Annotated in this window: 428 protein-coding genes, 1 other RNA gene and 9 pseudogenes (2 of these 438 running past the window's edge); 233 read left to right on the top strand and 205 right to left on the bottom strand. The window is 61.2% G+C overall.

Annotated features, from left to right (window positions below):
- From proC to J3P94_RS02410, 8 genes are all read left to right on the top strand, one after another.
- Window positions 1-225: the 3' portion of a pyrroline-5-carboxylate reductase gene (proC, locus tag J3P94_RS02445; protein WP_434571183.1), read on the top strand. 594 nt of this gene lie to the left of the window's left edge; the window shows 225 of its 819 coding nt (coding positions 595-819); its start codon lies off the left edge, out of view; the stop codon is at window positions 223-225.
- Window positions 226-235: 10 nt separating this feature from the next.
- A complete protein-coding gene (locus J3P94_RS02440; RefSeq protein WP_434571181.1) occupies window positions 236-826 on the top strand; it encodes a YggT family protein in 591 nt (196 codons plus the stop codon).
- A 255-nt stretch (window positions 827-1,081) separates the two neighbouring features.
- Complete coding sequence (gene metX / locus J3P94_RS02435) at window positions 1,082-2,221, top strand: homoserine O-succinyltransferase MetX (protein ID WP_434571180.1); 1,140 nt, start codon at window positions 1,082-1,084, stop codon at window positions 2,219-2,221.
- Window positions 2,222-2,228: 7 nt separating this feature from the next.
- Complete coding sequence (gene metW, locus J3P94_RS02430) at window positions 2,229-2,849, top strand: methionine biosynthesis protein MetW (RefSeq protein ID WP_434571178.1); 621 nt, start codon at window positions 2,229-2,231, stop codon at window positions 2,847-2,849.
- Between the two features lie 25 nt (window positions 2,850-2,874).
- The gene (locus J3P94_RS02425; RefSeq protein ID WP_305498164.1) at window positions 2,875-3,309 is read left to right on the top strand and encodes a DUF4426 domain-containing protein; all 435 of its coding nucleotides are present in this window, start codon (window positions 2,875-2,877) and stop codon (window positions 3,307-3,309) included.
- A complete protein-coding gene (gene rdgB / locus J3P94_RS02420; protein WP_186612071.1) occupies window positions 3,306-3,902 on the top strand; it encodes an RdgB/HAM1 family non-canonical purine NTP pyrophosphatase in 597 nt (198 codons plus the stop codon). The genes J3P94_RS02425 and rdgB overlap by 4 nt, the downstream gene beginning before the upstream one ends.
- Window positions 3,899-5,098, top strand: coding sequence for a radical SAM family heme chaperone HemW (gene hemW, locus J3P94_RS02415; RefSeq protein ID WP_434571175.1), 1,200 nt, complete (start codon window positions 3,899-3,901; stop codon window positions 5,096-5,098). The genes rdgB and hemW overlap by 4 nt, the downstream gene beginning before the upstream one ends.
- 18 nt (window positions 5,099-5,116) lie before the next feature.
- A complete protein-coding gene (locus tag J3P94_RS02410; RefSeq protein WP_014340681.1) occupies window positions 5,117-5,440 on the top strand; it encodes a DUF3392 domain-containing protein in 324 nt (107 codons plus the stop codon).
- 143 nt (window positions 5,441-5,583) lie between these two features.
- Here the strand turns inward: J3P94_RS02410 and trmB are convergent, their stop codons facing one another.
- The 4 genes from trmB to J3P94_RS02390 form a co-directional block, all read right to left on the bottom strand.
- Complete coding sequence (gene trmB / locus J3P94_RS02405; protein ID WP_434571173.1) at window positions 5,584-6,309, bottom strand: tRNA (guanosine(46)-N7)-methyltransferase TrmB; 726 nt, start codon at window positions 6,307-6,309, stop codon at window positions 5,584-5,586.
- Between the two features lie 9 nt (window positions 6,310-6,318).
- Window positions 6,319-7,113: a thiazole synthase gene (locus J3P94_RS02400; protein WP_305498159.1), complete on the bottom strand. Its 795-nt coding sequence runs from the start codon at window positions 7,111-7,113 to the stop codon at window positions 6,319-6,321.
- A gap of 53 nt (window positions 7,114-7,166) precedes the next feature.
- Entirely contained in the window at window positions 7,167-7,367 is a 201-nt protein-coding gene (gene thiS, locus J3P94_RS02395; protein WP_434571171.1) for a sulfur carrier protein ThiS, read from the bottom strand.
- 91 nt (window positions 7,368-7,458) lie between these two features.
- A complete protein-coding gene (locus J3P94_RS02390) occupies window positions 7,459-7,839 on the bottom strand; it encodes a DUF423 domain-containing protein (RefSeq protein ID WP_434571169.1) in 381 nt (126 codons plus the stop codon).
- Window positions 7,840-7,912: 73 nt separating this feature from the next.
- Here J3P94_RS02390 and mtgA point away from each other — a divergent pair, with 73 nt between their 5' ends.
- Window positions 7,913-8,635 carry a monofunctional biosynthetic peptidoglycan transglycosylase gene (gene mtgA, locus J3P94_RS02385; RefSeq protein ID WP_305498154.1) on the top strand — a complete coding sequence of 241 codons (723 nt, stop codon included), beginning with the start codon at window positions 7,913-7,915 and terminating at the stop codon, window positions 8,633-8,635.
- Window positions 8,636-8,825: 190 nt separating this feature from the next.
- Here mtgA and rpoH read toward each other — a convergent pair whose 3' ends face one another.
- The 4 genes from rpoH to ftsY all read right to left on the bottom strand — a co-directional run bounded on the left by rpoH (window position 8,826) and on the right by ftsY (window position 12,913).
- Entirely contained in the window at window positions 8,826-9,680 is an 855-nt protein-coding gene (gene rpoH / locus J3P94_RS02380; RefSeq protein ID WP_305498153.1) for an RNA polymerase sigma factor RpoH, read from the bottom strand.
- Between the two features lie 112 nt (window positions 9,681-9,792).
- Complete coding sequence (gene ftsX / locus J3P94_RS02375; RefSeq protein WP_305498152.1) at window positions 9,793-10,815, bottom strand: permease-like cell division protein FtsX; 1,023 nt, start codon at window positions 10,813-10,815, stop codon at window positions 9,793-9,795.
- Window positions 10,812-11,483: a cell division ATP-binding protein FtsE gene (gene ftsE, locus J3P94_RS02370; RefSeq protein ID WP_024778908.1), complete on the bottom strand. Its 672-nt coding sequence runs from the start codon at window positions 11,481-11,483 to the stop codon at window positions 10,812-10,814. The genes ftsX and ftsE overlap by 4 nt, the downstream gene beginning before the upstream one ends.
- Window positions 11,480-12,913 carry a signal recognition particle-docking protein FtsY gene (gene ftsY, locus J3P94_RS02365; protein WP_434571166.1) on the bottom strand — a complete coding sequence of 478 codons (1,434 nt, stop codon included), beginning with the start codon at window positions 12,911-12,913 and terminating at the stop codon, window positions 11,480-11,482. Before ftsY ends, ftsE begins: the two co-directional genes overlap by 4 nt.
- A gap of 343 nt (window positions 12,914-13,256) precedes the next feature.
- Here ftsY and J3P94_RS02360 point away from each other — a divergent pair, with 343 nt between their 5' ends.
- The 4 genes from J3P94_RS02360 to J3P94_RS02345 are packed head-to-tail and all read left to right on the top strand — an operon-like array spanning window position 13,257 to window position 17,732.
- Window positions 13,257-14,612, top strand: coding sequence for a M16 family metallopeptidase (locus tag J3P94_RS02360; protein WP_434571164.1), 1,356 nt, complete (start codon window positions 13,257-13,259; stop codon window positions 14,610-14,612).
- On the top strand, window positions 14,605-16,095 hold the full coding sequence (locus tag J3P94_RS02355; RefSeq protein WP_434571163.1) for a M16 family metallopeptidase: 1,491 nt from the start codon (window positions 14,605-14,607) through the stop codon (window positions 16,093-16,095). The genes J3P94_RS02360 and J3P94_RS02355 overlap by 8 nt, the downstream gene beginning before the upstream one ends.
- Window positions 16,095-16,706 carry a 16S rRNA (guanine(966)-N(2))-methyltransferase RsmD gene (gene rsmD / locus J3P94_RS02350; protein WP_305498147.1) on the top strand — a complete coding sequence of 204 codons (612 nt, stop codon included), beginning with the start codon at window positions 16,095-16,097 and terminating at the stop codon, window positions 16,704-16,706. Before J3P94_RS02355 ends, rsmD begins: the two co-directional genes overlap by 1 nt.
- Window positions 16,707-16,727: 21 nt before the next feature.
- Entirely contained in the window at window positions 16,728-17,732 is a 1,005-nt protein-coding gene (locus J3P94_RS02345; protein WP_434571161.1) for a hydrolase, read from the top strand.
- A gap of 139 nt (window positions 17,733-17,871) precedes the next feature.
- Here the strand turns inward: J3P94_RS02345 and J3P94_RS02340 are convergent, their stop codons facing one another.
- A complete protein-coding gene (locus J3P94_RS02340; protein ID WP_434571159.1) occupies window positions 17,872-18,726 on the bottom strand; it encodes a sulfurtransferase in 855 nt (284 codons plus the stop codon).
- Between the two features lie 34 nt (window positions 18,727-18,760).
- Entirely contained in the window at window positions 18,761-19,432 is a 672-nt protein-coding gene (locus J3P94_RS02335; RefSeq protein WP_434571157.1) for a TetR/AcrR family transcriptional regulator, read from the bottom strand.
- A gap of 149 nt (window positions 19,433-19,581) precedes the next feature.
- On the opposite strand from J3P94_RS02335, the gene J3P94_RS02330 reads away from it, so the two are divergent.
- From J3P94_RS02330 to J3P94_RS02310, 5 genes are all read left to right on the top strand, one after another.
- Window positions 19,582-21,012: a coniferyl aldehyde dehydrogenase gene (locus tag J3P94_RS02330; protein ID WP_434571155.1), complete on the top strand. Its 1,431-nt coding sequence runs from the start codon at window positions 19,582-19,584 to the stop codon at window positions 21,010-21,012.
- Between the two features lie 26 nt (window positions 21,013-21,038).
- Window positions 21,039-21,584, top strand: a complete 546-nt coding sequence (locus tag J3P94_RS02325) for a twin-arginine translocation pathway signal protein (RefSeq protein WP_434571153.1) — start codon at window positions 21,039-21,041, stop codon at window positions 21,582-21,584.
- 150 nt (window positions 21,585-21,734) lie between these two features.
- Entirely contained in the window at window positions 21,735-23,330 is a 1,596-nt protein-coding gene (locus J3P94_RS02320) for a GMC family oxidoreductase N-terminal domain-containing protein (RefSeq protein WP_434571151.1), read from the top strand.
- A gap of 115 nt (window positions 23,331-23,445) precedes the next feature.
- Complete coding sequence (gene coaD, locus J3P94_RS02315) at window positions 23,446-23,925, top strand: pantetheine-phosphate adenylyltransferase (protein WP_007897855.1); 480 nt, start codon at window positions 23,446-23,448, stop codon at window positions 23,923-23,925.
- Between the two features lie 133 nt (window positions 23,926-24,058).
- Complete coding sequence (locus tag J3P94_RS02310) at window positions 24,059-24,310, top strand: YfhL family 4Fe-4S dicluster ferredoxin (RefSeq protein WP_434571149.1); 252 nt, start codon at window positions 24,059-24,061, stop codon at window positions 24,308-24,310.
- A 149-nt stretch (window positions 24,311-24,459) separates the two neighbouring features.
- On the opposite strand, the gene J3P94_RS02305 is transcribed toward J3P94_RS02310, so the two are convergent.
- The 3 genes from J3P94_RS02305 to J3P94_RS02295 are packed head-to-tail and all read right to left on the bottom strand — an operon-like array spanning window position 24,460 to window position 26,494.
- Entirely contained in the window at window positions 24,460-24,780 is a 321-nt protein-coding gene (locus J3P94_RS02305) for a multidrug transporter (protein WP_434571148.1), read from the bottom strand.
- Between the two features lie 55 nt (window positions 24,781-24,835).
- Window positions 24,836-25,648 (bottom strand): bifunctional DNA-formamidopyrimidine glycosylase/DNA-(apurinic or apyrimidinic site) lyase, encoded by an 813-nt coding sequence (mutM, locus tag J3P94_RS02300; protein WP_434571146.1) that lies wholly within the window; start codon window positions 25,646-25,648, stop codon window positions 24,836-24,838.
- A gap of 30 nt (window positions 25,649-25,678) precedes the next feature.
- Window positions 25,679-26,494, bottom strand: a complete 816-nt coding sequence (locus tag J3P94_RS02295) for an HDOD domain-containing protein (protein WP_434574069.1) — start codon at window positions 26,492-26,494, stop codon at window positions 25,679-25,681.
- Between the two features lie 231 nt (window positions 26,495-26,725).
- Here J3P94_RS02295 and J3P94_RS02290 point away from each other — a divergent pair.
- From J3P94_RS02290 to ilvD, 3 genes and pseudogenes are all read left to right on the top strand, one after another.
- Window positions 26,726-27,264 (top strand): annotated as a pseudogene (locus J3P94_RS02290) (type 1 glutamine amidotransferase domain-containing protein).
- Window positions 27,265-27,372: 108 nt separating this feature from the next.
- Window positions 27,373-28,569: a class I SAM-dependent rRNA methyltransferase gene (locus tag J3P94_RS02285; protein ID WP_434571144.1), complete on the top strand. Its 1,197-nt coding sequence runs from the start codon at window positions 27,373-27,375 to the stop codon at window positions 28,567-28,569.
- Between the two features lie 356 nt (window positions 28,570-28,925).
- Entirely contained in the window at window positions 28,926-30,767 is a 1,842-nt protein-coding gene (ilvD, locus tag J3P94_RS02280; protein WP_434571143.1) for a dihydroxy-acid dehydratase, read from the top strand.
- Window positions 30,768-30,984: 217 nt separating this feature from the next.
- Here ilvD and J3P94_RS02275 read toward each other — a convergent pair whose 3' ends face one another.
- Window positions 30,985-32,040 carry a haloacid dehalogenase-like hydrolase gene (locus J3P94_RS02275; protein WP_434571141.1) on the bottom strand — a complete coding sequence of 352 codons (1,056 nt, stop codon included), beginning with the start codon at window positions 32,038-32,040 and terminating at the stop codon, window positions 30,985-30,987.
- Between the two features lie 240 nt (window positions 32,041-32,280).
- Between J3P94_RS02275 and J3P94_RS02270 the strand changes: the two genes are divergently transcribed.
- Window positions 32,281-33,672 (top strand): L-cystine transporter, encoded by a 1,392-nt coding sequence (locus J3P94_RS02270; RefSeq protein WP_434571139.1) that lies wholly within the window; start codon window positions 32,281-32,283, stop codon window positions 33,670-33,672.
- A 119-nt stretch (window positions 33,673-33,791) separates the two neighbouring features.
- On the opposite strand, the gene J3P94_RS02265 is transcribed toward J3P94_RS02270, so the two are convergent.
- The gene (locus J3P94_RS02265) at window positions 33,792-34,304 is read right to left on the bottom strand and encodes a dihydrofolate reductase (RefSeq protein ID WP_434571137.1); all 513 of its coding nucleotides are present in this window, start codon (window positions 34,302-34,304) and stop codon (window positions 33,792-33,794) included.
- Window positions 34,305-34,381: 77 nt separating this feature from the next.
- On the opposite strand from J3P94_RS02265, the gene J3P94_RS02260 reads away from it, so the two are divergent.
- Together J3P94_RS02260 and J3P94_RS02255 are read left to right on the top strand one after the other, a co-directional pair.
- Complete coding sequence (locus J3P94_RS02260; RefSeq protein WP_434571135.1) at window positions 34,382-35,749, top strand: DUF2868 domain-containing protein; 1,368 nt, start codon at window positions 34,382-34,384, stop codon at window positions 35,747-35,749.
- Window positions 35,742-37,115, top strand: a complete 1,374-nt coding sequence (locus J3P94_RS02255) for a GTPase/DUF3482 domain-containing protein (RefSeq protein ID WP_434571133.1) — start codon at window positions 35,742-35,744, stop codon at window positions 37,113-37,115. The genes J3P94_RS02260 and J3P94_RS02255 overlap by 8 nt, the downstream gene beginning before the upstream one ends.
- A 172-nt stretch (window positions 37,116-37,287) precedes the next feature.
- On the opposite strand, the gene J3P94_RS02250 is transcribed toward J3P94_RS02255, so the two are convergent.
- Window positions 37,288-37,779 (bottom strand): DUF523 domain-containing protein, encoded by a 492-nt coding sequence (locus J3P94_RS02250; RefSeq protein WP_434571131.1) that lies wholly within the window; start codon window positions 37,777-37,779, stop codon window positions 37,288-37,290.
- A 2-nt stretch (window positions 37,780-37,781) separates the two neighbouring features.
- Entirely contained in the window at window positions 37,782-38,414 is a 633-nt protein-coding gene (locus J3P94_RS02245; protein WP_434571130.1) for a 2OG-Fe(II) oxygenase, read from the bottom strand.
- A 140-nt stretch (window positions 38,415-38,554) separates the two neighbouring features.
- Here J3P94_RS02245 and J3P94_RS02240 point away from each other — a divergent pair, with 140 nt between their 5' ends.
- Complete coding sequence (locus tag J3P94_RS02240) at window positions 38,555-39,298, top strand: DUF2059 domain-containing protein (protein WP_434571128.1); 744 nt, start codon at window positions 38,555-38,557, stop codon at window positions 39,296-39,298.
- A 112-nt stretch (window positions 39,299-39,410) separates the two neighbouring features.
- Here J3P94_RS02240 and J3P94_RS02235 read toward each other — a convergent pair whose 3' ends face one another.
- Window positions 39,411-40,358, bottom strand: coding sequence for an alpha/beta hydrolase (locus J3P94_RS02235; RefSeq protein WP_434571126.1), 948 nt, complete (start codon window positions 40,356-40,358; stop codon window positions 39,411-39,413).
- A 108-nt stretch (window positions 40,359-40,466) separates the two neighbouring features.
- Here J3P94_RS02235 and J3P94_RS02230 point away from each other — a divergent pair, with 108 nt between their 5' ends.
- From J3P94_RS02230 to J3P94_RS02165, 14 genes are all read left to right on the top strand, one after another.
- Window positions 40,467-41,042, top strand: coding sequence for a DUF6436 domain-containing protein (locus tag J3P94_RS02230; protein ID WP_434571124.1), 576 nt, complete (start codon window positions 40,467-40,469; stop codon window positions 41,040-41,042).
- A gap of 406 nt (window positions 41,043-41,448) precedes the next feature.
- Window positions 41,449-42,372: a sigma 54-interacting transcriptional regulator gene (locus J3P94_RS02225; protein ID WP_434571123.1), complete on the top strand. Its 924-nt coding sequence runs from the start codon at window positions 41,449-41,451 to the stop codon at window positions 42,370-42,372.
- 92 nt (window positions 42,373-42,464) lie between these two features.
- On the top strand, window positions 42,465-42,674 hold the full coding sequence (locus J3P94_RS02220; RefSeq protein ID WP_003206573.1) for a hypothetical protein: 210 nt from the start codon (window positions 42,465-42,467) through the stop codon (window positions 42,672-42,674).
- Window positions 42,675-42,733: 59 nt separating this feature from the next.
- Complete coding sequence (locus J3P94_RS02215) at window positions 42,734-43,663, top strand: type III secretion protein (protein ID WP_434571120.1); 930 nt, start codon at window positions 42,734-42,736, stop codon at window positions 43,661-43,663.
- Window positions 43,664-43,691: 28 nt separating this feature from the next.
- Window positions 43,692-44,066, top strand: a complete 375-nt coding sequence (sctI, locus tag J3P94_RS02210; protein WP_434571119.1) for a type III secretion system inner rod subunit SctI — start codon at window positions 43,692-43,694, stop codon at window positions 44,064-44,066.
- A 13-nt stretch (window positions 44,067-44,079) separates the two neighbouring features.
- Window positions 44,080-44,955, top strand: coding sequence for a type III secretion system inner membrane ring lipoprotein SctJ (sctJ, locus tag J3P94_RS02205; RefSeq protein ID WP_434571117.1), 876 nt, complete (start codon window positions 44,080-44,082; stop codon window positions 44,953-44,955).
- On the top strand, window positions 44,952-45,539 hold the full coding sequence (locus tag J3P94_RS02200) for a hypothetical protein (RefSeq protein ID WP_434571115.1): 588 nt from the start codon (window positions 44,952-44,954) through the stop codon (window positions 45,537-45,539). Before sctJ ends, J3P94_RS02200 begins: the two co-directional genes overlap by 4 nt.
- On the top strand, window positions 45,517-46,098 hold the full coding sequence (sctL, locus tag J3P94_RS02195) for a type III secretion system stator protein SctL (RefSeq protein ID WP_434571114.1): 582 nt from the start codon (window positions 45,517-45,519) through the stop codon (window positions 46,096-46,098). The genes J3P94_RS02200 and sctL overlap by 23 nt, the downstream gene beginning before the upstream one ends.
- Window positions 46,099-46,330: 232 nt before the next feature.
- A complete protein-coding gene (locus J3P94_RS02190) occupies window positions 46,331-46,555 on the top strand; it encodes a serine kinase (RefSeq protein ID WP_305498110.1) in 225 nt (74 codons plus the stop codon).
- The gene (locus tag J3P94_RS02185; protein WP_434571111.1) at window positions 46,542-46,973 is read left to right on the top strand and encodes a type III secretion system chaperone; all 432 of its coding nucleotides are present in this window, start codon (window positions 46,542-46,544) and stop codon (window positions 46,971-46,973) included. The genes J3P94_RS02190 and J3P94_RS02185 overlap by 14 nt, the downstream gene beginning before the upstream one ends.
- The gene (sctC, locus tag J3P94_RS02180; RefSeq protein ID WP_434571110.1) at window positions 46,966-49,116 is read left to right on the top strand and encodes a type III secretion system outer membrane ring subunit SctC; all 2,151 of its coding nucleotides are present in this window, start codon (window positions 46,966-46,968) and stop codon (window positions 49,114-49,116) included. The genes J3P94_RS02185 and sctC overlap by 8 nt, the downstream gene beginning before the upstream one ends.
- Window positions 49,113-49,322, top strand: a complete 210-nt coding sequence (gene hrpT, locus J3P94_RS02175; RefSeq protein WP_434571108.1) for an HrpT family type III secretion system protein — start codon at window positions 49,113-49,115, stop codon at window positions 49,320-49,322. Before sctC ends, hrpT begins: the two co-directional genes overlap by 4 nt.
- Before the next feature lie 6 nt (window positions 49,323-49,328).
- Window positions 49,329-49,706 carry a type III secretion protein HrpV gene (locus J3P94_RS02170; RefSeq protein ID WP_434571107.1) on the top strand — a complete coding sequence of 126 codons (378 nt, stop codon included), beginning with the start codon at window positions 49,329-49,331 and terminating at the stop codon, window positions 49,704-49,706.
- Between the two features lie 26 nt (window positions 49,707-49,732).
- On the top strand, window positions 49,733-50,182 hold the full coding sequence (locus J3P94_RS02165) for a type III secretion system chaperone (protein ID WP_434571105.1): 450 nt from the start codon (window positions 49,733-49,735) through the stop codon (window positions 50,180-50,182).
- Window positions 50,183-50,315: 133 nt separating this feature from the next.
- Here J3P94_RS02165 and J3P94_RS02160 read toward each other — a convergent pair whose 3' ends face one another.
- The 12 genes from J3P94_RS02160 to J3P94_RS02105 all read right to left on the bottom strand — a co-directional run bounded on the left by J3P94_RS02160 (window position 50,316) and on the right by J3P94_RS02105 (window position 61,308).
- On the bottom strand, window positions 50,316-50,834 hold the full coding sequence (locus J3P94_RS02160; RefSeq protein WP_434571103.1) for a type III effector: 519 nt from the start codon (window positions 50,832-50,834) through the stop codon (window positions 50,316-50,318).
- A gap of 108 nt (window positions 50,835-50,942) precedes the next feature.
- Window positions 50,943-52,043, bottom strand: coding sequence for a type III secretion system export apparatus subunit SctU (gene sctU / locus J3P94_RS02155; RefSeq protein WP_434571101.1), 1,101 nt, complete (start codon window positions 52,041-52,043; stop codon window positions 50,943-50,945).
- Between the two features lie 15 nt (window positions 52,044-52,058).
- Window positions 52,059-52,856: a type III secretion system export apparatus subunit SctT gene (sctT, locus tag J3P94_RS02150; protein ID WP_434571099.1), complete on the bottom strand. Its 798-nt coding sequence runs from the start codon at window positions 52,854-52,856 to the stop codon at window positions 52,059-52,061.
- Entirely contained in the window at window positions 52,856-53,110 is a 255-nt protein-coding gene (gene sctS, locus J3P94_RS02145; RefSeq protein ID WP_305498097.1) for a type III secretion system export apparatus subunit SctS, read from the bottom strand. Before sctS ends, sctT begins: the two co-directional genes overlap by 1 nt.
- Before the next feature lie 9 nt (window positions 53,111-53,119).
- On the bottom strand, window positions 53,120-53,773 hold the full coding sequence (gene sctR / locus J3P94_RS02140; protein ID WP_305498095.1) for a type III secretion system export apparatus subunit SctR: 654 nt from the start codon (window positions 53,771-53,773) through the stop codon (window positions 53,120-53,122).
- On the bottom strand, window positions 53,770-54,870 hold the full coding sequence (gene sctQ, locus J3P94_RS02135; protein ID WP_434571096.1) for a type III secretion system cytoplasmic ring protein SctQ: 1,101 nt from the start codon (window positions 54,868-54,870) through the stop codon (window positions 53,770-53,772). The genes sctR and sctQ overlap by 4 nt, the downstream gene beginning before the upstream one ends.
- Complete coding sequence (locus J3P94_RS02130; protein ID WP_434571094.1) at window positions 54,867-55,421, bottom strand: type III secretion protein; 555 nt, start codon at window positions 55,419-55,421, stop codon at window positions 54,867-54,869. The genes sctQ and J3P94_RS02130 overlap by 4 nt, the downstream gene beginning before the upstream one ends.
- A complete protein-coding gene (locus J3P94_RS02125) occupies window positions 55,411-55,830 on the bottom strand; it encodes a hypothetical protein (RefSeq protein WP_434571092.1) in 420 nt (139 codons plus the stop codon). Before J3P94_RS02125 ends, J3P94_RS02130 begins: the two co-directional genes overlap by 11 nt.
- Window positions 55,817-57,175 carry a FliI/YscN family ATPase gene (locus J3P94_RS02120; RefSeq protein ID WP_434571090.1) on the bottom strand — a complete coding sequence of 453 codons (1,359 nt, stop codon included), beginning with the start codon at window positions 57,173-57,175 and terminating at the stop codon, window positions 55,817-55,819. The genes J3P94_RS02125 and J3P94_RS02120 overlap by 14 nt, the downstream gene beginning before the upstream one ends.
- On the bottom strand, window positions 57,175-58,068 hold the full coding sequence (locus J3P94_RS02115) for an FHA domain-containing protein (protein ID WP_434571089.1): 894 nt from the start codon (window positions 58,066-58,068) through the stop codon (window positions 57,175-57,177). The genes J3P94_RS02120 and J3P94_RS02115 overlap by 1 nt, the downstream gene beginning before the upstream one ends.
- 160 nt (window positions 58,069-58,228) lie before the next feature.
- Window positions 58,229-60,316 (bottom strand): type III secretion system export apparatus subunit SctV, encoded by a 2,088-nt coding sequence (gene sctV, locus J3P94_RS02110; protein ID WP_434571088.1) that lies wholly within the window; start codon window positions 60,314-60,316, stop codon window positions 58,229-58,231.
- The gene (locus J3P94_RS02105; protein ID WP_434571086.1) at window positions 60,313-61,308 is read right to left on the bottom strand and encodes a TyeA family type III secretion system gatekeeper subunit; all 996 of its coding nucleotides are present in this window, start codon (window positions 61,306-61,308) and stop codon (window positions 60,313-60,315) included. Before J3P94_RS02105 ends, sctV begins: the two co-directional genes overlap by 4 nt.
- A gap of 450 nt (window positions 61,309-61,758) precedes the next feature.
- On the opposite strand from J3P94_RS02105, the gene J3P94_RS02100 reads away from it, so the two are divergent.
- Window positions 61,759-62,310: an RNA polymerase sigma factor gene (locus tag J3P94_RS02100; RefSeq protein ID WP_434571084.1), complete on the top strand. Its 552-nt coding sequence runs from the start codon at window positions 61,759-61,761 to the stop codon at window positions 62,308-62,310.
- Entirely contained in the window at window positions 62,307-62,903 is a 597-nt protein-coding gene (locus tag J3P94_RS02095; protein ID WP_434571082.1) for a GNAT family N-acetyltransferase, read from the top strand. Before J3P94_RS02100 ends, J3P94_RS02095 begins: the two co-directional genes overlap by 4 nt.
- 108 nt (window positions 62,904-63,011) lie before the next feature.
- Here the strand turns inward: J3P94_RS02095 and J3P94_RS02090 are convergent, their stop codons facing one another.
- On the bottom strand, window positions 63,012-64,226 hold the full coding sequence (locus J3P94_RS02090) for a cytochrome P450 family protein (RefSeq protein WP_434571080.1): 1,215 nt from the start codon (window positions 64,224-64,226) through the stop codon (window positions 63,012-63,014).
- A gap of 167 nt (window positions 64,227-64,393) precedes the next feature.
- Here J3P94_RS02090 and J3P94_RS02085 point away from each other — a divergent pair, with 167 nt between their 5' ends.
- Entirely contained in the window at window positions 64,394-65,551 is a 1,158-nt protein-coding gene (locus J3P94_RS02085; RefSeq protein ID WP_434571078.1) for a serine hydrolase domain-containing protein, read from the top strand.
- Window positions 65,552-65,764: 213 nt separating this feature from the next.
- Here the strand turns inward: J3P94_RS02085 and J3P94_RS02080 are convergent, their stop codons facing one another.
- Complete coding sequence (locus J3P94_RS02080) at window positions 65,765-66,829, bottom strand: transglycosylase SLT domain-containing protein (protein ID WP_434571076.1); 1,065 nt, start codon at window positions 66,827-66,829, stop codon at window positions 65,765-65,767.
- Window positions 66,830-67,035: 206 nt separating this feature from the next.
- Here J3P94_RS02080 and J3P94_RS02075 point away from each other — a divergent pair, with 206 nt between their 5' ends.
- The 4 genes from J3P94_RS02075 to J3P94_RS02060 all read left to right on the top strand — a co-directional run bounded on the left by J3P94_RS02075 (window position 67,036) and on the right by J3P94_RS02060 (window position 72,857).
- On the top strand, window positions 67,036-67,524 hold the full coding sequence (locus tag J3P94_RS02075) for a CesT family type III secretion system chaperone (protein WP_434571074.1): 489 nt from the start codon (window positions 67,036-67,038) through the stop codon (window positions 67,522-67,524).
- Between the two features lie 213 nt (window positions 67,525-67,737).
- Entirely contained in the window at window positions 67,738-69,660 is a 1,923-nt protein-coding gene (locus J3P94_RS02070; RefSeq protein WP_434571072.1) for a type III effector, read from the top strand.
- Between the two features lie 356 nt (window positions 69,661-70,016).
- The gene (locus J3P94_RS02065) at window positions 70,017-72,425 is read left to right on the top strand and encodes a penicillin acylase family protein (protein ID WP_434571070.1); all 2,409 of its coding nucleotides are present in this window, start codon (window positions 70,017-70,019) and stop codon (window positions 72,423-72,425) included.
- A gap of 90 nt (window positions 72,426-72,515) precedes the next feature.
- Window positions 72,516-72,857 (top strand): carboxymuconolactone decarboxylase family protein, encoded by a 342-nt coding sequence (locus J3P94_RS02060; RefSeq protein ID WP_014340738.1) that lies wholly within the window; start codon window positions 72,516-72,518, stop codon window positions 72,855-72,857.
- Window positions 72,858-73,048: 191 nt separating this feature from the next.
- Here J3P94_RS02060 and J3P94_RS02055 read toward each other — a convergent pair whose 3' ends face one another.
- The 8 genes from J3P94_RS02055 to J3P94_RS02020 all read right to left on the bottom strand — a co-directional run bounded on the left by J3P94_RS02055 (window position 73,049) and on the right by J3P94_RS02020 (window position 82,240).
- Window positions 73,049-73,936, bottom strand: coding sequence for an ABC transporter permease subunit (locus J3P94_RS02055; RefSeq protein WP_305498066.1), 888 nt, complete (start codon window positions 73,934-73,936; stop codon window positions 73,049-73,051).
- On the bottom strand, window positions 73,933-74,853 hold the full coding sequence (locus J3P94_RS02050; RefSeq protein ID WP_434571068.1) for an ABC transporter permease subunit: 921 nt from the start codon (window positions 74,851-74,853) through the stop codon (window positions 73,933-73,935). Before J3P94_RS02050 ends, J3P94_RS02055 begins: the two co-directional genes overlap by 4 nt.
- Complete coding sequence (locus J3P94_RS02045; protein WP_014340741.1) at window positions 74,850-75,992, bottom strand: ABC transporter ATP-binding protein; 1,143 nt, start codon at window positions 75,990-75,992, stop codon at window positions 74,850-74,852. The genes J3P94_RS02050 and J3P94_RS02045 overlap by 4 nt, the downstream gene beginning before the upstream one ends.
- 71 nt (window positions 75,993-76,063) lie before the next feature.
- The gene (locus tag J3P94_RS02040; RefSeq protein WP_434571066.1) at window positions 76,064-77,161 is read right to left on the bottom strand and encodes a polyamine ABC transporter substrate-binding protein; all 1,098 of its coding nucleotides are present in this window, start codon (window positions 77,159-77,161) and stop codon (window positions 76,064-76,066) included.
- A gap of 185 nt (window positions 77,162-77,346) precedes the next feature.
- Window positions 77,347-78,444, bottom strand: a complete 1,098-nt coding sequence (locus J3P94_RS02035) for a polyamine ABC transporter substrate-binding protein (RefSeq protein WP_434574067.1) — start codon at window positions 78,442-78,444, stop codon at window positions 77,347-77,349.
- A gap of 198 nt (window positions 78,445-78,642) precedes the next feature.
- Window positions 78,643-80,007 (bottom strand): aspartate aminotransferase family protein, encoded by a 1,365-nt coding sequence (locus tag J3P94_RS02030; RefSeq protein WP_434571064.1) that lies wholly within the window; start codon window positions 80,005-80,007, stop codon window positions 78,643-78,645.
- Between the two features lie 57 nt (window positions 80,008-80,064).
- Window positions 80,065-81,423, bottom strand: a complete 1,359-nt coding sequence (locus tag J3P94_RS02025; RefSeq protein ID WP_434571062.1) for a glutamine synthetase family protein — start codon at window positions 81,421-81,423, stop codon at window positions 80,065-80,067.
- 40 nt (window positions 81,424-81,463) lie between these two features.
- A complete protein-coding gene (locus J3P94_RS02020; protein ID WP_434571061.1) occupies window positions 81,464-82,240 on the bottom strand; it encodes a gamma-glutamyl-gamma-aminobutyrate hydrolase family protein in 777 nt (258 codons plus the stop codon).
- Window positions 82,241-82,518: 278 nt separating this feature from the next.
- Here J3P94_RS02020 and J3P94_RS02015 point away from each other — a divergent pair, with 278 nt between their 5' ends.
- A complete protein-coding gene (locus tag J3P94_RS02015) occupies window positions 82,519-83,895 on the top strand; it encodes a glutamine synthetase family protein (RefSeq protein ID WP_305498052.1) in 1,377 nt (458 codons plus the stop codon).
- A gap of 239 nt (window positions 83,896-84,134) precedes the next feature.
- The gene (locus J3P94_RS02010; RefSeq protein ID WP_434571059.1) at window positions 84,135-84,767 is read left to right on the top strand and encodes a TetR/AcrR family transcriptional regulator; all 633 of its coding nucleotides are present in this window, start codon (window positions 84,135-84,137) and stop codon (window positions 84,765-84,767) included.
- Between the two features lie 77 nt (window positions 84,768-84,844).
- On the opposite strand, the gene J3P94_RS02005 is transcribed toward J3P94_RS02010, so the two are convergent.
- The 7 genes from J3P94_RS02005 to J3P94_RS01975 form a co-directional block, all read right to left on the bottom strand.
- Window positions 84,845-85,060 (bottom strand): TOBE domain-containing protein, encoded by a 216-nt coding sequence (locus tag J3P94_RS02005; protein ID WP_003177394.1) that lies wholly within the window; start codon window positions 85,058-85,060, stop codon window positions 84,845-84,847.
- A gap of 24 nt (window positions 85,061-85,084) precedes the next feature.
- Window positions 85,085-85,891, bottom strand: a complete 807-nt coding sequence (gene ssuB, locus J3P94_RS02000; protein ID WP_434571057.1) for an aliphatic sulfonates ABC transporter ATP-binding protein — start codon at window positions 85,889-85,891, stop codon at window positions 85,085-85,087.
- Window positions 85,888-86,670 carry an aliphatic sulfonate ABC transporter permease SsuC gene (gene ssuC, locus J3P94_RS01995; protein WP_434571056.1) on the bottom strand — a complete coding sequence of 261 codons (783 nt, stop codon included), beginning with the start codon at window positions 86,668-86,670 and terminating at the stop codon, window positions 85,888-85,890. The genes ssuB and ssuC overlap by 4 nt, the downstream gene beginning before the upstream one ends.
- Before the next feature lie 7 nt (window positions 86,671-86,677).
- Window positions 86,678-87,826 carry an FMNH2-dependent alkanesulfonate monooxygenase gene (ssuD, locus tag J3P94_RS01990; RefSeq protein ID WP_434571055.1) on the bottom strand — a complete coding sequence of 383 codons (1,149 nt, stop codon included), beginning with the start codon at window positions 87,824-87,826 and terminating at the stop codon, window positions 86,678-86,680.
- A 24-nt stretch (window positions 87,827-87,850) separates the two neighbouring features.
- The gene (locus tag J3P94_RS01985) at window positions 87,851-88,816 is read right to left on the bottom strand and encodes a sulfonate ABC transporter substrate-binding protein (RefSeq protein WP_434571053.1); all 966 of its coding nucleotides are present in this window, start codon (window positions 88,814-88,816) and stop codon (window positions 87,851-87,853) included.
- Window positions 88,817-88,906: 90 nt separating this feature from the next.
- Complete coding sequence (ssuE, locus tag J3P94_RS01980; protein ID WP_434571051.1) at window positions 88,907-89,500, bottom strand: NADPH-dependent FMN reductase; 594 nt, start codon at window positions 89,498-89,500, stop codon at window positions 88,907-88,909.
- Between the two features lie 311 nt (window positions 89,501-89,811).
- Window positions 89,812-90,450 (bottom strand): peroxiredoxin, encoded by a 639-nt coding sequence (locus J3P94_RS01975; RefSeq protein ID WP_003206652.1) that lies wholly within the window; start codon window positions 90,448-90,450, stop codon window positions 89,812-89,814.
- 334 nt (window positions 90,451-90,784) lie between these two features.
- On the opposite strand from J3P94_RS01975, the gene mntA reads away from it, so the two are divergent.
- Both mntA and J3P94_RS01965 read left to right on the top strand, forming a co-directional pair.
- Window positions 90,785-91,180, top strand: a complete 396-nt coding sequence (gene mntA, locus J3P94_RS01970) for a type VII toxin-antitoxin system MntA family adenylyltransferase antitoxin (protein ID WP_305498043.1) — start codon at window positions 90,785-90,787, stop codon at window positions 91,178-91,180.
- Window positions 91,170-91,244 (top strand): annotated as a pseudogene (locus J3P94_RS01965) (type VII toxin-antitoxin system HepT family RNase toxin); the annotation flags it as partial. The gene mntA and the pseudogene J3P94_RS01965, both read left to right, overlap by 11 nt.
- Window positions 91,245-91,357: 113 nt before the next feature.
- Here J3P94_RS01965 and J3P94_RS01960 read toward each other — a convergent pair.
- The 3 genes from J3P94_RS01960 to argE form a co-directional block, all read right to left on the bottom strand.
- Window positions 91,358-92,686 (bottom strand): OprD family outer membrane porin, encoded by a 1,329-nt coding sequence (locus J3P94_RS01960; RefSeq protein WP_434571049.1) that lies wholly within the window; start codon window positions 92,684-92,686, stop codon window positions 91,358-91,360.
- 418 nt (window positions 92,687-93,104) lie between these two features.
- Complete coding sequence (gene argA / locus J3P94_RS01955; RefSeq protein WP_434571047.1) at window positions 93,105-94,403, bottom strand: amino-acid N-acetyltransferase; 1,299 nt, start codon at window positions 94,401-94,403, stop codon at window positions 93,105-93,107.
- Window positions 94,404-94,535: 132 nt separating this feature from the next.
- Window positions 94,536-95,693: an acetylornithine deacetylase gene (gene argE / locus J3P94_RS01950; RefSeq protein WP_434571046.1), complete on the bottom strand. Its 1,158-nt coding sequence runs from the start codon at window positions 95,691-95,693 to the stop codon at window positions 94,536-94,538.
- Between the two features lie 159 nt (window positions 95,694-95,852).
- On the opposite strand from argE, the gene J3P94_RS01945 reads away from it, so the two are divergent.
- Window positions 95,853-97,220 (top strand): inorganic triphosphatase, encoded by a 1,368-nt coding sequence (locus J3P94_RS01945; RefSeq protein ID WP_434571045.1) that lies wholly within the window; start codon window positions 95,853-95,855, stop codon window positions 97,218-97,220.
- A gap of 105 nt (window positions 97,221-97,325) precedes the next feature.
- On the opposite strand, the gene J3P94_RS01940 is transcribed toward J3P94_RS01945, so the two are convergent.
- Window positions 97,326-97,796, bottom strand: coding sequence for an Lrp/AsnC family transcriptional regulator (locus J3P94_RS01940; RefSeq protein ID WP_434571043.1), 471 nt, complete (start codon window positions 97,794-97,796; stop codon window positions 97,326-97,328).
- Window positions 97,797-97,922: 126 nt separating this feature from the next.
- Here J3P94_RS01940 and J3P94_RS01935 point away from each other — a divergent pair, with 126 nt between their 5' ends.
- From J3P94_RS01935 to J3P94_RS01925, 3 genes are all read left to right on the top strand, one after another.
- Complete coding sequence (locus J3P94_RS01935; RefSeq protein WP_434571042.1) at window positions 97,923-98,261, top strand: hypothetical protein; 339 nt, start codon at window positions 97,923-97,925, stop codon at window positions 98,259-98,261.
- Between the two features lie 150 nt (window positions 98,262-98,411).
- Window positions 98,412-100,196 (top strand): GspE/PulE family protein, encoded by a 1,785-nt coding sequence (locus tag J3P94_RS01930; protein ID WP_305498037.1) that lies wholly within the window; start codon window positions 98,412-98,414, stop codon window positions 100,194-100,196.
- 86 nt (window positions 100,197-100,282) lie between these two features.
- Entirely contained in the window at window positions 100,283-100,603 is a 321-nt protein-coding gene (locus J3P94_RS01925) for a DUF2388 domain-containing protein (RefSeq protein ID WP_186707601.1), read from the top strand.
- Between the two features lie 170 nt (window positions 100,604-100,773).
- Here J3P94_RS01925 and gcvH read toward each other — a convergent pair whose 3' ends face one another.
- The 8 genes and pseudogenes from gcvH to J3P94_RS01885 form a co-directional block, all read right to left on the bottom strand.
- Window positions 100,774-101,157, bottom strand: a complete 384-nt coding sequence (gcvH, locus tag J3P94_RS01920; protein ID WP_434571041.1) for a glycine cleavage system protein GcvH — start codon at window positions 101,155-101,157, stop codon at window positions 100,774-100,776.
- Window positions 101,158-101,209: 52 nt separating this feature from the next.
- Entirely contained in the window at window positions 101,210-102,292 is a 1,083-nt protein-coding gene (gene gcvT, locus J3P94_RS01915) for a glycine cleavage system aminomethyltransferase GcvT (protein ID WP_434571039.1), read from the bottom strand.
- Window positions 102,293-102,453: 161 nt separating this feature from the next.
- A complete protein-coding gene (locus J3P94_RS01910) occupies window positions 102,454-104,076 on the bottom strand; it encodes an ABC transporter permease (RefSeq protein ID WP_434571037.1) in 1,623 nt (540 codons plus the stop codon).
- A 187-nt stretch (window positions 104,077-104,263) separates the two neighbouring features.
- A complete protein-coding gene (locus J3P94_RS01905; protein ID WP_434571035.1) occupies window positions 104,264-105,268 on the bottom strand; it encodes an extracellular solute-binding protein in 1,005 nt (334 codons plus the stop codon).
- Window positions 105,269-105,484: 216 nt separating this feature from the next.
- Window positions 105,485-106,702: a 2-octaprenyl-3-methyl-6-methoxy-1,4-benzoquinol hydroxylase gene (locus tag J3P94_RS01900; RefSeq protein ID WP_434574065.1), complete on the bottom strand. Its 1,218-nt coding sequence runs from the start codon at window positions 106,700-106,702 to the stop codon at window positions 105,485-105,487.
- Window positions 106,703-106,763: 61 nt separating this feature from the next.
- Entirely contained in the window at window positions 106,764-107,951 is a 1,188-nt protein-coding gene (ubiH, locus tag J3P94_RS01895) for a 2-octaprenyl-6-methoxyphenyl hydroxylase (RefSeq protein WP_434571034.1), read from the bottom strand.
- On the bottom strand, window positions 107,948-109,282 hold the full coding sequence (gene pepP / locus J3P94_RS01890) for a Xaa-Pro aminopeptidase (RefSeq protein WP_434571032.1): 1,335 nt from the start codon (window positions 109,280-109,282) through the stop codon (window positions 107,948-107,950). Before pepP ends, ubiH begins: the two co-directional genes overlap by 4 nt.
- Window positions 109,283-109,309: 27 nt before the next feature.
- A pseudogene (locus J3P94_RS01885) lies at window positions 109,310-109,863 on the bottom strand (YecA family protein).
- Window positions 109,864-109,993: 130 nt separating this feature from the next.
- Between J3P94_RS01885 and J3P94_RS01880 the strand changes: the two are divergent.
- The 4 genes from J3P94_RS01880 to J3P94_RS01865 all read left to right on the top strand — a co-directional run bounded on the left by J3P94_RS01880 (window position 109,994) and on the right by J3P94_RS01865 (window position 111,452).
- Window positions 109,994-110,203, top strand: coding sequence for a TIGR02449 family protein (locus tag J3P94_RS01880; RefSeq protein ID WP_003177365.1), 210 nt, complete (start codon window positions 109,994-109,996; stop codon window positions 110,201-110,203).
- Window positions 110,200-110,517: a cell division protein ZapA gene (locus tag J3P94_RS01875; protein WP_039590276.1), complete on the top strand. Its 318-nt coding sequence runs from the start codon at window positions 110,200-110,202 to the stop codon at window positions 110,515-110,517. The genes J3P94_RS01880 and J3P94_RS01875 overlap by 4 nt, the downstream gene beginning before the upstream one ends.
- A 30-nt stretch (window positions 110,518-110,547) precedes the next feature.
- A non-coding RNA gene (ssrS, locus tag J3P94_RS01870) (6S RNA) lies at window positions 110,548-110,727 on the top strand.
- A 119-nt stretch (window positions 110,728-110,846) separates the two neighbouring features.
- A complete protein-coding gene (locus tag J3P94_RS01865; protein WP_434571030.1) occupies window positions 110,847-111,452 on the top strand; it encodes a 5-formyltetrahydrofolate cyclo-ligase in 606 nt (201 codons plus the stop codon).
- 32 nt (window positions 111,453-111,484) lie between these two features.
- On the opposite strand, the gene J3P94_RS01860 is transcribed toward J3P94_RS01865, so the two are convergent.
- The gene (locus J3P94_RS01860; RefSeq protein ID WP_434571028.1) at window positions 111,485-111,631 is read right to left on the bottom strand and encodes a hypothetical protein; all 147 of its coding nucleotides are present in this window, start codon (window positions 111,629-111,631) and stop codon (window positions 111,485-111,487) included.
- A gap of 195 nt (window positions 111,632-111,826) precedes the next feature.
- Here J3P94_RS01860 and J3P94_RS01855 point away from each other — a divergent pair, with 195 nt between their 5' ends.
- On the top strand, window positions 111,827-112,279 hold the full coding sequence (locus J3P94_RS01855; RefSeq protein ID WP_434571026.1) for an EVE domain-containing protein: 453 nt from the start codon (window positions 111,827-111,829) through the stop codon (window positions 112,277-112,279).
- A gap of 119 nt (window positions 112,280-112,398) precedes the next feature.
- Here J3P94_RS01855 and J3P94_RS01850 read toward each other — a convergent pair whose 3' ends face one another.
- Complete coding sequence (locus tag J3P94_RS01850; protein WP_434571024.1) at window positions 112,399-112,815, bottom strand: flagellar basal body-associated protein FliL; 417 nt, start codon at window positions 112,813-112,815, stop codon at window positions 112,399-112,401.
- Window positions 112,816-112,965: 150 nt separating this feature from the next.
- On the opposite strand from J3P94_RS01850, the gene J3P94_RS01845 reads away from it, so the two are divergent.
- Together J3P94_RS01845 and glpT are read left to right on the top strand one after the other, a co-directional pair.
- Window positions 112,966-113,943, top strand: a complete 978-nt coding sequence (locus J3P94_RS01845; RefSeq protein WP_434571022.1) for an NADPH:quinone oxidoreductase family protein — start codon at window positions 112,966-112,968, stop codon at window positions 113,941-113,943.
- Window positions 113,944-114,158: 215 nt separating this feature from the next.
- Window positions 114,159-115,508: a glycerol-3-phosphate transporter gene (gene glpT / locus J3P94_RS01840; RefSeq protein WP_434571020.1), complete on the top strand. Its 1,350-nt coding sequence runs from the start codon at window positions 114,159-114,161 to the stop codon at window positions 115,506-115,508.
- Here glpT and J3P94_RS01835 read toward each other — a convergent pair.
- From J3P94_RS01835 to J3P94_RS01810, 6 genes are all read right to left on the bottom strand, one after another.
- The gene (locus tag J3P94_RS01835) at window positions 115,484-116,152 is read right to left on the bottom strand and encodes a gamma-glutamylcyclotransferase (RefSeq protein ID WP_434571018.1); all 669 of its coding nucleotides are present in this window, start codon (window positions 116,150-116,152) and stop codon (window positions 115,484-115,486) included. The genes glpT and J3P94_RS01835 overlap by 25 nt on opposite strands.
- A gap of 224 nt (window positions 116,153-116,376) precedes the next feature.
- Complete coding sequence (locus tag J3P94_RS01830; RefSeq protein WP_434571016.1) at window positions 116,377-117,345, bottom strand: CDP-6-deoxy-delta-3,4-glucoseen reductase; 969 nt, start codon at window positions 117,343-117,345, stop codon at window positions 116,377-116,379.
- Window positions 117,345-118,811, bottom strand: coding sequence for a 4-hydroxy-3-polyprenylbenzoate decarboxylase (gene ubiD / locus J3P94_RS01825; RefSeq protein WP_434571014.1), 1,467 nt, complete (start codon window positions 118,809-118,811; stop codon window positions 117,345-117,347). Before ubiD ends, J3P94_RS01830 begins: the two co-directional genes overlap by 1 nt.
- A 119-nt stretch (window positions 118,812-118,930) precedes the next feature.
- Window positions 118,931-120,190, bottom strand: a complete 1,260-nt coding sequence (rho, locus tag J3P94_RS01820) for a transcription termination factor Rho (RefSeq protein ID WP_003206716.1) — start codon at window positions 120,188-120,190, stop codon at window positions 118,931-118,933.
- A 240-nt stretch (window positions 120,191-120,430) separates the two neighbouring features.
- Window positions 120,431-120,760: a thioredoxin TrxA gene (gene trxA / locus J3P94_RS01815; protein ID WP_003206727.1), complete on the bottom strand. Its 330-nt coding sequence runs from the start codon at window positions 120,758-120,760 to the stop codon at window positions 120,431-120,433.
- A 121-nt stretch (window positions 120,761-120,881) separates the two neighbouring features.
- Entirely contained in the window at window positions 120,882-121,589 is a 708-nt protein-coding gene (locus J3P94_RS01810) for a FadR/GntR family transcriptional regulator (protein WP_434571012.1), read from the bottom strand.
- A 254-nt stretch (window positions 121,590-121,843) separates the two neighbouring features.
- Between J3P94_RS01810 and J3P94_RS01805 the strand changes: the two genes are divergently transcribed.
- From J3P94_RS01805 to ppx, 5 genes are all read left to right on the top strand, one after another.
- Window positions 121,844-122,629, top strand: coding sequence for a transporter substrate-binding domain-containing protein (locus tag J3P94_RS01805; protein ID WP_434571010.1), 786 nt, complete (start codon window positions 121,844-121,846; stop codon window positions 122,627-122,629).
- Between the two features lie 21 nt (window positions 122,630-122,650).
- Window positions 122,651-123,319 (top strand): amino acid ABC transporter permease, encoded by a 669-nt coding sequence (locus J3P94_RS01800; protein ID WP_305498009.1) that lies wholly within the window; start codon window positions 122,651-122,653, stop codon window positions 123,317-123,319.
- Window positions 123,316-123,966: an amino acid ABC transporter permease gene (locus tag J3P94_RS01795; protein ID WP_305498007.1), complete on the top strand. Its 651-nt coding sequence runs from the start codon at window positions 123,316-123,318 to the stop codon at window positions 123,964-123,966. The genes J3P94_RS01800 and J3P94_RS01795 overlap by 4 nt, the downstream gene beginning before the upstream one ends.
- Window positions 123,953-124,687 (top strand): amino acid ABC transporter ATP-binding protein, encoded by a 735-nt coding sequence (locus tag J3P94_RS01790; RefSeq protein ID WP_434571008.1) that lies wholly within the window; start codon window positions 123,953-123,955, stop codon window positions 124,685-124,687. Before J3P94_RS01795 ends, J3P94_RS01790 begins: the two co-directional genes overlap by 14 nt.
- Window positions 124,688-124,945: 258 nt before the next feature.
- A complete protein-coding gene (gene ppx / locus J3P94_RS01785) occupies window positions 124,946-126,448 on the top strand; it encodes an exopolyphosphatase (RefSeq protein ID WP_434571006.1) in 1,503 nt (500 codons plus the stop codon).
- A 203-nt stretch (window positions 126,449-126,651) separates the two neighbouring features.
- Here ppx and ppk1 read toward each other — a convergent pair whose 3' ends face one another.
- Both ppk1 and hemB read right to left on the bottom strand, forming a co-directional pair.
- On the bottom strand, window positions 126,652-128,868 hold the full coding sequence (gene ppk1, locus J3P94_RS01780) for a polyphosphate kinase 1 (protein ID WP_434571004.1): 2,217 nt from the start codon (window positions 128,866-128,868) through the stop codon (window positions 126,652-126,654).
- A 17-nt stretch (window positions 128,869-128,885) separates the two neighbouring features.
- Window positions 128,886-129,899 (bottom strand): porphobilinogen synthase, encoded by a 1,014-nt coding sequence (hemB, locus tag J3P94_RS01775; RefSeq protein WP_434571002.1) that lies wholly within the window; start codon window positions 129,897-129,899, stop codon window positions 128,886-128,888.
- 204 nt (window positions 129,900-130,103) lie between these two features.
- On the opposite strand from hemB, the gene J3P94_RS01770 reads away from it, so the two are divergent.
- Window positions 130,104-130,727, top strand: coding sequence for a DedA family protein (locus J3P94_RS01770; protein ID WP_305498000.1), 624 nt, complete (start codon window positions 130,104-130,106; stop codon window positions 130,725-130,727).
- Here J3P94_RS01770 and J3P94_RS01765 read toward each other — a convergent pair.
- A complete protein-coding gene (locus J3P94_RS01765) occupies window positions 130,708-131,943 on the bottom strand; it encodes a sterol desaturase family protein (protein ID WP_434571000.1) in 1,236 nt (411 codons plus the stop codon). The genes J3P94_RS01770 and J3P94_RS01765 overlap by 20 nt on opposite strands.
- A gap of 122 nt (window positions 131,944-132,065) precedes the next feature.
- On the opposite strand from J3P94_RS01765, the gene elbB reads away from it, so the two are divergent.
- On the top strand, window positions 132,066-132,734 hold the full coding sequence (gene elbB / locus J3P94_RS01760; protein ID WP_434570998.1) for an isoprenoid biosynthesis glyoxalase ElbB: 669 nt from the start codon (window positions 132,066-132,068) through the stop codon (window positions 132,732-132,734).
- Window positions 132,735-132,856: 122 nt separating this feature from the next.
- Here the strand turns inward: elbB and J3P94_RS01755 are convergent, their stop codons facing one another.
- On the bottom strand, window positions 132,857-133,312 hold the full coding sequence (locus tag J3P94_RS01755; protein WP_434570996.1) for a YaiI/YqxD family protein: 456 nt from the start codon (window positions 133,310-133,312) through the stop codon (window positions 132,857-132,859).
- Between the two features lie 109 nt (window positions 133,313-133,421).
- Window positions 133,422-135,320, bottom strand: a complete 1,899-nt coding sequence (locus J3P94_RS01750) for an FTR1 family protein (RefSeq protein ID WP_434570994.1) — start codon at window positions 135,318-135,320, stop codon at window positions 133,422-133,424.
- Between the two features lie 313 nt (window positions 135,321-135,633).
- Here J3P94_RS01750 and J3P94_RS01745 point away from each other — a divergent pair, with 313 nt between their 5' ends.
- The 4 genes from J3P94_RS01745 (at window position 135,634) to J3P94_RS01730 (ending at window position 138,906) form a co-directional block, all read left to right on the top strand.
- Window positions 135,634-137,028 (top strand): COG3014 family protein, encoded by a 1,395-nt coding sequence (locus J3P94_RS01745; RefSeq protein ID WP_434570992.1) that lies wholly within the window; start codon window positions 135,634-135,636, stop codon window positions 137,026-137,028.
- Between the two features lie 18 nt (window positions 137,029-137,046).
- Window positions 137,047-137,418 carry a DUF1425 domain-containing protein gene (locus tag J3P94_RS01740; RefSeq protein WP_434570991.1) on the top strand — a complete coding sequence of 124 codons (372 nt, stop codon included), beginning with the start codon at window positions 137,047-137,049 and terminating at the stop codon, window positions 137,416-137,418.
- Window positions 137,419-137,571: 153 nt separating this feature from the next.
- The gene (lpoB, locus tag J3P94_RS01735; RefSeq protein ID WP_305497989.1) at window positions 137,572-138,159 is read left to right on the top strand and encodes a penicillin-binding protein activator LpoB; all 588 of its coding nucleotides are present in this window, start codon (window positions 137,572-137,574) and stop codon (window positions 138,157-138,159) included.
- A 3-nt stretch (window positions 138,160-138,162) separates the two neighbouring features.
- The gene (locus tag J3P94_RS01730; protein ID WP_305497988.1) at window positions 138,163-138,906 is read left to right on the top strand and encodes a penicillin-binding protein activator LpoB; all 744 of its coding nucleotides are present in this window, start codon (window positions 138,163-138,165) and stop codon (window positions 138,904-138,906) included.
- Window positions 138,907-139,047: 141 nt separating this feature from the next.
- Here the strand turns inward: J3P94_RS01730 and rhtB are convergent, their stop codons facing one another.
- From rhtB to J3P94_RS01715, 3 genes are all read right to left on the bottom strand, one after another.
- A complete protein-coding gene (rhtB, locus tag J3P94_RS01725; RefSeq protein WP_434570989.1) occupies window positions 139,048-139,680 on the bottom strand; it encodes a homoserine/homoserine lactone efflux protein in 633 nt (210 codons plus the stop codon).
- Window positions 139,681-139,774: 94 nt separating this feature from the next.
- A complete protein-coding gene (locus J3P94_RS01720) occupies window positions 139,775-140,356 on the bottom strand; it encodes a mechanosensitive ion channel family protein (protein WP_305497985.1) in 582 nt (193 codons plus the stop codon).
- Complete coding sequence (locus J3P94_RS01715; protein WP_434570986.1) at window positions 140,356-142,266, bottom strand: ATP-binding cassette domain-containing protein; 1,911 nt, start codon at window positions 142,264-142,266, stop codon at window positions 140,356-140,358. The genes J3P94_RS01720 and J3P94_RS01715 overlap by 1 nt, the downstream gene beginning before the upstream one ends.
- Window positions 142,267-142,316: 50 nt before the next feature.
- On the opposite strand from J3P94_RS01715, the gene J3P94_RS01710 reads away from it, so the two are divergent.
- Entirely contained in the window at window positions 142,317-142,781 is a 465-nt protein-coding gene (locus J3P94_RS01710) for a TIGR02444 family protein (protein WP_434570984.1), read from the top strand.
- Here the strand turns inward: J3P94_RS01710 and J3P94_RS01705 are convergent.
- A complete protein-coding gene (locus J3P94_RS01705) occupies window positions 142,778-143,908 on the bottom strand; it encodes an AlgP family protein (RefSeq protein ID WP_434570982.1) in 1,131 nt (376 codons plus the stop codon). The genes J3P94_RS01710 and J3P94_RS01705 overlap by 4 nt on opposite strands.
- A 193-nt stretch (window positions 143,909-144,101) precedes the next feature.
- Here J3P94_RS01705 and J3P94_RS01700 point away from each other — a divergent pair, with 193 nt between their 5' ends.
- On the top strand, window positions 144,102-144,767 hold the full coding sequence (locus J3P94_RS01700; protein WP_434570980.1) for an FKBP-type peptidyl-prolyl cis-trans isomerase: 666 nt from the start codon (window positions 144,102-144,104) through the stop codon (window positions 144,765-144,767).
- 57 nt (window positions 144,768-144,824) lie between these two features.
- Here the strand turns inward: J3P94_RS01700 and rsd are convergent, their stop codons facing one another.
- The 8 genes and pseudogenes from rsd to J3P94_RS01660 all read right to left on the bottom strand — a co-directional run.
- Window positions 144,825-145,283, bottom strand: a complete 459-nt coding sequence (gene rsd / locus J3P94_RS01695; protein ID WP_305497980.1) for a sigma D regulator — start codon at window positions 145,281-145,283, stop codon at window positions 144,825-144,827.
- A 164-nt stretch (window positions 145,284-145,447) separates the two neighbouring features.
- Window positions 145,448-146,002 (bottom strand): disulfide bond formation protein B, encoded by a 555-nt coding sequence (locus J3P94_RS01690; protein WP_434570978.1) that lies wholly within the window; start codon window positions 146,000-146,002, stop codon window positions 145,448-145,450.
- 252 nt (window positions 146,003-146,254) lie between these two features.
- The gene (locus J3P94_RS01685; protein WP_434570976.1) at window positions 146,255-147,490 is read right to left on the bottom strand and encodes a heme biosynthesis protein HemY; all 1,236 of its coding nucleotides are present in this window, start codon (window positions 147,488-147,490) and stop codon (window positions 146,255-146,257) included.
- Entirely contained in the window at window positions 147,487-148,617 is a 1,131-nt protein-coding gene (locus J3P94_RS01680; protein ID WP_434574331.1) for a uroporphyrinogen-III C-methyltransferase, read from the bottom strand. Before J3P94_RS01680 ends, J3P94_RS01685 begins: the two co-directional genes overlap by 4 nt.
- A gap of 84 nt (window positions 148,618-148,701) precedes the next feature.
- Window positions 148,702-149,340, bottom strand: a pseudogene (locus tag J3P94_RS01675) (uroporphyrinogen-III synthase); the annotation flags it as partial.
- A gap of 56 nt (window positions 149,341-149,396) precedes the next feature.
- Window positions 149,397-150,338 (bottom strand): hydroxymethylbilane synthase, encoded by a 942-nt coding sequence (hemC, locus tag J3P94_RS01670; protein ID WP_434570974.1) that lies wholly within the window; start codon window positions 150,336-150,338, stop codon window positions 149,397-149,399.
- A 127-nt stretch (window positions 150,339-150,465) separates the two neighbouring features.
- The gene (locus J3P94_RS01665; protein WP_434570972.1) at window positions 150,466-151,212 is read right to left on the bottom strand and encodes a LytR/AlgR family response regulator transcription factor; all 747 of its coding nucleotides are present in this window, start codon (window positions 151,210-151,212) and stop codon (window positions 150,466-150,468) included.
- Window positions 151,209-151,358, bottom strand: a pseudogene (locus J3P94_RS01660) (sensor histidine kinase); the annotation flags it as partial. The gene J3P94_RS01665 and the pseudogene J3P94_RS01660, both read right to left, overlap by 4 nt.
- A 317-nt stretch (window positions 151,359-151,675) precedes the next feature.
- On the opposite strand from J3P94_RS01660, the gene argH reads away from it, so the two are divergent.
- Window positions 151,676-153,070 carry an argininosuccinate lyase gene (gene argH / locus J3P94_RS01655; protein ID WP_434570970.1) on the top strand — a complete coding sequence of 465 codons (1,395 nt, stop codon included), beginning with the start codon at window positions 151,676-151,678 and terminating at the stop codon, window positions 153,068-153,070.
- 125 nt (window positions 153,071-153,195) lie between these two features.
- Here argH and J3P94_RS01650 read toward each other — a convergent pair whose 3' ends face one another.
- Complete coding sequence (locus tag J3P94_RS01650; RefSeq protein WP_434570968.1) at window positions 153,196-153,855, bottom strand: glutathione S-transferase family protein; 660 nt, start codon at window positions 153,853-153,855, stop codon at window positions 153,196-153,198.
- Window positions 153,856-153,979: 124 nt separating this feature from the next.
- Between J3P94_RS01650 and J3P94_RS01645 the strand changes: the two genes are divergently transcribed.
- From J3P94_RS01645 to J3P94_RS01635, 3 genes are all read left to right on the top strand, one after another.
- Window positions 153,980-154,264: a hypothetical protein gene (locus tag J3P94_RS01645; protein ID WP_434570967.1), complete on the top strand. Its 285-nt coding sequence runs from the start codon at window positions 153,980-153,982 to the stop codon at window positions 154,262-154,264.
- A gap of 238 nt (window positions 154,265-154,502) precedes the next feature.
- Complete coding sequence (locus J3P94_RS01640; protein WP_150724924.1) at window positions 154,503-154,748, top strand: TIGR02647 family protein; 246 nt, start codon at window positions 154,503-154,505, stop codon at window positions 154,746-154,748.
- 175 nt (window positions 154,749-154,923) lie between these two features.
- Window positions 154,924-157,767 carry a class I adenylate cyclase gene (locus tag J3P94_RS01635; RefSeq protein WP_434570966.1) on the top strand — a complete coding sequence of 948 codons (2,844 nt, stop codon included), beginning with the start codon at window positions 154,924-154,926 and terminating at the stop codon, window positions 157,765-157,767.
- Between the two features lie 6 nt (window positions 157,768-157,773).
- Here J3P94_RS01635 and rnk read toward each other — a convergent pair whose 3' ends face one another.
- From rnk to cyaY, 3 genes are all read right to left on the bottom strand, one after another.
- Window positions 157,774-158,184 carry a nucleoside diphosphate kinase regulator gene (gene rnk / locus J3P94_RS01630; protein ID WP_305497965.1) on the bottom strand — a complete coding sequence of 137 codons (411 nt, stop codon included), beginning with the start codon at window positions 158,182-158,184 and terminating at the stop codon, window positions 157,774-157,776.
- A gap of 193 nt (window positions 158,185-158,377) precedes the next feature.
- On the bottom strand, window positions 158,378-158,596 hold the full coding sequence (locus tag J3P94_RS01625; RefSeq protein WP_305497964.1) for a DUF1289 domain-containing protein: 219 nt from the start codon (window positions 158,594-158,596) through the stop codon (window positions 158,378-158,380).
- A 4-nt stretch (window positions 158,597-158,600) separates the two neighbouring features.
- Window positions 158,601-158,933 (bottom strand): iron donor protein CyaY, encoded by a 333-nt coding sequence (gene cyaY / locus J3P94_RS01620; protein WP_434570964.1) that lies wholly within the window; start codon window positions 158,931-158,933, stop codon window positions 158,601-158,603.
- 184 nt (window positions 158,934-159,117) lie between these two features.
- Between cyaY and lptM the strand changes: the two genes are divergently transcribed.
- Genes lptM through J3P94_RS01590 form a run of 6 tightly spaced genes read left to right on the top strand, consistent with a single transcriptional unit; the run spans window position 159,118 to window position 163,730 of the window.
- The gene (lptM, locus tag J3P94_RS01615; RefSeq protein ID WP_264428547.1) at window positions 159,118-159,297 is read left to right on the top strand and encodes an LPS translocon maturation chaperone LptM; all 180 of its coding nucleotides are present in this window, start codon (window positions 159,118-159,120) and stop codon (window positions 159,295-159,297) included.
- 9 nt (window positions 159,298-159,306) lie between these two features.
- Complete coding sequence (gene lysA / locus J3P94_RS01610; protein ID WP_434570962.1) at window positions 159,307-160,554, top strand: diaminopimelate decarboxylase; 1,248 nt, start codon at window positions 159,307-159,309, stop codon at window positions 160,552-160,554.
- Between the two features lie 4 nt (window positions 160,555-160,558).
- Window positions 160,559-161,389, top strand: coding sequence for a diaminopimelate epimerase (gene dapF, locus J3P94_RS01605; RefSeq protein WP_434570960.1), 831 nt, complete (start codon window positions 160,559-160,561; stop codon window positions 161,387-161,389).
- 12 nt (window positions 161,390-161,401) lie between these two features.
- The gene (locus J3P94_RS01600; protein WP_305497960.1) at window positions 161,402-162,127 is read left to right on the top strand and encodes a DUF484 family protein; all 726 of its coding nucleotides are present in this window, start codon (window positions 161,402-161,404) and stop codon (window positions 162,125-162,127) included.
- Between the two features lie 2 nt (window positions 162,128-162,129).
- The gene (gene xerC / locus J3P94_RS01595) at window positions 162,130-163,029 is read left to right on the top strand and encodes a tyrosine recombinase XerC (protein ID WP_434570959.1); all 900 of its coding nucleotides are present in this window, start codon (window positions 162,130-162,132) and stop codon (window positions 163,027-163,029) included.
- Entirely contained in the window at window positions 163,026-163,730 is a 705-nt protein-coding gene (locus J3P94_RS01590; RefSeq protein WP_434570957.1) for an HAD family hydrolase, read from the top strand. The genes xerC and J3P94_RS01590 overlap by 4 nt, the downstream gene beginning before the upstream one ends.
- A gap of 334 nt (window positions 163,731-164,064) precedes the next feature.
- Here J3P94_RS01590 and sutA read toward each other — a convergent pair whose 3' ends face one another.
- The 4 genes from sutA to glnK all read right to left on the bottom strand — a co-directional run bounded on the left by sutA (window position 164,065) and on the right by glnK (window position 166,836).
- The gene (gene sutA / locus J3P94_RS01585) at window positions 164,065-164,388 is read right to left on the bottom strand and encodes a transcriptional regulator SutA (protein WP_007941277.1); all 324 of its coding nucleotides are present in this window, start codon (window positions 164,386-164,388) and stop codon (window positions 164,065-164,067) included.
- Window positions 164,389-164,489: 101 nt separating this feature from the next.
- The gene (locus J3P94_RS01580; protein ID WP_434570954.1) at window positions 164,490-164,915 is read right to left on the bottom strand and encodes a secondary thiamine-phosphate synthase enzyme YjbQ; all 426 of its coding nucleotides are present in this window, start codon (window positions 164,913-164,915) and stop codon (window positions 164,490-164,492) included.
- A gap of 213 nt (window positions 164,916-165,128) precedes the next feature.
- Window positions 165,129-166,463, bottom strand: a complete 1,335-nt coding sequence (locus J3P94_RS01575) for an ammonium transporter (protein ID WP_305497956.1) — start codon at window positions 166,461-166,463, stop codon at window positions 165,129-165,131.
- A gap of 34 nt (window positions 166,464-166,497) precedes the next feature.
- Window positions 166,498-166,836, bottom strand: a complete 339-nt coding sequence (gene glnK, locus J3P94_RS01570; RefSeq protein WP_002555808.1) for a P-II family nitrogen regulator — start codon at window positions 166,834-166,836, stop codon at window positions 166,498-166,500.
- A gap of 414 nt (window positions 166,837-167,250) precedes the next feature.
- Here glnK and J3P94_RS01565 point away from each other — a divergent pair, with 414 nt between their 5' ends.
- Entirely contained in the window at window positions 167,251-167,511 is a 261-nt protein-coding gene (locus J3P94_RS01565) for an accessory factor UbiK family protein (RefSeq protein WP_186612702.1), read from the top strand.
- A gap of 4 nt (window positions 167,512-167,515) precedes the next feature.
- On the opposite strand, the gene J3P94_RS01560 is transcribed toward J3P94_RS01565, so the two are convergent.
- Together J3P94_RS01560 and J3P94_RS01555 are read right to left on the bottom strand one after the other, a co-directional pair.
- Window positions 167,516-168,439 (bottom strand): sensor histidine kinase, encoded by a 924-nt coding sequence (locus J3P94_RS01560; RefSeq protein WP_434570952.1) that lies wholly within the window; start codon window positions 168,437-168,439, stop codon window positions 167,516-167,518.
- Window positions 168,396-168,794 (bottom strand): hypothetical protein, encoded by a 399-nt coding sequence (locus J3P94_RS01555; protein WP_434570950.1) that lies wholly within the window; start codon window positions 168,792-168,794, stop codon window positions 168,396-168,398. The genes J3P94_RS01560 and J3P94_RS01555 overlap by 44 nt, the downstream gene beginning before the upstream one ends.
- A 219-nt stretch (window positions 168,795-169,013) precedes the next feature.
- Between J3P94_RS01555 and J3P94_RS01550 the strand changes: the two genes are divergently transcribed.
- Window positions 169,014-170,507: a YifB family Mg chelatase-like AAA ATPase gene (locus tag J3P94_RS01550; RefSeq protein WP_434570948.1), complete on the top strand. Its 1,494-nt coding sequence runs from the start codon at window positions 169,014-169,016 to the stop codon at window positions 170,505-170,507.
- Between the two features lie 5 nt (window positions 170,508-170,512).
- Here the strand turns inward: J3P94_RS01550 and J3P94_RS01545 are convergent, their stop codons facing one another.
- The 3 genes from J3P94_RS01545 to J3P94_RS01535 form a co-directional block, all read right to left on the bottom strand.
- Complete coding sequence (locus J3P94_RS01545) at window positions 170,513-171,727, bottom strand: aldose 1-epimerase family protein (protein ID WP_434570947.1); 1,215 nt, start codon at window positions 171,725-171,727, stop codon at window positions 170,513-170,515.
- Window positions 171,728-172,508: 781 nt separating this feature from the next.
- Window positions 172,509-174,485, bottom strand: coding sequence for a methyl-accepting chemotaxis protein (locus tag J3P94_RS01540; RefSeq protein WP_434570945.1), 1,977 nt, complete (start codon window positions 174,483-174,485; stop codon window positions 172,509-172,511).
- A 182-nt stretch (window positions 174,486-174,667) separates the two neighbouring features.
- Complete coding sequence (locus J3P94_RS01535) at window positions 174,668-175,588, bottom strand: LysR substrate-binding domain-containing protein (RefSeq protein ID WP_434570943.1); 921 nt, start codon at window positions 175,586-175,588, stop codon at window positions 174,668-174,670.
- Window positions 175,589-175,746: 158 nt separating this feature from the next.
- Here J3P94_RS01535 and J3P94_RS01530 point away from each other — a divergent pair, with 158 nt between their 5' ends.
- Window positions 175,747-177,141 (top strand): NorM family multidrug efflux MATE transporter, encoded by a 1,395-nt coding sequence (locus tag J3P94_RS01530; protein ID WP_434570942.1) that lies wholly within the window; start codon window positions 175,747-175,749, stop codon window positions 177,139-177,141.
- 110 nt (window positions 177,142-177,251) lie between these two features.
- Here J3P94_RS01530 and J3P94_RS01525 read toward each other — a convergent pair whose 3' ends face one another.
- Entirely contained in the window at window positions 177,252-178,922 is a 1,671-nt protein-coding gene (locus J3P94_RS01525; protein ID WP_434570940.1) for a putative bifunctional diguanylate cyclase/phosphodiesterase, read from the bottom strand.
- A gap of 274 nt (window positions 178,923-179,196) precedes the next feature.
- Between J3P94_RS01525 and rep the strand changes: the two genes are divergently transcribed.
- Together rep and J3P94_RS01515 are read left to right on the top strand one after the other, a co-directional pair.
- A complete protein-coding gene (gene rep / locus J3P94_RS01520) occupies window positions 179,197-181,206 on the top strand; it encodes a DNA helicase Rep (protein WP_434570938.1) in 2,010 nt (669 codons plus the stop codon).
- Window positions 181,207-181,260: 54 nt separating this feature from the next.
- Window positions 181,261-181,833, top strand: a complete 573-nt coding sequence (locus J3P94_RS01515) for a xanthine phosphoribosyltransferase (protein ID WP_003206836.1) — start codon at window positions 181,261-181,263, stop codon at window positions 181,831-181,833.
- A 46-nt stretch (window positions 181,834-181,879) separates the two neighbouring features.
- Here J3P94_RS01515 and J3P94_RS01510 read toward each other — a convergent pair whose 3' ends face one another.
- The 6 genes from J3P94_RS01510 to dadA form a co-directional block, all read right to left on the bottom strand.
- On the bottom strand, window positions 181,880-183,814 hold the full coding sequence (locus J3P94_RS01510; protein ID WP_434570935.1) for an acetyl-CoA hydrolase/transferase C-terminal domain-containing protein: 1,935 nt from the start codon (window positions 183,812-183,814) through the stop codon (window positions 181,880-181,882).
- A 137-nt stretch (window positions 183,815-183,951) separates the two neighbouring features.
- On the bottom strand, window positions 183,952-184,365 hold the full coding sequence (locus J3P94_RS01505) for a c-type cytochrome (protein WP_434574329.1): 414 nt from the start codon (window positions 184,363-184,365) through the stop codon (window positions 183,952-183,954).
- 183 nt (window positions 184,366-184,548) lie between these two features.
- Window positions 184,549-185,097: a cupin domain-containing protein gene (locus tag J3P94_RS01500; protein WP_030138196.1), complete on the bottom strand. Its 549-nt coding sequence runs from the start codon at window positions 185,095-185,097 to the stop codon at window positions 184,549-184,551.
- 128 nt (window positions 185,098-185,225) lie between these two features.
- Window positions 185,226-186,299: an alanine racemase gene (alr, locus tag J3P94_RS01495; RefSeq protein ID WP_434570933.1), complete on the bottom strand. Its 1,074-nt coding sequence runs from the start codon at window positions 186,297-186,299 to the stop codon at window positions 185,226-185,228.
- A gap of 97 nt (window positions 186,300-186,396) precedes the next feature.
- Window positions 186,397-186,750 carry a RidA family protein gene (locus tag J3P94_RS01490; protein WP_434570931.1) on the bottom strand — a complete coding sequence of 118 codons (354 nt, stop codon included), beginning with the start codon at window positions 186,748-186,750 and terminating at the stop codon, window positions 186,397-186,399.
- The gene (gene dadA, locus J3P94_RS01485) at window positions 186,722-188,026 is read right to left on the bottom strand and encodes a D-amino acid dehydrogenase (protein ID WP_434570929.1); all 1,305 of its coding nucleotides are present in this window, start codon (window positions 188,024-188,026) and stop codon (window positions 186,722-186,724) included. Before dadA ends, J3P94_RS01490 begins: the two co-directional genes overlap by 29 nt.
- Before the next feature lie 155 nt (window positions 188,027-188,181).
- On the opposite strand from dadA, the gene J3P94_RS01480 reads away from it, so the two are divergent.
- Complete coding sequence (locus J3P94_RS01480) at window positions 188,182-188,670, top strand: Lrp/AsnC ligand binding domain-containing protein (protein WP_003206849.1); 489 nt, start codon at window positions 188,182-188,184, stop codon at window positions 188,668-188,670.
- Window positions 188,671-188,780: 110 nt separating this feature from the next.
- On the opposite strand, the gene J3P94_RS01475 is transcribed toward J3P94_RS01480, so the two are convergent.
- Entirely contained in the window at window positions 188,781-189,134 is a 354-nt protein-coding gene (locus J3P94_RS01475; protein ID WP_434570927.1) for a YkgJ family cysteine cluster protein, read from the bottom strand.
- Between the two features lie 146 nt (window positions 189,135-189,280).
- Between J3P94_RS01475 and J3P94_RS01470 the strand changes: the two genes are divergently transcribed.
- The gene (locus tag J3P94_RS01470) at window positions 189,281-190,594 is read left to right on the top strand and encodes an NAD(P)/FAD-dependent oxidoreductase (RefSeq protein WP_434570926.1); all 1,314 of its coding nucleotides are present in this window, start codon (window positions 189,281-189,283) and stop codon (window positions 190,592-190,594) included.
- 113 nt (window positions 190,595-190,707) lie between these two features.
- On the opposite strand, the gene J3P94_RS01465 is transcribed toward J3P94_RS01470, so the two are convergent.
- Window positions 190,708-190,953: a DUF1127 domain-containing protein gene (locus J3P94_RS01465; RefSeq protein ID WP_434570925.1), complete on the bottom strand. Its 246-nt coding sequence runs from the start codon at window positions 190,951-190,953 to the stop codon at window positions 190,708-190,710.
- A 178-nt stretch (window positions 190,954-191,131) separates the two neighbouring features.
- On the opposite strand from J3P94_RS01465, the gene J3P94_RS01460 reads away from it, so the two are divergent.
- Both J3P94_RS01460 and J3P94_RS01455 read left to right on the top strand, forming a co-directional pair.
- Window positions 191,132-192,565 carry a PLP-dependent aminotransferase family protein gene (locus J3P94_RS01460; RefSeq protein ID WP_434570923.1) on the top strand — a complete coding sequence of 478 codons (1,434 nt, stop codon included), beginning with the start codon at window positions 191,132-191,134 and terminating at the stop codon, window positions 192,563-192,565.
- Window positions 192,566-192,627: 62 nt separating this feature from the next.
- Entirely contained in the window at window positions 192,628-194,193 is a 1,566-nt protein-coding gene (locus tag J3P94_RS01455) for a phospholipase D family protein (RefSeq protein ID WP_434570921.1), read from the top strand.
- A gap of 39 nt (window positions 194,194-194,232) precedes the next feature.
- Here J3P94_RS01455 and J3P94_RS01450 read toward each other — a convergent pair whose 3' ends face one another.
- Both J3P94_RS01450 and J3P94_RS01445 read right to left on the bottom strand, forming a co-directional pair.
- Entirely contained in the window at window positions 194,233-195,375 is a 1,143-nt protein-coding gene (locus J3P94_RS01450) for an MFS transporter (RefSeq protein ID WP_434570919.1), read from the bottom strand.
- 209 nt (window positions 195,376-195,584) lie between these two features.
- Complete coding sequence (locus J3P94_RS01445) at window positions 195,585-197,078, bottom strand: aldehyde dehydrogenase (RefSeq protein WP_434570917.1); 1,494 nt, start codon at window positions 197,076-197,078, stop codon at window positions 195,585-195,587.
- Between the two features lie 231 nt (window positions 197,079-197,309).
- On the opposite strand from J3P94_RS01445, the gene J3P94_RS01440 reads away from it, so the two are divergent.
- Together J3P94_RS01440 and J3P94_RS01435 are read left to right on the top strand one after the other, a co-directional pair.
- Window positions 197,310-197,672: a cupin domain-containing protein gene (locus tag J3P94_RS01440; RefSeq protein WP_434570915.1), complete on the top strand. Its 363-nt coding sequence runs from the start codon at window positions 197,310-197,312 to the stop codon at window positions 197,670-197,672.
- A 104-nt stretch (window positions 197,673-197,776) separates the two neighbouring features.
- The gene (locus J3P94_RS01435; protein WP_434570913.1) at window positions 197,777-198,085 is read left to right on the top strand and encodes a hypothetical protein; all 309 of its coding nucleotides are present in this window, start codon (window positions 197,777-197,779) and stop codon (window positions 198,083-198,085) included.
- A 103-nt stretch (window positions 198,086-198,188) separates the two neighbouring features.
- Here J3P94_RS01435 and rpmG read toward each other — a convergent pair whose 3' ends face one another.
- Both rpmG and rpmB read right to left on the bottom strand, forming a co-directional pair.
- Window positions 198,189-198,344: a 50S ribosomal protein L33 gene (gene rpmG / locus J3P94_RS01430; protein ID WP_003177274.1), complete on the bottom strand. Its 156-nt coding sequence runs from the start codon at window positions 198,342-198,344 to the stop codon at window positions 198,189-198,191.
- Window positions 198,345-198,355: 11 nt separating this feature from the next.
- Window positions 198,356-198,589, bottom strand: coding sequence for a 50S ribosomal protein L28 (rpmB, locus tag J3P94_RS01425; protein WP_003177273.1), 234 nt, complete (start codon window positions 198,587-198,589; stop codon window positions 198,356-198,358).
- A 447-nt stretch (window positions 198,590-199,036) separates the two neighbouring features.
- Here rpmB and J3P94_RS01420 point away from each other — a divergent pair, with 447 nt between their 5' ends.
- On the top strand, window positions 199,037-200,623 hold the full coding sequence (locus J3P94_RS01420; RefSeq protein WP_434570912.1) for an ABC transporter substrate-binding protein: 1,587 nt from the start codon (window positions 199,037-199,039) through the stop codon (window positions 200,621-200,623).
- A gap of 138 nt (window positions 200,624-200,761) precedes the next feature.
- Here the strand turns inward: J3P94_RS01420 and radC are convergent, their stop codons facing one another.
- Window positions 200,762-201,436, bottom strand: coding sequence for a RadC family protein (radC, locus tag J3P94_RS01415; RefSeq protein WP_434570911.1), 675 nt, complete (start codon window positions 201,434-201,436; stop codon window positions 200,762-200,764).
- Window positions 201,437-201,580: 144 nt separating this feature from the next.
- Here radC and coaBC point away from each other — a divergent pair, with 144 nt between their 5' ends.
- From coaBC to argB, 4 genes and pseudogenes are all read left to right on the top strand, one after another.
- Window positions 201,581-202,789 carry a bifunctional phosphopantothenoylcysteine decarboxylase/phosphopantothenate--cysteine ligase CoaBC gene (gene coaBC, locus J3P94_RS01410; RefSeq protein ID WP_305497916.1) on the top strand — a complete coding sequence of 403 codons (1,209 nt, stop codon included), beginning with the start codon at window positions 201,581-201,583 and terminating at the stop codon, window positions 202,787-202,789.
- A 3-nt stretch (window positions 202,790-202,792) separates the two neighbouring features.
- Window positions 202,793-203,248, top strand: a complete 456-nt coding sequence (dut, locus tag J3P94_RS01405) for a dUTP diphosphatase (RefSeq protein ID WP_053126549.1) — start codon at window positions 202,793-202,795, stop codon at window positions 203,246-203,248.
- 251 nt (window positions 203,249-203,499) lie between these two features.
- Window positions 203,500-204,903, top strand: a pseudogene (locus J3P94_RS01400) (phosphomannomutase/phosphoglucomutase); the annotation flags it as partial.
- Window positions 204,904-204,927: 24 nt separating this feature from the next.
- Window positions 204,928-205,833 (top strand): acetylglutamate kinase, encoded by a 906-nt coding sequence (argB, locus tag J3P94_RS01395; RefSeq protein ID WP_305497915.1) that lies wholly within the window; start codon window positions 204,928-204,930, stop codon window positions 205,831-205,833.
- Window positions 205,834-206,025: 192 nt separating this feature from the next.
- On the opposite strand, the gene pyrE is transcribed toward argB, so the two are convergent.
- Entirely contained in the window at window positions 206,026-206,670 is a 645-nt protein-coding gene (gene pyrE, locus J3P94_RS01390) for an orotate phosphoribosyltransferase (RefSeq protein WP_434570908.1), read from the bottom strand.
- Window positions 206,671-206,752: 82 nt separating this feature from the next.
- On the opposite strand from pyrE, the gene J3P94_RS01385 reads away from it, so the two are divergent.
- Entirely contained in the window at window positions 206,753-207,532 is a 780-nt protein-coding gene (locus J3P94_RS01385; RefSeq protein ID WP_013694557.1) for an exodeoxyribonuclease III, read from the top strand.
- Between the two features lie 174 nt (window positions 207,533-207,706).
- On the opposite strand, the gene J3P94_RS01380 is transcribed toward J3P94_RS01385, so the two are convergent.
- Window positions 207,707-208,075, bottom strand: a complete 369-nt coding sequence (locus J3P94_RS01380) for a DUF4870 domain-containing protein (RefSeq protein WP_434570906.1) — start codon at window positions 208,073-208,075, stop codon at window positions 207,707-207,709.
- A 30-nt stretch (window positions 208,076-208,105) separates the two neighbouring features.
- Window positions 208,106-208,828 carry a ribonuclease PH gene (gene rph, locus J3P94_RS01375; RefSeq protein WP_434570905.1) on the bottom strand — a complete coding sequence of 241 codons (723 nt, stop codon included), beginning with the start codon at window positions 208,826-208,828 and terminating at the stop codon, window positions 208,106-208,108.
- A gap of 264 nt (window positions 208,829-209,092) precedes the next feature.
- Between rph and J3P94_RS01370 the strand changes: the two genes are divergently transcribed.
- The 6 genes from J3P94_RS01370 (at window position 209,093) to J3P94_RS01345 (ending at window position 214,398) form a co-directional block, all read left to right on the top strand.
- Complete coding sequence (locus J3P94_RS01370) at window positions 209,093-209,956, top strand: YicC/YloC family endoribonuclease (RefSeq protein WP_305497911.1); 864 nt, start codon at window positions 209,093-209,095, stop codon at window positions 209,954-209,956.
- Window positions 209,957-209,968: 12 nt separating this feature from the next.
- Window positions 209,969-210,589, top strand: a complete 621-nt coding sequence (gene gmk, locus J3P94_RS01365) for a guanylate kinase (RefSeq protein WP_305497909.1) — start codon at window positions 209,969-209,971, stop codon at window positions 210,587-210,589.
- Window positions 210,590-210,756: 167 nt separating this feature from the next.
- A complete protein-coding gene (rpoZ, locus tag J3P94_RS01360; RefSeq protein ID WP_003177259.1) occupies window positions 210,757-211,020 on the top strand; it encodes a DNA-directed RNA polymerase subunit omega in 264 nt (87 codons plus the stop codon).
- A 60-nt stretch (window positions 211,021-211,080) separates the two neighbouring features.
- Window positions 211,081-213,186 carry a bifunctional GTP diphosphokinase/guanosine-3',5'-bis pyrophosphate 3'-pyrophosphohydrolase gene (spoT, locus tag J3P94_RS01355; protein ID WP_407682909.1) on the top strand — a complete coding sequence of 702 codons (2,106 nt, stop codon included), beginning with the start codon at window positions 211,081-211,083 and terminating at the stop codon, window positions 213,184-213,186.
- A 35-nt stretch (window positions 213,187-213,221) separates the two neighbouring features.
- Complete coding sequence (locus tag J3P94_RS01350) at window positions 213,222-213,602, top strand: RidA family protein (RefSeq protein WP_434570902.1); 381 nt, start codon at window positions 213,222-213,224, stop codon at window positions 213,600-213,602.
- A gap of 55 nt (window positions 213,603-213,657) precedes the next feature.
- Window positions 213,658-214,398, top strand: a complete 741-nt coding sequence (locus tag J3P94_RS01345) for a hypothetical protein (RefSeq protein WP_434570900.1) — start codon at window positions 213,658-213,660, stop codon at window positions 214,396-214,398.
- A gap of 129 nt (window positions 214,399-214,527) precedes the next feature.
- Here J3P94_RS01345 and J3P94_RS01340 read toward each other — a convergent pair whose 3' ends face one another.
- Window positions 214,528-215,385, bottom strand: a complete 858-nt coding sequence (locus J3P94_RS01340) for an SDR family oxidoreductase (protein ID WP_434570898.1) — start codon at window positions 215,383-215,385, stop codon at window positions 214,528-214,530.
- A 189-nt stretch (window positions 215,386-215,574) separates the two neighbouring features.
- Between J3P94_RS01340 and exbB the strand changes: the two genes are divergently transcribed.
- From exbB to J3P94_RS01310, 6 genes are all read left to right on the top strand, one after another.
- Window positions 215,575-216,534 carry a tonB-system energizer ExbB gene (gene exbB, locus J3P94_RS01335; protein ID WP_434570896.1) on the top strand — a complete coding sequence of 320 codons (960 nt, stop codon included), beginning with the start codon at window positions 215,575-215,577 and terminating at the stop codon, window positions 216,532-216,534.
- A gap of 6 nt (window positions 216,535-216,540) precedes the next feature.
- Window positions 216,541-216,969: a TonB system transport protein ExbD gene (gene exbD / locus J3P94_RS01330; RefSeq protein ID WP_434570894.1), complete on the top strand. Its 429-nt coding sequence runs from the start codon at window positions 216,541-216,543 to the stop codon at window positions 216,967-216,969.
- Complete coding sequence (locus J3P94_RS01325; protein WP_305497900.1) at window positions 216,966-217,721, top strand: energy transducer TonB family protein; 756 nt, start codon at window positions 216,966-216,968, stop codon at window positions 217,719-217,721. Before exbD ends, J3P94_RS01325 begins: the two co-directional genes overlap by 4 nt.
- A gap of 275 nt (window positions 217,722-217,996) precedes the next feature.
- Window positions 217,997-218,917, top strand: a complete 921-nt coding sequence (locus J3P94_RS01320) for a hydrogen peroxide-inducible genes activator (RefSeq protein ID WP_030142183.1) — start codon at window positions 217,997-217,999, stop codon at window positions 218,915-218,917.
- 9 nt (window positions 218,918-218,926) lie between these two features.
- Window positions 218,927-221,002: an ATP-dependent DNA helicase RecG gene (gene recG, locus J3P94_RS01315; protein ID WP_434570891.1), complete on the top strand. Its 2,076-nt coding sequence runs from the start codon at window positions 218,927-218,929 to the stop codon at window positions 221,000-221,002.
- A gap of 79 nt (window positions 221,003-221,081) precedes the next feature.
- The gene (locus J3P94_RS01310) at window positions 221,082-222,479 is read left to right on the top strand and encodes an HDOD domain-containing protein (protein WP_434570889.1); all 1,398 of its coding nucleotides are present in this window, start codon (window positions 221,082-221,084) and stop codon (window positions 222,477-222,479) included.
- 196 nt (window positions 222,480-222,675) lie between these two features.
- Here the strand turns inward: J3P94_RS01310 and J3P94_RS01305 are convergent, their stop codons facing one another.
- From J3P94_RS01305 to tagH, 13 genes and pseudogenes are all read right to left on the bottom strand, one after another.
- Window positions 222,676-223,056 carry a helicase gene (locus J3P94_RS01305; RefSeq protein ID WP_434570887.1) on the bottom strand — a complete coding sequence of 127 codons (381 nt, stop codon included), beginning with the start codon at window positions 223,054-223,056 and terminating at the stop codon, window positions 222,676-222,678.
- 365 nt (window positions 223,057-223,421) lie between these two features.
- Window positions 223,422-224,363 carry a type VI secretion system-associated lipoprotein TagQ gene (gene tagQ, locus J3P94_RS01300; protein WP_305497890.1) on the bottom strand — a complete coding sequence of 314 codons (942 nt, stop codon included), beginning with the start codon at window positions 224,361-224,363 and terminating at the stop codon, window positions 223,422-223,424.
- Between the two features lie 85 nt (window positions 224,364-224,448).
- The gene (locus tag J3P94_RS01295; RefSeq protein ID WP_434570884.1) at window positions 224,449-226,176 is read right to left on the bottom strand and encodes a formylglycine-generating enzyme family protein; all 1,728 of its coding nucleotides are present in this window, start codon (window positions 226,174-226,176) and stop codon (window positions 224,449-224,451) included.
- Entirely contained in the window at window positions 226,169-227,365 is a 1,197-nt protein-coding gene (locus J3P94_RS01290) for an ABC transporter permease (RefSeq protein ID WP_434570882.1), read from the bottom strand. The genes J3P94_RS01295 and J3P94_RS01290 overlap by 8 nt, the downstream gene beginning before the upstream one ends.
- Window positions 227,365-228,081, bottom strand: coding sequence for an ABC transporter ATP-binding protein (locus J3P94_RS01285; RefSeq protein WP_434570880.1), 717 nt, complete (start codon window positions 228,079-228,081; stop codon window positions 227,365-227,367). The genes J3P94_RS01290 and J3P94_RS01285 overlap by 1 nt, the downstream gene beginning before the upstream one ends.
- Window positions 228,081-231,167, bottom strand: a complete 3,087-nt coding sequence (locus J3P94_RS01280) for a protein kinase domain-containing protein (RefSeq protein WP_434570878.1) — start codon at window positions 231,165-231,167, stop codon at window positions 228,081-228,083. The genes J3P94_RS01285 and J3P94_RS01280 overlap by 1 nt, the downstream gene beginning before the upstream one ends.
- Entirely contained in the window at window positions 231,164-231,895 is a 732-nt protein-coding gene (locus J3P94_RS01275; protein ID WP_434570876.1) for a PP2C family protein-serine/threonine phosphatase, read from the bottom strand. The genes J3P94_RS01280 and J3P94_RS01275 overlap by 4 nt, the downstream gene beginning before the upstream one ends.
- A complete protein-coding gene (tagF, locus tag J3P94_RS01270; RefSeq protein WP_434570875.1) occupies window positions 231,896-232,552 on the bottom strand; it encodes a type VI secretion system-associated protein TagF in 657 nt (218 codons plus the stop codon). It lies immediately after the preceding gene.
- A pseudogene (gene tssM / locus J3P94_RS01265) lies at window positions 232,549-236,047 on the bottom strand (type VI secretion system membrane subunit TssM). Before tssM ends, tagF begins: the two are co-directional and overlap by 4 nt.
- Window positions 236,044-237,354 carry a DotU family type VI secretion system protein gene (locus J3P94_RS01260; RefSeq protein WP_434570873.1) on the bottom strand — a complete coding sequence of 437 codons (1,311 nt, stop codon included), beginning with the start codon at window positions 237,352-237,354 and terminating at the stop codon, window positions 236,044-236,046. The pseudogene tssM and the gene J3P94_RS01260 overlap by 4 nt, the downstream one beginning before the upstream one ends.
- A gap of 6 nt (window positions 237,355-237,360) precedes the next feature.
- Window positions 237,361-238,695, bottom strand: coding sequence for a type VI secretion system baseplate subunit TssK (tssK, locus tag J3P94_RS01255; protein ID WP_305497879.1), 1,335 nt, complete (start codon window positions 238,693-238,695; stop codon window positions 237,361-237,363).
- A 15-nt stretch (window positions 238,696-238,710) separates the two neighbouring features.
- Entirely contained in the window at window positions 238,711-239,217 is a 507-nt protein-coding gene (gene tssJ / locus J3P94_RS01250; RefSeq protein WP_434570871.1) for a type VI secretion system lipoprotein TssJ, read from the bottom strand.
- A gap of 68 nt (window positions 239,218-239,285) precedes the next feature.
- Window positions 239,286-240,728 carry a type VI secretion system-associated FHA domain protein TagH gene (tagH, locus tag J3P94_RS01245; protein WP_434570869.1) on the bottom strand — a complete coding sequence of 481 codons (1,443 nt, stop codon included), beginning with the start codon at window positions 240,726-240,728 and terminating at the stop codon, window positions 239,286-239,288.
- Window positions 240,729-241,133: 405 nt separating this feature from the next.
- On the opposite strand from tagH, the gene tssA reads away from it, so the two are divergent.
- From tssA to J3P94_RS01190, 11 genes are all read left to right on the top strand, one after another.
- Complete coding sequence (gene tssA, locus J3P94_RS01240; protein WP_434570867.1) at window positions 241,134-242,159, top strand: type VI secretion system protein TssA; 1,026 nt, start codon at window positions 241,134-241,136, stop codon at window positions 242,157-242,159.
- Between the two features lie 81 nt (window positions 242,160-242,240).
- On the top strand, window positions 242,241-242,756 hold the full coding sequence (tssB, locus tag J3P94_RS01235) for a type VI secretion system contractile sheath small subunit (protein ID WP_186633609.1): 516 nt from the start codon (window positions 242,241-242,243) through the stop codon (window positions 242,754-242,756).
- A 12-nt stretch (window positions 242,757-242,768) separates the two neighbouring features.
- Window positions 242,769-244,265 carry a type VI secretion system contractile sheath large subunit gene (tssC, locus tag J3P94_RS01230; RefSeq protein WP_434570865.1) on the top strand — a complete coding sequence of 499 codons (1,497 nt, stop codon included), beginning with the start codon at window positions 242,769-242,771 and terminating at the stop codon, window positions 244,263-244,265.
- Window positions 244,266-244,487: 222 nt separating this feature from the next.
- Window positions 244,488-244,976: an Hcp family type VI secretion system effector gene (locus tag J3P94_RS01225; protein WP_186615146.1), complete on the top strand. Its 489-nt coding sequence runs from the start codon at window positions 244,488-244,490 to the stop codon at window positions 244,974-244,976.
- An 81-nt stretch (window positions 244,977-245,057) separates the two neighbouring features.
- Window positions 245,058-245,510, top strand: coding sequence for a type VI secretion system amidase effector protein Tae4 (locus J3P94_RS01220; RefSeq protein ID WP_434570863.1), 453 nt, complete (start codon window positions 245,058-245,060; stop codon window positions 245,508-245,510).
- Complete coding sequence (locus tag J3P94_RS01215) at window positions 245,510-245,935, top strand: hypothetical protein (RefSeq protein ID WP_434570861.1); 426 nt, start codon at window positions 245,510-245,512, stop codon at window positions 245,933-245,935. The genes J3P94_RS01220 and J3P94_RS01215 overlap by 1 nt, the downstream gene beginning before the upstream one ends.
- Window positions 245,929-246,441 (top strand): type VI secretion system baseplate subunit TssE, encoded by a 513-nt coding sequence (gene tssE / locus J3P94_RS01210; RefSeq protein ID WP_305497870.1) that lies wholly within the window; start codon window positions 245,929-245,931, stop codon window positions 246,439-246,441. Before J3P94_RS01215 ends, tssE begins: the two co-directional genes overlap by 7 nt.
- A complete protein-coding gene (gene tssF / locus J3P94_RS01205) occupies window positions 246,438-248,297 on the top strand; it encodes a type VI secretion system baseplate subunit TssF (protein WP_305497869.1) in 1,860 nt (619 codons plus the stop codon). Before tssE ends, tssF begins: the two co-directional genes overlap by 4 nt.
- Window positions 248,261-249,313, top strand: a complete 1,053-nt coding sequence (gene tssG / locus J3P94_RS01200; RefSeq protein ID WP_434570858.1) for a type VI secretion system baseplate subunit TssG — start codon at window positions 248,261-248,263, stop codon at window positions 249,311-249,313. Before tssF ends, tssG begins: the two co-directional genes overlap by 37 nt.
- Window positions 249,306-251,996 (top strand): type VI secretion system ATPase TssH, encoded by a 2,691-nt coding sequence (tssH, locus tag J3P94_RS01195; RefSeq protein ID WP_434570856.1) that lies wholly within the window; start codon window positions 249,306-249,308, stop codon window positions 251,994-251,996. The genes tssG and tssH overlap by 8 nt, the downstream gene beginning before the upstream one ends.
- Window positions 251,997-252,154: 158 nt before the next feature.
- A complete protein-coding gene (locus tag J3P94_RS01190) occupies window positions 252,155-254,095 on the top strand; it encodes a type VI secretion system tip protein VgrG (protein WP_434570854.1) in 1,941 nt (646 codons plus the stop codon).
- A gap of 249 nt (window positions 254,096-254,344) precedes the next feature.
- Here the strand turns inward: J3P94_RS01190 and J3P94_RS01185 are convergent, their stop codons facing one another.
- Window positions 254,345-254,593, bottom strand: coding sequence for a hypothetical protein (locus tag J3P94_RS01185; RefSeq protein WP_434570852.1), 249 nt, complete (start codon window positions 254,591-254,593; stop codon window positions 254,345-254,347).
- A 123-nt stretch (window positions 254,594-254,716) separates the two neighbouring features.
- Here J3P94_RS01185 and J3P94_RS01180 point away from each other — a divergent pair, with 123 nt between their 5' ends.
- A complete protein-coding gene (locus J3P94_RS01180; protein ID WP_434570851.1) occupies window positions 254,717-255,208 on the top strand; it encodes a hypothetical protein in 492 nt (163 codons plus the stop codon).
- A 306-nt stretch (window positions 255,209-255,514) separates the two neighbouring features.
- Here J3P94_RS01180 and J3P94_RS01175 read toward each other — a convergent pair whose 3' ends face one another.
- The 4 genes from J3P94_RS01175 to J3P94_RS01160 are packed head-to-tail and all read right to left on the bottom strand — an operon-like array spanning window position 255,515 to window position 258,013.
- The gene (locus J3P94_RS01175) at window positions 255,515-255,937 is read right to left on the bottom strand and encodes a GTP pyrophosphokinase (RefSeq protein WP_434570849.1); all 423 of its coding nucleotides are present in this window, start codon (window positions 255,935-255,937) and stop codon (window positions 255,515-255,517) included.
- Window positions 255,934-256,161 (bottom strand): hypothetical protein, encoded by a 228-nt coding sequence (locus J3P94_RS01170; protein ID WP_434570848.1) that lies wholly within the window; start codon window positions 256,159-256,161, stop codon window positions 255,934-255,936. Before J3P94_RS01170 ends, J3P94_RS01175 begins: the two co-directional genes overlap by 4 nt.
- On the bottom strand, window positions 256,151-257,524 hold the full coding sequence (locus tag J3P94_RS01165) for a PAAR domain-containing protein (RefSeq protein ID WP_305497855.1): 1,374 nt from the start codon (window positions 257,522-257,524) through the stop codon (window positions 256,151-256,153). Before J3P94_RS01165 ends, J3P94_RS01170 begins: the two co-directional genes overlap by 11 nt.
- A 54-nt stretch (window positions 257,525-257,578) precedes the next feature.
- On the bottom strand, window positions 257,579-258,013 hold the full coding sequence (locus J3P94_RS01160; protein WP_434570845.1) for a DUF1795 domain-containing protein: 435 nt from the start codon (window positions 258,011-258,013) through the stop codon (window positions 257,579-257,581).
- A 245-nt stretch (window positions 258,014-258,258) separates the two neighbouring features.
- On the opposite strand from J3P94_RS01160, the gene J3P94_RS01155 reads away from it, so the two are divergent.
- Together J3P94_RS01155 and J3P94_RS01150 are read left to right on the top strand one after the other, a co-directional pair.
- Window positions 258,259-260,190 (top strand): type VI secretion system tip protein VgrG, encoded by a 1,932-nt coding sequence (locus J3P94_RS01155; RefSeq protein WP_434570843.1) that lies wholly within the window; start codon window positions 258,259-258,261, stop codon window positions 260,188-260,190.
- Window positions 260,191-260,221: 31 nt separating this feature from the next.
- On the top strand, window positions 260,222-260,656 hold the full coding sequence (locus J3P94_RS01150) for a DcrB-related protein (protein WP_434570841.1): 435 nt from the start codon (window positions 260,222-260,224) through the stop codon (window positions 260,654-260,656).
- A 192-nt stretch (window positions 260,657-260,848) separates the two neighbouring features.
- Here the strand turns inward: J3P94_RS01150 and J3P94_RS01145 are convergent, their stop codons facing one another.
- Window positions 260,849-261,517: an HAD family hydrolase gene (locus J3P94_RS01145; protein WP_434570839.1), complete on the bottom strand. Its 669-nt coding sequence runs from the start codon at window positions 261,515-261,517 to the stop codon at window positions 260,849-260,851.
- An 87-nt stretch (window positions 261,518-261,604) separates the two neighbouring features.
- Entirely contained in the window at window positions 261,605-262,150 is a 546-nt protein-coding gene (locus J3P94_RS01140; protein WP_434570837.1) for a gamma carbonic anhydrase family protein, read from the bottom strand.
- A gap of 99 nt (window positions 262,151-262,249) precedes the next feature.
- Here J3P94_RS01140 and prlC point away from each other — a divergent pair, with 99 nt between their 5' ends.
- From prlC to J3P94_RS01125, 3 genes are all read left to right on the top strand, one after another.
- On the top strand, window positions 262,250-264,301 hold the full coding sequence (gene prlC, locus J3P94_RS01135; RefSeq protein WP_434570835.1) for an oligopeptidase A: 2,052 nt from the start codon (window positions 262,250-262,252) through the stop codon (window positions 264,299-264,301).
- Window positions 264,298-264,576: a YheV family putative zinc ribbon protein gene (locus J3P94_RS01130; RefSeq protein ID WP_003177118.1), complete on the top strand. Its 279-nt coding sequence runs from the start codon at window positions 264,298-264,300 to the stop codon at window positions 264,574-264,576. The genes prlC and J3P94_RS01130 overlap by 4 nt, the downstream gene beginning before the upstream one ends.
- A gap of 117 nt (window positions 264,577-264,693) precedes the next feature.
- Entirely contained in the window at window positions 264,694-266,706 is a 2,013-nt protein-coding gene (locus J3P94_RS01125; protein WP_434570833.1) for a M3 family metallopeptidase, read from the top strand.
- Here J3P94_RS01125 and J3P94_RS01120 read toward each other — a convergent pair.
- Window positions 266,682-267,362 carry a dual specificity protein phosphatase family protein gene (locus J3P94_RS01120; protein ID WP_434570831.1) on the bottom strand — a complete coding sequence of 227 codons (681 nt, stop codon included), beginning with the start codon at window positions 267,360-267,362 and terminating at the stop codon, window positions 266,682-266,684. The genes J3P94_RS01125 and J3P94_RS01120 overlap by 25 nt on opposite strands.
- A gap of 183 nt (window positions 267,363-267,545) precedes the next feature.
- Between J3P94_RS01120 and J3P94_RS01115 the strand changes: the two genes are divergently transcribed.
- The 3 genes from J3P94_RS01115 to J3P94_RS01105 all read left to right on the top strand — a co-directional run bounded on the left by J3P94_RS01115 (window position 267,546) and on the right by J3P94_RS01105 (window position 271,153).
- Window positions 267,546-268,604, top strand: coding sequence for a PA0069 family radical SAM protein (locus J3P94_RS01115; RefSeq protein ID WP_434570830.1), 1,059 nt, complete (start codon window positions 267,546-267,548; stop codon window positions 268,602-268,604).
- A gap of 197 nt (window positions 268,605-268,801) precedes the next feature.
- Window positions 268,802-269,533 (top strand): carbonic anhydrase, encoded by a 732-nt coding sequence (locus J3P94_RS01110; RefSeq protein ID WP_434570828.1) that lies wholly within the window; start codon window positions 268,802-268,804, stop codon window positions 269,531-269,533.
- A gap of 90 nt (window positions 269,534-269,623) precedes the next feature.
- Window positions 269,624-271,153, top strand: a complete 1,530-nt coding sequence (locus tag J3P94_RS01105) for a SulP family inorganic anion transporter (RefSeq protein WP_434570827.1) — start codon at window positions 269,624-269,626, stop codon at window positions 271,151-271,153.
- A gap of 154 nt (window positions 271,154-271,307) precedes the next feature.
- Here the strand turns inward: J3P94_RS01105 and J3P94_RS01100 are convergent, their stop codons facing one another.
- The gene (locus tag J3P94_RS01100; RefSeq protein ID WP_434570825.1) at window positions 271,308-271,958 is read right to left on the bottom strand and encodes a hypothetical protein; all 651 of its coding nucleotides are present in this window, start codon (window positions 271,956-271,958) and stop codon (window positions 271,308-271,310) included.
- Window positions 271,959-272,332: 374 nt separating this feature from the next.
- On the opposite strand from J3P94_RS01100, the gene coxB reads away from it, so the two are divergent.
- The 4 genes from coxB to J3P94_RS01080 all read left to right on the top strand — a co-directional run bounded on the left by coxB (window position 272,333) and on the right by J3P94_RS01080 (window position 276,720).
- Complete coding sequence (gene coxB, locus J3P94_RS01095) at window positions 272,333-273,460, top strand: cytochrome c oxidase subunit II (protein WP_434570823.1); 1,128 nt, start codon at window positions 272,333-272,335, stop codon at window positions 273,458-273,460.
- 82 nt (window positions 273,461-273,542) lie between these two features.
- Complete coding sequence (gene ctaD / locus J3P94_RS01090; protein WP_305497829.1) at window positions 273,543-275,135, top strand: cytochrome c oxidase subunit I; 1,593 nt, start codon at window positions 273,543-273,545, stop codon at window positions 275,133-275,135.
- 121 nt (window positions 275,136-275,256) lie between these two features.
- Window positions 275,257-275,808 (top strand): cytochrome c oxidase assembly protein, encoded by a 552-nt coding sequence (locus J3P94_RS01085; RefSeq protein ID WP_434570821.1) that lies wholly within the window; start codon window positions 275,257-275,259, stop codon window positions 275,806-275,808.
- A 24-nt stretch (window positions 275,809-275,832) separates the two neighbouring features.
- Window positions 275,833-276,720 carry a cytochrome c oxidase subunit 3 gene (locus J3P94_RS01080; RefSeq protein WP_305497825.1) on the top strand — a complete coding sequence of 296 codons (888 nt, stop codon included), beginning with the start codon at window positions 275,833-275,835 and terminating at the stop codon, window positions 276,718-276,720.
- Between the two features lie 24 nt (window positions 276,721-276,744).
- On the opposite strand, the gene J3P94_RS01075 is transcribed toward J3P94_RS01080, so the two are convergent.
- Entirely contained in the window at window positions 276,745-276,948 is a 204-nt protein-coding gene (locus tag J3P94_RS01075; RefSeq protein ID WP_305497823.1) for a twin transmembrane helix small protein, read from the bottom strand.
- A 70-nt stretch (window positions 276,949-277,018) separates the two neighbouring features.
- Between J3P94_RS01075 and J3P94_RS01070 the strand changes: the two genes are divergently transcribed.
- The 5 genes from J3P94_RS01070 to J3P94_RS01050 are packed head-to-tail and all read left to right on the top strand — an operon-like array spanning window position 277,019 to window position 280,924.
- Window positions 277,019-277,756, top strand: a complete 738-nt coding sequence (locus tag J3P94_RS01070; RefSeq protein WP_434570819.1) for an SURF1 family protein — start codon at window positions 277,019-277,021, stop codon at window positions 277,754-277,756.
- Window positions 277,722-278,315 carry a hypothetical protein gene (locus J3P94_RS01065; RefSeq protein WP_434570817.1) on the top strand — a complete coding sequence of 198 codons (594 nt, stop codon included), beginning with the start codon at window positions 277,722-277,724 and terminating at the stop codon, window positions 278,313-278,315. The genes J3P94_RS01070 and J3P94_RS01065 overlap by 35 nt, the downstream gene beginning before the upstream one ends.
- Window positions 278,316-278,325: 10 nt before the next feature.
- Window positions 278,326-279,405: a COX15/CtaA family protein gene (locus J3P94_RS01060; protein WP_434570816.1), complete on the top strand. Its 1,080-nt coding sequence runs from the start codon at window positions 278,326-278,328 to the stop codon at window positions 279,403-279,405.
- A complete protein-coding gene (gene cyoE, locus J3P94_RS01055) occupies window positions 279,393-280,292 on the top strand; it encodes a heme o synthase (protein ID WP_305497816.1) in 900 nt (299 codons plus the stop codon). Before J3P94_RS01060 ends, cyoE begins: the two co-directional genes overlap by 13 nt.
- Window positions 280,289-280,924 (top strand): SCO family protein, encoded by a 636-nt coding sequence (locus J3P94_RS01050; RefSeq protein ID WP_434570814.1) that lies wholly within the window; start codon window positions 280,289-280,291, stop codon window positions 280,922-280,924. Before cyoE ends, J3P94_RS01050 begins: the two co-directional genes overlap by 4 nt.
- A 191-nt stretch (window positions 280,925-281,115) precedes the next feature.
- Here J3P94_RS01050 and J3P94_RS01045 read toward each other — a convergent pair whose 3' ends face one another.
- The 3 genes from J3P94_RS01045 to J3P94_RS01035 all read right to left on the bottom strand — a co-directional run bounded on the left by J3P94_RS01045 (window position 281,116) and on the right by J3P94_RS01035 (window position 284,264).
- Window positions 281,116-283,308: a TonB-dependent receptor gene (locus J3P94_RS01045; protein ID WP_434570812.1), complete on the bottom strand. Its 2,193-nt coding sequence runs from the start codon at window positions 283,306-283,308 to the stop codon at window positions 281,116-281,118.
- A gap of 221 nt (window positions 283,309-283,529) precedes the next feature.
- Window positions 283,530-283,772 (bottom strand): hypothetical protein, encoded by a 243-nt coding sequence (locus J3P94_RS01040; protein WP_434570810.1) that lies wholly within the window; start codon window positions 283,770-283,772, stop codon window positions 283,530-283,532.
- A gap of 12 nt (window positions 283,773-283,784) precedes the next feature.
- The gene (locus tag J3P94_RS01035; protein WP_434570809.1) at window positions 283,785-284,264 is read right to left on the bottom strand and encodes a hypothetical protein; all 480 of its coding nucleotides are present in this window, start codon (window positions 284,262-284,264) and stop codon (window positions 283,785-283,787) included.
- Window positions 284,265-284,719: 455 nt separating this feature from the next.
- Here J3P94_RS01035 and J3P94_RS01030 point away from each other — a divergent pair, with 455 nt between their 5' ends.
- Entirely contained in the window at window positions 284,720-285,058 is a 339-nt protein-coding gene (locus J3P94_RS01030) for a DUF6124 family protein (protein WP_434570807.1), read from the top strand.
- Window positions 285,059-285,345: 287 nt separating this feature from the next.
- Window positions 285,346-286,842 carry an SIR2 family protein gene (locus tag J3P94_RS01025; protein ID WP_434570805.1) on the top strand — a complete coding sequence of 499 codons (1,497 nt, stop codon included), beginning with the start codon at window positions 285,346-285,348 and terminating at the stop codon, window positions 286,840-286,842.
- Between the two features lie 182 nt (window positions 286,843-287,024).
- Here J3P94_RS01025 and J3P94_RS01020 read toward each other — a convergent pair whose 3' ends face one another.
- The 6 genes from J3P94_RS01020 to def all read right to left on the bottom strand — a co-directional run bounded on the left by J3P94_RS01020 (window position 287,025) and on the right by def (window position 293,427).
- Complete coding sequence (locus tag J3P94_RS01020; RefSeq protein ID WP_434570803.1) at window positions 287,025-288,164, bottom strand: hypothetical protein; 1,140 nt, start codon at window positions 288,162-288,164, stop codon at window positions 287,025-287,027.
- A gap of 534 nt (window positions 288,165-288,698) precedes the next feature.
- Window positions 288,699-289,010, bottom strand: coding sequence for a tetratricopeptide repeat protein (locus tag J3P94_RS01015; protein WP_434570801.1), 312 nt, complete (start codon window positions 289,008-289,010; stop codon window positions 288,699-288,701).
- A gap of 175 nt (window positions 289,011-289,185) precedes the next feature.
- A complete protein-coding gene (gene trkA / locus J3P94_RS01010; RefSeq protein ID WP_305497805.1) occupies window positions 289,186-290,559 on the bottom strand; it encodes a Trk system potassium transporter TrkA in 1,374 nt (457 codons plus the stop codon).
- Window positions 290,560-290,582: 23 nt separating this feature from the next.
- Window positions 290,583-291,893 (bottom strand): 16S rRNA (cytosine(967)-C(5))-methyltransferase RsmB, encoded by a 1,311-nt coding sequence (gene rsmB, locus J3P94_RS01005; RefSeq protein WP_434570799.1) that lies wholly within the window; start codon window positions 291,891-291,893, stop codon window positions 290,583-290,585.
- A complete protein-coding gene (fmt, locus tag J3P94_RS01000; RefSeq protein ID WP_434570797.1) occupies window positions 291,890-292,849 on the bottom strand; it encodes a methionyl-tRNA formyltransferase in 960 nt (319 codons plus the stop codon). Before fmt ends, rsmB begins: the two co-directional genes overlap by 4 nt.
- A 71-nt stretch (window positions 292,850-292,920) precedes the next feature.
- Window positions 292,921-293,427 carry a peptide deformylase gene (gene def, locus J3P94_RS00995; RefSeq protein WP_434570796.1) on the bottom strand — a complete coding sequence of 169 codons (507 nt, stop codon included), beginning with the start codon at window positions 293,425-293,427 and terminating at the stop codon, window positions 292,921-292,923.
- A gap of 155 nt (window positions 293,428-293,582) precedes the next feature.
- On the opposite strand from def, the gene J3P94_RS00990 reads away from it, so the two are divergent.
- The 3 genes from J3P94_RS00990 to J3P94_RS00980 all read left to right on the top strand — a co-directional run bounded on the left by J3P94_RS00990 (window position 293,583) and on the right by J3P94_RS00980 (window position 296,401).
- Window positions 293,583-294,608: a LysM peptidoglycan-binding domain-containing protein gene (locus tag J3P94_RS00990; RefSeq protein WP_434570794.1), complete on the top strand. Its 1,026-nt coding sequence runs from the start codon at window positions 293,583-293,585 to the stop codon at window positions 294,606-294,608.
- Between the two features lie 80 nt (window positions 294,609-294,688).
- The gene (gene dprA / locus J3P94_RS00985) at window positions 294,689-295,783 is read left to right on the top strand and encodes a DNA-processing protein DprA (RefSeq protein ID WP_434570792.1); all 1,095 of its coding nucleotides are present in this window, start codon (window positions 294,689-294,691) and stop codon (window positions 295,781-295,783) included.
- Between the two features lie 60 nt (window positions 295,784-295,843).
- Complete coding sequence (locus J3P94_RS00980) at window positions 295,844-296,401, top strand: L-threonylcarbamoyladenylate synthase (RefSeq protein WP_305497800.1); 558 nt, start codon at window positions 295,844-295,846, stop codon at window positions 296,399-296,401.
- Window positions 296,402-296,556: 155 nt separating this feature from the next.
- On the opposite strand, the gene J3P94_RS00975 is transcribed toward J3P94_RS00980, so the two are convergent.
- On the bottom strand, window positions 296,557-297,534 hold the full coding sequence (locus J3P94_RS00975; RefSeq protein WP_434570791.1) for an NADPH:quinone reductase: 978 nt from the start codon (window positions 297,532-297,534) through the stop codon (window positions 296,557-296,559).
- Window positions 297,535-297,697: 163 nt separating this feature from the next.
- On the opposite strand from J3P94_RS00975, the gene hemF reads away from it, so the two are divergent.
- Together hemF and aroE are read left to right on the top strand one after the other, a co-directional pair.
- A complete protein-coding gene (gene hemF / locus J3P94_RS00970) occupies window positions 297,698-298,612 on the top strand; it encodes an oxygen-dependent coproporphyrinogen oxidase (protein WP_434570789.1) in 915 nt (304 codons plus the stop codon).
- A 14-nt stretch (window positions 298,613-298,626) separates the two neighbouring features.
- Complete coding sequence (gene aroE / locus J3P94_RS00965; protein WP_434570787.1) at window positions 298,627-299,457, top strand: shikimate dehydrogenase; 831 nt, start codon at window positions 298,627-298,629, stop codon at window positions 299,455-299,457.
- Here the strand turns inward: aroE and J3P94_RS00960 are convergent.
- From J3P94_RS00960 to betC, 3 genes are all read right to left on the bottom strand, one after another.
- Entirely contained in the window at window positions 299,447-301,015 is a 1,569-nt protein-coding gene (locus J3P94_RS00960; RefSeq protein WP_434570785.1) for a SulP family inorganic anion transporter, read from the bottom strand. The two genes, aroE and J3P94_RS00960, sit on opposite strands and share 11 nt — an antisense overlap.
- A gap of 163 nt (window positions 301,016-301,178) precedes the next feature.
- Window positions 301,179-302,099: a choline ABC transporter substrate-binding protein gene (gene choX / locus J3P94_RS00955; RefSeq protein WP_305497797.1), complete on the bottom strand. Its 921-nt coding sequence runs from the start codon at window positions 302,097-302,099 to the stop codon at window positions 301,179-301,181.
- A 23-nt stretch (window positions 302,100-302,122) separates the two neighbouring features.
- Window positions 302,123-303,631, bottom strand: a complete 1,509-nt coding sequence (betC, locus tag J3P94_RS00950; RefSeq protein WP_434570782.1) for a choline-sulfatase — start codon at window positions 303,629-303,631, stop codon at window positions 302,123-302,125.
- A 114-nt stretch (window positions 303,632-303,745) separates the two neighbouring features.
- On the opposite strand from betC, the gene J3P94_RS00945 reads away from it, so the two are divergent.
- Entirely contained in the window at window positions 303,746-304,696 is a 951-nt protein-coding gene (locus tag J3P94_RS00945) for a choline sulfate utilization transcriptional regulator (RefSeq protein WP_434570780.1), read from the top strand.
- Between the two features lie 444 nt (window positions 304,697-305,140).
- Here J3P94_RS00945 and J3P94_RS00940 read toward each other — a convergent pair whose 3' ends face one another.
- From J3P94_RS00940 to J3P94_RS00930, 3 genes are all read right to left on the bottom strand, one after another.
- Window positions 305,141-305,863 (bottom strand): DUF4225 domain-containing protein, encoded by a 723-nt coding sequence (locus J3P94_RS00940; RefSeq protein WP_434570778.1) that lies wholly within the window; start codon window positions 305,861-305,863, stop codon window positions 305,141-305,143.
- The gene (locus J3P94_RS00935; RefSeq protein WP_434570776.1) at window positions 305,860-306,345 is read right to left on the bottom strand and encodes an Hcp family type VI secretion system effector; all 486 of its coding nucleotides are present in this window, start codon (window positions 306,343-306,345) and stop codon (window positions 305,860-305,862) included. The genes J3P94_RS00940 and J3P94_RS00935 overlap by 4 nt, the downstream gene beginning before the upstream one ends.
- A 145-nt stretch (window positions 306,346-306,490) precedes the next feature.
- On the bottom strand, window positions 306,491-307,150 hold the full coding sequence (locus J3P94_RS00930; protein ID WP_434570774.1) for an NAD(P)-dependent oxidoreductase: 660 nt from the start codon (window positions 307,148-307,150) through the stop codon (window positions 306,491-306,493).
- Window positions 307,151-307,233: 83 nt separating this feature from the next.
- Here J3P94_RS00930 and J3P94_RS00925 point away from each other — a divergent pair, with 83 nt between their 5' ends.
- From J3P94_RS00925 to J3P94_RS00900, 6 genes are all read left to right on the top strand, one after another.
- Window positions 307,234-307,572, top strand: coding sequence for a DOPA 4,5-dioxygenase family protein (locus tag J3P94_RS00925; protein WP_434570772.1), 339 nt, complete (start codon window positions 307,234-307,236; stop codon window positions 307,570-307,572).
- Between the two features lie 420 nt (window positions 307,573-307,992).
- Window positions 307,993-309,300, top strand: coding sequence for a CitMHS family transporter (locus J3P94_RS00920; protein WP_305497791.1), 1,308 nt, complete (start codon window positions 307,993-307,995; stop codon window positions 309,298-309,300).
- A 77-nt stretch (window positions 309,301-309,377) separates the two neighbouring features.
- Window positions 309,378-310,145 (top strand): TerC family protein, encoded by a 768-nt coding sequence (locus J3P94_RS00915; RefSeq protein ID WP_305497790.1) that lies wholly within the window; start codon window positions 309,378-309,380, stop codon window positions 310,143-310,145.
- A 335-nt stretch (window positions 310,146-310,480) separates the two neighbouring features.
- Window positions 310,481-312,139: a Na/Pi cotransporter family protein gene (locus J3P94_RS00910; RefSeq protein ID WP_434570770.1), complete on the top strand. Its 1,659-nt coding sequence runs from the start codon at window positions 310,481-310,483 to the stop codon at window positions 312,137-312,139.
- A gap of 147 nt (window positions 312,140-312,286) precedes the next feature.
- The gene (locus tag J3P94_RS00905; RefSeq protein ID WP_434570768.1) at window positions 312,287-313,675 is read left to right on the top strand and encodes a M16 family metallopeptidase; all 1,389 of its coding nucleotides are present in this window, start codon (window positions 312,287-312,289) and stop codon (window positions 313,673-313,675) included.
- Between the two features lie 118 nt (window positions 313,676-313,793).
- Window positions 313,794-314,801 carry a DUF5924 family protein gene (locus J3P94_RS00900; RefSeq protein ID WP_305497787.1) on the top strand — a complete coding sequence of 336 codons (1,008 nt, stop codon included), beginning with the start codon at window positions 313,794-313,796 and terminating at the stop codon, window positions 314,799-314,801.
- A 42-nt stretch (window positions 314,802-314,843) separates the two neighbouring features.
- Here the strand turns inward: J3P94_RS00900 and J3P94_RS00895 are convergent, their stop codons facing one another.
- The 5 genes from J3P94_RS00895 to J3P94_RS00875 all read right to left on the bottom strand — a co-directional run bounded on the left by J3P94_RS00895 (window position 314,844) and on the right by J3P94_RS00875 (window position 319,358).
- Complete coding sequence (locus J3P94_RS00895; RefSeq protein ID WP_305497786.1) at window positions 314,844-316,073, bottom strand: nucleoside recognition domain-containing protein; 1,230 nt, start codon at window positions 316,071-316,073, stop codon at window positions 314,844-314,846.
- A gap of 252 nt (window positions 316,074-316,325) precedes the next feature.
- Window positions 316,326-317,657 carry a glutamate/aspartate:proton symporter GltP gene (gltP, locus tag J3P94_RS00890; RefSeq protein WP_434570765.1) on the bottom strand — a complete coding sequence of 444 codons (1,332 nt, stop codon included), beginning with the start codon at window positions 317,655-317,657 and terminating at the stop codon, window positions 316,326-316,328.
- A gap of 701 nt (window positions 317,658-318,358) precedes the next feature.
- Entirely contained in the window at window positions 318,359-318,823 is a 465-nt protein-coding gene (locus tag J3P94_RS00885; RefSeq protein WP_434570764.1) for an inhibitor of vertebrate lysozyme family protein, read from the bottom strand.
- 2 nt (window positions 318,824-318,825) lie between these two features.
- Window positions 318,826-318,990 (bottom strand): DUF1328 domain-containing protein, encoded by a 165-nt coding sequence (locus J3P94_RS00880; protein ID WP_003177151.1) that lies wholly within the window; start codon window positions 318,988-318,990, stop codon window positions 318,826-318,828.
- Window positions 318,991-319,070: 80 nt separating this feature from the next.
- Complete coding sequence (locus J3P94_RS00875; RefSeq protein ID WP_434570762.1) at window positions 319,071-319,358, bottom strand: hypothetical protein; 288 nt, start codon at window positions 319,356-319,358, stop codon at window positions 319,071-319,073.
- Between the two features lie 437 nt (window positions 319,359-319,795).
- On the opposite strand from J3P94_RS00875, the gene algB reads away from it, so the two are divergent.
- Both algB and J3P94_RS00865 read left to right on the top strand, forming a co-directional pair.
- Complete coding sequence (gene algB / locus J3P94_RS00870) at window positions 319,796-321,142, top strand: sigma-54-dependent response regulator transcription factor AlgB (protein ID WP_434570760.1); 1,347 nt, start codon at window positions 319,796-319,798, stop codon at window positions 321,140-321,142.
- Between the two features lie 10 nt (window positions 321,143-321,152).
- Window positions 321,153-322,943, top strand: a complete 1,791-nt coding sequence (locus tag J3P94_RS00865) for an ATP-binding protein (RefSeq protein WP_434570759.1) — start codon at window positions 321,153-321,155, stop codon at window positions 322,941-322,943.
- A 7-nt stretch (window positions 322,944-322,950) separates the two neighbouring features.
- Here J3P94_RS00865 and J3P94_RS00860 read toward each other — a convergent pair whose 3' ends face one another.
- The 7 genes from J3P94_RS00860 to J3P94_RS00830 all read right to left on the bottom strand — a co-directional run bounded on the left by J3P94_RS00860 (window position 322,951) and on the right by J3P94_RS00830 (window position 330,232).
- Window positions 322,951-324,564: an EAL domain-containing protein gene (locus J3P94_RS00860; protein WP_434574327.1), complete on the bottom strand. Its 1,614-nt coding sequence runs from the start codon at window positions 324,562-324,564 to the stop codon at window positions 322,951-322,953.
- Between the two features lie 75 nt (window positions 324,565-324,639).
- A complete protein-coding gene (locus J3P94_RS00855) occupies window positions 324,640-325,419 on the bottom strand; it encodes an N-acetylmuramoyl-L-alanine amidase (RefSeq protein WP_434570757.1) in 780 nt (259 codons plus the stop codon).
- Between the two features lie 99 nt (window positions 325,420-325,518).
- Window positions 325,519-327,567 carry a diguanylate cyclase gene (locus J3P94_RS00850; RefSeq protein WP_434570755.1) on the bottom strand — a complete coding sequence of 683 codons (2,049 nt, stop codon included), beginning with the start codon at window positions 327,565-327,567 and terminating at the stop codon, window positions 325,519-325,521.
- A complete protein-coding gene (locus J3P94_RS00845; protein WP_434570753.1) occupies window positions 327,564-328,442 on the bottom strand; it encodes an endonuclease/exonuclease/phosphatase family protein in 879 nt (292 codons plus the stop codon). Before J3P94_RS00845 ends, J3P94_RS00850 begins: the two co-directional genes overlap by 4 nt.
- Before the next feature lie 14 nt (window positions 328,443-328,456).
- Window positions 328,457-329,098, bottom strand: a complete 642-nt coding sequence (locus tag J3P94_RS00840) for a thiol:disulfide interchange protein DsbA/DsbL (RefSeq protein ID WP_434570751.1) — start codon at window positions 329,096-329,098, stop codon at window positions 328,457-328,459.
- Window positions 329,099-329,284: 186 nt separating this feature from the next.
- Entirely contained in the window at window positions 329,285-329,896 is a 612-nt protein-coding gene (locus J3P94_RS00835) for a c-type cytochrome (RefSeq protein ID WP_305497775.1), read from the bottom strand.
- A 45-nt stretch (window positions 329,897-329,941) separates the two neighbouring features.
- Window positions 329,942-330,232: a c-type cytochrome gene (locus J3P94_RS00830; RefSeq protein WP_030138991.1), complete on the bottom strand. Its 291-nt coding sequence runs from the start codon at window positions 330,230-330,232 to the stop codon at window positions 329,942-329,944.
- Between the two features lie 191 nt (window positions 330,233-330,423).
- Here J3P94_RS00830 and yihA point away from each other — a divergent pair, with 191 nt between their 5' ends.
- A complete protein-coding gene (gene yihA, locus J3P94_RS00825; protein ID WP_025211089.1) occupies window positions 330,424-331,065 on the top strand; it encodes a ribosome biogenesis GTP-binding protein YihA/YsxC in 642 nt (213 codons plus the stop codon).
- A gap of 434 nt (window positions 331,066-331,499) precedes the next feature.
- On the opposite strand, the gene polA is transcribed toward yihA, so the two are convergent.
- A complete protein-coding gene (polA, locus tag J3P94_RS00820; protein ID WP_434570748.1) occupies window positions 331,500-334,268 on the bottom strand; it encodes a DNA polymerase I in 2,769 nt (922 codons plus the stop codon).
- Between the two features lie 74 nt (window positions 334,269-334,342).
- Between polA and J3P94_RS00815 the strand changes: the two genes are divergently transcribed.
- Together J3P94_RS00815 and J3P94_RS00810 are read left to right on the top strand one after the other, a co-directional pair.
- Window positions 334,343-334,630: a DUF2782 domain-containing protein gene (locus tag J3P94_RS00815; protein WP_434570746.1), complete on the top strand. Its 288-nt coding sequence runs from the start codon at window positions 334,343-334,345 to the stop codon at window positions 334,628-334,630.
- Window positions 334,631-334,689: 59 nt separating this feature from the next.
- A complete protein-coding gene (locus tag J3P94_RS00810) occupies window positions 334,690-335,640 on the top strand; it encodes a homoserine kinase (protein ID WP_434570744.1) in 951 nt (316 codons plus the stop codon).
- A gap of 147 nt (window positions 335,641-335,787) precedes the next feature.
- Here the strand turns inward: J3P94_RS00810 and znuA are convergent, their stop codons facing one another.
- On the bottom strand, window positions 335,788-336,714 hold the full coding sequence (znuA, locus tag J3P94_RS00805; RefSeq protein WP_434570743.1) for a zinc ABC transporter substrate-binding protein ZnuA: 927 nt from the start codon (window positions 336,712-336,714) through the stop codon (window positions 335,788-335,790).
- Window positions 336,715-336,780: 66 nt separating this feature from the next.
- Here znuA and zur point away from each other — a divergent pair, with 66 nt between their 5' ends.
- The 4 genes from zur to J3P94_RS00785 are packed head-to-tail and all read left to right on the top strand — an operon-like array spanning window position 336,781 to window position 339,577.
- On the top strand, window positions 336,781-337,263 hold the full coding sequence (gene zur, locus J3P94_RS00800) for a zinc uptake transcriptional repressor Zur (RefSeq protein ID WP_053126886.1): 483 nt from the start codon (window positions 336,781-336,783) through the stop codon (window positions 337,261-337,263).
- The gene (gene znuC, locus J3P94_RS00795; protein WP_434570740.1) at window positions 337,263-338,045 is read left to right on the top strand and encodes a zinc ABC transporter ATP-binding protein ZnuC; all 783 of its coding nucleotides are present in this window, start codon (window positions 337,263-337,265) and stop codon (window positions 338,043-338,045) included. Before zur ends, znuC begins: the two co-directional genes overlap by 1 nt.
- Complete coding sequence (gene znuB, locus J3P94_RS00790) at window positions 338,038-338,826, top strand: zinc ABC transporter permease subunit ZnuB (RefSeq protein ID WP_249876777.1); 789 nt, start codon at window positions 338,038-338,040, stop codon at window positions 338,824-338,826. Before znuC ends, znuB begins: the two co-directional genes overlap by 8 nt.
- 37 nt (window positions 338,827-338,863) lie before the next feature.
- A complete protein-coding gene (locus J3P94_RS00785) occupies window positions 338,864-339,577 on the top strand; it encodes a PA5502 family lipoprotein (RefSeq protein WP_434570738.1) in 714 nt (237 codons plus the stop codon).
- Between the two features lie 104 nt (window positions 339,578-339,681).
- On the opposite strand, the gene katE is transcribed toward J3P94_RS00785, so the two are convergent.
- Window positions 339,682-341,817 carry a catalase HPII gene (gene katE / locus J3P94_RS00780; protein ID WP_434570736.1) on the bottom strand — a complete coding sequence of 712 codons (2,136 nt, stop codon included), beginning with the start codon at window positions 341,815-341,817 and terminating at the stop codon, window positions 339,682-339,684.
- Between the two features lie 266 nt (window positions 341,818-342,083).
- Between katE and J3P94_RS00775 the strand changes: the two genes are divergently transcribed.
- The 3 genes from J3P94_RS00775 to J3P94_RS00765 all read left to right on the top strand — a co-directional run bounded on the left by J3P94_RS00775 (window position 342,084) and on the right by J3P94_RS00765 (window position 344,602).
- Window positions 342,084-343,091: a methionine ABC transporter ATP-binding protein gene (locus tag J3P94_RS00775; protein WP_434570734.1), complete on the top strand. Its 1,008-nt coding sequence runs from the start codon at window positions 342,084-342,086 to the stop codon at window positions 343,089-343,091.
- Window positions 343,091-343,753: a methionine ABC transporter permease gene (locus tag J3P94_RS00770; protein ID WP_305497766.1), complete on the top strand. Its 663-nt coding sequence runs from the start codon at window positions 343,091-343,093 to the stop codon at window positions 343,751-343,753. Before J3P94_RS00775 ends, J3P94_RS00770 begins: the two co-directional genes overlap by 1 nt.
- 78 nt (window positions 343,754-343,831) lie before the next feature.
- Window positions 343,832-344,602: a MetQ/NlpA family ABC transporter substrate-binding protein gene (locus tag J3P94_RS00765; RefSeq protein WP_434570732.1), complete on the top strand. Its 771-nt coding sequence runs from the start codon at window positions 343,832-343,834 to the stop codon at window positions 344,600-344,602.
- 104 nt (window positions 344,603-344,706) lie between these two features.
- Here J3P94_RS00765 and J3P94_RS00760 read toward each other — a convergent pair whose 3' ends face one another.
- Window positions 344,707-345,090 carry a hypothetical protein gene (locus tag J3P94_RS00760; protein ID WP_434570730.1) on the bottom strand — a complete coding sequence of 128 codons (384 nt, stop codon included), beginning with the start codon at window positions 345,088-345,090 and terminating at the stop codon, window positions 344,707-344,709.
- A 130-nt stretch (window positions 345,091-345,220) separates the two neighbouring features.
- Window positions 345,221-345,322: pseudogene (locus tag J3P94_RS00755) on the bottom strand (DUF6124 family protein); the annotation flags it as partial.
- 274 nt (window positions 345,323-345,596) lie between these two features.
- Here J3P94_RS00755 and J3P94_RS00750 point away from each other — a divergent pair.
- Window positions 345,597-345,971 carry a lysozyme inhibitor LprI family protein gene (locus tag J3P94_RS00750; RefSeq protein ID WP_305497763.1) on the top strand — a complete coding sequence of 125 codons (375 nt, stop codon included), beginning with the start codon at window positions 345,597-345,599 and terminating at the stop codon, window positions 345,969-345,971.
- A gap of 143 nt (window positions 345,972-346,114) precedes the next feature.
- On the opposite strand, the gene J3P94_RS00745 is transcribed toward J3P94_RS00750, so the two are convergent.
- On the bottom strand, window positions 346,115-346,399 hold the full coding sequence (locus tag J3P94_RS00745) for a DUF6124 family protein (protein WP_434570728.1): 285 nt from the start codon (window positions 346,397-346,399) through the stop codon (window positions 346,115-346,117).
- A 658-nt stretch (window positions 346,400-347,057) separates the two neighbouring features.
- Here J3P94_RS00745 and J3P94_RS00740 point away from each other — a divergent pair.
- Window positions 347,058-348,182, top strand: a complete 1,125-nt coding sequence (locus J3P94_RS00740) for a diguanylate cyclase (RefSeq protein ID WP_434570726.1) — start codon at window positions 347,058-347,060, stop codon at window positions 348,180-348,182.
- Window positions 348,183-348,449: 267 nt separating this feature from the next.
- Here J3P94_RS00740 and J3P94_RS00735 read toward each other — a convergent pair whose 3' ends face one another.
- Entirely contained in the window at window positions 348,450-348,989 is a 540-nt protein-coding gene (locus J3P94_RS00735; protein ID WP_434570724.1) for an N-acetyltransferase, read from the bottom strand.
- A 511-nt stretch (window positions 348,990-349,500) separates the two neighbouring features.
- Between J3P94_RS00735 and J3P94_RS00730 the strand changes: the two genes are divergently transcribed.
- Both J3P94_RS00730 and J3P94_RS00725 read left to right on the top strand, forming a co-directional pair.
- Entirely contained in the window at window positions 349,501-349,920 is a 420-nt protein-coding gene (locus J3P94_RS00730) for an organic hydroperoxide resistance protein (protein WP_434570722.1), read from the top strand.
- Between the two features lie 33 nt (window positions 349,921-349,953).
- Window positions 349,954-350,277, top strand: coding sequence for a hypothetical protein (locus J3P94_RS00725; protein WP_434570720.1), 324 nt, complete (start codon window positions 349,954-349,956; stop codon window positions 350,275-350,277).
- A 195-nt stretch (window positions 350,278-350,472) separates the two neighbouring features.
- On the opposite strand, the pseudogene J3P94_RS00720 reads toward J3P94_RS00725, so the two are convergent.
- The 3 genes and pseudogenes from J3P94_RS00720 to J3P94_RS00710 all read right to left on the bottom strand — a co-directional run.
- Window positions 350,473-350,625 (bottom strand): annotated as a pseudogene (locus J3P94_RS00720) (SDR family oxidoreductase); the annotation flags it as partial.
- A gap of 245 nt (window positions 350,626-350,870) precedes the next feature.
- Complete coding sequence (locus J3P94_RS00715; protein ID WP_198796133.1) at window positions 350,871-351,758, bottom strand: lysophospholipid acyltransferase; 888 nt, start codon at window positions 351,756-351,758, stop codon at window positions 350,871-350,873.
- A 43-nt stretch (window positions 351,759-351,801) separates the two neighbouring features.
- On the bottom strand, window positions 351,802-352,359 hold the full coding sequence (locus tag J3P94_RS00710) for a DNA-3-methyladenine glycosylase I (RefSeq protein WP_305497757.1): 558 nt from the start codon (window positions 352,357-352,359) through the stop codon (window positions 351,802-351,804).
- Window positions 352,360-352,440: 81 nt separating this feature from the next.
- On the opposite strand from J3P94_RS00710, the gene glyQ reads away from it, so the two are divergent.
- The 4 genes from glyQ to J3P94_RS00690 all read left to right on the top strand — a co-directional run bounded on the left by glyQ (window position 352,441) and on the right by J3P94_RS00690 (window position 356,842).
- A complete protein-coding gene (glyQ, locus tag J3P94_RS00705; RefSeq protein WP_022641565.1) occupies window positions 352,441-353,394 on the top strand; it encodes a glycine--tRNA ligase subunit alpha in 954 nt (317 codons plus the stop codon).
- Window positions 353,391-355,445 carry a glycine--tRNA ligase subunit beta gene (glyS, locus tag J3P94_RS00700; protein WP_434570717.1) on the top strand — a complete coding sequence of 685 codons (2,055 nt, stop codon included), beginning with the start codon at window positions 353,391-353,393 and terminating at the stop codon, window positions 355,443-355,445. Before glyQ ends, glyS begins: the two co-directional genes overlap by 4 nt.
- Window positions 355,446-355,448: 3 nt before the next feature.
- Window positions 355,449-355,982, top strand: a complete 534-nt coding sequence (gene gmhB / locus J3P94_RS00695; protein WP_434570715.1) for a D-glycero-beta-D-manno-heptose 1,7-bisphosphate 7-phosphatase — start codon at window positions 355,449-355,451, stop codon at window positions 355,980-355,982.
- An 80-nt stretch (window positions 355,983-356,062) separates the two neighbouring features.
- Window positions 356,063-356,842, top strand: coding sequence for a lysophospholipid acyltransferase family protein (locus J3P94_RS00690; RefSeq protein ID WP_434570714.1), 780 nt, complete (start codon window positions 356,063-356,065; stop codon window positions 356,840-356,842).
- Window positions 356,843-357,008: 166 nt separating this feature from the next.
- Here J3P94_RS00690 and J3P94_RS00685 read toward each other — a convergent pair whose 3' ends face one another.
- Window positions 357,009-358,526 carry an ATP-binding protein gene (locus tag J3P94_RS00685; protein WP_434570712.1) on the bottom strand — a complete coding sequence of 506 codons (1,518 nt, stop codon included), beginning with the start codon at window positions 358,524-358,526 and terminating at the stop codon, window positions 357,009-357,011.
- Window positions 358,527-358,758: 232 nt separating this feature from the next.
- On the opposite strand from J3P94_RS00685, the gene J3P94_RS00680 reads away from it, so the two are divergent.
- Window positions 358,759-359,493, top strand: coding sequence for a response regulator transcription factor (locus J3P94_RS00680; protein WP_434570710.1), 735 nt, complete (start codon window positions 358,759-358,761; stop codon window positions 359,491-359,493).
- A 59-nt stretch (window positions 359,494-359,552) separates the two neighbouring features.
- Here J3P94_RS00680 and gyrB read toward each other — a convergent pair whose 3' ends face one another.
- From gyrB to dnaA, 4 genes are read right to left on the bottom strand one after another with little or no spacing between them, the layout of a single operon-like run.
- Window positions 359,553-361,970, bottom strand: a complete 2,418-nt coding sequence (gene gyrB, locus J3P94_RS00675) for a DNA topoisomerase (ATP-hydrolyzing) subunit B (protein WP_305497752.1) — start codon at window positions 361,968-361,970, stop codon at window positions 359,553-359,555.
- 5 nt (window positions 361,971-361,975) lie between these two features.
- Window positions 361,976-363,079: a DNA replication/repair protein RecF gene (gene recF / locus J3P94_RS00670; RefSeq protein WP_305497751.1), complete on the bottom strand. Its 1,104-nt coding sequence runs from the start codon at window positions 363,077-363,079 to the stop codon at window positions 361,976-361,978.
- Window positions 363,080-363,093: 14 nt separating this feature from the next.
- Window positions 363,094-364,197 carry a DNA polymerase III subunit beta gene (gene dnaN, locus J3P94_RS00665; RefSeq protein WP_007903001.1) on the bottom strand — a complete coding sequence of 368 codons (1,104 nt, stop codon included), beginning with the start codon at window positions 364,195-364,197 and terminating at the stop codon, window positions 363,094-363,096.
- A gap of 39 nt (window positions 364,198-364,236) precedes the next feature.
- On the bottom strand, window positions 364,237-365,763 hold the full coding sequence (dnaA, locus tag J3P94_RS00660) for a chromosomal replication initiator protein DnaA (protein WP_434570707.1): 1,527 nt from the start codon (window positions 365,761-365,763) through the stop codon (window positions 364,237-364,239).
- Window positions 365,764-366,331: 568 nt separating this feature from the next.
- Between dnaA and rpmH the strand changes: the two genes are divergently transcribed.
- From rpmH to J3P94_RS00530, 26 genes are all read left to right on the top strand, one after another.
- Complete coding sequence (gene rpmH, locus J3P94_RS00655; RefSeq protein WP_003213577.1) at window positions 366,332-366,466, top strand: 50S ribosomal protein L34; 135 nt, start codon at window positions 366,332-366,334, stop codon at window positions 366,464-366,466.
- 16 nt (window positions 366,467-366,482) lie between these two features.
- Window positions 366,483-366,884, top strand: coding sequence for a ribonuclease P protein component (gene rnpA / locus J3P94_RS00650; protein ID WP_434574324.1), 402 nt, complete (start codon window positions 366,483-366,485; stop codon window positions 366,882-366,884).
- On the top strand, window positions 366,877-367,122 hold the full coding sequence (gene yidD / locus J3P94_RS00645) for a membrane protein insertion efficiency factor YidD (protein ID WP_010465488.1): 246 nt from the start codon (window positions 366,877-366,879) through the stop codon (window positions 367,120-367,122). Before rnpA ends, yidD begins: the two co-directional genes overlap by 8 nt.
- Window positions 367,123-367,124: 2 nt before the next feature.
- The gene (gene yidC, locus J3P94_RS00640; RefSeq protein WP_434570705.1) at window positions 367,125-368,807 is read left to right on the top strand and encodes a membrane protein insertase YidC; all 1,683 of its coding nucleotides are present in this window, start codon (window positions 367,125-367,127) and stop codon (window positions 368,805-368,807) included.
- A 79-nt stretch (window positions 368,808-368,886) separates the two neighbouring features.
- Entirely contained in the window at window positions 368,887-370,257 is a 1,371-nt protein-coding gene (mnmE, locus tag J3P94_RS00635; protein WP_434570703.1) for a tRNA uridine-5-carboxymethylaminomethyl(34) synthesis GTPase MnmE, read from the top strand.
- 534 nt (window positions 370,258-370,791) lie between these two features.
- The gene (mnmG, locus tag J3P94_RS00630; protein ID WP_434570701.1) at window positions 370,792-372,690 is read left to right on the top strand and encodes a tRNA uridine-5-carboxymethylaminomethyl(34) synthesis enzyme MnmG; all 1,899 of its coding nucleotides are present in this window, start codon (window positions 370,792-370,794) and stop codon (window positions 372,688-372,690) included.
- Between the two features lie 5 nt (window positions 372,691-372,695).
- Window positions 372,696-373,331, top strand: a complete 636-nt coding sequence (gene rsmG / locus J3P94_RS00625; RefSeq protein ID WP_434574323.1) for a 16S rRNA (guanine(527)-N(7))-methyltransferase RsmG — start codon at window positions 372,696-372,698, stop codon at window positions 373,329-373,331.
- A gap of 18 nt (window positions 373,332-373,349) precedes the next feature.
- Window positions 373,350-374,147 (top strand): ParA family protein, encoded by a 798-nt coding sequence (locus J3P94_RS00620; protein WP_030139029.1) that lies wholly within the window; start codon window positions 373,350-373,352, stop codon window positions 374,145-374,147.
- A gap of 9 nt (window positions 374,148-374,156) precedes the next feature.
- The gene (locus J3P94_RS00615) at window positions 374,157-375,029 is read left to right on the top strand and encodes a ParB/RepB/Spo0J family partition protein (protein ID WP_305497746.1); all 873 of its coding nucleotides are present in this window, start codon (window positions 374,157-374,159) and stop codon (window positions 375,027-375,029) included.
- 148 nt (window positions 375,030-375,177) lie between these two features.
- Entirely contained in the window at window positions 375,178-375,585 is a 408-nt protein-coding gene (locus J3P94_RS00610; RefSeq protein WP_305497745.1) for a F0F1 ATP synthase subunit I, read from the top strand.
- 16 nt (window positions 375,586-375,601) lie between these two features.
- The gene (atpB, locus tag J3P94_RS00605) at window positions 375,602-376,471 is read left to right on the top strand and encodes a F0F1 ATP synthase subunit A (RefSeq protein WP_305497744.1); all 870 of its coding nucleotides are present in this window, start codon (window positions 375,602-375,604) and stop codon (window positions 376,469-376,471) included.
- Window positions 376,472-376,603: 132 nt separating this feature from the next.
- Window positions 376,604-376,861 (top strand): F0F1 ATP synthase subunit C, encoded by a 258-nt coding sequence (gene atpE / locus J3P94_RS00600; RefSeq protein WP_003097235.1) that lies wholly within the window; start codon window positions 376,604-376,606, stop codon window positions 376,859-376,861.
- Between the two features lie 58 nt (window positions 376,862-376,919).
- Complete coding sequence (locus J3P94_RS00595; protein WP_047230097.1) at window positions 376,920-377,390, top strand: F0F1 ATP synthase subunit B; 471 nt, start codon at window positions 376,920-376,922, stop codon at window positions 377,388-377,390.
- A gap of 12 nt (window positions 377,391-377,402) precedes the next feature.
- A complete protein-coding gene (locus tag J3P94_RS00590; protein WP_003187192.1) occupies window positions 377,403-377,939 on the top strand; it encodes a F0F1 ATP synthase subunit delta in 537 nt (178 codons plus the stop codon).
- Window positions 377,940-377,960: 21 nt separating this feature from the next.
- Window positions 377,961-379,505, top strand: coding sequence for a F0F1 ATP synthase subunit alpha (atpA, locus tag J3P94_RS00585; RefSeq protein ID WP_434570698.1), 1,545 nt, complete (start codon window positions 377,961-377,963; stop codon window positions 379,503-379,505).
- 50 nt (window positions 379,506-379,555) lie between these two features.
- Window positions 379,556-380,416 (top strand): F0F1 ATP synthase subunit gamma, encoded by an 861-nt coding sequence (gene atpG / locus J3P94_RS00580; protein ID WP_186611299.1) that lies wholly within the window; start codon window positions 379,556-379,558, stop codon window positions 380,414-380,416.
- 27 nt (window positions 380,417-380,443) lie between these two features.
- Window positions 380,444-381,820: a F0F1 ATP synthase subunit beta gene (atpD, locus tag J3P94_RS00575; protein WP_186611300.1), complete on the top strand. Its 1,377-nt coding sequence runs from the start codon at window positions 380,444-380,446 to the stop codon at window positions 381,818-381,820.
- Between the two features lie 45 nt (window positions 381,821-381,865).
- Window positions 381,866-382,291: a F0F1 ATP synthase subunit epsilon gene (locus J3P94_RS00570; protein ID WP_186611301.1), complete on the top strand. Its 426-nt coding sequence runs from the start codon at window positions 381,866-381,868 to the stop codon at window positions 382,289-382,291.
- Between the two features lie 115 nt (window positions 382,292-382,406).
- Window positions 382,407-383,774 carry a bifunctional UDP-N-acetylglucosamine diphosphorylase/glucosamine-1-phosphate N-acetyltransferase GlmU gene (glmU, locus tag J3P94_RS00565; RefSeq protein WP_434570695.1) on the top strand — a complete coding sequence of 456 codons (1,368 nt, stop codon included), beginning with the start codon at window positions 382,407-382,409 and terminating at the stop codon, window positions 383,772-383,774.
- Window positions 383,775-383,982: 208 nt separating this feature from the next.
- Window positions 383,983-384,759, top strand: coding sequence for a DeoR/GlpR family DNA-binding transcription regulator (locus tag J3P94_RS00560; protein WP_434570693.1), 777 nt, complete (start codon window positions 383,983-383,985; stop codon window positions 384,757-384,759).
- 1 nt (window position 384,760) lies between these two features.
- Window positions 384,761-386,593: a glutamine--fructose-6-phosphate transaminase (isomerizing) gene (glmS, locus tag J3P94_RS00555; protein ID WP_434570691.1), complete on the top strand. Its 1,833-nt coding sequence runs from the start codon at window positions 384,761-384,763 to the stop codon at window positions 386,591-386,593.
- A gap of 506 nt (window positions 386,594-387,099) precedes the next feature.
- Window positions 387,100-388,071 (top strand): tripartite tricarboxylate transporter substrate binding protein, encoded by a 972-nt coding sequence (locus tag J3P94_RS00550; protein WP_434570689.1) that lies wholly within the window; start codon window positions 387,100-387,102, stop codon window positions 388,069-388,071.
- Window positions 388,072-388,147: 76 nt separating this feature from the next.
- The gene (locus J3P94_RS00545; RefSeq protein ID WP_434570687.1) at window positions 388,148-388,621 is read left to right on the top strand and encodes a tripartite tricarboxylate transporter TctB family protein; all 474 of its coding nucleotides are present in this window, start codon (window positions 388,148-388,150) and stop codon (window positions 388,619-388,621) included.
- Window positions 388,622-388,630: 9 nt separating this feature from the next.
- On the top strand, window positions 388,631-390,151 hold the full coding sequence (locus J3P94_RS00540) for a tripartite tricarboxylate transporter permease (RefSeq protein ID WP_434570685.1): 1,521 nt from the start codon (window positions 388,631-388,633) through the stop codon (window positions 390,149-390,151).
- Window positions 390,152-390,221: 70 nt separating this feature from the next.
- Window positions 390,222-391,379, top strand: coding sequence for an L-talarate/galactarate dehydratase (locus tag J3P94_RS00535; protein WP_434570684.1), 1,158 nt, complete (start codon window positions 390,222-390,224; stop codon window positions 391,377-391,379).
- Window positions 391,380-391,401: 22 nt separating this feature from the next.
- Window positions 391,402-392,832: an FAD-binding oxidoreductase gene (locus J3P94_RS00530; protein WP_434570682.1), complete on the top strand. Its 1,431-nt coding sequence runs from the start codon at window positions 391,402-391,404 to the stop codon at window positions 392,830-392,832.
- 37 nt (window positions 392,833-392,869) lie between these two features.
- Here the strand turns inward: J3P94_RS00530 and J3P94_RS00525 are convergent, their stop codons facing one another.
- Window positions 392,870-393,577 (bottom strand): NUDIX hydrolase, encoded by a 708-nt coding sequence (locus tag J3P94_RS00525; protein ID WP_434570680.1) that lies wholly within the window; start codon window positions 393,575-393,577, stop codon window positions 392,870-392,872.
- Window positions 393,567-394,124 carry an adenylyltransferase/cytidyltransferase family protein gene (locus tag J3P94_RS00520; protein ID WP_434570678.1) on the bottom strand — a complete coding sequence of 186 codons (558 nt, stop codon included), beginning with the start codon at window positions 394,122-394,124 and terminating at the stop codon, window positions 393,567-393,569. Before J3P94_RS00520 ends, J3P94_RS00525 begins: the two co-directional genes overlap by 11 nt.
- A 183-nt stretch (window positions 394,125-394,307) precedes the next feature.
- On the opposite strand from J3P94_RS00520, the gene J3P94_RS00515 reads away from it, so the two are divergent.
- The 4 genes from J3P94_RS00515 to nudK are packed head-to-tail and all read left to right on the top strand — an operon-like array spanning window position 394,308 to window position 397,674.
- Window positions 394,308-394,955, top strand: coding sequence for a nicotinamidase (locus tag J3P94_RS00515; RefSeq protein ID WP_434574322.1), 648 nt, complete (start codon window positions 394,308-394,310; stop codon window positions 394,953-394,955).
- 9 nt (window positions 394,956-394,964) lie between these two features.
- On the top strand, window positions 394,965-396,194 hold the full coding sequence (gene pncB / locus J3P94_RS00510) for a nicotinate phosphoribosyltransferase (protein WP_434570676.1): 1,230 nt from the start codon (window positions 394,965-394,967) through the stop codon (window positions 396,192-396,194).
- Window position 396,195: 1 nt separating this feature from the next.
- Window positions 396,196-397,029 (top strand): ammonia-dependent NAD(+) synthetase, encoded by an 834-nt coding sequence (gene nadE / locus J3P94_RS00505; RefSeq protein ID WP_434570674.1) that lies wholly within the window; start codon window positions 396,196-396,198, stop codon window positions 397,027-397,029.
- 48 nt (window positions 397,030-397,077) lie between these two features.
- On the top strand, window positions 397,078-397,674 hold the full coding sequence (gene nudK / locus J3P94_RS00500) for a GDP-mannose pyrophosphatase NudK (RefSeq protein WP_305497726.1): 597 nt from the start codon (window positions 397,078-397,080) through the stop codon (window positions 397,672-397,674).
- Here nudK and ftrA read toward each other — a convergent pair.
- The gene (gene ftrA, locus J3P94_RS00495) at window positions 397,631-398,644 is read right to left on the bottom strand and encodes a transcriptional regulator FtrA (protein ID WP_434570672.1); all 1,014 of its coding nucleotides are present in this window, start codon (window positions 398,642-398,644) and stop codon (window positions 397,631-397,633) included. The two genes, nudK and ftrA, sit on opposite strands and share 44 nt — an antisense overlap.
- 133 nt (window positions 398,645-398,777) lie before the next feature.
- Between ftrA and J3P94_RS00490 the strand changes: the two genes are divergently transcribed.
- Window positions 398,778-399,767, top strand: coding sequence for an aspartate-semialdehyde dehydrogenase (locus J3P94_RS00490; protein ID WP_434570670.1), 990 nt, complete (start codon window positions 398,778-398,780; stop codon window positions 399,765-399,767).
- A 39-nt stretch (window positions 399,768-399,806) separates the two neighbouring features.
- Here the strand turns inward: J3P94_RS00490 and J3P94_RS00485 are convergent, their stop codons facing one another.
- Window positions 399,807-402,020 (bottom strand): LTA synthase family protein, encoded by a 2,214-nt coding sequence (locus J3P94_RS00485; RefSeq protein WP_434570669.1) that lies wholly within the window; start codon window positions 402,018-402,020, stop codon window positions 399,807-399,809.
- Between the two features lie 323 nt (window positions 402,021-402,343).
- On the opposite strand from J3P94_RS00485, the gene J3P94_RS00480 reads away from it, so the two are divergent.
- From J3P94_RS00480 to J3P94_RS00465, 4 genes are all read left to right on the top strand, one after another.
- Complete coding sequence (locus J3P94_RS00480) at window positions 402,344-403,246, top strand: LysR family transcriptional regulator (protein WP_434570667.1); 903 nt, start codon at window positions 402,344-402,346, stop codon at window positions 403,244-403,246.
- 124 nt (window positions 403,247-403,370) lie between these two features.
- Window positions 403,371-403,997, top strand: a complete 627-nt coding sequence (locus J3P94_RS00475; protein WP_434570665.1) for a glutathione S-transferase family protein — start codon at window positions 403,371-403,373, stop codon at window positions 403,995-403,997.
- A 104-nt stretch (window positions 403,998-404,101) separates the two neighbouring features.
- Window positions 404,102-405,295, top strand: a complete 1,194-nt coding sequence (locus J3P94_RS00470) for a DUF3142 domain-containing protein (RefSeq protein ID WP_434570663.1) — start codon at window positions 404,102-404,104, stop codon at window positions 405,293-405,295.
- Window positions 405,282-407,432 (top strand): hypothetical protein, encoded by a 2,151-nt coding sequence (locus J3P94_RS00465; protein WP_434570661.1) that lies wholly within the window; start codon window positions 405,282-405,284, stop codon window positions 407,430-407,432. The genes J3P94_RS00470 and J3P94_RS00465 overlap by 14 nt, the downstream gene beginning before the upstream one ends.
- A 65-nt stretch (window positions 407,433-407,497) precedes the next feature.
- On the opposite strand, the gene lpdA is transcribed toward J3P94_RS00465, so the two are convergent.
- Window positions 407,498-408,898 carry a dihydrolipoyl dehydrogenase gene (lpdA, locus tag J3P94_RS00460; protein WP_434570660.1) on the bottom strand — a complete coding sequence of 467 codons (1,401 nt, stop codon included), beginning with the start codon at window positions 408,896-408,898 and terminating at the stop codon, window positions 407,498-407,500.
- Between the two features lie 222 nt (window positions 408,899-409,120).
- On the opposite strand from lpdA, the gene hflK (J3P94_RS00455) reads away from it, so the two are divergent.
- From hflK (J3P94_RS00455) to cfaB, 5 genes are all read left to right on the top strand, one after another.
- Complete coding sequence (gene hflK / locus J3P94_RS00455) at window positions 409,121-411,079, top strand: protease modulator HflK (protein ID WP_434570658.1); 1,959 nt, start codon at window positions 409,121-409,123, stop codon at window positions 411,077-411,079.
- Window positions 411,076-412,113 carry a protease modulator HflC gene (gene hflC / locus J3P94_RS00450; protein WP_434570656.1) on the top strand — a complete coding sequence of 346 codons (1,038 nt, stop codon included), beginning with the start codon at window positions 411,076-411,078 and terminating at the stop codon, window positions 412,111-412,113. The genes hflK (J3P94_RS00455) and hflC overlap by 4 nt, the downstream gene beginning before the upstream one ends.
- On the top strand, window positions 412,110-413,162 hold the full coding sequence (gene hflK, locus J3P94_RS00445) for a protease modulator HflK (RefSeq protein WP_434570654.1): 1,053 nt from the start codon (window positions 412,110-412,112) through the stop codon (window positions 413,160-413,162). Before hflC ends, hflK (J3P94_RS00445) begins: the two co-directional genes overlap by 4 nt.
- Window positions 413,159-415,069 carry a heavy metal translocating P-type ATPase gene (locus J3P94_RS00440; RefSeq protein ID WP_434570652.1) on the top strand — a complete coding sequence of 637 codons (1,911 nt, stop codon included), beginning with the start codon at window positions 413,159-413,161 and terminating at the stop codon, window positions 415,067-415,069. The genes hflK (J3P94_RS00445) and J3P94_RS00440 overlap by 4 nt, the downstream gene beginning before the upstream one ends.
- 194 nt (window positions 415,070-415,263) lie before the next feature.
- Complete coding sequence (gene cfaB, locus J3P94_RS00435) at window positions 415,264-416,451, top strand: C17 cyclopropane fatty acid synthase CfaB (RefSeq protein WP_434570650.1); 1,188 nt, start codon at window positions 415,264-415,266, stop codon at window positions 416,449-416,451.
- Here cfaB and cls read toward each other — a convergent pair.
- Window positions 416,448-417,887, bottom strand: coding sequence for a cardiolipin synthase (cls, locus tag J3P94_RS00430; RefSeq protein WP_434570649.1), 1,440 nt, complete (start codon window positions 417,885-417,887; stop codon window positions 416,448-416,450). The two genes, cfaB and cls, sit on opposite strands and share 4 nt — an antisense overlap.
- Window positions 417,888-418,028: 141 nt before the next feature.
- Between cls and J3P94_RS00425 the strand changes: the two genes are divergently transcribed.
- Window positions 418,029-418,550: a DUF3617 domain-containing protein gene (locus J3P94_RS00425; RefSeq protein ID WP_434570647.1), complete on the top strand. Its 522-nt coding sequence runs from the start codon at window positions 418,029-418,031 to the stop codon at window positions 418,548-418,550.
- 14 nt (window positions 418,551-418,564) lie between these two features.
- Here the strand turns inward: J3P94_RS00425 and J3P94_RS00420 are convergent, their stop codons facing one another.
- The 5 genes from J3P94_RS00420 to J3P94_RS00400 all read right to left on the bottom strand — a co-directional run bounded on the left by J3P94_RS00420 (window position 418,565) and on the right by J3P94_RS00400 (window position 422,377).
- Window positions 418,565-419,440: a metal ABC transporter substrate-binding protein gene (locus J3P94_RS00420; RefSeq protein WP_434570646.1), complete on the bottom strand. Its 876-nt coding sequence runs from the start codon at window positions 419,438-419,440 to the stop codon at window positions 418,565-418,567.
- Between the two features lie 11 nt (window positions 419,441-419,451).
- Window positions 419,452-420,318, bottom strand: coding sequence for a metal ABC transporter permease (locus J3P94_RS00415; protein WP_434570645.1), 867 nt, complete (start codon window positions 420,316-420,318; stop codon window positions 419,452-419,454).
- Window positions 420,318-420,986 (bottom strand): metal ABC transporter ATP-binding protein, encoded by a 669-nt coding sequence (locus tag J3P94_RS00410; protein WP_434570643.1) that lies wholly within the window; start codon window positions 420,984-420,986, stop codon window positions 420,318-420,320. The genes J3P94_RS00415 and J3P94_RS00410 overlap by 1 nt, the downstream gene beginning before the upstream one ends.
- Entirely contained in the window at window positions 420,983-421,879 is an 897-nt protein-coding gene (gene folE2 / locus J3P94_RS00405; protein WP_434570641.1) for a GTP cyclohydrolase FolE2, read from the bottom strand. Before folE2 ends, J3P94_RS00410 begins: the two co-directional genes overlap by 4 nt.
- A gap of 105 nt (window positions 421,880-421,984) precedes the next feature.
- Window positions 421,985-422,377 carry a glutamine synthetase gene (locus tag J3P94_RS00400; protein WP_434570639.1) on the bottom strand — a complete coding sequence of 131 codons (393 nt, stop codon included), beginning with the start codon at window positions 422,375-422,377 and terminating at the stop codon, window positions 421,985-421,987.
- Between the two features lie 137 nt (window positions 422,378-422,514).
- Here J3P94_RS00400 and zigA point away from each other — a divergent pair, with 137 nt between their 5' ends.
- Window positions 422,515-423,723 carry a zinc metallochaperone GTPase ZigA gene (gene zigA / locus J3P94_RS00395; protein ID WP_434570638.1) on the top strand — a complete coding sequence of 403 codons (1,209 nt, stop codon included), beginning with the start codon at window positions 422,515-422,517 and terminating at the stop codon, window positions 423,721-423,723.
- Window positions 423,723-424,364 (top strand): DUF1826 domain-containing protein, encoded by a 642-nt coding sequence (locus J3P94_RS00390; protein WP_434570636.1) that lies wholly within the window; start codon window positions 423,723-423,725, stop codon window positions 424,362-424,364. The genes zigA and J3P94_RS00390 overlap by 1 nt, the downstream gene beginning before the upstream one ends.
- Here J3P94_RS00390 and J3P94_RS00385 read toward each other — a convergent pair.
- Window positions 424,361-424,714 (bottom strand): NADH:ubiquinone oxidoreductase, encoded by a 354-nt coding sequence (locus tag J3P94_RS00385; protein WP_434570634.1) that lies wholly within the window; start codon window positions 424,712-424,714, stop codon window positions 424,361-424,363. The two genes, J3P94_RS00390 and J3P94_RS00385, sit on opposite strands and share 4 nt — an antisense overlap.
- Window positions 424,715-424,741: 27 nt before the next feature.
- On the opposite strand from J3P94_RS00385, the gene J3P94_RS00380 reads away from it, so the two are divergent.
- A complete protein-coding gene (locus tag J3P94_RS00380; RefSeq protein ID WP_434570632.1) occupies window positions 424,742-425,722 on the top strand; it encodes a CobW family GTP-binding protein in 981 nt (326 codons plus the stop codon).
- A 12-nt stretch (window positions 425,723-425,734) separates the two neighbouring features.
- Here J3P94_RS00380 and J3P94_RS00375 read toward each other — a convergent pair whose 3' ends face one another.
- Entirely contained in the window at window positions 425,735-426,157 is a 423-nt protein-coding gene (locus J3P94_RS00375; RefSeq protein ID WP_434570630.1) for a DUF3301 domain-containing protein, read from the bottom strand.
- Window positions 426,158-426,276: 119 nt separating this feature from the next.
- Here J3P94_RS00375 and pdxY point away from each other — a divergent pair, with 119 nt between their 5' ends.
- Window positions 426,277-427,149 (top strand): pyridoxal kinase PdxY, encoded by an 873-nt coding sequence (gene pdxY, locus J3P94_RS00370; RefSeq protein WP_434570629.1) that lies wholly within the window; start codon window positions 426,277-426,279, stop codon window positions 427,147-427,149.
- A 123-nt stretch (window positions 427,150-427,272) separates the two neighbouring features.
- On the opposite strand, the gene J3P94_RS00365 is transcribed toward pdxY, so the two are convergent.
- On the bottom strand, window positions 427,273-427,758 hold the full coding sequence (locus J3P94_RS00365) for an acyl-CoA thioesterase (RefSeq protein ID WP_305497705.1): 486 nt from the start codon (window positions 427,756-427,758) through the stop codon (window positions 427,273-427,275).
- Window positions 427,759-428,026: 268 nt separating this feature from the next.
- Here J3P94_RS00365 and J3P94_RS00360 point away from each other — a divergent pair, with 268 nt between their 5' ends.
- On the top strand, window positions 428,027-429,790 hold the full coding sequence (locus J3P94_RS00360; RefSeq protein ID WP_434570626.1) for a cation:proton antiporter: 1,764 nt from the start codon (window positions 428,027-428,029) through the stop codon (window positions 429,788-429,790).
- Between the two features lie 21 nt (window positions 429,791-429,811).
- On the opposite strand, the gene J3P94_RS00355 is transcribed toward J3P94_RS00360, so the two are convergent.
- The 3 genes from J3P94_RS00355 to uvrD form a co-directional block, all read right to left on the bottom strand.
- Window positions 429,812-430,219 carry an SMI1/KNR4 family protein gene (locus tag J3P94_RS00355; RefSeq protein ID WP_003187120.1) on the bottom strand — a complete coding sequence of 136 codons (408 nt, stop codon included), beginning with the start codon at window positions 430,217-430,219 and terminating at the stop codon, window positions 429,812-429,814.
- A gap of 138 nt (window positions 430,220-430,357) precedes the next feature.
- A complete protein-coding gene (locus J3P94_RS00350) occupies window positions 430,358-431,233 on the bottom strand; it encodes a Tim44 domain-containing protein (RefSeq protein WP_434570624.1) in 876 nt (291 codons plus the stop codon).
- A gap of 303 nt (window positions 431,234-431,536) precedes the next feature.
- A complete protein-coding gene (gene uvrD, locus J3P94_RS00345; protein ID WP_434570623.1) occupies window positions 431,537-433,717 on the bottom strand; it encodes a DNA helicase II in 2,181 nt (726 codons plus the stop codon).
- A 261-nt stretch (window positions 433,718-433,978) separates the two neighbouring features.
- Between uvrD and J3P94_RS00340 the strand changes: the two genes are divergently transcribed.
- The 3 genes from J3P94_RS00340 to J3P94_RS00330 all read left to right on the top strand — a co-directional run bounded on the left by J3P94_RS00340 (window position 433,979) and on the right by J3P94_RS00330 (window position 438,252).
- On the top strand, window positions 433,979-436,855 hold the full coding sequence (locus tag J3P94_RS00340; RefSeq protein ID WP_434570621.1) for an EAL domain-containing protein: 2,877 nt from the start codon (window positions 433,979-433,981) through the stop codon (window positions 436,853-436,855).
- Window positions 436,856-437,037: 182 nt separating this feature from the next.
- On the top strand, window positions 437,038-437,904 hold the full coding sequence (hexR, locus tag J3P94_RS00335; protein ID WP_003187110.1) for a transcriptional regulator HexR: 867 nt from the start codon (window positions 437,038-437,040) through the stop codon (window positions 437,902-437,904).
- 138 nt (window positions 437,905-438,042) lie between these two features.
- The gene (locus tag J3P94_RS00330; protein ID WP_305497700.1) at window positions 438,043-438,252 is read left to right on the top strand and encodes a PA3496 family putative envelope integrity protein; all 210 of its coding nucleotides are present in this window, start codon (window positions 438,043-438,045) and stop codon (window positions 438,250-438,252) included.
- Here J3P94_RS00330 and J3P94_RS00325 read toward each other — a convergent pair.
- A complete protein-coding gene (locus J3P94_RS00325) occupies window positions 438,194-439,156 on the bottom strand; it encodes a LysR family transcriptional regulator (RefSeq protein WP_336072855.1) in 963 nt (320 codons plus the stop codon). The genes J3P94_RS00330 and J3P94_RS00325 overlap by 59 nt on opposite strands.
- 188 nt (window positions 439,157-439,344) lie before the next feature.
- Between J3P94_RS00325 and J3P94_RS00320 the strand changes: the two genes are divergently transcribed.
- Both J3P94_RS00320 and oadA read left to right on the top strand, forming a co-directional pair.
- Entirely contained in the window at window positions 439,345-440,760 is a 1,416-nt protein-coding gene (locus tag J3P94_RS00320) for an acetyl-CoA carboxylase biotin carboxylase subunit (protein WP_003206982.1), read from the top strand.
- Between the two features lie 12 nt (window positions 440,761-440,772).
- A complete protein-coding gene (gene oadA / locus J3P94_RS00315) occupies window positions 440,773-442,581 on the top strand; it encodes a sodium-extruding oxaloacetate decarboxylase subunit alpha (RefSeq protein ID WP_434570619.1) in 1,809 nt (602 codons plus the stop codon).
- Window positions 442,582-442,644: 63 nt separating this feature from the next.
- Here oadA and J3P94_RS00310 read toward each other — a convergent pair whose 3' ends face one another.
- Window positions 442,645-444,831: an autotransporter outer membrane beta-barrel domain-containing protein gene (locus tag J3P94_RS00310; RefSeq protein ID WP_434570617.1), complete on the bottom strand. Its 2,187-nt coding sequence runs from the start codon at window positions 444,829-444,831 to the stop codon at window positions 442,645-442,647.
- Window positions 444,832-445,225: 394 nt separating this feature from the next.
- On the opposite strand from J3P94_RS00310, the gene J3P94_RS00305 reads away from it, so the two are divergent.
- The 3 genes from J3P94_RS00305 to J3P94_RS00295 all read left to right on the top strand — a co-directional run bounded on the left by J3P94_RS00305 (window position 445,226) and on the right by J3P94_RS00295 (window position 448,650).
- Window positions 445,226-445,531, top strand: a complete 306-nt coding sequence (locus J3P94_RS00305; protein WP_434570615.1) for a hypothetical protein — start codon at window positions 445,226-445,228, stop codon at window positions 445,529-445,531.
- A 239-nt stretch (window positions 445,532-445,770) separates the two neighbouring features.
- Window positions 445,771-447,546, top strand: coding sequence for an HsdM family class I SAM-dependent methyltransferase (locus J3P94_RS00300; protein WP_434570614.1), 1,776 nt, complete (start codon window positions 445,771-445,773; stop codon window positions 447,544-447,546).
- A 9-nt stretch (window positions 447,547-447,555) separates the two neighbouring features.
- Window positions 447,556-448,650 (top strand): BsuBI/PstI family type II restriction endonuclease, encoded by a 1,095-nt coding sequence (locus J3P94_RS00295; RefSeq protein WP_434570612.1) that lies wholly within the window; start codon window positions 447,556-447,558, stop codon window positions 448,648-448,650.
- Window positions 448,651-448,712: 62 nt separating this feature from the next.
- Here J3P94_RS00295 and J3P94_RS00290 read toward each other — a convergent pair whose 3' ends face one another.
- Window positions 448,713-449,549, bottom strand: coding sequence for an amino acid ABC transporter permease (locus J3P94_RS00290; RefSeq protein WP_434570611.1), 837 nt, complete (start codon window positions 449,547-449,549; stop codon window positions 448,713-448,715).
- Window positions 449,546-450,367 carry an ABC transporter substrate-binding protein gene (locus tag J3P94_RS00285; RefSeq protein WP_434570609.1) on the bottom strand — a complete coding sequence of 274 codons (822 nt, stop codon included), beginning with the start codon at window positions 450,365-450,367 and terminating at the stop codon, window positions 449,546-449,548. Before J3P94_RS00285 ends, J3P94_RS00290 begins: the two co-directional genes overlap by 4 nt.
- A gap of 113 nt (window positions 450,368-450,480) precedes the next feature.
- Here J3P94_RS00285 and J3P94_RS00280 point away from each other — a divergent pair, with 113 nt between their 5' ends.
- Window positions 450,481-451,380: a homocysteine S-methyltransferase family protein gene (locus J3P94_RS00280; protein ID WP_434570608.1), complete on the top strand. Its 900-nt coding sequence runs from the start codon at window positions 450,481-450,483 to the stop codon at window positions 451,378-451,380.
- A gap of 82 nt (window positions 451,381-451,462) precedes the next feature.
- Here J3P94_RS00280 and J3P94_RS00275 read toward each other — a convergent pair whose 3' ends face one another.
- Genes J3P94_RS00275 through J3P94_RS00265 form a run of 3 tightly spaced genes read right to left on the bottom strand, consistent with a single transcriptional unit; the run spans window position 451,463 to window position 453,235 of the window.
- Window positions 451,463-452,134 (bottom strand): GNAT family N-acetyltransferase, encoded by a 672-nt coding sequence (locus J3P94_RS00275; RefSeq protein ID WP_434570607.1) that lies wholly within the window; start codon window positions 452,132-452,134, stop codon window positions 451,463-451,465.
- 10 nt (window positions 452,135-452,144) lie between these two features.
- Window positions 452,145-452,591: a GNAT family N-acetyltransferase gene (locus J3P94_RS00270; protein WP_434570605.1), complete on the bottom strand. Its 447-nt coding sequence runs from the start codon at window positions 452,589-452,591 to the stop codon at window positions 452,145-452,147.
- Window positions 452,592-452,593: 2 nt separating this feature from the next.
- Complete coding sequence (locus J3P94_RS00265) at window positions 452,594-453,235, bottom strand: FMN-binding negative transcriptional regulator (RefSeq protein WP_434570603.1); 642 nt, start codon at window positions 453,233-453,235, stop codon at window positions 452,594-452,596.
- A 101-nt stretch (window positions 453,236-453,336) separates the two neighbouring features.
- Here J3P94_RS00265 and J3P94_RS00260 point away from each other — a divergent pair, with 101 nt between their 5' ends.
- Window positions 453,337-453,414 carry the 5' end (the start) of a PLP-dependent aminotransferase family protein gene (locus tag J3P94_RS00260; protein ID WP_434570601.1) on the top strand. It continues 1,473 nt past the right edge of the window, so the window shows 78 of its 1,551 coding nt (coding positions 1-78); the start codon lies at window positions 453,337-453,339; the stop codon falls past the right edge of the window.

The following is a 453,414-nucleotide window of genomic DNA, read 5'->3' as shown; positions in this document are numbered from 1 at the left end:
ATCGCTGCCCAACTGACCTTGCAGACTGCTCTCGGCGCCGCTCACATGGCGGTGTCCAGCGATGTCGATGCAGCGGAATTGCGTCGCCGCGTGACCTCGCCGGCCGGCACCACCGAAGCGGCCATCAAATCTTTCCAGGCCGGGGGCTTCGAAGCCCTGGTGGAAAAAGCACTCGGCGCCGCCGCGCACCGCTCGGCCGAAATGGCCGAACAACTGGGCCAATAAGGAGCCATTCATGATTGGATTGAACACTGCAGCGGTCTACGTCCTGCAAACCCTCGGCAGCCTGTACCTGCTGATCGTGCTGATGCGCTTCGTGCTGCAACTGGTGCGCGCCAACTTCTACAACCCGCTGTGCCAGTTCGTCGTCAAGGCGACCCAACCGCTGCTCAAGCCCCTGCGCCGGATCATCCCGAGCCTGTTCGGCCTGGACATGTCGTCGCTGGTGCTGGCGATCCTCGTGCAACTGGCGCTGATGGCCCTGACTCTGCTGCTGACCTACGGCACCACCGGCAACCCGCTGCAACTGCTGATCTGGTCGCTTATTGGCGTCGCCGCGCTGTTTTTGAACATCTTCTTCTTTGCCATGATCATCAGTGTGATCCTGTCCTGGGTCGCGCCGGGCAGCCACAACCCGGGCGCCGAGCTGGTGAACCAGATCTGCGAGCCGGCCCTGGCGCCGTTCCGCCGCATCGTGCCGAACCTCGGCGGCCTGGATATCTCGCCGATACTGGCATTCATGGTGATCAAGCTGATCGACATGCTGGTAATCAACAACCTGGCGGCAATGACCATGATGCCGGAGATCTTGCGGGTGTTGATCTGACTGGCACCGTATCCGTGGCGAGGGAGCTTGCTCCCGCTGGGCTGCGTGAAGCAGCCCCAAACCAGGCGCCACCGTCTGCCAGACAGTCCCGGGCAGCAGGTTTCAGGGCCGCTTCGCGCTGGAGCGCCAGCCCGGCCCAGCGAGAGCAAGCGCCTTCGCCACGGGATTAATCGGCGGTAATCTACCCCACCCTTTGCTTGCCGCTAACCCCAGCGGTCTTTAGACTTACGCCTCATTTCAACGAGAGCAGGGTCGATGCCAGCTGCCTTTCCCCCCGATTCCGTTGGTCTGGTGACGCCGCAAATGGCGCATTTCAGCGAGCCCCTGGCCCTGGCCTGCGGTCGTTCGTTGCCAGCCTATGACCTGATCTACGAAACCTATGGCACCCTCAATGCCACGGCGAGCAATGCCGTGCTGATCTGCCACGCCCTGTCGGGGCACCACCACGCCGCCGGCTACCACAGCGTCGACGACCGCAAGCCAGGCTGGTGGGACAGTTGCATCGGCCCCGGCAAGCCCATCGACACGAACAAGTTCTTCGTGGTCAGCCTGAACAACCTCGGTGGTTGCAACGGCTCCACCGGTCCCAGCAGTCTCAACCCGGACACCGGTAAGCCGTTCGGCGCCGATTTCCCGGTGCTGACCGTGGAAGACTGGGTCCACAGCCAGGCACGCCTGGCCGACCGCCTCGGTATCGCACAATGGGCGGCGGTGATCGGCGGCAGCCTCGGCGGCATGCAGGCGCTGCAATGGACCATCACCTACCCGGATCGCGTACGCCACTGCCTGGCGATCGCCTCGGCGCCCAAGCTGTCGGCGCAGAACATCGCGTTCAACGAAGTGGCGCGCCAGGCGATCCTCACCGACCCCGAGTTCCACGGCGGTTCGTTCCAGGAGCATGGCGTGATTCCCAAGCGCGGGCTGATGCTGGCGCGGATGGTCGGTCACATCACCTACCTGTCCGACGACTCCATGGGCGAGAAATTCGGCCGTGGGCTCAAGAGCGAGAAGCTCAACTACGATTTCCACAGCGTCGAGTTCCAGGTGGAAAGCTACCTGCGCTATCAGGGCGAGGAGTTCTCCGGGCGCTTCGACGCCAACACCTACCTGCTGATGACCAAGGCGCTGGACTACTTCGATCCGGCGGCGAACTTCGACGATAACCTGGCGAAAACCTTCGCCAACGCCACCGCCAGGTTCTGCGTGATGTCGTTCACCACTGACTGGCGTTTCTCCCCGGCCCGCTCCCGGGAACTGGTGGATGCGCTGATGGCCGCGCGCAAGGACGTCTGCTACCTGGAAATCGACGCGCCCCAGGGCCACGACGCCTTTCTGATTCCGATCCCGCGCTACCTGCAGGCGTTCGGCAACTACATGAACCGTATTACGCTGTGAGGACGCCATGAGAGCCGATCTGGACATCATCCAGGAATGGATCCCCGCCGGCAGCCGCGTGCTCGACCTGGGCTGCGGCAACGGCGAACTGCTGACCTGGCTGCGCGACAACAAGCAAGTCACCGGCTACGGCCTGGAAAACGACCCGGACAACATCGCCGAGTGCGTGGCCAAGGGCATCAATGTCATCGAGCAGGACCTGGACAAGGGCCTGGGCAACTTCGCCAGCAACAGCTTCGACATCGTGGTCATGACCCAGGCCCTGCAAGCCGTGCATTATCCGGACAGGATTCTCGACGAAATGCTCCGTGTCGGCCGCCAGTGCATCATCACCTTCCCCAATTTCGGCCATTGGCGCTGCCGCTGGTACCTGGCGAGCAAGGGGCGGATGCCGGTCTCGGAATTCCTGCCCTACACCTGGTACAACACGCCGAACATCCATTTCTGCACCTTCGAGGACTTCGAAGAACTGTGTCGCGAGCGCAAGGCCAAGGTCATCGATCGCCTCGCGGTGGACCAGCAGCACCGCCACGGGTGGGCCAGCAAGCTATGGCCTAATCTGTTAGGTGAAATAGGCATCTATCGGGTCAGCAGCCCAGGGCTTGCCGACCACCAGGTCGCGGTGTGAGCACCGGCCTTTTCAGGAGCACGACATGAAACGTCTAGCGTTGTTCTTAATCACCACCTGCCTGAGCGTGGGCGCCATGGCCGCCGACGTCATCAAGGCCGAGCGCAAGGAAGTGTTCGGTGATGTGACCGTGCACTACAACACGTTCAATTCCACCTTCCTGACACCCGACATCGCCAAGGCCGCCGAGCTGATCCGCAGCAAGAACCAGGGCGTGATCAATGTCTCGGTGCTCAAGGGTGGCAAGCCACTGATCGCCCAGGTCAGCGGCACGGTGAAGGACCTGACCAGCAAGACAGTCACCCTCACCTTCCGCCAGGTCACTGAACCAGGCGCGATCTATTACATTGCCCAGTATCCGGTGGACCAGCAGGAAACCCGGACTTTCGAGATCAAGGTGCAGACCGGCGACAAGATCAACACCATCAACTTCAACCAGGAACTGTTCCCGGGCCAATGATGAACCTCACCCAACTCGTGCTGGCCAGCCACAACGCCGGCAAACTCAAGGAACTCCAGGCCATGCTCGGCGGATCGGTGCAACTGCGCTCGATCGGGGAATTCAGCCAGGTCGAGCCGGAAGAAACCGGCCTGTCGTTCGTCGAGAATGCCATCCTCAAGGCCCGTAATGCCGCGCGCATTTCCGGGCTGCCGGCGCTGGCCGATGACTCCGGTCTGGCGGTTGATTTCCTCGGCGGCGCGCCGGGCATCTACTCGGCCCGTTACGCCGACGGCAAAGGTGATGCGGCAAACAACGCCAAGCTGCTTGAAGCCCTCAAGGATGTGCCCGAGGCCGAACGCGGCGCGCAGTTCGTTTGTGTGCTGGCCCTTGTGCGTCATGCCGACGATCCGTTGCCGATCCTCTGCGAAGGCCTGTGGCACGGGCGCATTCTCACCGAGGCCAGCGGCGAGCACGGTTTCGGCTACGACCCGTTGTTCTGGGTGCCCGAGCGCAATTGCTCCAGCGCCGAGCTGGGCCCGGTGGAAAAGAACCAACTGAGCCACCGCGCCCGCGCCATGGCCCTGCTGCGTCAACGCCTGGGCCTGCAATGATCGACGACGCTCCCGCACCGCTGATTCATGGCGGTGTACAAACGCCCCGGGCCCCGCTACCGGAGCTGCCGCCCCTGGCGCTGTATATCCACATCCCGTGGTGCGTGCGCAAATGCCCGTATTGCGATTTCAACTCCCACACCGCCAGCCCGCAGTTGCCGGAAGAGGAGTATGTCGACGCTCTGCTGGCCGACCTCGACCAGGATCTGCACGCGGTTCATGGTCGCTCGTTGAGCTCGATTTTTTTTGGTGGCGGTACCCCGAGCTTGTTCAGCGCCCGGGCCCTGGGCCGATTGCTCAAGGGCGTCGAGGCGCGGATAGCGTTCGCCCACGACATTGAAATCACCCTGGAAGCCAACCCCGGCACGTTCGAGCAGGAAAAATTCATCGCCTACCGGGCGTTGGGCATCAATCGCCTGTCCATCGGTATCCAGAGTTTCCAACAGGCCAAGCTTGAGGCCCTGGGGCGGATCCATAACGGTGACGAGGCGGTGCGCGCCGCCGGTATGGCTCGCCAGGCCGGCTTCGACAACTTCAACCTGGACCTGATGCATGGCCTGCCCGACCAGTCTCTCGACGACGCTTTGAGCGACCTGCGCCAGGCCATCGCCTTGAAGCCAACCCACCTGTCCTGGTACCAACTGACGCTGGAGCCGAACACGGTGTTCTGGAACCAGCCGCCGACCTTGCCGGAAGACGATACGCTGTGGGACATCCAGGAAGCCGGGCAAGCGCTGCTTGCCGAGCATGGCTACGCCCAGTACGAAGTCTCGGCCTATGCCCAGCCCGGACGGGCGGCGCGACATAATCTCAACTATTGGAGCTTCGGCGACTTCATCGGTATCGGTGCCGGCGCCCACGGCAAGCTCAGCCATCCGGACGGGCGCATCGTACGCACCTGGAAGACCCGTTTGCCGAAGGATTATCTCAACCCGGCCAAGCGCTTCCTGGCCGGGGAAAAGAGCCTCGCCAACGAAGAGCTGCCTTTCGAGTTCCTGATGAACGCGCTGCGCCTCACCGAAGGCGTGCCGTCGCGGCTGTATCCGCAGCGCACCGGGCTGACCCTGGAAAGCCTGGCCGAAGGCCGGCGCGAAGCCGAACAAAGCGGGTTGTTACAGGTCGAACCGTCACGTCTGGCGGCGACCGAGCGCGGACAGCTGTTTCTCAACGACCTGCTGCAAAAATTTCTGAGCTGATCAAAACAAGGAAATCGAATGGATCTGGTACTCGACCTGCTCGCCACCGTGTCCCGCTGGAGCCGCAGCAACCTGTCGGAAATCTCCCTGGCACTGGTAGGCTGCCTGCTGGTGTTGTTTGGCGCTGACATCAAGGGCTGGGTCGAACAACGCCTGGGCAGCATCGCCGGCGCCTTGCGCGTCCCGCTGATCGCCCTGCTGTGCATGATTGGCAGCGGCGCCGCGCTGATCTACGCCACGCCGTGGATCGTCCGGGGCTTGAGCCAGTTCAACAACTACAGCCTCGCGCCGGTGTTGCTGGTGGTGCTGGTGCTGATTGGCGTCGTGGCGGATCGACGCTGAACCGACAGACACCACGAAACACATGTGGGAGCGAGCTTGCTCGCGATGAGGCCATAACATTCAACATTATGGTTGACTGTCAGGCCGCCATCGCGAGCAAGCTCGCTCCCACAGGATCCCATTTCAACAGGGATTTATCGTGTTTAAGCCACCTTCTCGAACTTCAAGTCCCACACCCCATGCCCAAGCCGTTCGCCACGGCGCTCGAACTTGGTGATCGGCCGTTCGGCCGGGCGCGGCACACACTTGCCGTCTTCAGCCAGGTTGCGATAACCCGGCGCGACGTTCATCACTTCCAGCATGTATTCGGCGTACGGCTCCCAGTCGGTGGCCATGTGCAGCACACCGCCGACCTTCAACTTGCTGCGCACCAGTTCAGCGAACGATGCCTGGACGATCCGGCGCTTGTGGTGGCGACTCTTGTGCCACGGGTCCGGGAAAAACAGCATCAGCCGGTCGAGACTGTTGTCGGCCACGCAGCGGTTGAGCACTTCGATGGCGTCGCAATCGTAGACCCGCAGGTTGGTCAGGCCTTGAGTCAGTACGCCGTTGAGCAACGCACCGACACCCGGACGGTGCACTTCCACGCCGATGAAATCCTGGTCCGGCGCGGCCGCGGCCATTTCCAGCAGCGAATGGCCCATGCCGAAGCCGATTTCCAGCGAGCGTGGCGCCGAGCGGCCGAACACCTGGTCGAAGTCCACCGGCGCGTCGGCCAGCGGCAGGACATACAACGGCGCACCCTGCTCCAGGCCGCGTTGCTGGCCTTCAGTCATGCGCCCGGCGCGCATCACGAAACTCTTGATGCGGCGGTGCTGGCGCTCTTCGCCTTCTTCCGGGAGGACCGGCGTGTCGTTCGATTCAGTCATCAATGGCTCTTACTTGATCAGACCATCCAGCGGCGAGGATGCGCTGGCATAGAGTTTTTTCGGCATGCGCCCGGCCAGGTAGGCCAGGCGACCGGCAACGATGGCGTGTTTCATGGCTTCGGCCATCAGGACTGGCTGCTGGGCGTGGGCGATGGCGGAGTTCATCAGCACCGCTTCACAACCCAGTTCCATGGCGATGGTGGCATCGGAGGCGGTGCCGACACCGGCATCCACCAGCACCGGGATCTTCGCTTCTTCAAGGATGATCTGCAGGTTGTACGGGTTGCAGATCCCCAGGCCCGTGCCGATCAGCCCGGCCAGCGGCATGACCGCGATGCAGCCGATTTCCGCCAGCTGACGAGCGATGATCGGGTCATCGCTGGTGTAGACCATCACGTCGAAACCTTCCTTGACCAGGGTTTCTGCGGCCTTGAGGGTTTCGATCACGTTGGGGAACAGGGTTTTCTGGTCCGCCAGCACTTCCAGCTTCACCAGGTTGTGACCGTCGAGCAGCTCACGGGCCAGGCGGCAGGTGCGCACAGCCTCGATGGCGTCGAAGCAACCGGCGGTGTTCGGCAGGATGGTGTAGCGATCCGGCGGCAGGATATCCAGCAGGTTCGGTTCGCCCGGATTCTGGCCAATGTTGGTCCGACGCACGGCGACGGTTACAATCTCGGCACCCGAAGCTTCAATGGCCTGGCGGGTCTCTTCCATGTCGCGGTACTTGCCGGTGCCTACCAGCAGACGCGACTGGTAAGTACGACCGGCCAGGACGAAGGGCTTGTCGCTACGAACGATGCTCATGGGAAATCCTCTGTTGGGGTGAGGTTCTTGCGAATGCTGCGAAATCGCGGCGACTAACCGCCGCCGATGGCGTGGACCACTTCGACGTTGTCGCCATCATTCAACGTGGTGTCGGCGTGCTGGCTGCGCGGGACGATATCCAGGTTGAGCTCCACCGCGACGCGGCGTCCGGTGAGTTCCAGACGGGTCAGCAGGGCCGCGACGGTTTCGCCGTCGGGCAGTTCAAGGGGTTCGCCGTTCAACTGAATGCGCATGCCGGATGCCGCCATCATTTTTAGGGGCTGGCATTCTAGCCCGATCAGTCTGGACGACCCAAGCCCCTTGGTCAGCTACGAGCCGCAAGCTTCAAGCGGCAAGTTGTAGACGCCAAGCCGCAATGCCCAGGCAAAGCCAGCCTATCAGGAAGGCCATACCGCCCAAGGGCGTGATCATCCCCAGTTTGGTGACACCTGTAAGGGTCAACAGATACAGGCTGCCAGAGAACAACAGGATACCGATGACAAAGGAAATACCGGCCCAGGTGACGATACGCCCGGGAATCTGCGTGGCCAGCAATGCGACGCCGAACAGCGCCAGGGTGTGCACCAGTTGGTAGGTGACGCCGGTGTGGAAAATCGCCAGGTAATCAGCGCTCAGACGGCTTTTCAGACCATGGGCGGCGAATGCTCCCAGCGCTACGCCGGTGAAACCGAAAAAAGCCGCCAGCATCAGAAAGCTACGCAACATGGGAACTCCAGTCAGACTCGGGGGACAGGGTCTGTATAATGGCCCGCTCGACGGGTTCGGCCAAGCCATCTCTATGCTGCGTACATTGTTTCGACGATTCGTTAAAGCCCTGCTCTGGTTCGCCGTCGGCAGCGTTGCGCTGGTGCTGCTGTTTCGCGTGGTACCGCCACCGTTCACCGCGCTGATGATCGAGCGCAAGGTCGAATCCTGGTTCGGCGGCGAGCCGATCGACCTGCAGCGCGACTGGCAGCCCTGGGACCAGATCTCCAATAACCTCAAGATTGCGGTGATTGCCGGCGAGGATCAGAAGTTTCCCGAGCACTGGGGCTTTGACATCGGCGCGATCCAGGCGGCGTTTGCCCATAACGGGCGCGGCGGCTCGATTCGCGGCGCCAGTACCCTCAGCCAGCAAGTCTCCAAGAACCTGTTCCTGTGGTCGGGCCGCAGCTGGCTGCGCAAAGGGCTGGAGGCGTGGTTCACCGCGCTGATCGAAGTGTTCTGGCCCAAGCAACGGATTCTCGAGGTGTACCTCAACAGTGTCGAGTGGGACGACGGCGTGTTCGGGGCTGAAGCGGCCGCGCGACATCATTTCCGTGTAGGCGCCGGGGCCTTGTCCCGGCAACAGGCCAGCCTGCTGGCGGCGGTACTGCCCAACCCGCGGGTCTGGAGCGCCAGCCGGCCGAGCCCCTACATACTGCGACGCGCCAGCTGGATCCGGCAGCAGATGAGCCAGCTGGGCGGTGATGGTTATCTGCTGGAGCTTGACCGCGCGCGCCGCGCGCCGTGGGCTCAGTAGTCAAGAACATTCAAGGCCCCTGTGGGAGCGAGCTTGCTCGCGATGACGGTGGGTCAGGCGGCATCTCTGCTGAATGTTTAATCGCCATCGCGAGCAAGCTCGCTCCCACAGGGCCGGTGTTGACGCTTGTCACAAACAAAAACGCCCCGATCATCACTGGTCGGGGCGTTTTTCATGCCGGTACCACGGGTCAAGCCGCGATCGACACCTTGAGCTTGTTCATCGCACTTTTCTCAAGCTGGCGAATTCGCTCGGCCGACACGTTGTACTTCTGCGCCAGGTCGTGCAGCGTGGCCTTCTCTTCAGCCAGCCAGCGCTGGTAAAGAATGTCACGGCTGCGCGCGTCCAGCACTTCCAGCGCTTCGTGCAGGTTGGTGTTGGAGTTGTCGCTCCAATCGGCGTCTTCCAGTTGACGCGCCGGGTCGTACCGGTGGTCTTCCAGGTAGTTGGCCGGCGATTGGAAAGCGCTGTCGTCGTCGGCCTCGGCGGCCGGGTCGAAGGCCATGTCATGGCCGGTCAGGCGGCTTTCCATCTCGCGCACTTCTCGGGGCTCTACGCCCAGGCTTTCAGCCACGCGATTGACTTCTTCGTTGTTCAGCCAGGCCAGACGTTTCTTCTGGCTGCGCAGGTTGAAGAACAGCTTGCGCTGGGCCTTGGTGGTCGCGACTTTCACGATGCGCCAGTTGCGCAGGATGAACTCGTGGATTTCCGCCTTGATCCAGTGCACGGCGAACGACACCAGCCGCACGCCCATTTCAGGGTTGAACCGCTTGACCGCCTTCATCAGGCCGACGTTGCCTTCCTGGATCAGGTCGGCCTGGGCCAGCCCGTAGCCGGAATAGCTGCGGGCGATATGTACGACAAAACGCAGGTGGGCGAGCACCATCTGCCGAGCCGCCTCAAGATCCTGCTCATAATAGAGACTCTCGGCCAGTTCACGCTCCTGCTCGGGCGTCAGCAATGGAATGCTGTTCACCGTGTGCACATAGGCCTCAAGGTTCGCACCCGGGACTAGAGCATAAGCAGGTTGCAAAGAAGTGGTCATACGAAAAAACCTCCGACTCACATAACTCGTGCAGTTCAGCACTGCGAAAATTGACCGGGAACCGTAGGACAAGTTCCCACAAAAACTGAAAGGTCAATACGCGCAAAAAATACTATTTTGGAGCAAGCTCACGCAGGTGGCGTGCTACCGCAATCCATGCACCGATATAACCCAACAGCACCGCGCCAAGCAAGAGCGACACGCCGTCGGCGACTGGCACACCGGCCAGTGAAAAATCACTGCCGTACAAACCGGCCAATCCCACTACCGCATCGTTCAGCCAATCCAGGCCGAACGCCAATACCCCCCAGGACAGGATCCCGGCACCGAAGCCATACAGCGCCCCCATGTAGAGGAAGGGCCTGCGAACATAACTGTCCGTACCGCCGACGAGTTTAATCACTTCTATCTCTGTGCGGCGGTTTTCAATATGAAGACGAATGGTATTGCCTATCACCAAAAGTAATGCAGAAACCAGAAGCACCGTCAGACCAAAGACAAACCGGTCGCCGAGCTTGAGTATCGCCGCAAGACGCTCGACCCAGACTAGATCAAGTTGGGCCTGTTGTACCTTGGGCAATTCCGAAAGTCTTTGTCTTAATGCTTCAAGGGTGGGCTTGTCGACCTCGTTCGGGGTCACCAGCACCACACCCGGCAGCGGGTTTTCCGGGAGTTCCTTGAGGGCCTCGCCCAGGCCGGACTGCTGCTGGAACTCTTCGAGCGCCTGCTCGCGCCCGACGTATTCGGCGTCGGCTACGCCCGGCATGGCCTTGATCTGCTCACGCAACGCCTGCCCTTCGCCCGGTGTCGCGTCCAATTGCAGATAGAGGGAGATCTGCGCCGCGCGCTGCCAGGAGCCGCCCAGGCGCTCGACATTATTAAGCAGTAATGACAGGCCCATGGGCAGGCTCAGGGCCACGGCCATCACCATGCAGGTGAAGAAGCTGCCGATGGGCTGCTTGCCCAGGCGCCGCAGGCTGTCGACCAGGCTGGCGCGATGGCTTTCGATCCAGGCGTGCAGCAGCGTGGCGAAATCCGGGCCGTCGTCATCGTCGCGTTTCTTTTTCTGCGGCTGCGGGTCGGAGGCCTTGGGAGCCACGCGCTCGGCCACTTTCGGACTACGGGTTGCGCTCATACACCCGCCTCCCCGTCGCCGATCAGTCGACCGCGCTGCAAGGTGAGCATGCGATGACGCATACGTGCGATCAGCGCCAGGTCGTGACTGGCGATCAGCACGCTGGTGCCCAAACGGTTGATATCTTCGAATACGCCCATGATTTCCGCCGCCAGTCGCGGGTCGAGGTTACCGGTGGGTTCATCCGCCAGCAGCAGGGCCGGGCGGTGGACGATCGCGCGGGCGATACCGACACGCTGTTGCTGGCCGGTGGATAGGTCGCCCGGATACAGGTCGGTCTTGTCCGACAGCGCTACACGCTCCAGTGCCGAGTCCACGCGCTTGTTGATCTCGGCCTTGGACAGCCCGAGGATCTGCAACGGCAGCGCCACGTTGTTGAACACTGTGCGATCGAACAGCAATTGGTGGTTCTGGAACACCACACCGATCTGCCGTCGCAGGTAGGGAATCTGGGCATTGCTGATGGTGCTCAGGTCCTGGCCGGCCAGCAGCAGCTTGCCGGTGGTGGGCCGCTCCATCGCCAGCAGCAGGCGCAGCAAGGTACTTTTACCGGCGCCGGAATGGCCGGTGACAAACAGAAACTCGCCCCGACGGACCCGAAAGCTCAGCTCATGCAGGCCGACGTGACCGTTCGGATAGCGTTTACCGACCTGTTCGAAACGAATCATGAATGCTCCCGCTCGGCAAACAGTGCCTGGACAAAAGGCTCGGCTTCAAAGGTGCGCAAGTCGTCGATGCCTTCGCCCACGCCGATGTAACGAATCGGCAAGCCGAATTGCTTGGCCAGGGCGAAGATCACCCCGCCCTTGGCGGTGCCGTCCAGCTTGGTCAGGGCCAGCCCGGTCAGTTCGACGGTCTGGTTGAACTGTTTGGCCTGGTTGATGGCGTTCTGGCCGGTGCCAGCATCCAGCACCAGCAGCACCTCGTGAGGCGCCTCGGCGTCGAGCTTGCCGATGACCCGGCGGACCTTCTTCAATTCTTCCATCAGGTTGTCTTTGGTGTGCAGGCGACCGGCCGTGTCGGCGATCAACACGTCGATGCCACGGGCCTTGGCGGCCTGCACGGCGTCGAAAATCACCGAGGCGGAGTCCGCACCCGTATGCTGGGCAATGACCGGTATCTTGTTGCGCTCACCCCACACCTGCAACTGTTCTACCGCGGCGGCGCGGAAGGTGTCGCCAGCGGCGAGCATGACTTTTTTGCCTTCGAGCTGAAGCTTCTTCGCCAGTTTGCCGATGGTGGTGGTCTTGCCGGCGCCGTTGACGCCGACGACCAGGATCACGAACGGCTTGTTCTGCGAAGCAATCACCAGCGGTTTTTCTACCGGCTTGAGCAGGCTGGTCAGTTCGCCTTGCAGGGATTTGTACAACGCGTCGGCATCGGTGAGCTGCTTGCGGGCGACCTTCTGGGTCAGGCTCTGGATGATGACGGAAGTGGCCTCGACGCCGACATCGGCGGTCAGCAGGCGGGTCTCGATGTCTTCCAGCAATTCGTCATCGATGACCTTCTTGCCGAGGAACAGGCTGGCCATGCCTTCGCCAATGCTGGCGCTGGTCTTGGACAGGCCCTGCTTGAGGCGGGCGAAGAAGCCGACTTTGTTTTCTTCGGCGCTGCGCGGCGGCTCGACCAAAGCCGGAACCTCAACCGTTACAGGCTCTGGCTCAGGGGCGGGCTCGGGAGTGACAGGCGCAACGACAACCGGTGTCTCGGCAATGGGCGCCTCGACCGGTTGCGTCGATGCCGGAATCGGTGGGGTGACATGCGCAGCCTGCTCATCTTCGACCAGCGCGACCGGTTCTTCGGCCACGGGCAAGGTCAGCCAGGGCGTTTGCCCGGCGGGCGGGGTCAGTGGCTGCTCGGCAACCGGCTCGACGGTAACCTCAGGCTCGACCGGCTGCAGCACCGGTTCGGCAATCGGCAGGACGATCGGCGCAGTCTCTTCTACCGCGGTCTCGGCCACAGTCTCGGCGGCCGGCTCTGGCGGCAGTTGCGGCTGCTCGACGACGGTTTCCTGCGGCTTCTTGCGCAGCCATCCGAACAGGCCTTTTTTCTCGCCAGCCGCAGCTGGGGTCTTCTTGTCGTCGTTGGAACCAAACATGGAGGACGGCTATCTCACGGTAGCGACGCGCCAGGCAGGCGCCTCGGTGATAAATATTCGATGCTGAACAGACTGCGTTTCATCCAGCTTGTTCACGCGCAACATTTTGTAGAGTTGTCTCGCGGACAACTCAAGTCGCTTTTTTCGAAGGACTGGTGGGACATTTTCGGCGAAAACATCGGGAACAGCAGATAAACCCGAGGCTTCTTCCGCAAATCCAAACAGCCACGAGCCGATAAAAGGCCCGATAGGCGTGGCCGCCAGTAAAACGGATCAGTATCCTAGCACCTCCTCGCCCGCCGAGGCTAAGGCCAAGCGGGCAGTCCAACAGGTTTAAACACGAATGAATGCTCTTGCCCGCCGCGCCGCTGGCCTGCTGCTCAGCACAGTTTGTCTGCCCTTTTCCGCCCTTGCTGCCGACCCGCAACCCACCCATGAATTTACCCTCGACAACGGTTTGAAGGTCGTCGTGCGCGAGGATCACCGGGCTCCGGTGGTCGTGTCCCAGGTCTGGTACAAGGTGGGCTCCAGCTATGAAACGCCGGGCCAGACCGGCCTATCTCACGCCCTGGAACACATGATGTTCAAGGGCAGCGAAAAAGTCGGTCCCGGCGAAGCGTCGTTGATCCTGCGCGACCTTGGCGCCGAGGAGAACGCTTTCACCAGCGATGACTTCACCGCCTATTATCAGGTACTGGCCCGGGATCGCCTGGGCGTGGCCTTCGAGCTCGAAGCCGACCGCATGGCCAGCCTGCGCTTGCCGCCGGAGGAGTTCAGCCGCGAGATCGAGGTCATCAAGGAAGAGCGCCGCATGCGCACCGATGACAAGCCCATGTCCAAGGCCTACGAGCGATTCAAGGCCATGGCGTACCCGGCCAGCGGCTACCACACGCCGACCATCGGCTGGATGGCCGACCTGGACCGGATGAAGGTCGAGGAGCTGCGCCATTGGTACGAGTCCTGGTATGCACCGAACAACGCGACCCTGGTGGTGGTCGGCGACGTGACGCCAGACCAGGTCAAGACCCTGGCCCAGCGCTATTTCGGCCCGATTGCCCGGCGCGCCGTGCCGGCGGCGAAAATCCCCCTGGAGCTGGCCGAGCCCGGTGAGCGCAAGATCACCCTGCATGTACAGACCCAACTGCCGAGCGTCATGCTGGCATTCAACGTGCCGGGCATCGCCACGGCCACCGACAAAGTCCCGGTCAACGCCTTGCGGCTGATTTCCGCGCTGCTGGACGGCGGTTACAGCGGCCGGATCCCGGCCCAGCTGGAGCGCGGCGAAGAATTGGTGTCCGGCGGCTCGTCGAATTACGACGCCTACACCCGTGGCGATACCCTGTTCACCCTGTCGGCGACACCCAACACGCAGAAAAACAAGACCCTCGCCGAGGCCGAAGCCGGCCTGTGGCGCTTGCTCGAACAACTGAAGACAACCGCTCCCACCGCAGAGGAACTGGAGCGCGTCCGCGCCCAGGTGATCGCCGGCCTGGTGTATGAGCGCGACTCCATTACCAGCCAGGCCACCGCCATCGGCCAGCTGGAAACGGTCGGCCTGTCCTGGAAGCTGATGGACACCGAGCTGGCCGAACTGCAAAGCGTGACCCCGCAGGATATCCAGAAGGCAGCCCAGTTGTATTTCACCCGCTCGCGCCTGAGCGTCGCGCACATCCTGCCCGAGGAGAAAGCTCATGAGTGAGCGCAAATCACCGCGCCTGGTGCTGATCGGCCTGGTATTGATCGCCGTGGTCGGCGCGCTGGCCTTTTACCTGTCGCCATCGACCAGCTCCAACGCCAGCCAGGCGCTGGACAAGGCCAAGTCCGGCAACAAGCTGCAATCGCTGGCTGAACTGGACGGCAAGGCGCCCAGCCATCGCCAGCTCGACGTGCAGACCTGGAAAACCGCCGACGGCGCCAAGGTGCTGTTCGTCGAAGCTCGCGAATTACCGATGTTCGACCTGCGCCTGACCTTCGCCGCCGGCAGCAGCCAGGACGGCGATGCACCGGGCCTGGCGCAGTTGACCAACGCGATGCTTAATGAAGGCGTGGCCGGCAAGGACGTCAGTGCCATTGCCGAAGGCTTTGAAAGCCTCGGCGCCGATTTTGGCAACGGCGCCTTCCGGGACATGGCCGTGGCTTCGCTGCGCAGTCTCAGCGCAGCCGACAAGCGCGAGCCGGCGCTGAAGCTGTTTGCCGAAGTTGTCGGCCAACCGACCTTCCCCGCCGACTCCTTCGCGCGCATCAAGAACCAGATGCTCGCCGGTTTCGAGTACCAGAAGCAGAACCCCGGCAAACTGGCGGGCCTGGAACTGATGAAGCGCCTGTACGGTGACCATCCGTATGCGCACTCCAGCGACGGCACCGCACAGAGCATCCCGCCGATTACCCTGGCTCAGGCCCGGGCCTTTCATGCCAAGGCCTATGCCGCCGGCAACGCGGTGATCGCCCTGGTGGGGGACCTGTCCCGTGCCGAGGCCGAAGCCATTGCCAACCAGATATCCGCCGCACTGCCCAAGGGCCCGGCCCTGGCGAAAACGCCGCCACCGGTGGAGCCGAAAGCGAGCGTCCACCATATCGAGTTCCCCTCCAAGCAGACCAACCTGATGCTCGCGCAACTGGGCGTCGACCGCGACGATCCGGACTATGCCGCCGTCTCCATGGGCAACCAGATCCTCGGCGGCGGTGGCTTCGGCACGCGGCTGATGACCGAGGTCCGGGAAAAGCGCGGCCTGACCTATGGCGTCTATTCCGGCTTCACGGCGATGCAGGCTCGCGGCCCGTTCATGATCAGTCTGCAGACCCGTGCCGAGATGAGCGAAGGCACGTTGAAGCTGGTACAGGATGTGTTCGCCGATTACCTCAAGAACGGCCCGACCCAGAAGGAGCTCGACGACGCCAAGCGCGAGCTGGCCGGCAGCTTCCCGCTGTCGACCGCGAGCAACGCCGACATCGTCGGTCAGCTCGGCGCCATGGGCTTTTATGACTTGCCGCTGAGCTACTTGGAGGATTTCATGCGCCAGTCCCAGGCGCTGACGGTCGAGCAGGTCAGGACCGCGCTGAACAAACACCTGAGCACGGACAAGATGGTCATCGTCACCGCTGGCCCGACCGTGCCGCAAAAGCCGTTGCCGGCCCCCACTGACAAACCTGCCGAGCAGCCGCTCGGGGTTCCGGAGCATTAATGGCCCGTCCATCCAATTCCAGCAAGAAACCCGCGCACAACGGGGTTAACCAGTTGCGCATCATCGGCGGTGAGTGGCGCAGCCGGCGCTTGAGCTTTCCCGATGCCCCGGGCCTGCGGCCGACGCCGGACCGGGTGCGCGAAACCCTGTTCAACTGGCTCGCGCCGTATGTGGCGGGTGCCCGGGTGCTCGACCCGTTCGCCGGCAGTGGCGCGCTGTTTCTCGAGGCCTTGTCCCGTGGCGCCGCCATGGGCCAGGCGCTGGACGCCAGCAGCCTGGCAGTCTCGAGCCTGAAAGAGCACCTGGGCACGCTGCGTTGCACCGTCGGCCAGGTGCAGACGGCGGATGCGCTGCGCTATCTCGACAGCCAGCCCGCGACACCTTTCGACCTGGTGTTCCTCGACCCGCCGTTCAACCAGAACCTGTTGCCGGCCGTCTGCGCGTTGCTCGAGGAACGGCAATGGCTGGCCGACGATGCCTGGGTCTACACTGAAAGCGAGACCGCCCCTTCGACCCTGGGCTTGCCGGCCAATTGGCGCCTGCATCGCGAGCAGAAATCCGGGCGGGTGTATTACGCATTGTGGCAACGTACGGCAGAGGCCGTTGGCTGAACCGCTGACCGTGCACCGAGAATGATCGTGTCCTGCGCACCTGAACGCTTCATACCCGCCCCGGGCCTTGGCAATCCGCACCTGCAGACCTTGTGGGGCCCATTGTGGCGTAAAACCGTTCACATCGATCGCGAACGTGAGCGCCTCTGGCTGGACGATGGTGATTTCCTCGACCTCGACTGGCATGGCCCGCATAGCGCCGAAGCACCGCTGGTGCTGGTGCTTCATGGGCTGACCGGTTCCTCCAACTCACCCTACGTTGCCGGCCTGCAACGCGCGCTCAATGCTCAAGGCTGGGCCAGCGTCGCCCTGAACTGGCGTGGTTGCTCTGGCGAGCCGAACCTGCTGGCCCGCAGTTATCATTCCGGCGCCAGCGAAGATCTCGCCGCGGCTATCGCCCATCTGCGGGCCCGACGCCCCTTGGCGCCGCTGTTTGCGGTGGGCTATTCGCTGGGCGGAAATGTGCTGCTCAAGCATTTGGGGGAAGCCGGCAACGACAGCCAGCTGCAGGGCGCAGTGGCGGTCTCGGTACCGTTTCGCCTGGACCAGTGCGCCGACCGCATCGGACAGGGCTTTTCCAGGTTCTATCAGGCGCACTTCATGCGGGAAATGGTCGCCTACGTGCGCAACAAGCAACGCCAGTTCCAGCATGACGGACGCGACGAAGGGCTCGCGGCCCTGGCAGCCCTGGGCTCGCTGGACAACATGCGCACCTTCTGGGATTTCGACGGCCGGGTGACAGCGCCACTGCACGGCTTTTCCGACGCAGCGGATTACTACCGGCGCGCGTCCAGCCGCTATTTCATGGCGGGAATCAGTACACCGACGCTGGTCATCCAGGCCGCCGACGACCCTTTTGTATTCCCCCACAGCCTGCCCGAACCCGGCGAGTTATCGGCCTCGACCCACCTGGAACTGCACCTGCGGGGCGGGCATGTGGGATTTGTCGACGGAACCCTGCGGCGCCCGGGGTATTACCTGGAACGGCGCATTCCCGGTTGGCTGGCCAGCCTGGCACAAGGCTGACGATTCGAAAACAACACAAATCCCCTGTGGGAGCGAGCTTGCTCGCGATAGCGATGGGTCAGCCACATTAAAGTTGACTGATACCCCGCTATCGCGAGCAAGCTCGCTCCCACATTGATTTCGGGTGCCTTGTTATTCGTTATTCGCCCTTCGCCACGCCCCGCTGGGGATCGTTGATCCACTCGCTCCACGAGCCGGCATACAACCTTCCCAGCGGATACCCCGCCAGGCACAAGGCAAACAGGTTATGGCACGCCGTCACGCCGGAGCCGCAGTAAGCCACCAGCTCGGTGGGCGGGCGCTCGCCCAGTTTTTCAGCGAAACGCAGCTTGAGTTGATCGGCCGGCAAGAAGCGTCCATCGGTCCCCAGGTTGTCGGTGAATGCTGCGCATGACGCGCCCGGGATATGCCCCGCCACCGGGTCGATCGGCTCGACTTCGCCCTTGAAACGCGGCAGCGCCCTGGCATCCAACAGAGTCATGTCCGCATCACCGAGGCGTTGCTGCAACGCCTGCGCACTGAGCAGCAAGCTCGCGTCCGGCGCGCCGTTGAAAGTCCCGCGAGCAGCCTGCGGCGGATCCAGGCTCAGGGGCAGGCCGGCCGCATGCCAGGCCTTGAGCCCGCCGTCGAGAATATGTACGCCATCGCGTTTGCCCAACCAGGCCAGCAGCCACCAGGCCCGGGCGGCATAGGCGCCGGGGCCGTCGTCATACAGCACGACCTCGCTGTCATTGTTGATCCCCCAGCCCCGGAGACGCTCAACCAGCGCCTCGGGCTCCGGCAGCGGATGACGTCCGGTGACGCCCTTGATGACCGGCCCGCTCAGATCCCGCTCAAGGTCGACGAACGACGCGCCGGCAATATGGCCCTCGGCGTAACTGCGCTGGCCATAGTCCGGGTCCTCCAGGGCAAAACGACAATCGAGGATCACCAGCCCGGGCTGTGATCTCCGCTGTTCCAGGGCCTGAGGACTGATGAGTTGAGCGATGGGCATGGTGAGCTCCTGTGGCTGAATCAAGGGGTCCGATCTACTGCCCTTCCTCCAGGGTCTGGGCCAGCGGGACATAAAATTCTTTGAACAGGGCATCTACCGCTTCGCGGGCCTGCTCGGTCACAAACCCCGCCTCGAGCACCAGCACCTGATACACGCCGCGCTTGATCGCCTGTTCGCTCAGGTGGCTGGAGTTTTCGCGGGTGGTGCAGAGGAACCGGACCCAGGACGTGAGAACAATCCAGGCATTGAGGGTCAGGGACTCGATCTGGACGCGGTCCATTGCCAGGATGCCGGCGTCGACGAAACCTTCGTAGATAGCCGTGCCATGGATCAGGCAGCGTTGGGAAAAGCGCCGGTAGCGAGCCGCCAGTTCCGGGTCGCTGTCGAGCAGGTGCTCCAGGTCCCGGTGCAGGAACCGGTAGCGCCACATCGCCGAAAGCAGTTCCTGCAGGTAGAAACGCTTGTCGTCCACCGTGGCCGCCCGCCCCTGGGGTGGCCGCAGGAAGCTGTCCACCAGGTTTTCGTATTCGCTGAACAGCACGGCGATGATCGCCTGCTTGTTGGGGAAGTGGTAATAAAGATTGCCCGGGGACATGTCCATGTGGGCGGCAATGTGATTGGTGCTGACACTGCGCTCACCCTGCCGGTTGAACAACTCCAGGCTGTTCTGCACGATGCGCTCGCTGGTTTTTATTCGTGGGGCCATGGCTTGGGCTTAATTCGAAAAATCATGTGATGGGCATCTTACGACCTATAGGTCACGGGAGAAAACCCACGCCATCGCGGAGGCGGCATTTGACTTTTTAGAGCACAAGCTCTAGAAATCAACCATTCCAATAATAATCCGGTGCCGACATGCCAGCCGACGTTGCTTACCTGCACCAGTCTCAACAGCAGCTGGATGACATTCGGACGATCTTCGAGGCCCAGCGCCTTGCTTTCGCCGCGCATCCCATGCCAACGGCCGAGCAGCGCCGGCAGTGGCTCAAGGCATTGCGCGAACTGTTGAGCAATGAACGGCAAGCCCTGATCGACGCGATCAGCCAGGACTTCAGTCACCGCAGCGCCGACGAAACCCTGCTGGCTGAGCTGATGCCGAGCCTGCACGGTATCCATTACGCGAGCCGCAACCTCAAGGGCTGGATGAAACCTTCCCGGCGCAAGGTCGGCATGGCCTTCCAACCGGCATCGGCCAAGGTGATCTACCAGCCATTGGGCGTGGTCGGGGTCATCGTCCCGTGGAATTACCCGCTCTTCCTGGCCGTAGGCCCATTGGTCGGGGCCTTGTCGGCGGGTAACCGGGTCATGCTCAAGCTCAGCGAGGCGACCCCGGCCACCGGATTGCTGCTCAAGCGATTGTTAGCCCGTATCTTTCCCCAGGACCTGGTGTCGGTGGTGCTGGGCGCGGCTGACGTCGGCATTGCGTTCTCCAGGTTGCCGTTCGATCACCTGTTGTTCACTGGCGCCACCAGCATCGGCAAGCATGTGATGCGTGCCGCCGCGGAAAACCTGACCCCCGTCACCCTCGAACTGGGTGGCAAATCACCCGCCATCGTGTCCGACGACGTACCGCTCAAGGACGCCGCCGAACGCATAGCCTTCGGCAAGACCCTGAATGCCGGGCAGACCTGCGTCGCGCCGGATTACGTGCTGGTACCGCAGAGCCGCGTCGGAGCGTTCGTCGAGGCGTATCGCGAAGCGGTCCGCGGGTTTTATCCGACGCTGGCGGACAACCCGGACTACACCGCCATCATCAACGATCGCCAACTGGCGCGGCTCAACGGCTACATCGGCGACGCCACCAGCAAAGGCGCGCTGCTGATCGAGCTGTTCGACCAGGGCCAGGGTCGCCGCATGGCCCACAGCCTGTTGCTCAATGTCACGGATGACATGACGGTGATGCAGGATGAGATCTTCGGCCCGCTGCTGCCCATCGTCCCGTACGAAGGCCTGGACCAGGCTTTTGCCTACATCAATCGGCGGCCTCGTCCGCTGGCGCTCTACTACTTCGGCTACAACAAGGCCGAACAGCAGCGGGTACTCAATGAAACCCATTCCGGCGGCGTCTGCCTGAACGACACGCTGCTGCATGTGGCCCAGGACGACATGCCGTTCGGCGGCATTGGCGCCTCGGGGATGGGCCACTATCACGGTCACGAGGGATTCCTGACCTTCAGCAAGGCCAAGGGCATCCTGATCAAGCAGCGCTTCAACGCCGCCAGACTGATTTATCCACCCTATGGCAAGCCTTTGCAGAAGCTGATCCAGAAGCTGTTCATCCGCTAACAAGCGTCTCCCGGGTAATAACAATAATGAGCCCAGACCTGACCGATACGCCCGCCCTGTCACGGCGTGGTTTGCTGCAACTGAGCCTTGGCGCCAGCGTTTTCCTCGCCACCGTCGGCCTGGGCGCCAGCCTCAGCGGCTGTTCGTCCAGCCAACCGGCGGACGGCCTGAAGGCCCTGCGCGACAGCGACCTGGCATTTCTACGCGCCGTCATTCCGGTGATGCTCGACGGCGCAGTGACCGCAGGAACGACCCAGGCCGCCACCGATGCCACGCTGCAAAGCCTGGATCGCGGCCTGGCGCACTTGTCTGCGGCGATGCTCAAGCTCACGCATCAGCTGTTCGACGTGCTCACGTTGGGTGTGACCCGCGGGCCGCTGACCGGAATCTGGGGCGGGTGGGAAAACGCCAGCGCCGATGACATCCAACAATTCCTGACACGCTGGGAAAACAGCTCGCTGAGCTTGTTGCGCCAAGGCCACAGCTCTTTGCTGCAAATGGTGATGATGGCCTGGTACAGCCGGCCCGAGGCCTGGGCACACTGCGGGTATCCGGGCCCGCCAACCGTCTGAAAGCCAGAGCCAGCCCCCTTGTGGGAGCGAGCCTGCTCGCGAAGGCGGTAGTTCGGTCATCAAGTGTGCTGCTGATACGACGCCATCGCGAGCAGGCTCGCTCCCACAGGGGCCTTGTCGTCTTCTCATAACAACAAGAGAACCCCGAACATGCCCGTACCCGATCCGTTCCGCGAAGGCCTGGCCCGTGGCTGGACCACCTACAACGGCGCGCAACTGACCCAGGACCTCACGCTGGAAGCCGACGTGGCGATCATCGGCAGCGGCGCCGGCGGTGGCACCACGGCGGAAATTCTCAGTGCCGCCGGCTACAAGGTATTGCTCATTGAGGAAGGCCCGCTCAAGACCAGCCAGGACTTCAAGCTGCTTGAGGATCAGGCTTACACCAGCCTGTATCAGGAAGGTCTCGGGCGAATGAGCAAGGACGGCGCCATCACCATTCTCCAGGGCCGGGCCGTGGGGGGCACCACGTTGATCAACTGGACCTCGAGCTTTCGTACGCCTGACCAGACTCTCGAACACTGGGCGACCGAGCATACCGTCCGGGGCCACGGCCCCGCCGAGATGGCGCCCTGGTTCGAACGCATGGAGCAGCGCCTGGGGGTGGCGCCATGGCTGATTCCGCCCAATGCCAACAACGACGTCATTCGCAAGGGCTGCGAGCAATTGGGCTACAGCTGGCATGTGATCCCGCGCAACGTGCGCGGCTGCTGGAACCTGGGCTATTGCGGGATGGGCTGCCCGACCAATGCCAAGCAATCGATGCTGGTCACCACCATACCCGCCACACTGGACCAGGGCGGCGCCCTGCTCTATCTGGCGCGGGCCGAACGCCTGATCATCAGCAACGATGCGGTAGTGGAATTGCAATGCCAGGCCATGGACGAACGCTGCGTGGCGCCGACCGGACGGCGCATCAGGGTCAAGGCGCGGCATTACGTGCTGGCCGGTGGCGGCATCAACAGCCCCGCCCTGCTGCTGCGCTCCGACGCGCCGGATCCGCATCGATGCCTGGGCAAGCGCACCTTCCTGCACTTGGTGAACATGTCAGCCGGACTGTTCGATGAAGTCATCAACCCTTTTTATGGGGCTCCACAGTCGATTTATTCAGATCATTTCCAATGGCAGGATGGCGTCACCGGCAAAATGTCCTACAAGCTGGAAGTCCCGCCTTTGCACCCGGCCCTCGCCGCCACGCTGTTGGGCGGCTTTGGTGCGCAGAACGCAGCGCACATGGCAAAGTTGCCCCACACCCACGCCATGCTGGCGTTACTGCGCGACGGCTTTCATCCGGACAGCCCCGGCGGTACCGTGGAATTGCGCAGTGACGGCACGCCCGTGCTCGACTATCAGGTCTCCCCCTACACTTGGGACGGTTTGCGCCGGGCATTTCACAGCATGGCCGAGATCCAGTTCGCCGCAGGGGCCAGGTCGGTCATGCCGATGCACAGCGATGCCCGGCACGTGAAAACCCTGGCCGAGGCCCGCGCGCTGATCGACGGGCTGGACCTGGCCCTTTTCCGCACCCGCCTGGGCAGCGCTCATGTCATGGGGGGTTGCGCCATGGGCGAAGAGCCGAAACAGGCGGTGACCGACAGCCTCGGCCGCCACCACCAACTGCGTAATCTTTCCATCCACGACGGCTCGCTGTTCCCCACCAGCATCGGCGCCAACCCGCAACTGTCGGTGTACGGCCTGACTGCCAAACTGGCGACCCTGCTGGCCGAACGTCTGCAAAACACATGAAAAAACCGACTATTCGCAGCGCCTATAGTGCGTTCTTATCCCATCGCCGACTTGGCCGACCGAGTCGGCTGCGATACCATCCGACTCCCCAACGGACTCCCGCCAGGACGACGCGATGAACCGAGTGTTGTACCCAGGTACCTTCGATCCCATTACCAAGGGCCATGGCGATCTGGTCGAACGCGCCTCGCGCCTGTTCGACCATGTGATCATTGCCGTCGCCGCCAGCCCGAAGAAAAACCCGCTGTTCCCGCTGGAGCAACGTGTGGAGCTGGCCCGTGAGGTCACCAAGCACCTGCCGAACGTGGAAGTGGTCGGCTTCTCGACGCTGCTGGCGCATTTCGCCAAGGAAAAGAACGCCAATGTGTTCCTGCGCGGCCTGCGTGCGGTCTCGGATTTCGAGTACGAGTTCCAGCTGGCCAACATGAACCGCCAGTTGGCCCCGGACGTCGAGAGTCTCTTCCTGACGCCATCGGAGCGTTACTCCTTCATCTCGTCGACCCTGGTGCGGGAAATTGCGGCCTTGGGCGGCGATATCACCAAGTTCGTCCACCCGGCCGTGGCCGACGCGCTGACCCTGCGCTTCAAGAAGTAACCCGCCGACGCTGCGACTCGCTCGCAGCACAGCGCAGTCCATCGCCCCCGCGTGCACTGCGCTCGCCAATGCGGCACAATTGCGCCCATACGTTTTTCAAATGCCCGGGCTCAACGCCCCGGCCGGAGCTTGCATGTCCCTGATCATCACCGACGACTGCATCAATTGCGACGTCTGCGAACCCGAGTGCCCGAACGCCGCCATTTCCCAGGGCGAAGAGATCTATGTCATTGACCCGAACCTGTGCACCCAGTGCGTCGGGCACTATGACGAGCCTCAATGCCAGCAGGTCTGCCCGGTGGATTGCATCCCGCTGGACGAGGCTCATCCGGAGACTGAGGAACAGTTGATGGCGAAATATCGCAAAATCACTGGCAAGGAGTGAATCGGTAATCTGTAGCGCCTTTACTGGCCTCATCGCGAGCAAGCTCGCTCCCACAGGGGATCTATGGGCATCGCAGCATCTGCGTACTGAGCAAATCCCTTGTGGGAGCGAGCTTGCTCGCGATAGCGCCATCAGCCACACCCAATACCTCACTCCTGCCGCTCAAACCCCTCCCCAACACACCCCAGGCACCGCACAAACGTCGCTTTCGCCGGGTCGACCACCAACGCCTTCCCTGCATCGCCAACCCCGCCACCCAGCGCCGTAAAGGGCAACGACACGACAAACGCCCCGGCACCGATCACGGTGGCGGCGAGCAGCAACGGACGAGCAATCAGCAAGTCGCCGAGCATGGCATACGCGGGTGGATTCTGGATGGTGTAGCGCGGGTCACCGCTTTCGGTGTTCGCCAGGGCAGGCAAGCCAACACTCAGCGAGAGTGCCAGGAGGGAAGTTCGAAGCAGAGTCATGAGGCGATCCTTCGGCTGAAACAGTATGACTACTGACTATAGACCGTAAGACGAATCACCTCTGGCAGCGCGGACACCAGACGCTGGCGCGCTGGCCCAGGCGGATTTCCCGCAGCCCCGTGCCACAGACCTTGCACAACTCCCCACCCCGGCCGTACACGAACAGTTCCTGCTGGAAATAACCGGGCTGGCCGTCTCCACCGATGAAATCCCGCAGCGTGGTTCCACCGCGTTCAATGGCATGGGCAAGGATGCGCTTGATCTCGATCGCCAGTTTCAGATAACGCGCCCGAGAAATGCTTCCGGCGGCGCGCCGTGGGTCGATTCCGGCGGCGAACAGCGCTTCGGTCGCGTAGATATTGCCCACGCCCACCACGACCGCGTTGTCCATGATAAACGGCTTGACCGCCATCGAGCGCCCACGGGAAAGCTGGAACAGCCGTTCGCCGTCGAACAGGTCAGTCAGCGGTTCCGGCCCGAGGCGAATCAGCAACTCGTGATTGAGCGGGTCAAGGCTCCAGAGCATCGCCCCGAAGCGACGCGGATCGGTGTAGCGCAAGGCCAGCCCGGACTCCAGTTCGATGTCGACATGTTCATGCTTGAGGGCGGGCATGCCGATCTCGACCAGCCGCAGATTGCCGGACATGCCCAGGTGGCTGATCAGCGTGCCAACCTCGGCATTGATCAACAGGTACTTGGCCCGACGTTCCACCTGCACGATGCGTTGCCCCGAAAGACGCACATCGAGGTCTTCGGGAATCGGCCAGCGCAAGCGGCGGTCACGCACGACGACGCGGCTGACCCGTTGCCCTTCGAGGTGTGGCGCGATCCCGCGGCGGGTGGTTTCGACTTCCGGCAGTTCTGGCATAGGGCTCTCGAATCAAGCGAAAGCTGGCACTCAACGAGAGGCCAGGTCGCGGATTTCCTGTTTCTGGGTCTCGAAGTCGTACTCCGGCAGACCGATGTAATCGAGCACCAGTGGCCCGACGCAATTCCACTCGTGATCCTCGGCCTGGTTGCCCAGCACGCGATGGGAGGCACAGATGTTCTCGGACATCTTCAGGATCGCCAACAGGTTTTTCAACTGACTGTTATTGCGCGAAGATTCGTCGCTGAAAATCGCCAGGGCGTTGTGGTGATTGGCGATGGCCTGGCTGACGTGGTCCGGCAGGCGCCAGGACTTGGAGGTGTAGTAACCGACCACCGCATGGTTGGTGTTGAACACGCGGTTTTCGGTGTCCACCACCCGGATCTCGGCGCTGGCATTGGCATAGGCCTCCTCCAGCACGCCCATGTAAGTGGGGAACTGCTTGAGCATCAGCGGCACGCCGCAGTCATGGAACAAACCCAGGGCATAGGCTTCGTCGCCGTTCTGCAGGCCGACGCGCTTGGCCAGGGTCAGGCAGGTCATGGCCACGTCCTGGGCGGTGTCCCAGAAGCGGTTCAAGGTGACGATGGCATCGTCGTGCAATTCGCCTTTGATCGACTGCGCGTTGATCAGGTTGATGATCGACCGGCTGCCCAGCAGGTTCACTGCGCGCTGGATCGAAGTGATCTTGTTGCTCAAGCCGTAGTACGGCGAATTGACGATCTTGAGCAAGGCACCCGAAAGGCCCGGGTCCTGGGAAATCAGCTTGGCAATGGTTTCCAGGTCCGGGTCGGGCATGTACTGCTCCATCTGCAAATCCACCATGATTTGCGGCTGGGGCGGCACACTGATGCCCTGCAGGGACTGTTGGATCTGTTCAGCGGAAAGCTCTTTGGACATGGGTACACACTCTGGGTAAGGCCGGGAGTCTAACCCCTAAATCTGGATCCGACACACCACCGGTAAATTGGCGGAACTTTCGTACAAGCCTGAGCTTCGGAATCTGTAGGACCAATGCCCAAGTCTTGTAATAAGGCTTAGGTCGGCAGCCAACCCATTCAGCTTTAGGAGATTTTCATGCCCGCTAATCTGAACAACAAGCGCGTCGCCATTCTGGTCACCGACGGTTTTGAACAGGCCGAACTGACCGGTCCCAAAGAGGCGCTGGAACAGGCCGGGGCCAAGGTCGACATCATTTCCGCCAGCGACGGCCAGGTCAAAGGCTGGAACCATGACAAGCCGGCCGACGACTTCAAGGTGGACCTGACTTTCAAGGCGGCGAATGTCGATCAGTACGAAGCGGTGGTGCTGCCCGGCGGCGTGCAGAATTCCGACACCATCCGCATCGACCCCGACGCGCAGAACCTGGTCAAGGGCTTCGAGGCGGCCGGCAAACCTATCGCAGTGATTTGCCATGGCGGCTGGTTGCTGGTGTCCAGCGGCCTGGTCAAAGGCAAGACCATGACCAGCTACAAGACGCTCAAGGATGATCTGGTCAATGCCGGCGCGAACTGGGTCGACCAGGAAGTTGTCCGGGACGGCACCTGGATCAGCAGCCGCCAGCCGGATGATTTCCCGCGTTCAACCGTGAACTGATCAACTCGCTGTCGGCCTGAGCCCTTGTGGCGAGGCGAGCAGCGCAGGCTCCCTCGCCGCATGTCCACCGCCGGCCCCGCAAGGGTTGCAACACGGTATACTCCCGCTCTTTTTTCCGGAGCGACGTCATGTCCCTGCCCAGCCTGCGCCTCAAAGCCAACGCCGACCGTCGCCTGCGCGCCGGCCACCTGTGGGTCTACAGTAACGAAATCGATGTGGCCGCCACCCCGCTGCACGGCTTCAAGGCCGGAGACCAGGCGGTCCTCGAAGCCGCCGGCGGCAAGCCGCTGGGCATCGTTGCGATGAGCCCGAACAACCTGATCTGCGCACGTCTGCTGTCCCGCGACGTGAAGCTGGCGCTGGACAAATCCCTGTTGGTGCATCGCCTCAACGTGGCGTTGTCCCTGCGCGAGCGGCTGTTCGACAAGCCGTTCTATCGCCTGGTCTACGGTGATTCCGACCTGCTGCCGGGCCTGGTGGTCGACCGTTTCGGCGACATCCTGGTGGTGCAGATCGCCTCCGCCACCATGGAAGCCCACAAGGACGACGTGATCGCCGCCCTCACCCAGGTGCTCAAGCCTAGCGGCATCCTGTTCAAGAATGATTCCGCGGCACGCGACGCCGAAGGCCTGGAGCGCTACGTCGAGACCGTCTTCGGTCTCGTCCCGGAGTGGGTCGCCCTGGAAGAGAACGGCGTGAAATTCGAAGCGCCGGTCATGCAGGGCCAGAAAACCGGCTGGTTCTACGACCACCGCATGAACCGTGCGCGCCTGGCACCCTACGCCAAGGGCAAGCGCGTTCTGGACCTGTTCAGCTACATCGGCGGCTGGGGCGTGCAAGCCGCGGCGTTCGGTGCCAGTGAAGTATTCTGCGTCGACGCCTCGGCCTTCGCCCTCGACGGCGTCGAGCGCAACGCCGCGCTGAACGGCGTCGCCGAGAAGCTGACCTGCATTGAAGGTGACGTATTCGAAGCCTTGAAGGAACTCAAGGCCAGCGAAGAGCGTTTCGACGTGATCGTCGCCGACCCGCCGGCCTTCATCAAGCGCAAGAAAGACCTGAAGAACGGCGAAGGCGCCTACCGCCGCCTCAACGAACAGGCCATGCGCCTGCTCAGCAAGGACGGCATCCTGGTCAGTGCGTCATGCTCGATGCACCTGCCCGAGGACGATCTCCAGAACATCCTGCTGACCAGCGCCCGTCACCTGGACCGCAACATCCAACTGCTCGAACGCGGCGGCCAGGGCCCCGATCACCCGGTACACCCGGCGATCGCCGAGACGCGTTACATCAAGAGCATCACCTGCCGCTTGCTGCCTAATAGCTGAGGCCGGGCGGGGCGGGGCTACGGCCCTGTCCCGCTGATCGATAACGAGCACTTCCCCAGCCGATGCCGTTCGGCTTACCTTGCGGCTGAACGCTGCCAGTCGTCATTCCAGGCGCGAGATTGGTCTCGATCGGCGCTTTGCGTCATTTCATCCTGACGCCAGCGGTGTAGAATCGCGACATTCATCGCCATTCATCCCCGGCGGGTTTATGAGCTCATGCTGAGGCGCGCAGCGATCCTGCAAAGTCATCAGCCACGTCCGGACTCACGGCCAACCCCGAGTGTTCCAGACGTCGACAGAAGCTCACTTCCCCATTGATACCTGATAAGTACCTGATTAGCCGCCCGGAGTGCTCCATGCCTGATTACCGTTCGAAAACATCCACCCATGGCCGCAACATGGCCGGCGCCCGTGCCCTGTGGCGCGCCACGGGGATGAAGGATGACGACTTCAAGAAGCCGATCATCGCCATTGCCAACTCCTTCACGCAATTCGTACCAGGCCATGTTCACCTCAAGGACCTGGGCCAACTGGTTGCACGGGAAATCGAACGCGCCGGCGGGGTTGCCAAGGAATTCAACACCATCGCCGTGGACGACGGCATCGCCATGGGTCACGACGGCATGCTGTATTCGCTGCCCAGCCGCGAGATCATCGCCGACTCGGTCGAATACATGGTCAATGCCCACTGCGCCGACGCCATCGTGTGCATTTCCAACTGCGACAAGATCACCCCCGGCATGCTCATGGCTGCCTTGCGCCTGAATATCCCGGTGATCTTCGTGTCCGGTGGCCCGATGGAGGCTGGCAAGACCAAGCTCGCCAGCCATGGCCTGGACCTGGTGGACGCCATGGTGATCGCCGCTGACTCCAGCGCATCCGACGAGAAAGTCGCCGAGTACGAGCGCAGCGCCTGCCCGACCTGCGGTTCCTGCTCCGGCATGTTCACCGCCAACTCGATGAACTGCCTGACCGAGGCCCTGGGCCTGGCGTTGCCGGGCAACGGTTCGACCCTGGCCACCCACAGTGACCGCGAACAGCTGTTCCTGCAGGCCGGCCGGACCATCGTCGAGCTGTGCAAGCGCTACTACGGCGAAAACGACGAGTCGGTGTTGCCGCGCAACGTCGCCAACTTCAAGGCGTTCGAGAACGCCATGACCCTCGACATTGCCATGGGCGGCTCGACCAACACCATCCTGCACCTGCTGGCCGCTGCCCAGGAAGCCGAGATCGATTTCGACCTGCGCGACATCGACCGCCTCTCCCGCCACGTGCCGCAACTGTGCAAGGTCGCGCCGAACATCCAGAAGTACCACATGGAAGACGTGCACCGCGCCGGGGGTATCTTCAGCATCCTCGGTTCGCTGGCCCGCGGCGGCTTGCTGCACACCGACCTGCCAACCGTACACAGCAAGACCATGGCCGAGGCCATCGCCAAGTGGGACATTACCCAGACCAGCGACGAAGCCGTGCATCACTTCTTCAAGGCCGGCCCGGCGGGCATCCCGACACAAACCGCGTTCAGCCAGTCGACCCGTTGGGAGACCCTGGACGACGACCGTGAGAACGGCTGCATCCGCAGCGTCGAGCACGCCTACTCCAAGGAAGGCGGCCTGGCCGTGCTGTACGGCAACATTGCCCTCGACGGCTGCGTGGTGAAGACCGCCGGCGTCGACGAGTCGATCCATGTGTTCGAAGGCAACGCGAAAATTTTCGAAAGCCAGGACAGCGCCGTGCGCGGGATTCTCGCCGACGAGGTGAAAGCCGGCGACATCGTGATCATTCGTTATGAAGGTCCGAAGGGCGGCCCGGGTATGCAGGAGATGCTCTACCCAACTTCCTACCTCAAATCCAAGGGCCTGGGCAAAGCCTGTGCGCTGCTGACCGACGGCCGTTTCTCCGGCGGCACGTCAGGCCTGTCCATCGGCCACGCTTCGCCGGAAGCAGCGGCTGGCGGTGCCATCGGCCTGGTGCGCGATGGCGACAAGGTGCTGATCGACATTCCGAACCGTTCGATCAACCTGTTGATCAGCGATGAAGAACTGGCTGCGCGCCGCGTCGAACAGGACAAAAAAGGCTGGAAGCCGGTGGAAGTGCGTCCGCGCAAAGTCACCACCGCCCTCAAGGCCTACGCCCTGCTCGCCACCAGTGCCGACAAGGGCGCGGTGCGCGACAAGGCGATGCTTGACGGGTTGTAAGCGCCCGAGCCACAAAAAATGCCCCGCCAAGTGCGGGGCATTTTTATTGGACCAGAGATATCCCTGTGGCGAGGGAGCTTGCTCCCGCTGGGCCGCGAAGCGGCCCCAAGATCCGCCAAATGCGGAGCATCAGAAACACCGCACCCGCCGCTTCACGACTGCTTCGCAGCCGAGCGGGAGCAAGCTCCCTCGCCACGGAAGCCGTAACTGATCCGGTTTACTGGATATCTTCCGGCTTGACGATCACCCAGTTCTTGTCCGCTGTCACCGTCAGCCCTTCCTTGGCCTGGGCGGCCGCGTGCTTGGCCATCATGCCGTTGATCTGGGTCATGTATTTATCCTTGCGATTGACCCACAAGTGGATGCCGCCCTTGGCCACGTCTACATCGTGGAACAGCATGTAGCCGTCGCTGCTCGGCGTGTCACCCGCCACCAGCACCGGTTTTTTCCATTCGTCGATGTAGGTCAGGATCGCCGCGTGCTTGCCGGCCATCCAGGTCGCCGGCGTCCACAGGTACGGTGTGTACTCCAGGCCAAGATTGGCCTTCTCGTCATATTTGCCGTTGGTGATTTGCTTGCGGGCGGTGGTCAGTTCGCCGGTCTTGCGGTCCTTGAGCAGCGTGGTTACGCCAATGACGTTCTGCGGCTTGAGGTTGTAGCCATACTTGGGGTCCGAGGCAACCATGCGCACCAGCTCTTCGGAGGCGGCGGTCATGACATAGACCTCGATGCCGTTCTCCATCAGCTTGTTGTACAGCTCGGCCTGGCCGGTGAATATCTTCGGTGGGTTGACGTTGTACTGGACCACTTTGTCGCCATCGTAATACGTGGTCGGTACCGGTTTGCCGGAAGCCATCAGCTCATCGACGTAACCCTTCAGCTCCTTGAGGGTGTAGCCGGAAAACACCTGGGCCACCCACGGGTAGCAGACCATGTCGTCCACTTCGCAGAGTCGATAGTAATAACTGAACAGGCTTTCCTTGTGGTCGGCGGTGTCCTTGAATGGCATCAGTTTCAAGGACGGGTCCAGGCTTTCCCGGCTGATGAGCCCCTTGTTCTCCATGAACGGCAGCAGCGACTCTTCGAGGTCGTAGCGGTAGCTGGTGTTGTCCATGTCGAACACCGCGTAGTTACCTTTGTTGGCGTTGGCCGCGATCATCGCTTCCAGCGCCTTGGCCTGTTCCGCGGGCCAATGCTTGAGGTCAGTGGCGAGCGCCTGGCCGGCAAGGCCCAGGCTTATAGCGACAGCGAGCAAGCGAGGTACGAGCTTCATCGACATTTACTCCCAGGTTGTAGGAGCTCGACGCTAACAAATGCCTGTGACAGATCCCGCCTGTGCGCGACCGCTTGCGTCTCGATAACGCCAGCGGCATACCCCTGGGCGTCAACGCCTTATTCCAAAAGCGACAATAAACATTCTTTTTAAGTATTAATTCTTTAGATATCAGACTGTTAGGCTTTCCGGCTCACAGTCGCGACGCTTGGCGGCTGCAAAGTCTTTCCGGAGTTTTTCATGAATCTACCGCTGACCCTCAATCTGTTGGTGTTCATCGCCTTGCTGTACGGCTTGGCGCAAACCCGTCACAGCACTTGGAGCCTGGCCAAAAAAGTGCTGCTGGCGCTGGTCCTGGGCGTGGTGTTCGGTATCGCCCTGCACACGATCTACGGCGCAGGCGACCCGGTGCTCAAAGCCTCGATCGGCTGGTTCGACCTGGTGGGCAACGGCTACGTGCAGTTGCTGCAGATGATCGTGATCCCGCTGGTCTTTGCTTCGATCCTCAGCGCCGTGGCCCGCCTGCACAACGCCTCGTCCCTGGGCAAGATCAGCTTCCTGACCATCGGCACGCTGCTGTTCACTACCGCCATCGCCGCCCTGATCGGTATCGGCCTGACCAACCTGTTCGGCCTCACTGCCGAAGGCCTGGTGGCCGGAACCCAGGAGCAGGCACGGCTGCAAGTGATCCAGAGCGATTACGCCGGCAAGGTCGCCAACCTGAATATCCCGCAACTGCTGCTTTCGTTCATTCCGCAGAACCCCTTCGCCGACCTGGCCAGGGCCAAGCCGACGTCGATCATCAGCGTGGTGATCTTCGCGGCGTTCCTCGGTGTCGCGGCGTTGCAATTGCTCAAGGATGACGCAGAGAAAGGCCAGAAAGTGATCAACGCCATCGACACCCTGCAAAGCTGGGTGACGCGCCTGGTGCGCCTGGTGATGAAGCTGACCCCGTATGGCGTACTGGCGCTGATGACAAAAGTGGTGGCTGGCTCCAACCTGCAAGACATCATCAAGCTCGGCAGCTTCGTGGTGGTGTCGTACCTGGGGCTGGGGCTAATGTTCGTGGTCCACGGCCTGCTGGTGTCCGCTGCCGGGATCAATCCGTTGCGCTTCTTCCGCAAGATCTGGCCGGTGCTGACCTTCGCTTTCACCAGCCGCTCCAGCGCGGCGACCATCCCCCTGAGTATCGAAGCCCAGACCAGCCGCCTCGGCATCCCCCGGGCGATCGCCAGCTTCAGCGCATCGTTTGGCGCCACCATCGGCCAGAACGGTTGCGCCGGGCTGTATCCAGCGATGCTGGCGGTCATGGTCGCGCCTACGGTGGGGATCAATCCGCTGGACCCGGTGTGGATCGCGACGCTGGTGGCCATTGTGACCTTGAGTTCGGCGGGCGTGGCCGGTGTCGGCGGTGGCGCAACGTTCGCCGCGTTGATCGTGTTGCCGGCCATGGGCTTGCCGGTCTCGCTGGTGGCGCTGCTGATTTCGGTCGAGCCGTTGATCGACATGGGCCGTACCGCGTTGAACGTCAGTGGCTCGATCACCGCCGGGGCGATTACCAGCCAGGTGATGCAGCAGACGGACAAGGCCTTGCTCGATGCCGAGGAGCATGGGGAGTTGGTGCACGCTTGATGAGCGCCGCCTGAGAAATAGCTATCGCGAGCAAGCTCGCTCCCACATGGATCAGCAGTGATCACAGAATTCGTGTACGCCAAAGATCCAATGTGGGAGCGAGCTTGCTCGCGATGCTGTTAGCGCTTCTCCCATACCTCAAAGCTGTACGCCGGCTTGTCCCCTTCAGCCGGGTTCAGCTGGTTCGACACAAGTTTCCACTGGCTCGAAGCAAACTCCGGAAACCACGCATCCCCTTCCGGGCTCAGCGCGACGCGGGTCAGGTACAACCGATCCGCCTGCTCCAGTGCCTGCGCGTAGAGCTGGGCGCCACCGATCAGCATCAGCTCGTCAACGCCCTGTTCCAACGCCCAGGCTTCGGCCCGTTCCACTGCGGCCTCCAGCGAAGAAAAGACTTCCGCGCCTTCCAGCACCAGGCCCGGCTGGCGGCTGACGACAATGTTCAAGCGTCCCGGCAGCGGCCGACCGAGGGAGTCCCAGGTCTTGCGCCCCATGATGATCGGCTTGCCCAGGGTGGTGGCCTTGAAGTATTTGAAGTCCCCCGGCAAGTGCCAGGGCATGCTGTTGTCGATGCCGATCACACGGTTTTCACCGAGGGCTGCGATCAGGCTTAAGGGAAGAGTTTTTTTCATGACGGCGAGGATACCAGAGGCCCGGACCGGGGCCACAGCGGTTATGCTGATTGCTCATTCGAGCAACGGAAGCCCTCGTGACTGAACTGCAAAACCTCTGGTTGACCGAGACGATACGCCTGCGTGAAGAACATGCCGGCCCGCTCGAAGACCAGGAAGCCAATCGCCTGGCCCGCGCGGCCGGCGGCGATCTGTCCACGCGTATCCGTCATCGCGCCCACTGGCTGGCCGAGCGCGATGGCCTCGTCCAGGCCCTGCGTCACTGGCTGCAAGGCGCACGGCTGGCACTGGTGGTATTGGCGGTGCTCGCCATCATCAGCGGCGCCGGCCTGGGGTTTGCCGCGCTCGGCGATGGGCGTGCGCCGGTCAACGTATTCTGGGCCCTCGGCAGTCTGTTGGGGCTGAATCTGATTCTGCTCATCGGCTGGGCCCTGGGCTTGATATTCGCCGGGGGACAAGGCGCCACGCTGGGACGCCTTTGGCTGTGGCTCAGCGAAAAACTCGCCCGCGATGCCAAGGCCGCGCAACTCGCGCCGGCGCTGCTGCTGTTGCTGCAACGGCACAAGCTAAACCGCTGGGCCCTCGGTGTGCTGGTCAACGGCTTGTGGTTGCTGGCGATGCTCAGCGCGCTGGTCATCGTCTTGCTGCTGATGGCGACCCGGCGCTATGGCTTCGTCTGGGAGACCACGATTCTCGGTGGCGAGACCTTCGTCGCCATGACCCAGGCCCTTGGCGCACTGCCGACCCTGCTGGGCTTCAGCGTGCCGAGCGTCGAGATGATCCGCGCCAGCGGCGACGCCGCGCTGGACATCGAAAGCGCCCGCCAGGCCTGGGCCGCCTGGTTGGTCGGCGTGCTGCTGATCTACGGCGTGCCGCCGCGCCTGGGCCTGGCGCTGTTTTGCCTGTGGCGTTGGCGCCGTGGCCGCGCCAGCCTGCGCCTGGACTTGAACCTGCCCGGCTACGCTCAGTTGCGTGAGCGATTGATGCCCAGCAGCGAACGCCTGGGGGTCAACGATGCCGCGCCCGCGCAACTGCACCGAATCGACAGCACCCTCGGCGCAATGGAAAGTGACGGCGCGTTGCTCGTGGCGATCGAGTTGGACGAACGGCCCTGGCCGCCGAAGCTGCCCGACTCCGTTAAAAACGCCGGCATCCTCGACAGCCGCGAGTCTCGCCACAAACTCCTGGAAAAACTGTCGCGCTTCCCGCCCGCGCGCCTGGCGATTGCCTGCGATCCCCGGCGCTCGCCAGACCGTGGCAGCCTGGCATTGATCGCCGAACTGGCCCGCAGCGCCAGCGCCACCCGCGTCTGGCTGTTGCAGGCGCCGCCCGGCGAAGCCCTGGATGCCGAGCGCCTGGGGGACTGGCACAACGCGCTGCAACAACTGCAACTGCCGTTCGCCGACTGTGCCCCGATGAACTGGCTGGAGACCGGCCATGACTGAATCCTTCAAGCCTCTGAAGCTCGCGGTGGTCGGCCACACCAATGTCGGCAAGACCTCCTTGCTGCGGACTTTGACCCGCGACGTCGGCTTCGGCGAGGTTTCCCACCGCCCGAGCACCACCCGTCATGTTGAAGGCGCTCGCCTGTCGGTGGATGGGCAGGCGCTGTTGGAACTGTACGACACGCCGGGGCTGGAAGACGCCATCGCCCTGCTCGATTACCTCGAACGTCTAGAACGTCCCGGTGAACGCCTGGACGGCCCGGCGCGGCTTGCGCGCTTCCTCGACGGCAGCGAGGCTCGGCAACGCTTCGAACAGGAAGCCAAGGTGTTGCGGCAACTGCTCGCCAGCGATGCCGGGCTCTACGTGATCGATGCCCGCGAACCGGTTTTGGCCAAGTACCGCGATGAACTGGAAGTCCTCGCCAGTTGCGGAAAACCGCTGCTGCCGGTGCTCAATTTCGTCAGCAGCGCCCAGCACCGTGAAGCCGACTGGCGCGAAGCCCTGGCGCGGCTGGGCCTGCATGCGCTGGTCCGTTTCGACAGCGTCGCCCCGCCCGAGGACGGCGAGCGACGTCTGTATGAAAGCCTGGCGTTGCTGCTGGAAAGCGCTCGCGGGCAATTGGAGCGGCTGATCGCCGACCAACAGGCCCAGCGTCTGGCACGCCAGCAGAGCGCCAGACGGCTGATTGCCGAATTGCTGATCGATTGCGCCGCTTGCCGGCGCAGCGTCGCCAGCGATGCCGAACTGGAACGCCAGGCCATCAGCGACCTGCGCAACGCGGTGCGTCAGCGCGAACAGCGTTGTGTCGAGGCCCTGCTCAAGCTCTACGCTTTCCGCCCTCAGGATGCGGCGGCCAGCGATCTGCCCTTGCTGGATGGTCGCTGGGGTGATGACCTGTTCAACCCCGACACACTCAAGCAATTGGGCGTACGGGTCGGTGGCGGCATTGCGGCCGGGGCGGCGGCCGGAGCCGGTGTCGACCTGCTGGTGGGTGGCCTGACCCTGGGCGCCGCCGCCCTCGCCGGGGCGATTGCCGGCGGCGCGCTGCAAACGGCCCGCAACTATGGCAATCGGCTGATGGGCAAGCTCAAGGGCCAGCGTGAACTGAGCGTCGATGACAACGTGCTGCGCCTGTTGGCCCTGCGACAACGGCAACTGCTGCAAGCCATCGACCAGCGCGGCCATGCGGCGATGGACAGCATCCATATCGCCACGCCCCAGGACAAGACCTGGCGCGAAGGCAAGCTGCCTGAAGCACTGGGCAAGGCCAGGGCGTATCCGCAGTGGTCGTCGTTGAATCCCCAGCCACGACTGAGCCAGGCCGAACGACAGGAACAGATCGAGCTGTTGGCTGAACAGCTCTAAAAAACCACAACTCCTGTGGCAAGCATCCCCCCGTGGCGAGGGAGCTTGCTCCCGCTGGGCTGCGCAGCAGCCCCAAAACCAGACACTACGGTGGCTCAGGCTAAATCAATGGGGCCACTGCGTGGCCCAGCGGGAGCAAGCTCCCTCGCCACAAGAGCGACCGCGCACGCCTCTACAGCTCGCTCAGCGCTTCTAGGGCCAACGCCGCTTCAGCCAGCTCCAGCTCGCTGAACACCCGAACCCCATTGCGCTTGAGCAATGCCGCCGTCACGCCTTCGCCACTTACCTTGACCCCGCTGAACGTGCCGTCATACGTCAGCAGGTTGCCACACGACGGGCTGTTGGCCTTGAGCACGGCGATGCGGATGCCGTGCTCGCGCACCAACGCCAGCGCTTGATACGCACCGGACAGAAACTGCGCGCTCACATCCTCGCCCTCGGTGGTGATCACCGCCGCGTTGCCATCGAGCACTCGCGCGCCCTGGCCGCCTGGAATCTCCGCCGCCGGCCGAGGCGTGGGCAGGCCGCCGGCGACTTCCGGGCACAGTGGCACGACCCGACCTTCGTCGAGCCAGTGCTGGAGCGGGTCGAACGGCCCGCTGGCGCCACCGTCGTAGCGCACGCGATGGCCGAGCAGGCAGCGGCTGACCAGGATCTTTTGCATGTTCAGAACAACTCGCTGCCACGGCGCCGGAACCAACCGGTCACGGACAGCCGATCACGCGTGGCCGGCAGGACCTCATGGGGTATATCCCCCGACAGAAACACCACCAGGCAGCCGCCCGTGGGCACCACGTCGTGCTCCACGCCTTCATCCAGGTACATGCGCAACTGGCCGCCGTGCTCGGGCAGCCAAGCGTCATTGAGGTAGAGCACCGCCGAGACCATGCGCCGGTCATCATCGCGAAAGCGATCGACATGCTTGAGGTAGAACGCGCCCGGCGGGTACAGGGCGAAATGACTTTCAAAATCCTCCAGGCCCAGGAACAGCCCCCGGTTCAAGGCCTCGCGCAGGCTGTCCATCAGCCCCAGGTAACGATCACAGGCCTCGACCTGGCCGGGCTCGATCCATTGGATGCGATCGCCACGAACCCCTTCGCGAATTTCCGAAAACGGCCCACGCCCCACGGCGGCTGGAGCCAGTTCGCCTTCGGCGGCGCGCTGGCGACATTCGGCCGCCAGCGCGCGGGTGAGCGCATCCGGCAGGAAGATGTTCTGCTGCGACCAGCCGCGCTCGGCCAGGTCATCGACGATACGTAACAGCAACGGATGATCAGAAGGTATTCGCATGGCGCGCATAGTATTCCTGTGCCTGCAAAACCGACAGCGCCGCGCAGCGGGTTGGCTGCGCCAGCTAGCACCGCCGTACGAACTTGATACGAATTCTCGACAAGACCCCGCCCCCCACGGAGAATAGTCGGCTGCTGACAGGAGTCCCTATGCGCCGTTTGCTTTTCTCACTGTTGATGTTCTGCGTATTGCCCGCCTGGGCAGACAGCTATGACCAGTTGTACAAGGTCGCCGGCTGGCCGGAACAGCGGGCGCATTTCAACGATGCCTTGAGCGCCGCGCAGCAGCGCTACCAGAGCAGCTTGCCGCCGGCGGTCTTCCAGGCGCTGGTGAACAACAGCAACCAGCGTTTCGCGCCCCAGGCCATGGACCAGCGGGCCGAGGCGCAACTGCGCAGCAATCTTGTCGACCCGAACCCGGCCCTGGCTTTTTTCCAGTCGCCACTGGGCCGTAAAGTCGTCGCCGCCGAACTGCTCGCCACCCGCCGCGACCAATTGGCGAAGAACGCCAAGGGCCTGCCGAAGATGCAAGCCAGCGACAATCGCCTGCTGATCATCGGCCACCTGGCCCAGGCCCTGCCTGCCCGCGAAGCCGGCGCCGAAGTCAGCCTGGCGATCGCCGGCGTGGCGGCCGACAGCTTGAGCTCGATGATTCCCGGCCTGCTCGGCGGCGGCCAGGCCCAGGGCATGCTGAACGGCCAGCGCCAGCGGCTGATGGATCAGATCGGCGCGGACCTGAACAACACGCTGCTGTACGTCTACCGCGACCTGACGGATACCGAACTGGAAGAATTCGCCACGTTTGCCGAGTCGGCCGAGGGCCAGGCTTATTACCAGGCGGCATTGGCGGCGATCCGGGCGGGGTTGGCGGTGGGGCAGAATCTGGGGCAGTAATCTTCAGCGCGCCTGTTGCATCGTCTTCGCGAGCAGGCTCGCTCCCACACTGGTCCCCCAGCACACCCAATACCCTGTGGGAGCGAGCCTGCTCGCGAAGGCCACAGCCCGATTACCGCCGAATCCGACCCATCCGCTTGCTCAAAAACCCAAACATCTCCTGCCGTATCGCCAAGGTCTCGTTCGCCAGGTGATGCCGCCCCTCGGGCAACATCAATACCTGGGGCCGATCGAACTTGCCGCGCAACACTTGCAGGTTATGCCGCCAATCCACGGTCATGTCCGCCTGCCCCTGCACGATCAGAGGTTGCCGCGAGCTGCTCGGCGCCGCCTCGATACGCCGGATCCACTGCGCCAGCGCCCCGACCCACGCAGTGGGCAGGCGCAGCGGTTGCAACGGATCGGCCTGCAGGAACGGCAGGAAAGCCGGGTCGCTGGAGTTCTCGCTGAAGCGCCGGGCGATGCCGCTCACAAAAGGTTTGAGCAAGTAATAACTGAGGCGCGACCAGCCCCAGGCCCGTGGCCGAACCAAGGGCGACAACAGGATGACCTGGCCCTGGGCCGGGCTGTCCGCGCCGTGGTGCAGCACATGGTCCACCACGATCGCGCCGCCGGTACTCTGGCCGCACAGGTGCCAGGGTTGCGGCAGGTCCAGGGTCTCGGCTTCGGCCAGCAAGCCGCGCAAGGTCGCCTGGTATTCGGCGAAATCGCCGATGCTGGCGCGCTCGCCACTGGACAGGCCGTGGCCCGGCAAGTCGCAGCTGATTACCACCCATTGCTGATCCAGCGCCCACTCGACCAAATGCCGGTACAGCCCCATATGGTCGTAATAGCCGTGAAAGAGGAACAGCGTCGCCACGGCTTTTTCCGGCCACCAGACCTGGCCGACCAGTTCATACCCGGCAATGTCGAAACGTCCCAGGCCCCTGCGCAAGGTGCGCGCCGGAAAGTCCAGCCCATAGAACTGCTGGTAGGCCTGCGCTTGCGCAGACAGCGGTTGCCACTGCGCCAGGGATTGCAGGCTGGCGCGCAGGTGATCGGGGTCGAAAGAGGCGGGCATTAATATTCCAGGCAAATGCGCATCGCGCGAAAACAGGCGTTATACGCCTGCGATATTCATCTGTTGCGCCAGCCATGGCAAGCTACGCGGCTTCAGAGGATCGACTCCATGCGCCCGTCCCACCGCACAACCTTGCTTGCCAGCCTCCTCGCCCTGACGTGTGCCGTCATCCTGTGGTTCGCCTACGACTGGTTCCAGGGGCGTTTCCTCCGGGCGTTCAGTCAACACACGGCGGTGTTTTCCGGCGACCCGTTGCGCCTGCCCGCCGACCTCGCCGGTCCGGGCGCAATCCGCCTGGTGCACTTCTGGGATCCGGCCTGCCCATGCAACGTTGGCAATCAGCAGCACCTCTCCGAGCTGATCGACAGATATGCGCCGCAAGGCGTCGAGTTCTACGCCGTACAAAAGACTGGCAGCCAAGGCCACTTGCCCAGCACTTTGAGCAATCTCAAACCCCTGACGACGTTACCAGGCTCGGCACAGATTCCCGCCAGCCCCGCCGTGGCGATCTGGGACCGCAGCGGCAAGCTGGCGTACTTCGGGCCTTACAGCGAAGGCTTGACTTGCAACTCGAGCAACAGCTTTATCGAGCCAATACTCGAAGCACTCAATATTGACCGGGAAGTTAATGCGACTCATACGTTGGCGGTCGGCTGTTATTGCCCATGGTCGAACTCAAACTAATCCAACCCAACTACGATGCGTATTGTTTAAACGTCTGTAGGCGCCTTACAAAATCAGAGCTATTGCTCTTTTCTAGAGTACTTGCTCAAACAGCGAGCTGGCGCTGAACCGTTTGTCGGATCCAATTTTTCGAAAAGCCTCCGACATCCCCCGGTTTTCGCTCCAGACGCTAACCAGGCCGGTCGCGCAGGGGGTTTCGGGGCGTTCTGGCTGCCGAGCTGAATCGTTTAACAACCGTCGGCGCTACGTGAACTTTTCTTTAATCGCTTCTCTAACCCTCGTACAGAAGATGTTGATTTTCTCTGCGATTGCGCGGCGGCGCTATATATCGAGGAAGTTGGATACGCCTTTTCATCGTTTTACTTGTCGACCCTCCTAAACCAAACAAAAAATGGAATCGTCAGTGATGCAAAAGTTGTTATGCGCTGCACTTTCCACTCCCACGAAAGAGGATGCTCTCAATCTTGAGGCGTTTGCCCAGTGCGTCGCCCCGCTAGGGGTCGATGTGCTGTTGCGCGGAGAGACCGGCACTGGCAAGGACACGCTGGCGGAAAAAATCCACCGCATGTCCGGCCGCTCCGGCAAGTTCGTCGCCATCAATTGCGCCGCCATTCCCGAGTCCCTTGCGGAGAGCCAACTCTTCGGAGCCAATACCGGCGCGTTTACCGGTGCCAGCCAGAATCGCGCGGGGTACGTCGAAGCTGCGCACAACGGCACGCTGTATCTGGATGAGATCGACAGCATGCCGTTAGGGCTGCAAGCCAAGCTGCTGCGTGTCCTGGAGTCGAGGACTGTGCAGCGGCTGGGCTCGACCCAGAACATCCAGGTGGACATGCGGGTGATTGCCTCGGCCCAAAGCCCGTTGGCGGAAATGGTCGAGCGTGGCGAGTTTCGTCGGGACCTTTATTTCCGCTTGAACATCATCAGCCTCAAGCTGCCACCGTTGCGCAGCCGCAAGGAACGCATCGTGCCGCTGTTCCAATCCCTGGTACGCCGGGAAGCCCAGGCACTCGACCAGCCCTACGTCGCGCCTTCGCCAGCGCTGTTGCGCCAGTTGCTCGGCTACGCCTGGCCTGGGAACATCCGCGAGTTGCAATCGGCCGCCAAGCGCTACGTGCTCGGCTTGCCGGCACTGCCCCGCGCCGAGCAGCTGGAGCACAACAGCTCGACCCTCAAGCTCAAAGAGCACCTGCAGCAGTTCGAAAAGATCCTCATCGAGGACTGCATGCGTCGCCACCATCACTGCATCGATAAAGTCATCGCCGAGTTGGGCATCGCCCGCCGCACGCTCTATTACCGGATGAAATGCCTGCAAATATCGACGAGCTGAGTGGATAGGTGGAACCGTTTTCGCAGCGGTCGCCACTTATTCGTCGAGACGTTCACGATCGTCTCGCCATTCCACAATCCGGAGATACGACTATGAGTTTTGGTGGAGCTTCTCTCGCCGCCTCCACGGCAGCCATGCAACAGATGGACGCCACGTCGGCGGCGATGACGACCATGAAATCCCAATTCGACCAGAAAAAACTGGTTGCCGACACCATGAACGCAATCGCGGCAGGGTCGATGGACACCGCGACCAAGGCCATCACCGCCATGGGGGAGGCATCCAAGAACATACGCTTCTGACCCTCTCGCTCCAGCCCCGCTCCGGCGGGGAATCCCATGCGCGTCGAGGGAGAAACCCGATGCAGATCCATTCGCCAGACAACCTTCGTAGCACCAGAGATTTGCTCGGTGACGACCCGACACTGCGCCAGGCCTCGCCTGCGAACGGCCTGGCGGATCGGGTCGTCGAGCACCTGGCGCTGCACGGTGCGAGCGATCGGCTGCGCGAGTCGCTCGTCCAATGGAGCAGCGAACACGGCTCGACAGGCGGGCAGCCCCGGTCAGGTTTATCCACCCCGCAGGACAGACTGGCCGCCGAGACCCAGGCCCCTCTGCATCTGGTGCTCGAAGATATTCTTGAGGAGATCAACGGAGGTACCGGATCCACCCTCGATGTCGACAGCGACGATGCCTATTCCAACGAAGATCTGTTCAACGACCTGGCGCAGATGCTCGCCCACCGCCGGCAGCCCATCGGCGATAACGACGTCGACAGCCAGAGCGATTTCGGCAACGCCAACAACCCGTTCTGCGGTGCGCTGTTCGGCGCCTGGGAGCTGGAAGGAGACCGCGCCACGCGGCGCGACCGCTACGACACCAGCCTGTCGTTGTTGCTCAAGATCATCGCGGTGCTGGGCCGAAGGAAACTGCTGACCCTGCTGGACATCGACGAAGAGCAAGGCCAGGCGCGTTATGAACAGGACGACCTGGACCTGCTGTTCGAGGTCGCGGCATTCATGGACCAGCACCCGTCGCGATACCCGCCACCGGCGAGCTCCGACGGGCAAAACTGGACATGGACCGAACGGATTGCCTGTGGCGCATGGCTGGATGCTCGCGAGACACGGCTGTTCCAGCTCGCCCTGGAAGAACTGGACCTCGCTCTCGCCCGCCTGGCCGGCCAGCAGCCGCCTATGCAACGGCGCGGTCGACGCAGCCGGGAAGAAATCGAGTTTCATCTGAGCGTGACGGGTAGCGCTCGCAACGTCTTGAGGCTGATGTACGCCTGAAGGCCCACCTTGTAATCGGAGATATGCCATGACCGTACAAGCCATCGACACCACCAGCGTGGTTTCCACCGCAACCAAACCTGGCGCCAGTGCGCGGGCGAGTGCCGAGACCAGCGATGTCAGCTGGTTCAACGCGCAAATGCGCGAAAAAGCCCCCGCCCCCGACAGTGAAAACAATGTCGCGGCGAGGATCATCGATTCGTTGTCCAGCCGCTCCGGCGAATTGCAACGGCTGGACGATCGCGCCAACCGGGACATGCTCAAGGCCATCCGCACCGCCGATCCCCAGGACATGTTGCAGTCCAACCGGTCGCTGTCTTCCTTTCACCTGGAAAGCCTGATGACCGCAAAGATCGTCAGCAAGGGCTCCCAGGCGATAGAGAAGCTCACCAATCTCCAGTAAGGGAAAGCCGGTCATGTTCATGCGCGCATTCTCACCCCTAGTGCTGTGCCTGCTGCTCGCCGGATGCGACGAGAGGACGGCGCTGCACAGCCATCTTTCCGAGCAGGATGCCAATGAAGTGATCGCGGAACTGGCGGACAAGAACGTCGAGGCCAGCAAGCAGGTCGATAAGGACGGGCTGACCGTGCTGGTCGAGCCAGCGGACATGAACAGCGCGGTACAGGTTCTCGAAGCCGCTGGGCTGCCGCGTCGATCGCGCTCCAGCCTGGGGGAGATCTTCCGCAAGGAAGGCGTGATTTCCACACCGATGGAAGAACGTGCCCGCTACCTCTACGCGCTGTCTCAGGAGCTCGAATCGACACTGTCGCAAATCGATGGCGTGGTGCTCGCCCGGGTCCATGTGGTGCTGCCGGAACGGGTCGCTCCCGGCGAGCCGGTCCAGCCCGCGTCGGCCTCGGTGTTTATCAAGCACACCAGCGCGCTGGATCCTGACAGCATCACGCCGAGAGTGCGCAACCTGGTCGCCAGCGGAATTCCCGGCATGGCCGACGCGGCCCAGAACCCGGCCAAGCTGTCGGTGGTCTTCGTTCCCGCGGCGGCTTATCAGGAACGGCGCAAAATGGCGTATTTCGGGCCGTTCCTCATGCAGGCCGACGACATCGGCTATTGGCGGGGAGTAACCCTGGCGGCCGGCCTAACCTTGCTCGCCCTCCTGCTGGGCGCCTCGTACGGCCTCTACCGGTTGTGGCGCAACGGCGTACTGGTGCTGCCACGATTCTTCGAGCGCAAGGGCGCAACGTCGGCGGGTGCGCAAAACGGCACGGCGCCGTCACTGTTCGCGGTGAAGAACCCGGGCGCCAAGCCTGACAGCAAGGGGACCGCTGCATGAACGCGGCGCTTGAATGGGCTCGCTGGTGGAGCCTGGCGTGGCGCGAAGCAGACCGTGATTGGTATCCACCCGCGCTCGGCCTGCTGACCGGGCCACAAATCGACGCCTTGGCCCGCGGGCATCACGCCGCATTGGCCCGCGGTTTCGGCATGACGCCGTGCACACCGCCACAGCCCGACCCGGCGGTGTTGTCACTCTGTTGCGGCACGCCCCGAACCTTGGCCCTGGCCTGCCAATTAGTGGCGAACACCTGCTCGCCGTTGACGACGATGGACATGCTTTCGCCGCAGGACCGGGCGTGGTGCGAGCGCACCGCCAAGGCGTTGCGCCCCGGACACTGGCTCGAACCAGGCCACGACCCGCTTGTACTGCTGCGCGCCTGGCTGGGGGAGCGGACCTGGGAGCGTACGCGCCTGGCCTTCCCGCGCAGCAGGATCATTGCCCTCGAATCACAGCCCACCCCACGGCCGCCTGCCGCCAAGCTCAACACGCTCTGGCAGTCCGCGTGCTGGAAAGCCGAGCAAAGCCTGGCGCCAGCGCCCCCCCAAACGGAGATACACGATGCTCGCTCGGCGCTCGCTTGACCTACGTCCCGGTGGCCAGGGCCTGTTGCAACCCTGTATTCCTCGCGAAACCCTGGTGGACTGTGGCCGAGCACAGGCCGTTCTCGAACAGGCCCAGGCCCACGCCACGCAGCTGATCCAAGGTGCCGCCGAAGAGGCGCGCGCCGCAGTGCTCCAGGCACAGGCGCAGTTCTGGGAAACAGCCGAAACCGTGCTCGCCACCTGGGAAGCCGAGCGCCAGGCCATGTGGGAACGGATCGAGACCAGCGCCGCGCAGTTGGTCAACGAGGCGTTGGGAACGCTGTTGAGCGAAGTCCCGGATCAGGCCCGCATCGATGCACTCGTTCGTCAGCTTGCCTCACGCCAGCATGATTCGGTCAGTGCGACTCTTCGCTGTCATCCCGACGACTTGGCGAAGCTGAGCCAAAGTCTGGGCTCATCTGGCGAACGTCCCTGGACGCCGGTGGCGGATCCCAGCATGGAGGCGCATCAGCTGAAGCTGGAAACACCAGGCGGCACGTTCCTGCTCGATTGGGCCACGGCTGTTGAAGCGTTGCGCCTGATCGTGCCAATGCGATAAGCCAGGACCGCCTCGGACACTGTGGGAGCGAGCCTGCTCGCGAAGGCAGCGGCACATGCGGCATTACTGCTAGCTGATACACCGCTTCGCGAGCAGGCTCGCTCCCACAGTGGTCCAGCGGTGGAAAACAGGACTCCCTCCTCCCAACTGATCTTTTGCTCACTTTTCGCGGAACCGTCATCGGCGTAATCACCACTCATCCGGTGAATACGCTTACCTCGGAGCAACCGCCATGTCTTCTATCGATGCCATCCAGCGCCGTCTCGATACCTATTTCCAACGCGCCAGCGACAACGTCAACAACGCTGCAATGAACGCCGCCGAGAGCCAGTCCCTCGACGATATGCACTCGTTCGTGACCAGCATGAACGGCATGTCGGTCGCGGTGAACGCGGCCACTCAACAGACCACCGCCCACCACAACCTCGCCAAGGCGATCATCGATGCAATGCCATGAGCTGCGCACACAGCTCGCCCGCTGGAACGCCGACGTCGACGTCGACGGCGCGGAACATTTCGCCATCGTCATCGATGATGGCGAAGCGATCTTCAAGAAGCTGGATGACGGCCTGCTGGTATCGGTCGAGTTGAATTTCCCGCCGGGCAACGAAGGGTCCCTGGAAGACCTTCTGCGGCTGGCGCAGCCAAGCCTCTCGCGATTCCCCGGTGCGTTGGCCCTTTCGCCCCAGGACGAGCGTTTATGGCTACTGGCGCAACTGGCGACAGACGCGCACATCGACGACCTGGTCGAAGTGCTCGAAGCGCTGCTCAACCAGCGGGACACCTGGCAATCGATTCTCCATAAAGAACAACGTGCCGTGGCGCGACGCCCCTCGCACTTTCACTCGCTCGGAACAGGAATCCGCCATGCCTAACAGGTGGCTTGCACCGTACCGCTCGATGGCCGCCGGCCAGGTACACTTTCGCCGGTCCATCGTCCGTCGCTGGACCAAGGCATCGCTGCTTGCACTGGCATTGGCCGGCGCGCTGGGCGCGGGCATGCCGATCGAAGCGGCGGTACCGACCGACTGGAAAAACACGCCCTACGCCTACGATGCCCAGAACACGCCCCTGCCCAAGGTACTTGGCGACTTTGCCAATACCTTCGGGGTGCAACTGGTGCTCGATGGCACCGTGAAAGGCAGCGTCGACGGCCGGATGCGCGCCGAAAGCCCCCAGGCATTCCTCGACCGGCTCGGTCTGGAAAATCGTTTCCAGTGGTTCATGTACGGCAACACCCTGTACGTCAGCCCTTTGCAAAACCAGGATTCCACGCGCCTGGAAGTGTCCGCCGATGCCGCGCCGGACATCAAGCAAGCCCTGACCGACATCGGCCTGCTGGACCCGCGTTTCGGTTGGGGTGAGTTACCCGACGAAGGCGTGGTGCTGGTCTCCGGACCGGAACGCTACGTGCGCCTGGTGGCGCAGTTTGCCGAGGCGCGAAAGACACCTGAAGAGAAGCAGGAGGTGATCAGCTTCCCGCTGCGCTATGCCACCGCCGCCGACCGGAGCATCAAGTACCGCGGCGATACGCTGGTGATTCCCGGGGTTGCCAGCATTCTCAAAGGGCTGCTGGAAAGCCGCAGTGCGGTGTCCGGTGGAATGCAGGCGACCTCGCCCCAGGCCTCGTTCCAGAACATGCAGGCCCAGCAGTCCATGACGATGGGCAATATCGAGCAGTTGGCATTGAGCGGCATGGGCCGCCCGAACACCAACCGCGTGCAAGGCCCGGAAAGCGCTGGCAAGGGCGGCCGCGGTCGGATCCGCGTCGAAGCCGACGTGCGCAACAACGCAGTGCTCATCTACGACTCGCCCAAGCGTCGGGAGATCTACACGCCGCTGATCCGTGACGTGGACGTGCCACGCAAACTGGTAGAAATCGATGCAATCATTCTCGACATCGACCGCACCCAACTGGCCGAACTGGCGTCGAACTGGAACGTCGAGAGCGGCGATCTGATCGGCGGCGCCTCGATGATTCGCCCAGGCGCCAGCTCGACGGTATTCATCCAGGACTACGGCGACTTTTCCGCGCAACTGCGAGCACTGGAAGGTCGCGGCCTGGCCTCGGTCGTGGCGAATCCATCAGTACTGACCCTGGAAAACCAGCCAGCGGTCATCGACTTCAGCCGGACCGAGTACATCTCCGCCATTGGCGAACGGGTGGCCACCGTCGAGCCCATCACGGCCGGCACCAGCCTGCAGGTCGTGCCCCACACCATCGAGACCGGCGGCCGCAACCAGATCCAGATGTTCCTGGACATCGAAGACGGCAAGATCGAGCCCTCGGAGGTCGGTCAGCAGACGCCCAGCGTTCGGCGAGGAGTGGTCAGTACGCAGGCGGTGATGGGGGAAAGCCGATCACTGGTGGTGGGTGGTTTTCATACCGAGGAAACCGGCGACAACCTCGAACGGGTGCCATGGCTCGGACGCATCCCGCTGATCGGACCGCTGCTGTTTTCCTCGACCACCCGCGAGACCAGCCGCCGTGAACGCGTATTCATCCTCACGCCCCGTCTGATTGGCGACCAGGTCGACCCGGCCCGCTACATCTCCGAGCTCGATCGTGAACAGGTGGACAGCGCAATGGCACGCCTGGAAGAGCGGCGCAACGGCACTCGCCCCATCGGTCGCATCGAGATCAGCGACGTGCTCGCCCAATTGGCCGATGGCAATATTCCGCCGACGTTCAAGCAAGCCGCCTCGATTCCTTACTCGGCCGACACGCTGTGCGCGTTGCAACCGGGGCTATCGCTGGACGCCGGGCGCGCCCAGTGGTTTGCCGGGCCGGACTACGGCATCGCCGTGGGCGTGGTGCGCAACGATGGCGACCGACGGTTGCGCTTCGACGAGGCCAGCTGCAGCACCCGCTGGACCATGGCCACCTCCGCCTGGCCGAAGGTGTGGCTCGAGCCCGGTGAGGAAACCGAAGTGTTCGTCGTCATGAGACAACCCAAGCGCACACCAGGTGGCGGGCGCTCTTCCCTCTTGCAAACCAGTGCGAGGATCACGCCATGAGTCGCACCCCGATGCTGCTCGTCTTGTTGCTGTGCCTGCCGGTTTTCGCCGGCTGCGCAAACCGTTGGGGCTGCCAGGGCGATGCCTGTAGCCGCGCCGAACCCGACAACGGCCGTCTGGTGATCTGGTGGTCGCCGGGTATGCGCGGCGGCCTGGGCTCCCCCGAACATCCGCTCGACCATTCGGTCGTTCCACTGGAGAACTGAAACGGTATGTCTTTTTCGGTACACAGCGTAAGCACCCGCCAGGCCTTTCAGAAAAACATCATCGCCGGCATCGCGACGTATTGGGAAATAGCCCCGGGCATCGAGTTCTGCCTGCGACGCGAGCCCCACAGCTTGGGGCTTGCGTTACAGATACAAAGCCAGGCGCTAGGCGTGAGCCAGGTGCGACGGGCGCTCGAACGACGCTTCGCCCACCCGAGTGACTACGCGCAACTGTTCCTGTTTCTCGATCCGCAGCGCGCGCTGGTGGTCTGGCAGGCGCTGCCCGAGTCACCGATCTCGTCGCAGATGCTCGACGAGATCCAGTCCCGGCAATTGTCGTTGCTGGGCCTGGAAGACCTTGACGATTATTCGGTTACTTACTGAAGGCCCGTGGCCGAGGGAGGCTTTGCATGACCACCACACCGCTCGCCCAGCGCTTGATCTCAGCCCTCGCGGAACACTTGCATGCGCAGCTGCAACTGGAGAGCGGCGTCTGCGCGCTGTATGACGCAAGCAACCGGGAAGCCGTGATCATCGAGCTGCCCGATCACGGCGATGTGGCCATCCTCCATTGCGCGGTCGATGTGCCAGCCCATGCACCTGGCCTGCATAAACGCCTGTTGGAGCTCAACTTTCGACTGGATCTGCTCGGCGGCAGTTGGCTGGCCCTGGACGAAAAGGGCAGCGTTCGCTTGTGTGCCCATTGGCCGTTGTCGATGCTCGATGAGGCGCAGTTCTGCCATTGGATCGTCGGTTTCATCGGCCAGGTCGGCGAGGTGCGCGCACGCTTGATGCCGTCCGCTACGCCAGCGGCCTTACGTCCAACCTCGCTCAATGCGAGCCGCACCCGACTGGTCTAGACAGCAAAAAACCGTGGCGAGGGAGCTTGCTCCCGCTTGAGGGCGAAGCCCTCACAAAAAAGGGCTGCTGCGCAGCCCATCGGGAGCAAGCTCCCTCGCCACGGGTACAGCGTTTTCCAACTCATTGCGTGTATTACCGAAGTTTCATCGCCTCACCTCCCTCCTGCATGACTCTCCTCGCAGTGTCCATGAAGCCCTTGGTGACTTCCGTCACCGTGTCGCTCATCAACTTGGCCATGTCGGCCGAGCTCTTGACGATCATCATTTCGCTCTGACGCTCCTCCATTCGCATCTGCATATCGAACTGCTTTTCCATCAACTGTTTTTGACGGGTTTCCATCTCGCTCATGAACGAGTCGGGCGTGCGAGGCGGCGCGGTGGAACCGGGGCTTTGGGTGTCATCCAGCGGTCGATCGTCAGACGGCGTAGCCGTGCGCTCGGCACCCCGTGTCCGGGTCCGGCCGCGCTGGTGAACCGCAGGGGGCGACGAAGACGAGCGACCCCGCCCATGCAGGCTTTGAGTGCCGGTACGCTGCTGGGCGTCGCGAGGCTGCTGGCTCAACGAGGGCGAGCGCGACGAGTGCAAGCCGTCGACGCCATGCAGGGCACCCGTGCCCCTTATGGAATTGGCCAGTGAATTGGGTTCAGGCATAGGGGAATCTCCACGAGTCGGTGTGTGCGGTAGGACTGCCGGCATCGCCCGGGCGATCCCGGGCTCACTACCTGAGTGGCATCCCGGTGCGCACCGGTTCCATCGACCTCAGCGCAGGTTCAGTTCCGGGATTTCGATCACCTCGCCCTTGGCCTCGTCATCCAGCTCGCGCAAGACCCGATAAATGTGCGCAACCGCCTGAAGCGTTTCCCGCGGGATATATCCGCCTACGTCTTCCTTGTAGATCGTTCGCGCCAGCCAGATGCATTGGATGACCGGGATACGCGCCGCCTTGGCTCGCTCGATCAGGGCACGCGCATCCGCATCGACGCCCTTGGTAATGAGCTGCGGCAACGGCGTTTCCTCCGGTCGATAGAGCAGCGCGACGGCGAAGTGCGTCGGGTTGACCACCAACACATCGGCCTCTTCCACCGGCTTGGTTTCCTTGCTGGCAGGTTGGTCGACCAACTGCCGGGCCAGGCTGCGTCGATGCATCTTGACGTGGGGATCGCCCTCCATTTCCTTGAATTCCTTACGCACCTCTTCTTCGCTCATACGCAGGCGCTTGGCGAAGAAATATTTCTGCAGGCCAAAATCGAGAATCGCCAGCACCAGCAACACGCCCAGACAGATGTGCATGATGTGCCGGAACAGGCTGGCGAGCCCGCGCCAATAGCCATGCAGGTCACCGTTGACCAGGCTGATCAACGACCCGAGGGCAGGCATCGTCACCAGGTAAAGCACGCTGGCGATGAACACTGCCTTGACCAGCCCCATGAACAGCTGGATCAGCGCCTGGGCGGAAAACATCTGCTGGGCCTGGTTCAACGGGTTCAAACGGTTCGGATCGGGGTGAAGAGCCTCGGGCGCGAACAGGAAGCCGAACTGTACCCAACCGGCGATCAGGCGCGTGGCGATTGCCAACCCGACGGTCATCAAGGTGAAACTGAGCAACACGCCACCGGCATGGGCCAGGGTTTCCTCGAAGGCGCGCACGAAGTCGCCGTCCAGCCGGTGCAACGGGAACAAAACCATTTCACCCAGCGCCTGCATGCTGTTGTCAGCCTGGGTCAATGCCACTTCGGTGACTGCCGTGAGTACCAACAGGCTGCTCAGGTCCTGGCTCTGGCCGACCTGGCCTTTTTTGCGGGCGTCACGGATTTTCTTCGGTGTCGCGCGCTTGGTCTTTTCCCCGCTGTCTTCACTCATGAACGAGCCCTTCCTTCAAGGCCCCTGCAACAGCAGGTGGAGCAGGTTGCGGATTTCCCCGTAACGGCCGAGACGGCCGGTCATCGCGTCCCATAACGTGGGCAGGTAGAACAGCAGGAAGCCCAGCCCGACCAGGCTTTTCGCCGGCATGGCGAGGACAAAGACCTGCAATTGCGGGCTATACAGGCTGAGCAAGGCCAAGGCGAACTCCACCAGCAACAGCAAGCCGATGAAGGGCGCCGCATAAAGCATCATGTGCATGAACATTTCGGCAAGCAGCCCGAGGAACACCCCGAAACCATCCGCGCCGGGCAACGGAAACCAGACCGTGGGCGACCAGACCAGGTAGCTGTCCCAGATCACCTGGGTCAGCGTGCCGATGCCCAGGGTGGCGACCAACAACAGGATCGTCATCTCCTTGAACAGGTGGCCCAACGGCGTCGTATCCGTGCCGAGTGCCGGGTTCAACTGGCCGCCGATGAGCGCACCGCGCTGGTTATCGAGCAAGGCCCCCACCGACTCGTACAGCCAGAACGGCATGGCCAGCAGCACCCCGAGCAGCAGGCCCAGCACCACCTCCTTGAACATCAACCCAGCCAGGGTCAGCCAACTGACCTGGGCATCAATCAGGGCCTGGCGGATGCCCGGCGCCGGCAACATGCCCAGGGCGAACACCACGGCATGGCGCGGCAGGCCTCGCAAATGCTGGAAGCAGAACACCGGGACCAGGTAAGCCACCGGATAGATACGCGCCATGCCAAGGGCGATCGACAGCAGCAAGTCGAAATAGGGAAGGAAGGCCTGGGTCGTCATCAGGTGCTGGCCATCAGTTCAAAAGCCCGACGCAACAGGCCCAGCAGCTCGGCGCCAATCCAGCGACCGGTGACCAGCAAGGTCAGCCCCACGGCCACCAGCTTGATGCCGAAGGGCAAGGTCTGGTCCTGAATCTGCATCAAGGCCTGCACCAGGGAAGTCAGCACGCCGACGATCACCGCGACAATCAAGGGCGGCGCGGACAGCAGGACCACCAGCAACATGCCTTCCTTGAACAACGTCATCGCGTCCATCGCATGCCCTCAGAGATAGGAGTAGAACAGGCTGTCGAGCAATTGCGTCCAGCCTTGCACGAGGACGAACACCAGCAGCTTGAGCGGCAACGAAATGGTCATCGGCGCGACCATCTGCATACCGAGCGCCAGCAGCAGGTTGGACACGATCAGGTCGATGACAATGAACGGGATGTAGATCAGGAAGCCCATCTGGAAGCCGGCCTCGAGCTCCGACAACATGAAGGCCGGGATCAGCAGCATCAGGTCGTCGCGACTGGCTTGCTCGGCGCGCTCCTTGGGCCACATGCGCTGGGTGTTTTCCAGCAGGTGGGTGAGGATGTCCGGGTTGGTATTGCGCGACATGAAGGCTTGCAGCGGTTTTACCGCGTTCAAGGCAGAACCCTGCAACGCCTCGGTATTGCTGAAATCCAGTGGCCGCTCCTTCAGCTCCTCGGCGATGTCGTGGCCGACCGGCGCCATGATGAACAACGTCGCCGCCAGCGCAATGGCATACAGCGCCATGTTCGGCGGCACCTGCTGCACGCCGATGGCGTTGCGGGTAATCGTCAACACGATGGCGATCTTGAGGAAGGCGCTGCAAATGATCAGCAACAAGGGAACCAATGAGATCCCGCCGATGAACAGCGCCAGCAGAAAGGGGTCGACCCCCTGGAAGCTCATCCAGCCACATCCACGCGAGTGATCTGCAGACCGAGCCGGCCATCAACTTCTACCAGTTCGCCGTGGGCCAAGGCCCGTTCGCCATGGAACAACGCCGCCGCGCCCGGCGCCACGCCCTGGACCTGGAGCACCGAGCCGGGTGCAAGGTCGCGTAACTCGCCCAGGGTCAGGCTCAAGTGGCCGCAACGTATCGTCAGCGCCAATGGCAGGTCGTCGAAACGCTCGCGGATGGCGGCAGGATCTGCAACCGGCGCCTGCGTGGCATCGGAGTCGACGGGGTAAGGCGCTGGTTGCTCGTCGACTTCAGGTGCCTGGACGTCGGGTTCGTAGCGAGTGGTGTCGTCCCAGTCGGGCGTCAGGATGTCGGTATCGGCGGTAGTGCTCATAGCGGTTTCCTCCAGAGCGAACAAGGTCAGGCGCAACGGCGCGGCACGGTCGTCTACCCGCACCCGAGCACATTGCCGGCCCAGGCGAATGATTCCCTGGCCGGATGGATCGAACAGGGGGGACTCCGGAACCAGCACGTCACCGGGGCGCAGCGCGGCCACCTGCCTGGCGGCCAACGTCAGGTGCCCCAATGGCAGCGGAACATCCAGCGCAAGGTCATCGCCCCAGGGCACATTCCGACGCTGCCAGGGCGCTGCGCCAAGCACCCCCAGCAGGGTCGTCCCGGCGATTTGCAGATGGCTCGTGGCACGGGCCGCGCCTGTTTTCACCTCGATCCGGCAGGCGATGCCCTCGACGACGTGACTGGCCAGCGGTCTCAGAAAACCGAATGCCTGCCGCAAGGACTCGCTCAGGGTTTGCTGGAACAGCGCCCAGAACCAGGCGTCATCCGCGCAAGGCTCGGCGGGCAGGACCACTGGGCACTCGCCGAACAGGCTGAGTACCGGACCGGGCTCGTCGAGGGCCAGGGCACCTTGCGCACACTCCAGCACAAACGACGTAGCTCTCGCCGCTCCGCTGGCCGGGGTCAGTTCCACCACGCCCGCTTCGCCCGCCACCTCGAACGGCAGACTGACGCCAGCCCCCAAGCGCTGCCGGGCGGCGGCGTCATCGCTGCAGATCGATCGCAGCGCCAATGCACGTACGCTCATGTCGCACTCGCCTCCTCTGCGGATGCCACGCGCACCGTCACCGGCTGGCCCAGGCTCTGACCCAACGCCTCTTCCAGGCGCCCGGACCGACTCGATAACCGCGCACGTACTTCTTCGGTTTCGCCACTCAGGCCAATGTCCCAGCCAGACGTTCCGGCGAGACGCTGCGCAGAGACCCTGATCCGTCCCAGGTGGGGAAGGTGCAGCAGCAGGTCCAATTGCTGGTCGAGCGTGGCCCGCAGACGCGGCGACAGCTGATCGACAAAGGCGTCCACTTCGCCGCTCTCCAGGCCCACCCACCCTGACAGGGAGCCGGCGCCGGCGGTGTCGTCCTCGCAACTGCCCCGAGGTGCGTCGACCCACTGGCGAAACCAGTAGCCGTCGCTGCGCCCGGCGATCACTTCGGGGTCGCGTTCGGAAGCGGGCGCAGGCTCGCGGGCCGCCGGACGGGTGGCCCGACTCACCTGGGCAGGCGCGTACTCATGCGCACGCGGCGCGTGCCGGGCGGATGCAGCCGGCGGTCCACCGCGTACCGTGCGTTCATTCATCATCGGGGACCTCCGTCAGGTACTCCATCATGGCGCCGAGCTTTTCCAGGTCACGCCTGCGCCCTTGTAATCGCTGCTGCGCGGCTTCGGTATGGCGTGCCTGCTGCGCCTGTTCCTCGTCCAGCGCCTGCAAGGCCCGCGCTTGCTCCGCCAACTCGCCGATCAAGCGCCGCTCCTCGGTGCTCCAGGCATTGAGTTCGCAAATGCTCAGCGCACGGCCACGGTGCTCGCCGTAGAGGGCCTCGCGCTGAGCCGCCTGCTGCTCACAGGCTGCCTGCCAGCGCGCCCGCGCGGCGGCGAACGCGGCCTGGCGCTCGCGCAAAAGCTCGCGCTGCTGGCGCCAGGCCCGTTCGGCTTGCGCCTCGCGATGCCGGCGCACCGGCGCCAGGGCGTCCAGATCAGCCCGGGACATAGGCGGTCAATTGCTGGAGGTGGGCCAATGTCGACGTGAACATCTCCGGCTCACGCAAGTCCTGGCGCAGGAATGCGTCCAGGGCACCGCGGGATTCCACCGCCAGGTCGGTCAAGGGGTCGGCGCCGGCCTGATATTCCCCCAGGCGCAGCATCAATTCGATCTGCTCGTAGGCCGACAGCAACCGCCGCAGATTGATGCCCGCTCGAAGGTGCTCGGCCTCGGCGACATTGGCCAGGGTTCGCGAGAGACTGGCCAACACGTCGATCGCCGGGTAATGACCGCGCTCGGCGAGTTTGCGCGACAGCACGATGTGACCATCAAGCAGCGAACGCACTTCATCCGCCACCGGATCGTTCATCGAATCCTGTTCGATGAGCACCGTATAAAGCGCGGTGATCGCCCCCTCATTGCTCAACCCGGCCCGCTCGACCAGACGCGGCAGCAGGCTGTAGACCGAAGGAGGCAAGCCGCCGCGACCCAGCGGTTCGCCAGCGGCGAGGCCGATTTCCCGTTGGGCCCGGGCGAACCGGGTCAGCGAGTCGATGAGCAGCAGGACGCGCTGGCCGCGGGCGCGAAAGCCCTCGGCCAAGGCCGTGGCGGTGAATGCCGCGCGGGCCCGTTCCATGCTGGACCGGTCGGAGGTGGCGCATACCAGGACTGCACGAGCGCGCAATTCATCGTCCAGTTCATGGTCGAGAAATTCGCGCAACTCGCGCCCGCGCTCACCGATCAAGCCGAAGACAATGACATCGCAGTCAACGTTGCGGGCGATCTCCGCCAACAATGTGGTCTTGCCGCAGCCGGCGCCCGCGAACAACCCGACACGCTGGCCTTCGCCAAGTGTCAGCGGGCCATCGATGGCGCGTACACCGGTCATCAAGGGCTGTTGAATGCGCGGTCGCGCGGTCGGCGCAGGCGCCTCGCCAATCACTTGCGAGGCCTGCAGCACCTGCGCGCCGGCGAAAGCGCCCACGCCACCGTCCAACAGGGGCCGACCGAAGCCGTCCAACACTTGCCCAAGCAATTGCGGGCCGACAGTCACCCGATGGGGCATGCCCAGCGGCTCCACGACAGCGCCGACCCGCACGCCCTCCAGGCCACCCAAGGCGCTGAGCAAGGCATCGTGACGGTCGAAGCCGACGATTTCGGCGAGCAACGGCTCGCGCGCGTCACGTTCGACCTGGCAGAGGTCTCCGATCTGCGCTCCCGGCAGCCGGCATTGCAACAAGATGCCGCTGACCCGCTGTACCTGTCCGCGCACCATGACCGGCGAGAACCGACGCAGATGCGCCCGTTGGCCGGCCTCCCAGCTCTCCAGTCGTGCAATGGCCGCCTGCGTCATCACCAGGTGACCTCGTAGCGTTGCTCACCTTCGAAGGTGACCTTGCCGGCATCGATCGCGGTCAGGCGCAGCCCATCGATCTGGTCGCCCAGAAACAACCGGCGGCCGTCGGACGTGACGACGTGGCCATGTTTGCCGCCGACGATCTGAGCGATCTGAAACGGCAGTTGACTCAGCCGCTCCCTGACGTTGGTCGTGATCGCGACCGACGTATCGTAGCGGGCATGGAAACGCTCGATCAGCCGTTCGACCATCGCCAGGCGTTGACGCGGCAACTCACCCACCAGGGCCAGTCGGCCGTCCTGGACCTCGGTCTGCACATGGGCATCCAGGTCACGCTCCTGAAGCATGCGATCGAGCTCCAGGCGGACCGCCTCGACAGTGTCCAGGGCCACCTTGGCCGGCTTGAGCTGTTGCACCGCGCCGGGCGCCACAGTCGGTGCCGGCTGGCTGGTGAAGGCCAAGGCGCTGGAGGCAACGGTAATCACCGCGGCAGCGATGCCCAGGCGCTTGGTCCAGGAAGGCCGCGCCGCGGCCCTTTGCGGTTCGCGCTCTACCGCCAGGTGCGCCGCATCATCCAGGGCTGCTTCTTCAGGCCAGGGCTGATCCGCCGGGGCCAGGCACAACCAGACGCCAGCGATAGAGAAAGGCGCATTGCTTTGCAACGCCCCGGCGGGAATCCAGGGCTGGCCTTGTGCATCACAGACCTTTCCCTCCAGCGAGTCCAGCAGCCATTGGCCCTGAACCTGCCTGAGGGCCACGTGATGTGCGCAGATACCTGGATCGTATAACGCCAGGTCGGCGTCTTCCGCCGCTCCCACTACCCATTGCTCGCCCACCAGCGGCAACGCCGCACCTCGGTGCAGACCACTCAATACACGCAGCTCGAACATGGCCAACTCCTCAAGGCGCGACGGGGGTGCGCCCACAATCCGGTTAAACGACGGGGCACGGGTGGCCCTCGTCCACTGTCACAGCCAGGCCATCGAACGCGCCTGGATTTACATCGTTACCCGTGGCAGCGCTGCCCGCGCGCCGAGGGGGAAAAAACCCTCATGCGGCGTCCTCGATCCGCAGTTGTTCCTGCTCGAGATCGAAGCGCCCCAGCACGGTGACCTGGGCATTGCTGTGCAACTCGCTGAAGGCAAGCACGGGCACGTGATTGAACTCGTCACGCAGCAAGTCACGCAGCGGCGCGCGCAAGTCCTGGGCGACCAACAGCACCGCCACGCGTTTGGCCCGCAACGGGAAGCCTTCGCGCAGCTGCAAGACCAAGGCGCGGGTATGTACGCTTTCCAAGGCAAAAAAGGTTTCCGTCTGGGTCTGGCGCAGCGCGTCGCGCAGCAGCCCTTCGGTTTCCGGCGTCAGCAGCCAGACGTGCAAGCCGTCTTCATCGCGGTACTGGTGATAGATCTGCGATTTCAGGGCGATACGGGCGTAGTCGGTGAGCGCACCGACATCGCGCTCGTGCTGCCCATGCTCGATCAACGACTCGGCGATCAATCGCACCGCCCGCAGCGGCACGCCTTCGCCTGCCAAGCGTTGCAGCACGGCGGCGAAACGGGCCAAGGGCATGGTCCGCTGCAGCTCTTGCACCAGCTCTGGCTGTCCGGCTTCTAGCCAGCTGAGGATCGACTTGCTTTCCTGCAGCCCGAGGAACTGCGGGCCGGTGGCAAACATGGCCCGGCTCATGCGTTCCACCAGCAGCTCCCCCGCCGGCACCGCTTCCACGCGCTCGTCCGCCAGAAGCGGGTCGCCGGGGGCCAGCCAAAGCCATTGATGCTCGTCACGCACTTCGCTGCCGACCCGGGCATCCTGCGGCTCGAATGGCAGCGGCCCGCGCGCCACGGCCACGCGGTCACCGAAGGTCGCCCGCAACATCGGCACTTCGTGCACGCAGAACCGGAACTCGTCGTCTTCCAGCTGCGTGCTGTATTCGATCTCGAAGGGCGGCAAGGTCAGGCCAAAACCTGCGACCAGCGCGTTGCGCTTTTTGCGGATCGACTGGATAACGTCCTCGGCGGCCGGGTTGCCTTCCATCGCCTTGGAAAATTGCAAGAGATAGGCCCGGGTCGGGTCGAAGCTGCGCAGGTCCTCGGCGCCATTGTGTTCCGGCGTGACGACCGTTTCAGACTGCTCCGCCTGGCGGGCCTGTTTTGCCCGGCCATGCAACTGGATGATGCCCGCCGTGCCGGTGATCAAGGCGATCACGATGAATACCAGCGTCGGCATGCCGGGCAACGCGGCGAAGCCGAGCATTCCCACCGAAGCGATGACCCAGGCCTTGGGCTCGGCGGTCAACTGCTTGGCAATTTCCTTGCCTACGCTGCTGCCGGCAGGCTGTCCTTCCGGCGAGACGCGGGTGATGATCATGCCGGCGGTCAGGGAAATCAGCAGGGCCGGAATTTGCGCGATCAGACCGTCGCCAATGGTCAACACGGCGTACAAGTGCATCGAGTCGGACGCGCTCATGTCATGCTGGACCATGCCGACCGAGAAGCCACCGATGAGGTTGATCACCACGATCACCAGGCCCGCGATAGCGTCGCCCTTAACGAACTTCATCGCCCCGTCCATCGCCCCGAACAGTTGGCTTTCCTTGTTCAGTTCCTCGCGACGGCGACGGGCTTCGCTGACATCGATGAGGTTCGCCCGCAAGTCGCTGTCGATGGACATCTGTTTGCCAGGCAGCGCGTCCAGCGTGAACCGCGCCGCCACTTCGGCGACCCGCTCGGAGCCCTTGGTGATCACCAGGAAGTTGACCACCGTCAGGATAAGAAAGATGACCAGCCCGACCGCAAGGTTGCCCCCCACCACGAAATTGCCGAACGCCTGGACGATATGACCCGCGTCGCCCTGGAGGAGAATCAAGCGCGTGGTCGCCACCGACAGCGCCAGCCGGAACAAAGTGGTCAGCAACAGCACCGCCGGGAACGAGGAAAACGCCAACGGACGCGGCAGGTACAGCGAGAGCACGATCAGCAGGCAAGAGATGCAGATGTTGATGGCGATCAGCGCATCGACCACCGCCGTCGGCAACGGCAGGATCAGCATGAACACGATGCCGAGCACCACGAACGCGCCGGCCACCTCGATACGTTGCACCGCCGCCTGGGCGACTTTGTTCAGCATGGCGATCATGGACGCGCTCCAATAACCGGTTCGGCGGTCTGTCCACGGGTCTCGCCACGGGAACGCTCATCGAGCAGCACCAGCAGATTCTTCAGCGCGCTCTGGCGGCTTTTCGCATCGCGCCAGAGCGCCAGCGGCAAACGCTTGAGCAAGGGGTACAAGCCGTTCAAGGAGACCAGTTGGTCGCGCTCCTGATCGCCGCCCAATTCACGGCCGATGCGACGCACCTCCGCCGAAGACAGGCCGCTGCTGACAAATCCCAGCATGCGCTGGAGCAACAGCACGGCCGTGAGCTGGCTGGCCGGGCAACTGTAGGCCAGTTGCTCGAGCAAACGGCGACAGCTTTGCAGCACGCTGCTCAGTTGCGTCGAGGCAGCGAGGCCGATCAGCAACGTACGCAACAGAGCGGTAGGCCGCGAAGGGGCATGGGCGGCGATGTCATCAGCCAGTGCGCGGCGCATCATGTCGAGCCCCGAGACGAATGCCGCTTCGCCGAACAGGCCAAGCAACGCCTGCATCATGGTGGGCAAGGATTGCTTGAGCACCACGGTGTCGTAATAGAGGCGCCGTACCGCCTGGCGCAGTTCCGGATCGCCACCGGAGGCCCGCAGGGCCTCGGCGATGTTCATGCCGGCCTGGATCTGCGCACCATAACGCTCGCGCAACAGTTGCAGATAGTCGCGGGCACGCTTGGCTTCGACGAGACGCCCCTGCGCCTCGGCGTCCAGCAGTGCCTGCTTCAGGATCAGGTCGGTGCGGGCCGGATCTCCGCCAGTCGATTGCACCAGTTCTTCAAGTACCGGCTGGCCACCGAGCAAGACGCCGGCCTGGGCAGCCATGGCCCCCAGGCTCTGCTTGCCGGGGTGGCCGAGTTGGTCGTACCACTCCTCCAGTTGCTCACGGGTCTCGACCCGCACCTGGCCCACCTCGCTGCGGGCATTACGGATGCGACGCTGGTTCAGCGCCTTGGTATTGCGTTCCACATGATGGCTGAAGGTCATGCCGACCTCCTCCATCGAACTGGACTGCGTGGCCTGCGACGACTCGACAGGCCTGCCAACGCCCGCGACAGCCGAAACGGCCTGGGCGAGATTGGCGGCAATGTGCGCATTTGTCGGGGCTTCTACTTTCATGATGGCCGGGAGCGTGGTTTCGGACGCTCAGTGGGTGGCGGTGATCCACCATTCGGTTCCATCGCCATCACGGGCTTTTCTAAAGCGAACGACCGAGTCGTCCGCGGGCCGTTTCCCGAAGAGCCGGTCGGTGCAATTTCATGCAGTGGACTTCCGGAAAGCCGTGCACGCCCTTGCACAAATAGAGCACTTGCACTAATAAAAAGTCCTTAAATTTCATTTAGATAAGTGTTAAATCCGGCTTGGCACAGGTCCTGCTGAAGGGGAAACGTCGACACACCCGTCGACATCAGGGAACCCATTCAGAGGGATTTATTGATGAACAGCCTGAACCTCATGCTTCCCCCGCAAACCTCACCGACACGTCCGAGTGCGCCCGGTGTCAGCTTCGGCGAGGAGCGTAAGCTGCGTCTGTTTGTGCAAAAGCGTGTACTCAATCAAGACGACGCCGACGACATCATCCAACTCACGTATCTGGAAGCCTGGCGCAACCAGGAAAAATTCAAGGGGTTGGCCAAGCCGGACACCTGGCTATGCGGCATTGCCTTGAACCTGATACGCAATCACTTCCGCCGTTTCTATGCGCAACCACCACTGAGCACGTTCGACGAAAGCGATTTTCACGAATCCAGCGACGACATCGACCTGAGTGAATTGTGCGACAACCGGCGGCTGCTGGACCGGACGCTGCTGGCGATGGACGCCCTGCCCAAGGACATGCGCGACACCTTGTGGACCGCCGTGGACACCGAGAGCAGCTACCGCGATGCCGCCGACCGGCTGGGCGTGCCCATCGGCACCGTGCGCTCACGATTGTTTCGGGCCCGTGAACAACTCAAGAAAAGCGTCTATGGAGAAACCCGGCCATGACCAGTAATCGTTTGAACAGCCGAGCCGACCTGCCACGTGGCGTACGTCGCTATACGCCCGATGACCTGCCGGTGATGACGGATATCTTCAACGAAAGCGCTCTGGGGGGAACCAGTTCCCCCGTACTCAGAGCGTTTTCCCTGAAGGAAATGACGTTCTTCGTCGATTGTTTCGTCAAGGAAGGTGACCCGATCTACGTGCTCGAGCGCGGCGGCGAGGTGGTCGCCTGGTTGATCGTCAACCGCTTCTGCTGGGGTGCCCAGGCCTGCCGGTTGACCGGCGAAGTATCGATCTATGTGCGCAACGACCACATTGGCAGCGGCGTCGGCATTCGCCTCGGCCAGGCCGCTGTGGTGTTGGCCAGACGTTATGGTTTCGAGACGCTGGTGGCCTGGATCATCGAGCACAACGAGGCGAGCAAGCGGGGCGTGCAAGGATTGGGAGCGACACTGTGGGGACGTTTCCCGGGTATCGCCCGATTCGCTGACAAACGTGCGGATGTGGTGCTCTATGGATTGGACCTGATGCCTATCGACACCACACCCGTCAGCGCTTCAGTGCCTGCGAAGACAAGGGAGGCCAGCCTGGCCTGAATCAACGGCTCGTCCGGCAAGAGGCCGGGCGAGCCGTTGCCACTTTTTGCACTGGCAACCGTTGATCTCGTGGCGATGACTCACCCGCAAACCCACTTGGCCACCGGGTCAATCCACCGACCAACGCACCGGCAACGCATCCGGCCCCCTGAAATTGGGTACATAGCACCAGCGTACGGCGCTGGGCTCCACCGCCAGTTGCAGCCCGGGACAACGCCGCAGCAAGGTCGCCAAGGCTATCTCCAGTTCCTGCCTCGCCAGCGAAGCCCCCAGGCAGTAATGAGTACCTTTGCCAAAAGACATGTGCGGGCAGGCCGGGCGAGTGATGTCCAGTGTGTCCGGATCGGCGCACATCGCCTCGTCACGATTGGCCGCCCCCACCACCGCCACCAGCAGTTGCCCCCGCTGCAAACGCTGTCCGGCCAGTTCCGTGTCCCGGGTGACGAAACGAACCATGGCCCGTTCCACCGCCGAGTCATAACGCAAGAACTCTTCCACCGCGTCGGGCATCAATGTCGGCTCATCCCGCAATTGGATCAATGCCTCAGCATGCTGCACGAGCGTGTGCACGGCATTGCCAATCATCGATGCCGAAGTTTCGTGCCCGGCGATGATCAGCAGCGCGATCATGCTGCACAGCTCACTTCGGCTGAGCATACTGCCCTCTTCCTCGACCTGGGCCAGGGCCGACACCAGATCGTCGGCCGGTTGGGCCCGGCGCTGCTCGATCAAGGCGAGCATGTAGTGGGCAAATTCTTCGTAGCAGCGCTGCAGTTCGCTCAGGTCATGGCCCACCTGCCGGACAATCATGTGGGACCAGCGGCGGAAATCGTCGCGATCCTGAGCAGGGACGCCCAGCAGTTCGGCGATGACGGTAATCGACAGAGGAAAGGCATATTGGCTCACGACGTCCATCTGTCCGCTCGACTGCACTGCGTCCAGCAACGTCTCGGCGATTTGTTCGATGCGCGGTCGCATGGCGTTCACTGCCTTCAAGGTGAAGGCCTTGTTGACCAGGCGACGCAGGCGGCGATGGCTCTCCCCGTCGCGGTTGAGCATGTGCTCATTGAGAAATGCGATGGACTGCTCGCCGCCGAGCATCGCCGCGAACCGCGGATCGATGCGCGACGGATCACGGGCGAAGCGTTCGTTGTCCAGCAGGACCTCTTCGACTTCCCGGGCACCGGTGACGTACCACATCGGCAACTGCCCGTCGGGCTGGCTGAGGAACACCGGAGACGCCTGGCGCAGCGCCGCATAGTGCCGATAAGCCTCGCCGCGAAACGCGTCGCTATTCAAATCAAGGGTCCGCTCGTACGCCATGAACACTCTCCAGAGGAAGGAATCGTTGCCCATGAGTGGCTGGACTGGCGCAAAAAGATCCCTGCCAGCGCAAGCTCGCCCACCAGCCCCCTATCGCCTGTCACTGGATGAACCGTTTGCCCGGCCAGCGTCACTCAAGGGGAAACCCAACCCCGCGTGGAGCTGACATGACGCATGCACTTGCCATCCATGGCCACTGTGACCCTCGCTTCGAGCCGGTCAGAGAGGCTTTTATCCAACTGATGAAAAGCCCTTTCGAACGCGGCGCCGCCCTGTCCATCCAGATCGACGGCGAAACGGTGATCGATCTGTGGGCCGGAATTGCCGGGCCGGAACCGGACGTCCAATGGCAGCGCGACACCCTACTCAACCTGTTCTCTTGCACCAAGCCGTTCACCGCAGTGGCGATCATGCAGCTGGTGGGCGAAGGACGCCTGGACCTCGACACGCCGGTCTGCCGCTACTGGCCCGAATTCGCCAACGCCGGCAAAGCGTCCATCACCGTGCGCCAGGTACTGTGCCATCGCGCCGGGCTACCGGCGTTGCGCACTCCCCTGGCGCCGGAAACGCTTTACGACTGGGACACCATGGTCGACCTGATCGCCGAGGAGCGGCCCTGGGCCGACGCCGGCAAACAGCAAACCTATTCGCCGCTGCTGTTCGGCTGGATTCTCGGTGAATTGCTGCGCCGGGTGGATGGCATGGCCCCGGCGCAAAGCATCCACCAGCGGGTGGCGCTGCCGCTCGGGCTGGATTTCCTTATGGGCCTGGACGACGCGGACATCGCTCGATGCGCCTACATGGCGCGCACCAAGGACGACGTCGATGACGAGGCCTTTGGTCGAGTGCTGCAGTTCGTGCTCAACGAGCCGACGGCCATGAGTTCATTGGCCTTCGCCAATCCGCCGATGGTGCTGGGGCGCAGTAACGAAATCGGCTGGAAGCGCATGACCCAGCCGGCGGCCAACGGCCACGGCAACGCCCGCAGCCTGGCGGCGTTCTACGCCGGCCTGCTGGACGGACGCCTGCTGGAATCACCGCTGCTCAACGAAATGCTGTGCGAGCACAGCGCCGAATACGACCCGACGATCCAGACAGCCACCCGTTTCGGCCTGGGCGTCATGCTCGATCAGCCGGACGTGGCGAACGGCAGCTACGGCATGGGAGCGAGCGCGTTCGGCCACATGGGCGCCGGTGGCACCATCGGCTTTGCCGACCCGGAGCGCGGCGTGGCCTTCGGCTTCGCCTGCAACACCATCGGTTCCTACGTCCTGATGGACCCTCGCGCACGCGGCCTGGCGAATGTTGCGATGGGTTGTTTGTAGGACCGGATGATGTTCGGCTCAAGCCTGAGGATGTATGTGGCGAGGGGATTTATCCCCGCTGGGTTGCGAAGCGACCCCCCAAGCCTGCCGCCGCGGTATGCCTGGTCTATCGCATTCAACCTTTTTGGGGTTGCTGGGCAACCCAGCGGGGATAAATCCCCTCGCCACAAATTCATTTACTTTTGGGCTTAAAACCCACAGCCACCAGCCCGCTCACACTCCCGGCGGCACCACCGCTTCCGCGACCTGCGGCTCGGCCACGCCGGTCTCAGGAGAAGCAGAGACTTGCTCTTCACCGCCGACCCGGGGCAACGCGGCCTTGGCGATCATGTCCGGTTGCGCCAGCAACTTGCGCGATGCTTCCACCGGCATCAGCAAACGCCCCCTTACGCGGCCACGGCCGGCCGGGTTGAGCATGCGCAACTCCCGCTCATGCACCCCCGACAACTGCGCCAGCTGCGCCAGGTCCACCGGCTGCGCCAAGGCGACCATCTGGAAGTACGGCTGGTCGGCAATGGGGGCCAGGCTCACGCCGTAGTCTGCGGGAGTGTTGATCAGTTGCGATAAAGCCAGCAGCCGCGGCACGTAATTCTGGGTCTCGCCGGGCAGTGACAGGTTCCAGTAATTGGTCGCCAGGCCACGGGCGCGGTTACGCGTGATGGCGTCGCGTACCCGTCCTTCCCCGGCGTTGTAGGCAGCCAGCGCCAGCAGCCAGTCACCGTCGAAGTAATCGTGCAAGTAAGACAGGTAATCCAGGGCAGCCCGGGTGGAGGATGGAATATCCCGGCGCTCATCGTAGTCACCATGCTGCTGCAATTGGTAACGGCGTCCGGTGGCTGGAATGAACTGCCAGAGCCCCAACGCCTGCGCAGGCGAACGTGCATTGGGATTGAACCCGCTTTCGATTGCCGGCAGCAAAGCCAGCTCCAGGGGCATGTTGCGCTTGCTCAGCTCGCCCACGATGAAGTGCAGGTAACGGCTACCGGCACGGCCGGTCTGGGTAAGAAAAGCCGGGCGTTCCATCAACCAGCGACGCTGCTCGTCGATGCGGGCCACGCCCTGGGTTCTGGTCTGCAAGGAAAACCCCTGGCGCATCCGCGCCCACAGACTGCCGCCGCTTTGCGGAGATGACTCACCAATCTCGATGATCGTGTCCGTGGGCGCCGGCTCAAGCCAGCGTAGCTGCGCGCGGTAAGGCTCGTTGGCGAAACGGTCGCCAATGGTCAACTGCGGTTCGAGATGCTGGCATCCGTACAGCAAGGTCCCCATGGCCAGCATGGACAAACCTTTTGGAATGGATCGCAGAGCTGGCGAAGAGGCAAGTGATCGGGACATGGGCGGTCAACCTTGAATGAGGTGGCGCCATTGGGTGGCAGATCACCGGCCAGCGGTTCCACCGGTCAGTGGAACCGAAATGCCCCGGCTGTCACTCATCAGGGGCAGCAGGCGCTCGTCGGTGCCTGAATGACAATGCGAGGTCCATCATGGCGTCACCCACCTATTGCAAGCTGATCGATCAGCTGTGCGAACTCACGATGATTCCCAGCCCGTCAGCGTTCTACGAAGAGGCGAACCTGTCGGTCAAGAATGTGGACTTTTCCTTGAAGCACACGCCTGGCGTGGGCGAGGGAGACGTTTTTATCTACTGCGGCTTCGGCCCCCTGCCCGTGGCGAATCGTGAAGCGGTCCTGCAACGGCTGCTGGAAACCAACCTGTATCTGCTCAGCGGCGCGTTCTGTCCATCGCTGTCGTACAACCGCGACAGCAAACAGGTGGTCCTGATCGGCCACGTCCCGCTGGACGGCCTCACAGCCGAGCGCCTGCTCGGGCTGATGGGGGGTGCCGCCGACATGGCGCTGATCTGGCGGGACGGCTACTTCTTCGACGGCGCCAGCCCGAACCAAGCCGCCAAGCCCACCCAGCAAAAAACCACCCCGCGTAGCGCAGGGCTCAACAACGCCCTGTCGATCTAGGAAGGAGAACACGACATGCCAGCAGTATCAGTAGGCGGAACCTCAAGTTCGGCGCCGTTACCCCAACAGGACGATCGGATCACGCCGGTAAGACCCAGCCTGTCCGATCAGGTCCGCCCATCCACCACGCCCTTGGTGCCTTACCACTTTGAAGGGAAAGCGAGCGACAAGACCCAGGACACGCTCAAGACCAGGCAGCATCGCCTGACCGCATTGATCAAGGACCTCGGCAAGAAAAGCCCTGATAACGACCCCATCGGTTATGCGCGGCAGCATATGGCGCTGGAGGCCACCGTGCTGGACTTCGCACCAGGGACGAGCTTTCAAGACATCCAGAAGCACCTCGCCGAACTCGGCGGCACGCCCCACCCGATGCTGTCAGGCCAGGAAGAAACCGAAGCATTCGCCAAGGATTTCAACGAGTACCTGGCCAAGAACGAGGGCGACAGGGAAGAGAGCGGTGGTTTCAAAGCGGTCTGGGACAAGCACTGCGAGCGCGTTGGTAATACCCTCGGCGCCTATCATTCGCTGTGTCAGGAAGTGATCGATCAAACCCCGGGAGAAGGCGATCTCAAGCTGCTGCGCAGCAGTCATGAAGCCTTTCGCGGTTATGCCAAAGGCGTCACGCAAGCCATGACGCAAGACATGCCCCAACGGCTGAACACGTTCATGGAAAGCCGGATCGAGCACGCGCAACTAGCGGCGAACAACGAGAGCCTTCCCCAGGCCGACCGAGACAAGGCGAGGGATGAGTTAGGCCAGTTGCGTGAGGTCAACAAAGAGCTTGGCGGGTTGCTGAAGAAGGAGGACGACAAACCTAGCAAGCTGGCAGCGACGACGAAAAAAAACGAGGTGCTGGACACCGCGCTGAAGAACGTCGCACGCCAGGACTACGTGGCCGAACTCAAGACCCACAGCGGCTTCGTAACAGGCCTGGCTGTATTTGCCGACGCAGGAATCCCCCAAGGCTTCGCGTCTGCCGGACACTTCGGCGCCGCCACCGCGGCGATCGACGAGGCGATGGCGGACCAGTCCTTCGGGAAACATGTGGCGGCGACGTCAACCGTCCTGGGTACCGCCCACAAGGTAATCAGCGATGGCCTGCGCCCGTTTGTCCAGGTCGTCGTCGACAAGACGATCGGCCGGGGGCTGGAAAAGGTCGACCCGCTGGCGGTATACCCCAAGGCCCTGCAAGACATCACCGTGAACGGACGCCGGGTTGCCAACGCCCAACGTGAGACCATCGACGCGACACAGAGCGAAAAGCGCGCCGATTTCAAACTCAAACAGAACGCCAACAATTTTGGCACCATGAGCGGCGACTTCACCGGTTACCTCGCCTTCGGCGCGGCTCATGCGGTGAGGGACACGATAGATCAGTTCACGTCCGTCAACGCCTCCGGTATCGCGGCTCGCAGTGTCGCCTCTGCGGTAGGCGGCACCTTCATGGCGGGCGGACAGGCGGTTGCCAAATATGCCCAGACCCATGGCGATGAGCAAATCCCCACCTACCGCGTCACGAAGGAAAACCGCGAGTGGAAAGAACTCCTGCCCAAGGCGTTTGCCGAGGCGACTGGCAAGCTCAACCCGATCAGCATGGCCAATGTCAGTGACTTGGCCAACCGGATCGTGGGGGTGGGCCCAGGGATCGCCATGCGCACCGGAGTTGGGGATGCCGCCGCGGTGGGTGAAGACCCTGAAGTCAAAGAAAAAATGGAGCAGATCGTCACTACCTTCTTCTCGTCCGGCCTGACGCTGCTCCCATTTTTTGCCAACAGCGTGGCGGCACCGCTCGAGAACAAGGCACTGAGCGACGGCACTGACGACCTTGCCAAGCGGGCACAGGTACCGTGGCAGAACGTAACCAACCCTAACCGGGACACCCTGCCACACACCCAGACCGAAGGCTTGACCCGCAACCTGGAGAACGTCTATCACGTCACCCGCGGGCTGACCCAGATTGTTCCGCAGGGCAGCCTCTCCGCGCTCAACATCACCTCCGACTTTGCCAAGGGGTTGGTGACAAGGCCGAAAAAAACTGGCGCTGGCGACAACATGGAGCTGGCAGAACGCGGCGAAGCCCCGCCACAGAGCGGACCGTCCAACGAACCAACACCCACCCCTCGACCTAGCTGAGAAAGCCGCCGGACCATCGCTCGGTGGCCCGGCATCCCTCCGTCTACGCTGGCCGCAGGAAATTCCTGCGCCAGCCCTCGCGACACACCTCCCTTGGCACTTCGACCGCATCCCGTAGCGAGGGAGCTTGCTCCCGCTCGGCTGCGCAGCAGTCGTAAACCGGCCAATGCGGTATGACTGAATTACCATGGTGCCTGGCTTTTGGGGCTGCTGCGCAGCCCAGCGGGAGCAAGCTCCCTCGCCACGGGGATTCGCTCGGGTTGGGAAAAATCCTTCCGAGGAACGATGCGTCGGGAAGCGCTCGCGTGTTAAACAGGGGATCAACGGGACCGCTGCCACTCGCATAAGGAATGACCATGAAACGCCTGCTCGTCGCTTTCCTGTCACTGGTTGTCACCGCCATCATCGTCGCGGGCGGCTACCTCTACAGCAAGCAGCCCACGCGCCAGGGCACCGTGCAGCTGCAGGGGCTGCAAGGCTCGGTGACGGTGCGCTACGACGAACGTGGCGTGCCGCACATTCGCGCCGAGAACGAAACCGACCTGTACCGCGCCCTGGGTTATGTCCACGCCCAGGACCGACTGTTCCAGATGGAACTGATGCGCCGCCTCGCCCGTGGCGAGCTGGCCGAGATCCTCGGGCCGAAGCTGCTCGACACCGACAAGCTGATGCGCAGCCTGCGCATCCGCGAACGCGCTGCCAGCCATGTCGCCGAGCAGGATCGCCAGTCGCCGGCGTGGATCGCGACGCAGGCTTACCTGGACGGTATCAATACCTACCAGCAAACCCATACGCGGCCGCTGGAGTTCGATGTGCTGGGCATTCCCAAGCGGCCCTTCACCGCTGAAGACACCGCCAGCATCATTGGCTACATGGCGTACAGCTTCGCCGCCGCCTTTCGCACCGAACCGCTGTTGACTTACGTGCGTGACAAACTCGGTGCCGAGTACCTGAATATCTTCGACCTCGACTGGCAGCCTCAGGGCGTCCTTCAAAAAGATCCCGCAAGCGGTCCGTCCCTGACCAGCAATGACTGGAAAGACCTCAACGCCCTGGCGCGCCTGAGCGAACAGGCCCTGGCCGAAAATGGCCTGCCGCAGTTCGAAGGCAGCAACGCCTGGGCGGTTTCCGGCAGCCGCACGCACAGCGGCAAGCCCTTGCTGGCGGGTGACCCGCACATCCGTTTTTCCGCGCCGTCGGTGTGGTACGAGGCGCATTTGTCGGCGCCGGGTTTCGAGCTCTACGGCCAATACCAGGCGCTGGTGCCCTTTGCGACGCTGGGCATGAACAAGGATTTCGGCTGGAGCATTACCATGTTCCAGAACGACGACCTGGACCTGATCGCCGAGAAGACCAACCCGGACAACCCCGAACAGGTCTGGTATCGCGACCAATGGGTGGACATGACCCGCAGCGAACAGCAGATCGCCGTCAAAGGCCAGGCACCCGTGACCCTGGTGCTGCGCCAGTCGCCCCATGGCCCGATCGTCAACGATGCCCTCGGCGCCAATGCCGGCAAGACGCCGATCGCCATGTGGTGGGGGTTCCTGGAAACCCGCAACCCGATCCTCGACGCCTTTTACCAGCTCAACCGCGCCGACACCCTCGCCAAGGCTCGCAGCGCGTCGGCCAGGATTCACGCGCCGGGCCTGAATGTAGTCTGGGCCAACGCCAAGGGCGATATCGGCTGGTGGGCCGCGGCGCAGTTGCCCAAGCGCCCGGAGGGAGTGAAGCCCGGTTTTATTCTCAATGGCGGTAGCGCTGATGCGGAAAAACCGGGCTTCCAGCCTTTCACCAGCAATCCCCAGGAGGAGAACCCGGCCAGGGGATACGTCCTCTCGGCAAATTTCCAGCCGGTGCCGGCCAGCGGGATCGAAATTCCCGGCTATTACAACCTGGCCGACCGGGGCCAGGAGCTGGATCGGCAGTTGAGCGAAAAACAGGCCAAATGGGATATCCAGACCACCCAGAAGCTGCAATTGGGCACTACCACGGCCTATGGCCCGCGCCTGCTTGCGCCGCTGTTACCGATACTGCGCGAAGCGGTCAGCGACCCGCAGGAGCGCAAGTGGCTTGAACAACTGGCTGAATGGAAGGGCGACTACCCGCTGGACTCCACCAGCGCCACGCTGTTCAACCAGTTCCTGTTCGAACTGGCCAACGCCGCCCTGGGCGATGAACTGGGCGACGGCTTTTTCGAAACGGCATTGTCGACCCGGGTGATCGACGCCGCGCTGCCACGCCTGGCCGCCGCAAAAGACTCGCCGTGGTGGGACGACCGCTCGACATTGGGCACCGAAACCCGTACCGATACGGTGATCAAGGCCTGGAACAAAAGCCTGGTGCACCTCAAAGCCACCTTGGGCGAGGATGCCAGCCAATGGCAATGGGGCAAGGCCCACACCCTGACCCACGGACATCCCTTGGGCCAGCAGAAACCGCTGGACCGGGTCTTCAACGTCGGCCCGTTCGCCGCCCCCGGTACCCATGAAGTACCCAACAACCTCTCGGCCAGGATCGGCCCGGCGCCCTGGCCGGTGACCTACGGCCCCTCCACTCGACGCATCATCGACTTCGCCGACCCGACCCACAGCGTCACCATCAATCCGGTCGGCCAGAGCGGCGTGCCGTTCGACAAACATTATGAAGACCAGGCCGATGCCTACATCGAAGGGCTGTATCACCAGGCCCACCTCGCGGAGGAGGAAGTCACGGCCAACACCCGCGGCACCTTGAAACTGTTGCCCGCCAGGGCACAGCCCTGAATCCTTTCTTGACCGTCGGCAGGCTCGATCGCCATTGATGGTCAAGACTACAGGGGCCCAAACCCCGTTTACCTCAATGGAGTCCATGCAATGTTCAATAACTGGTCCGAGCTGCTGCCCACCATCAAGAGCGCCTTTGGCGCCCTGGGAAAAAGCAATCCGAAAATGGTCAAGGCCTACATGGCCCTGGATGAAGCGGCGGCCGAGAACAATGTGCTCGATGCCAAGACCCGCGAACTGATTTCCATCGCCGTGGCGATCACCACTCGCTGTGATGGTTGCATCGGCGTGCACACCGATGCCGCCATCAAGGCCGGCGCCACTCGCGAGGAAATCGCCGCGACCTTGGCGACGGCGGTCTCGCTGAACGCCGGCGCGGCTTACATTTACTCGTTGCGGGCGCTGGAGGCCCATGACGCGCTGAAGAAGTAGCCGGCAGGTGCTATCGCCTTCGCGAGCAGGCTCGCTCCCACAGGGGATCTGAGCCAGGTCGCAAAGTTAGGAACAACATAAAACCTGTGGGAGCGAGCTTGCTCGCGATGACGGACTGACAGTCAACCTCTTCACTGACTGTAATATCGCTATCGCGAGCAAGCTCGCTCCCACATGGTTCCGCTCCTCAATCAGGCCGAAGTGGTCTCGGGCCGGCGCACCTGCGGTTGTTTCCAGGAATCGGCGGCGCTTTCCTCGATGGCTTGCTGGATCGCTCGCTTGCGGTTTTCTTCGGCGCGGCGGCTGAAGTACCAGACCAGGAAGGTCACCAGCGACACCGCCAGCAGGATCAGGCTCGCCACCGCGTTGATTTCCGGCTTGACCCCCAGGCGTACCGCCGAGAAGACTTCCATCGGCAACGTCGTCGAGCCAGGACCGGAGACGAAGCTTGCCAGCACCAGGTCGTCGAGGGACAAAGCGAACGACATCATCGCGCCCGCCGCCAGCGATGGCGCGATCATCGGGATGGTGATCAAAAAGAACACCTTCCACGGCCGCGCACCGAGGTCCATGGCTGCCTCTTCGATGGACAGGTCCAGCTCACGCAAGCGCGCCGAGACCACCACCGCCACATAGGCCGCGCAGAACGTCGTATGGGCGATCCAGATCGTGACGATGCCACGTTCCTGTGGCCAGCCGATCATCTGCGCCATCGCCACGAACAGCAGCAACAGCGACAGGCCGGTGATCACTTCCGGCATCACCAACGGCGCGGTGACCAGGCCGCCGAACAACGTGCGGCCCTTGAAGTGGGTGATACGGGTCAGCACGAAGGCCGCCAGCGTACCCAGCGCCACCGCGGCGATCGCGGTGTAGCAGGCGATCTCCAGCGAACGCACCACCGAGCCCATCAGTTGCGAGTTGTCCAGCAGGCCGACGTACCACTTGACCGACCAACCGCCCCACACCGTCACCAGTTTCGAGGCGTTGAACGAAAAGATCACCAGGATCAGCATCGGCGCATAGATGAATAACAGCCCCAACACCAGCATCAGGCTTGAAAAACTGAAGCGCTTCATTCCTTGCCCTCCATTTCCTTGGCCTGACTGCGGTTGAACAGGATGATGGGCACGATCAGGATCGCCAGCATCACTACCGCCAGGGCGGATGCCACCGGCCAGTCACGGTTGTTGAAGAATTCCTGCCACAGCACCTTGCCGATCATCAGCGTTTCCGGACCGCCCAGCAGTTCCGGGATCACGAACTCACCCACTACCGGGATGAACACCAGCATGCAGCCTGCGACGATGCCGTTCTTGGACAGCGGCACGGTGATTTTCCAGAAGCTGTTGAACGTGCTCGAACCCAGGTCTGACGCGGCTTCCAACAGGCTCGGGTCGTGTTTGACCAGGTTGGCGTACAGCGGCAGGATCATGAACGGCAGGTAGGAATAAACCACGCCGATATAGACCGCCAGGTTGGTGTTGAGGATCTGCAAGGGCTCGCTGATCCAGCCCATGCTCATCAGGAAGCCATTGAGCAGGCCGTTGTTGCTGAGGATGCCCATCCAGGCGTAGACGCGGATCAGGATCGCGGTCCAGGTCGGCATCATGATCAGCAATACCAGCACCGTCTGCATCTCTTTGCGGGCGTTGGCGATGCCGTAGGCCATCGGGTAGCCGATCAGCAGGCACAGCACGGTGCTGATCAGGGCCATCTTCAGCGAGCCGAGATAGGCGGCGATGTACAGTTCGTCCTCGCTGAGCATCGCGTAGTTGGCGAGGTTGAGCAGCACTTGCAGCTTCTGGTCAACGTAGCTGTAGATCTCGGTGTACGGCGGGATGGCCACGTCGGCTTCGGCGAAGCTGATCTTCAGGACGATGAAGAACGGCAGCATGAAGAACAGAAACAACCAGATGAAGGGCACCCCGATGACCAGCTGACGGCCACCGGGCGTTATTCGAGCGAGTCGGCGTTTGAGCTTGCGCATGTTCATGAGCGAAGCACCACGCCGCTGTCGTCTTCCCACCAGACGAACACCTGGTCACCCCAGGTCGGGCGCTGGCCGCGGCGCTCGGCGTTGGCGACGAACGACTGCACCAGCTTGCCGCTTGGCAATTCGACGTAGAACACCGAGTGGCCGCCCAGGTAGGCAATGTCGTGGACCTTGCCGCTGGACCAGTTGTGCTCGCAGGTCGGCTGCTCGGAGGTGACCAGCAGCTTCTCCGGGCGAATGGCGTAGGTCACGGACTTGTCCTGCACCGAAGTGCTGATGCCGTGGCCGACGTAGATATTGCGATCAAGGTCCTTGCAGGTCAGCACCGCGTGGCCCTCGGCGTCGTCCACCACTTCGGTCTCGAAGATGTTGACGTTGCCGATGAATTCACAGACCAGGCGGCTGGTCGGGGTTTCGTAGATGTCGATCGGGCTGCCGATCTGGGCAATCCAGCCCAGGTGCATGATCGCGATGCGCTCGGCCATGGTCATGGCCTCTTCCTGGTCGTGGGTCACCATTACACAGGTCACGCCGACCCGCTCGATGATCTCCACCAGCTCAAGCTGCATCTGCGAGCGCAGCTTCTTGTCCAGGGCGCCCATCGGCTCGTCGAGCAGCAGCAGCTTCGGCCGCTTGGCCAGGGAACGGGCCAGGGCGACGCGCTGGCGCTGGCCGCCGGAGAGCTGGTGCGGCTTGCGCTTGGCGTACTGGCTCATCTGCACGAGCTTGAGCATCTCGGCCACGCGGGCATCGACCTCGGCTTTCGGGATCTTGTCCTGTTGCAGGCCGAAGGCGATGTTCTGCGCCACCGTCATGTGGGGGAACAAGGCGTAGGACTGGAACATCATGTTGATCGGCCGCTCGTAGGGCGGCATGTCGGTGATGTCCACGCCATCGAGGAAGATCCGCCCCTCCGTGGGCCGCTCGAAACCTGCCAGCATGCGCAGCAAGGTGGATTTGCCTGATCCCGAACCGCCGAGCAAGGCGAAGATCTCGCCTTTCTTGATTTCCAGGGACACATCGTCCACGGCAATCGTCTCGTCGAACTTCTTCGTGACCCGGTCGATCTTGACCAGCACCTGCTTGGGTGTCTGGTCGCCCTCGAGGGCTTTCTTATAGGCGCCGGAGGCAACTGCCATTTACGAAACTCCCACAAAATTTGCAGCTCGCCCAAGACGGGCGAACCTTCTGAAAGTTAGAGCGTTGAACGCTATTTACCCGACTTGACCTTGGTCCAGCTGCGGGTCATGAGTCGTTGGATCTTGGGCGGCAACTCGGAGTTGACATAGAGCTTGTCGACGACCGCTTGCGGTGGATAAACCGCTTCGTCGGTGCGTACGTCCTGGTCCATCAGTTCGCCAGCCTTCGGGTTCGGGTTGGCGTAACCGACGACGTCGCTCACCTGGGCGATGACCTCAGGCTTGAGCAGGTAGTTGATGAACGCATGGGCCTCCTTGGCGTTGCTGGCGTCGCGCGGGATCGCCAGCATGTCGAACCAGAGGTTGCCGCCTTCCTTGGGAATCACGTAGGCGATGTCGACGCCCTTGCCGGCCTCGCTGGCACGTTCGCGGGCCTGGAAAATGTCCCCGGAGAAACCGGCGGCCACGCAGATCTCGCCGTTGGCCAGATCGGAGATGTACTTGGAGGAATTGAAGTAGGTGACGTAAGGCCGGATCTTGAGGAGCTGGGCCTCGGCCTTCTTGTAGTCTTCAGGGTTCTGGCTGTTGGGGTCCAGGCCCAGGTAGTTGAGCATGGCCGGGATCATTTCGTCGCCCGAGTCGAGGAACGAAACACCGCAGCTGGAGAGCTTCTTGATATTTTCCGGTTCGAACAGCATGGCCCACGAGTCGATTTTCTCGACGCCCAATACCGCCTTGACCTTCTCGACGTTGTAGCCGATGCCGTTGGTACCCCACAGGTAAGGCACGGCATATTGGTTGCCCGGGTCGTTTTTCTCCAGGCGCTTGAGCAGCGCGGGGTCGAGGTTGGCGTAGTTGGGCAATTGCGCCTTGTCGAGCTTCTGGAACGCACCGGCCTTGATCTGCTTGCCCAGGAAGTGGTTGGACGGCACGACCACGTCGTAACCGGTACGACCGGCCAGCAACTTGCCTTCCAGGGTTTCGTTGGAATCGAACACGTCGTAGACCGGCTTGATCCCGGTGGCTTTCTCGAAGTCCGCCAGGGTGGATTCGCCGATGTAATCCGACCAGTTATAAATATGCACGGTGGAGGCGGCCTGGACACCGACGGCGAGCGTCAGGCCGGCACCGACCAGCAAAGCGTTGCGTAACAAAGAAAAGACAGGCACGTGGAGGTCCTCTTAAATAGTTGGGCCCAAGTTGCCCCGGTTACCGGGCAACGAAATGCCCTGCAACAAAACCGGCGCGCAACTTACCCTCGATAAACCGATCCAGCAAAACTTTTAGTTATTTAATTGCGCCTGTTGCCGCCGCCGTGACGACGTCGACAACAGGAGATTGCTTCAAGCCGGCTTTATTTACCGGATTTGATCTTGGTCCAGCTGCGGGTCAGGATCCGCTGGGTCGCGGCCGGCAGGTCGGCAATCGCGTAGAGCTTGGCCTTCACTTCGTCCGATGGGTAAATGCTCGGGTCACCGGAGATTTCCTTGTCCACCAGCGGGGTGGCGGCCTTGTTGCCGTTAGGAAAACGTACTTCGTCGGTGATCTCCGCCATGATTTCCGGCTGCATGATGAAGTTCATCCACTTGTAAGCGGCTTCGACGTTTTCGGCATCCTTGGGAATGGCGACCATGTCGTAGAACGAACCGGCACCTTCCTTCGGAATGGTGTAGGCCACTTTCACCTTGCCGCCAGCCTCGGCAGCACGGCTCTTGGACTGCTCGATATCACCCGAGTAACCCACGGCCACACAGATGTTGCCGTTGGCCAGGTCCGAGATGTACTTGGAGGAGTGGAAGTAACCGATCGATGGGCGCAGCTTGAGGAACAGGTCTTCGGCGGCTTTCAGATCAGCCTTGTCCGTGCTGTCTGTCGGCTTGCCCAGATAGTGCAGGGCCACCGGAATCATTTCGGTCGGCGAATCGAGGAAGCTCACGCCGCAGCTCTTGAGCTTGGCGATGTTCTCCGGCTTGAGCAGGGTGTCCCAGGAATCGATCTTGTCGACGCCCAATGCGGCCTTGACCTTCTCCGGGTTGTAACCGATGCCGATGGTGCCCCACATGTAGGGGAAGGCGTGTTTGTTGCCCTGGTCGCTGGCATCACCGACGGCCTTGAGCAGGTCGGTGTCGAGATTTTTCCAGTTCGGCAGCTTGGACTTGTCCAGCTCTTGATAGACACCGGCCTTGATCTGCTTGGCGAGGAAGTTGTTCGACGGCACGACGATGTCATAGCCGGATTTGCCCGCCAGCAGCTTGGCCTCCAGGGTCTCGTTGCTGTCGAAGACGTCGTAGACGACCTTGATCCCTGTCTCCTTTTCGAACTTGGCGACCGTGTCCTTCGCGATGTAGTCCGACCAGTTGTAGACGTGCAGCACTTTGTCTTCCGCCTGGACGGCGCCCGCCATCACACCCGCCAGGGACATGGCGAGGAGGGTCTTGCCAGCTATCTTCATACCTAATGTCTTCATGCTTATTGCCTTCATGAAAAAGTGCTCCAGTTATTCTTCTTGGCCACGGTTCAGTAGCCGGCTCTCTGGCAACTTGAACAGCAGGGGTAGTCTGGCAAGTTACAGGGCAGGCTTTCAACACAAGCCCAGCCTTTATTCACACCGGGCGAGGCCCATGTCGGCACCTCGCACAGAGCCTAGCACTCAGCCTTGCAGCGCACCGAGCGTCAGGTCCAGGCATTGCCGCGCCTTGGCCACCAATTCGTCGATCTCGGCCTTGCTGATCACCAGCGGCGGCGCAATGATCATGGTGTCGCCGACCGCACGCATGATCAGCCCGTTATCGAAGCAGAACTGCCGGCAGATCATGCCCACGCCCTTGCCTTCGTAGCGTTTGCGCGTGGCCTTGTCCTGGACCAGTTCGATCGCCCCCAGCAAACCGACGCCGCGCACTTCACCCACCAGCGGATGATCGTTCAGTTCCCGCAGGCGCTGCTGCAAATACGGTGCCGTTTCGCTGTGGACGCGCTCGATGATCTGTTCTTCACGCAGGATACGGATATTTTCCAGGGCCACCGCAGCGGCCACCGGGTGACCGGAGTAGGTGAAGCCGTGGTTGAAGTCACCGCCTTCGTTGAGCACCGCGACCACATCGTCGCGCACGATCAGGCCGCCCATGGGGATGTAACCCGAGGTCAAGCCCTTGGCGATGGTCATCATGTGCGGCTTCAACCCGTAGAAGTCGGTACCGAACCACTCGCCGGTGCGCCCGAACCCGCAGATGACCTCATCGGCCACGAACAGGATGTCGTACTTGGCGAGGATTTCCTTCATGCGCGGCCAGTAGCTGTCCGGCGGCACGATCACGCCGCCGGCGCCCTGGATCGGCTCGGCAATGAACGCACCGACGTTGTCGACGCCGATCTCGAGGATCTTTTCTTCCAGTTGATTGGCGGCCCAGATGCCGAACTCTTCGGGGCTCATGTCGCCGCCTTCGCCAAACCAGTACGGTTGGGCGATGTGGACAATACCCGGGATCGGCAGGTCGCCCTGCTCATGCATGTAGGTCATGCCACCCAGGCTCGCGCCAGCCACGGTCGAACCGTGATAACCGTTCTTGCGACTGATGATGACTTTCTTGTTCGGCTGCCCTTTGATCGCCCAGTAGTGGCGGACCATACGCAGCATGGTGTCGTTGCCTTCGGAGCCGGAGCCGGTGAAGAACACGTGGTTCATGCCTTCCGGGGCGATGTCGGCGATGGCCTTTGACAGTTCCAGCACCGGCGGGTGGGCGGTCTGGAAGAACAGGTTGTAGTACGGCAGCTCGCGCATCTGTTGGCTGGCGGCGTCCGCCAGCTCATCGCGACCGTAGCCGACGGCCACGCACCATAGGCCGGCCATGCCGTCGAGGATCTTGTTGCCTTCACTGTCCCAGAGGTACACGCCCTTGGCGTGGGTGATGATGCGCGGGCCTTTCTCTTTGAGCTGTTTGAAGTCGCTGAACGGTGCCAGATGGTGATCGCTGCTCAGGGCCTGCCATTCACGGGTTTGCGGGTTGTTGCGGGTCATGCGGATTCTCCTTTTATTCCATTGGGGGCGGGGCTTTCGGCGGCCCCGCCCGGCGCATCAGACGGCTAAGAGCAGGAATTCCCGCTCCCACGAACTGATGACGCGCTTGAAGTTTTCATGCTCGGCCCGCTTGACCGCGACGTAGCCCGTGATGAATTTCTTGCCCAGGTACTTCTCGATGGTGGAGCTGTTTTCCATGCGCTCCAGGGCATCTTCGATGGTCAGCGGCAAACGCAGGTTCCGGCGCTCATAACCACGGCCGACTACAGGCGCGCTCGGATCGATGCCCTCGACCATGCCGATGTAGCCGCACAGCAGGCTGGCGGCAATCGCCAGGTACGGGTTGGCGTCGGCGCCCGGCAAGCGATTTTCCACGCGACGGTTCTGCGGCCCGGCGTCCGGAACCCGCAAGCCCACGGTGCGGTTTTCTTCGCCCCATTCGACGTTCACCGGCGCCGAGGTGTCGGGCAGGAAGCGGCGGAACGAGTTGACGTTGGGGGCGAACAGCGGCAGCAGCTCGGGGATGAATCTCTGCAGGCCACCGATGTGGTGCAGGAACAGCTCGCTCATGGTCCCGTCTTCGTTGGAGAAGACGTTCTTGCCGGTTTCCTTGTCGATGATGCTCTGGTGCAAGTGCATCGCACTGCCCGGCTCGCCGGTCATCGGTTTGGCCATGAAGGTGGCGGCCACATCGTGCTTGAGCGCCGCCTCGCGCATGGTGCGCTTGAATACCAGGATCTGGTCGGCCAGCGACAGTGCATCGCCATGACGGAAGTTGATTTCCATCTGCGCGGTGCCGTCTTCGTGAATCAGGGTATCGAGGTCCAGTTCCTGCAATTCGCACCAGTCATAGACGTCCTCGAACAACGGGTCGAATTCGTTCGCCGCTTCGATCGAGAACGACTGGCGACCGGTTTCCGGGCGACCGGAACGGCCGATAGGCGGTTGCAACGGAAAGTCCGGGTCGTCGCTGCGCTTGGTCAGGTAGAACTCCATCTCCGGCGCGACAATCGGCTGCCAGCCCTTGTCGGCGTAGAGCTTGAGCACCTTCTTCAGTACGTTGCGCGGCGACAGCTCGATGGGGTTGCCTTGCTTGTCGTAAGAATCGTGGATCACCTGGGCGGTGGGCTCGATGGCCCAGGGCACCAGGAAGACTGCGTTTTCGTCCGGGCGGCAGATCATGTCGATGTCGGCGGGGTCGAGCAGTTCGTAATAGATGTCGTCTTCGACATAGTCGCCCGTTACGGTCTGGAGCAGAACGCTCTCGGGCAGGCGCATGCCTTTTTCGGCGATGAACTTGTTGGTCGGCGAGATCTTGCCCCGGGTAATGCCGGTCAGGTCGCCAATCATGCATTCGACTTCTGTGATCTTGTGGTCTTTCAACCAATCGGTGAGCTGGTCGAGGTTGTTACTCATAAATGCCTCTAGGCGTGAGTTTCCTGACTGCTATTAGTCGTCAGGCGTTGTTTGACGCATCGGCGTCGCGTTGTGTTGCCCTTGCTCGGCAGGCATCGCCAAATGCCTGGAAAATCGCAAGGTAGTGCGGGTTGGAGCCTACCGCCCATTCAGGGTGCCATTGCACTCCTAAAGCAAAAGCCTTGCCTTGTACCACCGAGACGGCTTCGATCAAGCCATCCGGCGCCAGCGCTTCGGCCCGCAGCCCCGAGGCCAGGCGCTCGATGCCCTGGCTATGGATCGAGTTGACCTCGACCTGCGGCGGCAGCCCCAAAGACGCGAGGATACCGCCAGGCTGGACATGCACGGCATGGGCAGGACCATATTGGACCTCTACCGGCTGGGTGTCGTCTTCACGATGATCGATGAAGGTTCCGACTTCATGAACTTTCTGATGCAGGCTACCGCCAAAGGCAACGTTCATTTCCTGGAAACCGCGACAGATGCCCAGCACCGGAACGCCCGCGTCGACCGCTGCGCGGATCAGCGGCAGGGTAATGGCGTCCCGTGCAGGATCATGAGCGGTGCCTGGCGCGCTGGCCGGGCCCTGGTAGTGAAAAGGTTCTACATTGGAAGGGGAGCCGGTAAAAAGAATACCGTCCAGGGCGTCCAGAATATCGGACGGGGAAAACAGATCCGCCAGGGACGGGATCAGCATCGGCAAGCCCTTGGCGGCCGTTGCGACAGCCCGCGCATATTTGTCGCCAGTGGTGTGATACGCATGCAGACCGATCTGCCTGGAGCAGGTGGTGATGCCGATTAACGGCAGGCGAGACATGAAGCACCCCGGTATTATTGCTGTTATGGGTTTGAATCGAGCTTAGCCTTGTTCATTTTTTTACACAACACCCCCGTAAAAAATACAACACGGCCCGCTCAAGCCTGCGGGGGACAAGCCCCTCAAAGGGAAAAAAACGCCCCAAATTGCCTCAAAAAAGCCCTGCAGGTGCTTTTTTAGGGCAAAAAAGGCCCTGCTTGACTTCGGCATGCCGTTCGGGTTGACTGGCTTTCGAAGAGATCAATGATTGATATTTTTAACAACAAAGGTGTTGCATCATGTCGGTACCCCCGCGTGCCGTTCAGCTTAACGAAGCGAACGCGTTCCTTAAGGAACATCCTGAGGTTCTGTACGTTGACCTTCTGATTGCGGATATGAATGGTGTGGTGCGCGGCAAGCGCATCGAACGCACCAGCCTCCACAAGGTTTACGAGAAAGGCATCAACCTGCCGGCCTCTCTATTTGCCCTGGATATCAATGGCTCGACGGTGGAAAGCACCGGCCTGGGCCTGGACATCGGCGATGCCGACCGCATCTGCTATCCAATCCCCGGCACTCTGAGCAACGAACCCTGGCAGAAGCGCCCCACCGCGCAACTGCTGATGACCATGCACGAGCTTGAAGGCGATCCGTTCTTCGCCGACCCTCGCGAAGTCCTGCGCCAGGTCGTGACCAAGTTCGATGAACTGGGCCTGACCATCTGCGCGGCATTCGAGCTGGAGTTCTACCTGATCGACCAGGAGAACGTGAACGGCCGTCCACAACCGCCCCGCTCGCCAATCTCCGGCAAACGCCCGCACTCGACACAGGTCTACCTGATCGATGACCTCGACGAATACGTCGACTGCCTCCAGGACATCCTGGAAGGGGCCAAGGAGCAAGGCATTCCCGCCGACGCCATCGTCAAGGAAAGTGCCCCGGCGCAGTTCGAAGTGAACCTGCACCACGTGGCCGACCCGATCAAGGCTTGTGACTACGCGGTACTGCTCAAGCGGCTGATCAAGAACATCGCCTACGACCATGAAATGGACACCACCTTCATGGCCAAGCCGTATCCAGGCCAGGCGGGCAACGGTCTGCACGTCCATATCTCGATCCTGGACAAAGAAGGCAAGAATATCTTTGCCAGCGAGGATCCCGAGCAGAACGCCGCGCTGCGTCACGCGATCGGCGGTGTGCTCGAGACCCTGCCCGCGCAGATGGCGTTCCTCTGCCCGAACGTCAACTCCTACCGTCGTTTCGGCGCACAGTTCTACGTGCCGAACTCGCCGACCTGGGGCCTGGACAACCGCACCGTGGCCTTGCGCGTACCGACCGGCTCCGCCGATGCCGTACGCCTGGAACACCGTGTCGCCGGCGCCGATGCCAACCCGTACCTGTTGATGGCGGCGGTCCTGGCGGGCGTGCACCATGGCCTGACCAACAAGATCGAGCCCGGCGCGCCGGTCGAAGGCAACAGCTACGAGCAGAACGAGCAAAGCCTGCCGAACAACCTGCGCGATGCCCTGCGCGAACTGGACGACAGCGAAGTCATGGCCAAGTACATCGATCCCAAGTACATCGATATCTTCGTGGCCTGCAAGGAAAGCGAGCTGGAAGAGTTTGAACACTCCATCTCCGACCTTGAGTACAACTGGTACCTGCATACCGTTTAAGCGGTTGTAGTAGAAAGGAACGCCGCAGGCCATCAGGGCTGCGGCGTTTTTTTTATGTCTGGGCGAATGGCCGCCTTCGGCGGATCGCGAGCAAGCTCGCTCCCACAGGGATTTTCAGCGCACATGATTCAAGGGGCACCGCACACTCAATGTGGGAGCGAGCTTGCTCGCGATGACGGCCTGGCAGACAACACAAGACCCGACTCGTACAATGCCCGGCAGCCCCGCAGGAGAGCTTCATGACACGCACCGCCACCCCTCGCAAACCCCGCGCCCGCAGCCAGGCCCGGATCGACTCGATCCTCGATGCCGCCCGCACGCTGCTCGCCGCCGAAGGCGTGGCCAGCCTGTCGATCTACAGCGTCGCCGAGCGCGCCGGGATCCCGCCCTCCTCCGTCTATCACTTCTTCGCCAGCGTCCCGGCCCTGCTCGAAGCCCTGACCGCCGACGTCCATGCAGCCTTTCGTGCCTGCCTACAAACACCGATCGATCATGCAGCGCTGAACCATTGGCACGATCTGTCGCGGCTGGTGGAACAACGGATGCTGGTGATCTACAGCGAGGACGCCGCCGCTCGCCAACTGATCCTGGCCCAGCATGGCCTGACTGAAGTCACCCAGGCCGACCGCCAGCATGACCTGGAACTGAGCGAGCTGATGCACACTGTCTTCGCCCGCCATTTCCAACTGCCGCCCTTGCCTGCCGATGTCGACGTGTTCGCCTTGGCCATGGAACTGGGCGACCGCGTCTACGCCCGCTCGGTACACCAGCACGGCCAGATCACCCCGCGCATGGCCGAGGAAGGTATGCGCGTGTTCGATGCGTATCTGGGGCTCTATCTCCCTCCGTTTCTGCCCAAGCGCTCTGATTGAATCGTTCCCACGCAGAGCGTGGGAACGAAAAAGCCCCGAAGGGCTCAAGCCATCCGGGGCTGCAGGTCAAGCATCGTTCACAACTTGGCGATAGACACCTCGGTGGATTTGACGAAGGCAATCACTTCGCTGCCAATTGCCAGTTCCAGCTCCTTGACCGAGCGGGTGGTGATGACCGAGGTGACGATGCCCGAGGCGGTCTGCACGTCGATTTCCGACAGCACGTCGCCTTCGACGATTTCCTTGATGGTGCCTTTGAACTGGTTGCGTACGTTGATGGCTTTGATAGTCATGATGTCGTTCCTGTCTGGATGAAGTTATTGCGCCCAACGCAGTTGCGTGGGCAAGGGTGAAACGGGTTCGGGTTCCGGCGGTTGGCCGGGCAAGGACAGCACGCGGTTGAGGACTTCGGTTTCCAGGCTCGCCAGGCGATGCGAGCCGCGAGCACGCGGGCGCGGCAAGTCGATGGCCAGGTCGAGGCCGATCTGGCCGTCTTCGATCAGGATCACCCGGTCGGCGATCGCCACCGCTTCGCTGACGTCGTGGGTCACCAACAGCACGGTGAAGCCGTGTTGCTGCCAGAGACGCTCGATCAGTTGCTGCATTTCGATCCGGGTCAGCGCATCGAGCGCACCCAGAGGTTCGTCCAGCAACAGCAGGCGCGGTTGATGAATCAGCGCCCGGGCCAGGGCCACCCGCTGTTTCTGTCCCCCGGACAACGCCGCCGGCCACTCGTGTGAACGATCAGCCAGCCCCACAGCATCCAGCGCCTGCAACGCTTGTGGTCGCCAGTCGCCCTTGAGGCCAAGGCCGACGTTGTCGATGACCTTTTTCCAGGGCAGCAAACGCGCCTCCTGAAACATCAGGCGTGTGTCTTCCCGTGCAGCGCTCAGCGATGCCGAACCGGCCAGCAACTCACCGCCCGACGGCTGATCGAGACCGGCCAGCAAGCGCAGCAAGGTACTTTTGCCGCAGCCGCTGCGGCCGACCACGGCGACGAACTGCCCGGCCGGGATATGCAAGTCGATGTCACGCAACACCTGGCGCGAACCAAAGGTCTTTTGCAGATTGCGCACCGCCAGCGGGATACCTCGCAGCAGGCGCGGCGGTTGTTGGGCGGTCATGCGACACCTCCCTTGTTCACCTGATAGGCCGGATGCCAGCGCAGCCAGACGCGTTCAAGCCCGCGAGCAGCAAGGTCGGCCAGTTTGCCGAGCACGGCGTACAGCAGAATCGCCAGCACCACCACGTCGGTCTGCAGGAATTCCCGGGCATTCATCGCCAGATAACCGATACCGGAGCTGGCCGAGATGGTTTCCGCGACGATCAGCGTCAACCACATGAAACCCAGGGCAAAACGCACGCCCACCAGGATCGAAGGCAAGGCGCCCGGCAGGATCACCTGGCGAAACAGGCTGAAGCCGGATAAACCGTAGCTGCGGGACATCTCCACCAGCGCCGGGTCGACATTGCGAATCCCGTGGTAGGTGTTGAGGTAGATCGGAAACAGCGTGCCCAGCGCCACCAGGAAAATCTTCGCCGACTCGTCGATACCGAACCAGAGGATCACCAGTGGAATCAGCGCCAGGTGAGGCACGTTACGCACCATCTGCACGGAGCTGTCCAGCAGCCGCTCACCCCATTTCGACAGGCCGGTGATGAAACCCAGGGCCAGACCGATGCCGCCGCCAATCAGGAAGCCGACCGCCGCGCGCCAACCGCTGATAGCCAGGTGCGTCCAGATCTCACCGCTGCGCACCAGGTTCACCCCGGCCTCGATCACCGCCACCGGCGCCGGCAGGATCCGCGTGGATAACCAGCCGGCCGATACCGACAATTGCCACACCGCCAACAACAGCAGCGGCACCGCCCACGGCGCGAGGTTGTGGATAAGTTTTTTCATGGCCGCCTCAGCTCTGCGAAGCAGCTTTGGGCAGGATGTCGTTGGCGACCATTTCACCGAACGGGCTCACATAGCCCTGGGTTTTCGGCAGTTCCGGACGCTCCACATCGAGGTGCGGGAACAACAGTTCCGCCACCCGATAGGATTCTTCCAGATGTGGATAACCCGAGAAAATGAACGTGTCGATACCCAGGTCGGCGTATTCCTTGACCCGCTCAGCCACGGTCGGGCCATCGCCCACCAGCGCCGTTCCGGCACCGCCGCGCACCAGGCCGACACCGGCCCACAGGTTGGGACTGACTTCCAACTTGTCGCGGCGACCGCCGTGCAGCGCGGCCATGCGTTGCTGGCCCACCGAGTCGAAGCGCGCCAGGGACGCCTGGGCACGGGCGATGGTTTCGTCGTCCAGATGGGAGATCAAGCGGTCGGCCGCTTGCCAGGCTTCGGCGTTGGTTTCCCGCACGATCACATGCAGGCGAATGCCGAAACGCACGGTGCGCCCAAGCTTCTCGGCCTTGGCCCGCACCTGGGCAATTTTTTCCGCGACGGCGGCGGGTGGTTCGCCCCAGGTCAAAACCATTTCCACCTGCTCGGCGGCGAGATCCTGGGCAGCTTCCGACGAGCCGCCGAAATACAATGCCGGACGCGGTTGCTGGATCGGCGGATAGAGCAGCTTGGCGCCCTTCACACTGATGTGTTCACCGTCGTAATCAACCGTCTCGCCTTCCAGCACGCGACGCCAGATCCGGGTGAATTCCACCGATGCCTGGTAGCGTTGCTCGTGGTCCAGAAACAGCCCGTCACCGGCCAGCTCGTCCGGATCACCACCGGTCACCAGGTTGAACAGCGCCCGCCCGCCGGACAGTCGATCCAGCGTCGCGGCCTGACGCGCCGCCACCGTCGGGGAAATGATCCCGGGGCGCAGGGCAACCAGGAACTTCAGGCGCTGGGTCACCGGAATCAACGAAGCGGCTACCAGCCAGGAGTCTTCGCAGGAACGCCCGGTAGGAATCAACACCCCGCCAAAACCCAGCCGATCGGTAGCCTGGGCAATCTGTTGCAGGTAACCATGATCGACGGCGCGGGCGCCTTCAGCGGTGCCAAGGTAATGGCCGTCGCCGTGGGTGGGCAGGAACCAGAAAATATTGAGGCTCATGGAGTGGTCTCCTAAGGGATCGAATTACTGCGCGTTCGCAACGGCCGCCGGCGGCGTCCAGATCACGTCCTTGATGCTCAAGGGCTTGGGAATCAATTTGAGCTGATAGAAGCTGTCGGCGATTTTCTGCTGCGCCGCGACCACCTCCGGCGTCAGGAACAGAGCCCCATAGCCTTGGCGTTTTACCGACGTCAGGGTGATATCCGCCGGCAGGCCGAGCAGCGGCGAGACCTGTCGGGTCACGTCTTCAGGGTTGGCCTTGGACCACTCCCCAACTGCACGCACCTCTTCCACCAACGTCGTGATGACCTGGGGATTTTTTTGCGCGTAAGGTTTGGTCGCCAGATAGAACTGGTGGTTGTCGACGATGCCCTTGCCGTCACGCAGGGTGCGTGCCTGCAACTGTTGTTCGGCGGCTGCCTGGTACGGGTCCCAGATTACCCAGGCGTCCACGCTGCCGCGTTCGAACGCGGCACGGGCATCCGCCGGCGGCAGGAAAACCGTCTGGATGTCGGAATATTTCAGGCCGGCATCTTCCAGCGCGCGTACCAGCAGGTAGTGGACGTTAGAGCCTTTGTTCAGCGCGACTTTCTTGCCCTTGAGCTCCTGCACCGACTGGATCGGCGAGCCCTTGGGCACCAGGATCGCCTCGCTGTTCGGCGCCGGTGGCTCGTAGGCGACATAAAGCAAATCCGCGCCTGCCGCTTGGGCAAACACCGGCGGGGTTTCGCCAGTCACGCCAAAATCGATCGAGCCTACGTTCAGGCCTTCCAGCAGCTGCGGGCCGCCGGGAAATTCGGTCCATTGCACGTCGACGCCTTGGGCGGCGAGGCGTTTTTCCAAGGTGCCCTTGGCCTTGAGCAGCACCAGCGTGCCGTACTTCTGATAGCCGATCCGCAAGGTATCGGCCTGAGCCTGGGTGATGGCGCCGAAGGACACAGCCGCAGCAAACAGAGCGACCAGCCCGCGACGCAAAATGACAGTGCGCATGGCGCCTCTCCTTTCGCTGTGGGGTTTTGGCTGCACCTGCTTGGCCGTTGACGGCTGAGTAAGGTGGAGTTGAATCAGGGATGTAGCGAGTCAGATGCTCCAGCGAGCACTCAACAGACGTTCGTTCAATACGCTGGGATCCAGCGGCTTGGGCCGCCGGGCCATGGCGCTGTAGAACTGTTCAAGCGCCTCTTCCAGACGCTGCTGCAGGGCCGGCGCCAATTGCGCCTGGGCGCTGCCTTCGCCGTAAGCGATCTGGTTGTCCTCGGCGAAAATCCCATGGAGCATTTCCTGGGCCTTGAGCGCCGACAACACCGGCTTCAGGGCGTAGTCCACCGCCAGCATGTGGGCGATGCTGCCGCCTGTCGCCATGGGCAGCACTACCTTATGGGCCAGCGCGCGTTCGGGCAGCAGGTCCAGTACCGTTTTCAACGCGCCGGAGAAAGAGGCCTTGTAGACAGGCGTAGCGATCACCAGGCCGTCGGCGTTTTCGATCTGGGCCAGCAGGTCCAGTACCTTGGGGCTATCGAAGCGGGCATGGAGCAGATCCTCGGCGGGAAAATCACGCACCTGATAGCTCACCACTTCCACACCTTGCTGCTGCAACCAACGTTGCGAGCGCTCCAGCAGCACTCCTGATCGGGAGCGCTGGCTGGGACTGCCGCCGAGCGAGACAACCAACATGCCAACCATTCCTTGAATTCACGTGCGATTCGCGGTGGGCGATCTCGCTGTATGGAGCAAACCATAACAGGGCATCCATATATCCTTAAATCATATTTATTCATTTGGTTATTCGCTTAAGGTATATAAGGTCAGCTTTCCTTGAGGCAATAAAAAAGGCCGTCGAAACGGCCAAAACCCTTGGTGCACAGAAGATCAACTGTGGGAGCGAGCCTGCTCGCAATAGCGGTGTGTCAGTCGACCTCAATACTGGCTGATCGGTCGCCTTCGCGAGCAGGCTCGCTCCCACAGGTTCTGGTTCTGGTTTTGCCTCAGCGATTGGGCTGCGGCGTCAGGCGCAGATATGGTTTGACGGCACGATAGCCTTTGGGAAAGCGCTGCTTGAGTTCCTCCTCATCCTTGAGCGACGGCACGATCACCACTTCATCGCCATCCTGCCAGTTGGCCGGCGTGGCGACCTTGTAGTTGTCGGTCAGCTGCAAGGAATCGATCACCCGCAGGATTTCATTGAAGTTGCGCCCGGTGCTCGCCGGGTAGGTGATGGTCAGGCGGATCTTCTTGTTCGGGTCAATCACGAACAGGGAACGCACGGTCAACGTGTCGCTGGCGTTGGGGTGGATCAGGTCGTAGAGGTCGGACACCTTGCGGTCGGCGTCGGCCAGGATCGGAAAATTGACCACGGCATTCTGGGTTTCGTTGATGTCCTCGATCCACTTGTGATGCGAGTCCACCGGGTCTACCGAAAGGGCAATGGCCTTGACGCCGCGCTTGGCGAATTCATCCTTGAGCTTGGCGGTAAGGCCCAGCTCGGTGGTGCACACCGGGGTGAAATCCGCTGGATGAGAGAACAACACACCCCAGCTATCACCGAGCCATTCATGGAAGCGAATCTTGCCGGCGCTGGAATCCTGTTCGAAATCGGGGGCGATGTCGCCGAGTCTGAGGCTCATGGTGCAGCTCCTGGTTGAGTAGTTGTGGCCCAACTGTGCACCGCTTTTCATTGCTTGAAAAAGAATGAATACCCATTTGGCTAGATCTTGATGGAATATAAAAAACTGTTCATTGGCGCCTTGGCGTATATCGGACCAAGATCATTGTCGAGGTTTCGAGAAGGCCTCGAGTTGCTGGAAAGAGGAGAAACTTCGGGGAAGGCTACAGGGGTGGGCCAGACCCGAAACGCAAAAGCCCCGCCCGGCGTGCTGCCGGGCGGGGCTTTTTTTGTTCTGCATCTGCACTCCGCAAATTATTGCGGCGATTTCAGAATGAGCGGCTAGGATAGGCAGCATGAACACTCAAGCCTTGTTGTCTTATCTGCATCACCATCTCCCTGGGCTGCTGGCGGTTTACCTGTTCGGTAGCCATGCACAGGGCACCGCGGGACCTGACAGCGACGTCGATCTGGCGGTGCTCTTGTCCGGCGAGGTCGATCCTGTTTCGCTGTGGCAGCTCTCAGGAGAGTTGGCGGATATCGCTGGCAGTCCGGTGGACCTGATCGATCTACGCGCGGCAACGACCGTCATGCAATATCAGATCGTGACCCGAGGTCAGCGGCTCTGGGCCAGAGACGTACAGGCGGGTTTGTATGAATGTTTCATTCTCAGCGAAAAAACCGCTCTGGATGAGGCTCGGGCAGGTTTGCTCAAGGATATTCAGGAAGAAGGCAGCGTGTATGGCCGATGATGTTTTGATCAACAAGGCAGCAAGTATCGAGCGTTGCGTCGCCAGGGTGCGGGAAGAATACGAGACGCGGCGGAGTCGGTGCGATAAGCGCCGCAAGCGCGAGAAGGATCCCCGCCCCGAAACACAAAAGCCCCGCCCGGCATGCTGCCGGGCGGGGCTTTTTTACTTCGCTACGTCTTACATGAAGTTGTAAGTGTAGTTGAAGATCAGGCGGGTCTGATCCTGGTCGGCGATACCGGTGCTGCTGCCACGGTAGGAGCCATGACGCAGGGTAGTGCCGAAGCCCTTGAGCGGGCCTTGCTGGACGACGTAGTCCAGGCGCATGTCGCGTTCCCACTCGGAAGTTTCGCTTCCGCCGGTAGCAGACTTGATGTCGTCACCGTGCAGGTAGGCAATCGCTGCCTTCAGGCCAGGGACGCCCAGGCCGGTGAAGTCGTACGAGTACTGACCAAAGGTGGTGTTCTCACCCGCACGGACGAACTGATGGATCATGCTGTCGGTGAACAGGTAGAAGCTCGAGCCACCGGCGCCTTCGTTGCGGCCGCTGTCATTGAGCAGGTTGCCCTGGTTCATGTAGACGAAGCCACCATCGTCGCCAACTTGCTGGTGACCCAACAGGAACGCGCTGCCACCCAGGGTGTAGGTGAACATGGCGCTCCAGGTCTTGTTATCGACCTCGCCCGGGGTCTTGGCATAACCACCGTTGTTGTTGAAGAAATGGGTGGAATCGCCGTTACGGCCATCCGAGCTGCTGTCGAAGTAACGCAGGTCAGTCTTGAACGACTGGCCTTCGCTGATCGGGAAAACGTGTACCGCACCCAGGAAGTGCTGCTTGTAGTAATCCTGCAGGTTGGCGTAGTAGTACTGCAGGGTCAGGTCTTTGGTGACTTTCCAGTCAGCACCGGCGTAACGGAACTGGTTGCTGTCCTCGGTACCACCTGCCACTGCCAAGCCCGTGCTGTTGGTACCAGCACGGCCTACGGCGCGCTCCAGTTGACCGGCGTTGAACGTCACGTTGTCCAGGTCCTTGGAGGTGATAGTGCCACCTTCGAAGGTTTGCGGCAGCAGACGGCCATCGTTGGCGACCAGGATCGGCAGGTTAGGCTGCAGAGCACCACCCAGGTGGGCCTCGGTCTTGGAGAAAAGCGCCTTCACGTTGGCCGACCCACGGCTCCAGCTGTGCTCCGCGGACCCGTCGGAGTCACTTGGCGAGAAGGAGTTATTGGCGTCTGGACGCTGACCTTTACCACCATCAAGGTGAAGACCAACCATCGCCTGGGCGTCGATACCAAAACCAACGACACCTTGAGTGAAGCCGGACTTGTAGTCGAACTTCAGGCCGGTCGCCGCTTCACGCTGGTCTTCAGCGCCTTCACGGTTGTCGTTGTCAAAGTACATGGTGCGAGAACTGACGGACGCCTTGCTGTCCTCGATGAAACCGGCGGCGCCTGCCTGCTGCGCCATTACCCCAACGGCCACAGCCAGGGCCAAGGTGGACTTCTTCATGTATCGCTCCTCTCGTTTTCTAATTCTTGTGTGTCTTTGGTTCCGGTTCGAACGCCCGGAATCCGCGGATGCGCGATTAGCGCCAGACCGTGACTGGCAAGTCAACCGTAACCCTTTCGGACTACGACCATGGTCTAACCCCGCGACACCGGCCGGAAGAATAAAGGATTCTTTATAAATCCAAAAAGAATTGTTTCACCAGTTTTCAGCTCGTTTCGACATATGCTTGCCATCAAAGCGTCATCAAGCCCTGACTCGGCTTATCGGCGACGCCGTGGATTCCTGAATGGTGTTTCGTCGGGCCTCGCGCGCGACATGCCAATGCGTGCGCATGCCGCGATCTTGAGGCTCTCCAGACTAGTCGCTGATGGTCTGAAATCAAGAAAGTCGCGGCAGCGTGATGGGATAGGCGGGTTGTTTACAGCGATTTTTCGAAGATTTTCGAATTACGCTGATAGTTGTACAACGAAGCCCGCGCCGCCGGCAGGCGGTCGACACTGCTGGGCTCGAAGCCGCGCTCGCGGAACCAGTGTGCGGTCCGGGTCGTCAGCACGAACAGGGTCTTGAGCCCTTGGGCGCGGGCCCGGGTTTCAATCCGCTCCAGCAACTCATCGCCCCGGCCACCGTGGCGGTATTCCGGATTCACGGCCAGGCAGGCGAGTTCCCCGGCATCCGAATCGGCGATCTGGTACAGCGCCGCGCACGCGATGATCATGCCTTCGCGCTCGACCACGCTGAACTGCTCGATCTCGCGCTCCAGCACCTCGCGGGAACGCCGTACCAGAATGCCCTGCTCCTCCAGAGGACTGATCAGGTCCAGCAAGCCGCCGACATCCTCGATGGCGGCTTCGCGCACCACCTCGAATTGCTCCTGGGCCACGAGCGTGCCGCTGCCATCGCGGGTAAACAGTTCGGCCAGCAGCGCACCGTCCTCGGCATAGCTGACGATGTGGCTGCGCGCCACGCCGCCCCGGCAGGCCTGCGCCGCCGCATCGAGCAGCTCGGCCTGGTAGTCACTGCCCAGACGTTGCATATGAGCCGGGACCTGTTGCGGACGCAGCTCGCGAACCAGCCGCCCATCCTCACCGATCAGGCCCTGCTCGGCGCCGAACAACAGGAGTTTATCGGCGGCCAGATCGATGGCCGCCCGGGTCGCGACGTCTTCACACGCCAGGTTGAAAATCTCCCCGGTCGGTGAATAGCCCAACGGCGACAGCAGAACGATCGAGCGCTCATCCAACAGCCGGTTGATGCCCTTGCGGTCGACCCGACGCACCTCCCCGGTGTGGTGATAGTCCACGCCTTCGAGCACACCGATCGGCCGCGCGGTAACCAGGTTGCCGCTGGCCACGCGCAACCGCGAGCCTTGCATCGGCGAAGAAGCCATGTCCATCGACAGACGCGCCTCGATGGCAATGCGCAACTGGCCGACCGCGTCGATCACGCATTCCAGCGTCGCGGCATCGGTGATGCGCATGCCATGGTGGTAGTGCGGCGTCAGGCCGCGGGCAGCGAGGCGGGTCTCGATTTGCGGACGCGAACCGTGCACCAGCACCAGCCGCACGCCGAGGCTGTGCAGCAACACCAGGTCATGGACGATGTTGCCGAAGTTGGGGTGCTCCACCCCGTCGCCAGGCAGCATGACGATGAAGGTGCAATCGCGGTGGGCGTTGATATAGGGCGAAGCGTGACGAAGCCAATTGACGTATTCGGGCATGAACCTGGGCCTGTAATAAATAACAGCCTAAAAAAGACGAAGCGGAACGCACAGCGGGCTGGTGGTTATCGTCGGAACAGGCTTGGCGACACGCGCGCTCTCCTCATGAATACGGGTCCGCAAGCGGACAATTTAACCGGCGCTGGCCGGTGTCAGGCAGTAATGGCCGATCAACTGTCGCAACAGCTGCACGGTAGGCTGCAAACGTGACATTTCAAGGTATTCGCCAGGCTGGTGGGCGCAGGCGATATCGCCAGGCCCCAATACCAGGGTTTCGCAACCGAGGCGCTGAAGATAAGGCGCTTCGGTGCCGAACGCCACTGCTTCGGCACGATGCCCGGTGAGCCGTTCGGCCACCCGCACCAGCTCGGCGTCCTCGGCCTGCTCGAACGGGGGCGCTTCGGGGAATAGCGGTGCGTAGTCGATCTTCACCTGGTGGCGTTCGGCGATGGGGTCGAGCTTCTGCCGGATCGCCGCCCGCAGCACCTCTGGATCCATGCCCGGCAGTGGGCGCAGGTCGAACTCCATGGAGCATTGGCCGCAGATCCGGTTGGGATTGTCGCCGCCATGAATGCAGCCGAAATTGAGGGTCGGCTGCGGCACGGTGAACTGTGGATTGCGGAACTCACGCTGCCATTGCAGGCGCAGGCCACGCAGCTCGCCCATGGCGTCGTGCATCGCTTCGAGCGCGCTGCGGCCCAGGCTCGGGTCGGAGGAATGGCCGCTGCGCCCGAGGATGTCGATACGCTCCATCATCACGCCCTTGTGCATGCGGATCGGCTTCAGCCCCGTCGGTTCGCCTATCACCGCCGCGCGTCCGAGCGGCCGCCCGGCCTCGGCCAGGGCACGGGCGCCCGCCATGGAGCTTTCTTCATCGCAGGTGGCGAGGATCAGCAACGGCTGCTTGAACGGCTGGTCCAGCAACGGCCGCACCGCTTCGATGGCCAGGGCGAAAAAACCTTTCATGTCACAACTGCCCAGGCCCACCCAGCGCCCGCCGACCTCGGTGAGCTTGAGCGGGTCGGTCTGCCACAACGCGCCATCGAACGGCACCGTGTCGCTGTGCCCGGCCAGCACCAGCCCGCCGGGCCCCGTGCCGAAGCTGGCGAGAAGGTTGAACTTGCCGGGGCTGACCTGCTGGATATCACAGGAGAATCCCAGTTCCGACAGCCAGCCTGCCAGCAGCTCGATCACGGCGCTGTTGGACTGGTCCAGCTTGGGCTGGGTACAACTGACCGAAGGCGCGGCGATCAGGGCAGCGAACTGATCTTTCATGGACGGCAGAGGCATCGCTGGCTCCCGGGCTTACAAATTGGGGGTCCATCATAGAACCATCGAGAGCAAGGATGGAACCGTTCGGCGCGGAGGACCGACGAGTCCTGTACACTGCACGACCCTGGCAGCCACATCTTCCCCCGGCTGCGCACCCGATTCCTGGATTTTCCGGCCATGCAGAAAGAAACCGAAATCAAACTCCGCGTCAGCCGCGAGACCCTGGCAGCCTTGCGCGAGCATCCGCTGTTGAAAAAACGCAACAAGAGTGGCTGGGAACGCCACGAATTGATGAACCAGTACTTCGACACGCCGGAACGTGACCTCGCCCGGGCCAAGGTTGCCCTGCGCCTGCGTCGCGACGGCGAAGAAGTCATCCAGACCCTCAAGACCCGTGGCCAGAGCGTTGCCGGCCTGTCCGAGCGCAACGAATACGACTGGCACCTGCCCAAGGCCAAGCTCGACCTGAAGAAGCTCGACGGCGAATGCTGGCCCGAGGCACTGGCGGACCTGGACAAAAAAACCCTCAAGGCGATCTTCACCACTGATTTCGTCCGCGAGCGCGCCGAAATTGCCTGGGGCCGCGGCAAAGCCAAGGTGGTCATCGAGGCCGCCCTGGACCTGGGCCACGTGGTGGTCGGCAAGCAGAAGGAAGAAATCTGCGAGTTGGAACTGGAACTGCGCGAAGGCGAACCCGCCGCCCTGCTGGAACTGGCCGCCGAACTGGCCGCGACCCTGCCCTTGATGCCTTGCGACATCAGCAAGGCTGAACGTGGCTATCGCCTGCATGATGCGAGCAGTTATGCCCTGAGCCTGCCGGCTCCGCAACTGACGGCCGAAACGCCGCTGGACGATGCTTTTGGCGCATTGAGCTGGCATCTGCTGGGCAGCAGCCAGCGCCTGGCCGAGCAATATCGTTTCAACGGCCACTGGCGCCTGTTGCAGGACTGGGTGGAAAACCTTGCCGAACTGCGCGCGTTGCTCAGCAGCCTCGGCCAGGCCGCGCCGCGTCAATCGACCCATGATCTGCGCGTCGCCCTGGATGCGCTGCTGGAAGACTGGCGTCCGCTGGTCCAGGCCGGCCTCGACGACGAAGACGTGCGCAAGGCGGCGCCGGAGCAATTCCTCGAAGAGCTGCAGGACCCGCGCTGGGGCCTCTTCTCTCTTGAAGCTTCGCGTTGGTTGCTGGCCCGCAGCTGGACCGCCGACCGCAACACCCGCGGCAATCGCCAGGGCGCGGCGCAACTGGGCAGCTGGCTGCCGCGCCTGCTCAGCGAAGAAGCTTCGTCGCTGCAATTGCAACGCTACCAGCAACAGCCGGAAGACCTGGCCGAGCAACTGCCGCGCATCGAACGTATCCAGGCCTGGCTGCATCATGCCCGCCAGGTGCTGGAAATTCCTGAGATGGACCGGCTCTACGGCGAATTGAACAAGCTGGCGCAATTGGCCAACGAACCGATCACCGACGAGCTCCTGGATGCGCGCAAGCAACAGGCGATTGCGGTGTATCAGAATCGGGCCTGGAAGACTTTGCTGCGCCTGTGATACCGCCTTCGCGAGCAGGCTCGCTCCCACACTGGATCATGTCGAGATCCCAATGTAGGAGCGAGCCTGCTCGCGAAGGGGCCGGCGCATTCACCTCGGAGCCAACTAGCGCACCACCGGCAAACTCGTCGTCGACTTGATCTCCGACAGGGCCACGATCGAGTTCACCTCCTGAATCCCCGGCACCATCGACAGCTTTTCGAAAAAGAATCGCTCATACGCCTCGATGTCCGCCGTGACGATGCGCAGCAGAAAATCCACCGACCCCATCAGCACGTAGCACTCCAGCACCTCGGGGAACCCGCGGATCGCCTCGGTGAACTCGGTGAAATTCGAGCGACCGTGGGCGTTGAGCTTGATTTCGGCGAAGATCTGCGTGTTCAGGCCGATTTTCTTGCGGTCCAGCAGCGTCACCTGCCCCCGAATGATCCCCTCCTCCTTCATCCGCTGAATCCGACGCCAACAGGGCGACTGGGACAAGCCAACCTGCTCGGCGATCTGCGCGCTGGACAGCGAAGCATCCTCTTGCAGCAACGCCAGTATCCTGCGATCGAAGCTATCCAGCTCATTGTGCATAAATAAACCTATAGTTTTCCGATATGCGAATCAGTTTATTCAACATAGGTTCGAAATAGCTCATCTTAGGTAAGAAATACCCTCCGGCGCATGTAAATATTTCTCCCGACCTCCAGGAGACCGAACATGCACTCACTCGCAACCGTATCCACCGCCCCGACCCGCGCCGACGCCTGGCACGCCGCCAACGCCCATTGCCGCGTGCATTATCAGATGCAGGCCGAAGCCGAGCCGGACGTGCTGTGCCGAGCGTTGAATCTGTTCGCCTTGCAGGGCCTGACGCCACAGCAGGTCTACGTCGAGCGTCAAGACGATCTGCTGACGCTGGACATTGTCCTGGATGGGCTGAGCTGGCACCGTGCCCAGGTCATTGCTGAAAAATTACGTAACCTGATCAGCATGTGCTCGGTGGACCTGCAGGACGCCGATATCACGCGGGCCGGACGGGTTCTGGCGGCCGGTTGAGGGGGCGCAGGCAAGAATTGGAAACGCATTGGTCGGGTAGTGGCCCAACGGTCCATAAGGTCGGGACTATTCTTTTGCACAACAAGCCGGGACGCCGAAGCGTCTGCATCGCGGCTTTGCTGCAACTGTCCAATAGGAACCCGAACGCCCATGTCCACCAAACACGCCACTCAGGACCGCTGGCTGGACCTTAACGATCTGCTCCGCCAACTGGTCGCCCAGGGCCTCATCAGCCAGGATTCAGCCGAAACCGCGCTCAACGCTCGGCGCCGGCATAACGCCAACAGCCAGTTGCACCCGCTGGAGTTCATCGCCAACCAGCACCTGGACGACCTCAGCCGACCCGGCAAGCGCCTGGACCTTGAGAACCTGACGCTGTGGCTGGCCCAGCAGGCCGACCAGCCCTACATGCGCATCGACCCGTTGAAGATCAACGTGGCGGCCGTTACGCCGCTGATGTCCTATGCCTTTGCGCAACGTCACAAGATTCTCGCAGTGGCGGTTGACCGTGACGCCGTCACCGTCGCCAGTGCCCAGCCTTACGTCAGCAGTTGGGAAGCCGACCTGACCCACGTGCTCAAGCTGCCGGTCAGGCGGGTGGTCGCCAACCCGGTGGATATCCAGCGCCTGAGCGTGGAATTCTATCGCCTGGCCAAATCCGTCAGCGGCGCTACCACCGTCGATCAGCAACCGAGCAACCTGACCAACTTCGAACAACTGCTCAACCTCGGCGCCAGCGACCAGGAGCCGGACGCCAACGACGCGCATATCGTCAACATCGTCGATTGGCTGTTCCAGTACGCCTTCCAGCAGCGGGCCAGCGATATCCACATCGAACCGCGCCGGGAGCAGGGCACCGTACGCTTTCGCATCGACGGGGTGCTGCACACCGTCTATCAGTTCCCGCCGCAGGTGACGATGGCGATCATCAGTCGCCTGAAAAGCCTGGGGCGCATGAACGTCGCGGAAAAGCGCAAGCCCCAGGATGGTCGCGTCAAAACCAAGACTCCCGACGGCAACGAAGTGGAGTTGCGCTTGTCGACCTTGCCGACCGCGTTCGGCGAAAAAATGGTGATGCGGATCTTCGATCCGGAAGTATTGCTCAAGGATTTCGACCAGCTGGGCTTCTCCGCCGACGACCTGCGTCGCTGGCAGGACATGACCCGCCAGCCCAACGGCATCATTCTGGTCACAGGCCCCACCGGGTCCGGCAAGACCACGACGCTCTACACGACGTTGAAAAAACTGGCGACGCCGGAAGTGAACCTCTGCACCATCGAAGATCCGATCGAGATGGTCGAGGCCTCGTTCAACCAGATGCAGGTCCAGCACAACATCGAGCTGTCTTTCGCGGCGGGCGTACGTGCGTTGATGCGGCAGGACCCGGACATCATCATGATCGGCGAGATCCGTGACCTGGAAACCGCCGAAATGGCGATCCAGGCAGCCCTCACCGGACACCTCGTCCTCTCGACCCTGCACACCAACGACGCGCCGAGCGCCATCAGCCGCCTGCTGGAGCTCGGCGTGCCGCATTACCTGATCAAGGCCACAGTGCTCGGAGTCATGGCCCAGCGCCTGGTGCGTACGTTGTGTCCGCATTGCAAGGCGCCCATCACCCTGGATGAAGACGACTGGCAAACCCTGACGAGGCCCTGGCAGGCCCCGCTGCCGACCAACGCCCAGCAGGCTGTCGGCTGCTCGGAATGCCGCGATACCGGCTACCGGGGGCGGGCCGGAGTGTACGAGATCATGCAGTTGAGCGACAGCGTCAAAGGCCTGATCCACCCAGACACCGACCTGCTCGCCGTGCGCCGCCAGGCCTTCAAGGAAGGCATGCGCAGCCTGCGGCTCTCGGGCGCGCAAAAGGTAGCGGCCGGCCTGACCACGGTCGAAGAAGTACTGCGGGTGACGCCACAGAGTGAACAGAAGTAGCGTGTGGCGAGGGCTGACTGACGGGTCATGGAACTGAATCGAGGCTCCGGCAATCCAAAGTCATAGTTAACCCTGTGGAGTCACCTATCATGCGTCTCAAACTTGCTGTCGCGACCCTGGCCTTGCTTTCTCTTCCTGTTGGCTCGGCAATGGCCGACACGTTTTGGCGTAACGTCATCTCATCCGGTGCGACCACCGGTTCTACCTACCTGACCTTCAAGGACAACAAGCTGATCGTCGCCGCCCAGGACGACGCCGGCAGCTTCGTCGCCAGTGACGGCGGCATCCGTGGCCCCTACCTGGAAGCCGCGATGCAGAAAGTCCGGGCCGACAACCCAGGCCTGCAAGCCACCGACATGGAACTGGCCAACGCGATCCTGGCAAAAAACGCCGTCGCCCAGGAATGATGTCCGGCCAATAAAAAATGCCGCTCGATTGAGCGGCATTTTTTTGCCCGACGGACATCTCACAAACCAACGTGGGAGCGAGCCTGCTCGCGAAAGCGGTGTGTCAGCCAACCTCGATGTTGCTGATTTATCGCCTTCGCGAGCAGGCTCGCTCCCACAGGTATCAAGTGTTACTCGCCGATAGCAGCCTTATAGCCGGCAGCATCGAGCAACTTGTCCAACTCGGCCTTGTCGCTTGGCTTGAGCTTGAAGATCCAGGCGCCGTACGGATCGGAGTTAAGCAGCTCCGGCGAGCCGCCCAACTCTTCATTGATCGCAATCACTTCGCCGGCAATGGGGGCGTAGATGTCGGAAGCGGCCTTGACCGACTCCACCACGCCAGCCTGATCACCAGCAGCAAAAACCTTACCGACCTCGGTCAGCTCGACAAACACCACATCGCCCAAAGCTTCCTGCGCATGGTCGCTGATGCCTACGATGACGGTACCGTCGGCTTCCAGGCGGGCCCACTCGTGGCTTTCGGCAAAACGCAGTTCGGCGGGGATATCACTCATATTCTGTGTCCTCAAGAGAAAGTGTCAGCGGCCGGCGGCCCGCCGCAAAAGGTTAGATCAGGGTTTTGCCATGGCGGACGAAGGTCGGCTTGACCACCCGTACCGGGTACCACTTGCCACGAATTTCCACCTCGGCACGGTCGGCGGTGGCCATCGGAACACGTGCCAGGGCAATCGACTTGCTAAGCGTAGGAGAAAAACTACCACTGGTGATCTCTCCTTCGCCAACATTGGCGATACGGACCACCTGATGAGCGCGTAGAACACCGCGCTCCTCAAGTACCAGCCCGACCAGTTTGTGCTGCACGCCAGCCGCCAGTTCGGCTTCCAGCGCCGAGCGGCCGATGAACTGGCGACTCGCAGGTTCCCAGGCGATGCTCCAGGCCATGTTGGAGGCCAGCGGCGAAACATCCTGATGAATGTCCTGGCCATAGAGGTTCATGCCCGCTTCCAGGCGCAAGGTATCGCGAGCTCCAAGGCCGATGGGAGGAATGCCAGCGCCCACCAGATCGTTGAAAAAGCTCGGGGCTTCATGGGCCGGCAGGACGATTTCCAAACCATCTTCACCGGTGTAGCCGGTACGGGCAATGAACCAGTCACCGTCGGCACGACCTTCGAAGGGCTTGAGCTGCTGGATCAATTGGCCGCGTGATTGCGTGACCAATTCGGCAATCTTGTGCCGGGCCTGCGGCCCCTGGATGGCCAGCATCGCCAGTTCGGGACGCTCGTGCAGTTGCACATCATATTCACCGAGCTGTGCCTGCATCCAGGCCAGGTCCTGGTCACGGGTCGAGGCATTGAACACCAGCCGGTAACCCTCATCGACCCGGTAAATGATCATGTCATCGACAATGCCGCCACGCTCATTGAGCATCGTGCTGTACAGCGCCCGGCCGGTGTCCTGCAAGCGATCGACGTCATTGGCCAGCAAACGCTGCAGCCAGGCCTTGGCCTGGGGGCCGGCAACGTCGATCACGGTCATGTGGGACACATCGAACACACCGCAATCGCGGCGCACCTGATGATGTTCCTCGACCTGCGAGCCGTAGTGCAGAGGCATATCCCAACCGCCAAAATCGACCATCTTCGCGCCAAGGGCGAGATGCAGGTCATACAGAGGCGTACGCTGTCCCATGGGTTTCTCCTTCCGGGCGTGGCGAAGGTGCGGACGGGTACTGCACAGCACGAACGCCTGAAAAAAAGCGCCCTCAGCTACCCGGTCCGACGGACGGACCGCACCGAATGCCGCGCATTGTATCCGCATGCCATGGCACTGGCACCTGGAGCCGCTCTCAATTAATTCAGAACGCGTTGATGAGCCGAGCGCCGTATCAATCCGATGACCGGCAACAGCCCGACCAGCACCAGGGTCAGCGCCGGCAATGCAGCCCGTGCCCACTCCCCCTCGCTGGTCATCTCAAAGACCCGCACTGCCAGCGTGTCCCAGCCGAACGGGCGCATCAGCAGGGTGGCGGGCATTTCTTTGAGCACATCGACAAACACCAGCAACGCCGCGCTCAACGTGCCAGGGAGTAGCAACGGCAGATACACTTTGAAAAACAGTCGTGGCCCACTGACGCCAAGGCTTCGTGCGGCCTCGGGCAATGACGGACGAATCCGCGCCAGGCTGCTTTCCAGCGGACCGTAGGCCACGGCCAGGAAACGTATCAGGTAGGCCAGCAGCAACGCCGACAAACTGCCCAACAGTAACGGCTTGCCCGCCCCGCCGAGCAGGGTCGATAGCGGAATGACCAACTCACGGTCCAGATAGCTGAACGCAAGCATGATCGACACCGCCAGCACTGAACCCGGCAAGGCATAACCCAGGTTCGCCAGGCCGACACCGGCGCGGATCGGGCGGGTCGGCGCCAAGCGACGGGCGAACGCCAGCAGCAAGGCCACGCAGACGGTGACCAGGGCCGCCAGGCCGCCCAGATAGAGGGTATGGATGATCAACCCGGCATAACGCTCGTCCAGGTCGAACCGACCGCGCTGCCAGAACCACACCACCAGTTGCAGCACCGGAATGACGAACGCGCAAGCGAAAACCAACAGGCACCAGCTGCTGGCCGCCACCGCCTTGAAACCGCGCAAGTGGTAAAGCGCGTTGACCCGGGGCCGTTCGTTGCTGGCCCGCTGTGCTCCCCGGGCACGGCGCTCACCGTAGAGCACCACCATCACTGCCAGCAGCAACAGGCTGGCCAGTTGGGCGGCGCTGGAAAGACTGAAGAAGCCGTACCAGGTTTTATAGATGGCGGTGGTAAAGGTGTCGAAGTTGAACACCGACACCGCGCCGAAATCCGCCAGGGTTTCCATCAGCGCCAGCGCCACGCCCGCGCCAATGGCCGGTCGGGCCATCGGCAGCGCCACCCGCCAGAACGCCTGCCAGGGCGATTGGCCGAGTACCCGGGCCGCTTCCATCAATCCCTTGCCTTGGGCCAGGAAGGCGCTTCGCGCGAGCAGATAGACATACGGATAGAACACCAGCACCAACACCAGGATAACCCCACCGGTCGACCGCACCCGGGGCAGGCGCAAGCCGCTGCCGAACCATTCGCGCATCAGGGTCTGCACCGGGCCGGCAAAATCCAGCAGGCCGACGAAAACAAACGCCAGCACATAGGCGGGAATCGCGAACGGCAACATCAACGCCCAATCGAGCCAGCGCCGACCGGGAAATTCGCAAAGGCTGGTAAGCCACGCCAGACTGACCCCCAACAACGTCACGCCGACACCCACACCCAGGATCAGCGTCAGGGTATTACCCAGCAGACGCGGCATCTGGGTCTCCCACAAGTGGGACCAGATCTGCGCATCGATGCTCTGCCAGGACAGCAGCAGCACGCTCAACGGCAACAGCACCAGCGCAGCGACGGCGAAGACCAGGGGATACCAACGGCGTTGGGCGGGGTGGGTCAAGGAAAACTCTCGTAAGACAAACGGTCATGTGGCGAGGGAGCGTGCTCCCGCTGGAGGGCGAAGCCCTCCCGGGATATCTGCCAGGATCTATATGCGGGGGCATGATCCAGGATTTTGGGGCTACTGCGTAGCCCAGCGGGAGCAAGCTCCCTCGCCACGGCTCGTCAAGGAGCTGAAAGGGATCGTCTCAGTTCCAGCCGGCACGATCCATCAGGCGAATGGCTTCGGCCTGGCGTTTGCCCGCGACTTCCACCGGCAGAGTATCGGCCTTGAACTGGCCCCAGGCGGCGACTTCCTTGGACGGCTGGACTTTCGGGTTGGCCGGGAATTCCTGGTTCACGTCGGCGAAGATGCTTTGCGCTTCAGGCGTGGTCATCCATTCCACCAGTTTTTTCGCGGCGTCCGGGTGCGGCGCGTGCTTGGTCAGGCCGATACCCGAGAGGTTGATGTGCACGCCACGGTCCGCCTGGTTCGGCCAGAACAGCTTGACCTTCAAGTCTGGCTTCTGCTGGTGCAGGCGGCCGTAGTAATAGGTGTTGACGATGCCAACGTCGCACTGGCCGGCATTGATCGCCTCAAGCAGCGCGGTGTCGTCGGAGAATACGTCGGTGGACAGGTTCCTGACCCAGCCTTTGAGGATCGCCTCGGTTTTTTCAGCACCATGGGTTTCGATCAGGGTCGCGGTCAGCGACTGGTTGTAGACCTTTTTCGAGGTCCGCAGGCACAAGCGGCCTTCCCATTCCTTGCCGGCCAGCGCTTCGTAAGTAGTCAGCTCACCCGGTTTGACCCGGTCAGTCGAGTAGGCAATGGTCCGCGCACGCAGGCTCAGGCCGGTCCAGGCGTGGGACGACGCACGATACTGAGGGGGAATGTTGGCATCGATTACCGGCGAGGTGAACGGCTGCAGAATGCCCATCTGCTCGGCTTGCCAGAGGTTGCCGGCGTCGACGGTCAGCAGCAGGTCGGCGGTGGCATTTTTGTCTTCGGCCTTGATCCGCTGCATCAGGGGCGCTTCCTTGTCGGTGATGAACTTCACCGCGACGCCGGTCTTCTTGGTGTAGGCATCGAAAACCGGTTTGATCAGCTCATCGATGCGCGACGAATAGACCACCACCTCATCGGCAGCCTGGGCGACGGAAGTGCCGATCAGGGTCAGTGCGAGGGCGGACAGCAGGCGTTTGGTGGCCGACATGGTAGCGGTCTCTCGATTGTGAACAGAGCGCAAATGATAAGGACTCACATTTAGCACCACAATCGAACAGTGGGTAGACACGTTTCCAAATGTTGCACAGGTGGAAGAGGTGGCTGTTCCGGCCCCATCGCGAGCAAGCTCGCTCCCACAGGACAACACTGGACAAATGTGGGAGCGAGCTTGCTCGCGATGAGGCCATAAGCTCCAAAACAACTTTCAGACCTTGGCCAGATCCGGCAAATCCCCGGTCAGCCCCAACGCCTCGCGTACGAACAGCGCCTTGGCTTCCGGCATGCGGTCTACCAGCTTCAGACCGGTATTACGCAACCAGCGCACCGGCAATGGATCGGCCTGGAACAGCCGCTCGAAGCCTTCCATCGCCGCCATCAGCGCCAGGTTGTGGGGCATGCGCCGCCGCTCATAGCGGCTCAACACCTTGAGATCGGCCAACCGCTCGCCACGCCCTGCGGACTGCAACAGCACCTCGGCCAACACCGCGGCATCCAGGAAACCCAGGTTGACGCCCTGTCCGGCCAGGGGATGGATGGTATGCGCCGCATCGCCGATCAGCGCCAGCCCTTCGGCCACGTAACGCTTGGCGTGGCGTTGGCGCAGCGGTACGCAGACGCGAGGATCGGCGCCGAGCACCGCGCCTAGCCGGCCCTCGAAAGCCCGCTCCAGTTCGGCGCAGAAAGCGCCGTCATCCAGCGTCATCAAGCGCTGCGCTTCGCCAGGCGTGGTCGACCAGACGATCGAGCACCAGTCCTGCTGGCCGTCGCGCGCCAGTGGCAGGAAGGCCAGCGGACCATTGTCGGTGAAGCGTTGCCATGCGGTCTGGCGATGAGGTCCGGCGCAGCGCACGCTGGTGACGATCGCGTGATGCAGGTAGTCCCACTCGCGAGTAGCGACCCCCGTCAGTCGGCGCACGGCGGAGTTCGCCCCGTCGGCGGCAATCACCAGTGGCGCGCGCAAGGTGCGCCCGTCAGCCAGGGTCAACAGCCAGTCGTCGCCGGAGCGGCGCATCTGCTCCAGGCGCGCATTGGCCAGCAGGCCCAGGTCGCAGTCATGCAACCGGTCCAGCAGTGCATCCTGAACGACGCGGTTCTCGACGATGTGGCCAAGCACTTCGGCATGCAGGCTGGCGGCGGAAAAATGAATCTGCCCCGTGCCGCTACCGTCCCAGACATGCATGTCGGTGTAGGGACTGGTGCGTCGGGCGACGATACCGTCCCAGACGCCCAGACGATCGAGAATCCGCTGGCTGGCCGCCGACAGGGCGCTGACCCGGGGTTCGAACGCTGCCTGGGAATCAAAGGGCTTGACGCTCAGCGGGCTGCCGTCGAGCAACAACACCTGCAAGCCGCTGCCCTGCAACGCCAGCGCCAGGGCGCTGCCGACCATGCCGGCACCGACAATCAACAGATCTGCGCGCAATTCCATGCTTTAAGCCTGTGCTGCTGGCGATATGAGTCGCCGGTGAAAGGAATGAGCCGTATCAAGCATCGGGGCGAGTCCCCAAGCCCATGGCCTGGCGAGCGAACCAGCGCTTGGCCGGGGGCAGCAGGTCAAGGCCCAGGAGGCCGAGATTGCGGCCCACGGATACCAGCGGCAGATCGCTGCTGAACAGCCGCGTGACCTGGTCGGAGAAGCCGACGGTCAGGGCCTGGTCCATCCGCTGGCGCTCGCGATAGGCTTGCAATACAGAGAAGTCGCCGGGCGTGCTGTCGCTCCCGAGCAATGCATCGGCCAGTGCCTGCGCGTCACGCAAGGACAGGTTGAAGCCCTGGCCCGCTATCGGATGCAGGCTATGGGCAGCATTGCCGAGGATCGCCAGGTGCGGACGTACCTGCTCTTCGGCTTCCACCAGCGCCAGCGGATAAAGGTGTCGCGCACCCACCTGTTTCAACGTGCCCAGGCGATAGCCGAACACACTCTGCAGCTCACTGAGGAAACTGCGCTCATCGAGGGCTGCCAGCCGTTGCGCATCCATGCCCTGGCGAGTCCAGACCAACGCACAACGATTTTCCGGCAGCGGCAACAAGGCCATCGGGCCGTCGTCGGTAAAACGCTCGAAAGCCATGCCGTTGTGGGCTTCGCTGGGGGTGACGTTGGCAATCAACGCGCTCTGGTCGTAAGGGCGATTGCGCACACCGACGCCCAACTGCTCGCGCAGTCCGGAGCGTCCACCGTCGGCCAGTACGGCGAGGTCGCATTCCAGCGTGGTTTCGTCATCCAGCGTCAAACGATAACCACCGACTAGCGGCTCCATCCGGGTGACTTGCGCCGGGCAGCGCCAGCTGACCACGTCCTTGTCCAGCCCTTGCCACAGGCATTGGCCGAGCCAGGCGTTTTCCACCACGTAGCCGAGGGCCGGCACGCCCTCCTCCATGGCGGACAACCGTGCGGTGGAAAACCGTCCGCGGTCGGAAACATGAATCTGTTTGATCGGTTCTGCGCGGCGGGAAATTTCCTGCCAGAGGCCCAGGCGCTGATAAATTTGTCGCGCACCGAAGGAGAGCGCCGATGAGCGCGCGTCATAGCTCGGCTGCCAGGTGTCGCCGGGGGCGAACGGCTCGATCAGCATGATCTTCCACCCCCTGGCCTTGGCGCCTGCCTGCAAGGCGAGCGCCAGGCTCGCGCCGACCAGGCCGCCACCAATGATCGCCACGTTGACCCGGCTCATGCCGCTTGAGTCCGTGCGGCGGCCATCAGGGCCTCGATCTCGGCGACCGTTTTCGGCACGCCGCGGGTCAGGATTTCACAACCGGTCTTGGTCACCACCACGTCATCCTCGATGCGCACGCCAATGCCGCGCCATCTCTTCGCTACGCTGCGATTGTCCGGGGCAATGTAGATGCCCGGCTCCACGGTCAAGGCCATGCCAACCTCCAGCACGCGCCATTCGCCACCGACCCGGTACTCACCGACGTCGTGCACGTCCATGCCCAGCCAGTGACCGGCACGGTGCATGTAGAACGCCCGGTAGGCTTCGCTGGCGATCAACTGGTCCACCTCGCCTTCCAGCAGCCCGAGACGCACCAGCCCCTCGGTAATGACCCGGACCGTAGCTTCATGGGCCTGGTTCCAATGCTTGTTCGGGCCAATTTCAGCGAACGCCGCTTCCTGGGCCGCCAGCACGACCTCATAGATCGCCTTCTGCTCGGGCGAAAACTTGCCGCTGACCGGCCAGGTACGGGTGATATCGCTGGCGTAGCAGTCGATTTCACAACCGGCATCGATCAGCACCAAGTCGCCATCCTTGAGCGGCGCGTCGTTCTGCTGGTAATGCAGGATGCAACTGTTACGCCCCGCCGCAACGATGGAGCCGTAGGCCGGCATCTTTGCGCCGCCCTTGCGAAATTCGTAGTCGAGCTCGGCTTCCAGGCTGTATTCGTAAAGCCCGGGGCGTGCCGCTTGCATGGCGCGGATGTGCGCCTGGGCGGAAATCCGCGCCGCTTCGCGCATCACTTTCACTTCCGCCGCCGATTTATACAGGCGCATATCGTGCAGCAGGTGATCCAGGGCAACAAATTCGTTCGGCGGCTGGGCACCAAGGTGGGCCTTGGAGCGAATCACGTTGATCCACTCCATCAGGTGCCGGTCGAATTCGGGGTTGCTGCCCATGGCCGAATAGACCCGGTCGCGACCTTCGATCAGGCCCGGCAGGATGTCGTCGATGTCGGTGATGGGAAACGCGTCGTCGGCGCCGTAGTCCCGGATCGCCCCTTCCTGGCCAGCACGCAAGCCATCCCACAGTTCACGTTCGGCGTTGCGCTCGCGGCAAAACAGGATGTACTCGCCGTGAGCGCGACCGGGCATCAGCACCAGCACCGCTTGCGGCTCGGGGAAGCCGCTGAGGTACTGGAAGTCGCTGTCCTGGCGATAGACGTGCTCGACGTCGCGGTTGCGGATCGCAACGGCGGCGGCGGGCAGGATTGCGATGCTGTTGGGTTCCATCTGCGCCATCAAGGCCTTGCGGCGACGGCTGTATTCCGACTTCGGGATATGAATCATGGGCAGACGGTGTTCCCTTTCAAGCGATCAGTGCAGGGACGGCTTGGCAGCCGGTTCAGCGGTTTTTTTTTCTCGGTAAACAGCAGCAACGGCGCGACCCGCAGGTACTCCATCACTTCCATGTAGTCGCTCTCGCCGTCGTCGGATTCTTCCAGGGCGTCCTGCACCTGGGAGATGGCCGCCAGGTCTTGCAACACTTCCTTGGCTTCATCGCTCAAGGCGTATTCGCGGCGGGTCAGGCCGAAGCCTGCCAGGAAACCCTGGCACCACTGACCCAGCGCAGCGGCGCGTTCAGCCAGCGGCGCGTCATCGGTGGGCAGCAACAGGACGACGGTCATGTCGTCACTGGTCAATTCACCCTTGACCATTTCCTGCAGGCCGATGAGCGCGTTGCGCACGTTGTCCGCCGGCTCGCCTTCAAGCAGTTCGGCGGCGTCGGCCAACCAGCCGTCGGCATCAAAACCGGCGCCGGCACAGCTGCGGCCGAGCAGCAGGCCATGCAGTTCGGCGGGCGAGACAGGGTGGCCGCTGGTGCTCAGCAGGGTGGCAAAGGCTTGGTACGGAGAATTCTGAATGGGCATGGGCAGCTAGGCGCCAGACGGCGCTATGTCTAGAATGGAGGCCTTGTATCCTACATCGACAGACTCGCCAAGACCATTAAAGGCTGTGCGACCCAAATCCCTCCATCAGACACATTCTTCAGTGGACACAATGGAAGACACCGACCTGCAAGCGCTGATGGCCAGACTCGAGCTGCTAATTGACCGGGTCGAGCAACTTAAGAGCCAAAACGGACTCCTATTAGCTCAGGAAAAAACCTGGCGCGAGGAACGCGCGCACCTCATTGAAAAAAACGAAATCGCCCGGCGTAAGGTCGAATCGATGATTTCGCGCCTCAAGGCCCTGGAGCAAGACTCATGAGTTCAAGCAATAGCGTTACCGTGCAGATCCTCGATAAAGAGTATTCGATCATCTGCCCCCAGGAAGAGCGCAGCAACCTGGTGAGCGCCGCCCGTTACCTGGATGGCAAGATGCGCGAGATCCGCAGCAGCGGCAAAGTCATCGGCGCCGATCGCATCGCCGTGATGGCCGCCTTGAACATTACCCACGACCTGCTGCACCGCCAGGATACGCCGGACGTACAGGTCAGCGGCTCGACCCGTGAACAGGTCCGCGACCTGCTCGATCGGGTGGATCTGGTACTGGCTACCGATCCGGACGTCAGCAAGGGCTGATTCGCGAGGCAGCCTGGGGTATACTTGCGTCACTCCCTGGGGTGCTTGCCAGTTGGTGATGTCCCTGAGCCGATACGCACAACCACGGGGGTTGCACGTTGGGGCCGGTGTGCATGTCCGCTTGACGGAAAGCCTTAACGCCTCCTGCAACTTCCACCTTGAACTTTCGGGTTCAAGGGCTAAGCCGACAGCGGTTCATCCGGGGAGCCTGATTCTTGAAACAATGCCAGTCATCATGACTGGCATTGTCGTTTCTGGCGTTTGGCGTTTTCCGGTCCCGCCGTTTGCGGTTACGCTGTGCCGATGTCACCGTCTCGCGAAGCATCGAAATGACCGAACCTGCGTTGCCGACCCGCCCACAACTTCGCCGCCTGCTACGCCAGGCCCGTCGTGCCCTGACCCCGGCCCAGCAACGGCAAGCCGCCCACGGGCTTTATCGGCAACTGGCACAGCATCCGCTGTTTCGCCGCGCAAGACACATCGCCCTGTACCTGCCCAACGACGGTGAGATCGACCCACGCCTGCTGCTGCGCGCCGCCCAACGTCGGGGCAAGGCGACTTATCTGCCAGTACTCAGTCCCTGGCCGCAGACCAGGATGGTGTTCCAGCGGATCCATCCCGGCGAAAAAATGCGCCCTAATCGTTTCCGCATCCCGGAACCACGCAAGAATATCGCCCGGCAGCGCAAAGTCTGGACATTGGACCTGGTATTGCTGCCGTTGGTGGGGTTTGACGATGCCGGCGGACGCCTGGGCATGGGCGGCGGCTTCTATGACCGCAGCCTGGCGTATCTGTCGCGACGCAAACAATGGCGCAAGCCGACGTTGCTGGGCCTGGCCCATGAGTGTCAGAAGGTCGAACGATTGGCGCAGGCAAGCTGGGATGTACCGTTACAGGGAACGGTCAGTGACAGGCGTTGGTATCTGGCGAGCTAGACGCCGCGAAACAGCGGCGTCCGGAAGACGGCTCAGCGCTTGAGTGCCGGCGCGGGCTGGGTGATTTCCATCGGTGCATCATTTTTGTTGGCCCATAAGCTCTGGGCATAACCCGTGGTGACGACACCCAGGCCAAACAGAATGACCAGGATCCACAACAAATCCGGTTTGCGTTTCATCGATTGCCCCCCTCAAGGCATATCACACACGATGACAGCAGCGGTTTTCTTATCTGGCCGTGCAGCAGCGTCAAGCTTGGAAGGCCGGCATTTTGCGGCAACGTGAACCGACACGCAAATGCTGGCGTCAACCGACTGTCGGTTTGTCATAAAATCGCTGAACCTTTTTATCGCCACCACCCAGGAGTAGAAATCATGGCCTACTGGCTGATGAAATCCGAGCCCGACGAATTGTCCATCCAGGGCCTGGAAAAGCTCGGCCAAGCGCGCTGGGACGGGGTTCGCAACTACCAGGCGCGCAATTTCCTGCGGGCCATGGCGGTAGGCGACTCATTTTTCTTCTATCACTCCAGCTGCCCGGAGCCAGGCATTGCCGGAATTGGCAAAATCATCAAGGCCGCCTATCCCGACCCAACGGCCCTGGAACCTGACAGTCATTACTTCGAGGCCAAGGCCAGCCCGGAGAAAAACCCCTGGACCGCCCTCGACGTCGCCCATGTCGAGACATTCCCACGGGTGCTGAAGCTCGACTACCTCAAACAGCAGGCCGCCCTGGCCGAAATGCCGCTGGTGCAAAAAGGCTCGCGACTGTCGGTGATGCCGGTGACAGCTGAGCAGTGGGCGGCGGTCATTGCCTTGAAATCCTGACCAATGCAGTGCCCTGTCGACCGCTTTCGCGAGCAGGCTCGCTCCCACAGGGGACTGGTGTTACTCACAAAATTCCTGTGGGAGCGAGCCTGCTCGCGAAGGGGCCCGCCCGGACAAACTTACTGAATGATCAGGTTGTTGAACAACAGATCATCCACCATCGGCTTGCCCGTCTCGTCGTTCATCACCTGCTGGGTCTGCTTCAACGCTTCCTGCCGCAGCTTTTCCTTGGCTTCAAGGTTGTTCATGGTTTCGGTCGTCTGCTGGGCAAACAGCGCCACCAGTTGGTTGCGAATCAACGGCTCGTTAGCCTTCACCGCCGCAGCGGCGGCGTCACCGGTCACGCGCAGGGCAACGTCGGCCTTGTAGACCTTCAGCTTGGTCGTTCCGTCCAGGCCATAGTTGCCCACGAATGGCGGGCTGAGCGTGATGTAACTGACCTTCGGCGCCTCGCCTTCTTTGGCTTCCTTGGCTTCTTCGGCCATCGCCGCCACAGGCAACGACAGGGCCAGCATCAACATGATCCACGCTTTCACATTCGACTCCTCATCCGATTTGCGGCCCAGCATACCGCCCCCTCGTCCCAGCACAAGCTTATGGCCGGCTATCAGGGCGGGGCATGCTCGTTGACCCCTTCACTCTCACACCTACACTTATCGGCCATCACTCCCAAAGGAATAGCCCTGATGAAAGCCGTGCTGTGCAAAGAATTCGGCCCCGCCGAATCGCTGGTGCTGGAAGACGTCGCCAGCCCCGTCGTGAAGAAGAACGAAGTGCTGCTGGACGTGCACGCCGCCGGGGTGAATTTTCCTGATACGTTGATCATCGAAGGCAAATATCAATTCAAGCCACCGTTCCCGTTTTCCCCCGGCGGCGAAGCAGCGGGCGTCGTCCGCGAGGTGGGAGAAAAGGTCAGTCACCTGAAAGTCGGTGACCGGGTCATGGCGCTGACCGGCTGGGGCAGTTTCGCCGAACAGGTGGCAGTTCCGGGCTACAACGTGCTGCCCATTCCTGCCGCCATGGAATTCAACACCGCCGCCGCGTTCAGCATGACCTACGGCACCTCGATGCATGCCCTCAAGCAACGTGCCAACCTGCAACCGGGTGAAACCCTGCTGGTGCTCGGTGCCTCCGGCGGCGTCGGCCTGGCGGCGGTGGAAATCGGCAAGGCCATGGGCGCCCGGGTGATCGCCGCCGCCAGCAGCGCGGAAAAACTCGCGGTAGCCAAGGCCGCCGGCGCTGACGAACTGATCAACTACACCGAAACCAGCCTCAAGGATGAAATCAAGCGCCTCACCGACGGCCAGGGCGCCGACGTGATCTACGACCCGGTGGGCGGCGACCTGTTCGACCAGGCGGTCCGCGCCATCGCCTGGAACGGCCGGCTGCTGGTGGTCGGCTTCGCCAGCGGGCGCATCCCCGAGCTGCCGGTGAACCTGGCCTTGCTCAAGGGCGCTGCCGTGGTAGGCGTGTTCTGGGGCTCCTTCGCCCAACGCCAGCCGCAGGACAACGCCGCCAACTTCCAGCAACTGTTTGGCTGGTTCGCCGAAGGCAAGTTGAAACCGTTGGTGTCGCAGGTCTATCCATTGAGCAATGCCGCCCAGGCGATCAATGACCTGGGGCAGCGCAAGGCGGTAGGCAAGGTGGTTGTGCAGGTTCGCTGATTGCCCAAGCTGTTTACCTGAACCGGGTCGCAGCGCTACGGCCCGGTTCCGCCATCCCCATACCGCCCTCCATTTATACCTGAGCGACATGTTCGTAAAAGAACATGCCATCTCCCACATTTCCGCTGTTTGGCCGATGCGAACCGGTGCTATTTTCGGTAATGAAACTGTAACATTCGCATCCGCAGTCAAAACAAGAAATCTGGAGCCCTTGAATGTTTGCTTTCTTTCGTCCCGCCGCACATCAGGCTCCATTGCCTGAAGAAAAAATAGACAGCACCTATCGGCGCCTTCGCTGGCAGATCTTCGCCGGCATTTTTATTGGTTATGCCGGTTACTACCTGCTGCGCAAAAATTTTACCCTGGCGTTTCCGGATCTGATCGCCCAAGGCTATACAAAGGGCCAGCTGGGGGTGGCGATATCGGCAATAGCGATCGCCTACGGTCTTTCCAAGTTCCTGATGGGCATCGTGTCCGACCGCTCCAACCCGCGTTATTTCCTGCCTTTTGGCCTGATAGTGTCAGCCGGAGTGATGTTCATTTTCGGTTTCGCACCGTGGGCAACCTCAAGCGTGACCATGATGTTCATCCTGTTGTTCATCAACGGCTGGGCGCAAGGCATGGGCTGGCCACCAAGCGGACGCACCATGGTGCACTGGTGGTCGCAGAAAGAACGCGGCGGTGTGGTTTCGGTATGGAACACCGCCCATAACGTCGGCGGCGGCTTGATCGGCCCGCTGGCAATACTTGGCATGGGCTGGTTCAACGACTGGCACAGCAAGTTCTACGTACCGGCAGCGGTGGCTTTGCTGGTCGCTGTATTTGCCTTCATCGTCATGCGCGATACGCCGCAATCGACAGGCTTGCCGCCCATCGAGAAATACAAAAACGATTACCCGGAAGGCTACGATGCCAGCCATGAAGAAGAATTCAGCGCCAGGGACATCTTCGTCAAATACGTGCTGCGCAACAAGATGCTCTGGTTCATCGCGCTGGCCAACGTTTTCGTCTACCTGTTGCGCTATGGCATTCTGGACTGGGCACCGACCTATCTCAAAGAGGTCAAGCACTTCAATTTCGACAAGACGTCCTGGGCTTACTTCCTGTACGAGTGGGCCGGCATTCCCGGCACGCTGCTATGCGGGTGGATGTCGGACAAGGTCTTCCGGGGCAACCGCGGCCTGACGGGCATGGTGTTCATGGCATTGGTGACCGTCGCAACAATCATCTACTGGCTGAATCCGCCGGGTAACCCGATGGTCGACATGATCTCGCTGTTCGCGATTGGCTTCCTGATCTATGGCCCGGTCATGCTGGTAGGTCTGCAGGCTTTGGAACTGGTGCCCAAGAAAGCAGCAGGTACGGCTGCCGGCTTCACCGGCCTGTTTGGTTATCTGGGTGGCTCAGTCGCGGCCAGCGCCATGATGGGCTACACGGTGGACTATTTCGGCTGGGATGGCGGCTTCATCCTGCTGGTCGGTGCCTGCCTGCTGGCCATGGCGTTCCTCGCGCCAACCCTCTGGCATAAGCAGATCGCCAGTCAGAGCCGCGACGCGGTCGCCTGATCCAGCGCTGACTTGCAGCGCTTGAGCCGCGCCTCCAGATTGCGGTCTGGCATGGCGTGGCTGCGCAGGGCGTGGATGGTCTGCTCGACATAATCGCGAGTCGTGCCATACCGCCCGCAGGCGCTTTCGAACACCTGGCTCAGCACATGATCCGGCAGATTGCCGGCATAGCTGGGCAGGTGTCGCTCAAGGACAAACCCCAAGGCCTGGACCCGATTGCCATCTTCCAGCCGACAGCTAAGCCAGTGCGGCCGATAGGACGGCACGGGCATCTCGCGTTGCCACAGGGCCAACAGCGAATCCTGCAGGTTTTCTTCCGGCAACCGGTAGGCGAAACCGCTGCACGAGCCGCCGCGATCCAGCCCGAACACCAGCCCTGGCAATTCCGGGGTGCCACGGTGTTCATGGGACCACAGATACAACCCGCGATGATAACCGTGCACTCGCCCGCGCATACGCTCCACCGCCGTGCATTCGGGCCGCCAGATCAACGAGCCGTAGGCGAACAGCCAGACTGGGCCGCCCTGGTGCAGGCTCATGGCCGAGTGCATCGACGCAAGCAGTTGATCCCGGGTCAGCTGTGGCCCCAACTCGAGTCGTGGCGGATACAGCGCGCAGGTGATGGCGGATTCGATAGCGGTCATGGCCGGTAGCGGATGGCTCCTCGCTGATGGTGAATGGCTTGGCAACGCCAAGGTGCTGGCGTTTCAGGGAACGAAGGCAAGTTAGATGCCATCGGGCTTCCATATACGTTATCGGTATCTAGCTCCGGAAACTAAATACCGAAACGAAATATGAGGTGTCATATCGACGGGCATTCGTTCTTGTGGCGAGGGAGCTCACCGAGCCTAGGTTGGACGAACGCGGCTCAAGCCCGCGGCGCGTACGCAAACACATCCGCACGCATCTGATGAGCATCCATGCCGGCCTCCACCAGCGCATCGAGCGTGGCGTAAATCATTGCCGGTGAGCCGCTGGCGTAGACGTGGACGCTGGAAAGATCGCTGATGTCCTCGCACACGGCTTCATGGAGCATCCCGCAGCGCCCCTCCCAGCCGCACAAGTCGCTGACGACCTTGTGCAGGAACAGGTTCGGCAGTTTTTTCCACTCCTCCCAATGCTCGATTTCATAGAAATCCTCCGGCCGCCGCACGCCCCAATACAGATGCACCGGGTACTTGAATCCCGCTGCCCGGCAATGCTCGATCAGGCTGTGCATCTGCGCCATGCCGGTTCCAGCGGCGATCAGCACCAGCGGGCCATCCGGCAACTCGGACAAGTGGGTATCACCGAACGGCATTTCGATGCGCACGGTAGGATTGCGCCGCAGTTGCTCCAGCAGCGCCAGCGCACTGCTTTCGCGCGCCAGTACATGTAGCTGCAGGTCTCGCCCCGAGTGCGGCGCCGAGGCCAGGGAGAACGCCGATTTCTCGCCGTTCTCGCGCTCGATCATCAAGTATTGCCCAGCGTGATAGCGCGGCGGCTTGCCCGCCGGCGCCCGCAGGCGCACCCGCCAGACATCGCCGCCGACGTCACTGCATTCGGTGACCTGGCACGCCAGGTTGCGCACCGGCAGTTCACCCGGCGCCAGCACGCCATCCCAGAGCACCACGCAATCCTCCAGCGGCTCGGCAATGCAGGTAAAGATCTCGCCGTGATCACGCACCTCACCGGCCTGCGTCACGCGACCTTCCACCAGCAGCGCGCCACAGACGTGGCAATTGCCATTGCGGCAGCTCTGCGGACATTCGTAGCCCAGGCGCCGGGCGCCATCGAGAATCCGCTCCGCCGGCTGTATCTCCAGCACCGCGCCGGAAGGCTGCAAGGTTACACGCATCAATCTATTCCTAACTGATTCCAGATGGCATCGATCCGTTGGGTAACGGCTTCATCCTTGACGATAACCCGGCCCCATTCACGGGTGGTTTCACCGGGCCATTTATGCGTGGCATCGAGCCCCATCTTCGACCCCAGGCCGGACACCGGCGAGGCGAAGTCAAGGTAGTCGATCGGCGTATTCTCGATCATCACCGTGTCGCGCTTGGGGTCCATGCGCGTAGTGATGGCCCAGATCACGTCGTTCCAGTCCCGTGCGTTGATATCGTCATCAGTGACAATAACGAACTTGGTGTACATGAATTGTCGTAAAAACGACCAGACGCCCAACATCACCCGCTTGGCATGCCCCGGATACGACTTCTTCATGGTCACCACGGCCATGCGGTACGAGCAGCCTTCCGGTGGCAGGTAGAAATCGGTGATCTCCGGGAACTGCTTCTGCAGGATCGGCACGAACACTTCGTTCAGCGCCACGCCGAGGATAGCCGGCTCATCGGGCGGACGTCCGGTGTAGGTGCTGTGGTAGATCGGCTTGATTCGATGGGTGATGCGCTCGACGGTGAACACCGGGAAGCTGTCCACCTCGTTGTAATAACCGGTGTGGTCGCCGTAAGGACCTTCATCGGCCATTTCGCCGGGGTGGATCACGCCTTCGAGAATGATCTCGGCGGTGGCCGGCACTTGCAGGTCGTTGCCACGGCATTTCACCAGCTCGGTGCGGTTGCCCCGCAGCAGGCCGGCGAAGGCATATTCGGAGAGGCTGTCCGGCACGGGCGTGACGGCGCCAAGGATAGTCGCCGGATCCGCGCCCAGGGCCACCGAAACCGGGAATGGCTGACCAGGGTGTTTTTCGCACCACTCACGATAATCCAGCGCGCCACCCCGATGGCTCAGCCAGCGCATGATGACCTTGTTGCGGCCAATCACCTGCTGACGATAGATACCGAGGTTCTGGCGATCCTTGTTCGGCCCTTTGGTGACGGTCAGGCCCCAGGTGATCAGCGGCCCCACGTCGCCCGGCCAGCAGGTCTGCACCGGCAGCATGGCGAGGTCGACAGCGTCGCCCTCGATCACCACTTCCTGGCAGATCGCGTCCTTGACGACTTTCGGCGCCATGGAAATGATCTTGCGGAAAATCGGCAGCTTCGACCAGGCGTCCTTCAGGCCCTTCGGCGGCTCCGGCTCCTTGAGGAACGCCAGCAGCTTGCCGATCTCGCGCAGTTCGCTGACAGCTTCGGCCCCCATGCCCAGGGCTACACGCTCCGGTGTGCCGAACAGATTGCCCAGCACCGGGATGTCATAGCCGGTCGGATTTTCGAACAGCAGTGCCGGGCCCTTTGCCCGCAGGGTGCGGTCGCAGACCTCGGTCATCTCCAGCACTGGGGACACCGGCACCTGGATGCGCTTGAGTTCGCCGCGCTGTTCCAGACCGCTGATAAAGTCGCGCAAGTCGCGATACTGCATGCAAAGCCTCATGGTGACCGTGGCGTTCGGGGGCCCGAGTTTAACGCCGCCCGTTCGCAATAGTGAATGCACAGACAGCAAAAAGCCGGGTTTCCCCGGCTCTTGCTGGCCTGCTCGACTTACTTGCGCTTCATCGACAGGAAGAACTCATCGTTGGTCTTGGTCGTTTTCAGCTTGTCGACCAGGAACTCGATGGCCGCCACTTCATCCATCGGATGCAGCAGCTTGCGCAGGATCCACATGCGCTGCAACTCGTCATCGGCCGTCAGCAATTCTTCGCGACGGGTACCGGAACGGTTGATGTTGATGGCCGGGAACACACGTTTCTCGGCGATGCGACGGTCCAGGGGCAGTTCCATGTTGCCGGTACCCTTGAACTCCTCGTAGATCACTTCGTCCATCTTCGAGCCGGTTTCAACCAGCGCGGTGGCGATGATGGTCAGCGAGCCGCCTTCTTCGATGTTCCGTGCGGCACCGAAGAAACGCTTCGGCTTCTCCAGGGCGTGGGCATCGACACCACCGGTCAATACCTTGCCGGAGCTCGGGATCACGGTGTTGTAGGCACGGGCCAGACGGGTGATGGAGTCGAGCAGGATCACCACGTCCTTCTTGTGCTCGACCAGGCGCTTGGCCTTCTCGATCACCATTTCGGCAACCTGCACGTGACGGGTCGGCGGCTCGTCGAACGTCGAGGCGACCACTTCGCCGCGCACGGTGCGCTGCATCTCGGTCACTTCTTCCGGACGCTCGTCGATCAGCAGCACGATCAGATGAACTTCAGGATTGTTACGGGCGATGTTGGCCGCGATGTTCTGCAGCATGATCGTCTTGCCCGCTTTCGGCGGCGCCACGATCAGACCGCGCTGGCCTTTGCCGATAGGTGCGCACAGGTCGATGACACGACCGGTGAGGTCTTCGGTGGAACCGTTGCCGGCTTCCATCTTCATGCGCACGGTCGGGAACAGCGGGGTCAGGTTCTCGAAGAGAATCTTGTTCTTCGCGTTTTCCGGACGGTCGAAGTTGATCGTATCGACCTTGAGCAGCGCGAAGTAACGCTCGCCTTCCTTTGGAGGGCGGATCTTGCCAACGATGGTGTCACCGGTGCGCAAGTTGAAGCGACGGATCTGGCTCGGCGAGACGTAGATATCGTCCGGGCCGGCGAGGTAGGAAGCGTCCGCGGAGCGGAGGAAGCCGAAGCCGTCCTGGAGAATCTCCAGCACGCCATCACCGGAGATTTCCTCGCCGCTTTTTGCGTGCTTCTTGAGCAGGGAGAAAATCACGTCCTGCTTGCGCGAACGGGCCATATTTTCTATGCCCATCTGTTCGGCCAATTCGAGCAGTTCGGTAATCGGCTTTTGCTTGAGTTCAGTCAGATTCATATAGGAATGACGTAATCATTTATGGAGGGGGAAATTAAGCTTTTGGCTTAATGAGGCCGCGCCGCAGAGAAGGCGACAGGATCGCGTACTTGTTCGAAAGGAGAGCGTCGGCGACGGCTTGCAGGGGGCAATGGAGAAACCAGTGCGGGGCCGAATGTAACACCTCGATTTACGAGCGTCTAGCCCTGGATAACGAAAAAGCCCCGCGATTTGCGGGGCTTTTGGCAGAACATTCGACGCTTAGATGTTGGCGTCGAGGAAAGCTGCCAGTTGCGACTTCGACAGCGCGCCGACCTTGGTGGCCTCGACGTTGCCGTTCTTGAACAGCATCAGCGTCGGGATACCACGCACGCCGTGCTTGGCCGGGGTTTCCTGGTTTTCGTCGATGTTCAGCTTGGCGACGGTCAGTTTGCCCTTGTAGGTCTCGGCAATTTCGTCCAGGACCGGAGCGATCATTTTGCAAGGACCGCACCACTCAGCCCAATAGTCGACCAGCACTGCGCCTTCGGCCTTGAGTACGTCAGCTTCGAAGCTAGCGTCGCTAACGTGTTTGATCAGATCGCTGCTCATGGAAATCTCCGGGGTAATCAGCAAAAAAACGTGGCCCATCATAGCTGCCCTTCCCAGGTTCAGGAAGCCGCAGTTGATTGAGTCTCGCTATGGAGATTGATGGCTTTGGGTATCGCCCGCTTCATGAAGCGGCCGGTGCGATGAACGAGATACCGGTACGCAACGCCGCATTACGTACATGTTCCTGCATGGTTTTTTGCGCGGAAACCGATGCCCGGCGGGCCAGGGCGCGAAGGATCTTGCGATGTTCCTGCCACGTCTCCATCGCCCGCTCCGCCCTGATGAACGGTAGTTTCTGGCTTTCCAGGAAGATATCGGCGCTGGCGGTGAGAATGCCCAGCATCGCCTGGTTGCCGCTGGCCAGCAGGATCCGTCGGTGGAACTCGAAATCGAGCCGCGCCGCCGCGTCGAAATCCCCCGCTTTCAACTCTCGGCGCATGGCCTCGACGTTGTCATCCAGGGCATCGAGCTCATCGGCGCTCAACGTGACGGCCGCCAACCCGGCCGCGAACCCCTCAAGGGCATAACGCAACTGAAAGATATCCACCGGCGAGGCCTGCGCGGCGAAGGGCCAACCCGGCGTTGGTTCGCTGCGTGGGGCTTGCGCCGGTGATTGCACGAATACCCCCCTCCCTGGCTGCACGCTGATCATGCCCAAGGCACTGAGCGATGAAAGCGCCTCGCGCAGTGAGGCCCGGCTCACCCCCAGCTGCAAGGCCAGCTCCCGTTGTGACGGCAGCGCATCCCCCGGGCCGAAACCTTGATCGGCGATCAGCTTGCGGATGCCTTGGAGGGCGACTTCCGGAACGGCACGAGAAATGGAATTCATGGTTTTTCAGGGAAACCGAGTCAATGAGCGGCTAGTTGTAAAGCTATTCGAAGCCCTCGGCAAGTCGTGCCCCAGCAGGGTTCGGCGGCTTGTATCAACGCTCGATAAAGGTGCGAAACGCGACGCAACTGTTCAGACCAGTCAGACCGATGCTCGCCAGCAAAATCGCGGCTTTGGTGGATCAGCAAGGCCTTTGGCATGGCCTGTGCTCTGTCCGATCAGAGAAATCACATCATCGACTGCGGAGATTCACCATGATCCAGCGTTGCAGCGTCCTGCTCACTGCCCTGTTTGCCAGCCTGATGCTTTGCCAATTGCCCGCCCACGCCGATGGCCTGGAAGACGTGGTCAAGCGCGGTACGCTCAAGGTTGCGGTGCCTCAGGATTTTCCACCGTTCGGCTCCGTGGGTCCGGACATGAAGCCACGCGGCCTGGACATCGATACGGCGAAACTGCTGGCCGACCAGCTCAAGGTCAAGCTTGAGCTGACGCCGGTGAACAGCACCAACCGCATTCCATTCCTGACCACCGGCAAGGTCGACCTGGTGATTTCCAGCCTGGGCAAGAACCCGGAGCGTGAAAAAGTCATCGACTTCTCCAGCGCCTACGCGCCGTTCTACCTGGCGGTGTTCGGCCCGCCTGACGCCGCCATCAACGGCCTGGACGACCTCAAGGGCAAGACCATCAGCGTCACCCGTGGCGCCATCGAAGACATCGAGCTGAGCAAGGTCGCCCCCGAAGGCACCACCATCAAGCGCTTCGAAGACAACAACTCGACCATCGCCGCCTACCTGGCCGGCCAGGTGGACCTGATCGCCAGTGGCAACGTGGTGATGGTCGCCATCAGCGAGCGCAACCCCAAGCGAGTTCCGGCGTTGAAAGTGAAACTCAAGGACTCGCCGGTGTACGTGGGCGTGAACAAGAACGAGCCGGCGCTGCTGGACAAGGTCAACCAGATCCTCGCTACGGCCAAGACCGACGGCAGCCTGGAAAAAAATTCCCAGACCTGGCTCAAGCAGCCGCTGCCGGCCGACCTCTGACCGTCGCTTGAGAGGCTGAGCATGGCTTATCAGTTCGATTTCCTGCCGGTGGTGCAAAACACCGAGCTGCTGTTGCGCGGCGCGCTGTTCACCCTTGAACTGACGGCCATCGGCGCGTTGCTCGGGGTCGGCCTGGGCATCGTCGGGGCGGTGGTTCGGGCGTGGAATATCCGTCCGTTCGCGGCGATCTTCGGCGTGTACGTGGAACTGATCCGCAACACGCCGTTCCTGGTCCAGTTGTTTTTCATCTTCTTCGGCTTGCCGTCCCTGGGCCTGCAGATTTCCGAGTGGCAGGCGGCGGTGCTGGCGATGGTGATCAACCTCGGCGCGTATTCCACCGAGATCATCCGGGCCGGCATCCAGGCTATCCCGCGGGGGCAACTGGAAGCCGCCGCGGCACTTGCGATGAGCCGCTTCGAAGCGTTCCGCCACGTAGTCTTGCTGCCGGCACTGGGCAAGGTCTGGCCGGCGCTGAGCAGCCAGATCATCATCGTGATGCTCGGCTCCGCCGTCTGTTCGCAGATCGCCACCGAAGAGCTGAGCTTCGCCGCCAATTTCATTCAGTCGCGCAATTTCCGCGCGTTCGAAACCTACGCGCTGACGACGCTGATCTACCTGTGCATGGCGCTGTTGATCCGCCAGTTTCTCAACTGGATCGGGCGTCGCTACATTGCCAGGAGCAGCCAATGAGCGATTTCACTTTCTGGGACGTGGTGCGCAACCTGCTAACCGGCCTGCAATGGACCCTGGCGCTGTCGCTGGTGGCGTTTATCGGCGGCGGTGTGATCGGCTTGCTGGTGATGGTGCTGCGCATCTCCAAACGCGCCCTGCCGCGTAATGTCGCCCGGACCTATATCGAGCTGTTCCAGGGCACGCCGCTGTTGATGCAGTTGTTCCTGGTGTTCTTTGGCGTGGCCCTGGCCGGGGTGGAGATTTCGCCCTGGATGGCTGCGGCGATCGCCCTGACGCTGTTTACCAGCGCTTACCTGGCGGAGATCTGGCGCGGTTGTGTCGACTCGATTTCCAACGGCCAATGGGAAGCGTCCGCGAGCCTGGCGCTCAACCCGCTGGAACAGTTGCGCTACGTGATCCTGCCCCAGGCGCTGCGCATTGCCGTGGCGCCGACCGTGGGCTTCTCCGTGCAGGTGGTCAAGGGCACGGCCGTGACGTCGATCATCGGCTTTACCGAACTGACCAAGACCGGCGGCATGCTCGCCAATGCCACGTTCGAGCCGTTCATGGTCTACGGCCTGGTGGCCCTCGGTTATTTCCTCCTTTGTTACCCCTTGTCCCTCAGCGCGCGCTATCTGGAAAGGAGACTGCATGCCTCTGCTTAGAATTTCCGCCCTGCATAAGTACTACGGCGATCACCACGTGCTCAAAGGCATCGACCTGAGCGTCGAGGAAGGCCAGGTGGTAGCGATCATCGGCCGCAGCGGTTCGGGAAAATCCACCTTGCTGCGCACCCTGAACGGTCTCGAATCGATTAACGACGGCGTGATCGAAGTCGATGGCGAGTACCTCGACGCGGCACGCGCCGACTTGCGCAGCCTGCGTCAGAAAGTCGGGATGGTGTTCCAGCAGTTCAATCTGTTCCCGCACCTGACGGTCGGCGAGAACGTGATGCTCGCGCCACAAGTCGTGCAAAAAGTGCCCAAGGCCAAGGCGGCCGAGCTGGCGCGGCAGATGCTGGAGCGGGTCGGGCTCGGCGAGAAATTCGACGCCTTCCCGGACCGTTTGTCCGGCGGCCAACAGCAACGGGTCGCGATTGCCCGCGCCCTGGCGATGTCGCCAAAGGTGCTGCTGTGCGATGAAATCACCTCGGCCCTGGACCCGGAGCTGGTCAATGAAGTGCTCAGCGTGGTGCGGCAATTGGCCAAGGAAGGCATGACGCTGATCATGGTCACCCATGAAATGCGCTTTGCCCGGGAGGTGGGGGACAAGCTGGTGTTCATGCACCAGGGCAAGGTGCATGAAATGGGGGACCCGAAGGTACTGTTCGCCGATCCGCAGACGGCCGAGCTGGCGAACTTCATCGGTACGGTCGAGCCTGCCTGAACTTTGCTGGCAAGACCTTCTGTGGCGAGGGAGCTTGCTCCCGCTCGACTGCGCAGCAGTCCCGGGCCCTGCCAGCCGGTTTATTCCTGATGTATCGGGTTGATTCATTTGGTGCTGCTGCGCAGCCCAGCGGGAGCAAGCTCCCTCGCCACAGAAGCCAAGCCAAGCTGCTCCGGGTCAAGGGTTTGGATCAGGCGCGTTGGCGTAAGCGGTCGATCGTGGCAGGATGGCAAGGTTATCGACCGAGACTTTTTGACCATGCCGCTATCCCAAGCCAAGAATCTGTCCCTGATCGCTGCCATAGACCTGGGCTCCAACAGCTTTCACATGGTCGTCGCCAAGGCCCAGAACGGGGAAATCCGCATTCTTGAGCGACTCGGCGAGAAGGTCCAGCTGGCCGCCGGTATCGACGAAGAACGTCAACTGAGCGAAGAATCCATCCAGCGCGGCCTCGACTGCCTCAAACGGTTCGCCCAACTGATCAACGGCATGCCCCTGGGCGCGGTGCGCATCGTCGGCACCAATGCCCTGCGCGAGGCGCGCAACCGCGGCGAATTCATCCGGCGCGCCGAAGAGATCCTCGGCCATCCGGTGGAAGTCATCTCCGGCCGTGAAGAAGCCCGCCTGATCTACCTGGGTGTTTCCCACACCCTGGCCGACACCCCGGGGAAGCGCCTGGTGGCGGACATCGGCGGCGGTAGTACCGAATTCATCATCGGCCAGCGCTTCGAACCACTGTTGCGCGAAAGCCTGCAGATGGGTTGCGTCAGCTTCACTCAGCGCTACTTCCGCGACGGCAAGATCACCCCGGCCCGCTACGCCCAAGCCTACACGGCGGCGCGCCTGGAAATCATGAGCATCGAGCACGCGCTGCACCGCCTGGCCTGGGATGAAGCCATCGGTTCCTCGGGCACCATTCGCGCCATCGGCCTGGCGCTCAAGGCTGGCGGCCATGGCAGTGGCGAGGTCAACGCCGAAGGCCTGGCCTGGCTCAAGCGCAAAGTGTTCAAGCTGGGCGAATCGGACAAGATCGACTTCGAAGGTATCAAGCCTGATCGCCGGGCGATTTTCCCGGCGGGCCTGGCGATTCTCGAGGCGATTTTTGACGCCCTCGAACTGCAACGCATGGACCACTGCGAAGGTGCCCTGCGTGAGGGCGTGCTCTACGACCTGCTGGGGCGCCATCATCACGAAGACGTCCGCGAGCGCACCCTCGGCTCGCTCATGGAGCGTTACCACGTCGACCAGGAACAGGCGGCGCGGGTCGAGCGCAAGGCCCTGCACGCGTTCGACCAGGTGGCCGACGACTGGGACCTGAACGACGGTGTCTGGCGCGAACTGCTGGGCTGGGCCGCCAAGGTGCACGAAGTCGGCCTGGACATCGCCCACTACCATTACCACAAGCACGGCGCCTACCTGATCGAGCACTCGGACCTGGCGGGTTTCTCTCGCGAAGACCAGCAGATGCTTGCGCTACTGGTGCGTGGTCACCGGCGCAATATTCCCAAGGATAAATTCGCCGAGTTCGGCGATGACGGCATCAAGCTGATCCGCTTGTGCGTGCTGTTGCGCTTCGCAATCCTCTTCCACCACATCCGTGGCACCCAGGAAATGCCCCAGGTAACCCTGCATGCCAATGGTGATCAACTGGATGTGATATTCCCGGACGGCTGGCTGGAAGAAAACCAACTGACCCAGGCCGACTTCGCCCAGGAAGCGGAATGGCTGACCCGGGTTGGGATTGTGTTGAATATTCACTGAGTCCAGCGACAAAGATCTTGTGGCGAGGGGATTTATCCCCGCTGGGCTGCGAAGCAGCCCCTGAGAGGTTGGACTCAGTAAATCTGACGCACCGCGCTGCCAGGTTTTAGGGCTGCTGCGCAGCCCAACGGGGATAAATCCCCTCGCCACAAATAAATCCGCTCGCCTTCAGACTGTGTAGCCTGAAGCAGTCGCCTCCAACCCTAACGAACCGCCAACACCGGGCTGCTAAGCCGATCCAGCAAGGTCGCCTGGGCACTGCGCGGGTTCTGGTTGCCGGTCGGTGTGTTGCGGATGTAACGGCCGTCCGACTGCAGGCTCCAACTGTGGGTATTGTCGGTGAGGTAGCTTTCCAGCTCTTTCTTGACCCGCAGGATCAGCTTCTTGCCCTCCACCGGGAAGCAGGTCTCGACACGCTTGTCGAGGTTGCGCTCCATCCAGTCGGCACTGGAGAGGAACATTTGCTCCTCGCCGCCATTGAGGAAATAGAACACCCGCGTGTGCTCCAGGAAGCGCCCGATGATCGAGCGCACATGGATGTTGTGGGACACCCCAGGAATGCCCGGCCGCAGGCAGCACATGCCGCGTACCACCAGGTCGATGCGCACGCCCGACTGGCTGGCCTTGTATAGCGCGCGAATGATCTTCGGATCAGTCAGCGAGTTGAATTTGGCGATGATGTGCGCGGGCTTGCCGTCCAGGGCGAACTGGGTTTCCCGGGCGATCATGTCGAGCATGCCCTTTTTCAGGGTGAACGGCGCATGCAGCAATTTTTTCATGCGCAGCGTCTTGCCCATGCCGATCAGTTGGCTGAACAGCTTGCCGACGTCCTCGCACAGCGCATCATCCGAGGTCAGCAGGCTGTAGTCGGTATACAGCCGAGCGTTGGCGGCGTGATAGTTGCCGGTGCCCAAGTGCGCGTAGCGCACAATCTCGCCGGCCTCGCGCCGCAGGATGAGCATCATCTTGGCGTGGGTCTTGTAGCCAACCACGCCGTAGATCACCACCGCGCCGGCCGCTTGCAGGCGGCTGGCCAGTTGCAGGTTGGATTCTTCGTCGAAACGCGCACGCAATTCGATCACCGCGGTGACTTCCTTGCCGTTTCGCGCCGCGTCCACCAGGGCGTCGACGATCTCCGAGTTGGCGCCGCTGCGATACAACGTCTGGCGCACCGCCAATACGTGGGGGTCCTTGGCGGCCTGGCGCAGCAAATCGACCACCGGCGTGAACGACTCGAAGGGGTGCAGCAGGAGGATGTCCTGTTTGCTGACCACACTGAAAATGTTCTCGCTGTTTTGCAGCAGTTTCGGAATCTGCGGCGTAAACGGCGAGTATTGCAGCTCCGGATGGCTGTCCAGGCCGGTGATGCTGAACAGCCGCGTCAGGTTCACCGGACCATTGACCTGATACAGCTCGGTCTCGTGCAGGTTGAACTGCTTGAGCAAGTAGTCGGACAGATGTTTCGGACAGGTGTCGGCCACTTCCAGGCGCACCGCATCGCCGTAACGGCGGGAGAACAGCTCGCCGCGCAGGGCGCGGGCCAGGTCTTCGACGTCCTCGGTGTCCACCGACAGGTCGGCGTTACGGGTCAGGCGGAACTGGTAGCAGCCCTTGACCTTCATGCCCTGGAACAGGTCATCGGCATGGGCGTGGATCATTGACGACAGGAACACGTAGTTGTCGCCAGGCCCGCCGACGTCTTCCGGCACGCGGATGATGCGCGGCAGCAGGCGCGGCGCCGGAATGATCGCAAGGCCGGAATCGCGGCCAAAGGCGTCGATGCCTTCCAGCTCGACGATGAAGTTCAGGCTCTTGTTCACCAGCAATGGGAACGGGTGCGTCGGGTCGAGGCCGATCGGGGTGATGATCGGAGCGATCTCGTCACGGAAATAACGGCGTACCCAGGTCTTGAGCTTGGTCGTCCAGTAGCGGCGACGGATGAAGCGGACCTGATGTTTTTCCAGCTCCGGCAACAGGATGTCGTTGAGGATCGCGTACTGGCGGTCAACATGACCGTGTACCAGCTCGCTGATGCGCGCCAGGGCCTGGTGCGGTTGCAAACCATCGGCACCGGCCTGCTCGCGGGCGAAGGTGATCTGTTTTTTCAGGCCGGCGACGCGAATCTCGAAGAACTCGTCCAGGTTGCTGGAAAAGATCAGCAAAAACTTCAGCCGCTCAAGCAGTGGATAGGACTCATCCAGTGCCTGCTCCAGCACGCGGATGTTGAATTGCAGTTGCGACAGCTCGCGATGGATGTACAAGCTGCTGTCATCCAGATTGGTGATCGTGATCGCCGGAGCAGGGGCCGGCTCGGGCACGGCCGCTGGAGCCGACTCCAGCTCCGGCGGCGTTTCGGCGGCTTGCTCGACCACGGGCTGGGCGTCTTTTACGGCAACTTCTGTGAGTCCTTCGGTATTCATCGCAAGTTCCTGGGAGGCTATTTCTGCTCTCGTAACAATTGGGCGGCGCGCACGGCAAAGTAGGTCAGGATGCCATCAGCACCCGCACGTTTGAAAGCGGTCAGGGACTCGAGAATCACCCCTTCGCTCAACCAGCCGTTCTGGATCGCGGCCATGTGCATCGCATACTCGCCGCTGACCTGATAAACAAAGGTCGGTACTTTGAATTCTTCCTTTACCCGGCAAAGAATGTCGAGATAAGGCATCCCCGGCTTGACCATGACCATGTCTGCGCCTTCTGACAAGTCGGCAGCCACTTCGTGCAAGGCTTCGTGGGTGTTGGCCGGGTCCATCTGATAGGAAGCCTTGTTGGCCTTGCCCAGGTTCAGGGCCGAGCCGACCGCGTCGCGGAACGGACCGTAGTAGGCGCTGGCGTACTTGGCCGAGTAGGCCATGATGCGCACGTTGACATGGCCGGCCACTTCCAGGGCTTCGCGGATCGCCTGGATGCGACCGTCCATCATGTCGGATGGCGCCACGACTTGGGCCCCCGCTTCGGCGTGGGACAACGCTTGCCTGACCAGCGCATCGACGGTGATGTCGTTCTGCACGTAGCCTTCTTCGTCGAGAATGCCGTCCTGACCGTGCGTGGTAAACGGGTCCAGCGCTACGTCGGTAATCACACCGAGCTCCGGGAAGCGCGCGCGCAGGGCACGGGTCGCGCGCTGGGCAATACCCTCGGGGTTCCAGGCTTCGGCGGCGTCCAGCGATTTGAGCGCTGGCGGGGTGACCGGGAACAGCGCCAGCGCCGGGATACCCAGTTCCACCCACTCGGCCGCCGCTTCGAGCAGCAAGTCGATGGTCAGGCGCTCCACGCCAGGCATCGACGCCACCGCTTCACGACGGTTCTCCCCGTCCAGTACGAACACCGGCAGGATCAGGTCATTGGTGGTCAGCACATTTTCACGCACCAGCCGACGGGAGAACTCATCACGGCGGTTGCGGCGCAGACGGGTGGCGGGGAACAGACGATTGGCGGGGGTAAAGCTCACGGCAGACTCCTGAGCCCGCAGACGGGCGAGCGTGACAGTTATAAGCGGTCATTATGACGAACGCATGACAGTTGTGCTGAAGCGCGACCACTAGTCGCAGTGATTGTCTTCTGTAGGAAATGTTCACGTCGAGACACATTTCGATACTTTCCTGAATGTGCCTGAAGGGTTAGGCTGCGCGTTCATTTCGCCAGCACCCAGACAATGCTCCAACAATTTCTGCATGACTTCGGCTACTTGGCCCTGTTTATCGGCACGTTCTTCGAAGGCGAAACCATCCTCGTGCTCGCAGGCTTCCTGGCGTTCCGTGGCTACATGGACATCAACCTGGTGGTGGTCGTGGCATTTTGCGGCAGCTACGCGGGCGATCAGCTGTGGTACTTCCTGGGCCGCAAACATGGTCGCAAGCTCCTGGCGCGCAAGCCGCGCTGGCAGTTGATGGGGGATCGCGCGCTGGAACACATCCGCCGCCATCCGGACATCTGGGTACTGAGCTTTCGCTTCGTCTACGGTTTGCGCACGGTGATGCCGGTGGCGATCGGCCTCTCTGGCTATCCACCGGGTCGCTACCTGCTGCTCAACGGTATCGGCGCGGCGATCTGGGCCACGGCCCTGGCGGCCGCCGCGTACCACTTTGGCGCGGTGCTCGAAGGCATGCTGGGCAGCATCAAGAAATACGAACTGTGGGTACTCGGCGCCCTGCTGGTGCTGGGCCTGGGCCTATGGCTGCGCCGACGCATCAAGAACGCACGGCTGGCCAGACAAGTCCTTGCGGCAGAACGTCTCGAACAAGCCAAGTCCGCCGAAACTACGACGCCAGGCGAGTAAGACGGTTGCGGCAATAGTACAAGCCAATGCCGCTGATCAGGCTGTAGCTGAGCAAGCCAACCCAGGCCACCGGGCTGGCCGGCCATAACCCGGCCAGCGGCGCCAGCCACACCAGCGGCAGGTTCGCAGCCAGGCGCAAAAGCTCGAGCCTCAGCGCCCACGGGCGATTCTCCAGAGTCGCGCCCAACACGAACAGACCCAACGCTACCGCTCCCCACCCCAACACCAGGGCAGTGGCCGGAAGGCTGTTTTCCAGGTTCATCAAATAACTGCCCAGGGCGACGTAGAAGCAAAACTGCAGCGCCACGTATCCCTGGTGGCGTCCGGCCAGGGGCACTTCGAATTTGCGGAACCGGCTCAGATCCGGCTTGTACAGCGGGTACCTGGCGGCCACATCGGCTGGCCGCCAACCGGTGGGCATGAACCAGATCCGCAGCTTGTCCCACCAGCGCTCGGCCCGCCGGGCATCGGCCCACAGTTGCGCATAGAACTGCAGATTGGCCCACAACGGATTCCAGCTCGCCAGTGGCGTGGTCACGCCGAAAATGACCGGCTCGTTGTCGTCCTCTTCCTGGAAGGTGCCAAACAGACGGTCCCAAATAATGAACACGCCGCCGTAGTTGCGATCCATGTAGAGAGGGTTCTGTGCATGGTGGGCACGATGATTGGATGGCGTGACGAAGCACCACTCCAGCCAGCCGAGCTTGGGGATGTGCTGGGTATGCACCCAGAACTGATAAAGCAGGTTCAACGCCGCGACACTGACGAACACCAGCAGCGGCACGCCCAGCACCGCCAGCGGCAGGTAGAAGATCCAGCTCAGCAGGAAACCGCTGCTGGTCTGGCGCAATGCCGTGGAGAGGTTGTAGTCCTCGCTCTGGTGGTGCACCGAATGGGCGGCCCAGAGGATGTTGCGCTCGTGGCCCAAGCGGTGCAGCCAGTAGTAGCAGAAGTCATAGAACACAAAGGCGAACACCCAGGTCCAGGCCTGGTCGGTCGGCCATTGAAAGACCGCCAGATGCTCCAGGGCAAAGGCATAGGTCACCAGGCCCACGCCCTTGGTCAACAACCCCGTCGTGGTCGACAGCACACCGGTGCTCAGGCTGTTGATCGCGTCCGCCAGGCGATAGTGGCTCACGCCACGCCAGCGATCGGCCAGCAACTCGACGGCAATCAACACGAAAAAAAACGGCACGGCATACAGGATGAAATTCATGACGCGACCCGGGCATGCAAGGCAGGAAGGAGCTGGCAGATTAGGTGTAGCTGCCGGATCCCCCTATGGCAACGAGTGACAAATTAGTAGACATTTAACGCCATGAATCTGGAGAAAAGCCCATGAGCAAAAAAGTTGCAGTGATCCTTTCCGGCTGTGGCGTGTACGACGGCGCAGAGATCCACGAAAGCGTGATCACTTTGCTGCGTCTCGACCAGCGCGGCGCGCAGGTCCAGTGTTTCGCCCCCAACATCGCCCAATTGCATGTCATCAATCACCTGACCGGCGAGGAAATGCCCGAGAGCCGCAACGTGTTGGTGGAATCGGCGCGCATCGCCCGGGGAAATGTGAAAGACCTGCGCGAAGCCAGGGCCGAGGACTTTGATGCGCTGATCGTGCCCGGCGGCTTCGGCTCGGCGAAAAACCTCTCCAACTTTGCCGTCGAAGGCGCCGGTTGCAGCGTCCAGCCGCAAGTCCTGGCGTTGACCGAAGCCTTCGCCGAGGCCGGCAAGCCGGTTGGGCTGATCTGCATCTCACCGGCCCTGGCGGCGAAAATCTACGGCCCTGGGGTGACCTGCACCATCGGCACGGACGCCGACACCGCCGCTGCCGTGACCAAGATGGGCGGGACTCATGAAGAGTGCCTGGTCACCGATATCGTCGAAGACACCGCGCGCAAGCTGGTCAGCACCCCCGCCTACATGCTGGCGCAGAACATCAGCGAAGCGGCTTCGGGGATCAACAAGCTGGTGGATCGGGTGTTGGAGCTGACGCACGAGAACGATGAGTGACCTCCCGTCTCTTTTCTGTGGGAGCGAGCCTGCTCGCGAAAACGCCGGTACAGGCAACCTGTCCATAGGCTGTTAAGCCGCCTTCGCGAGCAGGCTCGCTCCCACAGGAATCCAGGCAAGGTTCAAGACAAGCGAGACAACCGCGTCAATATCCGATCCAGCGCATTGGCAAATCCCTGCTTGTCCCGCTCGCTGTACGCCGCCGGGCCACCGCCCATGTGGCCCTGTTCCCGCAAATCGGTAAACAGGTTGCGCACCGCCAGTCGATCGCCCATGTTCTGCGCGTCGAACTCCTTGCCCCTCGGGTCAAGGGCTGCGACGCCTTTCTTTACCAGGCGGTCGGCCAGCGGCACGTCGCTGCAGATCACCAGCTCACCCGGGACGGCATGCTCCACCAGATAATCGTCCGCCGCATCAGGCCCGCTGGGCACCACGATCAGCTTCACCAGAGCCAGGCCCGGCTTGATCTGCGGCTGCCCGGCCACCAGTACTACTTCAAACTGGCGCTTCAAGGCGAACTTGACCACCAGGTCCTTAGCGGCCTTGGGGCAGGCGTCGGCGTCGATCCATACACGCATCGGGTTATTCCTCTTCAAAAGCTTCGCGAGCGGGCTCGCTCCCACAGTGGATAGCCTACCTCCTGTGGGAGCGAGCTTGCTCGCGATTATGAGCGCAGCGAATGCTTTTTCAGGAAACCTGCACCCGACGCTTCTCCGCCACCCAGCTGCGCCCATACAGCACAACGATCGCAATGATCGCCACCGCCTGGGCCGCCAGGGAATAAGCATCGGCATGGATGCCCAGCCAGTCGAACTCGAAGAACGCCACCGGCCGCGTGCCGAAGATCCCGGCTTCCTGCAAGGCCTTCACGCCATGGCCGGCAAATACCACCGACAACGCACACAGCAAACCGGCGTTGATGCTGAAGAACAGCGCCAGCGGCAATTTCGCCGAGCCGCGCAAGATCACCCAGGCCAGCCCCACCAGCAGCACCAGCGCCGTCGCGCCGCCGGCCAACACCGCGTCATGGCCGGCCGGGCCGGCCTGCAGCCACAGGGTTTCGTAGAACAGGATCACCTCGAACAGCTCTCGATAGACCGAGAAAAATGCCAGGATCGCGAAACCGAAACGGCCTCCGCCGCCGACCAGGCTGCTCTTGATGTAATCCTGCCAGGCCGCCGCGTGGCGCCGGTCGTGCATCCACACACCCAACCACAGCACCATCACGCTGGCGAACAACGCCGTCGCGCCTTCGAGCAATTCGCGCTGCGCGCCACTGACATCGATTACGTATGCGGCGAGCGCCCAGGTCGCCAGGCCGGCCAGCAGCGCCAGGCCCCAGCCAACGTTGACGCTGCGCACCGCCGACTGCTGGCCAGTGTTGCGCAAGAACGCCAGGATCGCCGCCAGGACCAGGATCGCTTCCAGGCCTTCGCGCAGCAGAATCAGCAAGCCCGAAATGTAGCTCAGCGACCAGCTCAAGCCATCGCCACCGAGCAGGCCGGCGGATTCTTTCAACTTGGCCTTGGCCGCGTCCAGGCGTTGCTCGGCCTGCTCGACCGGCAAACCGTCCTGCAGGGACTGACGGTAGGCCATCAAGGCCTTCTCGGTATCTTTACGGACGTTGGCGTCGACATTGTCCAGTGAGCTTTCCACCAGCTCGAAGCCTTCCAGGTACGCCGCCACCGACAGGTCGTAGGCCTGGTCGTGGTCACCTGTGCGATACGCCGCGATGCTCTTGTCCAGGGTAGCGGCGGTGTAGTCAAGCAACTGCGCCGGGCCGCGCTGCACCTGCGGTGGTTGGGCGCGCTGGGCGCGGAACGTCGCCGCTGCCGCGGGCCCCTGGGCGGCGAGGACTTCGGCCGGGGTCTGGCGGGCCAGGTCGGCAAGGTTGAAGGCCTGCTCGCCCTTGGCCGCAGCCGGGTCGGCGCTGAAGCTGGCGATGTAGGTCGCCAGGTCCCAGCGTTGACGGTCGTCGAGCTGATCGGCGAAGGCCGGCATATCGGTGCCTTCGACGCCCATGCCCAGGGTGTTGTAGATCGCGTAGAGGCTCAGGCGATCCAGGCGCTGCCCCTCGCGCAGGTTCGAGGGCGGCGGCTCCAGGCCGACACCCGCCGGACCGTCGCCGGCACCGCTGTCACCATGGCACACCGAGCAGTTCTGGGCATACAACGGCGCCCCGCGCGTCGGGTCCGGGGTGATCACCGGCGCCTGACTGACCTCATAGGCTACGGCCAGCCTGGCCCCCAGCTGCCGCGCCAGACGGGCCACGTCAGCGCCGTCCTGGCGCTGGCTGATCGCACTGCGCAACGTACCGATGCCTTGCGTCAGCTCAGCTTTTTCTGGCTTGCCTGGCAGCGCGGCGACCAGCCCTTCCAGCACTTGAGTGAATTCCAGTTGCTCGCGATATTCGGCATCGTCGATGACCTTCCCCGCGTCGACGGTCGCCGGGTAATCCGCCCCGATGTAATCCAGCAAGTGCAGCGCCTGTGGCGCGCCTTCAACAGTGTCAGCCAGCAGATCGGCACTGCAAAGCGCAAGCATCGGCAGCGCAATCCAGGCCAGGAAACGAAACGGGGCAGTCATGAATGACTCTCGATTGGAAATAAGAAGTAACACATTGTTCACTTCCAGTGCGCTTGGCTCAAGCACCGATGTGTTCCGGCCAAGCATTTTCATCGGATCTTCATGCTTTGAAGATGACATCACAAAAACATCATTTAGAAACTAAAAAGCCACTACACAAGCAAATCCACTGCTTATAATGCGTCGCCTTCTTATTAGAAGAAGGCATAAAAGCTCCTCTGGACTTGAGGAACCGACGGCGCAAAAGCGCCTGTCCGTGGATCGCCCCAGCCCGACCCGCACCCCCCGGCTGATACTCAGGGAAGAAGTGTTCATGGCATCCCGTGCTCTTTTCTCGGTCGCCCTCGGCGCGATCACCTTGCTGTCCGGCTGCTCGGCGTTTCGCAACTACGACAGCGAACTGGCGCAGACCAATCAGCAACTGGCCTCGGGCAACGTCGACGCGGCATTGACCCTGCTGGAAAAAAACAACACCAGCAAAGACAAAGACCTGCTCTATTTCTTCGAAAAGGGTGAGCTGCTGCGCGCCAAGGGCGACCTGTCCGGCAGCCAGACCGCCTGGACCAGCGCCGACCAGCAAGTCGGGCAGTGGGAAGACGCCGTCAAGCTCGATACCGCCAAGTACGTTGCGCAGTTCGGCAGTTTCCTGGTCAATGACAAAGTCCGGCGCTATGAGGGTTATGACTATGAAAAGGTCATGCTCACCACTCAGATGGCGTTGAACCTGCTGGCGGTGAATGACTTCGACGGCGCACGGATGCAGATCAAGAAGACCCACGAGCGCGAAGCCGTGATCGCCGACCTGCGCGACAAGGAATACCTCAAGCGCGAGGAAGACGCGGAGAAACAGGGGGTCAAGACCGAATACAAGGACCTCAAGGGTTATCCGGTCGCCAGCCTTGACGCCCCTGAAGTGGTCAGCCTGAAAAACAGTTACCAGAGCGCGTTCAGCCATTACCTGGCAGGTTTCGTCTACGAAGCCCTGGGCGAGAAAGATCTGGCCGCGCCGGGTTATCGCAAGGCCGCCGAACTGCGTCCCAACACCCCGCTGCTGGAACAGGCGCTGCTCAACCTCGACAAGCCTGCCGCGAAGGACGACGACAGTGACGTCCTGATTGTGGTGCAGAGCGGCCTGGCGCCATCCCGTGACTCGATGCGAATCCCGCTGCCCTTGCCGATCAGCGGCAATGTGGTCATCACGCCACTGTCCTTCCCGCTGATCAAGCCGGACACCTCCACCGCGACCTTCGCCCAGATCGGCGTCGACGGCCGCCAGTTGGACCTAACCCAGCTCAACAGCACCACCGCCATGTCGCGCCGGGCGCTGCGCGACGACATGCCGGGGATCATCCTGCGCACGACCGTGCGTGCCATCACCCGTGGCGTGGCGCAAAAACAGATCAACGAAACCAACCCGCTGGCCGGCCTGGCCGTGGGCATCACCTCGGCCGTGCTCGAAGGCGCCGACACCCGCACCTGGCGCACCTTGCCGGACTACACCCAAGTGGTGCGCCTGCGCCTGAAGAAGGGCGAACACCAGGTCACCCTGCCAAGCGCGGTAGGCGGCTCGGTGGTCAAGGTCAAGGTTGATCAGCGCTACCAGGTCATCAGCCTGCGGGCGGTGGGCAGCCAGGTCTTCGCCGGCGGCCTTGCGGCCCAGGTGATCCCGAGCGCCAACCCGACCGCCATCGCCCTCAAGCAACCTTAAGAACGGAGTCTTGTTCACATGCGTTTAAAACTGATCGCCGTCGGCGCCCTGGCCTTGCTGGCCGGTTGCGCCACCCCACCACCACCGGAGCCCGGCACTGCCGCCAGCAAGGTCGTGGCGATGGGCAAGACAAAAAACATCGTGGTCGGCGCCATGCGCGTCGCCCGCGAAAACGGCTACATGACCGTCAACGTGCAGTTGAGCAACACCAGTTTCAATAACAAGACGATGTATTACCGCTTCGCCTGGCTGGGACCGGAAGGCTTCCCGATCGCCGAAGAGGAAACCTGGAAAACCCTGACGCTGTATGGCGAACAGACCCGCTTCCTGCCGGCCATCGCACCGACGCCCAAGGCCGTGGATTTCCGTTTGGAAATCAATACCCCTTGAGGTGCTGGACCTGTGGGAGCGAGCTTGCTCGCGATAGCGTCGGGTCAGCCAGCGATGGGGTGAATGACACACAGCAATCGCGAGCAAGCTCGCTCCCACAGAAAAGCGCCTAGTGATTTCTACTCCTTTTTTCAGATTTTAGAGAGCACCTAAATGTTCCTACGCATCTCCTCCCTCGCCCTCGCCGCCCTGCTGGTCAGCGGCTGCGCCAACAACTCGCCGGTCCTGGGCAACAAGAACATCAGCTATGGCGACACCAAGGCCGTGGAAACCGTCACCAACGAATTCGGCTCCACAGACTTGCAGATGATCGCCGAGTCGATGACCCGCTCCCTCGCCCAGTCCGGCATCCTGCAGGGCCGTCCGGTGGTGCAGGTCTACGACGTGAAGAACAAGACCAGCGAGTACATCGATACTCGCGAGATCACTACCAGCATCAAGACCCAACTGATGAAAACCGGCGCGGCACGCTTTGCCAGTGACAACAATGCCATGGACAGCCAGGTCGACCAGCTCAAGCTGCAGAACCAGAGCGGCCTGTACAAAAAAAGCACAGTGGCCAAGACCGGCAACATGATCGCCGCCAAGTACCGCATCGAGGGTTCCATCAGCTCGATCGTCAAGCGCAGCGAAGACTACAAGGACGTCTTCTACAAATTCAGCCTGCAACTGATCGATGTTGAAAGCGGTCTGGCCGAATGGATGGACGAGAAAGAAATCCGCAAGACCACGGAGCGTTAAGCCATGCGTACATGGATCGGCATCATGGCCCTGGCCTGCGCATTCAGTGCGCAGGCGGCCCCAAGAGTCGCAGTGACTGACCTGGCGTACCAGCAACGCGTGGAAGAATACATCCACACCGTTTCGGCCCAGAGCAACTTCCAGGCGAACCCGTACAGCGCCAGCGCGTCGTCGAGCTACGAAGAGATGGAAGCGACCAGCAGCTACATCGAGCAAGGCGAACTGCGCAAGTTCACTGGCGACATCAAGGGCGAGATCCTGCGCAGCGGTATGTTCCAGCTGGTGCAGGGCACGCCGCACACCGCATCGTCCACGGGCGATGTCTATGACGTGATCAAGCGAATCAAGGCCGGGCATTTCAAGGGCGCCGACTATGTGCTGTTCGGCACCGTGTCGGACATCGATTTCACTCGGGACATCAACGAGCTGGGCACTGCCGACAGCTACTCGGCGGTGCTCGCACTGTCGCTGGTGGCGGATTTCAGCCTGATCAACACCAAGACCTATGAAATCACCTCGGCCTTCACCGCCATGGGCGAGGGCCAGGACACCAAGCTGTTGAACCACCGGGACGTGCGTATCAGCCTCAATCGCCCACGGGTCGTGCGCGAAGTGTCCAAGGCGTTGGGTGAAGACGTGGCGCGGCAGTTGAGCGAGCAGCTCGGTGGCCCGAGCCATGAACAGCCTGGCGAGCCGGTGCAGCGCAATAACCTGCCGAGGGATACCGCGCCGGTAATCCTGCGCTGAAGCGCATTGCCAGCTAAGTGCTTTTCGTGGCGAGGGAGCTTGCTCCCGCTCGGTTGCGTAGCGACCGCCTCTTTTGGGGCTACTACGCAGCCCAGCGGGAGCAAGCTCCCTCGCCACAAGAGCTCGCCTTCGCCACGGTAACTACACCGCAGCCCTGCGAATCGTCGCCAGCAGACCTGCCGCGCCGATGAACAGCCCGGCGAAAGTCCGGTTCATCCGCCGTTGCTGTTTCGGGGTACGCAACAGGCGCAAGACCTTGGATGCCAGCCCGGTGTACCCGGCCATGACAATGAGGTCGACGCAGATCATGGTCACGCCCAGGATCAGGTATTGCTTGACCAACGGGGCATGAGGATCGATGAACTGCGGCAGCACCGCGAGCATGAATACCAGCGCCTTGGGGTTGCTGACATTCACCAGGAAACCGCGGAACACCAAAGCCAGGGGTTTGCCGATGGGGCGCACCGCCGCGTCGTCGCTAAGGTCTGCGGGAATGGCCCGCCATTGCTTGACGCCCAGATAGACCAGGTACGCCACGCCGAACCACTTGATTGCGTAGAAGGCGGTAGCTGACGCGGTGAGAATCGCGCCAACACCGGCGGCGACAATCACGATCTGCAACGCCAGGCCCAATTGCAGGCCCAGGGCGTTCCAGTAGCCACGCCAGAAACCGTATTGCAGACCGCTGGACATCGATGCAATGGCACCGGCGCCCGGCGAAAGGCTGATGACCCAGCAGGCGGCGAAGAACGCCAGCCACGTTTCCAGCAACATCGCACACCTCGGCTCAGTTCCGTCGAAACGAATAAGCTAATGCGCCGCCGTGCGGATAACCACCGTTTTTTTCAGAACTAGCCCTGGGATCGGACTATTCGACGAAACCGCCGACCGGAAACGCTTCGCTGCCGCGCCAGCGCCGGACCGAACGCTGGAAGAACAGGCTGTTGGGCACCTGCACCATGGAGCTGCCGGTACCGAGCTCCTCGGGTTCGATCAAGGTGGTATAGAGCAGGTTGATCGCCACCACCCGCCCCTTGATGCCAGGCTTGTCGGTGGCCTCGACCAGCTCGACCACGTCACCCAGGCGGAACGGGCCGACGGTGTAGATCAGAATGGCGCAGAGCAGGTTCGACAGCACGCTCCAGATGGCGAAGAACGCCACCGCAGCCACGGCGACGAACCCCGACAACGCGGTCCACAGCACCGTGGCCGAGACGCCGAGGCGTTCGAGCGCCACCAGTACCGCGCTGCCCATGATCAGCCAGCGCAGCACCCCGCGCAGGATGATCACCAACTGGGGCGGCAGTGGGTAGCGCTCACCGAGCCCCGTGAGGAAGCGCGCGACGACACGCTGGGCAACATAACCGACCAACAGAATCAGCAGGATTTGCACACCGAGCCAGATCGGCTCGATCCACATGACGGGTATAGGCAGGGACAACGCTTCCATCAGGACAACGCCTCCAGCTCCGCTTGCAGGTTTTCCAGCAACTCCAGGGCTTGCATCCACGCCTCCTCAAGTTCCGCTTCTCGAACTTTCAGCCTGGCCTGTTCAGCCAGCAGATCACGCAGCTCGTCCTTGCGCGCTGCCTCGTAGAGACCGCTGTCGCCAAGGCTGGTTTCGATTTTCTGCAGCTTTTCATGCAGCTTGCCCAACTCGGCTTCGAGCTTGTCGGCCTCGCGCTTGTGCGGCGCCAACTGCTGACGCAACGCTGCCGCGGCCTGGCGCTGGGCCTTCTTGTCGGTTTTGTCCGGGTTCACCGGGGTGCTGCTGACCGGTGCGTTGCGCTGGCGATATTCCACCAGCCAGCGCGCATAGTCTTCGAGATCGCCATCGAACTCCTCGACCTTGCCGTCAGCCACCAGGAAGAAGTTGTCCGTGCTGCTCTTGAGCAAATGCCGGTCGTGGGAGACCACCAGCACCGCGCCGCTGAACTCTTGCAAGGCCATGGTCAGGGCCAGGCGCATCTCCAGGTCCAGGTGGTTGGTCGGCTCGTCGAGCAGCAACAGGTTCGGCCGGTCCCAGGCGATCAACGCCAGCGCCAGGCGCGCCTTCTCGCCACCGGAGAAATTCAGCACCGGCTCGTCGATACGCGCGCCGCGAAAGTCGAAACCACCGAGGAAATCGCGCAGAGTCTGCTCACGTTCGGTCGGCGCCAGGCGTTGCAGATGCAACAGCGGGCTGGCCTTGGCATCGAGCGAGTCCAACTGATGCTGGGCGAAGTAGCCGACCACCGTGTTTTCGCCGCGCGTCAGGCGTCCGGCCAAGGGCTGGAGCTCGCCAGAGAGGTTCTTGATCAGGGTCGACTTACCGGCACCGTTGGGCCCCAGCAGACCGATCCGCGCGCCTGGGGTCAGTTGCAGCTTGACCTTCTCCAACACGGTCTTGTCGCCATAGCCCAGGCGCGCGTCGGACAGGTCGATCAGCGGACTGGAGATCTTGCTCGATTCGCGGAAGACAAAATCGAATGGTGAGTCGACGTGGGCCGCCGACAGTTCTTCCATCCGCTCCAGCGCCTTGATCCGGCTCTGGGCCTGGCGGGCCTTGGTAGCCTGGGCCTTGAAGCGGGCAATGTAGCTTTCCATGTGCGCACGTTGCGCCTGTTGCTTCTCGTAGGCCTGCTGTTGTTGGGCCAGACGTTCGGCACGGGCACGCTCGAAGGCACTGTAGCCGCCGCGGTACAAGGTGAGCTTGCGCTGGTCGACATGGGCTACGTGATCCACCACGGCGTCGAGGAAGTCGCGGTCGTGGGAAATCAGCAGCAGTGTACCGGGGTAACTCTTGAGCCACTCTTCGAGCCAGATGATCGCGTCCAGATCCAGGTGGTTGGTCGGCTCGTCGAGCAGCAACAGGTCCGAGGGACACATCAGGGCCTGCGCCAGGTTCAGACGCATCCGCCAGCCACCGGAGAAGTCGCCGACCTGGCGATCCATCTGTTCGTTGGTAAAGCCCAGGCCGGCCAACAATTTACGTGCCCGGGCGTCCGCGGTGTAGCCGTCGGCACTGTCGAGCTCCGAGTGCAGGCGCGCCTGGGCGGCACCGTCATGGGCGGCTTCGGCCGCGGCGAGATCGCGTTGCACCTCACGCAGACGCAGGTCGCCATCGAGCACATAATCCACGGCCAGGCGTTCGAGCGTATCGACCTCCTGACGCATGTGGGCGATGCGCCAATCCGCCGGCAGGAAGCAATCGCCGGAATCCGGGTGCAACTCGCCGCGCAGCAAAGCGAACAGGCTCGATTTGCCGGCGCCGTTGGCACCGATGAGGCCGGCTTTGTGGCCGGCGTGCAGGGTCAGCTCGGCGTCTTCTAGCAGACGTTGCGGGCCACGCTGTAAAGTCAGGTTCTGAAGTCGAATCATAATGGCGGCGGAGTCTACCAGCTTCGCTCGCAACTGGCGCGAGTAGCACGATGTCCTCTGATCTGTGGAGCTTTTCGATCAACCTTTATGCCAGGCCTGGCGTGGAAGCGGCGTGCCTGGCGTTGCAGGCAGAAGGCGCGAACGTCTGCCTGGTGCTTTGCGGGCTGTGGCTGGAACAACGCGGGGTAACCTGTGATGAGCAGAGGTTGCAGCAGCTTCGGCACGTGGCCGGCCCCTGGGACGCAGCCGTCGTCCAGCCATTGCGGACGTTGCGCACACAATGGAAAGACCTCGCCTGCCAGGACGCCGGGCTGGGTAGCCTGCGCGAACAGATCAAGAAACTGGAGCTGGAAGCCGAACGACAATTGCTGGAGCGGCTGGAAGCCACGGCAGGGGACTGGCCCAAGGGCCAGGATGAAGCGACAGCGCAGTGGTTGCAGAAGCTGGTGGCGAATGCCGGCCAAACCAACCGCGACGCGCTGCATCGGCTGCGCGTCGCGGCAGTCACCCCTTAGGAAGCGCGGGGCGCAGTGGTGCTCGGCGCGGTGGTTACGCTTGGGTTCACCGCTGGCGCCGGCGTGCTGGTCGTTGGCGCAGGCGTCACTGCGGCCGCTGGTGCTGGCGCGGCAGGTTTGGCAACCGGAGCCGTCACCGGTTTTGCAGCAGCAGGCTTTTTCACGGCAGGCTTCGCAGCGGGTTTGGCTGCAGGTTTTGCAGCGGCCGGCTTGGCCGTTGTCGGCTTGGCGGCTGGTTTGGCTGCTGCGGGTTTTGCCACGGCCTTTACAGGTGCTTTGACGGGAGCCTTGGCAGCAGCAACCGGCTTGGCCGCCGATTTGACAGCAGGCTTGGCGGCAGCGGGTTTGGCAGCGGCAGGCTTGGCGGCCGGCTTCGCGGCAGCAGGTTTGGCCGCCGCTTTCGCAGCAGGCTTGGCAGCGGCGGTCTTCGTCGCAGCGGGTTTGGCAGCAGCGGTTTTAGCGGCAGGCTTGGCGGCAACTTTTGCGGCTGGTTTGGCGGCAACAGGCTTGGCAGCAGGAGCTTTGACGGCAGGCTTGGCAGCTGCTTTCACGGCCGGTTTTTTCGCCGCAGGTTTCGCAGCGCTGGCAGCGACTGGTTTCACGGCAGGTTTGGCAGCCGGCTTGCCGGCAACTTTGGCGACTGGCTTGACGGGCGCCTTGGCCGCAGTTTTTGCCGCGACAGGTTTAGCCGCTGGCTTCTTGGCCGATACAGCGGCAGGCTTGGCCGCGCGAAGGCTCAGCGCCTTGCTGGCGGCTTCCTGAACGCGACCGACACCTTGGGCCAGCTTCAGGCTTTCCTGGGCATCACGCTTGAGTTGCAGGATGTAGGCGCGGGTTTCGGATTGACGATCCTTCAAGGCATCGAGCAGGTCTTCGAGTTCCTTCACGGCATCCTTGGCCTTGGTTTGTGCCTTGGCCTTGCCGGCGGTTGCCGCGTCTTGCAGCTTGGTTCGCGACTTGTGCAGTTTTTCCTGCGCCTTGCCGCGTTGTTTTTCCAGCTTGGCGAGCAGTTTTTCAGCATCAGCCAGAGCTTGGGAGCAGGCATTTTCCAGATGCTCGAGCAAGCTGCCCGACAATTGTTGGAGCAAGTGCAACGGAGTGTTTACAGGCTTCTTGGTGGCCGACATGGTTTACCTCCTGACTGACGTGAGTGCGGCTCATACTAGACCTCTGCTGCAACCGCCGCTAGGGCATGTTGACACTACACAAGGCGTTGCGTTGCACGAGGCAAAAAATAGTCTGCAGCACTGCCAGGACAAATCGCTTCGAGCGTTATCGACACTGGCATAATCCCTCGAATCGAGGGCGGAGAACGTACACATGTCGCGTCACCTTTTTTTATTTCTTTGCATGGTTTGCTTCCTGGCTCAGGCCGCTGAAAAAGCCGACGCCAACGACGCTCGCGACCTGGCCTACAGCCTCGGCGCCAGCCTGGGCGAGCGCCTGCGTCAGGACGTGCCGGACCTGCAGATCCAGGCCCTGGTCGAAGGCCTCCAGCAGGCCTATCTGGGTAAACCGTTGGCCCTGGCAGATGAGCGCATCGAACGGATCCTGGCCGAACATCAGGCGCAACTCCTGGCGCAGTCGTCCACGCCGCAAACGCAAATGGCGCTGAAGAGCGAGCGGAAATTTCTCGATGAGGAAAAAGGCCGGCCGGGCGTCCAGCAATTGTCGGACGGCATCCTGCTGACCGAACTCAAGCCGGGCAGCGGCGCGAAGGCCGGCCCCCACGGCAAGGTCCAGGTGCGGTATGTCGGTCAATTGCCGGACGGCACCGTTTTCGATTCCAACCATCAGGCGCAGTGGTTCAATCTTGACAGCGTGATTGATGGTTGGCGCAGCGCACTGCCCCAGATGCCGGTGGGCGCGAAGTGGCGATTGGTGATTCCTTCGGCCTTGGCCTATGGCGCCGAAGGTGCCGGGGACGTGATTCCACCCTTCACGCCGCTGGTGTTCGAAATTGAATTGCTGGGCGCAACGACCTGAAGCCGTTAAACGAAAAACGGCGCGCAAAGCGCACCGTTTCCTGTCACCGCCAAGCCCTCAAGCCTGGGCGGTAGCCTCTTCCTTGTGGGCGTTGTGCAGCACCTCGATCAGGCAATCCTCCAGCTCGAAACGCTCATGCAACAAACCGCCCAGTTCCTTGAATTTTTCCGCTACGCATTTGCCTTCATCACAGAGGTCATTGAAGGCCAACAGCTTCTCGGTGATGACATCGATGCGCGGATAAATCGTATCAGCCAGTTCCAGGCCGCGTTTGTCATTGAAGGCCTTGGCCTCGCCCGTCAGTTGCTCGTAGATCTCGAAATGACCGGCCGACACATAGTCCACCAGCACACCGCAAAATTCCTGCAAAGGCTTGCGACTTTCACTCAGTGCTTCAGGCTTGTCGCCAAGAGCATCATAGGCTCGAACCAGTTCATGACGCTCCTGCAACCAGCGGTCGATCAGCAGATGCACCCCACCCCAGCGTTCCTGAGCATTCTGACAACTTTCGAGCATGGTGATTTCTTCCCTTCTGAGTCACACCCCCCGCAGTCTGGAGCACACCTGGATGACCAGGAACGAGCCAGACACAACCAGATCGAGTGGCATGATTCCAATGATACGTGCCGGCCAGATTATGCCCGCACGACAACTGCTTCAAGGTACGCAGGCTATAAAGTTCATACAAGTGTTTGATCCAGCCTTCGGACCAACTGCGACGTCTCGTCGCCGAGCGGTGGCACCAGGGCATTCCAGGCCAGGCGCAGCAGCAGATAAGTCATCGAGATGAAGAGCGCGATAAAAAACAGCAGGCTCCATTCAGGGATGCTCAGACGAAACAGCGTCCAGGAGACGCTCGTGCAATCGATCGCTCCGTCAAGCGCGCGATGCATGGCATGCCACCACAAATCGGCGCCCCTGAGCTTGGCGAGGCAGTCGGGCAACAGCTCGATCGAATCGCTCTGCGCAAGGACGTGATACCACGCCAGCGCCAGCCCTCCCGAGACGAAGGCCACGCCCACCGCCGCATACACAACGCTAGCTCTCAGAGCCGGGCCATGCACGCAAGCGACAAGACAGTTCATCAGGAACAGCGTCAGGCATAACCGCTGCAAAATGCACAGGCTGCACGGGGTCAGACCGACCGCATATTCCAGGTAAAACGTGATCCCCAAAACCAGAGCCGCGGCGATGGAAGCCAGTAGAAACAGAGAGCGAGAGCTGGCCAAAGACATGGCGGTTCCGTAACAGAAAAGACAAGCGGTTACGGTAGAGGAAAGCCCTCGGACCTTTCAAGACGAGGCGTTGCGGAGACTTCGTCAAAGATGTAAGGAATACCCGACAAGCACCACGAGACTTGGCGCAGCAGGCTGTAGGATTTTACTGAAGAGAGCTTCAGCGGCCGCATAACGGACCCAATTCACCCTCGACGGGATGGAAAGGCGGCAAGGAAGCAAGCTTCCTCGCCACGATGATTCATTAGCAATTCAAGCGTTCGGAACCGGCAAGGGTGCCGCCAGCAAGCGCTCGTCCAGCAGCCCCAGCCCCTCTTGGAATAACTGGTTGCTGCGCTCCGCATCGCCCAGTTGCGCCAGCAAGCGGGCCAGTTCGGCACAAGCCTCAGGGTTGCGCTGGATGCGCAGGCTGCTTTCGAGATAATCCCGCGCCTTGCCCCACAAGCTGTTTTGCAAGCACAGACGCCCCAGCGTCAGGAGCAGGCTCGGGTCATTCGGATGCTCCTTGAGCCAGCCCTCGGCCGCTTGCAACTGGCGGCTCGGGTCAGCGCCGCGAACCAGTCCGTACAAACGCGCCAGATGGCTGTCGTAGTGACGCTTGAGCGCAACCCGCAATACCTCCTCAGCCTGCTCCTGGGCGCCCAGCTGACGAAGTTGCTCGGCATAGGCGAGCACCATTGCCGGTTCCTGGCGCTGGGCTGAGGTGAGCTGTTGCCAGGCCCGATCGAGCGATTGCAAGCCGACGCTTCCGTCAGCTTCGCGATGGGCAGCCAAGGTGAGGTTTTCGCCCCAGGCCCGCCGTTCCAGCTCAGCCAGTTCGGCGGGCGGCAGAACCTTGTCCTTGCGCAGCTCCGGCAACAGCCGGATCACCGCCGACCAGTCACCGCGCTGCTGGTGCAAGCGCTGCAACTGACGCAGGGTCTGGGCGTTGTGAGGATGGCGTTCATGCATGGCTTGCAGCGTGCTCAACGCACCGTCGGTGTCACCCCGGTCCGTCTGCAATTGGGCGTGAGTCAACGCGATGGCCAGCTCGGCCTGGGGCTGCCGCTCCAGGGCGCGCTCAAGCAGACTGTCGCTTTGCTCGTAGAGGCCTTGTTCATTGGCCGCGCGGGCGGCGCCGAGGTAATACAACAAGGGCTGGCGCTCGGCTTCGGCGGCGCGGTGAAGATGCCGCTGGGCGCTGGCCCAACGGCCTTCGGCCAGGTCCAGCTGGCCATGTTCGATTGCAACTTGTACGCGACGACTGCGGTTGCGTCGCGACCACGGGTTGACCACGCCAGTGGACGTGGTTACCAGCCCGACCAGAGCAAACACTGCGCGCCACAACAACCAGATCACCGCGATCAGTGCGAGGGTGACCCACAGGCCGGCTTCGTAGCGGAAGCTCTTGTACGCCACCAGCACGTAACCCGAATGCTCGGAAATCGCCACGCCCAGCAAGGCTGCGGCCGCGATGACCACGAACAGAATCACGTAGAGACGTTTCATGGCGCGGTCTCCTGCCCGCCCGCCTTGGGCAGCGGCTTGACCGAGTCTTCAGCATTCAGGTTGCGGCGCTCGAGGTAGGCCTGGACGGCGCTCAGGGTGCCGGTCAGGTCCGGCGTGACCACTGTCACCGGCAACTTGCTCAACTCGCCAACCCGCTCGAGCATGATCTTGCTTTGCGGGTTGTCCTGGTTGAAGTTGTTCCTGAGCACGTCACGCGCCTCGGCCAGCGCCTGGGTGTACACCGCCGCCTGACCATTGAGCGCGGCCCATTGCGCCTGCTCCAGCGCCAGGCTCAAGGCCAGGCGCACCTGGACCAGGCTCTGTCCGGCCAGGAGTGGACGGACGTTTTCATCGGCATTGAAATCGATGCGGATATAACGCGAGATTCGGTCCCACCACTGCGCCCAGCGACTGGCACCATCGCCGTCGCTCGTCAGCCCCAGCAGCGACTCGCCACGGTCCTTGTATTCGGGCGCGAGCTCGGTCAACTGCAGCACCTGGTCACGCAAGGCACCCAGTTGCAGGAACAGCCCGGTACGATCCGGCTGCTCGGTGCTGCGCAGCGCAGCGAGGGTCTTGGCCAATTGCTCGCGGGCAGCGAACGAGCCCGGGTCGTTCTGCTCGCGCAGGATTTCATCGGCGCCCTGTACCAGCGCCTGGGCACTGCTGATGTCCTGCAGGGCGGAAAGACGCAGGCTGGCCAGGCGCAACAAATGCTCGGCTTCGGCCAGGCGCCAATCCTTGCGGCTGGCACCCAGCACGGTTTCCAGGCGCTGGTTGAGACGCTGCTGGTCGCCTTGCAACTGGGCAACCTGGCGGCGGCGCTCCTCCAGTTCTTCGGCCGGAGGCAATTGCTCCAGGCGCGCGCTCAGGCGTTGCTCATTGAGCTTGAGGCCCTGGGCCTGGTCATTGAGCGACTGGACCTGCGCGGATTGCTGCTGGGTGTTGGCTTGCAGATGACGCACTTGCCATACACCCCAGCCACCCACGGCGACGCCGGCAGCCCCCAACAACAACGCGACAATCGCCAGCCCGTTGCCGCGACGCGGTGCTATCGGCGGCGCCGTTTCAAGCGGCGCATCAAGCGCTGGCTGGTCCTGATCTTTTGGCAAGGCTGTTTCGCTCACGTATCCATCCTTTGCATTGGAAAACGGCACGGATTGTTCCCGTAATGCCGCCAGCAAAGCCGCGGCGCTGGCGCCACGGCAATCAATAACTGTCCGGGCCCCGGCGGCACGCGCCATGTCGGCGACCCTGGGGCTTGGAACGAACAACGGCAGCCGCGCCAGGGCGGGCCACGCTTCACCGGCGAGCCGGCGCAGATGCTCGAAGCTCTGCCCACTGCTGACCACCAGCGCGTTCAAGCGTTCCGCTTCGACCCTGGCCGGCAGTTCGCCCTCGGCGTATTGCGGCAGGCCGCGCCGGTACAGCTCAAGATAGTCGACACTAGCACCTTGCTCGCGCAAACGCTCTGCCAGCAAGCCGCGCCCACCCTCACCGCGGACGATCAAGACACGGGGATCGGGTCGGTCGATAGCCTGGCGCAACGGCCCGAGCTCAAGCAAGGCTTCGCTGTCGTCGCCGTTATCGGGATAAAACACGCTGAGGCCGGCATCGGCAAGAATCTGTCCGGTTGCGGCGCCCACGCTGAACCATGGCAAGACCGGAGGTTGCGGCCAATACTGACGCAGCAGCTCCACGCACAAGCGCGCGGCGGGCTTGCTGACCACGATCACGGCGCAATACTGATTCAATTCACGGAGGATCGCCTGCCCGGATTCGGTCACCGGGACCGGCTCGATATCCAGCAGCGGCAGGCTGCTGCTGTAGATTTCCGCATCCGCCAGCACAGCCGCCAGGGCCGCCGATTCGTCCGTCGGCCGGGTCAGCAGCAGCCGCCAGCCCGTCACGCGTGGCCAGCCTCGCCGTAGACTTTCTTGAGGATGTCATCGGCGCCCTGGCTCAGCAGGTCTTCGGCCACCCGCACGCCCAGCGCCTCGGCATCGCCGCGCGGTGCTCGGGCCTGGGCGCTGAGCAGTTGGCCGCCGCTGGGATCGCCCACCAGGCCACGCAGCCAGACCTGCTCGCCTTCGAGCACGGCGTAGCAGGCAATCGGCACTTGGCATCCGCCGTTCAGATGCTTGTTCAGGGCGCGCTCGGCGAAGACCCGCGTGGCGGTGTCGTCGTGGTGCAGCGGCGCCAGCAGCGCATGGATTTCGCTGTCGGCGCTACGGCATTCGATGCCCACCGCGCCTTGCCCACCGGCCGGCAGGCTGTCATCAACGCTGATGGCCGAGGTGATGCGATCTTCAAATCCGAGCCGGATCAGGCCGGCGGCGGCGAGGATGATCGCGTCGTATTCGCCAGCATCGAGCTTGGCCAGGCGCGTGTTGACGTTGCCGCGCAGGAAGCGGATCTGCAGGTCCGGACGCCGCGCCAGCAACTGCGCCTGGCGACGCAGGCTGGAAGTGCCGACCACACTTCCCGGCGGCAATGCTTCAAGACTGGAAAAGCTGTTGGAGACAAACGCATCACGCGGGTCTTCCCGCTCGCAGATGCAAAAAAGGCCCAGGCCTTCGGGGAAGTCCATGGGCACATCTTTCATCGAATGCACGGCGATGTCGGCTTCGTTGTCCAGCAGGGCGGTTTCCAGCTCCTTGACGAACAGGCCCTTGCCACCAATCTTCGACAGTGGCGAATCGAGCAGTTTGTCACCGCGACTGACCATCGGCACCAGCGATACGATCAGGCCAGGGTGGGCCGCTTCCAGGCGGGTTTTGACGTACTCGGCCTGCCAGAGAGCCAAGGCGCTTTTACGGGTGGCGATGCGGATCTCGCGAGGGGACATGGATCAATCCGTACTTAAAAGATACGGCAGATAATAACAGCTCAGCCAAATCCGCTTTGACTTGAATCACGACGCGAAGGCCTCCCTGGCCGCCAATCCTGGAGATGGAACGCTGCGGGACGCCACGCTAAAGCTGTTGCATCATCTTGCGCACGCCCGCCACATGCCGCCGGCTGACGATCAGCGCGTCGCCATCGAGCCCCTTGAGGTAAAGCTGGAAGTGCCCGAGGGGGGTGCGTTGCAAACGCTCGATACGCTCGCGAGCCACCAAGGCGTTGCGGTGGATGCGTACGAACCGTTCGCCGAACTCGTCCTCCAGCGCCTTGAGCGGCTCGTCCAGCAGCACTTCTCCGCTTTCGTGGCGCAAGGTCACGTATTTGTGGTCGGCAATGAAGTAGACCACCTGGTTCAACGGAATCAGCTCGATACCTTTTCGGGTCCGTGCGCTGATATGGCTGCGCGGGCCGCTGCCGCTCTCGGCGGCCGGGCGGGTAAGCGCCGCCAGTTGCACGCGGTTCGGTCGCTCAGCCTTGCGCAACGCTTCTTCCAGCGCCTCGACGGAAACCGGCTTGATCAGATAGCCCACGGCACCGGCCTGCAACACCTCCGGAGGAAAATCGTCCCGGGTGGTACAGAACACCACCGCGGGAGGCGACTCGCGCTCGCACAACTTGGCCGCGACCTGCAGCCCGTCCAGGCCAGGCATGCGGATGTCGAGCAGCACGATATCCGGCTTGTGGCTGTCGATAAGGGCCAACGCCTCTTCGCCATTGGTGGCGCTCGGCTCCAGGACACTGTAACCCTCGAGTTCGCCAAGCATTCGGCTCAGGCGCTCGCGGACCAGTGGTTCGTCGTCAACGATCAGGACATTCATATTGCGCTGGATTCCTGCGTGAGTCTCGCACAAGGATAGCGTAGACAGGGGAAGTGACATCCGTCACCGCGATCCACGCTAAGACTCGTCCGAGGGCCAAAAAGTGCCGCGAGGTGGTTGCCTATCTTTACCAGCGCTTGCCTACCGGAGCTCGAGGCCTGTTGTCGCACAACGTCGCCACAGGGACTGTTAACACTCGATCTGATCAATATGAGCACCCCCCATTTTTTTTGGTGCGTCCGATGCGTCCAAGATGAAAAAGCAAAGCCCTACGTCCACTGTAGACGGTTGCCACGACGATATTGCTCAATCGAAAAATATCGTTGTGCAAAAACCCGGCAAATGCGTGGCGTTTCCGGGTACAAAACCTGCCGACCATTGCCAGCGCCAGCCCCGGCAACCCTGCTATCATCCGCCGCAGCCTTAACCGCTACTTTTTCTTCAGCCGATCACGAGCGAATTCATGAGCACTGACAAGACCAATCAGTCCTGGGGCGGCCGCTTCAGTGAACCCGTCGACGCCTTCGTCGCCCGCTTCACCGCCTCCGTCAACTTTGACCAGCGCCTGTATCGCCACGACATCATGGGCTCGATCGCCCACGCCACCATGCTGGCCAAGGTCGGCGTGCTGACCGATGCCGAGCGCGACAGCATCATCGATGGCCTGAAGACCATCCAGGGCGAGATCGAGGCCGGCCAGTTCGACTGGCGCGTGGACCTTGAAGACGTGCACATGAACATCGAAGCGCGCCTGACTGACCGCATCGGCGTGACCGGCAAGAAGCTGCACACCGGTCGCAGCCGTAACGACCAGGTCGCCACTGACATTCGCTTATGGCTGCGCGATGAAATCGACCTGATCCTGGCTGAAATCACCCGCCTGCAAAAAGGCTTGCTGGAACAGGCCGAGCGCGAGGCGGAGAGCATCATGCCGGGCTTCACGCACTTGCAAACCGCGCAACCTGTAACGTTTGGGCATCACATGCTCGCCTGGTTCGAGATGCTCAGCCGCGACTACGAGCGCCTGGTCGACTGCCGCAAACGCACCAATCGCATGCCCCTGGGCAGCGCCGCGCTCGCCGGCACGACCTATCCGATCGACCGTGAATACACCGCGCAACTGCTGGGCTTCGATGCGGTGGGCGGCAACTCGCTGGATAACGTTTCGGACCGCGACTTCGCCATCGAATTCTGCTCCGCCGCGAGCATCGCAATGATGCACCTGTCGCGCTTCTCCGAAGAGTTGGTACTGTGGACCAGCGCGCAATTCCAGTTCATCGATCTGCCCGACCGCTTCTGCACCGGCAGCTCGATCATGCCGCAAAAGAAAAACCCCGACGTGCCGGAGCTTGTACGGGGCAAGAGCGGCCGGGTATTCGGCGCGCTGATGGGCCTGCTGACCCTGATGAAAGGCCAGCCACTTGCCTACAACAAGGACAACCAGGAAGACAAGGAGCCGCTGTTCGACGCCGCCGATACCTTGCGCGATTCGCTGCGAGCGTTCGCCGACATGATCCCGGCCATCAAGCCCAAGCATGCGGTCATGCGCGAAGCGGCCCTGCGCGGCTTCTCCACCGCCACCGACCTGGCCGATTACCTGGTCCGCCGTGGCCTGCCGTTCCGTGATTGCCATGAGATTGTCGGCCATGCCGTGAAGTACGGCGTCGACAACGGCAAGGACCTGGCGGAAATGAGCCTGGAAGAACTGCGCCAGTTCAGCGACCAGATCGAGCAGGACGTGTTCGCGGTGTTGACACTGGAAGGCTCGGTCAATGCCCGTGATCATGTTGGCGGTACGGCGCCGGCGCAGGTAAAAGCAGCGGTCGTTCGTGGCCAGGCGCTACTCGCCAGCCGCTAAAGCAAGAGCATCGCGAGCAAGCTCGCTCCCACAGGGATTTCAGTGAACACAAATTTTGTGAACATGGAGATCAAATGTGGGAGCGAGCTTGCTCGCGATAGCGGTCGTCAGGACAACGAAACCACTCACTTCCTGGCAGCAATCTTCGCCAGGAACGCCGGCATTTCCGCCTCTCGATCCGCCGCAATCCGCTGCACGTGCGGATTCTGCCCGAGCAGCTCCATCAAGGCCCTGGCCTTCGGCATCTCTGCCAGCAAGTCGATATCGAAAACCTTCTTGCCCACCGGCAAGGCCAGCGAAAGGCTGTAGTAGAAATACAGGTCGGCAATGCTCAGGCTGTCACCCGCCACATAAGGCGAGAATTTTCCGTGCCGGCCAAGCGAGGCAAACCCGAGTAATAACTCGCCCTTGGCCTTGTCCTTGATCGCCTCGGGCACCGCCATGCCAAAAAACGCTTCGGGATAGCAGGCACGTCCCGGCAGCTCGATGTACAACTCGATTTCCCGGCACAAGGCCAGCACCTGGGCGCGCTCGAACGGGTCGTTAGGCAGCAGGGCCTTGCCCGGCTGGGTTTGCTCGATATATTCCAGAATGACGCTGGTCTCGTTGATAAAGCCCTGCTCGGTCTTCAATACCGGCACCTTGCCGCGCGGGCTGATAGCCAGGGCTTCCGGGGTCTGGGCGCCAAAGAACTGGACCTCTTCGAAGGGCAGCCCCTTCTCCAGCAGCGCCAGCTTGACCATGTTGTAATAATTGCTGACAGAAAAACCATAAAGCTTGAGCATTCCATAGCCTCCAGGCCGTGCGGGGTTGGCAGCCTTGGGTTATAGACCGGCGGGACATTTCGCGCCAGGCGCATCACGCTGCTGAATGCAGGTAAACTGGCGGCCTTTTCTACAGGAGGCTGCCATGAGCGAGCCAAGCGATATCGAACATGACGAAGAAGAGTTCGTCGAATCCACGCTGATCCAGGCCATCGAGAACCAGATCGAAAGCGACAACCCGCCAGCGGCCAAGGCCACCTTCAACAAGTTGACCCTGGTCGGTTATGAGCGTGACGAAATCCTCAACCTGATGGCCCACGTGCTGGCGGTTGAAATCGACGCGATCCTGGAAGAAGACCGCCCGTTCAATACCGAATGGTACGAAGCCGCCCTACGCGCCTTGCCTGAGCTGCCGCCGGAAAAGAAATGACCCGACGGGCAACGCCGCTCTTGTGGTGAGGGAGCTTGCTCCCGCTCGGCAGTCCGACGCTTCGGGCGCAGCAGTCGCAAATTTTCGGGGTCGCTTCGCAACCCAGCGGGAGCAAGCTCCCTCGCCACAAAAAAATCGCTTTAAACAAAAAAGCACCACTCTGACACTGGACAGCTCGGCCGAGTGCGCTCACCTTAGTGACGCTGTCGACCAAATTCCTAGAAAGTCTGGAGTCCTTATGTCGCTTACCCCTGAGCTGGTTGCCGAACTGGAAATCCTTGCACTCTTCAACCTGGACAGTTCCCAGGAAGGCCTGAAAATTCATCAGACCGCTGCCCCGAAAGCCATCGCCGCTGCCAAGCGCCTGTTTGAAAAAGACCTGATAGACCAACCCGATGGCGGTTATCTGACCAGCCTGGGGCGTGATGCCGCGCAAAATGTGCAAACTGTCCTGACGATACTCCGCGCCGAAGAAACCGCCTGATCTCCTCCCGCCCACGGAAATCCCTTTACCTCGGGGTTTCCGCAGGCGCACGGCTTCTTTCATAAAAATCCTGACGTCAAAATCATTATCAGCTCAAGAATTCCACGATTCGGGCGTTAACCTGCCATCACTTGTGCTTCCCCACGTGCGACGCCGCGAGCCGGTTTGAGCTGACATGACCCGCAATCACGAAATACGCCCCGATCTGGACCAGGGAATCGACCGCAAGGTCCTGAGCCAGTTACGCGCGCGTTTCCTCAAGCTCAACACCGGCCGCATGGAGCGCGCCCTCGAAGGGTTATCGACCCGCCAGCAGGGCGTATTGACGCTGCTTCCGCTGTTCTTTCACGTCAACCATCCACTGCTGCCCGGCTATGTCTCCGGCAGCACACCCGCCGGGTTGTCGAATTACGAGCCCGACGCCAATGTCCTCGCCGAGGCCCAGCGGCTGACCCGCTCGTTTTCGTATAAGCCGCGCCATGGCAGCAACCCTCCGCGGCCAATCCTCGGCCTGTTCCTGATGGGCAGCCTCGGCACGCTCGCCCAGGCCGACCAGAGCGACATGGACGTATGGGTGTGCCACGGCCCGGACTTGAGCGACGATGAACTCGCCGAGCTACGCAAGAAATGCCAACTGCTGGAAATCTGGGCCGCCACCCAAGGCGCCGAGGCTCACTTTTTCCTCATCGACCCGGCGCGATTCGTCCGCGGCGAACGGGACAACCAGCTCAGCTCCGATGACTGCGGCACCACCCAGCATTATCTGTTGCTGGACGAGTTCTACCGCACCGCCATCTGGCTGGCCGGGCGCACGCCGATCTGGTGGCTGGTGCCGGTCTATGAAGAAGAAAATTATCAGCAATACACCCACACGCTGATTTCCAAGCGCTTCATCCGCGCTGACGAAACCCTCGACCTGGGGCATCTGGCCTACATCCCGCCGGGCGAATTCATCGGCGCCGGGCTCTGGCAGTTGTTCAAGGGCATCGAGTCACCCTATAAATCCGTGCTCAAGCTTTTGCTGACCGAGGTCTACGCCAGCGAACACCCGGACGTGCGCTGCCTGAGCCTGCGCTTCAAGCAGGCGGTGTTCGCCAATCGCCTGGACCTGGACGAGCTGGACCCGTACATGGTGGTTTACCGCCGTCTCGAGGAATACCTCAACGCCCGTGGCGAACCGGAACGCCTGGAGCTGATCCGCCGCGCGCTGTACCTGAAGGTCAATCGCAAGCTCACCGGCCACGCCCGCAGCAGCGGCTGGCAACGCAACCTGCTTGAACGCCTGGCGCGGGACTGGGGCTGGGATCAACGCCAACTCGCGTTGCTCGACAGCCGCAGCCAATGGAAGGTCCGCCAGGTCAGCAATGAGCGGCGCGCATTGGTCAACGAGCTGACCTACAGCTATCGTTTCCTGACCCAGTTCGCCCGCACCGAAAAGACCGTCAGCCTGATCAACAAGCGCGACCTCAATGTCCTTGGCCGACGGCTGTATGCGGCCTTCGAGCGCAAGGCCGACAAGGTCGAGTTCATCAATCCCGGGATCGCCCCGGACCTGGCCGAAGACACCCTGACCCTGGTCCAGTCGCCGAACAAGAAAGAGCCTGGGCAGAACCAGTGGGGTTTGTACAACGGCAGCCTGAATGCCTTGGAATGGGAGAATTTCGCGCCGATCAAGCGCAGCCGCGAATTGCTCGAATTGCTCACCTGGTGCCACCGCAACGGCGTGATCGACAGTAGCACGCGCCTGGCGCTACACCCCGGCGACAGCGACCTGAGCGAGTTCGAGCTGTTCAACTTGCTGGGCAGCCTGCAACAGTCCATCGCCCTGCCCCTGGCCACGGTTGACGAAGAACAGCTGCTGCATGCCAGCGTACCCGGCGAAGTGCTGATCCTGGTGAACGTCGGCGTCGACCCGCTCAAGCATCACCGCGACCTGAACATCCTGATGACCACCGAGCGCACCGACTCCTTGAGCTACGCCGGTGTCCGCGAAAACCTGGTCTTGACCCTCGACCAGGTCACCCTCAACAGCTGGAATGAAGTACTGGTCAACCGGTTCGACGGCGAGCACGCCTTGCTCGATTGCCTGCGCGACTACCTCAACGACTTGCCCCTTACGCAGCGCCAGCCACGCTTGCAGGTGCGCTGTTTCTGCCACAACCGTGCGCAGTTCATCGCGCGACGGGTTGAAGAAGTCATCGAGACCGCCCAGACCTTGCTCCTGAGCAAACTCAACTACCGCTACCTGCTTCAGGTCCAGCAGCATTATCACGTGCTGGAGCTGGTGCCCGGCCAGGTCAACCATGTGGCGTTGAGCAGCCTGCCGGCGTTGATGGACTACCTGGGCGAAGAGTTGACGGCGTACAGCCCGCTGCATCTGGACGCGATGGCCATGGAAGAACACGACGCGGCCCTGATCCTGCCCATGGGCCAGCCCGAGTGCATCCAGGTGTTCTACCGGGTCTACGAGGACGAAGCGGAGCTGTATGTGCTCGATGAATTCAACGCGTTGTGGCAGCAGCGCCTGCCGTATCACGATGACCAAAGCCTGCTGGTGCCGCTGCAGCGCTTCCTGCAGTCGGTGCTGTATCGCCGCGACGCCTTGCTGCCGATGGACGCCACCCAGCCGTTGACCCTGGAAGTCCTTTATTACCAGCTCCTGCCTTCGGGTAACGGGCGGGCCCGGCGGGTCGAATCACGGCAGGCGCCGCAGACGCCGGTCAACAAGCCCTTCTACGACGTACAGGCGATCATCGGCAAAGCGGCGCACGGGCAAGTGCACGTCACCCTCTATTGCGACCAACGGGAATTTTCGGAGCTGGAGCATGGCGACCAGCTGTTTCACGTGGTCGCCAGGGAAATCGTCGGGCAGCGCCGCGACGCCGAACGCTATCGCTGCTATATCACCGACCTGGACCTCTCCGGCCTGGTCGGTGACGGTGCCTGCCCAAGCATTTTGTTCCTGCGCTACAAGGCCGACCTGGAGCGCGCACTGAACGAAGCATTGAATCAGGTCTGACGGGGTTCAGGACGGGAAATCACCGCCATTGGCCGGCTGGGACTCGACTTCCAGCAACGTCAGCTTCAAGGTCTTGCCACCCGGCGCCGGCCAGTCGATGTGCTGCCCCACCTTCAAGCCCAGCAAGGCACTGCCCACCGGAGCCAGGATCGAAATCCGGCCCTCGTCGGCGTTGGCGTCCTTCGGGTAGACCAGCGTCAGATGGTAATCCTTGCCGCTGCTTTCCTCGCGGCAGTGCACGCGCGAATTCATGGTCACGACATCGGCGGGCACTTCATCGTGGCCGACCAGTGTCTCGGCGCGATCCAGTTCGGTTTGCAACGCGATCACACCGGGAAGCGTGTCATCCAGGCTGTCGATCAAGCGCTCCAAACGTTGTACGTCCAAGCGAGTCAGGGTGATGGAAGGTGCGGTCATGATCCAGGCAGACTCCTTTCTTCTGCACGAAAAAAGCAAAACCCCGCCACATAAGACGGGGTTTTCACGCGCCTCGATGAGTTGAGGCGTTGCTGGACACTACCACAGCTCAATAAATATACAACCCGGATGGTTCTTGCCCATCTGGTGGAAGGCTTTTGTGGCGAGGGAGCTTGCTCCCTCGCCACGGGCGTCAAGACAAAGACTTGCGTTTGGCCGCCTCGGCACAGATCACCCGCCGGCGCTCATCATCCGCCGAGCGCCATTCGCGGATATCTTCCACGTGCCGGAAACAGCCGAGGCAGACCTTCTGCTCATCCAGCTTGCACACGCTGGTGCAAGGCGACGGAACGGCGGGGCTGACGTTGCTGTAGAGCGGCTTGGGTGGCCGCGCCGGGGCTGGCTGGCTCACGCGGTCACAGCCCTTCGAATTCGAGCTCAGCGCCCGCCTGCTGCTTGACGATGCGTTCGAGCATCTCGCCCAACTGCTCTTCGCTCTTGTCGCACATCCAGCGCTCGCTTTCCTCGTCATAGTCGAAGTGAAAACCACCGGACACCGCCGCCAGCCACAACTGCCGCAACGGTTCCTGGCGGCTGAAGATCAGCTGGGTACCGTTTTCGAACTTGACGGTGAGTACACCGGCGGAAATTTCCAGATCGATATCCAGGCCACTGTCATCGAACACATCCTCCAGCGTTTGCTGGGTCGCATCGACCAGGTCGTGGAAACGGGCTTCAGTCAAACTCATTGCGGCAACCTCGAAAATGTCTGCTCATGCTCAAGCGCCGCAAGATACGGACGCTTCCCGGCGATTGCAAAGGATATACCGGTTGAGACAACCAGCGCCGCCGGACGGGCGTCCCGTTGCATAGGCAAGCTGACGGGTGGCCGGTATACTCCGGCGCAATTAACGCATTTTCAAGGATTTCGCCATGAAGCGCCTGATCTCTTCCCTTGCTGCGCTCGTCGCGGTTGCCTGCCTTGTGACAGCCTGTGGTCAAAAGGGTCCGCTGTACCTGCCTGATGACAGCAAGTCCCCCGAAGAACAAGCAGAGCAGGCCAAGTCGTCGCAATCCAAGTCACACGCGCACGACACCCACACCACTTACTAAGGGACCGCCATGGACGCTTTTAACTACCGTGGCGGGGAGCTGTTCGCGGAAGGGGTTGCCCTGTCCGCGATAGCCGAACGTTTCGGCACGCCGACCTACGTCTATTCCCGTGCCCATATCGAAGCCCAGTACCGCACCTTCGCCGATGCCCTCGAAGGCATGCCGCACCTGGTGTGCTTCGCGGTAAAAGCCAACTCGAACCTGGGCGTGCTCAACGTCCTGGCGCGCCTTGGCGCCGGATTTGACATCGTATCCGGTGGCGAACTGGAGCGTGTGCTGGCCGCGGGTGGCAGCGCCGACAAGATCGTTTTCTCCGGTGTCGGCAAGACCCGCGAAGACATGCGCCGCGCGCTGCAAGTCGGTGTGCATTGCTTCAACATCGAATCCACCGACGAGCTGGAGCGGTTGCAGGTCGTCGCCGCCGAGCTAGGCGTGCGCGCACCGGTTTCCCTGCGCGTGAACCCGGACGTCGATGCTGGCACCCACCCGTACATTTCCACTGGTCTCAAGGAAAACAAGTTCGGCATCGCCATTGCCGACGCCGAGGACGTGTACGTACGTGCAGCCCAGCTGCCAAACCTGGAAGTGCTGGGCGTCGATTGCCATATCGGCTCGCAACTGACCACCCTCGAACCGTTCATCGATGCCCTCGACCGCCTGCTGGCGCTGGTCGATCGCCTCGGCGACTGCGGCATCTACCTGCGTCACATCGACCTTGGCGGCGGTGTCGGCGTGCGTTATCGCGACGAAGAACCGCCATTGGTGGCCGACTACATCAAGACCGTGCGCGAGCGCCTCGAAGGCCGCGACCTGGCATTGATGTTCGAGCCCGGTCGCTACATCGTCGCCAATGCCGGCGTGCTGCTGACCCAGGTCGAGTACCTCAAGCACACCGAGCACAAGGATTTCGCCATCGTCGACGCGGCCATGAATGACCTGATCCGTCCAGCGCTGTACCAGGCCTGGATGGATGTCACCGCGGTGCGCCCACGCGATACCGCGGTCCGCGCCTACGACATCGTCGGGCCGATCTGCGAAACCGGCGACTTCCTGGCCAAGGGCCGGGAGCTGGCGCTGGAAGAGGGCGATCTGCTGGCCGTGCATTCGGCGGGTGCCTACGGGTTTGTCATGAGTTCCAACTACAACACTCGCGGCCGTTGCGCCGAGGTGCTGGTAGACGGTGATCAGGCATTCGAAGTGCGCCGCCGCGAGACGGTAGCCGAGCTGTTTGCCGGCGAAAGCCTGTTGCCGGAGTAATACCATGCTGCTGCGTTTTACCAAGATGCACGGCCTGGGCAATGACTTCATGGTCCTCGACCTGGTCAGCCAGCACGCGCACATCCTGCCCAAGCATGCCAAGCAATGGGGCGACCGCCATACCGGCATCGGCTTCGACCAGTTGCTGATCGTCGAGGCGCCGAACAACCCGGACGTGGATTTCCGCTACCGGATCTTCAATGCCGACGGTTCCGAAGTGGAGCAATGCGGCAACGGTGCGCGCTGTTTCGCCCGCTTCGTGCTGGACAAGCGCCTGACTGCCAAACGGCAGATTCGCGTCGAGACCAAAAGCGGCATCATCGAACTGGATGTCCGCAGCGACGGCCAGATCGGCGTCAACATGGGCGCCCCACGCCTGGTTCCGGCGGACATTCCGTTCCAGGCACCGGCCCAGGCCCTGAGCTATACCGTCGACGTCGACGGTATGCCGGTGGAATTGGCGGCGGTTTCCATGGGCAACCCCCATGCCGTGCTGCGGGTGGATGATATAAACAGTGCGCCCGTGCACGAACTGGGGCCGAAGATCGAGCATCATCCGCGCTTCCCGGCGCGGGTGAACGTCGGCTTCCTGCAGGTCATCGATCGGCATCGCGCGCAACTGCGTGTCTGGGAACGCGGCGCCGGGGAAACCCAGGCGTGCGGCACCGGCGCCTGCGCTGCGGCCGTCGCCGCGATCAGCCAGGGGTGGATGGATTCGCCATTGCTGATCGACCTGCCCGGCGGGCGCCTGTCCATCGAATGGGCAGGCCCTGGCCAACCGGTGATGATGACCGGCCCGGCCGTACGCGTATACGAAGGACAAGTTCGTCTTTGAGTGAGCCAAACCATGACCGATAAGCCTCAGGTTCCAGCCCCGCAGCCCGACGAATCCCCGAGCCAGAACCCGGAAGCCGCAGCCGTGGCCGCTTACCTGGAGGCCCATCCGGACTTTTTCGTCGAGCATGAAGACCTGCTTTCGACGATGCGCATTCCCCACCGGCGCGGCGATACCGTGTCGCTGGTGGAGCACCAGATGAAGATCCTGCGCGAACGCAACATCGAAATGCGCCACCGTCTTTCGCACCTCATGGACGTGGCGCGTGACAACGACCGGCTCTTCGACAAGACCCGTCGCCTGATCCTCGCGTTGATGGACGCCAGCACACTGGAAGACCTGGTGATGAGCGTCGAAGACAGCCTGCGCCAGGATTTCCAGGTGCCTTTTGTCAGCCTCATCCTGTTTGGCGACAACGCCATGCCGGTGGGGCGCTGGGTGACTCACGCCGAAGCGCAGACCGCCATCGGCGGCCTGCTCACGGAAAACAAAAGCGTCAGCGGCAGCCTGCGCGAACATGAGCTGGATTTCCTGTTCGGCGAAGAACAACGCAAGCAGATCGGCTCTACGGCCGTCGTCGCCATTGCCCACCAGGGCGTGCACGGCGTGCTGGCCATCGCCAGTCGCGATCCGCAGCACTACAAGAGCTCGGTCGGCACATTGTTCCTGAGTTATATCGCCGAAGTCACCGGCCGCGTGCTGCCACGGGTTGCCGGTTCGCTGCGCTCGGTACGCTGACGATGGAACGGCAACTGGACGCCTACTGCGAGCACCTGCGCAGTGAGCGCCAGGTGTCGCCCCACACCTTGTCGGCCTATCGCCGCGACCTCGAAAAGGTGCTGGGCTGGTGCCAGAAACAGAATATCGACAGCTGGTCGGCCCTGGATATCCAACGCCTGCGCAGCCTGATTGCCCGCCTGCATCAACAAGGGCAATCCTCCCGCAGCCTGGCGCGACTGTTGTCGGCGGTGCGCGGCTTGTACCAGTACCTCAACCGTGAAGGCCTTTGCGACCACGACCCGGCCACCGGCCTGGCACCGCCCAAGGGCGAGCGTCGGCTGCCCAAGACCCTCGACACCGACCGCGCCTTGCAACTGCTGGAGGGCGCCGTCGAGGATGACTTCCTCGCGCGACGAGACCAGGCAATCCTGGAGCTGTTCTATTCCTCGGGCCTGCGGCTTTCGGAACTGACCGGGCTGAACCTGGAACAACTGGACCTGGCCGACGGAATGGTTCAGGTGCACGGCAAGGGCAGCAAGACCCGCCTGCTGCCTATCGGTCGCAAGGCCCGGGAAGCCTTGGACCTGTGGCTGCCGCTCCGGGCAATGGCCAACCCGGCCGATGATGCGGTCTTCGTCAGCCAGCAAGGCCGGCGCCTCGGGCCGCGAGCGATACAATTGCGGGTCAAGGCTGCCGGTGAGCGCGAACTTGGGCAGAACCTGCATCCACACATGCTGCGACATTCGTTCGCCAGCCACCTGCTCGAATCGTCCCAGGACCTGCGCGCCGTCCAGGAGCTGCTCGGCCATTCGGACATCAAGACCACCCAGATCTATACCCATCTGGACTTCCAGCACCTGGCGACGGTCTATGACAGTGCCCACCCCAGGGCCAAACGCATCAAGGGCGACGAATCATGACCATCGAACTCATCACTTTCGACCTGGACGACACCCTGTGGGACACCGCCCCGGTGATCGCCAGCGCCGAAGCCGTATTACGTCAGTGGCTGACCGATAACGCACCGGACCTGGGCGACTTTCCGGTGGAGCGCTTGTGGGCAATCCGCACGCAAGTGCTCAGCGAAGAGCCGGACCTCAAGCACCGCATCAGCGCCTTGCGCCGACGCGTGCTGTTCCGGGCGCTGCAAGACGCCGGCTATGACCAATGGCGGGCTTCGGAGCTGGCAGACCAAGGATTCGAGGCCTTCCTGCACGCCCGCCATCAACTGGAGGTGTTTCCCGAGGTGCAGCCGACCCTGGAATTGCTCGCCAATGATTACGCCCTGGGCGTCGTCACCAATGGCAACGCCGATGTCCGGCGCCTGGGGCTGGCGGATTACTTCAAGTTCGCCCTGTGCGCCGAGGACATCGGCATCGCCAAGCCCGACGCCCGGCTGTTCCACGAAGCCCTGCAACGCGGCGGCGCGACCGCGCAGACTGCCGTGCACATTGGCGATCACCCGGGCGACGACATCGCCGGCGCCCAACAGGCCGGCCTGCGCGCAGTGTGGTTCAACCCGACAGGCAAGGCGTGGGACGCCGACCATGCGCCGGATGCGGAGATCCGCAGCCTGACCGAACTGCCGGAGTTATTGGCAGGATGGCATAACCCGCGCTGAGCCCCCGACAACCACAACGCCGCCTGTGTGGGAGCGAGCCTGCTCGCGAAGGCGGCGGCATATCCCACATCAATGTCAACAGACCCACCGCTATCGCGAGCAGGCTCGCTCCCACCCTGGATCTGCCGTGCCTGCGATTTCAAACCCGACATGAAACCGTGTGGGAGCGAGCTTGCTCGCGATGACGGCGGCACATCCAACATCGATGTGACAGGTAAACCGCTATCGCGAGCAAGCTCGCTCCCACAGGATCGGCGTGTGGTCCTAAACTTTGTCCGACCCATGAAAAAGCCCGCAGCGACGGCGGGCTTTTTCAGCAAGCAAGGGCAGATACTCAGATCGGGCGGCTGCCGTACTTGTTGTCAGGCTTCTTGGGCGGATCGGCGACCACATTGGCCTCCACTTCCTGCACCTTGCCACCCCGGGCCAGGAATTCCTCCATGGCCTTGGCGAGCGCATCACGCTCCTTGTTCTTGGCCTCTACGCTCGGCAACTCGTCGACCGATACCGCCGCCTTGGCCTTGCCTTTGGCGGTCGGGACCGGAACATCGGCACCGTCATCGTCAGCGACGTCTTCAGCCGCCGCTTCCAGGCCTTCTTCGGCCTCGTCTTCATCACCTACTTCGAGGTCGTCGTTTTCCAGATCATCGTCGCTCATGTTCTACCTCATGACTTGCGAAAAGCAGATTAGTTATAGCCCAGCTTCGCCATCTGTCGAAGGCTGCCAGAAAAAATTCAACATCCGCCAACCATCAGCGGTCATGCCCCTTCACCGTACAAGGTGGCGAGGACTTTACGAGTACCGCCATGATCACGGTGCTCGCCCAGATAAACACCTTGCCAGGTGCCCAACGCCAACCGTCCCGCCGTCACCGGAAGACTGAGCTGACATCCCAGCACGCTGGCTTTGAAGTGCGCCGGGAGGTCGTCCAGGCCTTCGTCGTTGTGCTCATAGTCGGCGGTTCCTTGTGGGATCAGCCGATTGAAAAATCGTTCGAAGTCTCGACGTACCGCCGGATCGGCGTTCTCGTTGATGGTCAGCGAGGCCGAGGTGTGCTGCAGCCACAGATGCAACAGACCGACACGACATGCCTTGAGTTCAGGCAGGCCGGCGAGCAACTCGTCCGTTACCAGATGAAAGCCCCGGGGCCTTGCCCGCAGGGTTATCAGCGTCTGTTGCCACATACAGTTCTCCGCACGTTCGGCGCGCATTCTAGCGCGCTCTGGGAAAAAACAAAGGGCCTAATATTCCTGCTTTCCTGTAAGTCTTTGGCGGTAGAAAAACCCGTGTCGCATACACAACAAAAGGCGTCGGAAAAACCAGCACGCCCTGTGAGCAATGACAAACTCCAGACAAAAAAATGCCCGGCGAACCGGGCATTTTTTATTGGAGCGCGATTACAGGTTGTAACCACGTTCGTTGTGCTGGGCCAGGTCCAGGCCCACGGCCTCTTCTTCCTCGGAGACCCGCAGACCCATGACGGCGTCGAGGACCTTGAGGATGATGAAGGTGACAACCGCCGTGTAGATCACGGTGAAGCCTACGCCTTTGAACTGAATCCACACTTGCGCACCGATATCGGTCACGGTGCCGAAGCCGCCCAGCGCCGGCGCTGCGAACACACCGGTCAGGATGGCGCCGAGGATACCGCCGATGCCATGCACGCCAAAGGCGTCCAGGGAGTCGTCATAGCCGAGCTTGCGCTTGAGGGTGGTGGCGCAGAAGAAGCACACCACGCCCGCCGCCAGGCCAATGACCAGGGCGCCCATCGGGCCCACGGTGCCGGCCGCCGGGGTGATTGCAACCAGGCCGGCCACGACGCCCGAGGCGATGCCCAGTGCGCTTGGCTTACCGTGGGTGATCCACTCGGCGAACATCCAGCCCAGCGCGGCGGCTGCGGTGGCGATCTGGGTGACCAGCATCGCCATGCCGGCGGTGCCGTTGGCCGCGACGGCGGAACCGGCGTTGAAACCGAACCAGCCCACCCACAACATGGCCGCGCCCATCAGGGTGTAACCCAGGTTGTGCGGTGCCATCGGCGTGGTCGGGAAGCCTTTGCGCTTGCCCAGCACCAGGCACGCCACCAGGCCTGCGATACCGGCGTTGATGTGCACCACGGTGCCACCGGCGAAATCCAGTACACCCCAGTCCCACATCAGGCCGCCGTTGCCGGACCAGACCATGTGCGCAATCGGCGCATACACCAGGGTGAACCACACGCCCATGAAGATCAGCATGGCGGAGAACTTCATCCGCTCGGCGAACGCGCCGACGATCAGGGCCGGGGTGATGATCGCGAAGGTCATCTGGAAGGTGATGAAGACTGCTTCAGGGAACAACGCTGCCGGGCCGGTGATGCTGGCCGGGGTGACGCCCGCCAGGAACGCTTTGCCCAGGCCGCCAACGAAGGAGTTGAAGTTGACGACGCCCTGCTCCATGCCGGTAGTGTCGAACGCGATGCTGTAGCCATAGATGACCCACAACACGCTGATCAGACCGGTAATGGCGAAGCACTGCATCATCACGGAAAGAATGTTTTTCGACCGAACCATGCCGCCGTAGAACAGCGCAAGGCCGGGAATGGTCATGAACAGAACAAGAATCGTGGCCGTCAGCATCCAGGCGGTATCGCCGGAATTGAGGACTGGGGCTGCCGCTTCTTCTGCCATGGCCAGGCCAGGCATTACGAAGGACAACAGGGCTCCTAGCCCTGCGAATTTACGCAGAGTCATATTGTTTTCTCCTGGGGCGTTGGGGTTTGGCGGCTTAGATAGCGTCGGTATCGGTTTCGCCGGTACGGATGCGGATAGCCTGTTCCAGATTGACCACAAAGATCTTTCCGTCACCAATCTTGCCGGTGTTGGCGGCCTTGGTAATCGCCTCGATGACCCGATCAAGATCCTTGTCGTCGATGGCAACGTCGATCTTCACCTTGGGCAGGAAATCGACCACGTATTCCGCGCCGCGGTACAGCTCGGTGTGACCTTTCTGCCGACCGAAGCCTTTGACTTCAGTGACGGTAATGCCCTGCACGCCGATTTCGGACAGCGACTCGCGCACGTCGTCCAACTTGAACGGCTTGATGATGGCAGTGACTAGCTTCATGAAACTCTCTCCCGAATTGGTGGACTTGCCCCAGGAAAACAAACCCGACTCAAGTCTAAGCGCAGTGCCTGGCTTTGTAACGCGTCGTCGGCCCAAGTTGCCCGACTGGCGCCAGCTGACTACTCCTGACGAAACTCCCCGCTCCGCCTGCTGCACTGCATTCGTCACAGCGACTGCATCAGTGCATGGGTCATCAGCCACTAAGCAGAAAGCTTGCCATCTGTGCCCAACCCCCCGGATTTCAACCCCTTGACCACCGCGCCCGCCCGGCACGCGCCACGAACCGGAGCGATACGCACAACAACGGTGCGGTGGCGCCCGGCACAGTGCGCGAAAAGCGTGCATCCACGCCTGGCGAATTGACTATAGACCCTGCGTGATACACTGCCCGCCATCGTTTCCAGGACACCTGCCATGCTTGCCCCCAAAGATCTCCTCGACGCCCTGAGCGGCCACGCCTCCCGCCTGTTGAGCGGCGACACCCCCCTGCCCAAAAGCGAAATCGAAAGCCAGTTCAAGGCGCTGCTGCAAAGCGGCTTCAGCAAGCTGGACCTGGTGAGCCGGGAAGAATTCGACAGCCAGATGGTCGTGCTGGCCCGAACTCGGGCGCGGTTGGAGAGTCTCGAAGCGAAGGTGGCCGAGCTGGAAGAGCGCCTGAATTCGACGCCGCAATAAGCAGTCAACGAGTCGCTGCCTTCTGCGACTGCCCCGGGACAAGCGTGATCGGCAACTCCAAGGCAAACAGCGCACCCTTGCCCGGCCCCGCGCTCTGCACCGTCAGGTCCCCGCCCATCTCATGGGCTGCGAGGATGCAGCTATGCAGGCCAAAACCATGGCCGTCGGGACGCGTCGTGAAACCATGCTCGAACACCCGCGTCAGATTCTCCGCGCTGATGCCCTCGCCGTTGTCCTCGACCTCTATCCGCACACGCGTGTCGTCAACGGCCTTCAGTCGCAAGGTGATGTGCGATGGCCGATCGGTGACAGAGACCAGCGCCTGCTTGGCGTTATTGATCAGGTTGACCAATATCTGCAGGACCTTGTGCTTGTCCAGCGACATCATCGGAATATCGTTGAGCTCCTGGACCAGCGTCACCTTGTGCCGCACCAGCGACACGCCACTGATACGCACCACATCCTCGACCAGCTCCCGCAACAAGCCCGGTTCGAGCACGCTGGAGTAACCGGCATAGGATTGTTGGGTCGCGACGATGTCCTTGATGTGGTCGACCCTGCGGCTCAGTTGCGTCAACTCAGCAATCATGGCCTGCTGCTCGGTCGCCAGCGCGTCGGCCAACTTGCCCAGATAGTCCGGTAGCGCACGGCCCTTCGGATCGCTGCTGATGAAATCGCCGAGATCATCCGGATGCTCTTTCAGTAGCTGAACAACCTTGGCGACGCCCGGCCCCTTCGATGTTTGCACCTTATCGAAGAGAACCTGGGCGGACACGTTGACACTGTTGAGCACATTGCCCACGTTATGCAGCACATTGGTGGCAATTTCCGCCATGCCAGCCCGGCGAGCTGTCGTCACCAGCTCGGCCTGAGCCTCGCGCAACTCATCGTTGACCTTGGCCAGCTGTCGCGGACTGGGAATCTTCAAGGCAGCGGGCACCAGCCGGATCAACAGGATGGCGGTGATCACAGAGGCAATGGCAGTGATCACTTTCACCAGGGCGGACAAACCAATAATACGGCTGCCAGATGGTCAGGATCTCCATCACATGGCTAGTTCCGCAGGCGAGGATAAACACGCCGAACGCCGTCAGCATCCAGTCGAAAGGAACGTCCTTGCGCTTGTTGATGAAGTAAATGAGCGTAAAGGGAATGGAGACATAGCTGAGGGTGATCAAGCTGTCGGCGATCACATTGGTCCACAACAGATCCGGGCGCCACAGGTAACAATGCCCATGGGGCATGAAGCGCTTGTCGGTCAACAACGCCAACAGATCATCCATCGTCACTTCCTCGCTACGCCGTTGATCTCGCCAGATGCCTATCAGACAAATCCAGCGTAGCAGAGCCTTGGTCCGCACCGTTCGTATCCAGAGTGCGCCCATCGCCTCGGTAATATTCTGCCAAGATTTCACCTTTCAATTGCCAGGCTCGCGCGGCTTCACCCGACTAGTCTTCAAGAGCCGCAGGACGCGGCTCTTTATTCATTCAAGGAACGCTTCATGTCGCTCGCCATCGTCCACAGCCGCGCCCAGGTGGGGGTCGAGGCTCCTGCCGTTACCGTTGAGGTTCACCTGGCCAATGGCTTGCCATCGCTGACCATGGTCGGCCTGCCAGAAGCCGCCGTGAAGGAAAGCAAGGATCGGGTGCGCAGCGCGATCATCAACTCGGGGCTCAGCTTTCCGGCGCGGCGCATCACCCTGAACCTGGCGCCGGCGGACCTGCCCAAGGACGGCGGGCGGTTCGACCTGGCGATTGCCCTTGGCATCCTGTCGGCCAGCGTGCAGGTGCCGACGCTGATGCTGGACGACGTCGAATGCCTCGGCGAGCTGGCGTTGTCCGGGGCGGTACGACCGGTGCGCGGGGTGTTGCCCGCGGCGCTGGCGGCACGCAAGGCTGGACGCATGCTTGTGGTGCCTTGGGCGAATGCCGAGGAGGCCTGCCTGGCGTCGGGACTGAAAGTGATCGCGGTGAATCACCTGCTCGAAGCGGTGGCGCATTTCAATGGCCACACCCCGGTCGAACCCTTTGTTTCCAACGGGCTACTTTCGGCCAGCAAGCCCTACCCCGATCTCAGTGAGGTCCAGGGCCAGGCCGGGGCCAAGCGTGCTTTGCTGATCGCGGCAGCAGGAGCCCATAACCTGTTGTTCAGCGGCCCGCCCGGTACCGGCAAGACGCTGCTGGCGAGCCGTTTGCCAGGGTTATTGCCGCCCTTGGCCGAAAGCGAGGCCCTGGAAGTCGCGGCGATCCAGTCGGTCGCCAGTTGCGTGCCGTTGAGCCATTGGCCGCAGCGTCCGTTCCGTCAGCCGCATCATTCGGCGTCCGGCCCAGCGCTGGTGGGCGGTGGGTCCAAGCCGCAACCGGGAGAAATCACCCTTGCTCATCACGGCGTGCTGTTTCTGGATGAGTTGCCGGAATTCGACCGCAAGGTGCTGGAAGTGCTGAGAGAACCGTTGGAGTCAGGGCACATCGTGATATCCCGCGCCCGCGACCGGGTGCGCTTTCCGGCGCGCTTCCAGCTGGTGGCGGCGATGAATCCCTGCCCGTGTGGCTATCTCGGCGAGCCCAGCGGTCGTTGCTCCTGCACACCGGACATGGTGCAGCGTTACCGCAACAAACTGTCCGGCCCGCTGCTCGACCGGATCGACCTGCACCTGACCGTGGCCCGGGAAGCCACCGCACTGAACCCCAAGAGCGAACCGGGGGACGACACCGCCACCGCCGCCGAACGGGTGGCCGATGCCCGTGAACGCCAGCAAGCACGCCAAGGCTGTGCCAATGCGTTCCTGGATCTGCCGGGCCTGCGCCGGCACTGCAAACTGTCCACCACCGACGAAGCCTGGCTGGAAACCGCTTGCGAACGGCTGACCCTGTCGCTGCGAGCCGCCCATCGTTTGCTCAAGGTCGCCCGGACATTGGCCGACCTTGAGCAAACGGAGCGAATCAGCCGCGAACATCTGGCCGAAGCCCTGCAGTATCGCCCCGCCACGGTTTGAACCGCTTATGGCTTGCTCAGGTCCACCAACGGGGTATCGCGCACCTCGGTTTTCCGATCGCCCTGGATGTCATCGATGCGCTTGAGGGCCTTGTCCACGGCAACCTTGTTTGCCAGAAGGCTGTAGTGGATCTGGAATTGCTTGCGCTCTTTCGGTGCGATGGTCGGCACCAGGCCCAGTGGTCGCTGATAGCGGCGGTTGTAGGAGAAACTGGTGCCCGGCTCCAGGCCGGTCACGTAGCCCTGGCCTTGGGTATCGGTGTTTTTCCACAGGGAAAATACAGGAAGCGTCCCGGTGTTGAAGCCCACCGACACGCCGAGGCTACCGGCCTTGTTGTGCAATACGGTCAGCGTATCGCCCTTGGCGTCGGCATAAGGCACGACGTTGTAGACGGTTTCGTCGTAGTCCTTGGTTGGGGCCCGATAGGTTTGCCAGTCTTTCAGGTCGCCCTTGGCCTTGTCGTTGAATGGCGACACCTGTTTGACCGGTGCTGCGAAGCGCGCATCCTGCTCCAGGAACGGCGTACTGAAGTTGCTGTGATAGAGCGCCTGGTATTCCTTCGGATAGTCGCCATTGTTGGTCAGCGTGTCATTGAGCGCGAAGGTCACGCTACCGGGTTCGGTGACCAGTTCGGTCTGCACCGAAAAGTCGACTTTCTTGAACGCCTGCTCCTTCAACTCGCCTCGCAGGGTAATCGCGTAGGGCGGTTTTTCATCGATGTGCAGGGTGACTTTGTTCGCCGGGATATTGGCCGCGCGGCCGTGCAAGGTCAGCAGCTCGCCATTGTCCATGCCCGGATGACCGACCCATTCGTAGCCGCAGCGGGTGACCAGCTCGTTGAATCCTTCCAGCCAACCCAAACCGCCCCGGCCATTGAGCTCGATGAATGCCGGATTGACCACTTCCTTGACCGGCGAATCCCACCCCATACGGACATCGCCGACCGAGGCCTGCAGCACATTCATGCCGCGGGTCGGGACGACCGAGAGTTTCATCGTGCCGTTGTCGATATCGACGATGCTGACGCCTTCCTGGCGACCGCCGTGCAGGGTGCGCATCGTCACGGAAAACGGCTTGTCGGTCTTCACACCGAGCTGCTGACTGGTGATTTGCCAGGGCTGTGCGGCCTTGTCGGTATCGAGCAGGACATAATCCCAGGCCATGGCGTGGGAGGCAGCACCGAGGGCGCTGAGGGCAACGAGGAGTTTGAGCGGAGTCATGGAAACGACCTTTTATTGGAGTTGTGCGGTTTTTATAGACTTGAAGAAACGTTTCAGCAAGCCGAAAAACAGCAATCAACCGCAAAAAAGAGCGCGCCTACAGAATCAGGCAGCTTTTTTTTGGGAGCGAGCCTGCTCGCGAAAGCGGTGAGTCAGTAGATAGAGATATGGCAGGAAGGCCGCCTTCGCGAGCAGGCTCGCTCCCACAGGGGAATTGCGGCGGAACATCTCTGCGTCCCACCTGGAATCATTGTGGGAGCGAGCCTGCTCGGAATAGCAGTGGGTTAGCTGACAGCGATGTGGCTGGAAGGCCGCCTTCGCGAGCAGGCTCGCTCCCACAGGGGAATTGCGGCGGAACATCTCTGCGTCCCACCTGGAATCATTGTGGGAGTGAGCCTGCTCGCGAAAGCGGTGGGTCAGTTGATAGAGATATGGCAGGAAGACCGCCTTCGCGAGCAAGCTCGCTTCCACAGGGGAATTGCGGCGGAATCATCTCTGCGTCCCACCTGGAATCATTGTGGGAGCGAGCCTGCTCGCGAAAGCAGTGGGTTAGCTGACCGCGATGTGGCTGGAAGGCCGCCTTCGCGAGCAGGCTCGCTCCCACAGGGGAATTGCGGCGGAATCATCTCTGCGTCCCACCTGAAATCACTGTGGGAGCGAGCCTGCTCGCGAAAGCGGTGGGTCAGTTGATAGAGATGTGGCTGGTCAGCCGTCATCGCGAGCAAGCTCGCTCCCACAGTAGTGCTGGGTGAGCTTGCTCGTGATGTTGCCGCAGGAAGCCTCAGCGGAACCGATCAACCTCTTTGCGCAGGTCCTGCGCCAGTTTTTCCAGTTCCTTGGCGGTGATCGCCAGGTTCGAGACTACTTCGCGTTGTTCGCTGTTGGCCATCGCGATGCTTTGCAGGTTGCTGCTGAGCAAGGTCGCGGTGCTGCTCTGCTCTTGGGTGGCCGTGGTGATCGCTGCAAACTGCTGGCCGGCCGAGCGGCTTTGCTCGTCGATGCGTGCCAGGGCCGAGGCGACGTTGGCGTTGCGCGACAAGCCTTCCTGCATGAGCAGGTTGCCCTTCTCCATCGTACTGATGGCATTGCCGGTTTCCTGCTGGATGCTGTTGATCATGCCAGAGATTTCGTCAGTGGCCTGGCGGGTACGCGACGCCAGGCTACGGACCTCGTCGGCCACCACGGCAAAACCACGGCCCTGTTCACCCGCGCGCGCGGCTTCGATGGCAGCGTTCAAGGCCAGCAGGTTGGTTTGCTCGGCAATCGAGGTGATCACGCCGACGATGCCGCCAATTTCCTGGGAGCGCTGACCCAAGGTGTTGATGACCGTGGCCGTGCTGTTCAACGCGCCAGCGATCTGTTCCAGCGATGACGAAGCTTCGTCCATCGAGGTACGGCCGATGCGGGTCTGCTGGGCGTTGTCCTGGGCCAGACGCTCGGTATTGCCCATGTTATCGGCGATGTTCAACGAGGTGGCGCTGAACTCTTCCACTGCGCCCGCCATGCTGGTGATTTCGCCGGACTGCTGCTCCATCCCTTCATACGCACCGCTGGACAATCCGGACAACGCCTGGGCACGACTGTTGACCTCCTGCGAGGCCTTGCGGATATGCTCGACCATGGTCGACAAGGCTTGGCTCATCTGGTTGAAGGCACGGGCCAGTTGGCCAATTTCATCGTGGCTGGATACGTTCAGACGCACGCTCAGGTCGCCGGCGCCCAGCGCTTCGGCCTGACGTACCAGATCGCCCAAGGGCGCCAGTTTGCTACGCAACAGCCACACCGCCGCGCCGACCGCCAGCAACATTGCCAGCAGGCTGCCAATGGCCAGTTGCGTACCGACGTTCCAGGTTACTGCGTTGATTTCGGTTTTCGGCATGCTCGCCACCACCGCCCACGGCCCGCCCTCGAACGTCACGGCGACGCTGTAGAATTCTTCTGCGGTGTCTTCCCAGAACGCACCCTTGCCCGGCTTCTTGATCAAACCGGTGATAGCCGCGGTGGCGTTGTCCAGCGCCTGCACACCCGCTGGCGGTACCAACCATTTGTTCTGTTCGTCCAACAGCGCCAGGGAACCGGTCTGGCCGATGCGGAAGCGCTTGAGGTTGTCGAATTGCGCATTCTGCGCATCGGTGTAATCGAATCCTACATACAACACGGCAATAATCTTGCCGCTGCCGTCGCGAACGGGCGTGTATTGCGACATGTAGAAACGACCGAAGAGCAAGGCCCGGCCGATGTAGCTCTGCCCGCTGATCACCGGGCCGTACGCAGGGCCCGCGCGGTCGAGTACGGTGCCGATGGCCCGCGTACCGTCCTGCTTGCTCACCGAGGTACTGACGCGGATGAAGTCGTCGCCGCTACGCACGAATATAGTCGCTACGCCGGCGGTCATCGCCTTGAACTCGTCCACTTCCTTGAAGTTGTTGTTCAACACTTCGCTGCCCAGGCTCAAGCCTGGCGTCTGCACGCCCGCCACCGTCACCGGCTGGTCCGGATGCACGCTCAGACCCGCGCTGAAGCGCTTTTCGAACAGCCCCGCCAACCGCTGGGTGCTCTCGCGCAAGGTGCTATGGAAGGTATTGAGCTGGTCGGCCATCAGGCGCGCTTCGCTGGCCAGGTGCTCTTCACGAGTGGAAAGGTTGGCGGCGTCCAGTGAACGCAAGGCGAAGACGGTACTGCCGGAAATCACGACCGCCAGTATCACGGCAAGGGCAAGGCCTAGCTGTGAGGCGATCCGGGCGCGGGGTTGAGACATGACGGCTCCTGGCCGAGAGACTGGATCATCCTGATCACGTCGCACGCTCGGCATTCAATTTTTTGAGGTGTGGGCCCTTTCTGTACGAAGGTTCTATGTTCACGGATTCGGCCGCAGAACCGAATACTTGAGCGCTTTGGAAGGAATAAAGCCAAGTCGCCAGCGGGGCCTGTTTGTCCCCTTCAGGCCAGGCGTTTCACGTCGGGCAGTTGCATGTCGCTTACCTCGCCCTGGAGAAAATCGCTGAGCCTGCGCAAACGTTCACCTCCAGGCCGGGTCTTCGGCCAGACGAGGTAATAGTGCTCGCCGCTGGCAACAGCCGTAGGCCACGGCAGACTCAAGCGTCCCTGGGCAACGTCCTCGGCGACCATCAACAAATCGCCCATGGACACACCATAGCCCCGCGCGGCAGCGATCATGCCCAGTTCCAGCGTATCAAATACCTGGCCGCCCTTGAGCGAGACCTTGTCCGCCAGCCCCATGCGCTGCAACCAGTTGCGCCAGTCCCGGCGATCCGGCGTGGGGTGCAACAGCTCGGCGCTGGCCAGCCGCGCCACGTCCCAGGGTTGGTCGTTGAGCAGAGTCGGTGCGCCGACCGGAATCAGCTCCTCGGGGAACAGCAGACTGGCCTCCCAGTCCGCCGGAAAGTGCCCGTTGCCCAGCAGAACCGCGCAGTCGAACGGTTCGGTGTTGAAGTCCACCGAGTCGACGTCCATCCAGGCGCTGGTCAATTGCACTTCGTTGCCGGGTTGCAGATGCCGAAAGCGGCTCAGGCGCGCCAGCAACCAACGCATGGTCAGGGTCGACGGAGCCTTCATGCGCAAAATTCCGTCCTCGCCGTGCAAGGTATGGCAAGCACGCTCCAGCGCCATGAAACCCTCCCGCACGCCCGGCAGCAGCAGGCGTGCCGCCTCGGTCAGTTGCAGGTTGCGGCCGCTGCGCTGAAACAGCCGACAGGCGAAGTGTTCCTCAAGCGTGCGAATGTGGCGGCTGACCGCGCTCTGGGTAATCGACAGCTCTTCAGCGGCCCGGGTAAACGAGCTGTATCGCGCCGCCGCTTCGAATGCCCGCAACGCATAAAGAGGAGGGAGGCGACGAGACATCGGGAAGGCTCCTGTGGCTTTTTTCGAACCCTATCAGAAGATTCGCCCAGCATGAGTTTTAATCATGCCAGCAATCGGTTTTATCCTTTTGTGCAAACCACCGCAAGCGCCGAGAATCGACGTCTTACTGCCTTGTTTGAACATGGAGCGTGACGATCATGCGGCATCCGGTGCGTACCGAACTCTGGGCCATCCTGCGGCTGGCGGGGCCGTTGATTGCTTCGCAGCTGGCGCACATGCTGATGGTGCTGACCGACACCTTGATGATGGCGCGCCTGAGTCCGGAAGCCTTGGCCGGTGGCGGTCTGGGGGCGGCGAGTTACTCGTTCGTGTCGATTTTCTGCATCGGCGTGATCGCTGCAGTCGGTACGCTGGTCGCGATCCGCCAGGGCGCTGGCGATATTGAAGGCGCCACCCGGCTGACCCAGGCCGGGTTATGGCTGGCCTGGTTGATGGCGCTGGTGGCCGGGTTGCTGTTGTGGAACCTCAAGCCGGTGCTGCTGTTGTTCGGCCAGACTGAAACCAACGTCCTCGCCGCCGGCCAGTTCCTGCTGGTGTTGCCGTTCGCCCTGCCCGGCTACCTGAGTTTCATGGCCCTGCGTGGATTTACCAGCGCGATCGGCCGGGCCACTCCGGTCATGGTGATCAGCCTCGGCGGCACGGTGGCCAACTTCCTGCTCAACTACGCGCTCATCACCGGCATGTTCGGCTTGCCGAAGCTCGGCCTGATGGGGATCGGCCTGGTGACGGCGATTGTTGCCAACTGCATGGCCCTGGTGCTTGCCTGGCACATCCACCGGCACCCGGCCTACCGCGCCTATCCATTGCTTGAAGGCCTGTCGCGGCCCAATCGCCAATACCTCAAGGAACTGTGGCGCCTGGGCCTGCCGATTGGTGGTACCTACGCCGTGGAAGTCGGGCTGTTCGCGTTCGCCGCGCTGTGCATGGGCACCATGGGCAGCACGCCGTTGGCTGCGCACCAGATCGCTCTGCAAATCGTCTCGGTGGCATTCATGGTTCCAGCGGGCATGTCGTACGCGATCACCATGCGCATCGGCCAGCATTACGGCGCCGGGCAGTTGCTCATGGCACGCCTGGCCGGACGGGTCGGGATCGGCTTTGGGGCAGCGGCGATGCTGGCCTTCGCCATGGTGTTCTGGCTGCTGCCCAATCAACTGATCGGTTTGTTCCTGGATCACGATGACCCGGCGTTCCGCCCGGTGATCGACCTGGCTGTGAGCCTGCTGGCCGTGGCGGCGTGGTTCGAGCTGTTCGACGGTACGCAAACCATTGCCATGGGCTGTATCCGTGGCCTGAAGGACGCCAAGACCACCTTCCTGGTAGGCCTGGGTTGCTACTGGCTGATTGGCGCGCCCGCTGCCTGGTGGATGGCCTTTCATTTGAACTGGGGGCCGACTGGTGTCTGGTGGGGCCTGGCCCTGGGGCTGGCGTGCGCGGCGGTGAGCCTGACGTGGGCATTCGAGTGGAAGATGAAGCGGATGATTCGCAGCGAGCCGGAGCAGCAGAGCTTCGAAGCGATCCAGGCGAAGTGAAAATACATCCCCTGTGGGAGCGAGCCTGCTCGCGAAGGCGGTGTGTCAGTTGGTGGATGTCCGGCTGACACTCCGCTTTCGCGAGCAGGCTCGCTCCCACAGGGTCTTGATCAACTCACTTCCACCGTGGATTGCCCATCACCTTCAAACGTCAGGTATTCAACCAATTCCACTAACGGCAGCGGCTTGCTGATCAGGAAGCCCTGCACCTGATCGCAACCGAAACCCCGCAGCAGATCCATCTGTTCATGGGTCTCGACGCCTTCGGCCACGACTTCAAGATTGAGGTTATGGGCCAGGTTGATCATCGCATGCACCAGCTTGCGGTTCTCTTCACGCTGCTCCATGCCGCCAACGAAACTCTTGTCGATCTTGAGCAGGGCGATGGGCAGGCTGTTGAGGTGCACGAACGAAGAAAATCCGGTACCGAAATCGTCCAGGGAGAACCGCACGCCCAGGCGCCCCAGGGCATCCATGGTCTGCTTGACCAGTTCGCTGCGACGCATGACGGCGGTTTCGGTGAGTTCGAACTCCAGCCACTGGGCCTCGACACCCCGTTCGCTGATCAACCGACTCAAGGTCGGCAGCAGCTGGCTGTCCTGGAATTGCCGGAACGACAGGTTGATCGCCATGTGCAGCGGCGCCAGGCCCCGCTCGCGCAGGGCCTGCATGTCTCGTAGCGCCCGGGAAATTACCCAGTAGCCCAACGGTACGATCAGGCCGCTCTGCTCGGCCAGCGGCACGAATTCGCTTGGCGGCAGCAGCCCGCGCTCGCCGTGACGCCAGCGCACCAGGGCTTCGAGGCCGACAATGGTGCCATCGGCAAGGTTCAGCCGCGGCTGGTAATGCAATTCCAGTTCGTCGCGACGCAGCGCCCGGCGCAGTTCGCTTTCCAGGTCGGCGAGACTGCGGGCGTTGCGATTGATGCGTTCATTGAAGATATGAAAGGTGCAGCCTTGCGTGCTCTTGGCCTGCTGCATGGCGATATGCGCGTGCCACATCAGCGGGTCGGCACCGGCCTGGGCGCGGGCGTGGGCGATCCCCAGGCTGCAGCCGATCAGCAGGCTCTCGCCATCGACCCAGTAGGGTTCGGCCATGGCTTCGGTGATGCGCTCAGCCATCCACTCGGCCCGCTGGGGCGCGCGGCGGGTATCGATCAGCAGGGCGAATTCGTCGCTGCCCAGCCGCGCCAGTTGATCACCGACCTCCAGCGCGCCCTTGAGCCGCGAGACCACCTGCAGGATGAGACGGTCGCCGGCCTGATGACCGAGCGCGTCGTTGGCGTGACGAAAGTTATCGAGATCCAGATGGCCGAGCGCCAGGCCACGGCCTTCGTTTTCAGCCAGGCGTGCCGCCAGCAGGGTCTGGAAGCCTTGGCGGTTGGCGATGCCGGTCAACGGGTCCTGCTCGGCGAGCCGTTGCAGAGTATTTTCCAGCACCCCGCGCTCGCGCACATGACGAAGGCAACGACGCAGCGTCGCCTCATCGAGTACGTCACGCACCAGCCAGTCGCTGACGCCGTCCGGGGGAGTCGCCGGTTCGTGCTCAAGCAACAGGACCGTTGGCAGGCGGCAACGACCGGGCGCCGGCTGCAAAGCGGCGATAGTCAACAGGACCGCATTGCGGTTGTCTTCGAACAGGCTGCTGACCGACTCCCAGCTCGGGGCGCTGAGCAACACGACCGAAGGGCCCATGGGCGCCAGGCACTCGCGCAATATCGCTGACCACTCAGGCGTTTCGGCCAATAACAGCAAACGCAAGGGTTCGACAGGCGTAGACAAGCTGACTCCCTAGACTCTGCAAGGTGGTAGGCGCGGGGCATTATGACTCGCCGACGGGCAATCACCAATGCCAATGGTTCTCAAACACTCGGTTTTGACGGTTTTTCACCTTAAAAACGAACGTTAGACCCAAATCCCGTCCGCATCCTGAGGGAAAGTAACAAAAGCGGCAATTGAAGATGATGTGCAGCGTCACAAGTCGGACAGAGCAGCACAAATCTCAGAGCCTGTTAAAATGCCGGCCCATTTCGCAAACGACTCCCTGAACCCTGTCATGTCCCGACTCAATCCCCGGCAGCAAGAAGCCGTGAACTATGTCGGCGGCCCTCTTTTGGTGCTCGCCGGTGCAGGCTCCGGCAAGACCAGCGTGATTACCCGCAAGATCGCGCACCTGATCCAGAATTGCGGCATCCGCGCCCAGTACATCGTCGCGATGACCTTCACCAACAAGGCCGCGCGGGAGATGAAGGAACGGGTCGGCGGTCTGTTGCGCGCCGGCGAAGGCCGTGGCCTGACGGTCTGTACGTTCCACAACCTGGGCCTGAACATCATTCGCAAGGAACACGCGCGACTGGGCTACAAGCCGGGCTTCTCGATTTTCGACGAGACCGACGTCAAGGCCTTGATGACCGACATCATGCAGAAGGAATACTCGGGCGACGACGGCGTCGACGAGATCAAGAACATGATCGGCGCCTGGAAAAACGACCTGATCCTGCCGCCCGAAGCCCTGGAGAACGCCCGCAACCCCAAGGAACAGACCGCCGCCATCGTCTACGCCCACTACCAGCGCACCCTCAAGGCCTTCAACGCGGTGGACTTCGACGACCTGATCCTGCTGCCGGTCAAGCTGTTCCAGGACCACGCCGACATCCTTGAGAAATGGCAGAACAAAGTCCGTTACCTATTGGTGGACGAATACCAGGACACCAACGCCAGCCAGTATCTGCTGGTGAAACTGCTGATCGGCAAACGCAACCAGTTCACCGTGGTCGGCGACGATGACCAGTCGATCTACGCCTGGCGCGGCGCGCGGCCGGAAAACCTGATGTTGCTCAAGGAAGACTACCCATCGCTCAAGGTGGTGATGCTGGAGCAGAACTATCGCTCCACCAGCCGCATCCTGCGCTGCGCCAACGTGCTGATCTCCAACAACCCCCACGAATTCGAAAAGCAGCTGTGGAGCGAAATGGGCCACGGCGACGAGATCCGTGTGATCCGTTGCCGCAACGAAGACGCCGAAGCCGAGCGCGTGGCCATGGAAATCCTCAGCCTGCACCTGCGCACCGACCGGCCGTACAGCGATTTTGCGATCCTCTATCGCGGCAACTACCAGGCCAAGCTGATCGAGCTGAAGTTGCAGCATCACCAGATCCCCTATCGTCTGTCGGGGGGCAACAGCTTCTTCGGACGCCAGGAAGTGAAGGACCTGATGGCCTACTTCCGCCTGATCGTGAACCCGGACGACGATAACGCCTTCTTGCGGGTGATCAACGTGCCACGCCGGGAAATCGGTTCGACCACCCTGGAAAAACTCGGCAACTACGCCACCGAGCGCAAGATCTCGATGTACGCCGCCACCGATGAAATCGGCTTGGGCGAGCACCTGGACAGCCGCTTCACCGACCGCCTGGCGCGCTTCAAGCGCTTCATGGACAAGGTCCGCGAGCAGTGTGCCGGCGAAGATCCGATCGCGGCGCTGCGCAGCATGGTCATGGACATCGACTATGAAAACTGGCTGCGCACCAACAGTTCCAGCGACAAGGCCGCCGACTACCGCATGGGCAATGTCTGGTTCCTGATCGAAGCGCTGAAAAACACTTTGGAAAAGGATGAAGACGGCGACATGACCGTCGAGGACGCCATCGGCAAGCTCGTTTTGCGGGATATGCTCGAGCGGCAGCAGGAAGAGGAAGAAGGCGCCGAAGGCGTGCAGATGATGACGCTGCACGCCTCCAAGGGCCTGGAATTTCCCTACGTGTTCATCATGGGCATGGAAGAGGAAATCCTCCCGCACCGCTCCAGCATCGAAGCCGACACCATTGAAGAAGAACGGCGCCTGGCCTACGTCGGGATTACCCGGGCGCGCCAGACGCTGGCCTTCACCTTCGCCGCCAAGCGCAAGCAGTACGGCGAAGTGATCGACTGCGCGCCGAGCCGTTTTCTCGATGAACTGCCGCCGGACGACCTGGCCTGGGAGGGCAACGACGACACGCCGACGGAAGTCAAAGTCGTTCGCGGCAACAGCGCCCTGGCGGATATACGCGCGATGTTGAAGCGCTAGAATCGATTATTTTTCACTGACTTCAGGCGCCGACGCGTCATCAGAGGAGGCTTCATGGAAGCCCTGCACCAGAAAATTCGTGAACAAGGCATCGTGCTTTCCGATCAGGTCCTGAAAGTTGATGCGTTCCTCAACCACCAGATCGACCCGCAGTTGATGAAGCTGATCGGCGACGAATTCGCCGCGCTGTTCAAGGATTCGGGCATCACCAAGATCGTCACCATCGAGGCCTCGGGCATCGCCCCGGCGATCATGACCGGGCTGAACCTTGGCGTGCCGGTGATCTTCGCGCGCAAACAGCAGTCGCTGACCCTGACGGAGAACCTGTTGTCCGCCACCGTGTATTCGTTCACCAAGAAGACCGAAAGCACCGTCGCCATCAGCCCGCGCCACCTGACCAGCAGCGACCGCGTGCTGATCATCGATGACTTCCTGGCCAACGGCAAAGCCTCCCAGGCGCTGATTTCCATCATCAAGCAGGCCGGCGCTACCGTGGCCGGGCTGGGCATCGTGATTGAGAAATCCTTCCAGGGTGGCCGCGCTGAGCTGGATGCCCAGGGCTACCGCGTCGAGTCGTTGGCGCGGGTGAAGTCGCTGGCGGGTGGGGTAGTGACCTTCATCGACTGATCTCCCATATCCCCTGTGGGAGCGAGCTTGCTCGCTCCCACAGGGGTCAGGTTGCTGTTTGTTGCACAGTCGCCTTCAGCCCCGCCAGCAACAACCGCTGGGCCAACTCTTCCTTGAGCCCCTCCGGGCTCGTCAGCTGCATCCGCTCCAGATGCCCGGCAAACTCCCAAGGTTCGGGTGCATCCAACGCGGCCTTGCCCAACTCCAGGATCTCGGTGAGCTTGAATTTGCTCTTGAGCCAGTTCAGCGCTCGCAGCAGATCCCGCTCCAGCCCATCGAAATCGCAGCCCAACGGATACTCCGGGAACAGATTGGGATGCCGCGCCTGGATCGCCTGCAAACGCTCCGACGTGTTGTCGGCGAAACGTGGGTCGAGACGGAAATCCTTCGGCAACTTGCCGGCGCTCTGGGCCTGCTCGATCAGCCCCGGCTGGAAGCGTGAATCGCTGATGTTGAGCAATGCCTCAATCACCGCTGCGTCGGTCTTGCCGCGCAGGTCGGCAATGCCGTACTCGGTCACGACGATGTCCCGCAGGTGCCGGGGAATCGTGCAATGCCCGTATTCCCAGACGATGTTGGAACTCACCACGCCGCCTGACTCGCGCCAACTGCGCAGCAGCAGGATCGAGCGCGCCCCTTCCAGCGCATGCCCTTGGGCAACAAAGTTGTATTGCCCACCCACACCGCTGAGCACCCGCCCGTCTTCCAATTGGTCAGCCACCCCGGCACCGAGCAACGTCATGGTGAACACCGTGTTGATGAAACGCGCATCAAGCCGCTGCAGGCGCTTGAGTTGTTCCTGGCCGTACAGCTCGTTGATGTAGCTGATGCGCGTCATGTTGAATTCGAAGCGCCGGCTCTGCGGCAATTCGCGCAAACGCTCGTAGAAGCTGCCCGGGCCGAGGAAGAACCCGCCATGGATGCAAATGCCGTCGGGTTGCGCCGCCTCGTCGAGTGTCCCGGCGTTAGCCTGCTCCTGGGTGGGCTCATCGGGATAGACCTTGCGCCGGATAATCCCGGCCTCCGCCAACACCAGCAAACCGTTGACGAACATTTCGCTGCAACCGTACAGCCCTTTGGCAAACGGCTCGGTCCCGCCCTCTCGCTCGATCAACTGCGCCCACTGGCTCAGATTCAGGTCCGCCAGCAACGCCTGGTAACCGGCGTTATCGGCCTGGCGCGCCAACAGCGCCGCCGTCAACGCATCGCCCATGGAGCCGATGCCGATCTGCAACGTACCGCCGTCACGCACCAAGGTACTGGCATGCAGGCCGATCAAATGGTCCTGGAACCCCACCGGCATGTTCGGCGTGGAGAACAGCGTGTGGCTGTCCTTCTCGTCGATCAGCAGGTCGAAAGCGTCAATGCCAATTTCCGCATCACCGGGCATGTAGGGCAATTCGCTGTGGGCCTGCCCGACCATGAGGATGGTCTCCCCCGCCTCGCGTCGCCTGGCAATCATCGGCAACAGGTCCAGGGTGATGTCCGGGTTGCAGCTCAGGCTCAGGCGATCCGGATGCTCCGGGTCGCTCGCCACCAATTGCGCGATCAGGTTCAGGCCGGCCGCGTTGATGTCCCGCGCCGCGTGGCTGTAGTTGCTACTGACGTAGTCCTGCTGCGCCGCTGCACTGTGCAGCAGGCTACCGGGCTGCATGAAGAATTGCTGCACGCGGATGTTTGCCGGCAGGCTGTCGCGCTGTAGATCGGCAAGGTAATCGAGTTCGGGATAGTCGCCGAAGACCCGTTCGACGAAGGGCTCGAGGAAACGTTTCTGCAGACCATCGCCCAGGCTCGGTCGGCCCAGGCTCAGCGCCGTGTAGATAGTCAGCTGCCGCTCGGGCAGTTGGGCGATGCGCCGGTACAGCGCGTTGGCGAACAGGTTGGGCTTGCCCAGCCCCAATGGCATGCCCAGGTGGATATGCGCGGGCAAGCGCTCGAGCACGTCATCCACTGCCTGTTCGATTGAACACAACTGCACCATCCGACCCTCCGGGACATTCCTTGAATGTGGGTTGGACCGAGCTTGCCGGGTCTTGGTTGCGATGAACAGCCCTGGGAAAAACTCCAGGCGCAAAAAAGCCGCTCGAAAGCGGCTTTTTCGTGAAAGATGCTGGCGAATTACAGGCCGGACATCTCTTTGATGGCGCCCTTGAGCTCATCATCGGAGCAGTCGGCGCAAGTGCCTTTGGGCGGCATGGCGTTTACGCCAGTAATAGCCTTGGCCAGGATGCCGTCGAGGCCGCCCTGGTGATCGGCGCGCTCTTTCCAGGCAGCCTTGTCACCGATTTTCGGAGCGCCCAGCAGGCCGGTGCCGTGGCAGGCGTTGCAATGCTTGGCAATGACGTCTTTGGGTGCCTTGGCACCGCCTGCGCCGCCGGCTGCAGTGGCCACTTCCATGCCTTTGCATTCCTTGCCCTGAACACAAACCTGGCCAACGGGTTCAAGGCGCTTGGCGATTTCGTCGTTCGGCGCCGCTTGAGCGCTCGCAGCCCATAGGGCCAATACGGTTGCTGGTGCAGCCAGCATTTTCATAATTAGGTTCACGCGTACACCCTCAATGGTGGCTAGTCACGCCTGCGGCCACGGTTTGCAGGCGGGCGCAAGTATAGCGGTAAGCCTGTCACTCTGAAACAACCCCAAAGTCACAAGGGTCTTGTTTGTCATGACAGCCCAACATGCGGGCGCCTGTGGCGTGCGGGCCTGGCGCCTCTCGGTCTAGAAATTCGCCGGAGTGGCTGCGCTGATCAGTCGCGCCGGCACGTCGAACGGATTGCGGAAACGATGTGGCTTGGTACTTTCAAAATAGTAGCTGTCGCCGGCCTCGAGCACGAAGGTTTCTGCGCCCACCACCAGTTCCAGTCGCCCTTCCACCAGGATCCCGGTTTCCTCGCCCTCGTGGGTGAGCATTTCGTCACCGGTGTCGGCGCCAGGCGGATAGATTTCGTTCAGGAAGGCGATCGCCCGGCTCGGATGCGCCCGGCCCACCAGTTTCATGGTCACGGCGCCGTCGGAGATGTCGATCAGTTCGTTGGCTTTATAGACGATCTGGGTCGGTTTCTCCTGGAGGATCTCTTCGGAGAAAAACTCGACCATGGACATGGGAATCCCGCCAAGGACCTTGCGCAGCGAGCTGATCGAGGGGCTCACGCTGTTTTTCTCGATCATCGAAATAGTGCTGTTGGTGACGCCCGCGCGCTTGGCGAGTTCACGCTGGGAAAGGCCTTTGAGTTTACGAATGGATTGCAGTCGTTCACCGACGTCCAATGCTGGAGCCTCCAGGGAATCAGGTTATGTGGAAAGTGAGCGTTATCATGGCGACAGCGTTCAGTATTTACAACACTTTGACCCGAATCCTGTGCGGTGAAGCGACTTCCGGTAGGCGGCGCCTGGTCTCAGGTCCCGGAGTAGAGCCGTGGGACACGTCGCAGGTTGCAGAATATCTGGTAAGGAATCATGTCGGCGGCCTGCGCCACATCGCTGGCGAGAATGTTCTTGCCCCAGAGTTCGACGGTCGAGCCGAGCCCGGCCTGGGGAATATGGCTCAGGTCGACACACAGCATGTCCATCGAGACCCGCCCGACCAGCTGGCTGCGCTGACCATCCACCAGCACTGGCGTACCGTTGGGTGCCTGGCGCGGGTAGCCGTCGGCATAGCCCATGGCGACCACGCCGACCCGGGTCGGCTGGGCGGTGACGAAACGGGCACCGTAGCCCACCGGCTCGCCGGCGGGAAGCTCGCGCACGCTGATGATCTTCGACTCCAACGTCATCACCGGTTGCAGGCGCGAGGCCACGGCATTGGCCTCGTCGAACGGTGTCGCGCCGTACAACATGATGCCCGGCCGCACCCAATCGCTCGGTATTTGCGGCCAACCCAGCACCGCCGGCGAGTTGCGCAAACTGACCTCGGCCACCAGGCCTTGGCGGGCCTGATCGAATACCGCCAATTGTTGCAGACTGCTGGGGTCGTGCAGTTCGTCGGCGCGGGCGAAGTGGCTCATCAAGACGATTTTTGCCACGTTGCCACTGGCCAGCAGGCGACGGTAAGCCGACTGGTAGTCGGCCGGATGCAAACCGACCCGATGCATGCCCGAGTCGAGCTTGAGCCAGACCGTGATCGGCTTGTTAAGCGTCGCGCGCTCTATCGCTTCTAGCTGCCACAACGCATGCACGACACACCAGAAGTCGTGCTCGACGATCAATGCCAGCTCATCGGCCTCGAAGAACCCTTCCAGCAACAGGATCGGCCCACGTATACCACCGGCCCGCAGTTCCAGGGCTTCTTCAATGCAGGCCACGGCGAACCCATCCGCCGTCTCCTGCAAAGCCTCGGCGCAGCGCACCGCGCCATGCCCGTAGGCGTCGGCCTTGATTACTGCAAGGGCCTTGGCCCCAGTAACTTCACGGGCCAGTTGGTAGTTGTGACGCAGGGCTTGGAGATTGATCAGGGCACGGGCAGGACGCATGGCGGCAGGCTTCTAGGCGGTCATGGGTAAAAAAACCGGCGCAGGCTGACGGCATCAGCCATCAACGGCGCCGGGAGAGGGAGCTTTTCGACAGTTGTCAGGGCAGCGCGGCCACCACGGACAGCTCGACCAGGATCTGCGGTTCGCACAACTTGGCCTCGACAGTGGCGCGGGCCGGGGCGACGCCCTTGGGCAGCCATTTGTCCCACACCGCATTCATGCCTTGAAAATGGGCGTCGATGTCCTTCAGGTAGATCGTCACCGAAAGCAGGCGGCTCTTGTCGGTCCCGGCCAGGTCCAGCAGACGCTCGATATTGGCCAAGGTCTCGCGGGTCTGCTGCTCGATGCCGGCGCTCATGTCGTCGCCGACCTGTCCGGCCAGGTAAATGGTGCCGTTGTGCACAACGACCTGACTCATGCGGTCATTGGTGAGCTGGCGCTGGATTGCCATGTTTAGCGGACTCCTGAGGTTTGCTGCCATAACGGGAAATATCGAGGCCTTCGGCGCTGATCTGCGGCTTTTTCTTCGCCATCAGGTCCGCCAGAAGGCGACCGGAACCACAGGCCATGGTCCACCCGAGGGTGCCGTGGCCGGTATTGAGGAACAGATTCTTGAACGGCGTGGCGCCGACTATCGGCGTGCCGTCCGGGGTAGTCGGCCGCAGGCCGGTCCAGAAACTGGCCTGGGCCAGGTCGCCGCCCTGAGGATAAAGGTCGTTGACGATCATCTCCAGGGTTTCACGCCGACGCGGGTTGAGCGAGAGGTCAAAACCGGCGATTTCCGCCATGCCGCCGACGCGAATCCGGTTGTCGAACCGGGTGATCGCAACCTTGTAGGTTTCGTCGAGAATGGTCGAGGTCGGTGCCATTGCCGCATTGGTGATCGGCACGGTCAGGGAATAGCCCTTGAGTGGATACACCGGCGCGCGGATACCCAGCGGCTTGAGCAATTGCGGCGAATAGCTGCCCAGGGCCAGGACATAACGGTCGGCGGTTTCCAGCTTGCCATCGATCCAGACGCCATTGATGCGATCCCCGGCAAAATCCAGGCGCTCGATGTTCTGGTCGAAGCGAAATTGTACGCCGAGCTTCACGGCCATTTCCGCGAGGCGCGTGGTAAACATCTGGCAATCGCCGGTCTGGTCATTGGGCAGGCGCAGCGCACCGGCCAGGATATCGGTGACATTGGCCAGGGCCGGTTCGACCCGGGCGATGCCTTGGCGATCGAGCACTTCAAACGGCACGCCCGACTCCTTGAGCACGGCAATGTCCTTGGCCGCGCCATCGAGCTGGGCCTGGGTGCGGAACAATTGGGTAGTCCCCAGGCTGCGACCTTCGTAGGCAATGCCGGTTTCGGCGCGCAATTCGTCGAGGCAGTCACGGCTGTACTCGGACAGGCGGACCATGCGCTCCTTGTTGATCGCATAGCGGCTGGCGGTGCAGTTGCGCAGCATCTGCGCCATCCACAGGTACTGGTCGATGTCGGCGGTGGCCTTGATTGCCAGCGGCGCGTGACGCTGCAGCAGCCACTTGATGGCCTTGAGTGGCACACCCGGCGCAGCCCACGGCGAGGCGTAGCCCGGCGATACCTGGCCAGCGTTGGCGAAGCTGGTTTCCATGGCTGGTGCCGGCTGACGGTCGACCACCACCACTTCAAACCCGGCACGTGCCAGATAGTAAGCACTGACGGTACCGATGACGCCGCTACCCAAGACCAGAACGCGCATGTTGAAACCCTCATCGCGGATAACCGCTGACGTTTGTTATACAAAGCTTAGATGCGCGCAGTGTAAAAAAGATCAGCCAGTGCTTTTCACTATATAAATGCCTATATTTGGCGAGAATTCTCGGCAAAAACCCTTTTCACGGAGGCGCATCACCTGTGCGTACCAATACCCAGACCAAACGCGAGCTGGACAAGATCGACCGCAACATCCTGCGCATCCTCCAGGCCGACGGGCGAATTTCTTTCACCGAGCTGGGGGAAAAGGTCGGGCTTTCCACCACGCCTTGCACCGAGCGGGTGCGACGGCTGGAGCGCGAGGGGATCATCATGGGCTATAACGCCCGGCTCAATCCGCAGCACTTGAAGGGCAGCCTGCTGGTGTTCGTCGAAATCAGCCTCGACTATAAATCCGGCGACACGTTCGAGGAGTTCCGACGTGCCGTGCTGAAGTTGCCTCACGTACTGGAATGCCACCTGGTTTCGGGGGATTTCGACTATCTGGTGAAGGCGCGAATTTCTGAGATGGCCTCGTACCGCAAGCTGCTGGGCGACATCCTGCTCAAGCTGCCCCACGTTCGTGAGTCCAAGAGCTACATCGTGATGGAGGAAGTGAAGGAGAGCCTGAACCTGCCGATTCCGGATTGATGGTTGGCTTCAGGCCGCCTTCGCGAGCAGGCTCGCTCCCACGTAAGCAGGTGGCGAGCTTTGTGGGAGCGAGCCTGCTCGCGAAAGCCGCGACTCGGTATCCCAGACCGCTAGACCAACACCTGCCGAGTGCTGGCCATGTATGCATGAATCTGCTTCTCGACCCGCGGATGAATCAGCTCAACCGGCCGCCGCCCATTAGGGCATGGCAAGGTCGCGGTGGTGCCGAACAACCGGCAGATCAGCGGCCTTTCATCGTAGACCGTGCAACCGTTCGGCCCCAGGTGCACGCAATCGAGCGCCTCCAGGGCCGCGTCCTGTTCGGCGCGGCTCTTGCGTGGCAAACGAGCCATTTCTTCAGGCGAGGTGGTCACCGGACCACAGCAGTCATGACAGCCCGGTACGCACTCGAACGTAGGAATCTGCTGACGTAGCGTGCGGATTTTTTGACTGTTGCAGCTCATCGAGGCCATTACCGAATCGGGACAGCTGAGAATTCTGCCCTAAAAGCCCCATGCCAGACAGCGCCAGCCGACCAGTGTTGCCGACTGAGGAAAGCCCGGCTTATGCTCCGTAAAATTTCTCAAACACAACAATCAGGATTACGCACATGAACGCCCGTGTTCAGCAACCTGTCCCGAGCCACGCGCACGCCGCCTCCTACTACGCCGCCAGCAGCCTGCCGCAGCCGGACCATCCGGTGCTGCAAGGCGAGTTGGTGGCAGATGTCTGCGTGGTGGGCGGCGGGTTCTCCGGGATGAACACAGCCATCGAGCTGGCCGAGCGCGGCCTGAGTGTGGTGCTGCTTGAGGCGCATAAGATCGGTTGGGGCGCCAGCGGGCGGAACGGCGGCCAACTGATTCGCGGCGTGGGTCATGGTCTCGATCAGTTTGCGCCAATCGTAGGCACCGACGGCGTGCGTCAGATGAAACTGATGGGGCTCGAAGCGGTGGAAATCGTCCGCCAGCGGGTCGAGCGCTTTCAGATTTCTTGCGACCTCACCTGGGGCTACTGCGACCTCGCCAACAAACCCGCCGATCTTCAGGGTTTCGCCGCGGATGCCGAAGAACTCCGCAGCCTGGGCTATCGCTACGAGACGCGACTGCTGCAAGCCGATGAAATGCACAGCGTGGTGGGCTCGGATCGCTATGTCGGTGGCCTGATCGACATGGGCTCGGGCCACCTGCATCCGCTCAACCTGGCGTTGGGAGAGGCGGCCGCAGCGCAGCAACTGGGGGTCCGGCTGTTCGAACGATCGGCGGTGATACGCATCGACTACGGGCCACAGGTAAAAGTACACACCCACCAAGGCTCGGTCCGCGCCACGACACTGGTGCTGGGCTGCAATGCCTACCTCAACGGCCTGAACCAGGAGCTGAGCGGCAAAGTGCTGCCCGCTGGCAGCTATATCATTGCCACCGAACCGCTGAGCGAAGCGCAGGCAAACGCGCTTTTGCCACAGAACATGGCGGTTTGTGACCAGCGGGTGGCGCTGGATTACTACCGGCTTTCGGCGGATCGACGTTTGTTGTTTGGCGGGGCTTGTCACTATTCCGGCCGAGACCCGCAAGACATCGGCGCGTACATGCGGCCGAAAATGCTCAAGGTCTTCCCGCAACTGGCAGACGTGAAGATCGATTATCAATGGGGCGGGATGATCGGCATCGGCGCCAACCGCCTGCCGCAGATCGGTCGGCTCAAGGATCAGCCCAACGTGTATTACGCCCAGGCCTATTCCGGTCACGGGGTGAATGCCACGCACTTGGCCGGCAAGTTGTTGGCCGAGGCTATCAGCGGCCAGCAGGGCGGTGGGTTCGACCTGTTTGCCAAGGTACCGCACATGACATTCCCGGGCGGCAAGCATTTGCGCTCACCGCTGTTGGCGCTGGGGATGTTGTGGCACCGGTTGAAAGAATTGATCTGACCGTGGCGAGGGAGCTTGCTCCCGCTGGGTTGCGTAGCAGCCCTGAGATCCTGCGGTCGCTGCGCAACCGAGCGGGAGCAAGCTCCCTCGCCACAGGTTTGTGTGATAACGCTTCAAAGCCGCCAGAACGGCTTCAACCCTTCCGCCCGGGCCTGCTCCCGGCTCAGGCCGATATCGCGCAACTGTTCGGTTGTCAGCTCCAACAAGGCCTTGCGTGTATGCAGACGATGCCAGAACAGGCCCCAGCGGCTCAAGCCGGACGGGGCGTTGCGCAGCATGGCATCACGCAGCCCCTTTTCCTGCCCCGCCGCCAGTTCCTGAGTGTGTAACGTCAGCCGTACATCGCTCAAGCCGTTCATTTTGATCGCTCCTGTTTACTTGGGTAGCCAGAGCTTTCATGATGCGCGGGCGGCCAGATTCAATACAGATTCAAACACTACCTTTTAAAGCCATACAGATTGAGCGTTTTGCGCACTGAATTGTAGTTTTGCGGTTCATCTGTATCGGTTGGCGTTTTCATCTCATCGGGGATGCACCATGACTCTTTACGTGAACCTCGCCGAATTGCTCGGCACCCGCATCGAACAGGGCTTCTACCGTCCCGGCGACCGGCTGCCGTCGGTGCGTGCCTTGAGCACCGAACACGGGGTCAGCCTGAGTACTGTGCAGCAGGCCTATCGCGTCCTGGAAGACAGCGGACTGGCGATGCCGAAACCCAAGTCCGGCTATTTCGTCCCGGTCAGCCGCGAGCTGCCGGACCTGCCAGCGGTTGGCCGCCCGGCCCAGCGCCCGGTGGACATCTCCCAATGGGACCAGGTGCTGGAGCTGATACGCGCCGTGCCGCGCAAGGATGTCGTACAGTTGGGCCGCGGCATGCCGGATATCCATTCACCGACCATGAAACCGTTGCTGCGCAGCCTGGCGCAGATCAGCCGGCGCCAAGACATGCCCGGCCTGTACTACGACAATATCTACGGCAACCTCGAACTGCGTGAGCAGATCGCCCGGCTGTCCCTGGACTCGGGCTGCCAATTCGGCGCCAGCGATCTGATCGTCACCACCGGTTGCCACGAGGCGCTGTCGGTCAGCATCCGCGCCACCTGCGAACAGGGCGACATCGTTGCGGTGGACTCCCCCAGCTTCCACGGTGCCATGCAGACGCTGAAGGGCTTGGGCATGAAGGCTTTGGAGATACCCACCGATCCGCTCACCGGCATCAGCCTGGAAGCGCTGGAACTGGCACTGGAGCAATGGCCGATCAAGGCCATACAGTTGACTCCCAGCTGCAACAACCCGCTGGGCTACATCATGCCGGAAGCCAACAAGCGCGCTTTGCTGACCCTGGCGCAGCGCTTCGATGTGGCGATTATCGAAGACGATGTGTATGGGGAACTGGCCTACACCTATCCGCGTCCTCGCACCATCAAGTCTTTCGACGACGATGGTCGCGTCCTGCTCTGCAGTTCTTTTTCCAAGACTCTTGCCCCTGGCCTTCGGGTCGGCTGGGTAGCGCCGGGGCGCTATCTGGAACGGGTGCTGCACATGAAATACATCAGCACTGGCTCGACCGCGCCGCAACCCCAGATAGCCATCGCGGAGTTTCTCAAAGGCGGACATTTCGAGCCGCATTTGCGGCGGATGCGCAGCCAATACCAGCGTAATCGTGACGTGATGATTGATTGGGTCAGCCGTTATTTCCCGGTAGGTACCCGCGCCAGCCGTCCCCGCGGCAGCTTCATGCTGTGGGTCGAATTGCCCGAGGGCTTCGACACATTGAAGCTCAACCGGATGCTGCACGACCAAGGCGTGCAGATCGCCGTCGGCAGTATCTTTTCGGCCTCGGGCAAATATCGCAATTGCCTGCGCATGAACTACGCTGCCAAGCCAACGGCACAGATCGAGGATGCAGTGCGCAAGGTTGGTGCCGTGGCTATAGCGTTGTTGAACGAAACCCAGCGAGACACCGTCTGACCGTGTAGGCAGGGAAGCAGCACCCAACAGCCGACCCACGCTAACAATCGGAACGAGCCTACGTGAGATCCAGACCGATCCTGTACGCGCTAATGCTAGTCGCCTCGCTGTTGAGCGGCTGCGCCAGTCTTGATGTCACCCGCGAACCCTCCCAGGCGTTGCCGGCCTCCGACTCAGCGTTCGGCCGCTCGGTGGCGCAACAGGCCGCCCCGCACGAGGGCCGCTCAGGCTTTCGCCTGCTGTCCGACAGCACCGAAGCCTTCACCGCCCGGGCCGAGCTGATTCGCAACGCTCAAAGCAGCCTGGATTTGCAGTACTACATCGTTCATGACGGCATCAGCACGCGCATGCTGGTCGACGAACTGCTGAAGGCTGCGGACCGTGGGGTGCGCGTGCGGATCCTGCTTGACGACACCACCAGCGACGGCCAGGAGCAAGTCATCGCGACCCTTGCCGCGCACCCGAACATCCAGATTCGCCTGTTCAACCCGTTGCATCTTGGCCGCGCCACCGGCGTGACCCGCAGCCTCGGGCGCCTGTTCAATCTGTCGCTGCAACATCGTCGGATGCACAACAAACTCTGGCTGGCGGACAACAGCATGGCCATCGTCGGCGGCCGCAACCTCGGGGACGAATATTTCGATGCCGAACCCAACCTGAACTTCACCGACATCGACCTGCTCAGCGTCGGCCCGGTGGCCGAGCAATTGGGACACAGCTTCGACCAATACTGGAACAGCGCGCTGAGCAAACCGATCGAACAATTCCTTTCCCATCGACCGACCCCCAAGGACCTGGAGAGCAGCCGCTTGCGCCTGCAAGCTTCGCTTGAGCAGACGCACAAGGAAAACCAGACGCTCTACCAGCAACTGACCGCCTACAAGACCCAGCCGCGCCTGGACATCTGGCGCGGACAGTTGATCTGGGCCTGGAACCAGGCGCTGTGGGATGCGCCCAGCAAGGTACTGGCCAAGGATGAGCCAGACCCTCGATTGCTGCTGACGACACAACTGGGGCCGGAGCTGACCGGCGTCAGCAAGGAACTGATCATGATCTCCGCCTACTTCGTGCCCGGACAGCCAGGGCTGGTGTACTTGACCAGCCGTGCCGATGCCGGTGTCTCCGTGAGCCTCTTGACCAATTCGCTGGAAGCCACCGATGTGCCGGCGGTTCACGGCGGCTATGCGCCGTATCGCAAGGCCTTGCTGCAGCATGGCGTACGGCTGTTCGAGTTGCGCCGCCAACCCGGCGACAGCGGCGGCAGCCCGCATCTGTTCTACAGCAAGTCTTATGGCGAATCGGACTCCAGCCTGCACAGCAAGGCGATCATCTTCGATCAACAGAAGTCGTTCATTGGCTCGTTCAATTTCGATCCTCGCTCAGTGCTTTGGAACACCGAGGTCGGCGTACTGGTGGACAGCCCGGAACTCGCCGGCCAGGTTCGGGAGCTGGCTTTGCAGGGCATGGCCCCGACCCTGAGTTATCAGGCCCGCCTGGAAGATGAAAGACTGGTCTGGACCACCGAGGACAACGGTAAGCTGCACGACCTGGATCGCGAACCGGGCAGCTGGTGGCGCCGCTTCAATGCCTGGTTCGCCACGACGATCGGGTTGGAGCGGATGCTTTAGAATCTGGACACTCTGGAGCCACAGGGTATCTGGATGTGCTCAAGCGGTTTGTGTCGCGCCGAACGCCCCTTGGCGCAACAACAGAATGACCAGGCCGAGCGCCCCCGCCGCCATAAACAACGGCAGCGCATGGCCGCTGACCCACTGGCTGCCCGCCCCCGCCACCAGCGGCCCGACCAGGCAACCGATCCCCCACAACTGCGCGACATGGGCGTTGGCCCGCACCAGCGCATCATCGCGGTAGCGCTCGCCGATCAGGATCAGCGACAAGGTAAACAGCCCACCCGCGCTGGCGCCAAACAGCACCCACAGCGGCCAGATCAACAAGGTATCGATCAGCAGCGGCACCGCGAGGCTGGACAACATCAGTGCCACCGCGCAGCCGGTGAACAGCGACCGGCGCGACAGGCGATCGGCCAGGGCGCCAATGGGCAGCTGCAACAGGGCGTCGCCAACCACCACCGTGCTGACCATCGCCAGCGCAATATCGGCACTGAAGCCCTGGCGCAGGCAATAAACCGGGAGCAGCGTCAGGATCATCGCCTCGAATGCGGCGAACAACGACACCGCCCAACCGATTGCCGGCAGGCCCCGGCAAAATTCCCACAAATCGCCGAAGGTAACGCTGCCCGCCTCACTGGCAGGCGCACCGCTGCGGCCAAGCAACAACAACGGGGCGATCAATAGCAGCCCGACACCCACCCAGAACCCGTAGTCATGGTCGGTCCCCAGTGCACCGAGCAGCAGCGGGCCGGACAATTGGCTCAAGGCGTAACTGGCCCCGTACAGCGCCACCAGCCGCCCGCGCCATTGCTCGATGACCAGCTGGTTGATCCAGCTCTCGCCGAGAATGAACACCAATGTCAGGACGACTCCGATCAACAGCCGCAAGACCAGCCAGACCGGATAGCTGGGCAACAGCGCCAACAACCCGATGGACACCGCCCCGCCCCACAGGCACAGGCGCATCAGCGCCGCCGTACCGAAATGCGCCGCCAGCCGGCTCGAAACCTTGGCCCCGACCAGTACGCCAACGGCTGGCATCGCCGCCATGACGCCAATGGCAAACGAGCCATAACCCCAGCCCTCCAGGCGCAGCGACACCAGGGGCATGCTTACGCCGAGGGCAAGGCCGACGCTCAGGACAGAGGCCAACACGGCGAAATAGGTCGCCCAACGCATTTCCACGCTCCTGTGAAGGGTTATCGGTTTGAGCCATCACCCAAAAACATTGTGGGAGCGAGCTTGCTCGCGATGACGGCGCAACATTCAACAAATTCGTCGACTGTCATACCGCTAATCGCGAGCAAGCTCGCTCCCACAGGAATTGTGTGTCGACCGCCAGCCTCAGTCTCATGTAGGAGCAGACTTGCTCGCTCCCACAAGAAGGATCAGAGCTTGATCCAGGTCGCCTTCAGTTCGGTGTACTTGTCGAACGCATGCAGCGACTTGTCACGGCCGTTGCCCGACTGCTTGAAGCCACCGAACGGTGCGGTCATGTCGCCACCGTCATATTGGTTGACCCATACGCTGCCGGCGCGCAAGGCCTTGGCGGTCAGGTGAGCCTTGGAGATGTCCTTGGTCCACACTGCCGCAGCCAAGCCGTACGGGGTGTCGTTGGCGATCTGGACAGCCTCTTCGGCACTGTCGAAGGCGATGACCGACAACACCGGCCCGAAGATTTCTTCCTGGGCGATTTTCATCGCGTTGCTCACGCCATCGAAAATCGTCGGTTCGACGTAGGTGCCGCCGGTTTCCTGGAGAATCCGCTTGCCACCCGCGACCAGCTTGGCGCCGTCGCTGTGACCGGCTTCGATGTAGGACAGCACGGTATTCATCTGCTGGGTATCGACCAGGGCACCGACATTGGTCGCTGGATCCAGTGGATTGCCAGGTTTCCAACCCTTGAGAGCCTCGATCACCAGCGGCAGGAACGTGTCCTTGATCGAACGCTCCACCAGCAGGCGCGAGCCCGCCGTGCAGACTTCGCCCTGGTTGAAGGCGATGGCACTGGCGGCAGCTTCGGCGGCGGCCTGCAGGTCCGGAGCATCGGCAAATACGATGTTCGGGCTCTTGCCACCCGCCTCCAGCCAGACGCGCTTCATGTTCGACTCGCCGGAATAGATCATCAGTTGCTTGGCGATCTTGGTGGAACCGGTGAACACCAGCGTATCGACATCCATGTGCAAGGCCAGGGCCTTGCCGACCGTGTGGCCATAGCCTGGCAGCACGTTCAGCACGCCTTTGGGGATGCCAGCCTCGATGGCCAGCGCGGCGATACGAATGGCGGTCAGCGGGGATTTTTCCGACGGCTTGAGCACTACCGAGTTGCCGGTGGACAACGCCGGGCCGAGCTTCCAGCAGGCCATCATCAACGGGAAGTTCCACGGAACGATGGCACCGACCACGCCGACTGGTTCCCGGGTGACCAGGCCCAGCTGGTCATGCGGGGTGGCCGCCACTTCATCGTAGAGCTTGTCGATGGCCTCACCGCTCCAGCTCAGCGCCTGCGCCGCGCCTGGAACGTCAATATTCAGGGAGTCGCTGATCGGCTTGCCCATGTCCAGGGTTTCCAGCAAGGCCAGCTCTTCGGCGTGCTGCTTGAGCAGGCCGGCAAAACGAATCATGGTGGCTTTGCGCTTGCTCGGCGCCAGGCGCGACCAGGCGCCAGAGTTGAATGTCGCGCGGGCGTTTTCGACGGCGCGCTGGGCGTCGGCCACGTCGCAACTGGCGATCTTGCCCAACAGGCGGCCGTCGACCGGGCTGAGGCAATCGAAGGTCTCGCCGGACACTGCATCGGTGTATTCGCCATTGATGAAGGCGCGGCCTTCGATCTTCAGGTCGCGGGCGCGCTGTTCCCAGTCGGCACGAGTCAGGGTGGTCATGCGAGTGTCCTCCTCTTGTTTGGGTACGAACGCCACGCTATGCGTAGCGTTCAAGAATTCTGCCTTGCCGATGTGTATTCGGCACAAGGCACCCGCCACCCTAAACCAGCGACTGGGGATGTTTCAATATATTTGACAGAAAACCCGCAAACGGCCTTGCGATGTTCGTTTTAATAAACATAGACTTTTGCTCTCCCAGCCATCCGCGCCGCAAGCACCGAGGGTAACCACATGAGCATCCAGGACATCGTCGATTTCAGCCAGGCCAATACCACCGCCGACCGCTATCGACCGGACCCGGTCAAGGTACTTAAAGGTGATCCCGAGCAAGCGGTGTTCAATCATTACAGCAGTCCTTGCGGACAGATGAATGCGGGGGTGTGGGAAGGCGCGGTGGGCCAGTGGACGGTCAACTATACGGAGCACGAATACTGCGAAATCGTCCAGGGCGTTTCGGTGCTGCGGGACAGTGATGGCAATGCCAAGACGCTTCGGGCGGGCGATCGTTTTGTAATTCCGGCGGGGTTCAAGGGAACCTGGGAAGTACTGGAACCGTGCCGCAAGATTTATGTAGTGTTCGAGCAGCGGGAGTGAATCAAACACTTACACAGTGCGATATACATAACCATCGCCCTCCTGTAATTATCTCTGGGCGCTTCAATGAGGAGGCGCTGTTATTAATTATGCCAGGAGGCAACATGGCCAAAAAAACTACTAAACCGCAGATCGCAGCGCTGGCTGCCCTGCTGACACTGAGCATCGGAGCGCTTGAAGCAGCTGCCAACGAGCTCCGCCCTTCAGGCGTATGCACAGCTAACTTTGCTTTCAACTCCCTGCTGCCGATGAAGGTAGACGCGCAATTTCTGCAAGACATGCAAGCCTATTCGGGAGCAAAGATCATTCGCCATATACGCGCAGGCGAAGCCTACACCATGGACTACCGAGATGACCGGCTCTATGTTTTCAGCGACAAGGAAAACTTTTATACCGGTCATAAGTGTGGCTGATTAACGATCAGATAAAGTTGTAAACGATCAGGACTTTCAGCCCTTAGAAAAAAAAGGCCCGTATCTCGCGATACGGGCCTTTTTCGTAAGGAGGGAAAATCAATTACTTGATTTTGCCTTCCTTGTAGATCACGTGCTTGCGAACAACCGGATCATATTTCTTGATCTCGATTTTGTCCGGGGTAGTACGCTTGTTCTTGTCGGTAGTGTAGAAGTGACCAGTACCGGCGCTCGAGATCAAACGAATCAATTCACGCATGATTAGCTCCCTTAAACCTTGCCATCGCGACGAAGTTCGGCCAGCACGACACTGATGCCACGCTTGTCGATGATGCGCATGCCTTTGGCAGATACGCGCAGACGCACAAAACGTTTCTCTTCTTCAACCCAGAAGCGGTGATGCTGCAGGTTCGGCAGGAAACGACGACGGGTTTTGTTGTTTGCGTGGGAAATGTTATTCCCAGTCACCGGACCCTTACCGGTAACTTGACAGACTCTCGACATGCCTCAGCCCTCTAAAACCACATGCCCAACCCGGCATGGGTTGGCCGCTTAATCTCTCAGTCATTTGGCGCCAGGCGCCGCGTTTCTTTAAGGGTCTTACCGGCTACACCTACAGTGAAGGAACCGGGCCCCTAGAAAAGAGCGCTGCTTTATACCAGAAAGACCCAGGCACAACAACAGCCGGTGTGATTTGTCTTTACTGGAAACCCTCGACCAACAGCCCCAGGCGGCTGCGGCAAGGGCCCGCGATGCCCTGACCGCTCGTCGCGGCGCGCAGGTTTTTTTCATTCATTGGCGAGCTCGCGCCCTGAGCACGTCCCGCGAAGCGCTGCAAAGAGTGCCGGAAAATGCAAAAAGGGGATAGTCATTTGCAGGCGAGCCCACTAGGGTAGACCTTTTCCAGACTGCACTCGCAGATGGGCCTCCGACCTGCACAGGAAATCAATCATGCGCCTCGCTGCCCTACCGCTGTTGTTCGCCCCTCTGCTGATCAGCCCGCTGGCCCAGGCCGCTGCCTTGAGCGTCTGCACCGAAGCCAGCCCGGAAGGGTTCGATGTCGTCCAGTACAACTCCCTGACCACTACCAATGCATCGGCCGACGTGTTGATGAACCGCCTGGTGGATTTCGATACCGCCAGCGGCAAAGTGGTCGCCAGCCTCGCCGAGACTTGGGAGGTCTCCCCTGACGGCCTGACGTATGTCTTCAAGCTTCGTCCGCGGGTCAAGTTCCACCACACCGACTACTTCACACCGCGTCGCGACCTGACGGCCGAAGACGTCAAGTTCAGCTTCGAGCGCATGCTGGATCCGGCCAACCCTTGGCACAAGGTCGCCCAGAGCGGCTTCCCCCACGCCCAATCCATGCAACTGCCGGCGCTGATCACCAAGATCGACGCGCTGGATCCGCTGACGGTGCGCTTCACCCTCGATCATGCCGATTCGACCTTCCTGGCGACGTTGAGCATGGGGTTCGCATCGATCTATTCGGCTGAATATGCCGACCAGTTGATGAAGGCCGGCAAGCCGGAACAACTCAATAGCCAGCCCATCGGCACCGGCCCGTTCATTTTCAACCGGTTCCAGAAAGATGCCTCGATTCGCTACAAGGCCAACGGGGACTATTTCGGCGGCAAGCCCCAGGTGGATCCGCTGATCTTTGCCATCACGCCGGACGCCAACGTGCGCCTGCAGAAGTTGCGCCGCAATGAATGCCAGGTCGCCCTGTCGCCCAAGCCGCTGGACGTGCAGGCCGCGCGGCAGGAGCCGACATTGAAGGTGGCCCAGACTGACGCATTCATGACCGCTTTCTTGGCGATCAACAGTCAGCATCCGCCGCTGGACAAGCCTGAAGTCCGTCAGGCCATCAACCTGGCTTTTGACAAGGCCAGCTACCTCAAGACCGTTTTTGAAGGCACGGCCGAAGCGGCCAACGGCCCTTATCCGCCCAACACCTGGAGCTACGCGAAAAACCTGCCCGGTTATGCCCATGACCCGGCCAAGGCCCGTGAACTGCTGGCCAAGGCCGGGTTGAAGGAAGGCTTCAAGACTACTATCTGGACTCGCCCCTCCGGCAGCCTGCTCAATCCCAATCCGAGCCTCGGCGCGCAGCTGCTGCAATCGGACCTGGCGGAAATCGGCATCCAGGCGGAAATCCGCGTGATCGAATGGGGCGAACTGATCCGCCGCGCCAAGGCCGGCGAGCACGACCTGCTGTTCATGGGCTGGGCCGGCGACAACGGTGACCCGGACAACTTCCTCACACCGCAGTTTTCCTGCGCGGCGGTCAAGTCCGGGACCAATTTCGCTCGTTACTGCAACCCGGACCTGGACAAACTGATCAGTGCCGGCAAGACCACCAGCGAACAGGGCGTGCGCACCAAGCTCTACGAACAGGCCCAGGCGCAGATCCAGCAGCAGGCCCTCTGGCTGCCCCTGGCACACCCGACGGCATTCGCGCTGACCCGCAAGGATGTGCAGGGTTATACGGTGAGCCCGTTTGGGCGGCAGGATTACTCCAAGGTCAGCCTCAAGTAACCCGGACTAGCCCCAGTCGCCCTTGTGGGAGCGAGCCTGCTCGCGAAATCGGTTTGTCAGCCAACTTTTGAGTCAACTGATACACCGCATTCGCGAGCAGGCTCGCTCCCACAAAGGCTCCATATTGTCAGGCCCTGCCTACATCCACCCACACTCCGCCATCGACAACGGCTCCCCATCGCCGACGATAAAATGGTCGAGCACCCGCACATCGATCAGCTCCAGCGCGTCCTGGAGCCGCTCGGTGAGCATTCGGTCGGCATGGCTGGGCTCGGTGCTGCCGGAGGGGTGGTTGTGGCACAGGATCACGGCAGCGGCGTTGTGGGCCAGGGCGCGCTTGACGACTTGCCGAGGGTGGACACTGGTGCAGGCGATGGAGCCACGAAAAAGCGCTTCGAACGCCAGCACCTGATGCCGCGAGTTGAGAAACAGGCAACCAAAAACCTCGTGAGGTTCGTGGCGCAGCATTGACTTGAGATAGTCACGAACGGCCTGCGGGTCTTCCAGCATCGACTTCTGTCGAGTCCGCGCCGCCAGATGTCGCCGGCCCATTTCGAGCACCGCGCGCAATTGAGCGAATTTCGCCGGACCCAGTCCCATGTGGCTGCTGAACGTGAGCTGATCAGCCTCAAGCAGCGCCCGCAGGCAGCCAAATTGGGACAGCAGATGTCGAGCCAGATCCACCGCGCTTTTACCCGACACACCCGTGCGTAAAAATATCGCCAGCAGCTCGGCGTCTGAAAGACTCTCCGCCCCCGACACCAACAATCTCTCCCGTGGCCGCTCGGCCACCGGCCAGTCCCGAATACTCATGGCATCTCCCTGATATTGGGCGCCGCTGTTCCGTAGCGGACGCTGTGATATCTTAGCCCATCTTTTTTGCAGGCGATTTGCACCCAGGCAGGCTGCTGCCGAGGGTTCGCCCTGCACTGACCATTAAAATCGAAAGGCAGGCCTATGCAGCGGCTGTATCGGAAACGCATCGTTCTGGGCGTCGGCGGCGGCATTGCCGCCTACAAGAGCGCCGAGCTGGTTCGCAGGCTTATCGACCAGGGCGCCGAAGTACGGGTCGTCATGACCCGCGGCGGCAGTGAGTTCATCACCCCGCTGACCATGCAGGCCTTGTCCGGGCACCCGGTCCACCTGGATCTGCTCGATCCGGCGGCCGAGGCCGCCATGGGTCATATCGAGCTGGCCAAATGGGCTGACCTGGTGCTGATCGCCCCGGCCACGGCCGACCTGATCGCCCGCCTGGCCCAGGGCATCGCCAACGACCTGCTGACCACCCTCGTACTCGCTACCGACGCCGTAGTCGCCGTGGCGCCGGCCATGAACCAGGCCATGTGGCGCGACCCCGCCACCCAGGCCAACCTGCAACTGCTCGAAAGCCGCGATCTGAAAGTCTTTGGTCCAGCCTCTGGCAGCCAGGCCTGCGGCGATGTCGGCATGGGCCGCATGCTCGAAGCCAACGACCTGGTTCAGTGCGCCGCCGACTGCTTCCAGCGCCAGGCGCTGACCGGCAAGCATGTGCTGATTACCGCCGGCCCGACCCAGGAAAACATCGACCCGGTGCGCTACATCACCAACCACAGCTCGGGAAAAATGGGCTTCGCCCTGGCCGAAGCCGCCGTCGAAGCGGGCGCGCGGGTGACGCTGATCACCGGGCCGGTGCACCTGCCGACCCCGGATCGAGTGACCCGCATCGACGTCGTCAGCGCCCGGGACATGCTTGCGGCCTGTGAGGCCTCGATCCCGTGCGACCTGTTCATCGCCTCGGCGGCGGTGGCGGACTACCGCCCCGAAGTCGTTGCCCCGCAAAAATTGAAGAAAGACCCTACGAGCGGCGACGGCCTGCTCCTGCAAATGGTACGTAACCCGGACATCCTGGCCACCATCGCCACCCGTCCCGACCGTCCATTCAGCGTCGGTTTTGCCGCCGAAACCGAACACCTCCTCGATTACGCCGCGCGCAAGCTCAAGGACAAGAATCTGGACCTGATCGTCGCCAACGACGTCGCCAACCCGAGCATCGGCTTCAACAGCGAAGAGAACGCCTGCAGCGTGATCGACCGCCAGTTGCACGCCACGCTTTTCGCCCAGACCAGCAAGGGCAAGATTGCCCGCCAACTGATCACTTTCATCGCCGAACGGCTGAACCAGGTTTAATTAATGCACGCTCTACAAGCCAAGATCCTCGACCCTCGCATCGGCAGTGAATTCCCGCTGCCGCAGTACGCCACGCCGGGCTCAGCCGGCCTCGACCTGCGGGCGATGCTCAAGCAGGACACGATCCTGGAACCGGGCCAGACCCTGCTGATTCCCACCGGCCTGTCGGTCTACATCGGCGATCCGGGCCTGGCCGCGCTGATTCTGCCACGCTCGGGCCTTGGCCATAAGCACGGCATCGTGCTGGGCAACCTGGTGGGCCTGATCGACTCCGATTACCAGGGCGAACTGATGGTGTCCTGCTGGAATCGCGGCCAGACCGCTTTCAACATCGCCGTGGGCGAACGCATTGCCCAGCTGGTGCTGGTGCCGGTGGTCCAGGCCCATTTCGAATTGGTCGAGGAATTCGACGAGAGCCAGCGCGGCGCCGGCGGTTTCGGTCACTCCGGTAGCCACTGATCCGGCTGCTCGGGCCGGGCAGCAGGCCCGGCCGCTTTATTAAGCTTCTGTTTCAGGACGAAAAATGCGTAACGGCTCGAGGCGACGTTTCCCATCCGGAATCAACGTTTTAGACCGTTCGCGCTGGGGTAACGCTGTCTCATGGCACTTTCCCACCGCGAACTCTCTGTCAAAAACGCCGTCATACCCTTCAGCTTGAGCCTGCCGACGCCCGTCGTCGGCCTGTCCAGTCACTTTCCTGATAGAGCGCCCCGCCCATGAACACCCCAGCCGCAATCGCCCCGATCTTCCCTGACAGCATCTTCCGCGCCTACGACATCCGTGGCGTCGTGCCGGAAACCCTGACGGCTGAAACCGCCTACTGGATCGGCCGCGCCATCGGCTCCCAGAGCCTGGCCCAGGGCGAACCGAACGTGAATGTTGGCCGCGACGGTCGCTTGTCCGGCCCGGAGCTGGTCGAGCAGTTGATCAAAGGCGTTGCCGATAGCGGTTGCCACGTCAGCGACGTCGGCCTGGTGCCGACCCCGGCGCTTTATTACGCCGCCAATGTCCTGGCCGGCAAATCCGGCGTGATGCTCACCGGCAGCCACAACCCGTCGAACTACAACGGCTTCAAGATCGTCATCGCCGGCGACACCCTCGCCAACGAGCAGATCCAGGCCCTGCACACCCGCCTCAAGACCAATGACCTGAGCAGCGGCCAGGGCAGCGTGACCAAGGTCGACATCCTCCCGCGCTACAACGACGAAATCGTCAAGGACGTGAAACTGGCCCGCCGCCTGAAAGTAGTGGTCGATTGCGGCAACGGCGCGGCCGGCGTCATCGCCCCGCAACTGATCGAAGCGCTGAACTGCGAAGTCATCCCGTTGTTCTGCGACGTCGACGGCAATTTCCCAAATCACCACCCGGATCCGGGCAAGCTGGAAAATCTTCAGGACCTGATCGCCAAGGTCAAGGAAACCAACGCCGACCTGGGCCTGGCCTTCGACGGCGACGGTGACCGCGTGGGTGTGGTGACCAATACCGGCAGCGTGGTGTTTCCGGACCGCCTGCTGATGCTGTTCGCCAAGGACGTGGTTGCACGCAACCCCGACGCCGAGATCATCTTCGACGTGAAGTGCACCCGTCGCCTGGTGCCGCTGATCAAGGAATATGGCGGTCGTCCGCTCATGTGGAAAACCGGCCACTCGCTAATCAAGAAAAAAATGAAACAGAGCGGCGCCCTGCTGGCCGGCGAAATGAGCGGCCATATTTTCTTCAAGGAGCGCTGGTTCGGTTTTGATGACGGCATTTACAGCGCGGCACGCCTGCTGGAGATCCTCAGCAAGGAGAAATCCACCGCCGAAGAGCTGTTCGCGACCTTCCCGAACGATATTTCTACGCCGGAAATCAATATCCATGTGACCGAAGAGAGCAAATTCAGCATCATTGATGCACTGCACGACGCCCAGTGGGGCGAAGGCGCCGAGCTGACCACCATCGATGGTGTGCGGGTCGACTACCCACAAGGCTGGGGCCTGGTTCGCGCCTCCAACACCACACCGGTGCTGGTGCTGCGTTTCGAGGCCGACAACGAGGCGGAACTGCAACGCATCAAGGATGTGTTCCACGCCCAACTCAAACGTGTTGCACCTGATCTCCAACTACCGTTCTGATTTGAATCACCACCGGAGCCCTGAATGACCCTCGAACGCGAAGCCGCCGCCAACACCGCCAAGGTCCTGTCCGAAGCGTTGCCTTACATCCGACGCTACGTCGGCAAGACCCTGGTGATCAAGTACGGCGGCAACGCAATGGAAAGCGAGGAGCTCAAGACCGGCTTCGCCCGCGACATCGTGCTGATGAAGGCGGTGGGCATCAACCCGGTGGTGGTTCACGGCGGTGGTCCGCAAATCGGCGACCTGCTCAAGCGCCTGTCGATCGAAAGCCACTTCATCGACGGCATGCGCGTGACCGATGCGCAGACCATGGATGTGGTGGAGATGGTCCTCGGCGGCCAGGTGAACAAGGACATCGTCAATCTGATCAACCGCCACGGCGGCAGCGCCATCGGCCTGACCGGCAAGGACGCCGAACTGATCCGGGCGAAGAAACTCACCGTAACCCGCCAGACGCCGGAGATGACTCAGCCAGAAATCATCGACATCGGCCAGGTCGGCGAAGTGGTCGGCATCAACACCGATCTGCTGAACCTGCTGGTCAAGGGCGACTTCATTCCGGTCATCGCGCCGATCGGCGTGGGCGCCAATGGCGAGTCGTACAACATCAACGCCGACCTGGTGGCCGGCAAGGTTGCCGAAGCGCTGAAAGCCGAGAAGTTGATGCTGCTGACCAACATCGCCGGCCTGATGGACAAGACTGGCAAGGTCCTGACCGGGTTGTCGACCCAGCAAGTCGACGATTTGATCGCCGATGGCACCATCTACGGCGGCATGCTGCCGAAGATCCGTTGCGCGCTGGAAGCGGTCCAGGGCGGCGTTGGCAGCTCGCTGATCATCGACGGCCGCGTGCCGAATGCGATTCTGCTGGAGATCTTCACCGATACCGGCGTGGGTACGCTGATCAGCAATCGCAAGCGTCATTAAGCGACACCTGTAAAAAAAGACCCCGCTCAACCTGGTTGAGCGGGGTCTTTTTCATCACTTCTTCAGAAGATGCTTATGTGGCGAGGGAGCTTGCTCCCGCTCGGTTGCGTAGCGACCGTAAAGTATTGGGGCCGCTGCGCAGCCCAGCGGGAGCAAGCTCCCTCGCCACAAGATCAAAACCAGCGGGGCTTTTTAGACGCCGAACTGCGCCCGATAGGCCTCAACCGCCGGCAAATGCTGCTTGAGCTGCGGATCATCGGCCAAAAACTCCAGCACCTGGTTCAGCGACACAATGCTGATCACCGGGATACCGAAGTCGCGCTCCACTTCCTGGATCGCCGACAGTTCACCGTTGCCGCGCTCCTGGCGGTTCAGGGCGATCAGCACGCCGGCAGCCTTGGCGCCTTCCTGGGAAGCGATGATCTGCATCACCTCGCGAATGGCGGTACCGGCGGTGATGACGTCATCGATGATCAGCACTTCGCCGGTCAACGGCGCGCCGACCAGGCTTCCGCCTTCACCGTGAGCCTTGGCTTCCTTGCGGTTGAAGCACCAGGGCAGGTCACGGCCATGGTGCTCGGCCAGGGCGACGGCGGTAGTGGCGGCCAATGGGATGCCCTTGTAGGCCGGGCCGAACAGCACGTCGAACGGAATGCCGCTTTCAACGATGGCGGCGGCATAGAACCGGCCCAACTGCGCCAGGGCGGTTCCGCTGTTGAACAGGCCGGCGTTGAAGAAGTACGGGCTGGTGCGCCCGGACTTGAGGGTGAATTCACCGAAGCGCAAAACGCCGCGATCGATGGCAAAGCGAATGAAATCGCGCTGATACGCCTGCATGAAAAAAGCCTCAAATACCGCGGATTTAGCTAAATAGGTAGACGGCGTGTATCATACACGCACGTGATTTTTGGGGCCATTTATGCGGATCATCAGTGTGAACGTCAATGGTATTCAGGCTGCAGTGGAGCGTGGTTTGCTCAGTTGGCTGCAAGCACAGAATGCCGACGTCATCTGCCTGCAGGACACCCGCGCCTCCGCCTTTGAACTGGACGATGCAGCCTTCCAACTGGACGGTTACTTCCTTTACGCCTGCGATGCCGAAGTCCCCGCCCAGGGTGGCGTGGCTTTGTACTCGCGGCTGCAACCGAAGGCTGTCATCAACGGTCTCGGTTTCGAGACGGCGGACCGCTACGGGCGCTACCTGCAAGCCGATTTCGACAAGGTCAGCATCGCGACCTTGCTGCTCCCTTCGGGGCAGAACGGCGATGAAGATTTGAATCAGAAATTCAAGTTGATGGACGACTTCGCCCGTTACCTTGATAAACAGCGGCGCAAACGTCGCGAGTACATTTATTGTGGCTCGCTGTACGTGGCGCAACAGAAGCTGGATATCAAGAACTGGCGCGACAGCCAGCAGTCGCCTGGCTTCCTGGCGCCGGAACGGGCCTGGATGGACGAGATCATCGGCAACATGGGTTATGTCGACGCCCTGCGCGAAGTCAGCCGCGAAGGCGACCAGTACAGCTGGTGGCCGGATAACGAGCAGGCCGAGATGCTCAACCTCGGCTGGCGCTTCGACTACCAGCTGCTGACGCCCGGGCTGCGCCGCTTCGTCCGCAGCGCCCGCCTGCCACGCCAGCCGCGCTTCTCGCAGCACGCGCCGCTGATCGTGGATTACGACTGGACGCTGACCATCTAGGTCATTTTCGTACCCATAAAAAAACCGACAGCAATGTCGGTTTTTTTATGGGTACGAAAACAACTGTGGGAGCGAGCCTGCTCGCGATAGCGGTGGGTCAGCCGACATCAATGCTGACTGATAGATTGCCATCGCGAGCAGGCTCGCTCCCACAGGTGATATATGTGCTGCTCGTTACTTGACCAGCCGCCAGGTAAACGGATACCGATACGGCTGCCCTTCATTGGCCTTCACCCCAGCAATGATGGTCAACACCAGCGCACCGATCGCCACCAGGCCAAACAGGAAGAAACCAATCACCACGATCATCAGCAACAAGCTGATCGCCGCGGCGATCGCCACAGTGATCTGGAAGTTCAGCGCTTCCTTGCCCTGGGCATCGATGAACGGGTCGGATTCACGCTTGAGCTGCCAGATGACCAGCGGCCCGATCAGCGAACCGAACGGAATGAAAATGCCCAATAGTGCAGACAGGTGACAAAACATTGCCCACTGCCGCGCTTCTCTGCTCGGCTGGGGCAACAGGACTTGCTCATCACTCATGACACTCTCCTTGTCTGAAGCGCAAAAAAATCAGTCGGCCAACGCGGCCTTTTGCAATTCGAAGATTTCGCCCATGCCTTTCTTCGCCAGCTCCAGCATAGCGGTCAATTCTTCCGGCTGGAACGGCGCGCCCTCGGCGGTGCCCTGGACTTCGATGAAGCCGCCGGCACTGGTCATGACCACGTTCAGGTCTGTCTCGGCAGCGGAGTCTTCCAGGTAATCCAGGTCCAGCACCGGCTCGCCCTGGTACATGCCCACCGACACCGCGGCGATCATTTGCTTGAGCGGATCGCCGCCCTTGAGGCCGCCACGCTTCTTGATCACTTTCAAGGCATCGGCCAGCGCAACCATGGCACCGGTGATGGAGGCGGTGCGGGTGCCGCCATCAGCCTGGATCACGTCGCAATCGACATACAGCGTCACATCGCCGAGCTTGGACATGTCCAGCGCGGCGCGCAGCGAACGACCGATCAGGCGCTGGATTTCCAGGGTCCGTCCGCCCTGCTTGCCACGACTGGCCTCGCGCTGGTTCCGCTCGCCGGTAGCCCGCGGCAGCATGCCGTATTCGGCAGTCAACCAACCCTGGCCCTGGCCCTTGAGGAAACGAGGCACGCCGTTTTCGACGCTGACGGTGCAGATGACCTTGGTATCACCGAACTCCACCAGTACAGATCCCTCGGCGTGTTTGGTGTAGTTGCGGGTAATGCGGATCGAGCGAAGCTGATCGGCAGCGCGACCACTTGGACGTTTCATAGGGAACACCTGTACAGAGGACGGAAAACTGCCGGCATTATAGAGCCGCGAATCGTCATAGGGCAGTTCTAATAAACTGACGCGACGGGTGAACGCACTCAAAGCCCCGCCCGACGGGCTGCAGCGCTTTGTAACCGGAGCTGTTTGGGCGCTTGCGTCCCACTGCGCTACAATCCTGCGCCTTTGCTGCCCTTCGGCATCCACCCACAGATCCCAGGCCCCACAATCAACGGTTGTGGCCAGCCTGCATTGCGAGGAACCCCCATGGTGCACAGCATGACCGCCTTCGCCCGCGTCGAAAAGGCCGGCGCCCAAGGCACGCTGAGCTGGGAGCTGCGCTCGGTCAACAGCCGTTACCTGGAGCCGCACCTGCGCTTGCCCGAGTCCTTCCGCGACCTCGAAGGCGGCGTGCGTGAAGCGCTGCGCCAGGGCCTGTCCCGGGGCAAACTGGAATGTACCCTGCGGTTTACCGAAGAGAGCAGCGGCAAAACCTTGCAAGTGGACCGCGAGCGCGCCGCGCAATTGGTCGCCGCCGCCGAAACCGTCGCCAGCCTGATCAACAATCCCGCCGCCCTGAACCCACTGGAAGTCCTGGCCTGGCCGGGCGTGTTGGTGGGTGACGCGAGCGACCCGCAGGCGCTGAACGCCGAGGCCCTGGCGTTGTTCAATCAAGGGCTGAACGAGCTCAAGGCCGGCCGCGAGCGCGAAGGCGCGGAACTGGCCCGACTGATCAACGAGCGCCTGACCTCCATTGAAGAGGACGTCGCCACCCTGCGCGAACTCGTTCCGCAGATGCTCGCCACCCAGCGCCAGAAAGTCCTCGACCGCTTCGCCGACATGAAGGCGGAGCTGGACCCGCAGCGCCTGGAACAGGAAATGGTCATGCTCGCCCAGAAGAGCGACGTGGCCGAAGAACTGGATCGCCTGAGCACCCACATCATTGAAGTCCGCCGGGTGCTCAAGTCCGGTGGCGCGGCCGGCCGCCGCCTCGACTTCCTGATGCAGGAGCTCAACCGCGAAGCCAATACACTGGGCTCCAAAGCCTTCGACCCGCGCAGCACCCAGGCGGCGGTCAACCTCAAGGTGTTGATCGAACAAATGCGCGAACAAGTGCAGAACATTGAGTAAGGCTAACCCGACATGACCCACAGCACTGGCACCCTCTACATCATTTCCGCGCCCTCCGGCGCCGGCAAGACCAGCCTGGTCAAGGCGTTGATCGACGCCGAGCCGCAAATTCGCGTTTCGGTCTCCCACACCACCCGCGCCATGCGTCCCGGTGAAGTGAACGGCGTGAACTATCACTTCGTCGACCGCGAAGAGTTCGTGCGGATGGCCGAACACGGCGACTTCCTGGAGCGCGCCGAAGTGTTTGGCAATCTCTACGGCACCTCGCAAAGCGTCCTTCAGCAGACCTTGGACGAAGGCCATGACCTGATCCTGGAAATCGACTGGCAAGGCGCCGAGCAGGTGCGCAAATTGATGCCCCAGGCCCGCTCGATCTTCATCCTGCCACCGAGCCAGCAGGCCTTGCGCCAGCGCCTGACCAACCGTGGCCAGGACAGCGACGAGATCATCGAAGGGCGGATGCGGGAAGCGGTCAGCGAAATGAGTCACTACGTTGACTACGATTACCTGATCATCAACGACGATTTCTCCCACGCGCTGGACGACCTGAAGGCAATTTTCCGCGCCAGCCAGCTCCAGCAGAAACGCCAGCAGCAACGTTTCGGTAAATTACTGGCCGAACTGCTGGGCTGAACAGCCCTTCCCAAAACCGCTGCGACGGCTTTACATTGGTAGTCGCAGCGCGCCGAGGGGTTTGCTCAAAAAATCAGCGCTTCCCTAAACGCTGGTGTTTTTTTAAACTGTCGAGTCCGCTCGCCCAACCGGGCAGCGCGCATATTGCATTCGCTCCGAGGAATACCATGGCCCGCGTAACCGTTGAAGACTGCCTAGAACACGTGGAAAACCGCTTTGAGCTGGTCATGCTCTCTACCAAGCGTGCCCGTCAACTGGCCACCGGTGGCAAAGAGCCGTTGGTCCAGTGGGAAAACGACAAGCCTACCGTGGTAGCGCTGCGTGAAATCGCCGAAGGCCTGATGAGCTACGAGTTCATCGCCAACGCTGAAATCGTTGAAGACGAACCGCTGTTCGCAGCGTTCGAGGACGAGTCCAACGAGGCGGTCTAAGCCTATGCCTGGTCGACGTAGCACGGCGCGGGGTCACAGCAGACGGCAGGAGTCATCATCATGCCGAGCATAGACGCCCTCGCCGATCGCTTATCGGCCTACCTCGGCACGGACCAGGTCAACCTGGTCCGCCGAGCCTATTTCTACGCCGAACAAGCCCACGACGGCCAGCGCCGCCGCAGCGGCGAGGCGTACGTCACGCACCCGCTTGCGGTGGCGAATATTCTTGCCGACATGCACATGGACCATCAGAGCCTGATGGCGGCGATGCTGCATGACGTGATCGAAGACACCGGCATTGCCAAGGAAGCGCTGCAAGCGCAGTTCGGCGAAACCGTGGCCGAGCTGGTCGACGGGGTCAGCAAGCTGACCCAGATGAACTTCGAGACCAAGGCCGAGGCCCAGGCCGAGAACTTCCAAAAAATGGCCATGGCCATGGCGCGGGATATCCGGGTGATCCTGGTCAAGCTCGCCGACCGCTTGCACAACATGCGCACCCTGGAAGTGCTGTCCGGCGAAAAACGCCGGCGCATCGCCAAGGAAACCCTGGAAATCTATGCACCCATCGCCAACCGGCTGGGTATGCACGCGATCCGCATCGAGTTCGAGGACCTGGGCTTCAAGGCCATGCACCCGATGCGTTCGGCGCGGATCAACCAGGCCGTCAAGCGCGCCCGGGGCAATCGCAAGGAAATCGTCAACAAGATCGAAGAGTCGCTGAGCCACTGCCTCGCAATCGACGGCATCGAAGGCGAAGTCAGCGGGCGGCAGAAACACCTCTACGGCATCTACAAGAAAATGCGCGGCAAGCGCCGGGCCTTCAACGAGATCATGGACGTCTACGCGTTCCGGATCATCGTCGACAAGGTCGATACCTGCTACCGCGTGCTCGGTGCTGTGCATAATCTGTACAAACCATTGCCGGGGCGCTTCAAGGACTACATCGCGATCCCCAAGGCCAACGGCTACCAGTCGCTGCATACCACGCTGTTCGGCATGCATGGCGTACCGATCGAAATCCAGATCCGCACCCGTGAAATGGAAGAGATGGCCAACAACGGCATCGCCGCCCACTGGCTGTACAAATCCAGCGGCGATGAACAGCCGAAGAGCACTCACGCCCGCGCCCGTCAGTGGGTCAAGGGCGTGCTGGAAATGCAGCAGCGCGCCGGCAACTCCCTGGAATTCATAGAGAGCGTCAAGATCGACCTGTTCCCGGACGAGGTCTACGTCTTCACGCCCAAGGGCCGGATCATGGAGCTGCCCAAAGGCTCCACCGCGGTGGATTTCGCCTACGCCGTGCACACCGACGTCGGCAACAGCTGCATCGCCTGTCGCATCAATCGCCGCCTGGCCCCGTTGTCCGAACCGCTGCAAAGCGGCTCGACGGTGGAAATCGTCAGCGCCCCCGGCGCGCGGCCCAATCCGGCGTGGCTCAATTTCGTGGTCACCGGCAAGGCCCGCACGCACATCCGTCACGCGCTGAAGCTGCAACGTCGCTCCGAATCCATCAGCCTTGGCGAGCGCCTGCTGAACAAAGTGTTGAACGGTTTCGACAGCTCGCTGGACAAGATCCCGGCCGAGCGTGTGCAGGTCATGCTCAACGAGTACCGCCTCGAATTGATCGAAGACCTGCTCGAAGACATCGGCCTGGGCAACCGCATGGCCTATGTCGTCGCCCGCCGCCTGCTCGGCGAAGGCGAACAGCTGCCAAGCCCCGAAGGTCCGCTGGCGATTCGCGGTACCGAGGGCCTGGTACTCAGCTACGCCAAGTGCTGCACGCCGATACCGGGCGACCCGATTGTCGGCCACCTGTCGGCCGGCAAGGGGATGGTGGTGCACCTGGACAACTGCCGCAACATCAGCGAAATCCGCCACAACCCGGAAAAATGCATCCAGCTTTCGTGGGCCAAGGATGTCACCGGCGAATTCAACGTCGAGCTGCGCGTCGAACTCGAACACCAGCGCGGCCTGATCGCCTTGCTGGCGAGCAGCGTCAACGCCGCCGACGGCAACATCGAGAAAATCAGCATGGACGAACGCGACGGCCGCATCAGCGTCGTCCAACTGGTGGTCAGCGTGCACGACCGTGTGCACTTGGCCCGCGTGATCAAGAAACTGCGCGCCCTGACCGGGGTCATTCGCATCACCCGCATGCGCGCATAGCGCTTTATAGCCGCCCTCATTACAAGGAGTCATGAATGACCAAGACCGTTATTTCCAGCGACAAGGCCCCGGCCGCCATCGGTACTTATTCCCAGGCGATCAAGGCGGGCAACACGGTGTACATGTCGGGCCAGATCCCGCTGGACCCGAAAACCATGGAGCTGGTCGAGGGCTTCGAAGCCCAGACCGTGCAGGTCTTCGAGAACCTGAAGTCCGTGGCCGAAGCTGCCGGCGGTTCGTTCAAGGACATCGTCAAGCTCAACATCTTCCTCACCGACCTGAGCCACTTCGCCAAGGTCAACGAGATCATGGGCAAGTATTTCGACCAGCCTTACCCTGCCCGCGCCGCCATTGGCGTGGCCGCCCTGCCGAAGGGTGCCCAGGTCGAGATGGACGCCATCCTGGTCATCGAGTAATAAACCCGGCGCAGCTTCCTCCGCTGCGCCGTTTTCGTTCTGAAAGGATTCCTCCATGCGCAACGCGCTTGCTTTCTCGCTGCTCGCCCTGATTCTCGGCGGTTGCGCCAGCAACCCTGCCGACCGTGACATCAGCGGCACCTGGATCAACCAGGCCGCCATTGACGCTGCCGCCAAGGGCGGCCCTCTGCGCGAAGCGCTGCAAGGCTACGGCCCGAACCTGGAATGGGACGTCAACACCCGGGCCGGCCAGGCGCGCTATACCAACGGCTTTGAAAACGTCGAAGGCAAGCTGCTCGGCGAAGAAGACGGTGCCTGGAAAGTCGATTTTTATGGCAGCTCGGCCAGCGAACTGAAGCGCGACGGCGACCAACTGAGCCAGGCTGCCACCGAAAACGAACCGCAGCAGGTATTCGAGCGCGCCAAGGTGCAGGTCCCGGACGGCGCGCCCATCGGCGCCAGCTTCGAGCGGGCACTGTATGGCGCCTACCTGGGCGGCACCTGGAACATCGCCGAAGGCCCCGGCCAAGGCGCCACGGTGCAATTCCAGCCCGACGGCCAGGTCAGCGGCCTGCCGGGCGCTGATCGCTACGCCTTGTGCCTGGCCGGCGACTGCGCCTCGATGAGCGGCGGCAACGACAACATCTGGCTGCAGCAGAACGGCCAGGGCAATACCTGGATTTTCGCGCGTAATGGCAAGAAGCTGGAGATCTTCCAGACCGTGAATGCGGCGCTGGCCGATGAGATGCCTTCGTTCACGCCAGGTGACCGGCGCTGGGTACTGGAGAAACAGTAACTCAGTGTGCCATCCCTGTGGGAGCGAGCTTGCTCGCGATGAGGCCATAACGCTCGACATCGAGTTGACTGTTACGCCGCTATCGCGAGCAAGCTCGCTCCCACAGTTGCTTTTGCGGCGACAGGAAAGTCAGCAGCGCCCTTCCAGAATCGCCGCATACCCCTCGCGATAACTCGGATAACGGGGCACCCAGCCCAACGCCTTCGCCCGGGCATTGCTGCAACGCTTGCTACCCGTGCGACGCACGCTGGCGTCATCGGCCCACTCGGTCACGCCCAGATATTCGCGTAGCCAACCCACCACTTCGGCCAACGGCGCAGGTGCATCGTCGACACCGATGTAGAAATCCTCCAACTGTACGCCCTGCCGATCCTTTTCCAACAGAAACGCCAGCAATCCAGCAGCATCGTCCGCATGAATCCGGTTGCCATAGAGCGGCGGCTCCGTCGCCACGCGATAACCCCGACGCACTTGCGTGAGCAGCCATTCGCGGCCCGGGCCATAAATGCCCGTCAGGCGAAGGACACTTGCGCGAATACCGCTCTTGAGTGCTACCTGCTCGGCCTCAAGCATCAGGCGTCCGGAATAGCCGGTAGCGACAGTCTCGGAGGTCTCATCGATCCATGCACCGTCCTGCTGGCCATAAACGCTGCTGCTGGATACAAAAATCAGTCGATCGGGCACCTGTCCATAGTCACCCAACCAACTCAGCACGTTCTGCAGCCCCTGGACGTAAGCCTTCCGATAGCCATCCTCATCGTGGTCGGTGGCGGCGGCGCAATAAACCACATAATCGATAGCGCCCACCGGCCAAGTCATTGGGCAGTCTTCGTTGAACAGGTCGCCGGCAACGCCAGTCACACCCTCCGGCAACCGCGAGACATCACGGCGCAGGCCGTAAACATGCCAGCCAGCCGCCAGCAATTTCGTGGCCAGGCGACCGCCGACATCACCACAACCGGCAATCAAAACAGAAGGCGCGGGCATCAGGATCTCCTTTTGGAAAAGCCGCAGCCTAGCTGCCAGAGGGACCAGCGGCTAGCCATGCGACAAAAAAAGTAACTGTATTACTTTTGTTAACAAGAATTACTTGCAATAATGCTCGCCACTTTTGTTCTCGGCCTCACGAGGCCTGGAAGAACATCAACCTTCTTTTTTCTCTCAGGTCCGGCCAGCATGACACGCTCTCTTTCTTCCGCTTCGCCAACCAACCGACCTCGCGCCTGGGGCGCCGTGGCAGCCTTGCTGCTCAGCCTGGTGCTGGCGCCGAGCGCCGCCTTCGCTGATGCACAGGCGCCCGCCACGACACCCGCCGCCGCCCAGACACCAGCCGAGCCGGCCGCACCTGTTGCGGCGCCCATGGCCACCGACCCGGCCCAGGCCGTCGAAGCCGACGCGCCTCAAGTGCTTGAAGCCGACAACACCCTGGGCATGGCCCACGACCTGTCGCCCTGGGGCATGTACAAGAACGCCGACGTCGTCGTCAAAGCCGTGATGATCGGCCTGGCCATTGCCTCGATCATCACCTGGACCATCTGGATCGCCAAAGGCTTCGAGCTGCTGGGTGCCAAGCGCCGCTTGCGTGGCGAGATCGCCGCCCTGAAAAAAGCCGCCACCCTCAAGGAAGCCAGCACCACCGCCGGCAAGGAAGGCACCCTCGCCAACCTGCTGGTGCACGATGCGCTCGAAGAGATGCGCCTGTCGGCCAACAGCCGCGAGAAGGAAGGCATCAAGGAACGCGTGAGCTTCCGTCTCGAGCGTCTGGTCGCGGCCTGCGGTCGCAACATGAGCAGCGGCACCGGCGTGCTCGCCACCATCGGTTCCACCGCGCCCTTCGTCGGCCTGTTCGGCACCGTGTGGGGGATCATGAACAGCTTCATCGGCATCGCCAAGACCCAGACCACCAACCTCGCCGTCGTTGCTCCCGGCATCGCCGAAGCCTTGCTGGCGACGGCTTTGGGCCTGGTCGCAGCGATCCCCGCCGTGGTCATCTATAACGTCTTCGCCCGCTCCATCGCCGGCTACAAGGCCCAGGTCTCCGACGCTTCGGCCGAAGTCCTGCTGCTGGTCAGTCGCGACCTCGACCACCTGCCGCCCGAGCGCAGCTCGCAACCGCACATGGTGAAAGTGGGGTAATCGGCCATGGGCCTGCATTTGAAAGAAGGCGCAGACGACGATCTGGCCGAGAACCACGAAATCAACGTCACGCCATTCATTGACGTGATGCTGGTGCTGTTGATCATCTTCATGGTGGCCGCCCCGCTCGCCACCGTGGACATCAAGGTAGACCTCCCCGCGTCGACGGCCAAGCCTTCGCCACGCCCGGAGAAACCGGTGTTCCTGAGCGTCAAGGCCGACCAGCGCCTGTTCCTCGGTGAAGAGGAAATCAAGGTCGACAGCCTCGGCGCGACCCTGGACGCCAGGACCCAGGGCAAGAAAGACACGACGATCTTCTTCCAGGCCGACAAAGGCGTGGACTACGGCGACCTGATGAGCGTGATGGACGCACTTCGTGGCGCCGGCTACCTGAAGGTCGGTCTGGTCGGACTCGAGACGGCGTCGAAGAAATGATCACGACGCGCCAAAAGCTGACGCGTTACAGCGGTAGCCTGGCCGTGGTGCTGGGCGTGCATGCGCTTGCCATCGCACTGGCGCTGAACTGGACGACGCGTGCGCCCATCGAATTGCCTCCCCAGGCGATGATGGTCGAACTGGCGCCGGTTCCAGCACCGCCACCGCCTGCGCCGCCAAAAGTCGTCACGCCGCCGCAACCGCCCGAGCCGGTCGAAGAGCTGCCGCTGCCTAAACTGGCCGAGGCGCCGAAGGCGGAAATCGCCGTGCCCAAACCGGTCAAGCCAAAGCCAAAACCACAGCCGCCCAAGCCAAAGCCGGTGGAGAAAAAGCCGGAGCCGCCGAAGGAAACGCCGTCGGAGCAAAAGCCCGCCGACACTCAGCCGACCCAGGCACCGACGGAGAAGTCCGCGCAACCGGCCCCTGGCCCATCGCCCGCGCAGATGGCCGCCAAGGCCAGTTGGCAAGGTACGTTGCTGGCGCACCTGGGCAAGTACAAGAAGTACCCGGCCAGCGCCCAGGCACGTGGCAAGGAAGGCATGAACCGCTTGCGGTTCGTGGTGGATGCCGAAGGCAACGTGGTGTCGTTCGAACTGGTGGGCAAGTCAGGCAACGCCGATCTGGACCGGGCCACCCTGGAAATGATCCGCCGCGCCCAACCGCTGCCCAAGCCACCGGCCGACCTGCTGAGCAACGGCACGGTCGAACTGACGGCACCGTTCCTGTACTCCATCGACAAGCGCCGGCGCTGACCCAAATACCCAATGGCAGGGTGAATCTTGTGGCGAGGGAGCTTGCTCTGCAATGCATCAGACTGATCACCTCCACCGAACCGGGGCCTGCTGCGCAGGCCAGCGGGAGCAAGCTCCCTCGCCACGATGAAACCAAGGCATCGAAAGATGCCTTTTTCATATCCGGCAACGACCACACAGGCATTCGCCAGTGTCGCACCGCGCCTCCAGTCTGATAACGTGCGTCTATCGATTGCAGCCGGTATGCTTGGCTCGCAACTTCACGGACGCTCGCCATGACCCTCACAGAATTACGCTACATCGTGACCCTCGCCCAAGAGCAGCACTTCGGCCATGCGGCCGAGCGTTGCCATGTCAGCCAACCGACGCTGTCGGTGGGCGTGAAAAAGCTTGAAGACGAACTCGGTGTGCTTATTTTCGAGCGCAGCAAAAGCGCGGTGCGCCTGACGCCGGTCGGTGAAGGCATCGTCGCCCAGGCGCAAAAAGTCCTGGAACAGGCCCAGGGCATTCGCGAACTGGCCCAGGCCGGCAAGAACCAGCTGACCGCCCCGCTGAAAGTCGGCGCGATCTACACCGTCGGCCCGTACCTGTTCCCGCACCTGATCCCGCAACTGCACCGGGTCGCCCCGCAGATGCCGTTGTACATCGAAGAAAACTTCACCCATGTGCTGCGCGACAAGCTGCGCAACGGTGAGCTGGACGCGATCATCATCGCCCTGCCGTTCAACGAAGCCGATGTCCTGACCCTGCCGCTCTACGACGAGCCGTTCTACGTCCTGATGCCGGCCCAACACCCGTGGACCCAGAAAAAAACCATCGACGCCGCCCTGCTCAATGACAAGAGCCTGCTGTTGCTTGGCGAAGGCCACTGCTTCCGCGACCAGGTGCTCGAAGCCTGCCCGACCCTGACCAAGGGCAGCGAAGGCGCCAAGCACACCACGGTGGAATCCAGCTCCCTGGAAACCATTCGCCACATGGTCGCCTCCGGCCTGGGCATTTCGATCCTGCCGCTGTCGGCGGTGGACAGCCATCATTACTCACCCGGCGTGATCGAAGTCCGTCCATTGACCGCGCCGGTGCCGTTCCGCACCGTTGCCATCGCCTGGCGCGCCAGCTTCCCGCGACCCAAGGCCATCGAGATCCTCGCCGATTCGATCCGCCTGTGTTCCGTGGCCAAGCCGCCCGCCGCCAAGTAAGCCGCTGCCATGACTGAGCTGTCGAAAGTGCCGGTCACGGCACTCAAGGGTGTCGGTGAAGCCATGGCCGAGAAACTCGCCAAGGTCGGCCTGGAAACCCTCCAGGACGTGCTGTTCCACCTGCCGCTGCGTTACCAGGATCGCACCCGCGTGGTGCCCATCGGCCATTTGCGACCCGGGCAGGATGCGGTGGTGGAAGGCACGGTCAGCGGTGCCGACGTGGTCATGGGCCGGCGGCGCAGCCTGGTGGTGCGCCTGCAGGACGGCACGGGTGGGCTCAGCCTGCGCTTCTACCATTTCAGCAACGCGCAGAAGGAAGGCCTCAAGCGGGGCACCCGCGTGCGCTGCTACGGCGAGGCGCGGCCCGGCGCGTCCGGGCTGGAAATCTACCACCCGGAATACCGCGCGATTACCGGCGATGAACCGCCGCCAGTGGCTGAAACGCTGACGCCGGTCTATCCGCTCACCGAAGGCCTGACCCAGCAGCGCTTGCGCCAGCTCTGCCAGCAGACCCTGACGATGCTCGGCCCCACCAGCCTGCCGGACTGGCTGCCCAAGGAACTGGCGCGGGACTATCAATTGGCGCCGTTGGCCGACGCGATTCGTTATCTGCACCACCCGCCCGCCGATGCCGACGTCGAAGAACTCGCCCTTGGACATCACTGGGCCCAGCATCGCCTGGCGTTCGAAGAGCTCCTGACCCATCAACTGTCCCAGCAACGCCTGCGCGAAAGCCTGCGCTCGCTGCGCGCCCCGGCCATGCCCAAGGCGACAGAACTGCCGGCCCGCTACCTGGCCAATCTGGGTTTCACCCCCACCGGCGCCCAGCAACGGGTCGGTAATGAAATTGCCTACGACCTGAGCCAGCCCGAGCCGATGCTGCGGTTGATCCAGGGCGATGTCGGCGCCGGCAAGACCGTGGTCGCCGCTCTCGCCGCGCTGCAAGCGCTGGAGGCGGGTTATCAGGTGGCGTTAATGGCGCCGACCGAGATTCTCGCCGAACAGCACTTCATCACTTTCCAGCGCTGGCTCGAACCGCTGGGCATCGAAGTCGCCTGGCTGGCCGGCAAGCTCAAGGGCAAGAACCGCGTCGCCGCCCTGGCGCAGATCGCCGAGGGCGCGCCGATGGTGGTCGGCACGCACGCGCTGTTCCAGAACGAAGTGCAGTTCAAGAACCTGGCCTTGGTAATCATCGACGAACAACACCGCTTCGGCGTCCAGCAACGCCTGGCCCTGCGGCAGAAAGGCGTGGGCGGACGAATGTGCCCGCACCAGTTGATCATGACCGCCACACCGATTCCGCGGACCCTGGCGATGAGCGCCTACGCCGACCTCGACACCTCGATCCTCGACGAACTGCCGCCGGGCCGCACGCCGGTCAATACCGTGCTGGTCACCGACACCCGGCGGGTCGAAGTGATCGAGCGCGTGCGCAGCGCCTGCGCCGAAGGCCGGCAAGCCTATTGGGTGTGCACCTTGATCGAGGAATCGGAAGAGCTGACCTGCCAGGCGGCTGAAACCACTTTCGAGGATCTCACCGCCGCCCTTGGCGAACTGAAGGTCGGGCTGATCCACGGTCGCATGAAGCCTGCCGAGAAAGCCGCGGTCATGGCCGAATTCAAGGCCGGCGCCTTGCAATTGCTGGTTGCGACCACGGTGATCGAGGTCGGCGTCGACGTACCCAACGCCAGCCTGATGATCATCGAGAACCCCGAGCGCCTGGGCCTGGCGCAGTTGCACCAGTTGCGTGGCCGGGTCGGCCGGGGCAGCGCGGCCAGCCATTGCGTGTTGCTGTACCACCCGCCGCTGTCACAGATCGGCCGCCAGCGGCTGGGCATCATGCGTGAAACCAATGACGGTTTCGTCATCGCCGAAAAAGACCTTCAACTGCGCGGCCCGGGTGAAATGCTCGGCACGCGCCAGACCGGTCTGCTTCAATTCAAGGTAGCCGACCTGATGCGCGACGCCGACCTGCTCCCTGCGGTCCGCGACGCCGCCCAGGCGTTGCTGGAGCGCTGGCCGGACCACGTCAGCCCGCTGTTGGATCGCTGGCTGCGCCACGGGCAGCAATACGGCCAAGTGTGAGCACGCGCTCAGTTTTCTGGACGCGCCTGCCCGACAAGCTGGTTATACTGACCAACTTGTAGGAAAACGGATACAGACCATGACCGAAGCTGCCCTCGTCCCCGAAACCCCGCACGCTCCGTCTGTTATTCGGCAGTTGCTCGAGAAATTGGGCATCGCCTTTGACGAAGTCATCGAACGACCGGGCCTCAACCCCGCTCGCAAAGTGCAGGCCGTGCTGCTGCACGATGCCGTTGGCGCGCTCATGGTCCTGTTTCCGCAAAACCAGTTGCTGGACCTCAACCGGCTGGCCGAGCTCACCGGTCGTAAACTCACGGCTGTGCCGACCGAGCGCCTGGAACGCATGCTCGGCAAGCACAACCTGAGCCTGCTGCCCGGCCTGCCAGCGCTCACCAGCTCGCCGTGCCTGTATGAAGAAGGCCTGCTGCGCGAGCCGAAACTGCTGATCAACTCCGGCGAGCCAGGGCTGCTCCTGGAAGTCACCAGCGAAGCCTTCAAGACCATGCTCACCAAGGCCAGCGCCGCGACGTTCGGCGAGCCTTTGAGCAATATCACGCCAAACCTGGACCGCCCGGACGACGACCGCAAGGAAATCACCATGGCCGTGCAGGCCTTCACCGCGCGGCGTATCCAGCAACGCCTGGAAGAAACCATCGAGATTCCGCCGCTGGCCGAAACCGCGCAGAAGATCATCAAGTTGCGGGTCGATCCCGATGCGACCATCGATGACATCACCGGCGTGGTGGAAACCGACCCGGCCCTGGCCGCGCAAGTGGTGAGCTGGGCCGCGTCGCCGTACTACGCCTCGCCAGGCAAGATTCGCTCGGTGGAAGACGCCATTGTCCGGGTGCTGGGCTTCGACCTGGTGATCAACCTGGCATTGGGCCTGGCCCTGGGCAAGACCCTGAGCCTGCCCAAGGACCATCCGCAACACACCACGCCTTACTGGCAACAATCGATCTACACCGCCGCCGTCATCGAAGGCCTGACCCGCGCCATGCCGCGCGCCCAGCGCCCCGAAGGCGGCCTGACCTACCTGTCGGGGCTGCTGCACAACTTCGGCTATTTGCTGCTTGCCCACGTGTTCCCGCCGCATTTCTCACTGATCTGCCGGCATCTGGAGGTCAACCCGCACCTGTGCCACAGCTACGTGGAACAGCACCTGCTGGGCATCAGTCGCGAGCAGATTGGCGCCTGGCTGATGCGCTACTGGGACATGCCCGACGAACTGGCCACCGCCCTGCGCTTCCAGCACGACCCTCACTACGACGGCGAATACGCCGCCTACCCGAACCTGGTGTGCCTGGCCGTGCGCCTGCTGCGCTCGCGCAGCATCGGCTCGGGCCCGGACGAGGACATCCCGGACTCGCTGCTCGAACGCGTGGGGCTGACCCGGGAAAAGGCCAACGACGTGGTGAGCAAAGTGCTCGAAGCCGAAGTGCTGCTGCGGGAACTGGCTTCGCAGTTCAGCCATTAATTGCCGACGCAGGCAGCTGAGCTTTTGTGGCGAGGGAGCTTGCTCCCGCTCGGCTGCGCAGCAGTCGCAAAACCAGCCGACGCGATCCGCCTGAAGGATCGCGCCAGCCCATCTTGGGGCCGCTGCGCAGCCCAGCGGGAGCAAGCTCCCTCGCCACGGGTGTTAACCATGACCCCGGACCAAACAGGGATCTTGGTTAAACCTTCTTCGGTTTCCTCGGCTTCAGGTACTTCATCAACCCCTGAAACCAGATCACCAGCGCCGGGTTGCCTTTGATCTGGATCGATTTGTCCTGGATCCCGGTCATGAATGCCAACTGCTTGTTCTTCGCCTGGAGCGTGGCGAAGCCATAGGCTGCATCCTTGAAGGCGATGGCGAAGGCCGGCGTCGGGTAGACACCGGAGTGGCTGGTGATGCGCTGGTTCTTCACGGTGTAATGCCTGGCGACCTTGCCGTCCAGGGTTTGCAGCTGGAACACCAGCTCCCGGTCGGCCAACTGTTGCTGGAACGCCGGGTTGTTACGACTGGCCTTGCCCATCAACAACCCGAGCATCCACAGCAGCAAACGAAATTTCATGGGCACAGCCTCGTGAGAAAATGAACGGCCGGCGCAGTTTAGCGATTCCGCACCAGAACGCCATCATCGAATCCGGTTTGCGGAAGATAGACCTGGAATCCTGCATGATGACTGCCAAGTCACGTTTTACATTGATGCCGACTGAACGGACGCTTTCGCGAGCGGGCTCGCTCCCACAGGGATTTGGGGTTGATGCGGATCTTTCAGCTACACACAAAAAACTGTGGGAGCGAGCCTGCTCGCGAAAGCGGTGCCTCAGTCGACATCAATGCCAACTGAACGGACGCTATCGCGAGCAAGCGCGCTCCCACAGGTTTTACGCGATGATCACCCCCCTGAGGGAGTGACCAACCGTCATCAATCAATCAGACATTCGGGCAAGGCACCGGTGCCCAATCGCCCAGGTCCGGGTTTTTGCACATGCTGTTGACCTGGGTGGTGCCGGCGCTGGCGACCTGCTTGCCTTCATCCTGCTTGGCCTTGGCGGTCTGCAGGGTCTTCTCGGTGGCGACCGCTTCTTTCGGCACGGTTGGCAGCTCTTTCTTCTTCGCCGGCGTGACTTTCTTTTTATTCTTGGTGCTGGTCTGTGCCGCCACAACTTGCGTGGTATCAGCAGTGGCCACGGTCACCACGTCGGTACGCTGCACACCCACTTGCTGCAGGTCTTTTTCATAGGCCTGGGTGTAGTTGTTCAGGTCTTCGGCGGCTTTACCGTTCACGGCGACGATCAGGTCGTTGGACTCTTTCAGGCCGGCAACGATTTCCGCCAGGCGCTTGCGGCCTTCGGTGTCGTTGACGGTCTTGGCCTTGCGGTCGGCGACCAGTTTGCTGAACGCGTTCTGGTAGCACTGTTGCGAAGCCTTGGCGTACGCGGTGCTGCGGTCGATGTCCGAAGCGCTTTTGCTGACATCGGCGGCGTAGGAGGCGATGCGCATGTTGTCATCGGCGATCTGCTTCTGGCGCTCGGTGTAGTAACCGGCAGCACCACCGGCCAGGGCGCCGCCCGCGGCACCGATGGCGGCATTGCGGCCACGGTCTTCCTTGTCAGCGGTCAGCGCGCCCAGCAAGGCACCGCCGACGGCGCCGACGGCTGCGCCGGTGACCACCGACTTGGTCATGTTGCCTTCAGTGGAGCGCAGGTGCTGCACCGGCTCGTAGCAGTTCGGGTAGTACTCGACCTTGGTGCTCGAAGCGACCTTGGAGGTCGGCGACGTGGCGCAGCCGGTCAGCACGGTGCTGAAGCCAACAGCGACCATCAGCAAATGACGCTTGGAAACCGAAGCAAAAGGTTTACGGGAGAAAAGCATAGTTGTGTTCTCGTTTAAGTTTTGACCAGCTCAGCACAGCCCTATCGCCGCCTGAGTCCCTTCCAAGCTCGCTGACAACGAACACTCAAGACCGCTGAGCGCTCGATGCGAGCAATTCCTTCAATATCGCCGCCGGGTCGGCTCGTTTCTGCTGACGATAATCCCCGACATGACGAACGAATAACGTTGCACGCGCCACCAGGCTCTTGCCCAGTACCGGTTTGCGCTCCAGCTCTTCCTTGATGCGCTGGAACTGCGCCTGGATCACGGCATCGGTGTAGCGCGTGCCGGTTGCCAGGTTGTCGATGTAGATCGCCACCGCGCCATCCAGCGCGCTGCGGCCATTGTCGATGGCCGTGGCGAACAACGTGGCGCTGGCCTCGTCCTTGGCGTCCAGGGCCGCCTGCCGGCTGTTTTGCAGGTTGGTCAGGCGAATGTTGTAGTTGTTGATGGTCTCCGCCACCAGGGCCGACGACTGGATCAGGTTGCCCGCCGCTTCCTCGCGCTGCTGGGCGATGAGCGAGACGTTGCGCTTGAGTTCTTCGTTGACCAATCCCAGCTCGGCTTGCAGGCGCGGGTCGGCGCTGGCGGCGATGATGCTGTCCAGGCGCTTGGTCGGGTCTTCGGCATCGTCGATGGCATCGGTGAGGGACGCGAGCCGGCCTTCCTTCTGCCATTGGGCGAACAATTCCTTGTAGCGCGAGCGCGGCGCCGACAACGCCCCGACGGCCACGCGAAAGCCGGTGGTTTCGTTGCTCTGTTCGGTGCCATCGGCGGCGAACAACGGGTACTCGCGGCGCATGCCGGTAAACAACGTGCCCTCGCCTTCCAGGTAGTTGCCACCCTTGACCACAAAACCGCCATAGGCGCCCTGACGGCGGCCGGCATGCACAAGCTGGAAGGATTCCTGGACCATCTCGGCGGCGTTACCCACCACGTCGAACAACCCGATCGGGTTCGGCAGCTTGGTGCCGATGGGCATCAGCCGTGCTGCCTGGCCGGTGCCGCCGGCGACCTGGTTGAACACCGCCCACTCGGCCAATGGCCCGTCGCTTTCGCTGCCTTCCAGGCGGCGGGGAAACAATCGCCCTTCCAGGTCCTGGCGGCTCACGGCATGTCCACCACGGGCGGCGAATTCCCATTCGACCTCGGTGGGCAGGCGCACGAAGCCCAGCCCACCGTCTTCAGCGGAGGTACCGCGGCCGCTGACCGGCAACAGGTCCTTGTGGTATTTCATCAGCCAGGCGCTGTATACCGCCGAGAAGCGCTCGGCCTCGAACTTCGACAGCTTCACCTTGGGCAAGCGCCCGGCCATGCCTTGGGGTAACTCGGCCAGCAGCGCCTCGCAGGCCGGTGCCGGCTCGCCGCTGGCCAGCGATTGCGCCTGCGCCATGACCTGGGCGTACTGGCGGGCGGTAACCTCGTATTTGCCGATGAAGTACAACATCGGCTTGAGCGGCGTCTTGGCGTCAGTCTTGGGCATCAACGGCGTGATGGTCTTGTTCCAGTCCTTGGGCAGATCCTTGAGGGTGAACTGGCCGTTGATGAAATCGCGCCGGTAGCCGGAAATGAACGACTGTTGATAGCCCGCCTCGCCTTCACTGAACGGGTAGCCGAGGCTGATCTCGCGGTCGTCCAGGGTGCCCTGGGCGAGGATGTAGACGTAGCGGAACACCATCTGCCCCTCGCACGGCAGCGGCAGGCTGACGTCGTCGGGCAATGGCTTGGGGTTGTCCAGTTTATCCGTGCCTTCATCAGCCCAGACCAGACCGGCCAGGCTCAGCGCCACGGCGGCGCCCAATAACTTATACATCGCGAATTCCTTCACACGCCTGGATGCGCGCCACCCGCCAACCGCCACAGGCCGCCGCAACGGCACTGACGCCGAGCACGGCCACCAGGGCCAAGGTGTAATGACGCACCAGCAGATGGCTGGCGTATTCGCCGGGCATCTGCGCAAATAAATGATTCAGGCCCGACTGCGCCAGGCCATACAGGCCAGCACTCAGCAGGGCCGCAAACGTGGCGCTGTAGAGCGCCTGCAAGACCACGAACAACAACAGCGCCGCGGTGGACACACCCAACAGGCGCAACACCGACAGCTCCCGGCGCTTGCGCTCGACGGCCGCCAGGGCACCGGCAAAAATCGCCGCGAACGCACCGGCCAGCGCCAATCCGGCGATGATCCAGAACACGATCGACAGGTTGCGGCTCAACGATTGCACTTGTGCGATGGTCTGGGCCTGGGTCGACACCAGCAGGTTCTGTCCGGCGAAGTACTGGCGCAGCGGCTCGACATCGCCGAGGCTGCGGGCATACAAACGAAACGCCGGATAAACCCGCTGCCCAGCGTCGCCCAGTGCATCGCCCGGCCAGCCGAACGCGGGCACGGCCCGGCCGTCGCGGTAGTCCTCCGCCGCCTCAAGCAATGCCAGTGGCGCGAACAGACCGTCCCGGGCGAAGGCCTCCAGCGGCAGCACCTGCAGCACCTGCACCCGAGTGCGCTGCGCCTCGCTGCGGCCAGCCACCTGCCGGCCGAAACTGGCCTGCAACCAATCGCCGGCCTTGGCGCCGAGTTTTTCCGCGGCGGTCTGGCTGAGCACCACTTGCTCCAGGCCTTGCGGCACCGGCAGTTGGTCGAACAGCGGATCGCCCAGCGCCGTGGGAATCATTTCGACCGTGACCGCCGAAGCCTCGTTGCTCAGGTCCGCCGTGGCCGCGATCTGCCGAGTGCGCGGCAAGGCGAAAGCCACGTCGTTGCGCTGCCCCAGTTGTTCGACGAATCCGGCGCTGAAACGGCCACCGCCGAGGGGGATGATTTCCCGGGTCGCGGGGTCACGTTCCAGGCGTTCGGTCAGGCTGCTGACCAGGCCGAACTTCAAGCCGAACAACACCAGCAATGGCGCCACCACCGCGACCAGCGCCAGCACCGAACAGGCCGACAGCCAGGCGTCGTTGCGATAATCCTGCCAGGCCAGGGAAGCCACCAGCGCGCCGCGCATCAGCAAGCCTCCCCAAGGGTGGCGGTGACGCCGCCGTCCGTGTCGCGACGGCAGCTGATACGCCGCACCTGCAAGCCGCTGGCGCGGGCCAGCGCCTCGTCATGGGTGGCAACGACGCAGCACACACCCTGCTCGCGGGCCTGGGTCACCAGCAAGTGCATGACGCGCTCGGCGTTCAACGGGTCCAGCGCGGCGGTCGGCTCATCGGCCAACAGCAGGCGCGGGCCATGGGCCAAAGCGCGGGCGCAACTGACCCGCTGGCGCTGACCCACGGACAGGTCCGTCGGTTTCTTGTCCAGTTGATCGGCGATGTCCAGTTGTTCAGCCAGGCGCGTCACGCTGCCGTCATCCTTCAAGCCCAGCAATTTGCGCGACAACGCGATGTTGCCGCGCACGTCCAGGAAACCCAGCAGGCCTCCGGTTTGCAGAACATAGCCCAGGTGACGGCTGCGCAGCTCGGCCAAGGTGTCCTGTTGCGACGCACGCCACAGTTTGGCGATGTCCAGCGGTGTATTGGCGGGCGTGAAATCGAATTGCCCGGCCTGATCCGGCGCCAGCACCAGGGCGAGCAAGTCCAGCAGGGTGCTCTTGCCGCAGCCGCTGGGGCCGACTACCGCCAGTTGTTCACCGCCACGCAGTTGCAGCCGTGGAATCACCAGGCTGTAGCGCTGGCCGCCGGTGCCCCGGCTTTTGTGCACGGCGTTCAGGTTCAGCATCACGGCAACGTCGACAACGGAACGCGGTACAAGGCATCGCCCGGCTCGGCATCGCCGAAACGCACCCAGTTGGCGAGATCGTTGTGGAAGGTTTCGTAGAGACGGATCTTCGACTCCAGCTCGTCGATGAAATCTTCCTGCTCGGCCACGCTCAAGGACAGCCACAGGTCCTGGGTCATGTTCAGCGATTTGCTGCGATACGGCAGCCCTTCCAGGTACTCGCCGAGGATGCCCCCGGTGGCGAGATTGCCGCCCTTGCGCAGGGCCGACGGGTCGCGGCTCATGTAGGCGCTGGCACTGGCGATTTCCTGGAAGAAATCCTTGGGCGAACTTTGGGTCTTGCGGGCCGCGTCGACGATCAGCTTCAGCGATTGCTGCAGGTCGTTGAGCTGCAGCTTGGTCAGCATCACGCAGACCTGGAACGCCGGCAGGGCCGGGTTGGTCAGGTCGCGGTCGGCGGTCCAGGCGCTGACCAGTTGCGGCGCCTGGCTGGCGCTCTTGCGGCCGAGGAAATCCATGTGCATGGCGTAACCGACCGCCGCCGATTTGTCCGCCAGGCTTGGCGCGGCGCTGAGCAGCGGCACGCTTTGCGGCTTGTTGCTGCGCACCTGATGCACGAGATCGGCGAACACCGAGCCGATCTCGTCGACCCGCTCGCCGAACTTGCGCACGTCGGCGCCCGGCACCGGGATGTACAGGTCGCCGATCTGCGGATTGGCGTCGGCTGTCAGCGTGCGGTACTGGGTCTGGGCGCCGGCGTGGGTTTTCTTGCCGGCGTCGCTGAGCAGGTGCAGGGCGTAGATCTTGATCTGCTTGCCCAACGCCGCCTGGCGCACTTCGGCCTCGTTCATTTGCGTCGCGGCAAACGGGTCGTTCTTGCGCAGGGCACCGGCATCGGTCACCAGCAGGATCAGGCGCCCGCCGTAACCGGACCAGTCCATGCCTTCCACGGCTTCCATGACCCCGGCAAACGCATCCTCGTTGAACGAATGGCTCGACACGGTAGACGCCTTGACCTGGCGCGCCATCTCCAGGAAGCGTTGCGGGTCGCGACCCTGCTCCAGCGTGATCAGAGTCTTGGCGGTGTACTCCAGGCCCGGGGTTTTCTTGATGCTGCTGCGGAAACCGACCATGCCGAAGCTGACACTGTCCAACTCGCCACGTTCGCCGATGCGGGTCTGCAACTGATGCACCACGTCGCGGACCTGATCGATATAGGGCTGCATGGACACGGTGGTGTCCACCACCAGCACCACGGCGGTACGGAACGCGTCGGCATTGGCGGTGGTGATCGGCGTGTTGGTCGCGGCCTTTTGCGTGTTACCGGGGTCGATGGAGGCAACGTTCAGCAACTGCACCGGCTGGCCGTTGTCGTCGAAGCTTTCACGCGAGTCGAAGATCGGCAACAGGTAGAACTGGTTTTGCGGTACGGCGCTGGCGGCCGGTTCCAGGGCCAGCACTTGCTGGTTGTCCTGAGGGCTTTGCTGGGCCTTGAGCAACGCATTTTTCGCGGCCGAAGGGTTCGCCAGGAGCTTTTCCACTTCGCCGGGCTGGCGCAGGAACATCACCGGCGCACGGCCGGAGCGTTCGGTGAACTTGAGTACCAGGCTCTGTTTCCAGTCGCTGACCTGGGCGGCGGGCAGCCAGCCTTCGCTGCGCCCGTCGGTAGCCGCGCCGACCCGCACCCAGGCGCTGCCATCCACATCCTTGCGCTGATACACATACAACACCGAGAACGCCGGCAGCGACTTGCCCGCTGCGGCGCCCGGCGCGTCGGCGAGTTTCGCCCCCGGCTTGCTGAGCACACGCTGGAACAGGGTTTTTTTACCGGCCATCAGCAATGGTCGCTGGCCGCCATCGGCCTCGGTCGCCACGGGGGGCTGAGCCGGAGGCGCGACGGGAGGCTTGACCGCTGGCACTTCCGGGGCCTTCGGTGGCTTCACTTCCGGTGGCTTGACCGAGGTGGTCGTAGTCACTGGCGTCTTCACTTTTTTGCCATTGTCACCGGCCAACCACCAATAACCTGCGCCGCCCAAGGCCAGCGCCACGGCGACCGCAACGGCGGCCAGGGCGAACACCGGCCGCTTGCGTTGCTCCGATACCGGCGACTGAGGCGTCGGTTTTACCGGCGGCGGGACCGGCCTGGGCTGCGGTTGTGCGTAAGCCGGGCCACTGGGAATGTCGATGGACATGGGCGTCAGGCCGGCCAAGTCATCCACCGGAGGCGGCGCGACAGGCAGCTCAAACGACAACGGCCGGATCAGCGTCGCTTCCGACGATTCCTCTGGCAGGTTATCCAACGCGCGCAGCAACGCAGTCGCATCCGGGAAACGCTCCGCCGGATCCTTTGCCAGCAGTTTGCGCAGCACTTCCTGGTAACGACCGTGGTGCACCGGCAATTCCGGCAGCGGTTCGGTCAGGTGGGCCAGGGCCGTGGACAGCGCGTCGTTGCCGATATATGGCAGCTTGCCGACGAGGATCTCGTAAAGCACCACGCCCAGGGCGTACAGGTCGGCGCGGCCGTCGATGTCTTGCCCACGGGCTTGCTCAGGGCTCATGTAGCTCGGTGTGCCAACCGCGAAACCGGCTTGGGTGAATTGGGTGCGGTCGTCCAAGGACTTGGCGATGCCGAAGTCCGACAGTACCGCCGTGCCATCGGCGCGAAACAGGATGTTGGCCGGCTTGACGTCACGGTGCACCAGGCCCAGGCCGTGGGCGTACCCCAGGGCCGAAGCGATCTGGCGGATGTAGGTCAGGCCCTGCTCCGGCGTCAGGCCCGCGGCGATGCGTTCCTTGAGCGTGCCGTTGGGCAGGTATTCCATCGCCATGTAGTACAGCTCACCGACATTGCCGATGTCATGGATGGTGACGGTGTGCGGGTGCGACAGGCGCGCCAGGGTCTTGCCCTCGCGCAAGAAACGCTCGCAGAAAGTCGGGTCGGCCGCCAGCGCCGCGGCCATGACTTTCAACGCGACCTTGCGCTCAAGCGAACGCTGGGTCGCCAGGTACACGCTGGCCATCGCGCCTTCGCCGATCTCGCCATCGATGTCGTAGCCGGGGATGACAATATTCAGGGGCAAGCTCATGACGGCACCTTCACAACGACCACGGTGATGTTGTCCGGCGCGCCGCGCATCAGACCCAGGGACACCAGGCTGCTGGCGATTTCGCCGGGCTCGTCGTGGCTCAATACTTCTCGGATTTCTTCGTCCTCGACGGTCTTGGTCAGGCCGTCGCTGCACAGCAAGTAGCTGTCGCCGGGCACCAGCAGCAGCTCGGTCATCGCCAGGTTCAATTGCGCCTCGACGCCGATGGCGCGGGTGACGATGTTGGCCCGCGGATGCACGCGGGCTTCGGCCTCGCTGAGCAAGCCGCTGTCCTGCAGATCCTGGACATAGCTGTGGTCGCGCGAGATGCCTTCCAGCACGCCGTCGCGCAAGCGGTACAAGCGGCTGTCACCGGCCCACAGGCACATGCCCCGCAGGTCGCGCGTGGCCAGCACCACCACGGTGCTGCCCATCATGGTCACGCCACGGTTGGCGGTTTCTTCGCGCACGGCGGCGTTGACCCGCAGCAGGTCGCTTTGCAGCGCCGCGATGTATTCGTCCAGGGAACGGCCCACCGCAATGCTACGCAGGCTGTCGACAATCAGGCTGCTGACGTAGTCGCCCGCCGCGTGCCCGCCCATGCCGTCGGCGACCACCCACAGGCCGTTTTCCGGCAGGTCCAGGCAGGCGTCCTCGTTGACCTGGCGGACCATGCCGACATGGCTTTTGCTTGCAGACTTGAAGGCTTTTCCAGCACTTGGACGCATCTACACAACACCTTCTTGGCCGAGCAAAAATTGCGCAAAATCAGCGGCGGCCGGCAGTCCCTGGCACCGCATCAAACCGGGCGCGATGCGCTCCGAACCCTGGCCCCACCACAGGCTGACGCCTTCGCAAGCCGACTCGGCGAGGGCGCTCATTCGCCGCTGCGAATCGGTGGCATCGAAGCGATGCAGGCTGGCGAAGCGACTGCTCGGGGTGCGCGGCAGGTACATCGGGCCATCCAGGGTTTCCAGCGCCGCGTTGAAGGCTTCGAAACTGGCCTCCACGTTCAGTGTGCTCAACAGCAGGTTCTCGACCCGCTCGAACCAGCCGTCCGCGCCGCCGACCACCGAGGCCGGGTCGGCATCCGGGTCGAGCAACGCTGCAACGGTCAGCGGGAAATACCGCCCGACCCGGTCAATGCTTGGCATCACCACGCCAACCGCAGCGTCCGGCCCGCAAACGCCGGGCGCGACCATGAAGCGCCACAGCGGGCTGACCAGATAGGCATCCAGCCAACGCTCGCCGAGGCTGGCCTGGCTGGCGAGCAAACCCGCCGCCAGCCATGAGTCCCAAGGGCCGATAAAACTCTGCGGCAAGCCACGGCTGACGAAGTCTCCACGGCTGGCCAACTTTCCATAGAAACCCGCTGTACTGCTCATAGGCGCTCCGGCAGGCTGAAGCCACTGAGTACCCGGCTCTTGAATGGGTTGAAGGCGCTGTTGGCCCGCAACTCGTAAGAGGCGCTGGCGCCATCGACCCGCAGCCGCAGGTTGAAGCGATCCGGCGAGTTGCCGGCGGTCAGGTCCGACTGCTCCAGCAATCGGAACCAGGCCCATGGCCCATCCAAGGTGATGCCGGAACGACCGCTGGACGACGGCGGCATGATCGAGATGCGCACTACACCGATGCTGCCCGGGTTCGGCCATTGCATGGCGGTCGGCCGGCTCGGGCCGTGGTCGTAGCTCAACTGCTGGCCGTCGAGGTCGAGCAGGAATTGGGTGATGGTCGTATCCATCGCCACCGGCTTGAGCTCGAAGCGCACCATCGGCTGCGTGCCGCCGGAACGGAAGAACGCATCGCGAATGGTCGCCGCGCGCTGGAAGGTTTGCAGCACACCCGGGGAAATCCCGAGCTTCTGCGCCGCGCCCGGCTGCCAGCGCCAAGTCTGCGTCGAGGTATCCACGTACGGTTGCAGGTACTTGCGGAAGTAGTTGTCCATCACCCCGCCGACGCCGAAGAACTGGCCGAAGTCATCGAGGGTCGCGTCCCGCGCGCTGCCCGGGGACATCGGATAACGCCCGGCCAGGGATTGGCGATAGATATTCACCACTTCGCTGGTCCAGGCAGCATTCAACTGATTGCGTACGCCGCCCATCATGGTGTTGGTGGGAGTTGACCACCGACTTGACCAGACCCTGCACCAGCGGTGGCTGGCGTTCGGCGTTGAGGCTGACGCGGGTCGCCGCGGCCGACGCCTGGTTCTTGGCCTCGCCGAGCAAGGCGTCGCCGCTGGCGCCGACCATGGCGCTGACCTGCACATACAGGGCGTTCATGTCGGACAGCAGGCCGTCGATGGCCGCCGGTTCGCCTTCGCTCTTGCTGACGATGCTGTTGAGCTCGGCGAAGTGCGCGGTGATCGGATCATCGCTGGTTTGCGGCGCGTTTGGCGTTGCCTGCTCCTGGCCGAGCAGGCTGCCGAGGCGCTCCTTGAGCTTGTCCACGCCGTCGCCCGCCGGTACGCCTTGGGCGGCGAGCAGGCGTTCGTCCTGTTGCAGGTCGGTTTCCTTCGCCACCGCCACCAGCAGTTTTTTCAGCGGCGAGGTCGGGCCGGAAATCACCCGCAGCACATCGGCAGCCTGGGCCACGCTGGTGATCGGGACGAAGTCGATGTCGGCCAGCAAGGCGTCCCATTGGCGCATGTAGTCCTGGAAGTACAAGCGACGCACATCGGCGGCGAGGCTGGCGACGTTCTGCTGGTCGGCCTGCTCAAAGCCCAGCACCCATTGCTCTTCTGCCAGGGTGCCGGTCTGGCTCAGGCTGCTGAGCAAGAAGCCTTGGCGGTAGCCCTTGACGGTGAAGAAGCCGCTCAGCGGTTCACCCAACGGCTTGCCGCTCTTGCGGCTGAACACCAGCGCGGCGTCACGCCCGGCGGCTTCGTTGATGCGGAAGTCGGGGATGCCGTCGGGCAGCTTCTGCCGTTTGATGCGGTCGTAGACGCGCTGGGCCACCGGCAGTTGTTGCAACTGGCGGCGCAGGTCCTCGATCAGGCGTGGGTCCAGGCGCGCGGTCGGCGGACGCCGCTCGAATAGCGCCTGCAAATGCCCGGTCAAAGCCTGACGCTGTTCGGCCGGCAGGTCGCGCGGCAGGCTGCGGTCCCAATCGAGGGCGATCCAGGCCTTGATGAAGTCGGCGTCGTAATGCTCGTTGTCGGCGAGCATCAGGTAAGCCTTCAAGCCTTCGTAGAGGAAGTCCGAATTGCCGCCGCTGTGCAGTTGCTCTTCGATGCGCGTCAGCAGGCGCGGTGCAAACACCGCGATCAGCAGTTTGCGATAGACGCTACCGGACTCGGCTTCGAGCATGTCGCCTTGATACAGGCCCAGGCCTTCGGCCCAGTCGGGCGCGTCACCGGCCAAATGCTTGACGGCATTGAGCAGCGGTAACACCGCGAGCACGTCGCGCTGGGCCGGGCTGAGGTTCTGCACGGTCTGGCCCAATGGCGCGACCTTCTGATCGACCTGGGCGATATAGGCCTGGTTGGCGCGGTAGCTGACCCACCACAACGTGCTGACCACCAACACCAGTACCACGGTAGACCCCAGCACGCCGCGGGCGATCCACTTGCGCCGGCGCTCGACTTTCGGGTCCACCCCCACCAGCCCACGCTCGGCGAAGGCCACGGCGCTGAAGAGCTTTTCGATGAAGTAACTGCGCCCGGTACCGGTCTGGCGCGCCAGGTGCTGGCGGTCCAGGTTCATGCTCTGGGCCATGGAGCCGATCAGGCGATCGATCGGGCTGCCTTCCTGGGTGCCGCTGGTGAAATACACGCCACGCAACAATACACGCTCTTCGAACGCATTGGGCTTGAACACGCCGTCGAGAAAACTTTGCAGGCAATCCTTCAATGCACCGAACTGCTGCGGGAAGCCGTAGATCAGGTCGCGCCGCGCCGGGTCGCGTTCCTGTTGCAGGCGCTCGACCAGGCGATCATTTAGGCGCTGCTCGAGCAGGGCGAATTCGCTTTGCAGGTGCGCCAGCGGGCTGTCATTGCTCTTGCCGTCGTCCAGGGTGAAAGTCATGCCCCAGACCTGGGCACGCTCTTCCTTGCTCAGGTTGTCGAAGTACTCCATGAACCCCGGCACCAGGTCGAGCTTGGTGAGCATCAGGTACACCGGGAAACGCACGCCCAGCTGCGTGTACAACTCCTGGATCCGCAGGCGGATTGCCGCCGCGTGGGCGGCACGTTCGGCGTCGCTGCCCAACAGCAGGTCCGAGAGGCTGATGGCGATGAACGCGCCATCGATCGGGCGTCGCGCCCGCTGTTTTTTCAGCAGGCCGAGGAAGCCCAGCCACGCGGCCTTGTCGACGGTCGCATCGCTGTCCTGGGTGGTGTAGCGACCGGCGGTGTCGAGCAACACCGCCTCGTCGGTGAACCACCAGTCGCAGTTGCGCGTGCCACCGACACCGCGTACTGCGCCGGCGCCCAATTGCGCCGCCAGCGGGAAATGCAGCCCTGAGTTGACCAGTGCGGTGGTCTTGCCCGAGCCCGGTGGGCCGATGATCACGTACCACGGCAACTCGTAGAGGTTACGGCGCTCGTCACCGCCCAGCTTGGCTTTCTTGAGCAAGGCCAGGGCCTCGTCCATGCGCTGGCGCAAGGTTTCGAGCTCTTCGGCGGTGGCGATGCTGGTCGGGTCCGGCGGGGTCTGCGCGGCCAGGCTGCGCATGACTTCGGCGGCCTGCCGGCGGGCCTGGATGATGCGGAACAGGCGATAGGCGATCCATACCGCAAACACCAGGATGATCAGCGCCCAACGGCGCCCTTCAGGCACCAGCCAATCGAGCAGCGGGCCGACGAACCAGATGATCAGGCTCAGGGCGATCAGCCCCAGCAACGGGATGACCCAACGGGTCATGAAACTGAAAAACGCCTTCACTCGACCCCCTCCGCCAATACTGTGATTTCAACCCGACGATTGCGCGCGCGCCCCTCGGTCGTGGCGTTGGACGCCAACGGCTCGGTGTCGCTGCGGCCTTCGGCGCTGAAGCGCTCGGGCTGGCCGGTCTTGGCCGAAAGAATGTCCAGCACCGACCTGGCCCGTGCTTCGGACAAGGCCCAGTTGGACGGAAACCGCAAGGTCGCGATCGGGCGATTGTCGCTGTGGCCGGTCACCAGCACCTGGCCCTTGACCTTGCGCACGGCATCGGCAATGCGCAGCATCAACGGCTGGAAATCATCCTTGATGCTGGCGCTGCCGGAGGCGAACAGTTCATCGCCACGGATGGTCACCACCGAGCGGTCGACGGCGTCTTCCACAGCAATCCGGCCGGCTCTGATTTCATCGGCGAGGAACCCGGCCAGGCGTGGACGTTCGATCACTTTCGGCTGGACCACTGGGCGGTCGATGGTCTGCACCGGGATTTCGCCGAGGAAATGAATATTCTTGAACACCGGCTCGGCATCAGCGGCCAGCTTCATGCGCAGGCCGAACAGCAACGCCAGCAACAGGGCAATGCCAATGGCCACGGCGATCCATGGCGGCATGAACTGCGCCAGGCGATCGCGGGCCACGGTGACCCCACGCCAGCGCGGCGACAGCTCGCGTTCGTAGTCGCCACGGGCGCTGCGGATGACCGCTGCGGTGCGTTCGCGCAGCGCTTCCAGTTGGCTGCGGCCGTCGTTCATGACCCGATAGCGCCCTTCGAAACCCAGGCACATGCACAGGTACAAAAGCTCCAGCAGGTACAGACGCTCGCGCGGGCTTTGCAGGCAGTGCTCCAGCAGCTGGAAGACCTTCTCGCCGCCCCAGGCTTCGTTGTGGACGGTGATCAACAGGCTCTGCTTGCCCCAGTCGCTGGTGCCGCCCCAAGGCGTGCTCAGCACCGCCTCATCCAGCGCGGTGCACAAGGCGTAGCGGGCCAGCAAGACGTCGTTGCGCACCACGCCGGCGGCTTCGGCGCGCTCTTCGAACTGGCGCAGGTAGGCCAGCAATTGGGCGCGCAAGCTGGCCGGTGCCGGGTGGGCGATGGTGCTGCGCAAGCGCGTCAGCAGGGCCAGCAGCGGGCCGGCGGCGCTCTCCAGCGGGTTGAGGCCCTGGGCTTTGCCGGTCAACAGCGGCGCGGCCGGCATCGACAGCGGCGCCGTCGCGGGTGCCGGTTGCGGCCGCCCCGGGTCCGGGCGGAAAGGGTCCGCGCCACGGCCACCGGGGGTCGGCATGAACTGGGTACGATCGTCGTTGCTCATCGCGGTTTATCCTCGGATCGCCCAGAAAGCCAGGTTCAGCCCCGGGAACTGGCCGGCGATGTGGAACGCAAAGCCGCCGGAGTTGCTCAACTGTTGCCAGTGATCGCTACCCCGGTCCAGCTCGTAATAGGTGGATCCGGCGTGGTACGGAAGCTGGCGTGGCGCCACCGGCAACGGCAGCAGGCCGATACCCGGCAGTTGCAGGTTGACCAGGTCGCGAATGTGCTCCACCGAGCCGACTTTGCTCTGCTGGCCGAAGCGGCCGCGCAGGGTTTCGGCGGGAACGTCGGCGCGCACCACGAGAATGAAACTGGCGCTGTCGAGCAAGGTCTTGTCGGCCAGCATCGCCACATGGATGCCGTAGGCTTTCTCGACAATCGGAATCGGCGTGGCCTTGCTGTCGATGAGCATCGACAGCGCCTCGCGCAGGGCCTGCATCACCGGTGTGAAACTCAGCACCAGGTCATCGTGCTGGTACTGCGGATATTCCTGCGGGCGGCGGCCGGATGCGGTAAAGGTCGAGAACTCCCCGGCCAGGCTCACCAGCTCGCTGTAGAAACGCTCGGGGTGCAGCGGGCTCAGCTGGCTCAGGTGCTGGATCAGCGGCTGGGCCCGGTTGACCAGTTGCAGCAGCATGAAATCGGCAATCTCCGAGGCCCCACCCGCGCCGGAGGCCACGACCCGCCCAGCCAGGGCTTCGCCACGCTGGTGCAGCAGGCCCAGCAGCTCACTGCGAAACGCTGCCAGTGACTTCGAAGCCGCTACGTCCAGCAGCGGCGGGATGTAATTTTCATCCAACACCAGGGCGCGGTCGGCGCGTTTTTCCTTGATGCGCACCACACCAATCGCGGCGTAATCGCCGATACCATCCTGGGCGGTCAGCAAACGCAGCGCCCGGGAACCCACGGCCACCGGCGCGCGGTTTTCGAACGGCGCATTGTCATCACGCACTTCGCAGACCTGGCTCACGTAGCGCGCGGCGCCCAAGGGTTCACCTTCGTCCACGGTGTCGCGGGCGCCGGCGCGCTTGAGCGGCAGGGCCAGGTACACGAGGCCGTCTCGCAGGTTGTCGTCAACGTTCAGCGGCGTCGGCGCAACGTCGTCCTGGGGAATATTGAACGGCGTGCCGTCGGGCAGCAGGCCCTTGGCCGAAATGATCGCCAGCTTGCCCTGGGCCAGCAGGCCCTGATCGATCAGCAATTCGGAAAAACCCCAGGCGCCGGCCGACAATGGGCGGCTGCGGGAATCGATAAGGTTTTCCAGGTAACGGTCATGCTGCTGGAAGTGCTGCGTTCCAATGAACATGCCTTCCGACCAGACCACGCGATTGTTCCAGGACATGGGGGCTCCGATTGCTTATTGGGCAGGGCTGGATGGGGGGACGACGACGGCGCTGCGCACGGCACGCACATCGAGGCTGATCTGGTATTCGGTGTATTGGCGCGCCGGGACATTCATCACCGTGCGCCACAGCGACTGGTCCAGCTCGCGATAGCCCACCAGGATTCCGATGTGCCGGGTGGCCGGGTCGAGATCGCGTTGCAGGCTCAGTTGCTGGTCCGGCTGGATCAGCACTTCGTCCTGGTCGATCAGGTCAGCCCCCAATGTCGCCTGCGCCCGTTCGGCCAGGGCGAAATAGTCGGCGCGGGCAAAAGTGGCGGCGTTCTTCAACTCGAAAATGCGCACCCGTACCGGCGCCGGCTGGCCGCTGGCGCCGGGGTTGAGCCCGGCGATGGCGTGGAAGTGCAACTCGACGGCGGCGGTGTCGGCTTCAGCCTCTTCGGGCTGGGGAGCGGCCGCATCCTTGGCGCACGCCGTCAGCACAAGTGCTGCGGCGACTGCGAGTAAAAACCTGGGAATCATCCTGCGTCCTCAATGACGTTTGAGCTATCCGTTGTGTGCTTGATAAGTGTTGTCTGGCCCGGTGCCGCTCAACGACGTCGCTGTCGCGTGCTGTGTTCTTCGTAGGCGCGGCTGAACTCCCGACCGAACAGGTCCTGGAAGTCTTCCTGGGCCTCCCGGGAAATGTTGCTGTAGAGCTCGGTGAATTGCTGCCAGTACTGGGCCTGGCGCGACCCGCTGAAAATTCCCGACAACCCGCCGGGCTTGCCCATGCGCTCTTCCAGCTGGGCCGGCTCGAAACGCGCCAGCAGATGCTTGATGGCCGCTTCCACACCGGCCATCACCGCCAGCTGATGGGCGCGCAAATCGTCAAAGCTGTCGCGCACCGCCACGTCCGGCGCCATGAAGGCCTGGTTGCCGTGGCGCAACAGCAACAGCAGGGCTTCGTCGACGTTCGGGGCAAATTTGAGCGGGTTGTTTTCCACCGGCTGGATCATTGTCTGCTGGATGCGGAATTCACCCTTGAGGCTGCTGCGGGCGCGCAGCACATCGATCAGGCCCTCGACCATCAATCGATAGCTGCGCCCGATGCTTTCCATCTGCGCCTCAGCCTGGGCTTTGTCCAGGCGCAACTGATCCAGCCCGGCGCCGCGCAGGAACGCTTGCAGCAGGTCAGGGCCAGAGGTGTCGGTTGGGGTAGCCGTCGGCTCGACGCGGCTGACCGGCGCTTCGCGCGGCGGCGCGGGCTCGATCGGCGCAACGACTTGCGGAATCGGCGGCGCGGAAACGGGCTCGATCACCGGCAATGGCGGCACGGAAACCGGCTCCGGCAGCGGCGCGACGGGAATCGGCGCAACCGGCGCAGGCGTGTCGCTGAACAGGTCCCAATCATCTGGGATAACCGGAGCAGGCGTCATCGGCAGCGGTTGGACCACTGGCGGCGGACTCGGGCGCGGAATCGGCGTGGGCGGGCGGAAATCATGTTGCTCGGCCGGAACGTGATCGGGCTGGGTGGCTGGAGGGACGCTGCTCGGAGCGAGGAAGTCGAACAGGTCCGGCAGCGTGTCCATGGACGACACGCCCTGGAAATGCGCAGGCGTGGCCACGGGTATCAGCGCCGGCGTATTCACGGCGGCACCCTGGCGCCCCATCAAGGCTTCGAAGCTGCTCGGCGCTTCGGCGAACGGATTGCTGTCGGTGACCGGCAGGCTGAAATCCACGCGCGCCTGGATCTCGTAATCACCGATGCGAATGACTTCGCCATCCTGCAGCGGCTCGCTGTTGCCTTTGCGCAAGCGAATGCCGGCCTTGACCAACTCGACGCCATTGGTGCTGTTATCGGTCAGATAATAGCGCCCGTCCTTGTATTGGATAACGCAATGTTGTCCAGAAACCAGGCGCTCCGGGTCGGGCAATACCCAGTCATTATCGGAATTACGGCCAATTGCCATCACGCCTTGGTTCAGGGTCTTTTCAGAACACTGTCCAGGGGTAATCTTGTGATAACTAGTGATAGTCAAACACAGCGGCATCTTGCCTCCTTGCTGATTACTTCTTTTTGCCGACGGAACAATGGACCTGAGCCCCCCGGCTGCGCGCTAAAAACCTTGCAAACAACCCGGAACGGCGTTTTGCCAGCATGATTGCTGATCTTAACCGGCCTGCGTGACAAAAAAACCTGCCTCGGTGCCTGCTTCGACCTACCGGTCGCGCGGGTTGTTAAGCACCTCACAACTGTCACATCGGCGAAATAGCTTACCTTGACAAGGGATAAGTACTACACCAAAAATGCACAACTTCTTGAATATACATGATGGCACTTTAAGATCATCTCGCACTTATAGCGCCATTACGGTCAAGGAACATGTGAAGTTTCATCCGAAACTTTCATGTGCACTGCCCGACTTCTTCAGCGGGTGATAGGGAGATCGATCCAAGTGGATGTGCCTTTGCTGCTCGCCGCCGTTTCCGCGAATTCGCCTTGCGGTGAAGACCTGGAATATGACGCGGATTTCTTGCGCCTGGAACGCGATTCCCGAGGCCAGCCCGAGCGCAGCATGGGCGACTCGATTCTGCCTGCAGAACCCCCTGAATGGCGCAGCATCCAGCAGCAAAGCCTGGACCTGCTCGCGCGCAGCAAAGACCTGCGCATCACCCATTTCCTGCTGCAAAGCTCCCTGGCCCTGGAAGGCATTCCCGGCCTGGCCCGTGTATTGACGCTGATCAACGAGCTGCTCAAGCAATACTGGGCCGACCTGCACCCGCGCCTGGATGCCGATGATGACAACGACCCCACCGTGCGAATCAATGCCCTTGCCGGCCTGACGTCGGACGTCACCATCCGCCTGCTGCGCGAAAGCATCCTGGCTCGCTCGCGCACGTTCGGCAGCGTCAGCCTGCGCGCCGCCGCCAACGCCAGCGGCTTGCAGAGTTTCCCCGATGAAAGCCTCGGCGCCGAACAACTCGCCGGCGCCCTGCTCGACAGCGATCCCGAGCAGTTGGAAGTCATTCGTGCCGCCCTGCTGGAAGCCCGCAGGGCCGCCGAGTCCATCGAACAGCAAGTCAGCGACCAGGTCGGTTCCGCCCAGGGCGTGGACCTCGGCCCGCTGAAACAACCGCTGAAGATGGCCCTGCAGATTCTCGGTCAGTTCGCCCCGCAGAGCGGCGACAGTGCCCTTGCCGATCCCGTCGAAACCGACAACGCCGCGCCGGTTGAATACGCCAGCGCACCCAGCACGCCGCGCAGTACCGTCGCCGGAGAAATCAACAACCGCGACGACGTCCTGCGCAGCCTGGACCGGATCCTGGCGTACTACACCCGTCATGAGCCCTCCAGCCCGCTGCCGGTGCTGTTGAACCGGGCGAAGAATCTGGTGCACGCCGATTTCGCGGCAATCGTACGCAACCTGATTCCCGACGGCATGAGTCAATTTGAAAACCTGCGCGGCCCGGAAAGCGAATAAAAAGCGAGCGGATCACGCAGTCACGTCATAGGTACCCCCGATGACGCCAACACCGTCGCTCAAGCGACCAGGAGCAGCAACGTGGCGAAGCAAAGTTCTCAGAAATTCATCGCGCGCAACCGCGCGCCTCGAGTGCAGATCGAGTACGACGTCGAGCTCTACGGCGCCGAGAAAAAGGTCCAGTTGCCCTTCGTCATGGGGGTAATGGCAGACCTGGCCGGCAAGCCCGCGGAGCCTCTGGCGCCGGTGGCCGATCGCAAGTTCCTCGAGATCGACGTCGACAACTTCGACTCGCGTCTCAAGGCCATGCAGCCTCGCGTGGCGTTCCATGTGCCTAACGAACTGACCGGCGAAGGCAACCTGAGCCTGGACCTGACGTTCGAAAGCATGGACGACTTCAGCCCTGCGGCCGTGGCCCGCAAGATCGATTCGCTGAACAAGCTGCTCGAAGCGCGCACTCAACTGGCCAACCTGCTGACCTACATGGACGGCAAGACCGGTGCCGAGGAAATCATCATGAAGGCGATCAAGGACCCAGCGCTGCTGCAGGCCCTTGCCAGCGCGCCGAAGCCCGCCGATGCAGAGCCCAAGGCTTAAGGACAAACGATCATGAACGATTTGGTACGCGACAATCAGTCCCAGAACCTGGGCGCCACCGAAGAAACCAGCGAGTTCGCCTCGCTGCTGCTGCAAGAGTTCAAGCCCAAGACCGAACGCGCCCGCGAAGCCGTCGAGACCGCCGTGCGTACGCTGGCAGAACAGGCCCTGGCGCAGACCGACCTGGTGTCCAACGATGCCATCAAGTCGATCGAGTCGATCATCGCCGCGATCGACGCCAAGCTCACCGCCCAGGTCAACCAGGTCATCCACCACCCGGACTTCCAGCAACTGGAAAGCGCCTGGCGTGGCCTGCATTACCTGGTCAACAACACCGAGACCGATGAGCAGCTCAAGATCCGCGTGCTCAACATCTCCAAGACCGACCTGCACAAGACCGTGAAGAAATTCAAGGGCACCGCGTGGGACCAGAGCCCGATCTTCAAGAAGATGTACGAAGAAGAATACGGCCAGTTCGGCGGCGAGCCTTACGGCTGCCTGGTAGGCGACTACTACTTCGACCAGTCGCCACCGGACGTGGAACTGCTGGGCGAGCTGTCGAAAGTCTGCGCCGCCATGCACGCGCCATTCATTGCCGCCGCCTCGCCAACCGTCATGGGCATGGGCTCGTGGCAGGAACTGTCGAACCCGCGCGACCTGACCAAGATCTTCACCACCCCGGAATACGCCGGCTGGCGTTCGCTGCGTGAATCGGAAGACTCGCGCTACATCGGCCTGACCATGCCGCGCTTCCTGGCGCGCCTGCCGTATGGCGCCAAGACCGATCCGGTGGAGGCCTTCGCCTTCGAAGAAAGCACCGACGGCGCCGACAGCTCCAAGTACACCTGGGCCAACGCCGCCTATGCGATGGCCGTGAACATCAACCGCTCGTTCAAACACTTCGGCTGGTGCTCGCGCATTCGCGGCGTGGAATCGGGCGGTGAAGTGGAAAACCTGCCGGCCCACACGTTCCCTACCGATGACGGTGGCGTGGACATGAAGTGCCCGACCGAAATCGCCATTTCGGACCGCCGTGAAGCGGAACTGGCGAAGAACGGTTTCATGCCGCTGCTGCACAAGAAAAACACCGACTTTGCCGCCTTCATCGGCGCCCAGTCGTTGCAGAAACCGGCCGAATACGACGACCCGGACGCCACCGCCAACGCCAACCTGGCCGCGCGCCTGCCGTACCTGTTCGCCACCTGCCGTTTCGCCCATTACCTGAAGTGCATCGTGCGCGACAAGATCGGCTCCTTCAAAGAGAAGGACGAGATGCAGCGCTGGTTGCAGGACTGGATCCTCAACTACGTCGATGGCGATCCGGCGCACTCCACCGAGACCACCAAGGCCCAGCATCCACTGGCTGCCGCCGAAGTGATCGTCGAAGAAGTCGAAGGCAACCCGGGGTACTACAACTCCAAGTTCTACCTGCGCCCGCACTATCAGCTCGAAGGGCTGACCGTGTCGTTACGCCTGGTATCGAAACTGCCGTCGGCCAAGGGCGCGTAAGGATTTACTGAACAGTACAGGGCAAATGTGGGAGCGAGCTTGCTCGCGATGGCGGTGGATCAGTTGTCATGTTTGCATCTGACACTCCGCTATCGCGAGCAAGCTCGCTCCCACAGGGGATCTTCAGTGGGTTGGAGATCGCCTTCGTAGCGTTCAATAGCAGTAATTTCGCAAGGTCAGCGTCAACCAAACAATGTGGTAAAGACCACACAGGGAGAAAACATGGCTGTTGATATTTTCATCAAGATCGGCGACATCAAGGGCGAGTCCATGGACAAGGTCCACAAGGACGAGATCGACGTCCTGAACTGGAGCTGGGGCATGTCCCAGACCGGTAACATGCACGTCGGCAGTGGCGGTGGCGCGGGCAAGGTGAGCATCCAGGACCTGTCGCTGACCAAGTACGTCGACAAGGCTTCGCCGAACCTGATGATGCACTGCGCCAGCGGCAAGCACGTCGACAAGGTCAAGCTGACCGTGCGCAAGGCCGGCGGCGAAAGCCAGGTCGAGTACATGATCATCAACCTGGAAGAAGTGCTGATTACGTCCCTGAGCACCGGCGGCTCGGGCGGCGATGATCGCCTGACCGAAAACGTCACCCTGAACTTCGCCAAGGTGCTGGTGGACTACCAGCCACAGAAAGCCGACGGCACCAAGGAAGGCGGTCCGGTCAAGTTCGGCTGGAACATCCGTCAGAACGTCAAGGTGTAATCGAACACGCCCCCGGCGCCACGCGCCGGGGGTGTTTGGTGCTTGCTCGCAACCCATCCTTTCCCTTCCGGTGTCTGAGTCATGGCCAAGCCTGCGTTTATCAATTTGTGGAAAGCCTATTCCGATTTGCTGGTCACCCATCCCGACGCGAAACCTTGCGACGGCCCTTGGGCAAACCAGTGCGCGATTCGCATGAGCCTGACGCTCAATGCGGAGAAGACCATCAAGGTCAACAAGTCCACCTACACCGAACCCAAGTGTGCCCATGAACACGCCAGGGGCGCCGAATCGCTGGCGAACTGGTTGTGGAAGCACCATTTGGGACGTCCGACCATCCTCAGCAATAGCGCCGCCGACCGGCAGAAGTTGATGGGCAAGACCGGGTTGATTTTCTTCAAGGATTGTTTCCAACAGTCAGGGGAGACCCCGGAAGGTCGTAGCGGCGACCATATCGATCTATGGAACCGTGGCCTGACCCAAACCAGCGACCTGTTCTACCGTTCCAAGAAAGTCTGGTTCTGGGAGCTCATTTAATGAACAAGCCTCTGCTCGCCCTATGCCTGGCGACAAGTCTGATCAGCCTTAGCGCATGCGCCGAGCATGCCGATACGCTGACCACGCAAGCCGATTTTGTTGGTCAGCAGCTCAAGCTAGTCGACGAGCAAGGCCAGTGCACACTGGTAAAACCTGACCAGAGTCGCATGAAACTGGACATGGAATGGCCTTGCGGCTTTAGTCTGGATAAACAGCAGAAACTGCGCGTGGAAATGTTCAACAACATCCCTATATTCGCGGTTTGGCGCAGCGAACACATGCCAGCCCCCAGCCGCGACTGCCTGAGCAAAATGCAGGCTATTCGTCAGACAGCAAAAGGTTTTGAGGCGGGAATGGTCAGCCTTTATGCGTCTTGCGGCTCCGGCGGAGACCAAAAAATGTATGTGGCACCCTTTACGTGGTAACCGAAATCGCCACCCGCGATCGTCTGCAACCGTCTCTGCTGGACCGGCTGACCGACGACGATCCGAGCAACCCGAAGGAAAGCGCCGACAAGCGCGTGCTGTCCCTTACCCAATTAAAAGCCTCGGTGCTGCGTGACCTGGCGTGGCTGCTCAACACCACGTCGTTGCTCGACGCCGATGCCACGCTGCACACCCCGGCGGGCACCTCGGTGGTGAATTTCGGGCTGCCGGCGCTGGCCGGCAACAGCGCCTCGAACATCGATGTGCCCGCGCTGGAAACCCTGATCCACCAGGCCATCGCCACGTTCGAGCCGCGTATCTTGCGCCACACCCTGCGCGTGCGCGCCCGGGCAACCGCCGAGATGAACCATAACGCCCTGAGCTTCGAGATCGAAGGCGATCTCTGGGCGCAGCCGGTGCCGCTGCGCCTGATGCTGCAAACCGACCTGGATCTGGAGACCGGCCACGTGCGCGTAGTCAACGCCGACCAGCGGAGACGCCCATGAACCCGCGCCTGCTGGAGCTGTACAACCAGGAGCTGCACCACGTGCGCGAAAGCGCGGCGGAGTTCGCCCAGGAATATCCGAAGATCGCCAGCCGGTTGTCGCTGGCCGGCATGGACTGCGCCGACCCGTACGTCGAGCGCCTGCTGGAAGGCTTCGCTTATCTGACCGCAAGGGTGCAGCTCAAGCTCGACGCCGAATACCCGACGTTCACCCACAACCTGTTGGAAATCGCCTATCCGCATTACCTGGCACCGACGCCGTCGATGACCGTGGTGCAGATGCAGGCCGACCCGGACGAAGGTTCACTGAGCAGCGGTTTCCCGCTGCCCCGTGACACCGTCCTGCGTGCTGCCCTGGGTCGCGAATCCCAGACCTGCTGCGAGTACCGTACCGCCCACGCGGTGACGTTGTGGCCGTTGCAGGTCAGCCAGGCCGAGTACTTCGGCAACCCGTCAGCGGTACTCGGGCGCCTGGCCGCCAGCGAACCGAAAGCCAAGGCCGGCCTGCGCCTGACCCTGCGCACCGGCGCCGAACTGCCGTTCAACAGCCTGGCCCTGGACAATCTGCCGCTGTACTTGAGCGGCGCCGACGAACAGCCCTTCCGCCTCTACGAACAACTGCTGGGCAATGCCTGCGCGGTGTTCGCCCGCCAGCCCGGCGGCAACTGGGTCGAACGGTTGCCGCAGGATGCGTTGCGCGCGCAAGGCTTCGATGACGCCGAGGCCGCGCTGCCGGTGGTGTCGCGGGCGTTCCAGGGTTATCGCCTGTTGCAGGAATATTTCGCCCTGCCGCACCGCTTCCTGTTCGTCGATTTCACCCAGCTCGGCCGCGCCGTCAAGCGCTGCGATGGCCAGGAGCTTGAGCTGATCGTGCTGTTTGACCGCCACGATCCGAGCCTGGAAGGCAGCGTCGGCGCTGCGCAGTTCCTGCCGTTCTGCACACCGGCGATCAATCTGTTCCCCAAGCGCCTGGACCGCATTCACTTGTCGGACCGGGTCAACGAACATCATGTGATTGCCGACCGCACCCGGCCGATGGATTTTGAAGTGCATTCGCTGACCGGGCTGGCCGGCCACGGCACCGGCCCGGAGCAGCCGTTCCTGCCCTTCTACGCCGTGCGCGATCCGTCCCGCTATGGCCGCGACAAGGCCTATTACACGGTGCGCCGCGAACCGCGCGTGCTGTCCAGCGATCAGCGCCGCAACGGCCCGCGCTCGACCTATATCGGCAGCGAGACCTTCGTCAGCCTGGTGGACAGCCAGCAAACGCCTTATCGCCACGACCTGCGTCAATTGGGCGTGACCGCACTGTGCACCAACCGCGACCTGCCGCTGTTCATGAGCGTGGGCAACGGCAAGACCGACTTCACCCTGGCCGACAGCGCGCCGGTTGGCGCGGTGCGCTGCGTCGCCGGACCGAGTCGTCCACGGGCCAGCCATGCCCACGATGCCAAGGCTTGGCGGCTGATCAGCCAGCTGTCGCTGAACTACCTGTCCTTGAGCGAACAAGGCCAGGGCGCGGCCGCCCTGCGCGAACTGCTGCGCCTGTATGGCGACAGCAACGATGCGGCGCTGCAATTGCAGATCGAAGGCCTGCGCGAAGTCAGCAGCAAGGCCTGCACCCGGCGCCTGCCGATGCCCGGCCCGATCGTGTTTGGTCGCGGCCTGGAGATCACCCTGGAATTCGATGAAAACGCGTTTCGCGGCACCGGGGTGTTCCTGCTCGGCGCGGTGTTCGAACGCTTCCTGGCACGCTACGTGTCGATCAACAGTTTTACCGAGACGGTGATCCGTACCACCGAACGCGGCGAGATCATGCGATGGAAAGCCAAGCCCGGACGTCGTCCGACCCTGTGAGTACCCTGGAAGCGATGCACCAGGAACCCTGGGAATACGACTTCTTCCAGGCGTTGCGGCGCATCGAGTGCGAATCCCCCGAACTGCCGCGCCTGGGCCATTCCCTGCGCCCGGCCGATGATCCGCTGCGCCTCGGGCAACAGGCCGAGTGCACCTTCGCGCCGGCGACCCTGGCCTCGGTGCAACCGGGCGTCGACGGTGCGCCGGCGCGCCTGGAGCAGTTCTTCTTCGGCCTCGGCGGCCCCAACGGCCCGATGCCGTTGCACATCACCGAATACGTGCGCGAACGCCAGCGCAACAATGGCGACAGCACCAGCAAACGCTTTCTCGACGTCTTCCATCATCGCCTGCTCAGCCTGTTCTACCGGGCCTGGGCCGAAGCACGGCCGACGGTCAGCCACGATCGCCCGGACGATGATTACTGGTCGGCGCGCCTGGCGGCACTCAGCGGCCGGGGCATGCCGAGCCTGCTCAACCAAGGGCTGATTCCCGATACGGCGAAGCTGCACTACAGCGGTCACCTGTCGGCGCAAACCCGCTACCCGGACGGTCTGAAAGCGATCCTCAGCGAGTACTTCGGCCTGCCGGTGGAAATCGAAGAATACGTCGGCCAATGGCTGGAACTGCCGGAGCGCAGCCGCGTTGGTGTCAGCGCCCATCAACTGGGCGTGGACTTCTGCCTGGGCCGCTACGTTTGGGATCGCCAGCACAAATTCCGCATTCGCCTGGGGCCGCTCAAGCTCGTCGACTACATGGGCATGCTGCCCGGCAGCCAACCGTTCAATGAGCTGGTGGCCTGGGTCGCCGAATACCTGGGGCATGAACTGGACTGGGACCTGAACCTGGTCCTGGAGCAGCCCGAAGTGCCCGCACTACAACTCAATGGCCGTTTCCGCCTGGGTTTCAACACCTGGCTGGGACGTCCTGAAAAAGATGCCAACGATCTAATACTGGCCCGGCATTACGCCGAACAGGCCAACACCTCACAGACCTCAAGGAGCCATGAGCATGGGTGAAATCAGTCGCGCCGCGTTGTTCGGCAAACTCAACAGCGTGGCCTACAAAGCCATCGAAGCCGCCACCGTGTTCTGCAAGTTGCGCGGTAACCCTTATGTGGAACTGGCCCACTGGTTTCATCAATTGCTGCAACTGCAGGACTCGGACCTGCACCGCATCATCCGCCAGTTCAACATCGAGCCGGCACGCCTGGCCCGCGACTTGACCGAGGCGCTGGATCGCCTGCCACGAGGTTCGACCTCCATCACCGACCTGTCTTCCCATGTGGAAGAAGCCGTGGAACGCGGCTGGGTCTACGGCAGCCTGATGTTCGGCGAAAGCCAGGTGCGCACCGGTTACCTGGTGCTGGGCATCCTCAAGACGCCGAGCCTGCGTCATGCGCTGCTGGGCCTGTCGTCGGAATTCGACAAGGTCAAGGTCGAAGCCCTGAGCGAACGGTTTGACGAATACGTCGGCGACTCGCCGGAAAACGCCCTGACCGCCAGCGACGGCTTCAACGCCGGCGCCGTACCTGGGGAGGCCAGCGGCGCGATGGCCCCCAGCGCCATGGGCAAGCAGGAAGCGCTCAAGCGCTTCACCGTCGACCTCACCGAACAGGCCCGCAGCGGCAAGCTCGACCCGATCGTCGGCCGAGACGAAGAGATCCGCCAACTGGTGGATATTCTCATGCGCCGTCGGCAGAACAACCCGATCCTCACCGGTGAAGCCGGCGTCGGCAAGACCGCCGTGGTTGAAGGTTTTGCCCTGCGCATCGTCGCCGGTGACGTGCCGCCTTCGCTCAAGGACGTGGAGCTGCGCAGCCTCGACGTTGGCTTGTTGCAGGCCGGCGCGAGCATGAAAGGTGAATTCGAGCAGCGCCTGCGTCAGGTTATCGAAGACGTCCAGGCCTCACCCAAACCGATCATCCTGTTCATCGACGAAGCCCACACCCTGGTGGGTGCCGGTGGCGCCGCCGGTACCGGCGACGCGGCCAACCTGCTGAAGCCGGCCCTGGCGCGCGGCACCTTGCGCACCGTCGCCGCCACGACCTGGGCCGAATACAAGAAGCACATCGAAAAGGACCCGGCGCTGACCCGGCGTTTCCAGGTGGTGCAAGTCGCCGAGCCGTCGGAAGACAAGGCCCTGCTGATGATGCGCGGCGTGGCCTCGACCATGGAAAAACACCATCAGGTGCAAATCCTCGACGAGGCCCTGGAGGCCTCGGTCAAGCTGTCTCACCGCTACATTCCCGCGCGCCAGTTGCCGGACAAGTCCGTGAGCCTGCTGGACACCGCCTGCGCCCGCGTTGCCATCAGCCTGCACGCCGTGCCGGCCGAAGTGGACGACAGCCGCCGGCGCATCGAAGCGCTGGAAACCGAACTGCAGATCATCGCCCGTGAACATGCGATCGGCATCGCCATCGGCACCCGCCAGACCCAGACCGAAAGCCTGCTCGCCGCCGAGCGCGAACGCCTGGCCGAATTGGAAAGCCGTTGGGCCGAAGAGAAAACCCTGGTCGACGAATTGCTGGAAACTCGCGCTACCCTGCGCGAGCGCGTCGGCCTGGTGGACAGCGAGAGCGGCAGCGAAGCTTCCGACAACGACAGCCATGCCCTGCGCGAGACACTGGTCGACCTGCAACAGCGCCTGACCGCCCTGCAAGGCGAGACCCCGCTGATCCTGCCGACCGTGGATTACCAGGCCGTGGCCTCGGTGGTCGCCGACTGGACCGGAATCCCGGTGGGCCGCATGGCCCGCAACGAACTGGAGACCGTGCTCAACCTCGACCAGCACCTGAAAAAACGCATCATCGGCCAGGACCATGCCCTGCAGATGATCGCCAAGCGCATCCAGACCTCGCGCGCCGGCCTCGACAACCCGAGCAAGCCGATCGGCGTGTTCATGCTCGCCGGTACCTCCGGCGTGGGCAAGACCGAAACCGCCCTGGCCCTGGCCGAAGCCATGTACGGCGGCGAACAGAACGTCATCACCATCAACATGAGCGAGTTCCAGGAAGCCCACACCGTGTCCACCCTCAAGGGTGCGCCACCGGGCTACATCGGTTATGGCGAAGGCGGCGTGCTGACCGAAGCCGTGCGGCGCAAACCGTACAGCGTGGTCCTGTTGGACGAGGTGGAAAAAGCTCACCCGGACGTGCACGAGATTTTCTTCCAGGTGTTCGACAAAGGCGTGATGGAGGACGGCGAAGGCCGGGTGATCGACTTCAAGAACACCTTGATCCTGCTGACCACCAACGCCGGCACCGAGCTGATCGCCCAGGTCTGCAAGGATCCGCAGAACGTGCCCGAGCCGGAAGAAATCGCCAAGGCCCTGCGCCAGCCGCTGCTGGAAATCTTCCCGCCGGCGCTGCTCGGCCGCCTTGTGACGATCCCCTACTATCCGCTCAGCGACGAGATGCTCAAGGCCATCACCCGCCTGCAACTCAACCGCATCAAGAAGCGCGTCGAGAGCACTCACAAAGTGGCCTTCGATTACGACGACGCGGTGATCGACCTGATCGTCTCGCGCTGCACCGAAACCGAAAGCGGCGGGCGCATGATCGACACCATCCTGACCAACAGCCTGCTGCCGGACATGAGCCGCGAGTTCCTGACTCGCATGCTCGAAGGCAAGGCCATGGCCGGCGTGCGGATCAGCGCCGTGGATAACGAACTGAAGTACGATTTCAGCGACGCGGCCTGACTTCAGGTAACACCGCACAACCCTGTGGGAGCGAGCTTGCTCGCGATAGCGCAATCACATTCAACATCCATGTTGACTGACATACCGCTATCGCGAGCAAGCTCGCTCCCACAGTTGGTTGTGTTACTCCAGCTCCTACAACTAGCACGAGACCCCCGATGTTATTCAACCAAGCCTCCCGCCTGGCGAAAATCACCAGCCCCCTCGGGCCCGAGGTGCTGCTGCTCAAGGACATGGGCGGCGGCGAAGAGCTGGGGCGGCTGTTCAACTATGAGTTGCAGCTGCACTCGCTGGACAATGCCATCGACCTCAACCAGGTGCTGGGTAAACCCATGTGCGTGAGCGTTCAGCTGGATGGCGGTGGCGAGCGGCACTTCCACGGCATCGTCGCGCGCTTCAGCCAGAACATCGACCAGGGCCAGTTTGCCAGCTACCAGGCCACGCTAAGGCCCTGGCTGTGGCTGCTGACGCGCACCTCCGACTGCCGGATTTTCCAGAACCTGACGGTTCCGCAGATCATCAAGCAGGTGTTCCGCGACCTGGGTTTCTCCGACTTCGAAGACGCCCTCAGCCGCCCTTATCGCGAGTGGGAGTACTGCGTCCAGTACCGTGAGACCAGCTTCGATTTCGTCAGCCGGCTGATGGAACAGGAAGGCATCTACTACTACTTCCGCCATGAACAGGGTCGCCACGTGCTGGTGCTGGCCGACGCCTACGGCGCCCATGCTCAAGCGCCCGGCTACGGCTCGGTGCCGTATTACCCGAAGAACGAGCAGCAGCGTGAACGCGATCATATTCATGATTGGCACTTGGCTCAGGAAGTCCAGCCGGGGTCGCTTGAGCTCAACGACTACGACTTCCAGCGCCCAAGTGCACACATTGACGTGCGCGCAGCCATGCCGCGCCCGCACACCGCTGGCGACTATCCGCTCTATGACTACCCCGGCACCTACGTGCAAAGCGAAGACGGCGAGCACTACGCCCGCACCCGCATCGAAGCCTTGCAGACCCTGCACGAGCAGGTCGAACTGGCGGGCAATGCCCGAGGCCTGGGCTCGGGGCACCTGTTCAGCCTGACCGGCTTCAGCCGCCAGGACCAGAACCGCGAATACCTGATCGTCGGCGCGCGTTATTACGTTTCCCAGGAAAGTGGCGAGAGCGGCGTCGGCGCGCCTTCGGCACAGTTCGAAAGCACCCTGACCTGCATCGACGCCCAGCAAAGCTTCCGTCCGATGGCGATCACCCACCGCCCCATCGTCAAGGGACCGCAGACAGCTTTGGTGGTCGGGCCCAAGGGCGAGGAAATCTGGACCGACCAGTTCGGCCGGGTGAAGGTGCATTTCTATTGGGACCGCCACGACCAGTCCAACGAAAACAGCTCGTGCTGGATTCGTGTGTCGCAGGCTTGGGCCGGCAAGAATTGGGGATCGGTGCAGATCCCGCGTATCGGTCAGGAAGTGATCGTCAGTTTCCTTGAAGGGGATCCCGACAGGCCCATCGTCACCGGTCGTGTGTACAACGCCGAACAGACCGTCCCCTATGCGTTGCCCGCCAATGCCACCCAGAGCGGTACCAAGAGTCGTTCGAGCAAGGGCGGCACGCCGGCGAATTTCAACGAAATCCGCATGGAAGATAAAAAGGGCGCCGAGCAACTTTACATCCACGCCGAGCGCAACCAGGACATCGCCGTGGAAGTGGATGAAAGCCACTGGGTGGGTCGCGATCGTCGCAAGAATATCGACCGCAACGAAACCGTACGCATTGGCGAAGACCGGCTGCGGGCCGTACAGCGCAACGACACGTTGCTCGTCGGCGGGGCCAAGAGCGACAGCATCGCGACCCAATACCTCATCGAGGCCGGTTCGCAGATTCGGCTGGTGTGTGGCAAAAGCGTGCTGGAGTTCAACGCCAGTGGCGAGATCAATATCTCCGGCACCGCGTTCAACCTCTACGCCAGTGGCAATGGCAACATCGACACCGGCGGCCGCCTTGACCTCAACTCCGGTGGCGCCAGCGCCGTGGACCCCAAGGGCAAGGGCATCAAGGGCGTGATCGAGGCGGCGGTGAAAGCGTTATTCCCGGCGAAGGCCAAGCAGTAAGGTTCACCGCAGAACACTCCCAGCCTGACTCACTCAAGAAAAACGATGATCCCGTGGCGAGGGAGCTTGCTCCCGCTTGAGTGCGAAGCGCTCACAAAAGGGGCTGCTACGCAGCCCAGCGGGAGCAAGCTCCCTCGCCACGGGGTCTGTCTACGGCCATGGTGAAAAGCACTGCGGCCTAACCGGCCCTTTCGGCGATCAGATGGCCGTGCCGCGGTTCGTTCCCGGTTGAATAATCAAGAGCTCGTCCTATCCACGTTTTCTACAACGCGACACGAAAGGAAGCGCGGCTTGCGGGTCACGCTTGAACAGCTCAAAGGTCGCCTGGTTAATTTCGTAGTATTCCTCGTAGTCAGCCATGCCGTTGCTGACTGGTATGGAGACATAGAACCGACCCGAGCACTGTTCCGTCCCCACGCAAAACCTATGTTCACGGTGAACCAAGGCATCTTGAAAATCGCGCGGCTCTTCTAGATCTAAAAAGCATAAACCGCCCATAAACCATGAAAAGTAGATATGTAAAACTGTAATAGTTGACAGTTAAAAAGTAGTGCTCACCACGTCAATGTCTGCAAACGCAGATAACTGCGGCGAGTTAATCAACTACTGGCAGGTGAGACGATGAAAACCAAGGTATATGCGAACCTAGAATGGCAACACATCGGAACAGTAACAGAAGCAGGAAATTTATATGCAGATGGGGAGTGGTGCTTTAATACTAAGGAGCGTGCTGCTCGGACCTGCAACTCAATTGGGCGAGGTAGGAGCGGAAATTACTACATCATAAAGATAAATAAAGGCGACAACCGTTATCCTTACACTGGTGATAACGCCGTAGTTGGTCAGCTTCTGGTTCGCGTAGGTGAACAAGGCATGCCAGTGCCATTGGATGAGGTAGGGCGTTTGCACGTGGAAGCCGGATGGGATTTATGGCTACGCATTAACGATGATTTTGGCGTTTCCGATAACGACGGTGAATTAAGCCTTCGGATTGTTACACCCAAAATGGCTGAATATGATCCTGCCCGGACAAATGCTACAAATTCATATGGCGATCCTATTGGCACTCAATATAAAAGGAACGCTGCCGGCGGATATGTAAAAATTATATAACCTTGAATAAATGGCCCCCTGCCTTTTCTTGGAGGGGCCATTCAGCACCCGGATTTAAATCACATTAAGCGATTGCCGGCGCTCATTGGCTGGAACTTCCCTTCACCGACCTTGTGACGGCTGTGCCATAGACGGTAGCCGGCCAAATGGATATGCGGCACCCAGCCCTCTATCTACCCGGCGGTTGGTATGGCTGCACAGGGACGTATCGATGGCCCGGAGACGCAGGTCACGGTCAGAACGAACGCGTCGCCGGCCTTTTCAGATTGCCCTCCCACGCCCACGATCAGATGGCGGCGCCATAATTCATTGCTCTTGCAGATAACGCAACGCCCGATGATATTTCGCGGCGCGTTCCAGGTCTTTGTCGCGCACGACGGGCAGCCGGGTGAGGTCAAGATTGTCGTGGATATCCGCTATCTTCACTTGGGTCGCCAGTGGATTGGGACGAATCCGCGCAATGAACTGTTCATAGGACTCGCCCTGACGCTTGGTCAGGCAGTCGATAGCCGTCACCACGGCCTCGGAAATGCCAAGCTCGCGCAGCTCATCCAGCGTGACATCGCCGTCTTCGACCACATCATGCAACAGGCTGACCAGTTGCTCTTCAAGCCCGTCGAACCTCATCATCAGGCGCAACGGGTGGAGAATGTAGGGCTTGCCGGCCTTATCCACCTGGCCCGCGTGGACCTTTGAAGCCAAGGCGATTGCAGCGTCCAGAATGCTCATTGGCGATCAAAGCCCTTCTCGTATTGTTCTCTGGAAATCTCGCGACCATACAAGACGGCGTCGTTGTACAGCCGGTTGTCCGCGGGAACCGGTTGTTCGCTTTCGGCAGCATAAAATTTCCTGAATACGGTCCCGGTGCGATGATCCCAACGGAAGGTGACCTCTTCGTAGTCGTAGTCCAGGAACACATCCCGACTGGCGAAGGCACTCAAATCAATTCCCACCGTTCCCCCTGACTGCGTCGTAATAGGCCTTGCTCTTGTCCGCGATAGCTTGCGCCTGCGGACTGGCCTTGTCCAAGACTCGGAAGTCTTCGTAATACTTGTGGCCCAGCCCGCCAGGGACCTGGGTTTTTGCGGCAACGGCATTATAGGTGTCGTCTCCCAGCAACACCCGAGCCAGCGGCTCCGGTTCCTTGGCGTAGATCATTTCCGGTGAGTTGACCTGGATTTCTCCCGGTATTCCAGCGCGGGTCTGCATCGTGGAATTGACGCCGCTATAGCCCATTTCGTTAGCGGCACCGTCAATCACTTTCACGTTCGCGCCGCGCTTGCCGAGCTCTGCCGCAACGGAACTGATCTGGTCGGATTCGACAATGATCGTGTTCCTCGCCAAGTCCTTGATCCGGGTCGCATCCCCACCATAATCGTTGTCGATTTTCTCTCGGGCACGCGCCTCTGACTTGATCGGCGCCTTGGCGACCTTGCCCCCATACTGGGCGGCGATTTCATCGGCGACGGTATCGATTTCCGCTTTCGCGGCCGGGGCTTTTGCGTAGACCTCTTCGAAGGTCTTGGGAGCCTTGGAGGTGGTGGCGGGCTTGCCCAGCTTCGCCAACTTCGGCCCCATGCCCAGCAAGGCCATGCCGGCCACGCCTTGCAATAGATCCCGGTAACCCGGACCAAGGCGGTCGCCCAGGTCCCCCAGCAGGGCCATGCCTGCCATCGCGGCACCGCCAATGGCGACGGCGGCAGCAAGGGCAGCAGCGCCGGCCATCGCCGCCAATACCAGCGCAGCACCCGCAGCCACGATGCCCAGCGCTTCCAGGCCGGTATGCAACCAGCCTTCGAGGTCCAGCACAAACGCCACCGACACCGTCGGCCCACCGATGAAGGTGTTCGGGCTGCCCGTCTTGATGTGGGCGCCGCAGACCATTTTGCTGTGCAGGCGCGCCGCCGGTTTACCGTTGATGAACACCGTGGCGCTGCCTTCGGCGATCAGCACCGGAAAAGGCCAGATCGGATGATTCATTGGCAGCCCGGTGCAGGAAGAGGCGATGTCTTCGCCCGCCCGCATGGCATTGCGGTCGTTGATATAGACGTTGAAGCTGCCCATGATCAACGCCCCCGTCGTCGGTTCGGGCAGGTTGAATATGGTGGACAGGCCCTTGACGATCTGGAACATCGACAAGCCGCCAGCCGCGATCGAGCCGGCCATGATCGCCAGTGCCACACCGCCCGTGGCAACCGTTGCGGCGACGACCGCAGCGCCGATCAAGGCCCCGGCCACGGCTCCGGCGACCATCGCGGCCAACCCGAACCCGTGGGCTATTTCGTCACCCAGACGTGCCGCGGCCTGTGCATCCATCGCAGGAATCTACCTCACTGTTTGGTCTGACTGCGCAGTGGCACGTATCGAATCTCAGGCAATCGGAGGCTGTGGCTTGAGCGAATGCATCGCCAGCTTCCAGGCCGGCTCGTGATAGGCGAAGTCGTTGGGTGTGGTGGTCAAGGTGGTGATCAGCACGGACGGCTTACGCTCGATGAAAACCTGGCGCAGCATCAGGTCGCGTCCTTCGCGCTGCCAGGTGTAATCCAGCAAGGTGGTGGTGTGTCCATGCAGCACCGTGTCCCAGCGCTGAACCAGCTTGAAGCCCGGCAATTGCTGCTCCGCGCTTTTTAGTTGGCGGTCCACGTACTCGGCAAAGGGAGCGTCACCCTGGGTGGCATCGCGGCTGATGACGAAACTGGCCTCTTTGGCGGGCCCCACTGCCGGCAGCTTGAAAATGTTGATGCTCTGGTCCTGCCAGGTATCGGGGATTTCGAGATCGGCTTCTTGAATGCGGTATGAGGTCACGGTAATCGCTTTCCATGGACATGAGGTGACGCGTGGAGGAGCAGATATTCGGGTAATGCCTGGCAACAATCAAGAACCGGGTTCCTCTCCTCCAGGTAACCCTCTACATTATGCGATCAGCGTCACCACTCTGGCGATTCACGCCTCTGCAGAAGCCGTCGAAGGGCATATCCTGTTGATTTTTTGAATCAGACGATTGCAGTCTTCGCCAGCATAAGGGACTGCGGCAGCGATAAGGACAACCGATGTTATTCAACCAAGCCTCCCGCCTGGCGAAAATCACCAGCCCCCTCGGGCCCGAGGTGCTGCTGCTCAAGGACATGGGCGGCGGCGAAGAGCTGGGGCGGTTGTTCAACTATGAGTTGCAGCTGCACTCGCTGGACAACGCCATCGACCTCAACCAGGTGCTTGGCAAACCTATGTGCGTGAGCGTTCAGCTGGATGGCGGTGGCGAGCGCTATTTCCACGGCATCGTCGCGCGCTTCAGCCAGAACATCGACCAGGGCCAGTTTGCCAGCTACCAGGCCACGCTAAGGCCCTGGCTGTGGCTGCTGACGCGCACCTCCGATTGCCGGATTTTCCAGAACCTGACGGTTCCGCAGATCATCAAGCAGGTGTTCCGCGACCTGGGTTTCTCCGACTTCGAAGACGCCCTCAGCCGCCCTTATCGCGAGTGGGAGTACTGCGTCCAGTACCGTGAGACCAGCTTCGATTTCGTCAGCCGGCTGATGGAACAGGAAGGCATCTACTACTACTTCCGCCATGAACAGGGTCGCCACGTGCTGGTGCTGGCCGACGCCTACGGCGCCCATGCTCAAGCACCCGGCTACGCCTCGGTGCCGTACTACCCGAAGAACGAGCAGCAGCGCGAACGGGATCATATCCACGATTGGCATCTGGCCCAGGAAGTCCAGCCGGGTTCGCTGGAGCTCAACGACTACGACTTCCAGCGTCCCAGCGCGCGCATCGATGTACGTTCGGCCATGCCGCGCCCGCACGCCGCTGGCGACTATCCGCTCTATGACTACCCCGGCACCTACGTGCAAAGCGAAGACGGCGAGCACTACGCCCGCACCCGCATCGAAGCCTTGCAGACCCTGCACGAGCAGGTCGAACTGGCGGGCAATGCCCGAGGCCTGGGCTCGGGGCACCTGTTCAGCCTGACCGGCTTCAGCCGCCAGGACCAGAACCGCGAATACCTGATCGTCGGCGCGCGTTATTACGTTTCCCAGGAAAGTGGCGAGAGCGGCGTCGGCGCGCCTTCGGCACAGTTCGAAAGCAGTCTGACCTGCATCGACGCCCAGCAAAGCTTCCGTCCGATGGCGATCACCCACCGCCCCATCGTCAAGGGACCGCAGACAGCTTTGGTGGTCGGGCCCAAGGGCGAGGAAATCTGGACCGATCAGTTCGGCCGGGTGAAGGTGCATTTTTATTGGGATCGCCACGATCAATCCAACGAAAACAGCTCGTGCTGGATCCGGGTGTCGCAAAGCTGGGCCGGGAAAAACTGGGGCTCGATGCAGATTCCACGTATCGGGCAGGAAGTCATCGTCAGCTTCCTCGAAGGCGATCCGGACCGACCGATCATCACCGGCCGTGTCTACAACGCCGAGCAGACCGTGCCTTACGACCTACCTGAGAATGCCACCCAGAGCGGCATGAAAAGCCGTTCGAGCAAAGGCGGCACGCCGGCGAATTTCAACGAAATCCGCATGGAAGACAAGAAAGGCGCCGAGCAGCTTTACATCCATGCCGAGCGCAACCAGGACATGGTGGTCGAGGTGGACGAAAGCCATTCGGTCGGCCACGACCGCGCCAAGAGCATCGGCCACGACGAAACGGTGACCATCGGCAACAACCGCCTGCGCATCGTCAAGCAGGAGGACATCCTGTCGGTGGGCCAGCGCAAGACCGACAGCATCAGCCAGAGCTACGTCATTGAAGTGGGCGAGAACCTGCGCCTGGTATGCGGCGAGAGCATCCTGGAGCTCAATGCCAGCGGCCAGATCAACCTGACCGGCGTGCAGATCAGCTTCTACGCCAGCGGCGATGCCGAGTTCAACACCGGCGGTGTGCTGCACCTGAACAACGGCGGCGGCCCCGGTGCCACGCCGGACGGCCAGGGCGTCAAGGCCAGCATCGATGCCAACGTCGCTGCCGCCTTTCCCAAAGGCTAACCCAAAGGCTAACTTCGAGACCTGATGCGCCATGACTTACCGTTTGAATGAATTTCAGCTCCAGCTGCCGCCCAGCGAGTTGCTCGACGCCTCGATCAACATCCTCAAGTTCCCCGAACTAGGCACGTCCCTGATCGTCAGCCGCAGCCTGCTCGCAGAGGGAGAAACCCTGCAAAGCAACCTCGACGACCAACTCAAGCGCCTGGAAAAGCAGGTCCAGGACCTGCGCTGCCAACCCGGCGCCACGTTGCGCGTGGGGGCTCGGCAGGAAGTCGAAGCCATCGAGTTGCGCAGCCAGTTCAACAAGGGCAACGAAAAGGTCTTTCAGTATCAGCTCGCCCTGGTACTGCCGGGCACGCGCAAAATGCTTGCCCTGAGCTACGTCAAGGCCGAGAAGCTTGGCGACGCCGAAGCGGCGCATTGGGCGACGATCAAGGGATCGCTGGTGTTTGACGCGCCGGCGTGATCAACGCCGGGCTCGCGTGGCGAGGGAGCTTGCTCCCGCTGGGTTGCGAAGCGGCCCCAAACCTGCCAAACGCGGAGCATCAGACACACCGCACCCGCTGGTTTTACGACTGCTTCGCAGCCGAGCGGGAGCAAGCTCCCTCGCCACGGGTGTTCACCTTGTCCCGACAGGCGTCGGATTTATTTTTTCATTTCACCGTTGCGTCCCTGATCGGCAGAGCAAAAATGCCTGGTGCAACTCCTCCAGCGTCTGGAAATGATGTACCGGGTTCTGCGCACTCAACTCCTCGAAACTGCCGAATCCGTACCCCACCGCCGCCGCGTCCAGGCCATTGCTGCGCGCGCCGATCAAGTCATGTTTGCGGTCGCCGATCATCAGGGTGCTGGCCGGGTCGAGGCTTTCTTCGGCCATCAGGTGGGCGATGAGCTCGACCTTGTTGGTACGGGTACCGTCCAATTCGCTGCCGTAGATCACTTTGAAGTGCCGGGCGAAATCAAAATGACGGGCGATTTCCCGGGCGAAAACCCAGGGCTTGGACGTGGCGATGTAAAGTTGTCTGCCTTGGCCACCGAGCGTTTCCAGCAGCGGCACGACACCGTCGAAGACACGGTTTTCGTAGAGGCCGGTGACCTTGAAGCGCTCGCGATAGAAATTCACCGCGTCCCAGGCTTTCGCTTCGTCGAAGTCGTAGAACTGCATGAAGGCCTGCAATAGCGGTGGGCCGATGAAGTGTTCGAGGCGGGTCAGGTCGGGTTCGTCGATGCCCAGTTTGCCCAGGGCGAACTGGATCGAACGGGTGATGCCCTCGCGCGGGTCGGTAAGCGTGCCGTCGAGGTCAAAGAGTATGGTCTGGTAGTGCATGGCTGGTCCTGAGGAAGTAAGTGGGCTGCTACGCAGCCCAGCGGGAGCAAGCTCCCTCGCCACGAGAATAAGGGTCCGGCAAATCACTCAAGGCTGGTCGTAGCCTTCAGCCAGATGCAAATCCTTGAGCTTCACGTAATTCGCCGCGCTGTAGGTGAAGAACGCCCGCTCCTTGTCGGTCAGCAGCCGGACCTGCTTCACCGGGCTGCCCACATACAAAAAGCCGCTCTCCAGGCGCTTGCCCGGCGGTACGAGGCTGCCGGCACCGATAATCACGTCGTCTTCGACCACCGCGCCATCCATGACAATGCTGCCCATGCCGATCAGGATCCGGCTGCCCACCGAGCAGCCATGGAGCATGACTTTGTGGGCAATCGTCACGTCGTCGCCGATCAGCAACGGGAAGCCATCGGGGTTGAACGGCCCGGCGTGAGTAATGTGCAGCACGCAGCCGTCTTGGACACTGGTGCGGGCGCCGATGCGGATGCGGTGCATGTCGCCGCGAATGACTGTCAGCGGCCAGACGGAGCTGTCTTCGCCGATCTCGACGTCGCCGATCACCACCGCGGTGCTGTCGACAAAAGCGCCCCGGGCAAGCCGCGGGCTGTGGTTCTGGTACGTTCGAAGGGTCACGATAGGCTCTCTCTTGTCCGATGATAGGCGCTGCTAGCTGCGGTGAACGTCGATTGTAATTAAGATGGGCCCATGTTTCTTCCAGCCAAGGTGCCAACCGTGAGCGTGAACAACCCTCTTTTGCAGCCCTACGACCTGCCGCCATTCTCGGCGATCCGTGCCGAGCACGTGCAACCGGCCATCGAGCAGATCCTGGCTGACAACCGTGCCGCCATCGCCGAGATCCTCAAGACACAAGTCAAACAGCCCACCTGGGCCGGCCTGGTATTGGCAATGGATGAGCTCAATGATCGCCTGGGCGCGGCCTGGAGCCCGGTGAGCCATTTGAACGCGGTGCGCAACAGCCCCGAGTTGCGCGAAGCCTACGAGGCTTGCCTGCCGGCGCTGAGTGCCTATTCCACCGAGCTGGGCCAGAACCGCGAACTGTTCCAGGCGTTCGAAGCCCTGGCGAACAGCCCCGAGGCCGCCGGTTTCGACGTGGCCCAGAAAACCATCCTGGAACATTCGCTGCGCGACTTCCGCCTGTCGGGCATCGATCTGCCGCCCGAGCAGCAAAAGCGCTACGCCGAAGTGCAAAGCAAGCTGTCCGAACTGGGCAGCCGCTTTTCCAACCAGTTGCTCGACGCGACCCAGGCCTGGACCAAGCATGTCACCTCTGAGGCCGCCCTCGCCGGCCTGACCGACTCGGCCAAGGCGCAGATGGCCGCCGCGGCCCAGGCCAAAGGCCTCGACGGTTGGCTGATCAACCTGGAGTTTCCCAGCTACTACGCGGTGATGACCTACGCCGAAGACCGCGCCCTGCGCGAAGAAGTCTACGCCGCCTACTGCACCCGCGCCTCGGACCAGGGCCCGAACGCCGGTCAGAACGATAACGGCCCGGTGATGGAGCAGATCCTCGACCTGCGCCAGGAACTGGCCCAGTTGCTGGGTTTCGCCAACTTCGCCGAATTGAGCCTGGCTACCAAGATGGCTGAATCCAGCGATCAGGTGCTCAGCTTCCTGCGCGACCTGGCCAAGCGCAGCAAACCGTTCGCCGCCCAGGATCTGGAACAATTGAAAGCCTTCGCCGCCGAACAGGGCTGCCCCGACCTGCAAAGCTGGGACAGCGGCTTTTATGGTGAAAAACTCCGCCAGCAACGTTACAGCGTCGCCCAGGAAGCCCTGCGCGCCTACTTCCCGATCGACAAGGTACTGAGCGGCCTGTTCGCCATCGTGCAACGCCTCTATGGCATCGAGATCGCTGAACTGAAGGGTTTCGACGCCTGGCATCCGGACGTGCGCCTGTTCGAGATCAAGGAACACGGCCAGCACGTCGGGCGCTTCTTCTTCGATCTGTACGCCCGCCCCAACAAGCGTGGCGGCGCCTGGATGGATGGCGCCCGCGATCGTCGCCGCACCCTTGATGGCGCGCTGCAAAGCCCGGTCGCCAACCTGGTGTGCAACTTCACCCCGGCCGACAGTGGCAAGCCAGCGCTGCTGACCCACGATGAAGTGACCACGCTGTTCCACGAGTTCGGCCACGGCCTGCATCACCTGCTGACCCGCGTCGACCATGCCGGCGTGTCGGGCATCAACGGCGTGGCCTGGGACGCAGTGGAGCTGCCGAGCCAGTTCATGGAAAACTGGTGCTGGGAGCCTGAAGGCCTGGCGCTGATTTCCGGTCACTACGAAACCGGTGAGCCATTGCCCCAGGACCTGCTGGAAAAAATGCTCGCGGCGAAGAACTTCCAGTCCGGCCTGATGATGGTCCGCCAGTTGGAATTCTCGCTGTTCGACTTCGAACTGCATGCCACCCACGGCGATGGCCGCAGCGTGCTGCAAGTGCTCGAAGGCGTACGCGACGAGGTGTCGGTGATGCGTCCGCCTGCCTACAACCGCTTCCCTAACAGCTTCGCGCATATTTTCGCCGGCGGTTACGCGGCGGGTTACTACAGCTACAAATGGGCGGAAGTGCTGTCGGCCGATGCGTTCTCCAGATTCGAAGAAGACGGCGTGCTCAACGCCGAAACCGGTCGCGCCTTCCGCGAGGCGATTCTGGCGCGTGGCGGCTCCCAGGAGCCGATGGTGCTGTTCGTCGACTTCCGTGGCCGCGAGCCTTCGATTGACGCACTCTTGCGCCATAGCGGCCTGAGCGAGGACGCGGCAGCATGAGTGAGGGGCCTGTGATTACCAAACGACGCTTCATCGCCGGGGCCGTCTGCCCGGCGTGCAGTGAACCGGACAAGTTGATGATGTGGAACGAAGACGGCGTGCCCCATCGCGAATGCGTGGCCTGTGGTTATTCCGACACGCTCAACGAACAAGGCCTGTCGGTGCCCAAGGAATTGGGCACCCGGGTCAATACGTCCGCCTTGAAAGTACCGGACGCCAAGGTCCAGGCGGTGCAGTTTTTCCCCAATCCCAAGTTGAAGAAAAAACCCGACTGAAATCTCCGGCATCACCTTCCGGGCTGCCCGGCCCGGAAGCGATACATATATACCGCAAGTCGCCCTGCCTTCCTCTTCAGACTGGTCCGACACGTCCAGACTGAAAGGAAGCTTTCCATGCCAAACGCTGATAACCCGCTACTGCAGGACTACGACCTGCCGCCCTTTTCGCGCGTCCAGGCCGAACACTTTTCCCCGGCCCTCGACCAGATAATCGCCGAAAGCCGCATCAAAGTTGCCGAGATCATTGCCAGCCAGACACCCTTCCCAACCTGGGACGACCTCGTCTTGGCAATGGACGAAATCCACACGCGGCTGGAGGGTTTCGGCTACCTGCTGAATCGCCTGACCTCGACCCGGACAGGTGACGCCTGGAAGCAGGCCTCGCTCGATTGCGATGCACGGCTGCAGGAATTTAAGGTCGGACTGGAACAAAACACCGAACTGTTTCAGCTTTACGAGCGCCTGGCGAACAGCGAAATAGCCGCGAATTTCGAACCGGCACGCAAGAGGGTACTGGAAAAAAACCTGCGACAGTTTCGTGAAAACACGCCGATGACCACGGCGAGCGACCTGAGCCTGCTGCAAGGCCGTATTCGAAACGCCGAAGGTCTGTTTTTTGACCAGTTGGAAATGGCCAGCAAAGCCTGGGACATCCTCTTTGACAACGAGGCCCAGCTCAGCGGCTTGCCAGCGGCATTCAAACAGCACATGGCCCACCTGGCCCGCAAGGTCGGGCGCACCGGATGGCTGCTGACTCTCAATGAAGAGTCGCATCGCATCGTCACCCACTATGCCGACAATCGCTCGTTGCGCCAGCAGATCCACGAGGCCTACAGCACGCGTGCTTCCGATCAAGGCCCGCAAGCCGGGCAATTCGACAACGGCATCGTCCTCAGGCAACTGCTGGACGACCGGCACGAGTATGCCAACTTACTGGGCTACACGGATTTCGCTCAATACGCGATCGCGTCGGAGCAGGCCGAGTCCACCGCAGAGGTCCTGGCTTTCCTGGACAACCAACTCCAGTCGCAGCAGAGCACCTTTTGTGTGGAGGCCGCACAGCTCAAGGCCTTCGCCAGGGAACGAGGCCTCTGCGAGCCCGAACCTTGGGACTATCGGTACCTGGCGGAAAAAATTCGCCAGCGAGCGGCAGGCATCTCACAGGAGGCACTGAGCGCCTGGTTTCCGTTGGAAGCGGTTTTTTCCAGGCTGCAGGTGATCGCGTCGAATCTATTCGCCGTAAACTTCGTCGAACGCAAGGATGTGGCCAGCTGGGATCCTGACGTACGTATTTTTGAAGTCACGGAGAGCGGAACGAGCATTGGTTATATCTATTTCGATCCGTTCGAGTCCGATAACCATGAAGGTTATCCTCAAACCACAACCATTCGTGACCGCCAGATTACCGCTGAAGGCTTGCTTCGACGCCCTATCGCCGTCCTGCATGGCTGGCTGCCACGGGGAACAGCGGCGACCCCGACCCAGCTCGACCATCTGCAGCTACGCATCCTTGTCCATGAATTCGGCCATTGCCTGCATCAGGTTCTGAGCCAGGCAGCCTATCGCGACCTATCGGCGATCAATAAGTTATCCCGCGATACGGTCGAATTCGCCGGATGTCTGCTGGAAAAATGGTGCTTCGCCAAGGAGTTTCTGATCCGCGTATCGGCGCATCATCAAACCGGAGCAGCCTTGTCTGACGAGATGGCCGATCAGTTCATGAGGCTCATCAGCACCCAGGCCAGTTGGGAAACTGCCGAAGGGTTGCGCATGGCACTGCTGGATTTCGAACTGCATCGCACCCACGCCGATGGACGCAGCGTCCAGCAAGTCTTCCAGCAGGTCAGCGAAAAGACCCGCCACTTGCCGGTGATTTCCAATGCACGCCTGGCCAACGGACTGGACTATATGGTAACGGGCTACGGCGCGACGGTTTATGCCTACCAATGGTCGAAGGATAAGGCCGAAACCGTGTTCCAGAGGTTCCAGCGCGACGGATTGTTCAACGCAACGACGGGCAGAGCGCTTCGCGAACATATATTCGGGCCGGGCGACTCGCGGCCATTGTCCGAATCCATAACCGCCTTCCTCAGCGCCACCAATCAGCGTGAAGGAACCAATGACTGAGGATCGAGATGACGCGCCGTGGTCGTTGAATTGACCCAGCCTTTCAACGAGCACAGCGCAAAGACGCTGGTACTGCAATCGCCGTCTCTCAAGGCAACACGGAGCTTCTCGACATCGGCTTGCATCATGTAGCGAACCCCGTCCTTGAAGTGATGGCTGTCGCCGAAACCGCCTTCGGTCATTTCCTCCAGGGCGTCTTCCTTGCTCCAGCCCTGCACAACCACCCGGTACATGGCGGCCATCAAGCCGGTACGGTCCGAGCCGTGCTTGCAATGCATGAGCACCGGGCCCTTGGCCTGCGCGTCCTGGATGGCGCGCAGGGCCTTGAGAACATCACTGTCGTCGACGTGATTGGTGCGATAGGGCAACTGCACTTGCTTGATGTCAGGCGCGGACAACCAGTTCGCGTCCGAATCAGGCAGAAAATTGATGACTGTGCCGATATCGAGTTTCGCCAGCAGGGGCAAGGCACCGCTGTCCGGCAAGGAACTGCGATAGAGCGTAGGCGACATCTGGTAGAGGTCGTAGCGTTTTTCTACGGGCTGGGCCCATTCGCCGGGCCTGGCATCGTCGCTGGTGGCGGCCTGGGCGGCGGAGTCGACCAGCGCGACGAGCAAGGCCAGGCACAGCAGGGAACGCAAACAGAGCTTGAGCATGAGGAGCAACCGCCGACCAAGGATTTGGAAGTCGTCAGTTTCGGTTCGCCTCGGTTAAAAGCCTGTGAGCAAGACGTCAAAGCGCCGTGAACCAGGGCCTGCTTTTCCTGAACCGCCAAACGGCACTGGCTTGAATCGACGGCAGCGAATACTGTATGCGCATACAGCTTTCGGAGTATTCCCATGTCCGTCTCACTTCCGCCCCGTGGCCGCGGCACCGCCACCAACCCGCACAACCGCTTCGCGCCGAGCCGTTCGGTGGTCGTGGACGATGGCTGGTATCCGGAAGTGCCGCCGACCCAGGGCACCGAGGTGCGCATCGAAACGGCCAAGACCATCATCACTCGAAACACCTCCACGGATATCCCTTTCGATCGTTCGATCAATCCTTATCGAGGCTGCGAACACGGCTGCATCTACTGCTATGCGCGACCCAGCCATGCCTACTGGGACATGTCGCCCGGGCTGGATTTCGAAACCAGGCTGATCGCCAAGACCAACGCCGCCGATGTGCTGGAAGAGCAGTTGTCGCGGCGCGGCTATCAATGCGCGCCGATTGCCCTGGGTTCCAATACCGATCCCTACCAGCCGATCGAACGCGAACAGCGCATTACCCGGCGGATTCTCGAAGTACTGCTGCGATACCGGCACCCGGTGACGATTGTCACCAAGGGCTCGCTGATCCTGCGCGACCTCGACCTGCTGACCGAACTGGCAGAGCAACGCCTGGTACATGTGATGATCAGCCTCACCACGCTGGACGACGAACTCAAGCGCATCCTCGAACCCCGCGCGGCGGCGCCGAAGGCCCGGTTGCGGGCGATAAAGGTCATGCGAGAGGCGGGCATCAACGTCGGCGTGCTGTGCGCGCCGATGATCCCGATGATCAACGACAGCGAGATTGAAAGCCTGCTGACCGAAGCCCACGCTGCCGGTGCACAGAATGCCGCCTACGTCATGTTGCGCCTGCCGCTGGAAGTGGCGCCGCTGTTCGAGGAGTGGTTGCAGGCGCACTACCCGCAGCGCGCCGCCCATGTGCTGAGCCTGGTGCGCCAGAGCCGGGGCGGCGAACTGTATGACAGCCGGTTTGGCGTGCGGATGCGCGGCGAAGGCCCGTTCGCCGACCTTCTGGCCCAGCGCTTCGCCAAGACGCTCAAGCGTTTGGGCCTGAACCGACGAGATGGTTACAATCTTGACTGCGATGCCTTCTGTCCGCCCGGCCGACAGATGTCGTTGATTTGATTAAAGTTGACCTTGGAACGGGCACTGGACATGAGCTGCGCCAGTGTTTCGCCACCCCTGGAATCGTTGTCCTAGAGCCTTCGATTCAGTTTGAGTTAAGTTTCGGCCGCTACCTTGTTCAGCGAGTGACTGACGGGTCGAACACGTCGACCTGGATATTTTTTAACCAGCCACTGGCGTCTTAAAGAGGATGAATCATGAGTGACAAGGATAAACAGCCGTTGGCTGCGTCGGCTTCAGCCCAACCCGAGGCGGAAACCGCCGATGCAGCGCTGCAGCACATTGTTGACGGCTTTTTGCATTTCCATCACGAGATCTTTCCCCAACAGGAAGAACTCTTCAAGAAACTCGCCACCGCCCAGAAACCCCGGGCGATGTTCATCACCTGCGCCGATTCGCGCATCGTGCCCGAGCTGATCACCCATAGCTCCCCAGGCGACCTGTTCGTGACCCGTAACGTCGGCAACGTCGTTCCACCGTATGGACAAATGAACGGCGGCGTTTCCACCGCCATTGAATACGCCGTGCTGGCCCTGGGTGTGCAACACATTATCGTTTGCGGCCATTCCGATTGCGGCGCCATGCGTGCGGTGCTCAACCCCGACACGCTGGAAAAAATGCCGACGGTCAAGGCCTGGCTGCGCCACGCCGAAGTGGCCAAGACCATGGTCCACGACAACTGCCCGTGCGGTGACGAAAAGCAGACCATGCCCGTCCTCACCGAAGAAAACGTGATCGCCCAGTTGCAGCATTTGCGAACGCACCCTTCGGTGGCCTCTCGCATGGCCAGCGGCCAGTTGTTCATCCATGGCTGGGTGTACAACATCGAGACCAGCGAGATCAAAGCCTTTGATGCGGACCGGGGTTGTTTCCTGCCGCTCGATGGCAGCCATCCGATACCGGTGGCGACGCCCAAAGCGCGCTTCTAACCGCTCCTAAACATCCTTGTGTGGTCGAGCCTCCCGCCATTTGCGCGGGCGGGCCTCGCCATGCCTGAAGAAAATTTCGGGAGAGTCGCCATGCGCGCTGCTCAATTAAAAGCTGTTCTGCCACGGGAGCTCCTGGCTTCGGTGGTTGTATTCCTGGTGGCGCTGCCCTTGTGCATGGGCATCGCCATTGCATCGGGCCTGCCACCCGCCAAAGGCCTGATTACCGGTATCGTTGGTGGCTTGATCGTGGGCTTCCTGGCTGGCTCCAAGCTGCAAGTCAGCGGCCCGGCGGCCGGTTTGGCGGTGCTGGTCTTCGAACTGGTGCGCCAGCATGGCGTAGCAATGCTCGGGCCGATCCTTTTGCTGGCCGGGCTGCTGCAACTGCTGGCCGGGCGTTTTCGCCTCGGTTGCTGGTTCCGGGTCACCGCGCCTGCCGTGGTCTACGGCATGCTGGCCGGTATCGGCGTGCTGATCATCTTGTCCCAGGTCCATGTGATGCTTGACGCGGCGCCCAAGCCTTCCGGGCTGGATAACCTGGCGGCGTTCCCGGCGGCAGTGGCCCAGGCTTTACCTTCGTTCGGCTGGCAGGCCGGTTTGCTCGGCCTGTCGACGATCGCAGTGATGTGGCTGTGGGAAAAGTTTCGCCCCCATAGCCTGCGCTTCGTTCCTGGCGCCCTGCTCGGCGTGGGCCTGGCAACGGTTGCCAGCCTGCTGCTGGCGTTGCAGGTCAAGCGCGTGGAGGTTCCGGAAAACATGGCCGAAGCCATCGACTGGCTGCGCCCGGCGGATTTGCTGAACCTGGCCGACCCCTCCGTGTTGATCGCCGCGTTCGCGGTCGCTTTCATCGCCAGTGCGGAAACCTTGCTCTCGGCGGCTGCCGTCGATCGCATGCACAGCGGCGAGCGGGCGGATTTCGATCGGGAACTGTCCGCCCAAGGTATCGGCAACATGCTCTGTGGCCTGCTCGGTGCCTTGCCGATGACCGGCGTGATCGTGCGCAGCTCAGCCAACGTCCAGGCCGGGGCGACCACACGGATGTCGACGATCTTCCACGGTTTGTGGTTGTTGCTCTTCGTGCTGCTGCTGTCCAGCGTGCTGCAAAGCATTCCGGTGGCAAGCCTGGCGGGTGTGCTGGTCTACACCGGTTTCAAACTGGTGGATATCAAGGCGTTCCGTGGCCTGGGCCGTTATGGCCGGATGCCGATGTTCACCTACGCCGCGACGGCGCTGGCGATCATCTTCACCGACCTGCTGACCGGCGTGCTGATCGGTTTTGGCCTGACCCTGGTGAAACTGGCGTGGAAAGCCTCGCGCCTGAAGATCAGCCTGATCGACTTGCCCCAGGACGGCGAGATGGAACTGCGCTTGGTGGGTGCGGCGACCTTCCTCAAGGTTCCAGCCCTGACCCAGGTGCTGAACACCATTCCCGAAGGCGCAACGGTGCATGTGCCGCTCAACAACCTGAGCTATATCGACCATTCCTGCCTGGAATTGCTCGAAGAATGGAGCCGGGCGAATGCCAGCAAGGGTTCGAAGTTGTTGATCGAATCACGCGGGCTCAAGCGCCGGCTGGAAGGACGGTTGCGCACGACCGTGGGGGTTGGCGCAACAGCTGGCTGACCCCGCTTCGCCAGCGCTCATGATGAGCAACACAGACCCCATGTGGGAGCGAGCCTGCTCGCGAAAGCGATGTTTCAGTCGACATGATGTTGAATGATCAACCGCTTCGCGAGCAGGCTCGCTCCCACAAGGGTTTTGGGTTTTTCCAGAAGGATCAAGCCGCCGGCTGATCCAGCTCCAGGCCCACGCCCAAGCGGCGGGACATGCAAGGCCAGCGCTTCCAGGCCGCGCCGGTTTCCGGGCTGCTGAGCTTCTCGCGGTAGGTTTCCACCGACTCCAGTGCAAACGTCTCGTCGTTGAGCATCTCGTCGAACGCGTGATGCACCACCTCATCGAGTTGGTTGGCAAATTCCTCACCGATCAACTGATGGGCAATCAGATTGGCAACCGTCATGTCCAAGGGGATCAGCGGCTGGCCGAAATGCTTGATGTACAGGTCGTTGACCTCCTCGACAAACCGGTGCGCCAGATAGGCTTCGTCAAGCAGGCTGTTGAGCCCGACATGCCCGGCCATGATCGTCGGAGGCTGGAGGAAATACTGCTCGGCAATTTTCAGTACGGGCTTGATCTGCGACTCGATACCCGCCTCCCTGGCGACGTCATTGGCTGCATCCAGCAGGTCAGGCACTTCGTTGATATAGGCCGCGACAAACCGCGCCAGAACGTCGTTGGCGTTCGCGTCCGGAAGCTGGATGGCGGGGTGCAGCGTCGGTAACTGGGCCGTCAACTGACGACTCAACAGGCCGGTCTCGGCCTCGTGCTGTTGGGCTTTTTGGATCTGCTCGCGCAATGCGGCGGTGTTCATGACAACTCCAGGAAACAACAGGCAATGAAATAGGAATGACATAACTTAGCTGGCGCATAAAAACTCCTAAGACCTATTTTTCATAACTGCCCCATCCTTGATACGTCGCCGTTATATCGGTTTGCCATCACTCTGCTGCGCATCCTTCTCCATTCGTGGGCTCTGGCGCAAGTCCCAGCTGTTTCAAACGATTTACGCCGTCGCGTTGCGAGGTTGCGGGTGCTGTCTATACTCGGTTTGGAATGGAGTTAGCCGATGACACCCGATTGCATGTGCAGCAAGGCGCGGCGAGTCAAGTAAGCAGTCTGGAATGCCGATCCCTTGCCGCAGGCGTTACGCCTACGGGATAACAAGAACGATAAGGGGAACCCGCAATGACGCGACATCCACACGTATGGATGGGCCTCCTGTTGTGGTCGATTTTCAGCCAGGCGCAAGCGGCCTGGACTGTGAATATGGCGCCTGGAGCGACACAGATCAGCAACGCAGTGTTCGACTTGCACATGACCATCTTCTGGATCTGCGTGGTCATCGGCATCATCGTCTTTGGCGCCATGTTCTGGTCGATGATGATGCACCGCCGCTCAACCGGGCAGAACGCCGCCCACTTCCACGAAAACACTCGCGTGGAAATCCTCTGGACCATCGTGCCCTTCCTGATCCTGGTGGCCATGGCGGTTCCCGCCACCGCCACGCTGATCAAGATGTACGACTCCAGCGAATCGGAGATCGATGTCCAGGTCACCGGCTACCAATGGAAGTGGCACTACAAATACCTGGGCCAGGACGTCGAGTTCTTCAGCAACCTGGCCACGCCTGCCGAACAGATCCATAACCAGAGCACCAAGGGCGAGCACTACCTGCTTGAAGTCGACAAGCCGCTGGTGCTGCCAGTCGACGCCAAGGTGCGCTTCCTGGTGACCTCCGCCGACGTGATCCACTCGTGGTGGGTGCCGGCCTTCGCCGTCAAGCGCGACGCCATTCCGGGGTTCGTCAACGAAGCCTGGACCCGCGTTGACAAGCCCGGCATTTATCGCGGCCAGTGCGCCGAGCTGTGCGGCAAGGACCATGGTTTCATGCCGATCGTGGTCGAGGTCAAGAGCAAGCCCGACTACGAAAAATGGCTGGGCGAACGCAAGGCCGAAGCCGCGCAGCTCAAAGAGCTGACCAGCAAGGAATGGACCCTGGAAGAACTCAAGGAACGTGGCGACAAGGTCTACCACACCACTTGCGTGGCCTGTCACCAGGCCGAAGGCCAGGGCCTGCCGCCGATGTTCCCGGCGCTCAAGGGCTCGAAAATCGCCACGGGGCCGATCAAGGATCACCTGAACATCGTCTTCCACGGCAAGCCCGGCACCTCCATGGCCGCGTTCGGCAAGCAGCTGTCGGAAGTCGATATCGCCGCGGTCGTGACCTACGAGCGTAACGCCTGGGGCAACAACAAGGGCGACATGGTCACCCCTAAAGAAGTGCTGGAACTCAAACAGGCGGATAGCCAATGAGCCGCCCTGACGTCTGTTCCCGCAACCGGTCGGGGCTCGTTGCCCCGCGCCGACCAGCCCATTCGTTCGAAGGAGACAGGACATGAGTGCTGTGATCGATGACCACGGTCATGCCGGCGCCGACCACGCCCACGGCCCCGCCAAGGGCCTGATGCGCTGGGTACTGACCACCAACCACAAGGACATCGGCACGCTGTACCTGTGGTTCGCGTTCTCCATGTTCCTGCTGGGCGGCTCGTTCGCCATGGTGATCCGCGCCGAGCTGTTCCAGCCCGGCCTGCAGATCGTGCAGCCGGAATTCTTCAACCAGATGACCACCATGCATGGCCTGGTGATGGTCTTCGGCGCGGTGATGCCGGCCTTCGTCGGCCTCGCCAACTGGATGGTCCCGTTGATGATCGGCGCGCCGGACATGGCCCTGCCGCGGATGAACAACTTCAGTTTCTGGCTGTTGCCGGCGGCGTTCCTGATGCTGGTCTCCACCCTGTTCACACCGGGCGGCGGGCCTAACTTCGGCTGGACCTTCTACGCGCCGCTGTCCACCACCTATGCGCCGGAAAGCGTGACGTTCTTCATCTTTGCCATCCACCTGATGGGCATCAGCTCGATCATGGGCGCGATCAACGTGGTCGCCACCATCCTCAACCTGCGCGCCCCCGGCATGACGCTGATGAAGATGCCGCTGTTCGTCTGGACCTGGCTGATCACCGCCTTCCTGCTGATCGCGGTGATGCCGGTGCTGGCCGGCTGCGTGACGATGATGCTGATGGACATCCACTTCGGCACCAGCTTCTTCAACGCCGCCGGTGGCGGTGATCCGGTGCTGTTCCAGCATGTGTTCTGGTTCTTCGGCCATCCCGAGGTGTACATAATGATCCTGCCGGCCTTCGGTGCCGTCAGCTCGATCATCCCGGCATTCTCGCGCAAGCCGCTGTTCGGCTACACCTCGATGGTCTACGCCACGGCGGCCATTGCCTTCCTCTCGTTCATCGTCTGGGCGCACCACATGTTCGTGGTCGGCATCCCGCTGGTGGGCGAACTGTTCTTCATGTACGCCACCCTGCTGATCGCCGTGCCCACCGGGGTGAAGGTGTTCAACTGGGCGAGCACCATGTGGCAAGGCTCGCTGACCTTCGAGACACCGATGCTGTTTGCCGTGGCGTTCGTGATCCTGTTTTCCATCGGCGGTTTCTCCGGGCTGATGCTGGCCATCGCGCCGGCGGACTTCCAGTACCAGGACACCTACTTCGTGGTCGCGCATTTCCACTACGTGCTGGTGCCTGGTGCGATCTTCGGGATTTTCGCCTCGGCCTACTACTGGCTGCCGAAATGGACCGGCCACATGTACGACGAAACCCTCGGCAAGCTGCACTTCTGGCTCTCGTTCATCGGCATGAACATGGCGTTCTTCCCGATGCACTTCGTTGGCCTGGCGGGCATGCCCCGGCGGATTCCCGACTACAACCTGCAGTTCGCCGATTTCAACATGGTCTCGTCCATCGGCGCCTTCATGTTCGGCACCACGCAGATTTTCTTCCTGTTCATCGTGATCAAGACCATCCGTGGCGGTGAGCCGGCACCGGCCAAGCCGTGGGATGGCGCCGAAGGGCTGGAATGGAGCGTGCCGTCGCCGGCGCCGTATCACACCTTCACTACGCCGCCGGAAGTGAAATAGATGACACCGAGGGCCAATGTGGGAGCGAGCTTGCTCGCGATAGCGGTGTGTCTGATACACCGAGTCGCTGCCATCGCGAGCAAGCTCGCTCCCACAGGGTCATGTGTGAGGGCTCCAAGCCATGGCTGACTCGATCTCGCTGAAAAAACTGGTCACCCGCCTGTTGCTGGTGGTGGCGGCCATGTTTGCCTTCGGGTTTGCCCTGGTGCCGATCTACGACGTGATGTGCAAAGCGTTCGGCATCAACGGCAAAACCGGCGGGCAGTACACGGGTGAGCAAACCGTTGATGAGTCGCGGCAGGTCCGGGTGCAGTTCTTGTCGACCAACTCGGTGGACATGGTCTGGGACTTCTACCCCAAGGGCGATCAATTGGTGGTCAAGCCGGGAGCGGTCAACGAGATGGTGTTCATTGCCCATAACCCCACCGATCGGCCGATGAGCGCCCAGGCGGTGCCGAGCATTTCGCCGAGCAACGCCGCGGCGTATTTCCACAAGACCGAATGTTTCTGTTTTACCCAGCAAGTGCTGCAACCCGGCGAACGCATCGAAATGCCCATGCGCTTCATCGTCGACCGGGACATGCCCAAGGAAGTGAAGCACCTGACGCTGTCCTACACGCTGTTCGATATCACCGCTCGTCATCCACCGGTGGCTGTAAACACTGACCGATAGCGTGCCCGATAAGGAGAACAATAAATGGCAACTCATGAGCACTATTACGTTCCGGCCCAGAGCAAATGGCCGATCATCGCCACGGTCGGGATGTTCGTCACGGTGTATGGCCTGGCGACCTGGTTCAACGACCTGAAAGCGGCGCGTCCGGATTCCCACGGCCCGCTGATCTTTTTCGTCGGCGGCCTGCTGCTGGCCTACATGCTGTTCGGCTGGTTTGGCGCGGTCATCAAGGAAAGCCGCGCCGGGCTGTACAGCGCGCAGCTCGATCGCTCGTTCCGCTGGGGCATGAGCTGGTTCATTTTTTCCGAGGTGATGTTCTTCGTCGCCTTCTTCGGCGCGCTGTTCTATGTGCGCGTGGTGTCGGCGCCCGGCCTGGCCGGCGAAGGCAGCAAGGGCCTGTCGGAAATGCTCTGGCCAAATTTCGAATACGTCTGGCCATTGCTGAACAACCCCGATCCAAAACTCTTTCCGGCGCCCAAGGACGTCATCAGCCCGTGGGGCTTGCCGCTGCTCAACACCATCCTGCTGGTCAGCTCCAGCGTCACCGTCACCATCGCCCACCATGCCCTGAAGAAAGGTCATCGCGGCGCGCTGAAAATCTGGCTGGCGATCACCGTGCTGCTGGGTTGCGCCTTCCTGGGTTTCCAGGCCGAGGAATACATCCACGCCTACAAGGAACTGGGCCTGACCCTGGGTTCGGGGATCTACGGCGCGACGTTCTTCATGCTCACGGGCTTTCACGGCGCCCACGTCACCATCGGCACGATCATCCTGTTCGTGATGCTGATGCGCATCATGCGCGGGCATTTCGACAACGAGCATCAGTTCGGCTTCGAGGCCGCGAGCTGGTATTGGCACTTCGTCGATGTGGTGTGGATCGGCTTGTTCTTCTTCGTCTACATACTCTGAGGCAACGGTTATCAGGGCGGCTCTTTACCAAGGAGCATGGGACACCAACTGGCCGCTGAAAAAGCCCCAGGCGATCAAGCCGACGGTGACGACGGCCAGGCTGACGCGAATCGCCAGGGCAATGACCAGGCGATTGGAATTGCTGTCGTCCTTGACCAGAAAAAACAAGCCGCTGAACAGGCTGGCAATCGTGGCGATCAGCATCAGGACGATGGCTGCTTTTAGCATCAGGAACACTCCGGGGGAACGCGATGCACGTGAGTATAGCTATCCCGTTCTACAGCTTTCGGCCGGCGCCATGAAAGGCTTCCGGCCAGGTCTCGTGCCGTCGCTGGTGGTGGCCGTGCTGGTGCCGGTGATGGTGTGCCTGGGGTTCTGGCAATTGAGCCGGGGCGAGCAGAAACGCCTGCTCATGGACACCTACGCCGAGCGCCGCGTGGCCAAGCCGATGGACAGCGTGGAGCTTTCGCAAACAACGGATCCGGCCTTTCGTCTCGTCAGCCTGCACGGCCAGTTCGACGCCGAACACAGCCTGCTGCTGGATAACCGCCAGCACGACGGCAAGGTCGGCGTCGAACTGCTGCAACCGTTCCTCGACCACGCCAGCGGGCTGTGGCTGCTGGTCAATCGCGGCTGGCTGCCCTGGCCTGATCGCCGTACGCCGCCGGTCTTCAATACGCCCGAGCAACCCATCGACCTGCAAGCCTGGGTCTACGTCGCGCCCGGCGCCACGTTCCAACTGCACGCCGACCCGGCCAGCGCACCGTGGCCACGGCTGGTCACCGCTATCGAACCGCAGAAGCTCTGGGCCGAACTGGGCCGCGGCGGCTTCGCCTACGAATTGAGACAACAAAGCGGCCCTGGCACCTACCGGACCGATTGGCCGGTGGTTGCCATGGGCCCGGAAAAACATCTCGGTTATGCCGTGCAGTGGTTCGCCATGGCGGCGGCGCTGTTCGGCCTTTTCCTTTATCTCGGATGGCACAACGCAGGGAGACACCATGGGAAGCACCATGAATCCAACCAACATGTCTGACGCGCCCGACGCACGCAGCCGGCGCAAGGGGCGCGTGCAATTGCTGTTGATTGTGCTGGGCGTGGTCGGCCCGATGATCCTCGCCACCGGCATGTACAAATTCCAGTTCTGGGTCCCGGACAGCCGCAGCTATCACGGCGAGTTGATCGGCAACGGCCAGTCCCGCGCGGACATCGGCGTGCAGGCCGACGAGCAGCGCTGGCAGATCCTGGTAACGGCGCCGCAGGAGTGTTCGGTGGATTGCCGGCAATTGGTGTACCTGGCTCGGCAGGTGCAGATCGGCCTGGGCCGCGAGGCCGGCCGCGCCAGCCATGCCCTGGCGATAGCGCAACCGCTCGAGGCGGAATACGACGCCCAACTGCAGCGCGAATATCCGCAACTACAACGTTATCCGCTAGACCTGCCGGCCTATCAGAAAGGCGCCCAGGGCTCCGGCGGCGCCCAGTTGTGGATCATCGACCCCCACAGCAACCTGGTGCTGCGCTACGACGCCCGGGTCAAGGGCAAGGACCTGCTCAACGACCTGCGCCATCTGCTGAAACTGTCCAACATCGGATAAGGGCATCGACATGGCCAAGCCTGGATTTCGCCTCGCGCTGTTTGCCACGTTGCTGGCATTGATTGTCGTACTGTTGGGCGCCTACACCCGCCTGACTCACGCCGGCCTCGGTTGCCCCGATTGGCCCGGTTGCTACGGTTTCATCAGCGTGCCCAAGGGCGAAGCCCAACTGGCCCATGCCGAGTTGCATTTTCCCGACACCCCGGTGGAAGCCCATAAAGGCTGGAACGAGATGGTCCATCGTTATTTCGCCGGTGCGTTGGCACTGATGATTGTCGCGCTGGCCGCCCGCGCCTGGACGAACCGCCGGCACCCCGGCCTGCCATTAAAACTGCCGCTGTTCCTGCTGGCGGTGGTGTTCGCCCAGGCGGCGTTCGGCATGTGGACCGTCACGCTCAAGCTCTGGCCGCAGGTGGTCACCGGGCATTTGCTCGGCGGGTTCGCAACGTTGAGCCTGCTGTTTTTGCTCACGTTGAGATTGTCCGGCGTGTTGCCGGCGCTGACCGTGCCCAAGCGCCTGCAACACTGGGCCACGGCTGGGCTGTTGCTGGTAATCGGCCAGATCGCCCTGGGCGGTTGGGTCAGCTCCAATTACGCCGCGGTGGCCTGTATCGACTTTCCTACCTGCCACGGCCAATGGATGCCCCCCGCGGATTTCGCCAATGGCTTCCACCTGACCCAGCACATCGGCCCGAACTACCTGGGCGGGCAACTGGACAGCGACGCTCGCACCGCCATCCACGTGACCCACCGCATCGGCGCCTTGCTGGTGACCGTGGTGCTGCTGGGGCTGGCCTGGCAGCTCAAGACTGTGGGCATGACCCGACTGGCGGGACTGGTCCTCGCCGCACTCGCAGCGCAAATTACCCTGGGTATAAGCAACGTCGTGTTTCATCTGCCGCTGCCGGTGGCGGTGGCCCATAACGCTGGGGGTGCCGCGCTGTTGCTGAGCCTGGTGCTGGTCAACTATCACGCCCGGACCAGCCTGGTCCGGGTACGGCATCAGGTCCCGCTGCGCTGGCGCTTCAATCCGCCTGAACACGGCGTCGGCCCCATCACGATCAAAGGAGAGATGCCATGGCAACCCTGACCGGTACACGCCACAGCCAGGCGATCTGGCGCGATTACCTGGAGCTGACCAAACCCAAGGTGGTGGTGTTGATGCTGATCACCTCGCTGGTCGGCATGTTCCTCGCGACCCGCGCTGGAGTGCCCTGGACAGTGCTGGTGTTCGGCAACCTGGGGATTGCGCTGTGCGCCGGTGGCGCGGCGGCGGTCAACCATGTGGTGGATCGGCGTATCGACGCGGTGATGGCGCGCACACACAAGCGGCCATTGGCCGAGGGCCGGGTCTCGCCGGCCGCCGCACTGACGTTCGCCCTGGCACTGGCGCTGGCCGGCCAGGCGATGCTGCTGGTGTTCACCAATCCGCTGACCGCCTGGCTGACCCTGGCCTCGCTGCTCGGCTACGCGGTGATCTACACCGGGTTTCTCAAGCGCGCCACACCTCAGAACATCGTCATTGGCGGCCTCGCAGGCGCGGCGCCACCGTTGCTGGGCTGGGTCGCGGCCACCGGTCACGTCAGCGCCGAACCGTTGCTGCTGGTGTTGATCATCTTCGCCTGGACGCCACCACATTTCTGGGCCCTGGCGATCCATCGCAAGGAGGAATACGCCAAGGCAGACATCCCGATGCTGCCGGTGACCCACGGCGAGCACTACACCAAGATCCATATCCTGCTGTACACCCTGGTGCTGCTGGCGGTCAGCCTGATGCCCTTCGTGATCCAGATGAGCGGGTTGCTGTACCTGGCGTGCGCTCTCGTACTGGGCGCCAGGTTCCTGCAATGGGCCGTGGTGCTGTACCGTGGCAGTCGGCCGCACGCGGCGATCAACACGTTCAAGTACTCTATCTGGTACTTGTTCCTACTGTTCATCGCCCTGCTTGTAGATCACTACTTACTGTTGAGCCTATGACCCGAACCCAGAAAACCGTCTTCATCCTCGTGGCCGTGATCGCCCTGATCCTCGGCCTGACCATCAATAAAGTGCTGTCCGGCAAAGGCCAGGGCGACCCGACCGCACTGATTGACGCTGGCATCATCCTATTGCCGCAAAGCCGCACCCTGCCGGACGTGAAAATGACCGACCAGGACGGCCAACCAGTGACGATGAACGAGCTGAAAGACAAATGGAGCCTGCTGTTCTTCGGCTACACCTTCTGCCCGGACATCTGCCCGACCACCCTCGCCCAGCTGCGCCAGATCAAGAGCGAGCTGCCGCCCGAGGCGGTAGCCAAGTTGCAGATCGTGCTGGTGAGCGTCGACCCGAACCGCGACACGCCCAAGCAACTCAAGCAATACCTGGGTTACTTCGACCCGCAGTTCATCGGCCTGACCGCCGCCTCGGTGCAAGACCTGCAAAAGCTCGCCAACGCGGTGAGCATCCCGTTCATCCCGGCGGACACCAGCAAGCCCAACTACACCGTCGACCACAGCGGCAACCTCGCCGTCATCGGCCCGGACGGCACCCAACGTGGGTTTATCCGTGCGCCGTTGAATAATCAGAAGTTGGTGGCGCAGTTGCCGGAGATGCTGAAACACAAATAAACGATGCAAGACCTGTGGCGAGGGAGCTTGCTCCCGCTCGGTTGCGCAGCAGCCGCAAGACCGGACGATACGGTTTGCCTGAAGAAATGCAGGGGCCTGCTGCGCAGGCCAGCGGGAGCAAGCTCCCTCGCCACAGAGGGTCGGGTTACCCTCTTCAGTCTCGATATTTCGAGCCTTGCTCAAACGAATAGTTAGAAATCAACAGTCCCCGAAAACTTCACCAACCGTGGATCACCCTGCGAGAGATAGCCGCCGTTTGCCGAAGCCCAATAGTTCTTGTCGGTGATGTTTTCCACGTTGACGCGCAACGTCAGGTCTTTCTCCGCGACCTTCACTTTATAACGTGCGCCAGCGTCGAAACGGTTCCAGGTGGGCAAGCTCAGGTTGTTGGCCTGATCCGCGTATTGCCCGCCAGTGCGCAGCATCCTGGCGCTGAGAGCGGCGCCTTCGATGCCCGGGACATCCCAATCCACGCTGGCATTGAGCTGGAACGTCGGCACGCCAATGGCGTGATTGCCATCGTTGCGACCGCCCGCGGTTTTCTTGAGTTCGGACGTCATGCGGGTGCCGCCGGCCATCAAGCGGAGGCCTTCGATTGGCTCGCCGAAAACGCTGATCTCCAGCCCCTTGTTAACCTGCTCACCATCGCGCACATAAAGCCTCTGCGCGTTGTCGACGTAACCATCGGAAGGTTTCTCGATGCGGAAAACCCCCACGTTGGCACCGAAGGTCTGCATGTCCAGCTTGATGCCCGCTTCCAACTGTTTGGTGCGGCCAGGGGGAAAGGCTTCGCCCAAGTTCGTGATGCCCGTACCGGACGCCACCGGCCCCTTTGCAAGGCCTTCGATTCGGTTGGCGTAGAGCGACACGCTTTCCACAGGCTTGTAGACGATGCCGTAGACAGGCGTGGTAACGGCTTCATCGTAGAGCGAGCTACGGCTGCCATCGTTTGCTGCGTTGGCGGCACCGTTTGAGGTGGTGCCATCGTACTTGTAGTTTTCGACACGCAACTGCTGACGACGAACACCATAAGTGACCAGCAATTTGTCATCGAACAAGCCCAACGTGTCGGAAATCGCCAGGCTACGGTTGCGGGTTTTACCGGTCACCCCGGGATCACCCATTTCACCGCCCGTGCTGGACACCGCCGTCGGTTTGGGAAGCTTCGGAGTGTCGTAGAGATTGCTGTTGCCGGTAACAGGACGATAGAACGTGTAGGCGTTTTCCTGCTCGGTCCAGATCGTTGAGCCGCCGATCGCCACCTGATGGGAAACAGGGCCCGTGTCAAAGCGCCCGTTCAACCCGCCACTGAACGAGGTATTGTCTTCGTTGTGCGGAATTTCCGAGCCACCGATCGTCGCTACGCCGTTATTGCCGACCAATGTCGGTGTGGCGTAGACCCCGGTTTCTCGGGTGTGCTTCACACCGCCAGCCAGGTAGGCGGTCCAGTTTTCGTTCAGATCCCAATCGCCACGGACCATGCCGAAGGTGTCTTCGGTTTCGGAGTAAGTCCAGTCCTGCCCATAATTGTGGCTAGCGTGCGGAGCCGTGGGTATGCGGGTGGCGTTGCCGATGTTCACCGAATTGCGCAGTCCATTGATACGCTGTTTCTGATAGCCGAAATCGGTGGAAACGCGGAAGTCATCACCCCGATAGTCCAAGCCCGCAACGAACAACTTGGTGCGCTGATCCTGGTCGTCGATCGCAGTTGCACCTTCGCGCTGGCTCAGGTTCAACCTGGCGCCAAAGCGGTTATCCTCGCCGAATCGCTGCCCGATATCCAAATGCTCGCCAACGCGGCCATCGGTGCTGATGTCCTGCGTATAACGACGAGTCGGGACATCCTCCGCGCGTTTGGGCTGCAAGTTGACGCCGCCGCCAAGACCCGAGCCCGTCGGACTGACACCGTTGATAAACGCGTTGGGACCTTTGAATACCTCGACACGCTCGATCGCATCGGTCGACAGAATCTGACGGGGTAAAACGCCGTACAGCCCGTTGTAGGAAATGTCGTCGCTGGCAAGCGGCAGGCCTCGAATCACGAACACCTGGGATTGGTTACCAAATCCATAGGATTGACGCACCGACGGATCATTGAGCAGCACATCACCCACGTCTTCGGCTTGTTGATCTTCAATCAGCTGCGAGGTGTAACTCGTCATCACGAAGGGGACATCCATGTTGTCCTGATTTCCCAACACCCCCATCCGGCCTCCCCTCGCCACCTGACCACCCGCGTAAGGCGCTGGCAGTGTGTTGGAATTGGCTTTGATCCCATCGGCAGTAACGTCGGTCACTCCCAATTCAATAGGTTCTGCGGCCTGGACAAGAAAACTGACTGAGCAGCACGCGGCAAGCAACGTAAGGCGGGATGGAAGTGGCATGGAGTGAGCACCTGCGGGGAAACCGGAATTCGATGTCACTAATGCTAATGATTCGCAGATGGATTATCTATAAGCAACGGGCACGTTGCGATAACGATAGGGAAAGCGGTTTGGTCAGCGCTACCCCCCGTGGCGAGGGAGCTTGCTCCCGCTGGTCTGCGCAGCAGTCGCAAAACCGGACAATGCGGGTTAGCTGAAATAAGATCCGCCCCTTTTTCCGCTCAGCCAACCTCCTCAAACCGCCGCCGCTTCATGAACAACCCCATCCCTATCACCACGGCAAAAACCGACAGCAACCCCAGATCAAACCCCAACAAGCGGTTCTGACCTGCCACAAAGCAACCAACCACACCCGCCGCCATCATCACCACGCCTAGCCACTTACGTAGCAGATAGGGCTTGAGGAATCGATCAAGAAGAAAGGACACCACCAAGGCAATGACCAATTGAGTAATTTCGGACATGTACGTCTCCGGTCAGGCCTTGATGATCAATGTCGAGAGGGTGCGTTGCGGGCCGATACCGCCGTTGACCTGCGCCTCAATGCTGACCAGGACATCTCCAGCATGGTAGGTGGGCAGGATTTCATTGGCATACTTGCGCACACCCACCCCTACGGATGCCGCCACGTAAGGGGGGGCCACAGCCTTGGCGGCGGAAGCGAAGGCTGCGGCTGCAAGGGTGGCGATCGTGGTGCGCTGGGCGTTGAGGGCATCGCCCTGTTGTCGGGTCAGCGGCTTGGAGATGCCGATCATCATCATGCAAGGCAGGCCCTTGGCCTGCATCTTGTCGTATACCTCGACGACCTTGCTGTTGACTTCATAGTGAGCGTGTTTTGCCTCGCCAAAATGCAGCTCGCGCAAGCGCCCACGTTCGCTGTCGGTGAGGGTGATCTGCGAAACGGTGAAAACGATCCCGTGATTGCCCATGTATTGGAAAGTCCCTTCGAACTTCATCGCCCGTATCCTTTTGGGGTAAAGGGGGCAATTCTCTGCAACGGGCGGATTGGATTCAAATCATTTCGTGCTGCTGGATTGAGCAAAACAACCCACCTGCATCGCCAAAACACTTCTCTCCTACAGCCCCCGCCTACAACGTCCATCTAGCTACGCATCCTTGCGCCTTTGCCTACAACTACGCCAGAATCCGCCGGCTTGTGCGCCTTGTTCCTGGGTTTTATTGTCTTCCTGCCACTGCCCATCAGTGGTCGGGTTTAGTAGCCCAGGAAATACACGGCGGTTGCACAGGTCTCATCAGTCGGGCATTTGCCTGCACTCGATGGTAGCTGTGCGCATGGCGCCCTCGGGCGCGCCGGGCTTTGTGTATTTCACCGGTCTACTAACTTGCGCACAGCTGCCACCATTTCGTTTAGTAGCGAGGCGGTTGCGGCCCTACTAATGGAAATATTCAAATGTTCAAAGCAACTTCGAATCCTCCAGAAACAGACCCCGTCACACAATCCGCAAAATCCAAAGCCAAGCAGCAAGACGAAACCACCGAACCTAAACCGGAAAGATCCCAAGACGACCTCAAACCGGGGCAGCTATACACCGTCGTGGAAGGCCTCGATAACGAATGCCTACTCGCCAACCTCGCCGAGACGTTGGCTTCGGCTGATGCAATGGTGAGTGATCTGGCGTTTGATCTGGATGGGACACGGCGTCATGTGGCGCTGGGGATTCAGCAGTTGATTGAGCTGAGTTCGTTGTTGGCGAATCGGGTGTTGGATAACGTGGAGCCGCGGCGGTAGGATTTATTCCTTAACGAAAAAACCCGGCGTTTAGCGTCGGGTTTTTGGTCTATTGTCAGTAGATAGCGAACGAAATAAGCAATAAATCGCCCGAGGATGGATAGAGAGCTGATGAGTCGTAGTGTTACCGACTTAGCTGGAGCTCTGGATCGTGTGGCCCAATAGAAGCTGACAATCTTGAATGAGCTGCCCTAGCCCGTACTGTCAGTCCGAAACGTCGGGTATACCCGCCACCCCTGTCGCATGGTATAAATCCTCATTAAATCTATAATCCAGTCGGGGCTGTTATGAAGGTCGAAGAGTTCATCGGAACGTACCGAAATCATCCGATCTTATTTGTCGGAACCGGGGTCAGTCTTCGCTATTTAAGGCAGTCGTATACTTGGGACGGCTTACTCAGAAAAATTTCTTGCGACCTACGGGGTACTGATGAATTTTATTACGACATCAAAGCAGATTGCGAGGTGGATGGTGAGTTTCGATACGATCGGGTAGCCACGAAACTAGAAGAGGTCTTTAACAGAGAAATTGCGCAAGATCGCGACGGCCCCTTGAAATTTGTTAATGATACGTTTTATGAAAACATGCAAATTGGGGTAAGCATCAGCCGGCTCAAAATATACATCTCACATATTCTCGGCGATGTAAACATCAAGGAAGAGTATGGGGATGAACTCGCCGCTCTCAAACGCGCCAGCAAAAATATAGGATCCATCATAACCACTAACTATGATCGATTCTTGGAACAATTTTTTGAGTTCTCGCCGCTAATTGGCAACGATATATTGCTGAGTAACCCTTATGGATCGGTTTACAAAATTCACGGGTGCGTAGATCATCCGACAAAAATTATTATTAGTGAGGCGGATTATGAGGCTTTTTTTGCTCGCTACGAATTGATCCGTGCACAGTTACTATCTTTATTCATACATAATCCAATCGTATTTATCGGGTACAGCGTAAGTGATGAAAATATAAAAGCCCTCTTGCGCACAATATTCACATACGTGAAACCAAATTCTGATCACGCAAAAAAAATCAGGGAAAATTTTTTACTCATTGAATACGAAGCGGGATCGGACTCGACCGATATTACAGAGCATGACATCGATCTTGAAGGGTTCTCTTCCACCATCCGAATCAATAAAATTAAAACCGACAATTTCGCAGCTGTCTACGAGGCGATTTCTGGACTTACCTTGCCGGTAACTGCGATGGATGTTCGCAAAGTACAAAATATCGTTAAAGAAATTTTTGCAGGCGGGGAGATCAAAGTCACCATTACAGAAGATCTGGATACATTAAAAAACAGCGATAAAATTCTGGCGATCGGCTCCGCCAGAACGATCCAGTACCAGTACTTTACGATTTCCGAAATGATCGGCAATTATTTCAAAATTCTAGAAGAGTCAAATTATCAGTTACTCGAGCTAATTAACAAGCAGAAAATCCAGTCTAGTCAATTTTTCCCGGTATTTGGTTTCGCTAAAGTCTGTACAACCCTAAAGGATGAAGAGCGGCTTAAAGCGCAGCAGAAAGCCAAAATCAAGGCGGTGGTGGAAGCAACAAAAGAGCGGATCAAGACTGACCATACCACCATTAAAGCTATTCTGGATGATGATGCAGTTGCACCGACGAATAAGTCAGCGTCAATCATTTGGTCAGCGTACCACAGCAACATCACCGTTGATGATCTCGAACAATATTTAAAATCTTATGGTGATCGGAATTGTACAGAGTTTAAACGATTGCTGTGCGTCTACGATTTTCTCAAGCATGGTTAGGAGGACAACGGAGGGACAACGGGGACAGACCACGATTATGAGACGGGCCGATTACAGGTGAGCCCAAATCGTGGTATGTCTCCGGTTTCCTTCATGTTATGCCTGCCACGAATGTTCGAATTTGGCCGATTTCTGTCCGTTGTGATTTGCAGAACCCAGCCAACAGAGGACGATTAGGATATCTATACATGTGGGTTCTCTGAGGAAATATTATTTCTATCACCATTCAAATCAGCATTCTTCTTGCCCGCCCTAGCGTCCTCTGTTCCACGAGCAAAAACATAACCTGCAATAGTACCAAGCAACGTACCTAAAATCTCTTTGCTTAATTTCTCACCTGTGCCGAGGATAATTATAGTAATAAGCATAAACGCCATTCCTACAACCTCTACGAGAGATCTATTTACTATTAACGACTTAGCCACATCATCTGAAAAAACTTTAAGACCAAGAAACAAAAATAGTAACACTGCTATCATTCCGTAGACGGCATACACAAGCCTGATGTCTGTGCTTTCGCGACGGGCCTCATCTTGCTTTTCTAACTTCTTAAACTCCAATATAAAATTAGATAACACCTTTCTTTTATCTCGCAAGCTTTCTACTTCCTGAGTTCGAATACCTTTTAATGCCTGCTCGGCAGCATTTCTTCCATTAAGAACCGCTTCAAAATAACCGGCTTGAATGGAGGAATATAAGGACTCGTAGCTTTTGCCAACTAAAAGTTTCAACTCTGAGACATGAGAGTTAATTTCATCATTATCCATTTCTGAACCTTCATCTAGAAGAAGCCTGGAAGGAATCGGCCGGTGGGCAAGTATCAAACTAATCGCACCGCCATTTGTTTTAACGGCTGCCAAATATTTTGCTATTACATCGTTAGCGGCAGTTCTAGCAATCTTCATGTAGCTAGCGTCGATCGAACTATCTCGCTCAAAATAAAGGTCCATGGCCGGACGAAACCAGAACCCCCCTTTAACATCTGTCGCGCCGTCCAGCGACAGACCGAGAAGACCTAGAGCTTGTCGATATTTTTCCGGACTTACCTCTCCTTCTTTAAAGCTTTCGACTAAGGCTTTCCCTTTTCTCCAATTGCTTTCCGAGACACTATCGATTGGGGTCCTTTGCAATTGAGTATGTTGAATTTTCTCCAACAGGCCATCTATGGCTTTTATATTTCGCTCGACCCCTCTAATATCAGCCTTTGCCTGTCTTAGATCATCCTCGACCAAAGGTGCAACAATGTTCTCGCCAACTTCCTCCGCTACAACAGCGTAGTTAAATAGCAGACCAACAAAAAGCAGCATCATCTTAATATTCATATGACTTTCCATAGCAAGGATGTTGATTTTACCTACTTAACTTAAAGAGTTTATTACCAGGCAGAAAACAGCTGATAATTGACTCTAGTACTTCCGATATTATTCGTAGAAGCGATATCGGAGCCCGCTCGTTGGCATCTGCAGTCCGAAAATCCAAAAATTTTAGGCATCGAAACAACCAGAGCTATTTTGAACATGAAATCCCTTCCTTGATTCCATTCACAACTAATGGCCGAATGCTATCAGACCTGGCTGATAGCTGTCTTGCCCAACCACATCCATCCAAATCTTTCGGAGACAATCTGAAGCTGCTTTGGCCGAAAACAGACATCTATCAAGGGGAAGCCTCTGTTAGTTCCAAGTACATTAGACAGACCACGTCGACTATTTGGGGCCGCTTCGCAGCCCAGCGGGGATAAATCCCCTCGCCACAGGGGTTTTGTGTGTGGGCTGGTAGTGAGAACGCGGTGGGCTTTTTTGTGAGTGCTGCGCACTCAAGCGGGAGCAAGCTCCCTCGCCACGGGTGCGGGGCGTTCAGGGATGGCGGTCCAGTTTCTTGAGGAACACGGTCATTTCTTTTTCCGCCTGCTTGTCACCATGAGCCCGGGCGGCTTCCAGGCCTTGTTCCCAGGCTTGGCGGGCCGCCGCTACATCGCCTTGGCCTTGATGAGCCTTGCCCAATAGTTTCCAGGCCGCCGAATACTTGGGATCGAATTCGACGCAGCGTTGGAGGTGTTCGGCGGCGCGGGGGAATTCGCCTAGGTCGAGGTAGCCTTTGCCGAGGCCGAAGCGCAGTAGGGAGTTGTCCACGCCCTTGGCGAGCATTTTTTCGAGGGAGTCGAGCATGGGGGCGTCCTTATCGGTGTGTCAGGGGTCGATCAGTGGCTGTTAGATAGCTATCGCGAGCAAGCTCGCTCCCACAGGGATTGGGGGTTGCTCATGATTTTGTGAGCAATGGAGATCCCTGTGTGGGAGCGAGCCTGCTCGCGATGAGGCCAGTAGCCTCACCGCAAACGCTGAATCAGAAAAAGCTCAACCCGACATGGAACAGCTTCTCGACATCACGAATATGCTTCTTGTCCACCAGGAACAGGATCACATGGTCGCCGGTCTGGATGGTGGTGACGTCGTGGGCGATCAGCACCTGTTCGTCGCGGATGATTGCGCCGATGGTGGTGCCGGGCGGCAGGCCGATGTCGCGGATGGCTTTGCCGATCACTTTGCTCGACTTGGCATCGCCATGGGCGATCGCCTCGATGGCCTCGGCCGCGCCGCGGCGCAGGGAGTGAACGCTGACGATGTCGCCTCGGCGCACGTGGGCGAGCAAGGTGCCGATGGTTGCCAGTTGCGGGCTGATGGCGATGTCGATGTCGCCGCCCTGGATCAGGTCGACGTAGGCCGGATTGTTGATGATGGTCATGACCTTCTTCGCACCCAGGCGTTTGGCGAGCAGCGAGGACATGATGTTGGCTTCGTCGTCGTTGGTCAGGGCGAGGAAGATGTCGGCATCGGCGATGTTTTCTTCCAGCAGCAGGTCGCGGTCCGAGGCACTGCCTTGCAGCACCACGGTGCTGTCGAGCGTGTCCGAGAGGTAGCGGCAGCGCGCCGGGTTCATCTCGATGATCTTGACCTGGTAACGGCTTTCGATGGCTTCGGCCAGACGTTCGCCGATCTGCCCGCCGCCGGCGATGACGATGCGTTTGTAGTTCTCGTCGAGACGGCGCATTTCGCTCATGACTGCGCGAATATTCGCCTTGGCGGCGATGAAAAACACCTCGTCGTCCGCTTCGATCACTGTGTCGCCCTGGGGCAGGATCGGCCGGTCACGGCGGAAAATCGCCGCGACCCGGGTTTCGACATTGGGCATGTGCTCGCGCAACTGACGCAGCTGCTGGCCCACCAGCGGCCCGCCGTAGTAGGCCTTGACCGCCACCAGTTGGGCCTTGCCCTCGGCGAAGTCGATCACCTGCAAGGCACCGGGATGCTCGATCAGGCGCTTGATGTAGTTGGTCACCACCTGCTCGGGGCTGATCAGCACGTCCACCGGAATCGCTTCGTTGTCGAACAGGTCGGCGCGAGTCAGGTAGGCCGCTTCACGCACCCGGGCGATTTTGGTCGGGGTGTGGAACAGCGTGTGGGCGACCTGGCAGGCGACCATGTTGGTTTCATCGCTGTTGGTCACCGCCACCAGCATATCCGCGTCGTCGGCGCCGGCCTGGCGCAGCACGGTGGGCAAGGAGCCACGCCCTTGCACGGTGCGGATGTCGAGACGGTCGCCGAGGTCGCGCAGGCGCTCGCCGTCGGTGTCGACCACGGTGATATCGTTGGCCTCGCTGGCCAGATGTTCTGCCAGCGAACCGCCGACTTGCCCTGCACCGAGGATGATGATTTTCATCCAGCCACTCCTATCGAATCGGTTTAACCGCGTGCGGCGGCAATCTTGATCAACTTGGCGTAATAGAACCCGTCATGCCCGCCCTGCTGGGCCAGCAACTGGCGGCCATGGGGCTGCTTGATGCCGGCCTGGGTGGCGATGTCCAACTCCCGTGCACCCGGCGTGCGGGCGAGGAATGCTTCGATCACCTCGGTGTTCTCGGTCGGCAAGGTCGAGCATGTGGCGTACAGCAGCATGCCGCCGACTTCGAGGGTCAGCCACAGGGCGTCGAGCAGTTCCCCTTGCAGTTGCGCCAACGGGGCGATGTCGTCCGCCTGACGGGTGAGCTTGATGTCCGGATGTCGGCGGATGACGCCAGTGGCCGAGCAAGGCGCGTCCAGCAGGATGCGCTGGAATGGCTTGCCGTCCCACCAGGCGGCGGTGTCGCGGCCATCGGCGGCGAACAGCTCGGCATCCAGGCCCAGGCGCGCGAGGTTTTCCTTCACCCGCACCAGGCGCTTGGCTTCCAGGTCCACCGCCACCACACCGGCCAGTTTCGGCTCGGCTTCGAGGATGTGGCAGGTCTTGCCGCCCGGGGCGCAACAGGCGTCCAGCACCCGTTGGCCCGGCGCCAGTTCCAGCAAGTCGGCGGCCAGCTGCGCGGCTTCGTCCTGGACGCTGATCCAGCCGTCGGCGAAACCTGGCAGGGCACGGACGTCGCCCGGGGTTTCCAGGATGATGCCGTCGCGGCTGTATTGGCACGGGATGGCCGGGATGCCGGCTTCGCCCAGCAAGGCCAGGTAAGCATCGCGAGCGTGATGGCGGCGATTGACCCGCAGGATCATCGGCGGATGGGCATTGTTGGCCGCGCAGATGGCTTCCCACTGGTCAGGCCAGAAGGCTTTCAGGGATTTCTGCAGCCAGCGCGGATGAGCGGTGCGCACCACCGGGTCATGTTCCAGTTCCGCCAGCAGGGTTTCGCTTTCCCGTTGCGCGCGGCGCAGCACGGCATTGAGCAGCGCCTTGGCCCAGGGCTTTTTCAGCTTGTCGGCGCAACCCACGGTTTCGCCGATAGCGGCGTGGGCCGGAACGCGGGTGTAGAGCAATTGGTAGAGACCCACCAGCAACAACGCCTCGACATCGGCATCGGCCGCCTTGAACGGCTTCTGCAGCAGCTTGGCCGCGAGGGCCGACAACCGTGGTTGCCAACGAGCGGTGCCGAACGCCAGGTCCTGGGTGAAACCGCGATCACGGTCTTCGACCTTGTCCAGTTGGGTCGGCAGGGAACTGTTGAGCGAAGCCTTGCCGCCGAGAACGGCGGCCAGTGCCTTGGCGGCGGCCAGACGCGGATTCATGAAGCGTCCGCCGCTTGGCCGAGGACGGTGCCGACGGCGAACTTCTCACGGCGGCTGTTGAACAGATCGCTGAAGCCCAGCGCCTTGCCGCCGGGCAATTGCAGTCGGGTCAGGCACAGCGCCTGAGCGCCACAGGCGACGATGAGGCCGTCTTTGCTGGCGCTGAGAATTTCACCCGGTGCGCCCTTCCCTTTGGCGCAGCTGGCGGCCAGGACTTTCACGGCTTCGCCGTTCAACGTGCTGTGGCAGACCGGCCAAGGGTTGAAGGCGCGCACCAGGCGCTCCAGTTCGACGGCCGGACGGCTCCAGTCGATGCGGGCTTCGTCCTTGTTCAATTTGTGCGCGTACGTGGCGAGGCTGTCATCCTGCACTTCGCCTTCCAGCGTGCCGGCGGCCAGGCCCGCGATGGCCTCGACCACGGCCGGCGGGCCGATCAGCGCGAGGCGATCATGCAGGCTGCCGCCCGTGTCTTCAGCGCCGATAGGCGTGTTCACCTTGAGCAGCATCGGCCCCGTGTCCAGGCCGGCCTCCATGCGCATTACGGTCACGCCGCTCTCGGCATCGCCGGCCTGCACGGCGCGCTGGATCGGCGCCGCACCGCGCCAGCGCGGCAACAGCGAAGCGTGGCTGTTGATGCAGCCCAGGCGCGGGATATCCAGCACCACTTGCGGCAGGATCAAGCCGTAGGCGACCACCACCATCAAGTCCGGCTTCAGCGCGGCCAGTTCGGCCTGGGCTTGCGCATCGCGCAGGGTCGGCGGCTGCAACACTTGCAGGCCATTCTCCAGAGCCAGTTGCTTGACCGGGCTGGGCATCAATTTCTGTCCACGACCAGCAGGGCGATCCGGCTGGGTATAGACCGCGACGATTTCATGAGGGCTGGCCAGCAGGGCCTTGAGGTGTTCAGCGGCGAATTCGGGGGTGCCGGCAAAGACGATGCGCAGTGGCTCAGTCATGGGAAGCTCTCAATTACAAAGCAATCGCAAAAAGAAAAAGGCTTGCCGCGGCAAGCCTTTGAAGAAGGGCATCAAGCGTTCTGGCGATGAATTTTTTCCAGTTTTTTCTTGATCCGGTCACGCTTGAGATTAGACAGGTAATCGACGAACAGCTTGCCGTTGAGGTGGTCGCATTCGTGCTGGATACACACCGCCAGCAGGCCTTCGGCGATCAGCTCGTAAGGTTGGCCGTCACGGTCCAAGGCCTTGATCCTGACCTTCTGCGGACGGTCGACGTTTTCATAGAAGCCCGGCACCGAAAGGCAGCCTTCCTGGTACTGCTCCATCTCGTCGGTCAGGGTTTCGAACTCGGGGTTGATGAACACCCGGGGCTCGCTGCGGTCTTCGGAGAGGTCCATTACAACGATGCGCTTGTGCACGTTGACCTGGGTCGCGGCGAGGCCGATGCCGGGCGCCTCATACATTGTTTCAAACATGTCATCGACCAACTGGCGCACTTCGTCGTCCACTACGGCCACCGGTTTGGCGATGGTGCGCAGGCGCGGGTCCGGAAATTCGAGAATGTTCAAAATGGCCATAAGCTTGATAAATGCACGTGTGAAGTAAGGTCGGGTGGCTGGCCTGGCGTGTCTTGGAATGCAGGCTACCGTTGTAAAACGTTGCTCTTGAATCGGAGCGAGCCACGGGGGCTCTGGCGTTTTACGCGAACGCACATAATAAAGGGATTCACCGCATGAGGAAATCACTACTCGCCCTGCTGCTCCTGGCCTCGGCCGGTATCGCGCACGGGCAAGTGCAACTTCGGGAAGGTTTTCCGCAGCAATACACAGTGGTTCCAGGGGATACGCTGTGGGACATTTCCGGTAAATACCTGCGCGAACCCTGGAAATGGCCCGAGCTGTGGCAGGCCAACCCGCAGATTGAAAACCCGCACCTGATCTACCCCGGCGACACCCTGTCGCTGATCTACATCAACGGCCAGCCACGGCTGACCCTCAATCGCGGGGCCTCGCGCGGCACCATCAAGCTGTCGCCGCGAGTCCGCAGCTCACCGGTGGCAGACGCCATTCCGAGCATCCCGCTCCAGGCGATCAACAGCTTTTTGCTGAGCAACCGCATCGTCGACACGGCGGAGGATTTCAACAAGGCGCCCTACGTCGTCGCAGGCGATGCCGAACGAGTGCTCAGCGGCACCGGCGACCGGATCTTCGCCCGCGGCACCTTCGATGCGAGCCAGTCGGCCTACGGCATCTTCCGCCAAGGCAAGGTCTACACCGACCCCGAGACCAAGGAATTTCTCGGGATCAATGCCGACGACATCGGCAGCGGCGAGATCGTCGCCACCGAAGGCGACGTCACCACCCTGGCCCTGCAGCGCACCACGCAGGAGGTGCGCCTGGGCGATCGGCTGTTCAGCGGCGAAGAACGCTCGATCAACTCGACCTTCATGCCCAGCGCGCCAAAATCGGACATCAACGGGTTAATCCTCGATGTGCCCCGGGGCGTGACCCAGATCGGCGCGATGGACGTGGTCACCCTGAACAAGGGGCGCCGTGACGGATTGGCCGAAGGCAACGTTCTGGCGGTCATGAAGACCGGTGAAACAGTGCGTGACCGCATCACTGGCGCCCCGGTGAAGATTCCCGACGAACGCGCCGGCCTGCTGATGGTGTTCCGCACCTACGACAAGCTCAGTTATGGCCTGGTGCTGTACGCCTCGCGCTCGCTGGCAATCCTCGACAAGGTGCGCAATCCGTAACGGGTCTCACAAGTTACCAACAGAGTTATCCACAACTTGTTCCCGTTTGTACGGGGCTTATGACGATCAAGGATTGATCAATGCCATTGCCTGAATCCGCTTCGGTTCCGCCCGCGGAACTGGAGGCCCGTCTGCGCTTGCATCGCTTGCCGGAACTGGGACCCAAACGTTTCATGACCCTCATGGAAGCCTTCGGCTCGGCCTCCAAAGCCATCAGCGCCCCGACCAGCGCATGGCGAGCGCTGGGGTTGCCGGCGCAGTGCGCCGAGGCCCGACGTGCGCCGGAAATTCGTGACGGCGCGGCCCGCGCGCTGGCCTGGCTAGAGGGTTCGGCCCACTGTCTATTGATGTGGGACCAGCCCGACTACCCAGCGTTGCTGGCGCAGATCTGCGACGCGCCGCCGCTTCTGTTCGTTGCCGGCGACACCTCGATTCTGGAAAAGCCGCAACTGGCAATGGTCGGCAGTCGTCGCGCCTCGCGTCCCGGCATGGACACCGCGGCGGCATTTTCCCGGAGCCTGGCCGGAGCTGGATTTGTCATCACCAGCGGTCTGGCCTTGGGTATCGACGCGGCCGCGCATCAGGCTGCGCTGGATGTCGGCGGGCAGACCATCGGTGTGCTGGGCACGGGCCTGGAAAATTTTTATCCACAGCGCAATCGTCGGCTGGCAGAAGCGATGATCGCCCAAGGCAGCGCGGTACTGTCGGAGTTCCCCCTGGACGCGCCACCCCACGCCAGCAACTTCCCGCGCCGCAATCGGATTATCAGCGGTTTGTCCCTTGGCGTGCTGGTGGTCGAGGCCAGCGTCGCCAGTGGCTCGCTGATCACCGCGCGCCTGGCGGCGGAACAGGGTCGTGAGGTGTATGCCATTCCGGGGTCGATTCACCATCCCGGCGCCCGGGGCTGCCATCAACTGATCCGTGACGGCGCGGCGCTGGTGGAAACCGTGGAGCACATCCTCGAAGCGCTACGCGGTTGGCAACGCTTACCCTTCACCGCCGAGCCTGTCGCCGTGACGCATCCGCTGTTGCGCCTGCTGCACGCCGCGCCGCAGACCAGCGAAGCACTGGCCGATGCCAGCGGCTGGGGCTTGTCCAAGGTCCTGGCGGCACTGACCGACCTGGAAATGGACGGAAGGGCGGCGTGCGAGCATGGACGCTGGTTTGCTCGCTAGGTTTTATGGGGAAGATCGGTAAACTGCGCACAGCCTTATTTGCGTTGCGGAGAATCTTTCATGGTCAACAGTTGGCGTGTGCAACAAGCCGCGCGAGAAATTCGCGCCGGGGCGGTGATTGCCTATCCAACCGAAGCGGTCTGGGGCCTGGGTTGCGACCCGTGGAACGAAGATGCGGTGGAGCGCCTGTTGGCGATCAAGTCCCGACTGCCCGACAAGGGATTGATACTGGTGGCCGACAATATCCACCAGTTCGACTTCCTGTTCGAGGACTTCCCCGAGACCTGGATGGATCGCATGGCCAGCACTTGGCCTGGGCCGAACACCTGGCTGGTCCCGCACCAGAACCTGTTGCCGGAATGGATCACCGGCGTGCACGACACCGTCGCGCTACGGGTCAGCGATCATCCGATCGTGCGCGACCTGTGTTCGCTGGTCGGCCCGCTTGTCTCCACCTCGGCCAACCCCCAGGGGCGCCCGGCGGCGCGGACGCGGATCCGCGTGGAGCAGTATTTCCGCGGACAGATCGACCTGGTGCTGGGCGGCAACCTGGGCGGGCGTCGAAACCCGAGCGTGATCCGTGACCTGGCGACCGGCAAGGTAGTGCGCCCGGACTGATTCCGCCCACACATTCTGCATCTTGCATAAAACCACTGTGGGAGCGAGCTTGCTCGCGATGGCGTCAGGTCAGCTGGCGTTGATGTTGACTGGTCCACCGCTATCGCGAGCAAGCTCGCTCCCACAGGTTTTGCGCAAACCTTTGGGTATCAATCTCAGGGCAGGAGAATGGTCGACCCCGTCGTGCGCCGCGCCGACAACTCGGTATGGGCCTTGGCCGCTTCCGCCAGCGGATAACGCTGGTTGATATCCACGGTAAGCTTGCCGCTGGCGATCATGGCGAATAGCTCATCGGCCATGTGCTGAAGGTTTTCGGCGTTGTTGGCGTAGGTCGCCAGAGTCGGGCGGGTGACGTACAGCGAGCCCTTGGCCGAGAGGATCCCCAGGTTCACCCCGTCCACCGCGCCGGAGGCATTGCCAAAGCTCACCACCAGGCCACGGGGAGCCGTGCAATCCAGGGAGGTCAGCCAGGTGTCCTTGCCGACGCCGTCGTACACCACCGGGACCTTCTTGCCGTCAGTCAATTCCAGTACACGCTGTACGACGTTTTCCTTGCTGTAGTCGATCACTTCCCAGGCGCCGTGGGATTTTGCGATAGCGGCTTTTTCCGCCGAGCTGACGGTGCCGATCAGCTTCACGCCCAGGGCCTTGGCCCACTGGCAGGCCAGCGAGCCCACGCCACCGGCGGCGGCATGGAACAGGATGGTTTCGCCGCCCTTGAGCTCGTACGTCTGGCGCAGCAGGTATTGCACGGTCAGGCCCTTGAGCATCACCCCGGCGGCCTGTTCGAAACTGATGGATTCGGGCAAGTGGACCAGATTGGCCTCGGGCAACACATGCACATCGCTGTAGGCCCCCAGCGGACCGCTGCCATAGGCCACGCGGTCACCGACCTTGAAGCGCGTGACGTCCGCGCCGACGGCCTCAACCACGCCGGCACCCTCGGCACCGAGTCCCGATGGCAGCGCCGGTGGCGGGTAAAGCCCGCTGCGATAATAGGTGTCGATGAAGTTCAGCCCGATCGCCTTGTTGCTGACGCGAACCTGCTGCGGACCGGGCTCGGCCGGCTGGTATTCGACGTACTCAAGCACGTCCGGGCCGCCGTGGGCGGTGAACTGGATACGTTTGGCCATCTTCGCTCTCTCCTTATCGTGGGACTTTTTACCAAGCCTGCTATCGGACTCCTAAGCTTGATCTCCGTCAACTGTGGCGTGGGCGGATGCGGTGTTATCCTGTGCGCCCATTTGCCGGCGGCCCTTGTACGCCGCGCAGCGTAGCCCTGATCAAGGTGATGTCATGACTACTCGCACCGAGGCCGTGAAAGCCTATCTGCTCGACCTGCAAGACCGCATCTGCGCCGCCCTGGAAACCGAGGACGGTGGCACTCGCTTCGTCGAGGACGCCTGGACCCGACCTGCCGGCGGTGGCGGACGCACCCGGGTGATTGAAAACGGTACGGTCATCGAGAAGGGCGGCGTCAACTTTTCCCACGTCTTTGGCAGCGGTCTCCCACCCTCGGCCAGCGCCCACCGGCCGGAGCTGGCCGGGCGCGGTTTCGAGGCACTGGGCGTGTCGCTGGTGATCCACCCGCACAATCCCCACGTGCCTACGTCCCACGCCAACGTACGCTTTTTCATCGCCGAAAAAGAAGGTGAAGAGCCGGTCTGGTGGTTTGGCGGCGGTTTCGACCTGACCCCTTACTACGGCGTGGAAGAAGATTGCGTGCATTGGCACCGCGTCGCCCAGCAAGCCTGCGAGCCGTTCGGCCCGGAGGTCTATTCGCGCTACAAGGCCTGGTGCGACAGCTATTTCCACATCAAGCATCGCAACGAACCGCGCGGCATCGGCGGTCTGTTTTTTGATGACCTGAACGAGTGGGACTTCGATACCAGCTTCGCCTTCATGCGCGCCATCGGCGACGCCTACATCGATGCCTACCTGCCTATCGTGCGGCGTCGCAAACACGACCCGTTCACCGCCGCGCAACGACAATTTCAGGAGTTCCGCCGTGGGCGCTACGTGGAATTCAACCTGGTCTATGACCGTGGCACCCTGTTCGGCCTGCAATCGGGCGGGCGTACCGAGTCGATCCTGATGTCGCTGCCACCGCAGGTCCGCTGGAGCTACGACTGGAAAGCCGAGCCGGGCAGCGAAGAAGCGCGGCTGACCGATTATTTCCTGCAGGACCGCGATTGGCTGGCTACGGCCTGAACGGGGAAAAATCCATGGATCGCTACGTTGTAATGGGTAACCCGATCGGCCACAGCAAGTCGCCGTTGATCCATCGCCTGTTTGCCGAGCAAACCGGGCAAGCGTTGGACTACACCACGCTGCTGGCGCCGCTGGAAGACTTCGCCGCTTGCGCCCGGGAATTTTTCCGTGAGGGGCGTGGGGCAAATGTCACCGTGCCGTTCAAGGAGGACGCCTTTCGCCTGGCTGACAGCCTGACCGAACGGGCGCAACGGGCCGGTGCGGTCAACACCTTGAGCAAACAGGCCGACGGCCGCCTGCTGGGCGACAACACCGACGGCGCCGGACTCGTTCGGGACCTGACCGTCAACGCCGGGTTCAGCCTCAAGAACAAGCGCATCCTGCTGCTGGGCGCCGGCGGCGCGGTACGGGGCGCCTTGGAACCCTTGTTGGCCGAGGCGCCGTCATCGCTGATCATTGCCAATCGCACGGTGGAAAAAGCTGAATTGCTGGCTGAGCTGTTCGCCGACCTGGGTCCGGTCTCGGCCAGCGGTTTCGATTGGTTGCGCGAGCCAGTGGACCTGATCATCAATGCCACATCCGCTAGCCTGTCAGGCGATGTACCACCGATTGCCGGAAGTCTGATCGAGCCAGGCAGGACATTCTGCTACGACATGATGTATGGCAAGGAGCCGACGTCGTTCTGCCGCTGGGCCGAAGAACACGGCGCGGCGGTGGCGATGGATGGCCTGGGCATGCTCGCCGAACAGGCGGGCGAAGCGTTTTTCCTGTGGCGTGGCGTACGTCCGGACACCGCCCCGGTGCTGACGGAGTTGCGCCGTCAGCTCGCGGCGGTCAATCCCTGAAGAGGATCGGGCATTTCTCCGGTCCTTCCAGCTTCAACAATTCCTCCACCACCGGTGGCCTTGCCCCGCGCAAAGTCAGGCTGCGCCCCTGACTGCGCAGGCGCCGGGCTTCCTGGTGGAGCATTTCGACGCCGGAGTAATCGATGAAGTTGATCTGCTGGGCGTCGATGATCACCTGCTGGGCGGGCATGCGTTGCAGGCGCACTTGCAAATAATGGCTGGCGCCGAAAAAGATCGAGCCGCCCACCCGCAAGACGTCCGCCTCACCTTCTCGGAAATGCTGCACCCGCGGTTGCGAAGTGCGCTTGAGATAGAAAAACAGCGAAGCCAACACGCCCGCGTAGATAGCCGTTTGCAGTTCAAGCAGCAGCGTGGCCAGGCAGGTGAGCCCCATCACCAGGAATTCGGAACGACTCACACGGTACAGCGCCCGGATACCCCGATGGTCCACCAGGCCCCAGGCGATCAGCAAAATACTGCCGGCCATGGCGGGAATGGGAATGTGCGCGATCAGTGTCGCGCCGGCAACCGCGAACAGCGCCACCCACAACGCCGAAAACACTCCGGCCAGGGGCGAACAGGCACCCGCTTCATAGCTGAGACCGGAACGGGTAAAGGAGCCGGCTGACAGCGATCCGGCGAAAAATCCTCCGACGATATTGGAAAGCCCCTGCGCCCGAACCTCCTGATTCGCATCGAGCAGTTGCCCGGAACGGACCGACAACGAGCGGGCGATGGACAGGCTGGTCACCAGCCCGAGCATGCCCACCGCAACGGCACCGGGCAGCAGACGCAGAATCAGCTCCAGGTCCAGGGGCAGCGGTGTAAGCGGCGGCAAGCGCCCGACGAAGGCGCTGACCAATGCCACATGCCCGAACATCCCGGGCCATGCCCAGACCACCAGGCTGGCAATCACCAAGGTGATCAGCAGACTCGGCCAGCGCGGCAGCAAGCGCTTGAGCACGATCCCGACCACCAGCGTCGCCAATCCCAACAGCAGCGATGGCTTATCCACAGCGCCGATGTGACTGACCAGCACCAGCACGCCCTTCAGGGCCGTAGCTTCGTTGGGCAGGTCCAGGCCCAGCAGGTTCGGCAACTGCCCCAGCGCAATCACTACCGCCGCACCCAGGGTGAAGCCGAGTACGACCGAGTGTGAGACAAAATTCACCAGTGCACCGAAACGCAGCAATCCCAGCAGCCATTGGAAAATACCCGCCAGTACCGTCAGCAGCAGGATCAACGTGATGTAGTCCTGAGTCGCCGGCACGGCCAGAGGACTGACAGTGGCGTAGAGGACAATGGAGATTGCCGCCGTAGGACCGCAGATCAAATGCCAGGACGATCCCCATAGGCAGGCGATAAGCACCGGCACGATGGCCGCGTACAAGCCGTATTCCGGCGGCAGGCCGGCGATCAGTGCGTAGGCAATGGACTGCGGTAACGCGAGAATCGCGCCGCTGAGGCCGACGATCAGGTCACGGCCGACGCTGGCGCGGGTCTGCCGGGGCAGCCAGCTGAGGAACGGAAACAGCGAATGGCGCGTGGGGATTGCCATGGAGCCTCAAAGATGGGGTTTGGCACAAGAATATCAGGTGAACCAACGTGGCGAGGGAGCTTGCTCCCGCTCGGTCGCGCAGCGGCCGCAAAAAAACCGGGACCGCTGCGCCCGAAGCGTCGGACCGGCCCAGCGGGAGCAAGCTCCTCGCCACAAGAGCTCGTCAGAGCTTGGCCTTGACCGCCGCCAGCGCGTCCTTGCCATCCACCGTCTTCACGCCGTCCAGCCATTTGTCCAGCACCGCCGGGTTGGCCTTGATCCAGGCCTTGGCCGCTTCGGCGTTGCTGACCTTCTTGTTCACCACTTCGGCCATGATGCTGTTTTCCATCTCCTGGGTGAAGCTCAGGTTGGTCAGCAGCTTCCCGACGTTCGGGCAGGCCTGTGCATAACCCTTGCGCGTCAGCGTATAAACGCTGCCGGTATCGCCAAAGTACTTCTCGCCGCCCTTGAGGTAATGCATTTTCAGTTGCACGTTCATGGGGTGTGGGGTCCAGCCGAGGAACGTCACGAATTTCTGCTTCTTCACGGCCCGGGAGACTTCCGCCAGCATTGCCTGCTCGCTGGACTCCACCAGTTTCCATTCGCCCATGCCGAAATCGTTGGTCTTGATGATTTCTTTCAGCGAAAGGTTGGCCGGGGCGCCGGAACCGATGCCGTAGATCTTCTTGTCGAACTTGTCGGCGAACTTGTTCAGGTCGGCGAAGTTATGCACACCGGCGTCCCAGACGTAGTCCGGCACCGCCAGGGTAAACTCGGTGCCGTCCAGGTTCTTCGCCAATTGCGTGACATCGCCATTGGCGACGAACTTGTCATAGAACCCCTGCTGCGCCGGCATCCAGTTACCCAGGAAAACATCCACCTGGCCATCCTTCAGGCCACCGAACGTGATCGGTACCGCCAAGGTGTCGACCTTGGCCTTGTAGCCCATGCCCTCAAGGAGGAAACCGGTGATGGCGTTGGTCGCGGCGATATCGCTCCAGCCCGGATCGGCCATCTTCACGGTCTCGCAACTCTGCTCGGCCCACGCCGAAACACTGCTCAACGCCAACAGCCCGGCGGTCAGTACTGTGGATAACTTTTGCATGCGCTTCCCCTTACGTTATTGGTCTATTGGCAGGGTTGTGGATAACGGGCCTTGCGCTCCAGATCGTCGAGGTCGATGTGGTTGCGCATGTATTGCTGGCTGGCATCGACCAGCGGCTGGTGATCCCAGCTCTTGAGTTTGCCCAGGGTCAACGCCTGGGCAACGAAACGACGGCGTCGCTGGCTGGCGAGCACCTGTTGGTGAATGGCTGGAATATCCCATTTGGCCCGCGCTTCGGCGAGAAAATCGTTGAACAGCGCCTGATGCTCAGGCGACTGACTGAGATCCGCCACCTCCTGAGGATCATCATGCAGGTCGAACAACAGGCACGGGTCATCTTCGCTGTAGATGAATTTCCACGGGCCGCGACGGATCATCATCAACGGGCTGACGGTGCCTTCGGCCATGTATTCACCGAAGACTTCATCGTGCCCGCCCTGCCCTTGCAGATGCGGAACCAGCGAACGCCCATCCAGCGGCAAGCCTGGTTCCAGCGTGCCGCCGGCCAGTTCGACCAAGGTCGGCAGCAGGTCGGCAGTGGACACCGCCGCGCTGACGCGGCCGCTGGCAAACTGGCCTGGGGCGCTGATCAGCAGCGGCACGCGGGCGGCCATTTCAAACCAGTGCATTTTGTACCAGAGGCCTTTTTCGCCAAGCATGTCTCCATGATCGCCAGAGAACACGATGATGGTGTCGTCGAGCAACCCGGTGTCTTCCAACGTCTGCAGCAACTTGCCGACATTGCTGTCGATGTAGCTGCACGCGCCGAAGTAGGCACGGCGAGCATCACGGATCTTATCCACAGGCAGCGGCTTGCCCCACAGATCGTAGACCTTCAACAGGCGTTGTGAATGTGGATCAAGTTCAGCCTGGTCCGGGGTGTAGGGCAGCGGGATATCCTTGTCGTCATACATATCCCAAAAAGCCTTGGGAATCGTGTACGGATCGTGTGGGTGAGTCATGGACACGGTGAGGCAAAACGGCTGGTCGCCATCCTCGCGGATGTGGTCGAACAGGTACTGCTGGGCCTTGAACACCACCTCTTCATCAAAATCCAGCTGATTGGTACGCACGCACGGTCCGGCCTGCAACACCGACGACATGTTGTGATACCAGCTCGGCCGCACATCCGGCTCGTCCCAGTTCACGGCCCAGCCGTAGTCCGCTGGATAAATGTCGCTGGTCAGGCGCTCTTCGTAACCGTGCAATTGGTCCGGCCCGCAAAAATGCATCTTGCCGGACAACGCCGTGCGATAGCCGAGACGGCGAAGGTAATGGGCATAAGTTGGAACGTCCGCCGGAAAATCCGCCGCGTTGTCATAGGCGCCGATCTTGCTCGGCAACTGACCGCTCACCAGCGTAAAGCGTGACGGCGCACAGAGCGGGCTGTTGCAGTACGCGGCATCGAATACCACGCCCTGGTTAGCCAGGCGTGACAGGTTGGGCAGCTTGATGGGCGACGGACCGTAGATCGGCAACATTGGCGCGGCCATCTGATCGGCCATGATGAAAAGAATGTTCTTGCGCTTCATGTATTCGCGGCATTCCATAGTGAACGGTTATGCGATATTGCTGCGAACGAGCATGTAGCCCATGCTGGTTGGGGTAAAGCCCATGCAAGATAATGACTAGGATAAGCTGAGCTTATGTATGACGCCTTGGGTGACCTGTCTCTGGATCTGTTCCGCGCCTTCGAATCAGCGGCTCGCCAGCAAAGCTTTACTGCGGCAGCGATCGAACTGGGCACGACCCAACCCGCCATCAGCCAACAGATCAAACGGCTGGAAGAGCAGCTCGGTACGCGCCTGTTTGATCGCATCTATCGCGGCATCGAACTGACCGAGGCCGGCGCGATCCTGTTCGAGCAGGTCCAGGCCGGCTTGCAGAGCATCGATGCGGGGCTCAACGCGATCACGGCCCAGCACCAGCATGAAGTGCTGCAGGTCGCGACGGATTTCGCTTTCGCCGCCTATTGGCTGATGCCGCGACTGCATCGGTTCCACGCGGCAAATCCGCAGGTAGATGTGAGCCTGGTAACCAGCGAGCGCAACCACAACATGCTGCGCACTGATATCGACGTTGCGGTGCTCTTCGGCGACGGTCGCTTCAAACAGGGCGAAAGTCGTTGGCTTTTCAGCGAAGAAGTCTTTCCTGTATGCAGCCCTCTCCTGCTCAAGGACCGCCCCCAACCCCTGCCCGCTCACGCCCTCGCGGAATTCCCGCTACTGCATTTGCGCGGCGGCAACAGCAGCGCCTGGTTCGACTGGAGCGGCGTATTTCGCGAGCTGGGCATCACCTCGCCACCGGCGCCGGGCCAACTGCGCTTCGACAACTACACCCTGCTTATCCAGGCGGCGATTGGCGGCCAAGGCGTCGCCATCGGTTGGCGGCACCTTGTGGATAACTTGCTGGCGCAAGGGTTGCTGTGCCGACCGATCGCCGAAACGGTACTGTCCCGGTTGGGATATTACGTGGTCTTGCCCCAGCGCAAGCGCCGGGGTGTGCTGATCAAACTGTTCGTGGATTGGCTGATGGAAGAACAGGCCAATAGTGCGGAGTCGCTTACAGGGCTGCCGCTGCCTTCGATTGCGGTTTGAGGGAGCTGGCTGAGTTCTTACAGTTTTAGAGAGAGGTATTGATGCGTACGGAAGTAAATAGGTCAAGACATAAATGTTAGAGACACACTCAATATAGTGGGGCGATTATTTTTCGCCTCCGAATTCAAGTGCTATTGTTTTTGTCCAAACCACCTCCTCGGCTCGTATTGCGTCGGAACGCAGCATGTTTGAAGAAACATGCTGATGAAAGCGGTCCAGCCAACCACATCATTTCCCTTGAGAATAGGCTTTAACGCCGGAATCATGATCTCGTATCCATACTCGACGGTGCTCATATGTACTGACGCGACAAGAATGGTTGAGATAGTGCACACAATAAACCATCGCCATCTGAACTTATTACCAGAGAAATACCGTGATAGAAAATACAGCAAAGAAAAGGAGATAAATGAGAACGATATATACAAGACGGAAACAACTAGACTATTCATCCGTCGCCTCAGACTCAAGATAAATGGAGCGTATTGTCATGGTATTACTCGCGCCCTCCAAAATAAGCGCGTCCTTGCCCATTGTTTTGTATGCTCGAATGCGATCAGCATCTACATATCTAAACAAACGCCACGTATCTTTCTTTACCACCATTCTTCCAAGGCCATACACCGACATCGTCAAATCCACCATCCCGTACGCGATATTTCCCCCTCTATCCCCTCCTCCAAACGTCTTGGAAACAGCGTGGTACCCCTGCCGTACCGGCCCCTCAGTGTCGGATCGCCCCTCCCAAAGATTGCGCCCATTCTCATAAACGTTATTCGCCCCATGGGCCATTATCGGAACCCCCGCCACCAGGCAGAGCGTTCCGGCCGAGACGTAGCAGATACCGCCACCCGTCGCGATTTGCATGGCGCCCGCGATAGCGCCGGCGCCTTTCTTGGCAATTTCCCAGGACTGCTCCAGCAGGCTGCCCTGTTCGTCCTTGATGGCCTGCAACCCTTGCTCAGGACTTTTGCGGCCCTGCGCGACATCGTTGACGATGCCTCTGGCGTAATAAGCCACCTCGCGATTGAACTGGATACGCAGCGTCCCATCGCTGATGTGTCGGGCCGCCAATGTGCACGCCTGGTTGCTCAGGTTCGCGGCGGCCTGGCTGACTGTCCAATAGTCGCAACTACTGGGCTGGCAACTTTCTTCCGACTGTTTCATTCCTCGGACTGCCATGAGCTGTAGCCGCTGGTTCCCGCCAGGTGATGGGTCCAGATGATGTCGCGGTAGCGAATGGCGACATGCTCTTGTGGCTCGGCGTCGCTATGAAGGATCACATGGGGCATATCCAGGGTGAGGTCAGCGATGACACCTCCCCTGACTTCGATGGTGTAGAACTTCTCCAATAAACCAAACGAGGAGGTTCGGTAAAAGCTGATGGAGCAACGTATCGCCTCTCGGCTGGAGAGCGCCTGGGCAATAAGGGGTGAGGATTTATCGACGTTCTTGCTGATGATGATCGGACGATGCGTGGCCTTATTGATGTTTCCGATGTTCGCCATGTTATGGCTGTAGGAAAGCACCATGATTTCGTCGGCATGAGCTGCCTGGCATCTATTGCCGATGGAGTCCTGGGTTGAACATCCCGCTGAAATCAGTCCTTGAACCTCGCCGGTAATGGTCATGTAGCCATGGTTTGCCATACGTGCCGCTCCCTTCTAGCCGTTCGAACAGGCTATTCCGAAGGGGTTGGGCACGATGTAGGGCGCGGCGCAGGACGTTTCCGCAAATACGAACAGAATGTGTCGAGGCCAGCCTCAAGCCACAGTCGCCGACCGCGACGGGCGATCAGTCAGCCGCCACGAAACTCACATGCTCGCCCACATGCAGGTTCGAGCGCAGTTCATCGACAATGCCCACCGCCACCCGATTGAGGCGCTCCAGGGACTCGGCCATTCCGGACTCCAGGCTGGTGCTGACCTGGCTGAAATGCTCGATGCTCAAGCCCGGCGCGGCGTAGGGCGCGTTGACCAGGGTCCACTGCAAGACGCTGTTTTTCAGGGCGTCGAGGATTTCCTCGGCGGCATGGCGTTGCAAGTCATCTTCGGCTTCCTGCTCATCGAGGGCAGCGAAATCGCCCACCAGGAACAGCCGGGGAATATTGACCGCCTGCATGCCTGCAATCAGCGCATCCACGGCCAGGACCTGCTCCACCGGGCCGGGAATGAGTGTGCGCTCCACTTGCTCGCTGTTCATTGGCAGCCCCGGCGCGTTCAACAGGCACACCACGGCAGTGGCGCCGGCAACGCTCTGCTTGACCCGTTCGGGGTCGAAGAGGTCGCCGGTCTTGGTCCGCAGGCCCGGGCGTGGCGCCAAGGCCGTAAGATCATCGAGGATGGCGATGACTTCGTGCTGGCGTCGCAACAACTCAGCCATCAACGCACTTCCGAGGCTGCTCATGGCACCATAGAGCACCACTTTGATGACCGGGGTTTCGGCGTTTCTCATGGCTGGTTCCTTTTTTCCCGCGTGTAAAGGCTCTGACCCGTGGTTAACCGCGAGGGTTCGGCTGGTCTTTCGAGGAGTGACAGATGCAACGGATCAAGGGCTATCACGCCCATGTTTATTTCGGCGCCGGCACCATCGATCAGGCGCGGGCCTTGTGTGAGCAAGCGGCGCAGCTGTTCCCGCTGAAGATGGGCCGGGTTCACCAACGGCCGGTCGGCCCGCACCCGGACTGGAGCTGCCAGCTGGCATTCGATCCGCAGTACATCGGCGTGGTCCTGCCGTGGCTGGCGCTCAATCGCAACGGGCTGGTGATATTCCTGCACCCGGACACTGGTGATGATCTGGCCGATCACACCGATCATGCGATCTGGATGGGCGCGGTACGGCCGTTGAATCTTTCGGCGTTCGAATCAAGGACCTGATTGCCTTTTGTGGCGAGGGAGCTTGCTCCCGCTGGGCCGGTCCGACGCTTCGGGCGCAGCGGCCCCCAGGATCTTTCGGCCGCTGCGCGACCGAGCGGGAGCAAGCTCCCTCGCCACGAAAGCAGATCGGTCATCAGCAATTACTGCAGCGAAAGCAGGCTGGTCATCATCCATTGCTACAGCGAAAGGCTGCTGAAAGCTTGCGCGATTAGGATCGCCTCACCTACCGGCAAAAGACCGGTGGCCAGAAACGAGCTTTCGAATGCTCGTGCGGCCTTTTTAACAACAACAATGGTGATTCTGATGTCCGCTGCTACCCGTCCCGTTGCATCCCCTCCATCCGTCCGTCCCGAGCCCTGCACCCTGCGCTGACCGTTCCGGTTCGCCTTTGCCCGCCGCGCCACGCCTGGAGTATTTCCCATGCTGACTTTCCTTGGCTTCGCCATGGTCATCACGTTCATGTTCCTGATCATGACCAAGCGCCTGTCCGCGCTGATCGCGCTGATCATTATTCCGATCCTGTTCGCGCTGTTCGGTGGCTTTGCGCCGAAGATCGGCCCGATGATGCTCGAAGGCATCACCAAGCTTGCCCCGACCGGGGTGATGCTGATGTTTGCGATTCTTTATTTCGCCCTGATGATCGACTCCGGCCTGTTCGACCCGGCCGTGCGCAAGATCCTCAAGATGGTCAAGGGCGACCCCCTGAAAGTTTCGGTCGGCACCGCCGTTCTGGCGCTCGTCGTTTCCCTCGATGGTGACGGCGCGACCACTTATATGATCTGCGTAGCCGCCATGCTGCCGCTCTACAGCCGTATCGGCATGAGCCCGCAGATCATGGCGGGCCTGATTATCCTCGCCGGCGGCGTGATGAACATGACCCCTTGGGGCGGGCCAACCGCTCGGGCGGCCAGTGCGCTGCATGTGGATCCGTCCGACATCTTCGTCCCGATGATCCCGGCGATGCTGGCCGGCGTCGTGGCGATCCTGGCGATTGCCTACATGTACGGCAAACGCGAGCGTGCGCGCCTGGGTGAGCTGCACCTGGCCGGTGACGACATGGACCACAGCGAAATCAGCGTCTCGCAATTTCCGGACGCCCGCCGTCCGAAGCTGATCTGGTTCAACGGCGCGCTGACCCTGGCCCTGATGTGCACGCTGATTGCCGGCCTGTTGCCGCTGCCGGTGCTGTTCATGGTGGCGTTCAGTATCGCGATGATCGTCAACTATCCATGCCTGCAACAACAGAAAGACCGCGTCGCGGCTCACGCCGGCAGCGTGTTGGCGGTGGTCGGGCTGATCTTCGCGGCGGGTATCTTCACTGGCATCCTGTCGGGCACCGGCATGGTCGATGCCATGTCCAAGAGCCTGCTGGCAGTGATCCCGGACTTCCTCGGTCCTTACCTCGCGGTCATCACTGCGCTGGTGAGCATGCCGTTCACTTTCTTCATGTCGAACGATGCATTTTATTACGGGGTGTTACCAGTTTTGGCCGAAGCAGCCAGCCATTACGGCATTACTGGCGTCGAAATGGCCCGTGCCTCGATCGTCGGCCAGCCCGTTCACCTGCTGAGCCCGCTGGTTCCGTCGACTTATCTGCTGGTGGCCCTGGCCGGGATCGAATTCGGCGATCACCAACGCTTCACCTTGAAGTGGGCAGTACTGGTTTGCCTGTGCATAATGTTCGCCGCCTTGCTGATGGGGATTTTTCCGCTGTTCAGCACTCTATAAAAGCAACGCCCGCCGCGTCGCCCCTGTCGGTTAACCGAAGGCGCGGCGCGGCCTAACACTCGCTCAAAGGAACTCACATGGAATGGCTGACCAACCCGGAAATATGGGTTGCCTTCTTTACCCTGACCGCCCTCGAAATCGTCCTGGGTATCGATAACATCATCATGATCTCGATCCTGGTCAGCCGCATGCCCAAACACATGCAGGCACGCACCCGGATCTTCGGCCTGGCGCTGGCGATGATCACGCGGATCCTGTTGTTGTTGTCCATCACCTGGGTGATGCGCCTGACCGCCGATCTGTTCGAAGTGTTCGGCCAGGGCATCTCCGGCCGCGACCTGATCCTGTTCTTCGGTGGCCTGTTCCTGTTGTGGAAAAGCTCCCAGGAGATGTACCACGCGCTGGAAGGCGAAGAGGAAAACAGCGACGAGCCTTCGGTCAAGGGCGGCAACTTCATCTACACCATCATCCAGATCGCGATCATCGACATCGTGTTCTCCCTGGACTCGGTCATCACCGCGGTCGGCATGGTCTCCCATGTACCGGTCATGGTTGCCGCGATCATCGTCGCCGTACTGGTGATGATGCTGGCTTCGGGCACCATCAGCACGTTCATCGACAAGCACCCGTCGCTGAAGATGCTGGCGCTGTCGTTCCTGCTGGTGGTCGGTACCGTACTGATCGCCGAATCGTTCGATGTGCATGTGCCTAAAGGCTATGTCTACTTCGCCATGGCGTTCTCGCTGGCGGTGGAAGCGATCAATATCAAGATGCGTACCGCGATGGCACGCAAGCGCAAGCAGCAGGATCCGGTGAAACTGCGCAAGGATGTTCCGGGTCAGTAAAGATGCAGGGCAATGAACGAAGGGGCTCTTGGAGCCCCTTTTTTCATGTCTGCAGGAAGCGGCCAGATGCAATACCTGTGGGAGCGAGCTTGCTCGCGATAGCGGCCTGACAGTCGAAGAAGATGTCGGATGTTATGGCCTCATCGCGAGCAAGCTCGCTCCCACAGGGGGTGTGGGTGTTTTCGAGGAAGTATTTTTATGACAGTTTTGTTTCAAAGCCCTCTTCAGCTATGCAATGCTGGCGTCCGAACCATTCGCCAACTACAGCTTAAGTACCAGTAGAACGATGTGGCATCGTCAATTTGTTCCTTTGGGACGCTAACAGGGGGCTCCTCATGCTGACCCTGCTGAATCTGCTCTCCGCCGTGGCCTTGCTGATCTGGGGCACGCACATCGTCCGTACCGGCATTCTGCGGGTCTATGGCTCGAATCTGCGTCACGTCATCAGCCAGAACATGTCCCGGCGCTGGTTGGCTTTCATCGCCGGGATCATGGTCACCGCCATGGTCCAGAGCAGCAACGCCACGGCCATGCTCGTCACCTCTTTTGTCGGCCAGGGCCTGATGTCGCTGACGCCCGCCCTGGCGACCATGCTTGGTGCCGACGTCGGCACCGCGCTGATGGCACGGGTGCTGACCCTCGACCTGTCGTGGCTGTCACCGTTGCTGATATTTCTCGGGGTGATTTTTTTCCTGTCGCGCAAACAGACGCGCGTCGGGCAGATGGGCCGGGTCGCCATCGGCCTGGGCCTGATCATCCTGGCCCTGCAACTGATCGTCGAAGCCGCTGCGCCCATCACCCAGGCCCAGGGCGTGAAGGTGATTTTCGCCTCACTGACCGGCGATATCCTGCTCGATGCGCTGGTCGGCGCGCTGTTCGCCATGATTTCCTATTCAAGCCTCGCCGCCGTGCTGCTGACCGCGACACTGGCCGGCGCGGCGGTGATCAGCTTGCCAGTGGCTATCGGCCTGGTGATCGGCGCCAACATCGGCAGCGGCATCCTGGCGTTTCTCAGCACCAGCATGCAGAACGCCGCCGGACGCCAGGTGGCACTCGGCAGCCTGCTGTACAAGCTGATTGGCCTGTTGCTGATCATTCCGGTACTCGATCCGCTGGTGGGCTGGCTGGACAGCCTGGATTTCAGCCACCAGGAAACCGTCATCGGTTTTCATCTGCTCTATAACACCGTGCGTTGCCTGGTATTGCTGCCCAGCGTCGGGCCGATGGGCCGGCTCTGCGCCTGGCTGCTGCCGGAGCGCCCGGACACCAACGGCACGGCCAAGCCCCGGCACCTCGACCCCACCGCCCTCGCGACCCCGAGCCTGGCCCTGGCGAACGCGGCCCGGGAAACCTTGCGCATCGGCGACCTGATCGAAAACATGCTCGAAGCCATGCTCGGCGTACTGCGCGGCGAGCAGACAGCGATCACTCAGCAAGTGCGCGCCATGAGCGACGATGTCGAAGCACTGTGCAGCGCCATCAAGCTGTATATGGCGCAAATGCCCCGCGAAGACCTCAGCGAACAGGACAGCCGCCGCTGGGCGGAAATCATCGAGCTGGCGATCAATCTCAAGCTGGCCAGCGACCTCATCGAACGCATGCTGCGCAAGGTCCAGCAGCAGAAGACCTCGCAACGCCGGTCGTTTTCCGATGTGGGCCTGGAAGAACTGGCGGGGCTGCACAGTCATCTGCTGGCCAACCTGCGGCTGGGGTTGACGGTGTTCCTGAGTGCCGATCGGGAAAGCGCACGGCAGTTGCTGCGTGAGAAACGTCGCTTTCGCGCGCAGGAACGGCGGATGGCCCATGCCCATGTCAGCCGTCTGCAACGCAAGGTCGTGCAGAGCCTGGAGACCAGTTCCCTGCACCTTGAGCTGATCGCTGACATGCGGCGCCTGAATTCGCTGTTCTGCGGCAGCGCCTATGTGGTGCTGGAAACCTCGGAGATCGGCGCCCTGGCCGTCGATGAAATTTCCGACATCACCCATTCGCCGTGAACGACTGGCGTCCTGGTCAGTCATTAAAAGGGACCGGGGCCCAAGCCCATCGCCAGCCAGACAACTCCGCGAAGTGTGAGCGAGCCTGCTCGCGATGAAGGCTGACCCGGCACCATGGATCTTCACTCAGCCGCCAGGAAGCCCGTTATGCGTTGTCTGCTGCTCGCCTTGCTTTTGTTCGGCTCACTCCCCGCCATTGCCCAGGATCGCTTTCAGGTCGAAGGCTATACGTTGCCCAACGGCCTGCAATTGTTGCTCAAACCCGGCACCGAACGCGGGCACGTGGCGATTCGGCTGGTGGTCGGCGTGGGGCTCGACGATTTCAGCTGCGCCGACAAGGAGCTGCCGCATCTGCTCGAACATCTTCTGTTCAGTGGGGTCGACGACAGCGGCGAAGGTGGCCTGGAAGAACGCATGCAGGCGTTGGGCGGCGAGTGGAACGCCTTTACCAGCAATGCCGATACGACGTTTGTCATCGAGGCACCGGCGCGCAATCAGCGCAAGGTCCTGGACCTGTTGCTGGCATTGCTGACCCGCACCCGCATCGACGAAAAAGCCCTGGAGGCGGCCAAACGGGTGGTCGAGCGCGAGGACGGCGGCCACTACACCCATCTGCAACGCTGGCTCGACCGACAGGACCTGGGCCATAAAGCCAGCAACCAATTGGCCGTGGAACTGGGCTTGCGGTGCGCGGAACGGGCCGAGGTCGGTCACCTTACCCTGGCCCGGGTCGAGCAGGTGCGCAAGGCCTGGTATGCCTCCAACAACATGACGCTGATCGTCGTCGGCGATCTCGACCGGTTATTGCCGGCCTACCTGGAACGCAGTTTCGGCGAGCTCGAACCGGTCGAGCCCAGCGTCCACGAGCCGCTGCCGCAGATCCGCTACAGCGCGGTCACCAAACGCAACCTCATTCGCGGCCTGGCCGGCGACGGTGCCAAGCTTCATTGGCTGTTCCCGGAGCCGGTGCTGGAACAGCAGCACGACGAAACCTTCGACCTGCTCAAGGACTATCTGGACTGGGCGCTTTATCGCCAGTTGCGCCTGGCCAACGGTCTGTCCTACGGCCCCTGGGTGGAGCGGGAAGTCTTTGGCGGTGTCGGTTTTCTCAGCCTGAACGCCGACCTGGCGCGTGAAGACCTGCCGAAAGCCGAGCAGGTGCTGGAGCAGTTGCGCGGTACGCTGCTCAAGGACGGCCTGGACCCCGAGAGCTTCGTGCGGATCAAACGCGCCGCTATCGCCCATCAGTCCTGGGCGGTGCAAGGCAACAGCGCGCTGGCCGATTATTACTGGGGCGCCCTGGGCGATTATGAGGATGGCCGCTTCGCCAACCCGGCCGCCCGCTTGCAGGCCGTCAGCCTGGAGCAGGCCAACCAGGCCCTGCGCGAACTTCTCAAGGACCCGGGTTACCTGCGGATCGAGAAGCCGTTGCTGGGTGATGACGAACTCGTTTGGGTGTTGGCTGGGTTGGTGGTGTTGCTGCTGGTGGGTATTGGCTGGCGATGGCGTCGCAGGGCGCGACCGCAGCCAGACTGATACAACCTGTGGGAGCGAGCTTGCTCGCGATGGGGCAACTGCGTCGCGATCCTCGCCATGTCACCGTCCTGGCGATACTCTGTCAGAGATATTTCCAAGACTTACTGTGAAACCGCCGATGCCGAACCTGACTCATTTAATCCAGCGCATCCTCGAACTGATGAAGCGCTATCCGGGGGTCATCGCCCTCGGCGGTTTCATTTCCGGGGTCGGCAGTTTCATGCTGGTGGATCGCCAGCAAGGCCTGGCGACCTGGATCGCCATCATGATGCTGGTGAGCTGGCTCTGGCTGATGCTGGAGAACAGCCTGACGCGGCTGTTCACGCGGATCTTCAAACGGGAGATACCCCAGCCGCTGCTGCGTTACGCCACGCAGATGATCCACCAGGAAAGCCTGTTCTTCGTCTTGCCGTTTTTTTTCATCACGACAACCTGGAACAGCAGCCAGCTGCTCTTTACCGGCCTGCTGGCGGCGTCGGCGCTGGTCTCGATCATCGACCCGCTGTACTACAAATGGCTGGCGCCCCGGCGGTGGGCGTTCCTGGCGTTGCACACGCTGACGCTGTTCGCCGCGCTGCTCACTGCGCTGCCGGTGATCCTGCACCTGACCACTGACCAGAGTTTCAAGCTGGCACTGGGCATCGCCATGCTGCTGTCGTTCCCGAGCCTGGCCTCGATCTTCCCGATCCGCACCGTGCGCAACGCGCTGGCGATTCTGTGCATCACCCTGGGCATCGGCGCCGCCGGCTGGGTGCTGCGCTCCTGGGTTCCACCGGCCACGCTCTGGATGACCGAAGTGGCAATCAGTACCCAGCTGGAAGACCGCACGCCTGGCGCCAGCCTCAAGGAAGTCAGCGCGGCCCAGATCCGTGGTAACGGCCTGTACGCCTACACCGCCATCAACGCACCGCGCGGGCTCGATGAGCGGATCTACCACGTCTGGCAGTTCAACGGCAAAGAGGTGGACCGCATCGCTCTGGACATCCATGGCGGACGCAAGGAAGGCTATCGCGCCTGGACCCACAAGCAGAACTTCCCGGACAACCCGACGGGAAAATGGCAAGTGCGGATACTCACCGAAAATGGCCAGATGATTGGTGTGTTGAGGTTCGAGGTGAAGGACTGAAGGTCCTGCGGACCTTATCGCGAGCAGGCTCGCTCCTACAGATCAGCCAAAGAACCAGTAGCAGACTCCGATGGCCGCTATCACCCCGGCCAGCTCGGCCAGCAGGGCGCAACCCACCGCGTGGCGGGCTCGCTGGATGCCCACGGCGCCGAAATACACCGCCAGCACGTAGAACGTGGTTTCGGTGCTGCCCTGGATGGTCGCCGCCACGAGGGCCGGGAAGCTGTCCACCCCGGAGGTCTTCATGGTTTCAATCAGCATCGCCCGGGCGGCGCTGCCGGAGAACGGCTTGACCATGGCGGTGGGCAAGGCGTCGACGAAACGCGTGTCCAGGCCGGCCCACTGCACCAGATGGCGGATACCGTCCAGGCCGAAATCCAGCGCCCCCGAAGCCCGCAGCACACCGACAGCGCAGAGCATCGCCACCAGATACGGCAGCAGCGTCTTGGCGACGTCGAATCCCTCTTTGGCGCCTTCGACAAAGGCCTCATACACTTTGACCTTGCGCAGCGCACCCACCACCAGAAACAGGATGATCAGGCTAAACAGCGTCAAGTTGCCGAGAATCGATGAGAGCCCCGCCAGCGCCGTGGCCGAGAGCGTCGCCAGCAACGCCATGAAACCACCCAGCACCAGCGCGCCCGGGATCAGATAGGCCAGTACCACCGGATCCCACAAGCGCAGCCGTTGCATGAACGCCACGGACAACAGCCCCACCAGGGTCGAGGCGCTGGTGGCGAGCAGGATCGGCAGGAACACCAGAGTCGGGTCCGGCGCGCCTTGCTGGGCGCGGTACATGAAAATCGTTACCGGCAGCAGTGTCAGTGACGATGCGTTGAGCACCAGGAACAGGATCTGCGCGTTGCTGGCGATGGTCGGGCTCGGGTTGAGGTCTTGCAGGGCGCGCATGGCCTTCAAGCCGATCGGGGTGGCCGCGTTGTCCAGTCCCAGGCCGTTGGCCGCGAAGTTGAGGGTGATCAGGCCGATGGCCGGATGCCCGGCCGGGACTTCCGGCATCAAGCGCAGGAACAGCGGGCCGAGGGCCTTGGCCAGCCAATCGACTATGCCGGCTTTTTCCGCGATGCGCAGGAAGCCCAGCCACAGCGTCAAAGTGCCGAACAGCAGGACCATCACCTCCACCGACAGCTTGGCCATGGCGAAAATGCTTTCCACCATGGCTGCGAAAATACCGGCGTTGCCGCCGACCAGCCACTGCACCAGCGCCGACACGGCTGCCACGATAAAGAAGCCAAGCCACAGGCCATTGAGCATCGGTAAGTCCCCCGGAAGATGCGGCGAATGATAGCGGGGCCGGCAGAAACGACAAACCCCGGATTTCTCCGGGGTCTGGTTGGCACTGCACAGGAGGTCCTGTGGGAGCGAGCTTGCTCGCGATGGCGGTGTGTCAAGCAACTTAATTTTGACTGAACTGACGCTATCGCGAGCAAGCTCGCTCCCACAATGACCGTGGTTGTTCAGGCAGCGTTACTGCTGGCCCAAACTTCCACATTTGATTTTCAGTAATCAACGGCTGGAAGTTTCCCCCGACGGCAGCGGCTCCTTGCTGCGCCAGTGCGGCAGGGAGTTCCAGTAGCGCTGGCCCTTGGCATCGTCGTACATGCCTTCCCAGCGGGAAATGACCAGCACGGCCAAGGCGTTGCCGATAACGTTCAGCGCGGTACGGGCCATGTCCATGATGCGGTCGACACCGGCAATGAACGCCAGGCCTTCCAGCGGAATACCCACGCTGCCCAGTGTCGCCAATAGGACCACGAAGGAAACGCCCGGCACGCCGGCGATGCCTTTGGAGGTGACCATCAGGGTCAGCACCAGCAGCAACTGCTGGCTGATCGACAGGTCGATGCCATACAACTGCGCGATGAAAATCGCCGCGATGCTCTGGTACAACGTCGAGCCATCGAGGTTGAACGAGTAACCGGTAGGAACCACGAAGCTGCAGATGGCTTTCGGCGCGCCGTACGCTTCCATCTTCTCGATAACGCGCGGCAGCACGGTTTCGGAACTGGCGGTGGAATAAGCCAGCACCAGCTCATCCTTGAAGATGCGCATCAGCTTGATCACCGAAAAACCGAACAAGCGCGCAATCAGGCCCAGCACCACAAAAGCGAAGAAGGCGATGGCGACGTAAACCAGGATCACCAGTTTCGCCAATGGCAGCAGGGAGGCGAAACCGAAGTTGGCGACCGTCACCGCGATCAGCGCGAACACGCCGATCGGGGCGTAATTCATGATCATGTGAGTGACCTTGAACATGCTCTCCGACACGCCCTGGAACATCTTCACCAGCGGGTCCCGCAGATCCGCTTGCAAGCTCGACAAACCGAGGCCGAACAGGACGGAGAAGAAAATGATCGGCAGCATCTCGCCGCGGGCAACCGCCGCGAAGATGTTCGACGGAATCAGGTTGAGGATGGTCTCGATGAACGCATGTTCATGCTGGACTTCGGCGGCGGTGGCCTTGTACTTGGAAATATCCACCGTGCCCAGGGTGCTCATGTCGATGCCGCTGCCCGGCTGGAAGAAGTTGGCCAGCAACAGGCCAACGACGATGGCAATGGTAGTGACGATTTCGAAGTAGACAATCGTCTTGAAGCCGATGCGCCCCAGTTTCTTGGCGTCACCCACGCCAGCAATACCGACGATCAGCGAAGAGATAACGATCGGTATCACGATCATCTTGATCAGACGGATAAAGATATCGCCCGCCGGTTGCAGCACGTTGCTGATCCACCAGGCCTTCTCGGCACTGAAGTGGTTGAGCAGCGCACCGATTGCAATCCCGAGCACCAGACCGATGAGGATCTGCCAGGCGAGGCTTAGTCGTGCCTTCTTCATATCATTACCCTTACTTCAGTTTGACTCGGGCAGTGACATGAACCGATCAGCGTAGACGATCGCAATTCGTGTCCTCTGCCCCCGTATAAGGTTGCGCCGAGCGGCCACGGCGGCTCACTGGCAGGCGAAAAAAGGCGCAACTATTGCGATGCAAGGGGGGATCGTCTAATGCCGTAAACGCCTACCCTATGCCGAATCGGCATGAGATTACGCGAGTGAAACGCACGTCCCAGCCGGTTCGAAGACGCCATTTATGCGGGTATAACTGCCGTAGCCCGGCCATTTCAGCGTAGCCGGGCTCAACCTGGCTTGCGCGAAAGGCGATGAAAGGACAGCGCATCGAGCCTGCGTTGATCATGAAAACGCCATGGGCGCTCTCCGATATACGGTCAGGTATCAGTGGAGAAAGGAATTTGGCGAGGCAATACGCCGCAACACATGCGAGGACTCTCGCGGCAACGAAGCAACCGCTCTGGCACAAGGCTCAGCGGTTCAAGCTCTTCGCAAGTTCGCTAAAGCCAAGATGGCTTTGCGAACTTGCGTCGCAGCTTTTTACCTGACCCGGCCCTTTCGCAGGCACCCCTTGTGCCCGTAGGTCACTCCGACCGTCAATGGTCAGAACGTCCCAGCCCCCTGGTCATGCGACGGTCCTCCTCGGACCTCGCAGAAAGAAAGACATGGCTGTCTTCCTTGTTTTCAAGTCAGTACCAATTCGGATCTTTCTTGAGCTGTTCCATCAACATTTCCTGCATACCTTCGTCGGGGTTGCCGAGAAAGCGATAGTCCGCATGGCGGGTTGGCGACTTGTCGGCCGGCAGTCCGGCGGGGACCTCTACCAACAACGCGTACGCCTCGTCCTTATCGAAGCTGAAGGCAACGAACAGGCGCTTGCTGCGGCAGGTATCCTGGGTTTCGCACAAGGGTCCGACCAGGTATTTATCGCCGTCCTCCTCGACCGCGTTCATCTGCTCGGAAGCGCCGGTCAAGTTCATGACCCACTCCGGCAGACGCTCCTCCTTTTTGACCACTTGCTGCCAGGTCTCACGATACTGCGGATCCGCCTGAAGCACTTGGTTGACCCGCATCTGTCCATCATTGGCAGCCATTGCCATGGCGCTGCCGCCCAGAAGCAGGGCGGCGGCCAGTCCTTTTAATGACCGATTCATGGTCAGCCTCGGCCGCGACGGCCAAAGAAGAACGAAGCGATGAACATGACCAGGAACACGACAAAGAGAATCTTGGCGATGCCCGTGGCGGTGCCCGCGATACCACCGAAGCCCAGTACGGCAGCAATGATGGCAATGATCAGGAAGGTAATTGCCCAGCTCAACATGATGATTCTCCTTACACTTTTCTATTTAGTTAGGGTCTGGCGGTAATGGTTCCGACACAACGGACAGCCGGTTCGGCGGGTCAGAAGACCCAGCGTTCTTCACGGGGCATATCGTTGGCGGTCTGCGCCTGGTCAACTTCCATCATGCGCATCGAAGCGGCTGCATCGGCGAGGTTGCTGACGGAAGTGAAATGGGTCTGGGGAGCTCGTTGAACCGATACCAGCGGCGCTTCCGGCTGTTGGCTTTCGTGCCAGAGCATTAATTGCTGACCGGCCACGAGAGTAATCAACAGGGCGACGACAGCCCACAGGCCCTGCTGGATATGCAGGGGGCTGATGCGAAATTGGGCGGCACATTGACGATTCATCCTGGAATTCCTCCCCACCCTAGCGGTGATCTGGTTGAGGCGCTCAAACGCCACGTTGACTAGGACATTGCAGCCGCCGTGCCAGAAATAAAGTGCACATTAAAACCTTTAAAATCAATTGGTTATGAACAGAATAAAAACTAGCCGGGGCGCATCCTGCACGATGGCCCAGCCAAGTGTCGTGCGTTCTGCACGACTACCCACAGAAGAGGCGTAAGATTCTTTTTTGAATTGAAAGTCGGAAATGGATGTCGGAATGAGCGAGCCGAAACGTGTGAAGCCCGGAGGCGGGGAAAAACCGGTTTAAAATCAGTTTGTTGTGAACCGATGGTCCACAGACGTACGCTCGATGGGTAATATTCAGTCAGAATCGACCATGCAACTTGCCCGATTTTTCTGACACTAATCATCATCATTCTTTAAGGAGCGTAGGAAAAATGGAATCCGCCACTGAGCATCAAGGCCGCATTCTGCTGGTAGACGATGAGTCCGCCATCCTGCGTACCTTCCGTTATTGCCTGGAAGACGAAGGCTATACCGTCGCTACCGCCAACAGCGCAGCCCAGGCCGAAGCCCTGCTGCAGCGCCAGGTGTTCGACCTGTGTTTTCTGGATCTGCGCCTGGGTGAGGACAATGGCCTCGATGTGTTGGCGCAGATGCGCATCCAGGCGCCATGGATGCGCGTCGTCATCGTTACCGCGCATTCCGCGGTGGACACCGCCGTCGACGCGATTCAGGCCGGCGCCGCTGATTATCTGGTCAAGCCGTGCAGCCCTGACCAACTGCGCCTGGCAACGGCCAAGCAGTTGGAAGTGCGCCAGCTGTCCGCCCGGCTCGAAGCCCTCGAAGGCGAGGTGCGCAAGCCCAAGGACGGACTCGACTCCCACAGCCCGGCAATGAAAGTGGTGCTGGAAACCGCCCGCCAGGTCGCCAGCACTGACGCCAACATCCTTATTCTTGGCGAGTCCGGCACTGGTAAAGGCGAGTTGGCGCGGGCCATTCATGGCTGGAGCAAACGCGCGAAAAAATCCTGCGTCACCATCAACTGCCCATCGCTGACCACCGAGCTGATGGAGAGCGAACTGTTCGGCCACAGCCGTGGCGCATTTACCGGCGCCAGCGAAAGCACCCTGGGGCGCGTCAACCAGGCCGATGGCGGCACGCTGTTTCTCGACGAGATCGGCGACTTTCCCCTCACACTGCAGCCCAAGTTGTTGCGCTTCATTCAGGACAAGGAATACGAGCGAGTGGGTGACCCGGTCACCCGCCGTGCCGATGTGCGGATTCTCGCGGCGACCAACCTCAACCTCGAGGACATGGTGCGCGACGGGCGTTTTCGCGAGGACCTGCTGTATCGCCTGAACGTGATTACCCTGCACCTGCCGCCATTGCGCGAGCGGGCCGAAGATATCCTGACCCTTGCCGATCGCTTCCTGGCGCGCTTCGTCAAGGAATACGCACGCCCGGCCCGGGGTTTTAGCGATGAGGCCCGCGAAGCGCTGCTGGGCTATCGCTGGCCCGGCAACATCCGCGAACTGCGCAACGTGGTCGAGCGCGCCAGCATCATCTGCCCACAGGAAAAAGTCGAGATCAGCCATTTGGGCATGGCCGAACAACCGGTCAACAACGCCCCGCGGATCGGCGCGGCGCTGAGCCTCGACGAGTTGGAGAAAGCCCACATCGGCGCAGTGCTGGCTACCGCCGACACGCTGGACCAGGCGGCAAAGACCCTGGGTATCGACGCCTCCACGTTGTATCGCAAACGCAAGCAATACAACTTATGAGCGCCATCTTATGAAACTGGCGATGAAGCTGCGCACACGGCTGTTTCTCAGTATCTCGGCACTGATTACCGTGGCGTTGCTGGGGCTGCTGCTCGGCCTGGTCAGCGTCATGCAGATGGCCAATACCCAGGAACAATCGGTGCGTGACAACTTCTTCCTGCTGGACCTGGGCCTCAAGCTGCGCCAGACACTGGGTGATCAATTAATGATCATGCTGGAGGAAAAGCCCGACCTGACAGTGCTGGAACAATCCAAACGGCAGTATTTCGAGTTGTTGGATGAAGGCATTGCCCATGAGGAGCAACTGGCTGAATCGACCACCAGCTTCAGTCGCGCGAAAGCCGACTACCTCAATTTCCTCGAGGCCTTCGAGGCCTCTCGTCGGCAACCGACACAACTGACTGGCATCCAGGACCTGACGCAAAAATTCAACGTGCTGCGCGGAGGGTTGATCGAAGGCTACCGCCATGCCCTGAACAAGATCAGCGAAACCCAGGACCGCGCCCGCGCCCGCGCGTTGCTGATTTCCGGCCTCCTGGGGTTGGTGGGATTGGCTGTGCTGATCATCGGTTTCATTACCGCCCACGGCATCGCCCGACGTTTCGGTGCGCCGATCGAGGCCCTGGCCGCGGCGGCGGATGATATCGGCCAAGGCAATTTCGAAGTGACATTGCCGGTTTCCTCGGCGGCTGAACTGAACCTGCTGACGCGTCGCTTCGGCATCATGGCCCAGGCATTACGGGAGCATCAGGCCACCAATGTCGACGAACTGCTCGCCGGCCAGCAGCGCCTGCAAGCAGTCCTCGACAGCATCGACGACGGCTTGCTGATGATCGACCGCCAGGGCCGCCTGGAACACCTCAACCCGGTGGCCCAGCGTCAACTGGGCTGGGACGAGGAGCGCCTGGGCCAGGGCTTGGGCGAGGCCCTTGGACGCGTCGAGCTGGATGAAGAGCTGCAACTGGTACTGCGCGGTGGCAGCCAGGAGCGCGCACCGGACGACTTGAGCATCGAAGTGGATGGAGAGTCCCGGGTGCTGACTTACAGCCTCACGCCCGTCATCCATACCCAGGGCCAGATTCTCGGCGCAGTGATGATTCTGCACGACGTCACTGAACAACGCGCCTTCGAACGGGTACGCAGCGAGTTTGTCTTGCGTGCATCCCACGAGTTGCGCACACCGGTGACAGGCATGCACATGGCGTTCGGGTTACTGCAGGAACGCATGCACTTTCCCGAAGATTCACGCGAGGCGGACCTGCTCAACACCGTCAACGAAGAAATGCAGCGGCTGATGCAGCTCATCAACGACCTGCTGAATTTTTCTCGCTACCAGAATGGCCTGCAAAAGCTCACCCTGGCGCCTTGCTCCATCGAAGACCTGCTGGAAACGGCCAGGATGCGCTTTACCAGGCAGGCGCAAGAGAAGGGCATCGAGCTCCTCGTGGAGATCCAGGGCCCCTTGCCGCGCCTGCACGCCGATGCCGCGCAACTGGACCGGGTCCTGGACAACCTGATCGACAACGCGATGCGCCACACCAACGGCGACGGCCAGATCCGCCTGCAGGCCCGGCGCCACGGCGAGCGGGTGATCATCAGCGTCGAAGATAATGGCGAGGGCATTGCCTACGGCCAGCAAGGACGCATCTTCGAGCCCTTCGTCCAGGTCGGGCGCAAGAAGGGCGGCGCCGGCCTCGGTCTGGCGCTGTGCAAGGAAATCGTCCAGCTTCATGGTGGACGCATGGGCGTTTATTCCAGGCCAGGGCAGGGCACTCAGTTCTATATGGCCCTGACCGTCTGAGGAGCCATCAGGCTTCGTCGTCCAGGCGCCGTCCAAGCAGGCGCCGCCCGCGCGTAATCAATTCGATAAGCTGCACCGCGCTGAGCGCATGGGCGAACAACCAGCCCTGGCCGAACTTCACGCCTTCACTGCTCAGGTAGGACGCCTGGGCCTCATGCTCGATGCCTTCGGCGATCACCTTGAGTTCCAGGGCGTGGGCCATGCGGATGATGTGCGGGGCCACGCCACTGCTGGCGGCGTCATGACCCAGCGCATCGACGAAGGCCTTGTCGATTTTCAGGCAATCAACCGGCAGCGTTTGCAGATAGGCGAGGCTGCAATAGCCGGTGCCGAAGTCATCGATCAGCACCTGATGCCCGACATCGCGCAGCGATTGCAAATTATCCCTCGCAACCAGCACATCAACCAGGCCGCGCTCGGTCACTTCAAACGCTATCTGGCGCGCCGACACCCGATGCAGCGCCAGCAAGCGGGCAATCACCTCGCCGATGCGAGGCACCATCACGTCACACGCCGCCAGGTTCACCGAGATATACAGGTGCGGGTTGGCCCGTAACAGCTGGCCCAACTGGTCGAACAGCCGCTGCAGGACGAAATCGGTGATCTGGCGTATCTGCCCGGTATTTTCCGCCATCGGGATGAACAGGTCCGGACTGGTCAGCGTGCCGTCCGGCCGCCGCCAGCGCAGCAGCGCTTCGGCACCGACGCAGTTGCGGCTGTGCAGATCGAAGATCGGCTGGTACAAGACCTGCAACTCACCTCGCCGGATGGCCCCGTGCAACTCGGCATCCATGGACTGGCGCTGGCGCACCAGCAGGAAGACCTGGAAGCCGATCCCCAGCCCTAGCATCAGGCTGATGGGCAACATCCACCAGGCATTGGCCGGAATGCGCAGGCCGTTGCGCGGTGCAATGAGCACCAGTTGGTACTCCGGATTGTCGGTCGGCATCCGATAGATCAGCCGGGTCTGGGTCACTTGCAGAGACTGTTGGCTTTTCAGTGGCCAAGGCTCTGTCGGAGGCCAACGCTGCGCGCTGCCCAGCACCGGAATCGCCCGCTCACCATGATCCAGGACCACCAGCAGGCTGCTGCCGGGCGGCAGGTCGACCACATCGGTCAGGTGCCCGCGGGACGTGGCGACACGGAAATTGCCGCGCCCCAACATCAACGCCGCGCGGTTTTCGTCGGGCTCGGTGGTGGTATTGAGCCAGTAGCTGTAGGCCGGGCCGCGCAAATCGGGCGGACGCACCAACGACATACCGCTCTGGCGCGGACGATTCGAGCAGACACCGTTGGCATCCAGATAAGCCGCCTCATAGACAAAGCGGTAGTTGAAGCTCACCTGCTGCAACGTGGCGATCATGTCGTCGTTGCAGCCGCGCAGCGGTTGCGCCTGCAAATCGTCGAGACTCTCGCGCAACTGCCCGAAAAGCTGTTCCAGCCGCTGCAGGAAACGCTCGCCCTGGGCATTCATCTGCTCGCTTTCACGCTGCTGTATCTGCTGCATCACTACAAACAGGCTCCCGGCCAACAGCAGCACCGTACTCAGGGCAGCCGCCATCATCGCCAGGAAAATAGGGCGATGGAGCCAACTCTGCAGGGTTTCGCGTGCAGCCGTCATCATCGGTAATCCGAAAGTTACCAATGAGTTATAGCTGCTGTTTTGGATTCGGCCCGATCAGTCGGACGAGCGTCATTATTTTGTCTGGTTAAGCACCTGCAAAATCGCCGCACTTTGGGCGTCCGGCGCGCCGTCGAAACGGCTTGGCCGGTAGCGCATCTGGAAGGCGGCCAATACCTGATGCGTGGCGACGTCCCACTCGCCGGTCCGTGGCGTCGGGTAGCCAAGGCGGGCCAGTTCAGCCTGGAACCAGCTGGCGCTGGGCAGTTGTCCCGCATAAGCCGTCTGCTGACGCGCGACAGCCCCTTCGTCCGGCCAGACACCCAGGCCCGCTTGCGCCAGGCGTTTCCAGGGAAACAGCGGCCCGGGGTCAAGCTTACGCATGGGGGCAATGTCGCTGTGGCCAATGATATTGACCGGACTGATCCCGTTACGACGGGTGATGTCCTTGAGCAGGACAATCAACGATTGCACCTGGGCTTCGCTGTAGGGGTACCAACGACGTCCTTCAGGCGTGTCGACATAGCCCTGATTGACGATTTCGATGCCGATGGAACTGGAGTTGAGCCAGGTTCGGCCCTGCCATTCGCTTTCCCCGGCATGCCAGGCGCGCCGGCTTTCATCCACCAGTTGGTAGATGGTGGCGTCCTTATCGTCGCCGATCAGGTAATGGGCGCTGACTTCGCCATGGGTCAGCAGGGCCAGGGAGCGCTCCAGGGAGGCGGAGGTGTAATGAACCACGACAAACTGGATGCGGCTGTCGTGGTTGACGGAAGGATGGCTGGTATCGAGCCGAGGGCCGCTGGCGCATCCGGCCAAGGCAATCAACGAAAGAATGATCGGGAAAAATTTCATGGCGAGGACATGCCCGAAGAAAATAATGCAACAGTGTAACGTATCGCCCAGTAATGATCCGACCGGGAATTGGATATCACAAAAAAAGGAAGTTGCGCCTTAGCCCAACTCCACCCGGTTGCGTCCCGCGCTTTTAGCCCGATATAGCGCCTGATCGGCTCTTTTCAGCACCAGATCGCTGTGTTCGCCCGGCTTGAAGGCGGTCATTCCCATGGATACCGTGACCGTGACCGGCTCGCCCTTGAAGTGGAACGGACAGGCTTCGATGGCGGCGCGCAAGGCCTCGGCCAGCTTGGCGCCTGCGGCCAGCGACGTGTCTGGCACCAGCAGGACAAATTCCTCACCGCCAAAACGGGCAATGAAATCACTGCCGCGCACGCGCTTGCGCAGTACCGAGGCAATCAGCTTGAGCACTCGGTCACCGGCCAGATGACCGTAGTTGTCGTTGATCCGCTTGAAATGATCGAGGTCGAGCATGGCGATCAACAGACTGTTGCCGTGCCGCTGCCACTGCTCGACCTCATGTTCGAGACGCTCGGTCCAGGCGGCACGGTTGGGCAGCCCGGTGAGCGGATCGATGAGCGCTTTTTGCCGTTGCTCTTCCAGGTTCTCCCGGACAATCAGGGCGTCCTGTTCCATCAGTGCAACGCGCTCGGCGAGGCTCTTCAGACGGGCTGAAACTTCCTTCTCACGCTGGTCACGCTGCTTCTGATGCTGATCCATCGTGCCGATCAGGCCTTCGAGATGATTCTCCAGTACCTGCTTGAGGCCTTCCAGGTCGTCGGCTTGCTGCACGCTGCTCTGCAAGCCATCCACCTGCTCGCGAATCTGGTTGTTCATTTCCCTGGAGGCGGACAGGTTATCGGCGTGGTCCTCGCTGGCGGCCTGCAACGTGCTCTGGAATGATTCCAGCCGATCGTTGAGTCGCTGCAGATACGCTTCGAATTCATGCTGGCCGCTGTCGGTGATCGCCAGCATGAGGACCGCCAGATCGTCGAGGATCGGCAGCAATTCGTACCAGTTCAAGCCGTTTCGCAGGCGCTCGCGCATGGCCTCGGCTTGCGGGCGGTGGCGCTCGGGCAGCGTCAGGTCGCCCAGCAGGCCCAGCAAGGTATCTTCGATATGCCTGGCGACCGAACTGTAGGAGGGTTCCGGGGAGTCGGGCAGGGCGTAGTGGGTCTCATCGGGATCAGCGGATGCCTCAGGCGCCACAGGTTCGGCGGGTTCCGCAGGGGCGATCGGTGCCTCGTCTAGCGGCGGTTCACCCGGCGTCAGTTCGTCGGGATTGTCCAGCGCCGGTACCGGTTTGGCGGGCTCAGGGTCGATCGGTTCCGGCTCGGCGGTCGGCTGGGCAACAGAGGCAACCGATGTTGGCACGGACGCCGGGGCAGGCTCGTCGACCGGAGCATGGGACTCAACCGGCGCTGGCGGCGCATCTGGTGTGGGGGCGTGCTCGACCAGCGGTTCAGGTTCAGATTCAGGTTCAGGTTCAAGTGCAGGTGCAGGTGCAGGTGCGGCGGAGGGCGCTTCGGCTGTCGGCTCGGCAGGAGCCGAAATAACCGCCTTCGGCTCAGGCGTAGCGCCGGGTTGGGCAGGCTCGGGCGACGGTAGCGGCTCTTCATGGCCATGGCCGCCGAACAATCGTTGCAGCAGACCCGGACGGCTCGGCTCGTCGGGCGCGTCCAGCGCGCCCAGCGCCTTGCCCTGCAGGCTGCTCAGCTCACTGAGCAGCAACGGGATTTCCCGGGCCTGGCCAACCCGGGTCTCCAGTTGCTTGGAAAACTTCTTCAGGGGCCGGCTGACGTCCTTCGGCAGCGGCAGCTTTTGCAACTGGACGACCAGGGCGGTCAACGCGGCGCTCATCTGTTCTACCCGGGTCTCGCGGCGCTGCTCGGAATCGAGTACGGCTTTTTCCAGGCGCGGCAGCAGGGCGGCGAGGGCGGCGTCCATGTCATCGGTGCGCACCACTTCGCGCATCTCTTTCATGCACTGGTCTACCGCGCGATCGGTGCCTTCGGCGGCCAGGGTGCTGCGCACCAGGCCACGACGCAGCAGGTCGAGCCGGGCGTCCCAGCGACGCTCGAGCTTTTCCTGTTGCTCGATGCTCTTGAGGTACTTCTCTCTCCAGCGTTCGGCGTCGTCGCTCATTCATCGGATCCGCGAGGGGCAGGACTCAGCGCGGGAAATGCATCGGCCGTGAGCGAACCCGGCAAACGTATTTCGACCGCGACCGGCAGGTGATCGGAAATGGGCTGGGCCAACACTTCGAACCGTTCGAGGGCCAAGGTAGGGCTCAGCAGGATATGGTCCAGGCAGCGCTGGGGGCGCCAGCTGGGAAACGTGGCTTCCAGTTGTGGGGCCAACAGGCCAAGGTCGCGCAGCGGTGAGGTCTGCAACAGGTCATTGGCATGGGTATTCATGTCGCCCATGAGGATTTGGTGCTTGTAGCCGCCAATCAACTCACGAATGTAGGCCAGTTGCATGGTTCGGGTCCGAGCCCCGAGAGCCAGGTGCATCATCACCACTACCAGCGCCTCCGGACCCTCGCCGAAACGCGCCAGGATCGCTCCGCGCCCCTTGGGGCCCGGCAACGGGTGATCCTCGATCGCCCAAGGCCGCAGACGACTCAGCACGCCATTGCTGTGCTGGCCGAGACGACCGAGGTTGCGATTGAGTTGCTGGTACCAATAAGGAAACGCGCCCAGCTGGGCGAGGTGTTCGACCTGATTGACGTAGCCGGAGCGCAGGCTGCCGCCGTCGGCTTCCTGCAAAGCGACCAGGTCGAAATCCTTCAGCAGGTCGCCGATCTTCTGCAGGTTGCCGGCTCGCCCGGTGTGCGGCAGCAGGTGTTGCCAGCCCCGGGTCAGATAGTGCCGGTAGCGCTCGGTGCTGATGCCCACCTGGATGTTGAAGCTGAGCAACCGCAGGCGATTGTCGGCGGGCAGGCCCGTGGACGTGACGTGATGCTCATTGACCTGCGGTTCATGCAGGCCAACGATGCGTTCGGTACTCCAGCGGGCCATGGACGTGGCCGCGCTTAGTTGGCGGCAGCCTTGGTGGCCGCTCGCTCTTTGGCGATCAGTTGGTCGGCCAGTTGCAGCGCTTCGTTTGCGCCGCCAGCGGAGCCGATGTCAAAGCGGTATTTGCCGTTGACGACCATGGTCGGAACGCCGGTGATTTCGTATTTCTTTGCCAACTCGCGGGCCTTGGTGATCTGGCCCTTGATGGCGAAGGAATTGAAGGTTGCCAGGAACTTGTCCTTGTCGACGCCTTGGGTGGCGAGGAACTCGGCCATTTCCTCAGGATCGGTCAGGCGCTTCTTTTCTTTCTGGATGGCATTAAACACCGCTGCGTGAACCTGATGCTCAACGCCCATGGATTCGAGCGTCAGGAACATCTGGCCGTGGGCGTCCCATGGGCCGCCAAACATGGCCGGGATGCGCACGAAATTCACGTCCGAAGGAAGCTTTTCAACCCATGGGTTGATGACCGGCTCAAAGGCATAGCAATGCGGGCAACCGTACCAGAACAGCTCCACGACCTCGATCTTGCCAGGCACCGCCACCGGAACGGGGTTGGTCAATTCGACATAAGGGGCAGCGGGCTTTTCAGCCGCTTGGGCAGTCACGCCGAACAGGCTGGCGGCGACGAGCGCGGCGCTGATGATCAGATTACGCATGCTTTACTCCTGGACAATGAGGTGGCCTCGCGGGGCGTGTTTTTCAGACAGGCCGCCACGGGTTCAGTTTCGCTAGTGTAACGGCAGCGGCCACAAAAAAGGGCGGCCAAAGCCACCCTTTTGATGTTTGCACCGACGGATTAATCGGGCGTTAACGTTGCAAGAGGTTTCCCCCTTGCAGCCGCCTCAATGCAGGCCCTGGATGTAGCTCGAGACTGCCGCGATATCTTCGTCGCTCAGCTTGCGGGCGATGGTGCGCATGGTCATCGCGTCGCCGTCGTTGGCACGACCGCCTTCTTCCTTGCGGAAATCGGTTAACTGCTTGGTGATGTACTGGGCGTGCTGGCCACCCAGATGCGGGAAGCCGGCGGCGGCGTTGCCCTTGCCGTCAGGCGAATGGCAGCCCGTGCAGGCTGGCAGGCCCTTGGCCAGGTTGCCACCACGGAACAGCGCCTCACCCCGTGCCACGAGTTTTGGATCAGCGGCGCCGACGCTGCCTTTCTGGCTGGCGAAGTAGGCCGCGATGTCCGCCAGGTCTTGATCGCTCAGGTTGTTCAGCAGGCCGGTCATTTCCAGCACGACACGCTTGCCGTCCTTGATTTCCTTCAACTGCTTGACCAGGTAACGCTCACCCTGGCCGGCCAGTTTCGGAAAGTTGGGCGCCATGCTGTTGCCATCCGGACCGTGGCAGGCTCCGCACACGGCGGCTTTCGCCTGGCCTGCGGCAGCATCGCCTGCGGCGTGGGCTACACCGGATATCCCCAAGGTCAACAGCAGACTCACGATCAGTTTGTTCATCAGCTAATCCAACTACGGCTAAGGGTTAAGAGTTATGGACCGGGCTTACTCGCTCATCCACTGGATGATGGCTTGGTAATCCTCGGCACTGCAGTCCATGCACAAACCACGCGGCGGCATCGCCTTGAAACCCTGGGTCACGTGTTGCACCAGCGTCCCCATGCCTTTCGCCAACCTCGGCGTCCAGGCTTCGCGGTCACCCTTGCGGGGCGCCGTGGGTAGTTGGCCGGAATGACAGGCACCACAAACACGGTTGTACACAGCTTCCGGATCCTGTGTAGCCTGAGCGCTGTAAAGCGGCATCAAGACACCGGCAGCTAGCAGCCATTTCGTCATAAAACGACCTTTTCAGGGTTGAGAGCGAGCTGCGTTCTAGTGCGCAATTTCGGTCGGTCGCTCCCGTGAACTTCATCCTACGCTGGGACAAAGCGCACACAAAATCTGCGGCATTATATACTGGCGTCACTGAAACGGAAACGACACAGCTTGCCGCGTCCATTCCCGACGCCGCCCACATCGGAAATCCCATGCAACTGAAAAACCCCATCCTCGGCCTGTGCCAACAGTCCACCTTCATGCTCAGCGCCGCCAAAGTCGATCAATGCCCTGACGACGAAGGCTTCGAAGTGGCCTTTGCCGGTCGTTCCAATGCCGGTAAATCCAGCGCGCTGAACACCTTGACCCATGCCAGCCTGGCACGCACCTCGAAAACCCCAGGCCGCACGCAGCTCTTGAACTTCTTCAAGCTAGACGATGAACGCCGTTTGGTCGACCTGCCCGGTTATGGCTACGCAAAAGTGCCGATCCCGCTCAAGCAACATTGGCAGCGTCACCTGGAAGCCTACCTGGGCAGCCGCGAGAGTTTGAAAGGTCTGATCCTGATGATGGACATCCGCCATCCAATGACCGACTTCGACCTGCTGATGCTCGATTGGGCCGTTGCCAGCGGCATGCCGATGCACATCCTGTTGACCAAGGCCGACAAGCTCACCTACGGCGCAGCGAAAAACACCCTGCTCAAAGTGCAGTCGGAAATTCGCAAGGGCTGGGGCGACACAATCACCATCCAGCTGTTCTCCGCGCCCAAGCGCATGGGCCTTGAAGAGGCCTACACGGTGTTGGCGGACTGGATGGAATTGGCGGACAAGGGCAGCGAAGCGGCCGAGTAAGCCAAATCGCAGGCAAAAAAAACCCCGGACTTCGTATGGGGAGGGGGAAGTTCGGGGTCCAAGTTCCGGACCGCTAGGGCGGGGTCCAGATATCTGCCAACACTTAACACAACATAGGAGCATTGAAGGGCTTCACCAGCCATTCAGAATCTCTGAGTAGCAATTCACGGGTTTAGTTCAGATTATTTTTGGTAATAACCGTAGGAATTTTCAGAGCTAACCCTGCCGTACCTGGAGTTTCGCTCATTCAATCTGGAATGGGTTGGCTGGGCTGACACCGACTCCCCGTGGCGAGGGAGCTTGCTCCCGCTGGCCTGCGCAGCAGGCCCCTGCATTGCTTCGGGCAGACCGAATCGCCCGGTTTACGGCTGCTGTGCAGCCGAGCGGGAGCAAGCTCCCTCGCCACAAGAGCCCTAGGCCTCAGGACGTGGGAATCAGTGCGCCTCGTCCCAGTTATTGCCCACGCCCACCTCCACCAGCAGCGGCACGTCCAACGTGGCGGCGGCGCTCATGTGCTGGCGGATTTGCGCGCTCACCTGGTCGACCAGGTCCTCACGAACCTCCAGCACCAATTCGTCGTGCACCTGCAGGATGACTTTCGCATCGAGCCCTGACGTCGCCAGCCAGCCATCGACGGCCACCATGGCTTTCTTGATGATGTCGGCGGCCGTACCCTGCATCGGCGCGTTGATCGCGGTGCGCTCGGCGCCTTTGCGCAGGGCAGGGTTTTTCGCATTGATGTCCGGCAGGTACAACCGGCGCCCGAAAATGGTCTCGACGAAGCCTTGCTCGGCGGCCTGGGCGCGGGTGCGCTCCATGTATTCCAGTACCCCTGGGTAACGCGCGAAGTAGCGGTCGATGTAAGCCTGGGACTGCTTGCGATCAACGCCGATCTGCTTGGCGAGGCCGAACGCGCTCATGCCATAGATCAAGCCGAAATTGATCGCCTTGGCACTGCGGCGCTGGTCATGGCTGACGGCGTCCAGCTCGACCCCGAATACCTCGGCAGCGGTGGCGCGGTGCACGTCCAGGTCGTTGCGAAACGCATGGAGCAGCCCTGCGTCCTTGGCCAGGTGGGCCATGATCCGCAATTCGATCTGCGAGTAGTCCGCTGCCAGCAGCTTGTAGCCTTTCGGCGCGACGAATGCCTGGCGAATCCGCCGCCCTTCGGCGGTGCGGATCGGGATGTTCTGCAGGTTCGGGTCAATGGACGAAAGACGTCCGGTGGCGGCCACAGCCTGTTGATAAGACGTATGAATGCGCCCGGTGCGGCTGTTGATCTGCTCCGGCAGGCGATCGGTATAAGTGCTCTTGAGCTTGCTCAGCGAGCGGTACTGCATCAGCACCTTGGGCAGCGGATAATCCTGCTCGGCCAGTTCGGCGAGCACCGCTTCGGCAGTCGACGCCTGGCCCTTGGCGGTTTTGCTGAGCACCGGCAAACCGAGTTTTTCGTAAAGGATCACGCCCAATTGCTTCGGTGAGCCGAGGTTGAATTCCTCACCGGCGATGGCAAATGCCTCACGCTCCAGTGCCACCAGCTTCTCGCCCAGCTCGACACTCTGGACGCCCAGCAGGTTGGCATCGACCAACGCCCCTTGGCGCTCGATACGCGCCAGGACCGGCATCAACGGCATTTCGATCTCGTTGAGCACCTTGCCCAGGCTTGGCGTGACGGCGAGTTTTTCCTGCAAGGCCTGGTGCAGGCGGAAGGTCACGTCAGCATCCTCAGCGGCGTATAGGCCGGCAAGTTCGAGGGAAATCTGATCGAAACTCAGCTGCTTTACGCCCTTGCCGGCAATGTCCTGGATATCGGTCTTGCTTTGCCCAAGGTATTTCAGCGCCAGGCTGTCCATGTCGTGACGAGTCGCCGTGGAATCGAGCACATAGGATTCAAGCATGGTGTCGAAAGCGATGCCCTGCACCAGGATGCCGTTGTTCTGATCACCATCGATAGCGCAATTGGCCAGGATGTTGATTTCGAATTTGGCATGCTGGCCGACCTTGAGCTTGTCCGGGTTTTCCAGCAATGGCTTGAGCGCCTTGAGCACGGTGTCGCGGTCCAGTTGCTCCGGCACGCCCATGTAGGAATGCGTCAGCGGCAGGTAAGCCGCTTCAAACGGCGCAACCGCGAAGGACAACCCCACCAGTTGCGAGTGTTGGGCGTCGCCACCGTTGGTTTGCGTGACCAGGGAAAACAGCGGCGCCTTTTCAAGCTTGGCCAGCCAGGCGTCGAAGCTCGCCTGGTCGAGGATAAGGTCATACCGCTTCTCGACGCCCGCCGCTGGCTCATCAGCGATTTCAACGATTTCCTGCCCGGCACGTTTGGCGTCGCGCTGGGTTTCTTCGAACCAGCTCTTGAATTCCAACAGGGTGTACAGCTCGGCGAGCTTTTCGTGATCCGGCGTGCCCATCTGCAGGTCGTCGAGGCCAATATCCAGGGGAACGTCGGTCTTGATGGTCGCCAGCTCGTAGGAAAGAAACGCCATTTCCTTGTGCTCTTCCAGCTTGGCGGCCAAAGTCTTGGCACCGCGAATCGGCAGCGTGGCAACGATGTCCAGTTGCGCATACAGCTCGGTCAGGCCACCGTTGACGCCCACCAGAAGGCCGGATGCGGTCTTCGGCCCGATGCCCGGAACGCCCGGGATGTTGTCGGACGAATCGCCCATCAATGCCAGATAATCGATGATCTGCTCCGGAGCGACGCCAAACTTCTCCTTCACGCCAGCCACGTCCAGTGAGCTACCGGTCATCGTGTTGACCAAGGTAATGTGCCCGTCGACCAGCTGCGCCATGTCCTTGTCGCCGGTGGAAATCACCACCGGGCGGTCGGCCGCGGCGCTGCTGCGGGCCAGGGTGCCGATCACGTCGTCGGCTTCGACGTTATCCACGCACAACAAGGGGAAGCCAAGGGCCTTGACGCTGGCGTGCAGCGGCTCGATCTGCACGCGCATGTCGTCTGGCATGCTTGGGCGATTGGCCTTGTACTCGGCGTACAGCGCATCGCGAAACGTCCCACCCTTCGCGTCGAAGACCACCGCGAACGGACTGTCCGGATACTGCTTGCGCAGGCTCTTGAGCATGTTCAGCACGCCCTTGACCGCACCGGTCGGCAGGCCTTTGGACGTGGTCAGCGGTGGCAGCGCGTGAAAGGCGCGGTACAGATAAGAAGAACCGTCCACCAGGACGAGGGGGGCTTGGCTCATGAGCAGGATCAACCTTTTCGGCGGGTCCGGGGCTAGAATAGCGGGACCGTTGACGACAAAGGGACAAGGTTATCATGCGTACACTAAATCGCCTGTTACTGGCTGGCTTGTTTGCATTCACACCGTTGGCCGTCATGGCGGCGGATGACGCTCCTTCGGCGGACCCGGATGTCACCATCCGCACCGAAGGCGACAGAACCATTCAGGAATATCGGCAAAACGGCTTCCTGTACGCGATCAAGGTCACGCCCAAGAACGGCAAGCCTTATTTCCTGGTACGCGCCGACGGTAGCGATGGCAATTTCATACGTTCGGACCAGCCGGATATGCTGATCCCCTCGTGGAAAATCTTTGAGTGGTGATACCGCTCGCGACTTCAACCGGCGCCCGCTGAAGGGCGCCCGTACTGGCAGCTTTAACCATGTCTGTGTTCACGCCCCTGGCTCGGCCCGAGCTGGAAACCTTTCTCGCCCCTTACGGGCTCGGCCGCCTGCTTGATTTCCAGGGGATCGCCGCCGGCAGCGAAAACACCAATTTTTTCATCAGCCTGGAACAGGGCGAGTTCGTCCTGACGCTGGTCGAGCGCGGCCCGGTGCAGGAGATGCCGTTCTTCATCGAACTGCTGGACGTGCTGCACGGCGCCAATTTGCCGGTGCCTTACGCCTTGCGCACCACCGAGGGGGTCGCACTGGGGGAACTGGCCGGCAAACCGGCGCTGCTGCAACCGCGCCTGGCCGGCAAGCACGTCAAGCAGGCCAACGCCCAGCATTGCGCCCAGGTCGGTGAATTGCTTGCGCATCTGCACTTGGCCACCAAGGACAACATGATCAAACGCAAGACTGATCGCGGCCTGGATTGGATGCAGGAGGAGGGCGGCAATCTGCTGTCGCACCTCGATGCAGAGGCCCGTCAGCTGCTGCAAGCTGCGCTGGACGAAATCGCGCTGCGGAAGGTCGGCATCCTGGCGCTGCCCCGCGCCAACATCCATGCAGACCTGTTCCGCGACAATGCGATGTTCGAGGGCACGCACCTGACCGGACTGATCGACTTCTACAACGCATGCTCCGGGCCGATGCTGTACGACGTCGCCATCGCGTTGAATGACTGGTGTTCGAATGACGACGGTGTGCTCGATGGCCCACGGGCGAGGGCATTGCTGGGCGCCTATGCGGCGCTACGGCGGTTCACCGCCGCCGAGGCGCATTTGTGGCCAACCATGCTGCGTGTGGCATGCGTGCGGTTCTGGCTGTCGCGGTTGATCGCCGCCGAATCGTTCGCGGGGCAAGATGTGTTGATCCACGATCCGATGGAGTTCCAGCAGCGCTTGGCGCAGCGGCAGACGGTTCATACGGTGTTGCCGTTCGCCCTCTGACCGGCGGATGTGAATGCCTTTGTGGCGAGGGAGCTTGCTCCCGCTCGGTTGCGCAGCGACCGCTAGATTTTTAGGGCCGCTTCGCCCGAAGCGTCGGACCGGCCCAGCGGGAGCAAGCTCCCTCGCCACGGGTTATGCGGTAGCAGGCTATAGCGACTCCAAACACCCCGCCAAATCATTGCCCAACTTTTCCAACAACTGCTCATACCCCTGCGCCGTCGCCGGGGTGTAGCCACCCAGTGCGTCCAGCTCAGCCAGCTTGACCGGCAACCCGGCCACCAGCGTCTCGGCCAGGCGCGGACGCAGCGGCGGTTCGCTGAAGACACAAGTCTTGCCCACCGCCTGCAAGCGTGTGCGCATCGCCGCCACGTGCTGGGCACCGGGCTGGACCTCGGCGGCCACGGCGAAAACCCCGGCGTGCTTGAGGCCGTAGTTGTCCTCGAAATAGTCGAACGCTTCGTGGAACACGAAATACGGCTTGCCTGCGACCCCGGCCAGACGCGCCTTGAGGCGTGCGTCCAACGCATCGAGGCGCTGGTTGAAAGCCTTGAGGTTGCTTTCATAGCGGGCCGCGTTCGCCGGATCCGCCGCGCTCAGGTCGGCAGCCATTTTGGCGGCGATCACCCGGGCGTTCAGCGGCGACAGCCACAAGTGGGCATCCACGGTGCCGGGACGATGGTCGTGGTCATGTTCGTCGGCATGCTCTTCGTCCTCGTGGGACGCGCTGTCCTGGGCGAAATGACGCAACTTGAGCCCCGGCAGATCCTGCACGGCGACGGAAGGCTGCGTACGACCATTCAACACACGTGGCAGGAAACCTTCCATGTCTGGGCCGATCCAGTAAAGCAGGTCCACCGACTGCACCTTCCGTACGTCGGATGGCCGCAGCGCATAGTGGTGAGGCGAGGCACCAGGGGGCAACAGCACTTCCGGAACGGCCACGCCGTCCTGCACCGCGGCGGCAATCAGTTGCAGCGGCTTGATGCTGGTTAGTACCTTGACGTCGGCCCGGGCCGGGCCAATCAGCAGAAATGTTGCGACAAAAGCGACAAAGAGCGAAAAAATTCGGGACACGATGACCACTCGAAGAGGCGAGAACGGGTAACATAATAACGTCTCTCACTAAACTCGTCGCTGCCCATGCCCATTACCCCCCTTGCCAGTCGTCCCCATGATCATTCCCATTGCGTGCACAGCGCGCTGTCCGAGGCCGATGCCATTTGCGCGCGCCAGGGCCTGCGGCTGACGGCCTTGCGTCGGCGAGTGCTGGAGCTGGTCTGGCAAAGCCACAAGCCGCTGGGTGCCTACGACATCCTCGCGGTACTCAGCGAGCAGGACGGCCGCCGCGCCGCGCCGCCGACAGTCTACCGGGCGCTGGATTTCCTGCTGGAAAACGGCTTGGTCCATCGCATTTCTTCGCTAAACGCCTTCGTTGGCTGCAACCATCCGGAGCACGCCCACCAAGGCCAGTTCCTGATCTGCCGCGAATGTCATGCGGCCATCGAGCTGGAACAGAAGTCCATCAGCGACGCGATCGTCGCCAGCGCCAAGGACGTCGGCTTCGTGGTCGACACCCAGACCGTCGAAGTGGTCGGCCTGTGCTCCGGTTGCCAGGGGGCCTGATGAGCAACGCGTTGATCCGCCTCGAACAGGTGGCCGTGACGTTCGCCGGGCAGAGCGTGCTGGACAACATCCACCTGAGCGTCGAACCGGGGCAGATCGTCACCTTGATCGGCCCCAACGGCGCCGGCAAGACCACCCTGGTGCGCGCCGTGCTGGGCCTGCTCAAGCCGGACAGCGGCAGCGTCTGGCGCAAGCCCCGGCTGCGTGTCGGCTACATGCCGCAGAAACTCCACGTCGACCCGACCTTGCCGCTGTCCGTGCTGCGCTTTCTGCGCCTGGTGCCGGGCGTCGACCGCGAGCGAGCCTTGGCGGCGCTGAAGGAAGTCGGCGCCGAGCACGTGATCGACAGCCCGGTGCAGAGTGTGTCCGGCGGCGAGATGCAGCGTGTATTGCTGGCCCGCGCCCTGTTGCGCGAGCCCGAGCTGCTGGTGCTCGACGAGCCCGTGCAAGGCGTCGATGTGGCGGGACAGGCCGAGCTTTACAGCTTGATCACCCGCCTGCGCGACCGCCACGGCTGCGGGGTATTGATGGTGTCGCACGACCTTCACCTGGTGATGAGCACCACCGACCAGGTGGTCTGTCTGAACCGTCACGTCTGCTGCTCCGGGCATCCCGAGCAAGTCAGTGGCGATCCGGCCTTTGTCGAGTTGTTCGGAAAAAACGCACAAAGCCTGGCGATTTATCACCACCATCATGACCATTCCCATGACCTGCACGGTTCGGTGGTCAGCGCTCCTTCTGCTTCCACTCATGTTCATGGAGACGGCTGCAAGCATGGCTGATTTTCTGTTGTACGCCCTGCTTGCAGGTTTGGCGCTGGCGCTGGTGGCCGGCCCCTTGGGCTCGTTCGTGGTCTGGCGGCGCATGGCCTATTTCGGCGACACCTTGTCCCACGCGGCGCTGCTCGGCGTGGCCATGGGGTTTCTGCTGGACGTCAGCCCCGCCATCGCGGTGACCGTGGGTTGCCTGCTGCTCGCGGTGGTGCTGGTGACCTTGCAACAGCGCCAGCCGCTGGCGTCCGACACCCTGCTGGGCATCCTGGCCCCCAGCACGCTGTCCCTCGGGCTGGTGGTGCTCAGCTTCATGCGCGACGTGCGGATCGACCTGATGGCCTATCTGTTCGGCGATCTACTGGCGATCAGTCCGATGGACCTGGCCTGGATCCTCGGCGGTAGCGCGGCGGTATTGTTGTTGCTCGTGGCGCTGTGGCGTCCGTTGCTGGCAGTTACCGTCCATGAGGAGCTGGCACGGGTCGAGGGCCTGCCCGTGGTGGGCCTGCGATTGGCGCTGATGCTGTTGATCGCAGTGGTGATTGCCGTGGCGATGAAGATCGTTGGTGTATTGCTGATTACTTCATTGCTGATCATTCCGGCGGCTGCGGCACAGCGTCACGCCCGCTCACCGGAGCAGATGGCCCTGGGCGCAAGCCTGCTGGGCATGCTCGCGGTGTGTGGCGGGCTGGCGTTGTCGTGGTTCAAGGACACTCCGGCCGGACCGTCGATCGTGGTCAGCGCGGCGGCGTTGTTTCTGCTGAGTTTTGTCCTGCCCCGTCGAGGGGTGTAGACTTGCTCGCTTTTTGCGCAATTAGAGAGTCGCAGGAATGAAGCCGTTCGCCTCCCGTTATCTGCTCCTTGTCGCGTTTTCCCTGCTGCTGGGCGCCTGCCAGAGCACGCCGCCGACCGTCGAAACCCCGGATACCCGGGGCCCGGCCGTCGCGCAGCTCGAACAGAGCCTGGCCAGCAATGAATTGGCCACAGCAGAAGGCCAGTTGGCCGCGTTGCAAGCCCAGACGCCTGAAGATCCGTCGCTGGAGCCTTACCAGCGGCAACTGGCCGAGGCGTACTTGCGCCGCAGCCAGATCGACCTGCAAAAAGGCGATGTAAACGCCGCCGCCACCGCCCTGAGCCGGGCTCGCGCGCTGATGCCAAAAGCGCCGGCACTTACCGGCGAAGTGAACAGTGCGATCGCCCAGGCCCGCAAGGCCGAGCTGGAAAAAGCCGAAGCCGCCCTCCAGGCCGCCGAAGCCAAGCCGGTTGCAAGGGTGATCGACCCGAGTGCGCAGAGCACCACAGTTGCGCTGAATATCGGCGATATCCAGAAAATGCGTCATCAATTGGACGCCATCGCCGCCGATGTGGTGAATTATCAGTGCGACGTCAGCATCCAGGCACCGCGCACCGATGATTACCCTTGGTTGGCGACATTGCTGACCAAGCGGGTCAAGAAACTCGATCCCGGGTTCTATCTGAAACTGCAGAAGCAGATCTTGCGCAGCGTGCCGGCGCAAGTGGTTCTGACTCCGCGTAAGCTCTGAAAGCTTCGCGAGCAGGCTCGCTCCCACATGGGTGTTGTGAACGACACATAACCCTGTGGGAGCGAGCCCGCTCGCGAAGGCGTCCTACCAAACAACAAATCTCTTCAGGCTGGAATAGCCTTGGCCTTAGGCTCCCGCGCCCAAACCCGATGCTGGGCAATCGCGTCAAAAAAAGCCTGGAACTTGCCCGCATCAGCGTCCGGAATCAGCCCCGCATCCGCCTCCAGCTTCAACAACACCAGTAATTGCCGCGCTTCGCCATGCAGCGCGATGGCCTTCAGGTGCTTGTAGGCTTCCAACAGGTAATGCAACGCCACGCCATCGGCACTCAGCGCCTTGATCGACTCCACCCCTCCCGGCACGAACACCGCGTCAAAGGCAATCGACGGCAAGCCTTCCATGGACGCATCCACCGGCAGCGTCTGCCCAGCGGCGGTGGTCACCGGCGCGGAGGTTGGGCCGAGGATTTTCGCGTGGGCCCCTTCGGCTTCCAGTGCCTGCTTGAGCGCATCGATGATTGTCCCCTCGACGCCATTGGCCACCAACACCGCGACCTTGCGGGTTTTGATATCGCCGGACAGCAGATTGGCCTGGCTCAACGCCGGGGACTGCTCCAGGGAAGGCGTCGGAACATCGACCGTACCGGCAGTGGGAGCCGGCAATCCAAGGTTCTTCGCAACTCGCCCGGCCAGTTCCAGATCGATGTTGGCGAGAATCTCGTTCACCTGCCGCGCCCTGATGAACTCGCGTTCCACTTTGCCCAGTTCGAAGCTGTACGCCGCGATGATGTGCTCTTGCTCGTGGGCGCTCATGCTCTTGTAGAACAACCGCGCCTGGGAGAAATGATCGCCGAACGAATCGCTGCGCTGGCGAATCTTGTGGGCGTCGATGCGCTCCGGATAACTTTCGAAACCACCATCCTGCGGACCGGGCGGGGTTTCCTTCGGCCAGCCGCCATCGATGGAGTTCGGCTCGTAGGACGCGCGCCCCTTGTCGATAGTGGTGCGGTGCATGGCATCACGCTGGCCGTTGTGCACCGGGGTGATGGCGCGGTTGATTGGCAGCTCATGAAAGTTCGGCCCACCGAGTCGGCTGATCTGCGTATCGGTGTAGGAAAACAGCCGGCCTTGCAGCAATGGGTCGTTACTGAAATCAATGCCCGGCACGATATGTCCGGGGCAGAACGCAACCTGCTCGACTTCGGCAAAGAAGTTGTCCGGGTTGCGGTTCAGCACCATCTTGCCCAGCGGCGTAATGGGTACCAGCTCTTCGGGGATGATCTTGGTCGGGTCGAGCAGGTCGAAGTCGAACTTGTGCTCGTCTTCCTCGGCGACAATCTGTACGCCAAATTCCCACTCGGGGTAGTCGCCCATCTCGATCGACTCCCAGAGATCGCGACGGTGGTAATCAGTGTCCTTGCCCGCGAGCTTCTGGGCTTCGTCCCATACCAGGGAACAGGTCCCGGCTTTGGGCCGCCAGTGGAACTTGACGAAGCTGCTGCGGCCTTCGGCGTTGATCATGCGAAAGGTGTGCACGCCGAAACCCTGCATGGAACGCAGGCTTTTCGGGATCGCCCGGTCGGACATCGCCCAGATCACCATATGAGCCGATTCCGGCACCAGCGAGACAAAATCCCAGAAGGTGTCGTGGGCCGATCCGCCGGTGGGGATTTCGTTATGGGGCTCGGGTTTCACCGCATGGACGAAATCCGGAAACTTCACCGCATCCTGGATGAAGAACACCGGCATGTTGTTGCCCACCAGATCGAAGTTGCCTTCGTCGGTGAAGAATTTCACTGCAAAGCCGCGCACGTCCCGCACCGTGTCACCGGAACCCCGTGGGCCCTGCACGGTGGAAAAACGTACAAACACTGGCGTCTTTTTACCTGGGTCTTGCAGGAAACCGGCCTTGGTCAGGGCCGCATGCGATTCGTAGGCTTGAAAGTAGCCATGGGCACCGGTCCCTCGGGCGTGAACGATGCGCTCGGGAATACGTTCATGGTCAAAATGCGTGATTTTTTCACGCATGATGAAGTCTTCCAGCAACGACGGCCCACGCGGCCCGACGCGGAGGGTGTTCTGGTTATCGGCGATCTTCACGCCCTGATTGGTGCGCAAGGCCTGTTCGGTGGCATCGGAGCGAAACTGCTCGAGGCTCTCCAGCTTGGCGTTGGTATTGCTGCGATCCAGCGTGTCGGTCCCGGCCATCTGGCTGGGGGCGGCAGGTTTTTTAGTGCTCATCAGGCATGACTCCTCGTTGCGATCCCCGCCGTGGCCAGGACCCGTGAGTTCGATGCGCCAGGCACGGTACCTGGGCATATGTGGAGGTGCCTAATGAGTGACCGATACCGTTTCGCTGTGTTCCTTTTTTATGTCCTTTGATCGCCTTATTGCCAAATCGCTGGTTCAATCTCAAATAAATGCTAAGAACCTCTATACGGACAGGCTAAAATGCGCGCCCGGCTTACCGCTGATCCTTTTCCACCGCGCCCCACAAGGTTCGCTACGTGATCGAGTTTCAAAACGTCCATAAAACCTACCGGGTTGCCGGTAGGGATATCCCCGCGCTGCACCCGACCAGTCTGACCATTCAGAACGGTCAGGTCTTCGGCCTGATCGGCCATTCCGGTGCGGGAAAAAGTACCCTGCTGCGCCTGATCAATCGCCTGGAAGATTCCAGCGGCGGCAAGATCATCGTCGACGGCGAAGAAGTCACCGCGCTGGACGCCAACGGCCTGCGCCGTTTTCGCCAGCAGGTCGGGATGATTTTCCAGCACTTCAATCTGCTCGCGTCCAAGACCGTGGCCGACAACGTGGCCATGCCACTGACGCTGGCGGGCGAACTGTCGCGCAGCGACATCGACCGTCGCGTTGCCGAATTGCTGGCGCGGGTAGGGCTGTCCGACCACGCCCGCAAATACCCGGCGCAGTTGTCCGGCGGCCAGAAGCAGCGCGTCGGCATCGCCCGCGCCCTGGCAACCAAGCCGAAGATCCTGTTGTGCGACGAAGCCACCAGCGCGCTCGACCCACAGACCACCGCCTCGGTGCTGCAACTGCTGGCAGAGATCAACCGTGAGCTTAAGCTGACCATCGTACTGATCACCCATGAGATGGACGTGATCCGGCGTGTCTGCGATGAAGTTGCGGTGATGGACGCCGGCGTGATCGTCGAGCAAGGCCCGGTAGCCGAGGTGTTCCTGCACCCCAAGCATCCGACCACCAAGCGTTTCGTCCAGGAAGACGAGCAGATCGACGAAAGCGAACAGCGCGACGACTTCGCTCACGTCCCAGGGCGCATCGTGCGTCTGACATTCCAGGGCGAAGCGACCTACGCGCCGTTGCTTGGAACCGTCGCTCGCGAAACCGGTGTGGACTACAGCATCCTGGCCGGTCGTATCGACCGCATCAAAGACACCCCCTACGGGCAACTGACCCTCGCCATCACCGGCGGTGACATGGAAGCGGCCTTCGCCCGCTTCACCGCGGCCGATGTCCACATGGAGGTGCTGCGCTGATGGAATTTTTTGCAAACATCGACTGGCTGGAAATCTGGCTGGCAACCGGCGACACCTTCCTGATGCTGTTCGGTTCGCTGCTGTTCACCGTACTGCTCGGCCTGCCGCTGGGCGTGTTGCTGTTTCTCTGCAGCCCGCGCCAATTGCTTGAAGCCCGGGGCCTCTACGCGCTGCTGTCGCTGATCGTGAACATCCTGCGTTCGCTGCCATTCATCATCCTGTTGATCGTGATGATCCCGTTCACGGTGTTGATCACCGGCACGTCGTTGGGCGTGGCCGGCGCGATCCCGCCACTGGTGGTGGGCGCAACGCCATTCTTCGCCCGCCTGGTGGAAACCGCCCTGCGCGAAGTCGATCGCGGCATCATCGAAGCGACCCAGGCCATGGGCGCTACCACGCGACAGATCATCGTCAACGCATTGCTGCCGGAAGCCCGTCCGGGCATTTTCGCAGCGATTACGGTGACAGCGATTACTTTGGTGTCCTACACGGCCATGGCCGGTGTGGTCGGCGCTGGTGGCCTGGGCGACCTGGCGATCCGCTTCGGCTACCAGCGTTTCCAGACCGACGTGATGGTGGTCACGGTGGTGTTGCTGCTGGTGCTGGTCCAGGTCCTGCAAACCGTGGGCGACAAATTGGTTGTGCATTTCTCTAGAAAATAAGGCCTCGCGCCAATAAACCATGAGCCGGCCATTCGCTGGCAGGCGCCAAGAGCAGGCGCCTCAAAAGGAGTTAGCTGAATGAAAAAACTACTGGTCGCCTTCGCTGCCGCCGCAGCGTTCTCCGCACACGCCGACACCCTGACCGTCGCGGCCACGCCGGTTCCTCACGCGGAAATTCTCGAGTTCGTCAAACCGGCATTGGCGAAGGAAGGCGTGGACCTCAAGGTCAAAGTCTTCACCGACTACGTCCAGCCCAACGTACAAGTCGCCGAAAAGCGCCTGGACGCCAACTTCTTCCAGCACCAGCCGTACCTGGATGAGTTCAACAAGGCCAAGGGCACGAATCTGGTGAGCGTAGCCGGTGTGCACCTGGAACCCCTGGGCGCGTACTCCAGCAAGTACAAGGCACTTACAGAACTGCCAGGCGGCGCCAATGTCGTGATCCCGAACGATGCTACCAATGGCGGCCGTGCGCTGTTATTGCTGGCCAAAGCAGGGCTGATCAAGCTCAAGGACTCGAACAACATCCTGTCGACTACCAAAGACATCACCGAGAATTCGAAGGATCTGAAGTTCCGTGAGCTGGAAGCGGCAACCATTCCGCGCGTGCTGACTCAAGTGGATCTGGCATTGATCAATACCAACTATGCGTTGGAGGCCAAGCTTGACCCTTCCAAGGATGCGCTGGTAATCGAAGGCAACGACTCGCCTTACGTGAATATTCTGGTAGCCCGTCCGGACGACAAGGACAGCGAGGCCATGAAGAAACTGGTTGCAGCGCTGCATACGCCGGAAGTGAAGGCGTTTATTCTCGAGAAGTACAAAGGGGCGGTTCTGCCGGCGTTTTGAGCTGATCGAGCAATAAAAAAGCGGGGCTGCATTTACACGCAGCCCCGCTTTTTTATGCTCGAGTTGGCTTATAAATATTCCTCGCAAATACTTTAACCTAGAATTTATTTCGCACGGAAATAACGGATGGCGAAGCTTAATTTTCTGACTGCATAGATAATCAACACAGATAAAATCACTACAGAGACTGTAACTCCAGCGATATTGATACCTATCATAAATTGGGCGTAGATCGACAGAAGAACCGAAAGAGCAATGTAACTTGCCATCGTTTTATTTCTAGTGACTAATAACAGCGGAATCGCGCTAATGATGAGTGCATGGCTAAGGACAACGAACAGAATCTCCGCACTTAGCTGATAGGGAATGCCTCCAGACCTTGCCTCCTCGATTATGATCATGGCTTCGTGCAGAAGAAGCTGTAGGGCTCCAACGACGGCAACGCTGATTCCCATAAGCGATAAGGAATGAATTTTTTTGACGTTCATTGTGCTTTCCAAGCGACGGATGTCAGGCAGGATATCGCCTGGCACTGGATAAAGGGAGCGCTTGCAGCCCTCAACGCATGCCTCAACGAAAACCCAACGCGAAGCGTCGGGTTTTCGTTGAGAGCTGTCGCTATTGGGGATCGACGTTATCCAACACCCGATTCGCCAGCAATGAACTCAGCTCAATCAACTGCTGGATGCCAAGGAGGATGTGACGGCGGGGGCCTTCCAAGGATTTATGCGGTTTGTCTGTAGGAATGTGTCGGCCTTTTGGGGCTGCTGTGCAGCCCCAGCGGGAGCAAGCTCCCTCGCCACGAGTGTTTGACCGGCTTGGGGATGAGTGGGGATACCCCTCGCTCGATACGGTAGCTACTTGTTTTTCGTTCCGAAAGGAGGGCGAAGGGCGGAGGGTCGAACCATAGATCCGCTTCATTGTTCTACGACCCTCATGATAAATTCCCCGCCGCGACCTCTAATCAATAGAGGGCATTCAGGGAGAGAAGTGAGTGATCAAGTCTTTGTTGGTTGGGGCATTGCTGGCAATGGCATCAGCATCGGCGTCTGCGATGAGTTGCGATAACCCTAGAAACGCCTATGACAGAACCTATTGCGCGTCGCTGAAAATGGTTCAGTCGGACCAGGAAATCAACGAGCAATACAAGAAGACGATGAGTGCCCTGAACCCGGATCAAAAGAAGAAGGTGAAAGCCGCTCAGATCCAGTGGATCAAGATTCGTGACAACGCCTGTTCCAACGATGGCCTGCTCTACCTGGACTGTGCCAATGAGAAGACCGAGGCGCGTATCGTCATACTCAAGGCTGTCGAGCGCGAGTGCCGCGCTGCCGGTTGCGACGACGCCAAACTGTCGCAAGTCGAGTAACCCGCACATAAAAACCCGACGTAAAGCGTCGGGTTTTTCTTTGGCGGGGTTCGCTCGCTATCGCGGCTCAGCGTTATCCAATGGGCTGCTTCGCAGCCCAGCGGGAGCAAGCTCCCTCGCCACGGGGGTTGCAGTGTGACTGCCTATCTTGGATCAACGTTGTCCAGAACTCGGTTCGCCAGTAATGAGCTCAGCTCGATCAGTTGCTGGACGCCGAGGGCGATGTGGCGGTGTGAGCCTTCCAGATCGAACGCGAGGTTGCTGACCATGGCGTCGGCTGATGCCAGGGTTTCGCTGAGGTTGGCGAGCAGGCACTCGTTGTCGGTGTCTTGTACGACGGTGAAGAGTTGAGCGGATTGGAGAGCATCTCTTGGTTTTGGCGGGGAGGTGTTGTCCGCCTCTGGGGGATTCGGAGAAGGCTTGAACATGAGCTAAGTCCTTATGTGAAGCCGCAACCCCTCGCTACTAAACAGAAGGGTGGCAGCTGTACGCAGGTTAGTAGACCGGGGACTTAGCAAAGCCGGCGCGCCCGAGGGCGCCCTGCGCACAGCCGCCATCAAATACAGGCATGGAAATACCTGACTGGTAGAAGCTGTTGCACCTCACTAAATACCTCGAGCTACTAAACCCGACCACTGATGGGCAGTGGCAGGACGACAATAGAACCCGAGGGCAAGGCGCACAAGCCGGCGGATTCTGGCGTAGTTGTAGGTAATGGCGCAAGGATGTGTAGCTTGACGGAAAGATGGCAGAGCGGGAATAAACAGCGCTTCGTTTTCAGCTCCGATCCCTGTGGCGAGGGAGCTTGCTCCCGCTCGGCCGCGCAGCGGTCGCAACCGATCATGCGGTTTGTCTGTAGGAATGCGTCGGCTTGTTTTGGGGCTGCTTCGCAGCCAACGGGAGCAAGCTCCCTCGCCACGGGGACGGTTTTAGTCTGGGAAATGGTGGCTTGCTGCGCAACCCCGCGGGGCTGAATTCCCTCGCCACGATGCAAAGCTCGTGGGTGCAGGTGTAATTCGGTTGTTTGCGTTGCTGGCAGGGTGCCACAATCGCGTTTTCTAGCGGCTTCACGATCAGGTGGATCACATGGATGGCCCAAGATCTCGCAATGGCATGGACTTTTGCATAGCCGGACAAGTGCGCACTGACCGACTGCAGCAACTGTTTCGCCAATCCGTTTCCGCGGTGTTTGGTAGTTACCTCGCGGCCATCATGTTGTGTTGGCTGTGTTGGGATCGCTTTGAGCACAGCACAGTTGTTTGGTGGCTGGCCATATTAAGCGGATCGACGCTGCTGCGGATCGCGATGTTCGTTGCCTATTTTCGCAGCGACGAGGTTCAGCGCACGCCTCAACGCTGGGAGCGCAGATACTGGGTCTCGCTGGTGTTGTCCGCGAGCATCTGGGGCGGTGGCGCGCTTGTTTTGATGCCGCAAAACGATCTCCTCTCGCAAGCTCTCGTCATGCTTTTTACCGTGGGGATGACTGTCAGCGCGGTGTCCTGTTACTCCGCCTACCGGGACATGACACTGGTCTCCATTGGCCTGGTGCTGTTTCCGTGCACGGTCTGGCTGCTGTTCCAACCGTCGCCGATTCAAGTCGGCATGGCGCTTTCGATCCTGGTGTTCGCGGCATTTGCTGCCCGCGCCACCCACAAAATGTCCCAGGCATTGGAAACCGCCTTTCGACTCACCCGCGAGATGGAACAGGCGAACAGCATCTCAACCCGCGCCGCACAAACCGATGAACTGACCGGCCTGAAAAGTCGACGGGCTTTTTTCGAGCATGCCCAGCAGCTTTACGACGAATGCAGAACCAACCGGTTGGGGTTGTGCGCGGTCATGTTGGACATGGATCACTTCAAACACATCAACGATACCTACGGCCATCAGGTCGGTGATCAGGTCCTGCGCCAGATGGGCGTGGTCATCAGCTCGTCGTTTCGGGCAACGGATATTCACGGCCGGCTTGGTGGCGAAGAGTTCGCTATTTTGCTTCCAGACACTTCCATCGAAGTCGCCACTCAGATTGCAAAACAGCTCATCGATACGATCGCTGGCTTGATGATTGAGCCTGTTCACTGCATATCAGCCAGTCTCGGCGTCGCATCGACGGGGGCTTGCAATAAGGATCTGCACAGCCTGATGAACGATGCGGATAAAGCCCTGTATCGAGCGAAGGCGCTGGGGCGTAATCAAGTGGCCGTTGCTTAGCCGGGTTGGCTTTGCCCAGAGAAAAAAACCGCCAATCAGGCGGTTTTTTTATCAATACCAACAGAAATCAGACTCTGGCACCGGCCATTCGACCGACCGGCTCATGCTCCCTACCCTTGGCGAGGCTAGCCGACAAGAATTGGCGCTCAATACTGGTCGCGCAACCAGCCAGACGGCGAGCTTCCGCTTGGTATTGAGCTGCAAGTAATGGTTTTGGAGTTCGCTTGGAAGCCTTCATGGAAAACTCACAATAAATTTGGGTTCATGTTATGCCTGGTTCACCGCTATAACAAGGCGCCGCTGGTCGTCGAAATCGAAGCCTAGGTACAGATACCATGGGACGGCTCCAGGGTCGGGCTCAAAAATCTCTATCTCGTGGAGCTTCAGCATTCGCGCGTATCGGCTGATCGCAATCAAGACCAAACCGGCAACTTCACCTTTTAAAGGGTGATTGGCGTCCGGCTTGCCCTCCAAGAGGACAACCTTGATCGACAAGGTGCTTGATTTGGGCGTGGCAAAACAAAGCCCACATAACTCCTCGTCATACCATAGAGAAAGGTCAAACGCCTTCCCGTCGCGAATCTTCCAGCCAGGAATATCCTCCCATGGATAAAGTTGGGCCTCAGGGCCCCATAGATAGCATTGGTCAAGTGCCTCTCGGGTAATCGGCTCGTATCTTATCCGCTCAACGTCGATACCTTTCTCCGCTAGCGCTCCAGGATCATCCCCCAAAAACTCTTTAGCGAGTTGCATTGCGGTAGAGCGGAATATTTGATGTTTGAAGTTGCTGATGCAGGGTCGTTTCATGGGGTGAACACGATGACGGGCAGAGCAAAAAGACTATAGAGCCCAGGAGCAAGACATACAAGCAGGCTGGTTCCGATGTGGTTGTAGGCAAAGGCTCATATATACGTGGTCCGGTAAGGGCGTATTTGGTCGGCGGGTCCTTCCCACGCTCAGCGTCAGAAGCGGAACGTGGAGCTTCCCCTGGCAGCATTCCCACGTGGGGCGTGGATACGATCAAGAAACAATCGTTGTGCTTGTGAATTCCATCTCTCCGAAGGCTGCCATTGCGCTGGCTCTGCCAGCCCTCGCCACTTCCTTTCCTCTGTCTCCCTCCGCTCATGCGGGTTGGCACCGTAATTCTAAAAAATAAATTTCTTTTTAAATCAATAAATTAAATAAAAACGTGAATATTTCTGAAAATTTGTCTTGCGCGCTAAGTATTTGGGCGTTAACTTTATCGCCACTGGTTAGCGCACAAACATTTAGCGCAACCAAAACTCAATCAGACCCATCAGGAAAAAGGAAAACACCCATGAACGTTCTCTACACCGCAGTCGCAACCTCCACCGGTGGCCGTGATGGCCGTGCTATTTCCAGCGACAAGATCCTCGACGTGAAACTGGCTACCCCAAAAGCCTTGGGCGGTGCCGGCGGTGAAGCCACCAACCCTGAGCAGTTGTTCGCAGCCGGCTACTCCGCCTGCTTCATCGGCGCATTGAAATTTGTCGCCAGCCAAAGCAAACGCAGCATTCCGGCTGACGCCTCGATCACGGCACACGTCGGCATCGGCCAGATCCCTGGCGGTTTCGGTCTGGACATCGACCTGCACATCAGCCTGCCAGGTCTGGATCAAGCCGATGCTCAAGCGCTGGTCGACGCGGCTCACCAAGTTTGCCCGTACTCCAACGCGACCCGCGGCAACGTCGACGTCCGTTTGCACGTCGCCGTCTAACTCACTCATCTACGAATAAATAAGGATTTGGACATGAACACTTTCAGCAAAACACTCGTTGGCTCGCTTCTGGCACTGTCGCTCGGCAATGCGTTCGCGACTTCTTTTGTTCAACCTACATTCGCTGAAGGCGGTTCGGATCGCCTGATCGAAAAACGAATAGCCGAAGGTGGCTCCGATCGCCTGATCGAGAAACGCATAGCCGAAGGCGGCTCGGATCGCCTGATCGAAAACAGGGTAGCGGAAGGAGGCTCCGATCGTCTTATCGAGAAACGCGTAGCCGAAGGTGGTTCCGATCGTCTGATCGAGTTACGAGTAGCCGAAGTTGGCTCGGATCGCCTGGGCGAGAACGGCTAGCCGAAGGGGCTCGGATCCACTGCAAAACAGGGGTGAGCTGAACCAATCCCTTCAACGTTCCGAAAGTTGGTCGAATCAACCAATGTTGCTTCCAAAAGAAAAAACGCCGCTTCTCTCGGATGAGGAAGCGGCGCTTTTTTGCATGGCGTCATGGGAACCGGAGCAAGGACACTTGCCATGCTCTTGGCAACGCAGCTAAACGATGCTGTCCACCACACCGCCGTCAACTCGCAGCGCCGCTCCGGTGGTGGCCGAGGCCTGTTCCGAGCTGGCATAGATAATCATGTTGGCGACTTCCTCTACCCGTGCCGCGCGCTGGATGATCGAGGTGCTGCGGTGCTCGTTGAGCGGCGCCGATGCGTTGGAGTTCGTTCGCGATGGTGATGTATGGGTGAATATCTTTTCGCGAGCAGGCTCGCTCCCACCGGTTGATGTTGTGCATATCGATGAAGGGCCGCTGCGCAGCCCAGCGGGAGCAAGCTCCCTCGCCACGGGGAGGGTGGGGTCAGTCAGTTATGTGGCGAGGGTCAGGCCGCTATCGCGAGCAAGCTCGCTCCCACAGGGTTTCGTGGCGCGCCGTCCAGAGCAGGTCTTCAGTACCACCGCGCCTCGCCCGGCGGGCGTTTCTTGAAGCGTTTCATGCTCCACATGTACTGGCTCGGGTAGGCCCGTACATAACGCTCGACCACTTTGCTCATGGCGGCGCAGGCGGTTTCGGTGTCGGTGCTGTACATCTCGTCCGGGGCGGCTTCGAGGATGACTTTGTAGCCGGAGCCGTCCGGCAGGCGCAGGGCGTGGAGGAAGACGCCGACCGCCTTGCCGCCGGCGAGCATGTTCGGCACGAACTTGCTGGTCAGGGCCTGGGTGGCGAAGAAGGGCACGAAGATGCCGGCGGATTCGGACGGCTCCGGATCGGCGGGGATCCCCACCTGGCCGCCCTTGCGCACTTCCTTGATGACGCTGAGGATGCCTTCCTTGGTAGACGCCGCGACCTTGTTGCCCAGTTGCACGCGTTGCTTTTGCAGCAACTCATCCACCGCCTTGAGCTTGGGCGGGCGGTAGAAAATAATCGGTTTGCACTGGCTGCAATAGAAGTGGTTGAGCACTTCCCAGTTGCCCAGGTGGCTGGTGATGCCGACCACGCCTTTGCCCGAGGCCAGCGCTTCTTTCAGCACTTCCAGGCCTTCGACTTCGCGCACCAGTTCGATGGAGCGCTGGGCCGGCCAGATCCAGGCACAGGCGCTTTCGGTCAAGGATTTGCCGATGTCCTTGAGGCTCTGGCCCACCAGGCGCTCGCGCTCGGCCGGGTCCATCTCGGGAAAACACTTGGCGAGGTTGATCCGCACCACGTCGCGGGAACGGTTGGGTAATTTCCACATGAGCCAGCCAATGGCCGAGCCCACCGCCTGCACCGCTCGCCAAGGGAGCAGCGCAAACAACCGCAGAGCGCCGACCAGCAAGGCGCCTTTCAACTTATCCACAGGTCACTCCTGAATTCATGGGCCGTGTTGCGAGCCGGCTATTCTAACCGCCGTTTACCAACTCGGCGTAGCGGTCGCAGTCCTGGGTGTGGTCCATGACCATGCCCGAGGCCTGCATCAAGGCGTAGCAGATGGTCGGGCCGACGAAGGTGAACCCGGCTTTTTTCAGGCCTTTGCTCATCGCCAGTGCCTCGGGGGTGATGGCCGGCACTTCGGTGCGGTCCTTGAAATGGTTGATGATCGGTTGGTTGCCTACGAACGACCAGAGAAATGCCACCGGGTCTTCCAGCGCCAGCCAGGCCTGGGCGTTGCGCCGCGCCGCCTTGAGCTTGAGGCGGTTGCGGATAATGCCGGGGTCGAGCATCAGTTCATCGATTTCGGCGTCGCTCATCTGCGCCACCCGTTGTACATCGAAGCCGTAGAGCACTTCCCGGTAACGTTCGCGTTTGCGCAAAACGGTGATCCAGGACAGACCGGCCTGGAACCCTTCGAGCAGAAGCAACTCGAACAAACCCTGCGCATCGCGCAGCGGCGTCCCCCACTCCTGATCGTGATAAGCCATGTACAACGGATCTTCGGAACACCAAAAGCAGCGTGGCATAAGGCTCCAGGGGGCGTGCGCACGAACGAATCGGGTATACTCCCGCTCTTTAAATCGCAGCCCAAGAAACAGGTGAATTTCGTGAGCCAGCCTACGCCAGCCGTGCGTACCTTCCAAGACTTGATCCTCGCCCTCCAGCAATACTGGGCCGAGCAAGGTTGCGTGGTACTTCAGCCCTACGATATGGAAGTAGGCGCCGGCACTTTCCACACTGCCACGTTTCTGCGTGCCATCGGCCCGGAAACCTGGAACGCCGCTTATGTGCAGCCAAGCCGCCGCCCGACTGACGGCCGCTACGGCGAAAACCCGAACCGCCTGCAGCATTACTACCAATTTCAGGTCGTGCTGAAGCCGAACCCGGAAAACTTCCAGGAGCTGTACCTGGGCTCCCTCAAACATGTGGGCCTCGACCCGCTGGTGCACGACATTCGTTTCGTCGAAGACAACTGGGAATCACCGACCCTGGGCGCCTGGGGCCTGGGCTGGGAAGTCTGGCTCAACGGCATGGAAGTGACCCAATTCACCTATTTCCAGCAAGCGGGCGGCATCGAATGCTACCCGGTGACCGGCGAGATCACCTACGGCCTGGAACGCCTAGCCATGTACCTGCAAGGCGTGGATTCGGTCTACGACCTGGTATGGGCCGACGGTCCGTTCGGCAAAGTGACGTATGGCGACGTGTTCCATCAGAACGAAGTGGAGCAATCGACCTACAACTTCGAACACGCCAACGTCGACAAGCTGTTCGAGTTGTTCGATTTCTATGAAAGCGAAGCCAAGCGCCTGATCGAACTGGACCAGCCGCTGCCGCTGCCGAGTTATGAAATGGTCTTGAAGGCATCTCATACCTTCAATCTGCTGGATGCACGCCGGGCGATTTCCGTGACCGCGCGCCAGCAATACATCCTGCGTGTGCGCACCCTGGCGCGTTCCGTCGCGCAAGCCTACCTGCTGGCCCGTGCCAAGCTGGGCTTCCCGATGGCGACCCCGGACCTGCGTGATGAAGTGTTGGCTAAGCTGGAGGCTGCACAATGAGTGCTCAAGATTTTCTGGTTGAACTGGGCACCGAAGAACTGCCACCCAAAGCCCTGAACACCCTGGCCGATGCATTCCTGGCCGGCATCGAGAAAGGCCTGCAAGCCGCTGGCCTGAACTTCGAAACCAAGCACGTCTACGCCGCGCCGCGCCGCCTGGCCGTGCTGATCACCGCCCTGGCGACGCAACAGCCGGACCGCAGCATCAACCTCGACGGCCCGCCCGTGCAAGCCGCGTTCGATGCCGACGGCAACCCGACCCAGGCCGCCCTGGGCTTCGCCAAGAAGTGCGGCGTCGATCTGAGCGAAATCGACCAGAGCGGCCCGAAGCTGCGCTACAGCCAGAGCATCAAGGGCAAGCCGACCGCCAGCCTGTTGCCGACCATCGTCGAGGACTCCCTCAATGACTTGCCGATTCCCAAGCGCATGCGCTGGGCTGCGCGCAAGGAAGAGTTCGTGCGTCCGACCCAATGGCTGGTGATGCTGCTCGGTGACCAGGTCATCGATTGCACGATCCTCGCCCAGAAGGCCGGTCGTGATTCTCGCGGTCACCGTTTCCATCATCCGCAGAGCGTGCGTATCACGTCGCCGGCCAATTACCTGGCCGACCTGCGCGCTGCCTATGTATTGGCCGATTCCAACGAGCGCCGCGAGCTGATCAGCAAACGCACCGAAGAACTGGCGACCGCCCAGGAAGGCACGGCTATCGTGCCGGCCAGCCTGCTGGACGAAGTGACCGCGCTGGTGGAATGGCCGGTGCCACTGGTGTGCTCGTTCGAGGAGCGCTTCCTTGAAGTGCCCCAGGAAGCGCTGATCACCACCATGCAGGACAACCAGAAATACTTCTGCCTGCTGGACGCCGAAGGCAAGTTGCTGCCGCGCTTCATCACGGTGGCCAACATCGAAAGCAAGGACCCGCAGCAGATCATCGCCGGTAACGAAAAAGTCGTACGCCCGCGTTTGACCGATGCCGAGTTCTTTTTCAAGCAAGACAAGAAGCAGCCTCTGGAAAGCTTCAACGAGCGCCTGCGCAACGTGGTGTTCCAGGAAAAACTCGGCAGCGTCTACGACAAGGCCGAGCGCGTATCGAAACTGGCAGCCTTCATCGCTCCACGCATCGGCGGCGATGCCCAGCGCGCGGCACGTGCCGGCATCCTGTCCAAGTGCGACCTGTCCACCGAGATGGTCGGTGAGTTCCCGGAGATGCAAGGTATCGCCGGTTACTACTACGCCCTCAACGACGGCGAGCCGCAGGATGTTGCCCTGGCGCTGAACGAACAGTACATGCCGCGTGGCGCCGGCGCTGAATTGCCGACCACCCTGACCGGTGCGGCCGTGGCGATCGCCGACAAGCTCGACACCCTGGTCGGCATCTTCGGTATCGGCATGCTGCCCACCGGCAGCAAGGACCCGTACGCACTGCGTCGCGCAGCGCTGGGCGTGCTGCGCATCCTCATCGACAAGCAGCTGGACCTGGACCTGAACGACGCCGTGGCCTTCGCCGTGAATGCGTTCGGCAGCAAGGTCAAGGCTGCCGGCCTGGCCGACGCGGTGCTGGAATTCATTTTCGACCGCCTGCGTGCGCGTTATGAAGACGAAGGTGTCGACGTCGCAACCTACCTGTCGGTGCGAGCCCTGAAACCGGGCTCGGCTCTAGACTTCGACCAACGCGTCCAGGCAGTGCAGGCGTTCCGCAAACTGCCGGAAGCGGCAGCGCTAGCGGCGGTGAACAAGCGCGTGTCGAACCTGCTGAGCAAGGCCGAAGGCAACATTGCGGCCGTCGTTGAAGCCAAGTACTTCGACAACGCCAATGAGTTCTCCCTGTACTCGGCGATCCAGCAGGCGGACCAGGCAGTCCAGCCGATGGCGGCGGCGCGTCAGTACAGCGAAACCCTGGCGCGCCTGGCAGCATTGCGTGAACCGGTGGATGCGTTTTTCGAAGCGGTGATGGTCAATGCCGAAGACGCCAATGTGCGAGCCAACCGCTATGCGCTACTGGCGCGTCTGCGTGGGTTGTTCCTCGGTGTTGCCGATATTTCGCTGCTGGGGTAAGTCTTGAAACTGCTGATTCTCGATCGGGACGGAGTGATCAATCACGACTCCGACGCTTACATCAAGTCGGTGGAGGAGTGGTTGCCGATCCCCGGTTCCATCGAGGCCATCGCGCAGTTGAGCAAGGCCGGCTGGACGGTGGCGGTCGCCACCAACCAGTCGGGCATTGCCCGCGGTTACTACGAACTCGCCGTCCTCGACGCCATGCATGAACGCTTGCGAGAGCTGGTGGCCGGGCAGGGCGGTGATATCGGGCTGATCGTTTATTGCCCACATGGGCCGGACGAGGGCTGCGATTGCCGCAAGCCCAAGCCCGGGATGCTGAAAACCATCGCCGCTCACTATGACGTTGCGCTGTCGGGCGTGTGGTTTGTCGGCGACAGCCTCGGTGACCTGGAGGCGGCGAAGGCCGTCGATTGTCAGCCAGTTTTGGTCAAGACCGGAAAAGGCGAAAAGACTCTGGGCAAGACCCTACCGGTGGGCACCTTGATTTTTGACGACCTGGCGGCGGTTGCCGCTGAACTTATCCACAATTAGAGCTCCCAAGACATCCTGATCAAGGATTGTTCGGGAAGCGCTTGAACAGGCGGGCATTGCCCGCAATGGTAAACGCCGCTATGTCGATATTGCAGGCCATCAGAAGCTTCCTCTTTTACCTGCTGCTGGGCACCAGTTCCTTGTTGTGGTGCACGTTGAGTTTTTTTGTCGCGCCGTTCATGTCGTTCAGGACGCGCTACCGCTTCATCAATGTTTACTGGTGCCGTTGCGCACTCTGGCTGAGCAAGGTGTTTCTGGGCATCCGCTACGAAGTGAAAGGTGCCGAGAATGTGCCTGAGCGCCCTTGTGTCATCCAGTCCAACCACCAGAGCACTTGGGAGACCTTCTTTCTCTCGGCTTATTTCGAACCGTTGAGCCAGGTGCTCAAGCGCGAGCTGCTGTTCGTACCGTTCTTCGGCTGGGCCATGGCGATGCTGCGCCCGATTGCCATCGACCGTGACAACCCGAAGGTTGCCCTCAAGCAGGTAGCGCAAAAAGGCGATGTGCTGCTCAAGGACAACGTTTGGGTACTGATCTTTCCCGAGGGAACCCGCGTACCTTACGGGACCATCGGCAAGTTTTCCCGCAGTGGCTCCGCATTGGCGGTAAACGCCGGCCTGCCAGTACTACCGATTGCACACAATGCGGGCAAATTCTGGCCCAAGGCCGGCTGGGTCAGAACACCAGGCGTTATCACCGTGGTCATCGGCGCCCCCATGTATGCAGAGGGCAGTGGGCCGCGCGCGATTGCCGAGCTGAACGACCGTGTACAGGCTTGGAATGAACAGACGCAACGGGAATTGGGCTCGCTTCCTCCGGCCCCTGCTGCGCCGGCGACGCCGGACAAGTTGGCTGTCTGAGAATTGTGGATAACCTGTGTACCGTTTTTTCTGATTTCGTCAGTTTTAACAGATAACCTGCTGTTTTTAATACATATTTCTTAAACACCTAAAACCTTGTACGAGGTGCATAAGTTTTATAGCGCACTGAAAAAGGTCGCCGCCTGACCAAGGCCGCGATCTTTTTTTATTCCTCCAACAACGGAAAGCGCAGGCTGAACGTAGTGCCTTCGTTTACCACGCTACGGCAATCGATTTGCCCACCATGACGGTCCACGACCGCCTTGACCATCGACAGTCCCAGACCGATGCCATCCACACCATGGGCCGAGGAAAACCGTCGGTACTGGACGAACAGATCCGGCAGTTCCTGCGCGCCGATGCCTTTGCCCTGATCAACGACGTCACACGTCAACCAGCCCTGGGCACAACGGACCTGCAACGTTACACACGTGTCGGGCGCACTGTACTTGATGGCGTTCTCCATCAAGTTAAACAGGGCGCGGGTCAGCAGGGATTGATCAGCGCTGATCAGCGCTTCTTCTTCGTCGAGTTGGTGCTCCAACCGAATATTCCTGGCTTGGGCAACAGGCAATGCCTGGTCGACCACGTCCAGGACCAGCATGGCGAATAGGGTCGGTTGGAACTGATAAGCCTCGGACTCGGCCTTGGCCAACTGCACAAACCCATCGGTCAATTCCAGGGCGCGGCGCACCTGGCGCTCGATCTGGTCGAATAGCGGCTTGTCGGCACCGGCCTTATGCCGCTGCACATCGAGCAGAGCCAGGATCGCCGAATGGGGCGCGCGCAAATCGTGGGAGAGAAAACGAAGCATGACGCTGCGCTGCTCTTCGGCTTCCCGTTCAGCGCTCAGATCAGTCAGGCTGAGCAACCAGCCAATGGGCACATCACCGTCCACCGGCAACAGCGCGGCACGTTCCAGTCGCAAGCTGCGCTCGCGGGTATCGCGAAATTCAACCAGTGGTAACGTGGACAACCGGTGGGCAGGGGAGTGAACCAATGCCGGATAACCCAACCGCGCTAATTCCTCCAGCACATCACTGCCCGCCAAAGCATGACCGAACAACTCGCGAGCCTTGCGATTACCCAGCAACAGGTTGCCCTGTGGATCACTGATCATCGTTGCTACCGGCAGGTACTCCAGGCCGTCGGCAATAAATCGGCGGGTGTCCCGGGTTCGGCTCATGGCTTGTTCCAAGGCCATGATCTGGCCCTGCAAGCGATCACTACCGGTGTAGGAAGCGCGCCGGCGTTCCGGGAAGACCTTGGGTTCCGCATCCAGGCGCGCCAGCTCCCAGCCGAAATAAGCCAACACCACGCTCAGGCGCCGCCAGTTCCAGACCAGATAACCCAGCAGCATGCCCAACAGGCTGGCCACCGGCGACCACGCCCACCCCTGCGCACCCAGCAATGCGCTGAGTAGCAGGGCCAGGCCCATTCCGCCCAACGTCGCGCTCAATGCGAAGTGCGGGCGCAACAGCAGCAAACCCAATACACAGCCAACCAGACACACCGACAGCAATGCTGCGCCCGGCCCGTTGCGTGCCGATTGCAGACTGAACGAAACCAGCGCGGTCATTGGTAGCAACAACAGACTTATCCACAATCCTTCACGCATCAATTGTCGGAACAATCGCTGCACCTGGGTCGGTTCACGGCTTTCACGGCGACGCGGAGGGTTCATAAATACCTTGGCGGAAGATCGGACGGTTTATACATGCGGGCAGCCTCCAGCTCACAGCTGCGGCCAAGACTATAACGGACTTGATGATGGCAATGCGGCTGCCTTTCACTTCGCATCGCGAGCCGGTATTGTCGCAGCCAGTGACACCTCAACGACGACGAACCAGCCACCGGCTGCTTTTGATTGCCAGCTGAGAATGTCCGTTATTCTTGGAACCAAGGAATCGCATTCCATGCGTGTCGCCATACTGGACGATGAACCGGCGGAGTTGCGCCGGGTGGAACAGACACTGCAGCAAATTCCCGGCAGGGGAGAGCCCGCCTGGACACTTCACAGTTTCGAACGGGGTGAAGACCTGCTGCGACAACTGCGCAGGGAAACGTTTGACCTGTTGATCCTGGACTGGCAATTACCTGACATCAGTGGCTTGTCCTTGCTGCGCTGGACACGTGAGCACATGGACTCGCCACCCGCAGCCATCATGCTCACCAGCCGCGACGGCGAGCACGACATCGTCCAGGCGCTTAACGCCGGTGCCGATGACTACGTCAGCAAGCCCTTCCGTCCCAACGAGCTCAAGGCCCGGGTCACCGCGGTGCTAAGGCGTCACAACCTGCAACGCACCCCGACCACTGAAGTGCTGGTGTTCAATGACCTCGAATTCGACGATGCCGAATTGACCGTCACCCGCGCCGGTATCCCCATCAGCCTGACTGAACGGGAATACCGCCTGGCCCGCTGCCTGTTCGCCAACCTGGGTCGGCCGCTGTCACGGGAGTACTTCTATGAGCGCTTCTGGACCCATGAAGAAATGACCTCGTCGCGCCCGCTCGATACCCACATCTATCGCCTGCGCAACAAGCTCGGGCTGACCGCTGATCGCGGCTGGCAGTTGTTGACGATCTACGGGTATGGGTATCGGTTGGAGAGCGTTGCGGCGGGGAGTGAGACTTCAGTGGCCAGTTAGCATAAAAAAAGGCCAACGCATGAGCGTTGGCCTTTTTGGTTGGGGCAGGGCAAGCCGGATCAGAAATCCAAGTTGGACACCGCCAACGCGTTGCTCTCGATGAAGTCACGACGGGGCTCGACCGCATCACCCATCAGGGTGTTGAAGATCTGGTCCGCGCCAATGGCGTCTTCGATGGTGACTTTCAGCATGCGGCGCGAGCCCGGATCCATGGTGGTTTCCCACAGCTGATCCGGATTCATCTCACCCAGCCCTTTGTATCGCTGGATGGTGTGGCGCTTGGTGCTTTCGGCCATCAGCCATTCAAGGGCTTCCTTGAACTCAGTCACGGCTTTCTTGCGCTCACCACGTTGGATGTACGCACCTTCGTCCAACAGCGTGCTCAGTTGCGCGCCGAGGGATACGACGGTCTTGTAGTCGTTGCTGCCGAAGAAATCGCGGTTGAAGGTGACGTAGTTCGACAGACCGTGGGAGATCAGTTCAACCTCCGGCAGCCAGACGTTACGCTCACGGTCTTCACGCAGGCTGGCTTTGTAGACCAGGCCGGATTTTTCCACGGTACGCAGGCGTACTTCGTACTGGGCCAGCCAATCCTGCATCGCTGCGTGATCGGACAGCTGCTCCAGGCTGACGGCCGGCAGGTAGATGAAGTGCTCGGTCAGTTCCTGTGGGTACAGGCGTGAGAGGCGCTTGAGGGTCTTCATCACCAGGCGGAAATCATTCACCAGGCGCTCAAGGGCTTCACCGGAAATGCCTGGGGCATCTTCGTTCAGGTGCAGGCTCGCGTCTTCCAGGGCCGACTGCGTCATGTACTCTTCCATGGCGTCGTCGTCTTTGATGTATTGCTCTTGCTTGCCTTTCTTGACCTTGTACAAAGGCGGCTGGGCGATATAGATGTAGCCGCGCTCGATCAGCTCCGGCAACTGACGGAAGAAGAACGTCAGCAGCAGGGTGCGGATGTGCGAACCGTCGACGTCGGCGTCGGTCATGATGATGATGTTGTGATAGCGCAGCTTGTCGATGTTGTACTCTTCGCGGCCGATGCCACAGCCCAGCGCGGTGATCAGCGTACCGACCTCCTGGGAAGAGATCATCTTGTCGAAGCGTGCCTTTTCGACGTTGAGGATCTTGCCTTTGAGCGGCAGGATCGCCTGGGTACGACGGTTGCGGCCCTGCTTGGCGGAACCGCCAGCAGAGTCACCTTCCACCAGGTACAGCTCGGACAGGGCAGGGTCCTTCTCCTGGCAGTCGGCCAGTTTGCCCGGCAGGCCGGCGATGTCCAGCGCGCCTTTGCGGCGAGTCATCTCACGGGCCTTGCGCGCCGCTTCACGGGCACGGGCGGCGTCGATCATCTTACCGACCACCAGCTTGGCTTCGTTCGGGTTCTCCAGCAGGAAGTCGGAGAAGTACTTGCCCATCTCCTGTTCGACGGCGGTCTTCACTTCGGAAGACACCAGTTTGTCCTTGGTCTGAGAACTGAACTTCGGATCCGGCACCTTCACCGAGATAATCGCGGTCAGGCCTTCACGGGCGTCGTCACCGGTGGTAGCGACTTTGTGCTTCTTCGCCAGCCCTTCCTGTTCGATGTAGTTGTTCAGGTTACGCGTCAGCGCTGAACGGAAGCCCACCAGGTGAGTACCACCATCGCGCTGCGGAATGTTGTTGGTAAAGCACAACAGGTTCTCGTTGAAGCTGTCGTTCCACTGCAGGGCGATTTCCACGCCGATGCCGTCTTCACGCTGGACGTTAAAGTGGAACACCTGGTTGACCGGGGTCTTGTTGGTGTTCAGGTACTCGACGAATGCCCGCAGGCCGCCTTCGTACTTGAACAGCTCTTCCTTGCCGCTGCGCTCGTCCTTGAGGACGATGCCGACACCGGAGTTCAGGAAGGACAGCTCACGAATCCGCTTGGCCAGGATATCCCAGCTGAAGTGGATGTTCTTGAAGGTTTCGCTGGAGGCCTTGAAGTGAATCTGGGTCCCCGTGGACTCACTGTCGCCAACGATTGCCATCGGCGCCTGAGGCACGCCGTGGACGTAGGTCTGTTCCCAGATCTTGCCGCTGCGGCGAACAGTGAGAACAAGCTTCTCGGACAGCGCGTTTACAACCGACACACCAACACCGTGCAGACCGCCGGAGACTTTGTAGGAGTTGTCGTCGAACTTACCGCCGGCGTGCAATACGGTCATGATGACCTCAGCCGCGGAAACGCCTTCTTCTTTGTGTACGTCTACCGGGATGCCACGGCCGTTGTCGCGAACGGTGATGGACTCATCCGGGTGGATAATGATGCTGATGTCGTCGCAATGACCGGCAAGGGCTTCGTCGATGGAGTTGTCGACCACCTCGAACACCATGTGGTGCAGACCGCTGCCATCGTCGGTGTCACCAATGTACATACCGGGACGTTTGCGTACGGCATCCAGGCCTTTAAGCACTTTAATGCTCGTTGAGTCGTACGTGTTTTCTTCGCTCAATGCCTTCACTCCCGATGGTCGTGGGTCTGGGTGATACGGCCCTGTTCCACGTGGAACAGAGCGACTGGCGTTTCCGTCTGCCAGCCTTCCCTCAATAATTCGTGGTCTACACAGGTGATGAATACCTGGCAGCGTAAGTCTTCCAGCAAGCGGCAAAGCGCACGGCGGTGAGTCTCGTCCAGTTCGGACGGCAAGTCATCCACCAGATAAATACACTGACCGCGACGGGCCTGGCTGACCAAATGACCTTGGGCGATACGCAAGGCGCACACCACCAACTTCTGCTGACCGCGGGACAATATGTCCGCTGCATTGTGCGCGCCCAGTCTGAGACGCAAGTCAGCACGTTGTGGTCCGGCCTGGGTATGCCCCATCTGCTGATCACGCTGTAGCGAGCCAGCCAGCACAGCGCTCAATTCCCGGTCCTTGTCCCAGCCTCGGTAATAGCTGAGCGTCAGTCCCTCAAGCTCAACCAGTTCGCTCAAGGTCTGTTCGAAGACCGGTTTCAAGGCTTTTATATAAGCGCGGCGGTATTCATCGATTTCGGCGCTGGCTTGGCACAGCTCTCTGTCCCAAACCGCTTGCGAAACGGCGTCAAGTGTACCATGTCGCAGCCAAGAGTTTCGCTGGCGCAGCGCCTTCTGCAAACGCTGCCACGTGGCCATGAAACGTGGTTCCACGTGGAACACACCCCAGTCGAGAAACTGCCGGCGGATCTTCGGCGCCCCTTCCAACAACCGAAAACTGTCCGGATTGATCAGCTGCAACGGGAGGATTTCCGCCAGTTGTGCTGCGCTACGGGCATTTTGCCCATCGATGCGAATCTGGAATTCGCCCTGCCGGTCCCGTGAAATCCCCAATGCGCTGTGACCACCTTCAGCCAGTTCAACCTGCCCAAACACCGTACATGCCAGTTGGTCGTACTGAATGACCGGCAATAGGCGGGTGCTGCGAAACGAACGGGCAAGCCCAAGCAGATGCACAGCTTCCAAGACGCTGGTCTTGCCGCTGCCGTTGGCGCCGTAAAGAATATTGATGCGGGGGGAGGGGGAGAAGGTCACCGGGTGCAAATTGCGCACCGCGGTGACCGAGACGCGACTTAAGGACATCTAGCTGATTCTGATTACAGACGCATCGGCATGACAACGTAAGCCGAATCGTCGTTGTCGGATTCCTGCACCAGCGCACTGCTGTTGGAGTCGGACAGGATCAGACGTACCTGCTCGGTGGTCATCACGCCCAATACGTCCAGCAGATAGCTGACGTTGAACCCGATTTCCAGGGAGCCACCGTTGTACTCCACGCCTACTTCTTCTTCCGCTTCTTCCTGCTCCGGGTTGTTCGCCTGGATCTTTAGCTGACCGTTGGCTAGTTGCAGACGAATGCCGCGGTACTTCTCGTTGGACAGGATCGCGGTGCGGCTGAAGGCTTCGCGCAGCGCCTGACGATCGCCAAGTACCAGCTTGTCGCCACCTTTGGGCAGGACGCGCTCGTAGTCAGGGAATTTGCCGTCCACCAGTTTCGAAGTGAAGGTGAACTCGCCGGTGGTCGCGCGGATGTGATGCTGGCCCAGGACGATGCTGACGTTGCCATCCGGCTCGGTCAGCAGGCGCGCCAGCTCCAGGATGCCTTTGCGCGGCACGATGACCTGGTGACGATCCGGCTGGCCGATATCGGCTTGCATGGAGCACATCGCCAGGCGGTGACCGTCAGTCGCCACGGCGCGGATGATGCCGGCCGAGACCTCCAGCAGCATGCCGTTGAGGTAATAACGCACGTCCTGCTGGGCCATGGCGAAACTGGTCCGCTCGATCAGGCGACGCAGCTTGCTTTGTTCCAGGCTGCAGGTCAGCGAGCCCGGGCCTTCTTCCACCGTCGGGAAATCGTTGGCTGGCAGGGTCGACAAGGTGAAGCGACTACGACCGGCCTTGACCACGAGCTTCTGCTCATCGACCTTGATGTCGATCAGCGCGTCGTTTGGCAGGCTCTTGCAGATGTCCATCAGCTTGCGCGCCGGCACGGTGATGGAGCCCGGATCGGCCGGCTCTTCAAGTTGGACACGACCGACCAGCTCGACTTCCAGGTCGGTACCGGTCAGCGACAATTGCTGGCCTTCGACAACCAGCAGCACGTTGGAAAGTACCGGCAAGGTCTGGCGGCGTTCGACGACGCCCGCGACCAGTTGCAGGGGTTTCAACAGGGCTTCGCGTTGAATGGTGAAATGCATGGTCTAGTCCCTTGCCTTAATAAGCTGCGCTGGTGGTCATCAAGTGGTCAGTGTACGCAGCAGGTTCTTGTAGTCCTCGCGGATGTCCGCGTCGGATTCCTTAAGTTCGTTGATCTTGCGGCAGGCGTGCAACACGGTGGTGTGGTCGCGTCCGCCAAACACATCGCCGATTTCCGGCAGGCTGTGGTTGGTCAGCTCCTTGGACAAGGCCATAGCCACCTGACGCGGTCGTGCCACCGAACGCGAACGGCGCTTGGAAAGCAGATCGGAAATTTTGATTTTGTAGTATTCAGCAACGGTACGCTGAATGTTATCCACAGAGACAAGCTTGTCCTGCAGCGCCAGCAAGTCCTTCAAGGATTCGCGGATCAGCTCGATGGTGATATCGCGACCCATGAAGTGAGAGTGGGCAATCACCCGCTTCAGTGCACCTTCCAGCTCACGCACGTTCGAGCGAATACGCTGGGCGATGAAGAACGCTGCATCGTGAGGCAGCTCGACCTTGGCCTGGTCGGCCTTCTTCATCAGGATCGCGACGCGGGTTTCCAGTTCCGGCGGCTCTACGGCCACCGTCAGGCCCCAACCGAAACGTGACTTGAGGCGTTCTTCGAGGCCTTCGATCTCTTTCGGGTACCGGTCGCTGGTAAGAATGACCTGCTGCCCACCTTCAAGCAATGCGTTGAAGGTGTGGAAAAACTCTTCCTGAGACCGTTCCTTGCGAGCGAAAAATTGGATGTCGTCGATCAGCAAGGCGTCCACCGAACGGTAGAAACGCTTGAACTCGTTGATGGCGTTCAGTTGCAAGGCCTTGACCATGTCAGCCACGAAACGCTCGGAATGCAGGTACACGACCTTGGCATTCGGATTCTTCTTTAATAGATGGTTGCCCACCGCGTGCATCAGGTGGGTCTTACCCAAGCCGACGCCGCCATAAAGGAAGAGCGGGTTGTAGCCGTGCTTGGGATTGTCCGCCACCTGCCAGGCTGCAGCCCGGGCAAGTTGGTTGGACTTGCCTTCGACGAAGTTCTCGAAGGTAAAGGTCCGGTTCAGGTAGCTGGTGTGCTTGAGCGCACCTTCGACCTGGACCGTCCGTTGTTCAGCGCGCACCGGTGCCTGCTGGGAGCTCGCACCGGCCATTGGGTCGAAGCTGTCCCGGGAGGGCTCCTCGCTGACTTCGGCGACCTTCTGAGCGTTGCGTTTGCCCGGGGCAGGCGCGGGCGTCGGTGCGGCATGGTTGTTGGTCGGTGGCGTAGCGGCCTGTTGCGCCTGTGACGCAGCAGCGGCCAGCGGCGCATTGGGTGCCGCGCGCGGTGCCGAGCTGCGCTTGCTGCCTATTAACAAGGACAGCGCAGGCGCCATGCCATTGCCATGCTCATCGAGCAGTTCCATGACCCGGCCAAGGTACTTTTCGTTGACCCAGTCGAGAACGAAACGGTTCGGCGCATAGACGCGCAACTCGTCGCCTTCGGCTTCGACCTGTAGTGGACGGATCCAAGTGTTGAATTGTTGGGCAGGCAACTCATCGCGCAAAAGCTCAACGCACTGCTGCCAAAGTTCCACTGACACGGATATCCCCTGAGTTGAAAGCCGGTGAGGCAAAAACAAGCGGCCATTGTAGCGATCAGCCGCTCACTTATCCACATGCAGGTTGCGTATCGCCCATGATTTATCAATGCCTTAACAGAACGAAAGACGACGGACGGTCGGTGGATAAGGGCTGTGGATAACCAGCCCTGAGCTCGTTGTACAACTGGGGGGCGAACTCAGTGGATAACCGCTCTGTGGATAACTACCCATTCCACCCACAGCTTATCCGACAGCGCAGCACAGGGTTGTCACCGCTTTCCACTGTAGTTGTCATTCTCTGTACACAGCGATTTGTAAGGCCTTGATAAGGTTATCCACAGGCAGGTGGCTTGCTAGCTTTTATAAGCTTTACAGAAAAGCTTTAAATAATTCCCCTCTTTATTTCTATATCTAGCGGTCTGCGTCGAATCCGCAAAGAAGGGGCTGGATATCTATTTAAAGGAAACGCTGGTTGGAAATTGACCTAGAGGCTTGCTTTCTCTAGAATCCCCGGTCTCTTAAAACGGGGGCCATTCCGGCCCGTTGTGGACGAACCAGGTAACACGACATGAAACGTACTTTCCAACCAAGCACTATCAAACGCGCTCGTACCCACGGTTTCCGTGCTCGCATGGCTACCAAGAACGGTCGTGCCGTCCTGTCGCGTCGTCGCGCCAAAGGTCGTGCGCGTCTGGCAGTTTGATAATCCGGCACTGGAGGTGAGTCAGGACTTCAGTCGGGAAAAGCGTCTGCTTACACCCCGGCATTTCAAGGCAGTCTTTGACTCCCCTACCGGCAAGGTTCCGGGGAAAAATCTCCTGCTCCTTGCGCGCAACAACGATCTCGATCACCCCCGCCTAGGGCTGGTTATCGGGAAAAAGAGCGTCAAGCTCTCCGTTCAGCGCAATCGCCTCAAACGTCTGATGCGCGAATCGTTTCGCCTGAACCAGGATTCACTGGTCGGCTGGGACATTGTTATCGTCGCGCGCAAAGGTTTGGGTGACGTAGAAAACCCCGAATTGATTCAGCATTTCGGCAAGCTCTGGAAACGCCTGGCTCGTAACAAGCCAGCACCGGTAGCCAACACCGAGACTGTAGGGGTGGACAGCACCGATGCGTAAACTGGCACTCGTTCCGATCCAGTTTTATCGCTATGCCATCAGTCCCCTGATGGCCAGCCACTGTCGTTTCTACCCCAGTTGTTCCTGCTACGCGTATGAAGCCATAGAAAATCATGGTCTTCTGCGCGGTGGCTGGCTGACCTTTCGTCGTTTAGGTCGCTGTCATCCGTGGAATCCCGGCGGTTATGACCCGGTTCCGCCTATCCCTACCTCCCGTTCTTCTTCGATGGCCGAGTAATCATGGATATCAAACGCACGATCCTGATCGTCGCCCTGGCAATCGTGTCCTACGTCATGGTCCTTAAATGGAACCAGGACTATGGCCAGGCTGCCCTGCCGACTCAGAATGTTGCAGCCAGCAATACCGCACCGAGTCTGCCGGATACAACAACTGGCACTAACACCGCCAGCAATGACGATGTCCCGCGCGCGGCGAGCGACACCAGCGCCCCTGCCGAAGCCCCCGTGGCTGCCAGCAAGGACCTGATTCAGATCAAGACGGATGTGCTCGAGCTGGCAATCGATCCACAAGGTGGTGATGTCGCTCAATTGAAGCTGCCGCTGTATCCGCGTCGCCAGGATCACCCGGAAATCCCGTTCCAGTTGTTCGACAACGGTAACGAGCGGACCTATCTGGCTCAAAGTGGCCTGATTGGTGCCAATGGCCCGGATGCAAATCCGGCCGGTCGTCCGGTTTATTCCGCCGAGAAGAAGGTCTATCAGCTGGCTGACGGCCAGGACCAACTGGTCGTCGACCTGAAGTTCAGCAAGGACGGCGTCAATTACATCAAGCGTTTCACCCTGAAACGCGGCCTGTATGACGTGACTGTTTCCTATCTGGTAGACAACCAGAGCGCTCAGCCCTGGTCGGGTGCGATGTTCGCGCAGTTGAAGCGCGACGCCAGTGATGATCCTTCGTCCAGCACCGCCACCGGTACCGCGACTTATCTGGGCGCTGCCCTGTGGACAAGTTCGGAGCCGTACAAAAAAGTGTCCATGAAGGACATGGACAAGGCTCAGCTGAAAGAAACCGTTCAGGGTGGCTGGGTTGCCTGGTTGCAACACTACTTCGTAACGGCATGGATTCCGCAGAAGGGCGAAAACAATGTCGTCCAGACGCGCAAGGACAGTAAAGGCAACTACATCGTCGGCTATACCGGCCCTGCGTTGACTGCAGCGCCAGGCGCAAAAGTCGAGACCAGCGCCATTCTGTATGCCGGTCCGAAAAGCCAAGCCGTACTGAAGCAGTTGTCCCCAGGCCTGGAATTGACTGTCGACTACGGTTTCCTGTGGTTCATTGCCCAGCCGATCTTCTGGTTGCTGCAACATATCCACAGCATCGTCGGCAATTGGGGGTGGTCGATCATCTTCCTCACCATGCTGATCAAGGGTATTTTCTTCCCCTTGTCGGCGGCCAGCTACAAATCGATGGCGCGCATGCGTGCAGTGGCACCGAAACTGGCTGCCCTGAAAGAACAGCATGGCGATGACCGGCAGAAAATGTCCCAGGCCATGATGGAGCTGTACAAGAAAGAGAAGATCAACCCGCTGGGTGGTTGCTTGCCGATTCTTGTACAGATGCCGGTGTTCCTCGCGCTTTACTGGGTTCTGCTGGAAAGCGTGGAGATGCGCCAGGCACCGTTCATGCTGTGGATCACCGACCTGTCGATCAAGGATCCGTTCTTCATCCTGCCGATCATCATGGGCGCTACCATGTTCATCCAGCAGCAGCTGAACCCGACACCTCCGGATCCGATGCAGGCGAAGGTCATGAAAATGATGCCGATCATCTTCACCTTCTTCTTCCTGTGGTTCCCGGCCGGTCTTGTGCTGTACTGGGTTGTGAACAACGTGTTGTCCATCACTCAGCAGTGGTACATCACGCGTAAGATCGAAGCGGCCACGAAAAAAGCCGAGGCGTAACTTGCCCTGTGGATAACCACACAAAACGCCCCCTAGTGGGGCGTTTTGCTATCTGCCATTTTTGTCTGGATACCGGTTTATGAGCGCACCGCGTGAAACCATCGCCGCCGTCGCCACCGCCCAAGGTCGCGGCGGGGTCGGCATCGTCCGTATTTCGGGGCCTTTGGCTGGCGTTGCGGCCAAGGCTATCAGCGGCCGCGAACTGAAACCGCGCTTCGCTCACTACGGACCTTTTCTTGACGCTGACAAACATGTTCTCGATGAAGGCCTGGCCTTGTATTTCCCTGGGCCGAAATCATTCACCGGCGAGGATGTGCTGGAACTACAGGGGCATGGCGGCCCCGTCGTCCTGGACATGCTGCTCCAGCGTTGCCTCGAGTTGGGTTGCCGCCTGGCCCGGCCGGGTGAGTTCAGCGAGCGGGCCTTTCTTAATGACAAACTCGACCTGGCCCAGGCCGAGGCGATTGCCGATTTGATCGAAGCCAGCTCTGCGCAGGCTGCACGCAACGCGTTACGGTCATTGCAGGGGGCGTTTTCACAGCGTGTGCATAACCTTACCGAACAACTGATCGGTCTGCGGATCTACGTCGAGGCGGCCATCGATTTCCCCGAAGAGGAAATCGATTTTCTCGCCGACGGCCACGTGTTGAGCATGCTCGACAAGGTGCGCGATGAATTATCCACAGTCTTGAGGGAAGCTGGGCAGGGGGCTTTGTTGCGCGACGGTATGACTGTGGTCATTGCCGGCCGCCCCAACGCCGGTAAGTCCAGCCTCTTGAACGCCCTGGCCGGGCGCGAGGCTGCCATTGTTACTGAGATTGCCGGCACCACCCGGGACATCTTGCGTGAACATATCCACATCGACGGCATGCCGCTGCACGTCGTGGACACCGCTGGCTTGCGCGATACCGACGACCAGGTCGAGAAAATCGGCGTGGAGCGGGCCCTCAAGGCTATTGGGGAGGCTGATCGTGTGTTGTTGGTGGTGGATGCCACTGCGCCGGAAGCAGGCGATCCTTTCGCTTTGTGGCCTGAATTCCTGGAGGTTCGTCCGGATCCGGCAAAGGTCACCTTGATTCGCAACAAGGCAGACCTGACGGGCGAAGCGATAGCCCTCGAAGTGAGCGACGATGGCCACGTCACTATCAGCCTGAGCGCGAAGGCGGCCGGTGAAGGCCTGGAGTTACTGCGCGATCATCTCAAGGCCTGCATGGGCTATGAGCAGACATCGGAAAGCAGCTTCAGCGCTCGCCGCCGGCATCTTGAAGCATTGCGTCACGCCAGCGCTGCCCTTGAGCACGGTCGTGCGCAGCTGACCCTGGCAGGCGCCGGTGAGTTGCTGGCCGAAGACCTGCGCCAAGCGCAGCATTCCCTCGGTGAAATCACCGGAGCCTTCAGTTCCGATGACTTGCTGGGGCGGATCTTCTCCAGCTTCTGCATCGGCAAATAAGGCCAATCCCGTGCAACCGGGCTGCCGCTGACAGCCAATCAAGCCCGGTTCCCCCTCTTCCTTCTCAATACGATTGCCCCTGCGGCGGCTTGGCCGTGAGCGATCGCCTGTGGATTAAGCCCTGTGAATAACTGCCGCTGAGGTCGGTTGATAAGCAGCCCTGAAAACTGGATATAACTGCCTCTGTGGATAACCTACCCGTTCATCCACAGGCTTAAACCGGTTATCCAACGGCCTCATGGCCAGATGAGCACAGGGTTTTGATTCTCTGTACAGCTTGAATATAAAGGCTTACAGGGCCTTATCCACAGAACTGTTGCTCAGTAAGAATAAACATAAAAACAAAGATTCTATAAATTTCTTTCTTTTTTATTTTTTTAACCGCGAGTTCTCCACAGCTGGTTAAATTTTGTGCAAAGGGTTCTTTAGAAAGGACGAAGTCCCTATACTTGCCGACCTGGCTCGAAAAACGCCCAGGGCCAGACTCAAAACCTATTTCCGAATTACCTGAATTAAGCAGGCACGAGGTGCGTGGTGGATTTCCCTTCCCGTTTTGAAGTGATCGTCATCGGCGGCGGTCATGCCGGTACCGAGGCAGCACTTGCATCAGCACGCATGGGGGCAAAAACCCTGTTGCTGACGCATAACGTGGAAACCCTCGGCGCCATGAGCTGCAACCCGGCCATTGGTGGCATCGGCAAAAGCCACCTGGTCAAGGAAATCGATGCCCTCGGCGGCGCGATGGCCATGGCCACTGACAAAGGTGGTATCCAGTTTCGCGTGTTGAACAGCCGCAAAGGTCCAGCGGTGCGTGCCACTCGCGCCCAGGCAGACCGAATCCTGTACAAGGCTGCTGTCCGCGAAATCCTGGAAAACCAGCCGAACCTGTGGATATTTCAGCAAGCGGCTGACGATCTGATCGTCGAGCAGGACCAGGTACGCGGTGTCGTCACGCAAATGGGCCTGCGGTTCTTCGCCGATTCCGTCGTACTGACCACCGGGACCTTCCTCGGCGGACTTATCCACATCGGTTTGCAGAACTTTTCCGGCGGTCGCGCTGGTGATCCGCCCTCAATTGCCCTGGCTCAGCGCCTGCGTGAATTGCCGCTGCGCGTTGGTCGGCTGAAAACCGGTACGCCACCGCGTATCGACGGCAAGTCCGTGGACTTCTCGGTCATGACCGAGCAGCCTGGCGATACGCCGATCCCGGTGATGTCGTTCATGGGCAGCAAGGAACAGCATCCACGGCAAGTCAGTTGCTGGATCACCCATACCAATGCCCGCACCCACGAAATTATTGCAGCGAACCTCGATCGTTCGCCGATGTATTCCGCTGCCGGTGAAATCGAAGGTGTCGGCCCGCGCTATTGCCCGTCGATCGAAGACAAGATCCATCGCTTTGCCGACAAGGAAAGCCATCAGGTCTTCATCGAGCCCGAAGGCCTGACGACCCATGAGCTGTATCCGAACGGGATCTCCACCTCGCTGCCGTTCGATGTGCAGTTGCAGATCGTCCAGTCGATCCGTGGCATGGAGAACGCTCACATCGTGCGTCCGGGTTATGCGATCGAGTACGACTACTTCGATCCGCGCGATCTGAAGTACAGCCTGGAAACCAAGGTTATCGGCGGTCTGTTCTTCGCCGGGCAGATCAACGGCACCACCGGTTACGAAGAGGCGGGTGCCCAAGGATTGTTGGCCGGAGCCAACGCGGCATTGCGCGCCCAGGGCAAAGACAGCTGGTGCCCGCGTCGCGATGAGGCGTATATCGGTGTGCTGGTGGACGACCTGATTACGCTGGGTACCCAGGAACCGTATCGGATGTTCACGTCCCGCGCCGAATATCGCCTGATCCTGCGTGAGGACAACGCCGACCTGCGCCTGACCGAGAAAGGTCGCGAGCTGGGGCTGGTGGATGACGTGCGTTGGGCTGCGTTCTGCAAGAAACGCGAGAGTATCGAGCTGGAAGAGCAGCGCCTGAAGAGCACCTGGGTTCGTCCCGGTACGGAGCAGGGCGATGCCATCGCGGCGAAATTCGGCACTCCGCTGACGCACGAATACAATCTGCTCAACCTGTTGAGCCGGCCGGAAATCGATTACGTCGGGCTGGTGGAGGTCACTGGCCAGGGCGCTGAAGATCCGCAAGTGGCCGAACAGGTCGAGATCAAGACCAAATACGCCGGCTATATCGATCGTCAACAGGACGAAATTGCCCGTCTGCGCGCCAGTGAAGACACCAGGCTGCCTGTGGATATCGACTACACGAACATTTCGGGTCTGTCGAAAGAAATCCAGAGCAAGCTTGGTGCAACGCGTCCCGAGACCCTCGGCCAGGCGTCGCGCATCCCCGGCGTGACCCCGGCGGCGATTTCGCTGTTGATGATTCATTTGAAAAAACGCGGCGCGGGCCGCCAGTTGGAGCAAAGCGCTTGAGTTCGATGGTCACCTCGCAACACGCTGAAGAATTATCCACAGGTGCCCGTCAGCTCGGCGTCAGCCTCACCGAAGCCCAGCACGTGCAGTTGCTGGGTTACCTGGCGTTGCTGATCAAATGGAACAAGGCCTACAACCTGACCGCCGTGCGCGATCCGGATGAAATGGTCTCGCGACACTTACTCGACAGTCTCAGCGTGATGTCTTTCATCGAAGACGGTCGCTGGCTCGACGTCGGTAGCGGCGGTGGTATGCCTGGTATTCCGCTGGCGATCCTGTTTCCCGGTTCGCAAGTGACCTGTCTGGACAGCAACGGCAAGAAAACCCGCTTCCTGACCCAGGTCAAACTCGAACTGAAACTGGATAACCTGCAAGTTATCCACAGCCGCGTCGAAGCGTTCCAGCCTGCAGAGCCGTTCAACGGAATCATCTCCCGGGCCTTCAGCAGTATGGAGAACTTCAGCAACTGGACGCGCCATCTGGGCGACGCCGATACACGCTGGCTGGCAATGAAGGGCGTTCATCCGGCCGATGAGCTGGTAGCATTGCCGGCAGACTTCCACCTCGATAGCGAACACGCCTTGGCCGTACCCGGTTGCCAAGGCCAACGCCATCTGCTGATACTGCGCCGCACGGCATGATTGGGAACACAAGCAAGAATGGCTAAGGTATTCGCGATAGCGAACCAGAAAGGTGGTGTGGGTAAGACCACCACCTGCATCAACCTCGCAGCATCCCTGGTCGCGACCAAGCGCCGGGTGCTGTTGATCGATCTCGATCCACAGGGCAACGCCACCATGGGCAGCGGTGTGGATAAACATGGCCTGGAAAACTCCATCTACGATGTACTCATCGGTGAGTGCGACCTGGGCCAGGCCATGCATTTCTCCGAGCATGGCGGTTACCAGCTGCTGCCGGCCAACCGTGACCTGACGGCGGCAGAAGTGGTGCTGCTGGAAATGCAGATGAAGGAGAGCCGCCTTCGCAGCGCGTTGGCGCCGGTTCGTGAAAATTACGACTACATCCTGATCGACTGCCCACCGTCACTGTCGATGCTGACCCTCAATGCGTTGGTTGCCGCCGATGGGGTGATTATCCCCATGCAGTGTGAATACTTCGCCCTCGAGGGGTTGAGCGACCTTGTGGATAACATCAAGCGCATCGCTGAACTGCTGAATCCAGAGCTGAAAGTCGAAGGCCTGTTGCGCACGATGTACGACCCGCGCCTGAGCCTGATGAACGACGTGTCGGCCCAGCTCAAGGAGCATTTCGGCGAGCAGCTCTACGACACGGTCATTCCGCGGAACATCCGCCTGGCCGAAGCGCCGAGCTATGGCATGCCGGCCCTGGCCTATGACAAACAATCGCGTGGCGCGCTGGCCTACCTGGCCCTGGCGGGCGAGATGGTTCGCCGTCAACGCCGCCAGCCACGCATCGCTGCAGCCCAGCCAACTTAAGGAAACCCCATGGCCGTCAAGAAACGAGGTCTCGGACGTGGACTGGATGCGCTGCTCAGCGGTCCGACTGTCAGTTCGCTTGAAGAACAGGCAGTCCAGGTCGATCAGCGCGAATTGCAGCATCTGCCGCTGGACCTGATCCAGCGTGGCAAATACCAGCCGCGTCGGGACATGGACCCGCAAGCGCTGGAAGAACTGGCCCAGTCGATCAAGACCCAGGGCGTGATGCAGCCTATCGTGGTCCGCCCGATCGCCAATGGGCGGTTCGAGATCATCGCCGGCGAACGCCGCTGGCGCGCGAGCCAGCAAGCCGGCCAGGAAACCATCCCGGCGATGGTCCGCGACGTACCGGATGAAACCGCGATCGCCATGGCGCTGATCGAGAACATCCAGCGCGAGGACCTCAATCCGATCGAAGAAGCGGTGGCCTTGCAGCGCTTGCAGCAGGAGTTCCAGCTGACTCAGCAACAGGTCGCCGAAGCGGTGGGCAAGTCTCGGGTGACCGTGGCCAACCTGCTGCGTTTGATCGCCTTGCCGGAAGTCATCAAGACCATGCTGTCCCACGGCGACCTGGAGATGGGCCATGCCCGGGCTTTGCTCGGTTTGCCGGAAAATCAACAAGTTGAAGGGGCGCGACATGTTGTCGCACGCGGCCTGACCGTGCGCCAAACCGAGGCACTGGTTCGTCAATGGCTGAGCGGCAAACCCGCCCCTGTCGAAGCACCAAAACCCGATCCGGACATCGCTCGCCTGGAGCAGCGCCTGGCCGAGCGCCTGGGCTCTGCGGTGCAGATTCGCCACGGGAAGAAGGGCAAAGGGCAACTGGTGATCGGTTATAACTCCCTCGATGAGCTGCAAGGTGTTCTTGCGCACATTCGCTGAAACAATTGCCCTTGTAGCGCGCAGTCGGAAATCACTACCTTGAGGTTGAATAGGGGCAGAACCGCCCCTATACTCTGCGCGCATTTTGTCGGCACAAATTATGCCAAGTTATTGAATTCCGGCAGCCGACCATTGGAGAGCAAAAGCGATGGAAACACGCACGCCAAACCGCTTGCCGTTCCATCGTCTGGCTGTTTTCCCGGTGTTATTGACCCAGTTCGTCGTTGTACTGATCGCCGCGTTGGCGCTCTGGCAATGGAAAGGAGTCGTCGCCGGATACTCGGGTCTTTGCGGAGGCCTGATAGCCTTGCTTCCCAATATTTACTTCGCTCACAGGGCATTTCGGTTTTCCGGCGCCCGAGCAGCCCAAGCCATCGTCCGGTCTTTTTATGCCGGCGAGGCGGGGAAACTGATTTTGACGGCAGTGCTGTTTGCACTGACGTTCGCAGGTGTGAAGCCATTGGCGCCGCTGGCTGTATTCGGCGTGTTCCTGCTGACCCAGATGGTCAGCTGGTTCGCACCCCTGCTAATGAGAACAAGACTTTCGAGACCTTAGGGCGTTTGAGGCAACCATGGCAGAGACAACCGCTTCGGGCTATATCCAGCACCACTTGCAGAACCTGACCTTCGGTCAGCTACCCAATGGCAGCTGGGGCTTTGCTCACACCGCAGCAGAAGCTAAAGAAATGGGCTTCTGGGCCTTCCACGTCGATACCCTCGGCTGGTCGGTCGCGTTGGGTCTGATCTTCGTTTTTCTTTTCCGCATGGCGGCAAAGAAAGCGACTTCCGGTCAGCCTGGTGCACTGCAGAACTTCGTTGAAGTACTGGTCGAATTCGTCGATGGCAGCGTGAAAGACAGCTTCCATGGCCGTAGCCCGGTGATCGCACCGCTGGCACTGACCATCTTCGTCTGGGTGTTCCTGATGAACGCCATCGACCTGGTACCGGTCGACTGGATTCCTCAACTGGCCATCCTGATCTCCGGCGATGCCCATATCCCGTTCCGCGCCGTGTCGACCACCGACCCGAACGCGACCCTGGGCATGGCGTTCTCGGTGTTCGCACTGATCATTTTCTACAGCATCAAGGTCAAGGGCATCGGCGGTTTCATCGGCGAACTGACCCTGCACCCGTTCGGCAGCAAGAACATCCTTGTTCAGGCACTGCTGATCCCGGTGAACTTCCTTCTGGAATTCGTGACCCTGATCGCCAAGCCAATTTCTCTGGCCCTGCGTCTGTTCGGCAACATGTATGCCGGCGAGCTGGTGTTCATCCTGATCGCTGTGATGTTCGGCAGCGGCCTGCTCTGGCTCAGCGGCCTGGGCGTGGTGCTGCAATGGGCGTGGGCAGTGTTCCACATCCTGATCATCACCTTGCAGGCGTTCATCTTCATGATGCTGACCATCGTCTACCTGTCGATGGCGCACGAAGAAAACCATTAAGGCCAGTCTCGACTAGTCTGATGTCCTTCCCGGTCAAACGGGAAGGGGCCCGAACGGGCTTGATGAAACGATTTGTTTTACCGCTTTAATCTAAAAAACCTAAACCATACGACGTAAAAGTCGGGAGGAAAGATGGAAACTGTAGTTGGTCTAACCGCTATCGCTGTTGCACTGTTGATCGGCCTGGGCGCACTGGGTACCGCAATTGGTTTCGGCCTGCTGGGCGGCAAATTCTTGGAAGGCGCTGCGCGTCAACCGGAAATGGTTCCAATGCTGCAAGTGAAGATGTTCATCGTTGCCGGTCTGCTCGACGCCGTAACCATGATCGGTGTTGGTATCGCTCTGTTCTTCACCTTTGCGAACCCGTTCGTTGGTCAGATCGCTGGCTGATTATTCGGATCTTCCGAGTAATCTGGTGTGATGGACAACGTAACTGCGAGGTGTTGGCGTGAACATTAATGCGACCCTGATTGGCCAGTCCGTTGCGTTCCTGATTTTTGTACTGTTCTGCATGAAGTTCGTATGGCCTCCGGTCATTGCGGCATTGCACGAACGTCAAAAGAAGATCGCTGATGGTCTGGACGCTGCCAGCCGAGCAGCTCGCGACCTGGAGTTGGCCCATGAGAAAGTGGGTCAGCAACTGCGCGAAGCGAAAGCTCAGGCAGCTGAAATCATCGAGCAAGCCAAGAAACGCGGTACGCAGATTGTCGACGAAGCCCGTGAACAGGCTCGCGTCGAAGCTGACCGTGTGAAGGCTCAGGCTCAAGCCGAGATCGAACAGGAACTCAACAGTGTCAAAGACGCGCTGCGTGCCCAAGTGGGTGCCCTGGCCGTTGGCGGTGCTTCGAAGATCCTGGGTGCCACAATCGATCAAAACGCGCACGCAGAGCTGGTAAACAAACTGGCTGCTGAAATCTAAGCGAGGGCGATCATGGCAGAACTGACCACGTTGGCCCGACCTTACGCTAAGGCGGCCTTCGAGCACGCTCAGGCCCACCAGCAACTGGCCAATTGGTCAGCCATGCTCGGCCTGGCAGCAGCGGTGTCGCAAGACGACACCATGCAGCGTGTGCTCAAGGCCCCGCGACTGACGAGCGCAGAAAAGGCCGCCACGTTCATTGACGTGTGCGGCGACAAGTTCGATGCCAAGGCACAGAATTTCATCCACGTTGTAGCCGAAAACGACCGTCTCCCGCTTCTGCCGGAGATCGCCGCTCTTTTCGACCTGTACAAGGCCGAGCAAGAGAAATCGGTAGACGTGGAAGTGACCAGTGCTTTTGCATTGAACCAAGAACAGCAAGACAAACTCGCCAAGGTTCTCAGTGCACGACTCAACCGGGAAGTGCGCCTGCAAGTCGAGGAAGACAAATCCCTGATAGGGGGCGTTGTCATCCGCGCCGGCGACCTGGTTATCGATGGCTCGATTCGCGGCAAAATCGCGAAACTTGCCGAAGCATTGAAATCTTGAGTTTGAAGGGGCAGCAGAGCAATGCAGCAACTCAATCCTTCCGAAATAAGTGAAATTATCAAGGGCCGCATCGACAAGCTCGATGTGACCTCCCAAGCCCGTAACGAAGGCACTGTCGTCAGCGTATCTGACGGCATCGTGCGGATTCACGGTCTGGCCGACGTCATGTACGGCGAGATGATCGAGTTTCCGGGCGGCGTCTACGGTATGGCCCTCAACCTGGAGCAAGACTCTGTAGGTGCCGTGGTATTGGGCGCTTACACGACGCTGGCTGAAGGCATGAGCGCCAAGTGCACCGGCCGCATCCTCGAGGTTCCAGTCGGTAAGGAACTGCTGGGCCGCGTAGTCGACGCACTGGGTAACCCTGTTGACGGCAAAGGTCCGCTGAACAACACCGAGACCGATGCGGTCGAGAAAGTTGCTCCAGGCGTGATCTGGCGTAAGTCGGTAGACCAGCCTGTACAGACTGGCTACAAGGCTGTCGATGCCATGATCCCTGTCGGCCGTGGCCAGCGTGAGCTGATCATCGGTGACCGTCAGATCGGTAAGACCGCTCTGGCGATCGACGCGATCATCAACCAGAAGAACAGCGGCATTTTCTGCGTCTACGTCGCCATCGGTCAGAAGCAATCGACCATCGCCAACGTGGTTCGCAAGCTGGAAGAAAACGGCGCCCTGGCCAACACGATCATCGTGGCGGCCAGTGCTTCGGAATCTCCTGCGCTGCAGTTCCTGGCTCCGTACTCCGGTTGCACCATGGGCGAGTACTTCCGCGACCGCGGTGAAGACGCGCTGATCGTTTATGACGATCTGTCCAAGCAAGCAGTGGCTTACCGCCAGATTTCCCTGCTGCTGCGCCGTCCACCAGGCCGTGAAGCCTACCCAGGCGACGTGTTCTATCTCCACTCCCGTCTGTTGGAGCGCGCATCCCGCGTCTCGGAAGACTACGTAGAGAAGTTCACCAACGGCGCAGTGACTGGCAAGACCGGTTCCCTGACCGCACTGCCGATCATCGAAACCCAGGCTGGCGACGTTTCCGCGTTCGTTCCGACCAACGTGATCTCCATCACCGACGGTCAGATCTTCCTGGAATCGGCCATGTTCAACTCGGGCATCCGTCCTGCTGTGAACGCCGGTGTTTCGGTATCCCGTGTGGGTGGTGCCGCTCAGACCAAGATCATCAAGAAGCTCTCCGGTGGTATCCGTACCGCTCTGGCTCAGTACCGTGAACTGGCAGCATTCGCCCAGTTCGCTTCTGACCTGGACGAAGCGACCCGTAAGCAACTTGAGCATGGTCAGCGCGTTACCGAGCTGATGAAGCAGAAGCAATACGCTCCTATGTCGATCGCTGACATGGCGTTGTCGCTGTATGCCGCTGAACGTGGGTTCCTGACTGACGTCGAAATCGCCAAGGTCGGCAGCTTTGAACAAGCGCTGATTGCTTACTTCAACCGAGATCACGCCGATTTGATGGCGAAGATCAACGTGAAGGGTGACTTCAATGACGAAATCGACGCTGGCATGAAAGCCGGTATCGAGAAGTTCAAGGCCACCCAAACCTGGTAAGCCGCAGCGGGAGTCGCAAGGCTCCCGCTTGCTAACCTGATAGGTGTTACATGGCAGGCGCAAAAGAGATTCGCAGTAAGATTGCGAGCATCAAAAGCACGCAAAAGATTACCAGCGCCATGGAAAAAGTGGCGGTCAGTAAAATGCGCAAGGCACAAATGCGCATGGCTGCTAGCCGTCCTTACGCGGAGCGCATCCGCCAGGTGATTGGTCATCTGGCCAACGCCAACCCGGAATATCGCCACCCGTTCATGATCGACCGCGCCGTCAAGCGCGTCGGTTACGTTGTGGTGAGCAGTGACCGTGGTCTGTGCGGTGGCTTGAACACCAACCTGTTCAAGGCCCTGGTCAAGGACATGGCGGTAAACCGCGAACAAGGCGTCGAGATCGATCTGTGCGTGATTGGTAGCAAGGGTGCGGCATTCTTCCGCAACTTCGGCGGTAACGTCGTCGCCGCTATCAGCCACCTGGGTGAAGAGCCGTCGATCAATGACCTGATCGGCAGCGTCAAGGTGATGCTGGATGCTTACCTGGAAGGCCGGATTGACCGCCTGTCCGTGGTATCCAACAAGTTCATCAATACCATGACGCAACAGCCAACCGTGGAGCAATTGATCCCACTGGTGGCGACCCCGGAACAGGAACTCAAGCACCACTGGGACTACCTCTACGAACCCGATGCCAAGGAGCTGCTTGACGGCTTGATGGTCCGCTACGTGGAGTCGCAGGTGTACCAGGCGGTGGTCGAGAACAACGCAGCTGAACAAGCGGCGCGGATGATCGCGATGAAAAACGCTACCGACAACGCCGGTGATTTGATCAGCGATTTGCAGCTGATCTACAACAAGGCGCGTCAGGCTGCGATCACCCAAGAGATCTCGGAAATCGTCGGCGGCGCTGCCGCGGTTTAACGGTTCAAATATTCAGAGGATCCAGCTATGAGTAGCGGACGTATCGTTCAAATCATCGGCGCCGTTATCGACGTGGAATTCCCACGCGACAGCGTACCGAGCATCTACAACGCGCTGAAAGTACAAGGCGCGGAAACCACCCTGGAAGTTCAGCAGCAGCTGGGCGACGGCGTGGTTCGTACCATTGCGATGGGTTCCACCGAAGGCTTGAAGCGCGGTCTGGACGTTATCGACTCTGGCGCTGCCATCTCCGTACCGGTCGGTAAAGCGACCCTGGGCCGGATCATGGACGTACTGGGCAACCCGATCGACGAAGCTGGCCCGATCGATACCGACGAGCGCTGGGGCATTCACCGTCCTGCGCCATCCTTCGCTGAACAGGCAGGCGGCAACGACCTGCTGGAAACCGGCATCAAGGTTATCGACCTGGTTTGCCCGTTCGCCAAGGGCGGTAAAGTCGGTCTGTTCGGTGGTGCCGGTGTAGGCAAGACCGTAAACATGATGGAACTGATCCGTAACATCGCCATCGAGCACAGCGGTTATTCCGTGTTCGCCGGTGTGGGTGAGCGTACTCGTGAGGGTAACGACTTCTACCACGAGATGAAGGATTCCAACGTTCTGGACAAAGTGGCACTGGTCTACGGTCAGATGAACGAGCCGCCGGGAAACCGTCTGCGCGTAGCCTTGACCGGCCTGACCATGGCCGAGAAGTTCCGTGACGAAGGTAACGACGTTCTGCTGTTCGTCGACAACATCTACCGTTACACCCTGGCCGGTACTGAAGTATCCGCACTGCTGGGCCGTATGCCTTCGGCAGTAGGTTACCAGCCGACCCTGGCTGAAGAGATGGGCGTTCTGCAAGAACGTATCACTTCGACCAAGGAAGGTTCGATCACTTCGATCCAAGCGGTATACGTACCTGCGGATGACTTGACCGACCCGTCGCCAGCGACCACCTTCGCCCACTTGGACGCCACCGTCGTACTGTCCCGTGACATCGCTTCCCTGGGTATCTACCCAGCGGTCGATCCACTCGACTCGACTTCGCGCCAGCTGGACCCGAACGTGATCGGCCAGGAGCACTACGACACCGCTCGCGGCGTCCAGTACGTGCTGCAGCGCTACAAAGAGCTGAAGGACATCATTGCGATCCTGGGTATGGACGAGCTGTCGGAAACCGACAAGCAGTTGGTATCCCGCGCTCGTAAGATCCAACGCTTCTTGTCGCAGCCGTTCTTCGTGGCTGAAGTCTTCACCGGTGCCTCGGGTAAATACGTTTCCCTGAAGGACACCATTGCTGGCTTCAAAGGCATCCTCAACGGTGACTACGACCACCTGCCAGAACAAGCGTTCTACATGGTCGGCGGCATCGAAGAAGCGATCGAGAAAGCCAAGAAACTGTAATCCCGGCGCCCGGCAACGGGCGCTAATTTAGGTTGAGGCAATCAGATGGCTATGACAGTCCATTGCGATATCGTCAGTGCGGAAGGGGAAATCTTCTCCGGTCTGGTCGAGATGGTGGTTGCGCATGGTGAGCTGGGCGATCTTGGTATCGCTCTGGGTCACGCACCGCTGATCACTAACCTGAAACCAGGTCCGATCCGCTTGATCAAGCAGGGCGGGGAAGCAGAGGTGTATTACATCTCCGGTGGTTTCCTCGAGGTTCAGCCGAACATGGTCAAGGTCCTTGCCGATACCGTGCAACGTGCCGCCGACCTGGACGAAGCCTCCGCTCAGGAAGCCGTCAAGGCTGCCGAGAAGGCCCTGAACGAAAAAGGCGCAGACTTCGATTACGGTTCTGCTGCTGCACGTCTGGCCGAGGCCGCAGCTCAGCTGCGCACCGTCCAGCAGATCCGCAAGAAGTTCGGCGGCTAAGCCGTCCGCTTCGTGTGCGATTGATTAAAAAGGGTAGCCTCGGCTACCCTTTTTTCTTTTCCCGACACTCATCATCTGGTCGCAGCCGCTGACCACCCAGGATTGGTAGCCAGTCATGTCTCTCGAAATCGTTATTCTCGCGGCCGGTCAAGGCACCCGCATGCGCTCGGCGCTGCCCAAGGTGCTGCACCCGGTAGCCGGCAACTCCATGCTCGGACATGTTATCCACAGCGCGCGGCAACTTGATCCACAGCGTATCCATGTGGTGATCGGTCACGGAGCCGATGCGGTACGTGAGCGCCTGGCGGCGGATGATCTGAATTTCGTGCTGCAGGACAAACAACTCGGTACAGGTCACGCCGTGGCCCAGGCCGTGCCATTCATCACCGCCGATACGGTGTTGATTCTCTACGGTGATGTGCCGCTGATCGAAGTCGATACGCTGCAACGCCTGCTCAAGCACGTCGCGCCGCAGCAATTGGGCCTGCTCACCGTCGAGCTGGATGATCCGACCGGCTACGGCCGCATCGTACGGAGCGCCGATGGCCAAGTGACTGCCATCGTCGAGCAGAAAGACGCCAATGAAGCCCAGCGCGCCATCACCGAAGGCAACACCGGGATTCTTGCCGTTCCCGCCGAGCGCCTGGGGGACTGGATGAGCCGCTTGTCCAACAACAACGCCCAAGGCGAGTACTACCTCACCGACGTGATCGCCATGGCCGTTGCCGATGGACTGGTGGTCGCCACCGAACAGCCCTTGGACGCGATGGAAGTGCAGGGCGCCAACGATCGCCGGCAACTGGCCGAACTCGAACGCCATTACCAGCTGCGCACCGCCCGCCGCTTGATGGCCCAAGGCGTGACCCTGCGCGACCCTGCCCGTTTTGACGTCCGTGGTGAAGTCAGCGTCGGCCGCGACGTGGTCATCGACATCAACGTCATCCTCGAAGGCAAAGTCGTCATCGAAGACGACGTGGTCATTGGCCCGAACTGCGTCATCAAGGACAGTACCCTGCGCAAAGGCGTGGTAATCAAGGCCAACAGTCATCTCGAAGGCGCGGTGATGGGCGAGGGTAGCGACGCCGGCCCGTTTGCTCGCCTGCGCCCGGGCACGGTGCTGGAAGCCCGCGCTCATGTGGGTAACTTCGTGGAACTTAAAAACGCTCATATGGGCGAAGGTGCCAAGGCCGGGCACCTGACCTATTTGGGCGACGCCGAAATCGGCGCACGTACCAACATCGGTGCGGGGACCATCACCTGCAACTACGATGGCGTGAACAAACACCGGACAACCATCGGCGAGGACGTCTTTATCGGTTCCAACAACTCACTGGTCGCCCCGGTGATGATTGACGATGGTTCGAACACGGCTGCAGGTTCGACTATCAATCAGAATGTGGATAAGTCTCAACTGGCCGTAGCCCGTGCACGTCAGCGCAACATCGACGGCTGGAAGCGTCCGGAAAAGATCAAGAAGCCCTGAAAGTTATCCACACCCTCTCCTGTGGGAGCGAGCCTGCTCGCGAAGCGGTATCAGAAAGCGCTGTCTGACTGACCTACCGCATTCGCGAGCAGGCTCGCTCCCACAGCTGTTCCGCTGATTTCTGAATTTTTCTTCCTGCGTCTTGACGACATCGCCTCAATAGGTTTTGATTGCTTACGTTATCTTTCGAATCGAAACTTAAGCAGCCATGTCCAAGCGCAACACACCACAACGCCGCCACAACATTCTCGCTTTGCTCCAGGAGCAGGGCGAGGTGAGCGTGGATGAGCTGGCCAAGCGCTTCGAAACCTCGGAAGTTACGATTCGCAAGGATCTCGCCGCATTGGAGACCAATGGCCTGTTATTGCGCCGCTACGGTGGCGCGGTGCCGATGCCGCAGGAACTGGTCGCCGACAGTGCGCAAAGCGTTTCCAAATACAAACAAGCCATCGCCCGGGCCGCCGTGAAGCGGATCCGCGAGCATGCGCGCATCATCATTGACAGCGGCAGCACCACGGCGGCAATGATTCCCGAGCTTGGCCAGCAACCGGGGCTGGTGGTCATGACCAACTCCCTGCATGTGGCCAATGCGCTGAGCGAGCTGGAGCATGAGCCCGTGCTGCTGATGACCGGTGGTACCTGGGATCCTCATTCCGAGTCGTTCCAGGGCCAGGTCGCCGAGCAGGTGCTTCGTTCCTATGACTTTGACCAGCTGTTCATCGGCGCCGACGGCATCGATCTGGTTCGAGGTACCACCACCTTCAACGAACTGTTGGGCCTGAGCCGTGTGATGGCCGAGGTTGCCCGCGAAGTGATCGTGATGGTGGAGGCCGACAAGATCGGCCGCAAGATCCCCAATCTGGAACTGCCGTGGAGCAGCGTCCATACCCTCATTACCGATGATCGCCTGCCCGTGGAGGCACGCGACCAGATTCAGGCCCGCGGCATCAATTTGATCTGCGCACCTGTCAGCCAGGAGAAATAACATGTGTGGAATTGTCGGCGCCGCTGCTGAGCGCAACATCACGGCCATCTTGCTTGAAGGCCTCAAGCGTCTTGAATATCGCGGCTACGACAGTGCCGGCGTGGCGGTCTTCACCAACGATGAAAAGCTTGAGCGCATGCGTCGTCCGGGCAAGGTCAGTGAACTGGAACGAGCCCTGGACGCGGAGCCACTGATCGGTCGCCTGGGCATCGCCCATACCCGTTGGGCCACCCATGGTGCGCCGTGCGAGCGTAACGCCCATCCGCACTTCTCCGGCGACCTGGCCGTGGTGCACAACGGCATCATCGAAAACTATGAAGCATTGCGCGAACAGCTGAAGGCGCTTGGTTATGTCTTTACTTCGGACACCGACACCGAAGTCATTGCCCATTTACTCACCCACAAGCTCAAGGACCTGGCTGACCTGACCGTGGCGCTCAAGGCCACGGTCAAGGAACTGCATGGCGCCTATGGCCTGGCGGTCATCAGCGCGAAACAACCGGATCGGCTGGTGGCGGCCCGCAGTGGCAGCCCGCTGGTGATCGGCTTGGGCCTGGGGGAAAATTTCCTGGCTTCCGACCAGTTGGCGCTGCGTCAGGTGACTGACCGCTTCATGTATCTGGAAGAAGGCGATATCGCCGAGATTCGCCGCGACAGCGTGCAGATCTGGGACGTTGATGGCAATAACGTCGAGCGTGAAACCGTTCAGTACCGCGACGGCGCCGAAGCCGCCGACAAGGGCGAGTTCCGCCATTACATGCTCAAGGAAATCCACGAGCAACCGGCCGTTGTCCAGCGCACCCTTGAAGGCCGCCTGAGTCAGGAGCAGGTGCTGGTCCAGGCCTTTGGTCCGCAGGCAGCCGAGTTGTTCGCCAAGGTGCGCAACGTGCAGATCGTGGCGTGCGGCACCAGCTATCACGCCGGCATGGTTGCGCGTTACTGGCTCGAAGAGCTGGCGGGTATCCCGTGCCAGGTTGAAGTCGCCAGCGAGTTCCGCTATCGCAAGGTAGTCGTGCAACCAGACACTCTGTTCGTGACTATTTCCCAGTCCGGCGAAACCGCTGACACCCTGGCAGCGCTGCGTAACGCCAAGGAACTGGGCTTTCTTGCCAGCCTGGCGATCTGCAACGTCGGCATCAGCTCGCTGGTGCGCGAATCCGACCTGACCCTGCTGACCCAGGCTGGTCGCGAGATCGGCGTGGCGTCGACCAAAGCGTTCACCACGCAACTGGTCGGCCTGCTGCTGCTAACCCTGTCCCTGGGGCAGATACGCGGTACGCTCCAAGAGGGCGTCGAGGCCCGGCTGGTGGAAGAGCTGCGCCGCCTGCCGGCCCGCTTGGGTGAAGCCTTGGCAATGGACAGCACGGTGGAAAAAATTGCCGAGCTGTTCGCCGAGAAGAACCACACCTTGTTCCTGGGCCGTGGTGCGCAATTCCCAGTGGCGATGGAAGGGGCCTTGAAGCTCAAGGAAATCTCCTACATTCACGCCGAAGCCTACCCGGCCGGCGAACTCAAGCACGGCCCGTTGGCGCTTGTGGATAACGACATGCCGGTGGTCACCGTGGCGCCGAACAACGAGCTGCTGGAAAAGCTCAAGTCCAACCTGCAGGAAGTGCGCGCCCGTGGCGGCCAGTTGGTGGTCTTCGCCGATGAGAAGGCTGGCATGACCAACGGCGAGGGCACCCACGTGGTGCATATGCCGCACATCCACGACATCCTTTCGCCGATCCTTTACACGATTCCGCTGCAACTGCTGTCGTACTACGTCGCCGTGCTCAAGGGGACCGACGTGGACCAGCCGCGTAACCTGGCGAAATCGGTCACGGTCGAGTAAGGCTGGAGCACGGGTAACGGAGTCGGCCGGTCGGCTCTGATCCGAAGCGCAAAAAACAACCCCCTGAATTTCAGGGGGTTTTTTATTGGGGGCAACTAAATTTCAGTCCGGATTTGTACAAGGACGGCGATTCGATCACGTCGGGGCCGCCCACCCTGTTCGTCGCATTCACGGTAAGCCCCTGAACAACTGCGTTGACAACGTGGAGCATAGGTGATGATATCCAGTCATACGACAACGTATGACGTCAAAATAATAAAAACGAAAGGCGCAGCCATGTTTTCTCCATTTGCCGCCCAGCGCACATGTAGTCCCTCGGTCCCACGCGTTATCGCCGTGCGCCAGCTACCTTCCCGAAAAGCTCTTTTCGCGCTCGCCAGTGCAATCGAATTCCCCGATCTCAACGTCCAAGCAGTCTTGCCTTCCCGCCAGGCATCAGCGCTGGGCGTGTCCGTTTCTCGCTCAACCTCAATCCCACAATGAATGGCAGCACCCGGAGAACAATAATGAAGAAAACACTCTGCGCCTCTTTGATCGCCTCGTTTCTGAGCTTGGCCGCTGGCACAGCGATGGCTGCCGATGCCAGCGATTGGCCAAGCCGTCCGGTACAGGTCGTGGTGATTGCCAACGCCGGTGGTGACACCGATTTCAACGCACGGATGATGGCCAAGTACTTCACCAAGGTCACCGGCAAGACCATGGTTGTCACCAACATGGCCGGTGGGGGCGGCACCATCGCCGCCGATGCGGTCAAGAGCGCAGCGCCGGATGGCAATACCATCCTCTTCACCCACACCGGCCAGTTGATCGTCAACGAAGTCGCGGGGCTGTCGGAGGACCGCTTTGATGCGTTCGATATTTCCTGCATCGCTGGCGTCGACAAAGGGGCGGTGTTCGTCTCGGCGAAAAGCTCGGGCATCGACAGCCTCGACCAACTGATTGAAAAAGCCAAGGCCAAGCCCGGCACCATCACTTACGGCACCGAGATGGGCAACTTCTCGCACCTGCAAGGCTTGATGTTCGAGAAGCTCGCCGGGGTGAAACTGAAAATGGTCGACAGCGGCACCGTCTCGGAAAAAATCGTCGCCTTGCTCGGCAAGCGCATCGACCTCGGCGCCATCAGCTATGGCTCGGTCCAGGATTACATCTCCAGCGGCAAAATGACCGCCCTGGGCCAGCCGAACGCCGAACGCAACGCGCTGCTTGGCGACGTCAAGACCTTCAAGGAGCAAGGCGTGGACCTGGTCCTGGACAAGCCTTACGTCGTCGCCTTCCCGAAAGGCACGGACCCGGCCATCGTCAAGAAAATGGCCGACACCATGAAGAAGATCACCGAAGAGCCTGAATATGCCGAGGAGCTGAAGAAGTCCTTCAAGCAGCCGGTGAGCTTCCAGGGCCCCGAAGAAGCCGTCGCCACGTTGAATAAAACCCGTGACAGCTTCATGCAGTTCAAGGACGAGATGCGTAAAGCGAAATAATTTTGCGTAACGGCTCGGGTGTGAACCGCGTTGGCCAACACCCGAGAACCAGTCCTTCCCAGCAAGAGGAGCCTGTATGGATTCCTATAAAAGAAACGAGCTGATCGCCGGCCTGGCCATGCTCGGCGCCGGCATCGCTTACCTGGTTTTGACCATGAACCTGCCGCGTCGCGGGACGGTCGATGCCGCGTTTGTCCCTTGGGTGCTCGCCGTGGCGTTGTGCCTGTTGGGTGCGTTGCAGTTGTGGGCCTGGCGAAAGCTGCCGGACAAAGGTGCCGAACCCTCGGAAAAGCCCGAGGCGATCGATTACCCAACGGTCATCAAATCCGTGGCCTTGGTGCTGCTTTACACAGCGCTGATGCAGCCGGTGGGTTTTCTGATCACGACTGCGCTCTATCTCTATGCCCAGTTCATCGTATTGACCCCGGCGGACGAAAAGGTCAAGCACCTGCGTTACACGCTGATCGCGGTCGTTTCGGCTGTCCTGATTTTTTACATCTTTCGTCATGGCTTCGACTTGCTCCTGCCTGTCGGTTTATTGGATTTCTAGGGGACGGCCATGATTGAGCTCATGCAAACAGGCTTCGCAGCCGTACTGACACCCTACGTCTTTCTCCTGATCACCCTCGGCGTTGCGGTGGGGATCGTTTTTGGAGCGGTGCCTGGTCTTTCGGCCACCATGGCGATCGCGCTGTGCTTGCCGCTGACGTACTCGATGGGCCCCGGCCCTGGCTTGGCGCTGTTGGTGGCGTTGTTTGTTGGCGCCACCTCGGGAGGGCTGATATCGGCGATATTGCTCAACATACCGGGAACGCCGGCCTCCATCGCGACGACGTTCGATGGCTGGCCGCTGATGAAACAAGGCCATGGCGTCAAGGCCCTTGGGATTGGCGTGGTGTTCTCGTTTCTCGGCACGATCTTCAGTATCGCCGCGCTGATGTTCATCGCTCCGATCCTGGCGGAACTGGCCCTGAGCTTCGGTCCGCACGAATACTTTTCCATCGCGATCTTTTCGCTGACGCTGATTGCCACGCTGTCCACCGGCTCGCTGGTCAAAGGCTTGTTTGCCGGTGCCTTGGGCTTTGCCTTTTCCACCGTGGGGATCGCCCCGGTCGAGGCGATCCGTCGTTTTACCTTTGACCTGCCGAGCCTCAATGGCGGCTTCGCCATGCTCACCGTGATGATCGGTATGTTTGCGGTCTCCGAGGTGCTGAAGTTCGCTGAAAGCGCGCGCCTGAGTCACCGGGCCAAACCCCAGCACGTCAGCATGAAAGGCGTTAAAGGTTTCGGCTTTTCGATGAAGGAATTCGTCGGCCAACTGCCCAACGCCACTCGTTCTTCGTTGATCGGCCTGGGTATCGGGATCTTGCCCGGCATCGGTGCCGGTACGTCGAATATCGTCTCCTACATCGTGGCGAAGAAACGCTCGAAGACACCGGAGGAGTTCGGCAAAGGCAAGATTGACGGCGTGGTCGCCAGCGAGACGGCAAACAACGCCGGCATCGGCGGCGCGATGATTCCTCTGCTGACGCTCGGCATTCCCGGCGATACCACTACGGCAGTGATGCTCGGGGGCTTCATGATCCACGGCATCCAGCCCGGACCGTTGCTGTTCATCAGCCAGGCACCTTTGGTCTATACGATATTCGCCGCGTTGATCCTCGCTTCCGTGCTGATGCTGGTGCTGGAATTCTACGGCCTGCGCATGTTCATCAAGTTGTTGGCGGTGCCCAAGCACATTCTGCTGCCGATTATCCTGGTGCTTTGCGTCGTCGGTGCCTTTGGCCTGAACAGCCGGATCTTCGACGTCTGGGCGGTGTTGCTGTTTGGCTTGCTGGGGTATGGGTTCGTCAAGGCCGGTTTGCCCATTGCACCGTTCATCATCGGTTTCATCCTCGGTCCGATGGCTGAAACCAACTTGCGTCGCGGCCTGATGCTGTCCGATGGCAATTTCAGCGGCTTCCTGACCAATCCCATCTCGGCGGGCTTCCTCATCCTGGCCGCCGCGTCCATCTCCTGGCACCTGGTGACGGTCATTCGCAACCGCAAAAGTGCGGCCATTGAATTGATGCGCAGCTAGCCCATTGCATTCGCTGCTGTAACACGACGCCGTGTTGCGGCAGCCGAACCCAAACGTTCGGAGCATAGCCATGCAAGACACGCCTCAACTGCCTTCCGCCGATGACGACCGCATTGCCTGGGTGCGCGTGGCCTCGGTATTCCTGCCATTGGCCAACCCCATCAGCGACGCCAAGGTACTGACCGGTCGGCAGAAGCCAATGACCGAAATCGCCATGCTGTTTGTTGAAATCGAAACCAGGGACGGCCACCGTGGCCTGGGTTTCAGCTATTCGAAGCGCGCCGGCGGCCCCGGGCAATTTGCCCATGCGCGGGAAATCGCTCCTGGCCTTATTGGCGAAAACCCCAGCGACATTTCCAAATTGTGGGACAAGCTTTGCTGGGCGGGTGCCTCGGTGGGGCGCAGCGGCCTGGCGACCCAGGCGATCGGTGCATTCGATGTCGCCCTCTGGGACTTGAAGGCCAAGCGGGCCAATCTTTCCCTGGCGCGTTTGCTCGGCGCTCATCGCGATTCCGTCCAGTGCTACAACACGTCGGGGGGATTCCTGCACACGCCGCTTGATCAATTGATGATCAATACTGACATCTCCCGGGAAAAGGGTATCGGCGGGATCAAGCTCAAAGTCGGCCAGCCTGACCAGGCGCTGGATCTGCACCGGGTCAGCACCATCCGCAAACACCTGGGGGATAGCTTCCCCTTGATGGTCGATGCCAATCAGCAATGGGACCGACCCAACGCCCAGCGCATGTGCCGCCAGCTGGAACAATACAACCTGGTCTGGATCGAGGAGCCCCTGGATTGCTATGACGCCGAAGGCCACGCCGCGCTGGCGCAGCAATTCGACACGCCGATCGCCACCGGTGAAATGCTCACCAGCGTTGCCGAGCACTGGGAGTTCATCAAGTTGCGCGCTGCCGATTACCTGATGCCTGATGCGCCGCGTGTCGGCGGCATCACGCCTTACCTGAAAGTCCAGGCAGCAGCCGAACAAGCAGGGCTGATGATCGCACCGCACTTTGCCATGGAACTGCACATCCATCTGGCCGCCACGTACAGCCGCGAGCCTTGGGTGGAACATTTCGAATGGCTGGAGCCATTGTTCAATGAACGCATGGAAACCCGGGACGGACGAATGCTGGTGCCCACCCGGCCTGGCCTTGGGTTGTCCTTGAGCGAACGCGTGGCGGGATGGACGGCCGACCAGGTCGAGATCGGGCGGCGCCCGTGATCAGGTCAATGAGGAGCACGTCATGGCGTTGAGCCCTGAGTTTATCCAGAGCATCGAGCACGTCGTGGGCGCTGCGGGCGTGGTACGGGATCCGGCGCTCATGGCCAGCTATCTGACAGACTGGCGTAACGCCTATCAAGGCCAGGCGGCGTTCGTGGTCAGGCCCGCGACCACCGAGGAGGTCGCGGCAGTGGTGCGGCTTTGCCACGATGCCAGGGTGGCGCTGGTGCCCCAGGGCGGCAATACCGGTTTGTGCGGTGGCTCGATTCCGGATGCTTCCGGCAGCCAGGTGGTGTTGTCGTTGACCCGGATGAAGCGCATCCGTGAAATCGACCTCGCCAATGAAACCATCACGGTCGAGGCCGGGGTGATCCTGCAGCACCTCCAGGAGGCCGCCAGCCAGGCGGGCCGCCTGTTCCCGCTATCGCTGGGGGCGGAGGGCAGTTGCACGGTGGGTGGCAATCTGGCGACGAACGCTGGCGGCACGGCGGTGCTGCGCTACGGCAACATGCGTGAGCTGACGCTCGGGCTTGAGGTGGTATTGCCGGACGGACGAATCTGGAACGGTCTGCGGGGGTTGCGCAAGGACAACACCGGTTACGATCTCAAGCATTTGTTCATCGGCTCGGAAGGCACGCTGGGCATCATCACTGCGGCGGTGCTGAAGCTGTTTCCGGCAACCTGCAGCACGGCGACAGCCTGGGTTGCGCTGCCTTCGCCGCAAGCGGCGGTGGATTTGATCGGCCATGTCCGCAGCCTGTGCGCCGACCGCCTGACGGGCTTCGAGATGATGTCGCGCCAGAGCCTGGATTTTGTCTTGGATCATGTGGCGGGTTGCAGCGATCCGCTGGAGACGAAACATCCCTGGTACGCGTTGATTGAATTACGCGACACGGTGCCCGATGCGCCTTTGGCGCTGCTGCTCGAAAACGGCTTGGCCCATGCCTTCGAGCAAGGTTGGGTCAGCGATGCGGTATTGGCCAACAGCCAGGCGCAAGCCGCCGCGTTGTGGGCGCTGCGCGAAGGAATTTCCGAGGCGCAGAATCACGAAGGCCCCAGCCTCAAGCATGACATCAGCGTGCCCGTGAGCCGCATACCGGAATTCATCGAACGCACCGACGAAGTCCTGCAACAGGACTTTCCCGGCGTGCGCATCGTTTCCTATGGCCACATGGGCGACGGCAACCTGCACTACAACATCAGCAAGCCGATTAGCGATGAGGACGCTTCGTTCAAGGCCCGAGAGCAAGCGATCATGCAGGTTATCTACCGGATGACCAGTGCGTTCAATGGCAGCATCAGTGCAGAACATGGCCTTGGGCAAGCCAAGCCCCAGGCTGCGGCCCAGTTCAAGGACCCGCTGGAGATCGAGTTGATGCGGGCCATTAAACATACGCTGGACCCGGCGGGGCTAATGAACCCCGGCAAGGTCTTCACTTCCCATGGCCCTTGATACGTGGATCAGGAAGTTGTGCTGGGCGACGCACAAGTCACTCCAGGAAACACCGGTCAAAAAGATAAACGCTGGCCGGTTTGAGATTTTCCAATGTGCGTTGCGGGCGGCCGCCGTCGCCGCTTTTTTTGCGGCCGGTTTCCTGTAGATAACCGGCCTCGGTCATCTTCAGCAGACGCTGGCGCATGCTGGTCTTGAGCACCGGACGACCGAGCACCACGGAGAAAATATCCACCGCTTCCGGCGCGCTGAATTCCGGGCCCAGAAACATCAGCGGCAGGCTGCTGTAGAGGGCTTTGGACAACAACCGTTCCTGGACCGCCGCGACCAGGCTGTTGTGATCGAAAGGAAGTTTGATCGAAGCATCAGCGACATCCTTGAGGGGGAAAAATCCCTGATGCTCGGCGAGCAGGACCGCCTCGTTGGCAATCGCCAGGTAGAACGTCGAGGATGACCAGCAGCGTGGGTCGCGGAACGCGTCGCCGACGGTGCCGACCTGTTCGATCCAGGTCAGCGGCATGCCTACCTTGTTTGAATTGCGCAGGCGCTCCACCGCGTCGTTCAGCGTGAGATCTTCGACATCCCCATTGACCACGATCCCGGGCAACGCCCAATGGCCGGCAAACGGTTCGGCTTCCCGTCGGTTCAGGAGGATCTCCAGCGCCTGGGTCTCCCGGCAGAAGCGCAGCACGCAGAGGTCGATGGTGTGCAGATAACCGCGCGCGGTGGCTGTGCTAGTGGGCATGTCGATTTCCGTGGTTAGCGTAAAGGTCATAGTTTAACGGGTTCATGCCGGGAGCTATCCAGTGGCTGGGCAGCGGCTTGCCCGAGGCGAGTCGTTCGCGAACCACCGTGCTGCGCACGTGGATCTTTTCGCTCACGCGAAGGATGGAAAAACGCTCAAGCAGTTCCTGGCCGCGATAGAAAGTCGGCAGCAAATCCGCGACATCCTCGCCCACCACCAACGCGATCCGCTTGCCGTCCAGGGCCAGGCTGTCGGCGAGATGGGCGAGTAGGGTATAGCTGTAGATGGCGCCTTCAACGCCTCGGGCCACGACCTGCTCAACCCGGCTTGCGCGCACTTCGGCGTAGCACAGGGGCTGGACGTGTTCGACGACTGATTCCAGCCAGTTCAGGCGAACGTCATAGTCGACCATTTGTTTGCCGTAGGGATGCCGGAAGCTAGGGGCGACCAACACGCGCCTGGCCTGGTTCGAGGCCTCGATCATCACCTGGGCGTGACCGGCATGAGGGGGATTAAAAGCACCACCATAGACGGCTAGTTCGAACATGGCTCATCCTCTTTTAGTACACGACATGTACTTTATAGCAAAAATCCTTCATGTAAACCTGATTGGCTTCCAACAAATAATCGGCCGAGGAAACAAACCTGTGGAAAATTATCTTTCGAGAAGGGCTTGTCATGAAAGTACATCATATGTACTCTCATGGCCATTGAAGAGGAGAGAACCAGCATGAACAGCCTGACCCGGAAAACAGCTTCCTTCGATGTTGATGCGCAAAAGAGCTTTACGCCGCTGTGCCCTGATGAGCTTCCGGTGCCGGGCGGAGATGAGATTGCCGGTGAGCTGAATTTCATCGCGTCCCTGGCCAGCCTTCGTATCGGCAGCAAGGATGCCCATTCGCCCCTGGCCCCGTGGGTGGTCTCCGATCATTCGAAAATGTTCGTGCCGACCGGGCTCGAGCACGCCGACATCACCTGGGTCAGCCACTGCGTTCCCGGCACCGAAGGTTTCGCCCTGCTGGATCAACTGCCGGCCCCATACGATTACGACTATTTCGTCTGGAAGGGCGTCGAGCCGGATCTGCACCCCTATGGCGCTTGCTACCACGACTTGCACGGCAAGCTCTCCACTGGCGTGATCGAGTACCTGAAAGGGTTGAAAGTGGAGCAGGTAATTGTCGGCGGGCTGGCGCTGGATTTCTGCGTCAAGACCACCGCTCTGCAACTGGCCGCCGCTGGCTTCAAGGTCATCGTTCACCTCCCGGCCTGCCGGGCCATCAGTGAAACGGGGGCCAACCAAGCCATTCAAGACCTCGAGCAAGCGGGCGTCGCGGTTACCGCCACTCGCGAAGAAACCATCCGCTTGGCAAACGCATAAGGAAGAGCCATGGACAGCGCATTCGACTCAAGCAGCGGCACTATCCAGAGTCTTCTGGACACCGACTACTACACCTTCACCATGATGCAGGCGGTCTTGCACCAGCACCCGAATGTCGAGGTGGAATACCAGTTCATCGTGCGTTCCAAGGAGCGGCTCGCTCACTTGATTCCAGACATCCGTGTCGAACTGGAGAAGCTCGCCGGGTTGCAACTACGCGAAGGAGAGCAGCGGTTTTTATTCAACAAGCGTTTCCGTGAATACCTGACACCGGATTTCGAACAGTTTCTCGGCCTGTTTCGCTTCAACCTGCGCTACATCCACGTTTCGGAAGTCGACGGCCAACTGCACATTCGTGTCCGTGGGCCGATGCTGCACTGCATCATGTTCGAACAACCGGTATTGGCGATGGTCAGCGAGCTGCGCAATCGTGAGAAGTACCCGGAAGTCGAGTTGGCCGACGTTACTCGCAAGCTGTACCAGAAGTTTGAATGGCTGGAGAAAAATGCCAGTCGTGAAGAACTTGCCGAGTTTCGTGTCTCGGATTTCTCCACCCGCCGTCGGCTGTCATTCAGGGCCCAGCGTGAAGTAGTAAATGTCATGCGCAGCGATTTCCCCGGGGTCTTTGTCGGTACCAGTAACGCTCACCTGGCATACGAATTCGATCTCCCCTTGATCGGCACAATGGCGCACCAATGGCTGATGGTGCACCAGCAACTTGGCCGGTTGCGTGAAAGCCAGAACGCGGCATTGGAGAACTGGGTGCACGAGTATCGCGGCCGGCTCGGTATCGCGCTGACGGACTGCATCAGTACGGATTTCTTCCTCAAGGATTTCGATCTGTACTTTGCCAAACTCTATGACGGTCTGCGGCAGGATTCCGGTGACCCGATCGTCTGGGCTGACAAGGTGCTGGGGCGTTATCAGGAACTGGGCGTCGATGCGCGCACCAAGGACCTGATGTTCTCCGATGGTCTGAATTTCGAAAAATGCCTGCCGATCCTGCGCCACGTTCGTGGCAAGGCGAAATTCGGCTTCGGCATGGGCACCAGCCTGGCCTGTGACGTCGACGGCGTCGAACCGCTGAGCATCGTCATGAAACTGGTGCGGGTGCATGGCGAGCCGGTCGTCAAGTTTTCCGACGATCCGATCAAGAACGTGTGTGAAGACGCCTCATTTTTGCGCTACGCCGCTCAAGTGTTCAATGTCACCTTGGCCAATCCACAGATGGGAGCCTGATATGACTTCGCTTCAGCAAGAGAGCATTGCCCGGGAGCTGGGCATCGACCGTCAACTGCAACAGGGCGGCGAAGCCGCCGAGATTGCTCGCCGCGTCGAGTTTATAAAGCAGGTGCTGCGTGAGTCGGGTTGCAAGTCCCTGGTGCTGGGGATCAGTGGCGGCGTCGACTCCCTTACTGCCGGCCGTCTTTGCCAGTTGGCAGTGGAGCAACTGCGCAATGAAGACTACACGGCGCGGTTTATTGCGGTCCGGTTGCCGTACAAGGCCCAGGCGGACGAGCGAGACGCCCAAGCGTCCTTGGACTTCATCCGGCCGGACTCGATCACCACCAGCAACATCGGTGCTTGTGTTGACGGGCTGATGGGTCATATCGCCGTCGACGGCTTGCAGCCTTCGGCCGAACTCATCGACTTCGCCAAAGGCAATGCCAAAGCCCGGGCACGGATGCTGGCGCAATACGCCATTGCCAATCTCAGCAACGGGCTGGTGGTTGGCACCGATCACGGGGCAGAGGCGGTGATGGGATTTTTCACCAAGTTCGGCGACGGTGCCTGCGATTTGGCACCGCTGTCCGGGTTGACCAAAACCCAGGTGCGATTGTTGGCCGACGCGATGGGTGCCCCCGCTTACCTTGTGCGCAAGGCACCGACCGCCGATCTGGAAGACCTGGCACCCGGCAAGTTGGATGAAGTGGCGTATGGATGCAGCTATGAGGAAATCGATGCGTACCTGATGGGTGAAGCGGCGTCTCCCAAGGCCCGAGAAATTATTGAACGCGCTTACCAGAAAACGGCTCATAAACGCGCATTGCCACGTGTCCCGGCATCACGTTGAATGAGCCGGGTTTGAAGTGAGTTTTCTGGTCCCGAACGGAGTGGGTCAATGACACAGCCAATCAGCACGCAAGACCGTGTGCGCATCAAGAATGTCGAAGTCCTCTCGGACAACTGGTACATCCTGCGCAAGACTACCTATGATTACCTCGGTCGCAACGGCCAATGGCGCGAGCTGACGCGCGAAACCTATGACCGTGGCAACGGTGCGACCATCCTGCTCTACAGCAAGGCCAAGCAAACCGTAGTGCTGACCCGGCAATTCCGCTTCCCGGCGTTCGTCAACGGGCACGACGGCTTGTTGATCGAAACCTGCGCCGGCCTGTTGGACAACGACGACCCGCACACCTGTATCCGCAAGGAAACCCAGGAGGAAACCGGCTATATCGTGCGGGACGTGCGCAAGGTGTTCGAGGCGTTCATGAGCCCAGGGTCGGTGACCGAACGTGTGCATTTTTTCGTCGGTGAGTATTCCGACGAGGACAAACAGCACGAAGGCGGCGGGCTTGAGGCGGAGGGCGAGGAAATCGAGGTGCTGGAGATGCCTCTCGATCAAGCCTTGGGCATGATCGAAACCGGCGAGATCTGCGACGGCAAGACCATCATGTTGCTGCAGTACGCCAAGTTGCATCGGTTGCTGGATTGACCCGGTTGGCCCGCGCGGCGCCGAATCGCTCGCGATAGGTTGAGGGCGGCAGGCCCACGGCGTTGCGGAACGCCGCCCGAAAACTTTCCACCGACCGGTACCCGCAGGCCTGGGCAATGCAGGCTGTGCGCTGGTCGGTACTTTCCAGCAGCTCCCGTGCCCGGTTCAGGCGTTCCTGCTGTAGCCAGGCCTTGGGCGGCAGGCCGGTGGTTTCAACGAAGCGCCGCAGGAAAGTCCGTTCGCTCATGGCGACGCGGGCAGCCAGGTCGGCGACGTTGAGCGGCTGATCCAGATGTTCTCGAACCCAGTGCAGGATCCGTGTCAGTTCATTGCGCGGCGACTTATCCACAGGCGCCGCGATAAATTGCGACTGGCCGCCGGTTCGCTGTGGTGCCATCACCAGACGGCGGGCCACCGAATTAGCGATGTGGGTACCGAAATCCCGGGCGATCAAATGCAGGCAGGCGTCGATACCGGCGGCGCTGCCGGCCGAGGTGATCAACTGGCCGGCATCGACATACAGCACGTTCGGGTCAACGGTGATTCGGGGGAATCGCTCGGCGAGCAAGGATGAGAATTGCCAATGGGTGGTTGCGGTCTTGCCATCCAGCAATCCGGTGGCGGCCAGTGCGAACACGCCAGAGCAGATGGACAGTAAGCGGGCACCGCGGGCATGAGCGCGGCGCAATGCTTGCAGCAGCGCTTCAGGTGGCGGTTCATGGTGGTTGCGCCAGCCGGGAATGATGATGGTTCGCGCGCGATCCAGCGCTTCGAGTCCCGCGTCGACAACTATGCGCAGGCCTCCCAGCGCATGCATCGGCCCAGGATCGACGGCAACGATCTGATGGCCGTACCACGGGACATCCAGTTCCGGACGCGGCAGGCCGAATATCTCCAGAGCGATTCCGAATTCGAATACGCAAAGACCCTCATAAACGAGGATCGCCACTGTTCCGGGGTGAGCGTGCATTTGGCGTGATTCCACCGTTTATTGTCATGCGCTGCACTGTAGCGGACAGCCTTGCTTTCCTACAATCGTCGTCAGGAAATCGGCGAAACCTCGACGGTAGGGCCTCGCGAAGCGGGCAAGGAAAATCAAAAAAATGAAGAAGATCGCCGTGGTGGGATGTACCGGCGCAGTAGGCATGACCATGCTGCAATTGCTCGAAGATACCGACCATGAAGTGGTCTGCATGGCCTCGGAGCGTTCCGCTGGCAAGCGCTTGGCGGTGGGCGGGAGCCGCCATCTGATCGAGCCTTTCTCGGTGGAAGGTTGCGCCTCGTGCGATATCGTTTTCCTGTGTGTTTCCGGTGCCTTTGCCCTGGAATACGGTGAGCGCCTGGCTGAAAGGTCGTATGTGATCGATAACTCCTCGGCGTTTCGTTACCACGAAGCCATTCCATTGCTGGTGCCGCCTATCAACGGCCGACGTTACCGGGGCGAAAAACTGATTGCCAGCCCCAACTGCTCGTCGGCCATCGCGTTGATGGTGCTGGGTCCGCTGCACGACGCGTTCGGGTTGGAGAGCGCGATCATCTCCACGTATCAGGCGGCCAGTGGGGCGGGGCAGCCGGCGATGCTCGAGCTGCGGGAGAAAGCCAGGTCCTTCAGCGACTACGGTGATCGCGATGACAGCGAGTACTTCGTCCATAACCTGGCGTTCAACGTGATTCCCCAAGTCGACTCATTCGAAGCCAATGGTTACACCCGTGAAGAGATGAAAGTGGTTTGGGAGTTGCGCAAGGTTCTCGACGAACCGGCGTTGGCTGTCAGCACCACTGCGGTCAGGGTGCCGACGTTGCGGTCCCACGCCGAAAGTCTGAGCCTGCGCTTCAAAAAACCCATCCAGTCGCTGGATCGCGTGCGCACGCTGTTACATAACGCGTCAGGGGTCGAAGTGGTAGATGAGCCTGAGTTCGGCGCTTATCCGATGCCCATGACCTCAACCTACAAACATGCGGTGGAGGTTGGGCGGATTCGCTACAGCCTGATCTATGGCGAGCATGGGTTGGACCTGTTCATCAGCGGCGATCAGTTGCTGCGTGGTGCGGCGCTGAACGCTTTCGAAATCATGCAGTTGATCAGCGATTGATCAAAACGCGCAGCAGTCCTGACGGTTGCCCGTTGCTGTTCAGCTGGACTGTGCCTCGCTGTCGTCCTGCATATCGTCCAGGTACTCCGGCTGGTCCGTCTGTTCCAGCAGTTCGGTGACGACGCTGAAGTCGCTGATTTCGATGGCGCCTGTGCCATGGCCAAGCAAGTGGAAGGAAAACGCCTTGCGCGGTTGCGGGTTGTCGAAATGGATGTCCATCACCAGCGGTTGGTCGGCGGTTACCGTCACGTCGGTGGGCAAGTCCATCGTCACGTCCTGCTCGAACTCCTTGGCCTTGAGGGAAATGTAGGCGGCGTGATCGTTTTCCACGGCGCGAATGGTCAGGCTGACGCGGGTGCGGGTGCCCTTGGGCATTTCCAGGTATTGGGCGCCGATCAGGTTGTCGGTCCAGTCGTTGGAGACCTGGGCGGGAAGGGTGATTTTCTCCGCGCTGCCGAACTGGTAATGCTGGTTCACCGATGAACCCAGCAGTGTCTGGTCCAGCGCGTTGGCCCGGGCGCTGATCAGTCTCGCGCGCTGGCCGCTGTATTGACCCAGGTACGTGGCGCGGTCGGCGATGAAGCCTTCGCTGGCGTAATACCGGCAGCGCTGCTGGAAATCGCATTCGGTAAAGGTCCCCTTGCCATCGTGGTAGCGCAGCTTGCCGTTGGTGAACGACATGATTTCCCGGCCCGTCGCGTAGTCCCTGAACAGCGAGCGGCCGGATAACGAGGCGGGCACCGCGAACCCGAAGTAATCGAGGATCGATGCGCTCAGGTCGACATGGCCATGGACGCCTTGCTTGATTCGCGGCAACGGCTCCGGCGCCAGCGTCAGGTTGAAGCCCCAGGACGATGCCAGGCGCACATCGTCGATGCCATGGGATTCGTCCGAGGTGATGACCACCAGGGTATTTTCCAGGATGCCCTGGCGCTCGAGGTTTGTCAGGAAGCTGTCCAGCGCGTCGTCCAGATAACCGACGGCGGCCTGTTTGGCGGTGTCGTAGCGCTCCAGGTAGTCATCTGGCGCGGAGTACGGCTGATGCGTGCCCACGGTCAGCAGGGTGAGCATCCAGGGTTTGTCTGCCTGTTGCAGTTGTCCGACGTAGTCCAGCGCGCCTTCGAAAAAGGTCTTGTCGTCCTTGCCCCAGGGAAACTCGAGGTAGGCCGGTCGGGTGAACCACTCCATGCCCAGGGTCGTGTCGAAGCCGATATGCGGCATGATCCGGTCCTTGGCCATGAACCGCAGGCCGGCACCCTGCAGGAAATGAGTCGAGAAGCCGTGCTTGCGCAATTGAGCCGGCAGGCAGGCCTGGTTGCGTTGGCGCTGGTTGAGCATTTCGACGCCCTTGGGCGTGCCATCGTCGAGCTTGTCGTAGTCACCGCAGAGCATTGCGTACAGGCCACGAATGGTCTGGTGGCTGTGCAACACGTAGTCGGGCGTGTTCATGCCGCGCTCGGCCCAGGTGCTGAGGCGCGGCATCAGGTTTTCCTGATAACTGCTTTTCAGCGCTTGGCGGTTGGTTTCCAGATAGGCACCGGGAATGCCCTCCAGGGCAATGATCAGCACATTGCGCGCGCCACCCGGTTCGGTGAGCAGTTTCTGCCCATCCAGATCGAGCCGGGTAAGCCCTTGCATCGGTGGCGTCTGGTCCGGCGTATCACCTGCGAGCCATTGTTCGAAGTGCTCCTGGCCGGCGGCGACGCCAGCCGTCATCAGTTGATGAGGCAGGTTGAACAGATTCCACTGGTCTGCCTCGCTGGGCCGCCAGGTTTGCGCCGTGCCGTGGGCCAGGAAAAACACCATGGGGATCGCCCAGGCATGGCTGGGCAAGGGCGGTGCCTGGCGGCTCCGATTGGCCCATCGGCTGGCCAGCCAGAGTGTCAGGGCCGCCAGCATGATCGCGGCGAGCCAGGGATGCGCAAAGCCTCCGCTGGCGGAGTTCTCGACGAATTGCGGATCGACCAGATATTGAATGTCCGCTGGGGTGGGCATCCTTCCGACGGCATTGACCAATTCGATGCTGGCCAGGGTCAGCGCACACCAGGCCAGCAAAACCGGCAATGCCAGCCACCAGGGGCGTCGATGCAAGAGCACGATCAACAAGCTGCCGATGGCCATGTCTGACAGATAGCCCAGCGGGTCGGACCAGCCGAGCAGGAGGCGCAGGCCCATGGGGACCAGGAGCACGTATCCGGCCAGGGCGCAGATGGCAGCGTGGGGGTGGGTGAGAGCTCGGTAAAGAAAATTCACGGAAACGGGCCTTTCGGTTAAATCAATCCATCTAATGTCGCGCAACTCTGGTGGGAGCGAGCCTGCTCGCGAAAATGGGTTGTCAGCGATGCAGATGTCGACCGACAAACAGCCTTCGCGAGCAGGCTCGCTCCCACAGGGTTTTCCTTTTGGTCATGAATCTGTCATGACAATGTGCCCGATGGTACCAAGCGTAGCGGTCCTAGGCGGCTCGATGTCCTGCGCCGGGCTGCGGTTCGCCCGCCTGACCCTCTACAATGGCGGTACGGCGCGGCTTTGAGGCGTAGGCATAACTTGTATCAGGATTTCTCATCGGGGGACGGATGGACAGGTTTCAGGAAATGCAGGTGTTTGTCGCCGTCGCCCAGGATTGCGGATTTTCAGCGGCTGCCCGGCGCCTGGGCTTGTCGGCGGCGAGCGTGACACGCGCCGTGGCGGCACTGGAACAGCGTATCGGTACGCCGCTGCTGGTTCGTACCACCCGCAACGTCTACCTGAGCGAAGCGGGCCAGCGTTTTCTCGAGGACTGTCGGCGGATCCTCGGCGATTTGCAGGAAGCCGAGGATTCCGCGGCCGGCAGCCACGCCCAGCCCCGCGGACAACTGACGATTACCGCGCCCGTGCTGTTCGGCCAGTTGTTCGTCACGCCGGTGTTGGTGGATTACCTGGGGCGATTTTCCGAAGTTTGCATCAACGCCTTGCTGCTGGATCGCACCGTCAGCATGGTCGAGGAGGGCATTGATGTCGCGGTGCGCATCGGCGAGTTGCCCGACAGCAGCCTGCATGCCGTGCGTGTCGGCGAGGTGCGGCGGGTGGTGTGCGGTTCCCCGGAGTTCTTCGACCAGCATGGCCGACCCGAGCATCCGCAGGATCTGGAGCGGATGCCCGTGGTGTCGTCATCAGCCATCGGCCAGGTAAGGAACTGGACGTTCATCGAGGCCGGTCAGCCGTTGTCGGTCCGGCCCACGCCTAGGCTCGTGGTCACGGCCAACCAGGCTGCCATCGGTGCGGCGTGCCAGGGGTTGGGGATGACCCGGGTCCTGTCCTATCAGGTTGCGAACAATATCGCCGCCGGCGAGTTGGAAATCGTCCTGGCCGGTTTCGAGCTGCCGCCATTGCCAATCCACGTGGTATATCAGGGCGGGCGCAATGCGCCGGCGCGGGTTCGCAGTTTTGTCGACTTCATGGTGAGTGCAATACGAGAACATCCAGCCTTGAAGAACTGACGCATTGTTTCGCCTGCAGAAATAATGGATTGCGTTTGCAGGTGATTCCATAGCTCCGTGCTTGAGCAGAAGATGACTCCATCGACGCCGCAAACCGATGGCGTCATTCTCGGCGGAGTCGACCATGAACCCTATCAAGCTCTATCACTTCCCACTGTCCGGCCATGCGCACCGTGTCCAGCTGATGCTTTCCTTGCTTGAGTTGCCGGTCGAGGTTCATTTTGTCGACCTGGCCAAGGGCGCGCACAAACAAGCGGATTTCCTCGCAATCAACCCGTTCGGCCAAGTACCGGTGATCGATGATAACGGTGTGGTACTGGCCGACTCCAACGCCATTCTGGTGTACCTGGCAAACAAGTACGGCGACGGCCGCTGGCTGCCAACGGACCCGGTCGGCGCCGCTCGCGTACAGCGCTGGTTGTCGGTAGCGGCCGGGCCATTGCATGCCGGACCGGCCACCGCGCGCCTGATCACCGTGTTCGGTGCTTCTCATAACGCCGAGGATGTGATCGCACGTTCCCACAACCTGCTCAAAGTCATCGATCAGGAACTGAGCAACAGCGCCTATCTGGTCGGTGACACGCCGACCATCGCCGACATCGCAGGCTACAGCTATATCGCCCATGCGCCAGAAGGCAACGTTTCGCTGCAGGACTACGCCCATGTGCGCGCGTGGCTGGCGCGGATCGAAGCCTTGCCTGGGTTCGTGGGGATGCCGCGTACCGTTGTCGGCTTGCAAAAAGAGGCCTGAGCAACAGGCACAAAGTGGCGAGCGTGCAACTGCCCTCGCCACGTATTTCGGTAACGCCTCGCAAGGGTTAATCTGCCAGCCTTTTTCCGGGGTGGCTGCGCTTCATGACTTTTATCCACAGGCTGACGCTGACCTTCGCCGCGTTGTTTTTGAGCGGCTGCGACCAGCCCCCTCCGCCTGCCCTCGATCAGCAACTTTATATCTGGCAACGCCAGTGGACGCCGGCCCATGAACTGGCGCTGAGCCAGAGCCGTGCGGACTTTTCCAGCCTGCGGGTGCTGGCGCTGCAAGCCTTCCCGGGCGCCGGCTGGAGCCACGCGCGGATCGATCCGGCATTGCTCAAGGCTGACGGTCGGCCGTTGATCGCGGTGATTCGCCTGGATGGCCAGCTCAAATCCCTCGATCAGGACGAAATAATCTCGCGGATCCAGCAGTTGCTGGCCGACTGGCAAACCCTGGGCCTGGCGCCGATGGGCATCGAAATCGACCATGATGCCGGTAACGCACGGCTGCCAGCCTATCGGAACTTCCTTGTCCGCTTGCGGCAGGCCTTGCCGGCCGCCTTGCAGCTCAGCATCACCGCGCTGCCGGCCTGGCTCGACAGCCCCGAGTTGCCCGGTCTGTTAAAGGTTGTGGACAGCAGCGTCCTGCAGGTACACGCGGTCAGCGATCCGCGTCAGGGGCTTTTCGATCCCAGCCAGGCTCAACGTTGGGCCCAGCGCTGGGGCGACCTCACCACACGACCGTTCTACCTGGCCTTGCCGGCCTATGGCGTGGCGCTGCTGACCGAAGAAAACGGCGCACCGGTGGTAGAAAGCGAAGTGCCCATCGACCGCGGCGGTGAGCGCCGGGAGTTGCTCGCCGATCCACAACAAGTGGCCGGGCTTGTCGCGCAACTGCGCGCCGAGCCGCCAGAGCATCTGGCCGGATTGATCTGGTTTCGCCTGCCGCTGGCGGGAGACCGGCGCGCCTGGAGCCTGGCCACTCTTGGCGCGGTGGCGCGTGGTGATCGCCTGGACAGTCATTTGGCTCTGCGCCTGCAAGAGCAGGGCGGGCTCTATGACATCCGGCTGGTGAACCAGGGCAATCTCGACAGCCCCTGGCCGCAGCGGCTGACACTCGCCGTGGGCGGGTGTGATGGCGTCGATGCCTTGGCCGGTTATACGTTGCAACAAACCCCCGGACTGCTTACCTTCACCCGCATCCAGGAAGGCCGCTTGGCTGCCGGTGCCCAACGGGCGATCGGCTGGGCGCGCTGTACAAAAATCGACCAAGGAGGAATGAATGTCTACCCGTAAGTGGCCTCGTCGCCTGCTGTGCCTGAGCCTCGGTTTACCGCTGTGCCAGGCATTGGCCTGCGGGCCGGATTTTCCGATGCGCCTGCTGGATAACCGGGCCCAATCGCTGGCGGAGCTGCCCGAGGGCAGCTTTCGCTTCGAGGTCAGTCGTCTCGGCCAGGCCATCGCCGGGTTGAAGCCGGCTACGGAGGCGACACGCAACCCTGACTACAGCTACGACGATGTGTCTTCCTACGTGGACCAACGCAACAAGGCCGAACAGCTTGGCCTGACCCCACCGCAGCAAGCCGTTGTGGAGCGCTTGCGGGCAATCAGCGATATCGAGCAGGTCGCCGCCGAAGCGGCCAACCTGCCCGCCGAGCTGCGGCTGTACGCAATCGGCGCGGCTGCGTTCAACGCTGGCGATCATCTGCGCGCAGCCGAATCGTTCCAGCAACTGCTGGCGCTGCCGGCCGACGAGCGTCGGTTGCGCAGTACCTGGGCGGCCTACTCCCTGGGGCGGGCGCTGTTTGCCATGAGCACCGAGGCTGGCCGTGGCGAACCGGCTGCCTTGCGGGATCAGGCACGGCAGGCGTTCCGCCAGGCTCGCGAATTGACTATCGCCGGCTTCAGCGACCCGTTGGAGCTGGGCGTCGCCAGTCTGGGCGAAGAAGCCAGGGTGGCCTACACCGCCGATGACTGGGACAGCGCCATCGGACTGTATGCGACCCAGAATCTGCAAGGCTCCCCGGTTGGCTACAGTTCGCTGCTGCAATTGGCGGGCGGCCTCAGCGTCGAGTCGGAGGAGCGCCTGGGCGAATTGCTCAAGGCCAAGGCCGTGCAGCGCCTGGTGACTGCTTATCTGCTCAGCCGCGTCGGCTGGTGGGACGGCGAAGAGCCCTCCGGCGAGAAAACCCTCCTCAAGCTGTTGCAAGCCAGCGCCCAGGGCAACCTCGATGATGCCGACCGCTTGGCGGCAGTGAGTTATCAACACGCTGACTACGACAGCGCGAAAGCATTTGCACAAAAGGCCGGGGACAGTGGATTGGCGTGGTGGGTACGGGCCAAGCTCGCGCTGCGCGAAGGCGACAAATCCGCTGCGGCCGCCGCCTATGCCAAGGCCGCCCAGGCGTTTCCGAAGGAAGAATCCTGGGGCGACCGCCGTACGCCGAATTGGGATTACGAGACGGTACAACCCAAGTGCCGAATCGAAGGCGAAAGCGCGATCCTGGCCTTGCAGAGAGGCGACTATCTACAGGCTTTCGATCAGCTTTATCGCGGCCAGAACAACTATTGGTACGACGCCGCAACGGTCGCCGAGCGTGTGCTGACCGTCGAGGAGCTCAAGCAGTACGTTGATGCCCAGGTCCCGGCACCGCCGCCGTTGAGCCAGGAAGATCGAGACAACTACGTACAGTTGTCGGTGGCGGCGAACCTGCGCAACCTGCTGGGGCGTCGTTTGCTGCGCGAAGGACGCTACGACGAGGCGCCGGCTTATTTCGACAATCCCGAGCTGCAGGACAAGGCCCGCACCTATGGGCAGTTGCGCCAGGATGCGGAATCCAAATGGTGGCCGACCAGCCGGGCCGAGGCGTATTTCAAGGCGTCGGTGATCGCGCGCAGATCAGGAATGCAGTTGCTGGGCTACGAAATGGCGCCGGATTACGCCAGCCTGGACGGCAACTACAGTTTTGAGCCGGTAGAGCTGAAGGTCGGGCCGCTGGTGGCCGACGGCGAGGTCCAGCGCCAGCAGGCCAGTGCCGCCCAACCGGACATGCGTTATCACTACCGTTTTGTCGCCACGGCGCTGGCCAGCCAGGCCGCCGATCATCTGCCGCACACCAGCCAGGCGTTTGCGGCGGTGCTGTGCAGGGCGGTGGGGTACAACTCAAGCCTCGAAGAACAAAGCGCGCTGTATCAGCGTTATGTGAAGGACGGCCCCTACGTGGAATGGGCCTGGGACTTCGGCCGTCAGTGCGAGGAACCGGCATTCGACCAGGCGGACAAGCGCTACGTCACTCAGGCCCTGGCGCCGATTCGCTCGGCGCTGCGGCCGTTCAAGACAGGGTTGGAAGTGGGTGGCGCGGTGCTGGTGGTGGCCGTGGTGCTGGCGCTGATCAGTCGGCGCAAGCGCAAGGCTCGCATGGCCGCGAGCTGACAATGGGTCTGGATGTGGCGAGGGAGCTTGATCCCTCGCCACAGATGTTCCATTTAGCCGGGTGACTACATCTGCGTCGCCATCCCCTCCACGTTCATCGCTGCTTGGCGCAACGCCTCCGAGCGAGTGGGGTGAGGGTGGCAGATCAGAGCGATGTCCTCGGCCGAGGCACCGAATTCCATCGCTACGCAGTACTCTCCGATCATCTCGCTGACGCTCGGGCCTACCAGGTGCACGCCGAGAATTTCATCGGTGCGCTCGTCGGCCAATACCTTGGCGAACCCCTCGGTTTCATGATTGATCTTCGCCCGGCTGTTGGCGGTGAACGGAAATTTCCCGACCTTGTAGGCGCGGCCTTCGGTCTTGAGCTGCTCTTCGGTCCTGCCGACGCTGGCCAGTTCAGGACGGGTATAGATGACGTTGGGGATCAAGTCGTAATTGACCTCGCCGGCCTTGCCAACAATCTGTTCGATGCAGGCCATGGCCTCGTCTTCGGCCTTGTGCGCAAGCATCGGCCCGGACGTCACGTCGCCGATCACCCAGAAGCCAGGCGCTTCGGTGCGGTGGCGCTGGTTGGCGAGCATGCCGCGTTGGTCGGTCGCCAATCCTGCATTTTCCAGCCCCAGGCCCTGGGTATAAGGCCGACGGCCGATGGCAACCAGTACGTAGTCGGCGTCCAGGGTTTGCGCCTCGCCTCCGGCCGCGGGTTCAATTTGCAGTTGCACGCCGCTTGCCGAGGAAACGGCGCGGGTCACCTTGGCGCTCAGCTTGAACTGGATGCCCTGCTTGGCCAGGGCCCGCTGCAGGGTCTTGCCGGCTTCGCCGTCGACGCCTGGACAAATGCGATCGAGGTATTCCACGACGGTGACTTCGGCACCCAGGCGCCGCCAGACTGAACCGAGTTCAAGGCCGATGACGCCAGCGCCGATCACCACCAGGTGCCGAGGCACTTCGCTCAGGGACAACGCACCGGTGGAATCGAGAATGCGCCGGTTATCGATGTCGACGCCCGGCAGTGGCGTCGGCTCGGAGCCGGTGGCGATGACGATGTCCTTGGCACTCAGTTCAGTCTTGCCACCGTCCTCACCGGTGACGGTCACTTTGCCGGGGCCGTCGATATGGCCCCAGCCCTTGATCCAGTCAACCTTGTTTTTGCGAAACAGAAACTCGATGCCCTTGGTCAGGCCCGCGACGCTTTCATCCTTTTGTTTCATCATTTGCGCGAGGTCGAGGGTGGGGGTGACGTTGATGCCCAGCTGGGCGAATTCCGCGCCCTTGGCTGCTTCGTACAGTTTGGAGGCGTGCAGCAACGCCTTGGAAGGCATGCAACCGACGTTCAGGCAAGTGCCGCCGAGGGTGGCACGGCCTTCCACGCAGGCCGCCTTCAACCCCAACTGTCCGGCCCGGATCGCTGCGTTATAACCGCCGGGGCCGCCGCCCAGAATGATCACGTCGTAATTGCTCATTACCGTCTTCCTCATGCCTGGCGAAAAATTATGACCGTAATATGAGCGTTTTCGCGGATAACGGTCAAGGCTTAAGTCAAGCGTTCGCCCCAGGGTTTGCCATGAAGAATTCAAAACGGAAATTTCACAGCGTTGGTTATAAGGTAACGACATGTAACGGAGCGATGCGGTGACGTAGGCCTCGCGTGTCCGGTTCTCGAATGCCACAAGCACTGGAGTGACATGCAAGTCGATCTGGAAATAGACGGGGCACACGTGGCCGACTGGCCGCGCTTCCAGCGCGCCGCATTCCAAGGGCTGCGCTTGAAGCGGATCGCGCTCGTATTGGGCGGCCTTGCGGGGCTGGAGCTGGTGTCGGCGTTTTTCATCGGGCTTTTTTCGCCACAATCGATATGGCCGGCGTTGCTGGTGAGCCAAGGCGCGGCTTTATCGGTGCTGGTGGCCGGATTGCAATCGGCCTGGTGGATCACGCAATGGCGTAGCAAGGCCCTGCTGCCGGTGGTGGATATCCTGCCGGTCGCAGACGAGCCTGTTGATAACTCGGGTTGGTACGAGCGCCTGCTTGAGCGGATCAGCGCACGCTGGATCGGTCTGCTGCAGCAAATCGGCGGACCGCTTCTGTGGCTTGCCGGCTGGGCGCTGCTGTCGTTGCTGGTTCTGGAGCAAACCTGGGACTTGGCGTTGCCTGCCGCTTCGCTCGGCGTGGCGGCCAGCGTCGGCGCGGTGCTTTCGTTACTGCTGGCGTTCGGGTTGCTGGTGTTCGAGCGCCAACTGGCTCAACAGTCGCCGATCGAATGGCCCGAAGCGGCGCCGCTGGCGCAACTGACACGGGTGCCGATCATCGTGCTGGTACTGGCTGCCGTGTGTCTGCTCTTCGCCTGGGAGGCGTCCGTCTGGCCGGTGCGCCTGGCGGTGCTGATCGGTTTGCTGCCGGGCCTGGTGGCGGTGGAGCTGTTGCTACGCGCGCTGCTGGCGTTATTCAGCCCGCGCCGGAACACCTTGGAACCGGCGCTTTTGGGACGCAGTGTGGTCGCCGATCTGCTGCGCTGGCCGCCGCGACCGCTGTTGGCCTTGCAGCATGAGTTGCACAATCGTTTTGGCATCGACCTGCGCCAGATCTGGGCGTTCAGCTACATGCGCCGGGCATTTTTTCCGGTGCTGGCATTGGTGGCGCTGGTCGGGTGGCTGCTGACCGGCGTGCATGAGGTGCCGCTGCAAGGGCGCGGCATCTATGAACGTTTCGGCAAGCCGGTACAGGTCTTTGGTCCGGGCCTCCACGCTGGTTTGCCATGGCCGTGGGGCAGGGTATTGAGCGTCGAGAACGGTGTCGTCCACGAGTTGGCTACCAGCGGCGACGGCAAGACAGCCCCGGTCGCGGAAGCGGCAGAGGGACCGGCTCCGGCTATCGCCAATCGGTTGTGGGATGCCAGCCACGTGAATGACAAATCCCAGGTTATCGCCAGCCGTCGCGCGGATCAGCAGAGCTTCCAGATCGTCAACATGGACGTACGCTTCGTCTATCGCATCGGCCTGACGGATGCAGCGGCGCTGGCGGCGACTTACCACAGTGCTGATGTGCCGACGCTGATTCGCAGCACGGCCAGCCGCGTCCTGGTGCATGAATTTGCCTCGCGCACGCTGGATGGCTTGTTGGGTGCGGACCGTGTCAGCCTGGCGGAGGAGATCGGTCGCGCTGTACAGGCCGATCTGCAATCGCTCGACAGTGGCGTAGAGATTCTGGCGACAGTAGTCGAGGCGATCCATCCGCCGGCCGGCGCAGCGAATGCCTACCACGGTGTGCAAGCGGCGCAGATCGGCGCTCAGGCGTTAATCGCCCGCGAGCGTGGCGCCGCTGCGCAGCAGGTCAACCAGGCGCAACTGCAAGCCAGCACTGCCAACGACCAGGCCCAAGCCACGGCGCGAGAAATCAACGCCACTGCGCAAGCCGCCGACCTGCGCTTTCGCGCCGAACGCCAAGCCTACGCGACGGCTGGCCATGCCTTCGTGCTGGAGCAATACCTCGGTCAACTGAGCCAGGGCCTCGGCAGCGCCAGCTTGCTGATCCTTGACCATCGCCTGGGCGGCAACGGCAGCGCGCCGACCATTGACCTGCGCACTTTCACGCTGCCGGCGGATCCCGCATCGCCAAACCAACCTGTACAGCCAGGAGCTGCCCATTGAGCCAGTCCTCTTCCCATGGTCATCACGACCATGCCGGTCACGATCACGGTCATGCCGGGCATCATCACGGACATCACCACCATCATGGCGATCCGCAGCAAGCCGGCCCGTTTCCGTGGCGGCGGATGGGCTGGGCCGCGCTGCTGGTGGCGTTTGCCGTTGCGGCCGCCAGCCTGGTACAGGTGCGTTCGGGGGAGGCCACTGTCATTACCCGTTTCGGCAACCCGGCGCGGGTACTTTTGCAACCCGGCCTGGGCTGGCGCTGGCCGGCACCTTTCGAGGCGGCGATCCCGGTAGACCTGAGGCTGCGCACCACCTCTAGCGGATTGCAAGACGTCGGTACGCGCGACGGTCTGCGGATCATCGTCCAGGCCTATGTGGCGTGGCAGGTTCAAGGTGACCCGGACCATGTGCAGCGCTTCATGCGCGCCGTGCAGAATCAGCCGGACGAAGCCGCGCGGCAGATTCGCACCTTCGTCGGCTCGGCGCTGGAAACAACGGCGGCCAGTTTTGATTTGGCAAACCTGGTCAATACCGACGCCAGTCGGGTGCATATCGCCGATTTCGAAGCCCAGTTGCGCCAGCAGATCGAGCAACAATTGCTCGCCACTTATGGCGTGCGGGTTCTGCAGGTGGGTATCGAACGCCTGACGCTGCCCTCGGTGACCCTCACCGCTACCGTGGACCGCATGCGTGCCGAGCGTGAAACCATCGCCACGGAGCGCACAGCCATTGGCAAACGCGAAGCGGCGCAGATTCGCTCGGCGGCCGAACGCGATGCGCGGATCATGCAGGCTGACGCCACGGTTAAAGCAGCGAGTATCGAAGCGCAATCCCGCGTCGAAGCAGCCGAAATCTACGGCAAGGCCTATGCCGGTGCGCCGCAGCTTTATAATTTGCTGCGCTCGCTGGACACCTTGAACACCATTGTCGGCCCCGGCACGAAACTGATCCTGCGCACTGATGCGGCACCGTTTCGCGTTCTGGTGGATGGTCCACCCGCCCTGGAGCCTAAAGGTGGAACACAACCATGAGCGTGGTTCCACGTGGAACAAATGAACTGTCCAGCCCGTGGATTCAAGCCGGGCGTCTGGCGTTCCTCGCGCTCTATGCTGTGACTGTCCTGGCGGCGTTGGCCTGGGTATTTTCCAATGTGCGGCAAATTGATCCGCAGAGCCGGGCGGTGGTTTTACACTTTGGTGCGTTGGACCGAATCCAGAACGCCGGTCTGTTATTGGCGTGGCCGCGTCCCGTGGAACAGGTAATTTTGCTGCCGGCGGCAGACCGGGTGCTGGAGCGCCGGGTGGAAAGTCTGCTGCGTTCGGATGCGGCTTTGCAGGCTGATCGCGTCGCCAGTTTCGCCACGCCGGTCAGCGACGAACTCGCGGGCTCCGGTTATCTGTTGACCGGCGATGCGGGCGTGGTGCAACTGGATGTGCGGCTCTTTTACAAAGTCATCGAGCCTTATGCGTTTGTCCTCCAAGGCGAACATGTATTGCCAGCGTTGGACCGGTTGGCGACGAGAAGTGCCGTGGCGCTTGCCGCGGCGCGAGACCTGGACACCATTCTGGTGGCCCGCCCCGAACTGATGGGCAGCGATACCCAGGCCGCGGAGCGACGTGAACGCTTGCGTGGCGACCTGGTGCAAGGCATCAATCGGCGCCTGGCTGACCTGACCGCGACAGGGCAGGGCTTGGGGATCGAAGTGGTGCGGGTCGACGTGCAATCGAGCCTGCCGGGGCCGGCGGTGAGCGCATTCAATGCGGTGCTGACAGCCAGCCAGCAGGCCGACAAAGCGGTCGCCAACGCCCGAACCGAGGCAGAGAAACAGACCCAGGCTGCCCGCGAGGAAGCCGACCGTGCGTTACAAGTCGCCCATGCCCAGGCCAGCGAACGACTTGCCAAAGCGTCGACCGACACAGCCTCGGTGTCGGGCCTGGCGAAAACCCAGGACAGCGATCCGCAGATGCTGCAGCGTCTGTACCGCGAACGCATGCCCGGGATCCTTGGTCGGGCTGGTTCCGTCACCACGGTCGACCCGAAAGACGATTCTCGTCTAATCATCCAGGGAGGCGGGCAATGACCGCGCAGACTATCAACATGCCGATGCTGTCCACCGCCGAGCAACGCGCGGCCGCTCGGCAACTGACCCTGGCGATGCTCGCCCTCGGCTTGCTTGCCCTGGGCCTGGCCTGGCGCGTGTGGTTGCCGGAGCAGGGTACCGTCAGCCAACTGCTGTTGGGGTTTGCCTCGCTGTTGGTCGCGGTGCCGGTGATGCGCTCGGCCTGGTACAGCCTGCGTTATCCAAGCCTGCATGGGATAACCGATCAATTAATCGCCCTGGCGATGCTGGGGGCCTGGGCTACCGGCGACCTGCTGACGGCGGCGCTGTTGCCGATCATCATGATTTTCGGCCATGTGCTGGAAGAGCGCAGCGTCATCGGGTCCCAGGAAGCGATCGATGCCCTTGGCCAATTGACCCGCAGCCAGGGACGCAAAGTGCAGGCTGATGGCTCGATCATCGAAGTGGACAACGCTACGTTGCGACCCGGCGATGTGGTGGAGGTCCGCGCCGGCGACCGGGTACCCGCCGATGGTCGGGTGCTGTCCGGCCAAGCGAGCCTCGACACCGCGCCCATTACGGGTGAGTCGGTGCCATTGGAGGCAGTGGCGGGTGTTGAAGTCTTTGGCGGCGCGATCAACCTCGACGGTCTGTTGCGCCTGGAGGTGACCCGCACCGGCGATGAATCGACGCTGGGCAAAGTCATTGCGCTGATGCAGAACGCCGAGCGCTCGAAACCGCCAATCACTCGTTTGCTGGAACGCTACGCCGGAAGTTATCTGGTGCTGGTATTGTTGCTGGCGGCGGTTACCTGGTTTGTCACCAATGACGCTCAGGCGATGTTGGCGGTACTGGTGGCGGCGTGTCCCTGCGCCTTGGTGTTGTCAGCCCCGGCGACGGCCATCGCCGGGATTGCGGTGGCGGCGCGCCACGGCATCCTGATTCGCAGCTCGGCTTTTCTCGAGGAGCTGGCGGACCTCACCTCGTTGGTCATCGACAAGACCGGGACCCTGACCTACGGCACCCTGCGCCTGCAATCGATCGAAAGTATCGCGGACGACCCTGCCGCATTGCTGCCATTGGCCGCGAGCCTTGGATCGGCCAGCAGTCATCCGGTCAGTCGTGCCTTGGCGGGGCTGGTGACAGCGCAAGATTACCTGCCGCTGACCGATATTCACGAACGCCAGGGGCTCGGGGTGGTAGCCATGACAGGGCAGGGGGAAGCCGCCCTTGGCCGCCCCGAATTGTTTGCCCGGTTGGGCATCGAGACACCGACGGTTCCCAGTCATGACGGCCCGATCGCCGGCCTGGCACTGGACGGGCAGTTTCGCGCCTGGCTGCTGCTGGCCGACAGCATCAAGCCGGAAGCGCGGGTGGCCATGACCGAATTGCGGGCGCTGGGGTTGGGACGCCAGTTATTGCTCACGGGGGATCGCCAGAGCGTGGCCGCCGCCCTGGCGCACGATGTCGGTATCAGCGAGCTGCAGGCACAGGCGCTGCCGGAGGATAAGCTTGACCGGGTCATGGTCGAAATCGACCAGGGTTTCCGTCCGATGGTGGTGGGTGACGGGATCAACGATTCGCTGGCGCTGAAAGCCGGTGTGGTGGGCGTGGCGATGGGCGCGGGCGGTGCCGATATCGCCCTGGCGTCGGCGGATATCGTGCTGATCGGGAGTGATCTGCGACGTCTCGGAACTTGCGTGCGGTTGAGTCGCCAATGTCGGCGCACACTGCAAGTCAACGTGATCATCGGACTGGGCTGGACACTGGCGATAGTCGCTTTCGCCGCGTTCGGATGGCTCGGAGCCGCGGGGGCGATGATTGCCGCGCTGCTGCATAACCTGAGCACATTGCTGGTGCTGGGCAATGCGGGACGACTGCTGCGGTTTCACGAGCCCTTGGCGAAGATCCAGCCGGGTAGCCGCTGACGACCCCCGAGCGAACTGTCGCCCGCACCCGCAGTCTCTAGCGAGAGGGCTCACCAATCCACGCAGTCACCGCTCAGGCGGTAGATGGAAGACGATAGAAAAAGGCTATAAATTCGATAGCCTGCTATTTTTCCATGATGGTCTACCCTCATTTCAGACGTCTGAAACAATCTGAAACATGGGGAGGTTATTACATGCTGGCTCAACTTCCACCGGCCTTACAGAATTTGCACCTGCCGCTTCGGTTGCGGCTCTGGGACGGCCATGAATTCACGCTGGGTGCCGATCCCAGCGTCACGATTGTGGTAAAGGACCCACAAATGGTCGCGCAATTCACCCATCCCAGCCTGGATGCCCTGGGAGCGGCGTTTGTCGAAGGCAAACTCGAACTGGAGGGCTCGATCAACGAAGTCATCCGGGTGTGTGACGAGCTGAGCCAGGCTCTGGTGGACGAAGACGAGAGCCATCTGCCGGTGCGTGCGGTGCACGACAAGGAAACCGACGCCAAGGCCATCTCCTATCATTACGATCTGTCCAACGCGTTTTATCAACTCTGGCTCGACAGCGACATGGTGTATTCCTGTGCGTATTTCGAGACCGGCAGTGAAACCCTCGAGCAAGCGCAACAAGCCAAATTCCGCCATCTGTGCCGCAAGCTACGCCTGCAACCCGGCGATTACTTGCTGGACGTAGGATGCGGTTGGGGTGGGCTGGCGCGCTTTGCCGCACGGGAATTCGGCGCCAAGGTCTTCGGCATTACCCTGAGCAAGGCGCAGCTTGCGTTGGCGCGGGAGCGGGTAAAGGCCGAAGGCCTGGAGAACCAGGTAGAGCTCCAGCTTCTGGACTACCGGGACCTGCCCCAGGATGGCCGATTCGACAAAGTGGTCAGCGTCGGCATGTTCGAACACGTCGGGCATGCCAACCTGGCGCAGTACTGCAAGACGCTGTACGGCGCGGTCCGTGAGGGTGGGCTGGTGATGAATCACGGGATTACCGCCAAGCATACCGACGGGCGTCCGGTAGGTCGCGGCGCGGGTGAGTTTATCGAAAAGTATGTATTCCCGAACGGTGAGTTGCCTCATCTGTCGATGATTTCCGCCGAGGTCAGCGAAGCGGGGCTGGAAATTGTCGATGTGGAAAGCCTGCGCATGCATTACGCGCGCACTCTCGACCATTGGAGCGAGCGCCTTGAGGACAACCTCGAAGCCGCTTCCAGGGAAGTGCCGGAACAGGCGCTGCGGATCTGGCGTCTTTACCTGGCCGGCTGCGCCTATGCATTCGCCAAGGGCTGGATAAACCTGCATCAGATCCTCGCGGTGAAGGCCCACGCCGATGGTAGCCATGAGCTGCCCTGGACCCGCGACGACATCTACACGCCTTAAAGAATCGGCGAAATCAGCCGGGCGATCCGCATGCCGACCTTCTGCAGGCGGTGGGTTTCCCGGCTTTCCTGTTTGGCCACTTCGTGGGCCTGGGCGAAGTCCTTTTCGAGCATCTGCTCGACCTCGCTGGCAAAGGCCATGTCGACGGTCAGCAGCATGACTTCGAAATTCAGCCGGAACGAACGGTTGTCCAGGTTCGCGCTGCCGATGGCGCTGATTTCCCGGTCGATCAGCACCACTTTCTGGTGCAGGAAACCCGGCTCATAACGAAACACCCGCACGCCGGCGCGCACCGCTTCGAACGCATAGAGACTGGACGCAGCGTAGACGATCCGGTGATCCGGTCGCGACGGCAACAGGATGCGCACGTCCACGCCGCGCAGCACGGCCAGGCGCAAAGCCGCGAAGACCGCTTCGTCGGGAATGAAATACGGCGTGGTTATCCAGATGCGTTCGCTTGCCGCGTGAATGGCTTCGACGAAAAAAAGCGCGCAGGTTTCGTAGGCATCGGCCGGACCGCTGGCCAGCAGTTGGCAGAGCACTCCATCGTCCGGATAAGCGTCCGGCAGGATCAGCGGCGGCAGGGAACGCGCGGCCCAGAACCAATCCTCGGCGAAGGATTCCTGCATGCTCGCTACCACTGGGCCGCGTACCTCTACATGAGTGTCGCGCCACGGTGCCAGGGGTGGTTTTTCCCCCAGGTATTCATCGCCCACGTTGTGCCCGCCGACGAACCCCAGGACGCCGTCCACGGCGACGATCTTGCGGTGGTTGCGAAAGTTGACCTGGAACCGGTTGAGCCAACCGCTGCGAGTGGCAAACGCTTTGACGTGAACGCCACCGTCGCGCAAGGCCTGGACATAACGATGGGGCAGGGAATGGCTACCGATACGGTCGTAAAGCAGATAGACCGCTACACCTTCAGCGGCTTTCTTCAGCAGCAACGCATGCAAGCGCTGACCGAGCCGGTCGTCGTGGATGATGAAGAATTGCACCAAGACCGCTTCGCGAGCACTCTCGATGGCCTGGAAAATTGCTTCGAACGTAGCTTGGCCATCAACCAGCAAACGCACCTGGTTGTTTGCCAGACACGGCGTGCGTCCCAACTTCGGCATGGCTCGTAACGAGGCGTAGGCCTGGGACGCGCGAGCGGCCAGGGCTTCTTCGACCCAGGGGCGCCAGTTGAGCTCGGAGATCGCCTTGCGCATTTCCTCGTTGGCTTGTCGACGTGCCTTGATGTAGCCGTCGAAGGTGCTGCGGCCGAAGACCAGGTAAGGGATCAACGTCAGGTAGGGGATGAATACCAGCGACAGGGCCCAGGCAATCGAGCCCTGGGCGGTACGCACCGTCAGCACCGCATGGACGGCGGCGATGGAGCCGAGGGTATGGAGCAGCGCGATCAGGTAACCGAAAACATGCGGGCCAAAAAAATCCATGGGGCTGCCTTGCTCCTGAAACTTCAATGCTTAACAGACCATGTTCCAGGGCGAATGTCGCTATTTAATTCACTCGGCGCGGGTCTGAACCGAAGCCTGAAGGCGGCGTCTAACGGCCACTTGTCCTCTGGAGTTTGTGCAATGAATGTTCGTCTGCTGGGTTTGGCCTTGGCCGTTGGCTTGTCGGTTCCTGTGGCGGCTCAGGCGCAGATGCTTCAACCAGGCTTGTGGGAATTGACGACCAGCAACATGAAAGTCGACAACCAGAACCTGCCGGACCTTCAATTGATCCTTGGTCAACTGCAGAACCAGATGACACCTGAACAGCGGGCAATGCTCGAAAAGCAGGGCATCACCATGGGGGGCAAGGGGATTCGGGTGTGCCTGACGCCGGCACAGGTGCAGACCAATGACATCCCGCTGCAGGATCCGCAATCAGGCTGCAAGCAACAGATCACCGAGCGTACCGGCAACCAGTGGAAATTCCGCTTCAGTTGCCCGAAAGCCCAAGGCAACGGTATCGCGACATTCCAGAGCGATCGTGAATTCACCACCAAGGTCAATGGCACGTTCAACGCCACGGGTATCCAGCAGAACGGCAGCCTGGACACCCGCGCCGTATGGCTGGGGCAGGATTGCGGGACGGTCAAGCCGAGGGCTTGAACAGCGGCCTGTTATCAGGGCCGGCCCAGTGCCTCGTAGAGTGTGTTGAGGTTGTATTCGAAGAGACCGGTAAAGGTGCTGGCCGGTCCGCTGGCGGCGAGGGCATCGGAGTACAGCGTGCCACCGATGTGCGCGCCGCTTTCGTCGGCGATCTGCTTGAGCAGGCGCGCGTCCTTGATGTTTTCCATGAACACGGCTTTGACTTTTGCCTGACGAATCTGGGTGATCAACGCAGCGACTTCCGCGGCTGACGGTTCACGCTCGGTAGACAACCCTTGCGGCGCCAAAAACTCGATACCATAAGCCTGGCCCAGGTAACCGAACGCATCGTGGGACGTGACGATCTTGCGATTGCCCGGTGGCAACGCAGCGAACTTCGCCTTGGCTTCGGCGAGTAGTGCATAAATCTTCTTCAGGTACGCCTGGCTGTTACGTTCGTAGTCGGCCTTGTTCGCCGGGTCGGCCGCCTCCAATGCCTTGGTGATGTTGCCGACATAAAGCACGGCGTTGGCGAGGTTATGCCAGGCGTGTGGGTCGGGAATGGTCTCGCCATCTTCTTCCAGCGAGCGTGGAATCACGCCGCGGCTGGCACTGATGACCGGGGCACCGGTTTCGGTGCTAGTCACCAGGCGATCCAGCCACGGCTCGAAGCCCAACCCGTTCTTGATGATCAGTTTCGCCCCGAGCAATGCCTTGGCGTCGTCCGGCGTGGGTTCATAGGTATGTGCGTCAGCGTCCGGCCCCACCATGTTGGTGATCTGGACATGCTCGCCGCCGACTTGTCGGGTCATGTCGGCAAGGATGCTGAAGCTGGTCACCACCTTGAGTTTTTCAGCAGCAGACAGGGACATGGACAGCATCAAGCTGAATATCAGGAGCAGGGCGCGCATCAGGTAACACCTCATTGGGATGTAAGCAGGGGCGGGCGGCGCAGCAAACCGTGCACCGGACCGAATACCACGGACAACAGATATGACGCGCCCGCCACCAGGACGATGGCCGGCCCGCTGGGCAGCGAAAAATAGAAGGACAACAGCAGGCCCAGCCACACCGAGAGACAACCGAGCAATGCAGCGACCAGCATCAACATCGGCAGGCGACGGCTCCAGAATCGCGACGCGGCCGCCGGCAGCATCATCAGGCCGACCACCATCAACGCGCCGATGGCCTGGAAGCCGATGACCAGGTTCAGCACCACCAGGGTCAGGAATACGCCGTGGGCCAGTGGACCCAGACGGCTGACGGTTTGCAGAAACAGTGGGTCCAGGGTGTCAAGTAACAGCGGGCGGTAGATCAACGCCATTGCCACCAGACTGGCCGCCGAAACCCAGAGCATGCCGTTGAGTGTCGGGCCGTCCACGGCCAACGCCGAGCCGAATAACAGGTGCAGCAAGTCCAGGCGTTTACCGGCCATACCGAGGATCAACACTCCGGCGGCGAGGGAGATGGGGTAGATCGCCGCCAGGCTGGCGTCTTCCCGCAGGCCGGTGCGGCGGGTGATCCACGCCGCCAGCCCGGCCATGCTCAAGCCGGCGCCCAGGCCACCCACCGTCAAGGCTGGCAGGCTCAGACCGGCGAACCAGAAACCCAGGGCCGCGCCCGGCAAGATGCCGTGAGCTACCGCATCGCCGATCAGACTCATGCGCCGCAGAATCAGGAAGACGCCTAGCGGAGCCGTGCTGCATGCCAACACCAATCCGCCCAACAAGGCCCGGCGCATGAAGACAAATTCCTGGAACGGCTGCCAGAAGTGGGTGGCGGTGAGCATCAAGCGACCTGCGTGTAAGGCGTCGGGGCGATCAATTCGGCGCTGCGACCCAATACGCAGCCGGACGGATTGATCAGCAAGGTATGGGGGATGTGTGTATGCACCGCGGCCAAATCGTGACAAACCACCACCAGGGTGCGCCCTTCGCGATGCCACCGCTGAATGTTCTCCCACAGCAGCGCCTGGCCTTTTTCATCAAGGGCTGCGTGGGGCTCGTCCAGCAACAGGAGTGGCGCTTCGGTCAGGCTCAGTCGCGCGAGCAGGGCCCGTTGCAACTCGCCACCCGATAACGCCATCAGCGGGCGATGTTCCAGGCCGCTCAAGGCCCAGTCATCGAGAACCGCCTTGAGTCGTTGGTTGCGTGCGGCAGGTTCCTGTCGATTACCCCAGGAACCTGCCGCCACCAATTCCTGCAGGCTGATGGGAAATTGCCGGTCCAGGTGCTGCTGTTGAGGCAGGAACGACACGCCGCCGCGCCGTTGAACGTTGAGCGAGACCTTCCCCGTCAGTGGCTTCTGTAGCCCGGCGAGGACTTTCAGCAGGCTGCTTTTCCCTGATCCGTTGGCGCCAATGATTGCGGTCAGGCTGCCCTCCGGGCGCTCCATGTGCAGAGGTGGAGTGAGAGGGTGCCCGGGGATACCCCAACTCAATCCCTGGCAACGAATCATGAGTCCTCCCGTTGCCAATGGCTTTGGGCGACAGCATCGTGGGCGTGCAGGCTTTCCGCATGAACGACTCGTACGTCAAGGGAGGAGATCCAGGGCAGCGGCCTCAGCGCTATATTCAAGCGCCGCGCGGCATCTTCGCAGAACATAAGGTTCTGCCCATTGGCGAGCGCGAAGGCTTGCTCATCGACGCGTTTGACGGCGGTTTGGACAGCGGTGCCGAGCGCCGCCTCCGCCTCGTTGATCAGCGGTAACACCGGAAACTCATCGAGCTTGGCGTCCAAGCGCAGGTTCAGGATGGCGACGCTGCGCTGGCTATGAGGGGTGGCCACGATACCTTTCTGAGAACCTAGCCACGCGAGAACGTCAGCGTGCTCAAGGTTCGTATTCGCGAAATCGTCGAGGAATTTCTGCTGGATTAATTGCCGCGCCAGCGCTGCCGAACAAGGGCAAGTAGACGAGTAAGGAATTTCGATTTGAAGTTCCACGTGGAACACTGAGTTTTTAAAGCGGGCTTCGATAACGATGGGATAGCGCTTCCAGCCGGCTAGTGGGCTGATCAAAGCGGGGCGCTTGTACATCAGATCGGTGCGCAGAGTCAGTGAAGCACTCCGGGACAAACCTTCATGACTGTCCAGAAACTCTTGCAGGATCCGGCGTAGCAGGTCCGGAGAAAGCGCGGTGTGCTCAAGCTTTTCGAGTGCCACATACAAACGCGACATATGGATGCCACGCGCTTCGCCATCATCGAGACTGACGCCGGCGTCGGCAGAGGCGCTCAAACGCTGGCCGTCCACCAGCACCGGCACGGCGATGCCGCACATGCCCACCCAATCCAGCGACATGGCTTGACGAGATGCCTGCGCAGCAATGTCCGGCAGAGTTAACGCGTTCATTTTCGAGGTCCATGAGAGGTTCGTTTTTAATGTTATAGTATAACAATAAAATCGACGAGGCCTTTTTCATGAACAGAGTTTCATCTCGAAGTTCCACGTGAAACCTCAGCGTGAAGACTCCTGGCAGCCATTCATGCGACCGCACATAAAACTGCCTCTGGTGCCGCCAGAACTGGAAAAACGGTTGATCGTCGTCCAACCCACACGGCGACTGTATCCAACCCAGGCTTCGCCATCGGAGGCCAGTCCAGTGAAGAAGGTCAGTTGGCCGTATCGGCTGTTTGTCTGGGCCCAGTAGCGGTGGCCAGCCACCTCATAGCCACGCAGATAAATTGTATTGCCAGCCGTAGCGACGCTGTAGGCATTGCCCTGTCCATCTATGCAGGCCAGCACGTTGGTGCTGCGGGTGCAGGTCCCCAACAAAGCGCCTTGCGCCGAAACGCCCGTCGCTATCAGCAGCAGTGGCGCTGCGAACAGATATTTGAAGAGGTTGAGCATTTATAAGAACCCAGATGCGGAAAAGGGTTGGATGTATTCAAGTGTAATACTATAACATTAAAAAAGACTGACCCCTTTAGCCGAACCGAAACCTGATACGAGCCACAGTAGCGGCCGCCCCGATGAGGATAAACCTGATGCCTAACCGTCTTCCCGTTACCGTGCTGTCCGGATTTCTCGGGGCTGGTAAAAGCACCTTGCTCAATCATGTGTTGCGTAATCGCGACAATTTGCGCGTTGCCGTTATCGTCAACGATATGAGCGAGATCAACATCGATGGCAGCGAAGTGCAGCGAGATGTCAGCCTCAATCGCGCCGAAGAACGGTTGGTCGAGATGAGTAATGGCTGTATCTGCTGCACGCTGCGCGAGGATCTTCTGGAGGAAGTGGGCAAGCTTGCCAGGGAAGGCCGCTTCGATTATCTGCTGATCGAATCCACGGGCATTTCGGAGCCGATGCCGGTCGCCGAAACCTTCACCTTTCGCGATGAAGAAGGGCGCAGCCTGGCGGACGTTGCGAGGCTCGACACGATGGTGACAGTGGTCGATGGCGTGAATTTCCTCAAGGATTACCAGGCCGCGGAAAACCTTTCCACCAGGGGCGAAACCCTCGGGGACGAAGATGAGCGCTCGATAACCGATTTGCTGATCGAGCAGATCGAGTTCGCCGACGTGATCCTGATCAGCAAGATTGATCTCATAAGCCGCTCCGAGCGGGAAGAGTTGAGCGCAATCCTGTCGCGCCTGAATGCCCAGGCGCAGGTTATTCCCATGGTCATGGGGCAGGTACCGCTGGGGCAGATCCTTGATACGGGCCGCTTCGATTTTGAACGCGCGGCGCAGGCGCCCGGTTGGCTGCGGGAGTTGCGCGGCGAGCATGTGCCCGAAACCTTGGAATACGGCATCGCATCGACTGCTTACCGCGCCCGTCGCCCGTTTCATCCCCAACGATTCTTCAACTTTATCGACCGCCCATGGACCAATGGCACGCTCCTGCGCTCCAAAGGTTTTTTCTGGCTCGCCAGCAAACATGAGGAAGCCGGCAGTTGGTCCCAGGCCGGCGGGTTGATGCGTCACGGGTTCGCCGGGCGCTGGTGGCGGTTCGTGCCGAAAAGCCAGTGGCCGCAGGATGAGGAGAGCATCGCCGCGATCATGAAAAGCTGGCTGGAGGCCTCCGGTGATTGCCGCCAGGAGCTGGTATTCATTGGTCAGAATATAGACTTCGCGCTGCTCGCCACCGAACTGGACGCTTGCCTGCTAACCGACGCGGAGATGAGCCTGGGCATCGAGCGCTGGCGGCAGTTGCCAGACCCGTTCGGCCCCTGGCATGACGAGGTCGCGGCGTGATGCTGGCGCCTCGTCTGAAGCAGCTGCGGCAGGTCCAGGGAGACACGCCGCTTACCTTCGCGCAGATTCTGGATGACGACACCAACCTGGCTGTGTGGCAGCGTCACCTCCCGGCGCATATCAGCGATTTCGCAGTGATGCTGCTCTCGATGGGCCAACCTCTGGCCGAGTCGATGGTGCTTGAGCTACCGAGCGAGGATACGCAGCCGGCGTTGCATGGCCTTGCCGCGGGTTTCGGCGATCTGCACGGATATGAAGGGTTCGTCGCGGATGTCGCTTGGCTGGTCAGTGCGTTTGCCTGCCTCCTCGGTGCCCGGCGCGTCGGGCTGCGCTTGCGAGCGTTGGATACGGCGATGTGCCCACGTTTTCACGTCGACCATGTGCCGGTGCGGCTGATCACCACCTATGCCGGCGTCGGCAGCCAATGGCTCATGGAAGGCGTCATGGACCGTCGACGATTGGCCCAGCCTGAAGCAGAGCCTGCCGACGCGAGTCTGATTCAGCAGATGCGCAGCGGTGATGTGGCGCTGCTCAAAGGTGAAAAGTGGCAAGGCAATGAAGGTCACGGGCTGATCCATCGCTCACCGCAATTGGCGCCCGGCGAACGGCGTTTGATCCTTTCGCTGGATTGGCTGGCCTAAGGCTTGAGCCAGTGTCCCTGGCTTTGGCTTTCGCAAAAGGGTTTCAGGTAAGCCGCATCGGTGGCTACGCCGTAATAGTGAATATCCTGGCGATAAGGCATATTGGCGACCTGAGCGTCGCTGCAAATGCCAAATGCCCCGCCAGGGCACTGATCGACATACTGCACATCGACCTTCTGCCCGGCCAGGCTGGGTTGACAGAAGCCGTCGGCGAACAGTTTTTGCGGAATGTTGCGGTTTTGCTGGCAGACTCTGACATCGAGCCGTTCCGCCTGGCTGTGCACTACACACGCCTGGGCCAAGGCCTGGGTCGAGGTCAGCAGCAGTAACAGCCAACCGATCATTCGCATTTAAACCTCCGTCGAAAGCTATCGATCATGTTGCAGAACATACCCACCCATGTGATTGCCGGCCCTTTGGGAGCAGGCAAGACCAGCCTGATCAGGCAATTGCTGGCTCAGCGTCCGGCTGATGAGCGGTGGGCCGTGCTGATCAACGAGTTCGGCCAGATCGGCCTGGATGCCGCGCTGCTGACCCAGGCCGCCGATGGTATCGCATTGGGCGAAGTGGCCGGGGGCTGTTTGTGTTGCGTCAATGGAGCGCCGTTTCAGATCGGCCTTGGCCGTTTATTGCGCAAGGCGCGGCCGCACCGTCTGTTCATCGAACCCTCCGGGCTGGGTCATCCGGCGCAGCTCTTGCGACAGCTGAACGAAGCGCCCTGGCTTGGCGTGCTGGCGATCCAGCCTTGTGTGTTGGTCCTGGATGCCCAGGCAATGGCGAACGGCAAGCCGTTGCCCGATGCGCAACGACAGGTCCTGGCTGACGCCGGGTTGCTGGTGCTGAACAAGTCCGAAGACCTTACCGACGCCGATCGCGTGGGCATTACTTCCCAATTGCCCGAGATTGCGCTGTATTGGACCCATCAGGCTGCGTTGCCGATTGATCGGCTGCCCGGCCTGGCGAATCGCGGCGACGGAGCTGTGGATAACTTGGCTGTAGATAACTTGAATGTGCCCAAGAGCCTGGGGCAGATGCCGGCCATCTGGAGTGATCCGACGTTGCCGATCTGCCTGCATCAGCAGCAGGGCGAAAGCTGGAGTATCGGTTGGCGCTGGCATCCGGACCAACGATTCGACGTCGCGCAGCTGTCTCGATGGCTGCACGGCAAAGACTGGAAACGCGCGAAGATGGTTATCCACAGCGAGGGCGGTTGGGTTTCCGCCAATGCGTTGGACGCAGGGCCGCTGGAGTGGCAAGCGAGCGAGTGGCGACAGGATTCGCGAATCGAGCTGATCTTCGCCGAACCACAAGACGTGGGAACCCTTCAAGCGAGCCTGGCGAGCTGCCGCCACCCTTGAGTCAGCCTCGTTTCAGGGCTTCCATTTATTGTGTTCCTGACGCCACTGGCTCAGCTCGATAACCTCGGCCCGGGGCCGGGTCTGGACCGGTTCGATGGGCGCCTGCGCGGTTTCTTCGAACGGCATCGGATAGGGTGCCAGTTCGATGTGTGCACTGTGGGCGCCGAATTGAGTGATGGTGCCGGTATGACGCGTCTCGCCCGTCACTGTGAATTCGAAGTTATAGACACGTGCCAGGCGCCGTCGCCCGCTGCCGTCTTTCACAAACCCGATCTTGCGCAGCGCTACGTTGCCATCCAGCAGCTCGATCTTGAGATTGGCGCAGTGTTGCATGACCCTCGCCAGAGCCCGTTCGCGCAAGCCATGGTTGTGCCACAGCCAGGCGCCACCGGTAGCCAGCAGCATCAGCACGAAAATGTTTCCAAGGGTCAGCATGAACGAAGTGCTCCAACAAGTTGCCGTCAGCTTAACTGCGTCGCCGGTCTGTCGTACAGGCTGCGTTTAGTCGCATACTGCGCCGCTTGAATTTCATTCGTTTTACGGAAGCTTCCTGCATGAAACGTACGCCTCATCTGCTTGCCATCCAGTCCCATGTGATATTTGGTCACGCCGGCAACAGTGCTGCCGTGTTTCCAATGCAGCGGGTCGGCGTCAACGTATGGCCGCTCAATACCGTGCAGTTTTCCAATCACACCCAATACGGGCAGTGGGCCGGAGAAGTGTTGGCGCCTGCTCAGATTCCACTTCTCGTTGAGGGGATCGCGGCCATTGGCGAGCTGGGTAACTGCGACGCGGTGCTGTCCGGTTATCTGGGCAGCGCTGCCCAGGGGCAAGCAATCCTGGCGGGCGTGGCGCGGATCAAGGCTTGCAACCCCAAGGCGCTGTATCTGTGTGACCCGGTCATGGGGCATCCGGAGAAGGGCTGCATCGTGGCGCCCGAGGTGAGCGAGTTTCTGCTGGAAGAGGCCGCTGCCGTGGCGGACATCATGTGTCCGAACCAGTTGGAACTGGACAGTTTTGCCGGGCGCAAGGCGCAATCATTGTTCGATTGCCTGGCCATGGCACGTGGGCTGTTGGCTCGTGGACCGAAGGTGGTGCTGGTCAAACACCTGGCTTACCCCGGCAAGCCCGACGACAGCTTCGAGATGTTGCTGGTCACGGCTGACGGGGGCTGGCACTTGCGTCGTCCATTGCTGGCGTTTCCCCGTCAGCCGGTAGGGGTAGGTGACCTGACCTCGGGGTTGTTCCTGGCGCGGATACTGTTGGGCGACAGCCTGGTGGCAGCATTCGAATTCACCGCTTCGGCGGTACACGAAGTGCTGCTGGAAACCCAGGCGTGTGCCAGCTACGAGCTGCAACTGATCCGTGCCCAGGATCGGATCGCCCACCCGCGCGTGCGCTTCGAGGCCACGCCGATCAGCCTTTGATTGACGCAATTCAATGTGGGAGCGAGCTTGCTCGCGATGAGGGCGTTACATTCAACATGACTGTTGCCTGTTACACAGCTATCGCGAGCAAGCTCGCTCCCACATTGCATCTGCGGCGACTGCTTACGGCCCGTCCGCCTTGATTTCCTGATAACGCCGTTCCAGCTCCTGACGGATCTGCCGACGCTGCTGGGCTTGTTCGTAGCGGCGCTTCTCCTCACTGTTCTGCGGGTGCAATGGCGGGACGGGCGCAGGTTTGCGTTGGTCATCCACGGCAACCATGGTGAAAAAGCAGCTGTTGGTATGGCGCACCGAGCGTTCACGAATATTCTCGGTCACGACCTTGATGCCCACTTCCATCGACGTGTTGCCGGTGTAGTTCACCGACGCCAGGAACGTCACCAGCTCGCCGACGTGGATCGGCTCACGAAAGATGACCTGGTCGACCGAGAGCGTCACCACGTAGCGCCCGGCGTAACGGCTGGCGCAGGCATAGGCAACTTCATCGAGGTATTTGAGCAAGGTGCCGCCATGGACATTGCCAGAGAAGTTGGCCATATCGGGGGTCATCAACACCGTCATCGACAGCTGGGCGTTTCCGGGTTCCATAACGTTCTCACGGTTCAAGGCAGCAATTTCGGGGAGGCGCCTCTGCGGGCGTTGGGGTGTGGCCACTCGTTTTCCAGCCACCCATATCGGGACGCTGCGCCGTTGCTTGCCGTCACGCTTGGGTGGATCTGTTTCCATATATTGCACCGTCTTTTTGCAGGAAGTCGCGGTGTTAACCTGCAAAAGCCCGTCAGACTAGGCATTTCCTACAAAAGGACCGGAACCGCCCGACTCCGCGTCGAGGTAATTCACACAAGGAGCCCTCACTATGCATGCCATCAGCTTCATTCAGGACCTGGCGATCATCATGCTGGTGGCGGGGCTGGTGACGGTACTCTTTCATCGTTTCAAGCAACCGGTAGTGCTGGGCTATATCGTCGCCGGCTTCATCATCGGCCCGCATACGCCACCGTTCGGTTTCATCCACGACGAAGAAACCATCAAGACCCTGGCCGAGCTCGGGGTGGTCTTCCTCATGTTCTGCCTTGGGCTGGAATTCAGCCTGCGCAAACTGTTCAAGGTTGGCGCCACGGCGTTCATCGCAGCATTCCTCGAAATTGTCCTGATGATCTGGATCGGCTATGAAATCGGCCGCTGGTTCGACTGGAATACCATGGACTCGCTGTTTCTCGGCGCGATCCTGGCGATCTCCTCAACCACGATCATCGTCAAGGCGCTCAATGACCTGAAAATGAAAAACGAGCGCTTTGCGCAGTTGATTTTCGGGGTGCTGATCGTCGAAGACATCCTCGGCATCGGCATCATCGCCTTGCTCTCGAGCATCGCTGTCAGCGGCACGGTGAGTTCCGGCGAGGTGTTCTCCACGGTCGGCAAGTTATCGTTGTTCATGATCGTGGCGTTGGTCATCGGTATCCTGCTGGTGCCCAGATTGCTGGCGTACGTAGCGAAATTCGACAGTAACGAGATGCTCTTGATCACGGTGTTGGGACTTTGCTTCGGCTTCTGCCTGCTGGTGGTGAAGCTTGAATACAGCATGGTGCTGGGGGCATTCCTGATCGGTGCGATCATGGCCGAGTCCCGGCAGTTGCTGAAAATCGAGCGCCTGGTAGAGCCGGTGCGCGACTTGTTCAGCGCGATATTTTTCGTGGCGATCGGGCTCATGCTCGATCCGGCGATCTTGCTTCAATACGCCTGGCCGATTGCCGTGATCACCTGCGCAGTCGTGCTGGGCAAGATGCTCTCCTGTGGTCTTGGCGCCTTTATCGCTGGCAATGACGGACGCACCTCCCTGCGAGTCGGGATGGGACTTTCACAGATCGGCGAATTTTCGTTCATCATCGCTTCGCTGGGCATGACCTTGCAGGTGACCAGCGATTTTCTTTACCCGGTGGCGGTGGCTGTGTCGGTACTGACCACGCTGCTGACGCCTTACTTGATCCGGGCCGCGGATCCGCTGTCAGTCAGGCTGGCCTCGGCGATGCCGCAACGGCTGACGCGTGTGCTGGGCATGTATGGCGAATGGTTGCGCAGTATTCAGCCACAGGGCGAGAGCGCTATGGTGGCCGCCATGATCAGGCGAATCCTGCTGCAGGTCGGCATCAACCTGGCATTGGTCATCGCGATTTTTGTTTCGGGCGGCTATTTCGCCGAGCGGATGTCGGTTTACCTGCAAGCCTGGATCAGCGATCCGAGCTGGCAAAAAGCATTGATCTGGGGTGGGGCGCTGCTGTTGTCGCTACCGTTCCTGATCGCTGCGTACCGCAAGCTCAAGGCGCTGTCGATGCTGCTGGCGGAGTTGGGTGTCACGCCGGAGATGGCCGGCCGCCACACGCAGCGCGTGCGTCGGGTCATCGCCGAAGTGATCCCGATCCTGTCGCTGCTGGTGATTTTCCTGCTGCTGGCAGCCTTGTCGGCCAGTATCCTGCCGACCAACAAGTTGCTGGTATTGATTGCCGTGGTGGCGACTGCGGTGGCGGCGCTGCTCTGGCGCTGGTTCGTCCGCCTGCATACGCGGATGCAGGTGGCCTTGCTCGATACGCTGGACAATCACAAGGAGTCGTCCGGGCATTGACCGGCGCCAGGCATGGGCGTGTCAGCTTTCCAGCCAGACATCCCGTGCCCAGTGCCAGACAGATTCCCAGGTTTCCTCGGCAATCAGCTCTTCCTCGGCCTGCCACAGCACCACCGTGCCGTCTTCTTCGACGCAATAATAATCGTCGCCGTCCTGGCAGATCGGGATCAGGCTGCGATCGACACCCGCATCCCAGGCATTGGCTGCCACGTCGGGCAAGTAGGTATGGGATTGCGGATCGGTAACGGTCACCGGCTCCAGGCTGCCATAGACTACGTCGCTGACAGTCAGCAAAAACTCCCTGAAGACGAACGGGATATCGATGAACAGTTGCTCCTCGATCTCTACCAGCAAGTCTTCGTCAGGCAACTCCAGTGGAACCGGTACAGGTTCGTTGGCTTCACGCAGTTGTTCGATGATTTCTTCCACGTCCGGGGATCCTCTTTCTCAATGGCGCGGTTTCATATGGGGCGGTTTATACAGTAGCTCGCTATAGATGCAACCGTGAAATAGAAAACCCCGGCCAAGGCCGGGGTTTTTATTTCAACATGCGAAACGCGCAAAGGTTCAACCGTTCTGGCGGATACCTGCAACCAGCCAAGGCTGGTTCTCGCCTTGGGCACGTTCCATGTTCCAGCTTTCGCTGAACGCTTCGCCCTGGTCGAAGCGAGAGTCCTTCGACACGCCGACAAAGGTCAGGGTGGCGATGGTCTTGTCTGCCCGATCGTCGACGCCGTCCAGCTGCACCTGCAGGTTGTCGATGTAGGTGGACTGGTAGCCGTCGCCCAGTTCGGCGCGTTCACGCTTGAGGAACTCCAGCAATTGCGGGGTTACGAACTCGGCGATCTTGTCCATTTCGTTCGAGTCCCAATGCTGCTGCAAGGACATGAAGTGGCTGCGAGCGGCTTCGATGAAGCGTTGTTCGTTGAACCAGGCGGGTGCGTTGATCACCGGGCGGGCGGCCACTGGAGCGGCTGAGCCACCGAAGATCGAGCCGCTGGCAGGCTGCTGGTTGAATACTTCACGTTGCATTGGCGCGTGACCGGCCGGAGCGAGTTGCTCCTGCTGCTTGCGACGACGGGCGGCAATGAAGCGGAAGACCAGGAAGGCGATGACCGCCATGATCAGGATGTCGAAGATCTGCATGCCCTGGAAGCCGTCGCCCATGAACATGGAGGCGAGCAGGCCACCGGCGGCGATGCCGGCCAGTGGGCCGAGCCAGCGCGAAGCACCGCTGGCCTTGGTGGCAGCGCCAGCCGCACCGGCCGCGCCTGCGGTGGCAGCGGTTGAACCGGCGGCAGAGGATGGCGCCATCTGGCTGGTCTGGTGAGTCGGGGCGGCGCCCGAACTTTTACCACCGCCAAAACGCTTGGCGGCATTGGCGTCGATGGCCATCGTCAGGCCGATGCACAACGCCATGGCGATGCTAAGAAAACGTTTCATATTAAGGCATTCCCATTTGTGGATAGCACGCGCGCCATGTTGCACAGGTGAACTGTTGCTGGCTAGCGGCAGAGTGTTTCGGGCTTTTGCGTGACAGCTGAGGTTCAGCTTCAGATGCGCAAGAAGGCCTGTTCGCTTTGGGCCGTAGGAAAGGGGGACAAGTTCTATCGGAAATGTTTGGGGTTACCAAAATAAATGTGGGAGCGAGCTTGCTCGCGATAGCGGTTTGTCAGTCAGCTTCAATAGTGACTGATCGATTGCCATCGCGAGCAAGCTCGCTCCCACAGGTTTCTATGCAAATCTTCAGATCGCTTCCAGCTTGGCATACCCCAGCATCAGCCATTTGCTGCCTTCGCTGAAGTTTACCTGGACGCGGGCCTGGGCACCGGCGCCTTCGAAATTGAGGATCACGCCGTCGCCAAACACCGAATGCCGCACAGCCTGGCCGAGGCTGAAGCCGGTTTCCGGAATGTCGCTTCCGCCAAACAGGCTGCTGGTGCCTTGCTGGTTGCCGCCAAACGGTCGGCTGACGCTGTTGGACAGGCGTACTTCCTGGATCAGGCCTTTCGGCACTTCGCGTACGAAGCGTGACACTTTGTTGTAGGTCTCGCTGCCATACAGGCGACGGGTTTCAGCGTAGGTCAGCACCAGGTTCTGCATCGCGCGGGTGATGCCGACGTAGGCCAGGCGACGTTCCTCTTCGAGGCGTCCCGGCTCCTCCAGGCTCATCTTGTGGGGGAACAGGCCTTCCTCCATGCCCACCAGGAACACATACGGGAACTCCAGACCCTTGGCGCTGTGCAGCGTCATCAGTTGAATGCTGTCTTCATGCTCGTCGGCCTGGGTATCGCCGGCTTCCAGGGAGGCATGACCGAGGAAAGCCGACAACGGGGACAGGTCTTGGTCTTCTTCGGTGTTTTCGAAGTTGCGCGCGGCGCTGACCAGTTCCTCGAGGTTTTCCACCCGCGCCTGACCTTTCTCGCCTTTTTCCGCCTCGTGGTAGGCGATCAGGCCGGACTGCTCGATGACGGTCTGGGTCATCAGGTGCAGCGGCATCTCGGCGCATTTGGCGGCGAGGTCTTCGATCAGGTCCATGAACGCTTTCAGCGCACCGGCGGCGCGCCCGGTAACGCCTTTGTTGTCGACCAGCTGGCGCATGGCTTCCCACATCGACACGTGGCTATGGCGCGCATGGTCGCGAATCGCCTCGACGGTTTTCTCGCCGATGCCCCGGGTCGGCACGTTGATCACCCGCTCCAGGGCCGCGTCGTTGCCGCGCCCTTCGATCAGGCGAAGGTAGGCCATGGCGTTCTTGATTTCCGCGCGCTCGAAGAAGCGTTGGCCGCCATAGATTCGGTAAGGGATCCGTTCGCGCAGCAAGGCTTCTTCCAATACCCGCGATTGGGCGTTGGAGCGATACAGAATGGCGATATCGCTGCGGGCCAGGCCGGTTTTCAACGCGCTCTCGATGGTCTCCACTACATAGCGGGCCTCATCGTGTTCATTGAAAGCGGCGTACAGATTGATCGCCTCGCCTTCGCCGCCGTCGGTCCACAATTCCTTGCCCAGGCGCCCGGTATTGTTTGCGATCAACGCGTTGGCGGCCTTGAGGATACCGGCGGTGGAGCGGTAGTTCTGCTCCAGGCGGATGACCTCGGCGTCGGGGAAGTCCGCCGAGTACTGATGAATGTTTTCGATCTTGGCGCCGCGCCAGCCGTAGATCGACTGGTCGTCGTCACCTACCACCATCAGGCTGTCGCCACCCTTGGCCAGCAGGCGCAACCAGGCGTACTGAACAGCGTTGGTGTCCTGGAATTCGTCCACCAGCACATGCCGGAAGCGTTTCTGATAGTGAGCCAGCAGGCCTGGGTGGTCGCGCCACAGGTCCAGGGCTCGCAGCAGCAGCTCGGAAAAGTCGATGACTCCGGCGCGTTGGCATGCCGCTTCATAGGCTTCGTAGATGCTGCGCATGGTCGCCAGGAACAGGTCACCACTGGCCTGGATGTGCTGCGGGCGCAAGCCTTCGTCTTTCTGGCCGTTGATGAACCATTGCGCCTGACGGGCGGGCCAGCGCTGTTCGTCCAGGCCCAGTTCACGGATGACCCGCTTGACCAGACGCTGCTGGTCATCGCTGTCGAGGATCTGGAAGGTCTGGCTCAGGCCGGCCTCCTGCCAATGGGCCCGCAACAGGCGGTGCGCCAGGCCGTGGAACGTGCCGACCCACATGCCGGCCGGGTTGAGGCCCATCAACTGCTCGATGCGATGGCGCATCTCGGCAGCGGCCTTGTTGGTGAAGGTCACCGACAGGATCGAATGGGGCGAGGCGTTCTCGACCTGGATCAACCAGGCGATACGGTGCACCAGCACTCGGGTCTTGCCGGAGCCGGCACCGGCCAGGACCAATTGACGACCGACGGAGGCAGCAACTGCCTGGCGTTGGGCGTCGTTCAGGGAATTCAGCAGAAGGGAGAGATCATCGCGCATCGAGGCATTCTAGGGTGCGGCGTCACCCCGGGCAAACCGAGCTTTGCATCAGCCGATAAAAAGCCTCCTGGGTGATGACCGGTTGGTCAGCGGCTACAAGCATGGGCGGGGCTCGCTTTCCAACGTTATTACCCAATGGAATCGCGACTTTTTCGCTGTTTTTATGAGCAGGAGCAGTGTGGGATGGCCTTTGGCTTGTGTATGCTCGGTGCTCGTTTCGGGTGCAGCACGCGCCCCTGAATAAGAACAAGAACATCGCCTATGACCTCCAGTTCCGATCTGGCGGGGCCCTGCGTGGAGCCGCGCCTCATCTGCAAGCAGTACGCCACGGAAATGGCCGTCGAACGCACCAGGCTGTTATATCAGGGTTCGCTGCTGCCCACGCTGTTCATGCTGCTCAACGGGCTGGTGTGCGCGGCGCTGTTATGGACGCCGTCGCGCTACTTTCTGGTCAGCGTCTGGTTGGTCTGGTTGCTGTCGCTGGTGGCGTTGCGGGTGATTCAGGTGGCCGCGTTCGATTCGGCGATACCAAGCCGCCAGGCGCACCCGATCTGGTTGCGCATGTTCCTGCTGGGCTCGGCCATGACCGGCCTGACGCTGGCCGGTGCCGGTATCGCCCTGGTCCCGGCGGACAGCTTCCAACAACAGGCCTGGGTATTCGGCCTGATCGGCGCGGCCACGCTGTCAGCGAGTGTCGCCTATGCCGTGAGCCTTGCGGCGTTCCTGTCCTTTACCTTGCCCTGCCTGTTGCCGGCCATCGGTTATCTTTTCTGGGGCGGCGACGAGCAGCAGCGTGGCTGGGGCTGGCTTGGGCTGGTGGTGCTGGTTTCGCTGAGTGTGGTGGCCTGGCAGGTCAATCGGCTGATACAGAACGGCATGCTGCGCCGGTTCCAGAACCAGGCACTGATCGAGCATCTGCAGCAAGCACAAGCCCGCGGCGCCCAGCTTAACGAGGCATTGGCCCGGGAGGTCGAACAACGCCGTTCTGCCGAAGCCCAGCTGCGTACGGCGCAGGTTGGCCTGGAGGCGCGGGTCGCACAGCGCAGCCTTGAACTGGAGGCGGCCAGCCAGGCGCTGAGTAAAAGCGAAGCACGCCTGGCACTGGCGCTCAAGGCCAGTGAGTTGGGGTTGTGGGATTGGAACCTGCAGACCGATGAGGTCCATCACACCCAACTCAAGGAGCTGTTTGGCCTGGAACCCGAGTACATAACGGCGATGCTCAGTCATCTCACCCCGCGCCTGCATCCGCAGGACCTTCCGGCGCTCAAGCGTGCCCTGGTAGAGCATCTCAAGGGCCGCAGCGAGGATTACCAGATTGAATACCGCGTCCGTCATGGCGACGGCCATTGGGTCTGGATCGAAGACCGTGGCCGGGCGGTGGAGCGCAGCGCGAGCGGTCGAGTGCTGCGCATGGTCGGCACCCGGCGAGACATCAGCGCCAGCAAAGAGCTTGAACAACAGCGGCAACTGGCGGCCACGGTCTTTGAAGCGGCCAGCGAAGGCATTGTGATTTTCGACCCCAACTACGCGTTGCTGGCCGCCAACCAGGCGTTCGCGCGGGTTACCGGCTTCGATATCGCCGACATGCTGGGGCGCAGCGTGGTCGACCTACCCTGCAGTCGCGATGCACGCCGGCACTATCCGATCATTCGCCAAGCCCTCAAGCAGCATGGCACCTGGCAAGGCGAGCTGGTGGAAGCGCGGGCCAACGGTGAACTCTACCCGCAGTGGTTGCAGTTGAATGTGGTGCGTGATCTGCGAGGAAAAGTCAGCCACGTGGTGGGCTTCTTCGCCGATCTCTCGGCCCGCCGCGAATCCGAGGAGCGGATGCGCTACCTCACTCATTACGACGAGCTGACCGGATTGGCCAACCGCTCGCTGTTCCGCGAGCGCCTGCACGAGGCCCATCAACGAGTTCGCCAGGGCGGGCGCCGCAGCCTGGCACTGCTGCACATCAACCTTGATCGCTTCAAGTTGCTCAACGACAGCCTCGGCCACGATATCGCCGACCAGTTGCTGCAGAAAATGGCTCGCCGCCTGATCAATGCGTTGCCGGAAGCCGACACCATTGCCAGGCTGTCCGGAGACGAGTTCGCCGTGTTGTTCGACGCCTATGGCAACCTTTCCAGCCTGGCGAGGGTAGCGACCCGGCTATCTGCCAAGCTGCGGCTGCCCCTGACGATCGAGGGGCATGAACTGGTGGTCAGCGCTTCGATCGGCATCAGCCTGTTGCCCGACAACGCTCGGGAAATCTCCACGCTGGTCAGCCAGGCGAACATGGCGATGCAACACGCCAAGCACCTGGGCGGCAATAGCTTCCAGTTTTATACCGACAGCCTTCAGGCCAGCACGCTGGAACGTCTGCAATTGGAGAACCAGTTGCGCAAGGCACTTGAGGAACAGCAACTGAGCGTTTTCTACCAGCCCAAACTGTGCCTGGCGACCGGTCGCCTGAACGCGGCCGAGGCGCTGGTGCGCTGGTACCATCCGACCATGGGCCAGATTCCACCCGCTGACTTCATCGGCTTGGCCGAGGAGACCGGGCTGATCGGACCCATTGGCGAATTCGTGCTCCGCCAGGCCTGCTGGCAGGCGTGCGAATGGCAGCGCCAGGGGCTTGCGCCTATCAGGGTGTCAGTCAATCTCTCGGTGCATCAGTTGCGCCAGGGCAAACTGGTCAGTCTTGTACGCCAAGTGCTGGAGGAGACCGGCCTGGCCCCGCAATACCTGGAGCTGGAGCTGACCGAGAGCCAGTTGCTCGACAGCGTCGAGCACATCATCGCTACGTTCCAGCAACTACGTGATCTTGGGGTCAAGCTGGCGATTGATGACTTTGGCACCGGCTATTCTTCGCTGAGCTATCTCAAACGTATCCCGGTGGATTACGTGAAGATCGACCAGGCATTTGTTCGTGGCCTGGCGGAGGGCGGGGAGGACGCAGCCATCACCCGGGCAATCATCGCCATGGCTCATGGGCTGTCGCTCAAGGTAGTGGCCGAAGGTGTCGAGCGGCAGGAGCAGCTGGATTTCCTGAAAAACGAGCAATGCGACGAGGTTCAAGGCTATCTCATCAGCCGACCGGTGGGAGCCGAAGGCTTGGCCCGCCTGATGCTCGAGCAGAATAAGCCTGCTTTGTAGCAAAGGGCCCAAGGTCCTGCGATGGCTAGCCTTCGTAACGGCTACACGAAGCGTCGCCCGCCAAAACAAGGGGGTACAAGGCCAATTCAGTTACGTATTGGGCGGGCAGAAAGCCAATTCCTGTAGTATAACTACAAGCTTGCTACATCCCGGCACCCGCCCCATAACAAGAGTCCAGTCCTTTGAACCTGTTGCAACACATCGCCCAGTCGCGCCATCTGCTACGCAAGTCGGAACTGAAGGTCGCCGATCATGTACTGCTTGATCCTGCGGCTGTGATGCACAGTTCCATGGCCGACTTGGCCCACAGCGTCGGCATCAGCGAACCGACCATCGTGCGTTTTTGCCGCGCGATCGGTTGTTCGGGTTTCCAGGACCTGAAGCTCAAATTGGCGCAGAGCCTGGCGGCGGGTGCGAGTTTTGGCCAATTCGCGATTCATGAAGACGATTCGGTCGCCGATTACAGCCTGAAAATCTTCGACACGACCCTGCACACCCTGATGGAAGTTCGCGAGAAGCTCGATCCGGTGGCGTTGCAAAAAGCGGTTACGGCCATGTCCCAGGCCCAACGTGTCGAGTTCTATGGTTTTGGTGCTTCTGGCGCGGTCGCGGCCGATGCCCAGCACAAGTTCTTCCGTCTGTTGCTCACGGCGGCGGCCTATTCCGATCCACACATGCAGGCAATGTCGGCGGTCACGTTGAAGCCTACCGACGTGGCGATCTGTATTTCCCAGTCGGGTCGCTCCAAGGACTTGTTGATCACTGCGAACCTGGTACGCGAAAGCGGTGCTTCGCTGATCACCTTGTGCCCGAGCCAGACGCCATTGGCTGAGTTGTCGACGGTGAACCTGGCGATCGACGTGCATGAAGACACGGAAATCTACACGCCATTGACCTCGCGCATCGCGCATCTGGTGGTCATCGATGTGTTGGCCATGGGCGTCGCCATGGCGCGCGGCCCGAGCCTGGTCAATCACCTCAAGAGTGTGAAGCGCAGCCTTCGCAGCTTGCGGTTGTCGCCCAAGTCGGTGAAGGCGCTGGATGACTGAGCGCTGTTCCCGGGGTTGAGGGGTTTCTGTGGCAGGGGAGCACCCCTGCGAATTCATCGTTCTGTAACGCTCGCGCCGCCAAATCGTCATCGCGCGCCGTCATCTTGAAACTCCCGTATACGTCTTGGGAGTCTCGACATGACCCAGTCCTACGAAGACCGCAGCGCCGCCAAAACCCGTCGCCAACAGGAAGACCAACGCCGCATGGCGTTCCGCCGTGCGATCGAAGATCGCTATGAGCAACGGCAGCTTCTGGCAGAAATCAGCGAATTTCCTGACGCCGTAGAGTTCAATTACTGGCAGGCAGCGCCGGCGGCTTCCCGTCGAAACGCTCAACCAGGCCGATAATCTGGGCGCGCTCGCCGCGCACGAATGCCAGGAAGGCATGAGCCACCGGTGACAAGCGCTTAGCCCTGGCCTGCACCAGGCACCAGCTGCGGTACAGCGGCAGCTCCTCAACCGGCAACTCGATGAGTGCGCCGGAGCTTAGCTCGCGGCTTACGGCGTGGCGCGTCAACAGTGCCACGCCCAGCCCGGCCACCACGCACTCGCGCTGGGCCTCCGCCGACGCCACTTCCAGCGTCTGGGTGAAATGCACCCGCTTCTCCTTGAAATACTCCTCGCACGCCAGCCGCGTGCCCGAACCGGGCTCGCGCAACAGCAGCGTATAAGGTTCCAGGTCCTGCAGGCGCAGCGGGCCAATGTGGCAAAGCGGATGGTCGGGCGGCGCCACGGCAACGATCGGGTTGTTGAGAAATGGCAGGAATTCCAGGCCCATGTCCTGGGGCACCATTGACATGATTACCAGATCGTCACGGTTGTCTGAAAGGCGCCGGATCACCTGGCCGCGATTGACCACGGTGAGGTTCAGATTGACCTCGGGATGTTGGCGCTTGAACGCGGCGAACAGATGCGGGACGAAGTATTTGGCACTGGACTCTACCGCCAGCTTCAATTGCCCCTGCAGAGAACCCTGCATGTCCGAGAGCTGCATGTCGAGGTTCTCCAGCCGCCCGAAGATATCCCGACTGGCGCGTTGCAGGGCTTCGGCCGCTTCGGTCATGTAGAGTTTTTTTCCGACGTACTCAAACAGCGGCTGGCCAATCAGCTCTTCAAGGGATCGAATCTGTAGGCTAACGGCCGGTTGTGTGAGAGACATTTCATCAGCCGCGCGGCTGTATGACCTCAGGTCGCACACCTCATTGAAAATCTGCAGTTGACGCAACGTCATACGCATCAATGACTTACGCATATATCTGGCTCTCGGGGCGGGGGCGGGCAAGACGACTATAAGTCTTTGCTTATGCACGACCCAACAAATATTCATTTTTGTTAATCAACGACCGGGACTAGTGTGGAGCGGCGACCAATTGTTACATCTGGTCACGCATCGGCCTGGACCTCAGGCCGTGGGTATCACCGGCTCAAGGGAACCTCCAATTGATAACAAAGATCCTGATCGCCAACCGCGGTGAGATTGCCGTCCGAATCGTGCGCGCCTGCGCCGAAATGGGCATTCGCTCGGTCGCGGTCTATTCCGACGCCGACCGCCATGCCTTGCATGTCAAGCGTGCGGACGAGGCCCACAGCATCGGCGCCGATCCGCTGGCCGGCTACCTCAATCCGCGCAAACTGGTGAACCTGGCGGTGGAAACCGGCTGCGACGCGTTGCACCCCGGCTACGGCTTCCTCTCGGAAAACGCCGAACTGGCGGACATCTGCGCCGAGCGCGGGATCAAATTCATTGGCCCGTCGGCGGAAGTCATTCGCCGCATGGGCGACAAGACCGAAGCGCGCCGCAGCATGATCAAGGCCGGTGTGCCAGTGACCCCAGGCACCGAAGGCAACGTGTCGGGTATCGAAGAGGCCCTGACCGAAGGTGATCGGATCGGTTACCCGGTGATGCTCAAGGCCACGTCCGGCGGTGGCGGCCGTGGTATCCGTCGCTGCAACAGTCGCGAAGAGCTCGAGCAGGCCTTCCCGCGCGTCATCTCCGAAGCCACCAAGGCGTTCGGTTCGGCGGAAGTGTTCCTGGAAAAATGCATCGTCAATCCCAAGCACATCGAAGCGCAGATCCTCGGTGACAGCTTTGGCAACGTGGTGCACCTGTTCGAACGTGACTGCTCGATCCAGCGCCGTAACCAGAAGCTGATCGAAATCGCCCCGAGTCCGCAACTGACGCCTGAACAGCGCGCCTACATCGGCGACCTCTCGGTGCGCGCCGCCAAGGCCGTGGGCTACGAAAATGCCGGCACCGTGGAGTTCCTGCTCGCCGAGGGCGAGGTGTACTTCATGGAGATGAACACTCGGGTGCAGGTGGAACACACCATCACCGAAGAAATCACCGGTATCGACATCGTTCGCGAGCAGATCCGCATCGCCTCCGGGCTGCCGTTGTCGGTCAAGCAGGAAGACATCCAGCACCGGGGCTTTGCGTTGCAGTTCCGCATCAACGCCGAAGACCCGAAAAACAACTTCCTGCCCAGCTTCGGCAAGATCACCCGTTATTACGCACCGGGTGGCCCGGGCGTGCGCACCGACACGGCAATCTATACCGGCTACACCATTCCGCCGTTCTACGATTCGATGTGCCTGAAACTGGTGGTCTGGGCGCTGACCTGGGAAGAAGCGATGGACCGTGGCCTGCGAGCCCTGGATGACATGCGCCTGCAGGGGGTCAAGACCACCGCCGCGTATTACCAGGAGATCCTGCGTAATCCGGAATTCCGCAGCGGCCAGTTCAACACCAGCTTTGTTGAAAGCCATCCCGAACTGACCAATTACTCGATCAAGCGCAAACCCGAAGAGCTGGCCCTGGCCATCGCCGCCGCCATCGCCGCCCACGCAGGCCTGTAAGGAATCATGACAATGTCCAAGAAGATCCACGTTACCGACACAATCCTGCGCGACGCCCACCAATCGCTGCTCGCCACCCGCATGCGTACCGAAGACATGCTGCCGATCTGCGACAAGCTCGACAAAGTCGGCTACTGGTCGCTGGAAGTCTGGGGCGGCGCCACCTTCGACGCCTGCGTGCGCTTCCTGAAAGAAGATCCGTGGGAGCGTCTGCGCCAACTGCGCGCAGCGCTGCCCAACACTCGCTTGCAGATGCTGCTGCGGGGCCAGAACCTGCTCGGCTATCGCCATTACAGCGATGATGTGGTCAAGGCGTTCGTCGCCAAGGCCGCGGTCAATGGTATCGACGTGTTCCGTATCTTCGATGCGATGAACGACGTGCGTAACCTGCGCGTCGCCATCGAAGCGGTGAAGGCTGCCGGCAAGCATGCCCAAGGCACCATCGCCTACACCACCAGCCCGGTGCACACCATCGAAGCCTTTGTGGCCCAGGCCAAGCAGATGGAGGCCATGGGGTGCGACTCGGTGGCGATCAAGGACATGGCCGGCCTGCTGACTCCTTATGCCACTGGCGAACTGGTCAAGGCGCTGAAGGCCGAGCAATCGTTGCCGGTATTCATCCACTCCCATGACACCGCCGGCCTCGCCGCGATGTGCCAGCTCAAGGCTGTCGAGAACGGCGCCGACCACATCGATACGGCCATTTCCAGCTTCGCCTGGGGCACCAGCCATCCGGGTACCGAATCGATGGTGGCCGCTCTCAAGGGCAGCGAGTTCGACACCGGCCTGGACCTGGAGCTGTTGCAGGAAATCGGCCTGTATTTCTACGCCGTGCGCAAGAAGTACCACCAGTTCGAAAGCGAGTTCACCGCGGTGGATACCCGCGTCCAGGTCAACCAGGTACCAGGCGGAATGATTTCCAACCTGGCCAACCAGTTGAAAGAGCAGGGTGCACTGAACCGCATGAACGAAGTGTTGGCGGAGATTCCGCGAGTGCGCGAAGACCTCGGCTTCCCGCCGCTGGTAACCCCGACCTCACAGATCGTCGGCACCCAGGCATTCTTCAACGTGTTGGCCGGTGAGCGCTACAAGACCATCACCAACGAGGTGAAGCTCTATCTGCAAGGCGGCTACGGCAAGGCGCCAGGTGCGGTGAACGAGAAGCTGCGCCGCCAAGCCATCGGTAGTGAAGACGTGATCGACGTCCGTCCCGCCGACCTGCTCAAGCCGGAGATGACCCGGCTGCGTGGCGAAATCGGCGCCTTGGCCAAGTCCGAGGAAGACGTGCTGACCTATGCGATGTTCCCGGACATCGGTCGCAAGTTTCTCGAGGAGCGCGAAGCCGGCACCTTGACCCCGGAAGTGCTGTTGCCTATCCCCGAAGCGGGCAGTGTGAGCTCTGCCGGCGGCGAGGGTGTGCCGACCGAGTTCGTCATTGATGTCCACGGCGAAACCTACCGCGTCGACATTACCGGCGTTGGCGTCAAGGCCGAGGGCAAGCGTCATTTCTATCTGTCCATTGACGGCATGCCGGAAGAGGTCGTGTTCGAACCGCTCAACGAATTTGTCGGCGGCGGCAGCAGCAAGCGCAAGCAAGCCACTGCGCCAGGCCACGTCAGCACCACCATGCCGGGCAACATCGTCGATGTGCTGGTCAAGGAGGGCGATGTGGTGAAAGCCGGCCAAGCCGTGTTGATTACCGAAGCCATGAAAATGGAGACCGAAGTCCAGGCAGCCATACCGGGCAAGGTCACGGCCATTCATGTTGCCAAGGGCGACCGGGTCAATCCGGGCGAGATCCTGGTCGAAATCGAAGGCTGATCCAAACAGCCTCGATGCAACGTTTTACCTCGGGGGAGCAGGTGCTCCCCTTTTTTTTGCCCGTCAGAACGCCATCCGCCACTGTCCCACCAGCGCACCGTTGCGGTTGTCCTGGCCGGTTTCACCGCTGTAGCTCAATCCAAAGGTGTGCCGGGGCGAAATGGCCAGGTCCAGACCCGCTTGCAGCAGAACGCTGTCGCGGTCCAGCTCAACCCCTTCGATCGTATAGGTGCCGCCGCCGCTAACCAGACGTTGGTGGGATGTGCCCCTTACGTTGCCGTACAAGTGTTTCCAGCCGACATCCAGCCGCGGTGTCAATCGCATGCCTCGGTCGAAAACCAAAGGGCGGGCGAGGCGCAGGCCGAGGTCGCTGCTGTAGTGTTCTTGTGCCTGGCCGTTGTACTGCAATGCGGCGTCTCCACCTTTTTCGGTATAGGCATCGCGTCGATAGCGCTGGTAACCCACTTGGACATAGGGTTCGATATCGAAATGTCCAACATCCAGGTTGTAGCCCACTTGCCCGAAGACCTGCTGTGTCGTGGCATCGTAACGACCCTTCAAGTGATCCCTGAATCCGTTGAAGGCAACGTGGCGCTTGGTGCTGCCGTCATGACTGCCATAAACAACGCCCAGGCGCAGCGCCAGCGGACCGTCCTGGCGTAAGGCGTATGCGCCGGCGAGCCAACTGTCCAAGGCGCCGTCGAATTGATAGCTGTCCAGTCGTGTCTGGGTCTTGCCGCCGATGATGCCCAGCCGCCAATTGGAGCTGACAGCCCAGTCGGTTCCCAGCATTAGGCCCTTGGTCGAGTGCTTGAGGGCATAGCTGCCCAGTTCCTTGGCGAGGCTACCGCTGTTGCCGATGGCCTGGACCCAGACTTGGCCGTTGGCATGTTCGCCCACCGGATTGTTCCGGCCCATGGCGGAAAGCATTCCCGAGCTGATCGGTGCGACGCTGCTCAGGGTGGCGTTGCCCAGGTCTGCGGTGTCGTAGCCGCCGAGTTGGTCGATGGCATCGGCGGCTGTGGTCTTGTTAGTACCGAGCAATGCGCTAATTGCGGCGTTGGGTTTGGGGGCAGGCTTTATGGCTTGCAACTTGGCGACGGACTTGGGCGGGGCGCTGGCAATGATTTTTGGTGGTTCGGTGGATGTTGATGTTGGGCTGCTGGTTTGCGAATCGACGGCAGGAGAAGGCGCAGCCACTAAGGTACTGGACAGTTCCGGTTTCGGTGTTTTTGGTGGTTGTTGCTCTTCGATAGATTCCATCAAGTTGCGACCGTTGGAAGAGGTGGCTGCGTCTCCCAGCGGAACGTTGTTGCGCTCAAAGACCAGCCCTACCTGTTTCTCTACCGTGTAGTCAGGTGTCGCTGTCAGAAAGGCAAGTTCACTGTCGATCTTTCCGAATTTCCCCTCGATCTTGCCCGCATCAATCACGACGCGCCTGTGCGTATCGGTGTATTCGCCAGGTACGGCGGGGATTTTCAATGTTGCATTGCCCAGCGTCGCGGTACCGCCAACCTTGATCGTGGCGCTGCCTTTCTCCGCGTCGATTCCGTAAACCAACGTCGCGCTCTTGGAGAGTTTGAGGTCGTTGGTAACCGAAGGAGCGCCAATGTCTGGACCGACCTTCATCAAGCCCGTTACATCCAGCGCATCGACCCTCCCGTTGCCGCTGAACGTGGCGTTTCTTCCAACGAACACGGGACCGGCCACGGTACCCCGGTTATCGAATATACCAAGCACGTGCACCGCACTCGCAATCTGACCGGTGTTGGTCAGCTTGGCCTTCGAGTCGACCAGGCTTGCACCGTTGAAAGCGACGCCGTTGGACCATTCGCCTTGCTTGAGATGCAGATCGTTAACGTTACTTATTTGATTGATCACGCCTCCCTTGGCGATATCCAATTGCAGGACATTAGTCCCGCCGCCTCCGTCAGTAAGCCCGAAAAGTTCGCCTTGCTTGCTGACAATCACCAAGTCGTCGCTGTCGCCCAGCGATAGGGGCGCTTCCTGAGCTTCGGTGACCCTCTCGGTCTTTATATCCGGCGCCGCCGCGAACGCCTTGAGCCTCGCCTGCATCTTGGCGGTTGTTTCAACGGGGCGGGCTTCCCCGACAACTGACTGAGCCATTGAAACCTCGGCACAGCCAAGCGCCAAGGTTATTGCCAGTGCGAGGTGTTGGGGCAGGAATACATGTTGGGTAGGCATTGAGTACGACCTCTCATGAATGAGGTCGAACTTTAAAAATTTCATCCCGGGTCGCGATGCCAGCCTTCTCCTAGCCGCTGGCGAGACATAGCGATGGAGCTTGTAGGCTGCCCACGCTGTGATCACAGCATCACCGCGCCGGCCTCCGTGGCTCGAAGCATTGCCCTACAGCATACCCAGACCTTTCTGCGTGGCTGAATTCCGAGATCTGTGTGTCAAATATCGAATCTGTAAACCCGTTCCGGGTTTCGCGTAGGATCGCTCCGAGATCAAGAAACCCGGTTTTTTGTCATTAGGGCCTCGCCTATAGTTCTCTCGTCATCGACAAATCGGTGACCGATCTTAGCCGGTCGAACAAGAGTGCACGAGCGCCCCCAACGGCGGCGCTTTTTGCTGCCTCCGCGAACGGCGGTAGCTCCTAACTCAAGAGAGCAACCCGATGATCAAGTTCCATCCCCTTCAAGCAAATACCAGCGCCGGAGCCACACTTTTTATCGACACGGAAGCCGGCGCCTCCGATCTCTTGGAAACTGCTGCGCATCGCATCAAAGTGGCTCGAGATTTACTCAACAGCGTTTCCTGTCTATGCATGAAAAACGCCGAAGGCTATGACCTGGAGCACTTCACCAGCGCCGCGCATCTGCTGTTGCAGGACGGTTGCGATGCGTTGGAGGTGTTGGGATGGCGTGTCGATGGAGAGGGTGATCTCCAGGCGCAAGCTAGTAGCAATCCGCCTTCAAACTAGACAGGTTCTGTCAGCTCAACCGTTTAGCCGATGAATTAGCATTGTTATGATGAGGCTGTATATTCATACAGCTTTATCGATTTTTGAGCTGGTGGCTGGGTTTGCCGAGCCGATTGCTAATTGTTGATTACCTTTTTTTAACGCAACATCGCGTAAGGGCGATAGCCGGGGCGTCTAGACCTTCAAAGCAAGGTAGAATCGCGACCCGCTATGGGGGGTGTATGGCAAAAGAGGCGCAAATGACATTTGCTGAGCTGGACGTTCCATTTGCTTTGAAGGCGCCGGTTCAGTCGTTGGTTACCGCCAGGGCTACGGCTCGTGCGTTGGCTGCCGGGTTCCCTATAGACAAACAGTTGAGCTTGGCAAGAGCATTTGGCGTTCGGCTAATTGAAGCTTGGTGGCGCGGCCTCAACCAGGATGAAATCGCTCCTCAGGAGCTTCGTGCACCGATTGCCGAATTTGAAACCTCAACACTTTCAGACGCCGCCAGCTTGCTTGCCGAGCAGATCGGTACGGCAGCCGCAGAATTCGACGCGGAGACGGCTGCCTATCAGATAGGGCTTACTTACACCAGTATGCTGCCCGTGGAGCATCGTGGAGAGTATGGGATTTTCTATACGCCTCCAGCTCTAACCGCGCGGCTTATCGATCAGGCCACGTCAGCGAATGTTGATTGGGCGAAATGTCGTGTTCTGGATCCGGCGTGTGGCGGTGGTGCGTTTCTCGCACCCATTGCGCAGCGAATTATGAAGGAGCTTGCACAATGCAGCCCGAGACTGCTGCTGCAAAGTATCGGTAACCGGCTGCACGGCTTTGAAATAGATCCGTTCGGAGCCTGGCTCAGCCAAGTTACTTTGGACGCAGTATTGCTGCCCATCAGTCGCCCGTCGGGTCTGCGCTTACCTGTCATGATCACGGTTTGTGATTCGTTGCGGAATAATCCGACTAAAGACGGATTCGATTTGGTCATCGGTAATCCGCCGTATGGCAAAGCCAAGCTCGATCTCGAAACGCGCGAGTTGTATAAGCGTTCTCTATACGGTCATGCCAATCTCTACGGACTGTTTACTGACTTCGCCATTCGCCAAACCAAACCGGGTGGGCTGATAGCTTTTGTGACCCCTACTTCTTTTTTGGCGGGGGGGTATTTCAAAAATCTGCGTGCGCTGATTGGCCAAGAAGCACCTCCGATTTCCATAGATTTCGTTGCGGCCCGTAAAGGCGTTTTTGATGATGTTCTTCAAGAAATGGCTCTCACCACTTACCGTAAGGCTGGCGAAGCCGTTCCGGTTGTGGTCTCTGAAATAATATCTGCGGACGGTGTGACTGAAATTAGAGAGACGGGGTCAATCGTCCTGCCAAAAGACCGCACTTTGCCTTGGCTGCTACCTCGGAATCCCAACCAAACGAAACTTGTGAAAAGGCTTTCTGAGATGCCACATCGTCTTGTTGACTGGGGATACAGAGTCAGTACGGGGCCGTTGGTCTGGAACCGTCATAAATCGCAACTGACCTACCAAGCTGGTAGCAGTCGGCTACCACTTATTTGGGCTGAAGCAATTACAGCCGACGGGGAGTTTGTTTTTCGAGCGGAGAAGAAAAACCATGCTCCCTATTTCGAACTGGCGCCCTCTGATCAATGGCTGGTCACGACCCAGCCCTGTGTGCTTTTACAGCGCACCACTGCCAAAGAGCAGAGCCGTCGTCTTATCGCAGCCGCGTTACCAACAGATTTCCTTCAGTCGCATGGGGGGGTGGTGATAGAGAACCATATCAACATGGTCAGACCCATCACAGACGTTCCCAAAGTTAATACTGCCGTGCTTGCTGCTTTTTTGAATAGCGGGGCGGCTGACCGTGCGTTTCGTTGCGTCAGTGGTTCTGTAGCAGTTTCAGCCTATGAGCTTGAATCCTTGCCTTTACCCGATCCTGCGGCCTTGAAGGAGCTAGCAAGGTTGGTTGAAGCTGACGCTTCAAAAGAGTCCATCGAAGCAGCTTGTTCCAAACTTTTCTAAGGAAGAAATGTGCTACCACCTCATGTTTCGCGATCGTTGATATCCGAAAGGCTGCCTCTGATTTTTCCAGAGGGAACGCCTAACCGTTCTTACTGCATACGCGAGCTGGCTGCGAGCACAGTTTTTGCGATGCTTTATATCGGCGCAGTCGAAGGTGCGGATGTCTGGCTTGGGCCGGTGCATGTATATCGAATGACAGATACGCAGGCTGAAGATTGCTGTGAGAACGCTCGCTTAACTTACCGGACCAATTTGCGGAAAAAGGCCTTTCAGGTTCCAGGCGTTCGTTGGTATGCAGATAATACCCGTGAGCCTATTCGCGACGAAACATTGAGAGAGGGTTTGTTGGTTGTGGGGGCCGTGCTTGAGCGGCCGGATATACCTACGACATCGGGGCTGCCTCGTTATGCACTTAAGGCGGACCTTGCGGCTCTTTTCGACCCTGACCTAGTAGGTGAGGACTTGTCTGCTGCCATCTTAGCCTGGCAGGAAAAACATTTGTCGCGTAGTGCGAGAGCTCGTGTGTCCCTTATGCGAGCAGGTACGGCAGGAAGAGATGGTGTTTTAGTATCTTTTCCCAGTGGTGACACCCGTCGGCTCGTTCCGGGGCCTAGCTCAGACATATCGAAGGCAGTTGTGGAGGTTTTTGCTGTCAAATTCTTGGAACAGCCAGGTGTTATCTGGCTGAGTGAATCAGGTAACAAGGTTGCTCATCCCGATCTTCAGCTGGCTTCAAACATTGGGCTGGATATTGAGGCGCAGAAAAATCTTCCTGATCTGATTCTGGTAGATCTCGGTCCTATCGAGCCATTAATCGTCTTTGTCGAGGTCGTTGCAACCGATGGAGCTATTACCCCGCGCAGGCAAGAGGCGTTGTACGCGATAACAGATAGAGGGGGCTTCAGTCGCTCACAGGTCGCTTTTGTAACGGCTTACGCAGACAGGGAGGCAGCTGGATTCAAGAAAACCATCACGGGTTTGGCTTGGGGGACTTTTGCTTGGTTTATGTCTGAGCCTGATAACTTGGTGCTTCTTCAGAATGGTGTGCGTCGGCTCGCAAGCCTCAACGTATTTATTGAGGCGAAAGCCCCGTTGGACCCCTAATTCCTGAGTCCGAAGGGCGAGTTTGATATCCATTGTTTGATTGTTGCTGTCTTATACCCACGTCAACTGCGCTTGAGATAAGCCTTCCCATAATGCCGCTCCATCCGCGCCTGAATCAGCTCCAGCGCAATGGACATCAACCAATAGATAACCGCCGCCGTAGTCAGCATCTCGATATACCGATAGCTGGAACGACCATAGGACTGCGCCAGAAACATCACCTCCCAGACCCCCATCACCGAGATCAGCGAAGAGTCCTTGAGCATCGAGATAAACTGGTTGGTGGTCGGCGGGATGATGGTACGCATGGCCTGGGGCAGGGTGACGCGCCAGAAAATCACGGTTTCACCCATGCCCAGGGCGAGGGAAGCTTCCCGTTGGCCGTGAGGCACGCCGAGAATCCCGGCACGGAAGATTTCGCTCAAGTAGGCGCCGTAGTTGAGTGACAGGGCGATGATCCCCGCAGCGATGGCGCCCGGAACCACGCCCAGTTGCGGCAGGCCCAGGTAGATCAGCAGGATCTGGATCAGCAGCGGCGTCCCACGGAAGAACGACGCGTAGAAGCTGGCGATGCCGAACGCCACCGCACTGCTGGACAAGCGCGCCAGCGCGGTGATGAAACCCAGCAGTGACGAGGCGACGATGGAGCACAGGCACAAGAACAGTGTCAGCACTGCGCCCTGGAGAAAGCCGTTGGGCGCCAGGTGCACGCCCAGCAGGTTCGGCAGTTTGTCGAGGATGATCGAGAACTTCAGGTCGAAACTCAGGAAGAAACTGGCGAACAGCACCAGCATCGCGGCCCAGGTCAGATACAGCCGTGTGCGAAAACCGAAGATTTTTTGCAGGCGCGACTCAGCCACCGGTGGAGGCGGCTGGATAGGGGGTGGAAAAGAACTCATTGGCTGATGTCGGCACCGATCCATTTTTGCGAGAGCTTGCTCAGGGTGCCGTCCTGCTTCAGTTGGGCAAAGACTTCACGCACCTTGCTGTTCCACTCGGCGTCGCCTTTCTCGATGGCAACCGAATTAGGCTCTGAATACAGTGGCTCGCCCGCCAGTTTGAAGCGCTTGTCTTCGGTCAGGCGTGGCTGCGCGGTCACCAGGTTGGTCAGCACCGCATCCAGCCGAACCCCGGCGCCGAGGCCCAGGTCCTGGAACGCCACGTTGTCGGTATCGTATGGCGCGATTTGCACATCCTCGAACGGGTAGCTCAACTGGGTATCCTCGGCGCCTTCGATCACCAGGTTCTTGTTCAGGTAGCTTTCGTAGCTGGAGGCGCTGGTGAGGCCGACTTTCTTGCCGCTCAGGTCCTTGGCGCCATGGATGCTGTCGTCCTTGGCGTTGACCACGATCACCGCTGGCGAGGCGTAGTACCGCACCGGAAAATCGAACACTTCGGCGCGGGCCTTGCTCGGTGTCATCGAGCAGATGCAGATGTCGTAGCGGCCACTCCAATGGCCGGCCGCGATCACATCCCACGAGGGCGTTTCCAAGCGCAGCTTGACCCCAAGCTTTTGCGCGACGGCCTTGGCGACGTCCACGTCGAAACCGTCAAGCTGGTTCTGGTCATTGAGAAAAGAGAAGGGCGGGTAGCTTTCCATCAACACGCCGACCAGTTCTTTTTTCTGCTCAATACGGTCCAGCGTGGTGCCGGCAAGGATCGATGAGGAAGCGGCCAGCAGCGTCAAGCCCAGGGCAAGCGGTAAAGGTAATTTCACGATAAATCCCAGGCTGAAAAATAGGTTGTGATTGGCGGAAGAGTGCGCATTAAATAGTTATAAGAACGACTCCGATAGTGAGTATTTTTCATAAGCTTATGAGTGAATCGCATATGGCCGCAGCAAGGACAACTATTCTCGACGGCGGCATGGGCCGTGAGCTACAACGCCGTGGTGCGCCGTTTAGACAGCCCGAGTGGTCGGCCCTGGCCCTGAGCGAAGCGCCCCAGGCTGTGGAGGCGGTGCATGCGGCTTATATCGTCAGCGGCGCCGATGTGATTACCAGCAACAGCTACGCCGTGGTGCCCTTTCATATCGGTGAGGCGCGCTTTGCCGAGGAAGGCCAGGCGTTGGCGGCATTGGCGGGGGAATTGGCCAGGCGGGCGGTGCAGGCTTCAGGCAAAGCGGTGCGGGTGGCCGGATCGCTCCCTCCGCTGTTTGGTTCCTACCGTCCCGATCTGTTCGACGCCTCCCGCGCCAGCGAACTGCTGGCGCCATTGGTTGCTGGCCTGACATCTCATGTCGACCTGTGGCTGGCCGAGACCCAGAGTTCGACCGTCGAGGCGCGGGCCATTCATGCCGGGCTGCCGAAGGATGGCAAGCCGTTCTGGCTGTCGTTTACCTTGAAAGACGAAGACACCGATGAAGTGCCGCGCCTGCGCTCCGGCGAGCCGGTGGCGGACGCCGCGGCAGTGGCGGCGGAGCTGGGGGTCGAGACGCTGCTGTTCAATTGCAGCCAGCCCGAGGTGATTGGCGCAGCGATCGACGCGGCGCGCGAAACCTTCGAGCGCCTGGGCGTTAAAATCCACATCGGTGCCTACGCCAACGCCTTCCCACCGCAGCCCAAGGAAGCGACAGCCAATGACGGGTTGGACCCGCTGCGCGAAGACCTCGATCCGCCGGGCTATCTGCGGTGGGCGGCGGACTGGCGCAAGCGTGGGGCCAGTCACTTGGGCGGCTGTTGCGGCATCGGGCCGGAGCACATTGCGGTGTTGGCACAGCAACTGCGCTGACCCTGGTTGCGAGCCCCGTGGCGAGGAAGCAAGCGCCCTCGCCACGAAGGCATCGCATACGCTGCGTGGTTCGCGCCGAGGGTCAGGCTCGGCACTGTGCGAGACTGCGCACCTGGCCATCCGCGCTCTGGTTTTCCTCACTCAGCCAGCGCTCGAAGGCTGCCCCGATCACTGGCCATTCCGAGTCCAGCATCGAATACCACGCGGTGTCGCGGTTCTGCCCCTTGACCACCATATGCTGGCGAAATACGCCTTCAAATGTGAACCCCAGCCGCTCGGCGGCATACCGGGAACGAGCGTTGGCGTTGTTGCATTTCCATTCCAGGCGCCGATAGCCCAGGGCGAAACACTCTTTCGCCAGCAGGTAGACCGCCTCGGTACTTTTCGGCGAGCGCTGCATCGGCGCGCCGAAGGTGACATGGCCAATCTCGATACGGCCTTGCGCCGGCACGATGGACATGAGGCTGAGAATACCTTGCACGTCGCCACTGGCGCGGTCGATCACGCTGAAGAAATACGGATCGATGTTGGCCGCATGGTTGTTCAGCCAGGTATCGAACCCGCTGCGCTCCTTGAACGGGCCGTAGGGCAGGTAATCCCAGAGCTTCGGGTCGGCGCCGGGCCCTTCGAGGGCTTGCCACAATCCGTCGGCGTGACGCGTCGGGTCGAGTTTTTCCAGGCGGATGAAGCGTCCTTCGAGCAAGCGCGTAAACGGCGCCGGGACACCTTTCCAATCAGCGAGCGAAGTGGACATGCTGCGTTCCTTAGAGGGCTTTGCGAAATTGAATGAAGCCAGGGCGTTCGGCAATCCGCTCGTAGAGCTGGATCGCGGTCGCGTTGGTCTCGTGGGTCAGCCAGTGCACTTTGCAACATCCGTCCGCCTTGGCGGTGGCGTAGACAAATTCGATGAGTTGGCGACCTGCGCCCTTGCCTCGGCAGTGTTCTGCCACCAGCAGATCCTGAAGATAGCAGGAGTTCTCCACGCTCCAGTTGGAACGGTGGTAGATGAAATGCACCAGGCCCACCGCCGTGTCGCCATCCCAGGCGAGCGCGCCATGGGTGGGCTCACGGTCGTCGAGCAAGCGTTGCCAGGTGCTCTGGCTTACCGCGTCTGGCAGTTCGGTGTTGTAGAACCGCAGGTAGGCCTGCCATAGCGGCAGCCAGGCAGCGTGGTCGGCGGCGGTGACAAGGCGGATCTCGAGCTGGCTCATGTTCACTCCTGAGGCGATTGTTCAGGCATCAGGCGTGCGAGTGCCTGATCCTGCGGGTCGGGGCTCGCGGCGAGCCCGTTGCGAACCCCGGCGGCATCCGCGGGGCTGCGGTTCTGACTGAGCTTGCGCTTGCCTTCCAGACGCTGGATGGGCAGCGCGAAGCCGACGATGGCCTTGAGCATGCTGTCGATATATTCCGCCGGGGCGTCGTCGATTTTCCATGGCTGGGCCCGACCGCTTTCATGGCGGTGGGTGAGTTCGCCGACCAGGTTGCGCAGCCGTTGAGGATCGCTGAACACCTCGGCGTTGCCATAGGCGTGGACGGCAAGGTAATTCCAGGTGGGCACGACCTTGCCGTGCTCGGCCTTGCCGGGGTAGAACCCCGGACTGACATAAGCGTCGGCGCCTGAAAATACCACCAGCGCTTCGGCACCGGCTTCCAGGTCACGCCACTGCGGATTGGCGCGAGCCATGTGCCCATGGAGGGTTCCGTTCGGTCCCTGTCGTGTGTCCAGCAACAGCGGCAGATGGCTGGCCTGCAAGCCGTGTTCGCCGTGGGTAACCAATACGGCGAGGCGACAGTCATCCATCATGCGATGCAAGTGAGGCAGGTCTTCCACAGCAAAGGCTTTTGGGTTGTACATGGAAATTTTTCCTTGGCGATTGGCATCATCGTAGGCAGGCTATTGGTCTGTTGTAAGAGCCACTTCCGGCCAATTCGACAGGTCCATTTGCAGGTGCAGTCATGCCCGATGCCGTACCGCCATTGTCTTTTAATCCCGCCGGCATCGAGCTGGACCGCCGCCATGGGCTCAGTCGCCAG

This window comes from Pseudomonas sp. Z3-8 (assembly GCF_051131975.1).
In the GTDB taxonomy this organism is placed as follows: Bacteria; Pseudomonadota; Gammaproteobacteria; order Pseudomonadales; family Pseudomonadaceae; genus Aquipseudomonas.
The sequence above is the reverse complement of the archived record's forward strand: the minus strand, read 5'-3'. Positions and strand labels throughout refer to the sequence as shown.

Coding starts and splice junctions, on each gene's coding strand:
- J3P94_RS02440 (WP_434571181.1), top strand. CDS start 236: ATGATTGGATTGAACACTGCAGCGGTCTACGTCCTGCAAACCCTCGGC.
- metX (WP_434571180.1), top strand. CDS start 1,082: ATGCCAGCTGCCTTTCCCCCCGATTCCGTTGGTCTGGTGACGCCGCAA.
- metW (WP_434571178.1), top strand. CDS start 2,229: ATGAGAGCCGATCTGGACATCATCCAGGAATGGATCCCCGCCGGCAGC.
- J3P94_RS02425 (WP_305498164.1), top strand. CDS start 2,875: ATGAAACGTCTAGCGTTGTTCTTAATCACCACCTGCCTGAGCGTGGGC.
- rdgB (WP_186612071.1), top strand. CDS start 3,306: ATGATGAACCTCACCCAACTCGTGCTGGCCAGCCACAACGCCGGCAAA.
- hemW (WP_434571175.1), top strand. CDS start 3,899: ATGATCGACGACGCTCCCGCACCGCTGATTCATGGCGGTGTACAAACG.
- J3P94_RS02410 (WP_014340681.1), top strand. CDS start 5,117: ATGGATCTGGTACTCGACCTGCTCGCCACCGTGTCCCGCTGGAGCCGC.
- trmB (WP_434571173.1), bottom strand. CDS start 6,309: ATGACTGAATCGAACGACACGCCGGTCCTCCCGGAAGAAGGCGAAGAG.
- J3P94_RS02400 (WP_305498159.1), bottom strand. CDS start 7,113: ATGAGCATCGTTCGTAGCGACAAGCCCTTCGTCCTGGCCGGTCGTACT.
- thiS (WP_434571171.1), bottom strand. CDS start 7,367: ATGCGCATTCAGTTGAACGGCGAACCCCTTGAACTGCCCGACGGCGAA.
- J3P94_RS02390 (WP_434571169.1), bottom strand. CDS start 7,839: ATGTTGCGTAGCTTTCTGATGCTGGCGGCTTTTTTCGGTTTCACCGGC.
- mtgA (WP_305498154.1), top strand. CDS start 7,913: ATGCTGCGTACATTGTTTCGACGATTCGTTAAAGCCCTGCTCTGGTTC.
- rpoH (WP_305498153.1), bottom strand. CDS start 9,680: ATGACCACTTCTTTGCAACCTGCTTATGCTCTAGTCCCGGGTGCGAAC.
- ftsX (WP_305498152.1), bottom strand. CDS start 10,815: ATGAGCGCAACCCGTAGTCCGAAAGTGGCCGAGCGCGTGGCTCCCAAG.
- ftsE (WP_024778908.1), bottom strand. CDS start 11,483: ATGATTCGTTTCGAACAGGTCGGTAAACGCTATCCGAACGGTCACGTC.
- ftsY (WP_434571166.1), bottom strand. CDS start 12,913: ATGTTTGGTTCCAACGACGACAAGAAGACCCCAGCTGCGGCTGGCGAG.
- J3P94_RS02360 (WP_434571164.1), top strand. CDS start 13,257: ATGAATGCTCTTGCCCGCCGCGCCGCTGGCCTGCTGCTCAGCACAGTT.
- J3P94_RS02355 (WP_434571163.1), top strand. CDS start 14,605: ATGAGTGAGCGCAAATCACCGCGCCTGGTGCTGATCGGCCTGGTATTG.
- rsmD (WP_305498147.1), top strand. CDS start 16,095: ATGGCCCGTCCATCCAATTCCAGCAAGAAACCCGCGCACAACGGGGTT.
- J3P94_RS02345 (WP_434571161.1), top strand. CDS start 16,728: ATGATCGTGTCCTGCGCACCTGAACGCTTCATACCCGCCCCGGGCCTT.
- J3P94_RS02340 (WP_434571159.1), bottom strand. CDS start 18,726: ATGCCCATCGCTCAACTCATCAGTCCTCAGGCCCTGGAACAGCGGAGA.
- J3P94_RS02335 (WP_434571157.1), bottom strand. CDS start 19,432: ATGGCCCCACGAATAAAAACCAGCGAGCGCATCGTGCAGAACAGCCTG.
- J3P94_RS02330 (WP_434571155.1), top strand. CDS start 19,582: ATGCCAGCCGACGTTGCTTACCTGCACCAGTCTCAACAGCAGCTGGAT.
- J3P94_RS02325 (WP_434571153.1), top strand. CDS start 21,039: ATGAGCCCAGACCTGACCGATACGCCCGCCCTGTCACGGCGTGGTTTG.
- J3P94_RS02320 (WP_434571151.1), top strand. CDS start 21,735: ATGCCCGTACCCGATCCGTTCCGCGAAGGCCTGGCCCGTGGCTGGACC.
- coaD (WP_007897855.1), top strand. CDS start 23,446: ATGAACCGAGTGTTGTACCCAGGTACCTTCGATCCCATTACCAAGGGC.
- J3P94_RS02310 (WP_434571149.1), top strand. CDS start 24,059: ATGTCCCTGATCATCACCGACGACTGCATCAATTGCGACGTCTGCGAA.
- J3P94_RS02305 (WP_434571148.1), bottom strand. CDS start 24,780: ATGACTCTGCTTCGAACTTCCCTCCTGGCACTCTCGCTGAGTGTTGGC.
- mutM (WP_434571146.1), bottom strand. CDS start 25,648: ATGCCAGAACTGCCGGAAGTCGAAACCACCCGCCGCGGGATCGCGCCA.
- J3P94_RS02285 (WP_434571144.1), top strand. CDS start 27,373: ATGTCCCTGCCCAGCCTGCGCCTCAAAGCCAACGCCGACCGTCGCCTG.
- ilvD (WP_434571143.1), top strand. CDS start 28,926: ATGCCTGATTACCGTTCGAAAACATCCACCCATGGCCGCAACATGGCC.
- J3P94_RS02275 (WP_434571141.1), bottom strand. CDS start 32,040: ATGAAGCTCGTACCTCGCTTGCTCGCTGTCGCTATAAGCCTGGGCCTT.
- J3P94_RS02270 (WP_434571139.1), top strand. CDS start 32,281: ATGAATCTACCGCTGACCCTCAATCTGTTGGTGTTCATCGCCTTGCTG.
- J3P94_RS02265 (WP_434571137.1), bottom strand. CDS start 34,304: ATGAAAAAAACTCTTCCCTTAAGCCTGATCGCAGCCCTCGGTGAAAAC.
- J3P94_RS02255 (WP_434571133.1), top strand. CDS start 35,742: ATGACTGAATCCTTCAAGCCTCTGAAGCTCGCGGTGGTCGGCCACACC.
- J3P94_RS02250 (WP_434571131.1), bottom strand. CDS start 37,779: ATGCAAAAGATCCTGGTCAGCCGCTGCCTGCTCGGCCATCGCGTGCGC.
- J3P94_RS02245 (WP_434571130.1), bottom strand. CDS start 38,414: ATGCGCGCCATGCGAATACCTTCTGATCATCCGTTGCTGTTACGTATC.
- J3P94_RS02240 (WP_434571128.1), top strand. CDS start 38,555: ATGCGCCGTTTGCTTTTCTCACTGTTGATGTTCTGCGTATTGCCCGCC.
- J3P94_RS02235 (WP_434571126.1), bottom strand. CDS start 40,358: ATGCCCGCCTCTTTCGACCCCGATCACCTGCGCGCCAGCCTGCAATCC.
- J3P94_RS02230 (WP_434571124.1), top strand. CDS start 40,467: ATGCGCCCGTCCCACCGCACAACCTTGCTTGCCAGCCTCCTCGCCCTG.
- J3P94_RS02225 (WP_434571123.1), top strand. CDS start 41,449: ATGCAAAAGTTGTTATGCGCTGCACTTTCCACTCCCACGAAAGAGGAT.
- J3P94_RS02220 (WP_003206573.1), top strand. CDS start 42,465: ATGAGTTTTGGTGGAGCTTCTCTCGCCGCCTCCACGGCAGCCATGCAA.
- J3P94_RS02215 (WP_434571120.1), top strand. CDS start 42,734: ATGCAGATCCATTCGCCAGACAACCTTCGTAGCACCAGAGATTTGCTC.
- sctI (WP_434571119.1), top strand. CDS start 43,692: ATGACCGTACAAGCCATCGACACCACCAGCGTGGTTTCCACCGCAACC.
- sctJ (WP_434571117.1), top strand. CDS start 44,080: ATGTTCATGCGCGCATTCTCACCCCTAGTGCTGTGCCTGCTGCTCGCC.
- J3P94_RS02200 (WP_434571115.1), top strand. CDS start 44,952: ATGAACGCGGCGCTTGAATGGGCTCGCTGGTGGAGCCTGGCGTGGCGC.
- sctL (WP_434571114.1), top strand. CDS start 45,517: ATGCTCGCTCGGCGCTCGCTTGACCTACGTCCCGGTGGCCAGGGCCTG.
- J3P94_RS02190 (WP_305498110.1), top strand. CDS start 46,331: ATGTCTTCTATCGATGCCATCCAGCGCCGTCTCGATACCTATTTCCAA.
- J3P94_RS02185 (WP_434571111.1), top strand. CDS start 46,542: ATGCAATGCCATGAGCTGCGCACACAGCTCGCCCGCTGGAACGCCGAC.
- sctC (WP_434571110.1), top strand. CDS start 46,966: ATGCCTAACAGGTGGCTTGCACCGTACCGCTCGATGGCCGCCGGCCAG.
- hrpT (WP_434571108.1), top strand. CDS start 49,113: ATGAGTCGCACCCCGATGCTGCTCGTCTTGTTGCTGTGCCTGCCGGTT.
- J3P94_RS02170 (WP_434571107.1), top strand. CDS start 49,329: ATGTCTTTTTCGGTACACAGCGTAAGCACCCGCCAGGCCTTTCAGAAA.
- J3P94_RS02165 (WP_434571105.1), top strand. CDS start 49,733: ATGACCACCACACCGCTCGCCCAGCGCTTGATCTCAGCCCTCGCGGAA.
- J3P94_RS02160 (WP_434571103.1), bottom strand. CDS start 50,834: ATGCCTGAACCCAATTCACTGGCCAATTCCATAAGGGGCACGGGTGCC.
- sctU (WP_434571101.1), bottom strand. CDS start 52,043: ATGAGTGAAGACAGCGGGGAAAAGACCAAGCGCGCGACACCGAAGAAA.
- sctT (WP_434571099.1), bottom strand. CDS start 52,856: ATGACGACCCAGGCCTTCCTTCCCTATTTCGACTTGCTGCTGTCGATC.
- sctS (WP_305498097.1), bottom strand. CDS start 53,110: ATGGACGCGATGACGTTGTTCAAGGAAGGCATGTTGCTGGTGGTCCTG.
- sctR (WP_305498095.1), bottom strand. CDS start 53,773: ATGAGCTTCCAGGGGGTCGACCCCTTTCTGCTGGCGCTGTTCATCGGC.
- sctQ (WP_434571096.1), bottom strand. CDS start 54,870: ATGAGCGTACGTGCATTGGCGCTGCGATCGATCTGCAGCGATGACGCC.
- J3P94_RS02130 (WP_434571094.1), bottom strand. CDS start 55,421: ATGATGAATGAACGCACGGTACGCGGTGGACCGCCGGCTGCATCCGCC.
- J3P94_RS02125 (WP_434571092.1), bottom strand. CDS start 55,830: ATGTCCCGGGCTGATCTGGACGCCCTGGCGCCGGTGCGCCGGCATCGC.
- J3P94_RS02120 (WP_434571090.1), bottom strand. CDS start 57,175: ATGACGCAGGCGGCCATTGCACGACTGGAGAGCTGGGAGGCCGGCCAA.
- J3P94_RS02115 (WP_434571089.1), bottom strand. CDS start 58,068: ATGTTCGAGCTGCGTGTATTGAGTGGTCTGCACCGAGGTGCGGCGTTG.
- sctV (WP_434571088.1), bottom strand. CDS start 60,316: ATGATCGCCATGCTGAACAAAGTCGCCCAGGCGGCGGTGCAACGTATC.
- J3P94_RS02105 (WP_434571086.1), bottom strand. CDS start 61,308: ATGACCTTCAGCCATCATGTGGAACGCAATACCAAGGCGCTGAACCAG.
- J3P94_RS02100 (WP_434571084.1), top strand. CDS start 61,759: ATGAACAGCCTGAACCTCATGCTTCCCCCGCAAACCTCACCGACACGT.
- J3P94_RS02095 (WP_434571082.1), top strand. CDS start 62,307: ATGACCAGTAATCGTTTGAACAGCCGAGCCGACCTGCCACGTGGCGTA.
- J3P94_RS02090 (WP_434571080.1), bottom strand. CDS start 64,226: ATGGCGTACGAGCGGACCCTTGATTTGAATAGCGACGCGTTTCGCGGC.
- J3P94_RS02085 (WP_434571078.1), top strand. CDS start 64,394: ATGACGCATGCACTTGCCATCCATGGCCACTGTGACCCTCGCTTCGAG.
- J3P94_RS02080 (WP_434571076.1), bottom strand. CDS start 66,829: ATGCTGGCCATGGGGACCTTGCTGTACGGATGCCAGCATCTCGAACCG.
- J3P94_RS02075 (WP_434571074.1), top strand. CDS start 67,036: ATGGCGTCACCCACCTATTGCAAGCTGATCGATCAGCTGTGCGAACTC.
- J3P94_RS02065 (WP_434571070.1), top strand. CDS start 70,017: ATGAAACGCCTGCTCGTCGCTTTCCTGTCACTGGTTGTCACCGCCATC.
- J3P94_RS02060 (WP_014340738.1), top strand. CDS start 72,516: ATGTTCAATAACTGGTCCGAGCTGCTGCCCACCATCAAGAGCGCCTTT.
- J3P94_RS02055 (WP_305498066.1), bottom strand. CDS start 73,936: ATGAAGCGCTTCAGTTTTTCAAGCCTGATGCTGGTGTTGGGGCTGTTA.
- J3P94_RS02050 (WP_434571068.1), bottom strand. CDS start 74,853: ATGAACATGCGCAAGCTCAAACGCCGACTCGCTCGAATAACGCCCGGT.
- J3P94_RS02045 (WP_014340741.1), bottom strand. CDS start 75,992: ATGGCAGTTGCCTCCGGCGCCTATAAGAAAGCCCTCGAGGGCGACCAG.
- J3P94_RS02035 (WP_434574067.1), bottom strand. CDS start 78,444: ATGAAGATAGCTGGCAAGACCCTCCTCGCCATGTCCCTGGCGGGTGTG.
- J3P94_RS02030 (WP_434571064.1), bottom strand. CDS start 80,007: ATGACCCGCAACAACCCGCAAACCCGTGAATGGCAGGCCCTGAGCAGC.
- J3P94_RS02025 (WP_434571062.1), bottom strand. CDS start 81,423: ATGAGTAACAACCTCGACCAGCTCACCGATTGGTTGAAAGACCACAAG.
- J3P94_RS02020 (WP_434571061.1), bottom strand. CDS start 82,240: ATGTCTCGCCTGCCGTTAATCGGCATCACCACCTGCTCCAGGCAGATC.
- J3P94_RS02015 (WP_305498052.1), top strand. CDS start 82,519: ATGTCGGTACCCCCGCGTGCCGTTCAGCTTAACGAAGCGAACGCGTTC.
- J3P94_RS02010 (WP_434571059.1), top strand. CDS start 84,135: ATGACACGCACCGCCACCCCTCGCAAACCCCGCGCCCGCAGCCAGGCC.
- J3P94_RS02005 (WP_003177394.1), bottom strand. CDS start 85,060: ATGACTATCAAAGCCATCAACGTACGCAACCAGTTCAAAGGCACCATC.
- ssuB (WP_434571057.1), bottom strand. CDS start 85,891: ATGACCGCCCAACAACCGCCGCGCCTGCTGCGAGGTATCCCGCTGGCG.
- ssuC (WP_434571056.1), bottom strand. CDS start 86,670: ATGAAAAAACTTATCCACAACCTCGCGCCGTGGGCGGTGCCGCTGCTG.
- ssuD (WP_434571055.1), bottom strand. CDS start 87,826: ATGAGCCTCAATATTTTCTGGTTCCTGCCCACCCACGGCGACGGCCAT.
- J3P94_RS01985 (WP_434571053.1), bottom strand. CDS start 88,816: ATGCGCACTGTCATTTTGCGTCGCGGGCTGGTCGCTCTGTTTGCTGCG.
- ssuE (WP_434571051.1), bottom strand. CDS start 89,500: ATGTTGGTTGTCTCGCTCGGCGGCAGTCCCAGCCAGCGCTCCCGATCA.
- J3P94_RS01975 (WP_003206652.1), bottom strand. CDS start 90,450: ATGAGCCTCAGACTCGGCGACATCGCCCCCGATTTCGAACAGGATTCC.
- mntA (WP_305498043.1), top strand. CDS start 90,785: ATGAACACTCAAGCCTTGTTGTCTTATCTGCATCACCATCTCCCTGGG.
- J3P94_RS01960 (WP_434571049.1), bottom strand. CDS start 92,686: ATGAAGAAGTCCACCTTGGCCCTGGCTGTGGCCGTTGGGGTAATGGCG.
- argA (WP_434571047.1), bottom strand. CDS start 94,403: ATGCCCGAATACGTCAATTGGCTTCGTCACGCTTCGCCCTATATCAAC.
- argE (WP_434571046.1), bottom strand. CDS start 95,693: ATGCCTCTGCCGTCCATGAAAGATCAGTTCGCTGCCCTGATCGCCGCG.
- J3P94_RS01945 (WP_434571045.1), top strand. CDS start 95,853: ATGCAGAAAGAAACCGAAATCAAACTCCGCGTCAGCCGCGAGACCCTG.
- J3P94_RS01940 (WP_434571043.1), bottom strand. CDS start 97,796: ATGCACAATGAGCTGGATAGCTTCGATCGCAGGATACTGGCGTTGCTG.
- J3P94_RS01935 (WP_434571042.1), top strand. CDS start 97,923: ATGCACTCACTCGCAACCGTATCCACCGCCCCGACCCGCGCCGACGCC.
- J3P94_RS01930 (WP_305498037.1), top strand. CDS start 98,412: ATGTCCACCAAACACGCCACTCAGGACCGCTGGCTGGACCTTAACGAT.
- gcvH (WP_434571041.1), bottom strand. CDS start 101,157: ATGAGTGATATCCCCGCCGAACTGCGTTTTGCCGAAAGCCACGAGTGG.
- gcvT (WP_434571039.1), bottom strand. CDS start 102,292: ATGGGACAGCGTACGCCTCTGTATGACCTGCATCTCGCCCTTGGCGCG.
- J3P94_RS01905 (WP_434571035.1), bottom strand. CDS start 105,268: ATGTCGGCCACCAAACGCCTGCTGTCCGCCCTCGCACTGACCCTGATC.
- ubiH (WP_434571034.1), bottom strand. CDS start 107,951: ATGAGCCGGGTCAACGTGGCGATCATTGGTGGCGGCCTGGTCGGCGCG.
- pepP (WP_434571032.1), bottom strand. CDS start 109,282: ATGATTCATATCCCGAAGTCGGAATACAGCCGTCGCCGCAAGGCCTTG.
- J3P94_RS01880 (WP_003177365.1), top strand. CDS start 109,994: ATGGAAGACACCGACCTGCAAGCGCTGATGGCCAGACTCGAGCTGCTA.
- J3P94_RS01875 (WP_039590276.1), top strand. CDS start 110,200: ATGAGTTCAAGCAATAGCGTTACCGTGCAGATCCTCGATAAAGAGTAT.
- J3P94_RS01865 (WP_434571030.1), top strand. CDS start 110,847: ATGACCGAACCTGCGTTGCCGACCCGCCCACAACTTCGCCGCCTGCTA.
- J3P94_RS01860 (WP_434571028.1), bottom strand. CDS start 111,631: ATGAAACGCAAACCGGATTTGTTGTGGATCCTGGTCATTCTGTTTGGC.
- J3P94_RS01855 (WP_434571026.1), top strand. CDS start 111,827: ATGGCCTACTGGCTGATGAAATCCGAGCCCGACGAATTGTCCATCCAG.
- J3P94_RS01845 (WP_434571022.1), top strand. CDS start 112,966: ATGAAAGCCGTGCTGTGCAAAGAATTCGGCCCCGCCGAATCGCTGGTG.
- glpT (WP_434571020.1), top strand. CDS start 114,159: ATGTTTGCTTTCTTTCGTCCCGCCGCACATCAGGCTCCATTGCCTGAA.
- J3P94_RS01835 (WP_434571018.1), bottom strand. CDS start 116,152: ATGACCGCTATCGAATCCGCCATCACCTGCGCGCTGTATCCGCCACGA.
- J3P94_RS01830 (WP_434571016.1), bottom strand. CDS start 117,345: ATGCGTGTAACCTTGCAGCCTTCCGGCGCGGTGCTGGAGATACAGCCG.
- ubiD (WP_434571014.1), bottom strand. CDS start 118,811: ATGCAGTATCGCGACTTGCGCGACTTTATCAGCGGTCTGGAACAGCGC.
- rho (WP_003206716.1), bottom strand. CDS start 120,190: ATGAATCTGACTGAACTCAAGCAAAAGCCGATTACCGAACTGCTCGAA.
- trxA (WP_003206727.1), bottom strand. CDS start 120,760: ATGAGCAGCGATCTGATCAAACACGTTAGCGACGCTAGCTTCGAAGCT.
- J3P94_RS01810 (WP_434571012.1), bottom strand. CDS start 121,589: ATGAATTCCATTTCTCGTGCCGTTCCGGAAGTCGCCCTCCAAGGCATC.
- J3P94_RS01805 (WP_434571010.1), top strand. CDS start 121,844: ATGATCCAGCGTTGCAGCGTCCTGCTCACTGCCCTGTTTGCCAGCCTG.
- J3P94_RS01800 (WP_305498009.1), top strand. CDS start 122,651: ATGGCTTATCAGTTCGATTTCCTGCCGGTGGTGCAAAACACCGAGCTG.
- J3P94_RS01795 (WP_305498007.1), top strand. CDS start 123,316: ATGAGCGATTTCACTTTCTGGGACGTGGTGCGCAACCTGCTAACCGGC.
- J3P94_RS01790 (WP_434571008.1), top strand. CDS start 123,953: ATGCCTCTGCTTAGAATTTCCGCCCTGCATAAGTACTACGGCGATCAC.
- ppx (WP_434571006.1), top strand. CDS start 124,946: ATGCCGCTATCCCAAGCCAAGAATCTGTCCCTGATCGCTGCCATAGAC.
- ppk1 (WP_434571004.1), bottom strand. CDS start 128,868: ATGAATACCGAAGGACTCACAGAAGTTGCCGTAAAAGACGCCCAGCCC.
- J3P94_RS01770 (WP_305498000.1), top strand. CDS start 130,104: ATGCTCCAACAATTTCTGCATGACTTCGGCTACTTGGCCCTGTTTATC.
- J3P94_RS01765 (WP_434571000.1), bottom strand. CDS start 131,943: ATGAATTTCATCCTGTATGCCGTGCCGTTTTTTTTCGTGTTGATTGCC.
- elbB (WP_434570998.1), top strand. CDS start 132,066: ATGAGCAAAAAAGTTGCAGTGATCCTTTCCGGCTGTGGCGTGTACGAC.
- J3P94_RS01755 (WP_434570996.1), bottom strand. CDS start 133,312: ATGCGTGTATGGATCGACGCCGACGCCTGCCCCAAGGCCGCTAAGGAC.
- J3P94_RS01750 (WP_434570994.1), bottom strand. CDS start 135,320: ATGACTGCCCCGTTTCGTTTCCTGGCCTGGATTGCGCTGCCGATGCTT.
- J3P94_RS01745 (WP_434570992.1), top strand. CDS start 135,634: ATGGCATCCCGTGCTCTTTTCTCGGTCGCCCTCGGCGCGATCACCTTG.
- J3P94_RS01740 (WP_434570991.1), top strand. CDS start 137,047: ATGCGTTTAAAACTGATCGCCGTCGGCGCCCTGGCCTTGCTGGCCGGT.
- lpoB (WP_305497989.1), top strand. CDS start 137,572: ATGTTCCTACGCATCTCCTCCCTCGCCCTCGCCGCCCTGCTGGTCAGC.
- J3P94_RS01730 (WP_305497988.1), top strand. CDS start 138,163: ATGCGTACATGGATCGGCATCATGGCCCTGGCCTGCGCATTCAGTGCG.
- rhtB (WP_434570989.1), bottom strand. CDS start 139,680: ATGTTGCTGGAAACGTGGCTGGCGTTCTTCGCCGCCTGCTGGGTCATC.
- J3P94_RS01720 (WP_305497985.1), bottom strand. CDS start 140,356: ATGGAAGCGTTGTCCCTGCCTATACCCGTCATGTGGATCGAGCCGATC.
- J3P94_RS01715 (WP_434570986.1), bottom strand. CDS start 142,266: ATGATTCGACTTCAGAACCTGACTTTACAGCGTGGCCCGCAACGTCTG.
- J3P94_RS01710 (WP_434570984.1), top strand. CDS start 142,317: ATGTCCTCTGATCTGTGGAGCTTTTCGATCAACCTTTATGCCAGGCCT.
- J3P94_RS01705 (WP_434570982.1), bottom strand. CDS start 143,908: ATGTCGGCCACCAAGAAGCCTGTAAACACTCCGTTGCACTTGCTCCAA.
- J3P94_RS01700 (WP_434570980.1), top strand. CDS start 144,102: ATGTCGCGTCACCTTTTTTTATTTCTTTGCATGGTTTGCTTCCTGGCT.
- rsd (WP_305497980.1), bottom strand. CDS start 145,283: ATGCTCGAAAGTTGTCAGAATGCTCAGGAACGCTGGGGTGGGGTGCAT.
- J3P94_RS01690 (WP_434570978.1), bottom strand. CDS start 146,002: ATGTCTTTGGCCAGCTCTCGCTCTCTGTTTCTACTGGCTTCCATCGCC.
- J3P94_RS01685 (WP_434570976.1), bottom strand. CDS start 147,490: ATGAAACGTCTCTACGTGATTCTGTTCGTGGTCATCGCGGCCGCAGCC.
- hemC (WP_434570974.1), bottom strand. CDS start 150,338: ATGTCCCCTCGCGAGATCCGCATCGCCACCCGTAAAAGCGCCTTGGCT.
- J3P94_RS01665 (WP_434570972.1), bottom strand. CDS start 151,212: ATGAATGTCCTGATCGTTGACGACGAACCACTGGTCCGCGAGCGCCTG.
- argH (WP_434570970.1), top strand. CDS start 151,676: ATGAGCACTGACAAGACCAATCAGTCCTGGGGCGGCCGCTTCAGTGAA.
- J3P94_RS01650 (WP_434570968.1), bottom strand. CDS start 153,855: ATGCTCAAGCTTTATGGTTTTTCTGTCAGCAATTATTACAACATGGTC.
- J3P94_RS01645 (WP_434570967.1), top strand. CDS start 153,980: ATGAGCGAGCCAAGCGATATCGAACATGACGAAGAAGAGTTCGTCGAA.
- J3P94_RS01640 (WP_150724924.1), top strand. CDS start 154,503: ATGTCGCTTACCCCTGAGCTGGTTGCCGAACTGGAAATCCTTGCACTC.
- J3P94_RS01635 (WP_434570966.1), top strand. CDS start 154,924: ATGACCCGCAATCACGAAATACGCCCCGATCTGGACCAGGGAATCGAC.
- rnk (WP_305497965.1), bottom strand. CDS start 158,184: ATGACCGCACCTTCCATCACCCTGACTCGCTTGGACGTACAACGTTTG.
- cyaY (WP_434570964.1), bottom strand. CDS start 158,933: ATGAGTTTGACTGAAGCCCGTTTCCACGACCTGGTCGATGCGACCCAG.
- lptM (WP_264428547.1), top strand. CDS start 159,118: ATGAAGCGCCTGATCTCTTCCCTTGCTGCGCTCGTCGCGGTTGCCTGC.
- lysA (WP_434570962.1), top strand. CDS start 159,307: ATGGACGCTTTTAACTACCGTGGCGGGGAGCTGTTCGCGGAAGGGGTT.
- dapF (WP_434570960.1), top strand. CDS start 160,559: ATGCTGCTGCGTTTTACCAAGATGCACGGCCTGGGCAATGACTTCATG.
- J3P94_RS01600 (WP_305497960.1), top strand. CDS start 161,402: ATGACCGATAAGCCTCAGGTTCCAGCCCCGCAGCCCGACGAATCCCCG.
- xerC (WP_434570959.1), top strand. CDS start 162,130: ATGGAACGGCAACTGGACGCCTACTGCGAGCACCTGCGCAGTGAGCGC.
- J3P94_RS01590 (WP_434570957.1), top strand. CDS start 163,026: ATGACCATCGAACTCATCACTTTCGACCTGGACGACACCCTGTGGGAC.
- sutA (WP_007941277.1), bottom strand. CDS start 164,388: ATGAGCGACGATGATCTGGAAAACGACGACCTCGAAGTAGGTGATGAA.
- J3P94_RS01580 (WP_434570954.1), bottom strand. CDS start 164,915: ATGTGGCAACAGACGCTGATAACCCTGCGGGCAAGGCCCCGGGGCTTT.
- J3P94_RS01575 (WP_305497956.1), bottom strand. CDS start 166,463: ATGACTCTGCGTAAATTCGCAGGGCTAGGAGCCCTGTTGTCCTTCGTA.
- glnK (WP_002555808.1), bottom strand. CDS start 166,836: ATGAAGCTAGTCACTGCCATCATCAAGCCGTTCAAGTTGGACGACGTG.
- J3P94_RS01565 (WP_186612702.1), top strand. CDS start 167,251: ATGCTTGCCCCCAAAGATCTCCTCGACGCCCTGAGCGGCCACGCCTCC.
- J3P94_RS01555 (WP_434570950.1), bottom strand. CDS start 168,794: ATGGATGATCTGTTGGCGTTGTTGACCGACAAGCGCTTCATGCCCCAT.
- J3P94_RS01550 (WP_434570948.1), top strand. CDS start 169,014: ATGTCGCTCGCCATCGTCCACAGCCGCGCCCAGGTGGGGGTCGAGGCT.
- J3P94_RS01545 (WP_434570947.1), bottom strand. CDS start 171,727: ATGACTCCGCTCAAACTCCTCGTTGCCCTCAGCGCCCTCGGTGCTGCC.
- J3P94_RS01540 (WP_434570945.1), bottom strand. CDS start 174,485: ATGTCTCAACCCCGCGCCCGGATCGCCTCACAGCTAGGCCTTGCCCTT.
- J3P94_RS01535 (WP_434570943.1), bottom strand. CDS start 175,588: ATGTCTCGTCGCCTCCCTCCTCTTTATGCGTTGCGGGCATTCGAAGCG.
- J3P94_RS01530 (WP_434570942.1), top strand. CDS start 175,747: ATGCGGCATCCGGTGCGTACCGAACTCTGGGCCATCCTGCGGCTGGCG.
- rep (WP_434570938.1), top strand. CDS start 179,197: ATGTCCCGACTCAATCCCCGGCAGCAAGAAGCCGTGAACTATGTCGGC.
- J3P94_RS01515 (WP_003206836.1), top strand. CDS start 181,261: ATGGAAGCCCTGCACCAGAAAATTCGTGAACAAGGCATCGTGCTTTCC.
- J3P94_RS01510 (WP_434570935.1), bottom strand. CDS start 183,814: ATGGTGCAGTTGTGTTCAATCGAACAGGCAGTGGATGACGTGCTCGAG.
- J3P94_RS01505 (WP_434574329.1), bottom strand. CDS start 184,365: ATGAAAATGCTGGCTGCACCAGCAACCGTATTGGCCCTATGGGCTGCG.
- alr (WP_434570933.1), bottom strand. CDS start 186,299: ATGCGTCCTGCCCGTGCCCTGATCAATCTCCAAGCCCTGCGTCACAAC.
- J3P94_RS01490 (WP_434570931.1), bottom strand. CDS start 186,750: ATGGCAATCCAGCGCCAGCTCACCAATGACCGCATGAGTCAGGTCGTT.
- dadA (WP_434570929.1), bottom strand. CDS start 188,026: ATGCGCGTTCTGGTCTTGGGTAGCGGCGTCATCGGTACCGTCAGTGCT.
- J3P94_RS01475 (WP_434570927.1), bottom strand. CDS start 189,134: ATGAGCTGCAACAGTCAAAAAATCCGCACGCTACGTCAGCAGATTCCT.
- J3P94_RS01470 (WP_434570926.1), top strand. CDS start 189,281: ATGAACGCCCGTGTTCAGCAACCTGTCCCGAGCCACGCGCACGCCGCC.
- J3P94_RS01465 (WP_434570925.1), bottom strand. CDS start 190,953: ATGAACGGCTTGAGCGATGTACGGCTGACGTTACACACTCAGGAACTG.
- J3P94_RS01460 (WP_434570923.1), top strand. CDS start 191,132: ATGACTCTTTACGTGAACCTCGCCGAATTGCTCGGCACCCGCATCGAA.
- J3P94_RS01450 (WP_434570919.1), bottom strand. CDS start 195,375: ATGCGTTGGGCGACCTATTTCGCCGTGTTGGCCTCTGTCCTGAGCGTC.
- J3P94_RS01445 (WP_434570917.1), bottom strand. CDS start 197,078: ATGACCACCCTGACTCGTGCCGACTGGGAACAGCGCGCCCGCGACCTG.
- J3P94_RS01440 (WP_434570915.1), top strand. CDS start 197,310: ATGAGCATCCAGGACATCGTCGATTTCAGCCAGGCCAATACCACCGCC.
- J3P94_RS01435 (WP_434570913.1), top strand. CDS start 197,777: ATGGCCAAAAAAACTACTAAACCGCAGATCGCAGCGCTGGCTGCCCTG.
- rpmG (WP_003177274.1), bottom strand. CDS start 198,344: ATGCGTGAATTGATTCGTTTGATCTCGAGCGCCGGTACTGGTCACTTC.
- rpmB (WP_003177273.1), bottom strand. CDS start 198,589: ATGTCGAGAGTCTGTCAAGTTACCGGTAAGGGTCCGGTGACTGGGAAT.
- J3P94_RS01420 (WP_434570912.1), top strand. CDS start 199,037: ATGCGCCTCGCTGCCCTACCGCTGTTGTTCGCCCCTCTGCTGATCAGC.
- radC (WP_434570911.1), bottom strand. CDS start 201,436: ATGAGTATTCGGGACTGGCCGGTGGCCGAGCGGCCACGGGAGAGATTG.
- coaBC (WP_305497916.1), top strand. CDS start 201,581: ATGCAGCGGCTGTATCGGAAACGCATCGTTCTGGGCGTCGGCGGCGGC.
- dut (WP_053126549.1), top strand. CDS start 202,793: ATGCACGCTCTACAAGCCAAGATCCTCGACCCTCGCATCGGCAGTGAA.
- argB (WP_305497915.1), top strand. CDS start 204,928: ATGACCCTCGAACGCGAAGCCGCCGCCAACACCGCCAAGGTCCTGTCC.
- pyrE (WP_434570908.1), bottom strand. CDS start 206,670: ATGCAGGCGTATCAGCGCGATTTCATTCGCTTTGCCATCGATCGCGGC.
- J3P94_RS01385 (WP_013694557.1), top strand. CDS start 206,753: ATGCGGATCATCAGTGTGAACGTCAATGGTATTCAGGCTGCAGTGGAG.
- J3P94_RS01380 (WP_434570906.1), bottom strand. CDS start 208,075: ATGAGTGATGAGCAAGTCCTGTTGCCCCAGCCGAGCAGAGAAGCGCGG.
- rph (WP_434570905.1), bottom strand. CDS start 208,828: ATGAAACGTCCAAGTGGTCGCGCTGCCGATCAGCTTCGCTCGATCCGC.
- J3P94_RS01370 (WP_305497911.1), top strand. CDS start 209,093: ATGGTGCACAGCATGACCGCCTTCGCCCGCGTCGAAAAGGCCGGCGCC.
- gmk (WP_305497909.1), top strand. CDS start 209,969: ATGACCCACAGCACTGGCACCCTCTACATCATTTCCGCGCCCTCCGGC.
- rpoZ (WP_003177259.1), top strand. CDS start 210,757: ATGGCCCGCGTAACCGTTGAAGACTGCCTAGAACACGTGGAAAACCGC.
- spoT (WP_407682909.1), top strand. CDS start 211,081: ATGCCGAGCATAGACGCCCTCGCCGATCGCTTATCGGCCTACCTCGGC.
- J3P94_RS01350 (WP_434570902.1), top strand. CDS start 213,222: ATGACCAAGACCGTTATTTCCAGCGACAAGGCCCCGGCCGCCATCGGT.
- J3P94_RS01345 (WP_434570900.1), top strand. CDS start 213,658: ATGCGCAACGCGCTTGCTTTCTCGCTGCTCGCCCTGATTCTCGGCGGT.
- J3P94_RS01340 (WP_434570898.1), bottom strand. CDS start 215,385: ATGCCCGCGCCTTCTGTTTTGATTGCCGGTTGTGGTGATGTCGGCGGT.
- exbB (WP_434570896.1), top strand. CDS start 215,575: ATGACACGCTCTCTTTCTTCCGCTTCGCCAACCAACCGACCTCGCGCC.
- exbD (WP_434570894.1), top strand. CDS start 216,541: ATGGGCCTGCATTTGAAAGAAGGCGCAGACGACGATCTGGCCGAGAAC.
- J3P94_RS01325 (WP_305497900.1), top strand. CDS start 216,966: ATGATCACGACGCGCCAAAAGCTGACGCGTTACAGCGGTAGCCTGGCC.
- J3P94_RS01320 (WP_030142183.1), top strand. CDS start 217,997: ATGACCCTCACAGAATTACGCTACATCGTGACCCTCGCCCAAGAGCAG.
- recG (WP_434570891.1), top strand. CDS start 218,927: ATGACTGAGCTGTCGAAAGTGCCGGTCACGGCACTCAAGGGTGTCGGT.
- J3P94_RS01310 (WP_434570889.1), top strand. CDS start 221,082: ATGACCGAAGCTGCCCTCGTCCCCGAAACCCCGCACGCTCCGTCTGTT.
- J3P94_RS01305 (WP_434570887.1), bottom strand. CDS start 223,056: ATGAAATTTCGTTTGCTGCTGTGGATGCTCGGGTTGTTGATGGGCAAG.
- tagQ (WP_305497890.1), bottom strand. CDS start 224,363: ATGCTTTTCTCCCGTAAACCTTTTGCTTCGGTTTCCAAGCGTCATTTG.
- J3P94_RS01295 (WP_434570884.1), bottom strand. CDS start 226,176: ATGTATAAGTTATTGGGCGCCGCCGTGGCGCTGAGCCTGGCCGGTCTG.
- J3P94_RS01290 (WP_434570882.1), bottom strand. CDS start 227,365: ATGCGCGGCGCGCTGGTGGCTTCCCTGGCCTGGCAGGATTATCGCAAC.
- J3P94_RS01285 (WP_434570880.1), bottom strand. CDS start 228,081: ATGCTGAACCTGAACGCCGTGCACAAAAGCCGGGGCACCGGCGGCCAG.
- J3P94_RS01280 (WP_434570878.1), bottom strand. CDS start 231,167: ATGAGCTTGCCCCTGAATATTGTCATCCCCGGCTACGACATCGATGGC.
- J3P94_RS01275 (WP_434570876.1), bottom strand. CDS start 231,895: ATGCGTCCAAGTGCTGGAAAAGCCTTCAAGTCTGCAAGCAAAAGCCAT.
- tagF (WP_434570875.1), bottom strand. CDS start 232,552: ATGAGCAGTACAGCGGGTTTCTATGGAAAGTTGGCCAGCCGTGGAGAC.
- J3P94_RS01260 (WP_434570873.1), bottom strand. CDS start 237,354: ATGAGCAACGACGATCGTACCCAGTTCATGCCGACCCCCGGTGGCCGT.
- tssK (WP_305497879.1), bottom strand. CDS start 238,695: ATGTCCTGGAACAATCGCGTGGTCTGGTCGGAAGGCATGTTCATTGGA.
- tssJ (WP_434570871.1), bottom strand. CDS start 239,217: ATGATTCCCAGGTTTTTACTCGCAGTCGCCGCAGCACTTGTGCTGACG.
- tagH (WP_434570869.1), bottom strand. CDS start 240,728: ATGCCGCTGTGTTTGACTATCACTAGTTATCACAAGATTACCCCTGGA.
- tssC (WP_434570865.1), top strand. CDS start 242,769: ATGAACGATTTGGTACGCGACAATCAGTCCCAGAACCTGGGCGCCACC.
- J3P94_RS01225 (WP_186615146.1), top strand. CDS start 244,488: ATGGCTGTTGATATTTTCATCAAGATCGGCGACATCAAGGGCGAGTCC.
- J3P94_RS01220 (WP_434570863.1), top strand. CDS start 245,058: ATGGCCAAGCCTGCGTTTATCAATTTGTGGAAAGCCTATTCCGATTTG.
- J3P94_RS01215 (WP_434570861.1), top strand. CDS start 245,510: ATGAACAAGCCTCTGCTCGCCCTATGCCTGGCGACAAGTCTGATCAGC.
- tssF (WP_305497869.1), top strand. CDS start 246,438: ATGAACCCGCGCCTGCTGGAGCTGTACAACCAGGAGCTGCACCACGTG.
- tssG (WP_434570858.1), top strand. CDS start 248,261: ATGGAAAGCCAAGCCCGGACGTCGTCCGACCCTGTGAGTACCCTGGAA.
- tssH (WP_434570856.1), top strand. CDS start 249,306: ATGGGTGAAATCAGTCGCGCCGCGTTGTTCGGCAAACTCAACAGCGTG.
- J3P94_RS01190 (WP_434570854.1), top strand. CDS start 252,155: ATGTTATTCAACCAAGCCTCCCGCCTGGCGAAAATCACCAGCCCCCTC.
- J3P94_RS01185 (WP_434570852.1), bottom strand. CDS start 254,593: ATGGGCGGTTTATGCTTTTTAGATCTAGAAGAGCCGCGCGATTTTCAA.
- J3P94_RS01180 (WP_434570851.1), top strand. CDS start 254,717: ATGAAAACCAAGGTATATGCGAACCTAGAATGGCAACACATCGGAACA.
- J3P94_RS01175 (WP_434570849.1), bottom strand. CDS start 255,937: ATGAGCATTCTGGACGCTGCAATCGCCTTGGCTTCAAAGGTCCACGCG.
- J3P94_RS01165 (WP_305497855.1), bottom strand. CDS start 257,524: ATGGATGCACAGGCCGCGGCACGTCTGGGTGACGAAATAGCCCACGGG.
- J3P94_RS01155 (WP_434570843.1), top strand. CDS start 258,259: ATGTTATTCAACCAAGCCTCCCGCCTGGCGAAAATCACCAGCCCCCTC.
- J3P94_RS01150 (WP_434570841.1), top strand. CDS start 260,222: ATGACTTACCGTTTGAATGAATTTCAGCTCCAGCTGCCGCCCAGCGAG.
- J3P94_RS01145 (WP_434570839.1), bottom strand. CDS start 261,517: ATGCACTACCAGACCATACTCTTTGACCTCGACGGCACGCTTACCGAC.
- J3P94_RS01130 (WP_003177118.1), top strand. CDS start 264,298: ATGAGTGAGGGGCCTGTGATTACCAAACGACGCTTCATCGCCGGGGCC.
- J3P94_RS01125 (WP_434570833.1), top strand. CDS start 264,694: ATGCCAAACGCTGATAACCCGCTACTGCAGGACTACGACCTGCCGCCC.
- J3P94_RS01120 (WP_434570831.1), bottom strand. CDS start 267,362: ATGCTCAAGCTCTGTTTGCGTTCCCTGCTGTGCCTGGCCTTGCTCGTC.
- J3P94_RS01115 (WP_434570830.1), top strand. CDS start 267,546: ATGTCCGTCTCACTTCCGCCCCGTGGCCGCGGCACCGCCACCAACCCG.
- J3P94_RS01110 (WP_434570828.1), top strand. CDS start 268,802: ATGAGTGACAAGGATAAACAGCCGTTGGCTGCGTCGGCTTCAGCCCAA.
- J3P94_RS01105 (WP_434570827.1), top strand. CDS start 269,624: ATGCGCGCTGCTCAATTAAAAGCTGTTCTGCCACGGGAGCTCCTGGCT.
- J3P94_RS01100 (WP_434570825.1), bottom strand. CDS start 271,958: ATGAACACCGCCGCATTGCGCGAGCAGATCCAAAAAGCCCAACAGCAC.
- coxB (WP_434570823.1), top strand. CDS start 272,333: ATGACGCGACATCCACACGTATGGATGGGCCTCCTGTTGTGGTCGATT.
- ctaD (WP_305497829.1), top strand. CDS start 273,543: ATGAGTGCTGTGATCGATGACCACGGTCATGCCGGCGCCGACCACGCC.
- J3P94_RS01085 (WP_434570821.1), top strand. CDS start 275,257: ATGGCTGACTCGATCTCGCTGAAAAAACTGGTCACCCGCCTGTTGCTG.
- J3P94_RS01080 (WP_305497825.1), top strand. CDS start 275,833: ATGGCAACTCATGAGCACTATTACGTTCCGGCCCAGAGCAAATGGCCG.
- J3P94_RS01075 (WP_305497823.1), bottom strand. CDS start 276,948: ATGCTAAAAGCAGCCATCGTCCTGATGCTGATCGCCACGATTGCCAGC.
- J3P94_RS01070 (WP_434570819.1), top strand. CDS start 277,019: ATGAAAGGCTTCCGGCCAGGTCTCGTGCCGTCGCTGGTGGTGGCCGTG.
- J3P94_RS01065 (WP_434570817.1), top strand. CDS start 277,722: ATGGGAAGCACCATGAATCCAACCAACATGTCTGACGCGCCCGACGCA.
- J3P94_RS01060 (WP_434570816.1), top strand. CDS start 278,326: ATGGCCAAGCCTGGATTTCGCCTCGCGCTGTTTGCCACGTTGCTGGCA.
- cyoE (WP_305497816.1), top strand. CDS start 279,393: ATGGCAACCCTGACCGGTACACGCCACAGCCAGGCGATCTGGCGCGAT.
- J3P94_RS01050 (WP_434570814.1), top strand. CDS start 280,289: ATGACCCGAACCCAGAAAACCGTCTTCATCCTCGTGGCCGTGATCGCC.
- J3P94_RS01045 (WP_434570812.1), bottom strand. CDS start 283,308: ATGCCACTTCCATCCCGCCTTACGTTGCTTGCCGCGTGCTGCTCAGTC.
- J3P94_RS01040 (WP_434570810.1), bottom strand. CDS start 283,772: ATGTCCGAAATTACTCAATTGGTCATTGCCTTGGTGGTGTCCTTTCTT.
- J3P94_RS01035 (WP_434570809.1), bottom strand. CDS start 284,264: ATGAAGTTCGAAGGGACTTTCCAATACATGGGCAATCACGGGATCGTT.
- J3P94_RS01030 (WP_434570807.1), top strand. CDS start 284,720: ATGTTCAAAGCAACTTCGAATCCTCCAGAAACAGACCCCGTCACACAA.
- J3P94_RS01025 (WP_434570805.1), top strand. CDS start 285,346: ATGAAGGTCGAAGAGTTCATCGGAACGTACCGAAATCATCCGATCTTA.
- J3P94_RS01020 (WP_434570803.1), bottom strand. CDS start 288,164: ATGAATATTAAGATGATGCTGCTTTTTGTTGGTCTGCTATTTAACTAC.
- J3P94_RS01015 (WP_434570801.1), bottom strand. CDS start 289,010: ATGCTCGACTCCCTCGAAAAAATGCTCGCCAAGGGCGTGGACAACTCC.
- trkA (WP_305497805.1), bottom strand. CDS start 290,559: ATGAAAATCATCATCCTCGGTGCAGGGCAAGTCGGCGGTTCGCTGGCA.
- rsmB (WP_434570799.1), bottom strand. CDS start 291,893: ATGAATCCGCGTCTGGCCGCCGCCAAGGCACTGGCCGCCGTTCTCGGC.
- fmt (WP_434570797.1), bottom strand. CDS start 292,849: ATGACTGAGCCACTGCGCATCGTCTTTGCCGGCACCCCCGAATTCGCC.
- def (WP_434570796.1), bottom strand. CDS start 293,427: ATGGCCATTTTGAACATTCTCGAATTTCCGGACCCGCGCCTGCGCACC.
- J3P94_RS00990 (WP_434570794.1), top strand. CDS start 293,583: ATGAGGAAATCACTACTCGCCCTGCTGCTCCTGGCCTCGGCCGGTATC.
- dprA (WP_434570792.1), top strand. CDS start 294,689: ATGCCATTGCCTGAATCCGCTTCGGTTCCGCCCGCGGAACTGGAGGCC.
- J3P94_RS00980 (WP_305497800.1), top strand. CDS start 295,844: ATGGTCAACAGTTGGCGTGTGCAACAAGCCGCGCGAGAAATTCGCGCC.
- J3P94_RS00975 (WP_434570791.1), bottom strand. CDS start 297,534: ATGGCCAAACGTATCCAGTTCACCGCCCACGGCGGCCCGGACGTGCTT.
- hemF (WP_434570789.1), top strand. CDS start 297,698: ATGACTACTCGCACCGAGGCCGTGAAAGCCTATCTGCTCGACCTGCAA.
- aroE (WP_434570787.1), top strand. CDS start 298,627: ATGGATCGCTACGTTGTAATGGGTAACCCGATCGGCCACAGCAAGTCG.
- J3P94_RS00960 (WP_434570785.1), bottom strand. CDS start 301,015: ATGGCAATCCCCACGCGCCATTCGCTGTTTCCGTTCCTCAGCTGGCTG.
- choX (WP_305497797.1), bottom strand. CDS start 302,099: ATGCAAAAGTTATCCACAGTACTGACCGCCGGGCTGTTGGCGTTGAGC.
- betC (WP_434570782.1), bottom strand. CDS start 303,631: ATGAAGCGCAAGAACATTCTTTTCATCATGGCCGATCAGATGGCCGCG.
- J3P94_RS00945 (WP_434570780.1), top strand. CDS start 303,746: ATGTATGACGCCTTGGGTGACCTGTCTCTGGATCTGTTCCGCGCCTTC.
- J3P94_RS00940 (WP_434570778.1), bottom strand. CDS start 305,863: ATGAAACAGTCGGAAGAAAGTTGCCAGCCCAGTAGTTGCGACTATTGG.
- J3P94_RS00935 (WP_434570776.1), bottom strand. CDS start 306,345: ATGGCAAACCATGGCTACATGACCATTACCGGCGAGGTTCAAGGACTG.
- J3P94_RS00930 (WP_434570774.1), bottom strand. CDS start 307,150: ATGAGAAACGCCGAAACCCCGGTCATCAAAGTGGTGCTCTATGGTGCC.
- J3P94_RS00925 (WP_434570772.1), top strand. CDS start 307,234: ATGCAACGGATCAAGGGCTATCACGCCCATGTTTATTTCGGCGCCGGC.
- J3P94_RS00920 (WP_305497791.1), top strand. CDS start 307,993: ATGCTGACTTTCCTTGGCTTCGCCATGGTCATCACGTTCATGTTCCTG.
- J3P94_RS00915 (WP_305497790.1), top strand. CDS start 309,378: ATGGAATGGCTGACCAACCCGGAAATATGGGTTGCCTTCTTTACCCTG.
- J3P94_RS00910 (WP_434570770.1), top strand. CDS start 310,481: ATGCTGACCCTGCTGAATCTGCTCTCCGCCGTGGCCTTGCTGATCTGG.
- J3P94_RS00905 (WP_434570768.1), top strand. CDS start 312,287: ATGCGTTGTCTGCTGCTCGCCTTGCTTTTGTTCGGCTCACTCCCCGCC.
- J3P94_RS00900 (WP_305497787.1), top strand. CDS start 313,794: ATGCCGAACCTGACTCATTTAATCCAGCGCATCCTCGAACTGATGAAG.
- J3P94_RS00895 (WP_305497786.1), bottom strand. CDS start 316,073: ATGCTCAATGGCCTGTGGCTTGGCTTCTTTATCGTGGCAGCCGTGTCG.
- gltP (WP_434570765.1), bottom strand. CDS start 317,657: ATGAAGAAGGCACGACTAAGCCTCGCCTGGCAGATCCTCATCGGTCTG.
- J3P94_RS00885 (WP_434570764.1), bottom strand. CDS start 318,823: ATGAATCGGTCATTAAAAGGACTGGCCGCCGCCCTGCTTCTGGGCGGC.
- J3P94_RS00880 (WP_003177151.1), bottom strand. CDS start 318,990: ATGTTGAGCTGGGCAATTACCTTCCTGATCATTGCCATCATTGCTGCC.
- J3P94_RS00875 (WP_434570762.1), bottom strand. CDS start 319,358: ATGAATCGTCAATGTGCCGCCCAATTTCGCATCAGCCCCCTGCATATC.
- algB (WP_434570760.1), top strand. CDS start 319,796: ATGGAATCCGCCACTGAGCATCAAGGCCGCATTCTGCTGGTAGACGAT.
- J3P94_RS00865 (WP_434570759.1), top strand. CDS start 321,153: ATGAAACTGGCGATGAAGCTGCGCACACGGCTGTTTCTCAGTATCTCG.
- J3P94_RS00860 (WP_434574327.1), bottom strand. CDS start 324,564: ATGACGGCTGCACGCGAAACCCTGCAGAGTTGGCTCCATCGCCCTATT.
- J3P94_RS00855 (WP_434570757.1), bottom strand. CDS start 325,419: ATGAAATTTTTCCCGATCATTCTTTCGTTGATTGCCTTGGCCGGATGC.
- J3P94_RS00850 (WP_434570755.1), bottom strand. CDS start 327,567: ATGAGCGACGACGCCGAACGCTGGAGAGAGAAGTACCTCAAGAGCATC.
- J3P94_RS00845 (WP_434570753.1), bottom strand. CDS start 328,442: ATGGCCCGCTGGAGTACCGAACGCATCGTTGGCCTGCATGAACCGCAG.
- J3P94_RS00840 (WP_434570751.1), bottom strand. CDS start 329,098: ATGCGTAATCTGATCATCAGCGCCGCGCTCGTCGCCGCCAGCCTGTTC.
- J3P94_RS00835 (WP_305497775.1), bottom strand. CDS start 329,896: ATGAACAAACTGATCGTGAGTCTGCTGTTGACCTTGGGGATATCCGGT.
- J3P94_RS00830 (WP_030138991.1), bottom strand. CDS start 330,232: ATGACGAAATGGCTGCTAGCTGCCGGTGTCTTGATGCCGCTTTACAGC.
- yihA (WP_025211089.1), top strand. CDS start 330,424: ATGCAACTGAAAAACCCCATCCTCGGCCTGTGCCAACAGTCCACCTTC.
- polA (WP_434570748.1), bottom strand. CDS start 334,268: ATGAGCCAAGCCCCCCTCGTCCTGGTGGACGGTTCTTCTTATCTGTAC.
- J3P94_RS00815 (WP_434570746.1), top strand. CDS start 334,343: ATGCGTACACTAAATCGCCTGTTACTGGCTGGCTTGTTTGCATTCACA.
- J3P94_RS00810 (WP_434570744.1), top strand. CDS start 334,690: ATGTCTGTGTTCACGCCCCTGGCTCGGCCCGAGCTGGAAACCTTTCTC.
- zur (WP_053126886.1), top strand. CDS start 336,781: ATGCCCATTACCCCCCTTGCCAGTCGTCCCCATGATCATTCCCATTGC.
- znuC (WP_434570740.1), top strand. CDS start 337,263: ATGAGCAACGCGTTGATCCGCCTCGAACAGGTGGCCGTGACGTTCGCC.
- znuB (WP_249876777.1), top strand. CDS start 338,038: ATGGCTGATTTTCTGTTGTACGCCCTGCTTGCAGGTTTGGCGCTGGCG.
- J3P94_RS00785 (WP_434570738.1), top strand. CDS start 338,864: ATGAAGCCGTTCGCCTCCCGTTATCTGCTCCTTGTCGCGTTTTCCCTG.
- katE (WP_434570736.1), bottom strand. CDS start 341,817: ATGAGCACTAAAAAACCTGCCGCCCCCAGCCAGATGGCCGGGACCGAC.
- J3P94_RS00770 (WP_305497766.1), top strand. CDS start 343,091: ATGGAATTTTTTGCAAACATCGACTGGCTGGAAATCTGGCTGGCAACC.
- J3P94_RS00765 (WP_434570732.1), top strand. CDS start 343,832: ATGAAAAAACTACTGGTCGCCTTCGCTGCCGCCGCAGCGTTCTCCGCA.
- J3P94_RS00760 (WP_434570730.1), bottom strand. CDS start 345,090: ATGAACGTCAAAAAAATTCATTCCTTATCGCTTATGGGAATCAGCGTT.
- J3P94_RS00745 (WP_434570728.1), bottom strand. CDS start 346,399: ATGTTCAAGCCTTCTCCGAATCCCCCAGAGGCGGACAACACCTCCCCG.
- J3P94_RS00740 (WP_434570726.1), top strand. CDS start 347,058: ATGGATGGCCCAAGATCTCGCAATGGCATGGACTTTTGCATAGCCGGA.
- J3P94_RS00735 (WP_434570724.1), bottom strand. CDS start 348,989: ATGAAACGACCCTGCATCAGCAACTTCAAACATCAAATATTCCGCTCT.
- J3P94_RS00730 (WP_434570722.1), top strand. CDS start 349,501: ATGAACGTTCTCTACACCGCAGTCGCAACCTCCACCGGTGGCCGTGAT.
- J3P94_RS00725 (WP_434570720.1), top strand. CDS start 349,954: ATGAACACTTTCAGCAAAACACTCGTTGGCTCGCTTCTGGCACTGTCG.
- J3P94_RS00710 (WP_305497757.1), bottom strand. CDS start 352,359: ATGCCACGCTGCTTTTGGTGTTCCGAAGATCCGTTGTACATGGCTTAT.
- glyS (WP_434570717.1), top strand. CDS start 353,391: ATGAGTGCTCAAGATTTTCTGGTTGAACTGGGCACCGAAGAACTGCCA.
- J3P94_RS00690 (WP_434570714.1), top strand. CDS start 356,063: ATGTCGATATTGCAGGCCATCAGAAGCTTCCTCTTTTACCTGCTGCTG.
- J3P94_RS00685 (WP_434570712.1), bottom strand. CDS start 358,526: ATGAACCCTCCGCGTCGCCGTGAAAGCCGTGAACCGACCCAGGTGCAG.
- J3P94_RS00680 (WP_434570710.1), top strand. CDS start 358,759: ATGCGTGTCGCCATACTGGACGATGAACCGGCGGAGTTGCGCCGGGTG.
- recF (WP_305497751.1), bottom strand. CDS start 363,079: ATGTCCTTAAGTCGCGTCTCGGTCACCGCGGTGCGCAATTTGCACCCG.
- dnaN (WP_007903001.1), bottom strand. CDS start 364,197: ATGCATTTCACCATTCAACGCGAAGCCCTGTTGAAACCCCTGCAACTG.
- rpmH (WP_003213577.1), top strand. CDS start 366,332: ATGAAACGTACTTTCCAACCAAGCACTATCAAACGCGCTCGTACCCAC.
- yidD (WP_010465488.1), top strand. CDS start 366,877: ATGCGTAAACTGGCACTCGTTCCGATCCAGTTTTATCGCTATGCCATC.
- yidC (WP_434570705.1), top strand. CDS start 367,125: ATGGATATCAAACGCACGATCCTGATCGTCGCCCTGGCAATCGTGTCC.
- mnmE (WP_434570703.1), top strand. CDS start 368,887: ATGAGCGCACCGCGTGAAACCATCGCCGCCGTCGCCACCGCCCAAGGT.
- rsmG (WP_434574323.1), top strand. CDS start 372,696: ATGGTCACCTCGCAACACGCTGAAGAATTATCCACAGGTGCCCGTCAG.
- J3P94_RS00620 (WP_030139029.1), top strand. CDS start 373,350: ATGGCTAAGGTATTCGCGATAGCGAACCAGAAAGGTGGTGTGGGTAAG.
- J3P94_RS00615 (WP_305497746.1), top strand. CDS start 374,157: ATGGCCGTCAAGAAACGAGGTCTCGGACGTGGACTGGATGCGCTGCTC.
- J3P94_RS00610 (WP_305497745.1), top strand. CDS start 375,178: ATGGAAACACGCACGCCAAACCGCTTGCCGTTCCATCGTCTGGCTGTT.
- atpB (WP_305497744.1), top strand. CDS start 375,602: ATGGCAGAGACAACCGCTTCGGGCTATATCCAGCACCACTTGCAGAAC.
- atpE (WP_003097235.1), top strand. CDS start 376,604: ATGGAAACTGTAGTTGGTCTAACCGCTATCGCTGTTGCACTGTTGATC.
- J3P94_RS00590 (WP_003187192.1), top strand. CDS start 377,403: ATGGCAGAACTGACCACGTTGGCCCGACCTTACGCTAAGGCGGCCTTC.
- atpA (WP_434570698.1), top strand. CDS start 377,961: ATGCAGCAACTCAATCCTTCCGAAATAAGTGAAATTATCAAGGGCCGC.
- atpG (WP_186611299.1), top strand. CDS start 379,556: ATGGCAGGCGCAAAAGAGATTCGCAGTAAGATTGCGAGCATCAAAAGC.
- atpD (WP_186611300.1), top strand. CDS start 380,444: ATGAGTAGCGGACGTATCGTTCAAATCATCGGCGCCGTTATCGACGTG.
- J3P94_RS00570 (WP_186611301.1), top strand. CDS start 381,866: ATGGCTATGACAGTCCATTGCGATATCGTCAGTGCGGAAGGGGAAATC.
- glmU (WP_434570695.1), top strand. CDS start 382,407: ATGTCTCTCGAAATCGTTATTCTCGCGGCCGGTCAAGGCACCCGCATG.
- J3P94_RS00560 (WP_434570693.1), top strand. CDS start 383,983: ATGTCCAAGCGCAACACACCACAACGCCGCCACAACATTCTCGCTTTG.
- glmS (WP_434570691.1), top strand. CDS start 384,761: ATGTGTGGAATTGTCGGCGCCGCTGCTGAGCGCAACATCACGGCCATC.
- J3P94_RS00550 (WP_434570689.1), top strand. CDS start 387,100: ATGAAGAAAACACTCTGCGCCTCTTTGATCGCCTCGTTTCTGAGCTTG.
- J3P94_RS00545 (WP_434570687.1), top strand. CDS start 388,148: ATGGATTCCTATAAAAGAAACGAGCTGATCGCCGGCCTGGCCATGCTC.
- J3P94_RS00540 (WP_434570685.1), top strand. CDS start 388,631: ATGATTGAGCTCATGCAAACAGGCTTCGCAGCCGTACTGACACCCTAC.
- J3P94_RS00535 (WP_434570684.1), top strand. CDS start 390,222: ATGCAAGACACGCCTCAACTGCCTTCCGCCGATGACGACCGCATTGCC.
- J3P94_RS00530 (WP_434570682.1), top strand. CDS start 391,402: ATGGCGTTGAGCCCTGAGTTTATCCAGAGCATCGAGCACGTCGTGGGC.
- J3P94_RS00525 (WP_434570680.1), bottom strand. CDS start 393,577: ATGCCCACTAGCACAGCCACCGCGCGCGGTTATCTGCACACCATCGAC.
- J3P94_RS00520 (WP_434570678.1), bottom strand. CDS start 394,124: ATGTTCGAACTAGCCGTCTATGGTGGTGCTTTTAATCCCCCTCATGCC.
- J3P94_RS00515 (WP_434574322.1), top strand. CDS start 394,308: ATGAACAGCCTGACCCGGAAAACAGCTTCCTTCGATGTTGATGCGCAA.
- pncB (WP_434570676.1), top strand. CDS start 394,965: ATGGACAGCGCATTCGACTCAAGCAGCGGCACTATCCAGAGTCTTCTG.
- nadE (WP_434570674.1), top strand. CDS start 396,196: ATGACTTCGCTTCAGCAAGAGAGCATTGCCCGGGAGCTGGGCATCGAC.
- nudK (WP_305497726.1), top strand. CDS start 397,078: ATGACACAGCCAATCAGCACGCAAGACCGTGTGCGCATCAAGAATGTC.
- ftrA (WP_434570672.1), bottom strand. CDS start 398,644: ATGCACGCTCACCCCGGAACAGTGGCGATCCTCGTTTATGAGGGTCTT.
- J3P94_RS00490 (WP_434570670.1), top strand. CDS start 398,778: ATGAAGAAGATCGCCGTGGTGGGATGTACCGGCGCAGTAGGCATGACC.
- J3P94_RS00480 (WP_434570667.1), top strand. CDS start 402,344: ATGGACAGGTTTCAGGAAATGCAGGTGTTTGTCGCCGTCGCCCAGGAT.
- J3P94_RS00475 (WP_434570665.1), top strand. CDS start 403,371: ATGAACCCTATCAAGCTCTATCACTTCCCACTGTCCGGCCATGCGCAC.
- J3P94_RS00470 (WP_434570663.1), top strand. CDS start 404,102: ATGACTTTTATCCACAGGCTGACGCTGACCTTCGCCGCGTTGTTTTTG.
- J3P94_RS00465 (WP_434570661.1), top strand. CDS start 405,282: ATGTCTACCCGTAAGTGGCCTCGTCGCCTGCTGTGCCTGAGCCTCGGT.
- lpdA (WP_434570660.1), bottom strand. CDS start 408,898: ATGAGCAATTACGACGTGATCATTCTGGGCGGCGGCCCCGGCGGTTAT.
- hflK (WP_434570658.1), top strand. CDS start 409,121: ATGCAAGTCGATCTGGAAATAGACGGGGCACACGTGGCCGACTGGCCG.
- hflK (WP_434570654.1), top strand. CDS start 412,110: ATGAGCGTGGTTCCACGTGGAACAAATGAACTGTCCAGCCCGTGGATT.
- J3P94_RS00440 (WP_434570652.1), top strand. CDS start 413,159: ATGACCGCGCAGACTATCAACATGCCGATGCTGTCCACCGCCGAGCAA.
- cfaB (WP_434570650.1), top strand. CDS start 415,264: ATGCTGGCTCAACTTCCACCGGCCTTACAGAATTTGCACCTGCCGCTT.
- cls (WP_434570649.1), bottom strand. CDS start 417,887: ATGGATTTTTTTGGCCCGCATGTTTTCGGTTACCTGATCGCGCTGCTC.
- J3P94_RS00425 (WP_434570647.1), top strand. CDS start 418,029: ATGAATGTTCGTCTGCTGGGTTTGGCCTTGGCCGTTGGCTTGTCGGTT.
- J3P94_RS00420 (WP_434570646.1), bottom strand. CDS start 419,440: ATGCGCGCCCTGCTCCTGATATTCAGCTTGATGCTGTCCATGTCCCTG.
- J3P94_RS00415 (WP_434570645.1), bottom strand. CDS start 420,318: ATGCTCACCGCCACCCACTTCTGGCAGCCGTTCCAGGAATTTGTCTTC.
- J3P94_RS00410 (WP_434570643.1), bottom strand. CDS start 420,986: ATGATTCGTTGCCAGGGATTGAGTTGGGGTATCCCCGGGCACCCTCTC.
- folE2 (WP_434570641.1), bottom strand. CDS start 421,879: ATGAACGCGTTAACTCTGCCGGACATTGCTGCGCAGGCATCTCGTCAA.
- J3P94_RS00400 (WP_434570639.1), bottom strand. CDS start 422,377: ATGCTCAACCTCTTCAAATATCTGTTCGCAGCGCCACTGCTGCTGATA.
- zigA (WP_434570638.1), top strand. CDS start 422,515: ATGCCTAACCGTCTTCCCGTTACCGTGCTGTCCGGATTTCTCGGGGCT.
- J3P94_RS00390 (WP_434570636.1), top strand. CDS start 423,723: ATGCTGGCGCCTCGTCTGAAGCAGCTGCGGCAGGTCCAGGGAGACACG.
- J3P94_RS00385 (WP_434570634.1), bottom strand. CDS start 424,714: ATGCGAATGATCGGTTGGCTGTTACTGCTGCTGACCTCGACCCAGGCC.
- J3P94_RS00380 (WP_434570632.1), top strand. CDS start 424,742: ATGTTGCAGAACATACCCACCCATGTGATTGCCGGCCCTTTGGGAGCA.
- J3P94_RS00375 (WP_434570630.1), bottom strand. CDS start 426,157: ATGCTGACCCTTGGAAACATTTTCGTGCTGATGCTGCTGGCTACCGGT.
- pdxY (WP_434570629.1), top strand. CDS start 426,277: ATGAAACGTACGCCTCATCTGCTTGCCATCCAGTCCCATGTGATATTT.
- J3P94_RS00365 (WP_305497705.1), bottom strand. CDS start 427,758: ATGGAACCCGGAAACGCCCAGCTGTCGATGACGGTGTTGATGACCCCC.
- J3P94_RS00360 (WP_434570626.1), top strand. CDS start 428,027: ATGCATGCCATCAGCTTCATTCAGGACCTGGCGATCATCATGCTGGTG.
- J3P94_RS00350 (WP_434570624.1), bottom strand. CDS start 431,233: ATGAAACGTTTTCTTAGCATCGCCATGGCGTTGTGCATCGGCCTGACG.
- uvrD (WP_434570623.1), bottom strand. CDS start 433,717: ATGCGCGATGATCTCTCCCTTCTGCTGAATTCCCTGAACGACGCCCAA.
- J3P94_RS00340 (WP_434570621.1), top strand. CDS start 433,979: ATGACCTCCAGTTCCGATCTGGCGGGGCCCTGCGTGGAGCCGCGCCTC.
- J3P94_RS00330 (WP_305497700.1), top strand. CDS start 438,043: ATGACCCAGTCCTACGAAGACCGCAGCGCCGCCAAAACCCGTCGCCAA.
- J3P94_RS00325 (WP_336072855.1), bottom strand. CDS start 439,156: ATGCGTAAGTCATTGATGCGTATGACGTTGCGTCAACTGCAGATTTTC.
- oadA (WP_434570619.1), top strand. CDS start 440,773: ATGTCCAAGAAGATCCACGTTACCGACACAATCCTGCGCGACGCCCAC.
- J3P94_RS00310 (WP_434570617.1), bottom strand. CDS start 444,831: ATGAAATTTTTAAAGTTCGACCTCATTCATGAGAGGTCGTACTCAATG.
- J3P94_RS00305 (WP_434570615.1), top strand. CDS start 445,226: ATGATCAAGTTCCATCCCCTTCAAGCAAATACCAGCGCCGGAGCCACA.
- J3P94_RS00300 (WP_434570614.1), top strand. CDS start 445,771: ATGACATTTGCTGAGCTGGACGTTCCATTTGCTTTGAAGGCGCCGGTT.
- J3P94_RS00290 (WP_434570611.1), bottom strand. CDS start 449,549: ATGAGTTCTTTTCCACCCCCTATCCAGCCGCCTCCACCGGTGGCTGAG.
- J3P94_RS00280 (WP_434570608.1), top strand. CDS start 450,481: ATGGCCGCAGCAAGGACAACTATTCTCGACGGCGGCATGGGCCGTGAG.
- J3P94_RS00275 (WP_434570607.1), bottom strand. CDS start 452,134: ATGTCCACTTCGCTCGCTGATTGGAAAGGTGTCCCGGCGCCGTTTACG.
- J3P94_RS00270 (WP_434570605.1), bottom strand. CDS start 452,591: ATGAGCCAGCTCGAGATCCGCCTTGTCACCGCCGCCGACCACGCTGCC.
- J3P94_RS00265 (WP_434570603.1), bottom strand. CDS start 453,235: ATGTACAACCCAAAAGCCTTTGCTGTGGAAGACCTGCCTCACTTGCAT.